Source organism: Williamsia sp. M5A3_1d (assembly GCF_053345315.1).
Window position 1 is genome coordinate 1,029,961 of the sequence record NZ_JBKEZX010000001.1, and the last position, 456,174, is coordinate 1,486,134.

438 protein-coding genes, 2 tRNA genes, 1 pseudogene and 3 riboswitches (2 of these 444 cut by a window edge) are annotated in these 456,174 nt (G+C 69.0%); of the genes and pseudogenes, 257 read left to right on the plus strand and 184 right to left on the minus strand.

The features are described 5' to 3' along the window. Positions 1-1,680 carry the 3' end of an Ig-like domain-containing protein gene (locus ACLBW1_RS04760; protein ID WP_447810384.1) on the plus strand. 1,689 nt of this gene lie to the left of the window's left edge, so the window shows 1,680 of its 3,369 coding nt (coding positions 1,690-3,369); its start codon lies beyond the left edge, outside the window; the stop codon is at positions 1,678-1,680. 80 nt (positions 1,681-1,760) lie between these two features. Here the strand turns inward: ACLBW1_RS04760 and ACLBW1_RS04765 are convergent, their stop codons facing one another. The 3 genes from ACLBW1_RS04765 to ACLBW1_RS04775 are packed head-to-tail and all read right to left on the minus strand — an operon-like array spanning position 1,761 to position 6,635. After that, a complete protein-coding gene (locus ACLBW1_RS04765; protein ID WP_447810385.1) occupies positions 1,761-5,168 on the minus strand; it encodes an ATP-binding protein in 3,408 nt (1,135 codons plus the stop codon). A 19-nt stretch (positions 5,169-5,187) separates the two neighbouring features. Continuing rightward, a complete protein-coding gene (locus tag ACLBW1_RS04770) occupies positions 5,188-5,970 on the minus strand; it encodes a site-2 protease family protein (RefSeq protein WP_447810387.1) in 783 nt (260 codons plus the stop codon). Continuing rightward, complete coding sequence (locus ACLBW1_RS04775) at positions 5,967-6,635, minus strand: hypothetical protein (protein WP_447810389.1); 669 nt, start codon at positions 6,633-6,635, stop codon at positions 5,967-5,969. The genes ACLBW1_RS04770 and ACLBW1_RS04775 overlap by 4 nt, the downstream gene beginning before the upstream one ends. 119 nt (positions 6,636-6,754) lie before the next feature. Between ACLBW1_RS04775 and ACLBW1_RS04780 the strand changes: the two genes are divergently transcribed. The 5 genes from ACLBW1_RS04780 (at position 6,755) to ACLBW1_RS04800 (ending at position 13,062) form a co-directional block, all read left to right on the plus strand. Then, on the plus strand, positions 6,755-8,041 hold the full coding sequence (locus ACLBW1_RS04780; RefSeq protein ID WP_447810391.1) for an adenylosuccinate synthase: 1,287 nt from the start codon (positions 6,755-6,757) through the stop codon (positions 8,039-8,041). Between the two features lie 6 nt (positions 8,042-8,047). Beyond that, positions 8,048-8,701, plus strand: a complete 654-nt coding sequence (locus tag ACLBW1_RS04785; protein ID WP_447810393.1) for a hypothetical protein — start codon at positions 8,048-8,050, stop codon at positions 8,699-8,701. Between the two features lie 374 nt (positions 8,702-9,075). Further along, complete coding sequence (locus tag ACLBW1_RS04790) at positions 9,076-10,599, plus strand: alkaline phosphatase D family protein (RefSeq protein WP_447811143.1); 1,524 nt, start codon at positions 9,076-9,078, stop codon at positions 10,597-10,599. A 72-nt stretch (positions 10,600-10,671) separates the two neighbouring features. After that, on the plus strand, positions 10,672-12,294 hold the full coding sequence (locus ACLBW1_RS04795; protein WP_447810395.1) for an adenylate/guanylate cyclase domain-containing protein: 1,623 nt from the start codon (positions 10,672-10,674) through the stop codon (positions 12,292-12,294). A 60-nt stretch (positions 12,295-12,354) separates the two neighbouring features. Then, positions 12,355-13,062, plus strand: a complete 708-nt coding sequence (locus ACLBW1_RS04800; RefSeq protein ID WP_447810397.1) for a YoaK family protein — start codon at positions 12,355-12,357, stop codon at positions 13,060-13,062. Positions 13,063-13,080: 18 nt separating this feature from the next. Here the strand turns inward: ACLBW1_RS04800 and ACLBW1_RS04805 are convergent, their stop codons facing one another. Further along, positions 13,081-14,682: a Na+/H+ antiporter gene (locus ACLBW1_RS04805; protein ID WP_447810399.1), complete on the minus strand. Its 1,602-nt coding sequence runs from the start codon at positions 14,680-14,682 to the stop codon at positions 13,081-13,083. Positions 14,683-14,803: 121 nt separating this feature from the next. On the opposite strand from ACLBW1_RS04805, the gene ACLBW1_RS04810 reads away from it, so the two are divergent. The 3 genes from ACLBW1_RS04810 to ACLBW1_RS04820 are packed head-to-tail and all read left to right on the plus strand — an operon-like array spanning position 14,804 to position 17,360. After that, positions 14,804-15,142 carry a UBP-type zinc finger domain-containing protein gene (locus ACLBW1_RS04810; protein ID WP_447811144.1) on the plus strand — a complete coding sequence of 113 codons (339 nt, stop codon included), beginning with the start codon at positions 14,804-14,806 and terminating at the stop codon, positions 15,140-15,142. 25 nt (positions 15,143-15,167) lie between these two features. Continuing rightward, positions 15,168-16,880 (plus strand): formate-dependent phosphoribosylglycinamide formyltransferase, encoded by a 1,713-nt coding sequence (purT, locus tag ACLBW1_RS04815; RefSeq protein WP_447810401.1) that lies wholly within the window; start codon positions 15,168-15,170, stop codon positions 16,878-16,880. Further along, positions 16,881-17,360, plus strand: a complete 480-nt coding sequence (locus ACLBW1_RS04820; RefSeq protein WP_447810403.1) for a DUF456 domain-containing protein — start codon at positions 16,881-16,883, stop codon at positions 17,358-17,360. It begins immediately after the preceding gene. Positions 17,361-17,626: 266 nt separating this feature from the next. Here the strand turns inward: ACLBW1_RS04820 and ACLBW1_RS04825 are convergent, their stop codons facing one another. Genes ACLBW1_RS04825 through ACLBW1_RS04835 form a run of 3 tightly spaced genes read right to left on the minus strand, consistent with a single transcriptional unit; the run spans position 17,627 to position 20,573 of the window. Beyond that, entirely contained in the window at positions 17,627-18,457 is an 831-nt protein-coding gene (locus ACLBW1_RS04825) for an ABC transporter ATP-binding protein (protein ID WP_447810405.1), read from the minus strand. After that, a complete protein-coding gene (locus ACLBW1_RS04830; protein ID WP_447810407.1) occupies positions 18,454-19,560 on the minus strand; it encodes a FecCD family ABC transporter permease in 1,107 nt (368 codons plus the stop codon). Before ACLBW1_RS04830 ends, ACLBW1_RS04825 begins: the two co-directional genes overlap by 4 nt. Continuing rightward, positions 19,557-20,573, minus strand: coding sequence for a FecCD family ABC transporter permease (locus tag ACLBW1_RS04835; RefSeq protein ID WP_447810408.1), 1,017 nt, complete (start codon positions 20,571-20,573; stop codon positions 19,557-19,559). Before ACLBW1_RS04835 ends, ACLBW1_RS04830 begins: the two co-directional genes overlap by 4 nt. Before the next feature lie 251 nt (positions 20,574-20,824). Between ACLBW1_RS04835 and ACLBW1_RS04840 the strand changes: the two genes are divergently transcribed. Beyond that, entirely contained in the window at positions 20,825-21,217 is a 393-nt protein-coding gene (locus ACLBW1_RS04840) for a hypothetical protein (protein ID WP_447810409.1), read from the plus strand. A 121-nt stretch (positions 21,218-21,338) separates the two neighbouring features. On the opposite strand, the gene ACLBW1_RS04845 is transcribed toward ACLBW1_RS04840, so the two are convergent. The 3 genes from ACLBW1_RS04845 to ACLBW1_RS04855 all read right to left on the minus strand — a co-directional run bounded on the left by ACLBW1_RS04845 (position 21,339) and on the right by ACLBW1_RS04855 (position 24,393). Continuing rightward, complete coding sequence (locus ACLBW1_RS04845; RefSeq protein ID WP_447810410.1) at positions 21,339-21,677, minus strand: glutamyl-tRNA amidotransferase; 339 nt, start codon at positions 21,675-21,677, stop codon at positions 21,339-21,341. 194 nt (positions 21,678-21,871) lie between these two features. Further along, on the minus strand, positions 21,872-23,251 hold the full coding sequence (locus tag ACLBW1_RS04850) for an FAD-dependent oxidoreductase (protein ID WP_447810412.1): 1,380 nt from the start codon (positions 23,249-23,251) through the stop codon (positions 21,872-21,874). A 128-nt stretch (positions 23,252-23,379) separates the two neighbouring features. Then, entirely contained in the window at positions 23,380-24,393 is a 1,014-nt protein-coding gene (locus ACLBW1_RS04855) for an ABC transporter substrate-binding protein (RefSeq protein ID WP_447810413.1), read from the minus strand. A gap of 93 nt (positions 24,394-24,486) precedes the next feature. On the opposite strand from ACLBW1_RS04855, the gene ACLBW1_RS04860 reads away from it, so the two are divergent. From ACLBW1_RS04860 to ACLBW1_RS04875, 4 genes are all read left to right on the plus strand, one after another. After that, entirely contained in the window at positions 24,487-24,981 is a 495-nt protein-coding gene (locus ACLBW1_RS04860; protein WP_447810414.1) for an Rv0361 family membrane protein, read from the plus strand. 67 nt (positions 24,982-25,048) lie between these two features. Beyond that, positions 25,049-25,462: a rhodanese-like domain-containing protein gene (locus ACLBW1_RS04865; protein ID WP_447810415.1), complete on the plus strand. Its 414-nt coding sequence runs from the start codon at positions 25,049-25,051 to the stop codon at positions 25,460-25,462. 28 nt (positions 25,463-25,490) lie between these two features. Then, complete coding sequence (locus ACLBW1_RS04870; RefSeq protein ID WP_447810416.1) at positions 25,491-26,696, plus strand: O-succinylhomoserine sulfhydrylase; 1,206 nt, start codon at positions 25,491-25,493, stop codon at positions 26,694-26,696. Between the two features lie 18 nt (positions 26,697-26,714). Continuing rightward, the gene (locus ACLBW1_RS04875) at positions 26,715-27,350 is read left to right on the plus strand and encodes a DedA family protein (RefSeq protein ID WP_447810417.1); all 636 of its coding nucleotides are present in this window, start codon (positions 26,715-26,717) and stop codon (positions 27,348-27,350) included. Positions 27,351-27,545: 195 nt separating this feature from the next. On the opposite strand, the gene ACLBW1_RS04880 is transcribed toward ACLBW1_RS04875, so the two are convergent. Beyond that, on the minus strand, positions 27,546-28,664 hold the full coding sequence (locus tag ACLBW1_RS04880) for an isochorismate synthase (RefSeq protein ID WP_447810418.1): 1,119 nt from the start codon (positions 28,662-28,664) through the stop codon (positions 27,546-27,548). 96 nt (positions 28,665-28,760) lie between these two features. Next, positions 28,761-28,877: riboswitch (SAM riboswitch) on the plus strand. Positions 28,878-28,909: 32 nt separating this feature from the next. On the opposite strand from ACLBW1_RS04880, the gene ACLBW1_RS04885 reads away from it, so the two are divergent. Next, on the plus strand, positions 28,910-30,193 hold the full coding sequence (locus tag ACLBW1_RS04885; RefSeq protein WP_447810420.1) for an aminotransferase class V-fold PLP-dependent enzyme: 1,284 nt from the start codon (positions 28,910-28,912) through the stop codon (positions 30,191-30,193). 45 nt (positions 30,194-30,238) lie between these two features. Here the strand turns inward: ACLBW1_RS04885 and alc are convergent, their stop codons facing one another. Beyond that, complete coding sequence (gene alc / locus ACLBW1_RS04890; protein WP_447811146.1) at positions 30,239-31,225, minus strand: allantoicase; 987 nt, start codon at positions 31,223-31,225, stop codon at positions 30,239-30,241. A gap of 179 nt (positions 31,226-31,404) precedes the next feature. On the opposite strand from alc, the gene ACLBW1_RS04895 reads away from it, so the two are divergent. Beyond that, positions 31,405-31,980 carry a MarR family winged helix-turn-helix transcriptional regulator gene (locus ACLBW1_RS04895; RefSeq protein WP_447810421.1) on the plus strand — a complete coding sequence of 192 codons (576 nt, stop codon included), beginning with the start codon at positions 31,405-31,407 and terminating at the stop codon, positions 31,978-31,980. Continuing rightward, positions 31,977-33,872 (plus strand): MDR family MFS transporter, encoded by a 1,896-nt coding sequence (locus tag ACLBW1_RS04900; RefSeq protein ID WP_447810422.1) that lies wholly within the window; start codon positions 31,977-31,979, stop codon positions 33,870-33,872. The genes ACLBW1_RS04895 and ACLBW1_RS04900 overlap by 4 nt, the downstream gene beginning before the upstream one ends. A gap of 73 nt (positions 33,873-33,945) precedes the next feature. Here ACLBW1_RS04900 and ACLBW1_RS04905 read toward each other — a convergent pair whose 3' ends face one another. Then, the gene (locus ACLBW1_RS04905; RefSeq protein WP_447810423.1) at positions 33,946-34,458 is read right to left on the minus strand and encodes an inorganic diphosphatase; all 513 of its coding nucleotides are present in this window, start codon (positions 34,456-34,458) and stop codon (positions 33,946-33,948) included. A gap of 202 nt (positions 34,459-34,660) precedes the next feature. Between ACLBW1_RS04905 and dacB the strand changes: the two genes are divergently transcribed. From dacB to tilS, 3 genes are read left to right on the plus strand one after another with little or no spacing between them, the layout of a single operon-like run. Further along, positions 34,661-36,037, plus strand: a complete 1,377-nt coding sequence (dacB, locus tag ACLBW1_RS04910; RefSeq protein WP_447810424.1) for a D-alanyl-D-alanine carboxypeptidase/D-alanyl-D-alanine endopeptidase — start codon at positions 34,661-34,663, stop codon at positions 36,035-36,037. Next, positions 36,034-37,095 carry a zinc-dependent metalloprotease gene (locus ACLBW1_RS04915; RefSeq protein ID WP_447810425.1) on the plus strand — a complete coding sequence of 354 codons (1,062 nt, stop codon included), beginning with the start codon at positions 36,034-36,036 and terminating at the stop codon, positions 37,093-37,095. Before dacB ends, ACLBW1_RS04915 begins: the two co-directional genes overlap by 4 nt. After that, entirely contained in the window at positions 37,074-38,042 is a 969-nt protein-coding gene (tilS, locus tag ACLBW1_RS04920) for a tRNA lysidine(34) synthetase TilS (RefSeq protein WP_447810426.1), read from the plus strand. The genes ACLBW1_RS04915 and tilS overlap by 22 nt, the downstream gene beginning before the upstream one ends. 42 nt (positions 38,043-38,084) lie before the next feature. On the opposite strand, the gene ACLBW1_RS04925 is transcribed toward tilS, so the two are convergent. Beyond that, positions 38,085-38,774, minus strand: coding sequence for a hypothetical protein (locus ACLBW1_RS04925; protein WP_447810428.1), 690 nt, complete (start codon positions 38,772-38,774; stop codon positions 38,085-38,087). A gap of 308 nt (positions 38,775-39,082) precedes the next feature. Between ACLBW1_RS04925 and hpt the strand changes: the two genes are divergently transcribed. Genes hpt through bluB form a run of 3 tightly spaced genes read left to right on the plus strand, consistent with a single transcriptional unit; the run spans position 39,083 to position 41,717 of the window. Next, positions 39,083-39,664 (plus strand): hypoxanthine phosphoribosyltransferase, encoded by a 582-nt coding sequence (hpt, locus tag ACLBW1_RS04930; protein ID WP_447810429.1) that lies wholly within the window; start codon positions 39,083-39,085, stop codon positions 39,662-39,664. A gap of 11 nt (positions 39,665-39,675) precedes the next feature. Then, a complete protein-coding gene (locus tag ACLBW1_RS04935; protein WP_447810430.1) occupies positions 39,676-41,049 on the plus strand; it encodes an amidase in 1,374 nt (457 codons plus the stop codon). After that, positions 41,046-41,717 (plus strand): 5,6-dimethylbenzimidazole synthase, encoded by a 672-nt coding sequence (bluB, locus tag ACLBW1_RS04940; protein ID WP_447810431.1) that lies wholly within the window; start codon positions 41,046-41,048, stop codon positions 41,715-41,717. Before ACLBW1_RS04935 ends, bluB begins: the two co-directional genes overlap by 4 nt. 243 nt (positions 41,718-41,960) lie before the next feature. On the opposite strand, the gene ACLBW1_RS04945 is transcribed toward bluB, so the two are convergent. After that, on the minus strand, positions 41,961-42,446 hold the full coding sequence (locus ACLBW1_RS04945) for a PPOX class F420-dependent oxidoreductase (protein WP_447810432.1): 486 nt from the start codon (positions 42,444-42,446) through the stop codon (positions 41,961-41,963). Positions 42,447-42,467: 21 nt separating this feature from the next. Then, complete coding sequence (locus tag ACLBW1_RS04950; protein ID WP_447810434.1) at positions 42,468-43,550, minus strand: isocitrate/isopropylmalate dehydrogenase family protein; 1,083 nt, start codon at positions 43,548-43,550, stop codon at positions 42,468-42,470. Between the two features lie 192 nt (positions 43,551-43,742). On the opposite strand from ACLBW1_RS04950, the gene ftsH reads away from it, so the two are divergent. The 14 genes from ftsH (at position 43,743) to ACLBW1_RS05020 (ending at position 56,290) form a co-directional block, all read left to right on the plus strand. Continuing rightward, the gene (ftsH, locus tag ACLBW1_RS04955) at positions 43,743-46,142 is read left to right on the plus strand and encodes an ATP-dependent zinc metalloprotease FtsH (protein ID WP_447810435.1); all 2,400 of its coding nucleotides are present in this window, start codon (positions 43,743-43,745) and stop codon (positions 46,140-46,142) included. Positions 46,143-46,239: 97 nt separating this feature from the next. Further along, positions 46,240-46,854 (plus strand): GTP cyclohydrolase I FolE, encoded by a 615-nt coding sequence (folE, locus tag ACLBW1_RS04960; protein ID WP_447810436.1) that lies wholly within the window; start codon positions 46,240-46,242, stop codon positions 46,852-46,854. 51 nt (positions 46,855-46,905) lie between these two features. Next, the gene (gene folP / locus ACLBW1_RS04965) at positions 46,906-47,808 is read left to right on the plus strand and encodes a dihydropteroate synthase (protein ID WP_447810437.1); all 903 of its coding nucleotides are present in this window, start codon (positions 46,906-46,908) and stop codon (positions 47,806-47,808) included. Next, on the plus strand, positions 47,801-48,178 hold the full coding sequence (folB, locus tag ACLBW1_RS04970; RefSeq protein WP_447810438.1) for a dihydroneopterin aldolase: 378 nt from the start codon (positions 47,801-47,803) through the stop codon (positions 48,176-48,178). The genes folP and folB overlap by 8 nt, the downstream gene beginning before the upstream one ends. Next, positions 48,175-48,711 carry a 2-amino-4-hydroxy-6-hydroxymethyldihydropteridine diphosphokinase gene (gene folK, locus ACLBW1_RS04975; protein ID WP_447810440.1) on the plus strand — a complete coding sequence of 179 codons (537 nt, stop codon included), beginning with the start codon at positions 48,175-48,177 and terminating at the stop codon, positions 48,709-48,711. The genes folB and folK overlap by 4 nt, the downstream gene beginning before the upstream one ends. Then, entirely contained in the window at positions 48,708-49,247 is a 540-nt protein-coding gene (locus ACLBW1_RS04980) for a DUF3180 domain-containing protein (protein WP_045824514.1), read from the plus strand. Before folK ends, ACLBW1_RS04980 begins: the two co-directional genes overlap by 4 nt. A 94-nt stretch (positions 49,248-49,341) precedes the next feature. After that, complete coding sequence (locus tag ACLBW1_RS04985) at positions 49,342-50,433, plus strand: DUF6779 domain-containing protein (protein ID WP_447810441.1); 1,092 nt, start codon at positions 49,342-49,344, stop codon at positions 50,431-50,433. A gap of 136 nt (positions 50,434-50,569) precedes the next feature. After that, positions 50,570-51,520 carry a Rossmann-like and DUF2520 domain-containing protein gene (locus ACLBW1_RS04990; protein ID WP_447810442.1) on the plus strand — a complete coding sequence of 317 codons (951 nt, stop codon included), beginning with the start codon at positions 50,570-50,572 and terminating at the stop codon, positions 51,518-51,520. Beyond that, a complete protein-coding gene (gene panC, locus ACLBW1_RS04995; protein WP_447810443.1) occupies positions 51,517-52,458 on the plus strand; it encodes a pantoate--beta-alanine ligase in 942 nt (313 codons plus the stop codon). The genes ACLBW1_RS04990 and panC overlap by 4 nt, the downstream gene beginning before the upstream one ends. A gap of 6 nt (positions 52,459-52,464) precedes the next feature. After that, the gene (gene panD, locus ACLBW1_RS05000; RefSeq protein ID WP_447810444.1) at positions 52,465-52,881 is read left to right on the plus strand and encodes an aspartate 1-decarboxylase; all 417 of its coding nucleotides are present in this window, start codon (positions 52,465-52,467) and stop codon (positions 52,879-52,881) included. Between the two features lie 5 nt (positions 52,882-52,886). Then, complete coding sequence (locus ACLBW1_RS05005) at positions 52,887-53,720, plus strand: type III pantothenate kinase (RefSeq protein ID WP_447810445.1); 834 nt, start codon at positions 52,887-52,889, stop codon at positions 53,718-53,720. A gap of 83 nt (positions 53,721-53,803) precedes the next feature. Then, positions 53,804-54,244 (plus strand): rhodanese-like domain-containing protein, encoded by a 441-nt coding sequence (locus tag ACLBW1_RS05010; protein WP_447810446.1) that lies wholly within the window; start codon positions 53,804-53,806, stop codon positions 54,242-54,244. A 24-nt stretch (positions 54,245-54,268) separates the two neighbouring features. After that, the gene (gene lysS, locus ACLBW1_RS05015; RefSeq protein WP_447810447.1) at positions 54,269-55,798 is read left to right on the plus strand and encodes a lysine--tRNA ligase; all 1,530 of its coding nucleotides are present in this window, start codon (positions 54,269-54,271) and stop codon (positions 55,796-55,798) included. 159 nt (positions 55,799-55,957) lie between these two features. Continuing rightward, positions 55,958-56,290, plus strand: coding sequence for a histone-like nucleoid-structuring protein Lsr2 (locus ACLBW1_RS05020; RefSeq protein ID WP_447810448.1), 333 nt, complete (start codon positions 55,958-55,960; stop codon positions 56,288-56,290). Positions 56,291-56,308: 18 nt separating this feature from the next. Here ACLBW1_RS05020 and ACLBW1_RS05025 read toward each other — a convergent pair whose 3' ends face one another. Beyond that, a complete protein-coding gene (locus ACLBW1_RS05025) occupies positions 56,309-57,889 on the minus strand; it encodes a FadD3 family acyl-CoA ligase (protein WP_447810450.1) in 1,581 nt (526 codons plus the stop codon). A 66-nt stretch (positions 57,890-57,955) separates the two neighbouring features. Between ACLBW1_RS05025 and ACLBW1_RS05030 the strand changes: the two genes are divergently transcribed. The 3 genes from ACLBW1_RS05030 to ACLBW1_RS05040 are packed head-to-tail and all read left to right on the plus strand — an operon-like array spanning position 57,956 to position 61,187. Beyond that, positions 57,956-59,209: an acyl-CoA dehydrogenase family protein gene (locus tag ACLBW1_RS05030; protein WP_447810452.1), complete on the plus strand. Its 1,254-nt coding sequence runs from the start codon at positions 57,956-57,958 to the stop codon at positions 59,207-59,209. Next, positions 59,206-60,015 carry an SDR family oxidoreductase gene (locus ACLBW1_RS05035; RefSeq protein WP_447810454.1) on the plus strand — a complete coding sequence of 270 codons (810 nt, stop codon included), beginning with the start codon at positions 59,206-59,208 and terminating at the stop codon, positions 60,013-60,015. Before ACLBW1_RS05030 ends, ACLBW1_RS05035 begins: the two co-directional genes overlap by 4 nt. A gap of 17 nt (positions 60,016-60,032) precedes the next feature. Then, positions 60,033-61,187 carry an acetyl-CoA C-acetyltransferase gene (locus tag ACLBW1_RS05040; protein WP_447810456.1) on the plus strand — a complete coding sequence of 385 codons (1,155 nt, stop codon included), beginning with the start codon at positions 60,033-60,035 and terminating at the stop codon, positions 61,185-61,187. Positions 61,188-61,294: 107 nt separating this feature from the next. Here ACLBW1_RS05040 and ACLBW1_RS05045 read toward each other — a convergent pair whose 3' ends face one another. The 3 genes from ACLBW1_RS05045 to ACLBW1_RS05055 form a co-directional block, all read right to left on the minus strand. Further along, complete coding sequence (locus ACLBW1_RS05045) at positions 61,295-61,888, minus strand: class I SAM-dependent methyltransferase (RefSeq protein ID WP_447810457.1); 594 nt, start codon at positions 61,886-61,888, stop codon at positions 61,295-61,297. A gap of 5 nt (positions 61,889-61,893) precedes the next feature. Further along, entirely contained in the window at positions 61,894-63,411 is a 1,518-nt protein-coding gene (locus tag ACLBW1_RS05050; RefSeq protein ID WP_447810458.1) for a DUF222 domain-containing protein, read from the minus strand. Between the two features lie 274 nt (positions 63,412-63,685). Continuing rightward, positions 63,686-64,072, minus strand: coding sequence for a hypothetical protein (locus ACLBW1_RS05055; protein WP_447810460.1), 387 nt, complete (start codon positions 64,070-64,072; stop codon positions 63,686-63,688). Positions 64,073-64,190: 118 nt separating this feature from the next. On the opposite strand from ACLBW1_RS05055, the gene ACLBW1_RS05060 reads away from it, so the two are divergent. Beyond that, complete coding sequence (locus tag ACLBW1_RS05060; RefSeq protein ID WP_447810461.1) at positions 64,191-65,693, plus strand: aldehyde dehydrogenase family protein; 1,503 nt, start codon at positions 64,191-64,193, stop codon at positions 65,691-65,693. 48 nt (positions 65,694-65,741) lie between these two features. Beyond that, positions 65,742-66,350 carry a TetR/AcrR family transcriptional regulator gene (locus ACLBW1_RS05065; protein ID WP_447811147.1) on the plus strand — a complete coding sequence of 203 codons (609 nt, stop codon included), beginning with the start codon at positions 65,742-65,744 and terminating at the stop codon, positions 66,348-66,350. 29 nt (positions 66,351-66,379) lie between these two features. Here ACLBW1_RS05065 and ACLBW1_RS05070 read toward each other — a convergent pair whose 3' ends face one another. Further along, complete coding sequence (locus ACLBW1_RS05070; protein WP_447810462.1) at positions 66,380-66,667, minus strand: putative quinol monooxygenase; 288 nt, start codon at positions 66,665-66,667, stop codon at positions 66,380-66,382. 94 nt (positions 66,668-66,761) lie between these two features. Further along, entirely contained in the window at positions 66,762-67,379 is a 618-nt protein-coding gene (locus tag ACLBW1_RS05075; protein WP_447810464.1) for a TetR/AcrR family transcriptional regulator, read from the minus strand. 164 nt (positions 67,380-67,543) lie between these two features. Here ACLBW1_RS05075 and ACLBW1_RS05080 point away from each other — a divergent pair, with 164 nt between their 5' ends. From ACLBW1_RS05080 to ACLBW1_RS05105, 6 genes are all read left to right on the plus strand, one after another. Continuing rightward, positions 67,544-69,130 carry an amino acid permease gene (locus ACLBW1_RS05080; RefSeq protein WP_447810466.1) on the plus strand — a complete coding sequence of 529 codons (1,587 nt, stop codon included), beginning with the start codon at positions 67,544-67,546 and terminating at the stop codon, positions 69,128-69,130. Then, on the plus strand, positions 69,127-69,966 hold the full coding sequence (locus ACLBW1_RS05085) for an urea amidolyase associated protein UAAP1 (protein ID WP_447810467.1): 840 nt from the start codon (positions 69,127-69,129) through the stop codon (positions 69,964-69,966). The genes ACLBW1_RS05080 and ACLBW1_RS05085 overlap by 4 nt, the downstream gene beginning before the upstream one ends. A gap of 28 nt (positions 69,967-69,994) precedes the next feature. Then, positions 69,995-70,687, plus strand: a complete 693-nt coding sequence (locus ACLBW1_RS05090; protein WP_447810468.1) for an urea amidolyase associated protein UAAP2 — start codon at positions 69,995-69,997, stop codon at positions 70,685-70,687. Further along, positions 70,687-72,687 carry a 5-oxoprolinase/urea amidolyase family protein gene (locus ACLBW1_RS05095; protein WP_447810469.1) on the plus strand — a complete coding sequence of 667 codons (2,001 nt, stop codon included), beginning with the start codon at positions 70,687-70,689 and terminating at the stop codon, positions 72,685-72,687. Before ACLBW1_RS05090 ends, ACLBW1_RS05095 begins: the two co-directional genes overlap by 1 nt. Beyond that, a complete protein-coding gene (gene atzF, locus ACLBW1_RS05100) occupies positions 72,684-74,342 on the plus strand; it encodes an allophanate hydrolase (protein WP_447810471.1) in 1,659 nt (552 codons plus the stop codon). The genes ACLBW1_RS05095 and atzF overlap by 4 nt, the downstream gene beginning before the upstream one ends. A gap of 33 nt (positions 74,343-74,375) precedes the next feature. Beyond that, a riboswitch (guanidine-III (ykkC-III) riboswitch) is annotated at positions 74,376-74,438 on the plus strand. A 10-nt stretch (positions 74,439-74,448) separates the two neighbouring features. After that, positions 74,449-74,763 carry a DMT family transporter gene (locus ACLBW1_RS05105; RefSeq protein WP_447810472.1) on the plus strand — a complete coding sequence of 105 codons (315 nt, stop codon included), beginning with the start codon at positions 74,449-74,451 and terminating at the stop codon, positions 74,761-74,763. Between the two features lie 7 nt (positions 74,764-74,770). Here ACLBW1_RS05105 and ACLBW1_RS05110 read toward each other — a convergent pair whose 3' ends face one another. Further along, a complete protein-coding gene (locus tag ACLBW1_RS05110; protein ID WP_447810474.1) occupies positions 74,771-75,238 on the minus strand; it encodes a DUF3237 domain-containing protein in 468 nt (155 codons plus the stop codon). Continuing rightward, positions 75,235-75,762: a phenolic acid decarboxylase gene (locus ACLBW1_RS05115; protein WP_447810476.1), complete on the minus strand. Its 528-nt coding sequence runs from the start codon at positions 75,760-75,762 to the stop codon at positions 75,235-75,237. The genes ACLBW1_RS05110 and ACLBW1_RS05115 overlap by 4 nt, the downstream gene beginning before the upstream one ends. 101 nt (positions 75,763-75,863) lie before the next feature. On the opposite strand from ACLBW1_RS05115, the gene ACLBW1_RS05120 reads away from it, so the two are divergent. Continuing rightward, positions 75,864-76,346 carry a MarR family winged helix-turn-helix transcriptional regulator gene (locus ACLBW1_RS05120; protein ID WP_447810478.1) on the plus strand — a complete coding sequence of 161 codons (483 nt, stop codon included), beginning with the start codon at positions 75,864-75,866 and terminating at the stop codon, positions 76,344-76,346. 1 nt (position 76,347) lies between these two features. On the opposite strand, the gene ACLBW1_RS05125 is transcribed toward ACLBW1_RS05120, so the two are convergent. From ACLBW1_RS05125 to echA20, 5 genes are read right to left on the minus strand one after another with little or no spacing between them, the layout of a single operon-like run. Then, the gene (locus ACLBW1_RS05125; protein ID WP_447810480.1) at positions 76,348-77,829 is read right to left on the minus strand and encodes a class I SAM-dependent methyltransferase; all 1,482 of its coding nucleotides are present in this window, start codon (positions 77,827-77,829) and stop codon (positions 76,348-76,350) included. A gap of 44 nt (positions 77,830-77,873) precedes the next feature. After that, positions 77,874-78,953 (minus strand): NAD(P)H-dependent flavin oxidoreductase, encoded by a 1,080-nt coding sequence (locus ACLBW1_RS05130; protein ID WP_447810482.1) that lies wholly within the window; start codon positions 78,951-78,953, stop codon positions 77,874-77,876. Continuing rightward, positions 78,950-79,714: a CoA-transferase subunit beta gene (locus ACLBW1_RS05135; protein WP_447810483.1), complete on the minus strand. Its 765-nt coding sequence runs from the start codon at positions 79,712-79,714 to the stop codon at positions 78,950-78,952. The genes ACLBW1_RS05130 and ACLBW1_RS05135 overlap by 4 nt, the downstream gene beginning before the upstream one ends. Next, the gene (locus ACLBW1_RS05140) at positions 79,711-80,619 is read right to left on the minus strand and encodes a CoA transferase subunit A (RefSeq protein WP_447810485.1); all 909 of its coding nucleotides are present in this window, start codon (positions 80,617-80,619) and stop codon (positions 79,711-79,713) included. Before ACLBW1_RS05140 ends, ACLBW1_RS05135 begins: the two co-directional genes overlap by 4 nt. Then, positions 80,616-81,371, minus strand: coding sequence for a (7aS)-7a-methyl-1,5-dioxo-2,3,5,6,7,7a-hexahydro-1H-indene-carboxyl-CoA hydrolase (echA20, locus tag ACLBW1_RS05145; RefSeq protein WP_447810486.1), 756 nt, complete (start codon positions 81,369-81,371; stop codon positions 80,616-80,618). Before echA20 ends, ACLBW1_RS05140 begins: the two co-directional genes overlap by 4 nt. A 101-nt stretch (positions 81,372-81,472) precedes the next feature. Here echA20 and ACLBW1_RS05150 point away from each other — a divergent pair, with 101 nt between their 5' ends. The 4 genes from ACLBW1_RS05150 to katG all read left to right on the plus strand — a co-directional run bounded on the left by ACLBW1_RS05150 (position 81,473) and on the right by katG (position 85,919). Further along, complete coding sequence (locus ACLBW1_RS05150; RefSeq protein ID WP_447810488.1) at positions 81,473-82,258, plus strand: SDR family oxidoreductase; 786 nt, start codon at positions 81,473-81,475, stop codon at positions 82,256-82,258. Further along, on the plus strand, positions 82,255-83,175 hold the full coding sequence (locus ACLBW1_RS05155; RefSeq protein ID WP_447810490.1) for an SDR family oxidoreductase: 921 nt from the start codon (positions 82,255-82,257) through the stop codon (positions 83,173-83,175). Before ACLBW1_RS05150 ends, ACLBW1_RS05155 begins: the two co-directional genes overlap by 4 nt. Further along, complete coding sequence (locus tag ACLBW1_RS05160) at positions 83,172-83,531, plus strand: hypothetical protein (protein WP_447810492.1); 360 nt, start codon at positions 83,172-83,174, stop codon at positions 83,529-83,531. The genes ACLBW1_RS05155 and ACLBW1_RS05160 overlap by 4 nt, the downstream gene beginning before the upstream one ends. 114 nt (positions 83,532-83,645) lie before the next feature. Continuing rightward, positions 83,646-85,919 carry a catalase/peroxidase HPI gene (gene katG, locus ACLBW1_RS05165; RefSeq protein ID WP_447810493.1) on the plus strand — a complete coding sequence of 758 codons (2,274 nt, stop codon included), beginning with the start codon at positions 83,646-83,648 and terminating at the stop codon, positions 85,917-85,919. Between the two features lie 7 nt (positions 85,920-85,926). Here the strand turns inward: katG and ACLBW1_RS05170 are convergent, their stop codons facing one another. The 5 genes from ACLBW1_RS05170 to ACLBW1_RS05190 all read right to left on the minus strand — a co-directional run bounded on the left by ACLBW1_RS05170 (position 85,927) and on the right by ACLBW1_RS05190 (position 90,170). Next, positions 85,927-86,295, minus strand: a complete 369-nt coding sequence (locus ACLBW1_RS05170; protein WP_447810494.1) for a DUF1304 domain-containing protein — start codon at positions 86,293-86,295, stop codon at positions 85,927-85,929. 1 nt (position 86,296) lies between these two features. Continuing rightward, positions 86,297-86,959, minus strand: a complete 663-nt coding sequence (locus ACLBW1_RS05175; RefSeq protein WP_447810496.1) for a GNAT family N-acetyltransferase — start codon at positions 86,957-86,959, stop codon at positions 86,297-86,299. 44 nt (positions 86,960-87,003) lie between these two features. Further along, the gene (locus ACLBW1_RS05180) at positions 87,004-88,389 is read right to left on the minus strand and encodes a WS/DGAT/MGAT family O-acyltransferase (RefSeq protein WP_447810497.1); all 1,386 of its coding nucleotides are present in this window, start codon (positions 88,387-88,389) and stop codon (positions 87,004-87,006) included. Between the two features lie 101 nt (positions 88,390-88,490). Then, positions 88,491-88,991 carry a nitroreductase family deazaflavin-dependent oxidoreductase gene (locus tag ACLBW1_RS05185; protein ID WP_447810498.1) on the minus strand — a complete coding sequence of 167 codons (501 nt, stop codon included), beginning with the start codon at positions 88,989-88,991 and terminating at the stop codon, positions 88,491-88,493. Between the two features lie 12 nt (positions 88,992-89,003). Then, positions 89,004-90,170, minus strand: coding sequence for a steroid 3-ketoacyl-CoA thiolase (locus ACLBW1_RS05190; protein ID WP_447810500.1), 1,167 nt, complete (start codon positions 90,168-90,170; stop codon positions 89,004-89,006). A gap of 164 nt (positions 90,171-90,334) precedes the next feature. On the opposite strand from ACLBW1_RS05190, the gene ACLBW1_RS05195 reads away from it, so the two are divergent. Continuing rightward, the gene (locus tag ACLBW1_RS05195) at positions 90,335-91,582 is read left to right on the plus strand and encodes a cytochrome P450 (RefSeq protein ID WP_447810501.1); all 1,248 of its coding nucleotides are present in this window, start codon (positions 90,335-90,337) and stop codon (positions 91,580-91,582) included. A 47-nt stretch (positions 91,583-91,629) separates the two neighbouring features. Beyond that, positions 91,630-92,526, plus strand: coding sequence for a class A beta-lactamase (gene bla, locus ACLBW1_RS05200; protein ID WP_447810503.1), 897 nt, complete (start codon positions 91,630-91,632; stop codon positions 92,524-92,526). A 4-nt stretch (positions 92,527-92,530) separates the two neighbouring features. On the opposite strand, the gene ACLBW1_RS05205 is transcribed toward bla, so the two are convergent. From ACLBW1_RS05205 to ACLBW1_RS05220, 4 genes are read right to left on the minus strand one after another with little or no spacing between them, the layout of a single operon-like run. After that, positions 92,531-92,965 (minus strand): nuclear transport factor 2 family protein, encoded by a 435-nt coding sequence (locus ACLBW1_RS05205; RefSeq protein WP_447810504.1) that lies wholly within the window; start codon positions 92,963-92,965, stop codon positions 92,531-92,533. Beyond that, positions 92,962-94,131, minus strand: coding sequence for a thiolase domain-containing protein (locus ACLBW1_RS05210; RefSeq protein WP_447810505.1), 1,170 nt, complete (start codon positions 94,129-94,131; stop codon positions 92,962-92,964). Before ACLBW1_RS05210 ends, ACLBW1_RS05205 begins: the two co-directional genes overlap by 4 nt. Next, positions 94,131-95,177, minus strand: coding sequence for a thiolase domain-containing protein (locus tag ACLBW1_RS05215; protein WP_447811148.1), 1,047 nt, complete (start codon positions 95,175-95,177; stop codon positions 94,131-94,133). The genes ACLBW1_RS05210 and ACLBW1_RS05215 overlap by 1 nt, the downstream gene beginning before the upstream one ends. A gap of 11 nt (positions 95,178-95,188) precedes the next feature. Next, positions 95,189-96,184, minus strand: coding sequence for a Zn-ribbon domain-containing OB-fold protein (locus ACLBW1_RS05220; RefSeq protein ID WP_447811150.1), 996 nt, complete (start codon positions 96,182-96,184; stop codon positions 95,189-95,191). A gap of 89 nt (positions 96,185-96,273) precedes the next feature. Here ACLBW1_RS05220 and ACLBW1_RS05225 point away from each other — a divergent pair, with 89 nt between their 5' ends. From ACLBW1_RS05225 to ACLBW1_RS05245, 5 genes are all read left to right on the plus strand, one after another. Then, complete coding sequence (locus tag ACLBW1_RS05225) at positions 96,274-97,329, plus strand: LLM class F420-dependent oxidoreductase (RefSeq protein ID WP_447810506.1); 1,056 nt, start codon at positions 96,274-96,276, stop codon at positions 97,327-97,329. Between the two features lie 27 nt (positions 97,330-97,356). Further along, positions 97,357-98,919 (plus strand): acyl-CoA synthetase, encoded by a 1,563-nt coding sequence (locus ACLBW1_RS05230; RefSeq protein ID WP_447810508.1) that lies wholly within the window; start codon positions 97,357-97,359, stop codon positions 98,917-98,919. A 145-nt stretch (positions 98,920-99,064) separates the two neighbouring features. After that, a complete protein-coding gene (locus ACLBW1_RS05235) occupies positions 99,065-99,469 on the plus strand; it encodes a hypothetical protein (RefSeq protein ID WP_447810509.1) in 405 nt (134 codons plus the stop codon). Positions 99,470-99,495: 26 nt separating this feature from the next. Continuing rightward, positions 99,496-100,281 carry a hypothetical protein gene (locus tag ACLBW1_RS05240; protein ID WP_447810510.1) on the plus strand — a complete coding sequence of 262 codons (786 nt, stop codon included), beginning with the start codon at positions 99,496-99,498 and terminating at the stop codon, positions 100,279-100,281. Positions 100,282-100,356: 75 nt separating this feature from the next. Continuing rightward, on the plus strand, positions 100,357-101,682 hold the full coding sequence (locus tag ACLBW1_RS05245) for a DUF222 domain-containing protein (protein ID WP_447810511.1): 1,326 nt from the start codon (positions 100,357-100,359) through the stop codon (positions 101,680-101,682). On the opposite strand, the gene ACLBW1_RS05250 is transcribed toward ACLBW1_RS05245, so the two are convergent. Then, complete coding sequence (locus ACLBW1_RS05250; RefSeq protein WP_447811151.1) at positions 101,679-103,112, minus strand: cytochrome P450; 1,434 nt, start codon at positions 103,110-103,112, stop codon at positions 101,679-101,681. The two genes, ACLBW1_RS05245 and ACLBW1_RS05250, sit on opposite strands and share 4 nt — an antisense overlap. A 55-nt stretch (positions 103,113-103,167) precedes the next feature. Here ACLBW1_RS05250 and ACLBW1_RS05255 point away from each other — a divergent pair, with 55 nt between their 5' ends. After that, a complete protein-coding gene (locus tag ACLBW1_RS05255; RefSeq protein WP_447810513.1) occupies positions 103,168-103,803 on the plus strand; it encodes a TetR/AcrR family transcriptional regulator in 636 nt (211 codons plus the stop codon). Here ACLBW1_RS05255 and ACLBW1_RS05260 read toward each other — a convergent pair. Then, positions 103,790-104,608 (minus strand): crotonase/enoyl-CoA hydratase family protein, encoded by an 819-nt coding sequence (locus ACLBW1_RS05260; protein WP_447810514.1) that lies wholly within the window; start codon positions 104,606-104,608, stop codon positions 103,790-103,792. The genes ACLBW1_RS05255 and ACLBW1_RS05260 overlap by 14 nt on opposite strands. Before the next feature lie 75 nt (positions 104,609-104,683). On the opposite strand from ACLBW1_RS05260, the gene ACLBW1_RS05265 reads away from it, so the two are divergent. Next, the gene (locus ACLBW1_RS05265; RefSeq protein WP_447810516.1) at positions 104,684-106,318 is read left to right on the plus strand and encodes an acyl-CoA synthetase; all 1,635 of its coding nucleotides are present in this window, start codon (positions 104,684-104,686) and stop codon (positions 106,316-106,318) included. 27 nt (positions 106,319-106,345) lie between these two features. Then, positions 106,346-107,491 carry an NAD(P)H-dependent flavin oxidoreductase gene (locus tag ACLBW1_RS05270; protein WP_447810518.1) on the plus strand — a complete coding sequence of 382 codons (1,146 nt, stop codon included), beginning with the start codon at positions 106,346-106,348 and terminating at the stop codon, positions 107,489-107,491. On the opposite strand, the gene ACLBW1_RS05275 is transcribed toward ACLBW1_RS05270, so the two are convergent. The 3 genes from ACLBW1_RS05275 to ACLBW1_RS05285 are packed head-to-tail and all read right to left on the minus strand — an operon-like array spanning position 107,480 to position 111,315. Then, positions 107,480-109,015: an AMP-binding protein gene (locus ACLBW1_RS05275; protein ID WP_447811152.1), complete on the minus strand. Its 1,536-nt coding sequence runs from the start codon at positions 109,013-109,015 to the stop codon at positions 107,480-107,482. The two genes, ACLBW1_RS05270 and ACLBW1_RS05275, sit on opposite strands and share 12 nt — an antisense overlap. Beyond that, positions 109,012-110,118 (minus strand): acyl-CoA dehydrogenase family protein, encoded by a 1,107-nt coding sequence (locus ACLBW1_RS05280; protein ID WP_447810519.1) that lies wholly within the window; start codon positions 110,116-110,118, stop codon positions 109,012-109,014. The genes ACLBW1_RS05275 and ACLBW1_RS05280 overlap by 4 nt, the downstream gene beginning before the upstream one ends. A gap of 9 nt (positions 110,119-110,127) precedes the next feature. Next, a complete protein-coding gene (locus ACLBW1_RS05285) occupies positions 110,128-111,315 on the minus strand; it encodes an acyl-CoA dehydrogenase family protein (RefSeq protein ID WP_447810520.1) in 1,188 nt (395 codons plus the stop codon). Between the two features lie 138 nt (positions 111,316-111,453). On the opposite strand from ACLBW1_RS05285, the gene ACLBW1_RS05290 reads away from it, so the two are divergent. From ACLBW1_RS05290 to ACLBW1_RS05345, 12 genes are all read left to right on the plus strand, one after another. Then, entirely contained in the window at positions 111,454-111,642 is a 189-nt protein-coding gene (locus tag ACLBW1_RS05290) for a ferredoxin (RefSeq protein WP_045821857.1), read from the plus strand. Positions 111,643-111,721: 79 nt separating this feature from the next. After that, entirely contained in the window at positions 111,722-112,612 is an 891-nt protein-coding gene (locus ACLBW1_RS05295; RefSeq protein WP_447810521.1) for a 3-oxoacyl-ACP reductase, read from the plus strand. Positions 112,613-112,834: 222 nt separating this feature from the next. Continuing rightward, the gene (locus ACLBW1_RS05300) at positions 112,835-113,596 is read left to right on the plus strand and encodes an MlaE family ABC transporter permease (RefSeq protein ID WP_045821859.1); all 762 of its coding nucleotides are present in this window, start codon (positions 112,835-112,837) and stop codon (positions 113,594-113,596) included. Positions 113,597-113,600: 4 nt separating this feature from the next. Then, positions 113,601-114,449: an MlaE family ABC transporter permease gene (locus ACLBW1_RS05305; protein WP_447810522.1), complete on the plus strand. Its 849-nt coding sequence runs from the start codon at positions 113,601-113,603 to the stop codon at positions 114,447-114,449. A gap of 48 nt (positions 114,450-114,497) precedes the next feature. Next, positions 114,498-115,670: an MCE family protein gene (locus ACLBW1_RS05310; RefSeq protein WP_447810524.1), complete on the plus strand. Its 1,173-nt coding sequence runs from the start codon at positions 114,498-114,500 to the stop codon at positions 115,668-115,670. Beyond that, positions 115,663-116,736 (plus strand): MCE family protein, encoded by a 1,074-nt coding sequence (locus tag ACLBW1_RS05315; protein ID WP_447810525.1) that lies wholly within the window; start codon positions 115,663-115,665, stop codon positions 116,734-116,736. The genes ACLBW1_RS05310 and ACLBW1_RS05315 overlap by 8 nt, the downstream gene beginning before the upstream one ends. Beyond that, complete coding sequence (locus tag ACLBW1_RS05320) at positions 116,733-117,878, plus strand: MCE family protein (RefSeq protein ID WP_447810526.1); 1,146 nt, start codon at positions 116,733-116,735, stop codon at positions 117,876-117,878. Before ACLBW1_RS05315 ends, ACLBW1_RS05320 begins: the two co-directional genes overlap by 4 nt. Further along, positions 117,875-119,146, plus strand: a complete 1,272-nt coding sequence (locus ACLBW1_RS05325; protein ID WP_447810527.1) for an MCE family protein — start codon at positions 117,875-117,877, stop codon at positions 119,144-119,146. The genes ACLBW1_RS05320 and ACLBW1_RS05325 overlap by 4 nt, the downstream gene beginning before the upstream one ends. After that, the gene (locus ACLBW1_RS05330; protein ID WP_447810529.1) at positions 119,143-120,387 is read left to right on the plus strand and encodes an MCE family protein; all 1,245 of its coding nucleotides are present in this window, start codon (positions 119,143-119,145) and stop codon (positions 120,385-120,387) included. Before ACLBW1_RS05325 ends, ACLBW1_RS05330 begins: the two co-directional genes overlap by 4 nt. Beyond that, on the plus strand, positions 120,384-121,817 hold the full coding sequence (locus tag ACLBW1_RS05335; protein WP_447810530.1) for an MCE family protein: 1,434 nt from the start codon (positions 120,384-120,386) through the stop codon (positions 121,815-121,817). The genes ACLBW1_RS05330 and ACLBW1_RS05335 overlap by 4 nt, the downstream gene beginning before the upstream one ends. Continuing rightward, entirely contained in the window at positions 121,814-122,626 is an 813-nt protein-coding gene (locus ACLBW1_RS05340) for a hypothetical protein (RefSeq protein WP_447810531.1), read from the plus strand. Before ACLBW1_RS05335 ends, ACLBW1_RS05340 begins: the two co-directional genes overlap by 4 nt. Beyond that, on the plus strand, positions 122,626-123,234 hold the full coding sequence (locus ACLBW1_RS05345) for a hypothetical protein (RefSeq protein WP_447810532.1): 609 nt from the start codon (positions 122,626-122,628) through the stop codon (positions 123,232-123,234). The genes ACLBW1_RS05340 and ACLBW1_RS05345 overlap by 1 nt, the downstream gene beginning before the upstream one ends. 19 nt (positions 123,235-123,253) lie before the next feature. Here ACLBW1_RS05345 and ACLBW1_RS05350 read toward each other — a convergent pair whose 3' ends face one another. The 5 genes from ACLBW1_RS05350 to mhuD all read right to left on the minus strand — a co-directional run bounded on the left by ACLBW1_RS05350 (position 123,254) and on the right by mhuD (position 127,035). Continuing rightward, positions 123,254-123,802, minus strand: a complete 549-nt coding sequence (locus tag ACLBW1_RS05350) for an FKBP-type peptidyl-prolyl cis-trans isomerase (protein WP_447810534.1) — start codon at positions 123,800-123,802, stop codon at positions 123,254-123,256. 113 nt (positions 123,803-123,915) lie between these two features. Continuing rightward, positions 123,916-125,418 (minus strand): aldehyde dehydrogenase, encoded by a 1,503-nt coding sequence (locus ACLBW1_RS05355; RefSeq protein WP_447810535.1) that lies wholly within the window; start codon positions 125,416-125,418, stop codon positions 123,916-123,918. 94 nt (positions 125,419-125,512) lie between these two features. Next, the gene (locus ACLBW1_RS05360; RefSeq protein WP_447810537.1) at positions 125,513-126,157 is read right to left on the minus strand and encodes an LON peptidase substrate-binding domain-containing protein; all 645 of its coding nucleotides are present in this window, start codon (positions 126,155-126,157) and stop codon (positions 125,513-125,515) included. A 75-nt stretch (positions 126,158-126,232) separates the two neighbouring features. Then, complete coding sequence (locus ACLBW1_RS05365; protein WP_447810538.1) at positions 126,233-126,661, minus strand: N-acetyltransferase family protein; 429 nt, start codon at positions 126,659-126,661, stop codon at positions 126,233-126,235. A gap of 68 nt (positions 126,662-126,729) precedes the next feature. Continuing rightward, on the minus strand, positions 126,730-127,035 hold the full coding sequence (gene mhuD / locus ACLBW1_RS05370; RefSeq protein WP_055793265.1) for a mycobilin-forming heme oxygenase MhuD: 306 nt from the start codon (positions 127,033-127,035) through the stop codon (positions 126,730-126,732). Between mhuD and ACLBW1_RS05375 the strand changes: the two genes are divergently transcribed. Continuing rightward, on the plus strand, positions 127,034-127,858 hold the full coding sequence (locus ACLBW1_RS05375) for an alpha/beta fold hydrolase (RefSeq protein WP_447810539.1): 825 nt from the start codon (positions 127,034-127,036) through the stop codon (positions 127,856-127,858). The genes mhuD and ACLBW1_RS05375 overlap by 2 nt on opposite strands. Positions 127,859-127,882: 24 nt before the next feature. Here ACLBW1_RS05375 and ACLBW1_RS05380 read toward each other — a convergent pair whose 3' ends face one another. After that, positions 127,883-128,770 (minus strand): A/G-specific adenine glycosylase, encoded by an 888-nt coding sequence (locus ACLBW1_RS05380; protein WP_447810541.1) that lies wholly within the window; start codon positions 128,768-128,770, stop codon positions 127,883-127,885. Between ACLBW1_RS05380 and ACLBW1_RS05385 the strand changes: the two genes are divergently transcribed. Further along, positions 128,769-129,419 (plus strand): carbonic anhydrase, encoded by a 651-nt coding sequence (locus ACLBW1_RS05385; RefSeq protein ID WP_447810542.1) that lies wholly within the window; start codon positions 128,769-128,771, stop codon positions 129,417-129,419. The genes ACLBW1_RS05380 and ACLBW1_RS05385 overlap by 2 nt on opposite strands. A 71-nt stretch (positions 129,420-129,490) precedes the next feature. Further along, positions 129,491-130,261, plus strand: a complete 771-nt coding sequence (locus ACLBW1_RS05390) for a hypothetical protein (RefSeq protein ID WP_447810543.1) — start codon at positions 129,491-129,493, stop codon at positions 130,259-130,261. 26 nt (positions 130,262-130,287) lie between these two features. Here the strand turns inward: ACLBW1_RS05390 and disA are convergent, their stop codons facing one another. Further along, complete coding sequence (disA, locus tag ACLBW1_RS05395; protein WP_447810544.1) at positions 130,288-131,370, minus strand: DNA integrity scanning diadenylate cyclase DisA; 1,083 nt, start codon at positions 131,368-131,370, stop codon at positions 130,288-130,290. A gap of 50 nt (positions 131,371-131,420) precedes the next feature. Between disA and ACLBW1_RS05400 the strand changes: the two genes are divergently transcribed. Next, on the plus strand, positions 131,421-131,954 hold the full coding sequence (locus ACLBW1_RS05400) for a PaaI family thioesterase (RefSeq protein WP_447810545.1): 534 nt from the start codon (positions 131,421-131,423) through the stop codon (positions 131,952-131,954). On the opposite strand, the gene radA is transcribed toward ACLBW1_RS05400, so the two are convergent. Further along, entirely contained in the window at positions 131,951-133,327 is a 1,377-nt protein-coding gene (gene radA, locus ACLBW1_RS05405) for a DNA repair protein RadA (protein WP_447810546.1), read from the minus strand. The genes ACLBW1_RS05400 and radA overlap by 4 nt on opposite strands. Before the next feature lie 57 nt (positions 133,328-133,384). Then, positions 133,385-134,074, minus strand: a complete 690-nt coding sequence (locus ACLBW1_RS05410) for a hypothetical protein (RefSeq protein ID WP_447810547.1) — start codon at positions 134,072-134,074, stop codon at positions 133,385-133,387. Positions 134,075-134,318: 244 nt separating this feature from the next. Here ACLBW1_RS05410 and ACLBW1_RS05415 point away from each other — a divergent pair, with 244 nt between their 5' ends. The 6 genes from ACLBW1_RS05415 to ACLBW1_RS05440 all read left to right on the plus strand — a co-directional run bounded on the left by ACLBW1_RS05415 (position 134,319) and on the right by ACLBW1_RS05440 (position 138,858). Further along, on the plus strand, positions 134,319-134,807 hold the full coding sequence (locus ACLBW1_RS05415; RefSeq protein WP_434214624.1) for a CarD family transcriptional regulator: 489 nt from the start codon (positions 134,319-134,321) through the stop codon (positions 134,805-134,807). Positions 134,808-134,825: 18 nt separating this feature from the next. Beyond that, complete coding sequence (gene ispD / locus ACLBW1_RS05420; protein ID WP_447810548.1) at positions 134,826-135,503, plus strand: 2-C-methyl-D-erythritol 4-phosphate cytidylyltransferase; 678 nt, start codon at positions 134,826-134,828, stop codon at positions 135,501-135,503. 4 nt (positions 135,504-135,507) lie between these two features. Next, entirely contained in the window at positions 135,508-135,975 is a 468-nt protein-coding gene (gene ispF / locus ACLBW1_RS05425; RefSeq protein ID WP_447810549.1) for a 2-C-methyl-D-erythritol 2,4-cyclodiphosphate synthase, read from the plus strand. 15 nt (positions 135,976-135,990) lie between these two features. Further along, positions 135,991-137,382, plus strand: a complete 1,392-nt coding sequence (cysS, locus tag ACLBW1_RS05430) for a cysteine--tRNA ligase (RefSeq protein WP_447810550.1) — start codon at positions 135,991-135,993, stop codon at positions 137,380-137,382. Continuing rightward, on the plus strand, positions 137,382-138,353 hold the full coding sequence (gene rlmB, locus ACLBW1_RS05435) for a 23S rRNA (guanosine(2251)-2'-O)-methyltransferase RlmB (protein WP_447810551.1): 972 nt from the start codon (positions 137,382-137,384) through the stop codon (positions 138,351-138,353). The genes cysS and rlmB overlap by 1 nt, the downstream gene beginning before the upstream one ends. 109 nt (positions 138,354-138,462) lie before the next feature. Beyond that, positions 138,463-138,858, plus strand: a complete 396-nt coding sequence (locus ACLBW1_RS05440) for a hypothetical protein (RefSeq protein ID WP_447810552.1) — start codon at positions 138,463-138,465, stop codon at positions 138,856-138,858. Positions 138,859-138,872: 14 nt separating this feature from the next. Here the strand turns inward: ACLBW1_RS05440 and ACLBW1_RS05445 are convergent, their stop codons facing one another. The 4 genes from ACLBW1_RS05445 to ACLBW1_RS05460 form a co-directional block, all read right to left on the minus strand. Further along, positions 138,873-140,195: a DUF222 domain-containing protein gene (locus tag ACLBW1_RS05445; protein WP_447810553.1), complete on the minus strand. Its 1,323-nt coding sequence runs from the start codon at positions 140,193-140,195 to the stop codon at positions 138,873-138,875. A 94-nt stretch (positions 140,196-140,289) separates the two neighbouring features. Then, positions 140,290-141,012: a class I SAM-dependent DNA methyltransferase gene (locus ACLBW1_RS05450; protein ID WP_447810555.1), complete on the minus strand. Its 723-nt coding sequence runs from the start codon at positions 141,010-141,012 to the stop codon at positions 140,290-140,292. Positions 141,013-141,018: 6 nt separating this feature from the next. Continuing rightward, positions 141,019-142,575: an AMP-binding protein gene (locus tag ACLBW1_RS05455; protein WP_447810556.1), complete on the minus strand. Its 1,557-nt coding sequence runs from the start codon at positions 142,573-142,575 to the stop codon at positions 141,019-141,021. After that, positions 142,575-143,345 carry a LamB/YcsF family protein gene (locus ACLBW1_RS05460; protein WP_447810557.1) on the minus strand — a complete coding sequence of 257 codons (771 nt, stop codon included), beginning with the start codon at positions 143,343-143,345 and terminating at the stop codon, positions 142,575-142,577. The genes ACLBW1_RS05455 and ACLBW1_RS05460 overlap by 1 nt, the downstream gene beginning before the upstream one ends. Positions 143,346-143,375: 30 nt before the next feature. On the opposite strand from ACLBW1_RS05460, the gene ACLBW1_RS05465 reads away from it, so the two are divergent. Then, a complete protein-coding gene (locus tag ACLBW1_RS05465) occupies positions 143,376-144,911 on the plus strand; it encodes a carboxylesterase/lipase family protein (protein ID WP_447810558.1) in 1,536 nt (511 codons plus the stop codon). Here ACLBW1_RS05465 and ACLBW1_RS05470 read toward each other — a convergent pair. Then, entirely contained in the window at positions 144,870-145,697 is an 828-nt protein-coding gene (locus tag ACLBW1_RS05470; RefSeq protein WP_447810560.1) for an alpha/beta fold hydrolase, read from the minus strand. The genes ACLBW1_RS05465 and ACLBW1_RS05470 overlap by 42 nt on opposite strands. A gap of 53 nt (positions 145,698-145,750) precedes the next feature. On the opposite strand from ACLBW1_RS05470, the gene ACLBW1_RS05475 reads away from it, so the two are divergent. From ACLBW1_RS05475 to ACLBW1_RS05485, 3 genes are read left to right on the plus strand one after another with little or no spacing between them, the layout of a single operon-like run. Then, positions 145,751-146,215 (plus strand): DUF2599 domain-containing protein, encoded by a 465-nt coding sequence (locus tag ACLBW1_RS05475; protein ID WP_447810561.1) that lies wholly within the window; start codon positions 145,751-145,753, stop codon positions 146,213-146,215. 16 nt (positions 146,216-146,231) lie between these two features. Then, complete coding sequence (locus ACLBW1_RS05480; protein ID WP_447810562.1) at positions 146,232-146,636, plus strand: ArsR/SmtB family transcription factor; 405 nt, start codon at positions 146,232-146,234, stop codon at positions 146,634-146,636. Further along, positions 146,633-147,703, plus strand: a complete 1,071-nt coding sequence (locus ACLBW1_RS05485) for a cation diffusion facilitator family transporter (RefSeq protein WP_447810564.1) — start codon at positions 146,633-146,635, stop codon at positions 147,701-147,703. Before ACLBW1_RS05480 ends, ACLBW1_RS05485 begins: the two co-directional genes overlap by 4 nt. On the opposite strand, the gene ACLBW1_RS05490 is transcribed toward ACLBW1_RS05485, so the two are convergent. The 4 genes from ACLBW1_RS05490 to ACLBW1_RS05505 all read right to left on the minus strand — a co-directional run bounded on the left by ACLBW1_RS05490 (position 147,625) and on the right by ACLBW1_RS05505 (position 151,486). Next, on the minus strand, positions 147,625-148,503 hold the full coding sequence (locus ACLBW1_RS05490) for a metal ABC transporter permease (protein WP_447810566.1): 879 nt from the start codon (positions 148,501-148,503) through the stop codon (positions 147,625-147,627). The genes ACLBW1_RS05485 and ACLBW1_RS05490 overlap by 79 nt on opposite strands. Continuing rightward, complete coding sequence (locus ACLBW1_RS05495) at positions 148,500-149,288, minus strand: metal ABC transporter ATP-binding protein (protein ID WP_447810567.1); 789 nt, start codon at positions 149,286-149,288, stop codon at positions 148,500-148,502. The genes ACLBW1_RS05490 and ACLBW1_RS05495 overlap by 4 nt, the downstream gene beginning before the upstream one ends. A gap of 53 nt (positions 149,289-149,341) precedes the next feature. After that, positions 149,342-150,280, minus strand: a complete 939-nt coding sequence (locus ACLBW1_RS05500) for a metal ABC transporter solute-binding protein, Zn/Mn family (RefSeq protein WP_447810569.1) — start codon at positions 150,278-150,280, stop codon at positions 149,342-149,344. Between the two features lie 240 nt (positions 150,281-150,520). After that, positions 150,521-151,486, minus strand: a complete 966-nt coding sequence (locus ACLBW1_RS05505; RefSeq protein ID WP_447811153.1) for a pirin family protein — start codon at positions 151,484-151,486, stop codon at positions 150,521-150,523. An 80-nt stretch (positions 151,487-151,566) separates the two neighbouring features. On the opposite strand from ACLBW1_RS05505, the gene ACLBW1_RS05510 reads away from it, so the two are divergent. The 4 genes from ACLBW1_RS05510 (at position 151,567) to ACLBW1_RS05525 (ending at position 156,197) form a co-directional block, all read left to right on the plus strand. Beyond that, positions 151,567-152,529 carry an alpha/beta fold hydrolase gene (locus ACLBW1_RS05510; RefSeq protein WP_447810571.1) on the plus strand — a complete coding sequence of 321 codons (963 nt, stop codon included), beginning with the start codon at positions 151,567-151,569 and terminating at the stop codon, positions 152,527-152,529. After that, entirely contained in the window at positions 152,526-153,866 is a 1,341-nt protein-coding gene (mshA, locus tag ACLBW1_RS05515) for a D-inositol-3-phosphate glycosyltransferase (protein WP_447810572.1), read from the plus strand. Before ACLBW1_RS05510 ends, mshA begins: the two co-directional genes overlap by 4 nt. Next, a complete protein-coding gene (locus ACLBW1_RS05520) occupies positions 153,863-154,474 on the plus strand; it encodes a YbjN domain-containing protein (protein WP_447810573.1) in 612 nt (203 codons plus the stop codon). The genes mshA and ACLBW1_RS05520 overlap by 4 nt, the downstream gene beginning before the upstream one ends. 106 nt (positions 154,475-154,580) lie before the next feature. Further along, positions 154,581-156,197: a 4-coumarate--CoA ligase family protein gene (locus ACLBW1_RS05525; protein ID WP_447810575.1), complete on the plus strand. Its 1,617-nt coding sequence runs from the start codon at positions 154,581-154,583 to the stop codon at positions 156,195-156,197. On the opposite strand, the gene ACLBW1_RS05530 is transcribed toward ACLBW1_RS05525, so the two are convergent. Together ACLBW1_RS05530 and ACLBW1_RS05535 are read right to left on the minus strand one after the other, a co-directional pair. Next, positions 156,130-157,584, minus strand: coding sequence for an MFS transporter (locus ACLBW1_RS05530; RefSeq protein WP_447810576.1), 1,455 nt, complete (start codon positions 157,582-157,584; stop codon positions 156,130-156,132). The two genes, ACLBW1_RS05525 and ACLBW1_RS05530, sit on opposite strands and share 68 nt — an antisense overlap. Before the next feature lie 58 nt (positions 157,585-157,642). Next, the gene (locus ACLBW1_RS05535; RefSeq protein ID WP_447810578.1) at positions 157,643-159,199 is read right to left on the minus strand and encodes an MFS transporter; all 1,557 of its coding nucleotides are present in this window, start codon (positions 159,197-159,199) and stop codon (positions 157,643-157,645) included. 162 nt (positions 159,200-159,361) lie between these two features. Here ACLBW1_RS05535 and ACLBW1_RS05540 point away from each other — a divergent pair, with 162 nt between their 5' ends. The 4 genes from ACLBW1_RS05540 to ACLBW1_RS05555 all read left to right on the plus strand — a co-directional run bounded on the left by ACLBW1_RS05540 (position 159,362) and on the right by ACLBW1_RS05555 (position 162,730). After that, a complete protein-coding gene (locus ACLBW1_RS05540; RefSeq protein WP_447810579.1) occupies positions 159,362-160,108 on the plus strand; it encodes a phosphoglyceromutase in 747 nt (248 codons plus the stop codon). A 33-nt stretch (positions 160,109-160,141) separates the two neighbouring features. Beyond that, positions 160,142-160,483, plus strand: coding sequence for a GNAT family N-acetyltransferase (locus tag ACLBW1_RS05545; protein WP_447810581.1), 342 nt, complete (start codon positions 160,142-160,144; stop codon positions 160,481-160,483). Positions 160,484-160,646: 163 nt separating this feature from the next. After that, a complete protein-coding gene (locus ACLBW1_RS05550) occupies positions 160,647-162,044 on the plus strand; it encodes a sensor histidine kinase (RefSeq protein ID WP_447810583.1) in 1,398 nt (465 codons plus the stop codon). Then, entirely contained in the window at positions 162,041-162,730 is a 690-nt protein-coding gene (locus ACLBW1_RS05555; RefSeq protein WP_447810585.1) for a winged helix-turn-helix domain-containing protein, read from the plus strand. The genes ACLBW1_RS05550 and ACLBW1_RS05555 overlap by 4 nt, the downstream gene beginning before the upstream one ends. Before the next feature lie 55 nt (positions 162,731-162,785). On the opposite strand, the gene ACLBW1_RS05560 is transcribed toward ACLBW1_RS05555, so the two are convergent. Together ACLBW1_RS05560 and ACLBW1_RS05565 are read right to left on the minus strand one after the other, a co-directional pair. Then, complete coding sequence (locus ACLBW1_RS05560) at positions 162,786-163,613, minus strand: hypothetical protein (protein ID WP_447810586.1); 828 nt, start codon at positions 163,611-163,613, stop codon at positions 162,786-162,788. Positions 163,614-163,739: 126 nt separating this feature from the next. Then, complete coding sequence (locus ACLBW1_RS05565; RefSeq protein ID WP_447811154.1) at positions 163,740-164,570, minus strand: hypothetical protein; 831 nt, start codon at positions 164,568-164,570, stop codon at positions 163,740-163,742. 55 nt (positions 164,571-164,625) lie between these two features. Here ACLBW1_RS05565 and ACLBW1_RS05570 point away from each other — a divergent pair, with 55 nt between their 5' ends. From ACLBW1_RS05570 to ACLBW1_RS05610, 9 genes are all read left to right on the plus strand, one after another. Then, positions 164,626-165,603 carry a Ppx/GppA phosphatase family protein gene (locus ACLBW1_RS05570; RefSeq protein ID WP_447810587.1) on the plus strand — a complete coding sequence of 326 codons (978 nt, stop codon included), beginning with the start codon at positions 164,626-164,628 and terminating at the stop codon, positions 165,601-165,603. 36 nt (positions 165,604-165,639) lie between these two features. Further along, positions 165,640-167,106, plus strand: a complete 1,467-nt coding sequence (locus ACLBW1_RS05575; RefSeq protein ID WP_447810588.1) for a hypothetical protein — start codon at positions 165,640-165,642, stop codon at positions 167,104-167,106. Beyond that, positions 167,106-167,969 carry a sugar phosphate isomerase/epimerase family protein gene (locus ACLBW1_RS05580; protein WP_447810589.1) on the plus strand — a complete coding sequence of 288 codons (864 nt, stop codon included), beginning with the start codon at positions 167,106-167,108 and terminating at the stop codon, positions 167,967-167,969. Before ACLBW1_RS05575 ends, ACLBW1_RS05580 begins: the two co-directional genes overlap by 1 nt. 27 nt (positions 167,970-167,996) lie before the next feature. Next, the gene (locus tag ACLBW1_RS05585; protein WP_447810590.1) at positions 167,997-168,842 is read left to right on the plus strand and encodes a thioesterase family protein; all 846 of its coding nucleotides are present in this window, start codon (positions 167,997-167,999) and stop codon (positions 168,840-168,842) included. 37 nt (positions 168,843-168,879) lie between these two features. Then, positions 168,880-169,752, plus strand: coding sequence for a pyrroline-5-carboxylate reductase (gene proC / locus ACLBW1_RS05590; protein ID WP_447811156.1), 873 nt, complete (start codon positions 168,880-168,882; stop codon positions 169,750-169,752). Between the two features lie 215 nt (positions 169,753-169,967). Continuing rightward, positions 169,968-170,285 carry a helix-turn-helix domain-containing protein gene (locus tag ACLBW1_RS05595; RefSeq protein WP_447810592.1) on the plus strand — a complete coding sequence of 106 codons (318 nt, stop codon included), beginning with the start codon at positions 169,968-169,970 and terminating at the stop codon, positions 170,283-170,285. 220 nt (positions 170,286-170,505) lie between these two features. Next, the gene (locus tag ACLBW1_RS05600) at positions 170,506-170,607 is read left to right on the plus strand and encodes a 30S ribosomal protein bS22 (protein ID WP_003402602.1); all 102 of its coding nucleotides are present in this window, start codon (positions 170,506-170,508) and stop codon (positions 170,605-170,607) included. 89 nt (positions 170,608-170,696) lie between these two features. Continuing rightward, positions 170,697-171,755: an NAD-dependent epimerase/dehydratase family protein gene (locus ACLBW1_RS05605; protein WP_447810596.1), complete on the plus strand. Its 1,059-nt coding sequence runs from the start codon at positions 170,697-170,699 to the stop codon at positions 171,753-171,755. 112 nt (positions 171,756-171,867) lie between these two features. Then, positions 171,868-173,007 (plus strand): lysophospholipid acyltransferase family protein, encoded by a 1,140-nt coding sequence (locus ACLBW1_RS05610; protein ID WP_447810597.1) that lies wholly within the window; start codon positions 171,868-171,870, stop codon positions 173,005-173,007. 66 nt (positions 173,008-173,073) lie between these two features. On the opposite strand, the gene ACLBW1_RS05615 is transcribed toward ACLBW1_RS05610, so the two are convergent. Together ACLBW1_RS05615 and ACLBW1_RS05620 are read right to left on the minus strand one after the other, a co-directional pair. Beyond that, entirely contained in the window at positions 173,074-173,841 is a 768-nt protein-coding gene (locus ACLBW1_RS05615; RefSeq protein ID WP_447810598.1) for a DUF559 domain-containing protein, read from the minus strand. 186 nt (positions 173,842-174,027) lie between these two features. After that, complete coding sequence (locus tag ACLBW1_RS05620; RefSeq protein ID WP_447810599.1) at positions 174,028-175,170, minus strand: HAD family hydrolase; 1,143 nt, start codon at positions 175,168-175,170, stop codon at positions 174,028-174,030. 96 nt (positions 175,171-175,266) lie between these two features. Between ACLBW1_RS05620 and ACLBW1_RS05625 the strand changes: the two genes are divergently transcribed. The 10 genes from ACLBW1_RS05625 (at position 175,267) to ACLBW1_RS05670 (ending at position 183,563) form a co-directional block, all read left to right on the plus strand. Then, positions 175,267-175,518 carry a glutaredoxin family protein gene (locus ACLBW1_RS05625; RefSeq protein WP_447810600.1) on the plus strand — a complete coding sequence of 84 codons (252 nt, stop codon included), beginning with the start codon at positions 175,267-175,269 and terminating at the stop codon, positions 175,516-175,518. Between the two features lie 49 nt (positions 175,519-175,567). After that, positions 175,568-176,284 carry a redox-sensing transcriptional repressor Rex gene (locus ACLBW1_RS05630; protein ID WP_447810601.1) on the plus strand — a complete coding sequence of 239 codons (717 nt, stop codon included), beginning with the start codon at positions 175,568-175,570 and terminating at the stop codon, positions 176,282-176,284. Beyond that, positions 176,281-177,633 (plus strand): glutamyl-tRNA reductase, encoded by a 1,353-nt coding sequence (locus ACLBW1_RS05635; protein WP_447810602.1) that lies wholly within the window; start codon positions 176,281-176,283, stop codon positions 177,631-177,633. Before ACLBW1_RS05630 ends, ACLBW1_RS05635 begins: the two co-directional genes overlap by 4 nt. Next, positions 177,630-178,556, plus strand: a complete 927-nt coding sequence (gene hemC / locus ACLBW1_RS05640; RefSeq protein ID WP_447810603.1) for a hydroxymethylbilane synthase — start codon at positions 177,630-177,632, stop codon at positions 178,554-178,556. Before ACLBW1_RS05635 ends, hemC begins: the two co-directional genes overlap by 4 nt. Positions 178,557-178,624: 68 nt before the next feature. Next, a complete protein-coding gene (locus ACLBW1_RS05645; protein WP_447810604.1) occupies positions 178,625-180,280 on the plus strand; it encodes a uroporphyrinogen-III synthase in 1,656 nt (551 codons plus the stop codon). Between the two features lie 15 nt (positions 180,281-180,295). After that, positions 180,296-181,279, plus strand: coding sequence for a porphobilinogen synthase (gene hemB, locus ACLBW1_RS05650; protein WP_447810606.1), 984 nt, complete (start codon positions 180,296-180,298; stop codon positions 181,277-181,279). A 65-nt stretch (positions 181,280-181,344) separates the two neighbouring features. Then, complete coding sequence (locus ACLBW1_RS05655) at positions 181,345-182,316, plus strand: hypothetical protein (protein WP_447810607.1); 972 nt, start codon at positions 181,345-181,347, stop codon at positions 182,314-182,316. After that, complete coding sequence (locus ACLBW1_RS05660) at positions 182,313-182,705, plus strand: hypothetical protein (protein ID WP_447810608.1); 393 nt, start codon at positions 182,313-182,315, stop codon at positions 182,703-182,705. The genes ACLBW1_RS05655 and ACLBW1_RS05660 overlap by 4 nt, the downstream gene beginning before the upstream one ends. After that, a complete protein-coding gene (locus tag ACLBW1_RS05665; RefSeq protein ID WP_447810609.1) occupies positions 182,698-183,273 on the plus strand; it encodes a DUF3093 domain-containing protein in 576 nt (191 codons plus the stop codon). The genes ACLBW1_RS05660 and ACLBW1_RS05665 overlap by 8 nt, the downstream gene beginning before the upstream one ends. Beyond that, complete coding sequence (locus ACLBW1_RS05670; RefSeq protein WP_447810610.1) at positions 183,270-183,563, plus strand: hypothetical protein; 294 nt, start codon at positions 183,270-183,272, stop codon at positions 183,561-183,563. Before ACLBW1_RS05665 ends, ACLBW1_RS05670 begins: the two co-directional genes overlap by 4 nt. 6 nt (positions 183,564-183,569) lie before the next feature. Here the strand turns inward: ACLBW1_RS05670 and ACLBW1_RS05675 are convergent, their stop codons facing one another. After that, the gene (locus ACLBW1_RS05675) at positions 183,570-185,582 is read right to left on the minus strand and encodes an acyl-CoA dehydrogenase family protein (protein WP_447810611.1); all 2,013 of its coding nucleotides are present in this window, start codon (positions 185,580-185,582) and stop codon (positions 183,570-183,572) included. Positions 185,583-185,865: 283 nt separating this feature from the next. On the opposite strand from ACLBW1_RS05675, the gene ACLBW1_RS05680 reads away from it, so the two are divergent. Next, entirely contained in the window at positions 185,866-186,312 is a 447-nt protein-coding gene (locus tag ACLBW1_RS05680) for an Hsp20/alpha crystallin family protein (RefSeq protein ID WP_447810612.1), read from the plus strand. Positions 186,313-186,382: 70 nt separating this feature from the next. On the opposite strand, the gene ACLBW1_RS05685 is transcribed toward ACLBW1_RS05680, so the two are convergent. Both ACLBW1_RS05685 and ACLBW1_RS05690 read right to left on the minus strand, forming a co-directional pair. Continuing rightward, positions 186,383-187,390, minus strand: coding sequence for an agmatine deiminase family protein (locus ACLBW1_RS05685; RefSeq protein WP_447810613.1), 1,008 nt, complete (start codon positions 187,388-187,390; stop codon positions 186,383-186,385). Positions 187,391-187,413: 23 nt separating this feature from the next. Beyond that, positions 187,414-188,364 carry a nitrilase-related carbon-nitrogen hydrolase gene (locus ACLBW1_RS05690; RefSeq protein WP_447810614.1) on the minus strand — a complete coding sequence of 317 codons (951 nt, stop codon included), beginning with the start codon at positions 188,362-188,364 and terminating at the stop codon, positions 187,414-187,416. A 178-nt stretch (positions 188,365-188,542) separates the two neighbouring features. On the opposite strand from ACLBW1_RS05690, the gene ACLBW1_RS05695 reads away from it, so the two are divergent. The 7 genes from ACLBW1_RS05695 (at position 188,543) to ACLBW1_RS05725 (ending at position 196,561) form a co-directional block, all read left to right on the plus strand. Beyond that, positions 188,543-189,517, plus strand: a complete 975-nt coding sequence (locus ACLBW1_RS05695) for an ABC transporter permease (RefSeq protein ID WP_447810615.1) — start codon at positions 188,543-188,545, stop codon at positions 189,515-189,517. A 99-nt stretch (positions 189,518-189,616) separates the two neighbouring features. Then, positions 189,617-190,525 carry an ABC transporter permease gene (locus tag ACLBW1_RS05700; protein WP_447811158.1) on the plus strand — a complete coding sequence of 303 codons (909 nt, stop codon included), beginning with the start codon at positions 189,617-189,619 and terminating at the stop codon, positions 190,523-190,525. After that, entirely contained in the window at positions 190,518-192,425 is a 1,908-nt protein-coding gene (locus ACLBW1_RS05705; protein WP_447810617.1) for an ABC transporter ATP-binding protein, read from the plus strand. Before ACLBW1_RS05700 ends, ACLBW1_RS05705 begins: the two co-directional genes overlap by 8 nt. Positions 192,426-192,463: 38 nt before the next feature. Continuing rightward, positions 192,464-194,122, plus strand: a complete 1,659-nt coding sequence (locus ACLBW1_RS05710) for an ABC transporter family substrate-binding protein (RefSeq protein ID WP_447810618.1) — start codon at positions 192,464-192,466, stop codon at positions 194,120-194,122. Between the two features lie 38 nt (positions 194,123-194,160). Then, positions 194,161-194,772 (plus strand): hypothetical protein, encoded by a 612-nt coding sequence (locus ACLBW1_RS05715; RefSeq protein WP_447810619.1) that lies wholly within the window; start codon positions 194,161-194,163, stop codon positions 194,770-194,772. A gap of 97 nt (positions 194,773-194,869) precedes the next feature. Beyond that, positions 194,870-195,904 carry a zinc-dependent alcohol dehydrogenase family protein gene (locus ACLBW1_RS05720; RefSeq protein ID WP_447810620.1) on the plus strand — a complete coding sequence of 345 codons (1,035 nt, stop codon included), beginning with the start codon at positions 194,870-194,872 and terminating at the stop codon, positions 195,902-195,904. 48 nt (positions 195,905-195,952) lie between these two features. Then, entirely contained in the window at positions 195,953-196,561 is a 609-nt protein-coding gene (locus tag ACLBW1_RS05725; RefSeq protein WP_447810621.1) for a TetR/AcrR family transcriptional regulator C-terminal domain-containing protein, read from the plus strand. Between the two features lie 19 nt (positions 196,562-196,580). On the opposite strand, the gene ACLBW1_RS05730 is transcribed toward ACLBW1_RS05725, so the two are convergent. Together ACLBW1_RS05730 and ACLBW1_RS05735 are read right to left on the minus strand one after the other, a co-directional pair. Beyond that, complete coding sequence (locus ACLBW1_RS05730) at positions 196,581-198,512, minus strand: primary-amine oxidase (RefSeq protein WP_447810623.1); 1,932 nt, start codon at positions 198,510-198,512, stop codon at positions 196,581-196,583. Positions 198,513-198,592: 80 nt separating this feature from the next. After that, positions 198,593-199,996, minus strand: a complete 1,404-nt coding sequence (locus ACLBW1_RS05735) for an aminobutyraldehyde dehydrogenase (RefSeq protein ID WP_447810624.1) — start codon at positions 199,994-199,996, stop codon at positions 198,593-198,595. Between the two features lie 160 nt (positions 199,997-200,156). On the opposite strand from ACLBW1_RS05735, the gene ACLBW1_RS05740 reads away from it, so the two are divergent. From ACLBW1_RS05740 to ACLBW1_RS05750, 3 genes are all read left to right on the plus strand, one after another. After that, positions 200,157-201,686: a PucR family transcriptional regulator gene (locus tag ACLBW1_RS05740; protein ID WP_447810626.1), complete on the plus strand. Its 1,530-nt coding sequence runs from the start codon at positions 200,157-200,159 to the stop codon at positions 201,684-201,686. A 190-nt stretch (positions 201,687-201,876) separates the two neighbouring features. Continuing rightward, positions 201,877-203,157 carry a DUF222 domain-containing protein gene (locus tag ACLBW1_RS05745; protein WP_447810627.1) on the plus strand — a complete coding sequence of 427 codons (1,281 nt, stop codon included), beginning with the start codon at positions 201,877-201,879 and terminating at the stop codon, positions 203,155-203,157. A gap of 69 nt (positions 203,158-203,226) precedes the next feature. Next, entirely contained in the window at positions 203,227-204,024 is a 798-nt protein-coding gene (locus ACLBW1_RS05750) for an SDR family NAD(P)-dependent oxidoreductase (protein ID WP_447810628.1), read from the plus strand. On the opposite strand, the gene ACLBW1_RS05755 is transcribed toward ACLBW1_RS05750, so the two are convergent. Continuing rightward, the gene (locus ACLBW1_RS05755) at positions 204,018-205,298 is read right to left on the minus strand and encodes an EAL domain-containing protein (protein ID WP_447810630.1); all 1,281 of its coding nucleotides are present in this window, start codon (positions 205,296-205,298) and stop codon (positions 204,018-204,020) included. The two genes, ACLBW1_RS05750 and ACLBW1_RS05755, sit on opposite strands and share 7 nt — an antisense overlap. Positions 205,299-205,492: 194 nt before the next feature. Here ACLBW1_RS05755 and hemL point away from each other — a divergent pair, with 194 nt between their 5' ends. Genes hemL through ccsB form a run of 6 tightly spaced genes read left to right on the plus strand, consistent with a single transcriptional unit; the run spans position 205,493 to position 211,646 of the window. After that, positions 205,493-206,875, plus strand: coding sequence for a glutamate-1-semialdehyde 2,1-aminomutase (gene hemL, locus ACLBW1_RS05760; RefSeq protein ID WP_447810631.1), 1,383 nt, complete (start codon positions 205,493-205,495; stop codon positions 206,873-206,875). Beyond that, positions 206,875-207,504 (plus strand): histidine phosphatase family protein, encoded by a 630-nt coding sequence (locus ACLBW1_RS05765; RefSeq protein WP_447810632.1) that lies wholly within the window; start codon positions 206,875-206,877, stop codon positions 207,502-207,504. The genes hemL and ACLBW1_RS05765 overlap by 1 nt, the downstream gene beginning before the upstream one ends. Continuing rightward, positions 207,501-208,154 carry a TlpA family protein disulfide reductase gene (locus ACLBW1_RS05770; RefSeq protein ID WP_447810633.1) on the plus strand — a complete coding sequence of 218 codons (654 nt, stop codon included), beginning with the start codon at positions 207,501-207,503 and terminating at the stop codon, positions 208,152-208,154. Before ACLBW1_RS05765 ends, ACLBW1_RS05770 begins: the two co-directional genes overlap by 4 nt. After that, positions 208,151-208,957: a cytochrome c biogenesis CcdA family protein gene (locus ACLBW1_RS05775; RefSeq protein WP_447810634.1), complete on the plus strand. Its 807-nt coding sequence runs from the start codon at positions 208,151-208,153 to the stop codon at positions 208,955-208,957. Before ACLBW1_RS05770 ends, ACLBW1_RS05775 begins: the two co-directional genes overlap by 4 nt. After that, positions 208,954-210,642 carry a cytochrome c biogenesis protein ResB gene (resB, locus tag ACLBW1_RS05780; protein WP_447810635.1) on the plus strand — a complete coding sequence of 563 codons (1,689 nt, stop codon included), beginning with the start codon at positions 208,954-208,956 and terminating at the stop codon, positions 210,640-210,642. The genes ACLBW1_RS05775 and resB overlap by 4 nt, the downstream gene beginning before the upstream one ends. Positions 210,643-210,647: 5 nt before the next feature. Continuing rightward, a complete protein-coding gene (ccsB, locus tag ACLBW1_RS05785; RefSeq protein WP_447810636.1) occupies positions 210,648-211,646 on the plus strand; it encodes a c-type cytochrome biogenesis protein CcsB in 999 nt (332 codons plus the stop codon). 131 nt (positions 211,647-211,777) lie between these two features. Here the strand turns inward: ccsB and ACLBW1_RS05790 are convergent, their stop codons facing one another. The 3 genes from ACLBW1_RS05790 to ACLBW1_RS05800 all read right to left on the minus strand — a co-directional run bounded on the left by ACLBW1_RS05790 (position 211,778) and on the right by ACLBW1_RS05800 (position 213,056). Next, positions 211,778-212,209: a helix-turn-helix domain-containing protein gene (locus ACLBW1_RS05790; protein WP_447810637.1), complete on the minus strand. Its 432-nt coding sequence runs from the start codon at positions 212,207-212,209 to the stop codon at positions 211,778-211,780. A 156-nt stretch (positions 212,210-212,365) separates the two neighbouring features. Beyond that, positions 212,366-212,644, minus strand: a complete 279-nt coding sequence (locus ACLBW1_RS05795; RefSeq protein WP_447810638.1) for a hypothetical protein — start codon at positions 212,642-212,644, stop codon at positions 212,366-212,368. 169 nt (positions 212,645-212,813) lie between these two features. Beyond that, a complete protein-coding gene (locus tag ACLBW1_RS05800; RefSeq protein WP_447810639.1) occupies positions 212,814-213,056 on the minus strand; it encodes a BldC family transcriptional regulator in 243 nt (80 codons plus the stop codon). 212 nt (positions 213,057-213,268) lie between these two features. On the opposite strand from ACLBW1_RS05800, the gene ACLBW1_RS05805 reads away from it, so the two are divergent. From ACLBW1_RS05805 to ACLBW1_RS05830, 6 genes are all read left to right on the plus strand, one after another. Beyond that, positions 213,269-213,649, plus strand: coding sequence for a DUF4229 domain-containing protein (locus ACLBW1_RS05805; protein WP_447810640.1), 381 nt, complete (start codon positions 213,269-213,271; stop codon positions 213,647-213,649). 5 nt (positions 213,650-213,654) lie between these two features. Beyond that, positions 213,655-214,773 (plus strand): PLP-dependent cysteine synthase family protein, encoded by a 1,119-nt coding sequence (locus ACLBW1_RS05810; RefSeq protein WP_447810641.1) that lies wholly within the window; start codon positions 213,655-213,657, stop codon positions 214,771-214,773. Then, on the plus strand, positions 214,770-215,471 hold the full coding sequence (locus ACLBW1_RS05815; RefSeq protein ID WP_447810642.1) for an ABC transporter ATP-binding protein: 702 nt from the start codon (positions 214,770-214,772) through the stop codon (positions 215,469-215,471). The genes ACLBW1_RS05810 and ACLBW1_RS05815 overlap by 4 nt, the downstream gene beginning before the upstream one ends. After that, on the plus strand, positions 215,472-218,042 hold the full coding sequence (locus ACLBW1_RS05820) for an FtsX-like permease family protein (RefSeq protein WP_447810643.1): 2,571 nt from the start codon (positions 215,472-215,474) through the stop codon (positions 218,040-218,042). Positions 218,043-218,113: 71 nt separating this feature from the next. Then, positions 218,114-218,353, plus strand: a complete 240-nt coding sequence (locus ACLBW1_RS05825; protein ID WP_045823907.1) for a hypothetical protein — start codon at positions 218,114-218,116, stop codon at positions 218,351-218,353. 34 nt (positions 218,354-218,387) lie between these two features. Beyond that, on the plus strand, positions 218,388-219,215 hold the full coding sequence (locus ACLBW1_RS05830) for a Clp protease N-terminal domain-containing protein (RefSeq protein ID WP_447810644.1): 828 nt from the start codon (positions 218,388-218,390) through the stop codon (positions 219,213-219,215). Positions 219,216-219,283: 68 nt separating this feature from the next. On the opposite strand, the gene ACLBW1_RS05835 is transcribed toward ACLBW1_RS05830, so the two are convergent. From ACLBW1_RS05835 to ACLBW1_RS05845, 3 genes are read right to left on the minus strand one after another with little or no spacing between them, the layout of a single operon-like run. Continuing rightward, positions 219,284-220,153, minus strand: a complete 870-nt coding sequence (locus ACLBW1_RS05835; protein ID WP_447810645.1) for a 1,4-dihydroxy-2-naphthoate polyprenyltransferase — start codon at positions 220,151-220,153, stop codon at positions 219,284-219,286. Positions 220,154-220,198: 45 nt separating this feature from the next. After that, positions 220,199-221,110 carry a peptidoglycan DD-metalloendopeptidase family protein gene (locus ACLBW1_RS05840; RefSeq protein WP_447810646.1) on the minus strand — a complete coding sequence of 304 codons (912 nt, stop codon included), beginning with the start codon at positions 221,108-221,110 and terminating at the stop codon, positions 220,199-220,201. Next, positions 221,110-221,349, minus strand: a complete 240-nt coding sequence (locus ACLBW1_RS05845; protein WP_447810647.1) for a hypothetical protein — start codon at positions 221,347-221,349, stop codon at positions 221,110-221,112. The genes ACLBW1_RS05840 and ACLBW1_RS05845 overlap by 1 nt, the downstream gene beginning before the upstream one ends. Positions 221,350-221,595: 246 nt before the next feature. Here ACLBW1_RS05845 and ACLBW1_RS05850 point away from each other — a divergent pair, with 246 nt between their 5' ends. Continuing rightward, on the plus strand, positions 221,596-224,877 hold the full coding sequence (locus tag ACLBW1_RS05850; RefSeq protein ID WP_447810648.1) for a BTAD domain-containing putative transcriptional regulator: 3,282 nt from the start codon (positions 221,596-221,598) through the stop codon (positions 224,875-224,877). On the opposite strand, the gene ACLBW1_RS05855 is transcribed toward ACLBW1_RS05850, so the two are convergent. The 4 genes from ACLBW1_RS05855 to ACLBW1_RS05870 form a co-directional block, all read right to left on the minus strand. Next, a complete protein-coding gene (locus ACLBW1_RS05855; RefSeq protein WP_447810650.1) occupies positions 224,874-225,698 on the minus strand; it encodes an ABC transporter permease in 825 nt (274 codons plus the stop codon). The two genes, ACLBW1_RS05850 and ACLBW1_RS05855, sit on opposite strands and share 4 nt — an antisense overlap. Then, positions 225,695-226,699 (minus strand): ATP-binding cassette domain-containing protein, encoded by a 1,005-nt coding sequence (locus ACLBW1_RS05860; RefSeq protein ID WP_447810651.1) that lies wholly within the window; start codon positions 226,697-226,699, stop codon positions 225,695-225,697. The genes ACLBW1_RS05855 and ACLBW1_RS05860 overlap by 4 nt, the downstream gene beginning before the upstream one ends. Positions 226,700-226,836: 137 nt before the next feature. Continuing rightward, positions 226,837-228,111 (minus strand): DUF222 domain-containing protein, encoded by a 1,275-nt coding sequence (locus tag ACLBW1_RS05865; RefSeq protein ID WP_447810653.1) that lies wholly within the window; start codon positions 228,109-228,111, stop codon positions 226,837-226,839. Positions 228,112-228,339: 228 nt separating this feature from the next. Further along, positions 228,340-229,704, minus strand: coding sequence for a glycosyltransferase 87 family protein (locus ACLBW1_RS05870; protein WP_447810654.1), 1,365 nt, complete (start codon positions 229,702-229,704; stop codon positions 228,340-228,342). A gap of 83 nt (positions 229,705-229,787) precedes the next feature. On the opposite strand from ACLBW1_RS05870, the gene ACLBW1_RS05875 reads away from it, so the two are divergent. Further along, positions 229,788-230,807 carry a patatin-like phospholipase family protein gene (locus tag ACLBW1_RS05875; RefSeq protein ID WP_447810655.1) on the plus strand — a complete coding sequence of 340 codons (1,020 nt, stop codon included), beginning with the start codon at positions 229,788-229,790 and terminating at the stop codon, positions 230,805-230,807. Continuing rightward, on the plus strand, positions 230,804-231,439 hold the full coding sequence (locus tag ACLBW1_RS05880; protein WP_447810656.1) for a GNAT family N-acetyltransferase: 636 nt from the start codon (positions 230,804-230,806) through the stop codon (positions 231,437-231,439). Before ACLBW1_RS05875 ends, ACLBW1_RS05880 begins: the two co-directional genes overlap by 4 nt. On the opposite strand, the gene ACLBW1_RS05885 is transcribed toward ACLBW1_RS05880, so the two are convergent. The 3 genes from ACLBW1_RS05885 to ACLBW1_RS05895 are packed head-to-tail and all read right to left on the minus strand — an operon-like array spanning position 231,384 to position 233,835. Then, positions 231,384-232,109, minus strand: a complete 726-nt coding sequence (locus ACLBW1_RS05885) for an amino acid ABC transporter ATP-binding protein (protein ID WP_447810657.1) — start codon at positions 232,107-232,109, stop codon at positions 231,384-231,386. The two genes, ACLBW1_RS05880 and ACLBW1_RS05885, sit on opposite strands and share 56 nt — an antisense overlap. After that, positions 232,109-232,954 (minus strand): amino acid ABC transporter permease, encoded by an 846-nt coding sequence (locus tag ACLBW1_RS05890; RefSeq protein ID WP_447810659.1) that lies wholly within the window; start codon positions 232,952-232,954, stop codon positions 232,109-232,111. Before ACLBW1_RS05890 ends, ACLBW1_RS05885 begins: the two co-directional genes overlap by 1 nt. After that, positions 232,951-233,835 (minus strand): ABC transporter substrate-binding protein, encoded by an 885-nt coding sequence (locus ACLBW1_RS05895; protein WP_447810661.1) that lies wholly within the window; start codon positions 233,833-233,835, stop codon positions 232,951-232,953. Before ACLBW1_RS05895 ends, ACLBW1_RS05890 begins: the two co-directional genes overlap by 4 nt. Before the next feature lie 102 nt (positions 233,836-233,937). Between ACLBW1_RS05895 and ACLBW1_RS05900 the strand changes: the two genes are divergently transcribed. From ACLBW1_RS05900 to ACLBW1_RS05945, 10 genes are all read left to right on the plus strand, one after another. After that, positions 233,938-235,149: an MFS transporter gene (locus ACLBW1_RS05900; protein ID WP_447810662.1), complete on the plus strand. Its 1,212-nt coding sequence runs from the start codon at positions 233,938-233,940 to the stop codon at positions 235,147-235,149. 20 nt (positions 235,150-235,169) lie between these two features. Next, positions 235,170-236,390 carry an arginine deiminase gene (gene arcA, locus ACLBW1_RS05905; protein ID WP_447810663.1) on the plus strand — a complete coding sequence of 407 codons (1,221 nt, stop codon included), beginning with the start codon at positions 235,170-235,172 and terminating at the stop codon, positions 236,388-236,390. Positions 236,391-236,409: 19 nt separating this feature from the next. Beyond that, positions 236,410-236,769, plus strand: coding sequence for a GntR family transcriptional regulator (locus tag ACLBW1_RS05910; RefSeq protein WP_447810665.1), 360 nt, complete (start codon positions 236,410-236,412; stop codon positions 236,767-236,769). A 112-nt stretch (positions 236,770-236,881) separates the two neighbouring features. After that, positions 236,882-238,618: a BCCT family transporter gene (locus ACLBW1_RS05915; RefSeq protein WP_447810666.1), complete on the plus strand. Its 1,737-nt coding sequence runs from the start codon at positions 236,882-236,884 to the stop codon at positions 238,616-238,618. Between the two features lie 63 nt (positions 238,619-238,681). Beyond that, complete coding sequence (locus tag ACLBW1_RS05920) at positions 238,682-239,779, plus strand: ATP-binding cassette domain-containing protein (protein WP_447810667.1); 1,098 nt, start codon at positions 238,682-238,684, stop codon at positions 239,777-239,779. 5 nt (positions 239,780-239,784) lie between these two features. Further along, positions 239,785-240,432 carry an ABC transporter permease gene (locus tag ACLBW1_RS05925; protein ID WP_447811159.1) on the plus strand — a complete coding sequence of 216 codons (648 nt, stop codon included), beginning with the start codon at positions 239,785-239,787 and terminating at the stop codon, positions 240,430-240,432. Between the two features lie 2 nt (positions 240,433-240,434). Next, on the plus strand, positions 240,435-241,163 hold the full coding sequence (locus tag ACLBW1_RS05930; protein WP_447811161.1) for an ABC transporter permease: 729 nt from the start codon (positions 240,435-240,437) through the stop codon (positions 241,161-241,163). A gap of 66 nt (positions 241,164-241,229) precedes the next feature. Further along, a complete protein-coding gene (locus ACLBW1_RS05935; protein ID WP_447810668.1) occupies positions 241,230-242,138 on the plus strand; it encodes an ABC transporter substrate-binding protein in 909 nt (302 codons plus the stop codon). An 87-nt stretch (positions 242,139-242,225) separates the two neighbouring features. Continuing rightward, positions 242,226-242,816, plus strand: coding sequence for a hypothetical protein (locus ACLBW1_RS05940; RefSeq protein WP_447810669.1), 591 nt, complete (start codon positions 242,226-242,228; stop codon positions 242,814-242,816). 101 nt (positions 242,817-242,917) lie between these two features. Continuing rightward, positions 242,918-243,517: a hypothetical protein gene (locus ACLBW1_RS05945; RefSeq protein ID WP_447810670.1), complete on the plus strand. Its 600-nt coding sequence runs from the start codon at positions 242,918-242,920 to the stop codon at positions 243,515-243,517. Positions 243,518-243,557: 40 nt separating this feature from the next. Here ACLBW1_RS05945 and ACLBW1_RS05950 read toward each other — a convergent pair whose 3' ends face one another. Beyond that, positions 243,558-245,156, minus strand: coding sequence for a dolichyl-phosphate-mannose--protein mannosyltransferase (locus ACLBW1_RS05950; protein ID WP_447810671.1), 1,599 nt, complete (start codon positions 245,154-245,156; stop codon positions 243,558-243,560). A gap of 25 nt (positions 245,157-245,181) precedes the next feature. On the opposite strand from ACLBW1_RS05950, the gene rsmI reads away from it, so the two are divergent. Then, positions 245,182-246,069 carry a 16S rRNA (cytidine(1402)-2'-O)-methyltransferase gene (rsmI, locus tag ACLBW1_RS05955; RefSeq protein ID WP_447810672.1) on the plus strand — a complete coding sequence of 296 codons (888 nt, stop codon included), beginning with the start codon at positions 245,182-245,184 and terminating at the stop codon, positions 246,067-246,069. A 9-nt stretch (positions 246,070-246,078) separates the two neighbouring features. Here rsmI and ACLBW1_RS05960 read toward each other — a convergent pair whose 3' ends face one another. The 6 genes from ACLBW1_RS05960 to ACLBW1_RS05985 form a co-directional block, all read right to left on the minus strand. After that, positions 246,079-247,278: an aminodeoxychorismate synthase component I gene (locus tag ACLBW1_RS05960; RefSeq protein ID WP_447810673.1), complete on the minus strand. Its 1,200-nt coding sequence runs from the start codon at positions 247,276-247,278 to the stop codon at positions 246,079-246,081. Between the two features lies 1 nt (position 247,279). Beyond that, on the minus strand, positions 247,280-248,830 hold the full coding sequence (gene metG, locus ACLBW1_RS05965; RefSeq protein ID WP_447810675.1) for a methionine--tRNA ligase: 1,551 nt from the start codon (positions 248,828-248,830) through the stop codon (positions 247,280-247,282). A gap of 34 nt (positions 248,831-248,864) precedes the next feature. Continuing rightward, the gene (locus tag ACLBW1_RS05970) at positions 248,865-249,776 is read right to left on the minus strand and encodes an alpha/beta fold hydrolase (RefSeq protein WP_447810676.1); all 912 of its coding nucleotides are present in this window, start codon (positions 249,774-249,776) and stop codon (positions 248,865-248,867) included. An 18-nt stretch (positions 249,777-249,794) separates the two neighbouring features. After that, on the minus strand, positions 249,795-250,880 hold the full coding sequence (locus ACLBW1_RS05975; RefSeq protein ID WP_447810677.1) for a glycerophosphodiester phosphodiesterase family protein: 1,086 nt from the start codon (positions 250,878-250,880) through the stop codon (positions 249,795-249,797). A 72-nt stretch (positions 250,881-250,952) separates the two neighbouring features. Continuing rightward, positions 250,953-251,435 (minus strand): GNAT family N-acetyltransferase, encoded by a 483-nt coding sequence (locus ACLBW1_RS05980; protein WP_447810679.1) that lies wholly within the window; start codon positions 251,433-251,435, stop codon positions 250,953-250,955. A 44-nt stretch (positions 251,436-251,479) separates the two neighbouring features. Then, the gene (locus tag ACLBW1_RS05985; RefSeq protein WP_447810681.1) at positions 251,480-252,067 is read right to left on the minus strand and encodes an LGFP repeat-containing protein; all 588 of its coding nucleotides are present in this window, start codon (positions 252,065-252,067) and stop codon (positions 251,480-251,482) included. A gap of 185 nt (positions 252,068-252,252) precedes the next feature. Here ACLBW1_RS05985 and ACLBW1_RS05990 point away from each other — a divergent pair, with 185 nt between their 5' ends. From ACLBW1_RS05990 to ACLBW1_RS06020, 7 genes are all read left to right on the plus strand, one after another. Next, positions 252,253-253,092: a PhzF family phenazine biosynthesis protein gene (locus ACLBW1_RS05990; RefSeq protein WP_447810682.1), complete on the plus strand. Its 840-nt coding sequence runs from the start codon at positions 252,253-252,255 to the stop codon at positions 253,090-253,092. Then, positions 253,089-253,937, plus strand: coding sequence for a TatD family hydrolase (locus ACLBW1_RS05995; RefSeq protein ID WP_447810683.1), 849 nt, complete (start codon positions 253,089-253,091; stop codon positions 253,935-253,937). The genes ACLBW1_RS05990 and ACLBW1_RS05995 overlap by 4 nt, the downstream gene beginning before the upstream one ends. Before the next feature lie 71 nt (positions 253,938-254,008). Further along, entirely contained in the window at positions 254,009-255,130 is a 1,122-nt protein-coding gene (locus ACLBW1_RS06000; RefSeq protein WP_447810685.1) for a transglycosylase family protein, read from the plus strand. After that, positions 255,094-256,044: a 16S rRNA (adenine(1518)-N(6)/adenine(1519)-N(6))-dimethyltransferase RsmA gene (rsmA, locus tag ACLBW1_RS06005; protein ID WP_447811162.1), complete on the plus strand. Its 951-nt coding sequence runs from the start codon at positions 255,094-255,096 to the stop codon at positions 256,042-256,044. The genes ACLBW1_RS06000 and rsmA overlap by 37 nt, the downstream gene beginning before the upstream one ends. An 11-nt stretch (positions 256,045-256,055) precedes the next feature. Then, positions 256,056-257,000: a 4-(cytidine 5'-diphospho)-2-C-methyl-D-erythritol kinase gene (locus tag ACLBW1_RS06010; RefSeq protein ID WP_447810686.1), complete on the plus strand. Its 945-nt coding sequence runs from the start codon at positions 256,056-256,058 to the stop codon at positions 256,998-257,000. Next, positions 256,997-258,805: an ABC-F family ATP-binding cassette domain-containing protein gene (locus ACLBW1_RS06015; protein WP_447810687.1), complete on the plus strand. Its 1,809-nt coding sequence runs from the start codon at positions 256,997-256,999 to the stop codon at positions 258,803-258,805. Before ACLBW1_RS06010 ends, ACLBW1_RS06015 begins: the two co-directional genes overlap by 4 nt. A gap of 12 nt (positions 258,806-258,817) precedes the next feature. After that, the gene (locus ACLBW1_RS06020; RefSeq protein WP_447810688.1) at positions 258,818-259,828 is read left to right on the plus strand and encodes an enoyl-CoA hydratase/isomerase family protein; all 1,011 of its coding nucleotides are present in this window, start codon (positions 258,818-258,820) and stop codon (positions 259,826-259,828) included. 9 nt (positions 259,829-259,837) lie between these two features. Here ACLBW1_RS06020 and ACLBW1_RS06025 read toward each other — a convergent pair whose 3' ends face one another. After that, complete coding sequence (locus ACLBW1_RS06025; protein WP_447810690.1) at positions 259,838-260,584, minus strand: hypothetical protein; 747 nt, start codon at positions 260,582-260,584, stop codon at positions 259,838-259,840. A gap of 16 nt (positions 260,585-260,600) precedes the next feature. Then, on the minus strand, positions 260,601-262,220 hold the full coding sequence (locus ACLBW1_RS06030; RefSeq protein WP_447810691.1) for a peptide chain release factor 3: 1,620 nt from the start codon (positions 262,218-262,220) through the stop codon (positions 260,601-260,603). Between the two features lie 133 nt (positions 262,221-262,353). On the opposite strand from ACLBW1_RS06030, the gene ACLBW1_RS06035 reads away from it, so the two are divergent. Further along, the gene (locus ACLBW1_RS06035; protein ID WP_447810692.1) at positions 262,354-262,689 is read left to right on the plus strand and encodes a type IV toxin-antitoxin system AbiEi family antitoxin domain-containing protein; all 336 of its coding nucleotides are present in this window, start codon (positions 262,354-262,356) and stop codon (positions 262,687-262,689) included. Beyond that, positions 262,584-263,243, plus strand: coding sequence for an endonuclease domain-containing protein (locus tag ACLBW1_RS06040; RefSeq protein WP_447810693.1), 660 nt, complete (start codon positions 262,584-262,586; stop codon positions 263,241-263,243). The genes ACLBW1_RS06035 and ACLBW1_RS06040 overlap by 106 nt, the downstream gene beginning before the upstream one ends. Before the next feature lie 25 nt (positions 263,244-263,268). Here the strand turns inward: ACLBW1_RS06040 and ACLBW1_RS06045 are convergent, their stop codons facing one another. From ACLBW1_RS06045 to ACLBW1_RS06055, 3 genes are all read right to left on the minus strand, one after another. Next, positions 263,269-264,285, minus strand: coding sequence for a beta-ketoacyl-ACP synthase III (locus tag ACLBW1_RS06045; RefSeq protein ID WP_447811163.1), 1,017 nt, complete (start codon positions 264,283-264,285; stop codon positions 263,269-263,271). 78 nt (positions 264,286-264,363) lie between these two features. Continuing rightward, positions 264,364-264,930: an aminoacyl-tRNA hydrolase gene (gene pth, locus ACLBW1_RS06050; RefSeq protein ID WP_447810694.1), complete on the minus strand. Its 567-nt coding sequence runs from the start codon at positions 264,928-264,930 to the stop codon at positions 264,364-264,366. Continuing rightward, a complete protein-coding gene (locus ACLBW1_RS06055; protein ID WP_447810696.1) occupies positions 264,931-265,626 on the minus strand; it encodes a 50S ribosomal protein L25/general stress protein Ctc in 696 nt (231 codons plus the stop codon). A 332-nt stretch (positions 265,627-265,958) separates the two neighbouring features. On the opposite strand from ACLBW1_RS06055, the gene ACLBW1_RS06060 reads away from it, so the two are divergent. Next, entirely contained in the window at positions 265,959-266,438 is a 480-nt protein-coding gene (locus tag ACLBW1_RS06060; RefSeq protein ID WP_447810697.1) for a limonene-1,2-epoxide hydrolase family protein, read from the plus strand. A 33-nt stretch (positions 266,439-266,471) separates the two neighbouring features. Here ACLBW1_RS06060 and arsC read toward each other — a convergent pair whose 3' ends face one another. From arsC to glmU, 3 genes are read right to left on the minus strand one after another with little or no spacing between them, the layout of a single operon-like run. Further along, positions 266,472-266,834, minus strand: a complete 363-nt coding sequence (arsC, locus tag ACLBW1_RS06065) for an arsenate reductase (glutaredoxin) (RefSeq protein WP_447810698.1) — start codon at positions 266,832-266,834, stop codon at positions 266,472-266,474. Positions 266,835-266,842: 8 nt separating this feature from the next. Further along, positions 266,843-267,820, minus strand: coding sequence for a ribose-phosphate diphosphokinase (locus tag ACLBW1_RS06070; protein WP_045821982.1), 978 nt, complete (start codon positions 267,818-267,820; stop codon positions 266,843-266,845). Beyond that, entirely contained in the window at positions 267,817-269,346 is a 1,530-nt protein-coding gene (glmU, locus tag ACLBW1_RS06075; protein ID WP_447810699.1) for a bifunctional UDP-N-acetylglucosamine diphosphorylase/glucosamine-1-phosphate N-acetyltransferase GlmU, read from the minus strand. The genes ACLBW1_RS06070 and glmU overlap by 4 nt, the downstream gene beginning before the upstream one ends. Before the next feature lie 146 nt (positions 269,347-269,492). Here glmU and ACLBW1_RS06080 point away from each other — a divergent pair, with 146 nt between their 5' ends. After that, positions 269,493-270,248 carry an SDR family oxidoreductase gene (locus tag ACLBW1_RS06080; RefSeq protein ID WP_447810700.1) on the plus strand — a complete coding sequence of 252 codons (756 nt, stop codon included), beginning with the start codon at positions 269,493-269,495 and terminating at the stop codon, positions 270,246-270,248. Between the two features lie 36 nt (positions 270,249-270,284). Then, positions 270,285-270,359: transfer RNA gene (locus ACLBW1_RS06085), tRNA-Gln, on the plus strand. A 32-nt stretch (positions 270,360-270,391) separates the two neighbouring features. Here ACLBW1_RS06085 and ACLBW1_RS06090 read toward each other — a convergent pair. Continuing rightward, positions 270,392-270,814 (minus strand): nuclear transport factor 2 family protein, encoded by a 423-nt coding sequence (locus tag ACLBW1_RS06090; RefSeq protein WP_447810701.1) that lies wholly within the window; start codon positions 270,812-270,814, stop codon positions 270,392-270,394. A gap of 111 nt (positions 270,815-270,925) precedes the next feature. On the opposite strand from ACLBW1_RS06090, the gene ACLBW1_RS06095 reads away from it, so the two are divergent. Beyond that, positions 270,926-271,645 carry a TetR/AcrR family transcriptional regulator gene (locus ACLBW1_RS06095; protein ID WP_447810702.1) on the plus strand — a complete coding sequence of 240 codons (720 nt, stop codon included), beginning with the start codon at positions 270,926-270,928 and terminating at the stop codon, positions 271,643-271,645. Here the strand turns inward: ACLBW1_RS06095 and ACLBW1_RS06100 are convergent, their stop codons facing one another. The 4 genes from ACLBW1_RS06100 to ACLBW1_RS06115 are packed head-to-tail and all read right to left on the minus strand — an operon-like array spanning position 271,646 to position 274,516. Further along, positions 271,646-272,437: a dioxygenase family protein gene (locus ACLBW1_RS06100; protein WP_447810703.1), complete on the minus strand. Its 792-nt coding sequence runs from the start codon at positions 272,435-272,437 to the stop codon at positions 271,646-271,648. It lies immediately after the preceding gene. After that, entirely contained in the window at positions 272,434-272,985 is a 552-nt protein-coding gene (locus tag ACLBW1_RS06105) for an N-acetyltransferase family protein (protein ID WP_447810705.1), read from the minus strand. The genes ACLBW1_RS06100 and ACLBW1_RS06105 overlap by 4 nt, the downstream gene beginning before the upstream one ends. Further along, positions 272,982-273,854 carry an SDR family NAD(P)-dependent oxidoreductase gene (locus tag ACLBW1_RS06110; protein WP_447810706.1) on the minus strand — a complete coding sequence of 291 codons (873 nt, stop codon included), beginning with the start codon at positions 273,852-273,854 and terminating at the stop codon, positions 272,982-272,984. Before ACLBW1_RS06110 ends, ACLBW1_RS06105 begins: the two co-directional genes overlap by 4 nt. 59 nt (positions 273,855-273,913) lie before the next feature. After that, on the minus strand, positions 273,914-274,516 hold the full coding sequence (locus ACLBW1_RS06115; protein WP_447810708.1) for a pyridoxamine 5'-phosphate oxidase family protein: 603 nt from the start codon (positions 274,514-274,516) through the stop codon (positions 273,914-273,916). Between the two features lie 172 nt (positions 274,517-274,688). Between ACLBW1_RS06115 and mfd the strand changes: the two genes are divergently transcribed. Together mfd and ACLBW1_RS06125 are read left to right on the plus strand one after the other, a co-directional pair. Further along, a complete protein-coding gene (mfd, locus tag ACLBW1_RS06120; RefSeq protein ID WP_447811165.1) occupies positions 274,689-278,360 on the plus strand; it encodes a transcription-repair coupling factor in 3,672 nt (1,223 codons plus the stop codon). After that, positions 278,357-279,043, plus strand: coding sequence for a MazG family protein (locus ACLBW1_RS06125; protein ID WP_447810709.1), 687 nt, complete (start codon positions 278,357-278,359; stop codon positions 279,041-279,043). Before mfd ends, ACLBW1_RS06125 begins: the two co-directional genes overlap by 4 nt. A 14-nt stretch (positions 279,044-279,057) precedes the next feature. On the opposite strand, the gene ACLBW1_RS06130 is transcribed toward ACLBW1_RS06125, so the two are convergent. The 4 genes from ACLBW1_RS06130 to efeU all read right to left on the minus strand — a co-directional run bounded on the left by ACLBW1_RS06130 (position 279,058) and on the right by efeU (position 282,998). Next, the gene (locus ACLBW1_RS06130) at positions 279,058-279,480 is read right to left on the minus strand and encodes a hypothetical protein (RefSeq protein WP_447810711.1); all 423 of its coding nucleotides are present in this window, start codon (positions 279,478-279,480) and stop codon (positions 279,058-279,060) included. A 100-nt stretch (positions 279,481-279,580) separates the two neighbouring features. Beyond that, complete coding sequence (efeB, locus tag ACLBW1_RS06135) at positions 279,581-280,888, minus strand: iron uptake transporter deferrochelatase/peroxidase subunit (protein ID WP_447810712.1); 1,308 nt, start codon at positions 280,886-280,888, stop codon at positions 279,581-279,583. Continuing rightward, a complete protein-coding gene (efeO, locus tag ACLBW1_RS06140) occupies positions 280,885-282,096 on the minus strand; it encodes an iron uptake system protein EfeO (RefSeq protein ID WP_447810713.1) in 1,212 nt (403 codons plus the stop codon). Before efeO ends, efeB begins: the two co-directional genes overlap by 4 nt. A 23-nt stretch (positions 282,097-282,119) precedes the next feature. Then, positions 282,120-282,998: an iron uptake transporter permease EfeU gene (gene efeU / locus ACLBW1_RS06145; protein ID WP_447810715.1), complete on the minus strand. Its 879-nt coding sequence runs from the start codon at positions 282,996-282,998 to the stop codon at positions 282,120-282,122. Positions 282,999-283,135: 137 nt separating this feature from the next. Between efeU and ACLBW1_RS06150 the strand changes: the two genes are divergently transcribed. The 5 genes from ACLBW1_RS06150 to ACLBW1_RS06170 all read left to right on the plus strand — a co-directional run bounded on the left by ACLBW1_RS06150 (position 283,136) and on the right by ACLBW1_RS06170 (position 287,528). Next, positions 283,136-283,900: a lytic transglycosylase domain-containing protein gene (locus tag ACLBW1_RS06150; RefSeq protein ID WP_447810717.1), complete on the plus strand. Its 765-nt coding sequence runs from the start codon at positions 283,136-283,138 to the stop codon at positions 283,898-283,900. 159 nt (positions 283,901-284,059) lie between these two features. Continuing rightward, a complete protein-coding gene (gene eno, locus ACLBW1_RS06155; RefSeq protein WP_447810719.1) occupies positions 284,060-285,346 on the plus strand; it encodes a phosphopyruvate hydratase in 1,287 nt (428 codons plus the stop codon). A 34-nt stretch (positions 285,347-285,380) separates the two neighbouring features. Beyond that, on the plus strand, positions 285,381-286,007 hold the full coding sequence (locus ACLBW1_RS06160; protein ID WP_447810721.1) for an FtsB family cell division protein: 627 nt from the start codon (positions 285,381-285,383) through the stop codon (positions 286,005-286,007). A gap of 13 nt (positions 286,008-286,020) precedes the next feature. Then, positions 286,021-286,572 (plus strand): DUF501 domain-containing protein, encoded by a 552-nt coding sequence (locus ACLBW1_RS06165; protein ID WP_447810722.1) that lies wholly within the window; start codon positions 286,021-286,023, stop codon positions 286,570-286,572. Continuing rightward, positions 286,569-287,528 carry a Ppx/GppA phosphatase family protein gene (locus ACLBW1_RS06170; protein WP_447810724.1) on the plus strand — a complete coding sequence of 320 codons (960 nt, stop codon included), beginning with the start codon at positions 286,569-286,571 and terminating at the stop codon, positions 287,526-287,528. The genes ACLBW1_RS06165 and ACLBW1_RS06170 overlap by 4 nt, the downstream gene beginning before the upstream one ends. 17 nt (positions 287,529-287,545) lie before the next feature. Here ACLBW1_RS06170 and ACLBW1_RS06175 read toward each other — a convergent pair whose 3' ends face one another. From ACLBW1_RS06175 to ACLBW1_RS06195, 5 genes are all read right to left on the minus strand, one after another. Further along, positions 287,546-288,061 carry a DUF4395 domain-containing protein gene (locus ACLBW1_RS06175; protein ID WP_447810726.1) on the minus strand — a complete coding sequence of 172 codons (516 nt, stop codon included), beginning with the start codon at positions 288,059-288,061 and terminating at the stop codon, positions 287,546-287,548. A gap of 90 nt (positions 288,062-288,151) precedes the next feature. Continuing rightward, positions 288,152-289,591, minus strand: a complete 1,440-nt coding sequence (locus ACLBW1_RS06180) for a DHA2 family efflux MFS transporter permease subunit (protein ID WP_447810727.1) — start codon at positions 289,589-289,591, stop codon at positions 288,152-288,154. A gap of 66 nt (positions 289,592-289,657) precedes the next feature. Further along, the gene (locus tag ACLBW1_RS06185; protein ID WP_447810728.1) at positions 289,658-289,927 is read right to left on the minus strand and encodes a hypothetical protein; all 270 of its coding nucleotides are present in this window, start codon (positions 289,925-289,927) and stop codon (positions 289,658-289,660) included. A 38-nt stretch (positions 289,928-289,965) separates the two neighbouring features. After that, a complete protein-coding gene (locus tag ACLBW1_RS06190) occupies positions 289,966-291,144 on the minus strand; it encodes a fatty acid desaturase family protein (RefSeq protein WP_447810730.1) in 1,179 nt (392 codons plus the stop codon). A 15-nt stretch (positions 291,145-291,159) separates the two neighbouring features. Next, entirely contained in the window at positions 291,160-292,257 is a 1,098-nt protein-coding gene (locus ACLBW1_RS06195) for a ferredoxin reductase (protein ID WP_447810732.1), read from the minus strand. 160 nt (positions 292,258-292,417) lie between these two features. On the opposite strand from ACLBW1_RS06195, the gene ACLBW1_RS06200 reads away from it, so the two are divergent. Next, complete coding sequence (locus ACLBW1_RS06200; protein WP_447810734.1) at positions 292,418-293,161, plus strand: TetR family transcriptional regulator; 744 nt, start codon at positions 292,418-292,420, stop codon at positions 293,159-293,161. A 42-nt stretch (positions 293,162-293,203) separates the two neighbouring features. Beyond that, the gene (locus ACLBW1_RS06205) at positions 293,204-293,779 is read left to right on the plus strand and encodes a hypothetical protein (RefSeq protein ID WP_447810735.1); all 576 of its coding nucleotides are present in this window, start codon (positions 293,204-293,206) and stop codon (positions 293,777-293,779) included. Positions 293,780-293,926: 147 nt separating this feature from the next. Here the strand turns inward: ACLBW1_RS06205 and ACLBW1_RS06210 are convergent, their stop codons facing one another. After that, positions 293,927-294,664 (minus strand): trypsin-like serine peptidase, encoded by a 738-nt coding sequence (locus ACLBW1_RS06210; RefSeq protein WP_447810737.1) that lies wholly within the window; start codon positions 294,662-294,664, stop codon positions 293,927-293,929. Positions 294,665-294,796: 132 nt separating this feature from the next. Here ACLBW1_RS06210 and ACLBW1_RS06215 point away from each other — a divergent pair, with 132 nt between their 5' ends. Next, positions 294,797-295,642, plus strand: coding sequence for a hypothetical protein (locus ACLBW1_RS06215; protein WP_447810738.1), 846 nt, complete (start codon positions 294,797-294,799; stop codon positions 295,640-295,642). 27 nt (positions 295,643-295,669) lie between these two features. Here ACLBW1_RS06215 and ACLBW1_RS06220 read toward each other — a convergent pair whose 3' ends face one another. Further along, positions 295,670-296,413 carry an SIMPL domain-containing protein gene (locus tag ACLBW1_RS06220; RefSeq protein WP_447810740.1) on the minus strand — a complete coding sequence of 248 codons (744 nt, stop codon included), beginning with the start codon at positions 296,411-296,413 and terminating at the stop codon, positions 295,670-295,672. Between the two features lie 111 nt (positions 296,414-296,524). Between ACLBW1_RS06220 and ACLBW1_RS06225 the strand changes: the two genes are divergently transcribed. Further along, on the plus strand, positions 296,525-297,100 hold the full coding sequence (locus ACLBW1_RS06225) for a TetR/AcrR family transcriptional regulator (protein WP_447810741.1): 576 nt from the start codon (positions 296,525-296,527) through the stop codon (positions 297,098-297,100). 7 nt (positions 297,101-297,107) lie between these two features. After that, positions 297,108-297,653: a hypothetical protein gene (locus tag ACLBW1_RS06230; protein ID WP_447810742.1), complete on the plus strand. Its 546-nt coding sequence runs from the start codon at positions 297,108-297,110 to the stop codon at positions 297,651-297,653. Positions 297,654-297,668: 15 nt separating this feature from the next. On the opposite strand, the gene galK is transcribed toward ACLBW1_RS06230, so the two are convergent. The 3 genes from galK to ACLBW1_RS06245 are packed head-to-tail and all read right to left on the minus strand — an operon-like array spanning position 297,669 to position 300,675. Further along, on the minus strand, positions 297,669-298,763 hold the full coding sequence (gene galK / locus ACLBW1_RS06235) for a galactokinase (protein WP_447810743.1): 1,095 nt from the start codon (positions 298,761-298,763) through the stop codon (positions 297,669-297,671). Further along, positions 298,760-299,887 (minus strand): galactose-1-phosphate uridylyltransferase, encoded by a 1,128-nt coding sequence (galT, locus tag ACLBW1_RS06240; protein WP_447810744.1) that lies wholly within the window; start codon positions 299,885-299,887, stop codon positions 298,760-298,762. The genes galK and galT overlap by 4 nt, the downstream gene beginning before the upstream one ends. Beyond that, positions 299,884-300,675 carry a DeoR/GlpR family DNA-binding transcription regulator gene (locus tag ACLBW1_RS06245; RefSeq protein WP_447810746.1) on the minus strand — a complete coding sequence of 264 codons (792 nt, stop codon included), beginning with the start codon at positions 300,673-300,675 and terminating at the stop codon, positions 299,884-299,886. The genes galT and ACLBW1_RS06245 overlap by 4 nt, the downstream gene beginning before the upstream one ends. Positions 300,676-300,815: 140 nt before the next feature. Here ACLBW1_RS06245 and ACLBW1_RS06250 point away from each other — a divergent pair, with 140 nt between their 5' ends. Both ACLBW1_RS06250 and ACLBW1_RS06255 read left to right on the plus strand, forming a co-directional pair. Then, positions 300,816-302,519: a sodium:solute symporter family protein gene (locus tag ACLBW1_RS06250; protein WP_447810747.1), complete on the plus strand. Its 1,704-nt coding sequence runs from the start codon at positions 300,816-300,818 to the stop codon at positions 302,517-302,519. A gap of 38 nt (positions 302,520-302,557) precedes the next feature. Continuing rightward, entirely contained in the window at positions 302,558-302,902 is a 345-nt protein-coding gene (locus ACLBW1_RS06255) for a hypothetical protein (protein ID WP_447810749.1), read from the plus strand. On the opposite strand, the gene ACLBW1_RS06260 is transcribed toward ACLBW1_RS06255, so the two are convergent. Beyond that, entirely contained in the window at positions 302,887-303,885 is a 999-nt protein-coding gene (locus ACLBW1_RS06260; protein ID WP_447810750.1) for a hypothetical protein, read from the minus strand. The genes ACLBW1_RS06255 and ACLBW1_RS06260 overlap by 16 nt on opposite strands. A gap of 120 nt (positions 303,886-304,005) precedes the next feature. Between ACLBW1_RS06260 and ACLBW1_RS06265 the strand changes: the two genes are divergently transcribed. Further along, on the plus strand, positions 304,006-304,860 hold the full coding sequence (locus ACLBW1_RS06265; protein ID WP_447810751.1) for an NAD(P)-dependent oxidoreductase: 855 nt from the start codon (positions 304,006-304,008) through the stop codon (positions 304,858-304,860). Positions 304,861-304,985: 125 nt separating this feature from the next. Further along, positions 304,986-305,333 carry a hypothetical protein gene (locus tag ACLBW1_RS06270; RefSeq protein WP_447810752.1) on the plus strand — a complete coding sequence of 116 codons (348 nt, stop codon included), beginning with the start codon at positions 304,986-304,988 and terminating at the stop codon, positions 305,331-305,333. 25 nt (positions 305,334-305,358) lie between these two features. Here the strand turns inward: ACLBW1_RS06270 and ACLBW1_RS06275 are convergent, their stop codons facing one another. The 6 genes from ACLBW1_RS06275 to ACLBW1_RS06300 all read right to left on the minus strand — a co-directional run bounded on the left by ACLBW1_RS06275 (position 305,359) and on the right by ACLBW1_RS06300 (position 315,464). Further along, positions 305,359-307,113 (minus strand): nitroreductase/quinone reductase family protein, encoded by a 1,755-nt coding sequence (locus ACLBW1_RS06275; protein ID WP_447810753.1) that lies wholly within the window; start codon positions 307,111-307,113, stop codon positions 305,359-305,361. Between the two features lie 54 nt (positions 307,114-307,167). Continuing rightward, positions 307,168-307,563, minus strand: a complete 396-nt coding sequence (locus tag ACLBW1_RS06280; RefSeq protein ID WP_447810754.1) for a VOC family protein — start codon at positions 307,561-307,563, stop codon at positions 307,168-307,170. A gap of 21 nt (positions 307,564-307,584) precedes the next feature. Further along, positions 307,585-308,427 (minus strand): sulfotransferase family protein, encoded by an 843-nt coding sequence (locus tag ACLBW1_RS06285; protein WP_447810755.1) that lies wholly within the window; start codon positions 308,425-308,427, stop codon positions 307,585-307,587. After that, positions 308,424-312,377 carry a hypothetical protein gene (locus tag ACLBW1_RS06290; protein ID WP_447810756.1) on the minus strand — a complete coding sequence of 1,318 codons (3,954 nt, stop codon included), beginning with the start codon at positions 312,375-312,377 and terminating at the stop codon, positions 308,424-308,426. The genes ACLBW1_RS06285 and ACLBW1_RS06290 overlap by 4 nt, the downstream gene beginning before the upstream one ends. Before the next feature lie 280 nt (positions 312,378-312,657). After that, positions 312,658-315,261 (minus strand): LuxR C-terminal-related transcriptional regulator, encoded by a 2,604-nt coding sequence (locus ACLBW1_RS06295; RefSeq protein WP_447810757.1) that lies wholly within the window; start codon positions 315,259-315,261, stop codon positions 312,658-312,660. A 129-nt stretch (positions 315,262-315,390) separates the two neighbouring features. Beyond that, positions 315,391-315,464 (minus strand) — tRNA-Leu (locus ACLBW1_RS06300). A 260-nt stretch (positions 315,465-315,724) separates the two neighbouring features. On the opposite strand from ACLBW1_RS06300, the gene ACLBW1_RS06305 reads away from it, so the two are divergent. The 3 genes from ACLBW1_RS06305 to ACLBW1_RS06315 all read left to right on the plus strand — a co-directional run bounded on the left by ACLBW1_RS06305 (position 315,725) and on the right by ACLBW1_RS06315 (position 320,342). After that, positions 315,725-316,870 (plus strand): DUF5995 family protein, encoded by a 1,146-nt coding sequence (locus tag ACLBW1_RS06305; RefSeq protein WP_447810759.1) that lies wholly within the window; start codon positions 315,725-315,727, stop codon positions 316,868-316,870. An 87-nt stretch (positions 316,871-316,957) separates the two neighbouring features. Next, on the plus strand, positions 316,958-319,369 hold the full coding sequence (locus tag ACLBW1_RS06310; protein WP_447810761.1) for an MMPL family transporter: 2,412 nt from the start codon (positions 316,958-316,960) through the stop codon (positions 319,367-319,369). Between the two features lie 103 nt (positions 319,370-319,472). Next, complete coding sequence (locus tag ACLBW1_RS06315) at positions 319,473-320,342, plus strand: Bax inhibitor-1/YccA family protein (protein WP_447810763.1); 870 nt, start codon at positions 319,473-319,475, stop codon at positions 320,340-320,342. 69 nt (positions 320,343-320,411) lie between these two features. Here ACLBW1_RS06315 and ACLBW1_RS06320 read toward each other — a convergent pair whose 3' ends face one another. Next, the gene (locus ACLBW1_RS06320; protein ID WP_447810765.1) at positions 320,412-321,635 is read right to left on the minus strand and encodes an acetyl-CoA C-acetyltransferase; all 1,224 of its coding nucleotides are present in this window, start codon (positions 321,633-321,635) and stop codon (positions 320,412-320,414) included. Between the two features lie 73 nt (positions 321,636-321,708). Continuing rightward, positions 321,709-322,653 carry an SGNH/GDSL hydrolase family protein gene (locus ACLBW1_RS06325; RefSeq protein WP_447811167.1) on the minus strand — a complete coding sequence of 315 codons (945 nt, stop codon included), beginning with the start codon at positions 322,651-322,653 and terminating at the stop codon, positions 321,709-321,711. Between the two features lie 131 nt (positions 322,654-322,784). Here ACLBW1_RS06325 and ACLBW1_RS06330 point away from each other — a divergent pair, with 131 nt between their 5' ends. Genes ACLBW1_RS06330 through ACLBW1_RS06340 form a run of 3 tightly spaced genes read left to right on the plus strand, consistent with a single transcriptional unit; the run spans position 322,785 to position 328,494 of the window. Further along, positions 322,785-324,191: a cystathionine beta-synthase gene (locus ACLBW1_RS06330; RefSeq protein WP_447810766.1), complete on the plus strand. Its 1,407-nt coding sequence runs from the start codon at positions 322,785-322,787 to the stop codon at positions 324,189-324,191. After that, positions 324,188-325,360, plus strand: a complete 1,173-nt coding sequence (locus tag ACLBW1_RS06335) for a cystathionine gamma-synthase (protein ID WP_447810768.1) — start codon at positions 324,188-324,190, stop codon at positions 325,358-325,360. The genes ACLBW1_RS06330 and ACLBW1_RS06335 overlap by 4 nt, the downstream gene beginning before the upstream one ends. A 44-nt stretch (positions 325,361-325,404) precedes the next feature. Further along, a complete protein-coding gene (locus ACLBW1_RS06340; RefSeq protein ID WP_447810770.1) occupies positions 325,405-328,494 on the plus strand; it encodes a BTAD domain-containing putative transcriptional regulator in 3,090 nt (1,029 codons plus the stop codon). Here ACLBW1_RS06340 and ACLBW1_RS06345 read toward each other — a convergent pair. Further along, entirely contained in the window at positions 328,484-329,200 is a 717-nt protein-coding gene (locus ACLBW1_RS06345) for an LpqN/LpqT family lipoprotein (RefSeq protein ID WP_447810772.1), read from the minus strand. The genes ACLBW1_RS06340 and ACLBW1_RS06345 overlap by 11 nt on opposite strands. A 96-nt stretch (positions 329,201-329,296) precedes the next feature. Here ACLBW1_RS06345 and ACLBW1_RS06350 point away from each other — a divergent pair, with 96 nt between their 5' ends. Together ACLBW1_RS06350 and ilvA are read left to right on the plus strand one after the other, a co-directional pair. After that, complete coding sequence (locus ACLBW1_RS06350) at positions 329,297-330,667, plus strand: neutral zinc metallopeptidase (RefSeq protein WP_447810774.1); 1,371 nt, start codon at positions 329,297-329,299, stop codon at positions 330,665-330,667. A 61-nt stretch (positions 330,668-330,728) separates the two neighbouring features. Continuing rightward, positions 330,729-331,928, plus strand: coding sequence for a threonine ammonia-lyase (ilvA, locus tag ACLBW1_RS06355; protein ID WP_447810775.1), 1,200 nt, complete (start codon positions 330,729-330,731; stop codon positions 331,926-331,928). A 13-nt stretch (positions 331,929-331,941) separates the two neighbouring features. Here the strand turns inward: ilvA and ACLBW1_RS06360 are convergent, their stop codons facing one another. The 9 genes from ACLBW1_RS06360 to ACLBW1_RS06400 form a co-directional block, all read right to left on the minus strand. Continuing rightward, the gene (locus tag ACLBW1_RS06360; protein WP_447810776.1) at positions 331,942-332,247 is read right to left on the minus strand and encodes a hypothetical protein; all 306 of its coding nucleotides are present in this window, start codon (positions 332,245-332,247) and stop codon (positions 331,942-331,944) included. A gap of 69 nt (positions 332,248-332,316) precedes the next feature. After that, entirely contained in the window at positions 332,317-332,664 is a 348-nt protein-coding gene (locus tag ACLBW1_RS06365; protein WP_447810777.1) for a hypothetical protein, read from the minus strand. A 174-nt stretch (positions 332,665-332,838) separates the two neighbouring features. Next, the gene (gene greA / locus ACLBW1_RS06370; RefSeq protein WP_447810778.1) at positions 332,839-333,333 is read right to left on the minus strand and encodes a transcription elongation factor GreA; all 495 of its coding nucleotides are present in this window, start codon (positions 333,331-333,333) and stop codon (positions 332,839-332,841) included. Positions 333,334-333,495: 162 nt separating this feature from the next. Then, entirely contained in the window at positions 333,496-334,284 is a 789-nt protein-coding gene (locus tag ACLBW1_RS06375) for a queuosine precursor transporter (protein ID WP_447810780.1), read from the minus strand. Between the two features lie 26 nt (positions 334,285-334,310). Next, positions 334,311-334,631 (minus strand): LppP/LprE family lipoprotein, encoded by a 321-nt coding sequence (locus ACLBW1_RS06380; RefSeq protein ID WP_447810781.1) that lies wholly within the window; start codon positions 334,629-334,631, stop codon positions 334,311-334,313. Positions 334,632-334,982: 351 nt separating this feature from the next. Further along, complete coding sequence (locus tag ACLBW1_RS06385; protein ID WP_447810782.1) at positions 334,983-335,522, minus strand: LppP/LprE family lipoprotein; 540 nt, start codon at positions 335,520-335,522, stop codon at positions 334,983-334,985. A gap of 182 nt (positions 335,523-335,704) precedes the next feature. Further along, the gene (locus ACLBW1_RS06390) at positions 335,705-336,436 is read right to left on the minus strand and encodes an LppP/LprE family lipoprotein (RefSeq protein ID WP_447810783.1); all 732 of its coding nucleotides are present in this window, start codon (positions 336,434-336,436) and stop codon (positions 335,705-335,707) included. A 1-nt stretch (position 336,437) separates the two neighbouring features. Next, positions 336,438-337,136 (minus strand): LppP/LprE family lipoprotein, encoded by a 699-nt coding sequence (locus tag ACLBW1_RS06395; protein ID WP_447810784.1) that lies wholly within the window; start codon positions 337,134-337,136, stop codon positions 336,438-336,440. A 128-nt stretch (positions 337,137-337,264) separates the two neighbouring features. Next, positions 337,265-337,699: a DUF4307 domain-containing protein gene (locus ACLBW1_RS06400; RefSeq protein WP_447810786.1), complete on the minus strand. Its 435-nt coding sequence runs from the start codon at positions 337,697-337,699 to the stop codon at positions 337,265-337,267. A 201-nt stretch (positions 337,700-337,900) separates the two neighbouring features. On the opposite strand from ACLBW1_RS06400, the gene mca reads away from it, so the two are divergent. Together mca and ACLBW1_RS06410 are read left to right on the plus strand one after the other, a co-directional pair. Next, positions 337,901-338,764 carry a mycothiol conjugate amidase Mca gene (mca, locus tag ACLBW1_RS06405; RefSeq protein WP_447810787.1) on the plus strand — a complete coding sequence of 288 codons (864 nt, stop codon included), beginning with the start codon at positions 337,901-337,903 and terminating at the stop codon, positions 338,762-338,764. Beyond that, the gene (locus ACLBW1_RS06410) at positions 338,761-339,042 is read left to right on the plus strand and encodes a hypothetical protein (RefSeq protein ID WP_447810788.1); all 282 of its coding nucleotides are present in this window, start codon (positions 338,761-338,763) and stop codon (positions 339,040-339,042) included. The genes mca and ACLBW1_RS06410 overlap by 4 nt, the downstream gene beginning before the upstream one ends. Positions 339,043-339,083: 41 nt before the next feature. Here the strand turns inward: ACLBW1_RS06410 and praA are convergent, their stop codons facing one another. Then, a complete protein-coding gene (gene praA, locus ACLBW1_RS06415) occupies positions 339,084-339,593 on the minus strand; it encodes an alkane oxidation protein activator PraA (protein WP_447810789.1) in 510 nt (169 codons plus the stop codon). 372 nt (positions 339,594-339,965) lie between these two features. Between praA and ACLBW1_RS06420 the strand changes: the two genes are divergently transcribed. Continuing rightward, complete coding sequence (locus tag ACLBW1_RS06420; protein WP_447810790.1) at positions 339,966-341,072, plus strand: 3-deoxy-7-phosphoheptulonate synthase; 1,107 nt, start codon at positions 339,966-339,968, stop codon at positions 341,070-341,072. On the opposite strand, the gene pdxR is transcribed toward ACLBW1_RS06420, so the two are convergent. Then, the gene (gene pdxR, locus ACLBW1_RS06425; RefSeq protein ID WP_447810791.1) at positions 340,958-342,433 is read right to left on the minus strand and encodes a MocR-like pyridoxine biosynthesis transcription factor PdxR; all 1,476 of its coding nucleotides are present in this window, start codon (positions 342,431-342,433) and stop codon (positions 340,958-340,960) included. The genes ACLBW1_RS06420 and pdxR overlap by 115 nt on opposite strands. Positions 342,434-342,479: 46 nt before the next feature. Between pdxR and ACLBW1_RS06430 the strand changes: the two genes are divergently transcribed. Next, positions 342,480-342,959 (plus strand): carboxymuconolactone decarboxylase family protein, encoded by a 480-nt coding sequence (locus tag ACLBW1_RS06430; protein WP_447810792.1) that lies wholly within the window; start codon positions 342,480-342,482, stop codon positions 342,957-342,959. Between the two features lie 135 nt (positions 342,960-343,094). Here ACLBW1_RS06430 and trhA read toward each other — a convergent pair whose 3' ends face one another. Beyond that, complete coding sequence (trhA, locus tag ACLBW1_RS06435; RefSeq protein ID WP_447811168.1) at positions 343,095-343,727, minus strand: PAQR family membrane homeostasis protein TrhA; 633 nt, start codon at positions 343,725-343,727, stop codon at positions 343,095-343,097. 276 nt (positions 343,728-344,003) lie between these two features. Here trhA and ACLBW1_RS06440 point away from each other — a divergent pair, with 276 nt between their 5' ends. Further along, positions 344,004-344,786 (plus strand): isoprenyl transferase, encoded by a 783-nt coding sequence (locus tag ACLBW1_RS06440; protein WP_447810793.1) that lies wholly within the window; start codon positions 344,004-344,006, stop codon positions 344,784-344,786. 48 nt (positions 344,787-344,834) lie between these two features. Here ACLBW1_RS06440 and coaA read toward each other — a convergent pair whose 3' ends face one another. Then, a complete protein-coding gene (gene coaA / locus ACLBW1_RS06445; protein ID WP_447810794.1) occupies positions 344,835-345,767 on the minus strand; it encodes a type I pantothenate kinase in 933 nt (310 codons plus the stop codon). A gap of 172 nt (positions 345,768-345,939) precedes the next feature. Between coaA and ACLBW1_RS06450 the strand changes: the two genes are divergently transcribed. The 3 genes from ACLBW1_RS06450 to ACLBW1_RS06460 are packed head-to-tail and all read left to right on the plus strand — an operon-like array spanning position 345,940 to position 349,415. After that, positions 345,940-347,181, plus strand: coding sequence for a DUF885 domain-containing protein (locus ACLBW1_RS06450; RefSeq protein WP_447810795.1), 1,242 nt, complete (start codon positions 345,940-345,942; stop codon positions 347,179-347,181). Positions 347,182-347,190: 9 nt separating this feature from the next. Further along, entirely contained in the window at positions 347,191-348,501 is a 1,311-nt protein-coding gene (gene glyA, locus ACLBW1_RS06455) for a serine hydroxymethyltransferase (RefSeq protein ID WP_447810796.1), read from the plus strand. 50 nt (positions 348,502-348,551) lie between these two features. Next, the gene (locus tag ACLBW1_RS06460) at positions 348,552-349,415 is read left to right on the plus strand and encodes an acyl-ACP desaturase (protein ID WP_447810797.1); all 864 of its coding nucleotides are present in this window, start codon (positions 348,552-348,554) and stop codon (positions 349,413-349,415) included. 19 nt (positions 349,416-349,434) lie between these two features. Here the strand turns inward: ACLBW1_RS06460 and ACLBW1_RS06465 are convergent, their stop codons facing one another. Then, on the minus strand, positions 349,435-351,075 hold the full coding sequence (locus ACLBW1_RS06465; protein WP_447810798.1) for an alkaline phosphatase D family protein: 1,641 nt from the start codon (positions 351,073-351,075) through the stop codon (positions 349,435-349,437). Between the two features lie 346 nt (positions 351,076-351,421). Between ACLBW1_RS06465 and ACLBW1_RS06470 the strand changes: the two genes are divergently transcribed. From ACLBW1_RS06470 to ACLBW1_RS06480, 3 genes are all read left to right on the plus strand, one after another. Then, the gene (locus ACLBW1_RS06470) at positions 351,422-352,720 is read left to right on the plus strand and encodes a PhoH family protein (protein WP_447810800.1); all 1,299 of its coding nucleotides are present in this window, start codon (positions 351,422-351,424) and stop codon (positions 352,718-352,720) included. Between the two features lie 218 nt (positions 352,721-352,938). Next, the gene (locus tag ACLBW1_RS06475; RefSeq protein WP_447810801.1) at positions 352,939-353,619 is read left to right on the plus strand and encodes a L,D-transpeptidase family protein; all 681 of its coding nucleotides are present in this window, start codon (positions 352,939-352,941) and stop codon (positions 353,617-353,619) included. A 76-nt stretch (positions 353,620-353,695) separates the two neighbouring features. After that, positions 353,696-354,736 carry a hypothetical protein gene (locus tag ACLBW1_RS06480; RefSeq protein WP_447810802.1) on the plus strand — a complete coding sequence of 347 codons (1,041 nt, stop codon included), beginning with the start codon at positions 353,696-353,698 and terminating at the stop codon, positions 354,734-354,736. Between the two features lie 78 nt (positions 354,737-354,814). On the opposite strand, the gene ACLBW1_RS06485 is transcribed toward ACLBW1_RS06480, so the two are convergent. Then, positions 354,815-356,221: a class II fumarate hydratase gene (locus ACLBW1_RS06485; RefSeq protein WP_447810804.1), complete on the minus strand. Its 1,407-nt coding sequence runs from the start codon at positions 356,219-356,221 to the stop codon at positions 354,815-354,817. A 63-nt stretch (positions 356,222-356,284) separates the two neighbouring features. Next, positions 356,285-357,298, minus strand: a complete 1,014-nt coding sequence (gene glpX / locus ACLBW1_RS06490; protein WP_447810806.1) for a class II fructose-bisphosphatase — start codon at positions 357,296-357,298, stop codon at positions 356,285-356,287. Between the two features lie 67 nt (positions 357,299-357,365). Between glpX and ACLBW1_RS06495 the strand changes: the two genes are divergently transcribed. Then, on the plus strand, positions 357,366-357,950 hold the full coding sequence (locus ACLBW1_RS06495; protein WP_447810807.1) for a DUF4245 domain-containing protein: 585 nt from the start codon (positions 357,366-357,368) through the stop codon (positions 357,948-357,950). A 20-nt stretch (positions 357,951-357,970) separates the two neighbouring features. Here the strand turns inward: ACLBW1_RS06495 and ACLBW1_RS06500 are convergent, their stop codons facing one another. From ACLBW1_RS06500 to ACLBW1_RS06510, 3 genes are read right to left on the minus strand one after another with little or no spacing between them, the layout of a single operon-like run. After that, positions 357,971-358,261: an exodeoxyribonuclease VII small subunit gene (locus ACLBW1_RS06500; protein WP_447810808.1), complete on the minus strand. Its 291-nt coding sequence runs from the start codon at positions 358,259-358,261 to the stop codon at positions 357,971-357,973. A 2-nt stretch (positions 358,262-358,263) separates the two neighbouring features. Continuing rightward, on the minus strand, positions 358,264-359,526 hold the full coding sequence (gene xseA / locus ACLBW1_RS06505; RefSeq protein ID WP_447810809.1) for an exodeoxyribonuclease VII large subunit: 1,263 nt from the start codon (positions 359,524-359,526) through the stop codon (positions 358,264-358,266). Between the two features lie 49 nt (positions 359,527-359,575). Beyond that, positions 359,576-360,487, minus strand: a complete 912-nt coding sequence (locus ACLBW1_RS06510; RefSeq protein ID WP_447810810.1) for a lipid droplet-associated protein — start codon at positions 360,485-360,487, stop codon at positions 359,576-359,578. 114 nt (positions 360,488-360,601) lie between these two features. Here ACLBW1_RS06510 and ACLBW1_RS06515 point away from each other — a divergent pair, with 114 nt between their 5' ends. The 8 genes from ACLBW1_RS06515 to ACLBW1_RS06550 all read left to right on the plus strand — a co-directional run bounded on the left by ACLBW1_RS06515 (position 360,602) and on the right by ACLBW1_RS06550 (position 368,167). After that, positions 360,602-361,567: a 4-hydroxy-3-methylbut-2-enyl diphosphate reductase gene (locus ACLBW1_RS06515; RefSeq protein WP_447810811.1), complete on the plus strand. Its 966-nt coding sequence runs from the start codon at positions 360,602-360,604 to the stop codon at positions 361,565-361,567. Between the two features lie 8 nt (positions 361,568-361,575). Continuing rightward, the gene (locus tag ACLBW1_RS06520) at positions 361,576-362,880 is read left to right on the plus strand and encodes a type VII secretion-associated protein (protein ID WP_447810812.1); all 1,305 of its coding nucleotides are present in this window, start codon (positions 361,576-361,578) and stop codon (positions 362,878-362,880) included. 189 nt (positions 362,881-363,069) lie between these two features. Next, positions 363,070-363,513 (plus strand): 50S ribosomal protein L13, encoded by a 444-nt coding sequence (gene rplM, locus ACLBW1_RS06525; RefSeq protein ID WP_447810813.1) that lies wholly within the window; start codon positions 363,070-363,072, stop codon positions 363,511-363,513. Between the two features lie 26 nt (positions 363,514-363,539). Beyond that, the gene (gene rpsI, locus ACLBW1_RS06530) at positions 363,540-364,064 is read left to right on the plus strand and encodes a 30S ribosomal protein S9 (RefSeq protein WP_447811170.1); all 525 of its coding nucleotides are present in this window, start codon (positions 363,540-363,542) and stop codon (positions 364,062-364,064) included. Positions 364,065-364,179: 115 nt separating this feature from the next. Next, entirely contained in the window at positions 364,180-365,532 is a 1,353-nt protein-coding gene (glmM, locus tag ACLBW1_RS06535) for a phosphoglucosamine mutase (protein WP_447810814.1), read from the plus strand. 42 nt (positions 365,533-365,574) lie between these two features. Continuing rightward, positions 365,575-366,267, plus strand: coding sequence for an HAD family hydrolase (locus ACLBW1_RS06540; protein WP_447810815.1), 693 nt, complete (start codon positions 365,575-365,577; stop codon positions 366,265-366,267). A 113-nt stretch (positions 366,268-366,380) separates the two neighbouring features. Then, positions 366,381-366,692 carry a type VII secretion target gene (locus ACLBW1_RS06545; protein ID WP_447810816.1) on the plus strand — a complete coding sequence of 104 codons (312 nt, stop codon included), beginning with the start codon at positions 366,381-366,383 and terminating at the stop codon, positions 366,690-366,692. Continuing rightward, positions 366,689-368,167 (plus strand): hypothetical protein, encoded by a 1,479-nt coding sequence (locus ACLBW1_RS06550; RefSeq protein WP_447810817.1) that lies wholly within the window; start codon positions 366,689-366,691, stop codon positions 368,165-368,167. The genes ACLBW1_RS06545 and ACLBW1_RS06550 overlap by 4 nt, the downstream gene beginning before the upstream one ends. A gap of 297 nt (positions 368,168-368,464) precedes the next feature. Here ACLBW1_RS06550 and ACLBW1_RS06555 read toward each other — a convergent pair whose 3' ends face one another. After that, the gene (locus ACLBW1_RS06555) at positions 368,465-369,340 is read right to left on the minus strand and encodes a dienelactone hydrolase family protein (RefSeq protein ID WP_447810818.1); all 876 of its coding nucleotides are present in this window, start codon (positions 369,338-369,340) and stop codon (positions 368,465-368,467) included. Between the two features lie 63 nt (positions 369,341-369,403). On the opposite strand from ACLBW1_RS06555, the gene glmS reads away from it, so the two are divergent. The 8 genes from glmS to tsaD are packed head-to-tail and all read left to right on the plus strand — an operon-like array spanning position 369,404 to position 377,660. Continuing rightward, positions 369,404-371,266, plus strand: a complete 1,863-nt coding sequence (gene glmS / locus ACLBW1_RS06560; protein ID WP_447810820.1) for a glutamine--fructose-6-phosphate transaminase (isomerizing) — start codon at positions 369,404-369,406, stop codon at positions 371,264-371,266. Positions 371,267-371,271: 5 nt separating this feature from the next. Beyond that, on the plus strand, positions 371,272-372,756 hold the full coding sequence (locus ACLBW1_RS06565; RefSeq protein ID WP_447810821.1) for an NAD(P)H-hydrate dehydratase: 1,485 nt from the start codon (positions 371,272-371,274) through the stop codon (positions 372,754-372,756). Continuing rightward, complete coding sequence (gene alr / locus ACLBW1_RS06570; RefSeq protein ID WP_447810823.1) at positions 372,753-373,913, plus strand: alanine racemase; 1,161 nt, start codon at positions 372,753-372,755, stop codon at positions 373,911-373,913. Before ACLBW1_RS06565 ends, alr begins: the two co-directional genes overlap by 4 nt. Positions 373,914-373,941: 28 nt before the next feature. After that, entirely contained in the window at positions 373,942-374,997 is a 1,056-nt protein-coding gene (locus ACLBW1_RS06575) for an alpha/beta fold hydrolase (protein ID WP_447810824.1), read from the plus strand. Continuing rightward, positions 374,994-375,464: a tRNA (adenosine(37)-N6)-threonylcarbamoyltransferase complex ATPase subunit type 1 TsaE gene (tsaE, locus tag ACLBW1_RS06580; RefSeq protein ID WP_447810826.1), complete on the plus strand. Its 471-nt coding sequence runs from the start codon at positions 374,994-374,996 to the stop codon at positions 375,462-375,464. Before ACLBW1_RS06575 ends, tsaE begins: the two co-directional genes overlap by 4 nt. 11 nt (positions 375,465-375,475) lie before the next feature. Continuing rightward, positions 375,476-376,138, plus strand: coding sequence for a tRNA (adenosine(37)-N6)-threonylcarbamoyltransferase complex dimerization subunit type 1 TsaB (gene tsaB, locus ACLBW1_RS06585; protein ID WP_447810828.1), 663 nt, complete (start codon positions 375,476-375,478; stop codon positions 376,136-376,138). Continuing rightward, on the plus strand, positions 376,135-376,632 hold the full coding sequence (gene rimI, locus ACLBW1_RS06590; RefSeq protein WP_447810829.1) for a ribosomal protein S18-alanine N-acetyltransferase: 498 nt from the start codon (positions 376,135-376,137) through the stop codon (positions 376,630-376,632). The genes tsaB and rimI overlap by 4 nt, the downstream gene beginning before the upstream one ends. Beyond that, entirely contained in the window at positions 376,629-377,660 is a 1,032-nt protein-coding gene (gene tsaD / locus ACLBW1_RS06595; RefSeq protein WP_447810831.1) for a tRNA (adenosine(37)-N6)-threonylcarbamoyltransferase complex transferase subunit TsaD, read from the plus strand. Before rimI ends, tsaD begins: the two co-directional genes overlap by 4 nt. Here tsaD and ACLBW1_RS06600 read toward each other — a convergent pair. Beyond that, positions 377,647-378,141 (minus strand): MarR family winged helix-turn-helix transcriptional regulator, encoded by a 495-nt coding sequence (locus tag ACLBW1_RS06600; protein ID WP_447810832.1) that lies wholly within the window; start codon positions 378,139-378,141, stop codon positions 377,647-377,649. The two genes, tsaD and ACLBW1_RS06600, sit on opposite strands and share 14 nt — an antisense overlap. A gap of 61 nt (positions 378,142-378,202) precedes the next feature. On the opposite strand from ACLBW1_RS06600, the gene ACLBW1_RS06605 reads away from it, so the two are divergent. The 3 genes from ACLBW1_RS06605 (at position 378,203) to groL (ending at position 382,030) form a co-directional block, all read left to right on the plus strand. Then, positions 378,203-379,771 (plus strand): MFS transporter, encoded by a 1,569-nt coding sequence (locus tag ACLBW1_RS06605; RefSeq protein ID WP_447810834.1) that lies wholly within the window; start codon positions 378,203-378,205, stop codon positions 379,769-379,771. Between the two features lie 159 nt (positions 379,772-379,930). Beyond that, entirely contained in the window at positions 379,931-380,230 is a 300-nt protein-coding gene (groES, locus tag ACLBW1_RS06610) for a co-chaperone GroES (RefSeq protein WP_045822080.1), read from the plus strand. Between the two features lie 180 nt (positions 380,231-380,410). Further along, a complete protein-coding gene (groL, locus tag ACLBW1_RS06615; protein ID WP_447810836.1) occupies positions 380,411-382,030 on the plus strand; it encodes a chaperonin GroEL in 1,620 nt (539 codons plus the stop codon). 93 nt (positions 382,031-382,123) lie between these two features. On the opposite strand, the gene ACLBW1_RS06620 is transcribed toward groL, so the two are convergent. Further along, positions 382,124-382,420: a WhiB family transcriptional regulator gene (locus ACLBW1_RS06620; protein WP_434215840.1), complete on the minus strand. Its 297-nt coding sequence runs from the start codon at positions 382,418-382,420 to the stop codon at positions 382,124-382,126. Positions 382,421-382,878: 458 nt separating this feature from the next. On the opposite strand from ACLBW1_RS06620, the gene ACLBW1_RS06625 reads away from it, so the two are divergent. The 3 genes from ACLBW1_RS06625 to ACLBW1_RS06635 all read left to right on the plus strand — a co-directional run bounded on the left by ACLBW1_RS06625 (position 382,879) and on the right by ACLBW1_RS06635 (position 385,467). Then, a complete protein-coding gene (locus ACLBW1_RS06625) occupies positions 382,879-383,760 on the plus strand; it encodes a hypothetical protein (RefSeq protein ID WP_447810838.1) in 882 nt (293 codons plus the stop codon). A gap of 187 nt (positions 383,761-383,947) precedes the next feature. After that, positions 383,948-384,523 carry a sigma-70 family RNA polymerase sigma factor gene (locus ACLBW1_RS06630; RefSeq protein ID WP_045822082.1) on the plus strand — a complete coding sequence of 192 codons (576 nt, stop codon included), beginning with the start codon at positions 383,948-383,950 and terminating at the stop codon, positions 384,521-384,523. A gap of 71 nt (positions 384,524-384,594) precedes the next feature. Next, positions 384,595-385,467 carry an anti-sigma-D factor RsdA gene (locus ACLBW1_RS06635; RefSeq protein ID WP_447810839.1) on the plus strand — a complete coding sequence of 291 codons (873 nt, stop codon included), beginning with the start codon at positions 384,595-384,597 and terminating at the stop codon, positions 385,465-385,467. Positions 385,468-385,503: 36 nt separating this feature from the next. On the opposite strand, the gene ACLBW1_RS06640 is transcribed toward ACLBW1_RS06635, so the two are convergent. Next, the gene (locus ACLBW1_RS06640; protein ID WP_447810840.1) at positions 385,504-385,890 is read right to left on the minus strand and encodes a DUF5319 domain-containing protein; all 387 of its coding nucleotides are present in this window, start codon (positions 385,888-385,890) and stop codon (positions 385,504-385,506) included. Positions 385,891-386,156: 266 nt separating this feature from the next. On the opposite strand from ACLBW1_RS06640, the gene guaB reads away from it, so the two are divergent. From guaB to guaA, 4 genes are all read left to right on the plus strand, one after another. Next, the gene (gene guaB / locus ACLBW1_RS06645) at positions 386,157-387,716 is read left to right on the plus strand and encodes an IMP dehydrogenase (RefSeq protein WP_447810841.1); all 1,560 of its coding nucleotides are present in this window, start codon (positions 386,157-386,159) and stop codon (positions 387,714-387,716) included. A 75-nt stretch (positions 387,717-387,791) separates the two neighbouring features. Further along, a complete protein-coding gene (locus ACLBW1_RS06650; protein ID WP_447810843.1) occupies positions 387,792-388,934 on the plus strand; it encodes a GuaB3 family IMP dehydrogenase-related protein in 1,143 nt (380 codons plus the stop codon). A 125-nt stretch (positions 388,935-389,059) separates the two neighbouring features. Beyond that, a complete protein-coding gene (locus tag ACLBW1_RS06655) occupies positions 389,060-390,868 on the plus strand; it encodes a GMC family oxidoreductase N-terminal domain-containing protein (RefSeq protein WP_447810845.1) in 1,809 nt (602 codons plus the stop codon). A 10-nt stretch (positions 390,869-390,878) separates the two neighbouring features. Then, a complete protein-coding gene (gene guaA / locus ACLBW1_RS06660) occupies positions 390,879-392,486 on the plus strand; it encodes a glutamine-hydrolyzing GMP synthase (protein WP_447810846.1) in 1,608 nt (535 codons plus the stop codon). A 78-nt stretch (positions 392,487-392,564) separates the two neighbouring features. Here the strand turns inward: guaA and ACLBW1_RS06665 are convergent, their stop codons facing one another. Both ACLBW1_RS06665 and ACLBW1_RS06670 read right to left on the minus strand, forming a co-directional pair. Then, positions 392,565-392,759, minus strand: coding sequence for a hypothetical protein (locus tag ACLBW1_RS06665; RefSeq protein WP_447810848.1), 195 nt, complete (start codon positions 392,757-392,759; stop codon positions 392,565-392,567). Further along, positions 392,752-394,134, minus strand: coding sequence for a PspC domain-containing protein (locus tag ACLBW1_RS06670; RefSeq protein WP_447810849.1), 1,383 nt, complete (start codon positions 394,132-394,134; stop codon positions 392,752-392,754). Before ACLBW1_RS06670 ends, ACLBW1_RS06665 begins: the two co-directional genes overlap by 8 nt. A 166-nt stretch (positions 394,135-394,300) precedes the next feature. Between ACLBW1_RS06670 and ACLBW1_RS06675 the strand changes: the two genes are divergently transcribed. The 3 genes and pseudogenes from ACLBW1_RS06675 to ACLBW1_RS06685 all read left to right on the plus strand — a co-directional run. Further along, positions 394,301-395,554, plus strand: coding sequence for a sensor histidine kinase (locus ACLBW1_RS06675; RefSeq protein WP_447811171.1), 1,254 nt, complete (start codon positions 394,301-394,303; stop codon positions 395,552-395,554). Next, entirely contained in the window at positions 395,551-396,222 is a 672-nt protein-coding gene (locus tag ACLBW1_RS06680; RefSeq protein ID WP_447810850.1) for a response regulator, read from the plus strand. Before ACLBW1_RS06675 ends, ACLBW1_RS06680 begins: the two co-directional genes overlap by 4 nt. A gap of 347 nt (positions 396,223-396,569) precedes the next feature. Beyond that, a pseudogene (locus tag ACLBW1_RS06685) lies at positions 396,570-398,060 on the plus strand (ABC transporter ATP-binding protein); the annotation flags it as partial. Positions 398,061-398,224: 164 nt separating this feature from the next. Here ACLBW1_RS06685 and ACLBW1_RS06690 read toward each other — a convergent pair. From ACLBW1_RS06690 to ACLBW1_RS06710, 5 genes are all read right to left on the minus strand, one after another. Beyond that, complete coding sequence (locus ACLBW1_RS06690) at positions 398,225-399,502, minus strand: serine/threonine-protein kinase (protein ID WP_447810851.1); 1,278 nt, start codon at positions 399,500-399,502, stop codon at positions 398,225-398,227. 71 nt (positions 399,503-399,573) lie between these two features. Beyond that, positions 399,574-400,467, minus strand: coding sequence for an RNA polymerase sigma-70 factor (locus ACLBW1_RS06695; RefSeq protein WP_447810852.1), 894 nt, complete (start codon positions 400,465-400,467; stop codon positions 399,574-399,576). Continuing rightward, positions 400,464-401,600: an NAD(P)/FAD-dependent oxidoreductase gene (locus tag ACLBW1_RS06700; RefSeq protein WP_447810853.1), complete on the minus strand. Its 1,137-nt coding sequence runs from the start codon at positions 401,598-401,600 to the stop codon at positions 400,464-400,466. The genes ACLBW1_RS06695 and ACLBW1_RS06700 overlap by 4 nt, the downstream gene beginning before the upstream one ends. An 89-nt stretch (positions 401,601-401,689) precedes the next feature. Next, a complete protein-coding gene (locus ACLBW1_RS06705) occupies positions 401,690-402,388 on the minus strand; it encodes a GTP pyrophosphokinase (RefSeq protein ID WP_447811172.1) in 699 nt (232 codons plus the stop codon). A 129-nt stretch (positions 402,389-402,517) separates the two neighbouring features. After that, entirely contained in the window at positions 402,518-403,102 is a 585-nt protein-coding gene (locus ACLBW1_RS06710) for a helix-turn-helix domain-containing protein (RefSeq protein WP_447810854.1), read from the minus strand. Positions 403,103-403,195: 93 nt separating this feature from the next. Here ACLBW1_RS06710 and ACLBW1_RS06715 point away from each other — a divergent pair, with 93 nt between their 5' ends. From ACLBW1_RS06715 to ACLBW1_RS06725, 3 genes are all read left to right on the plus strand, one after another. After that, positions 403,196-404,164, plus strand: a complete 969-nt coding sequence (locus ACLBW1_RS06715; protein ID WP_447810855.1) for an NAD(P)/FAD-dependent oxidoreductase — start codon at positions 403,196-403,198, stop codon at positions 404,162-404,164. Between the two features lie 168 nt (positions 404,165-404,332). After that, positions 404,333-405,148 carry a hypothetical protein gene (locus ACLBW1_RS06720; RefSeq protein WP_447810856.1) on the plus strand — a complete coding sequence of 272 codons (816 nt, stop codon included), beginning with the start codon at positions 404,333-404,335 and terminating at the stop codon, positions 405,146-405,148. Further along, complete coding sequence (locus ACLBW1_RS06725; protein ID WP_447810858.1) at positions 405,148-406,743, plus strand: DNA polymerase Y family protein; 1,596 nt, start codon at positions 405,148-405,150, stop codon at positions 406,741-406,743. The genes ACLBW1_RS06720 and ACLBW1_RS06725 overlap by 1 nt, the downstream gene beginning before the upstream one ends. Positions 406,744-406,758: 15 nt before the next feature. Here ACLBW1_RS06725 and ACLBW1_RS06730 read toward each other — a convergent pair whose 3' ends face one another. Further along, the gene (locus tag ACLBW1_RS06730; RefSeq protein ID WP_447810859.1) at positions 406,759-407,928 is read right to left on the minus strand and encodes a serpin family protein; all 1,170 of its coding nucleotides are present in this window, start codon (positions 407,926-407,928) and stop codon (positions 406,759-406,761) included. A 122-nt stretch (positions 407,929-408,050) separates the two neighbouring features. Further along, positions 408,051-409,127, minus strand: a complete 1,077-nt coding sequence (locus ACLBW1_RS06735) for an alanine racemase (RefSeq protein WP_447810860.1) — start codon at positions 409,125-409,127, stop codon at positions 408,051-408,053. Between the two features lie 168 nt (positions 409,128-409,295). Between ACLBW1_RS06735 and ACLBW1_RS06740 the strand changes: the two genes are divergently transcribed. The 4 genes from ACLBW1_RS06740 to ACLBW1_RS06755 all read left to right on the plus strand — a co-directional run bounded on the left by ACLBW1_RS06740 (position 409,296) and on the right by ACLBW1_RS06755 (position 414,582). Continuing rightward, positions 409,296-409,841, plus strand: a complete 546-nt coding sequence (locus tag ACLBW1_RS06740) for a hypothetical protein (RefSeq protein WP_447810861.1) — start codon at positions 409,296-409,298, stop codon at positions 409,839-409,841. A gap of 48 nt (positions 409,842-409,889) precedes the next feature. After that, positions 409,890-410,594, plus strand: coding sequence for a cutinase family protein (locus tag ACLBW1_RS06745; protein WP_447810862.1), 705 nt, complete (start codon positions 409,890-409,892; stop codon positions 410,592-410,594). Positions 410,595-410,634: 40 nt separating this feature from the next. Further along, complete coding sequence (locus ACLBW1_RS06750; RefSeq protein WP_447811174.1) at positions 410,635-411,105, plus strand: N-acetyltransferase family protein; 471 nt, start codon at positions 410,635-410,637, stop codon at positions 411,103-411,105. A gap of 162 nt (positions 411,106-411,267) precedes the next feature. Next, entirely contained in the window at positions 411,268-414,582 is a 3,315-nt protein-coding gene (locus tag ACLBW1_RS06755) for an error-prone DNA polymerase (RefSeq protein WP_447810863.1), read from the plus strand. 15 nt (positions 414,583-414,597) lie between these two features. Here ACLBW1_RS06755 and ACLBW1_RS06760 read toward each other — a convergent pair whose 3' ends face one another. Further along, complete coding sequence (locus ACLBW1_RS06760) at positions 414,598-415,062, minus strand: tRNA (cytidine(34)-2'-O)-methyltransferase (protein ID WP_447810864.1); 465 nt, start codon at positions 415,060-415,062, stop codon at positions 414,598-414,600. Positions 415,063-415,162: 100 nt separating this feature from the next. Here ACLBW1_RS06760 and ACLBW1_RS06765 point away from each other — a divergent pair, with 100 nt between their 5' ends. The 4 genes from ACLBW1_RS06765 (at position 415,163) to ACLBW1_RS06780 (ending at position 418,911) form a co-directional block, all read left to right on the plus strand. Further along, a complete protein-coding gene (locus ACLBW1_RS06765) occupies positions 415,163-416,011 on the plus strand; it encodes a rhomboid family intramembrane serine protease (RefSeq protein WP_447810866.1) in 849 nt (282 codons plus the stop codon). A 115-nt stretch (positions 416,012-416,126) separates the two neighbouring features. Beyond that, positions 416,127-416,990: a bifunctional methylenetetrahydrofolate dehydrogenase/methenyltetrahydrofolate cyclohydrolase gene (locus ACLBW1_RS06770; RefSeq protein ID WP_447810867.1), complete on the plus strand. Its 864-nt coding sequence runs from the start codon at positions 416,127-416,129 to the stop codon at positions 416,988-416,990. Positions 416,991-417,003: 13 nt separating this feature from the next. After that, positions 417,004-417,339, plus strand: a complete 336-nt coding sequence (locus ACLBW1_RS06775; protein WP_447810868.1) for a DUF3017 domain-containing protein — start codon at positions 417,004-417,006, stop codon at positions 417,337-417,339. Positions 417,340-417,381: 42 nt separating this feature from the next. Then, positions 417,382-418,911, plus strand: a complete 1,530-nt coding sequence (locus ACLBW1_RS06780; RefSeq protein WP_447810869.1) for a hypothetical protein — start codon at positions 417,382-417,384, stop codon at positions 418,909-418,911. 30 nt (positions 418,912-418,941) lie between these two features. On the opposite strand, the gene metX is transcribed toward ACLBW1_RS06780, so the two are convergent. Continuing rightward, entirely contained in the window at positions 418,942-420,099 is a 1,158-nt protein-coding gene (gene metX, locus ACLBW1_RS06785) for a homoserine O-acetyltransferase MetX (protein WP_447810870.1), read from the minus strand. A 2-nt stretch (positions 420,100-420,101) separates the two neighbouring features. After that, the gene (locus ACLBW1_RS06790; protein WP_447810871.1) at positions 420,102-421,439 is read right to left on the minus strand and encodes a bifunctional o-acetylhomoserine/o-acetylserine sulfhydrylase; all 1,338 of its coding nucleotides are present in this window, start codon (positions 421,437-421,439) and stop codon (positions 420,102-420,104) included. 57 nt (positions 421,440-421,496) lie between these two features. Then, a riboswitch (SAM riboswitch) is annotated at positions 421,497-421,624 on the minus strand. Between the two features lie 202 nt (positions 421,625-421,826). On the opposite strand from ACLBW1_RS06790, the gene ACLBW1_RS06795 reads away from it, so the two are divergent. Genes ACLBW1_RS06795 through yhjD form a run of 4 tightly spaced genes read left to right on the plus strand, consistent with a single transcriptional unit; the run spans position 421,827 to position 426,058 of the window. Then, positions 421,827-423,086, plus strand: a complete 1,260-nt coding sequence (locus ACLBW1_RS06795; protein ID WP_447810872.1) for an MFS transporter — start codon at positions 421,827-421,829, stop codon at positions 423,084-423,086. Between the two features lie 28 nt (positions 423,087-423,114). Then, the gene (locus ACLBW1_RS06800) at positions 423,115-423,942 is read left to right on the plus strand and encodes an exodeoxyribonuclease III (RefSeq protein WP_447810873.1); all 828 of its coding nucleotides are present in this window, start codon (positions 423,115-423,117) and stop codon (positions 423,940-423,942) included. 23 nt (positions 423,943-423,965) lie between these two features. Continuing rightward, positions 423,966-424,973, plus strand: coding sequence for a tryptophan--tRNA ligase (trpS, locus tag ACLBW1_RS06805; RefSeq protein ID WP_447810874.1), 1,008 nt, complete (start codon positions 423,966-423,968; stop codon positions 424,971-424,973). A 35-nt stretch (positions 424,974-425,008) separates the two neighbouring features. Beyond that, complete coding sequence (gene yhjD / locus ACLBW1_RS06810; protein ID WP_447810875.1) at positions 425,009-426,058, plus strand: inner membrane protein YhjD; 1,050 nt, start codon at positions 425,009-425,011, stop codon at positions 426,056-426,058. Between the two features lie 4 nt (positions 426,059-426,062). On the opposite strand, the gene ACLBW1_RS06815 is transcribed toward yhjD, so the two are convergent. The 4 genes from ACLBW1_RS06815 to ACLBW1_RS06830 form a co-directional block, all read right to left on the minus strand. Continuing rightward, positions 426,063-427,382: a serine hydrolase gene (locus ACLBW1_RS06815; RefSeq protein ID WP_447810877.1), complete on the minus strand. Its 1,320-nt coding sequence runs from the start codon at positions 427,380-427,382 to the stop codon at positions 426,063-426,065. A 26-nt stretch (positions 427,383-427,408) separates the two neighbouring features. Further along, a complete protein-coding gene (locus ACLBW1_RS06820) occupies positions 427,409-428,206 on the minus strand; it encodes an alpha/beta fold hydrolase (protein WP_447810879.1) in 798 nt (265 codons plus the stop codon). Between the two features lie 262 nt (positions 428,207-428,468). Next, entirely contained in the window at positions 428,469-429,866 is a 1,398-nt protein-coding gene (locus tag ACLBW1_RS06825) for an aspartate aminotransferase family protein (protein ID WP_447810881.1), read from the minus strand. Continuing rightward, on the minus strand, positions 429,863-430,315 hold the full coding sequence (locus ACLBW1_RS06830) for an Lrp/AsnC family transcriptional regulator (protein ID WP_447810882.1): 453 nt from the start codon (positions 430,313-430,315) through the stop codon (positions 429,863-429,865). Before ACLBW1_RS06830 ends, ACLBW1_RS06825 begins: the two co-directional genes overlap by 4 nt. Positions 430,316-430,425: 110 nt before the next feature. On the opposite strand from ACLBW1_RS06830, the gene ACLBW1_RS06835 reads away from it, so the two are divergent. The 3 genes from ACLBW1_RS06835 to ACLBW1_RS06845 all read left to right on the plus strand — a co-directional run bounded on the left by ACLBW1_RS06835 (position 430,426) and on the right by ACLBW1_RS06845 (position 433,901). Next, positions 430,426-431,916: a gamma-aminobutyraldehyde dehydrogenase gene (locus ACLBW1_RS06835; RefSeq protein ID WP_447810883.1), complete on the plus strand. Its 1,491-nt coding sequence runs from the start codon at positions 430,426-430,428 to the stop codon at positions 431,914-431,916. Positions 431,917-431,960: 44 nt separating this feature from the next. After that, a complete protein-coding gene (locus ACLBW1_RS06840; protein WP_447811176.1) occupies positions 431,961-433,337 on the plus strand; it encodes an NAD(P)/FAD-dependent oxidoreductase in 1,377 nt (458 codons plus the stop codon). A gap of 99 nt (positions 433,338-433,436) precedes the next feature. Beyond that, entirely contained in the window at positions 433,437-433,901 is a 465-nt protein-coding gene (locus ACLBW1_RS06845; RefSeq protein ID WP_447810885.1) for an SRPBCC family protein, read from the plus strand. A 25-nt stretch (positions 433,902-433,926) separates the two neighbouring features. On the opposite strand, the gene ACLBW1_RS06850 is transcribed toward ACLBW1_RS06845, so the two are convergent. Further along, on the minus strand, positions 433,927-434,835 hold the full coding sequence (locus tag ACLBW1_RS06850) for a universal stress protein (protein ID WP_447810887.1): 909 nt from the start codon (positions 434,833-434,835) through the stop codon (positions 433,927-433,929). Beyond that, complete coding sequence (locus tag ACLBW1_RS06855) at positions 434,825-436,339, minus strand: APC family permease (protein ID WP_447810889.1); 1,515 nt, start codon at positions 436,337-436,339, stop codon at positions 434,825-434,827. Before ACLBW1_RS06855 ends, ACLBW1_RS06850 begins: the two co-directional genes overlap by 11 nt. Positions 436,340-436,485: 146 nt before the next feature. Here ACLBW1_RS06855 and ACLBW1_RS06860 point away from each other — a divergent pair, with 146 nt between their 5' ends. Then, complete coding sequence (locus tag ACLBW1_RS06860; RefSeq protein WP_447810890.1) at positions 436,486-437,145, plus strand: DedA family protein; 660 nt, start codon at positions 436,486-436,488, stop codon at positions 437,143-437,145. On the opposite strand, the gene ACLBW1_RS06865 is transcribed toward ACLBW1_RS06860, so the two are convergent. Both ACLBW1_RS06865 and ACLBW1_RS06870 read right to left on the minus strand, forming a co-directional pair. Further along, complete coding sequence (locus tag ACLBW1_RS06865) at positions 437,124-438,239, minus strand: alcohol dehydrogenase catalytic domain-containing protein (protein WP_447810891.1); 1,116 nt, start codon at positions 438,237-438,239, stop codon at positions 437,124-437,126. The two genes, ACLBW1_RS06860 and ACLBW1_RS06865, sit on opposite strands and share 22 nt — an antisense overlap. Beyond that, entirely contained in the window at positions 438,236-438,688 is a 453-nt protein-coding gene (locus ACLBW1_RS06870; RefSeq protein ID WP_447811178.1) for an acyl-CoA thioesterase, read from the minus strand. The genes ACLBW1_RS06865 and ACLBW1_RS06870 overlap by 4 nt, the downstream gene beginning before the upstream one ends. A gap of 146 nt (positions 438,689-438,834) precedes the next feature. Here ACLBW1_RS06870 and ACLBW1_RS06875 point away from each other — a divergent pair, with 146 nt between their 5' ends. Then, positions 438,835-439,761 (plus strand): HpcH/HpaI aldolase/citrate lyase family protein, encoded by a 927-nt coding sequence (locus ACLBW1_RS06875; RefSeq protein WP_447810892.1) that lies wholly within the window; start codon positions 438,835-438,837, stop codon positions 439,759-439,761. A gap of 30 nt (positions 439,762-439,791) precedes the next feature. Here the strand turns inward: ACLBW1_RS06875 and ACLBW1_RS06880 are convergent, their stop codons facing one another. Next, a complete protein-coding gene (locus tag ACLBW1_RS06880) occupies positions 439,792-441,054 on the minus strand; it encodes a glycoside hydrolase family 27 protein (protein ID WP_447810893.1) in 1,263 nt (420 codons plus the stop codon). Between the two features lie 111 nt (positions 441,055-441,165). On the opposite strand from ACLBW1_RS06880, the gene ACLBW1_RS06885 reads away from it, so the two are divergent. Beyond that, positions 441,166-442,152: a YihY/virulence factor BrkB family protein gene (locus ACLBW1_RS06885; RefSeq protein ID WP_447810894.1), complete on the plus strand. Its 987-nt coding sequence runs from the start codon at positions 441,166-441,168 to the stop codon at positions 442,150-442,152. 93 nt (positions 442,153-442,245) lie between these two features. Here the strand turns inward: ACLBW1_RS06885 and ACLBW1_RS06890 are convergent, their stop codons facing one another. Genes ACLBW1_RS06890 through sdhC form a run of 4 tightly spaced genes read right to left on the minus strand, consistent with a single transcriptional unit; the run spans position 442,246 to position 445,730 of the window. Then, a complete protein-coding gene (locus ACLBW1_RS06890) occupies positions 442,246-443,055 on the minus strand; it encodes a succinate dehydrogenase iron-sulfur subunit (protein ID WP_447810895.1) in 810 nt (269 codons plus the stop codon). After that, positions 443,055-444,809: a succinate dehydrogenase flavoprotein subunit gene (gene sdhA / locus ACLBW1_RS06895; RefSeq protein ID WP_447810896.1), complete on the minus strand. Its 1,755-nt coding sequence runs from the start codon at positions 444,807-444,809 to the stop codon at positions 443,055-443,057. Before sdhA ends, ACLBW1_RS06890 begins: the two co-directional genes overlap by 1 nt. Before the next feature lie 48 nt (positions 444,810-444,857). Then, positions 444,858-445,310, minus strand: coding sequence for a succinate dehydrogenase hydrophobic membrane anchor subunit (locus ACLBW1_RS06900; protein ID WP_434215780.1), 453 nt, complete (start codon positions 445,308-445,310; stop codon positions 444,858-444,860). Positions 445,311-445,325: 15 nt separating this feature from the next. Next, entirely contained in the window at positions 445,326-445,730 is a 405-nt protein-coding gene (gene sdhC, locus ACLBW1_RS06905) for a succinate dehydrogenase, cytochrome b556 subunit (RefSeq protein ID WP_447810897.1), read from the minus strand. A gap of 221 nt (positions 445,731-445,951) precedes the next feature. Between sdhC and ACLBW1_RS06910 the strand changes: the two genes are divergently transcribed. From ACLBW1_RS06910 to ACLBW1_RS06920, 3 genes are read left to right on the plus strand one after another with little or no spacing between them, the layout of a single operon-like run. Beyond that, on the plus strand, positions 445,952-446,377 hold the full coding sequence (locus tag ACLBW1_RS06910; RefSeq protein WP_447810898.1) for a cytidine deaminase: 426 nt from the start codon (positions 445,952-445,954) through the stop codon (positions 446,375-446,377). Continuing rightward, positions 446,374-447,702, plus strand: coding sequence for a thymidine phosphorylase (locus tag ACLBW1_RS06915; protein ID WP_447810899.1), 1,329 nt, complete (start codon positions 446,374-446,376; stop codon positions 447,700-447,702). Before ACLBW1_RS06910 ends, ACLBW1_RS06915 begins: the two co-directional genes overlap by 4 nt. Then, on the plus strand, positions 447,699-448,844 hold the full coding sequence (locus tag ACLBW1_RS06920) for an adenosine deaminase (protein WP_447810900.1): 1,146 nt from the start codon (positions 447,699-447,701) through the stop codon (positions 448,842-448,844). Before ACLBW1_RS06915 ends, ACLBW1_RS06920 begins: the two co-directional genes overlap by 4 nt. 22 nt (positions 448,845-448,866) lie before the next feature. Here ACLBW1_RS06920 and ACLBW1_RS06925 read toward each other — a convergent pair whose 3' ends face one another. The 3 genes from ACLBW1_RS06925 to ACLBW1_RS06935 all read right to left on the minus strand — a co-directional run bounded on the left by ACLBW1_RS06925 (position 448,867) and on the right by ACLBW1_RS06935 (position 451,626). Continuing rightward, entirely contained in the window at positions 448,867-450,153 is a 1,287-nt protein-coding gene (locus tag ACLBW1_RS06925; RefSeq protein ID WP_447810901.1) for a primosomal protein, read from the minus strand. Between the two features lie 88 nt (positions 450,154-450,241). Beyond that, a complete protein-coding gene (locus ACLBW1_RS06930) occupies positions 450,242-451,324 on the minus strand; it encodes a C40 family peptidase (RefSeq protein ID WP_447810902.1) in 1,083 nt (360 codons plus the stop codon). Then, a complete protein-coding gene (locus ACLBW1_RS06935; RefSeq protein WP_447810903.1) occupies positions 451,321-451,626 on the minus strand; it encodes a type VII secretion target in 306 nt (101 codons plus the stop codon). Before ACLBW1_RS06935 ends, ACLBW1_RS06930 begins: the two co-directional genes overlap by 4 nt. Before the next feature lie 104 nt (positions 451,627-451,730). Between ACLBW1_RS06935 and upp the strand changes: the two genes are divergently transcribed. Then, positions 451,731-452,354, plus strand: coding sequence for a uracil phosphoribosyltransferase (gene upp / locus ACLBW1_RS06940; protein ID WP_447810904.1), 624 nt, complete (start codon positions 451,731-451,733; stop codon positions 452,352-452,354). On the opposite strand, the gene ACLBW1_RS06945 is transcribed toward upp, so the two are convergent. From ACLBW1_RS06945 to ACLBW1_RS06955, 3 genes are read right to left on the minus strand one after another with little or no spacing between them, the layout of a single operon-like run. Then, complete coding sequence (locus ACLBW1_RS06945) at positions 452,336-453,136, minus strand: ABC transporter ATP-binding protein (RefSeq protein WP_447810905.1); 801 nt, start codon at positions 453,134-453,136, stop codon at positions 452,336-452,338. The two genes, upp and ACLBW1_RS06945, sit on opposite strands and share 19 nt — an antisense overlap. Then, positions 453,133-454,779, minus strand: a complete 1,647-nt coding sequence (locus ACLBW1_RS06950; RefSeq protein WP_447810907.1) for a phospho-sugar mutase — start codon at positions 454,777-454,779, stop codon at positions 453,133-453,135. Before ACLBW1_RS06950 ends, ACLBW1_RS06945 begins: the two co-directional genes overlap by 4 nt. Before the next feature lie 20 nt (positions 454,780-454,799). Beyond that, positions 454,800-455,642, minus strand: coding sequence for a purine-nucleoside phosphorylase (locus ACLBW1_RS06955; protein ID WP_447810908.1), 843 nt, complete (start codon positions 455,640-455,642; stop codon positions 454,800-454,802). 55 nt (positions 455,643-455,697) lie between these two features. Between ACLBW1_RS06955 and ACLBW1_RS06960 the strand changes: the two genes are divergently transcribed. Next, positions 455,698-456,174: the 5' portion of an enoyl-CoA hydratase/isomerase family protein gene (locus tag ACLBW1_RS06960; RefSeq protein ID WP_447810909.1), read on the plus strand. The gene runs 207 nt beyond the window's last position; the window shows 477 of its 684 coding nt (coding positions 1-477); its start codon is at positions 455,698-455,700; its stop codon lies off the right edge, out of view.

The following is a 456,174-nucleotide window of genomic DNA, read 5'->3' on the forward strand; positions in this document are numbered from 1 at the left end:
GGGACCGTCACCGTCACGAGCTCCGGAGAATTCCGGTACACCCCGAGCCCGGCGGCACAGCATGACGCGGCGTCGTACAAGGCTGGTCTGAACGACACGTTCACGATCACGGCCTCCGACGGTCGCGGCGGGTCCACATCGATCACCGTCACGGTGCCGATCGCCCCGGTGAACACCGCTCCGGCAGCGGGGACGCCGACAGCGACGGTGGTGTCGTCGGAGACCGGACAGGTCACGGGATCGATCAACGCCGTCGACGCCGACGGCGACCGCCTCACCTACTCCACATCGCGCAACAGCACGACCTCGGCGGGCGGATCGATCACGGTCCTCTCCGACGGGACGTATTCCTACATCCCGACCGCTGCCTCGCGACATGCCGCGGCCGCGCCCGGCGGCGTGAGCCTCGACTCGTTCACCGTCACCGTGACCGACGGCCACCGCGGGAGTTCAGATGTGACCTTCTCGCTCCCGATCTACTCGGCGAATCAAGCGCCGACCGGCGGCGCCGTCACCGTCGACCCGGTGGGCATCAACGGAGTCGTGACCGGCCGCGTGACGTTCACCGACCCCGACGGTGACGGACTCACCTACACCGCCCTGCAGACCTCGCGCGGCGGGACGGTGGTGATCGCGTCCGACGGCTCCTTCACCTACACACCGACCAGTGCCGCCGCGCACGCCGCGGCCGCAGGCGGCCCGAACGTCGACGGATTCGGTGTCAGCGCGAACGACGGACACGGCGGCACAACCGCTCCCGTCACGGTGGTCGTGCCGATCACAACGCAGAACAACAAGCCGGCGGTGCCGACGGGCCAGAGCGGCGCGCTCATCACGAACATCGATCAGACCACCAGCGTCGCCACCGGGCGCATCAACGCCACCGACGCCGACGGCGACACGCTCACCTATACCGCCGCCACACCGGGCAAGGGCACGGTGATCGTCAACCCCGACGGCACGTTCACCTATACCCCCAGTGCGGCGGCACGCCATGCCGTCGGCGCGCAGGGTGCTCCGGCCGGCGCCAACGAGGACAGCTTCATCGTCACCGTCACCGACGGACACGGTGGCGAACTGCCGATCACCGTCACGGTGCCCGCCATCTTCCCGGCCAACAACCCGCCGGTCCCCGGGACCCCGGTGGTCGGGACGGCTGATCCGACAACCGGTGTCATCACCGGCAGGGTCACCGCGACCGACGCCGACAACGATGTCCTCGCCTACTACCCGGGATCTGCCCCCGTGTCCGGGGTCGTCGTCGTCAATTCTGACGGGACCTTCACCTACACGCCGAACACCCCGCCGTCATCGACGAGCCCCACGAGCGACTCGTTCTCGGTCTACGTGGTGGACGGTCATGGAGCACCGGTGACGGTCACCGTGCCGATCACACTGCCGCGCACGGGTGGGACCACGTCGTCGAGCAACCCCACGTCGGCGGCGTTCACTGGAACCAACCCCGGCACAGGGCAATTCGGTTTCGTACCGCCGCCCTCGGCGCCGGTGATCGTGCCGAACGGCCCCGGGTCCATGTACACCCCGCCACCGCCGCTCAACCTCCCGCCGTCGTCGTCGGGCGGCTCTTCGCAGACATCGTCGGGTGGCTCCACACCACCCGGCAAGCAGGTGTTCTGCGGTAACACCCCCACCGGCGGGATCGACTGCGAGGTGCGCTGACCGCAACCCGCTCCGAGCTGACGAACCCGCCTCGTGCATGAGGCGGGTTCGTCGGTCGGTGGCGGGATCGGGTGTTCAGCTCAGGCGAGAGCGTCGATCCGCCGCCGTACCGCGGTGGCACCGACCTCGTCGGCGGCACGACGGGCGCGGGCGAGTGCCCCGTCGGTCACGCGGCCGTCGCGACGCAGCTCGAGGAGTGCCACGAGATAGAGCGTCTCGGCGTACCAGCCGTCGAAACCCCGCTCGCGGTGCGCGACACGCGCGTCGTCGAGATGGTCTGCGGCGGCGTCGAAGTCGCCGAGAGCGATCGACAACTCGCCGAGATGGTGGTGGACGGTGCCGTACACCGACGCCCACGAGATGGTGTTCTCGTCGGGGAAGGCGGACAGGATCTCGTGGGCGACACCGCAGATCTCGGTGTTGCCGACCTGGGCGGCCACCCGCCCGATGGTGGTGATGGTGGCCAGCCAGATGTTGTCGACCGGGATCTTCTCGATGCGCTGACGGTCCCACCACGCGACGAGTTCGCCCGCCCCCTCGATGTCGCCGACATCGGCCAGAGCCGTTGCGAGAGAGGCGCGATAGGTGTCGACGATGTCGAAGCGCTCGGTGAGTGCGTCCCGGGCGGCGACGACCTCGGACATGTCACCGCGCAGCGTCCGCAGCGCCATCACCGGGCCGAGGAGGCGCCCGAACGAATAGCTCTCCGTCGGCGGGGACGGGATGTCGAGCATGGCGTCGAGACGGTCTTCGCAGCGCTCCAGATGGCCGGCGGCGAGGTCGAGGGCGAACTCGATGTAGCGCGACAACCAGGCCAGTTCGGGATCACGCGACACCTGGGCGTCGGTGAGCATCGCCGCGGTCTGTCGCGCCGCCCGCAACTCGCCGTACTCGATCTGCTGTCGGGCGATCCACACCGCGACCAGAGGGTCGATACGGCGGTCGGTGGATGTGGCGAGCAGTTCCATCAACTCGTCGTACGACTGCCGTCGGAACGCGGCGCACTGCGGCGACCGCAACGCCACCACGACCGCAGACAGGGCCGTCACCAGCGCGCCGCGGTCACCGGCGCCGCGTGCGGTGTCGATGGCGCGGACCAGCAACGCCTGGCGGGTGCTGTACCCGGACACCCAGATCAGCTCGATGGCCAACTGCGACAACAGCCGTGACGCGGCGGTTGACGTGCCGCGCCCGGTTGCCTCCAACGCCTCGAGGGCGTCGTACAGGTCGGCGATGCGTTCGCTGTCGGAATGGAAGTGGACGTAGAGGATTCCCTGCAGATCGTTGGCGAGCGTCGCCGTGACCTGGAGGTCGACATCGCGCAGGCGTCGCGCCATGTCGGCCGCGCCGAGGAGGGTGGGGCGGAAACCGGGGTCGCGGGCCTTGCGTTGGGCACGCCCCAGATCGACCCAGAGGCGGCATCGGTCGGCGGTGTCGCCGCGGGGGATGAGTCGCCGATCGGCGCTGCGGTAGAACGCGACCGCATCCTCGTACGCGCCGAGCGACATGGCCGAGGTGCCCGCACGCCACCAGTACGAGACCGCCCGCGCCCGGTCGATGTCGCGACCGCGGCTGAGGTGGTAGGCCTGCCGGGCGTACTCCTCGGGGATGCCGACCTCGCCGAGATCGGTGAGGGCCTGCGCCACCCTGGAATGCAGATCCGACCGCACGGCTCCGGGGATCTTCGCGTACACCGCCTCCTGCACCAGCGGATGTCGCATCTCCACATCGGTGCCCGACGTCGAGTCGATGACCAGCCGCTGACGGACCAGTTCGTCGAGGGCCTCGGCGAACGAGACGTCGGTCAGATCGGATGTGACGGTGCGCAACACGATGCGTGCTGACACCACGCCGACCACTGAGCAGAGTTGCAACAGACCTCGGGCGTGGGGGGTCAGCAGGCGTTCGCGCTGGTCGACCGATTCGGCGATCGAGGCCGGCAGGGCGTCGTCGGATTCCGAGAGATGCGATGCGATCAGCGATTCCACGAACAGGGGTAGCCCCCGGGTCCGCTCGAACAGGGTGATCGGGTCGAGGTCGGTGCCTGATGCCTCGATGATCTCGCCGACCTCGGCGACGCTGAGGCCGGCGAGCCGGATCCGCCGCAAACCCGTGGAACGCTCGGCGGCGGCAAGGGTCGAGCGGATCTCCTCGGCGTCGGCGTATTCCTCACGCACGGTGACGATCACACACAGACGGCTGCGTCGCGACGCGTGCACGAGATAGCGGATCATCCCGAGCGTGGCGGGCGTCGCCCAGTGCACGTCCTCGACGACGAGAACGGTCGGGCCGCGTCGGGTCGAGGTGGTGAGCCACTCGAGCACCGCGGTCATGATGGTGGCCCGGTCATCGGATCGCGGCGGATCAGGGGTGATGTCGGCGTATTGGCGCGCGGCCTTCGGGATGAGGTGGAAGATGCCGGCACCGGTCTCGCGGAGTCGCGCCCGCACCACCGTGGTCTCCGACGCCTCGATGTCGTCGCCGATCGCCTCGACGAACGGTTCGAACGCGACGACCGCCTCCTCCGAGCACCGCCCCACCAGCACGTCGGCGCCGACGGTGCGGGCGCGATCGGTCGCGGCGTGCGCGACCGTGCTCTTGCCCGACCCGGCTTCACCGGAGACGACCACCACCTGACCGTCGCCGCGCGACGCGCGGTCGATGGCGTCGGCGATCGATGCGAGTTCCGTCGCCCGACCGATCAACCCGGCCGATCTCGGCGGATCGGCCGGAGGGTCGCCGCGCAGGACCGAGAGAAAGAGGTCCTCGGTCGCCGCCGAGGGTGCCACGCCCAGTTCGTGGGCCAGCACCTGCCGGCAGTCGGCGGCTGTCTGCAGGGCCCGTCCGCGTTCACCGAGAGCCATGTGTGCGCGGATCGCCGTCCGATAGGCGCTCTCCCGGACGGGGTCGATCGCGACGAGGCGCTCCGCGGAGGAGACCGCCGCCGCGTACTCGCCCAGGCGGAACGACACCTCGGCGTTCACCTCGTGCGCGCGGATGCGGAGCGCTTCGGCCTCGTCGCGCAGCTCGTCGACCCATCGTCCTTCGACGTCGCGCAGAACGGGGCCGTCGAGGAGCCGCAACGCGGTGCGCGCGTTCGCGACGTTCGTCTCGTCGTCGAGCACCTGCTCACAGCACAGGCGGGAGTACTCGAGGTCGGTGACCGAACCCGCAGGCAGGGTCAGTCGGACGTTGCCACCGCGCGACCGGACGGTGTCGGCGGGCATGCCTGCCATCTCGAAGGTGTCGCGGACGCGGGACAGGACGCCACGCACGGCGGAGTTCCACGACTGCGGCCGCAGAGCCGGCCACAGGACGTCGGCGAGTTCCTCGAGGGTGACATCGCGGTGTCGGTTGACGGCGAGATGGGTGAGCACGATGTCGCAGCGCCGACCGCCGACCACCCGGGGATGCACCACGTGGTCGCCGTGGAGTACGGCGACCTCACCCACGAGTCGGACGGCGAGCTCCACGCCATCCGTAGTCATCACTTCACGATAGTGCAGCTCACCGCCAGAACACGACCAGGTCGTATCCGATGGACGCCAGTGCCGAACTGACGCCAGACAATTCGAACAGCCAGTAGATGACGTCGAAGAAGGCTCGGTTGACCGGCGGCAGCAACAAAATGACAAACACGATGAGGAAGCCGTACTGGCCGATGGGTGCGATCGACCGTCGGGTCTGCATCGACAGGTACGGCTCGATCGCGCCGTAGCCGTCGAGCCCCGGGATCGGGATCAGGTTCAGCACCGCCGCGGTGATCTGCAGGAACGCGAGCATCCCGAGCGCCGAATAGAAATTGATCGTCGACGCATCGATGGTCGCCACCTGCGACCGCAGGTAGGCGAGGAGACCGATCGCCACCACGATGTTGGCGAAGGGGCCGGCCAACGACACGATCGTCCGCTGGGCGCGGGTGAAACCGGCCTGGTTCACGTACACCGCACCACCGGGGAAGCCGATGCCTCCCAGCAGGATCAGCACCAACGGCAGCGTGATCGACAGCCCGGGGTGGGCGTACTTCATGGGGTTCAACGTCAGGTAGCCACGGTTCTCGGCGCCGGAGTCGCCGAACGCGAAGGCGGTCACGGCGTGTCCGAACTCGTGCAGGCACAGGGAGATGACCCACCCGCCGACCACGAGCAGCAGCGCCCCGATGATCGACGTCGCGTTGCGGCCGGGTTGCGACTGCGCGAGGATCACGCCGCCGAGAACGGTCGCGGCGCCGACTCCGAGGAACACCGGGCCCGGCCGGACGGCCCGCGCGATCTGGGTTGTCGTGCTCACGGGGTCACCAGCTTCCAGTCGTCGTGGTGGCGATAGATCGTCGAACGCTTCACCAGTCGGTCGGCGCGGACCCCGTCGCGTTCCACCACGATGTCGATGCCACCGGTCTGCACCGCGCGCCCGGCGACCCACTTCTGCCGGAACCGTTTCCGCAGCGCCCCCTCCACACCGGGCTCGGTGCGGGTGGGCCGGATCTCGACGCATGTCGCGGTGCCCAGGAACAGTCGTTCGCTGTCGACGATCGATTCGCCGGTGAACGGCTGTCCGTTCTCGCCGAGGTGTCGTGCTCCGCCGATGATGACGACCGCGGCGTCGTCGCGGACGAGGGGGACGGCGACGGCGGTGCCGGACAGCGCGAGATCGACGGCGGCCGTGCCGTGGGGGAGGCCCCATGCCGCGGTGCCCGGGGTCGCGGAGGGTGCGACGTAGGCGACCTCCACGTCGAGTCGTTCGGCGATCATCAGGCGCGACACCACGCCGCCGCAGAACGCGTCGGGGTGATCGGCGCCGCCGACCACGATCACGCGGTCGACGTCGAGTGGGGCCATGGCCTTGGCGACGCCGGCCCGGAGGGAGTCGCGGTCGAGGCCTGCCCGTGTCACGGTGAGATCGGCGAATGCCGGGGGCAGGTCGGCGTCGTTCGCGCACATCACGCTGATCGTCATGGGGTGTCGACCGCCCTCTCGTCGGCGCCCGCGCGGTGAAGGAAGCGGTGTCTGCCGTACAAAGCCAGTAGGGTTACCCCACGGTTCGGGTGTGCCCGCGCCGGAAGGAGCACGTGGAGATGCCTGCGATCGTACTGATCGGTGCACAGTGGGGCGACGAGGGTAAGGGCAAGGCCACCGACCTGCTCGGCGAGAAGCTGCAGTGGGTGGTCCGTTACCAGGGCGGCAACAACGCCGGCCACACCGTCGTCCTCCCCAACGGCGACAAGTTCGCCCTTCACCTCATCCCGTCGGGCATCTTGACGCCCGGCGTGAAGAACGTGATCGGCAACGGCGTCGTGGTCGATCCCGGCGTGCTGCTCACCGAACTCGGCGGCCTCGAGGATCGTGACGTCGACACCACGGGCCTCATCCTCTCCGCCGACGCGCATCTGCTGATGCCGTATCACGTCGCCATCGACAAGGTCACCGAGCGTTTCCTCGGCAACAACAAGATCGGCACCACCGGACGCGGCATCGGTCCCTGCTACCAGGACAAGATCGCCCGCGTGGGGGTCCGCGTCGCCGACGTTCTCGACGAGAAGATCCTCACCCAGAAGGTCGAGGCGGCTCTGGAGATCAAGAACCAGATCCTCACCAAGATCTACAACCGCCGCGCGCTCGATCCGCAGCAGGTGGTCGAGGAGGTGCTCGGCCAGGCCGAGGGCTTCACACACCGCATCGCCGACGCGCGGCTGCTGTTGAACCAGGCGCTCGAGCGCGGCGAGACCGTGCTGCTCGAGGGGTCGCAGGGCACCCTGCTCGACGTCGACCACGGCACCTATCCCTATGTCACGTCGTCGAACCCGACGTCGGGTGGCGCGTCGGTCGGTTCGGGGATCGGGCCCACGCGCATCACCACGGTGCTCGGAATCCTCAAGGCCTACACCACCCGTGTCGGGTCGGGGCCCTTCCCGACCGAGCTGTTCGACCAGTGGGGCGAGTACCTGGCGAAGACCGGTGGCGAGGTGGGTGTCACCACCGGCCGCGCGCGGCGTTGTGGCTGGTTCGACGCCGTGATCGCCCGCTACGCAACGCGTGTCAACGGCATCACCGACTACTTCCTCACCAAACTCGACGTGCTGTCGAGTCTCGACACCATCCCGATCTGTGTCGCCTACGACGTCGACGGTGAGCGTGTCGACGACATGCCCATGACGCAGACCGGTTTCCACCATGCGAAGCCGATCTACGAGGAGATGCCCGGTTGGTGGGAGGACATCTCCGGCTGCCGCACGTTCTCCGATCTCCCCCAGACCGCACAGGACTACGTGCTCCGCCTCGAAGAGCTTGCCGGCGCACATATCTCGTGCATCGGGGTGGGTCCGGGTCGCGATCAGACCATCGTGCGTCGCGAGATCCTGTAGCGCCGGGTGACCAGTCGGGGCCCCGACGACCAGCGTGATCACGGGCGCGACGTCGAACCGATCGAGGGACGCCCGTGGATCTCGCGGGTGTCGACGCCGTCGAGTGGGGTGCGACGGCTGATCGCCGTGATCGGCGCGCTGGCGATCATCGGGATCGCCGTGCCGCTGTTCCTCTCGCTGTTCACCGGCGGGGACGCGCCGGACGAGAAGGCGGCACCCTCGTCGTCGGCGCCGGTGAGCACGGTCGCGCGGTCGGCCGAGCCGATGTATTCGAGTCCGGGGGAGTGCATCTCGCTGTCGCAGACACCGGCGGGCATCGTCCCGGCGAAAGTCGACTGCGGTGCACAGCAGTTCACCTTCATCGTCGCGACGGCGCTGCAGTCGGCCGACGGGAGCTGCGGCGAGGGCCAGTACTCGCAGCTCACCCAGCCCGGCTTCGGCAAGCTCTGCATCCTGCCGAACTTCACCGCGGGTCAGTGCTATTCTATCCCCGGCCCCACGGGCACACTCGCCGAGTTCCGTCGAACCTCCTGCGCCGCGCCCGGGAGCATCCGCGTGGCCGGTAGAGCTGCAGCCGCGACCATCACCTGCGAGGGCGGACAGGTCATCTCGTTCCAGCGCCCAACACCACTGAGCTACTGCCTGACCCGCGCGGGCTGACTGTGCGGAAACGTTCGCCGAGTGTGCGTGCGCCGACCGTGCCACAAAGTGTTGTCGAGCGTGCCACTCCGAACGCACACCTGGCCTCCGTACGGAGCACGCTCGATGTCACTTTGTGGCACGGTCGGCGGAAAGTCGACGTCACCTGGCCTGACTTCGAGCTGTATCCCGCTGCTTGATGGGTGGTCGCGTTCTACCGCCGCTGAGTGTGCGGAAAGCCGTCGTCGAATGTGCGTTGTTCGCGTCTCGGCTCACGACGCGCTGTGAGCACATTCGACTCGGCTTTCCACACACTCAGCCGTACGTCTGGCTGTAACCCTGCGTTCGTCTGTCGGGGGAAGGATTCGAGGGTGTCAGTCTCACGTCGTTCGTTCCTGCGTTCCTCCGCCGCTGCGGGCCTGGTGATCCCCGCCGCCGGTCTCCTCGCTCCTCGGGCCGGCGCCGCTCCGGCACTGATCCGCGCGCGGCCGACGCTCACCCACGGCATCGCCTCGGGCGACCCCCGGCCCGACGGCGCGCTGATCTGGGCGCGGTCGGACACCCCCGCGCGGATGATCGTCGAGACGTCGCTGTTCGAGAACTTCGCCTTCGCGCGCCGCTTCGTGGGCCCGATGGTCACGCCCGCCACCGACGGCACCGGTCGCGTCCGCGTCACCGGGCACCCCGCCGGGGCGACGATCCACTACCGCGTCACCCTCGAATCCGACCGCGGCACCAGATCGCAGCCACTCACCGGCACCTTCCGCACGGCGCCGGTGCTGCCCGGGGCGATCACGATCAACTGGTCCGGCGACGTCGTCGGGCAGGGCTGGGGCATCAACGAGGCCATCGGCGGTCTCCACGGGTTCTCGACGCTGGCCGACCGCCACGCCGACCTCTTCATCCATTCCGGCGACACCGTCTACGCCGACGGCCCGCTGAAGGAGACCGTCACCCTCGACGACGGCCGCGTGTGGCGCAACGTGGTCACCGACGCCAAATCCGATGTGGCGCAGACCCTGGATCAGTTCCGCGGCAACCACAGCTACAACATGTCCGACACCAACTACCGCCGATTCGCCGCCTCGACCACCCAGCTGGTGCAGTGGGATGACCACGAGACGTTCAACAACTGGTTCCCCGGCGAGATCGTCGCCAACCCGGCGTACACGCAGGAGAAGCGCGCCGACGTCCTCTCGCGTCGCGCACTGCAGGCGTTCCACGAATGGCAGCCCGTCACCCCGGTGGACGCCGTCGACGGCCGCGTCTACCGCAAGGTGTCCTACGGCCCGCTGCTCGACATCTTCATCCTCGACATGCGTAGCTACAAGGACTCGAACTCGAACGCCCGCAACACCTCCGGACACATCCTCGGGGCGCGGCAGGCGAAGTGGCTCACCGACGGACTGAACTCGTCACGCGCGGTGTGGAAGATCGTCGCCAACGACCTGCCGCTCGGCATCGTCGTCCCCGACACCACCTACGGCGACAAGAACGGCATCGAGGCCGTCGCCCAGGGCGACAACGGCAGACCACTCGGACGCGAAACCGAACTGGCGCAGATCCTCTCGCGGACGAAGAAGGTGCGCAACGTGGTGTGGCTGACCGCCGACGTGCACTACACCGCCGCCAACCGTTACGACCCTGCGCGCGCGGCCTACCCCGACTTCCACCCGTTCTGGGAGTTCGTCTCCGGTCCGCTGCACGCCGGTGCGTTCCCGGCGGGCAAGCTCGACGCCACCTTCGGCGTCGACCAGGTGTTCGTGCATGCGCCGACGACCGCGAACGTCTCACCGATCACCACGGAGTTCCAGCATTTCGGCGAGGTGCGTATCGACGGTGTCGGCGCCACCATGACCGTCGACCTCTGCGACACCAGCGGCCGGGTGCTGCACCGCACCGATATCCGCCGGGAGTAGCGCGGAGCCGGGGTAGATTGCTTCGAAAGCCACCGCGGCGGATGCCTGCGGCGGATACCGAAGCAGGGAGCCATGGGACGCAACCGGCGCAACGCCGATTTCGGGTCGAGAATCCTGGGCTCGGTGAACGACAGCCCGCGTACACAGCGCATCCGGATCCAGATCCTGCTCACCGGATCCATCGTCGTCTCCAACACGATCGGCGCGATCATGGCCGCGGTGCTGGCCAGTGTCGGCATCCCCGAGCCGTCGGTGTTCGAGGCGAAGTTCTGGTGGGTCAACTTCATCGCCCTGCCGATCTACGTCCTCGCCGCACTGTTCTTCGGCGTCGTCATCGGCACCACGCTCATCGTGCGGCAGCTGCGGTGGGCGATCAAAGACCGTGAGCCCACCCGTAAAGAGGCCCGCCGGGCGCGTCGCACCCCGTGGAAGCTGACCGCTCTGCAGGCGTCGTTCTGGATCGGCGCGATCATCATGTTCACGATCTGTTATGGCGTGCTCGACCCGGCCCTGATCCCGAAGATCTTCTTCGTCGTCGGACTGTCCGGCACGGTGGTGTGCGCCATCTCGTACCTGCTCAGCGAGTTCTCGTTGCGGCCCATCGCCGCGCAGGTCATCAACGCCGACGTGAAGCTGCGCCGCAAGCGCAGTGCCCTGCGTACCCGCGCGTTGATCTCGTGGTCGGTCGGCTCGGGTATCCCCATCGTCGGGATCTTCCTCGTCACCGGGTTCTCGCTGTTCCGACCCGAGACCGACAAGGTCGACATCTTCACCGGCGTCACCGTGCTCGTCGCGACCGCACTGTTCACCGGGTTGCTGCTCACCGTCCTCAACACCTCGCACGTCGTCGCCCCGATCCGCAGTGTGCGCGCGGGCATGAAGAAGGTCAGCGACGGCAAGACCGACGTGGAGGTCGTCATCTTCGACGGCACCGAGCTCGGTGAGCTGCAGGCGGGTTTCAACTCGATGGTCACCGGGCTGCGGGAACGCGAGCGCCTGCAGGACCTGTTCGGCCGCCACGTCGGACGCGACGTCGCCGAGGCGGCACTCACCAGCGACCCCGAACTCGGCGGCACCGAGCGCACCGTGGCGGTCGTCTTCGTCGACGTCATCGGCTCCACCACGTTGGCGTCGGAGCGGTCGCCGTCGGAGGTCGTCTCGATCCTCAACCGGTTCTTCGCGGTGATCGTGCAGGAGGTCGAGGAACGCAGCGGGCTGGTGAACAAATTCGAGGGCGACGCCGTCCTCGCCGTGTTCGGCGCGCCCATCGACCTCGACGACTGCGCCGGTGCGGCCCTGGCGGCGAGCCGCGCGATCTCGCAGCGCCTGGCGCAGGAGGTGCCCGAACTGAGCGCAGGCATCGGCGTCAGCTACGGCCCGGTGGTGGCCGGGAACGTCGGCGCCATCCAGCGTTTCGAGTACACCGTCATCGGTGACGCCGTGAACGAGTCGGCCCGACTGAGTGAACTCGCCAAGCGCGACCCGACCCGACCACTGGCGTCCGAGCGCGCGGTGCGGGCGGCCGACGCCGAGTCGGGGCACTGGGACGCGCAGGAGTCGGTGAGCCTGCGCGGCCGCACCGAGGAGACACTCGTCTACGTTGCGACACCGCCGGCCACGCCGGACAACGGTACGACGTCCGACACGGGCAAGAAGGACGACGACATCGACTCCGACACAACGGCATCAGTCTGAATTTGTGATGCTCTCCGGTCACCACGCCGGGGGGTCGGTGGTGGCCTAGATTCGAGATCGATGATCACCAGAGAAGATGCGTTGGGCGCCGACGCGCGGTTGTCGTGGGTACTCGCAGCCGTTGCCGGGATGATCGGGGCGGCAGCGTTTCTCGATTCCGACGGTTACTTCGTCACGTTCATGACGGGTAACACCGAGCGTGCCGCGCTGCAGGGGTTCGAGACGACCCGCGAGCGGGGTGTGATCGGGCCCACGGCTCTCAATGCGGGGTTCATCATCATCGCGTTCGTGGCGGGGGTCTTCGTCGCGATGTACTGCCGGCGCCGGTTCTGGAACAACCACCCGCACGGCACCACGGTGCTCACCACGATCGGACTGTTCGTCGCGGGTATGACCGACCTCGTGCTCAGTGGGTTCAAGGAGAACAACGTCACCTACTGGCCGATCATCATCGTGGCGTTCTCCGTGGGAGCGCTCAACGCCGCGTTCGTGAAGAACGGCGAGGTCTCCATCCCGCTCAGCTACGTGACCGGAACCCTCGTGAAACTCGGTCAGGGGATGGAGCGTCACTTCCGCGGCGGCGGCACCGTGTACGACTGGCTCGGCTACGCCCTTCTCTACGCCGGGTTCATCGTGGGCGCGGTGTTCGGCGGCATCGTCGGGACCATCATCGACAGCGGCTACCTGCTGTTCGGGGCGGCTGCCCTGTGTGGCGCCGCGACCCTGGTGACCTTCTTCCACACCGATCGCAAGACACTTCTCGGCTGAGACGTCCGACGCGCCGGATCATTCGCGCTTGGACGCCCGATCCGACAGGCCCTCGGCCAGGTCGAGCTGGTGCAGGACGCGGCGCAGCACCTCGTCGTCGATACGTCCGGCGTCGCGTTCGGAGATGAACACCTCCCGCTGGATTTGGAGCAGTTCGGTGCGGATGCGGTTGAACATCACCGTCGGGCTCTCGCCGAGCTCCTCCTCGCCCCGGCCGAGTTCCTCCCACGCGAGGTTCTTCCGCGACCGGATCCACCGCCGCAGGATCTCGACCTGCTCACCCATGGCGTCGTTCTCGGGCATCTCGGCGGCGAGTTCGTCCAGACGAGCGCCGGCCGCTCGTCCGGCCCGATCCTGTGCCGCGGCCAGCGACAACAGATCGGTGCGCCGCTCGTCGCTGCTGACACCGAGCACTCGGATCAACAACGGCAGGGTGGTGCCCTGCAGCAGCAGCGTGCCGACCACCACCACGAAGGTGAGGAAGATGATCTCGTCGCGGGCGGGGAACGCGGCGCCGCTGTCGGTGGTCAGCGGGATCGCGAACGCCGCGGCCAGGCTCACCACCCCGCGCATGCCCGACCACGCGATGACGAACACCGAACCCGGTGACGGCGCGGGTTCTCGTTCGCGGATACGCCGTGAGAACAGCCGCGGCAGATACGTCGCCGGGAACATCCACACGATGCGCACCACGATCACCGTCGCCAGCACGGCCACCGACGTCCAGATGATCACCCCGACCGATCGGCCACGGAGGCCGTCGAGCACCTCGGGGAGCTGCAATCCGATCAGCAGGAACACGAACGACTCGAGCATCACGTCGATCGAGCGCCACACCGCAGCGTCCTGCAGCCTCGTCGCGTAGCCCTCGCGGGCCGACCGCTGAGCGAGGTACAGACCCACCACGACCACGGCGATGACGCCCGAGGCGTGCACCTCCTCGGCCACGAAATAGGTGGCGAACGGGATCACGATGCCGAGCGCGGTCTCCATCGGCGGGTCGGTGAGCCACAGGCGGATCTTCGACACCACCACACCGAGCAGCAGCCCCACCACCACGCCGCCGATCGCGGCCTCGGCGAACAGCAGGATCCCGCCCCAGGCGCTGGTGGTGGCGCCGACCGCGGCCCCCAGGGCCAGTCGGTACGCGGTGAGTGCGGTGGCGTCGTTGAGGAGGCTCTCGCCACCGAGCAGGGTGGTCATGCGGCGGGGGAGACCGAGGCGACGACCGATCGCCGTCGCCGACACCGCGTCGGGCGGGGCGACCACCGCACCGAGCACGAGCGCGGCGGCCAGGGGGAGCTGCGGCAGCGACCAGTACGCGACGAAACCCACCACCACGGCACTGACCAGCGGCAGCGCGACCGCGAGCAGTCCCACCGCGCGCACGTTGCGGCGCAGCGCGACATACGAACTGTCCTGGGCCGCCGAATACAGCAGCGGCGGAAGGATGATGAACAGCACCACGTCGGGATCGAGTTCGACGGTCGGGAGGCCCGGGATCCAGCTGATCCCGAGACCGACGAGGACCAGCACGAGCGGCGAGGCGAGGCGGTAGCGGCGGGCCAGGGCCGCGACCGCCAGCGCCGCCACCACGACGACGAGGATCGAGGCATCCATGAGGGCTGACAGTATCGGTTCGCCGGGATCTTCTCGCCCTGACCTCGGTTCGGTGACCAGGTGGCCGAATGGTCGCCGGATACGGGACACTGTGCAGGTGCGATCCATACGACGATCGGTGATGCACCGACTGATCGGCCCGTCCGACGTGGCCGCTCGTGACCAGAAGCCGGACGTTCCCGAGCCGGGGGCGTGCGCTGATCTCCTGGCGACATCGCCCGATCCCACCGACGACCCCGTGCGTGGCCGCGCCGACCAATGCGAGGGGTGCGAGGCCGAGGGTGTCGAACACTGGGCCCATCTGCGTCGCTGCCTGACCTGCGGATACATCGGGTGTTGCGACTCCAGCCCCCGCAAACACGCGACCGCACACCACAAGAGCTCGCAGCATCCCGTGATGCGCTCGGCCGAGCCCGGTGAGACGTGGCGCTGGTGCTACGTGCACGCCGAGCTCGGCTAGAGCCGGCCCGAGAAACGAGAAACCCATGACCTCCCCCGGCCCGCGACCCACCCCGCGCCCAGTTCCGCCGCCGCGCCCACCGGTGTCGCGGCCCCCGGCCGGCGTGCCGCCCACCGGTCGCGGCCCTGTGCCGCCCCGTCCCGGTCCGGGTGTCCCGCCGTCGACGATCGGACCCGTGCCCGCCGGTTCGCCGCGGATCGGTACGCCGCTGTCGCCCTCGGCGACACGGGTGATGCTGCTCGGCGCGGGTGAGCTCGGCAAAGAGGTCGTGATCGCGTTCCAACGACTCGGTGTCGAGGTGATCGCCGTCGACCGCTATCACAACGCGCCCGGTCACCAGGTCGCCCATCACGGCTTCGTGATGGACATGACCGACCACGACGCGCTGCTCGGCCTCATCATCGACCAGCGCCCCGACTACGTGGTGCCCGAGATCGAGGCCATCGCGACCAGCGCTCTCGAGGAGGCCGAACGTCGGGGGATCACCGAGGTGATCCCGACCGCCCGTGCGACCTCGCTGACCATGAACCGCGAGGGCATCCGGCGTCTGGCCGACTCCGAGCTGGGCCTGCCGACGTCGGCGTATGCCTTCGCCGACTCGCTCGAGCAGCTGACCGTCGCCGCCGACCGTGTCGGGTACCCGTGTCTGGTGAAGCCGACGATGTCGTCGTCGGGCAAGGGCCAGTCGATGCTGCGCGGGCCCGAGGATCTCGCCTCGGCGTGGGAGACGGCGGCGTCGGGTGCGCGCGTGGCCGGTGGCCGCGTGATCGTGGAGGGTTTCGTCGATTTCGACTACGAGATCACACTGCTCACCGTCCGCGCGGTCGACCCGGCGACCGGCACCCTCACCACCCACTTCTGCGCCCCCATCGGGCACCGTCAGGAACGTGGCGACTACGTGGAGAGCTGGCAGCCGCAACCGATGAGCCCGGTGGCACACGGTGCCGCGATGTCGATCGCGGCGCGCATCGTGACGGCCCTGGGCGACGGAAAGCTCGGCGGCCGAGGCATCTTCGGCGTCGAGATGTTCGTCAAGGGCGACGACGTCTACTTCTCCGAGGTGAGCCCTCGCCCGCACGACACCGGTCTGGTGACATTGGCGACGCAGCGTCTGTCGGAGTTCGAGATGCACGCTCGCGCCATCCTCGGTCTGCCCGTCGACGTCACCCTCGCCAGCCCGGGTGCATCGGCCGTGATCTACGGCGGCCGCGACGAGGCGGCGATCGGATTCGAGAACGTCGCTGCGGCACTGACGATCCCCGAGACCGACATCCGCCTGTTCGGCAAGCCCGAGAGCTACGTGCGGCGGCGGATGGGTGTGGTGGTGGCCACGGCCGACGACGTCGCCGGCGCCCGGCGTCGTGCGAAAGACGCTGCGGCACTGGTGCGCCCGGTCAGCACCCTGCCCGCCCGCCCATCGATCCCCGATGCCCCGGCGACCACCGCCCTGCCCGTGCGGGCGACGCCGCAGCCACCCGTCCCCACCGGTCCACCCACCGATCGTCTGCCCGCACCGCCCACGCCGGACGTCCCCGGGGTGGCGTCGGTCGGTCGCGACGCCCTGGCACCGGGCGCGGACGCAGCCCGGTCCGGGGTCGACGTACCCACCGAGCGCAGCCCGCTCGCGCGACCCGACGACGAGTTCGACACGTCCACGGGGGAGACGCCGGGGGAGCGGTCGGCGACCACCCAACTGTTCGACACCGCGGCCGAGGCCCGCGAACCGGCGGAGAAGTAGATGCCCGTCGCCGGTGAGGTGATCGTCGCGCTGGTGATCGCCGTCGGCCTCGTCGGCACGGTGATCCCGATGCTGCCCGGGCCGTCGCTCGTCGGTCTGGCGATCGTGGTGTGGGCGGCGTTCGAGGGTGGATGGGCCTGGGCCGTCGCCGGTGTCGCGGTGGCGCTGATCGTGGCCGCCGCGATCGTGAAGTACCTCGTCGCGGGATCGTCGATGAAGAAGTCGGGGATCTCCAACCGCACCATCATGATCGGCGGTCTCGTCGGCATCGTCGGGTTCTTCGTCATCCCGGTGATCGGGCTACCCATCGGTTTCCTCGCCGGCGCGTTCGCCGCCGAATGGGCTCCGGCCCGCAGCGTCACCGCCGGGCGTCGTGGCGCGATCGCCGCGGCGCGCGCCGCGCTGGTCGCCATCGGGATCGAGCTCACCGCATCGCTGTTCGCCGCCGGTGGCTGGCTCGCCGGCGCGATCGCGCTCTGACCCGCCAGTTGGGCCGTCGTTTCCCTCAGTTGGGCCCTCGTCTCCCGCAGTTGAGCCCTTGTCTCCCGCAGTTGGGCCCTTGTTTGCGCGAGTTGGGCCGTTGTACGTGCCGGTTGGCTGCGGACGGCACCACGATGCGGACCGTCCCGTGTCAGCTGCCGGTGTCGGCCCACCCGACGGCAACGAAGGCCCAACTGGCAGCAACGTCGGCCCAGCTGGCCGGAACGACGGCCCAACTGGCGGGAACGTCGGCCCAACTGGCGATGTCAGTCGGCGTGCGGACGCCCCAGGGGAACGATGAGTGGGCCGCCCGACACCGGGTCGGTGAGGACCATCGAACGCAGCCCGAACGCGGCCTCGAGCAGGTCGGGCGTCACGACGTCGGTGGGCGCCCCCTCGGTGAGGACGGCCCCGTCGCACATCACGATCAGCCGATCGCTGTAGCGGGCGGCGAGATTGAGATCGTGCAGCACCATCACGATGGTCTTCCCGTGCTCGGCGCAGAGCGCGTGCACGAGGTCGAGCACGTCGACGGCGTGCGCGAGGTCGAGAAACGTCGTCGGCTCGTCGAGCAGCAGCAGATCGGTCTCCTGTGCGAGGGTGAGGGCGATCCACACCCGCTGTCGCTGCCCACCCGACAGCGCCGAGACGGGGCGGTCGGCGAGGGTGTCGGTGCCGGTCATCGCCATCGCCGTCGCGACGGCCTTCTCGTCGTCGGCCGACCACTGTCGGTACCAGCTCTGATGCGGATGTCGTCCGCGCGCAACGAGATCGACCACCGTGAGGCCCTCGGGGGCGATGGGGTTCTGCGGCAGCAGGCCGAGCGTGCGGGCGACGTCGCGCGGCTTCTGACCGGCGATGTCGGTGCCGTCGAGCAGCACGGTCCCCGACTGTGGACGCAGCAGACGGGCCAGCGATCGCAGCAGCGTCGATTTGCCGCAGCCGTTCGGACCGACGACCGTGGTGACCTTGCCGTCGGGGATGGCGACGTCGAGATCGGCGATGACGGGCTCGGCGTCGTATCCGACGGTGAGGCCGTCAGCGGACAGCCGCGTGGAGGTGGGCGGCGAGTCGGGGGTCAGGGCATCGGTCGTCATGCGGACGCCTTTCGCGAGACGGCGATCATCAGGTAGATCAGGAACGGGCCGCCGATGCCCGCGGTCACGACACCCACCGACAGACCGGCGGGTAACAGGCTGCGGCACAACAGGTCCGAGCCGACGACGAGGACACCGCCGACGATGCCGGAGATGATCGGCGGGGGCGCCGGCGCGGCGCAGAGCCGCAGCGCGATCTGCGGTGCGAGCAACGCGACGAACGCGATGGGGCCGGCGGCGGACACCGTGATGGCGGCGACGCCGACGGCCACCACGAGCGCGACGGCGGTGACGCCGGAGGTGCGCACCCCCAGACCTCGAGCGAGGTCCTCGCCGAGCCCGAGTACGCCACTCCCGCGTCGGACGGCGGTGACCGCGACCAGCGCGGCGACGAGCGTGACGGTCAGCGTGGTGACCGAGGCCCAGGTGGCATCGGAGACCGACCCGATGAGCCATCGTTGGGCGCGGCCGACATCGTTGATGCGCGCGCGGGTGAGGCCGAAGGCGACGAGCGCCTGAAAGACCCACGTGAGTGCGACACCGACGAGGACGAGCCGGAACGCGTCGATGCCGCCGCGCCATGCGAGCAGGTACATCAGCAGCGCGCCGACACCGGCGCCGATGAGCGCGGAGATCGGGGTCCCGACGTCGGCGAACCATGATCCCCAGCCCGATCCGAACGCGATGCCGAACACCGCGGCGGCGCTGGCGCCGGCGGTGATGCCCAGGACGTCGGGGGTGGCCAGCGGGTTGCGGGCGATGGTCTGGGTGAGCGCCCCCGACAACCCCAGCCCGACACCGACGAGCAACGCCACCAGCGCGCGGGGCAGACCGACGTCGAAGACGATGACGTTCTCGACGCGGGTGCCGCCGCCGAGCAGGATGCGCCCGACATCGATCGCCGACAACGGGTAGTCGCCCACACCGATGCCCGCGGCGAACAGCAGCAGCGCCAGCGCGGTCGTCACGACACCGACGATCACCAGGCGTGGGGCCACGAGGAACGACAGCGAGCCGATGCGCACCACACCGCGTCGGCGGATGGTCACCGGTGCGGATGTGGGTGCCGAGGTCGATGCGGGTTGGCTGCGGGTCTCGGTCATACGGCCACCAGACGTCGCGAACGGACCAGTTTGATGAGCATCGGCGCGCCCACCACCGCGAGCACGATGCCGACCTGGATCTCGGCCGGGCGCGCGATGACCCGCCCGATCACATCGGAGGAGACGAGCAGGATCGCGCCCAGCACAGCCGAATACGGCACTATCCACCGATAGTCGGGCCCCACCACGGCGCGAGCGAGATGCGGCACCACGAGGCCGAGGAAGACGATCGGGCCGCACGCGGCGGTGGCGGCACCGGCGAGGAGGGTGATCGCTGCGATGCCGATGATGCGCACGGTCACGATGCGCGAACCCAGCGACCTCGACATGTCGTCACCGAGGCTCAGCACATTCAGGAAGAACCCACTGCCGATCGCGAGCACCAGGCCGACGGCGATGAACGGTGTGGCCGCGGCGATGACGTCGCTGCCACGACCCACCACCGATCCCACGTTCCAGAAACGCCAGGCCTCGAGCGACGCGGTGTCGGTGAGGACGATCGCGGAGGTGATGGCCAGCAACATCGCCGACAGTCCGGTGCCCGCGAGCACCAGGGTCAACGGCGAGGCACCCCGTGTGAGCGCCGAGGTCCCGAACACGAGACCGGAGGCGATCATCGCCCCGAGGAGTCCGAAGCCCATGTACTCGATGGGTGCGGTGATCCCCAGGAGATAGACGCCGGCGACGACGGCGCAGGCGGCGCCCGCATTCACGCCGAGAAGACCGGGGTCGGCGAGCGGGTTGCGGGTGTGCGCCTGGGCCAGCGCGCCGGCCGCGCCGATCGCGAGTCCCACCACGATCCCCAGGACGGTGCGCGGGATGCGGAGGTCACGCACGATGCCGACGACGTCGGCGGGGGCCGATGTCGGTGAGAACAGGGCGTCGAAGACGGTGACCGGGGACAGGGCGCGGGAACCGATCGCGATCGAGGCGATCGACAGCACGGCGAGCAGTCCCACGAAGGCCAACAGCACGGTCAGGTCGCGACCGCGCTTCGCGCGTGGGGACACCACGACCGCCGGACCCCCTCGACCACATCGATTGTCAGTATGGCAAGGATAGCCTAAGTCGACCCGGCCTCTTCGCGGTCCCCGCGGAAGAGGGTTCGATAACCAAAGCGCAACATTTGGTAACCGAATGCGGCGATGTGGCGATGAACACAGCAGCCTGGCAGTGAACTGTCAGCAGCGACCGGTCGAGGAGACCAGCCGGTCGTTCACACACCGCCTGCCTCGACGAGCGGGCCACGCCGAAAGTGGGAACGATGAAGAACACACGAAAGAACGCACAGCGCGCAGCGGCCACGGTCCTGGCGGCCGCCGCCATCGGCACCGCGGGCATCGTCGCGGCCGCTCCCGCAGGCGCGGTCGCACCGCCGGAGCTGCGCATCACCGGCGCCGTCTACTGCGACCGCACCGAGTTCGTCCCGACGCTGGTCCGCACCATGACCGCCCGCAACGTCGGCGGCGTCACCATGCGCAACACCACGCTGCAGGAGATCAACGGTCAGCGTCGCTTCTCCCCGGCCCTCAAGCCCGGCGAGACCCTCAACATCACCACCAAGCAGCGCGGGTGCTTCCCGTCGTCGATCGCCGGCTACACGATCTCCGACATCCGCGAGAACGTGTTCGACAACTTCGGCTACTGGACGAACTGAGTCTCGGCACACGCGTTCGCACCACGACACGCACGACGGCGGTGATCCCCTCGGGGGTCACCGCCGTTCTCGTACCCCAGTTGGGTACGTGACCACCGCAGTTGGGCAGCTGGTGTGCGTGTCAGGTGAGGTATCGCGCGACGACGGCGGCGCGTGCCCGCATCGCCGCGGCGTCGTCGGGACGGTCGAGTGCATCGAACTGGGCTGCCGCCGAGAGGCTCTCGTCCAACTCCGCTCGCAGCACCGACCGCAGCTCGTCCTCGTCGAGGTCGAGACGGTCTATCTCGGTCGACCCCACACCCACGCCGCCCGTGGGCGCAGGGAGCGATGCGGAGCCGTCGTCGAGCGTCGGCGCCTGCGCGTTGTCGATGGCTGCGATGGCCGAACGCAAGGCGGCGACGGCTGTGCGGTCTCCGGCCGCGAGCGCGGAACGCAGGTCGTGTCGAAGTGCGGATCGCATGACCGGTGACGCTAGCGGTCCGATGAGGCCCCGCGACAGCGATTTTCGGCGACTCCGGCACAGGCAGATGCCCAACTGCGGTCGTTACGTGCCCACTGGTGGAAACGTCGGCCCAACCGGTGGAAACGACGGCCCAACCGGTGGAAACGACGGCCCAACTGGTGGAAACGTCGGCCCAACTGGCGGTGTGGGGGCTAGACCTTGTCGGGTTCGGCGGCGGCGAGCATGTCCTCGCGCTCGACGACCTTGATGCGTTCGCGGCCTTCGGCTTCGCCGAGTTTGCGCTCGTGCTCGTCGAGGCGGTACCAGCCGTCCCAGGTGGTGAACGGCACGTTGCGCGACTCCAACAGCTCCACGACCGATGCCTCGGTGGGGCTCGTCGGGCTGTTGAGGGCACCGGCCTTCATGTCGTCGAGGATGCACTCCACGGTCTCGTTCGCATCACCCTTGGTGTGCCCGATCAGGCCGATCGGTCCGCGCTTGACCCAGCCGGTCGTGTACAGCCCGGTGAGGTGTTCGCCCTCGTCGAAGATGCGCCCCGACTCGTTCGGGATGACGCCGGCCTGGTCGTCGAACGGGATGGCGGGCAGGTTGTCCGACAGGTAACCGACCGCGCGGTAGACCGCCCCGATCTCCCAGTCGGTGTACTTCCCGGTGGGCTTGACGTTGCCGGTGCCGTCGAGTTCGGTGCGCTCGGTCCGCAGTCCGACGACCTTGCCGTCGGCGCCGAGGATCTCCACCGGCGATTCGAAGAAGTGCAGGAACAGCTTGTGCGGGCGGTCGCCGGGCTCGCGGATCGCGTAGTTCTCGATGATCGTGGCGACCTGATCGGTGATCTTCGAGCCGCGGCGGGCGACGGCGGAACCCTCGTCGTAGTCGATGTCCTCGGGGTCGACGATGACCTCGATGTTCGGCGAATGATCGAGCTCCTTGAGCTCGAGTGGGGTGAACTTCGCCTGTGCCGGGCCGCGACGCCCGAACACGTGGACCTCGACCGCCTTGTTGGCCTTGAGGCCGGAGTAGACGTTCGGCGGGATCTCGGTCGGCAGCAGCTCGTCACCGGTCTTGGCCAGCACGCGCGCGACGTCGAGGGCGACGTTGCCGACGCCGATCACGGCGACCTTCTCGGCGTCGAGCGGCCAGGTGCGGGAGAAGTCGGGGTGGCCGTCGTACCAGGCGACGAACTGCGCGGCGCCGTAGGAGCCGTCGAGGTCGATGCCGGGGATGCCCATCGCGCGGTCGTCGGTGGCGCCGGTGGAGAAGATCACCGCGTCGTAGAAGCTGCGCAGGTCGTCGAGGGTGATGTCGGTGCCGTAGTCGACGTTGCCCAGCAGCCGGACCTGCGGCTTGTCGAGCACCTTGTGCAGGGCGGTGATGATGCCCTTGATCCGGGGATGATCGGGCGCGACGCCGTAGCGGATCAACCCGAAGGGCGCCGGCATCCGCTCGAAGAGGTCGATCGACACGCCACGTTCACCGGCGGTGTCGGATTTCATCAGCGCGTCGGCCGCGTAGATCCCGGCGGGTCCGGCGCCGACGATGGCGACTCGCAACGGACGTGTGTCTGCGCTCATGATTCGGGCTTACCTTCTGTTCGGTCTTCGACGGCGATGTTCGACGCGAGAATCTCCCACCACGGTAGGCGTCGGCCCGCGTCCGGCGCTAATCACTCCAGGTGCCGGTCACCCGGGTGGTCGGTGGGTCAGCTCGCGAGCTGCGGAACCAGCTTCTGCAGCACCCACGGGATGGTGAGGACCGTCGGCACCGACATCGCGCTGCCGGTCACCTGGTCGAGGAACACCACGTCGCCGCGCTTCACCACGTCGAGGTTCATGAACGCCGGGTTGGCGCGCAGGGCGTCGCTGGCGCCCTGCCAGTCGACGACCACGAGCTTGTCGAGCCCGCCGAGCAGCCCGAGGTTCTCGTCGGAGATCGATCCGTAGAAGCCGTTGGTGATGCTGGGCTCCAGCGAGGCGGGGAAGGTCAGTCCGAGGTTGGTGAGCATCTGGCCGCGGCCGTCGCCGGGGCTGTAGATGCTCAGGCCCCCGCCGGCCGACCCGATGACCACGGCTCCGGTGCGTCCGGCGAGTTGCGGGTTCGCAGCCTTGGCGTCGGCGAAGCGCTTCTGGGTGTCAGCGATGAGCTTCGCGGTCTCGGCGGGCTTGCCCACGGCCCTGCCGATCTCGGTGGTCGACGCCGTCCACGGCACCGTCCAGTCCTGGTACTGCTCGGGCCGCACCACGGTCGGTGCGACCTTCGCGAGGTTGTCGTACTGCGCCCGCGTGACGGAGTTGTTCACCGCGAGGATGAGGTCGGGGTCGGTGGCCAGCGCCTTCGGGATGGACGAGGAGAGGTCCTGCGAGCCCTGCCCGAGGACGACCGGCTCCTTGCCCTCCAGCATCTTCTCGTTCCACGGCGCGATCACGGTCTTCTCGGTGGGGTCGGAGAACGGCACCATCGTGGTCGGGGTGATCCCCAGCGCCAGCAGGGTGTCGCCGTCACCGGGGCCCAGCGTCGCGATGCGGGCGGCGGTGGCGTCGATGGTGGTGTCGCCGTAGCGGTGGTCGATCGTCACCGGCAGCGCATTGGGCTCGGCGGCGACCGAGCTGCTCGAGGCGGCCGAGTCGTCCGGCGCCGAGCAGGCACCGAGCCCGACGGCCAGGCCGATGGCGGTGACCGTGGCGACGATCGGGGTGAGCACGCGGCGATGCGACATCGATTCTCCTAAGGATAGCCTCACCTCCACAGTGGCAGGCGCGCCCGTTCCGGGCAAATCCGCCCCTCGCGCGGCGTCGATAGGATCGCTGCCATGGCCTCGACCGACACCCCCTCGCCGTCCCTCGATCCCGGCGCGTCCGACGACCCCGGGTGGAAGGCGGCGTGGCCGTTCCTCGTGGCCGTCGTGATCGTTGTCCTCGCGGTGGGGACCATCGCGCTGTTCCACGTGATCAAGCCCGGTTCCGAGCGCCTCACCGAGAGCGCCAAGGTGACCAGGGCGATCAACGACTACTACACGGCGAAGAACGCGGTGAACTACGACCAGTTCCGCAACCTCAGCTGCCCCGCCGACCTGCTGCAACCCTCGTTCCCGACCGCCGAGGCCTTCGAGAAGGCCGGCCAGGCGTCGCGCAGCGAGCACGGGAACATCACCATCACCGACATCACCGACACCGCGGTCACGGGCTCCTCGGCGACGGCCAACATGAAGTGGCGCTACACGAAGAACCCGAAGGATGCAGTGCTGCCGATCACGCTGGTGAAGGCGAGTGAGGACTGGAAGGTCTGCGGCACGAAGGGACCGTGACCCGACCGTCCGGTCCGAGGTCGGTGCCCGGATGCGCCGGGGGTGCGGCGTGTGCAACGCTTCTCCGGTGAGCTATGCAGGAGATCTGACCCCCCAGCAGGCCTGGGACATCCTCCGTTCCGACGCCGACGCGGTGCTCGTCGACGTCCGGACCCGCGCCGAGTGGTCCTACGTGGGCATCCCCGAGCTGTCCGAGATCGGCAAGCAGGTCGTGCTGATCGAGTGGGTCGGCTTCCCCGACGGACAGCGCAACCCGCACTTCGTCGAGCAGTTGCGTGATGCCGGCGTGACCGACGACCAGCAGGTGCTGTTCCTGTGCCGGTCGGGTCAGCGCTCGGTCGGCGCCGCCGAGGCCGCGACCGCCGACGGGATCGCGCAGGCCTACAACATCTCCGAGGGCTTCGAGGGCGGTCTGGGTCCCGACGGGCAGCGTGGCGTCGTGGGCTGGAAGGCGCAGGGTCTGCCGTGGCGCCAGTCGTGAACCCACGAGTCGTGACAGGCGCGCGACGGTGATCGGCGGGGGTTCGCCGCTGCCCGAGGGGGTCTCGCCCGAGACCATCGGCGTGCGCGGCGGGTTGATGCGGTCGCAGTTCGAGGAGACCTCGGAGGCGATGTTCCTCAACTCCGGCTACGTGTACTCCTCGGCCGCCGCCGCCGAACGTGCCTTCACCGGTGAAGACGAACGCTTCGTCTACTCCCGATACGGCAATCCGACGGTCGCCATGTTCCAGGAACGGCTGCGCCTGCTCGAGGGCTCGGAGGCGTGCTTCGCCACCGCCAGTGGCATGGCCGCGGTGTTCGTCGCCCTGGGCGCGCTGCTCAAAACCGGCGACCGGCTCGTCGCCGGGCGCAGCCTGTTCGGCTCGTGCTTCGTGGTGTGCAACGAGATCCTGCCCCGCTGGGGTGTCGAGACCGTCTTCGTCGACGGCGAGGATCTCGACCAGTGGGAGCAGGCGCTGTCGGTGCCGACCACGGCGGTGTTCTTCGAGACGCCGTCGAACCCGATGCAGTCGCTCGTCGATGTCGCGAAGGTGTCGGAGATGGCGCACGCCGCGGGCGCACAGGTGGTGTTGGACAACGTGTTCGCCACGCCGCTGCTGCAGCGTGGTCACGATCTCGGCGCCGATGTCATCGTGTACTCCGGCACCAAACACATCGACGGTCAGGGCCGGGTGATGGGTGGTGCGGTGCTCGGCACGAAGGAGTACATCGACGGACCCGTGCAGACGCTGATGCGGCACACCGGACCGGCGATGAGCCCGTTCAACGCCTGGACGCTGCTCAAGGGCATGGAGACGCTACGACTGCGCGTCGACGCCGCGGTCGCCTCGGCGTCGCGCATCGCGCAGTTCCTCGAGGACGATCCCCGCGTCAAGTGGGTCAAATACCCGTTCCTGCAGTCGCATCCGCAGTACGAGCTCGCTCGATCGCAGATGACCGGCGGCGGCACCGTCGTCACCTTCGAACTCAGTGACCCGTCCGGGATCGGCGGCAAGGCACGCGCGTTCGAGGTCCTCGACGGTCTGCAGATCATCGACATCTCGAACAATCTGGGTGACGCGAAGTCGCTGATCACCCACCCGGCGACCACCACCCACCGGGCGATGGGACCCGAGGGCAGGGCCGCGATCGGCCTGTCCGACGGTGTCGTACGCCTGTCGGTGGGCCTCGAGGGTGTCGAGGATCTGCTCGCCGACCTCGACCGCGCGCTGTAAGAGGAAGCGGGACCCGCGATGCAATCGGTGGTCGACTGGGTCATCGGCGTCATCGAGACCACCCCGCCGTGGGTGGTGTACCTGCTGGTGTGGGCGTTGGTCTACACCGAGACCGCGGCACTGCTCGGGCTGATCCTGCCCGGCGAGACCGCGCTGCTCGCAGGGGGTGTCGCGGCCGCGGTGGGGGAGACCAACATCGCCTGGCTCATCGCAGGGGCGTGTGTCGCGGCGATCTGCGGTGACGCAACGGGTTTCACGCTCGGTCGCCACTTCGGTCCCCGGATGCGGGTGTCGCGGTTGGGCCGACGGATCGGCCCCGGACGCTGGGATCGTGTCGCGCAGGCCGTGCAGCGACGCGGCATCCCGACGGTGATCGGCGCCCGCTGGATCGGATACGTCCGCACGCTCACCCCGTTCGTCGCCGGCATGTCACGGATGCCGGTCAAGCTCTATCTGATGGCCAACATCATCGGCGGGCTCATCTGGGTGATCTCGGTCGGCGTCATCGGCTACCTCGTCGGCGCGACGGTCGGCGCACGACTGCTCCTCTACGGCGCGCTCGTCGTGGGTGTCGCCGCGCTGGTGTTCATCGGCATCAGCTGGTTGCGCAACCGCCGCCACGCCCGTCGCCTCGCCGAGGCCACACCCCGCTGACCCCGAGCGTGCCGAAACCTTCCGCCGAGCGTGCCGAAACGACCCGCCGAGTGTGCCGAAACCTTCCGCCGAGCGTGCCTAAATGATCCGCCGAGTGTGCCGAAGTGGGTGGTCCAGCGCACGAGTGAGTCGACCCGAGCGCATCATTGGCACGGTCGGCGTCCAGTTTCGGCACGCTCGACGGGGTGGCGGGGGTCAGGCCAGCAGGTCGGGACAGCCCAGGGCGCGCAGGATGGTGCCGAACTTGGCCGTGGTCTCGGCGAGCTCATCGTCGGGATCTGACTCGGCCACGATGCCGCCGCCGGACCACGCGCGCAGGGAGCGTCGGTCGGCGGTCAGTTCGGCACAGCGGATGCTGACCATCCATTCGCCGTCGCCGGTCTCGTCGCACCAGCCGACCGCACCCGCGTAGAAGTCGCGGGGCTCCTCGGTGTCGAGGATCACTCGCCGCGCGACGTCGGTGGGGGTGCCGCAGATCGCCGGGGTGGGGTGCAGGTGACGCGCCAGGTCGAGCGAGGTCATCGTCGAGTCGCGCAGGGTCGCGGTGATCGGGGTGGCCAGGTGCCACATCTCGCCGGTGCTCAGCAGGACGGGGTCGGCGGGGAAGTCGACGGCCTCGGCGAAGGGCTCGAGCGCGTTCACGAGGTGCTCCACCACGAGTCGGTGCTCGTGATGGTCCTTGGTCGATGCGGCGAGCATGCGGCCGCGTTCGGCATCGACGACGGGATCGGACGATCGTGCCGCCGACCCCGCATACGGATGGCAGGTCACGGTCCGACCGACCCTGCGCACCAACGACTCCGGACTCGCCCCTACGAGGACGTGCCCTTCGAACTTCGGCCCGGCCGCCGACAGATCCACGGCGAAGGCGTTGTGCTCGGGGTTGCCCGCCGCCAGCGCGGTCAGGAGGTCCTCGACGTCGAGTTCGGTGTCGGCGGTCATCTCGATCGCGCGCGCGAGCACCACCTTCTGTGCAGCTCCCTTCTGTGCAGCTCCACAGCCGATCTCGCCGATCACCCGTGCGACCCGGGCGCGGTGGACGCTCGGCGCGGGGATCGATGCGTGCAGTGTGATCCCGAACCGTGTGGCCGCGGACACACTGTGCGACAACGGTTCCGAGTCGTCGAGATGGTCGACCGAGTACAACGCGTCCGGGGCGCCGGGATCGAACGCCAGAGCGCCGACCACCGCGATGGGGGCGCCGCTCGACCGGGCGGTCGCGATCGCGGCGACGGCATCTTCGGCCGACGAGAACTGCCGCGTCGCCGACCGGGCCCGGACCGTTCCGTGAGGGCGCGACAGTGTGAACAGCACCCCGCCGAGATTACCCGCGCCGATTTTCGATCACGCTGACGCCAACTCTGCGGCTGCGTTGACATCGCGATGCCGGCTCGGCCATCCTCGACGCCAGGTCATGAGTGTCAGCGCACAGCCCCGGCTTGCTGACCGGCAACCCTCCAACCGCGGTGGGGTGCTCCGGGTGACGACCAGGCGCACGTCCGAGGTGGACGTGCGCAAGCGCGGACTCCCTCGAGGAGTCCTCTGACGAGAGGACCACCATGTCTGTCACCGACATCACCCCTGCCGCCGCCCTGCTCGCGCCGGTGTACCCGATCGCCGACGTCGTCGGCGCCGACGAGACCGTCGACTGTGCGGCCGGTCGTGTGCGCTACGTCAACGGCGACTACGCGGCGAGCGCGCCGGCGCTCACCGCGGTCGCCGCCGAGATCGCCGAGGCGTTGCCGCAGTACGCCAGTGTGCACCGCGGTGCCGGACATCTCTCACAGCTCACCACGGCCCGCTACGAGAACGCCCGGGCGGTGGTGGCCGGTTTCGTGCGCGCCCGCGCCGACGATCAGGTGATCTTCACCCGCAACACCACCGACGGCATCAACCTGCTGGCCCGCGCCGTCCCCGGCGACACCGTGGTCCTCGACATCGAGCACCACGCGAACCTGTTGCCGTGGCAGCGTTCCGGGGCGGACGCGAAGGCGAAGCCGCAGCTGGACCGACGGTGCCGCGTGGTGACCTGCCGCCCCACGATCGCCGAGACGCTCACGGCCCTGGCCGAGGAACTCCGCCGCGCGCCGGCGGCGCTGCTGGCCGTCACCGGCGCGTCGAATGTGACCGGTGAGGTGCTGCCCCTGGCGAAGCTGACCCACATCGCCCACGACGCCGGCGCCCGCATCCTCGTCGACGCCGCCCAACTCGCCCCGCACCGCGCGATCACCGTCGCCGGCCACGGCATCGACTACCTCGTGTTCTCGGGGCACAAGCTGTACGCGCCCTTCGGGTGCGGCGTGCTCGTCGGTCGCGGTGACTGGCTCGACGCCGCCGAGCCCTACCTCGCCGGCGGTGGCGCGACGGCCGACGTGCCCCCGACCGAGGATGTACTCGAGGTGGTCTGGCGCAGCGGGCCCGCACGACACGAGGCCGGGACCCCGAACGTGCTGGGCGCCATCGCGATCGCGGCGGCGTGCACCGCCATCGACGAACTCGGTTTCGAGCGCATCGGCCTGCACGAGCACCTCCTGCGCACCCGCCTCGAGGACGCGCTCGACGCCATCGACGGCGTCGAACGGCTCTCCATCTGGTCCGACGGCCGTGACCGCGTCGGCATCGTCGCGTTCACCGTCGCCGGGCACTCACCGCGCGCGGTGGCCGAACACCTCAACGACGCCCACGGCATCGGGGTTCGCGACGGCCGCTTCTGCGCACATCCGCTGCTGCACCACCTGGGCCATCCCGAGGGTGCGGTGCGCGCCAGCTTCGGTGTCGGGACCGGCTCCGACGACGTCGATCGTCTCGCCGCGGCGCTGATCGACCTCACCTCGCGCACGTGACCTGACCCTTCGCGCGGAGGGCTGCCATGCGAGCAGCCGCCGATGTCAGTTGTCGCCGTGATCCCAGCGTCGCTGCAGATCGGCGCGTCCGGCGTCGGTGAGGGAGCCGGACAGGCGCAGGCGGGCCATGCCCCCGTCGGGGTGGATGTCCATGCGCGCCCGGGTCATCGGGCGATCGACATCGACCACGAAGCGGTGCCGGGTGTCGGGCTGCAGGGGGGTGCGGGGCAGGATCTCGAACCACTCGCCGTCGGCGCCGTCGCGTCCGTGGACACTTGCCTCGCCGGGGGCGTTGCCGAGGAACCAGCTGGTGTCGAGTTCGACGAGCGAGACCACACCCTGTGCGGCGAGGTCGATCTCGACCCAGTCGTTGCCGTCGTCGCGACGCCGCGAGGTCTCCCATCCCTCACCCATCGAGCGGGCCGGACCGGGCATCAGCAGGTTGTTCGGTGATCCGTAGAACATGTTCGAACACGCGCTGATCCGTGCGCCGTTCTCGAGCGCGGCGAGATCGAACTGCGGCCCGAGGAACTGCGGATCGGGGACGGCGCGTCCGTGCACGCGCAGTCGGGCGACACCGCCGTCGGGATAGATCGACAGGCGCACATGGGTGAACCGGTCGCGGGAGGTGACCTCGATGGGGTTGGCCGAGTCGCCGGCGACCGGCTGCCGCTCGACGATGGTCTCCCACTGCGCCTCGACGACCTCGTGTGCGGGCGGGAAGCCGGTGACGACGGCGGCCTCCACCGACACCGTCGGCGGGTAGTTGCCCACGAACCACGACGTGTCGACCACGACGCCGTGGATCACACCGGGCACGCCGAGGCGCACGATCGCCCGGTCGACACCGTCGCCGGGGACGGGGCGACGTCGGCGTGTCTCCCAGCCGTCGTAGATCTGCCCCTTGTGCCCGAACGTCGCCGGACGGTATTCCGACGCCGCGGGGGTGATCAGGTTCTCCGCCTCGGCGAACAGGGCATCGGTGCTGGTGACGACGGCGCCGCCGAGGCTGCGCAGGGCGAGATCGGGCATCTCGGTGAACGGGACGCGTGCAGCGGGGTTCGGGGACGGGGCGGGGGAGTCGGTCACGAGCGACAAGGTTACTGATCGCCCCGTCGCCCTCGGTCGGGGAGTTTGCGCAGTCCGTCGAGCGTAGGCATACTTGCAACGTTCAAGTAGTTGCGGCATGAAACTCTTTCGAGGTGAGAAGTATGTCCCGTCCGGAGAACGTGGACGAGCTCATCGCGGTGCTGGGCCGGTGGGCCCGCATCCGCGAGCGTCTCGTCGTCACCAAGCTCAGGACACCCGACGGCACGGTGGAGACAGCGGCCTTCCAGTGCCTGTTCGAACTCGCTGTCGGCCCGCTGCGCTCCGGTGAACTGGCCGAGCGTCTCTTCGCCGACCCTTCCACGGTCAGCAGGCACATCGCGTCGCTGGTCGGACTCGGGTACGTCCGTCGTGAGGCCGACTCCCGCGACGGCCGCGCCACGATCCTCGTTCTGACCGACTCCGGGCGGCGACAGGTCGAGGCGGTCCGTTCGCACCGGATGCACGGGATGGACTCCATGCTCGGCGACTTCTCCGACGCCGACATCGGGAATCTCGCGACCCTCATGACGCGTTTCGTCGATGCGGCCGAACAGTATGCAGGCCGGGTCGATGATGAATACATCATCACGGTGGGCACCCACGCCGACGGGCCGACCCCCACCAGCACCGATCCCGACAATCACGACACGACAGACGATCTCGCTGCACGGTCACGACACGAAAAGGCATCACGATGAGTCACGACGCAGCCATCTCCGGCGCGACGCGGAAGGCGGGCGCGGCCGACGCCACCGAACCAGGTGGCCTGAGCCATCGTCAGATCCTCACCATCATGGGTGGACTGATGATCGGCATGTTCCTCGCCGCACTCGACCAGACGATCGTCTCCACCGCGATCCGCACGATCGCCGACGACCTCCAGGGGTATTCACTGCAGGCGTGGGTCACCACCGCCTACCTGATCACCTCGACGATCGTCACCCCGCTCTACGGCAAGCTCTCCGACATGTACGGCCGCAAGCCGTTCTTCATGACCGCGATCACGCTGTTCATCATCGGATCGCTGCTGTGTTCCACGGCGACCTCGATGTACGAGCTCGCGGGCTACCGCGCCCTGCAGGGTCTCGGCGCCGGTGGTCTGTTCTCGTTGGCGCTGACCATCATCGGCGACATCGTGCCGCCGCGTGAACGCGCCAAGTACCAGGGCTACTTCCTCGCCGTCTTCGGTACCTCGAGCGTGCTCGGCCCGGTGCTCGGTGGCCTGTTCGCCGGGCAGGACAGCATCCTGTTCATCACCGGCTGGCGTTGGGTGTTCCTCGTCAACGTGCCAATCGGTCTCATCGCGCTCGTCGTGGTGTTCAAGGTGCTCGACTACAACCAGATCAAGGGTGAGCGTCGCCGCCTGGACTGGTGGGGCGCACTGGCTCTCGCCATCGGCGTGGTGCCGCTGCTGATCGCCGCCGAGCAGGGCCGCGTCTGGGGCTGGGGCGACTACAAGACCGTCGTCTGCTACATCATCGGCGTGGTCGGCGTCGCCGCGTTCATCTCGGTCGAGAAGGCCATGGGCGAGGCCGCGATCATCCCGCTACGGGTGTTCAAGAACCGGGTGTTCAGCCAGGGCATCGTCATCTCGGTCGTCATCGGTGCCGTCATGTTCGGCGCCATCTCGATTCTCCCGCAGTACTTCCAGGTGATCCGCGGGTCGAGCCCCACGATCGCCGGTCTCCAACTGCTGCCGATGGTGGTCGGCCTGATGAGCGCCTCCATCATCTCCGGCCAGACGATCTCGCGGACCGGTCGCTACAAGATCTTCCCGATGATCGGCGTCGTGTTGATCACGGTGGTCACGTTCCTGATGCACTACGTCAGCGTCGCGACGCCGCTCTGGCTGGTGATGGTGATGGCGTTCTTCCTCGGCTTCGGCCTCGGCAACCTGATGCAGCCGCTGACCCTGGCGATGCAGAACGTGTTGCCCGCCAAGGACATGGGCATCTCGACATCGTCGGCGACGTTCTTCCGCCAGATCGGCGGCACGCTCGGTGTGGCCGTGTTCTTCTCGGTGCTGTTCTCGGCCATGGGTCCGAACATCAAGGACCAGATCGAGAAGGCGGCGCCGACAAGCGAATTCCGTCAGGGCATCGCCCAGGCGGCCGCCAGCTCCGATCCGTCGGTCGCGCAGTTCGGTCAGGGTCTGGCGTCGGGTAACGCCGGCGCCGCCGGTGGTGTCCTCGACGACACCTCGATCATCGCGAGGCTGCCCGGCGCGATCGCCGCGCCCATCAAGAACGGCTTCGCCGATTCGATGGACCTGGTGTTCCTGTCGGTGTCGCTGATGTCGATCATCGCGCTAATCGCCGTGTTCACGTGGAAAGAGGTGCCGCTGCGCTCGGGCTCCGGATCGCAGGCCGCGGCACAGGATCTCGCCGACGCGAAGGCGCTCGACGAGAACGCCGCCCCGGTCGAGGTCTCCCCGGCCGAGTCGGTGGCCGCCGCGGCACCGGCCGCCGATCACGGTCGCCACGAGGCGGACGCGCAGGGACCCGGCCGTCACGAGGTGGGACGGGCGCCCGGCGCCGACAACGTGCCGCCCCTGGGTGGGACCGACCACTCCGGCCGACACGAGGCCTGAGCGCTCCGTACCGCAGAGACGACTCGACCCCGACGCTCCAGGCGTCGGGGTCGAGTCGTGGCTGGGGCCGGTGTCAGCCGCGCGAGGGGTCGTTCGCGTGCTCCGGCTGCTCGGCCAGGCGCGCGATGGCCTCCTCGGCGACCTTCTCGGCGTCGGCCTTGCCGGTCCAGCCGCCGGGGGTGACCTCCTTGCCGGGCTCGAGGTCCTTGTAGTGCTCGAAGAAGTGGGAGATCGCGTTCAGCTCGTACTCCGAGACGTCGCCGATGTCCTGGATGTGATCCCAGCGGACATCCTTGGCGGGCACGGCGAGCAGCTTGTCGTCGCCACCGGCCTCGTCGGTCATGCGGTACATGCCGACGATGCGCGCACGGACCACGACGCCGGGGTAGACCGACTCGGGCAACAGCACCAGCGCATCGAGCGGGTCGCCGTCCTCGCCGAGGGTGTTGTCGATGTAGCCGTAATCCGCGGGGTAGCCGAACGCGGTGTAGAGGTAGCGATCGAGATAGACCTTGCCGGTCTCGTGATCGACCTCGTACTTGTTGCGTGCGCCCTTGGGGATCTCGATGGTGACGTCGAATTCCACGACTGGTGTCCTCTCCGGTGGGGATCGCCGGTCGGTTCCGGCGGGATTACGCTGCGCGCGGACGCCGGGCCCCACTGGCTCTCGATGAACCGTCGGACCGGCGTCTGCAAACGTCGACAACGATACTGTTGGTCGCAGGTGTGGCGAGGGCGGGATCGGCCGCGGGGAGCGGTGTCGCCCGCGAGACGCGATGAGGAGTTGTGTGAACGCACGAGCGGACAGGCGCGGAAACATCTGGTGGACGGTGATCCCGCTGCTGGCCGTGGTGGTCGTCGCAGCGGTGGTCGTCGTGGTCGCGCTGTCGGTCGACTCCGGCGACGACACGCCCTCGGCCGACGTCCCCACCCGCCCCGCGCTGGTCACGGCCTCACCCGTGGTGCAGCCGGTCGCGGCGAACGCACCCGAACCGACCGGCGCCGGCATCACCGCCCAGATCGCGTCGGCGGCGGCCGACCCGGCGCTCGGCGACCTCGGCGGCCAGATCTCCGACGCGCTCACCGGCCAGGTCCTCTGGTCGGCATCGCCGCAGAGGTCGTTCATCCCGGCCTCCACCACGAAGGTCCTCACCGCGGCGGCGGCACTGCTCACCCTGCCGCTCGACAAGCAGATCACCACATCGGTCGTGGTCGGGTCAGGCGGTCAGGTCGTGCTCGTCGGCGGTGGCGATCCCACGCTGTCGGTGCAGCCCGACGGCACCCCGAGCTTCTTCACCGACGCCGCCCGCATCTCCGATCTCGCCGCGCAGGTCAAGCGCTCCGGCGTTCAGGTCACCTCGGTCGCCGTCGACACCGGCCTCTACACCGGGACGTCGTTCGCGCCGTCGTGGGAGACCGCCGACATCGCCGGCGGCAGCATCGCGCCGATCCAGTCGGTGATGGCCGATTCGGGGCGCATCGACCCGACCGAGCTGTACTCGCCACGCAGCGCGACCCCGGCCGTCGCCGCCGGTAGGGCGCTGGCCGCCGATCTCGGTGTGCCGAGCAGCGCGGTCACCGAGGCGACCGCACCGGCCGGTGCCCGCCAGATCGCCTCGGTGCGCTCGGCGCCGCTCGAGACCCGTCTGCGCGACATGCTCGTCGACTCCGACGACGTCCTCGCCGAGACCATCGCCATCGAGGTCGCCCAGGCCACCGGTGGTGCGTCGAGCCTCGACGGCGGTGTCGCGGCCGTGCAGTCGACACTGGCCTCGGCCGGACTCGACACCGCCGGGGTCTCGCTGAGCGACACCAACGGACTGTCGGTCCGCGACCGCCTCTCGGCCGCGGTGCTCGACGGCATCCTGCGCGCCGCCGCCGGCACCGGCAACGCGAAACTGCGACCGCTGGTCGAGATGCTGCCCATCTCCGGCGCCACCGGCACCCTCGCCGACCGTTTCGGCAACGGTGCGCAGTCGGGCGCCGGATGGATCAAGGCCAAGACCGGCAGCCTCACCGACGTGAACACCCTCGCCGGCATCGTCCAGACCCGGGAGAACCGCGTGCTCACCTTCGCCCTGCTGTCCAACGGGACCGACGCGAACCGGGCCCGCCCGGCCCTCGACGCCGTCGTGACCCGCCTGCGTGACTGCGGGTGCCGATGACCACCCCCGAGTCGTCGGGCGAATCGTCGCCCGGTGCACAGATCGACTGGGGCGTGGCCGCGGGGATCGGTCGCCGCATCGCCCGCCCCGGTCCGTTGACGACGCGCTACACCCTCGAGGCCGCGCGGACGGAACTCGCGGCGGCCGCCGTCGCCGCCGAGAGTCCGGTCCGCGAGGTGACCGGTCTCGCCGACGGCCTGCCCGTCCCGACCGCGTCGGTGCTCGACCGCGGACAGTGGATCGACGCCGCCGCCCGGTCGATGTCGTCGATGCTCGGCGGCGGGCAGCCCGGATCACCCGGTGGTCTGAACATCGCGGGCCGTCTCGGCGGCGTGCAGGCCGGAGGGTTGCTGGCGCTGCTGTCGGGGGCGATCCTCGGCCAGTACGACCCGTTCTCGCCGGACCCGCACACCGGTGACGACGGTGTCCTGATGTTGGTGACGCCCAACATCATCGCCGTCGAACGGTCGCTCAAGGTGGTGCCGTCGGACTTCCGGCTGTGGGTGTGCCTGCACGAGGTCACCCATCGGGTCCAGTTCTCGGCCAACCCGTGGCTGCGGGGCTACATGCTCGACAACATCGCGCTCATCAGCGCCGACAACGGCGAGTCGGGCGGCGAGATGGTCGCACGGATCTCGGCGGCGTTGAAGGCCGACAAGCCCCGCGAGAAGGGGGTTCTCGGCGCGATGCAGCTCCTGCAGACGCCGGAGCAGTACGACGCCTTCACGCGGTTGATGATGCTGGGGACGCTTCTCGAGGGGCATGCCGATCACGTGATGGATGCCGTGGGGCCGGGTCACGTGCCCACCGTGGAACGCATCCGAGCGGCGTTCGATCAGCGGCGCAAGCGCCCGCAGAACCCGCTGCAGAAACTGTTGCGGTCGCTGATCGGCATGGATGCCAAACTTGCGCAGTACATTCGGGGCAAGGCGTTCACCGACGAGGTCGTCGCGACGGTCGGGATGGAACGCTTCAACGCGATCTGGACCGGGCCGGACACCATGCCGCTCCCCGAGGAGATCGACGAGCCGAGACGATGGATCGACCGGGTGCTGTGAGCCCGGTCCGCGAGATCGTCGGTGCCGTCGTCGATCTCACGGACAGTCACCCGATCGGCGACGAGGTCAGCGTCGGGCTCTCCGGAGGTGCCGACTCGCTGGCGCTGACCGCAGGCGCGATCCGGGCCGGTCTGACAGTCACCGCACTCGTCATCGACCATGGGCTGCAGCAGGATTCGCGCGCCGTCGCCGATCGGGCCGCCGAGATGGCGCGTGCGCTGGGCGCGCAGGCGGAGGTGATCGGGGTGTCGGTGCCCGCCACCGGCGGCCCCGAGGGGGCGGCGCGCCGAGCGCGGTACGACGCCCTCGACGCTGCGCGCGACGGCAGGCCGGTCCTGCTGGCGCACACCCTCGACGATCAGGCCGAGACGGTGCTGCTCGGTCTCGGCCGCGGCTCGGGACCCCGCTCGATCGCCGGGATGGTCGCCTGGGCGTCGCCGTGGGGACGACCGCTTCTCGGCGTCCGTCGAGCCACCACGCTCGCCGCCTGCGCCGAACTCGGTCTCGAGCCGTGGCACGACCCGCACAACACCGACCCGCGCTTCGCCCGTGCACGCCTACGCGCCGAGGTGCTGCCGGTTCTCGAGGACATCCTCGGCGGCGGTGTCGCGCCCGCGCTGGCGCGTACTGCGCGCCGACTCCGAGAGGACGGGAAGGTGCTCGACGCACTCGCCGCCGACGTCGACGCAGGTGGCAGCAGCGGCGACGGCAGTCTCGACCGCACCGTGCTGGCGGCGTTGCCCGCGGCGATCCGACGTCGGGTGGTGCGTCGATGGATGCTCGCGGTCGGCGCCACCGAGCCGACCGAGCGACTCATCCTGGCCGTCGACGACCTCGTCTTCGATCCGCGCCCGCGCATCTCGGTCGCCATCGGCGGCGACAGCCGGCATCGACTCAGCGTCGTCGCCGAGGGTGTCGACCTGACCGTGACGAGAACACCCCGCTGACCTGGGCAGGTCGGCGGGGTGTTGTCGTGCTGACGGAGTACTTCAGCGCAGCGGGCGGGGCACCACGGGCGGCGGCACCGGGTTCGGCCGTCCCGGGGCGGGTGTCGCGGGCGGCGGGGTGAACGGCGACCGGATGGTCTTGACGTACTCGTTGATGTTGCCGATCAGGACCGGCCCGCCGGTCACGATCGAGCCGATGGTGCCGCCGACACCGGCGCCGGTGGCGCATCCGGTGAGGATCGGGATGGGGGGCAGTCCGGCGAGAAGGATGCATCCGAGTCCGCCGCCGATGATCGATCCGACGAGAGCACCGACACCGGTTGCCACACCGAGGTTGTCGGCGAGGGTCGCCAGCGCCTGGTCGTCGCGCTGCTTGCGGGTGCGCGGCGGATCACTGAAGTAGGTGTTCGCGTTGAAGCGGCCGGGTATCTGCGGCGTCAAGGTCGCGGTCCGGCCGGCCGTGGTCGCCTTGATGGGCACCGACACCGCACCGAGGTGGGCCGTCAGCGGCAGCGAGGTGACGAGCTTGCCCGAGGCGTCGAGAACCTGCAGCGCACCGTTCTTGGTACGCAGCGAACCGGCGGTCGTGGTGAACAGGACCGACGAGTCCTTCACCGTGGTCGAGTACTTGATCTGCTGCGCGGGGGCGGCCGACGCCTGCGTGCCGGTGGCGAGGCCGGCCACCGTGGTGACGGCCACCGCGGCGGAGACGAGTGCGGTTCTGAGCTTCATGGACGTGCATCCGTTCACTTGTCGAGCGTTCGTTCGACACCTGCTCGGTGTCGATCTCGCGTTCTCTCCGTGGGGGTTTCTCGCGAAAGCAGCATTCTCGTGCGTTCGTCCGGGTGTCGGAGAAATTCGATATTAGCTGCAGTAAATCCGCGCTGTTGTGCCAACCCGGATTTTGCTCGTGATCTTCTCGTGATCGGCAGCCTATCCACTATCCGGCCTCGTCTGCAGCCCACATGGCGCGACGTGACAAGCTGTCTGTCGAACGCGCGGAGGGCGAGAGGCGTGTCGACGGCGAGAGGGCTGATGCGGTGACCGAGAATCGTGACCGTTACGGGAGCGACCCCTACGGCGACGACATCGAGGCGGTGGTGATCAGCGAGGCGCAGATCGCCGAGCGCACCCACGAGCTGGCGCAGGCCATCGCGGCCCGTTACCCCGACATCGACGACGACCTGGTCCTCATCGGCGTCCTCAAGGGCGCCATCATGTTCATGACCGACTTCGCGCGGGCCCTGCCGATCCCGTCGCAGATGGAGTTCATGGCCGTCAGCTCCTACGGCTCGGCGACGTCGTCGTCGGGTGTGGTGCGCATCCTCAAGGACCTCGACCGCGACATCGCCGGCCGCGACGTGCTCATCGTCGAGGACATCATCGACTCCGGGCTCACCCTGTCGTGGCTGCTGAAGAACCTCAGTGCACGGCAACCGAAGTCGATCGCCGTGTGCACTCTGCTGCGGAAACCCGACGCCGCCCGCCGCGACGTCGACATCGCCGAGGTCGGCTTCGACATCCCCAACGAGTTCGTCGTCGGCTACGGGCTCGACTACGCCGAGCGCTACCGCGACCTGCCCTACATCGGCCGGTTGAACCCGCACGTCTACCAGGGCTGAGGTCGCAGGCCATGACCACCGCGATCGACCTCGCCGCCGACGTCGCCGCCGGGCGGGTCAGCCCGGAGCAGTCCGTCGACGATGCGCTGGCACGGATATCGGCCCGCGATTCCGACGTCGGCGCCTTCGTTCGTGTCCGTGCCGACGCCGCCCGCGCCGAGGCCACCGCACTGTCTCGTCGCACCGACCTCGGGTCGCTGCCGTTGGCCGGTGTGCCGATCGCGATCAAGGACAACGTCGCCGTCGCCGGTGAGCCGATGACCATCGGATCGCGTGCCACCGTGCACGATCCGCAGCCGGCCGACCACACGATCGTGTCGCGGCTGACCGCCGCCGGCGCCGTGGTCGTCGGGATCACCGCCGTGCCCGAGCTGTGTCTCTTCGGCGCGACCGACAGCCCCGATCGCATCACCCGCAACCCGTGGAACCGGAACCTCACGGCGGGTGGGTCGTCGGGTGGCTCGGCGGCCGCGGTCGCCAGCGGGCAGGTGCCGGTGGCGCACGGCAACGACGGCCTCGGGTCCATCCGTATCCCCGCCGCCGACTGCGGGTTGTTCGGCATCAAGCCGGGTGCCGGCGTCGTCCCGCCGCAGGTCGGCGGCAACGGCTGGTACGGGATGGCCGAGAACGGCCCGCTCGCCACCACCGTCGCCGACGCCGGTCTCGTACTCGCGGTGATGGCCGACGACATGTCGCTGGCCACCGCGGCGACCGGCACGGACGCCGCCGCGCTGCACATCGTGGTGGCCGAGAACTTCCCGCTCGCCATCGGTGCCACCGATCCGCACTGGGCGGCCACGCTGACCGCGGCGTCGCGGGTCGCCGCCGAGATCGGCCACCGCGTCAGCACCGCCGACATGCCGTATCCGACGAACCCCGCGCCGCTCATGCTGCGGTGGGTGGGGGGAGCGGCCGCCGACGCCGACGACATCGCCGGTCAGGGTGGCGATCTGCGGCAGCTGCAGAAGCGCAGCCGCCGACACACCGCGCTGGGTCGCATCGTGAACCGTCGCGGCCTGGTCACCGAGGAGCAGAAGACCGCGACCGTGGCCCGCGTCGAGCGCTACCTCGACGAGACCGGAGCCGACGTCGCGATGACCCCGATGCTCGCCCGGCCCCCGATCGACGCCGCGCGGTGGAGTGGGCGCGGTTGGCTCGCGAACATGTACGCCAACATCGGTTACGCGCCGTTCGCCGGGCTGATCAACCTGCTGGGGTGGCCGGCGATGTCGGTCCCCTTCGGGATCCACCCGGCGTCGAAGACGCCGATGGCCGTGCAGGTCTTCGGCCGTCCGGGCAGCGAGGCCACCCTGCTGGGGCTCGCCGCGCAGATCGAACAGGCCCACCCGTGGCCACGCATCGCCCCCGGCTTCGACGGGCTGTGACCGCTCCCGGACCGTGCGACCCGTTCGCGCCCGCCGACCGTGACGCGGTCTACCGGGTGATCGAGAAGCGCCGCGACATACGCCATTTCGCCGGTGGCTCGTTACCCGACGACGTCTTGACGCGTCTGCTGGAGGCCGCCCACCACGCGCCCAGCGTCGGGTTGATGCAGCCGTGGCGGTTCGTGCGCATCACCGACCGGCAGGTCCGCGCGTCGATCCGAGACCTGGTGGAGGACGAGCGGATCCGGACCGCCGACGCGCTGGGGGAGCGGTCCGACGACTTCATGGCGCTCAAGGTGGAGGGCATCTCCGCCGCGGCCGAGGTACTCGTCGTCGCACTCGGCGACCACCGCGAACGACACGTCTTCGGTCGCCGCACGATGCCGCAGATGGACCTGGCGTCGGTGTCGTGCGCGATCCAGAACCTGTGGCTCGCCGCGCGCGCCGAGGGTTACGGGATGGGCTGGGTGTCGCTGTTCGACCCGGCCGCGCTGGGCGAGCTGCTCGGATTCCCCAGCGGCGCCGAGCCGGTCGCGGTCCTGTGCCTGGGGCCGGTCGAGGAGTTCTACGAGCGCCCGATGCTCGTCGAGACCGGATGGGCCACCGAACGTCCATTGGCCGACCTCGTCTTCACCGACCGCTGGCCCACCCCGCCGACCGGGCAGTAAACCGCGTCGACCGTGCACTCACAGCGATCGATCGGGCACTCAACCTCGCCGACCGTGCACTTTCAGCGATCGATCGGGCACTCAACCTCGCCGACCGTGCACTTACAACGATCGATCGGGCACTTGCCGTCTCCGCACGCCCCGGGCCGAACCGTTTCCGCCCGGTCGACGCACGTAACTGCCCGATCGACGGAGACAACTGCTCGATCGACGCACGTAACTGCCCGATCGGCGGGGTGAGGGTCAGGAGTCCTGGGCGTCGAGCTTGTCGGCGACGTCCTGCGGGAAGCCACCGGTCGCGATGGGTCCCCAGCGGGTCGGGGTGACGCGGATGAGCGACTTGTTCTGTGTCGCCATCGCCGCGCGGTACTCGTCCCAGTCGGGATGCTCACCCGAGATCGACCGGAAGTACTCCACGAGTCCCTCGAGCGACTCGGGCTGGTGCAGCACCTCGGCGGTCCCGTCGACCTGCACCCAGGCGTCGTTGAACTCGGACGACAGGACCAGCACCGACACCTCGGGGTGCTTCTCGGCGTTGCGGGTCTTCGCCCGGCCCGGATAGGTCGAGATGACGATGCGTCCCTCGCCGTCGACACCGCCGGTCACCGGCGACATCTGCGGGGTGCCGTCCGAACGGGTCGTGGAGAGGATCAGGTTGTGTCGGGTGCGGACGAAGTCGAGGAGTTCGTCGAGCTCGACGCGGTCGTTGGTCGCTATGTTTCTGGCCACCCGATCCACGGTAGCCAACGGCTACGAGTCCGGGGTCTCGAGGCGGCGGACGATCTCCGCGACCGCGGCAGAGGTGCCGCCCTCCGGGCATCCGTCGGGGCCGATCCGCAGCGTCGCCGCACCGAGCGCGTCGACGACCGCGTCCCGGATCAGGTCTGCGGCGTCACCGACGCCCGCGTGATCGAACAACATCGCGGCGCTCAGGATCTGCGACAGCGGGTTGGCGCGGTCGGTGCCGGCGATGTCGGGTGCGCTGCCGTGGATCGGCTCGAAATAGGCCGCGGCGTCGCCGATGTTGCCCGACGCGCACATCCCCAACCCGCCGACCGTCCCCGCGCCGAGATCGCTGAGGATGTCGCCGAGGAAGTTCTCCATCACGAGCACGTCGAACCGCCCGGGCCGCACCACGAGGTCGTGGGCGGCGGCATCGGCGTAGAGGTGTTCGGCGTCGATGTCGGGGTATCCGGCGGCGACGTCGTCGAACACCGACCGGAACAGGGCGTAGCTGCGCAGCACGTTGCTCTTGTCGACACACGTCACCCGGCGGACGCCGTCGAGCGGCGCACCGGACCGACCGCGGGCCAGCTCGAACGCGTGGCGCGCGACGCGTTCCACGCCGACCCGGGTCACCATCAACTGGTCGACGGCCGCCTCGGCGGTGGCGACACCGTTGCCGCGGGACAGATAGAGGCCCTCGGTGTTCTCGCGCACGATGACGTAATCGATCTCACCCGGTGCGTGCCGGGTCGCGCCGGTGATCCCCGGCAGCAGCCGCATGGGCCGCACGTTGGCGTAGGTGTCGAGTCCGGTGCGCAGGATGCCGCCCAGCACCCCGGCCTCGGTGCCGTCGGGATGGCGCACCCCGGGCAGGCCGACGGGTCCCTTCAGAACCCCGTCCGCGACACGTAGACGGTCGAGGCGATCGGAGGGAAACGCTGATCCGGTGGCCCGGAAAACCTCTGCACCTGCGGCGATGGTCTCGATGTCGAGCTCGACGCCGACGCGCCTGGCCGCCGAGCGCATCACCGCGACGGCCCCGGCCACCAGATCGGGTCCGATGCCGTCGCCGGGGATCGTCACCACGTCGATGCGGCGTGCGGTCATGTGGACGGGCCTCCTCGATCGGCCTGCTGCGGCCGTTCCGATGTCCCGGGCGACCGCTGACCTGCGAGTCCGCTTCGCCGGAAGGTCGTACCGCCGTCCGGGAACGCTGCGTCGTGCCGCGACGTTGACAGGTAGCCTGACAGTTCAGGTGTACCTACATCGAAGGGACGCGCCGGCGCCGGCTGGGACGTGATGAACCGTAAGACTGTATTCCGCAATTTGGCCATCGTTGCCGTCATCGTGCTCGCGATCTGGGGGTGGACCTTCCTGCGCGACGGTGATCGCGAATACAAGAGCGTGGACACGTCCGTCGCCCTCACCCAGCTGAACACGAAAAACGTGTCGAACGTCGAGATCGACGACCGCGAGCAACAGATCCGTCTCGAACTCCGCGACTCCGTCGACGGCGCCACCAAGATCAGCGCGAAGTACCCGGCCCGGGGCAGCGAGTTCGTCTTCGACTCCGTGCGCGAATCCGGCGCGAAGTACCAGACCAACGTCACGCAGGAATCGGCCCTCTGGCAGATCCTGATCTTCATCCTCCCGATGCTGATCCTGTTCGGCCTCTTCTTCTTCGTGATGAGTCGTATGCAGGGCGGCGGCAAGGGTGGGGTGATGGGCTTCGGCAAGTCCAAGGCCAAGCAGCTGTCGAAGGATCACCCCAAGACCACGTTCGCCGACGTCGCCGGTTCCGACGAGGCGGTCGAGGAGCTCTACGAGATCAAGGACTTCCTGCAGAACCCGGCGCGCTACCAGGCGCTCGGCGCCAAGATCCCGCGCGGCGTCCTGCTGTACGGCCCTCCCGGCACCGGCAAGACGCTGCTCGCGCGCGCCGTCGCGGGCGAGGCCGGCGTCCCGTTCTTCACCATCTCCGGTTCGGACTTCGTCGAGATGTTCGTGGGTGTCGGCGCCTCGCGTGTCCGTGACCTGTTCGAGCAGGCGAAGAACAACAGTCCCTGCATCATCTTCGTCGACGAGATCGACGCCGTCGGACGCCAGCGCGGCGCCGGCCTGGGCGGCGGACACGACGAGCGCGAGCAGACGCTCAATCAGCTCCTCGTCGAGATGGACGGTTTCGGCGAGCGCTCGGGTGTCATCCTGATCGCGGCGACCAACCGCCCCGACATCCTCGACCCCGCGCTGCTGCGTCCCGGCCGCTTCGATCGGCAGATCCCGGTCGGCAACCCCGACATCGCCGGTCGCAAGGCGATCCTCAAGGTGCACGCCGCGGGCAAGCCGATCGACCCCGACGCCGACCTCGACGGTCTCGCCAAGCGCACCCCCGGTATGTCCGGTGCCGACCTGGCCAACGTCATCAACGAGTCGGCCCTGCTCGCCGCGCGCGAGAACCGCACCACGATCACCGCCGAACTGCTCGAGGAGTCGGTCGACCGCGTCGTGGGTGGACCGCGCCGCAAGAGCCGCATCATCAGCGAGCAGGAGAAGAAGATCGTGGCCTACCACGAGGGTGGGCACACCCTCGCCGCGTGGGCGATGCCCGATCTCGACCCGATCTACAAGGTCACCATCCTCGCCCGCGGGCGCACCGGCGGTCACGCGCTGGCCGTGCCGGAGCAGGACAAGGACCTGATGACGCGCTCGGAGATGATCGCTCGTCTCGTCATGGCGATGGGTGGCCGCGCCGCCGAGGAGCTCGTGTTCCACGAGCCGACCACCGGCGCGTCGTCCGACATCGACCAGGCGACGAAGATCGCCCGCGCGATGGTCACCGAATACGGCATGAGCGCCAAGCTCGGTGCCGTCCGGTACGGCCAGGAGCAGGGCGACCCGTTCCTCGGCCGCTCGATGGGCAACCAGAGCGACTACTCCTCGGAGGTCGCCGCCGAGATCGACGACGAGGTCCGTCGTCTCATCGAGGCCGCGCACACCGAGGCGTGGGCCATCCTCTCGGAGTACCGCGACACCCTCGACGACCTCGCGACCCAGCTGCTCGAACGAGAGACGCTGACCCGCAAGGACCTCGAGGTCATCTTCTCCAACGTGGAGAAGCGCCCGCGCATCACCACGTTCGACGAGTTCGGCGACCGCACCCCCAGCGACAAGCCGCCGGTGAAGACGCCGGGCGAACTCGCGATCGAACGCGGTGAGCCGTGGCCCCCCGAACCCGCACCCGATCTCCGCAAGGAGCCGGTCGGTGCAGGCGGCTACGCACCCAACGGCTACAACGGCAACGGCCACAACGGGAACGGTCACGGCGGTAACGGCTACGCCCCCAACGGGTACGGGCAGAACGCCCCGAACGGCTACGGACCCAACGGATACGGTCAACCCCAGCCCAACGGTCAGCCCCAGCCCGGTGGCCAGGGCCAGGCCTACCCCGGCTACCCGCAGGGATACCCCGCCCCCGGCTACCAGGGGCCCGGATACGGCAACCCCGGCCACCAGCCCGAGCCGCAACCCGTTCCGCGCCAGCAGAACCCGGGCTACCCGGCGCCGGACAACGCCCCGAACGGCGGGACTCGTCCCGACTACCCCAACGGCGGGACGCGTCCCGACTACGGCGCCCCGGACGGCTGGTCGGCTCCCGGCTGGCCCCCGCGCGACGGCAACGGATCCCAGCCGCCGCGATGATCGTCCCGCGTCGCCGGCCCACCGTGGCCGGCGACGCATTGCACACCCAACCCACCCACAGCGCGACCGCGGGCACTCACAGAAGAGCGAGCTCCTGATGACCAGAACCGAAGAGAACCGTGCCGCCGTCGCACCTTTCGACCAGCCCCGCGCAGAGGCGGCGGTGCGTGAGCTGCTCGTCGCGATCGGTGAAGATCCCGACCGCGACGGTCTGAAGGAGACACCGGCGCGGGTGGCGCGGGCGTATCAGGAGATGTTCGGCGGACTCCACGTCGAACCCGACGACGTCCTCGCGACCACCTTCGACGTCGGTCACGACGAACTGGTCCTGGTCAAGGACATCCCGATGTACTCGACCTGCGAACACCACCTGGTCTCGTTCCACGGCGTCGCCCACGTCGGGTACATCCCCGGCAAGGACGGACAGGTCACCGGCCTGTCGAAGCTGGCGCGCGTGGTCGACCTCTACGCCAAGCGCCCACAGGTGCAGGAACGTCTCACCACCCAGATCGCCGACGCCCTCGTCCGCAAACTCGACCCGCGCGGCGTGATCGTCGTGATCGAGGCCGAGCACCTGTGCATGGCGATGCGCGGTATCCGCAAGCCCGGTGCCTCGACGACCACATCGGCGGTGCGCGGGGTGTTCAAGACCAGCGCGGTGAGCCGCGGTGAGGCACTCGACCTGATCTCACGCCGCTCCGCGGTGCGCTAGCTCCCGGTCCCACCGAGCCCCACCACGGTGTCCCTCGCCTACGCTGACCGGGTGTCATCGGAGCCCGCACGTCGTGCGTCCATCGCCACCACCGGCGGTGCGACCAGGGTCATCGGTGTCCTGAACGTCACCGCCGATTCCTTCTCCGACGGCGGCCGATACCTCGACACCGACGCCGCCGTCGCCCACGGCCGCCGCCTCACCGACGAGGGGGCCGACCTCGTCGACGTCGGAGGTGAGTCGACCCGCCCCGGCGCCGTGCGGATCGATCCCGCGACCGAGATCGCCCGCGTCGTGCCGGTGATACGCGCGCTGTCGGACGACGGCATCGTGGTCTCCGTCGACACCATGCACGCCCCGGTCGCCGAGGCCGCTGTCGCCGCCGGTGCGCAGGTCGTCAACGACGTGTCCGGCGGACGTGCCGATCCCGACATGGCTCGGGTCGTCGCCGACGCGGGTGTGCCCTGGATCCTCATGCACTGGCGGCCCGCGCTCGACCGCACCGGCGAACAACGCTTCGCCCACCGGGTCGACGACGTCGGTGGCTACCGCGACGTGGTCGCCGAGGTCAGCGGCGAACTGCTCTCCCAGGTCGACGCCGCGGTGTCGGCGGGCGTCGACCCCGGGGCGGTGATCCTCGACCCCGGGCTCGGCTTCGCCAAGGCCACCGAACACAACTGGGCCCTGCTCCACGCCCTGCCCACCCTGGTGGGGTTGGGGTTCCCGGTGCTCGTCGGGGCATCGCGCAAGCGGTTCCTCGGTGCGCTGCTCGGCGGCGACGCCGATCCCCGCCCACCGGCCGGACGCGAGGTCGCCACCGCGGCGATCAGCGCTCTGGCCGCGATGAACGGGGCGTGGGGTGTGCGGGTGCACGATGTGGTCTCGAGTCGCGACGCCATCGCGGTCGCGACGGCGTGGAACGACGGTGGACGGCGAGGACGGGTGGATGGCTGACCGGATCGAGTTGCGCGGGTTGACCGTTCGCGGTCACCACGGTGTGTTCGACCACGAGCGCCGCGACGGACAGGATTTCGTCGTCGACCTCGTGCTGTGGCTCGACCTGCGCCCGGCCGCGGCGAGCGACGACCTCGCCGACACCGTCGACTACGGCGGTCTCGCGCAGCGGGCCCACGACATCGTCGCCGGCGAACCGCGAGACCTCATCGAGACGGTGAGCGCCGAGATCGCCGAGGACATCATGCGCGACGAACGGGTGGCGGCCTGCGAGGTCACGCTGCACAAGCCGTCGGCGCCGATCCCGCTGACGTTTGCCGACGTCGCCGTCATCGCGCGGCGTTCGCGCTCGCCGCGAGGGGACCGATGAGTCGAGCGGTCCTGTCGATCGGGTCGAACATGGGCGACCGTCTCGAACTGCTCGCCTCGGTGCGCGATCGCGTCGCCGAGCACCTCGTGGCGGTGTCGGCGGTGTTCTCGACCCCGCCGTGGGGTCCGGTGGCCCAGGACGACTTCGACAACGCCGTCCTCGTGGTCGACGACCCGGACCGGTCACCCGCCGACTGGCTCGAGACCGGCTTCACGCTCGAACGCGCCGCCCAGCGCACCCGCGAGACCCGCTGGGGTCCGCGCACACTCGACGTCGACGTCATCACCGCGAGCATCGACGGGCAGGTCGTCGTCAGCGACGACCCCGTGTTGACCCTCCCGCATCCGCGCGCACACCTTCGGGCGTTCGTGCTGATCCCGTGGCTCGACGCCGACCCGGGCGCCGCCCTGTGGACCCCGGCGGGTGACCGCGCGGTGGCCGACCTCGTCGACGCCCTCGACCCGGCCGAGCGCGACGGTGTCCGCCGCCGCGACGTCGCCGGGTGGTCGACCTCGACACGGGGTGTGTCGTGACGACGCGTGGACCAGGGCCGCGCGGCAATCGTCGCGGCGACGACCCCGACGAACCGGGCCTGAAGCCCACCCGCGTCCGCGACCTGCTCGGTGTGGCCGCGGTCGTCGCGGTCGTCGTGTGGCTGCTCGTGCGCGTCAGCTACGGCGAGCTGCCGCCGCTGCCCCTGCTCGCCGGTCTCATCCTCTACGTCCTCGCCGCGCTGGAGGTGGTGATCGCGTTCGTCGTGCGATCCCGCGTGGCGCGGGCGCAGGTCGGCTCGAGCCGCGAACAACTGCACCCGATCACCGCGGCCCGCGTGCTCGCGCTCGCCAAATCGTCGGCCCTGCTGGCCGCACTCGCACTGGGGGTGTGGGTCGGGTTGCTGGCATATCTGCTGGCGCAGAACGATTCATCGGCCGCCGACCACGACACCCCGTCTGCCGTGGTCGGGTTGATCGGTGCGGTGGCGCTCGGCGCGGCGGCCCTCTGGCTCGAATACTGCTGCCGGACACCCGACGATCCCACCGACGCCGGCGTCTCGGGCCCCGCGGTCTGATGTCGCCTGCTGAGCGCCTCGGTGGGAACTCTCGTCGGGGAACCACCGATCGGCCTCGCACAACCGTCACGAGAACGCAGGTATGTTGACGCCCATGACGACCTCCGGTGGCCGCAAGGCCGACGCACGCCGTCAGCGCCGTGGCCCGGCCCAGTACCTGCTGGGGTTGCTGCTCGCCCTCGCGATCGGTGCGAGCGTCGCGATGATCTTCAGCCCGACCCGCAGCATCGTCGCCAGCCTCGCCGTCATCGCGGCGCTGTGGGCGGCGGTGATCGGCGCGATCCTGGTCACCAAGTTCCGCCGTCTCGCCGATTCGGCCGAGGCGAAGACCCGCGACCTGCGACTCGTCTACGAGCTGCAGCTCGAACGCGAGATCACCGCGCGTCGACAGTACGAACTCGGCGTGGAGGCCCAGATCCGTAAGGAGGTGCGCGCCGAGACCAACGAGGAACTCCACGAGCTGAAGGCCCAGGTCGCGGCTCTGCGTTCCAGCCTGGAACTGCTGGTCGGCGAACTCCCCGAACAGCGCGTCGCGCTGTCGACGGAGCGCTACCCCGAACTCGAGCGCACCCGCGGACCTCAGCCGCCGACCGCGACCCTCGACGACACCGTCGTGGCCGAACGTGACTTCGCGGGCACCGCTCCGGCGCAGGACCCGGTGCCCCCGATCCCCGCGGTCCCGATCTCCACGTCACCGGTCACCGAGCCGGGCCCGGTGGCCCCCGAGACCCCGATGTTCACCGACGAGACGCCGACCGACGAATGGGCGACCTCCGCCCCGCCCGCGACCGCGACACCCGAGCCGCCTGCACCGCCGGTCACGACCCCGCGCCGTCCCGAGGCCCCCGCCGCGGGCAGTGGTCGGCACGGTCGATCGGCGGCAGCATCAGCGACTGCGCCCGACGCGGAGCCGGAGCCCGAGGCGCGGCCCGAGGCGCGGCCCGCCGCGACGCGCGAACCGGTGGCCGAGCCCGAACCGGTGGCCGAGCCCGAAGCAGCCGCCGAACCCGAGGCCGTCGCCGACACCACCGCCGCCTGGGACACCTCCGCCTCCACGCGTGGCCGTGACCGGCACCGCGCCCCGGAGACCGAGCCGGGTGCACACGCCAACGGTCGGTCAGTGTCAGAACTCATCGAACAGTTCCGCGCGCCCACCCCCGGCGGCCGCCGCCGTCGGCGCGACTGAGCCCCGGCCACCGGCGTCCGACGAGCCGGTGACCCCGATCACACGCATTGGCCGCTGAGGTGACCGGCGACCTATCCTCGCCGGAGAACGTCCGGTACCCGATCGCTGGGACCGGAACGACCAACGGAGGACATCGGTGACCTCACCGGGTATCGCCAACTGGCCCGCGCCGGCCCGACTCACCGTCGGGATCGTGTCGGCCGGTCGGGTGGGCACCGCACTCGGTGCCGCCCTCGAACGCGCCGACCACGTGGTGGGCGCAGTGGTCGCCCGGTCGCCCCGATCGCGCCTCCGAGCCGCACGCCGACTACCCGAATCGCAGATTCTCGATCTCACCGCCGTCGCCGCCCGTAGCGAACTCCTCATCGTCAGCGTCCCCGACGCCGCGCTGTCGACCGTCATCGGCGACCTCGCGGCATCGGGCGCCGTCCGCCCCGGCACGATCGTCGCCCACACCGCCGGCGCGCACGGCGTCGCGATCCTCGAACCCCTCACCGCGCTGGGGGCCACGCCGTTGGCCCTGCACCCGGCGATGACCTTCGTCGACAGCGACGACGACATCACCCGCCTGCGATCGGCCTGCTTCGGCGTGACCGCCGCCGACGAGATCGGCCACGCCGTCGGCACCTCCCTGGTGCTGGAGATGGGTGGCGAACCCGTCGCCGTCGCCGAGAAGGCCCGCCCGCTCTACCACGCCGCACTGGCCCACGGTGCGAATCATGTTGTCGCCCTCGTGTCCGACGCCGTGGCGGCGTTGCGCATCGCCCTCGAGCAGTCGGCCGGCGAGGGCTTCTCCGCCGCCGACCCCGATCCGCTCGCCGCAGGTTTGCCCGAGCGGATCCTCGGACCGCTCGTGTCGGCGGCACTGGCGAACGTGCTCGAACTCGGTCCCGCCGCGCTCACCGGGCCGGTGGCACGGGGCGACGCGGCCGCCGTCGCCGCGCACCTCGCCGCCCTGGGCTCGGCCGATCCCGATCTCGCCGAGACCTACCGCGCCATGTCGCTGCGCGCCGCCGCCCGCACCGACGCCCCGGCGGCGCTGATCGACGTCCTGACCGGCTCGACCCACCGCAGAGGTGACCGATGACCACCGCACCACAACGCCCCTACGTCGCGGGATCGCTCACGGTGCACCGTGATCCGGCGACGCTCACCCAGATCAGCCGGGCGCTGCGATCGACCGGCAAACGCGTGGTCCTCGTCCCCACAATGGGCGCACTGCACGCCGGTCACCGCGAGCTCATCCGGGCCGCGAAGGCACAGGGGCCGACCGTGGTGATCGTCTCGATCTTCGTCAACCCCCTGCAGTTCGGGGTCGGAGAAGACCTCGACGCCTACCCGCGCACCTTCGACGCCGACCGCGCGATCTGCGAGGAGATGGGGGTGGAGCTGCTGTTCGCCCCCACCGTGGCCGACATGTACCCCAACGGTCCCCGCACCACCGTGCACCCCGGACCCGCGGGTGCCGAACTCGAGGCCGCCTCCCGGCCCACACATTTCGCGGGCATGCTCACCGTCGTCGCGAAGCTGCTCGCCATCGCCGCACCGCACGCCGCCTATTTCGGCGAGAAGGACTACCAGCAGCTCGTCCTGGTTCGGCAGATGGTCACCGACCTCAACCTCGACATCGCGATCGTCGGGGTGCCCACGGTCCGCGAACCCGACGGCCTGGCGATGTCGAGCCGCAACCGCTATCTCACACCTGCGCAACGGGAGTCGGCGACAGCACTGTCGGCGGCGCTGGTCGCCGGGGCCTACGCCGCGGCCGGCGGGGTCGAGGCCATCCTCTCCACCGCCCGCGGTGTCCTCGCGCAGCGTCCCGACATCGACGTCGACTACCTCGAGGTACGCGGCGTCGACCTCGGGCCGGCGCCCGACCACGGTGACGGCCGACTCCTCGTGGCCGCCCGGGTCGGCACCACCCGACTCCTCGACAACGTCGGTGTCGCGGTCGGCACCGGCTTCCTCAACCGCGGCAACGGCGACTCGGAGAACCCATCGGACGATCTCCCGGAAGGGCACTGACAGAACATGTTCCGCACCATGATGACCTCGAAGATCCACCGCGCGCGGGTCACCCAGGCCGATCTGCACTACGTCGGCTCGGTGACCATCGACGCCGACCTGCTCACCGCGGCCGACATCCTCGAGGGCGAGCAGGTCACCATCGTCGACATCGACAACGGCAACCGTCTCGAGACCTACGCCATCGCCGGCCCTCGCGGCAGCGGTGTGATCGGGATCAACGGGGCCGCAGCCCATCTCGTCCACCCCGGGGATCTCGTCATCATCATCGCCTACGGGGTGTTGAGCCCGGAGGAACTCACCACCTACCGTCCGCACGTCGTGTTCGTCGACGACGACAACCGCATCGTCGAGTCCGGCACCGACCCGGCCCACGCGCCCGTCGGGTCGGGCCTGCTCGATCCCCGCGAACTCGTCGGATAGCGGCGATGCTCCTCGCCCTCGACGTCGGCAACACCAACATCCACCTCGGCGTGTTCGCCGGCCGAGGCGACCACGCGCACCTCGTGCGCGACTGGCGGATCCGCACCGAGCCGCGGATGACCGCCGACGAGCTGGCGCTGACCCTGAGGGGCCTGCTCGGCGACGACGTCGAGCGCGTCGTGTCGGTGGTCGGTCTCTCCACGGTCCCGTCACTGCTGCGCGAGATGCGCGTCGTGGTGGGCCGATACTTCGGGTCGGGTCCGCACGTCCTGCTCGAACCCGGTCTGCGCACCGGCGTCGCCCTGCTCGTCGACAATCCGAAGGAGGTGGGCACCGACCGCGTCGCCAACGCGTTGGCCGCCCAAGCCACCTACGGAACGGCGTGCATCGTGGTCGATTTCGGTACCACCACCCTCGTCGACGTGGTGTCGGCGAAGGGGGAGTTCCTCGGCGGGGCCATCGCCCCCGGCATCGACCTCGCCGTCGACGCGCTGGCCGCCCGCACCGTCACACTGCGCACGGTCGAACTGCTGCCGCCGCGCAGCGTGGTGGGCAAGAACACCGTCGAGGCGTTGCAGTCGGGCATCCTCTACGGCTTCGCCGGGCAGGTCGACGGGCTGGTGACCCGGGTGCGTCGCGAGATCCCCGGCTTCGCCGACACCGACGACGTGACCGTGGTCGCGACCGGCTACCTCGCACCGCTCGTCTTCGACGAGTGCCGCACCCTCGACGTCCACCACGACCACCTGACCCTGGAGGGTCTGCGTCTGGTGTTCGAGCGGCAGAACGACTCCGCGCGTGCGCGCAAGCGTGGACCTGTGGCAGACTCTGCCCCGTGATGACGTGTCGTGGCGCGGAGTGTTGTCGGGGCTGACAGCCCCCACCCTTCCTGCTGCCCGCACATCTCACCTCGAGGTCTCCCATGCCTGTCCTGGCACCCGTCTCGCGCATCTCCCACCCCGTCACCAGCGCTCGCATCGGCGTGCTGTCGCTGCGTGTCGATGAGTTCTCCCCGGCCGTCGCCGCAGGTCACCGCGTCGTCGACATCCGCGGCCAGCGCGAGCGCGACACGCACGGCGTGATCGCCGGCGCCCTGGCGATCGACTCCGCGATCGTCGTCGACCGCCTCGTCCCCGACACCGTCGAGTCGTTGCGCGGTGTCACCACCGACACCCGCTGGCTGCTGGTCGGCACCGATGGACACGACGCCGAGTGGCTCACCTGGCACCTGCACGCCCGCGGGGTCCACGGTGCGCGGTTCCTGCTCGGTGGCCACCGTGCGCTTCGCGCCACCCGTGACGTCGGTTCTCGCCCGCTGAGCGCATCGCAGCGTCGCGATCTCGCGGTGATCTCGGCCCACTGAGCCGGGGCCGATAGGGTCGTGCGGGTGACCGACACCTCCCCCGGCCCAGGCCCCGACGCCACCGACACCGCCGACCACCTGCCCGAGCAGCTGCGCATCCGACGCGAGAAGCGCGCCCGGATCCTCGCCGACGGCGGACAGGCCTACCCCGTGTCGATCCCGCGCACCCATTCGCTGGCGCAGGTCCGCGCCGAGCACCCCGACCTGCCCGTCGACCACGCGACCGGCACACAGGTCGGCGTCGTCGGACGAGTGATGTTCGTGCGCAACAAGGGAAAGCTGTGTTTCGGCACCCTGCAGGAGGGCGACGGGACCCAGCTGCAGGTGATGATCAGCTTCAACGGTGTCGGTGAGGAGGCGCTGGCGGCGTGGAAGTCCGACGTCGATCTCGGCGACTTCGTCTACGTCCACGGCGAGGTGATCAGTTCGCGCACCGGTGAGCTCAGTGTGATGGCCGACGCCTGGCAGATCGCCTCGAAGGCGTTGCGGCCGTTGCCCGTCGCGCACAAGGAGCTCAGCGAGGAGGCGCGTGTCCGACAGCGCTACATCGACCTCATCGTGCGTCCCGCCGCCCGCGACACCGCGCGTACCCGCGTCGCGGTGATCCGTGAGCTCCGTGCGGCGCTGGAGGAGCGCGCCTTCATCGAGGTGGAGACACCGATGCTGCAGGCCCAGCACGGCGGCGCAGCGGCCCGGCCGTTCGTCACCCACTCCAACGCCCTCGACATCGACATGTACCTGCGGATCGCGCCGGAGCTGTTCCTCAAACGCTGTGTGGTCGGCGGCCTCGAGCGCGTCTTCGAGATCAACCGCAACTTCCGCAACGAGGGTGTCGACTCCACCCACTCGCCCGAGTTCGCGATGCTCGAGACCTATCAGGCCTACGGCACCTACGACGACTCTGCGGTGATGACCCGCGAGCTGGTGCAGGACGTCGCACAGCGCGCGCTGGGCACCCTGACCCCCACGCTCGCCGACGGCACGGTCTACGACCTGTCCGGTGAATGGCTGACGATCTCGATGTACCCGTCGCTGTCGGAGGCGCTCGACACCGAGATCACCCCGGAGACCACGGTGGCGACCCTGATGGCCCTCGCCGAGAAGGTCGGTCTCGCCGTCCCGCGTGACAAGGGATACGGCCACGGCAAGCTCGTCGAGGAACTGTGGGAGCACCAGGTCGGCACGCACATCGACCGACCGTTCTTCGTCCGCGATTTCCCGGTCGAGACCTCGCCGCTGACCCGCGACCACCGGTCGATCCCCGGCGTGGTCGAGAAGTGGGACCTCTATGTCCGCGGTTTCGAACTGGCCACCGGCTACTCGGAGTTGATCGATCCGGTGATCCAGCGGGAGCGGTTCGTCGACCAGGCGCGACTCGCGTCGGCCGGGGACGACGAGGCGATGGTCCTCGACGAGGAATTCCTCACCGCGATGGAACACGGGATGCCTCCGACCACCGGTACCGGAATGGGTATCGACCGACTTCTCATGGCACTGACGGGATTGGGAATCCGGGAGACAATCCTGTTTCCCTTCGTGAAGCCGAACGAATGAATTGATGGGGTCTTTCCCCACCGACAATTGTCGTGTCCTCGATATGTGGTTACAGTGGGACTCGGCCGGGGGGTTGTATCCGGGGCACTGACCAGTGTTCTCGCCGCCCACCCGCGACAATTCGTACGAGTCGAGACATTTCATGGTGGGGGCAGCAATATGGCGAAAAAGGTGACGGTCACCCTGGTGGATGACGTCGACGACACCGCATCGGCCGATGAGACCGTGGAATTCGGGATCGACGGCATCAGCTACGAGATCGATCTCTCCGCCGAGAACGCGGCACGCCTGCGTGCCGAGATCGACGCATGGGTCGAGCACGCTCGCCGGGTCGGCGGCAAGCGTCGTGGCCGGTCGTCCGCCACATCCACCGGTGTCGACGCAGGCCAGAGCGCCGCGATCCGCGAGTGGGCGCGCCGCAACGGGCACGGCGTGTCGGCGCGGGGTCGGGTCTCGAGCGACATCGTCGAGCTCTACAACGCGGCGCACTGACCGCACTTCTGTGCTGAACTATTTCGTTCCCGAATTCGCAGTCCGGTCCAGAAGTTCGCGTTTGAGAATCTTTCCGGCTGCGTTCCGCGGGAATTCGTCGATCACGATCACGCTGCGTGGGATCTTGAAATTCGCCAGGGTGGAACGGCAGTGTTCGATCACGTAGTCGACATCGATCGTCACGCCTGAGCGCACCGTGAGAAATGCGCGACCGACTTCTCCGAGTCGTTCGTCGGGTACACCGATCACCGCGGCTTCGGTCACGTCGGCGATACGCGTCAGGGTCTGTTCGACCTCGGCGGGGTAGACGTTGAATCCGCCGCAGATGTACATGTCCTTGAGTCGGTCGGTGATGGACAGATTGCCCCGATCGTCGATGGTGCCGATGTCCCCGGTGTGCAGCCATCCGTCACCGTCGATCGTCTCGGCCGTCGCGACGGGGTCGTCGAGGTAGCCGCGCATCACCATCGCGCCGCGCGTGAGGACCTCCCCGGCATCCGACAGCGCGATCTCCATGCCCTCGAACGCCCGACCGCACGTCGTCGCGACGGTCAGATCGTCGTCGTCGGGGGTGCACGTCGACACGAACCCGCTTGCCTCGCTGAGCCCGTAGGCGGTGATGACGGTGTCGACGCCGAGGTCGCGCTGGATGCGCTCGATGAGCACCACCGGCACGATCGCCGCGCCGGTGACCACCAGGCGCAGCGACGACAGGTCCGCCGTAGCCCGTGCGGGGTCGTCGAGGATGGTCTGGAAGATGGTCGGTGCACCCGGGAACACCGATGCCCGGTGTCGTTCCACGGCGGTCATCGCCGACTGTGCGCTGTAGACCGCCAGCGGCACCATCGTGGTCGCGAAGAGCGTGCACGCGAGGATGCCCGCCTTGTAGCCGAAGGTGTGGAAGTAGGGATTGACCATCAGGTAGCGGTCGTCGGGGGACAGGCGTCCGTTGGCGCCCCACGCGTACGCGCCGGCCATCGACTGTCGGTGCTCGGCCAACACACCCTTGCTGCGTCCGGTGGTGCCCGAAGTGAACAGGATGTCGGACAGGTCATCGGGCGCGACCGCGTCGGCGCGGATGTCGGCCTGCGCCCGCGCACCCTCGGTCGCGCTGGAGAGGAAGTCGTTCCAGTCGATGCCGGGGCCGCGGGCGTCGTCGGGGTCGAGACGGATCCGGACCGCGACCCGTACGTCGGTGTCGGTCGCGAGATCGACCCGTTCGGTCAGGTCGGCGAGTCGGTCGGTTCCGAGGAACGCCCCGGCCACCACCACCGCGCGTGCCCGGGTGCGCACCAGGACGTCGATCACCTCGGCGGCGGTGTAGCGGGTGTTGAGCGGGACCAGCGTCGCGCCCGCGTAGTGCGCGCCGAGTGCCGCGATGGGCCAGTGCAGGCTGTTCGGCGACCAGATCGCGACGCGGTCGCCCGCGGCGATGTCGTGTTCGACGAGCGCGGCCGCGAAGGTGCGGACCGCGGCCAGCAGCTCCGACCAGGTGAGCGTGACGTCCTCGCCCCACTGGTCGTCGATGATCGCGACACCGTCGGGGTGTTCGGCAGCGACCGCGCGCACTGCGGCGACGCTGGTCTGCGGGTTCGTCACGCGGCTCTCCTTCGGGTCACGAGGCAGCAAAAACAAGCAAGTGCTTGGTAGGTTACGCTAGGGCCCATGACTGCGACCAATCTTGCCGACCGAGGTGTCGACCTGGGTCGACATCCGGGATCGGTGGACGATTTCGCGTCGTCGGTCGGCACCTGGCTGCGCGAGAACCTGACGGGGCAGTTCGCGCCCTTGGTGGGTCGCGGCGGCCCCGGAAGTGAACACGAGTTCTTCGCCGGCCGCCTCGAATGGGACCGGCACCTGGCCCGCTCGGGCTGGACATGCCTGGGCTGGCCGATCGAACACGGCGGTCGCAACGCGACTCTCGCCCAACGCATAGCGTTCCACACCGAATACGCCCGCGCCGATGCGCCCGCGCGCGTCAACCATCTCGGCGAGGAACTGCTCGGCCCCACGCTCATCGCCTTCGGTACCGACGCCCAGCGGGAGCGGTTCCTGCCGCCGATCGCCGACGTCTCCGAGCTGTGGGCGCAGGGCTACTCCGAACCCGGCGCCGGATCCGACCTCGCGGGGGTCGCGACCACCGCGCGACTCGAGGACGGGCGCTGGGTCATCAACGGTCAGAAGATCTGGACGTCACTGGCCCACGTCGCGCAGTGGGTGTTCGTGCTGTGCCGCGTGGAGCGCGGCTCGACGCGACACCACGGCCTCGGATTCCTGCTGGTCCCGCTCGACCAACCCGGCATCACCGTGCGACCCATCCAACAGCTCACCGGCACATCGGAATTCAACGAAGTGTTCTTCGACGACGCCGTCACCGACGCCGATCTCATCGTCGGCGCCCCCGGCGACGGGTGGAAGGTCGCGATGGGGCTCCTCGAGTTCGAACGCGGCGTCTCGACCCTCGGCCAGCAGGTCGGCTTCGCCCGGGAACTCGACAGATTGATCGACCTGGCGAAGACGACCGGCGCCACCACCGACCCCGATATCCGCGGGCGACTGGTGACCGCGCACGTGGGTCTGCAGGTGATGCGCGCCCACGCCCTGCGCACCCTCGCCACGGTCGACACCGGCGGTGCCGGTGGTCAGGCGTCGGTGTCGAAGTTGTTGTGGGCCAACTGGCATCGCGATCTCGGTGAGCTGGCGATGGCGATCGAGGGAGCGCGAGGACTGATCGCCCCCGACCACACCAGCGAGGGCGTCGCCAACGACATCGGCGCGCCCGAACGCGTCGAGCTCGGCCCCTGGCAGCGGTTGTTCCTCTTCAGCCGCGCCGACACCATCTACGGTGGCTCGAACGAGATCCAGCGCACCATCATCGCCGAACGGGTGCTCGGCCTGCCGCGAGAGGCGCGACCATGAGCGACACGTCCCCCGCCGACCTGTCGGTGCCGCCCGAGGAGATCGGCGGCCACGGACTGCTCGCGGGCCGCAAGGTGGTGGTGACCGCCGCGGCGGGCACCGGCATCGGGTTTGCCACCGCACGCCGTGCGCTGCTCGAGGGCGCCGACGTCCTCGTCAGCGACTTCCACGAGCGACGTCTCGGCGAGACCGTCGAGAAACTCGTCGGTGAGTTCCCGGATCAGACGGTGGCACAGGCGGTCTGCGATGTGTCACAGACCAGTCAGGTCGACGAGCTCATCGACATCGCGGCACGCGAGCTCGGTCGGATCGACGTGCTCGTCAACAACGCCGGACTCGGCGGCGAGACCCCGATCATCGAGATGACCGACGATCAGTGGGACCGCGTCCTCGACATCACGTTGAACAGCACCTTCCGGGCCACCCGCGCGGCGCTGCGGTACTTCGCCGCCGCCCCGCACGGCGGCGTCATCGTCAACAACGCCTCCGTGCTGGGATGGCGGGCGCAGAGCGGTCAATCCCATTACGCCGCCGCCAAAGCCGGTGTCATGGCACTCACGCGGTGCTCGGCGATCGAGGCCGCCGAACACGGGGTGCGCATCAACGCCGTCGCGCCGTCGATCGCCAGGCACCCGTTCCTCGCCAAGGTGACCAGCGACGAGCTGCTCGACGAACTGGCCTCCCGCGAGGCCTACGGCCGGGCCGCGGAGGTGTGGGAGATCGCCGCCACCATCGCGATGCTCGCCAGCGACTACACCACCTACCTCACCGGTGAGATCGTCTCGATCTCCAGCCAACGCGCCTGAACGAGAGGGAACTCCCGATGTCACAACCGCAGGCCTACATCGTCGACGCCGTCCGGACACCGGTCGGCAAACGCAACGGCTCACTCGCCAAGGCGCATCCGGCCGACATGGGTGCCCACGTCATCAACGCCGTCCTCGAGCGCTCCGGGATCGACCCGAACATCGTCGACGACGTGATCTTCGGTTGCGTCGACACCATCGGACCGCAGGCGGGCAACATCGCCCGCTCGGCCTGGCTCGCCGCCGGGCAGCCGCTCGGCGTGCCCGGGACCACCATCGACCGTCAATGCGGATCGTCGCAGCAAGCAATCCATTTCGCCGCGCAGGCGGTGATGAGCGGAACGCAGGACGTGGTGCTCGCCGGCGGCGTGCAGAACATGAGTGCCATCCCGATCTCGGCGGCGATGCTGGCCGGCCGGGAGTACGGTTTCGACACCCCGTTCACCGGATCCACCGGCTGGGAGAGGCGTTTCGGTGACGCCGACATCTCCCAGTTCACCGGCGCCGACATGATGGCCAAGCGGTGGGAGATCAGCCGCGAGGACATGGAGTCCTGGGCGCTGCAGTCCCATCAGCGGGCGCTCGCGGCCATCGCCGACGGTCGTTTCGCCAACGAGACTGTTGCGCTGGGTGATTGCACGGTCGACGAATGTCCCCGCGAGACATCGCTTTCGACGATGGCCGGGCTCAAGGTCCTCGCCGAGGGATCATCGCTGACCGCCGCCGTCGCATCGCAGATCTGCGACGGCGCCGCGGCCACCCTCGTGGTGTCGGAGGCGGCTCTCGCGCAGTACGGCCTCACCCCCCGGGCGCGGATCCACCATCTCTCGGTGCGCGGTGACGACCCGGTGATGATGCTCTCGGCGCCCATCCCGGCCACCAGATGGGCCCTGGCGAAGACCGGGCTGTCGATCGACGACATCGACGTCGTCGAGATCAACGAGGCCTTCGCGCCCGTCGTGCTGGCCTGGCTGAAGGAGACCGGCGCCGACCCCGCCCGGGTCAACCCGAACGGCGGCGGTATCGCCCTCGGTCACCCGCTCGGCGCCACCGGCGCGAAACTTTTCGCGACCCTGCTGAACGAACTCGAACGCACCGGTGGCCGCTACGGCCTGCAGACGATGTGCGAGGGCGGCGGCACCGCGAACGTCACCATCATCGAACGCCTCTAGCCCCAGTTGGGCCGTCGTTCTCGCCAGTTGGGCCGTTGTTCTCGCCAGTTGGGCACATAACGACCGCAGTTGGGCAGGTGAACGCCGCGGTTGGGCATCAACGTTGTTCAGCGTGGGGGTTTTCGCCACACGATGAGGTAGCGCCACATCGGGAGCAACCGAAACGTGGCGCCAGGCATGGTCCGTCGTGCCGCGGCCTCAATCTCGGTGTAGGTGTGTGGAGGCGGCCACACGATCGGTGCGGTGTGTTCCCAGAGCCCTCGTCGACGCGACAGGTACTGGTGCTGCACGAGTCCAGCGAGGTGTAGCGCCATCTCGCGCGGCCGCGACGTCCGACCGAGCCCGACGATCGCGACCACCCCGCCGGGTGCCGTCAGTTCGGCGCACCGTGCGAGCGCGGCATCGACATCGGGAATGTGGTGGAGTGTCGCTATCGAGGCCACCAGGTCGAACGATTCGGGCTCGAACGGGTGCGTCATCACGTCACCTGACACCCACGTGACTGCGTTGGATTCCCTGCGCGCCGACGCCAGCACCGGCTCGTCGAGATCGATCCCGGTCACCGACGGCACGCGACCAGCGAGTTCGGCTGCCAGCAGCCCGTTTCCGGTACCGATATCGAGTGCGGTCTGCGCACCGGCCGGGACTGCGTCGAGTATCAGCCGGTGGTAGTGGATGTTGTGATTCCAGCGTGGGCGCATAGCCGCTAGGCGGCGGGGTACAGCGGAGCATCCCGCCAGGTGATGTCGATGCGTGGGGCACGCGGGGGCCGCTCGGCCGCGAGGCGGGCGAGCTGGTGTTCCACGTCGGACACCGGCGGTGGCGGTTGGTCCGTGGTTCGCGTCGAGTCCCGTTGCAGGACTTCGTCGATGCGGTGTAGTCGGTTGGCGCGGAGCTGATCGGGTGTGTCGGTGTTGCGTCGCCAGCCGTAGCGGCCTTTGTCGGGGCCGTCGGTAATCTTTTCCGTCGACCACTGGTGCGGTTCGGAACCGACGGCTCGATTGTGGGGTCCGCAGGCGGGGGCCAGGTGGGTGGAGTCGGTGAGCCCACCGTCAGCCCAACCCTGTTCGGCGTGATGCATTTCGGTGTGCGCGAACGGGACACCGCAGTCGTCTTTGCTGCAACCGCGGTACTGCGCGAACGCCATCAGCCGTTGTGCCTGTGATGCCAACCGACGTGAGCGGCCGAAGAACAGAGGTTCGTTGGTGATGTCGCTGAACACCGCGAGGTGGGGCTGCGCGTCGGCGGCCAGCTTCACGACGTCACCGATCGGTAGATCGCTACCGGCCGCGGTGCGTGCGACGCCGGCGTGTTCACGGAGTTGGGCGTCGGTGATGGAGACAATGATCTGTGGCGGTAACCCTCGGTGAGATCCGCCGAGCAGGCCACCGTTGACGGCTGCATCGAGAATGGCTTTGAGCGCGTCGTGGTTGCGTTGGGACTGCGACCGGCAATCTCGATCCGCGGCTTCCCGGAGGAGTTCGGGGTCGGCGTCGGTGTGATCGCCTTTCGGGGACTGGTCATCGTCGGGATTGTTCATCCCCGGCGCGGCCCACTTCGCAAGGACGACGTCGAACAGTGCGCGCGTGGTCGGGTCCAGGGTGGCGGTGAGCTTCGACATCAACTGGCTGTCCTGGCAGTCGAGGTTCAGTTTGCGATTTCGTGCGCGGTCGCGGTCGTCGGTGAGTTGTCCGTCGGGGTCGAGGTGGGCGAGTATCCGGACGCCGGCGGCGCCGATCTCTTTCGGCGTCAACGTGGTCGCGAAGTCGGCCAGGACTTCCTCGGCTCGCGCCCGCTGTTCCTCATCGACCGCCGACGGGATCTTGTTCATCACGTCGAGGACCGCGTGGACGTGGTCGGGGCCGATCGCGCCAGTGGCCAATTCGCGTGCCGTGTTCGGGCACACCGGCGGCAGCTTCTCTCCGGTCATGGCGTGCATCGGTTCGAGCGCCTGCACTTCTTTCAGGCGCTTCTTCGGTTGCGTCACGCGCAGTGTCGTCCTCAGGAACTCGGCCAGGTTCACGCAACCGACGGCGCGGTGGGCGTCGCGGTCGGACACCTCGAGGATCCGGCGATTGCCGGCGGCTTCCAGCTGGCGGGTGATGCGCTCGTTGCGGATGGCGAGATCCGCGACCTCCTCGTCGGTGCACGAGGTGGAGTCCGCGGAAAGGATTCGGTCCACAATCTGTTCCAGGGCAGCGTAATCCGATTGAATGCTGTTCATCGGCCTGTCCCCTCCCCAGGTGGATCTGTACATCTATCCTAGCACGGATGTTCGAGGGGTGGGCGATTGAATGTGGTGAATAGTGTTGAACGCTGGTGCATTTCGCTCGTCTGGTTGCGTTCTACTATCGCTGACGGTGCGGAAGCCGGTCGCCGAGTGTGCGTTGTCTCGATGTCGGCTCACGTCGTGCGGCGAGCACACTCGACGGCCGTTTCCACACAGTCAGCACAACCGGCCGTTTCCGCACAGTCAGCACCACCGGCCGTCTCCGCTGTCAGTAGGCGATGGTCTGTGCGACGGCGACGGCGACGAGGCCCGCCGACAGCGACACGAACGACAACCCCGACACGGCGCGGTAGGCGAGCGTCTCCTGGATCTTCTCCTCGAAGGCCAGCGGCACGAACAGCAGCGGGTTGACGATCGCGCCGATGGTGACGAGCACCAGCACCCAGGCGGGTGTGTCGGTCGCGACGAGTCCGACAGCGATCAGCAGCAGCCCCATCAGGATCCAGTCGAGGTGCGTCTGGAACACGCGGCGGTGATGTTTGATGCCGACCCTGTGCAGGTACTGCGGTTTGTCGACGACGAGCACCATCGCGAAGCCCGACAGGGCGCCGACCGCGAGCGACCACAGTCCGATCACCGGGAGCAGGTCTCTCATGAGGCCGAACTCTACGGTCCGACCGCACCCGGTGGCGCAGGTGGTGTGATGTGGCGCATACTGCAAAGCAACACATCGATGAGTTTGTGTCATTGACGATCGAAGGAGATCGACCCGCATGAGCACACCCAGCACGCAGAAGGCCCCGGCCGCGCACTTCCGGTCGGCCGACGAGCGGTCGCTCGATCAACTCCTGGAACTGCAGCGCGCGGCCTTCCTGCGCGACGGCATCCCCGACGCCGCCACCCGCATCGATCGGATCAACCGACTGTCGGCCCTGCTCCTCGACAACGCCGAGGAGATCGCCGAGGCGCTCGACGCCGACTTCGGCACCCGACCGCGCGACCTGTCGATCGCCACCGACGTCGCCGGCTGCATGATCGACCTGGCCCACCAGCGCAAACACGTCGCGCAGTGGATGAAGACCGAGAAGGTCGCGAAGGCGATGGGCGCGGCCGGGTTCTCCCAGCGCATCCGGCACGATCCGCTCGGCGTCGTCGGCATCATGGGTCCCTGGAACTTCCCGTTGCAGCTGACCGTGGTACCGGCCGGCTCGGCGTTCGCGGCCGGCAACCGGGTGATGATGCGCCCGTCGTCGGTGACCGCCCGCACCACCGCGGTGCTCGCGAAGCACGCGCCCGACTACTTCTCGCTCGAGGAGTTCGCGGTCCTCACCGGCGCCCACGGGTCGGGATCGGACTTCGCGAAGCTCAAGGTCGACCACATGTTCTTCACCGGGTCGCCCGGGGTGGGCGCCTCGGTCGCCACCGAGGCGGGCCGCAACCTGGTGCCGGTCACCCTCGAGCTCGGCGGCAAGAACCCGGTCGTGATCGACGTCGACGCCGACATCGAGGACGCGGCCAAGCGTCTCGCCGACGCCCGGATGGTCAACAGCGGTCAGGTCTGCCTGTGCCCCGACTACGCCTTCGTGCCCGAGGCCCACCTGCAGCGTTTCACCGACCTCATCGTCGCGCGGTGGCGCGAGAACTACCCGTCGATCCTGCACAACGATCAGTTCACCTCGACGGTGAACGAGAAGAACTACACCCGCATCGTCGATCTGATCGACGACGCCGTGAGCCTCGGCGCGCAGAAGCGGCAGGTGGTCCCGCCGGGCGAGAAGCTGCCCGACGCCGCCGCCCGCAAGATCCCGCCGACCGTGCTGACCGGTGTCCAGGCAGGCATGAAGATCGAGGAGGACGAGGTCTTCGGGCCCGTGCTGACCCTCTATCCCTACCGCGACCTGTCCGAGGCCGTCAGCCACATCAACGGCCACGGGCATCCGTTGACCATCTACTGGTTCGGCCCCGACAACGAGCGCTACGAGACGTTGCAGCGATCGACGCGTTCGGGATCGGTGAACGGCAACGACTTCGCGCTCAACCTGCTCAGCGCCGAACTCCCGTTCGGCGGTGTCGGTGGCAGCGGGATGGGCAGTTACCACGGCAAATTCGGCTTCGCGACGTTCTCGCACGCCCGCGCGGTCACCCACTCGCGGATGCCCATCAGCTTCGGGCAGCTGATGTCGGCTCCGTTCACCAAGAGCGACACCCGATCGACGAACCTGCAGCTGTCGATGTGGAAGTGGATCACGCGGCGGGCGACGCGCAAGAACCGCTGACCGGCGACGGGCAGGTCGGGCGACCGAGCGCTTGCTAGGGTCGATGCGATCGACCCTCGATCGGGAAGGTGGCCGCCCGTGGCCTCGTCACGACGCGACGAGTTGCTCGCCCTCGCCGGACGTATGTTCGCCGAGCAGGGCCTGCGCACCACCACCGTTCGCGACATCGCCGATGCGGCAGGCATCCTGTCGGGCAGTCTCTATCACCACTTCGACTCCAAGGAGTCGATGGTCGACGAGATCCTGCGGCAGTTCCTCGACGACCTGTTCGCCCGCTATCACGAGATCGTCGACGCCGATCCGCCCGCCGACGAGGCGTTGAAGCAGTTGGTGGTCGCGTCGTTCGAATCGATCGACCGTGACCATCACGCGGTGGCCATCTACCAGGACGAGGCCAAGCGCCTGTCGTCGCTGGAGCGGTTCGGCTACATCGCCGAGCGCAACCGCGAGTTCCGCGGGTTGTGGGAGACGGTTCTCGCCAAAGGTGTTCGGGACGGCACCTTTCGGGCCGACATCGACGTGGAACTGGTCTACCGATTCCTCCGCGACACCGTGTGGGTGGCCGTGCGGTGGTATCGACCGGGCGGGACGATGCCCGCACAGACGGTCGCCGATCAGTACCTCGGGGTCGTCCTGCACGGGCTCGTCCCCCGCTGACCGACCGGTCGATCAGCGGGAGCTCGGCACTACTTCGCGGTGAGCGGGTGGATCTTGAGCGCCCCGAGATGCTCGCCGACCTTGCCCATGGCCGCGGTCAGGTGCGGCGAGGCCATGTGGGCGTCGAGATCGGACTGCGCCTTCCACAGCTCGATGGTGACGAAAGTGCCCGGCTCGGCCTGTGATTCGTACAGGTCGTAGGAGATGCAGCCGGGCTCGTCGCGGGTGGCGGCCGCGAGCTCGGCGAGCGCGTCTCCGACCTCCTTCTCGAATCCGGGCTTGGCCGGGATGGTCGCCACCACATGCAGATCGCTCATCGACAACGCTCCTTTGCGCTCGAGGTCCCGGCGGACGCCGACACCTTCGTCTCGAACGTACCGGTCGCGTGGTCGGCGTCGGGCGTGAGTGGGCTCAGCGCAGGATGCGCATCACCGCGTCGACGACGAGATCGGTGACGGCGTCGGGCCCGCCCCGTTCGTCCGCACCCAGCTCACCGTCCGAGCGGAGCGCGATCACCGACTCGACGAGGCGGAAGGGGACCGCGACCCGGGGGTCGTCGTGGCCGACGATCTCGCCGGCGATCGCCGCGTAGACGTCACGCAGGGCCAGGCGCGCCGACCGGAAGCCCTCGAACCGGTCGCCGCGCACGTCGGGCAGCAGATACAGGGCACCCAGATTCCATCGCGAGGTGGCGAGCTGATCGACGTCGAAGCGGACCAGGTCGGTCATGCGATCGCGGGCGTCGCTGTCGGGATCGAGCGCGAGCGCGAATTCCATGGTGGGGGAGACGGTCTCCTGCAGCAGCGCGGCGAGGATGTCCTCCTTCGTCCCGAAGTGGTGGTAGAGCGACGCCTGGCGTAACCCCACCGCCTCGGCGATCGCCCGGGTCGAGGTACCGGCGAAACCCTGTGTGGTGAACAGTTCTCCGGCTGCGTCGAGGATCTCCTCGCGTGGACTGCCGCCGACGCGACGTTGCGCCACGAGGCGCGGTCGACCGGGGCCGGTGGCGGCGGGTGGACGGATGCTCACGGGCCCGACGTTACTGCGGACTCGGCGTCCGTCGCCGGTGAGCACTCGTTGACACGCTGTTCACAGAGGCGAAACCACCGGAAACCCGGAGCTGGCTACATTTCGATCATCCGATAGAAAACCGCTCCGGTGATGCAGCGGGCCCGACACACAGGAGTGCTGCCATGACCGCTCTCGACCCCCCGACCGCTCTCGACCGAAAGTCCGCCGCGACACGATCCGGTGGCTCCGCGCATTCCTCGGCCGCCGACGCCGAGGCGCTGTCGCAACTCGGTTACACCCAGGAACTCCACCGCGGTATCGGTGGATACGCCGCCTTCGCGTCCGGGTTCTCCTTCGTGTCCATCCTCACCACCGTGTTCGCCCTGTTCGCACTGGGATTCGGACTGGGCGGACCGAGCTTCTTCTTCACCTGGCCGATCGTGTTCGTGTGCCAGTTCTGCGTGTGCCTGGTGTTCGCCGAACTGTCGGGCAAGTTCCCGGTCGCCGGTGCCATCTACCAGTGGTCGCGACGCCTCGCCGGAAACGGGGTGGGCTGGTTTGCCGGCTGGTTCATGCTGATCGGTTACATCGTCAGCGTCGCCGCCCTCGCCATCGCGATGCAGAGCGTGCTCCCGTCGATCTGGTCGGGGTTCCAACTCGTGGGCACCGACACCGCTCTCGCCTCGGTCTCGGGTGCCACGAACGCGATCATCCTGGGCAGCATCACGATTGCGCTCTGCACCGTCATCAGCGCCGTGGGGGTGTCGTTCATGGGGAAGATCACGATCATCGGCGTCACCATCGAGATCATCGGTGTCGTCCTCCTGGTCGTGCTCATGTTCGTCCACTCCGAGCGCACGCCCGCTCAGGCCGTCCTCGACACCGGTGGACACGGGACCGGCCTCGGCTACCTCCCCGGGTTCCTCGCCTCGATGCTGATGGCCGCATACGTCATGTACGGATTCGACTCTGCCGCTGAGCTGTCCGAGGAGACCCGCGACCCGCGCCGCACCGCGCCGAAGGCCATCGTCAACGCATTGCTCGTCTCCTTCATCGGCGGTGGCCTCATGATTCTCGGCGCCCTGATGGCCGCACCGTCGCTCGGAGCTCCCGAACTCTCCGCCGACGGCATCGCCTGGGTGATCACCAGCCAGCTCGATACCTGGATGGGGACAACGCTGTTGACGATCGTCGCGATCGCCATCTTCTCGGCCACCCTCGCCATCCAGGCCTCGGCGTCTCGCGTCATGTTCTCCATGGCCCGTGACAACCGACTCCCGTTCGGATCGTTCCTCGCGAAGGTCAACCCGCGCACCGGGACCCCGGTCAACACCGGCATCGTGGTGAGCGCGCTGGCGATCGCGGTCCTGCTGGTCAACCTCGGCCAGGCCGGGGTGTTCGCCGCCATCACCAGCGTCTCGGTGGTGATCGTCTACATCGCCTACCTCATGGTGACGATCCCCGCGCTGATCCACCGGGTGCGCGGTACCAGCCTCAGCTTCGGACGTCCCGTCTTCGATCTGGGTCGCTGGGGGATCCTCGTCAACGTCATCGCGGTGGTGATGGGCACCCTGCTCATGATCAACATCGCCTGGCCGCGCGCTGAGGTGTACGACCCCGACGGCACGTCGTGGTTCCTGCACTACTTCGCGATCATCTTCGTCGCGCTCACCCTCGTCGTCGGTGCAGCGGCCTACCTGCGGGTACGCAACCTGCCGGGCGCACCGGCCCCGACCGATGCCCTCGTCGGCGCGAAGCGGTCGCGATGAGCGCCCCCACCGCCTCCACCGCCGGGGCCAAAGCCCATGCACGTGCGCAGGAGGGCGCGATCACCGACTCGATGCCGGTGGTGCCGCCCTCACGGTGGCCACGCCTGCCCGGCGGTGTCGCAGCCGACGACATGACCTGGGCCGAGACCGTCCCCGGCGGTCGGTACACCTCCAAGGTCCTCGCCCGCGGCACGCGCGTGCGTCTGCGTGACGTGACCGGCAGCGCGTGCGCGAACCTGTTGCTGTGGCGCGCCGACGCGCCGTGGGAACGACTCAACGTCGCCGACACCGTCAAGGTGCCGTGGCAGGCCTACCTGGGCGAAGGTCACCCGTTGCTCAGTGACCAGGGCCGGGTGCTCGCGACCGTGGTCGCCGACGACTCCGGCCACCACGACGCCCTCTGCGGCACCACGACACTCACGCAGAACCGGACCAAGTACGGCTCGGGGCAGCTGCACTCGCAGAGTCCGGCCGGGCGGGAACTGTTCACCGTCGCTGCCGCGAAACACGGACTCACCCCCGCCGACGTGGCACCGTCGGTGTCGTTCTTCCACGGCGTCGTCGTCGAATCCGACGGGAAGATCACCTCGAAGGGGTCCGCCGGGCTCGACAAGCACGTCGATCTCGTCCTGCACCTGCCGTGCATCGTCGCGATCGCCAACACCGCGCACCCCGTCGACCCGGCGCCCACCTTCGACACCGGCCCGCTCGAGGTGCTCGCCTGGCGTGCCGAGGCCGATCTCGCCGATCTGATCGCCCGCGCCGGTGACACCGACCCCGAATATCGCCGCGCCGTCGCCAATTCCGAGGACACGGCACTCGCCGCGTCGCTCTGACCCCGCATCCCGAACCGAGGAGTTCCCCATGTCCGCCCCCGCTGCCGAGGCTCCCGCTCACGACACCACCGCCGACCAGGCGATGGTCCCCGGCGCCGTCATCACCGATTCCGAGGTCGACCCCCGTGGCCCCTGGTCGCAGGCCGTCGCGGCCGGTGACGTCCTCACCATCGTCGACCTGTACGGCAATCAGGCCGTCGACACCCTGTTCTACGGGATGAAGCCCGATGGCACAGTCGATCCCGCGGCCCGGTACTCGGCGCAGGCGACGATCACCGCGCAGGGCAACGTGTTCCTGACGACCGGCTCGGTGATCCGTGATCAGGAATCGAACCCGCTGATGACCATCGTCGCCGACGAGGTCGGTAACCACGACACCCTCGGCGGTGCCTGCTCGCAGGAGTCGAACACGTTGCGCTACGGCCACCACACGAAGCATCAGCACGCGTGTGTCGAGAACTTCCTCGCCGAAGGGGCCCGGCACGGACTGGGCAAACGCGACATGGTCGGCAACGTGAACTTCTTCATGAACGTCCCGGTCGATCCCGACGGCGCACTGGGCATCGTCGACGGCCTCTCCGCGCCCGGCAAACGCCTCGCGCTGCGCGCCGAGGTCGACACCCTCGTCCTGATCTCGAACTGCCCGCAGATCAACAACCCCTGCAACGGTTTCGATCCCACCGCCGTGCGTGTGATTGTCACCCGACCCGAGGTCGGCTGATGTCGGCCATCATTATCGAGCGCGCGGGTCCGATGACCACCGTGCAGGACTGGCCGGGTCGGATCGGGTACTGGAACGTCGGGGTGCCGCCGTCGGGACCGATGGACGACCTGTCGTTCCGGCTCGCCAACATCGCCGTCGGCAACGCCGAGGGCACACCGGCGTTGGAGGCCACGATGATCGGCCCGACCCTGCGGTTCACCGCTGACGCGACCGTCGCCGTGACCGGGGCCCCGGCGCCGGTCACCCTCGATGGCGAGCCGGTCGCGCAGTGCGCCCCGATCGCCGTCACGGCGGGATCGGTGCTGGCGGTCGGCGCGGTCACCCTCGGCATGCGGGCGTACATCGCCGTCGCCGGAGGGTTCGCCGCACAGGAGTTCCTCGGCAGCGCAGCGACGTTCACCCTCGGCCGCTTCGGCGGCAAGGACGGACGTTCTCTGCGCGACGGCGATCAGCTCACCGTCGCCGATCACGCCCCCGCGGGTGCCGCGCGGCGCATCCAGTACGAGGAGGAACCCGCCATCGGGTCGCGCTGGGAGCTCGCGGTCACCGTCGGTCCGCACAGTGCACCGGAGTTCTTCACCGACGACGACATCGCGACCCTCTACGCGACCGACTACGAGGCGCATTTCAACTCCGACCGCACCGGTATCCGTCTCGTCGGCCCGAAGCCACGATGGGCCCGCGACGACGGGGGAGAGGCGGGCCTGCACCCGTCGAACATCCACGACACCGCCTACTCGGTGGGTGCGCTGGACTTCACCGGCGACACCCCGATCCTGCTGGGTCCCGACGGCCCGAGCCTCGGCGGCTTCGTGTGTCCGGTGACCGTCACCACCGCAGACCGGTGGAAACTGGGGCAGATCGCGCCCGGCAACCGCGTACGGTTCGTCCCGGTCCGGGCCGCCGAGGCCGCCGACCCTCGGGCGATCGGCGAATCCCGGCGCTCGCAGTACATCCCGGTGGTGTCGACCGGGGGCGACGACGACCACGGTGTGCTCACCACCGCCGACACCGTCGACGGCCGATCCACCGTCACCTATCGGCGCAGTGGCGACGACAACGTGCTCGTGGAATACGGCGACATGGCCCTCGATCTCGCGTCGCGTGCGCGGGTACACGCCCTGGCCGAACGCATCGAGCTCGACCGCCCGGCCGGGCTGATCGACCTGACGCCCGGGATCCGTTCGCTGCAGGTCAAATTCGACCCGTCGCGGATCGCACAGCCGACGGTGGTGGACTGGTTGCGCGAGTGCGAGGCCGACCTCCCATCGGTGACCGACCTCGTCGTCCCGAGCCGCACCGTGCACCTGCCGCTGTCGTGGGACGACCCGTCCACACGCGAGGCCACCGAACGCTACATGCACGGCGTGCGGGCCGATGCGCCGTGGTGTCCGTGGAACATCGAGTTCATCCGACGCATGAACGGACTGCCGTCGGTCGACGACGTGCACCGCGTGGTGTTCGACGCCGAGTATCTCGTCCTCGGGCTGGGCGACGTGTATCTCGGTGCGCCGGTCGCGGTCCCGACCGACCCCCGCCACCGCCTGGTAACCACCAAGTACAACCCCGCCCGCACGTGGACCCCGGAGAACGCCGTCGGGATCGGTGGTGCCTACCTGTGCGTCTACGGCATGGAGGGCCCCGGCGGATATCAGTTCGTGGGTCGTACCACCCAGGTGTGGAATCACCGGCATCCGCAGGCGACCGTGGGCTTCGACCCCGAGAACCCCTGGCTGTTGCGGTTCTTCGACCGCATCCGCTGGTGCCCGGTGTCCGCCGACGAACTCCTCGACCTGCGCGCCGACACCGCGGCCGGTCGCGGTCACATACGGATCGACGACGGACGCTTCTCCATCGCCGAACACCAGGCGTTCCTCGACGCGAACGCCGACGACATCGCGGCGTCACGAGGCGCGATGGAGGCGGCGCGTGCGCTCGAGCGCCGCCGGTGGTCCGATGGCGGCGAGGTCTCCGTCGCGCGGGAGCGTGTCGCATGACCGCGGTCGCCGCGCCCGGCCGTATCGCCGGTATCCACGCTGAGATCGAGCGCACCGGCCGCCACGGGGTGTTCATCCACCTCCGACCGGAGCGCGATGTCGAGGCGGAGCTCGCCGCCTCGGTGGCCGCAGGCGGGCCGCTCGCCGGTGTGGTGTTGGCGGTGAAAGACAACGTCGACGTCGCCGGTCTGCCGACCACCGCCGGGTGCCCGTCGTTCGCGAGCATCGCCGAGACGGACGCACCGGCGGTGGCCGCCCTACGGGCCGCGGGTGCGGTCGTGATCGGCAAGACCAACCTCGACCAGTTCGCCACCGGACTCGTCGGGACCCGGAGCCCCTATGGTGCGGTGCGGGATTCGCGCCGTCCCGACCACATCTCCGGCGGGTCCAGTTCGGGGTCGGCCGTCGCGGTGGCACTGGGGTTCGCCGACATCGCGATCGGGACCGACACCGCGGGTTCGGGGCGCGTGCCCGCAGGACTGCAGGGCATCGTCGGTGTGAAGCCGACCCTCGGGGTGGTCTCGACCGAGGGTGTCGTGCCGGCCTGCGCGAGCTACGACTGCGTCACGATCTTCGCGGCCGACCTCGCCACCGCGGACCGCGCGATGGGCGCGATGGCGACAGCCGCCGGACCGCGACCGTTCCCCGCCGACACCACGCTCGCCGCGACCGCAGACCCGGTGATCGCCGTGCCTGCCGATCTGTCTCCCCTCGCCGAGGACTGGCGGGTGGCGTTCGAGCGTTCCGTCGAGAACGTTCGTGCCGCAGGATGTTCGATCCGCGAAATGGACATGACCGACTTCCTGGCCGCGGCCGCGCTTCTCTACGACGGTGCCCTGGTCGCCGAACGCCACGACGCCGTCGGCGCCTTCGTGGACACGGGTGCGCCGGATCTCGATCCCACGGTGGCGGGGATCATCGCTGCGGCGTCACGGTTCTCGGCGACCGATCTGCTCCGTGATCGACGTCGTGTGGCCGAGCTCCGGGACTCGGCGCTGGCGCTTCTCGACGGGGTCGATGCGCTGATGGTCCCCACTGCTCCGGAACACCCGTCGCTCGACGACGTCGCCGCCGATCCGGTCGGGGTCAACTCCCGCATGGGCACCTACACCAACTTCTGCAACCTCTTCGACATGTGCGCCCTGGCCGTCCCCGCCGGCACGGCCGGGTCCGCGCAGTTCGGTGTCACGCTGCTGTCAACGGCCCACCGCGACGCGGTCCTGATCGATCTCGCCCGACGTGTCGCCGGCGCCGACCCCGGTCCGAGCTGGGTCGAGAACGTCGCCGACACCGTCGAACTCGCGGTGTTCGGTGCGCACCTGCGGGGTCAGCCACTCGATCACCAGCTCGTCGGCCGCGGTGCCCGGTGGGCCGGCGACATCACCACAGCACCCGCTTACCGGCTCGTCGCCCTCGACACCACACCACCCAAACCCGGGCTGGTGCGTGACGACGTCGCCGGTCGGGCGATCCGCGGCGAGAAGTGGGTGGTGTCGTCGGCCGCGTTGGGCGTCTTCCTCGCCGAACTGCCGGCGCCGATGCTGCTCGGGTCGATCGAGCTCGCGGACGGGACCGCGATGGTCGGGTTCGGCGCCCAGGCGCAGGCGCTCGCCGAGGGGACCGACCTGACCGTCGACCACTGGCTCGATCGCTGAGACCGGTACCCGCGGTCGACTTTGCTAGCGTGGAAGTCGGTCACCATGACCCTCGGACGAGCGCGCCGTACCCGACCAGCGACAAGACGGTGCTCAGGAGTCCGTCATGGCGTGGTTGGTTCTCATCATCTCCGGTGTCTTCGAGGCGGTCTGGGCGACGGCGCTCGGCAAGTCCGAGGGGTTCAGCCGTCTGACACCGTCGGTGGTCTTCGCGATCGGGCTCGTCGCGAGCATGGCCGGTCTCGCGTTCGCGATGCGCAGCCTCCCCATCGGAACGGCGTACGCGGTGTGGGTGGGTATCGGTGCGGTGCTCACGGTCACCTACGCCATGCTGGCCGGTGACGAGTCGGCGTCGTGGGCGAAGATCGCCTTGCTCACCGTCATCGTGGGAGGTGTTGTCGGACTCAAGGTCCTGCACTGATCTGCCGTCAGCCGACCGCGAACACGTCCAGTTCGACCGTGGTCGGGGTTCGTTCCCCGGTGGCGACGAACAGCGTCTCGGCGAGCCAGGCGTGGGCCGGATGGGCGCTCGACAGGGTCGGCCGGGTGCGGAAGTAGATGCGGTGTGGATCGACCGGCTCGTCGCGCAGCAGAGCGGCGACGTCGGCGGCGCTGCCCACCCGCAGACCGACGTTGTGCACCGAGATGCGTGCACCGTCCTCGGTCTCGAGGACGTACCGCGCGTCGAGTTCGGTCACCCGCTCGGAGCGCAAGTGCTGATGATCGGCGCCTACGGGGAGGACCCGTCCGCGCAACCGCGGCCCGAAGACGGTGCCACCCAGGATCGGCACCACTCGTCGGTGGCCGTGGGGGAGGTCGCCGAGGTCGATCGGCGACCCGACGTCGATCGAGAGGTGCGCGACGAACTCCAGGGCCGGCGCGGACGGCGGTGTCACAGGTCGGTGCGGTCGGCGAATCCCTCGGGCAGTTCCGACGGTCCGACCGAGATCACCGATTCGTCGTCGGCGCCGACGTGCTCGAACAACGTGATGTACGCGAACTCGGGCACCACGTAGATCGGGTAGGTGGGCCCGGCGTCGCGGAACGCCCGCATCTCGTCGAGGTGGTCGTTCTGGAACACCACGGTCTTCGAGCCGGCGTCCTCCACCCACTTCGGGAAGAAGATCGTGCCGTGCAGACGACGTTTCCCCGGCAACACGTTCACCACGACCGAGGTGCCGGTCGGCTCGTTCCAGGAGATCTTGAAGACGTCGTCGTCGAGAGCGACGAGGTCGACCGCCTGGTCTTTCACCCAGCGGCCACCCACCATGCCGGTGTGGATGCGGTAGTCGATGGTGGTGGCGTTCTTCACGTACATCTCGTACTGCCACGAGTTCGCGTAGGTGTAGATGAACCGGTGGCCGACGATGCCGGACAGGTCCTGCATGGGGATGGGGTTCTGGACGGATGTGGTGGTCATGGTGGTAATTTTGTCACAAAATCATTACCTGTGGCAATAGCTCGGCCCGGTGGCTACTGTCTCCTCACCAGGGGAGGTCTGAGTTGCTTAGCAGGGGAGCAGTGACGAACGGCGACGCATCGGCACCCTCGACCGCGCAGATCGCGACCGAACTCGGTCGGGTCATCGGTCCGCTGCGCCGCGCGATCCTGCGGTCCGCCCGATCGGCGGAAGGCCTGCCCGACCTGCCCGACGCCCACATCCAGGTGCTGCGCGCCCTGTCCGAACGGTCACCGCAGACCTCCGGCGAACTCGCCGCGGGCCTCAACCTCGCTCGCCCGACCATCAGCAACGTGCTCCGGGGGATGACGGCCGCCCATCTGGTGACACGACTTCCCGGCGCCGACGACATGCGCCAGGCGTGGATCGCGCCCACCGACCACGCCCGTGATCTGCTGGCGCGCTACGACAGTGCGAGTTCGGTGCTCATCGATGCGGTGTTGTCGGGACTGACCACCGCGCAACTCGCCGCGGTGGCGCAGGCCCTGCCGGTGCTCCACGAGATCGCCATCGGCCTCGCGCACGGCACCGACGACGCGGACTGAATCAGCGGCGTCGCGCGATCATGGCGCGGGGAGTGCCGGAGACGGTGATCTCGCTCGCGCCCACGGCGTCGGACAACTGTTGTCGGAGATCGGTTCTCGTGTCCTCGTCGAGGACGAGCAAGCGCGAGTAGGTGAACACCGAGTCGAGCCATTCCTCCGTCGGCACCGTCTGCGTCATCGGGAACTCCTCGGTGCGGACCTCGAAACCGGCCGAGGTGAACCGGGCCACCACCTCGTCGGTCGCGCGGCGCGCGGCGGTGTCCCCGAGGGGCACCACCCGTTCGATCACCGCGCGGATCCGGGGATCGTCGAACGTTCGCCAACTCGCCTCGTGTGCCAGCAGGGCGACGTGCCCACCGGCGGGCACCATCGCAGCGAGCCGAGGCAGGGCCACCTCGGGGTCGACCCAGTGCCACGATCGTGCGAACACCACGAGGTCGAACTGACGTCCCGCGGGATCCCACTGCTCGAACGTGCCGTCCTCGACCGCAACACCTTTCGCACGGGCGATCGCGGCCATCGCAGCGTCGGGTTCGACGCCGACCACTTCGCATCCCCGCGCGGTGAGCGCGGCGGCGGCCTTGCCGGTGCCGGTCCCGACATCGAGCACCCGCGAACCCAGTTCGGCGACTGCGTCCATCATCGCGGCCGGGAAATCCGGCCGGTGCCGCTCGTAGTTGTCGGCCTCGGCGCCGAAGCTCAGTGCCAGCGCGCGATCGGTGTGCACCGGGCGGGTCGGTCGGGTGGCGGTCGCGACGTAGGCGACACCGGCAACGGTCACCCCGTCGGATCCCACCAGGGCGGCGAGATCATCACGCAGCGAGGCCTTGTCGGAGTCGGACAGCACGATCTGTGCTGAGAACGTGAACACCATGTCGAGCCAGGCGTCGGTGGTGTACTCCGCGCGCACCGGGTAGGTCGTCTCGGTCACGGTGAAACCGCCCGCGGTCAGCGCATCCGACAGCGAGACATCGTCGCTCGAACCGCGCGGTGGCGCGGTGGGGGTGTACCGCTGGTAGACGGCGTCGAACGCCTCGGCCGATGGTGACTCGGGATTCGTCATGTGCCACAGCAGTACGAGGCGTCCACCCGGGTTCAGCAGCGACATCGCCTTGGGCACAGCGACGGTCGAGTCGACCCAGTGCCACGATTGTGCGAACAGGATCAGATCGAACGTCCGACCCGCGGCGTCCCACTGCTCGAACGTGCCCCGCTCGACGCCGATCCCCTTCGCCGCGGCCACCTCTGCCATCGCCGCGTCCGGTTCGAGGGCGAGTACCTCGAGTCCGCGATCGGCGAGCTGCGCCGAGGCGATACCGGTCCCCGCCCCGACATCGAGCACACGCCCACCACCGGCCGCGGCCACGATGTCGTCGATCACCTCATCGGGGTACCGGGGTCGGTGTGCGTCGTAGGCGCGCGCCACGGCACCGAACGAATCGGCGCGATCACGTTGTGCGTACAGGGGATCGGTGTCGGCCACGACGCCCAGCGTAGCCAGCGCGGCGGTGGGGGAGCCGGCCTCGATCAGTCGATTCGGGCGAGTGCGGCGATCCGGTCACGGGCGTCGCCGACGATCGACTGGATCAGTGCCTCGCAGCTCGGGAGGTCGTCGATCATGCCGACCACCTGTCCCGAGGCGAGGACACCCGCGTCGGTGCTGCCGTCGACGAGACCCGCCTTGAGGAGCATCGGGGTGTTGCCGGCCATGATGATCTGCTGCCAGCTGCGCTCGCCGGATCTCCGCATGCTGCGGCCGTCGGTGAGCATCGTGGTCCACTTCATGCCGGTCATCTGCTTGAACTCGTTGGCGTTGCGCGCCGCCGCGACGAGCGCGCTCACGGGGTTGCCGCCTTCGAGTTTCTCCACCAGCGAGGTACGCAGCACGCGGTGCGGCATGCCGTCGACCTTCGTGGACACGACGGTGTCGTTCAGCGTGCGCCCCAAGTACTCCTGTTTCACCGAATCCGGCACGGTGCTGTCGGAGGTGAGCAGGAAGCGGGTGCCCATCGCGACACCGGCCGCGCCGTAGGAGAGTGCGGCGGCAAGGCCACGGCCGTCGAAGAACCCGCCCGCAGCGACGACCGGTATCCCGTCAGAACCCAGGGCGTCGAGCACCGACGGCAACAGCAGCGTCGTCGCGACCGGACCGGTGTGGCCACCGCCCTCGCCGCCCTGCACGATGACGGCGTCGGCACCCCAGGAGGCGACCTTCACCGCGTGCTTCGCCGCGCCGATCGACGGGATCACCACGATGCCGTGGTCCTTCAGCTTGGCGATGAGGTCTTTCTTCGGCGCCAACGCGAACGACGCGACGCGCACCTCCTCGCGGATCAGCAGGTCGATCCGCTCGCCCGCGTCGGTGGCGTCGGCGCGGATGTTCACCCCGAACGGTTTGTCGGTCGACGCCTTCGTCTTCTTCACGGCCATCTCGAGCTCGTCGAAGGTCATGGTCGCCGAGGCGAGGATCCCCAGCCCGCCGGCATTCGACGTCGCCGAGGTCAGCGCGGCCCCCGACACCCAGCCCATGCCGGTCTGCACGATCGGGTAGTCGACCCCCACCAGCTCGGTGAAGGCGGTCCGCATCGGTGCCGCGCGGCCGGTCATCGGCTCGCCTCCACCGGCTTGACCTCACGCTCGCGCAGGCCCTTCGGGTCGATCACCGTACGGATCAGGTCGAGTTCGTGTGCATCGGGTTCGCGGGTGACGCCCGCCGCATCGAGGTCGGCGACGTCGAAACCGGTGTTCTCGGCGACCTCGTCGGCGCTGACACCCGGATGCAGCGACAGCGCCCGCATCGTGTGGTCGGGGCCGCCGAAATCGAAGACGCCGAGGTTGGTGACCACGCGGTGGATGTGGAGGAATCGATAGGCCGGGTTGTTCGGGTCGACCTGGCTGTACCCCACCCCCGACACCACGTCGACCTCGCCACCGAACACCCGGGACGAGTGTTTGGCGACCCAGTAGCTCGTGGGGTGGTTCAGGGTGTTGCCGGGAGCCCCACGCACGCCGAACATCTGGCGGGTCGGGTGCTGCAGGGGGCCGAACGCCGACAGGTTCTGGTTGCCGTGGCGGTCGATCTGGTTGGCGCCCATCACCACATGGCGGCGACCCGACGCGACGACGTCGAACACCTTGCGGAACGGCATCCACCCCTCGATGGGGGCCGACCGTCCGACGGCCGGGGTGTCGGCGAAGATCAACGCCTCACCGTCGGTGATCACCAGGTCAGGCTCGGTGGTCAGACGCGCCAGGCGCGCACCGATGAGTGGTGTCGTCGCCATCGGCGAGGCCATGATCTCGCCTGCACCGCTGAAGATCTCGGCACACGCGATCACGCAGATCTCCGCGCGGGTCACCTCGGTCATGCCGTGCCCTCCTGCTCGCTCGCCCAGTCGCGGACACGTGCCTGATAGGTCTCCTCGTCGACGGCGAGGAACCGCTCCGAGAACGCCCGCCATGCGTCCGGGTCACCCGCCGAGGCGGCGTAGAACCGTTGGAAGGCCTCGTCACGGCCGTAGTCGCCGGCGAACGTGAAGTGCGCGCCACCCGGCGCGTGGATGACCCGGTCGACGTTCATCCGGTTGAGCAGCATGCGTTGCAGGGGAACCTCATCGACGAGTTCGGCGGTCTCTACCACCCGATCGACCTCGAGGAGGCGTCGGCGCGCGGCACCACAGAACAGGTCGTCGAAATAGGGGTCGACACCCGTGTAGGCGGCATTGCCGTGCACGTCGCCGATGTCGAGATGTACCAGCGCGACATCGAGTTCGAGGGCGGGCATCGCGATCAACGTCTGGACGCGTCCGTCGGCGTCGGGATACGGCGAGGTGACGGTGCGCAGTTCGTCACCCCAGAAGTCGAGCACCGACGACCCGAGGCCGGCGCGGATCGGCAGGAACGGCAGCCGCGATGCGGCCGCCTCGAGCCCGCACTTCACCATGCCCTCGTCCATCTCGCGGACCTCGATGGCGCCGGTGGTGCGCGCGTGCGCGAACCACGGATCGTAGAACGGCGGTGAGTCCAACGACACGAACCCGTAGTACGCCTTGCTGACCTTGCCTGCCGCGCAGAGCAATCCGAGATCGGGGCCGCCGTAGGTCACCACGGTGAGGTCGGTGGCCTCCGACCGGGCCAGCGCCCGCACCAGGGCCATCGGCTTGCGCCGCGACCCCCATCCGCCGATCCCGATGGTCATGCCGCTGGAGATCTCGGCGACGGCCTCGTCGAGCGAGCAGCTCTTGTCGGTCTGGGTGCGCACCGCCGCGGTCATCCGCGGGCCTTCCCGGTGGTGACGAACGCGTCGCGGTGTTCGTCCGCGACACCGGCGAGGTTGAGTTCGAAGGTGTAGCCCTGCTCGAGGCGGTAACTGGTCTTCACGTCGACGGGATCGATGCCGTTGATGGCCTCCTTCGCGGCACGGATCACCCGCGTGTCCTTCGCGGCGATGAGTCGTGCGACCTCGAGGGCGGCGTCGAGCAGATCGGCTCGCGGCACCACCCGATAGACCGACCCGAAGTGCAGGAGTTGTTGTGCGGTCACGTTCTGCGCGGTGAAGTACAGCGTGCGCATCAGATGCTGGGGGACCAGGCGCGCGAGATGTGTTGCCGCGCCCAGTGCCCCGCGGTCGACCTCAGGGAGCCCGAACACCGCATCGTCGGAGGCGACGATCACATCGGCGTTGCCGACCAGACCGACACCGCCGCCCACACAGAATCCGTTGACCGCCACGATCACCGGTACCGCGCAGTCGTACACCGCACCGAAGGCGTGTGCACAGCCGCGGTTGGCGCCGATGAGGGCGTCGAATCCTTCGGTGGCCTGCATCTCCTTGATGTCCACGCCCGCGTTGAAGCCGCGCCCCTCGGCCCGCAGGATCACCACGTGCGTCGTCGGGTCGGCGCCCGCGGCGAGGATCGCGTCGCCGAGGGCGAACCACGCGGCGCTGGGCAGGGCGTTGACCGGCGGGAAGTCGACCGTGACGGCCACGACGCCCGGCTCGATCGTCGATGTCGTGATCGGCATGTGCGCTCCCACGTCCTCTCTCGCATGCTCGGACTCGGCCGGTGGTTACCAACCAAACACTTGCTTGGTAGCGTAGCAGGCGGTGAGAGCGACGATCGGAGATGAGCGTGGACATCGGACTGGCCGGCAAGGTGGTCGTCGTGACCGGTGGCGTCCGGGGTGTGGGCGCCGGCATCTGCGAGGTGCTCGCGTCGCTGGGGGCCGTCCCGATCGCCTGCGCACGACGCCCGGCCGACGATGCGGGCAGCTCGGTCGAATTCGTCTCGTGCGACGTGCGCGACCCTGACGCCGTCGACGCGATGATGGACCGCATCACCGAACGGCACGGCCGACTCGACGGTGTCGTGAACAACGCGGGAGGTTCACCCTTCGCCCCCGCCGCCGACGCCTCCCCGAATTTCCACCGCAAGATCGTCGAGCTGAACATGTTGGCGCCGTTGGTCGTCGCGCAGGCCGCCTACAGCGTGATGCGCTATCAGGATTCCGGCGGGTCGATCGTCAACGTGTCGAGCATCAGCGGGCATCGCCCGTCACCCGGCACCGCCGGATACGGCGCGGCCAAGGCCGGACTCGACAGCCTCACCGGATCCCTCGCCGTGGAGTGGGCGCCGCGGGTGCGGATCAACTCGGTGATCGCCGGTCCCGTCCACACCGAACTGTCCGCGCTGCACTACGGCGACGACGCGGGCATCGCTGCGGTCGGTGCCACCATCCCCATGGGGCGCATGGCCACCGGCGCCGACGTCGGTCGCGCCGTGGCGTTCCTGCTCTCACCGATGGCCGACTACATCACCGGATCGACCCTCACCGTGCACGGCGGAGGAGAACGCCCCGCGTTCCTCGACGCCGCCACCACCGACAACCGATGGGAACAGACCACACCATGAGCACCATCAACGCCGGCCGCGTGGCCATCGTCACCGGCGCCGGCCGCGGGATCGGCCGCGAACACGCCCTGGCCTTCGCCGCCAGTGGCGCGAAGGTGGTCGTCAACGACATCGGCGCCGGCCTCGATGGCGCCGCCACGGGGGAGTCACCCGCTGAGCAGGTGGTCGCCGAGATCGTCGCCGGCGGTGGTGAGGCCGTGGTGAACGGCGACGACGTCGCCAGTTGGGACGGCGCCGCCCACCTGGTGGCGCAGGCGGTCTCCGAGTTCGGCGCGCTCGACATCCTGGTCAACAACGCCGGCTTCCTGCGCGACAAGATGCTCGTGTCGATGAGCGAGAACGACTTCGACGACGTCATCCGGGTGCATCTCAAAGGGCACTTCGCGATGTTGCGACATGCCGCGGCTTATTGGCGCGAGCAGTCGAAGGCCGGCGCGCAGCGCGAGGCGCGCATCGTCAACACCTCGTCGGGGGCCGGACTCTACGGCTCGGTGGGACAGGGGAACTACGCCGCGGCCAAGGCCGCGATCGCACAGATGACCATCCAGGCCGCCGCCGAACTCGGCGGCTACGGGATCACGGTGAACGCGATCGCGCCGTCGGCACGCACCCGCATGACGACCAGCGCCGGGGAGGCGATGGCCGCCCAGATGGCGCCGCCCGCCGACGGCTCGTTCGACACCATGGACCCGGCCAACGTCTCGCCGCTGGTGGTGTGGCTCGGGTCGCCGGAGTCGCGGGACGTCACCGGTCGCGTGTTCGAGGTGGAGGGCGGAAAGGTGTCGGTCACCGACGGCTGGCAGCGCAGTGCCCTGCGCGACAAGGGTTCGCGGTGGAATCCCGCCGAACTCGGTCCCGTGGTCGCCGAGATCCTCGCCGAGGCGCCGACCCCGTTCCCGGTGTATGGGGCCCGGTGACCCCGCCCTCGGCCACACCGCCTGTGGAGGCGGCCCGCGCCTACATCGAGGCACTCGCGACCCACGATGTCTCGGCGGTGCGTCTCGCCGACGGGTGCCGACGGGTCGAGAACGGCATCCCCACCGGATCGAGCGGGCCCGCGATCATCCGCGACCTCGATCGGGGACGGAAGTACCGGGTGATCCGTCGGGTCGAGATCATCGGCATCGACGAGGTCGAGGGCGGGTCGGTGCAGGCCGAGTTCGTCGTCCACGTCGCCTTCGGCCTCCGCGCCCGCATCCGCGAGCGGTTCGACATCGACCCCGACGGCGACATCGAACGCATCACCGCACGTATCGGGTTCCCTCGCCGGTGATCGTGTCCTGATCGATACCTGGGGCACAGGGTCGCAACTTCGGTCACCTCGCGGGGCCGGCATGCGTATAGATGGAGGGAGACCCAGCCCGGTCGTCGACGAGAGGTGCCCGCCATGACCACATATTCCGAGTACTCCGAGGTCCTCGAAGGGAAATGTCCCTTCGGTGGCAACACGATCGCCGGAGCGGAGACCTCGAAGCCGACGCTGTCCGACTGGTACCCCGACCGCCTGCGCGTGGAGCAGCTCCACACCGACGGCCCGGCCGCGAACCCGTTGCGCGACTTCGACTACGAGGCCGCGTTCTCCGCCATCGACCTCGACGCGCTGAAGTCGGAGATCAAGGCGTTCCTCACCACCTCGGTGTCGTGGTGGCCGTCGGACTACGGCAACTACGGCCCGCAGATGATCCGCATGGCGTGGCACTCGGCCGGCACCTACCGCATCGCCGACGGTCGCGGCGGCGCCGGGCAGGCGCTGCAACGCTTCGCGCCGGTGAGCAGCTGGTGGGACAACGGCAACACCGACAAGTCGCGCCGCCTGCTGTGGCCGATCAAGAAGAAGTACGGCAACGCGCTCTCGTGGGCCGACCTCATGATCCTCGCCGGCAATTGCTCGCTGGAGATCATGGGCTTCCCGACCTACGGGTTCGGCGGCGGTCGCCGCGACGCGTGGGAGGCCGACGACGCCACCTACTGGGGCGCGGAGTGGATCGACAACACGAACCCCTCGTCGTACGACGCGATGGTGCAGCGCGACAGCACGCGCTGGGTCGGTGAGCCCGGCGACGCCGACTACGAACTGAAGAACCCGCTCGCGGCGTCGCACCAGTCGCTGATCTACGTCAACCCCGAGGGCCCGAACCAGGAGGGTGATCCCGCGCTGTCGGCCGTGGACATCCGGATCACGTTCGGCCGCATGGCGATGAACGACGAGGAGACCGTCGCGCTCATCGCCGGTGGCCACGCGTTCGGCAAGAGCCATGGAAAGGTGCCGTCGGAGGAGATCGGCGCACCGCCCGAGATCGCGCCGATGGAGGCGATGGGTCTCGGCTGGCACAACCCGCGCGGTGACGGCAACGCCGAGCACACGATGACCAACGGCATCGAGGGCTCGTGGACGCAGAACCCCACCGCCTGGGACAACTCGTACCTCGAGAACCTCTTCGGATTCGAGTGGGAGAAGACCCAGAGCCCCGCCGGCGCACTGCAGTGGACGCCGGTCGACGCCAATGCCCCGCAGACCCCCGACGCCCACATCGAGGGGAGGACCGAGCCGCTGATGATGATGACGAGCGACATCGCCCTCAAGGTCGACCCGGTGTATCGCGAGATCTGCCAACGGTTCCTGTCCGATTTCGACTACTTCACCGAGCAGTTCTCCAAGGCGTGGTTCAAGCTGACCCACCGCGACATGGGACCGAAGTCGCGCTACCTCGGTCCCGAGGTCCCCGCCGAGGACTTCTCGTGGCAGGACCCGCTGCCCTCCGCCGACGGGCCCGCCCTCGGCGACGCCGACATCGCCACGCTGAAGCAGGCGATCACCGACGCGGGGATCTCCGTCTCCGATCTCACCTACACGGCGTTCTCGTCGGCGGTCACGTTCCGCGTCTCCGACAAGCGCGGCGGCGCGAACGGCGCCCGCCTTGCCCTGGCGCCGCAGAAGGACTGGGCGGTCAACGCCCGCACCGTCGACGTGGTCGCGAAGCTGCGGGACATCAAGGAGTCGAGCGGCACCTCGGTCAGCCTCGCCGACGTCATCGTCCTCGGCGGCGTCGTCGCGGTCGAGAAGGCCGCTGCCGCAGCGGGTGTGACCGTCAGCGTGCCGTTCACCCCGGGACGCGTCGACGCATCCCAGGACCAGACCGATCCCGAGCAGTTCGCCTGGCTCGCACCGGTCGTCGACGGGTTCCGCAACTATGTGCTGCCCGAGTACCACTCGGTGTCGTCGGTGGCACCCGAGCGGATGTTCCTCGATCGTGCGGCCCTGCTTGGCCTGTCGGCGCCGCAGTGGGTGGCGCTGACCGGTGGCCTCCGGGTGCTGGGATGCAACCACGACGGTTCCGCGACCGGCGTGTTCACCGATCGTGTCGGCACGTTGTCCACCGACTTCTTCGATGCGGTGACCAGCATGGACTACGTGTGGACCCCGGCCGACGGGTCCGAGGGCGCCTCTGGGCCGACGGCGTTCACCGTCGACGACCGCGACACCGGTGAGACGCGGTTCCACGCGTCGCGCAACGACCTGCTCTTCGGGTCGAACTCACAGTTGCGTGCGGTGGCCGAGGTCTATGCGGGCAGTGACGGTCTCGAGCGGTTCGTGCACGACTTCGTCGAGGTGTGGGACCTGGTCATGATGTCCGACCGCTACGACGTGGTGAAGGGCTGAGAAGGGTCTAGAGCACGGCGAACAGCACCAGCGCGATCACCGCGAACAGTGCCTGCGTCGTCGCCGCCCGCAGATAGGACAGTCCTGTGGTGAGCAGGACCGAGGCCGCGGCGACGATGCAGGCACAGCAGAACACGACGAGTGCGGTGCCGACGCTGCCGCCGACCGCGATGCCGACGACGATGCCGACAGCCAGGAAGAGGTTGTAGAAGCCCTGGTTGTAGGCCATCGACCGCGTGGCGGCGGCCTCGTCGGCCGAGGCGAGGCCGAATCGCCGGTAGACCGCCGGCCGCGTCCACAACACCGATTCCATCACGAAGACCGCGACGTGCAGGGCGGCGGCGAGGCCTGCGAAGACCGCGGCGGCGACGGGCACGTCAGGCCTGGACGCCGGGTGCCCGCACCACCATGGGGACGCCGGGGAAGTGCGAGGCCATCTCCGACCGCGAGGCGCGCAGAGCGGCTGTGCCGTAACCCTTCTTGCGATGCTCGGGGCGGATCCAGATCCGGACGTTGACCTCGCCGTCGACGAGTTCGCCGAACACGAGACCGATCTTCTCCGACCCCTCGTGGGCCACGAACCACGCGGCCTCCTCGGCGAACATGCGGTCCGACGCCGAGGCGATCTCGTCGTCGAGGACGCCGGCGGGTTTGCCGGAGCCGTCGCCGGCCGCACCGATCTCGGCGGTGCGGGTGGAGAACAGATCCGCGTCGGCCGAGGCATCGAACGGGCGCAGCGTCACCGAGTCGCCGCTCGCCGCGGGACGCTCGGCGAGGGTGAAGGTGAGCTGGCTGTCGAGGTCGTCGAGCTCGGCCTGGTTGGCCCGGCGGGCCTCGACGGTCAACTGCTCGAACGACATTCCCATCACGGCCTCGGCGCCGAGAGGCGACACCGACAGGAGGTCGGCGATGGCGGTCACCGACGCGGCGCGGTCGGGGGCGTCGACGATCGCGTCGAGCACCTCGTGACGACGTTCGAAGGCGGACGACAGGGCGGTGGTGATCTCGCGACGGGTCGCGGCACGGTCATGATCGGTCATGGCGACATCGTAGATCAGCCCCCCGGCCGCCGAGGGGTGTCCTGTCAGGCGGAGACGGCCTTCTCCAGTTCGCTCAGCGAGTCCTCGAGGTGGTGGATCAGCCGCTGCAGGCTCGGCACCGTCTGACGGCATCCGATGATGCCGAAGTCGAGTTGGTCGTCGTTGCTCGTCAACGTGATGTTGAGGGCCTGACCGTCGAGCACGATCGACGCCGGGTAGACGCCGTCGAGGCGAGAACCGTTCCAGTACATACGCTTCTGCGGACCGGGCACGTTGGAGATGATGACGTTGAACGGCGGCCTGGTGAGGCTCACGAACCCCGGCACGGGCGATAGTGCCAGTGCGGACATGTTCACCGCGCTCAGCAGCAGGATCTGCGTCGGGCTCAGTTCCTTCATGAGGCGCTTGGAGGCCTGCACCGACTCGCGGATCGCCATCAGACGATCGATGGGGTCGTCGACATCGGTTGCCAGGGAGGCGATCACCGCGCCGACCGCGTTGCCGCCGCCGTCCCCGGAGTCGCCGGGGCGCAACGACACCGGCACCATCGAGGTCAGTGACTTCTCCGGCAGCTCACCGAGTTCGGTCAGATACCGGCGCAGCGCGCCACTGCACATGGCGAGCACCACGTCGTTGAGGGTGGCGCCGACGGCGTCGCCGACGGCCTTGACCCGCTCGATCTCCCACGATTGCGCGACAAATCGCCGGGCTCCACCGATGGGTGCGTTGAGGATCGTGCGCGGGGCCTCGAACGGAGTGGTGAAGTGGTGGTCGCCGACGGCCTGACGCAACACCTTGAGACCGGCAGGCACCAGGCCCGCCGCGGTGGTCCCCAGCGACACCGCGTCGCCCACGGCCGACACCGCATCGCCGACGAGCGACAACGGGTTGCGTGAACCGCCCCCGGAGGGTTTGGGGCGACGCGCCTTCGGCGTCCACGGCACGCGCAGCTCGGTGTCGTTCGGATCCTCGGTCAGGGTGTTCTGCAGGTTGCGCAGAGCCGAGACGCCGTCGAACAGCGAGTGGTGCACCTTGGTGTAGACCGCGAAGCGTCCGTCCTCGATGCCCTCGACGACGTGCATCTCCCACATGGGGCGGTGGCGGTCGAGCAGTGTCCCGTGCCAGCGCGAGGTCAGCTGGAACAGCTCGCGGATGCGGCCCGGGCGGGGGACCGCGGAGTGACGGATGTGGTAGTCGAAATCGATGGGCTGGTTCTGTGCCCACCACAGGTTGCCGACCGAGCTGACGGGGTCGGCGGGGCGCATCGCGAAGCGTCCGGACACCTCGGTCTGGGCGCGGATGGCGGAGAGCATGTTCATCACGTAGTCGGGCCCGGCGTCGTCGGGCGGGGTGAACAGTTGCAGTCCACCGACGTGCATCGGGTGCTCGCGGGATTCGGCCAGCAAGAACATGGCGTCTGTCGGGGGCATGTAGTTCACCCGTGCCATTGTGGCCGCTCCCCAACGTCGCCGACGTCGTTTCCAGAACGTGTGATCGCAAAACCCGGATGCGGTCGTGTGTATGTCTGTTTTCAGCCCACCGGTTCGCAGATCACCAGTGGGATCGTGCGGTCGGCCCACTCCTGATACTGGTCGACGTCGGCGTAGATCTCGGCGTACCGCGGCCACAGTCGCTCGCGTTCGCCCGCGTCGGCGGTACGCGCGACGTATCGCTTCGTGTCGTTGCGGATCTGGATGGTCACGGCCGGGTCGGCGACGAGATTGAGGTACCACAGCGGGTGGTTCTTCCGGCCGCCCTGCGAGGCGATCAACACCACGGCGTCGCCGTCGCGCAGACACAGCAGCGGCACGGTGCGCTTCTCGCCGGTCTTGCGACCGGTCGTCGTCAGCAGACACACCGGTACCGGTTTGCGGAAGCCGCCGCCGATGCGCCACTTCGCGCCGAGTCGACCGCCGGTCGCCTTGTAGAGGCCGGTGTTCGCCTTCGATCCCCACTTGAGGATCGCCCCCACCGCCGCGGAGTCGAGGGCACCCGGTTTGTCGCGTGAGGTCTTCGGTTCGTCCGACATCATTGGAACATCTTCTCAGATTCGTTCCAGGATGGTTCCCGTGGACAGGGCGCCGCCGGCACACATGGTGATGAGCGCTGTCGCCGAATCGCTGCGCTCGAGTTCGTGCAGCGCGGTGGTGAGCAGGCGTGATCCGGTGCTGCCGACCGGGTGGCCGAGTGCGATGGCCCCACCGTTGACGTTGACGCGGTCCATGTCGGGCTGGTGCACCGACGCCCAACTGAGCAGCACCGAGGCGAACGCCTCGTTCACCTCGAACCGGTCGATGTCGGAAATCGACATCCCCGCCTTCGCGAGGACCTTCTCGGTCGCCTGCACCGGGCCGTCGAGGTGGTAGTACGGCTCGGCGCCGACGAGGACCTGTGCCCGCAGACGGGCGCGCGGGGTGAGACCCAGTGCGCGCGCCTTGCTCTCGTCCATCAGCAGCACCGCGGCGGCGCCGTCGGACACCTGCGACGATGTGCCTGCGGTGTGGATCCCACCGTCGATGACGGGCTTGAGGTTCGCGAGTGATTCCAGGGTGGTGTCGCGCAGACCCTGATCGCGCGTCACGTCCAGCATCTCGCCGGTGAGCTCGCCCGACTTCGCGCGTTCGGGCGCCTTCATCGCGATGACCTCGCGATCGAATCGCCCCTCGTCCCAGGCCTGTCTGGCGAGTCGTTGACTGCGCTCGCCGAGGGCGTCGGTGTCGGCGCGGGTGATGCCGCGGCGGGTCGCGATCCGCTCGGCGGCGGTGAACTGATCGGGCATGTCGATGTCCCACGAGGCGGGGCGGCGTTCACCGGCCCCCTCGAGCATCACGTTGGCGCCCAACGGCACCTGTGACATCGCCTCGATACCGCAGGCGATGCCGACGTCGATGGTGTCGGTGGCGATGAGTCCGGCCACGAGGTGGTTGGCCTGCTGGGCCGATCCGCACTGGCAGTCGACGGTGGTGGCCCCGGTCTGCCACGGCAGTCCGGCGTGCAGCCAGGCGGTGCGGGTGATGTTGTTGCCCTGCGCGCCGACCTGCATCACGCAACCGCCGATGACCTGCTCGACGAGAGCCGGATCGATCTCGGCGCGTTCGATGACACCCCGCTGCGCCGCCCCCAGGATCTCGGCGGCGTGCAGCCCCGACAGCCATCCGGCCCGCTTGCCGATCGGGGTCCGTACTGCCTCGACGATCACCGGCACGCCCATCGCGATCCCTCTTCTCGATTGTCTCGGTCTCAGTTACCTGGAAAAACTAGAACAAGTTTCCATTCCAGTCCATCTCGGTGCCGCGAACCCATGGTCAAGCTGGGCAAACAGTGTTTCAATCACAACTGAAACACGTTCACCCAGCCCTCGAAGAGGTGGTCGCAGTGACCAGCACACAGAATTCCTGTCCGGTGTTCGGCGACGGGTTCGACTTCACCGATCCCGACCTGCTGCAGGGGGGTATCCCGGCCGAGCTGTTCGCGCAGCTGCGCGCCACCGCGCCGGTCTGGTGGAACGCCCAGGCCGACGGCAAGGGCGGCGGGTTCCGCGACGGCGGCTACTGGGTGGTCACCAAGCACGAACACATCCGCGCGATCTCGAAGAACAACGAGCTGTGGTCGGCGAACGACAACGGCGTGATCATCCGCTACGACGACGACATGGATCCCGAACAGCTCGAGATCACCAAGGCGCTGGTCATCAACCACGACCCGCCGGAGCACACGCGTCTGCGCAAGTTGGTGTCGAAGACGTTCACCCCGAAGGCGGTGCACGCGCTGGAGGAGGGACTCGCCGACCGGGCCCGTCAGATCGTCACCGAGGCCGCGGCGAAGGGTGGCGTCGGCGACTTCGTCCACGATGTCGCGGTCGAGTTGCCGCTACAGGCGATCGCCGATCTGCTGGGTGTGCCGCAGGAGGATCGGCAGAAGCTGTTCTCGTGGTCGAACGCGATGATGAACTACGACGACCCCGAGTTCGCCGACGACGGGCAGATCGCGGCCGCGGAGATCCTCGGCTACGCCTACCAGATGGCCGAGGCGCGCAAGGCCTGCCCGATGCACGACATCGTCACCGAACTCGTGCACGCCGACATGGACGGCCTCGCGCTCGACGAGATCGAGTTCGGCTACTTCTTCATCATGTTGACCGTCGCAGGCAACGAGACCACCCGCAACGCCATCTCGCGTGGCATGGACGCGTTTCTCGACCACCCCGACCAGTGGGAGTTGTTCAAACGGGAGCGGCCCACCACGACCGCCGACGAGATCGTCCGCTGGGCCACCCCGGTGAACTGCTTCCAGCGCACCGCACGCCGCGACCTCGAGCTCGGGGGTGTGGCGATCCGCAAGGGCGAGCGTGTCGGGATGTTCTACGGTTCGGCCAACTACGACGAGTCGGTGTTCACCGACCCGTTCAGCTTCGACATCACCCGAGATCCCAACCCGCACGTCGGGTTCGGCGGTCACGGCGCGCACTACTGCGTGGGCGCGAACCTCGCCCGTATGGAGATCAACCTCATCTTCAACGCCATCGCGGACCACATGCCCGACATCACCAAGGTCGCCGATCCGCGTTTCCTGCGCCACGGATGGATCAACGGCATCAAGGAGATGCAGGTCCGCTACGCCTGACCGAACGGTTCCGCGCGACTCGTGCAGAGCCGTGCATACTGTTCGCCATGCGTACCATCAGGTCCCTCGTGAGCGTCCTGCTGGCCATCGTCGGCGTCGCATCCGCGCTGGTCGCCGGTTCGGCGCAGGCCGCCCCGCCGATTTCCACCCAGTCCATCAGCGCGCAGATCCGCGCGGATGCGGCACGTTCCGGGGTGTCGATCGGGGTGTGGGCCCGTGATCTGCGTACCGGACGCGTCATCGCCTCGGTCGACGCCGATCGTCGGTTCCCGGTGCTGTCGATGTCGAAGGTGTACCTCGCCGCCGCCGTCCTCGATGCCGCCCGGCACCGGCGTCTGTCGCTGACCGCGCCGGTGCCCGTGCGTGCGAGCGACATCGTCGCCAACTCGCCGGAGACCGGAAAGCATGTCGGCGGAACCATGACCTATCCCGAGATCGCCGTCGCAGCACTGCAACTGAGCGACAACACCGCGGCCAATCTCATGTTCGCCGCGATCGGCGGGCCGCGTGGGGTGACCGCGTTCGCCCGCAGCGCCGGCGACCCGGCCACGCTGATGGTGCGCACCGAGACCTCGCTCAACACGGCGTTCCCCGGCGACATCCGCGACACCACCGTCCCGCAGGCCTGGGCAACCGGACTGCGGGCGGTGATGGTGGGTGATCGACTCGACCCGCGTGATCGCGCAACGCTGGTGGGATGGATGCGCGGCACCCGCACGTCGGACAGACGATTCCGTGCCGACCTGCCCGTGGGGTGGACGACAGCGGACAAGACCGGGACCGGTGACTACGGCAGCGCGAACGACGCGGGGATCCTCATCGGTCCGGGCGGGCAACGCATCCTGCTCGTCGTGCAGACGCGCAGCGCGCGAGACATCCCCGACGCCACGGCCGCCGACGCGGTGATCGCCCGAGTCGCCGCCCGCGTGGCCCGCGCCGGCTGAGGCGCTACTCGGGCCGCAGCGACTCCATCGTCTTTTGGACCTCCCAGAAGGCGCGCAGGGCAACGAGTTTGCCGGCGGTGTCGGCGCGATAGGTGAACACGCCGCGCGAGGTGGTGACGTGGCCGCCGATGTGGCTCACGATCCGCCCGATGTAGGCGACCTCGTTGCCGCAGATGATCTCCTCGTCGAACTCGAAATCAAGCCTCTCGGTGGTCGCGATCGTCATGTCCCAGAACGCCGAGATGGCGTCGCGGCCGCGGTGACCGGCGCCGTGTTCGTCGAACATCGACGGGCCCACCGGGTCCTCCACCACGGCGTTCTCGGCGAAGTTGTCGAGCCACCCCTGCTTGTCCCGCGCCGCCACCATCTCCCGAGAGATCCGGCCGGCCACCACGGCCGGGTTGTTCTCCCGGTCGATGTCGAGATACGCCGGATTCATGGCTTCTCCGCACCCACCAGCCACATGGAGAAGTACTGCGACCCACCGCCGTAGGCGTGGCCGAAGGCCTTCCGGACGTCGGGGACCTGGTGGTCGCCCGCCTTGCCCTGCACCTGGATCGCGGCCTCGGCGACGCGGATCATGCCCGACGCGCCGATGGGGTTCGACGACAGCACGCCGCCCGAGGTGTTCACCGGCATCCGCCCGCCGAAGTCGGTCTCACCCTTCTCGGTGAGCTTCCATCCCTCGTTCTGCGCGGCGAAGCCGAGGTTCTCCAACCACATCGGCTCGAACCACGAGAAGGGGACGTAGATCTCGGCGGTGTCGACCTCCTCGAGCGGGTCGGTGATCCCCGCGGCCTTCCACAGTGCGGCCGAGGCGTCGCGCCCGGCCTGCGGGCTCACCTGGTTGCGGTGGGCGTAGGAGAGCGGTTCGGTGCGCATCGCCGTGGCGTGGATCCACGCGACCGGCGTGCCTGCCGCGACGGCGTCGTCGGCAGCTTGTTCGTCGCCGATGATCACCGCGCAGGCGCCGTCGGACGAGGGACAGGTCTCGTCGTAGCGGATGGGATCCCACAGCATCTGCGAGGCCATCACCGACTCCATCGTGATGTCGGGCTGATGCAGATGCGCGAGGGGGTTCTTGGCCCCGTTGCGACGATCCTTCGCGGCCACCATCGCCCCGATGTGCTCGGGCGCTCCGGACTGCCGGATGTACGAGCGCACATGCGGTGCGAAGAACCCGCCGGCGCCGGCACCGACGGGCATCGTGAACGGGACCGGGATCGACAACGCCCACATGGCGTTCGATTCCGACTGCTTCTCCCATGCCACGGCCAGCACCCGCCGGTGCACGCCGCTGCTGATCAACGACGATGCGACGACCGCGGTCGAGGCACCCACCGAGCCCGCGGTGTGCACGCGGATGAGTCGCTTGCCGACGGCGCCGAGGTGCTCGGCCATCGCGAGCTCGGGCATCATCGCGCCCTCGAAGAGGTCGGGCGCCTTGCCGACCACGACGGCGTCGATGTCGTCCATCGTGTAACCCGAGTCGGCGAGCGCGGCATCGATGGCCTCGCGGCACATGCCCGCCATGGTGACGTCGTGGCGCTTGGCCACGTAGTTGGTCTGGCCGGTCCCGATGACCGCCGCGCGATTACGCCCCATCAGTTCTCATCTCCGGCGGCAGCGTCGCTGGAGAGCGCGACCACCATGTTCTGTTGCAGCAGTGGACCGCTGGTCGCGTGGGCCAGAGCGGTGTTCGCCTCCCCGGCGAGGATGGCCGAGGCCGCGAAGCCGACACGTTCGAGGCCCGCGGCGAACATCGGGTTCGCGGCCAATGCACCGCCGGAGGGATTGATCCGCACCGAGTCGGGCAGCTTCATGGCACGACGCAAGATGATCTCGGAGTGGGTGAACGGCGCGTAGATCTCGGCGACGTCGACCGCGCGGTGATCGCCCAGTGCGGCATCGGCGGCCAGACGGGTCGACGGGGAATCGGTGAGATCGCGCGCCCCGAAGTTGGGGGAGTCGATCCGATGGTCCCACCCGGTGACCCAGGCCGGGTTCGCGACGAGTTCGCGCGCACGGTCCTCCGACGCCAGGATCACCGCGGCCGCGCCGTCGGTGTATCGCGAGAGATCATGGGCACGAAGCGGATCGGCGACGAGCGGTGCGGCCAGCAGGTCATCGACCGAGGTGCCGGTGGTGCGGGCGGCGACCGCGGCCATGTCGGCCTCGGTCCATGCCCCCGACTCCAGTCCGGCGCGGGCCTGCAGTGCCGCCAACGACCGCGCGTCGGGCCACAGCGGCGCGACGGTGTACGGGTCGGTCTGCAGGGCCAGGGTGAGATCCATGGTGCCGGCGGAGGTCTTGCCGAATCCGTACGCCAGCGCGAGGTCGACCTCACCGGTGGCGATCTTCACCCACGCCTCGTACGCGGCCCACGCGGCGTCCATCTCCACATGCGACTCGTTGATCGGCGGCACCGCGCCGATGGAGTCGATGGCGGAGATGAACGAGAACGCCCGCCCCGCCAGGTAATCCGATGATCCACTGCACCAGAAGTCGATGTCGGTGCGGGAGATGCCGAGTTCGGCGTAGAGCTTGGCGAAACACGGCATCAACATCTCGACACCGTTGGTGGTGCCGAACGTCTGTTCGGTGTGCGGGCTGTGCGCGAAACCGATGATCGCGATCCGGGGCATGTTCACTGGCTCATCTCTCACAGATGGTTCTTGTAGGAGTCGTAGTCCGCGTCGGGTTCCCCGGTCGGACGGAAATGACTGATGTTTCGTAGCGTGTGGTCCCACTCGGATTCGTCGCGCCACACGGCCTGCACCCGCATTCCCATCCGCACCTCATTGGCCTCCACCTCGAGGATGAGATGCAGGAAGCCGATGTCGGCGCCGTCGAGCACCACGTACGCCGCGACGTAGGGCGGCTTGATCTGCTGACCGAGGAAGGGCACGTTCACGATGCAGAAAGTGGTGATGATGCCGGTGTCGGGCAGTTCCACGCGCTCGCCGGCGGCTTCACCGGTTGCCGGGCTCGCCTGTCGCGGAGGGAAGTACACGCCGTCGGCGGCCCGGTTGCCGTAGAGCTTGCCGTTCTTGAGACCTTCGAGGTACCAGCTCTCCTCGACGGTCGCGGTGTGGTCGATCTCGAGGCCGACCGGGGTGATGATCATCCCCGGTGTGGCCGGCCCCTCGCCGGCGTTCGCGGGGGCGTCGGTCGCGGTGTCGCCGAGGACGAACCACGAGATGTCGTCGATGCGTCCGGTGCGCTGATCCGACCACACCGGCACCACCCGCGCGCCGGAGGTGATCTCGTCGGGGGACGACACCCGCACCGCGTGCAGGACGTCGGTGTCGGCGCCGTCGAGGCGGATCAACGCCCACGCGAACGGCTCGGAGAGCGGTTGCCCGGGAAGCGGCTCCGGCTGCCACGACCACGTCGTGATCACCCCGGCCGGGCCCACGGTGACGAACTCGGTCGTCGGTGCGCCACTCGCCGGATCGAACTCGCTCGGCGGGACGATCACGCGACCGTCCGCGGATCTCCCTCCGACGATCTCGCCGGCGAGGAGTCCCTCGGCGAATCTCGTCAACACGGGGCCGAGCGAGCGGGTGTAGTCGAAGCTGTTCTTCAACGGGGCCGAGAGCACCGGTGTCGCCGGTTCGGGCACCTCTGCTCTCGCCGCGGTGACGTAGCCGGGCATGGACTCACTGATGGTCACCAGTGGAGTAGAACAGGTTCTAGAATTGGGCGCAAGGAAGCGCCCTCGCCTCGACAGGAAGACGGTCGCTCATGAAGCTCGGACTGCAACTCGGCTACTGGGGCGCGGGCCCGATCGACAACGCGCCGGAGCTCATCGCCGCGGCCGAGGAATCAGGATTCGACGCGGTGTTCACCGCCGAGTCGTGGGGGTCGGACGCGTTCACCCCGCTCGCATGGTGGGGGAGCGCCACGTCGCGGGTGCGGCTCGGCACCGCCGTCGCGCAGATCGCCGCCCGGCCGCCCACGTCGGTGGCGATGCACGCACTCACCGTCGACCACCTCAGCGGAGGTCGCCACATCCTCGGGCTCGGTGTGTCCGGTCCACAGGTGGTGGAGGGGTGGTACGGCCAGCCGTTCGCGAAACCGCTGGCCCGGACGCGCGAATACGTGCAGGTCATCCGCGATGTCCTGGCGCGCGAGGGCAAGGTCACCAGCGACGGGCCGCACTACCGACTGCCCTACCCCGCCGATGCGCCCGGCTCGACGGGACTCGGCAAACCGCTGAAGCCGATCACGCACCCCCTGCGCAGCGACATCCCCATCTGGCTGGGGGCCGAGGGGCCGAAGAACATCGCGCTGACCGGCGAGATCGCCGACGGATGGCTGGCTATCTACTACACCCCGCGGCTCGCCGACCACTACGAGGAATGCCTCGCCGAGGGTATGGCGCGGCCGGGTGCGCGCCGCACCCGCGACGAGTTCGAGGTCGCGGCAACGGTGCAGGTGGAGATCACCGACGACGTGCCCGCCGCGATCGCCCGCTACAAGCCCAGCACCGCGCTCTACGTCGGCGGGATGGGCGCCGAGGAGCTCAATTTCCACGCCGAGGTCTATCGCCGCATGGGCTACGGCGACGCCGTCGACGAGATCGGCGCGCATTTCCGGGCCGGCCGTAAGGAGGCCGCCGTCGCGGCGGTCCCCGACGAGATGGTGCGCGAGACCATGATCGTCGGCACCGCCGACGAGGTCCGCGCGGAGATCGGTCGGTGGGAATCGGCGGGGGTCTCGATGCTCATGGTGACCGCCCGCTCGGTCGACCTTGTTCGCGAGTTGGGGGCTCTGGTCTACTCTGACCCCGACAGGTAGAACACGTTCTCATTTTGGAGGTCGCAGATGGCGGACAACGAAGCTCCGATCGGTCTGTGGAACATCGCTCGCGCGACGCCCGACGCGGTCGCGCTCATCGACCCCTCGGGCGCCCAGGTCTCCTACGGTGAGCTCGTCTCGCGGGCCAACCGCCTCGCCAACGGGATGCGCGCACACGGTCTGGCGACCGGCGACACCCTCGTGATAGCGATGCCCAACAGCATCGAGACGGTGTGCCTGCAGTTCGCGGCCCTGCAGATCGGGCTCTACCTCGCCCCCGTGAACTGGCACCTCACCGGACCCGAGATCGCGTACATCCTCGGCGACAGCGAGGCCAAGATCTTCATCGCCGACGAGCGCTTCGCCGAGTCCGCGGGCATCGCGGCCCGTGAGGCCGGCATGGCTGCCACCGACCTCTTCTCCCGTGGAGCCATCGACGGTTTCCGTGACCTCGAAGAGCTGGTCGCCGACGTCGACGACTCCGAACCGTCCGACCGGACCACGGGCGCCCCGATGCTCTACACCTCGGGCACCACCGGCAAGCCGAAGGGCGTCCGGCGACCGCTGCCCGGTGTCGCGCCCGAGCAGGCCGCGTTGGGCGGCATCGGTTTCTTCGGTGTGATGGGGCTCGTGCCGCACGACGATCACGTGCACATCTGTGGTTCACCGCTCTACCACACAGCGGTCGTCAACTTCGTGATGATCTCGATCCAGTTGGGCCACACCGTGGTTCTCATGGACAAGTGGGATCCCGAGGAGATGCTGCGACTGATCGACGCCCACCGCGTGACCCACAGCCACATGGTGCCGACCCAGTTCCGTCGCCTGCTCGCACTCCCCGAGGAGGTGCGCGCGAAATACGATGTGTCGTCGCTGCGCAACATGATCCACGGCGCCGCGCCCTGCCCGCGCGAGGTGAAACAGCAGATGCTCGAGTGGTGGGGGCCGGTGGTCACCGAGTACTACGCGGCCACCGAGGGTGGCGGTACGACGATCTTCGGCGACGAGTGGCTCACCCACCCGGGTTCGGTGGGCAAGGCGTGGTCGTACTCCGTCGTGAAGGTCCTCGACGACGACGGCAACGAGGTCCCGCGCGGTGAGAGCGGCCAGGTCTACATGGAGATGAAGGGGTCGACCTTCGAGTATTACAAGGACAAGGAGAAGACCCAGAAGGCCCGTGTGGGCAACATGTTCACCACCGGCGACATCGGATACATGGACGACGAGGGCTTCCTCTACCTCCTCGATCGCAAGAACGACATGATCATCTCCGGTGGGGTCAACATCTACCCGGCCGAGATCGAGGGCGAGCTCGTGGTGCACCCCAAGGTCGCCGACGTGGCGGTCTTCGGTGTGCCGCACAGTGACTGGGGCGAGGAGATCAAAGCTGTCGTGCTGCCGGCCGATGGCGTCGTCGGAGATGATGCGTTGACCGAGGAACTGATGGAGTACGCCCGCGCCCGCCTGGCGAAGTTCAAACTCCCGCGCTCCATCGACTACGTCGACGAGATGCCCCGCGACGACAACGGCAAGCTGTACAAGCGCAAGCTGCGCGATCCCTACTGGGAGAAGGCGGAGCGCGCCATCTGAGGTACGGACGGACGGCGCCCGCAGGAAGCGGCGCAGGCTGGTTCTAGTGAGACCACTCGAAACCACCGCCACCCCGCCGTGTCAGGAAATGCTTGACACGGGCTTCGGGTCCCTGTCAGGATCTCCCTGACGGAAGGGGGGTGTGGTGTCCTACATCGACACGGCCTGTGAGGCCGACATCAGTGATCACGTCCGGACGGTGACCTCGGCGGCTGCCGTGGAGGCCGGCCGCTGTTCCGACGAGGTAATCGGTACCGGACCACTCCCGGGCACCCCGGAGTGGGAGGCCGAACAGTCCACCGCGACACCGGCGGAACGGTCGATCGCCTGGCACCTTCTGAGCCTGCGCATCCAGGTCGCCACCGGACTCGACGGCATCGAGACGGTCGTGGTGCTCCGGATGCAGGGCGCGCCGTGGGCGGCGATAGGCCGCGCGACCGGGATGAGTCGCCAGTCGGCACACGAGCGGTGGGGGACACGCGCCCGCGCGATCCTCGACCCGGTCGGATCGGGCCTCCCCACCATCGTCGCGGACGACGATCCACGATGACAGGTCGTCGTGTCGTAGGTCGAATGATGGGTTCGTGGGCCCTCGCCGTCGTCGCGCTGCTGCTCACGATCGCTTTCGTCGTGGCCCCGTTCTGGCTGACCGGCCGCGGGATACTCGGCGAGGCGGCGTTGTCCCGCAGGGCCGCCGATGATTTCGTCGCGTACTGGCGCGCCGGTGACCCCACTCGCGTCGCAGGGATGCGCGACCTGGTCGACTACTGGATGCGCTTCCACATCGTGAAAGCCGTCGCTGCGGGACTCCTGGTCGCGGTGTCGGCGGTACTGGCGACCCGGATGTGGAGGTCGTTCGTCGACAGCACGGTGGCCGGCGGGCGGCGGCGGCTCGCCGGTGTGGCGGGAACGGCGGTGGCCGCCGGCGGTCTCGGCGCTGCGCTGTTGCTGATGGCCAACGTGCAGGGTGCGATCGCTCCGCTGTCGTCGGCGCTCTCCCTGGTGCCCTCATCGGGCGGTGATCCAGCCCTCCAGCAGGTTCGGGGTCAGGTGGCGCAGCAGCTGCAGGTCGGGGACATCTCGAGCCCCGCGCTGGCCCGTATGGTCAGCGACTTCGGCACCTATCACACCGTCCTGGCGGTGTGCGCCGTCGTGTTGGCTTGTGCTGCTCTGATTCTCGCCGTGACCCTCGCGCGGTCGGCCGTTCGTACCGCACGCTTCGATCGATCAGCGCGTCGCAAGAAGGGTGTCACCAGTGCGGTGTTCGGTGTCGTCGGGATCTGCGTGGTCATCCTGGCGGCAGCCAACATCGGCAACGCGGTAGACCCAGCCCACGCGTTGCTGTTGTTCTACGCCGGGTAGCCGTGATCGCGGTGTTGTGCACAGGCGCATACTGTTTCGTGGCGATTGTCGGTGGGCGCAGGTATGCTCGAACACATGAGCGACGGCGTGCAGGACGCGACAATGGTTGCGCTGCAGTCGTTCCTGTCCTCCCTCGGTGATCTCCCACTCGCTGGGACAGAGGCTTCGGCCGTCGACCAGATCAGTGTTCTCGAAGCCCTGAAGTCGGCGTGCGCTGCGGCGCAGGCGAAGCAGACGATGCGGCTCGAGGAGCTGCGTGTCGAGGCCGAGACCGCCGCGGATGTACCGAAGAATCGACAGGGCCGTGGGTTGGCTTCCGAGGTCGCGTTGGCTCGGAAAGCGTCCGGGTCGTCGGGTGGTCGGTATCTCGGGTTCGCGCGGGCGTTGATGCGCGAGATGCCTTACACCCGCGCCGCTCTGGCGGCTGGCGTGTTGACGGAGTGGCGGGCGACGATCCTGGTGCGCGAGACCGCACACCTCACCCCACGTGACCGTGGTGAGATCGACCGCCGTATCTGCGCTGATCTTTCTGCACTCGACGGTGTGGGTGATCGCGCGTTGGATGCCGAGGTGAAGCGTCTGGCCTACGAACTCGACCCGCAGGCTGTCGTCGACCGCCACGCCCTGGCGAAGTCCGACCGCCGGGTCAGCACTCGTCCCGCACCCGATGGGATGGTGCGACTGTCGGCGTTGCTGCCGCTGACGTCGGGGATCTCGGTGTACGCGACCTTGAAGAAGCACGCCGATGCCACCGTCGGCTGCGATGACCGCACCCATGCCCAGGTCATGGCCGACACCCTGGTCGAGCGGGTCACCGGCACAGCGACCGCGGACGCACTACCCGTCGCGGTGAACCTCGTCCTCTCCGACGAAGTGCTACTCGGGGACAGCACCGCCGCCGCGCACGTCACCGGCTACGGCCCGATCCCTTCCGACGCCGCCCGCGCGATGGTGAACACCGCTCTGGATGCCGAGAGCCGTTCCACGCTGCGAAAGGTCTACGCCGCCCCCACCTCGGGCGCGTTGGTGGCGATGGAGTCCACGGCACGCCTGTTCCCGACCGGATTGAAGACGTTCTTCGACCTGCGCGACCAGACGTGCTGGATCCCGTACTGCGACGCCCCGATCGCCGAATACGACCACGCAGAACCACACGCAAACGGCGGCTCCACCTCAGCAGCCAACGGCGGCGGCATGTGCCTGGCCCACAACCGAGCCAAACAGAACCCCGGCTGGCGGGTCATCAACCGCAACGGCACCGACATCGCCCGCCACACCGCAACAGTCACCACACCCACCGGGCACAGCCATGCCTCCAGAGCACCAGCGCCGCCAGGCCACCACGATCAACCGGTGAGCGCCGTAGAACGACAGCTCCGGGTACTGCTCGACGCCGCTTAGAGAGCGTCGGCGTCGGCCATCTGAGGCGATCGGGCCTGCAGGCTGAGTTCGAATCCGCGGGGCAGCATGGTGAGTCGCTCGTCGACCTCGAGTTCGTAGCCGGGATCGCCGGCGATGTCGAAGCGGTGCAGCAGTGACGCCAGGACCAACACCGACTCGTGGATCGCGAACTGGCGACCGATGCAGGCGCGGGCGCCGGCACCGAAGGGCTTGTAGCTGTGCGCCGGTCGCTTCTTCACGTTGGCGGCGAGGAACCGGTCGGGATCGAACACGTCCGGGTTCTCCCACACCGCGGGGTCCTTGTGGACGAGACCCAGCGACACGACCGCGTAATCCTGCGGCCGCATGCGGTACTTCCCGGCGAGCATGGTGGTCTCGCGTGGGCTGCGGGCGAAGCCCGGAACCGTGGGCCAGATCCGCAGCGATTCGTCGAGTACGCGACGGATGTATCGGAACTTCCCCACCTGTTCGAAGGTGGGCATCGCCTCGGGATCGGACCCGAGGAGTTCATCGGCCTCCGCGCGAGCCCTCGCCAGGCAGTCGGGATTGCGGGCCAGATAGTAGAGCGCGAACGACAGTGCGCCCGAGGTGGTCTCGTGACCGGCGACCAGGAACGTGAGGATCTGGTGCCGGATGTTGACCGGGGACAGCTTCTCACCGGTCTCGGGGTGTGCGACGTTGAGCATGATGCCCAACAGGTCGTGCTGGTCGGTCGACCCGGTGCGGGCGGCGATCAGCTCGTCGAGCATCGAGTCGTTGTAGGCCTGATGGTGGGCGTACCGGCGATCGGCGAGGCGCGCGAGGACCTCGCCACCCGGCACGGCCCGGAACCCACCCTTGCGGCGCCCGTTCTCCAAAGCCTCCACCATCGACCGCACGAAGGGGTGGGTCTCGGCGGAACTGAACGAGCCGAAGTCGTGGCTGAACGCACTGCGGCTCAGCGTCTCCATCGTCAACTTCGTCATGTCCCGCGAGATGTCGACCGGCCCGTCGCCGATCCGTGGCCGCCAGTACTCGAACAGCTCACGCGCGGTCTCGAGCATGATCGGGTGATACGACTGCATGGCCGACTTGGTGAACGCCGGCACCAACAACTCATGGGCCAGTTGCCAATTGGGTTCGTCGCTGTGGGCGGTGAACAAACCGTCACCCGCGTAGTCGCGCAACGCCTCCACCGCGGGCGGCAACGCCTTGCCGAAGCGGGTCTCGTCGCACAGCTCGGCGGCGAGTTCGACGTTGCCCACGAAGACGATCTTCTGCCGGAAGATCTGCAGCTCGAAGATCGGCCCGAGGCCGGCAGAGTTCTCCACCATGCTCTGAATCGGTCTACTCGGCCGAAAGCTCAGCAGATCGCCGACGAAGGGGAGTCGCAGTCCCGCGTGCGGGAACTTCTGGCCGGACCAGTTGTTGCGAATTCTCGAAGCCACGATCCGAGAATGCTCCGCTACTGAATCGGTGTCAAGTAAGGACCACTAGGATGTCCCCATGGCGACCCGCACCCGCATGACCCCCGAGCAGCGACGGTCGCAGCTCCTCGACCTCGGGGCCGAGCTGTTCGCGTCGCATCCCTACGACGAGGTCCACATCGAGCGTGTCGCCGAACTGGCCGGTGTGTCGCGCGGATTGCTCTACCACTACTTCCCCAGCAAGCGTGACTTCTTCGTCGCGCTCCTGGCGCGTGAGAACGCCGCGCTGATGAACGAGACGGCCCCCGATGCGAACCTGTCGCCGGCCGAGCAGCTGCGGCGCGGGGTGGAGGCGTTCCTCGAGCACTGCATCGGCCACGAGTTCGGCGTACGCGCGGTGTTCCGCGGAGCGGTCAGCTCCGATCCCGACATCGTCGCGCTCATCGCCGACTCGATCGATCGTCAGGTCGAGCGCATCCTCATCGCGACCGACGCGCCGCAGACGCCGGGCCCGATGCTCGTGCTGGCGTTGCGGAGCTGGATCTACCTGGTGCGCGCCGCGAGCTACGAGATGCTGTCGGACAAGCGTGCATCCCCCGACGACGTGACGCGAATGCTCATGTCGGCGTTCGTCGGCACCATCTCCGGGCTACCGCCGTCGGTGGTGCCGCCGGCGATGGACGCCGTGTTGGGGACGCTCGTCACTCCCCGGTGAACTCGGGGGTGCGCTTCTCGGCGAACGCCTTCGGGCCGATCTTCGCGTCTTTGCTCATGAACACCTGTTTGCCGAGTTCGGCGTCGACGCGGAACGCATCCTCCTCGTGCATGCCCTCGGTGTCGCGGATGGTCTTGAGGATCGCCTGCACGGCGAGCGGACCGTTGGCGGCGATGAGATCGGCGATGGCGAGAGCCTTGTCGAGGGCGGTGCCGTCGGGGACCACGTAGCCGATGAGCCCGTAGTCGAGCGCTTCGGCCGCGGTGATGTGGCGACCGGTGAGCAGGATGTCGGCGGCGATCGTGTACGGGATCTGGCGGACTAGCCGCACGGCGCTGCCGCCGAGTGGGAACAGGCCCCACTTGGCCTCGGAGACACCGAACTTCGCACTCTCCGCGGCGACGCGGATGTCGGTGCCCTGCAGGATCTCGGTACCGCCGGCGATGGCCGGCCCCTCGACCGCGGCGATGAGCGGCTTGGTGAGGCGGCGCCCCTTCAGCAGCGCGGGCATCTTCGTGAGATCCCAGCCGCCGGAGGCGAAACCGTCGCCGGGCGCGCGCTTGTTCATCGCCTTCAGATCGGCGCCGGCGCAGAAGTAGCCTCCGGCGCCGGTGAGGATCGCGGTCCGGATGCTGGGATCGGCATCGACCCGGTCCCAGGCGTCGGCCATGATCTCCATCATCTCGCCCGAGAGCGCGTTGCGGGCCTCGGGGCGGTTCATGGTCACGATGAGGGTGTGACCGCGCTGCTCCACGAGGCAGTGCGCCTGGGCGGTGGTGGGGGTCTCGGGTGTCGACACGGACATTCTCACTTCTTCCCGCAGGCAACATGGGTGATCGGACGCTTGCCCAAAACGGTAACACGTTCTAGTTTTGTGGTCATGGCCTACAACATCGCCGACTTCATCGAGCACGCGGTCGACCTGATGCCCGAACGCACGGCGCTCGAGACCGACGGCGACGCGCGGACCTACGCCCAGCTCGAGGCCGACGCCAACGCCCTCGCGCACCAGCTGCGCGCCCTGGGGATCGCCCCCGGCGACACCGTCGGCGTCTACAGCCGCAACACCCTCGAATGCGTCGAGGCGATGGTCGCGATCTTCAAGGCCCGCGCGGTGATGGTGAACGTCAACTTCCGCTACGTGGAGAGCGAACTGCAGCACATCTTCACCGACTCGTCGATGTCGGTGCTGTTCGTCGAACGGCAGTACCTGCCACGGGTGCGCGCAGTCGCCCCTCACGCGCCTGCCCTGCGACACGTCATCGTCATCGAGGACGGATCCGATGTGCCGCTCGAGGACGGCGACATCGCCTTCGTCGACGCCATCGCGAACAACTCCTCGGATCGCGATTTCGAGGAACGATCGAACGACGACCTCTACATGCTCTACACCGGCGGCACCACCGGCGCGCCCAAGGGCGTTGTGTGGCGCCAGGAGGACGTCTACCGGGTGCTCGGTGGCGGAACCGACTGGTTCTCGGGCCAGACCATCGACGACGAGTGGAAGTTCGCCAACGACGGTGCTGCGGGTGGGCAGCTCGTGCGCTTCCCGATCCCGCCGTTCATCCACGGCGGGTCGCAATGGGCGGTGTTCCAGGCGCTCTACGGCGGCGGCAAGGCCATCATCTACCCCGAGTTCGGCCCGCACCAGACGTGGCAGATCATCGAACGCCACAAGGTCAACGTCGTGTTCATCACCGGAGATGCCATGGGACGCCCCATGATCGACGCGCTCATCGAGACCGATTACGACACCAGCTCGGTCTTCTCGGTCGCGTCGTCGGCCGCATTGTTCTCGCAGAGCGTGAAAGACCAGTTCATCGACAAGTTGCCCAACGCCGTCATCATCGACGCGATCGGTTCCAGCGAGACCGGTTTCGGCGGTCTGGCCCAGGTGACCAAGGGCATGGACCATGCGGGCGGTCCGCGGGTGAAGGCCGACCCGAACACCGTGCTGCTGAGGGAGGCCGACGGTTCGGTGATCCCGGTCGGTGCCGACGAGGTGGGTCTGCTCGCCCGTACCGGCAACATCCCGCTGCGCTACTTCAACGACCCGGTGAAGTCCGACAAGACGTTCAAGGTCTTCGACGGTGTCCGCTACTCGATTCCCGGCGACTACGCGCGCTACGAGTCCGACGGTGCCATCACCATGCTGGGTCGCGGTTCGGTCTCCATCAACTCCGGTGGCGAGAAGATCTTCCCCGAAGAGGTCGAGCAGGCCCTCAAGGCGCACCCCGAGGTGTTCGACACCGTGGTGGTGGGGGTGCCCGATGAGCGTTACGGACAACGTGTCTCGGCTGTCGTCGCGACCCGTGACGGCAGCCGGCCCTCACTGTCGGAACTCAACGAGATCGCGCGGCAGCAGATCGCCGGCTACAAGTGCCCCCGCAGCGTGTGGTTCGTCGACGCCATCAAGCGGTCGCCCGCCGGCAAGCCCGACTACCGCTGGGGCACCGAGATCACCGAATCCCGTTCCGCCGACGAGACGCTCACCGTCGCCTCGGCCCGCTCCTGACCACCCGCCCAGAGAAGAAGGCACACCATGCGCACCGAACTGACCGAACAATTCGGCATCGAGTACCCGATCTTCGGGTTCACCCCGTCCGAGCACGTCGCCGCGGCCATCAGTCGTGCCGGCGGCATGGGCGTGCTCGGCTGCGTGCGGTTCAACGAGGCCGACGAACTGAACCGCGTGCTCGAGTGGATGCACGAGAACACCGACGGCAAGCCGTTCGGGGTCGACATCGTGATGCCCGCGAAGATCCCCACCGAGGGAACGCAGATCGATCTCGATTCGATGATCCCCGACGAACACAGGGCCTTCGTCGAGCGCACCCTCGACGATCTGAAGGTGCCGCGGCTGCCCGGCGAGGAACGCGTCAACGCAGGCGTTCTCGGGTGGTTGCACTCGGTGGCGCGATCACACGTCGACATCGCCATGGAGCACGCCGACCGGTACGGCCAGATCAAACTCATCGCCAACGCACTCGGCTCGCCGCCCAAGGACGTCATCGACAAGTCCCACCAGCACGGGGTGTCGGTGGCCGCGCTGGCGGGCGCGAGAGCCCATGCGCTCCATCACGTCGACGCCGGCGTCGACATCGTGATCGCCCAGGGATACGAGGCCGGCGGACACACCGGCGAGATCACCTCGATCGTGCTGTGGCCCGAGGTCGTCGACGCGGTCGAAGGCCACGCGTCGGTGCTCGCCGCCGGTGGTGTCGGCAGCGGACGGCAGATGGCCGCCGCGCTCGCCTCGGGCGCCCAGGGCGTGTGGATGGGTTCGTACTGGCTGACCGCGGCCGAGTACCGCCTCGGTGCCCACGGCGACGGCCCCACGGTCATCCAGGAGGCGCTGCTCGCGGCGACCTCGCACGACACGGTGCGTCGTCGCATCTACTCGGGCAAGCCCGCACGCCTGCTCAAGACGAAGTGGACCGACGCCTGGGACGCCGCCGATGCGCCCGAGCCGCTGCCGATGCCGCTGCAGAACATCCTCGTCAGCGAGGCCCACGCGCGGATCTCGGCCGCCGACGACGCGAGCGTCGTGGCGATGCCGGCAGGTCAGATCGTGGGGCGGATGAACGCCATCACCCCGGTCGCCGAGCTCATCGACGGGCTCGTGAGCGAGTACGAGGAGACGGTGACGCGCCTGTCGACCACCGTCGCCGAACGCTCACCCGCCTGACGGGCGGTAGCGGCGAGAGCCGCGGTCGAGGGTCCATGTGAACTCGATCGCGGCACCGGCGAGTGCGCGTGTGAGGACCTTGAACGTCGCGGTGCGCGGCAACTCGTCGACGACGCAGACGTGGTGCGGCCACTGCTTGGGTCCGAGATCGGTCTGCGCGGCGAGGAAGTCGGTGAGGTCGTCGGGGTCGAGTGCGTCGCCGACCAGTGACGCCACGATCTCGTCGCCCACCTCGGCGCCGACCCCGTGGACCGCCGCGAGACGGATCCGGGCATATCGCAGCAGGATTCGCTCGATCGGACCGGTAGCGAGGTTCTCACCGTCGACACGCACCCAGTCGCCGAGACGGCCGGCGAAGTGGACGTACCCCGCGGCGTCGACCCAGCCGAGGTCACCCGTGTGGTAGACGCCGCCACGCATCCGCTCGCCCTCGGCGACGGGATTCCCGTAGTAGCCGGTGAACAGTCCGGGGCCTGCGGAGTTGACGATCTCGCCGATCTCACCGATGGCACAGGGACTTCCGGTGTCCGGGTCGACGACGCCGACGGGCGCCACCAGGGGGCCGAGCGCCTCGGGTGGCGTGTCCGGGGTGCGCGCGATCGCGACACCGCCCTCGGTCGACCCGAAACCGTCGACCACCCTCGCCCCGAAACGGCGCTCGAACTCGGTGATGTCGCGCGGCGAGGCCTCGTTGCCATAGACGATGCGCAGCGGGTTGTCGGCGTCGTCGGCCCGCTCGGGGGTGGCGAGGATGAAGTTCAGCGGCCTGCCCACGTAGTTGGCATAGGTGACGCCGTAGCGACGGATGTCGTCGAGGAAGTTGCTCGCCGAGAAGCGGCGTCGCAGCGCGACCGATGCACCCGCGGCCACGGCGACGCTCCAGCCGGCGATGATCCCGTTCGAGTGGAACATCGGCATCGACAGGTACACGACGTCGTCGTGACCCAGCCCGAACCGGTTCGCCAGCATCACACCCGCGCCGGCGAACTTGTGGTGGTCGCAGCGCACCGCCTTCGGTTCGCCGCTGGTCCCCGAGGTGAAGATCAGCATCATGAGGTCCGTGGGCGCGGGCACTCCACAGGGGTGGGTGCCCGGCGTCGGCGTGGCCCGGCGGAGCCGATGTGCCCATGCGGCCGATGCGATGTCGATGACCGGCACCGATGGCCCGAGATCGATGCCGCTCAGCAGGTGAGCGGTGTCGGGGGAGACCATGACGAGTCCGCAGTCCGCGGTGACGATGTCGCGGTGCAAAGCCTCCCCGCGCCGCGTGGTGTTCAGTCCGACGAGGACGAGCCCGTCGATCGCCGCCGCGCAGAGCAGCAGGGAGAACTCGGGCACGTTGTCGAGCAACACCGCCACATGCGGCGGTCGCCCCGGATCGAGACGCGACCGCACTGCGCGCGACCACACTCGTGCCGCAGCGAGATGGGCACGCCACGAGGTGAACTCGCCGTCGAACCAGACGCCTGAGGTCTCCGCATCGGCCAGCGGCTCGAGGAGTTCGGCGATGGTGGACGTGGTCAGGCCGGCTCCGCCGCCAGTACGCGACCGATGCGCCGGAGCGCCGCGGTCGCCGAGCCCAGTGCGAACTCGTTTTGCTTGGCCCGCAGGAAGTAGCGATGCAGCGGGTGGCTGGTGTCGATGCCTACCCCGCCGTGGACGTGGACCGCGGTGTGCGCCACCCGGTGCCCGGCGTCGGCGGCCCAGAATTTCGCGGTGGCGAGCTCGGTCTCGGCGGGGAGTCCCTCGCCGACGAGGTAGGCGGCCTGCACGACCGTCAGTTTCGCCGCGCGCACGTCGATGTAGGCATCGGCGAGCCGCTGCGCGACCGCCTGGAACGATCCGATGGGTCGACCGAACTGGGTTCGCTCCCGGCCGTAGGCGGCGGTCAGATCCAGTGCGCCGGCGACGACGCCGGCCTGTTCGGCGCACTGCGCCAACGTCATCCGGTCGACCAGCGCCACCCCGACATCGCGACGACCGAGGAACGCGTCGTCACCGAGAGCGACGTCGGCGAACTCGACGATCGCCGTCGGTCCGAGACCGGTGCTGCGAGCCGCGCTGATCGTCACACCGCGTGCGTCGGTCGGCACGATCACCGCCACCAGGCCGTCGTCGGTCGATGCGGTCACGATGACCGCCGCCGCGGTCTCGGCGAACGGCACCGACACCTTGCAGCCGTCGAGCACCCACCGGTCGCCGTCGCGGCGGGCCGTGGTCGTCGGGGCCAGGGGATCGTCGGCGAGTTCGTCGTCGATCGCGACGGTCACCACCGTCGTCCCGTCGAGCATGCCGGGCAGCCAGTGACCGGCGATGTTCCCGCCGGCCGCCGCGACCACGGGCAGCGCCGCGATCGCGTGCGGACCGAACGGGACCACGGCGAGGTGTCGACCGAGTTCCTCGGCGACCGCCACGTTCTCGGCCGCTCCGAGCCCGGCGCCGCCGGAGTCCTCGGCCACCTCCAACGCGAGGAGGCCGGCGTCGGCCAGAGCACGCCACAGCTGATCGTCGATCGCGGCGCCGGAGGTCTCGAGGTCGGCGATCCGCTCCGGTGTGGAGATCTTCGCGGCGATGTCGCGCGCGAGTCCGGTGAGGTCGGTGGTGGCCTCGGTGGGTCGGAAATCCATGACGACGCCCTATCGCTTCTGGGGAGGTTGGCCGAGGGCGAGCATCGCGATGATGTCGCGCTGGATCTCGTTGGTGCCGCCGCCGAAGGTGAGGATGAGCGAGGAGCGGTGGTATCGCTCGATCCGTCCCATCAGCGCCGCGCCCGGTGAGCCGCGACGGAGGGTCGCGGCAGGACCGAGGACCTCCATCAGCAGCCGGTAGGCCTCGGTGGCGAACTCGGTGCCGAACACCTTGGTGGCCGAGGCGTCGGCCGGCGAGGGCGAACCCCCCTGCGTCGCTTCCGAGGCGATGTTCCAGTTGATGAGTTTGAGGAACTCCACCTTGGCGTGGACCCGTGCGAGGTTGAGCTGCACCCACTCGGCGTCGATGACCCGCTGACCGTCGGCCCGCTTGGTCTCCTGCGCCCAGCGCCGGGTCTCGAGCAGCGCCTGCTGGATGGGCGCCGCCGAGCACAACGCCACGCGCTCGTGGTTGAGCTGGTTGGTCACCAGCGGCCAGCCGCCCCCCAGCTCGCCGACGAGCGCCGACTTCGGAACGCGCACATCGGAGTAGTAGGTGGCGCTGGTGTCGACCCCGGCCATCGTGTGCACCGGCGTGTAGCCGAAGCCCTCGGCGTCGGTGGGCACGATCAGCATCGAGATGCCCTTGTGCTTGGAGGCCTCGGGGTCGGTGCGACAGGCCAGCCAGATGTAGTCGGCGTACTGGATGAGGCTCGTCCACATCTTCTGGCCGTTGATCACGAACTCGTCGCCGTCGGCGACGGCGGTGGTGCGCAGCGACGCGAGGTCGGTACCGGCTCCGGGCTCGGAGTACCCGATCGAGAAGTGCAGCTCGCCTGCGGCGATGCGGGGGAGGAAGTACGACTTCTGTTCGTCGGTGCCGAAGTTCATGATGGTCGGCGCCACGGAGTTGATGGTCAGGAACGGCACCGGGACACCGGCGATGGCGGCCTCGTCGGTGAAGATGAGCTGGTCCATCATCGGCCGGTTCTGCCCGCCGTACTCGGTGGGCCAGCCCAGCGCGAGCCACCCGTCGGCACCCATCTGGGCCACCACCTCGCGGTAGACATCGCCCTCGCCGACCTCTCCGGAGTCCGAGGCGAGCGCAGCGCGCCGGGCAGGTGTCATCAGTTCGGCGAAGTAGGTCCGCAGTTCACGACGGAGCTCTTCCTGTGCCTCGGTATAGGCGATGCGCATCGGTGCTCCATGAGACGATTGGACTCGGACGTTCCACTGCACCCACCAGCCCTGAGTGTGCGCAGTTCTGTAACACGTTCTAGCGTTTGTCAGCGTAGCGCGTCAACACCGCGCCGTGATCCGAGGAGTCTGAACCATATGCGTATCAAGGCCGATTTCGACCTCTGTGAGTCCAATGCCGTGTGTGTGGGGATGGCACCCGATGTGTTCGACCTCGACGACAACGACTACCTGGTGATTCTTCAGGAAGAGGTTCCCGAGGACCGTCTCGACGAGATGCGCCAGGTGGTCGCCAACTGCCCGAAGGCGGCCCTGTCGATCGAGTGACGTCCCCGCGGCGTCCGCGACCGGCCGACCCGACCGGAGACGCTTGACAATCGGCCGGAATTAGAACAGGTTCTAGCCCGTGGGTGCACTCGAGGGACGCGTAGCTGTTGTCACCGGCGCTGCCGCCGGCCTGGGACGTGCGGAGGCGATCGGCCTCGGCGCGCTCGGCGCCACGGTGATCGTCAACGACCTCGCCGGGGCACTCGACGCCAGCGACGTCGTCGACGAGATCGCGGCGCACGGCAGCAAGGCCGTCGTCGTGGCGGGCGACATCTCCGACTCGACGACCGCGACGGAGATCATGCGTGTCGCCGTCGAGGACAACGGCGCACTCGACATCGTGATGAACAACGCCGGCGTGGTGCGCGATCGGATGCTGTTCAACATGTCCGACGACGACTGGGACCTCGTGATCGCGGTCCACCTCCGCGGACATTTCCTGCTCACCCGCAACGCCGCCGCGCACTGGCGCTCGGCGTCGAAGGCCGCAGGCGCCCCGGTCTTCGGGCGCATCATCAACACCTCGTCGGAGGCCGGGCTGCTCGGCCCCGAGGGACAGGCCAACTACGGCGCGGCCAAGGCGGGGATCACCGCCCTGACGCTGTCGGCGTCGCGTGTGCTCGCGAAGTACGGGCCCACCGCCAACGCCATCTGCCCGCGCGCCCGCACCGCGATGACGGCCGCCGTGTTCGGGGAGGCGCCGGCGGGTGAGATCGACCCGTTGTCGACCGACCACGTGGTCTCCCTCGTCGGCTTCCTGGCGGGCCCCGAGTCGGCGTCGGTGTCGGGTCAGGTGTTCGTCGTCTACGGCCCGAAGGTCACCCTGATGGCCGCGCCGACGGTCGCCGAGACGTTCACCGCGTCGGGTGCGGCGTGGGATCCGGCCGATCTCGCGACCGCAGTCGGACGGTACTTCGACGGCCGCGACCCCGGCGTCACCTTCTCCGCTTCCCAGGCTCTTGCGCAGTGAGCCGGTGAACCGCCCGGGTACCAATTGGACGCATGCTAAGTTCAGCTCGTCGGAGATCGTCGATGGTGATGATGCGGCGATCACTGCAGCTCAGGCCGTTGTCGGCGGCAATCGGAAAACGGTCATGAACGTAACTAGAACACGTTATAGTTGCCGGACCTCAGGCGGAGCGGGGCCGATCCGGGGTACGTCCCGCGGTACACCGTTGTGTGAGGAGAGTCGGTGAACGCACGCCTGGCGGCTCCCTTCGTCGGAGTCGGCGATTTCGTCGCCCTCGCGGTGGCGACCGCCCGCGAGCTGCCGCGGCGACCGTTCCAGACCCGCGAGACGATCGAGCAGTCGTGGGCCATCGCCCGGGTCTCGATGGTGCCGACCGTCCTCGTCGCGATCCCGTTCACCGTCCTCGTCAGCTTCACCCTCAACATCCTGCTGCGCGAGATCGGCGCGCAGGATCTCTCCGGCGCGGGCGCGGCGCTGGGCACCATCACCCAGATCGGCCCCATCGTCACCGTGCTCATCGTGGCCGGCGCGGGTGCGACCGCCATCTGCGCCGACCTCGGTGCCCGCACCATCCGTGAGGAGATCGACGCGCTCAAGGTGCTCGGCATCGACCCGATCCACCGTCTGGTGGTGCCGCGGGTGATCGCCTCCACCGGCGTCGCGGTACTGCTCAACAGCCTGGTCTGCACCATCGGCCTCGGCGGTGGTTTCGTGTTCTCGGTGTACCTGCAGGACGTGAACCCGGGTGCCTTCATCGCCAACCTCACGCTGCTCACCGGGTTCGGCGAACTCGTCATCTCGATGGTGAAGGCCGCCCTGTTCGGACTGTTCGCCGGTCTCGTCGGCTGCTACCGGGGACTGAACGTCAAGGGCGGCGCCAAGGGCGTGGGCGATGCGGTCAACGAGACCGTCGTCTACTCGTTCATGGCGCTGTTCGTGGTCAACGTCGTGGTCACCGCCGTCGGACTGAAGGCGACGGGGTAGCGGCATGGTCCTGGGACACAGCATCTTCGTACGCGCCTCGCGTTCGAGCGCGCGCGCGACCGGCGAGTGGGACCGCATCGGCGACCAGGCGATGTTCTACTTCGACAGCATCGCCGCGATCCCGCGTGCGGTGCGGTTGTACAAGAAGGAGACCCTGCGGCTCATCGCCGAGATCTCCATGGGGACAGGCGCGCTGGCGATGATCGGCGGCACGGTCGTCGTCGTCGGCTTCCTCACGCTGTTCACCGGCGGCACCATCGCGGTGCAGGGCTACAGCTCGCTGTCGAACATCGGTGTCGAGGTGCTCACCGGCTTCTTCTCGGCGTTCATCAACGTGCGCATCGCCGTCCCGGTGATCTCCGGTATCGCGCTCGCCGCCACGATCGGGGCCGGTGCCACCGCACAACTCGGCGCCATGCGTGTCAGCGAGGAGATCGACGCCCTCGAGTCGATGGCGATCTCCTCGATCCCGTACCTGGTGAGCACACGCATCGTCGCGGGCCTGATCGCGATCATCCCGCTGTACGCGCTCGCCTCGGTCGCGTCGTTCCTCGCCAGCCGGTTCGCCACGGTGTTCATCTACGGACAGTCATCGGGGGTCTACGACCACTACTTCTCGACGTTCCTCATACCCTCGGACATCCTGTGGTCGTTCGTGCAGGCGATATGTATGGCTGTGGCGGTCATGATGATCCACACCTACTACGGCTACAACGCCTCCGGCGGCCCGGTCGGCGTCGGGATCGCGGTCGGCAACGCCGTGCGCGCCTCGCTCGTGGTCGTCGTCGTCATCACCCTGCTCCTCTCGCTCGCCATCTACGGCGCCGACGGGAAGTTCAACCTCTCGGGGTAGGCAGATGATGACGACCACACACACCACCCCGGCATCGGGACCCCGCGCATGAGGACCGAACACTCGACGCTGCAGCGCCGCATCGGCGCGCTGGTCCTCGTCACCGCCATCGTCGCGGCGTTCGCGCTCGCGGTCCTGCAGTTCAACAACACCTTCCGGTCGACGTCGGCGGTCACGCTCACCGCCGACCGCGCCGGTCTGGTGATGAACCCCGACGCGAAGGTGCGGCTGCGCGGGGTCACCATCGGACGCGTCACCCGGATCAGCCCGCAGGGCGATCGCGTGCAGCTCGCCCTCGACATCGACACCGACCAGTTGAACAAGGTGCCCGCCAACGTCGAGGCCCAGATCCGTTCCAACACCGTCTTCGGCGCCAAGTCGGTCGATCTCGCCCTGCCGAGCGACCCGTCGCCGGCGCGCCTGCGGGCCGGGTCGACCATCGCCGCCGACCGGGTGCAGGTGGAACTCAACACCGTGTTCGCACGGCTCGTCGACGTGCTGGCGAAGGTGCAGCCGGAGAAACTCAACGCCACCCTCGGTGCCATCGACACGGCACTGTCGGGCAAGGGCGACCAGATCGGGCAGGGACTCGACGACCTGTCGAAGCTCCTGGAACGCACCAACCCGACACTGCCGGAACTGAACCGGACGTTCCGCGCCACCGGCATCGTCACCGACACCTACGCCGACGCGTTCCCCGATCTGTCCCGCCTCATCGACAACCTGACCCGCACCGGCAACACGCTGGCCGACCGGTCGACGAATCTCGATGCGCTGCTGGTGAACACGACCGGTCTCGCCGACACCGTCAACGGCATCGTGGCGCCGAAGAAGGCGACGATCATGACGGCGCTGAGCAACCTCGACCCGGTGTCGCAGCTCCTGGGCTACTACTCGCCGGGACTCGCCTGCTTCCTGCGGGCCACCGACGGTGCCGGCCGCAAGGCGCTGCCCATCTTCGGCGAGACCACCGGCTACCTCTCTCTCAACGCCGGCGTCCTGCCCGGCAAGGAGCCCTACCGCTACCCCGAGGACCTGCCGAAGGTCGGCGTGCAGGGGCCGCCGACCTGTGCGCTGGGGTTGTCCGACATCAACGCCACCGCCCACGCCCCGTTCTACGTCGGCGACACCGCACCCCAGCCGTACCAGCCCCGCACCACACCGAAGGCCGACCCGCGCAAGCTGTTCGAGATCATGTTCGGACCGGTGCCCCGTGGCTGAGTACCGCACCCGCCGCGACCGGATCTTCCGCGCGACCACCATCAAGCTCGGTGTGTTCGCCGTGGTGATGCTGCTCATCTTCGTCGGCCTGGTGGTGGTCTTCAGTCAATACCGCTCGGGGTCGACCAACGGGTACAGCGCCACCTTCTCCAGTGCGTCCCAGATCAAGCCGGGCAGCAAGGTGCGGATCGCGGGTGTCGAGGTGGGCTCGGTCAATGATGTGTCCCTCACCCGCGACAACGCCGCCGAGGTCGACTTCTCGGTCGACCGCCAGTACCGCCTCCCGACGTCGGTGCAGGCGATGATCCGCTACGAGAACCTCACCGGCGACCGATATCTCGAGCTGGGCGAGGGCACCGGCAACCCCACGCAGCTGCTGCCCGACGGCGGCCACATCCCCGAATCGCAGACCGAGCCCGCACTCGATCTCGACAAGCTGCTCGGCGGCTTCAAGCCGCTGTTCAAGACCCTCAAGCCCGCCGAGGTCAACGACCTGTCGGGATCGCTCATCGCGGTGTTCCAGGGGCAGGGGCCCGCGCTGAACCAGCTCCTCGCCAGCACCGCGTCGTTCACCAACACCCTCGCCGACCGTGACCAGTTGATCGGCGAGGTCGTCGACAACCTCAACGCGACGCTCGGCACCATCGACGACGACAAGTCCGGTCTCGACACCTCGCTGGATCGTCTGCAGCAGTTGATCTCCGGGCTGTCGTCGCAACGCGACACCGTCGGCAAGGCGATTACCGACACCTCCCAGCTCACCAACGACCTCGCCGGTCTGCTCGACACGAACCGCCCGAACCTGAAGCGCGTGGTGTCCGAGACCGGTCGGGTGTCCGATCAGGTGCTCTCCGACGAACCGTTCGTCCGGGGGCTGCTGCAACGCTTCCCGGGCGACTTCAAGGCGCTGAGCAATCTGGGTAGTTACGGTGCGTGGCTGCAGATCTGGTTGTGCCGCGTCGACATCTTCTTCACCGGCCCCGACCACAAGGAGATCGTGTACCGGTCGCTCGACAACACCGGTGGCAACGTGAACCCGAGCGGGAGGTGTGCGACCCCACGATGACCACCGTCAGCAAGTTCGACACCCCGCGTTCGCGCGCCCGCATCGGCATCATCGGTGTGGTCGTCACCGCCCTGGTGGTGATCGTCGCCCTCCAGGTCGACAAGCTGCCCTACCTGTCGACGGGCAGCGTCTACACCACCTACTTCGACGACGCCGGCGGCCTGAAGACCGGTGACGTGGTGGTGGTCTCGGGTGTCGACGTGGGCACCGTCTCGGGTATCGGTCTCGCCCCCACCCGCGACGGCACCAAGGCGAAGGTCAGCTTCAGCATGAGCGACACCGTCGCGGTCGGACTCGACAGCCAGGCCTCGATCAAGACCGAGACCGTGCTGGGACGCCGCAATCTCACCATCACCCCGCGCGGGTCGGGCCGCCTCGAGCCCGGTGGCGAGATCCCCAACCGCAACACCGTGGCGCCGTACTCGCTCACCGACGCCCTCGACGACACCACCACCACTCTGGAGCAGACCGATCCCGGACAGCTCAACGACGCGTTGAACACCCTGTCGGCGACGTTCGCCGACACCCCCGGAGAGGTGCGCGGCGCGGTCGACGGCGTCGCGCGGCTGTCGAAGTCCATCAACGACCGCGACGACGCGCTGCGCCAACTGCTCTCGCGCGCAGACAGTGTGACCGGTGTCGTGGCCAAGCGCAGCGGTCAGATCAACGAACTGCTCGTCGACGCGAACGCGTTGCTCGGGGAGCTGCAGACCCGGCGGTTCGCGATCGGCCAACTGCTGCAGGGCATCAAGGACGTCACCGCGGAGGTGAGCGGCTTCATCGCCGACAACAACGCGCAGTTGACGCCCGTGCTCACCAAGCTCGACGGCGTGACGAAGATCCTCACCGACAACCGCGACAACCTCAGCCAGACCCTCGACCGGCTGGGTCCCTACGCCAACGTCCTCGGCGAGGCCGTCTCCAGCGGCCCGTACTTCTCGTCGCTCGTCGGCGTGCCCAGCTTCGGCGACTACACCTCGCTGTTCCTGAACCTGTTGCAGCAGAAGTACCCCGAGGCCGCCAAGGCGCTGGGCTACACAGGACTGTTCCCGCCGAAGCTGTTCCTGCGGCCCGATCAGGAGAGCGATCCCGACCGGTCGGTCCCCGAGGTCGGCTCGCCCCGCGACGGAGGTCCGTCATGACCAGGTTCCTCCCCGGTCGCCGACTCTGGCAGATCGCCATCGCGCTGCTGCTCATCGTCGTCCTCGGCCTCGCCGGGTACATCGGCTACCAGAAGGCGTTCTACAAGAGCTACACCGCGTACTTCACCGAGGTGAACAACCTCTACCCCGGCGATCCCATCAAGGTGCTCGGGGTCGACGTCGGCACCGTCAGCTCCGTGACCCCGCGGTCGGGAGATGTGAAGGTGCGCTTCGACGTCGACCGCGACGTCGACGTCCCGCGCACCGCCTCGGCGGTCATCGTGGCGCAGAGCCTGGTGTCGGGCCGGTTCATCCAGCTCTCGCCGGTCTACGCGGGCGGCCCGCAACTCGCCTCGGGTTCCGACATCCCGATGAACCGGACCGCCGTGCCCATCGAGTGGGACGACATCAAACGTGAACTCACCCAGCTCACCACCGCCGTCGGCCCCAAGGGCGCCGACGAGGGTTCGGTGGCGCGGCTGGTGAACACCGCCGACGCCAACCTCGAGGGCAACGGCACCGCCATCCGGGGATCGGTGGCCCAGCTGTCCGATCTCGCCTCGACGCTGGCGAACAGCCGCGGAGACCTCTTCGCCAGCATCCGCAACCTGCAGACCCTCACCGACGCGCTGTCGAAGAGCCACGAGGACCTGGTGCAGTTCAACGGCCGGATCGCCTCGGTGAGTCAGGTTCTCGCCGACAACACCGCCAACCTCGACGGCGCACTCACCAATCTCGGGTCCGCACTGACCGACCTCAAATCCTTCATCGACACCAACGGGCAGAAACTGAGCGAGTCGGTGGGTCGGCTGTCGGACGCCACATCGGTCCTCGCGAAGAAGGACGAACAGATCCGAGGGCTGCTGCACTCGGCTCCCACGCAGCTGTCGAACTTCTACAACATCTACAACCCGCTCACCGGTTCGCTGTCCGGCGTCTTCGGTCTCGGTCAGTTCGGCAACCTCGTCGACCTGCTGTGCGGCACGTTGGCCGGTAACGACCGCCCCGGCACCTCGCAGGCCGACGTGGCGAAATGTGTCGACGTGCTCGGGCCGATCCTGTCGTCGATCTCCATCAACTATCCTCCCGCGCTGATCAATCCGGTCAGCGGGATCAACGCCCGCCCGAACCAGATCCAGTACCAGAATCAGAGCGTGAAGGCCCGTGCACAGCAGGGCATCGTCGCGCAGGACGCCGCCACGCGTCGTTCCTATGGCGGCAACGTGGGGTTGGCGAACCTGCTGGTCCCGTTCGGGGGCCAGGGATGATGCGGCGCGCGTCGGTGGTGCGGCGTGGTGCGGTGGCGGTGTCGTGTGCCGCCGTTCTCGCGACGTCGGCATGCTCGTTCCAGGGGTTGAACTCGTTGCCGGTCCCGGGGGCCCAGGGCACCGGCGACGGATCGTTCCGCGTGACCGCGTTGATACCCAACGCCGCCAACCTCGTCCAGAACGCGCCCGTGCTGATGAACGACGCCACCGTGGGCAGCGTCGGCACCATCAAGGTCCGCGACTGGAAGGCGCTGGTGACCCTGCGGCTGAACAAGGGCACACGGATCCCGGTCGGGTCACACGTCATGGTCGGGATCACCAGCGTCCTCGGCTCACTGAATCTGCAGGTGGTGCAGCCGGATTCGCCGACCCAGGGATTCATGCGCGACGGCCAGGAGATCCCCACCTCGCAGTGCCCGACCCAGGACAACATCGCCGCACCGACCACTGCGAAGCCGGTCGCCGACATCACCTCGGCGCAGCAGGTCGCGCAGTGCACCTATCCGACGGTCGAGCAGGTGCTCAGCTCGCTGTCGGTGGTGCTCAACGGGGGCGGGCTCTCCCAGATCGGCGACGTGATCCACGAACTCAACGCGACGCTCGCCGGCCGTCAGGACACCATCCGCGAACTCATCCCGCGGTTGACCACCCTGGTGACCGACCTCGATCGCCAGCGCGGCAACATCATCCGCGCGGTGGAGGGACTCGATCGACTCAGCAGTAACTTCAACGCCCAGAGCGACACCATCGACCGGGCTCTGGCCGACGGTCCACGGATCCTCAAGGTGCTCGTCGACCAGCGGGTCCACCTGACCGACACCCTGGCCTCGGTCGGGCGTCTGAGCCGCAACACCGACGACATCCTCAAGGCCAACGGTGACGACCTGACCACGATCGTGAAGAACCTCGTACCGGTGCTCGATCAACTCCAGGCCAGCGGGAAATCCTTGACGCAGTCGTTGAACATCCTCGTCACCTTCCCGTTCGCCGAGTCGGTGATCCCCAAGATCGTCAAGGGCGACTACGTCAACGCGGTCATCAACCTCGACCTCACCAACGGTCGTCTCTCACGCGGCGCGTTCGCGAGCATCGGGGCGGCGGCACCGTCGGCGGTCTACGGACCCGAGGCGGTGCTCGGTACGCCCGCCGGCGCGGCCAAGCGCGGCGCCGACCCTTTCACCGCACCGCTGCGCCCCGATGCGCCTGAGGTCACCGCGGCCCCGGAGGTGAAGGGCCGATGACGATCTCACGGTTCGTCCGCGCACAGCTGATCATCTTCTCGATCATCACGGTGATCTCGCTCGTCGTCGTCGGGTTCTTCTACATCCAGGTACCTGCCATGTTCGGGGTGGGCCGTTACGCGGTCGCCGTCGAACTCCCGAGCACCGGCGGGATCTACCCCAACGCCAACGTCACCTATCGCGGCGTCACCGTCGGCAAGGTGTCGTCGGTGACGCTGACCTCCACCGGGGTGCGCGCCGATCTGTCGATCGACAGCGACCGCAAGATCCCCGCGTCGTCGACCGCCTCGGTGCAGAGCGTGTCGGCGGTCGGTGAGCAGTTCGTGCAGTTCATGCCGAACGGTGATGCGGCGTCCGGGGATTCGCGCAACCTCGTCGATGGGTCGGTGGTCCGCGACGGCCAGGTGCCGACCGAGGTGTCGACGCTGCTCGATCGTTCGAACGCGTTGCTGGCCAAGGTGCAGAGCACCAAGCTGCGACGGGTGCTCGACGAGTCGTTCGACGCCTTCAACGGTTCCGGCGAGGACCTGCAGCGTCTGCTCGACTCGCTGTCGCTGTTCGCCGACGAGGCCAACAAGAACTCCGAGCAGACCGCGAAACTCGTCGAACAGGCCGCGCCGCTGTTGGAGACGCAGACGGCCACCGTCGGTGCGATCCGTCAGTGGACGTCGAACGTCGCCGCGTTCACCGATCAGTTGCGGGCGAACGACCCGCAACTGCGCGACATCCTCGCGAAGGGCCCCGGCGTCACCGATCAGGCACAGCAGCTTTTCGCCTCGATGGACCAGAGCCTGCCGCTGCTGTTCGACAACCTGGCGACCGCTGGCCGCACGCTCGCGGTGTACCTGCCGAACCTGCAGCAGGTGCTCGTGCTCTACCCGCGGTTGATCCAGGCGCTGATCACCGCGATCAACACCGAGGACTCCCGTAAGGGGGCGAACGTCGATTTCGCGCTGGGCTTCCAGGACCCCGGCGTGTGCACGGTCGGCTTCCTGCCCGCCGAGGATCGTCGCCCGGCGTCGACGATGACCTCGCGCGATCTGCCGCCCGGCCTGCTGTGTCGGGTGCCGCAGGACTCGAACCTCGCGGTGCGTGGCAGTCGCAACTTCCCGTGCGTGGAGTTCCCCGGGCGCCGGGCGTCGACCCCGGAGGAGTGCCGGGAGGGCTACAAGCCGCTCGCAGAGAACGTCCCGTTCCCCAAGGGCATCCCCGGCGTCACCGGGCTGCCGAACGGGCAGCTCACGCCGGCGACGCCGTCGTCGTTCGACGGCGCTCCCGCGGTCTACGGCGCGGCGTACGATCCGGGGTCGGGTTCCGCGATCGGTCCCGACGGGAAGACCTACACCGTCGGTGGACTCGGCGCGGGGACATCGTCGCAGGGAGGAAGCGCCACATTGCAGAGCCTCATCACCGGGACCGTGCAGCGATGAGTCACGACGCAGAGCATCCCCGAACCCGACGGCGCGTGCGTAGGCCCGCGGGTCCACCCGTCGGCGGTGCGCCCGGATCGACGATCACCGCTCCGGCGGCGCGTACGACGTCGGCGACCGCGCCGCGTAAGAGCTCGCCCGTCGGCAATCTGCGCAAGTCGTCGCCGGCCGCCCCGGCTGTGGCATCGGGCTCGGCATCGGGAGGGTCGCCGGATCGGTCGGGCGCCGCGCTCGGTTATCGGCAGCGTCGGTCGGCGGTGGCGACGACCCGCAGCAGGATCGACCGGTCTCGACTCGGACTGCTCCTCGCGGGTGGCGTCGGCGCGATCGTCCTCATCGCGTTGGTCGTCGCCTCGACGCTGTTCGCGGTGAACACCTCGTCCATCGACGACGCGTCGGCGCAGCGGGCGCAGTATTCGGCGTTCGCGCGGCAGATGATCGTCAACCTGACCTCGTTGAGCCCCTCCACGATCGACACCGCCACCGACACGTTTGAGAACGACACCAGTGGCAAGGCGCTCCAGCAGCTGCAGGACACCATGCAACAGACGACCGACCTCATCAAGACCCAGGGCGTGAGCACGAAGGGCACGATCCTCTCCGACGCGGTGGTCGACAGTGACGCCGACTCGGCGACCGTGCTGATCGTCTCGGGCTGGACCATGAAGAACCCGCCCCCGGCCCAGGGGTCCGCGGCGGTACCGCCGGTCACCGGCGACGACACGGTGGTGCAGACGTTCCGCTGGAAGGTGGTCGTCACCAAGATCAACGGCGCGATGAAGCTGACCGACATCGAATGGGTGACGTGATGGCGCCTGCAGTGCTGCGGTCGACGCGGGCGAAGATCGTGACCGGGATGATGGTGGTGGCGATCATCGCCGCTGCAGCCGCCACGACGGTGCTGGGTCTTCGGTGGTCGTCGGCCGTCGACGACCGGGATGCCCGCACCTCGGCGCTCGATGCCGGGAAGCGTTACGCGACGGTCATGTTCGGGTTCACGCCGGCTGATGTGGACGCCAATGTCGCGGCCGCGAAGAGCGCTCTGGTCGGCAACGCGCGCACCACCTACGACCAGATCATGGCCGGCAGCGATCTCTCCGCGCAGGTGAAGAAGCAGAAGGTGAACTCGACGGTCTCGATCCAGCAGGCCGGGGTGGTGTCCGCGGACGCCGACCGCGCCGTGGTGCTGATCTTCATGAACCAGTCGGTGGTGCGCGGCGACACTCAGCTCGTGCGAGTCGAGCCCAGCCGGGTGCAGTACTCGATGCGCAAGTCCGGGGAGCGCTGGTTGATCGACGACATCGCCGTCATCACCGATGACTCGCTGCGCGACAAGTTGCACCTCGGCCCGCCGCCGGCCTCGTCGACGACACCGAGCCCGGCGCCCGGGAGCAGCGCTCCCGCACCTGCTCCCTAGGGCGCGGTGACTGCGCCGGTCAGCTGATGCCGACCAGGTCGACCACGAACACCAGCGTCGAGCCGCCGGGGATGGGGCCGGAGTCCGAGGCGCCGTAGCCCAGCGCGGGCGGGATCACGATCTCGCGGCGGCCGCCGATCTTCATGCCCTCGATGCCCTGGGCGAAGCCGGGGACCACACCGCTCAGCGGGAACTCGACGGGTGCGTCGCCGCTCTTCCACGAGGCGTCGAACACCTCGCCGTTCGAGTAGAGGGCGCCGGTGTAGCGCACGTTGACGGTGTCGCCGGAGGCCGCCACCCGGCCGTTGCCGGGCACGAGGTCGGCGATCAGCAGATCAGCCGAGGGGGTCCCGGTACCTGCCGCGATCTTAGCCTCCTTCGAGGTGTCGGTCGCGTTCTCGGTGATGGCCGGGATACCCGCCGACCCGGGGGTGCCGCCGCGGGGTGCCGCGGCCGGGGTCGTCGCCTGGGCGCCGCCGTCGGCGGCCTCGGTGGTGGAGGTGGCCGCGCTGGTCGATGCCGACGCCGGATCCGAGGAGTCGTCGCCACACCCGGCGAGGACGCCCATCGCCACACACGCTGCGAGAACCGAACTCGAGATCGTCACACTTCGCCGCACAGGTATTTCCGTTTCGTCGCCGGATCTAAAGGTCGCCTGCGACGGTAGCGCAGCGAAGCGGTTCAGCTCTCCGGGGTGTAGCCCATCGGCAGGATGATCGACTTGTGCTCGAGGTACGACTCGAGTCCCTCCCGGCCGTTCTCCCGGCCGATGCCGGAGTTCTTGTAGCCACCGAACGGCGACGCCGGATCGATCGCGTACCAGTTGATGCCGAGGGTGCCCGTGCGGATGCGGCCGGCGAGTTCGATGCCGCGTTCCACGTCGGCGGTCCAGATCGCTCCCGCGAGGCCGTATTCGGAGTCGTTGGCGATGTCGACGGCCTCGTCGACGGTGTCGTAGTCGATGATCGACAGCACCGGGCCGAAGATCTCCTCGCGCGCGATGGTCATGTCGTTGGTGACGTCGGTGAACACCGTGGGTGCGAGGAAGTAGCCCGATTCGAGCCCGGCGGGTCGGCCGCCGTCGAGGGCGAGGGTGGCGCCCTGCTCGGTGCCGCTCCGGATGTAGCCCTCGATCTTGTCGCGCTGCTTGGAGGTGATGATCGGGCCCAGCCGCGCCTCGGGGTCGCCCGGCTTGCCCGGGGTCATCGCGGCGGCCGCGGCGACGATGGCGTCGACGATCTCGTCGTGTCGTGAGCGCGGCACCAGGATGCGCGTCTGGGCGACGCATGCCTGTCCGGTGTTGAACAGTCCGTAGAAGGCGAGCATCGGAGCGATCTCGTCGACCTTCACGTCGTCGAGCACGATGGCGGCGGACTTGCCGCCGAGCTCGAGTTGGCAGCGCTTGAGCAGTGCGCCGCACCGCGACCCGATCACGCGGCCGGCCGCGGTGGATCCGGTGAAGGTGATCTTGTCGACCCCCGCGTGCTCGACGAGTGCCTTGCCGGTCTCGACGCCGCCGGTGACCACCGAGAGCACGCCCTCGGGTACGCCGGCCTCGGCGAAGATCTCGATGAGGTAGAGAGCCGAGATCGGTGTCTCGGGTGCGGGTTTGAGGACCACCGAGCAGCCCGCGGCGAGTGCGGGTCCGAGCTTGTTGCACATCAGGAACAGCGGCACGTTCCACGCGGTGATCGCGCCGACGACACCGACGCCCTCGCGTTCGATACGTGTGGTCCCGAACAGGCCGGTGCGGTGCTCCACCCACGGGTATTCGCGGGCGGCCGCGGCGTAGGCGCGCAGCACGCCGGTGCCTGGGAGCTGCTGCAGCATGCCGACGTCGGACGGCATCGCACCCATCTCAGCGGAGACGAGTGCCTGGATCTCCTCGCCACGTTCGTCGATGAGGTCCGCGACGCGGTCGAGCACGTCGGCGCGCTCGGCGGGCGAACGGCGACTCCACACGCCCGAGGAGAAGGCGCGTCGGGCCGCGGTGACCGCGGCGTCGATGTCGACGGCGTCGCCGTCGGGGGCACGACCCACCCTCTCGCCGGTCGCGGGGGAGTACACGTCGAGCGTCGCCGTCGAGTGCGGCGCGGTCCAGGTGCCCCCGATGTAGAGGGTGTCGTGGTCATGCGCGGTGCGGGCGAGGGAATCAGACGGGGCGGTCGCGACGGTGTCGGTCATTGCGGGATGCTCCAGTGCGGTCGAGGGTGGTCCTGCTCACACCGATACTAGAACACGTTCCAGTTTTACGGACCCGCTCAGTCCATCGAATGGCTCAGTCCATCAACTGGAACTGGATGGCGGCGGTCACCGACTCGACCGCCTCGCCGAGCACCGCGATCCGCTCGAGCGGCGAGGGCGCGGCGAGGATCGCGTACCGATCGGCCTGTCCGAGGGGGAGTTGGCCCGCCCATCCGAACGACCGGTCGACATCGCCGTAGACGGTGTCGTCGAACGTGGCATCGGAGCGGCCCGCCGTGCGGACCAGTTCGAACAACGCCCGGATGTTCGCCGCGACCTCGGTGTACTGCGCCTCCAGGCTGGCCGAGTCGCCGACGGTCGTGATCGGCTCGTCGGGGAAGTCCTCGACGATCGCCCTCGGGTACGGATCGTCGGGGAGCCATTCGCGGACGCGGATGCGGTCGGTGCCCACGCAGCGGAGCAGGGCGCGGCCGTCGTCCTTGATGTGGTGTTCGACGATGTTCGCGTCGGTCGCCACCAGGTGGCGTTCGTCGCCGCCGCCGAGTTCGCGACCGCGTTCGATCAGCACCACCCCGAACGAGGGGTCGTCGGCGCGAAGGCACTCGGCGAGCATCTCGCGGTATCGCGGTTCGAAGATCTGCAACGGCAGGATCTCACCAGGCAGCAGCGCCATGCCGAGGGGGAACATCGGCGTCGGCGAACCGGGTGACACTGCCATGCCTCAACGGTAGACCCGTGTGGCGGGGGTCGGCCATGGTCGTCGCGGGCCGGTTGTCGTCCGGAGACGCTCGACTCAGCGGATCATGCGGATCTCGGCGGCGTTCCACCGTTCGAAGATCCCGGTCGTCCCGTCCTCGGTGAAACCGTTCTTGCGGTAGAACGCGATGGCACGCGCGTTGGCGGTGAGGACCCACAGCTGTGCCGGTCGGTCGCCGAGGGCTGCGGCGAGCAGAGTCCTCGCGAGGCCGGTCCCGTGCGTCCTCGCCAGCGTGTAGAAGCCGCGGACCTCGATGTCGCGTACGCGTTCGGCGCGCGGGGGGCCGGTGGTGGCGAATCCGACGATCTCGCCGTCGATCTCGGCGACCTGTGTGGTCACACCGGGGGTGGGGGCGGTGTCGAGAGCCTGCGTCCACAACGCTTCGCGTTCGGCCACATCGAAGGTCGCGACGGTGTCTGCGGCGACGAGGCCCGTGTACGTCTCACGCCACGTGGTGACATGCATCTCGGCCAGTGCAGCGGCATCGGTCGGCGTCGCCGGACGAATGCGGGCCGGCCGCCGATCGTGACGGGTCAGCTCGGCTTGGCGTCGAGCACGACCTCGAATTCGAGCAGGTCGGCGCCACTCGACACCGGGTTCGCGCGCTCGCCGGCGTGGGCCGCGCGGGCGGGTCCACCCGACCACGCCTCGAACGCCTCGTCGGACTCCCACTGGGTCACCACGAAGTAGCGGTCCTCGCCCTTCACCGGGCGCAGCAGCTGGAAACCGAGGAAGCCCGGCGTCCCGTCGACGGTGTGCGCGCGGTTCGCGAACCGCTTCTCGAGCTCGGGTCCGGCACCCTCGGGCACCGATATCGCATTGATCTTCACCACGGCCATGCTCGCTATCGTATCGGGCGTGACAGCCGACGAGCGGTGGGCGGAGACGGGCCTGCGAGATCACGGCTCCGAACTCGGGGCGGATGCCCCCACGATCCTTCTCCTGCACGGACTGATGGGGCGCGGCCGCACCTGGCGACGCCAGATCCCGTGGTTACGTCGGCACGGCCGCGTGTTCACCGTCGACGCGGCGTTCCACACAGGTGCCGACGCCGGGTTCGACATCGACGCCGTGGCCGGCGACGAGATCGCCACTGAGCGGTTCGTCGCCGACGTCGCCGAGACGCTCGTCTGGATCGACCGCGGTCCGGCGGTGCTGATCGGCCACTCGATGGGCGGCCTGCACGCGTGGTGCACCGCCGCGGAGTACCCCGAACTCGTGTCGGCGCTCGTGATCGAGGACATGGCACCGGATTTCCGTGGCCGGACGACCGCGGACTGGACGCCGTGGTTCGCGTCGTGGCCGCAGCGGTTCGCCTCGCAGGCGGCGGCCGACGAGATGTTCGGCCCGGTCGCCGGTCGGTACTTCTACGAGGCCTTCGACGACGGCCGGCTGCACGGCGACATCGAGATCTTCGCCGCCGTCGCGCAGGAGTGGGGCGGTCGTGAGTTCTGGTCGCAGTGGCGAGGAGTCGATGCGCCGGCGCTGCTGATCGAGGCCGAACATGGTGTCACCCCACCGGGCCAGATGGCGGCCATGGCCGAGATCAACCCGCGCGCACAGCATCTGCTCATCCCGAGCGCCGGGCACCTCGCCCACGACGACCGGCCGGGGATGTACCGCGGCGCGGTCGAGGCGTTTCTCTCGGCGATGTTCGACTGAGCAACCCGATCCGGTGGGGTGGCGTCAGTCGGCTTCGCCTGCGAGGCAGAAGCGGCCGTCGGAGGTGGTCTCCATCAGGCCGTCGGCGAGCAGCGAGTCCAGCGCTCGTTCGCGCTGCCCGATGTCGCTGAGCCACACCGCGTCGATGCGGTCGCGCCCGACCGGGCCGTCGGCGGCGCGGAGCTGGTCGAGGATGAGGCCGCGGACCTGACGGTCGGTGCCGGCGAACTTCTGGACCTTGCGCGGGGTGTCGAGCGCGGGTCGCCCGAGTTCCACCCAGAGGCAGTGTGGCAGCGGGCAACTCCCGCATTTCGGGTTGCGGGCGGTGCACACGAGTGCGCCGAGCTCCATCAGCGCCGCCGAGAAGCGCGGCGCCAGCGTGGGATCGCGGGGGAGCAGGGCGGCCGCATCGTTCATGTCCGACCGGGTCGGGTTGCCGGCGTCGCGGCCGTGCAGGGCGCGGGCGATGACACGACGGACGTTGATGTCGACCACCGGTACCGACTGGCCGAACGCGAAACATGCGATCGCGCGCGCGGTGTAGTCGCCGATACCCGGCAGGGTGAGCAGCGTCGTCACGTCGGAGGGGACCACGTCGCCGTGACGCTCGGCGAGCACCGTCGCACAGGCGTGCAGGCGCATCGCCCGCCGCGGGTAGCCGAGTTTGCCCCAGGCGCGCACCACCTCGCCGACACCGGAGGCGGCCATCGCCGACGGCACCGGCCACCGCGCGACCCACTCGAGCCAGATCGGTGTGACGCGCGCGACGGGTGTCTGCTGCAGCATGATCTCGCTCATCAGGATCTGCCAGGGAGTGACTCCCTCTGCGCGCCAGGGCAAATCGCGCTCGTGGTCGTCGAACCACGACAGCAGGCGGCGCGTCACGTCCGAATTCGGCACAATGTCAGGCATGACAACCATGACTCCTGCACAGGCGTGGCGCGAGATGCGCGAAGGCAATGACCGATTTGTCGGTGGTGAACCCAAACATCCCAGTCAGGGTATCGATGACCGGACCCGACTCACCGGCGGGCAGACGCCGAAGGCCGTGTTGTTCGGTTGTTCGGACTCCCGCGTCGCCGCCGAGATCGTGTTCGATCAGGGTCTCGGCGATCTCTTCGTCGTCCGTACCGCCGGACAGGCCATCGATTCCGCCGTCCTCGGGTCGATCGAGTTCGCCGTCGCGGTGCTCAAGGTGTCGCTGATCGCCGTGCTCGGCCACGACAGCTGCGGCGCGGTCGGTGCCACCATCAAGGCCGTCGACGAGGCGCAGATCCCCGGCGGGTACATCCGCGACGTCGTCGAGAAGGTCACGCCCAGCATCCTGGCCGGCCGCAGTGAGGGCCTCACGCGTGTCGACGAGTTCGAGGCGCGTCACGTGCAGGAGACGACCAAGCTCCTCACCGAGCGCAGCCAGATCATCGCCGACGCCGTCGAGGCCGGTGACCTCGCGATCGTCGGCCTCACCTACAGCCTCGCCGAGGGCAAGGCCCATCTGCGCGAATCGGTGGGCGAGATCGACGACCAGCCCGACAGCGATCACGCCCTGGCCAAGGTGTGACGCGACCCGGAGTGACCGACACGCCGCAGCGGGTCGGTCACTCCGGCGCCGCCGCCCGTTAGCGTTGGAGTGTGTTGGAACCGCAGGGCCCGCTGCCACCCGAGATCTACTGGCGTCGGCGCGCGCTCGCGGTCGGTGTGGTGGTCCTCGCGCTGATCGTCGTGATCGGCCTGATCATCTGGGCCTCCGGCGGTTCCGACGAATCCCCCACGAACACCAGCGCGAGCGTGTCGTCCAGCCCGTCGCTGACCTCGGCGCCCTCGAGCGCCGACGCCTCGGAGAGCATCGCCGGCGGGTCGGGCGGCTCCGGTGGTTCCGGATCGGGCGGCAACGGTGTCCCCGGACAGACCCAGGCGTCGGGTTCGGTCGCCTCTGGTGCGGTGCCCGGCACGGCGTCCTCGTCATCGGCTGCACCGACGGCGGTTCCCGCGAGCGGCCTGTGCCCCGACCAGAACATCTCCGCGGTCCTCTACACCGACAAGCCGACCTACACCGTCGGCGACAAGCCGGTCTTCACGATCGTCATCACCAACGCCGGGCTCGCCGAGTGCACCCGTGACGTGGGCAAGGACATGCAGAACGTGACCGTCCGCAGTCTCGACGGCACCCGCTACATCTGGTCGGCGACCGACTGCTCGCCCATCAACACGATCAACAACCAGTTGCTCAAGCCCGCACAGCAGTTCAAGGACACCATCGTGTGGTCGGGCACCACCAGCACCCCGGGCTGCAAGACCCCGCGTCGGGTGGCCGTGGCCGGGCCGTACCAGGCGATCGGGTCGCTGGGGGAGAAGCAGAGCGCCCCCATCACGTTCAACTTCACCGACCCGCCCCGCCAGTAGCGCCTCGGGATCGTGCGGACCGGGTTCTAGTCGAACCGCTCGATGGTGGTCTCGGCGAGGCGCGAAAGCCCCTCTCGGATGTGTCGGGCCCAGATCTCGCCGATGCCGTCGATGGCCTGCAGATCCGACGCGCTCGTCGCGAGCAACGACTGCAGCGTCCCGTAGCTGCGCACAAGGCGGTCGAGGTGGGCGAACTGCAGCCCCGAGATGCGTGCCAGCAGCCGATAGCCGCGTGGACTCATCGTGGTGTCCTGCGCGTCGAGGGTGGTCGGGTAGCCGAAGGCGCCGGCGAGCAACGTGGAGTCCAGCAGATCGGTGTCGTCGAGGGCCTCGATCGCCTCGAGCGCCTGACGCACCTCCTCGATGGTCGCGGGCTCGGGGCTCGAATAGTAGTCGCGCACCACGAGTTCGCGCATCGAGTCGTTGTCGCCGACGAGCTCTTCGAGCTGCAGCGACAACTGGCGACCGTTGGCGCCGAGTTCGAGCACGTACTGCTCGATCTCCACCGAGACCCGACGCACCATCTCCATACGCTGTACGGCGGTCATCGCCTCACGCAGCGACACATAGTCCTCGATCTCGGCGCGCGACAACGCCGCCGACACCTCGTCGAGTCGGGTCTTGTAGCGCTGCAACGTCGCCACCGCGAGGTTGGCGCGCGACAGGATCGGGTCGGAACCCTCCACCACGTGTCGGATGCCGCCCACGTAGGCGCTCACGATCGACATCGACGCGCTCACCGAGATCACCGGGTGACCGGTCTGGATCGCGGTGCGTTCGGCGGCGCGATGCCGGGTGCCCGACTCCTCGGTGGGGATCGACGGATCGGGCACCAATTGCACGTTGGCGCGCAGGATCCGGGTGCCGTCGGTCGAGAGCACCACCGCCCCATCCATTTTCGACAGTTCGCGCAACCGGGTGGGGGCGAACTCGACGTCGAGGGCGAAACCGCCGTCGCAGATGCGTTCGACGAGTTCGTCGTACCCCAGCACGATCAGCGCGCCGGTGCGTCCGCGCAGGATGCGTTCGAGCCCGTCGCGCAGACCGGTCCCGGGTGCCACCCGGCCGATCGTGGCGCGCAGGAGATCGCCGTGCGCCGTGTCCGCCATCGCGACAGCCTTTCGTTTCCGGTGTGTGCCGTGCACTAGATTAACTGCGAGTGAGAACAACCTTCGTCGTGCCCGACGATCTGGACGAGGCCCTCCGCGGCGACGGCGTCGTCGCCCCCGGCGACACCATCCCCCCGCACAATCCGATGTGCCACGGCTGCGGACCGCGCTCGCCGCACGGCCTGCACGTGTCGATGACCGCAGGCGAGGGGGTCACCGCCAGCGGCGAGGTGCTGGTGGAACCTCGGTTCGAGGGTGGTCCCGGCGTGATCCACGGCGGCATCCTGGCCACCGTGTTCGACGAGGCGATGGGCCTGTGTCTCATGCTCATGGGCCTCACCGCGGTGACCGTGGTCCTCGATGTCGACTACGCGCGCCCCATCCCCATCGGTACCCGACTGCGCGTCGACGCCCGCGTACTCGGCACCCGACGACGCCAGGTCTACGCCGAGGCGACCGCGACGGTGCTCGACGCCGACGGACCCACCGGGGAACCCGTCGCCGGTGCGCACGGGTTGTTCGTGATCGTCGACCCGCAGGCCCACTTCGGTCCGACGAGGGACCTGGGTCAGAAGGAGGGCTAGAAGGTGTAGCTGTCGACGCTGGTCACGAGCGCCGCGCGCACGGCCTCGTGGAGGTCGGCGACCTCGGTGATCTTGATGCCCTTGGGCAGGTCGGGTGATCCCGCGGGGACGATCGCGTGTCGGAAACCCAGCCGTTTGGCCTCGGCCACCCGCCGTCCCACGCCGGCGACGCGTCGGACCTCGCCGGCGAGACCGACCTCGCCGATCGCGACCGTCGACCGGGGTAGGGCCTTCTTCCGGACGATGGACCCGACGGCGAGCGCCACCGCGAGATCGGCCGCGGGTTCGGTCAACTTCATGCCGCCGACCGTCGCGACGTAGACCTCCACGTCGGACACCTTCACCGCGATCCGTCCCTCGAGGACTGCGAGGATCATCGCGACGCGCTGCGAGTCGAGGCCGCTCACGGCACGCCGTGGTGACCCGTTCTGTGTCGGCGCGACCAACGCCTGCACCTCGCCGACCATGGGCCGCTTGCCGTCCATGGCCACGGTGATCGCGGTGCCCGGCACGTCGGAGTCGCGGTGGTGCAGGAACAGTCCGGACGGGTCCGGCACCTCGTGGATGCCGTCGCCGCGCTGCTCGAAACACCCCACCTCGTCGGATGCGCCGAACCGGTTCTTGATGCCACGCACCATGCGCAGCGACGAGTGTTTGTCGCCCTCGAAGGCGAGCACCACGTCGACGAGGTGCTCCAGCGATCGCGGGCCGGCGACCGCGCCGTCCTTGGTGACGTGACCGACGAGCACGATCGCGATGCCGGTGTTCTTGGCCAGGGACGTGAGTGCCGTGGTGACCGAACGGATCTGCGTGACACCGCCGTTCACGCCGTCGGAACCCGAGGCGACCATCGTCTGCACCGAGTCGACGATCATCAGGGTGGGGGAGACCTGTTCGGCGTGGCCGAGCACGGTGTCGAGGTCGGACTCGGCGGCGAGGAACACCTCGGGATGGACGGCGCCGGTGCGTTCGGCGCGCAGCCGCACCTGCGCGGCGGACTCCTCGCCGGTCACGTAGAGCGATCGCTTGCCCTGCTCGGCCCAGCGCTTCACGGCCTCGAGCAGCAGCGTCGACTTCCCGACGCCGGGTTCGCCTGCGAGCAACACCACCGATCCCGGCACGACACCGGCGCCGAGGACACGGTCGAGTTCACCGATGCCGGTGGGGAAGGCCGCGGCCGCGGTCGGGTCGATCTCGGTGATCCGGCGCGCCGGTGACGACGGGGCGACGGCGGTGGACCCGCGCGCCGAACTCGAGGCGGTCGCGACCTCGTCGATCGACCCCCACTCACCGCAGTCGGGACACCGCCCGACCCATTTCGCGGACTGGTGGCCGCACGACCGGCAGCGGTAGGACGTACGAGGTTTGGCCACCCGGGGAACCCTAGTGGCGGGGTGCGACAGGAGCGGTGGGGACGAATCCTGAGCGGATCAGCCCTCGCCGCCCTCGGCACCCTCGGCGGGCTCGGGGTTGAGCAACTGGTCGGCGCGACGCTGCAGCTCGGAGCCCGCGTCGATCGGCACGCGGACCGTGGTCTTGCCGGCCTGGGCGAAGGTGAACTCCATCGGCACGGTGAGGCCGGGGGAGATCTGCTTGCCGTAGCCGCTCACGGTGACGGTGATGCGGGTCTCGCTGGGATCGGCCGCGTTGGCATCGGGTGCCGACGGGCTGGTCGGTGAGGCCGAGGTGACCGACGACTCGGCGGCCACGAGCAGCTGCGACGGCTGGCCCGCGCGCAGCGACTTCGTGGCCGGGATGTCGGTGGCGCCGGAGAACGAGACGCTCCCGCCGCCGGGCAGCGTGATCGACTCCAGCTTGTCGTCTTTGTACGGGCTGTTGTTCGAGATGAGGAACGCGACCTCGAGCGGGGTGCCGTTGGCGAAGGCCTGCACGCCCTGGTCGGGGAACACGATGTGCACGTCGCGCAGGGCGATGTCACCGAGGGTGGCCGCCGAACCGTTGACCGCGGCCTGCTGGTTGTTGGTCTGCGCGATCTGGCCGGCGCCGCACGCCGAGACACCGAGGGCGAGTGCACCGCCCAGCGCTGCGATCGCCACGGCGCGCGCCGCACGGCGACCGGGGGTGCGAGCGGGGACCTTCGCGGGAGTGAGCACAGACACCGGGTTTCCTCTTCAGCCTGGGACCCTGGCGGGTCGCGCCGATCTTGCACTACGGAGCGTAGTGGCCGCGACCGCTTCGGGCGCGTTCGGGTCGACAAATGATGTCGCCTCGGATGGGGGCGCCGGTGGCCGATGACGGACACTTCGCGGGCGATCATCGCTGGTAGGTCGCTGACCTGCACTGTTGTGTGATGTGCGGAACAGCCCCGTGTTAGACTGGGCAGATCGAAAGGGGCTTGAGACATTGAATTTCAAAGTCGGTGACACCGTTGTATACCCCCATCACGGTGCCGCGAAGGTCGAAGACATCGTCGTCCGCACCATTAAGGGCGAGCAGGTCGAGTACGTCGTCCTGAAGATCGCCGATGGTGACATGACCGTCCAGATCCCGTCCACGAAGCTCGAGTACGTCGGTGTTCGCGACGTCGTCGGGTCGGAGGGTCTGCACAAGGTGTTCGACGTGTTGCGTGCCCCGCACACCGAGGAGCCCACCAACTGGGCCCGCCGGTTCAAGGCGAACCAGGAGAAGCTCATCTCCGGTGACATCATCAAGGTCTCGGAGATCGTGCGTGACCTGTGGCGTCGTGAGCAGGACCGCGGGCTGTCCGCGGGCGAGAAGCGCATGCTGACCCGTGCGCGCCGTGTCCTCGTCGACGAGCTGTCGCTCGCGCAGGGCACCGATCACGCCAAGGCCGATCTCCTGCTCGACGAGGTCTTCGCAGCCGCCTCCTAGGCCGCGGATCCCCCACCCGTGACGACCGTCGCGCTGATCCCGGCTGCGGGATCCGGTACCCGGCTGGGTGCGGGGATGCCCAAGGCCTTCGTCGACCTCGGTGGTCGCACCATCCTCGAACGTTCGGTGGACGGTGTGTTCGCCGCCGGCGTCGACGAGGTCGTGGTGGCCGTCCCGGCCCATCTTCTCGACTCCACCCGCTCGATGCTGCCGCGTGTCCACGTGGTCGTCGGCGGGTCGGTGCGCAGCGACTCGGTGCGTGCCTGCCTCGCCGAGGTCGCTCCGACCGCGTCGGATGTCGTCTTGATCCACGACGCCGCCCGCGCGCTCACCCCGCCCGAGGTGTTCACCCGGGTGATCGACGCGGTGGCCGCGGGTTCGGATGTCGTGGTGCCGGCCGTGCCGGTCACCGACACCCTCAAGCGCGTCGACCCGCAACTGTCCGGTTCCGCCGAGACCGTCGTCGCCACCGTCGACCGCACGCCGCTGCGTGCGGTGCAGACCCCGCAGGGCTTTCGTCCCGAGGCACTGCGCCGCGCCCATGCCGCGGCGGGCGACGCCACCGACGACGCCGGCCTGGCCGAGGCCGCCGGATACACCGTGCACGTGGTGCCCGGTGACCTGATGGCCTTCAAGATCACCACCGCCTGGGATCTGCGGATCGCCCGCATGCTGCTCGAGTCGACAGGAGTCTGAGTAGATGCGTGTGGGGATCGGCACCGACGTCCACCCGATCCAGCCGGGCAAGCCGTGCTGGATGGTGGGCCTGCACTTCCCTGACGACGACGGGTGCGAGGGCCACTCCGACGGCGACGTCGGGGTGCACGCCCTGTGCGACGCCCTGCTCTCCGCGGCGGGGCTCGGTGACCTCGGTGCGGTCTTCGGCACCGGTCGCCCCGAGTGGGACGGCGTCGACGGCTCCACCATGCTCACCCATGTGCGGGGGCTCGTGTCCGACGCGGGGTTCACCGTCGGCAACGCCGCGGTGCAGGTGATCGGCAACCGCCCCAAGATCGGTCCGCGCCGCGAGGCCGCGCAACGGCTGCTGTCGGATCTGGCCGGGGGACCGGTGTCGGTGTCGGCGACCACCACCGACGGACTGGGCCTGACCGGACGCGGCGAAGGTGTCGCCGCGGTCGCCACCGCACTACTGCTCGTCGCCGACTGAGTAGGATCGCACGTCGTGACCCTTCGCCTGTACGACACCGCCGCGCGTGACGTGCGTGAATTCGCGCCGCTGCACGCCGGACAGGCATCGGTGTACCTCTGTGGCGCCACCGTGCAGGGCGTCCCCCACATCGGCCACGTGCGCAGCGGCATCGCGTTCGACATTCTGCGGCGTTGGTTGCTGCACTCCGGCCTCGACGTGCGCTTCGTCCGCAACGTCACCGACATCGACGACAAGATCCTGACCAAGGCCGCCGACGCCGACCGCCCGTGGTGGGAGTGGGCGGCGACCCATGAGCGCGCGTTCTCCTCGGCGTACGACGCGCTCGGTGTGTTGCCGCCGTCGGCCGAACCGCGCGCCACCGGCTTCATCACCCAGATGGTGGAGTACATGGAGCGCCTCATCGCGCGCGGTCATGCCTACGCCTCCGACGGCAACGTGTACTTCGACGTCCGCAGCCTTCCCGAGTACGGCGCGTTGTCGGGTCATCGTCTCGACGACGTCCACCAGGGCGAGAGTGCGGGCACCGGTAAGCGCGACGACCGCGACTTCACCCTGTGGAAGGCCGCGAAGCCCGGCGAGCCGTCGTGGCCCACGCCGTGGGGTCCGGGACGCCCCGGGTGGCATCTCGAGTGTTCGGCGATGGCGACGTCGCTGCTCGGCGGCGAGTTCGACATCCACTGCGGCGGGATGGATCTCATCTTCCCGCACCATGAGAACGAGATCGCCCAGAGTCACGGTGCCGGTGACGGTTTCGCGCGGTACTGGCTGCACAACGGCTGGGTCACCATGGGTGGCGAGAAGATGAGCAAGTCGCTGGGCAACGTGGTCGCCATCCCGGCGATGCTGCAGCGGGTACGACCGGTGGAGCTGCGCTACTACCTCGGCAGTGCGCACTACCGGTCGATGCTGGAGTACTCCGAGGGCGCGTTGAACGAGGCGGCGGCCGGGTACCGTCGTGTCGAATCGTTTGTGCAGCGGGTGGATTCGCGGTTCGGCCCGGTGGTGGTCGGTGAGGTGGGTGCCGAGTTCGCCGCCGCCCTCGACGACGATCTCGGGGTCCCCGCGGCGCTGGCCGTGGTGCACACGACCGTGCGTGCCGGCAACACCGCGCTCGAGGCCGGTGACGCCGACGCCGCGCGGGCGGCCGCGTCGTCGGTGCGCGCGATGATGGGCATCCTCGGGGTCGACCCGCTCGACGAGCGGTGGCACACCGCCGACGACGACTCGCAGGCCATCTCGGCCCTCGACGTGTTGATCCGCGCGGAGCTCGATCGGCGGGCGACGGCGCGCGCGAGCAAGGACTACGCCACCGCGGACGCGGTGCGCGACCGACTCGCGCAGGCCGGGGTCGATGTCACCGACACCCCCGACGGCGCGCAATGGAACCTGAAGGGGCGCAACTGATGGCCGGGAACTCCAAGCGCAAGGGCGCTGTTCGCAAGGACGGTACGAAGAAGGGTCAGGTCGCCGGTTCCGGCGGCAACCGACGGCGCGGCCTGGAGGGTCGTGGCGCGACCCCGAAGGCGGTGGATCGGCCGTATCACGCCGCGCACAAGCGGGCGAAGGCCGCGAGCGCGTCGGCGACGGGTGCCGGTCGTGGGCGGTCGACGGCGGCGAAGCGGCGTGACGAGGAGGGCCCCGAGTACGTGTTGGGCCGCAACCCCGTCGTGGAGTGTCTGCGTGCCGGTGTCCCCGCGACCGCGCTGTACGTGATGATCGGTGGAACGCCCGACGAGCGGGTGTCGGAAGCCGTGAAGATGGCCGGCGACAAGGGGATCGCGATCCTCGAGGCGCAGCGCTCCGAGCTCGACCGCATGAGCACCAACGGGCTCCATCAGGGCATCGCGCTGCAGGTGCCGCCGTATCGCTACACCCACCCGTCCGACCTCATGCAACTCGCGGTCGACAGCGGCACACCGCCGCTGCTGGTGGCGCTGGACAACATCACCGACCCTCGCAACCTCGGTGCGGTGATCCGCTCGGTGGCCGCGTTCGGCGGGCACGGAGTGGTCATCCCGCAGCGCCGCAGCGCGAGCGTGACCGCGGTGGCGTGGCGGACCAGTGCCGGTGCAGCGGCGCGTCTCCCCGTCGCACAGGCCGCGAATCTCACCCGCACGCTGAAGGACTGGGCTGCCGACGGCGCGCAGCTCGTGGGTCTCGACGCCGACGGCGACACCGAACTCGACTCCTACGACGGCACCGGCCCCACGGTCATCGTCGTCGGTTCGGAGGGCAAGGGACTCTCACGCCTCGTCCGTGAGTCGTGTGACTCGATTCTGTCGATCCCGATGGCCGGCCCGGTCGAGAGCCTCAACGCCTCGGTCGCCGCGGGCGTCGTCCTCGCCGAATTCGCCCGTCAGCGTCGCGCCGTCTAGCGCACCGCCGCCCCTCGGCCGCCACGGAACGGTTGTCTTGTTTGTTCGCATGCGTAACACTTCTCGCTAGCGGTACAGGCCCGTACCGCTGGACGCGGAGGTGTATGAGATGCGAACGATCAACAGAGTCGGGTTGGCCGTGGTGACCGCGGCGGTGCTGGGGACCATGGTCGCGTCACCGGCCGTGGCGGCGCCCGGTGACACCGGCTCGTCGTCGGGTGTCACTGCGGACCTGGTGGGAACGAATGGCAGCGAGCCGTTCAGCTGCGTTCTCGCGGTCACCAACCGCGGCCCCGCGATCGCTCGGAACGTCTACGTGCTGACATCGCCGGGTGTCTTCGGACCCGGACCGGTGTCTCTCGGCGACATCGCGCCGGGGCAGACGGCGAAGAAGCTACAGGTCGATTGCGGGATCTTCGGACGGCAGCTCTTCCAGTACGCCGTCTCGTCGACGCTCGACCCGAACCCGGGCAACAACGGCGCGGTCGTCTTCACCCCGAGGTGACGGCAGCTGCCGAATCAGGCGGCGTCCAGCAACGTTCGGAGCTGAAGTTCGATGCGGCTCACGGGTTGATCGTGGTGGCCTGGTGGTGCGGGTGCTCTGGAGGCATGGCTGTGCCCGGTGGGTGAGGTGATGGTGGCGGTGTGTCTGGCGATGTCGGTGCCGTCGTGGGTGATGACCTGCCATCCGGGGTTCTGTTTGGCCCGGTTGTGGGCCAGACACATCCCGCCGCCATTGCCTGCTGAGGTGGCGCCACCGTTGGCGTGGGGGTCGGCGTGGTCGTATTCGGCAATCGGCGCATCGCAGTACGGGATCCGGCATGACTGGTCGCGGAGGTCGAAGAACGTCTTCAATCCGGTCGGGAACAGGCGTGCTGTGGACTCCATCGCCACCAGTGCGCCACTCGATGGCGCGGCGTAGATCTTTCGCAGCGTCGACCGCGTCTCGGCGTCGAGCGCGGTGTTCACCATCGCTCGCGCGGCGTCGGCGGGGATCGGGCCGTACCCGGTGACGTGCGCGGCGGCCGTGCTGCCTCCGAGGAGTACCTCGTCGGAGAGGACGAGGTTCACCGCCACCGGTAGTGCGTCCACGGTCGCGGCGCCGGTGACCCGCTCGACGAGAGCATCCGCCATCACCTGGGCATGCGTGCGGTCATCGCCACCGACGGTCGCATCAGCATGTTTCTTCAACGAGGCGTACACCGAGATCCCCGACGTGAGGGGCAGCAACGCCGACAGCCGCACCATCCCATCCGGTGCGGGCCGGGTGCTGACCCGGCGGTCGGACTTCGCGAGAGTGTGGCGGTCGACGACAGCCTGCGGGTCGAGTTCATAGGCGAGACGCTTCACCTCGGCATCCAACGCGCGATCACCCACACCCTCCAAGGACGAGGTGTCGGCGCAGATCCGTCGGTCGATCTCACCGCGGTCGCGTGGGGTGAGGTGCGCGGTCTCGCGCACCAGGATCGTCGCCCGCCACTCCGTCAGTGCCCCTGATGCCAACGCGGCGCGGGTGTGCGGCATCTCGCGCATCAACGCCCGCGCGAACCCGAGATACCGACCACCCGACGACCCGGACGCCTTCCTGGCGAGCGCGACCTCGGAGGCCAACCCGCGGCCCTGTCGACTCTTCGGCACACCCGCGGCGGTCTCGGCCTCGACACGGAGCTCCTCGAGCCGCATCGTCTCGACCGCCTGCGCCGCAGCACATCCCGCCTTGATCGCCTCGAGAAGAGCAATCCGATCAACGGCCGCGGATTCAGTGATCGCGGCGTCGAGATCGCCGAGGGAGGTCAGGAACGACTGCAGCGCAACCATTGTCGCGTCCTGCGCGGTATCCATGATCCCCCCGAATCGTCTCTCGAACTCATATTCGACTGTACATGCGCGCGCCGACAATCGCCACCTCGGGCAGAGTCACTTCTGTGGAAAGGTGTTACTGCGCAGACGAAGTGACCGGGATATGGCGTGCGATGGTGATGATCTCGGGGCTGGTCGGTGTGATCGGACCCCGATGCCAGTCGCCGAACTGCTGGTCCACGGCGAGCCCTGCACCGGACAGGTGGGAGCCCAATTCCTCTGGCGTCAGGAATCGCAACGTCGAATGCACGGTCTCCTGGCGCGTCCATCGCGACGAGGTGTACGTCTCGTCGAACGTGACGACGCCCGCCTCGACTGTCTTCACCTCGCGCACGACGGTGAGCTCATCGCCAACGCTGTCGGTCACCGTGACTTCGCCATCCCAGTGCTGCCACGGTTCCACGGCGGGATTGCGGGTCTCGAACGCGAAGCGACCATCAGCGCCGAGAGCGGTATGGATGGCGCGCAGCGAGGTGGTCAGGTCGTCGTCCCCCACGAGGGTCTGGAATGCGTGACCGGTCATGGTGATGAGGTCGGCATCGAGGTGAGGGAGATCCTTCGCGGCGCTCTGCCGCCACTCGATGTCGTTGCGGCGCCGTGCGACGGCGAGCATGCCTGGATCAGGATCGATACCGGTGAGATACCCGCGGTGGCCGCGCTCCCGCGCGCGGTGCAGCAGTGCGCCCGTGCCGCAACCGACGTCGACGACACGTTCCGCGCGCATGACGAGGTCGAGGTAGAAGTCGTCGCAGGTGTCCCAGGGGTTGAGCAGGTCGTACCACTGGGCAACCGTCGTCATCCCAGCTCAGCCCTTCGAGCGCTCCGCGTCGCGGAGCTCGTTCTTGCGGACCTTGCCGGTGGAGGTCCGGGGGATGGCGTCGGTGAACTCGATGTCGCGGGGTGCCTTGAACGAGGCGATCAATGACTTGACGTGCGCGGTCAGCTCGGTGGCCTCCACCGAGACCCCCTCGGCGAGAACGACGAACGCCTTCGGGCGCTCACCCCACTTGTCGTCGGCGACTCCGATCACGACGACGTCGGCGACGGCGGGATGACTGGCGAGGGCCTGCTCGACCTCGATGGTGGAGATGTTCTCGCCGCCGGAGATGACGACATCCTTCGCCCGGTCGAGGAGCTGGACATACCCGTCGGCGTGCATCACGCCGAGATCCCCGGAATGGAACCAGCCACCGGCGAACGCCTCGGCGGTCGAGTCGTCGTCGGCGAAATAGCCCTTCATGACACAGTTCCCGCGCATCACGATCTCGCCCATCTCGACACCGTCGGGCTCGACATCGACGAGCGATCCGTCGTCGGCGGCATCGGGGCGCACCACGCGCAGTCGGTCGGCGGTCACCATCCCCACGCCCTGCCGGCTCATCACGACGTTGAGTTCGTCGGAGTCGAGGCCGGCCCATGAATCCTGGGGCTCGCAGATCGAGTAGGGGCCGTAGGTTTCGGTGAGGCCGTAGACGTGCACGAGAGTGGCTCCGAGCGAACGGATCTGGCCGACGACCGTCGGGCTGGGCGGCGCTCCGGCCGTGACGACGGTCAACGGTCCGCCGAGCTGATGGGCCTCGGGTGCGGTCGCCAGGGTCGACAGCACGGTGGGCGCGCCACAGAGGTGGTCGACGCCCTCGGAGTCGATGAGCCGCCAGATGTCGTCGCCCCGCACCGCACGCAGGCAGATGTGTCGACCGGCGACCGCGGTCACCGCCCACGTGGTGCACCAGCCGTTGCAGTGGAACATCGGCAGTGTCCACAGGTAGCGGCTGTCGTGGGCGAACCCCTGGTGCACCACCTCGGCGAGCGCGTTGAGGTAGGCGCCGCGGTGGGTGTACATCACGCCCTTCGGACGTCCAGTGGTGCCCGAGGTGTAGTTGATGGTGATGGTGGCGGTCTCGTCGGCGACCTCCCACGGCAAATGCGGCGCATCGGTACCGCGGGCGAGGAACTCCTCGTATCCGGAATCCAGATCGACGACCTCGTCGACGGCCAGGTCGGCCAGTGGCGCGAGCAGGTCGGATTCGCCGACGAGGATCTTCGCGCCCGAGTGCTCGCAGATGTAGGCGACCTCGTCGGGCGACAGGCGGGTGTTCACCGCGACCAGCACCGCGCCGGCCAACGGGACACCGAAGTGCGCGATCAACAACTCGGCGCGGTTGGTGGCGAGGAACGCCACGCGATCGCCGCGCGCCACGCCCGATGCGAGGATCGCGGCCGCGAGTGACTGTGCAGCGTGGGCGAATTCGGCGTTGGTGAACCGTCGGTCACCGTCGACGATGCCGATCGCCTCGGGGTGTACCTCGGCGGCGCGCTCGAGGAAGCGGAGCGGGGTCAGGGGTGTGTCGAGACCGGCCATCACGTCACTCTAGCGACGGCGACGCCCTCGGCACGCAGGGTTGCCGCGACCGCCCGCGCATGATCGACCGCGCCGGGCGTGTCGCCGTGCAGGCACAGTGTCGCCGCGTCGATCGCGACCACCGTGCCGTCATCGGCGACGACCTCGTGATCGACGACCATCCGCACCGCTCGCGCGCAGATCGCATCGGTGTCGGTGATGACCGATCCCGCCTCCGACCGTGGGACCAACGACCCGTCAGCGCGGTAGGCGCGGTCGGCGAACGCCTCGCCGATCACGTCGACACCCGCTCGCCCCGCGATCGACAGCGAGACCGACCCGGGTAGCCCGAACAGCGGCAGATCACGGTCGAGGGTGACGATCGCATCGACCACCGCCTGTGCCTGCGCCTCGTGCGAGACGATGCTGTTGTACAGCGCACCATGGGGTTTGACGTAGGAGACGACTCCACCGACTGAACGTGCGATGCCGTCGAGGGCCCCGATCTGGTAGATCACGTCGGCGGTGAGATCGGCGGGGGAGATGTCGAGGAAGCGACGCCCGAACCCGACGCGGTCGGGATAGGACACCTGCGCGCCGATCGCGACCCCCGCCGACACCGCTGCCGCGCAGGTCTCGCGCAGCGACGAGGGATCCCCGGCGTGGAAACCGCAGGCGATGTTGGCGCTCGTGACCACCTCGAGCATCGCGCTGTCGTCCCCGAGGCGCCACACCCCGTACCCCTCGCCGAGATCGGCGTTGAGATCGATACGTGTCTGTGTCGATGCCATCGCGCAAGGGTAGCGATTAGTGTCGGGGACATGTCCCACTCCGATACACGCGTGACCACCACCGACGGCGTCGTCGAGGGTGTCGATCACAACGGTCTGCACAGCTGGCGCGGCATCCCCTACGCCGCGCCCCCGATGGGCGATCGGCGCTTCCGGGCACCCGAGCCCGCCACCCCGTGGGAGGGCGTCCGGCTCGCGCACAGCTTCCGCAACGCCGCCCCGCAGGCCCGTCGATACACGACGATCGGGATCAACAAGCACCAGCCGGTCAGCGAGGACTGCCTCACCCTCAACGTGCTGGCCCCGGCCAAGCGATCGGGTCCGCTGCCGGTGATGGTGTTCATCCACGGCGGCGCCTACATCCTCGGCTCGTCGCTGACCTACCGCGGCGACTCGTTGGTCCGCGCGGGTGGCGTGGTCTACGTGTCGATCAACTACCGACTGGGGACCCTCGGCTACCTCGACCTCAGTCAGTTCTCCTCGGACACCCGCACTTTCGACAGCAACCTGGGCCTGCGGGATCAACTCGCCGCACTGCAGTGGGTGCAGCGCAACATCGCCGGTTTCGGCGGTGATCCCGACAACGTCACGATCTTCGGCGAGAGCGCCGGCGGCAACGCGGTCACCACCCTGCTCGCCGTGCCCTCGGCGGCCGGGCTGTTCCACAAGGCGATCGCCGAGAGTTCTGCGCCGGCACTGACGTTGAAGACCGAGTGGGCGACGCAGTTCGCCGCCACGTTCGTCGACATCCTCGCCGAGACCCATGACTACCCGGTTGCTGCGCTGCACACCGCGACCCCCGCCGAGCTGGGCCGCGCAGGTGATCAGCTCTCGCGTCGTGTCTCGAAGATGATCCCCGGCGCCATGCCTTTCGGCCCGACCGTCGACGGCGACCTGCTGCCGATCGACCCGCTCGAGGCGGCCGACCGCGGCGAGACACACGCGGTGCCACTGTTGCTGGGCAGCAACCTCGTGGAGGCGAACCTCTTCGCCAAGGTGTTCCCGGTGCTGCCCACCTCACCCGCGGCGCTCGACAAGGTGCTCGCCGGTGCCGACCCGGACGCACGTGCCGCGATCCTCGACACCTATCCCGACTATCCGGACCCCGCGGCGTGCCGACAGATCATGGCGGACATGATCTTCTGGGCGCCGTCGGTCGCGATCGCCGACGGGCACAGTGCCCATTCGCCGACGTACATGTACCGGTTCGACTACTCCACGCGGATCCTCGACATCGCCGGGTTCGGTGCCACCCACGGCATCGAACTGTTCGGGGTGTTCGGGTTGTTCACCTCACGCATCGGTGGTCTGCTGACCGTGGCCGGCGACCGGCGCTCGGCGCGGCGGGTCACCGCCGAGATGCAGTCGGACTGGGCGTCGTTCGCGGCGACCGGGGCACCCCGATCCGGATGGCGTCGCTACGACACCACCACCCGCGCGGTGAAGGTCATCGACGACCCGAGTCGCATCGAACTCGATCCGCACGCGCAGCGGCGTGAGGCGTGGAGCCGCTACCGCGCGTTCTCAGAGGTCCCACTGGGCGGGGGGGTCCCCAGCCAGGAATGAGAGCATCAGCGGGTTGAACACGTCGGGCGATTCCAGCGGCAGCAGATGTGTGCCGGGCAGGACCGCCAGGCGTGCCGCGGGGAGAGCGGCCGCGACGGCGGCGCTGTGAGCGACGGTGACCTCGTCGCGGTCGCCCTGGGCCACGAGGGTGGGCGTGGTGACCGACGCGAGTGTCGCGAGGTCGATCTCGGGCTCGGCGGCGATCATGTCGATGGTCTTGCGGTAGACGGTCTCGAAATGCTCCGGGCCGTCCGGGGACACCGAATCGTATTCGGCGCGTAGGAAGTTCATTGCGGAGCTGTCGGCGAGCAGTCCGTCGGTGATGCCGTCGGCGACACGACCCGAGCTGTTGTAGTACTGCCCGACGAGGACCATGCGATCGACGAGATCGGGTCTGCGCTGCGCGACCAACAGCGCCACCACCGCGCCGTCGCTCCATCCCACCAGGTGTGCCTTCCGGCCGATCGCGGCCTCGAGGTAGGCGATCGTCTCCTCGGCCATGGCCGAGTAGGTGAAGGCGGCGTCGGTGTCGGGGGAGTGGGCGTGCCCGCATCGCTCGGGTGCATAGACCTTCCATCCCGCCCGGAGGATCTCGGGGATCTGCGCGCCGAACGACGACGCGCCGGCGAACGCGCCGTGCAGCAGCACCACGGGGGTGCCGTCGCCGTCGACGAAGTGCCACACGGGATGACCGGCGACGTCGACGTATTCGCCCCCATCGACCTTTCTGACACCGTCGACCGGTAGGAGGGTGTGCGTATCGTCGGCACCGGACAGGCTGGACATGCGCCCCATGCTCGCAGAGGCGATGCCGCGATCACCGAAACGAGGCTCAATCGATGTCAACTCGACGCCGCCACGCGGCCTGCGTCCTCGTGCTCGGTATCGCGATGGTGGCCGCGGCATGCGCGACCGACAGTGACACCGATGTCGCCGCTCCGGTGTCGTCCTCGAGCGCTGTGCCCGAGGTGATCACCGCCGCACAGCCGCCGCCGGCGCCGCCGTTCATCGATCGGGTGCAGGTGGTGCAACTGCCCTCGGGTACGAGCGTGCAGGTCTACCCGACCGCGTCGGGCCGGGCCGCGCAGGGTGTCGGCGACAACGCGGTGGCCTGGGCCGAGGTGCTCGCCGACGACCCCGGGGCCGACACCCCCGGCATGCGTGCGCAGTTCGACTGTCACTGGACGTTCGCGCGGATCGTCGCGCCCGACAAGCCCAGCTGGAATCTCGAGCCGTGGCGTCCGGTGGTCAGTGCCCGACAGATGATCGACGATCGATGCAACCCTGGTGGCGCCGAGGAGTGAACGCTACTATCTGCGTATGAATGCAGATAAGGGGGTTTGTCGTCGGACACTCGCCGACGACCAGGTCGCCCTGGTGGTCGAGGTGTTCCGGATGCTGTCCGACGCCACGCGCGTGCAGATGCTGTGGGCCCTGGTCGACCGGGAGTGTTCGGTGAACGAACTGTCGGAGAAGGTCGGCAAGCCGGCCCCCTCGGTGAGCCAGCACCTCGCGAAACTGCGCATGGCGCGCCTGGTGCGCACACGCAAGGAGGGCACCTCGGTGTTCTACCGCCTGGAGAACGATCACGTGCGGCAGATGGTGGTCGACGCGGTCTTCAACGCCGAACACGCCGGGCCGGGTACCCCGGGCCACCACCGCCCCGACGCCCACGTCGATGCCCCGATCGCCATAGTCGCATCCGAGAAGACCGGCGGCGCATGAGCGGCGACCGCGTCCACTCCCACCATCAGCATCACGATCACGAACACCACCATGACCATGCCGGTCGGTGGCACTGGCTGACCCACGCGTTCACCCCGCACAGCCACGATTCCGCCGACAAGGTCGACAGCGTCATGGAGTCCAGCGCGCAGGGGATCCGTGCGGTGAAGATCAGCATGGTGGTGCTGCTGGCGACGGCGGTCGCACAGCTCGCCGTGGTCGCGGTGTCGGGATCGGTGGCGCTGCTCGCCGACACCATCCACAACTTCTCCGACGCGCTCACCTCGGTACCCCTGTGGATCGCGTTCGTCCTCGGGCGGCGCGCACCGACCCGGCGCTACACCTACGGCTTCGGCCGCGCAGAGGATCTCGCCGGGTTGTTCGTGGTGCTGATGATCCTCGCGTCGGCCGTGGTCGCCGGGGTCGAGGCGGTGCGGCGGCTCATCGATCCCGCGCCCCTGTCGCATCTGCCGTGGGTTGCCGCGGCCGGCGCCGTCGGGTTCGTCGGCAACGAGATCGTCGCGCGGTATCGCATTACGGTCGGCCGCCGGATCGGGTCGGTCGCCCTGATCGCGGACGGCAAGCATGCGCGCACAGACGGGTTCACGTCGCTGGCCGTTCTCGTCGGCGCCGCCGGTGCGGCCGCCGGCTTCCCGATCGCCGACCCGATCGTGGGGTTGGTGATCACCGCGGCCATCCTCATGGTGCTCGTCGGAGCCGCGCGAGATGTGTTCCGGCGCCTCATGGACGGCGTCGACCCGCACATCGTCGGCTCGGCCGAGGAGGTGTTGGCCTCGGTCCCCGGTGTCGACAGCGTGGCCGGGCTACGGATGCGGTGGGTGGGTCACACCCTGCACGCCGAGGCCGATCTCGATGTCGCACCCGACACCGCGCTCCGTGACGCCCACGCGCTCGCCCACCGCGCCGAACACGCTCTGATCGAGGGCGTTCCGCGCCTGACCACCGCGCAGGTGCACGCGTACCCGGGTCACGACGCCGCCGACGGCACCCTCACGCGCCCAGCGGAGCGGAGCCTGCGGCCACCGAAGAGGCGACAGACGACGTAGATCGCGAACGAGATGGTGGTGACCATCACCGACACAGGCAGATTCGGGGCGAGCGACAGGATCAGTCCACCGACCGCAGCGGTCATGGCGAACAGGGTCGACAGCAGCACCACCGTGGTCGGGGTGGAGGTGACGCGGGTGGCCGCGGCGGCCGGGGTGATGAACAGCGACATCACCAGCAATGCGCCGATGATCTGCACGCCCTGGGCGACACTGGCGCCGAGCAGCACCGCGAACACCAGCGACAGTGAGCGCGTGGGCACCCCCAGCGCCTCGGCGACCGCCGGATCGGTGCTCGCGAACTGCAGCGGCCGGTAGATGACCGCGAGGACGGCGACGACGATGACGGTGGTGACCGCGACCGCGGTCAGTCCGTCGGCGCCGACGCTGACCACCTGTCCGGTCAACAGGGCGAAGCCGGTGCCGGTGCGGCCGTAGGTGGCGATGAACAGCACGCCGAGACCGAGCCCGAACGCCATCACCACGCCGATCACCGAATCGCGTTCGCGCACACGGCTGCCGAGCAGTCCGAAGATCAGCGCGGCGACGATGGAACCCACCACGCCGCCGATGTTGACGCTGACCCCGAGCAGCAGGGCCAGCGCGGCACCGGTGAACGACAATTCCGCGGTGCCGTGGACGGCGAACGACATCTGGCGCGCGACCACCGTCGGTCCGATGAGGCCACCGAGAAGGGCCAGGAGTGCCAACGCCAGCAGCGACTGTTGCACGAAGGGGCGGGCCAAGAGGTCCCCGGCGAGCCCGACGTCGAAGAAGCTGCCCCAGTCGACGGTGCTCACAGCGCCTCGACGCCGTGGCAGGCGGCCTCGTCGGCGCCCACGACGACCAGACGGTCCCGCACCCGCAGCACGTCGACCTTGGTGCGGTACAGCTCGCTGAGCACGGCCGAGTTCATCACCTCGTCGGTGGTGCCGATCCGGAACCGGCCGTCGACGAGGTAGACGACGCGATCGACGTAGGGCAGAACGGGATTGATCTCGTGGGTGACGAACACGACCGCGGTCGCCGCCGCGCGACGTCGCCGATCGATCAACTGCGCGACCCGCGCCTGATTGGCCGGGTCGAGACTGAGCAACGGCTCGTCGCACAGCAGCACGACGGGGTCGCTCGCCAACGCCTGGGCCACCCGCAGTCGTTGCTGCTCACCACCGGAGAGCAGTCCGAGCGGGGCGTCGACGAAGGCGCGGGCATCCACCTGGTCGATCGCGAGATCGACCGCGGCCCTGCGTGTCCGGCGGTTGCGCCACCCGACACCCCACGATCGGCCGTCGACCCCCAGACCCACGAGGTCGCGTCCGCGCAGCGGCACACCTTCGTCGTGCGGGCGCTGCTGGGGCACGTAGCCGATCTTGGACCGGTCGGTCCCGTTACGACCGTCGATGGAGATGCTGCCCGCGTCCAGCCGGTACTGACCCAACAGCGTCCGCAGGAGCGAGGTCTTGCCCGACCCGTTGGGCCCCAGCACCGCGACGAACTCGCCGGGGGCGACGGTGAGGTCGAGATCCGACCACAGCACGCGGTCGCCGAAGCGCAGTCGCGCACCACGGATGTCGATGGCAGGCACGCTGGCGGTGATGGCGATGCTCCGGTGGCGAGAAGGGGTGAGGCAGGGGTGGATCAGCGCGACAGGGCGGCCGCGATCGAATCCACCGTAGCCCTCTGCCAGGCCACGTAGTCGGTGACTCCGGACGGCAACGTCTCGGTCAGCTTCACCACCGGGAGCCCGTCGGAATCGGCGGCCGACAGCAGACGCTTGGTCGTGTCGTCGACAGCCTGGGTGTTGTAGAGCAGCGCCGACACGGACTTGTTGCGCACCAGGTCCTCGGTGGTCGCGACCGCGGCGGCGGGCGGGTCGTTACCCGCCTCGACGGCGTCGGTGAACGACGACGGCGTCGCGTCGACGAGGCCGGCCTCGGCGAGCAGGTACGCCGCGAGCGGTTCGGTCTGGGCGACCTTCGCTCCGGCGTGGGCGGCCTTGATCGAGGCCAACGTGGTCTGCAGGTCGGTGACGTCGTCCTCGAACTTCTTCGCGTTGGAGGCGAAGGCGTCCTTGTCGGCCGGGAACTTCTCGGCCAACGAGTCGGCGATGCTCGAGGCGACGGCCTTCACGACGTCGAAGTCGTAGAAGAAGTGCTCGTTGACCTCGCCGGCGCCGGTGGGCGCGTTCGGGTTCAGCTTCTTGTACGCGTCGTAGGCGCTGATGACCGTGGCGTCGGGGTTCTTCGGCGCCTTCTCCATGTAGGCGTCGTAATCGGCGCCGTTGAGCACCACGACGTCGGCGTCGAACACCTTCGCGGTGTCGCGGGCGGTGGCCTCGAACTCGTGCGGGTCACCGTCGGGGGAGGTGTAGAGCGAGGTGACGCCGGCGTTCTTGCCCGCCACGGCGGAGGCGACCGCGCCCCACACATCGGTGGAGGCGACGACCACCGGTGCCCCGGGGGCGCCCGCCGCCTCGGTGGTGTCGGCCGAACACCCGGCGACCACCGTTGCGGCGATCACCGCCGTTGCCAGCGCCGTGACCCGGGCCGGCACACCACGAAGGGCTCTCGAATTCATCGCACACTCCACTCCTCGACGACTGCGACGCAAATGGTAACCGTTTTCGAAAAGGGGGCCAACTCGCCCATTTGCGGCGAAGGTACCGACGGATTGTTAAAGAGAGCTTGAATAGCTGCCCGGGCGATCGACGGGCGCCGAAGTCTGGCGCCCGGCGCAAACGACGACGCCCGGTGTCGTGAGATGTCACAGCGCGAACGCTGTGGTCTTCGACACCGGGCGTCACCGAGTCCGGTCAGATCACGTGTGCGGCATCAGCGCATCGGGCGGGATGACGCCGAACTTGCCCGCGTTGAAGTCCTCGATCGCGGCGATGACCTCGGACTTGGTGTTCATCACGAACGGGCCGTAGGCGAAGACCGGCTCGCGGATCGGGCGACCGCCGAGCAGCAGCACCTCCATCGCGGGGCGGTTCGAGTCCTGCGTGCCGTCGGCGCTCACGCTGATCCGGTCGCCGGGGCCGAGTACCGCGAGCTGACCGCCCGAGATCGGGTTGCGGAGCGGTCCCACCGTCCCGTCGCCGCTGAGCACGTACACGAGCGCGTTGTAGTCGCGGTTCCAGGGGAGGTTGAGCTGCGCGCCCGGCTCCACCGTGGCGTGCGCCAGGGTGATCGGTGTGCGCGTCGATCCCGGGCCGTGGTGCCCACCGATGTCGCCGGCGATGATCCGCACCAGTGCGCCACCGTCGGACGACGACACGAGCTTCGCCTGCGTGCCCTCGATCGACTGGTAGGCCGGGGTCGTGAACTTGTCGGACCTCGGCAGGTTCACCCACAGCTGGATGCCGTGGAACACGCCGCCGCTGGCCACGAGCTCGGCCGGGGGTGTCTCGATGTGGAGGATGCCCGAGCCCGCGGTCATCCACTGGGTGGCGCCGTCCTCGATCAGTCCGCCACCGCCGTGACTGTCCTGGTGCTCGAACCGACCGTCGATCATGTAGGTGACGGTCTCGAACCCGCGGTGCGGGTGCCAGCTGGTGCCGCGCGGCTCGCCCGGCTCGTAATCGACTTCGCCCATCTGATCCATGTGGATGAACGGGTCGAGATCGGCCTTGCTGACGCCGGCGAAGGCGCGGACGACCGGGAAGCCCTCACCCTCGTAGCCACGGGGGCCGGTGGTCACCGCGCGCACGGGGCGCTCGGTGTCGGACGGCGTGGCCTGCGCCAGGCGGTCCAGGGTCAAAGTGTCTGCGGTGATCGCGGGCATCGTGTCCTCCTCGTCCATGTCGATCCTATGCCCGTGTAACCGGACCGTGGTCCGATTTGTTCCGGCGATACGCTGGGGACATGACGCACTTCCGCACGCGCTCGGCCACCGGCCCCGGTGGCGTCGAGATCGTCTACCGGGTCAGCGCGCCGCCCGCGGAATCGTCCGCCGCCCCCTCGGATCGGGCCATCCCCGCACTGCTCCTCATCCACGGCTGGGCGCAGTCGGCCGCGGCCTGGGGAACAGGCCTTCTTGCCCGTCTCGCCGAGACCCATCGCGTGATCGCCGTCGACCTGCGTGGCCACGGCGCCTCGGAGGTACCCGCGGTCCACGGCGGCGACGCGGTCGGTGCCTCCTATTCTGCCGCCGATTTCGCCGGCGACATCGAGGCCGTGCTGGCGGCCGAGTCGACCACGACGACCGCGGCATTCGACGCGCCGGCCGTCGCCGACGCCGGTGTCGTGCTCGCGGGCTGGTCCTACGGCGGCCTGGTGTCGTGCGACCTCCTCGCCGACCGACTGACGCGCACCGGAGGCGTCGGCGACGTCGTGGGCCTCGTGCTCGTCGGGGCGATCACCTCGATCGGTCGCGGCGCGGCCGGCGGCCGGGTGGGTCCGGCCATGCGGGCGGCCCTGCCCGACGCGTGTTCGGCCGACCCACGGACCGCGATCCGGGCGCTCGGGTCGTTCGGCACCGCGCTCGTCCCGGCCCACCGCCCCGACCTCGGCGCGGTGAGCCAGCACCTGTTCGGCGCCTCCCTCGCCACCGCCCCGAGCGCGCGCGCCGGGCTGTTCGCCCGCACCGCCGACAACGACCCGACGCTGCGCGCGCTGACGATCCCGGTCCTGATCGTCCACGGCACGGCCGACGCCGTCGTGGACGTCTCGGCGGCCCGCCACGCCGCCGACCTCGTCGACGGTGCCCGAGTCGATCTCTGGGACGACGCGGGCCACGCCCCGTTCGTCGAGGACCCCGACCGCTTCGCCGAGTCCGTCCTCTCCTTCACCGGAGCGATCGGCTCCGATGTGGGGGCCACCGCATGAGGCGACCGGAACTGCGTCGTATCGCACTGATCTCGGTGCACACCTCGCCCCTGGCGCAACCCGGCACCGGCGACGCCGGCGGGATGAACGTGTACGTGTGGCAGACCGCGCGCACGCTCGCCCAGCGCGGGATCGACGTCGAGATCTTCACCCGTGCCACGTCGTCGACCGACGCACCGGCGGTGCGCGCGGCCGACGGCGTGCTGGTGCGCAACGTGGTCGCCGGACCGTTCGAGGGACTCGACAAACGCGATCTGCCCACGCAGCTCTGCGCTTTCGCCGCCGGGGTGCTGCGCGCCGAGGCGATGCACCCGCCCGGCCACTACGACCTCGTGCACTCCCACTACTGGTTGTCCGGACAGGTCGGGTGGCTCGCCCGTGACCGCTGGCGCGTGCCGCTGGTGCACACCGCCCACACCCTCGCCGCGGTGAAGAACCTCGCGCTCGCCGCGGGCGACGAACCCGAGCCGATGCTGCGGCAGGTCGGTGAACAGCAGGTCGTGGTCGAGGCCGACCGTCTGGTCGCGAACACCGATGCCGAAGCGCAACAACTGATCTCGATCCACCACGCCGATCCCGACCGGGTCGACGTCGCGACACCCGGCGTCGATCTCACCACCTACCGACCCGGACCGCGTGACGCCGCGCGCGCCGAACTCGGGCTCGACCCGAACGAGGTCATCGTGACGTTCGTCGGTCGGATCCAGCCACTCAAGGCTCCCGACGTGCTCATCCGTGCAGCGGCGCCGATCATCGACCGTGCGCGGGTGTCGGGACGCCGGGTGCGTGTCCTCGTGGTCGGCGGACCGTCGGGCTCGGGGCTCGCCCGGCCCACGGCCCTGATCGATCTCGTCGCCGAGCTGGGTATCGCCGACGCGGTCACGTTCCTCCCGCCGCAACGACCCGAGATGCTCGCGACGGTGTATCGCGCGTCGGATCTCGTTGCCGTGCCCAGCTATTCGGAGAGCTTCGGTCTCGTCGCGATCGAGGCGCAGGCGAGCGGTGTCCCCGTCGTCGCGGCCGACGTGGGTGGACTCGGCGTCGCCGTCGACGACGGCGTCACCGGTCTGCTCGTCGGAGGACACCGCATCGACGACTGGACCGCGGCGATCGACGGCCTGCTCGCCCAGCCGCGTCGCCTGGCCGAGATGGGCGCGGCCGCGGTGGCCCACGCGCAGTGCTTCTCGTGGGACCACACCGCCGACCAGTTGCTCTCCAGCTACCACCGCGCGGTGGCCACCTACGACGGTTCCGTCCCGCGCCCCGAACAGATCCCCACCCCGTCCACCCGTGGAACCAGGCGATGGACACGTCGCCGGTCAGGAGTACGAGCATGAGCCAGCAGTTACGCCCACCGGGCATCGTCGAGCAGTCGGACTCGTTGCAGAAGGCGCTGCGCGAACGCGGGATCACGTTCGCGCTCAAGAACTCCGGCGGCGCCGACACCGAACACCTCCTCATCGAGCTGCCCGGTGAGCGCAAACTCAAGACCAACGTCCTGCTCACCGTGGGCAAGCCCGGTGTGCGGGTGGAGGCGTTCGTGTGTCGTCGACCCGACGAGAACCACGAGGGCGTCTACAAGTTCATGCTCAAGCGCAACCGGCGGATGTACGGCGTGGCCTACACGATCGACAACATCGGCGACATCTACCTCGTCGGGCGGTTCTCGGCCGAGTCGGTGACCTCCGACGAACTCGACCGCGTGTTGGGGCAGGTCCTCGAGGCGGCCGACGGCGACTTCAACACGCTCCTCGAACTCGGCTTCTACACCTCCATCCGGCGCGAATGGGCGTGGCGGGTGTCGCGCGGGGAGTCGTTGAAGAACCTGCTGGCGTTCGAGCACCTCATCGACGAGGAATCGCTGCCGTACATCGCGCCCGAGAAAACCGTCGAACCCGCCGTGGAACGCGCGCAGGCCGCAGAGGGAACCGGTCGCGGCATCTGAGTGAACCCCGCCTCCGTGGGCTGTGGCCGTTGCTAGTCTGGGCGGCAGCTAGCTGTGACGACCGGTGTCACCTACGTCTCCGGTCGTGCCGATCAACGGAGGTTCCATGAGTTTCGCGAGTCCGTTCCCCGCGGTCACCGTCCCCGAGACGACCGTCTACGACTACCTTTTCGGAGGTATCGAGGACTCCGACCTCGACCGTCCCGCACTCATCGACGCCAAGGCCGACTTCACCACCACCTACCGTGAACTCGTCGGCCGTATCGACGCGTTCGCCGGCGCCCTGGCCGCGCGCGGCATCGGTGTCGGCGACGTCGTCGGTCTGCTCTCGCCGAACTCCTCGGCCTTCGCGATCGCCTTCCACGGCATCCTGCGTGCCGGCGCGACCGCCACCACCATCAACGCGCTGTTCACCCCCAACGACATCGCCAAGCAGCTCACCGACGCCAATGCGACCATGCTGGTGACGGTGAGCGTGCTGGCTCCCGGCGCCAAGGAGGCGGCCGAGAAGCTCGGCATCGCCGACGACCATCTGATCGTGCTCGACGGTGAGGGCATCGAGGCGAGCGGCCACCCGAATGCGGCAGATCTGGTGGGGGAGAACAATTCCGCGCCGGAGGTGAGCTTCGACCCGGCCACCCACCTCGCGGTGCTGCCGTACAGCTCGGGGACCACGGCCAACCCCAAAGGCGTGATGCTCACCCATCGCAACCTGGTGTCCAACGTGTGCCAGATCCGTCCGCTGCAGGGCATGACCGCCGACGACGCGATCCTCGCGGTGCTGCCGTTCTTCCACATCTACGGCATGACGGTGCTGCTCAACGCCGCGCTGCACGCCCGCGCGAGCCTCGTCATCATGCCGCGCTTCGATCTCACCGAGTTCCTCGAGAACATCCAGGATCGCAAGTGCACCATGGGCTACATCGCGCCGCCGATCGCCGTCGCGCTGGCCAAGCACCCACTGGTCGACAACTACGATCTGTCGTCGATGCACACCATCATGTCGGGTGCGGCCCCGCTCGACGCCGAGCTCGGACACGCCGTGGAGAAGCGGATCGGTTGCCGCATGGTGCAGGGCTACGGCATGAGCGAGCTCAGCCCGGTCAGCCACGTCATCCCGTTCGACGGCGGACAGTCGTTGCTCGATGGTGAGGACGCGAAGCTCAGCTCCTCGGGCTGGACGGTGCCCAATGCCGAGAGCAAGCTCGTCGATCCCGTCTCCGGCGACGAGATCCCCCTGCCGAGTGAGGGTCTCAGCGACACCGGTGAACTGTGGTTCCGTGGCCCCAACGTGATGGCCGGCTACCTCAACAACGACTCCGCCACCGCGGAGACCATCGACTCCGACGGCTTCCTGCACACCGGCGACCTCGCGCAGGTCGATCCGACGGGCTGCGTGTTCATCGTCGACCGGCTCAAGGAGCTCATCAAGTACAAGGGCTACCAGGTGCCGCCGGCCGAGCTCGAGGCCCTGCTCCTGAGCCACCCCGAGATCGCCGACGCGGCCGTCGTGGGTGTCGTGGACGCGGAGTCGGGGGAGGAGATCCCCAAGGCGTTCGTGGTGCGCCAGAGCGGAACCGAGGTCAGCGCCGAGGCCGTGATGGAGTTCGTCGCAGACAAGGTGGCGCCATACAAGAAGGTGCGTCAGGTCGAGTTCATCGACGAGATCCCGAAGTCGGTGTCGGGCAAGATTCTTCGGAAGGATCTGCGCGCGAAGAGCTGACCCGGGGGATCGCGGTGATCAACGCGACCCCGATGACGGCGGCGATCGCACCGATGACGTAGACCAGCTCGAACGCGGAGCGGCTCGGAACGGTGCGCATCCCGCCGTCGGTGGTGATGGTGACCGTCGACGCGGCCAGCACCGCGATGATCACCGCCGACGCCGTCGAGGTGCCGATCGACCGCATCAGTGAGTTGAGCCCGTTGGCGGCCGCGGTCTCCCCGAGGGGGACCGACGCCATGATGAGTCCGACCATCGCGGCGTACGCGACACCGAGGCCGGCGAAGGTGATGGTCACCCCGATCATCACCTGCCACGGGTGTTGCATCCACACGATGACGAACAGATAGCCCAGTCCCATGACGGTGGTGCCGGCCAGCAGCGTCGCGCGCGCACCGAACGCGACGACCAGTCGCGCCGAGACCGGTGACATCACCAGCATCGCGAAACCGGCCGGCGCGATCCACAATCCGCTCGCCAGCACGGTCTGATCCATCTCGACCTGCATCAGCCACGGCGAAACCAGCAGCATCCCGAGCAGGGTGAACCCGATCAGCACCGACACCAGGTTGGTCACCAGCACCGTCGGGCGGGCGGCGAGGCGCAGGTTGACCAGCGGTGACGGGTGGCGCAACTCGTAAGCGGCCCAGGCGATCAGCGCCACGGCACCGACGACGCCGGTCACCACCGTCTCGGGGTCCGCCCAGCCCCACACGCGTCCCTTGCTGATCACCAGCAGTAGGCACACGAGGCCGACGCCCAGTCCGACGATGCCGACGGAATCGACCCTGCCGGGTGATCGCCGCGGCGACTCGGGGATCTGTGTGAACACCAGCAGCAGTGCGACGGCGGCGAGGGCCGACGACACCCAGAACAGCATGTGCCAGTCGAACTGCTGCGGGATCCACGCCGCAGGCGGCAGCCCGACGGCGCCGCCGAGCCCCAGCGCCGCACCCATTGTCGCGATGGCGCCCGGAACGCGTTCGGCGGGAAGCAGATCACGCAGCAGGCTCACCCCGACGGGTATGACCACGAGGGTCACCCCCTGCAGCGCGCGCCCGACCACGAGCGGCGCCAGGCTGTTCGACAGTGCCGCGATGACCGACCCGACGACCAGTGAGACGAGCGCGACCAGGATCACCCGCCGCTTGCCGAAGAGGTCGGCCAGCCGTCCTCCGGTCGGCAGCGCGACGGCGGCGACGAGCAACGTGGCGGTGATGACCCAGGAGGCGTTGTCGGCACTGGTGTCGAGGTACTCGTCGAGACGACCGACGATCGGCAGCAGGATCACGCTCTGCGAGTACGAGGACACCGCACCGGCGAAGCACAACACCGCGATCATCAGACCCGGACGCGTCCGGCGTTCCACTTCGGCTGCAACTGTCACGCGCACAGCCTGACCGATCGATTGCTCGGTGGCAATCGGGAGGGGTCGATGCAGACGGTCAGCGAGCGGCGGGAGCGGCGTGGCGGCCGTATTCGGCGGTGCCGTCGACCGGCAGCTCGCCGTGGAGGATCTCCTCGGCGATCGACTCGTCGGCTCGGTCCTTGTGTTCGGGCAGGTCGACCGGCGCTGAGCCGGGCAACGCGCTCTTCTTGTCGCCGGGGATCAGCAGGATCAGCGCGGCGGCCACCAGCGACGCGACGGCGCCGATGATGAACACCATCTGGAAGGCCGAGCGATCGGGCACGCTCGTGGGACCGATGTCCACCGTCGAGCTGGCCAGGATCGTGGCGAGCAGCGCGGAGGCGATGGCGGTACCGATCGAGCGCATCAACGAGTTCAGCCCGTTCGCCGACGCGGTCTCGCTGAGCGGGACCGCCGACATGATGAGCGAGGGCATGGCCGAGTACGCGATACCCACACCCGAGCTGGTGACCATCACCGCCAGCGCGACCTGCCACGGCGCGGCGGCGGCCACGATGGCGAGGCCGTACCCGAGGGCGATCACGACGGTGCCGATCATGAGGGTGAACTTCGGACCGATGGTGACGTTGAGGCGCGCGGAGACCGGCGACAGGAACATCATCATCAGGCCGCCGGGGGCCATCCACAGGCCGGCCTCGATGATGCTGCGGCCCATGCCGTAGTCGAGGACGCCGGGGATGTGGGGGAGCTGCAGGAGCTGCGGCGACGCGAGGCTGATGCCCATCAGCGCGAACCCGATGACCACCGAGACGATGTTGGTCAGGGCGACCCGAGGGGTCACCGACACCCGGATGTTGACCATCGGCGAGCTGGTGCGCAGTTCGTAGACGACCCACGCGGCGAACACGATGAGGCCGGCGGCCACGAGTCCGAGGGTGAGGTCGCTGGTCCATCCCCACGACCGGCCCTTGCTGAGCGCGAGCAGCAGACAGACCAGTGCGATGGTGAGACCGACGGCGCCGACGCTGTCGAAGGTGCCGCCCGATCGGGCCGGCGACTCCTGCACGAGAGTGATGACCAGTGCGAACGCGACGGTGCCCAGGGCGGCCGAGGTCCAGAACAGCACGTGCCAGCTGTAGTTCTGCGAGATCCACGCCGCGACCGGCAGGCCGATGGCGCCACCGACGCCGAGCGTGGCGCTCATCGTCGCGATCGCTCCGGCGATCCGGTTGGGGGGCAGCTCGTCGCGCAGGAGGCTGATGCCGACGGGGATGACGCCCATCGCCATGCCCTGCAGGCCACGGCCGATGATGACGGGGATCAGGGAGTCGAACACCGCGCTGATGACCGAACCGATCACCATCAGCGCGATGCTGGCGAGGATCACCGAGCGCTTGCCGAACATGTCGGCCACCCGACCGGCGATCGGCATGACGACCGCGGCGGCGAGCAGGGTCGCGGTGATGACCCACGACGCGTTGTCGGCGGAGGTGTGCAGGTACGTCGGCAACAGGCCGACGATGGGGACCACGAGGGTCTGCATGTAGGAGGCCAGCAGGCCGCCGAAGCACAGCACCGCGATCAGCATCGTCGGGGAGGGCTTACGTGTGGGCTCCAGGCGTGAAGTACTCATTACTTGCATCATGCACGTAGTGGTAGAGCGCAATCAATCCGAAATCGTGTGACGACATCTACATACGGATAAAGCGGACACGCGGGAATATTCGGACGTCGTCGGCATCGGCGCCCTCGCGGTCCGCGGAGGTGTCCGCCCGCGTGTGGGAAACTGCTCGGCATGGCTACCGGAACCCTGATCCTGATGCGGCACGGCGAGAGCGTGTGGAACGAGTCGAACCAGTTCACCGGTTGGGTGGACGTGGCGCTGACCGACAAGGGTCGTGCCGAGGCGAAACGGGCCGGGGAACTGCTCGTCGAGCACGACCTGCTGCCCGACGTCCTCTACACCTCACTGCTGCGGCGCGCGATCGCCACCGCGCAGATCGCGCTCGACGCCGCCGACCGGCACTGGATCCCCGTCGTGCGCGACTGGCGCCTCAACGAACGGCACTACGGCGCGCTGCAGGGTCTCGACAAGGCCGCGACGAAGGATAAGCACGGCGACGAGCAGTTCATGCTGTGGCGTCGCAGCTACGACGTACCGCCGCCGGCGATCGACAAAGACGCCGAGTACAGCCAGAGCGACGATCCGCGTTACGCCGATCTCGACGCGGTGCCGCTGACCGAGTGCCTGAAAGACGTCGTCGAGCGGATGATCCCGTACTTCACCGAGGTCATCGCCGAGGATCTCCGCGCCGGGAAGACCGTGTTGATCGCCGCCCACGGCAACTCGCTGCGCGCGCTGGTCAAGCATCTCGAACAGATCTCCGACGCCGACATCGCCGGGCTCAACATCCCCACCGGGAACCCGCGCCGCTACGACCTCGGCGACGACCTGATGCCGATCGCCGAGGGTGCCTACCTCGATCCCGAGGCCGCCGAGGCCGGGGCTGCCGCGGTCGCCGCCCAGGGGGAGAAGAAGTAGCCACGATCCGTGCATTCGGCGGTATCGTGGGCTATGGCCCACATCACAACCACGTCGTCCGGTGCTGGTGACACGCCACAGGTCCGGTTCGCCCACTCGCCCGCCCAGGAACGCTACGAGGCGTTCGTCCACGATGCCCACGGCAACGACGAACTCGTCGGCTACCTCGACTACCTGAACGAGGTCGACCAGGTGGTCATCACCCACACCGTGATCTTCGACCGCTACACCCACCACGGTTTCGGGGCCGCGCTGGTCCGCCATGTGCTCGACGACCTCGCCCGCACCGGACGCCCGGTGGTGCCGGTGTGTTCGTTCGTCCGCGGTTTCGTGCACGACAACCCCGCGTATGCACCGATGATGGCCTCGGCCTGACGGCGCTTCCCGCCGGAAAGCGAGGGCGGGAGGGCGAAATCACGGTGAACACCGTCCCAACAAGGCCCACCTGGCTTGTTACCTACGGGCGCAGCACGCATTCTTGCGGGGTGTCGCGTTCAGCCAGGAGTGAGCTCGCCGCCCGGCGGGCACGGTGGGTGACATGACCGTTCTCGTGATCGCGATCGCCGTGGTGGCGGTGTGCGTGGCCGCAGGTGTGGGCTGGCGGATCGGCCGGGGCTCGGCGCGGACCGCCGACGCCGTGCGCACCCTGCGCAGCGCGACGAGCAGCGAACCCGAGGCCCTCGTACCCGGCGAGAACGCCGACCTGCGTAACCAGGTCACCGGGCCGGCGGAGCTGCTGGAGCCGGGCACCGAGACCGTCGACGGGCGCATGTCGAAGGCGGCGCTGTTGGCGCTGATCGTGCAGTCCACCGAGACCGGGATCGCGGTCGTCGACGAACACCGCGACGTGGTGCTGTTCAACAAACGCGCCGACGCGCTCGGGCTCGTGCACGACCACCTCCTCGACGACCACGTGTGGCAGGCCGCGCGCACGGTCCTCGAGACCGGCGCCGACTGCGACATCGAGCTGGTCCCCGATCACCCCATCAACGGGTTCGTCTCCACCGGCCGCGCGATCAACCCGCCGGTGGCGGTGCGCTGTGTGATCCGGCTGGTCACCGACGGCAACGAGCGCTACGCCGTGGTCTACGGCGACGACGACTCCGACAACGTGCGCCTCGAGGCGACCCGCCGCGACTTCGTCGCCAATGTGTCGCACGAGCTGAAGACCCCCGTCGGCGCGATCGGCCTGCTGACCGAGGCGCTGCTGGAGTCGCAGGACGACCCCGAGGCCGTGCGCCACTTCGGCGAGCGCGTGATGACCGAGTCGATCCGCATGGGCAACATGGTCAACGAGCTCATCGCCCTGTCGCGGCTGCAGGGTGCCGAGAAGCTGCCCGACGCCGACGATGTCGACGTCGACGACCTCGTCGACGAGGCGATCCACCGCGCACAGGTCGGCGCCGAGGCCGCGAGCATCACGCTCACCACCGACCCGCCGAGCGGTCTCGTGGTCCGCGGCGATCGCACCCTGCTGCTCACCGCGCTCAACAACCTCATCGCCAACGCCATCGCGTACTCGCCGGCCAACTCGCCGGTGTCGGTGAGCCGCCGCGTGGTCCCCGGGGGCCACGACATGGTGGCCATCGCGGTCACCGACCGCGGCATCGGCATCGCGCCGCGCGACCAGGAGCGGGTGTTCGAACGGTTCTTCCGTGTCGACAAGGCCCGGTCGCGCGCCACCGGCGGCACCGGACTCGGACTCGCGATCGTCAAACACGTCGCGGCCAACCACGACGGCACCATCACGCTGTGGAGCAAACCCGGCACCGGCTCGACCTTCACCCTCGCCGTGCCCATGGCCCGCGCCCCGCGTCGGACCGAGCCCCGCACCGACACCACCTCGCACGGCCCCGCCGCCCGCGCACGCAGCGCCCTCAGCCACACCCCGAACCCGTCCACGCGGGTTCTCGAGACAAAGGAATCCCACCGGTGACGCATGTCCTGATTGTCGAAGACGAGGAGTCTTTGGCCGATCCGCTCGCCTTTCTCCTGCGCAAGGAGGGCTTCGAGACCACCGTCGTGAACGACGGCACCCGGGCCATCGGCGAGTTCGAACGCGTGTCGCCCGACATCGTGCTGCTCGACCTCATGCTCCCCGGTGTGTCCGGGACCGAGGTCTGCAAGGCGTTGCGGCAGAGGTCGAGTGTGCCGGTCATCATGGTGACCGCCCGCGACAGCGAGATCGACAAGGTCGTGGGGCTCGAACTCGGCGCCGACGACTACGTCACCAAGCCGTACTCGGCCCGCGAACTCATCGCCCGCATCCGCGCGGTGCTCCGACGCGGTGTCGACACCGGTGACGACCTCGGCATCGACGGCGGCCTGCTCGAGGCCGGCCCGGTGACCATGGACGTCGACCGCCACATCGTGCAGGTCGGTGGGTCGCCGGTCACGTTGCCGCTCAAGGAGTTCGACCTCCTCGAATACCTGCTGCGCAACGCCGGCCGGGTGCTCACCCGCGGTCAGTTGATCGACCGGGTGTGGGGTGCGGACTACGTCGGCGACACCAAGACCCTCGACGTCCACGTCAAGCGCCTGCGCTCGAAGATCGAATCCGATCCGGGCAACCCCGAACACCTCGTCACCGTCCGCGGCCTGGGGTACAAGCTCGAGCCGTAGGACTTGCTGCTGAGATCGTCCCCCTGAGCTGTCGCCGAGGGCATATCGCCGTCGATCACGCCTCACGGGGACGATGTCGGCCGCGCACGCGGTGCCTGTCTGCCCGGGTGATGGCGCGGATGTCGGCGAACACCTCATCCCAGCCGAACATCACGTCCTCATAGGTCAGTCGCAGCTTGAGCCACCGGCCGACGAGTGCCTTGCGGTCACGTCGGCGATCGTTGCGGTACTCGGCCGCCCCGGTGTGGTGGGCGACCGAATCGCATTCGATGAGCAGTCGGCCCACGCGGAGGTCGACCTTCCCGACCCCGCGGATACGCGGCTGGACCCGCACGTCGTAGCCGACGGCCCGTAGCCGCAGACGGACGAGGGTCTCGGTTCCCGACTGCGAGCGAGGGTCGCATCGCGCGAGCAGATCGTTGATCCGAACCGTCGCCTTCGGCAGCAGCGCCCGCAGCTCGTCGGGTGTCGCCGAGCCCGAGTTCAGCGCGGAGTCGCAGACCACCACCCAGTGGTCGTCGGGCAGACAGTCGACCGCACAGTGCAGGGCAACCGGCACGGAGTCGACGGCGTCGGCGAGAGGGAGCGGTCGCCCGGCGCCCTGGCACGAGCCCGCCCGGAGTCCCTTCCCGTATTTGCTGGTCCGCACGTGGAGACCGTCGTGTCCGGGCGGGATCCAGAGTCCATGGAACCGCAGCGCTGACACACATCCGAGCACGCCGCCGGCACGCACCGCGGCGACGACATCGGGATCGGCGACCGTGGTCGCGCACCAGCCGGGCCGCAGCCAAATCAGATCACCGGCCCGGACGGCTCGTCGGATGTCGGCATCGGTGTGGCCCTGTGCGTGAAGCCGGATTCGGGAGTGGACGCCACCGTTCATGCTCGCTTCGACGTCGACGCGGCCGCGACGGTTCCGGCCGACGTGTTGCCGAGATCGTCCCCCTCAGCGGGATCCGGCGGCGATGTGCCCTCGGCGACCGGTCACGGGGACGATCTCGACCACGAACTACTCGGCGTCGAGCTCGACGTACTTGATGTCGGTGTCGCGGCGGGTGGTGGCCGCGGCGGTGGCGGGGTGGATGGCGATGAGGCCGAGGCCGTTGCGACGACGACAGGCCGCGGCGAGTTCGTCGTAGGCGGCCCGGCCGAGCAGCTCGATGAGCTCCGGGGCGTACGACTGCCACACCTGCGTCGCGCCGACGTGGGCGTCGGGTGATCCCGAGCAGTACCACTCCAGGTCTTCGCCGCCCGAACCCCAACCGCGACGGTCGAACTCGGTGATCGTGGTCTTGAGGACCTGGGAGCCGTCGGGGCGGTCGACCCAGGTCTGCTCGCGGCGCACCGGCAGCTGCCAGCACACGTCGGGTTTCACGGTCAACGGTTCGAGTCCCTTACGCAGCGCCATAGCGTGCAGTGCACATCCCGCGCCGCCGGCGAAACCGGGCCGGTTCAGGAAGATGCACGCGCCCTTGTGTTTCCGTGTCTTGATGGCCGGCTCGTCGTCGAGGGTGTCCTCCTCGAGATACCCACGCTTGCCCAGCGGATCCTTGCCGGAACCCTTGCCGTGGAACTGCCAGTCGGCCGGCGTCAGCAGCGACATCCCGTGTTCGAGCCGCTTGCGGTCGTCGTCGTCGGAGAGATACGCCCCGTGGCTGCAACACCCGTCGTTCTCGCGCCCTTCGATGATCCCCTGACACGCGGGCGTCCCGAACACGCACGTCCAGTGCGACAGCAACCAGGTGAGGTCGGCGCTGATGAGATGTTCGGGGTCGGCGGGGTCGTAGAAATCGAACCATTCCCGGGGGAAGTCGAGTTCGACCTCCGGAGCGGGTGTCATCTTGTCGGTGGCTGCCTGCACAACAGTCAACGGTAGACGCACTAGGTTGTACTGCGTGCGCCTAGGAGTTCTCGACGTGGGAAGCAACACCGTCCACCTGTTGGTGGTCGATGCCCATCGCGGTGGGCACCCCACCCCGATGAGTTCCACGAAGTCGACGCTGCGCCTCGCCGAGCAGATCGACGGCTCGGGCCGACTGTCCGACAGCGGTGCTCGCGCGCTGGTCGAGGCGGTCGACGAGTTCACCACCATCGCCCGCACATCGGGATGTGAGCAGGTGATGGCGTTCGCGACGTCGGCGGTACGCGACGCCACCAACTGCGACCGCGTGCTGGCCGAGGTCGCCGCCGCGACCGGTGTCGAAGTGGAGGTCCTCACCGGCGAGGACGAGGCCCGACTGACGTCGCTCGCGGTGCGCCGCTGGTACGGCTGGAGCGCCGGCCGGATCCTGGCCCTCGACATCGGCGGCGGGTCGCTGGAGTTGTCGAACGGAGTCGACGAGGAACCCGACGTCGCGTTGTCGTTGCCGCTGGGCGCCGGCCGCCTCACCCGCGAGTGGCTGACCGAGGACCCGCCCGGAAAACGACGCGTCGCGGTGCTGCGTGATTGGCTCGACGCCGAACTCGCCGGCCCGGCCAAGGCACTCGCCGACGCCGGCGCCCCCGACCTCGCGGTCGGGACCTCGAAGACGTTCCGTTCGTTGGCGCGACTCACCGGGGCGGCGCCGTCGAGCGCGGGGCCGCGCGTCACACGGACCCTCACCAGCAACGGTCTGCGCCAGCTCATCGCCTTCATCTCGAGGATGTCGGTGGGTGACCGCGCCGAACTCGAGGGTGTGAGCGCCGATCGCGCTGGCCAACTCGTCGCGGGTGCGCTGGTGGCCGAGGCGTCGATGCGGGCGTTGTCGGTCGATACCCTCGAGATCTGTCCATGGGCGCTGCGCGAGGGAGTGATCCTGCGCAGGCTCGACGGGGAGCCGATGGCGCCTCTCACCGATCCGCGGGCGCCGGTCTCCCGCGTCGGCACCCGATGACGCCGACACCCCACTCGTGAGAAAGGGCAGTATCTGATGGCAAGAGAACCCGATCCGGATTCGCGCCCGATCTCGGTCGCGGAGATCCTCGCCCGGCGGGCCGAGGCGGATGCCGCCGACACCGCGAGCGGTGGCGACTCCGGCGGTGGCGACTCGGGCGGCGGGCGTCGACGTCGTGGTGGCGCCGGCTCGTTCTCGGTGTCGGAACTGACCGGCGAGCAACCCCGTATCGGCGGCGGTTCAGCGCATTCCGGCAGCTTCGCCGCGATCGACCGCGCGACCGCGTTCGGCGACGTGACCGGCGGCGACGCCGTGCCCGACGACGCCACCCTCGCCCAGGAGTCGTCGTTCGTCCCGTCCCCCGACGACGCCCACATCTCTCCGCCGACGACGCCCCGATACGAACCGCGGTCGAAGCGGTTCCCCCGATCGGAGGCACCGCGCCCGGCCGCCGATCCCGACGCGTTCCCGCGTTCCGAGCCCCCGGTGGGTCGTCCGCCGGTCGCCGACACCGGCCGCTGGGCCGCTCCCGAGTCGTCCCGCCCGACATCGGACCGTCCCGTGCACCCGCCGACCCGCGACCTCAGCGCCGGCGCGGTCCGCGATCGACTCGCCGCGGACGGCGCCACCGCCGAGGAGGCGACCGGGATCATCCCGCGCTACACCGACGCCCCGCTGGTCGCCTGGCCGACGCTGCCCGCCGACTCCGATCTCGACGACCTGTCGCCCGAGGAGCGCGAGCGAGAGTTCGAGCGCTACCGCAACTTCGAGGACGTCCCCGCCGAGGAGCCCGAGCCGCCGGCGAAGACCGGTGGGCTGCGCGGTGCGCTACGTCGCCTGACCGATGCCCGCGCGTCCGCCGACCCCACGCCGAAGGCCGAGCCCGCGGCGGATCCGGTCGCCGAGGCTCCCCGCGATCACCCGTACCGCCACGCGCCCGAACCCGAGCGCGACGACGTCGATCTCGACGAACTCCCGCCCGCGGACCTGCCCTATGACCACATCGAGCCCCGTGCCCTCGTCGAGAACCAGGCGCACGACGACCCCGACACCGAGGTCGTCGATCTCGACCGGGCTCAGCTCGGTGGATACGACACCCCCGCCCCGAGGTCGAACCCGGGCACCTCGGCGTTCGGCCTCAGCGACCGGGTCCGTGAGGAGAAGGCCGACGACTCGACGTCGACGACCTCGACACAGTCGGACCCGTCGGATCAGTCAGATCAGCCGACCGACGGCTCCTCGCCGATGCGGCAGTGGATGATCCTGGGTCTGCAGGTGCTCGCCGGCCTGGTGATCGGGGTCGGGTTGTTCCTGGGCTTCACCGAACTGTGGCGTTGGAACGTCTACTTCGCGTTGGTGCTCAGCGTCGTCGTCATCTTCGGGCTGGTCACGTTCGTGCACGTGGTGCGCCGCAGCCAGGATCTGATCAGCACCCTGCTCGCGCTCGCCGTCGGTCTCGTCGTCACCATCGGACCCCTCGCCCTGCTCGCCTCGGGCAACTGATGGCCGATCGGGGGCCGGTGAAGGTCGACATCCCCATCGGTCTGTCGACCGCGTCGGTCTATCCGCAGAACACCGAGGCCGCGTTCCAGTACGCGAGCGAGCTGGGTTTCGACGGCGTCGAGTTGATGGTGTGGGGCGAACAGGTCAGCCAGGACATCGACCACGTCCACTATCTGTCCGACCGCTACGCCATGCCGGTGCTGTCGGTGCATGCGCCGTGCCTGCTCATCTCGCAGCGGGTGTGGGGTCGCGACCCCATCGCCAAACTCGCACGGTCGGTGACCGCCGCGCAGGACCTCGGCGCCTCGACGGTCGTGGTGCACCCGCCGTTCCGGTGGCAGCGCCGCTACGTGAAGCAGTTCTCGGCGCTGGTCGCCGAGCTCGAGGCCGACAGCGGTGTCGCGGTCGCGGTGGAGAACATGTTCCCCATGCGCGCCGATCGCGTCTTCGGGAAGTACGAGGAGGCGGCGCAGCGGATGCAGCGGCGCGGTGGCCCCGGCGTCAACGTCTCGGCCTTCGGCACCTCGATCGACCCCACCGACGACGGGTTCGCGCACTACACACTGGATCTCTCGCACACCGCGACCGCCGGTGTCGACGCCCTCGCCCTCTTCGAACGCATGGGCTCGAACCTCAACCACCTGCACCTCACCGACGGTGTCGGGGCCGCGGTCGACGAGCACCTCGTGCCCGGCGACGGCAACCAACCCTGCGTCGAGGTGTGCCGTCGGCTCGCCGAGAGCGATTTCGCCGGGGGAGTGGTGCTCGAGGTCACGACGGGCTCGGCGCGCACCAAACCCGAACGCAGTGAGATCCTCGCCCGGTCGCTCGCGTTCGCCCGCGAGCACCTCGCGCGCACCTGATCCCGTACCCGACGAAGGAGACCGCCGGTGAAACGGCTCGCCGACCTACGCCCCAGCGACACCGCGGAGGCATCCGCCGACCGCCGCACCTACCTCATCACCATCGATCCGGTGTTCACCATCGGTAGCAAGGTGCACGGCGGTGCGCTGCAGGCGATCTCGTCGTACGCCGCGCTGCGCGCCTTCGCCGACACCGCGCCGGAGGGAACGGATGTCCCCGCCGACCTGGCCCCGATCGCAGTGGCGAGTGACTTTCTCGGTGCCCCCGACCCGGCCGAGGTGGAGGTCGTGGTGTGGGTGCGCAAACGGGGTCGTCGGATCTCGCTCGTCGAGGTCGAGATCGTGCAGGGTGGCCGCACCCGGGTGTCGTCGTCGATCACCCTCGGCCGGCCCGACACCGCCGACCCGCACTACGTCTCACCGCAGGCGATGACCGAGATGCCCGTCGAACCGCCCGCCGACGTCGTGTGGACGAAGGACTCGGTGATGGCCGACATCGTGCACCTCACCGGTGCCATCGACATGGCCTACGACCCCGCGACCACGCCGATGATCCGCGGTGAGACCGGCGCCCCGATCATGCGTATCTGGGCCCGCCCCACCGGCTCGGATCCCGACGGCCCGTTCGCCGTGCTGTGCGGTGACCTCTCGGCCCCCGTGGTGATGAACCTCGGCCTCCTCGGCTGGGCCCCGACCCTGCAGCTCACCGCGTATCTGCGCCGCGCACCCGCACCGGGTTGGCTGCGGATCGAGTCGTCCACCAGCGAGGTCGGCGCAGGCTGGTTCGAAGAGGACCATCGGGTCATCGACTCCACCGGCGCGCTCATCGTGCAGTCGCGGCAACTCGCGTTGATCCCGGAGGGCGCGCCGTGATCAGCTGGTGTCGGAATCCGTGGGAAGAGGGATGCGAGTGACTCAGCGTGTGGCGATCATCGGCGGCGGCAAGATCGGGGAGGCGCTGCTCGCCGGACTGATCCGATCGGGCCGACCGACCCGCGACCTGGTGGTCGCGGAGAAATCGGACGAACGCAGGGCCGAACTGGTCGAGGAGTACGGCGTGCGGGTGACCGACGTCGCCGACGCCGTCGAGGGTGCCGCGATCGTGGTGCTCGCGATCAAACCCGCCGATGTCGACGCCGTCGTCGCGAAGGTGGCCGCGGTGGAGGACGACGCCGAGGTGGAACGACTCACCGTGACCCTCGTGGCGGGGCTGCCGACGCGACGCTACGAGGACACCTTGCCCGCCGGCGCGCCGGTGGTGCGGGTGATGCCCAACACCCCGATGCTCGTGAACGAGGCGATGTCGGCGGTCGCGCCCGGTCGCTACGCCACCGACGACCACGTCGCGACGGTGGTGGGGTTGCTCGAGTCGGTCGGGCGGGTCGTCGTGGTGGCCGAGAAACAGATGGACGCGGTCACCGCGCTGTCGGGGTCGGGACCGGCGTACGCGTTCCTCATGGCCGAGGCGATGATCGACGCCGGCGTCGGGCTGGGGCTGACCCGTGCCGTCGCCACCGAGCTCGCCGGGCAGACCATCCGCGGCGCCGGGGTGCTGCTCACCGATTCGAAGGTGTCGCCGGTCGACCTGCGCGCGGCGGTCACCTCACCGGCCGGGACCACCGCCGAGGCGATCCGTCAGCTCGAGGCCAACGGCTTCCGGCACGCGTTCTACGAGGCCATGCGGGCCAACGTCGCGGCGAGTGCGTCGATGGCCGCGGCCGACGCGAGGCCCGTCTCGGGTGGTTCCGGATCGGCGACATCGGACATCTCGGACCGCAACTGACCCGGTGGACGCGTTTTTTCGCACGCGCCACGCCGCCGTTTGACCGCGACACGCCGTATATCGGTTCGACAACCGGTCAATCTCAGAATGGTTACCCACTCACGTCGCATCTTTCCCACGCGCCACGCTAAGCTCCCTGGAGCACGTGCGTGTCTGGTGTCCGCGGGAGGGGAAGCCCGCGGCCGCGACGCGTGCACCGGAGGTATGAGAATTTCATGGCGCCTGCAAGTAATGCCGGCGACCGGAACGGCCCCAGTGGGTCACCGGTCACCCCGGCCTCGAGCGGCTCGAGCACTCCCGCCTCTGGCGGCCAACTCAATCCCGCCGGAGGCGGACAGTTGAATGCTGTCGGTTCGGGAACGCAGTTCCTGACCGTCGCCGAGGTGGCCGCGCTGATGCGTGTCTCCAAGATGACCGTGTACCGGCTCGTCCACAGCGGCGAGCTGCCCGCGGTACGTGTCGGGCGCTCGTTCCGGGTGCATGCCAAAGCGGTCCACGACTACCTCGAGACGTCGTACTTCGACGTCGGCTGACGCCACGTTGCACGGGGTCGCCGACCACGAGGCCGGCGCCCCTTCGTCCACGTGGCCCGCATCCGCGCGCGAGGATTTCATCTCTCGCGCCGCGAACGGTAACGTGGACCCTTGTTGTGCTCGACGGCCTCCGAGGCCCCGCGTCTGCGCGGTTCGGGCGCAGGCCCGAACATCCGCAGATAACCGACCGCACTTTCGGTCAGATCGTGAGGTACCCGAGATGGGTTCAGTCATCAAGAAGCGCCGCAAGCGCATGTCGAAGAAGAAGCACCGCAAGCTTCTGCGTCGCACGCGAGTGCAGCGCAGGAAACTCGGTAAGTGATCGACCGAGTTCTCCGATGAGAAACCCGCCGCACGACGGCGGGTTTTCTCATCTCTGCGCCCGTCGCCGGTGATGGCTAGGGTGACCCCATGAGCGACGCCAACGCACGGTCAGATGCACCGAAGGTGGTGTTGGTGACCGGTGCGTCGACCTTCCTCGGCGGCTACCTCACCACCCGCCTCGCCCAGAACCCGTCGATCGAACGGATCCTGGCCGTCGATGCGCGTGTCCCCAGCAAAGACCTGATCCGCCGTATGGGTCGCGCCGAATTCGTGCGTGCCGACATCCGGCGCCCCACCATCGCGAAGGTCATCGAGAACGCGCGCGTCGACACCGTCGTGCACGCGGCGACGTCGGTGATGGACACCGTGGCGCATTCGCCCGCGATCAAGGAACTCAACGTCATCGGTGCGATGCAGGTGTGCGCGGCGTGCCAGCGGGCGCCGTCGGTGCGGCGCCTGGTGCTGCGGTCGACCGGCATGGTCTACGGCTCCAGCGCCGCCGACCCCGCGCATTTCGCCGAGGACAACCGCGCGCGCGTCGAACCGACGACCGGGTACGGCCGCGACCTGCTCGACGTCGAGTCCTACGCCCGCGGCCTGGCCCGCCGGCGGACCGACATCGACGTCACCATCCTGCGTCCGACGGCCATGCTCGGTCCCAAGATCTCGACGCGCATGTCCATCTACTTCTCCTCGCCCATCATCCCGGTCGTCATCGGCTACCAGCCGCGACTGCAGTTCCTGCACGAGGAGGACGCGCTGGCGGCCCTCGAGCACGCCACCCTCCTCGGTCGGCCCGGCACGTTCAACCTCGCCGCCGACGGTGTCGTGACACTGACCCAGGCGATCCGTCGTGCCGGTCGTGTCGAGCTGCCGGTGCCGGCCAACCTGTTGGGGTCGGTGGCGGGGGTGTTCCGCGGGATGCGGGTGGCGACGATGCACGGCGACCAGGCGTCGTATCTCACCTACGGACGCGTCCTCGACACCGCCCGCATGCGCGCGGAGTTGGGGTTCGCGCCGAAGTACTCGAGCCTCGAGACGCTTGACGACTTCATCGCCCGACGCCCGTTGGAACCGGTGGTGTCGGCGGGTGCGTGGCATCGACTCGAGCAGAGGATCGCCGAGACCGCGCGCTCGTTGGTCTGAGGCAGCGTCGATCTGTCGCACCTTCTACACTGGGCGGACGAGGGCACGTGGCGGGGCTGATACGCGTTGTCGGGGGGCAGCGGCGAGAGATTTGCGGAAGGGTGTCGGCACAGTGGTCAAAGGCAACGGCGCATCCGACGCACGGACTGCCAAGGTGATCCAGCTGTACGCGACCCCACCCGATGCGCCCAGTCGTGAACAGGTCCGTCGCCGACACCCCTCGCAGCAGAAGCCCACGGCCCCAACGTCTTCCGAGACGACACCGTCCGACATCATCGCCCCGGTCGAGACCGACGCGACGACCGCCGAGATCACCCCGATCAACGCCGACGTCGTCGCACGCCTCGACGCCTCGGGCCTGCCCGTCGGTCGCACCACCAGCCCACTGTTCAGCCTCACCGGACTGCGGTCCGCGGTCGCCGATTCGGTGATCTCCGGCGCGGGTTACCTGCGCGAGCGACTGACCGGTGACTACGAGGTCGACGACTTCGGCTTCGATCGCCACTTCACCGAAGGTGTGTTCCTGCCCGCGATGCGGGTGCTGTTCGACAAGTGGTTCCGCGTCGAGGTCACCGGCATCGAGAACATCCCCGACGAGGGCGGCGCGCTGCTCGTCGCGAACCACGCGGGCACCATCCCGATCGACGCCCTGATGACATCGGTCGCCGTCCACGATCACCATCCGCGTGCCCGGTTCCTGCGGATGCTGGCCGCCGACCTCGCCTTCGAGTCGCCGTTCGTCGGCCAGCTCGCCCGCCGCACCGGCTCGACCCTGGCGTGCACCGCCGACGCCGAACGCCTCCTGCGCGGCGGTGAGCTGACCGCCGTGTGGCCCGAGGGGTTCAAGGGTGTCGGCAAGCTCTACAAGGACCGGTACAAACTGCAGCGGTTCGGTCGCGGCGGGTTCGTCACCACCGCCCTGCGTGCGGCCGTGCCGATCATCCCGGTGTCGATCGTGGGGTCGGAGGAGATCTACCCGATGCTCAGCGACCTGAAGCCGCTCGCCCGGGTCCTGGGGTTGCCCTACATCCCGGTCACCCCGACGTTCCCGCTGCTCGGCCCGCTCGGCCTGGTGCCGCTGCCCTCGAAGTGGCACATCCACTTCGGCAAGCCCATCGAGACCAGCCACTACGACGAGCAGGCCGCGGAGGACCCCATGGTCGTCTTCGACCTGACCGACCACGTCCGCGAAGAGATCCAGCAGACCCTCTTCCGCATGCTCTCCCGTCGCGGCTCGGTCTACTTCGGCTGACCTGTCCACAACTCGCACCGATGCGCATCGGCGTGTGGATGATCCACGTGCCGCATCCCATCGGTGCTATCTGTGGCGCGGCCACTGATGCCGTCGCGTTGCAACGAGATCCTCGACCGATCTCTTCGTGATCTCCCAGCTGTCCACGACGTCGCTGTAGGTGAAGCGCAGCGGGAGGTACCCCTGACGTATGGCCTCGCGATCCCGGCGGCGGTCCTCGGTGAACTTCTCGATCCCTGAGTGATAGCGCTCTCCGTCGGTCTCGATGATCAAACGATCACCGACGACCAGATCGACCCGCCCCACCCTCGTGATGTGGACCTGTGTCCGCACCCGGATGTTCCGCGACCGCAGCCGGAGTCGCACCATCGTCTCGGTTCCCGACTCGGCGTGCGGATCGCATTTCTCGAGCAGTGCGATCGTACGAGCGGGCGCTCCCTGGAGCACCGCTTCCAGATCCTCGGGTCGTAGCTGTCCCGACGCCAGGATCGAATCGCAGACGACGATGAACCCCTCGTCGTCGAGGCATCGCGCGGCATGGCGCAGGGCGATCGGGATGTCGTCGACCGCGCCGTGTTCGGCCACCGGCCGGCCGTGCTGGGAGCAGTGCCGGCCGAGGCGGTCGCGTCCGGTGTTCGCCCGGGTATGGGTACCTCGGGGCTGCTCGGGCACCCACACCCCGTGCCAGCGAAGCGCCGACACACAGCTCAGAACCCCGCCGCCGGCAACGGCCTCGACCACCCGCGCGTCGGCCGTCGACGCGGCGTACCAGCCACGTCGTAGTCGAATCAGGTCACCGGTTCGCAGGGCGCGACGCACGTCGGCCTGTGTCATCCCCGACCGCTCGAGCTGTTGCCATGTGTACACCCCCGGGTCCCGCATCTCGGGCAGTTTTCCGGACACCGGAGGTGGCGGCCGCGGACCGCAATACCTTGTCCACAGCGTTCACCGTTCAGCACCGAGCTGTGGATAGTCCACGCTCTTCGTTCTATTCGTGCACGTTGTGGACGGCGTGGTCGATCAGTCGCGGAAACGACGGGCCGCGGCGACGGCTCCGCCGCCGGCGGCACCGAGCAGCACCGCGGTGGGCAGGCCGATCTTGGCGGCCTTGCGGGCGGTGCGGTAGTCGCGGATCTCCCAGCCGCGGACGCGGGCGACATCGCGGAGGTCGGCGTCGGGGTTGATCGCGACGGCGGTCCCGCACAGCGACAGCATCGGGACGTCGTTGTGGGAGTCGGAGTACGCCGTGCAGCGCTTGAGGTTGAGACCCTCACGCACCGCGAGTTGACGTACGGCGTGGGCCTTGCCGAGACCGTGCAGGATGTCGCCGACGAGTCGTCCGGTGAACTTCCCGTCGACGCTCTCGGCGACGGTGCCGAGCGCGCCGGTGAGGCCGAGGCGGTCGGCGATGGTCTGGGCGAGTTCGAGCGGGGTGGCCGTCACCAGCCAGACCTGTTGCCCGGCGTCGAGGTGCATCTGCGCCAGCGTGCGGGTGCCCGGCCAGATCTTGTCGGCGATCGTCTCGTCGAAGATCTCCTCGCCGAGTCTGCGCAGTTCCTCCGTCGACCGGCCGGCGATGAAGGCCAGGGCCTTCTCACGACCCGACGCGACGTCGTCGGCGTTCTCGCGGCCGCTGATCCGGAACTTGGCCTGCGCCCAGGCGAATTCGGCCATGTCGCGGTAGGAGAAGTAGTCGCGGGCGGCGAGACCGCGGGCGAAGTGGACGATCGACGCGCCCTGCACGAGGGTGTTGTCGACGTCGAAGAAGGCCGCGGCGGTGAGATCGGGCGGGACGTCGGTGGGGGCACCGGGCTCGTCGTCGTCGTGGACAGGTCCGGCGAGGCGGCCGCGACGTTCGAGGGTGGCGTAGGCGGCCTGCGCGCTGGCCTCTCCGGCGAGGGAGTGCCGGAGTTCGGCGGCGGACTGGCGGAAGCGACCGACCCGACCCGACTGGGTCGAGCGGTTGGCCCGCGAGGAGATCCAGTTGCTGACGGTGCCACCGGGCTCGCGGTCGTCGCCGCCGACCGGATCCGTGGTGGTCACAGGGTCGACGGACTGCTCGGCGGGCACCGGGGGGATCACGTCGGGTTCGTGCTCACCGTCGCCGGTGGGGCCGGTGTGCATCGACCTCTCGGGGTCGGTGTCGCCGGGCGTATCGGTCACCAGATCGCCTCCTGCTCCTCGGCCTCCAAGCCTAGCCTCACCCGCCCACGACACCCCGCTCACCGCACCCCGCGGCCCGGTGCACAATCGGACCCCATGGTGATCACCCTGCTGACCCGCGCGGGTTGCCCGGCCTGTGCCCGTGCGCTCGAGGAGCTGGAGCCGGTGTCGGTGGAGTACGACACGACGCTCGAGATCGTCGACGTCGACACCGCGGCCGCGCACGATCCGGGGTTGCGTGCCGAGTTCGGCGACCGGCTGCCCGTGGTGCTGCTCGACGAGCGTGAACACAGTTACGGCGAGGTGGACATGCCCCGACTACGGGCCGACCTCGACGCCGCGAGGTGAACCAACCCTTCTTTGTGAATGCGTTCACAAGCGGTATACCCTCGCCCCTGTGTCCCATGCCGACGACGACGTGACATCGTCGATCCCCGCTGCCTCCGTGGCGCGGTTGGCTGCCTATCTGCACGTGCTGCGGTCGTTCAGTGAGCACGGTGTCATGGTGGCCTCGAGCGGACAGCTGGCCACCGCCGCAGGTGTGAACCCGGCGATCCTGCGCAAGGACCTCTCCCATGTCGGCGCGAACGGCGTGCGCGGCGTCGGCTACGACGTCGGTCGCCTCACCGCCCGCATCGCTCTGGCGCTGCGCACGTCCGACACCCACAACGTCGCGCTGGCCGGCGCCGGTCACCTCGGACGGGCCCTGCTCGCCCACACCGGACTCGGCCGCGGGTTCCGCGTGGTTGCGATGTTCGACACTGACCCCGACCTCGTGGGCACCACATTCGGTGCCGGGGGCGTTGAGATGATCGTGGCACCGATGACCGAACTGTCCGCCGAATGCGCGGCGAAGAACGTCGACATCGCCGTGGTGGCGACGTCGGAGAAGATCGCGCAGCAGACCTGCGACACCTTCGTGCTGGCCGGCGTTCGACAGATCCTCAACTTCACGACCGTGGCGCTGCACACGCCGCCGTCGGTGCACGTCCGACCCGTCGACCTGGCCCTCGAGCTCCAGGTCCTCGCGTTCAACGCCTCGCGGCGTGATCCGGGGGGCGCAGCCACCCAGAACGCCGTGAGCGGAGCGACCCAGAAAGCAGTGTCAGTGTGAGCATCTTCTTGTTCGGAGTGTCCCACCGCAGCGCGCCGGTCTCGGTGCTCGAACGCCTCGCGGTGTCCGACGGAGATCGGCCCAAGCTGGTCGACCAACTCCTCGACACCCCGCAGATCTCCGAGGTCATGATGGTCTCGACCTGCAACCGGGTGGAGATATACGCCGTCGTCGACGCCTTCCACCCCGCGCTGGAGGCGGTGGGTGCGGTCATCGGCGAGCACTCGGGCATGACCGTGAACGAGATGACGCAGCACGCCTACGTCCGTTACTCCGAGGCCGCCGTCGAGCACCTGTTCACCGTGGCCGCCGGTCTGGATTCCATGGTGGTCGGCGAGCAGCAGATCCTCGGCCAGATCCGCTCGGCCTACGCCAGTGCCGATGAGCATTCCTCGGCCGGCCGCGTCCTGCACGAACTCGCGCAGCAGGCGCTACGCGTCGGCAAGCGGGTGCACACCGAGACCGGCATCGACCGCGCCGGTGCGTCGGTGGTGTCGGTCGCCCTCGACCGCGCCCGTGCGCTGCTCGGCACCCGCGAGACCCCGGGGACCATCGGGTCGGCGGTCGTTCTCGGTGCGGGCGCCATGGGTGCGCTGGCCGCGGCCCACCTCGCCCGCGACGGCGTGCTCGATCTGGCGATCGTCAACCGCACCGCCGAGAAGGCCGATCACCTCGCCGCGAACGTGGCGAAGAACCACGGCGTGCGGGCGACGTCGGTGGCGATGTCCGAGCTGGCCACCGCGGTCGCCGAGGCCGATGTGCTCGTGAGCTGTACCGGCACGGTCGGCTCGCTGGTCAGCGTCGGTGAGGTGCACTCGGCCCTGGCGCGGCGCACACGCACCACCCCGCTCGTGATCTGCGATCTCGGTCTGCCGCGCAACGTCGATCCCGCTGCGGCGAAGCTGCCGCATGTCCACATCGTCGACATCGAGGGGCTCCGCGCCGACGGGGCGACCCAGGCCGCGGCCGCCGACGCCAGCGCCGCCCGTGCGATCGTCGCCGGCGAGCTCGCCGAATACCTCACCCTGCAGCGTCAGGCCGAGGTGACCCCGACCGTCACCGCCCTGCGCCAACGCGCCGCCGAGATGGTGGAGGCCGAGATCATGCGCCTCGAGACCCGGCTGCCCGGGCTCGACGACCCGCAGCGCGACGAGGTCGCCAAGGCCGTGCGACGCGTGGTCGACAAGCTGCTCCACGCACCGACGGTGCGTGTGAAGCAGCTCGCGTCGACCCCCAACGGCGACCACTACGCCGAGGCGCTGCGCGAGCTGTTCGAACTGACTCCCGGTGCAGCAGAATCCGTGTCGGCTCCCGAGACCGGTCTGCCGGTCACGGGGAGTGACCGTTGACCATCAGAATCGGGACGCGTGGATCGCTGTTGGCGACCACGCAGTCGGGGGTCATCCGTGACCAGTTGATCGCGGCGGGCCACGACGCGGAGCTGGTCGTCATCACCACGGCGGGGGACCTGTCGGCCGAGCCGGTGGAGAAGATCGGCGTGGGGGTGTTCACCACCGCCATCCGCAACGCGCTGCACGCGCGCGACATCGACGTCGCCGTGCACTCCTACAAGGACCTGCCCACCGCGGTCGACCCGGTGCTCACCATCGCCGCCGTCCCGCCGCGCGAGGACTCGCGAGATGCGCTGGTCGCATCGGGTGGCCGGGTGCTGGGGGAACTGCCGCCGGGATCGACCGTCGGGACCTCGGCCCCGCGGAGGATCGCGCAGCTTAACGCACTGGGTCTGGGTTTGGAAATCCGCCCCCTACGAGGCAACCTTGACTCTCGGTTGGGCAAAGTCGCCAGCGGCGAACTCGACGCAGTGGTGGTGGCCCGTGCCGGGCTGGTTCGTATCGGTCGTGCCGATGAGGTCACCGAGGCGTTCGACCCGGTCGTGTTGCTTCCGGCACCTGCACAAGGTGCCCTCGCTGTGGAGTGCCGCTCCGACGATGCCGAACTGGTGAGCATTCTCGCCGAGTTGGACGACGCCCCCACACGGGCGGCGGTCGATGCCGAGCGAGCCGTGTTGGCAGCCCTGGAGGCAGGTTGCACGGCCCCGGTCGGAGCGATCGCCGAGGTGGTGGAGTCGCTCGACGACGACGGGCGCATCTTCACCGAGCTGTCGCTGCGCGCGGCGGTCGCTGCGGAGGACGGATCCGATGTGATCCGGTCGTCGCTGGTGGGACCGGTCGAACGCGCTGCCGATCTCGGGCGGGAACTCGCCGTAGAACTGCTGGATCGTGGGGCCGCGGAGGTCATGCGGTCCCAGTAGCCGCCGAACGCAGTTCGCTGTAGTCAACGAACGCAACGGACCCCCGCACGGGTCAGGAGAGCGCACGAATGAGCCGTACGAAGAAGGCCAGTCCGGGTCGGATCCTGTTTGTCGGATCGGGCCCCGGAGATCCGGCACTGCTGACGCTTCGCGCCCGAGACGCCATCGCGTCGGCGAGCACCGTGTTCGTCGATGCCGATGTCCCCGCGGGTGTCACCGCACTCATCGGTGCCGACATCCCGGTGGAGGAATCCCCGGTCGGACACGTCGAGCCCGCACCGGCCGATGCCGCCGCCGACGGTGACGACGCCCCCACCGACACCCCGCCCGCCGTGGATGAGCACGACTCCTCGGTCGCGCGCATCCGACCGGCCCTGGGCGATCCGGGTGAGGTCGCCAAGACCCTGCTCGCCGCCGCGAAGGCCGGCGACGACGTGGTCCGCCTCGTCTCCGGCGACCCGCTGACCACGGATTCTGTGCTGGCCGAGGTCACCGCCGTCGCACGCACATCGGTGGGCTTCGAGATCATCCCCGGCCTCCCGGCCGCCGCCGCGGTGCCGAGCTACGCGGGTATGCCGTTGGGCTCGAGCCACACCGAGGCCGATGTCCGGGGCGAGGTCGACTGGGCCGCGCTCGCGGCCGCACCCGGTCCGCTGGTGCTCCACGCCACCGCAGGTCACCTGGCCGAGACGGCCAGCGCGCTCACCGAGCACGGTGTCGCCGCGCAGACCCCGGTCGCGGTCACCGTCAACGGCACCACCTGCCAGCAGCGCACCATCGAGGCGACACTGGCGACCCTCAACGACAAGGGCGCGGGCCTGCAGGGACCGCTCATCGTCACCGTCGGCAAGGTCGTCGCCCAGCGCGGCAAGCTCAGCTGGTGGGAGTCGCGCGCGCTGTACGGCTGGACCGTGTTGGTGCCGCGCACCAAGGATCAGGCCGGCGACATGAGCGACCGGCTCGTGGTGCACGGCGCGATCCCGATGGAGGTGCCGACCATCGCCGTCGAGCCGCCCCGCAGTCCCGCGCAGATGGAACGCGCGGTCAAGGGTCTCGTCGACGGCCGCTACCAGTGGGTGGTGTTCACCTCCACCAACGCGGTGCGCGCGGTGTGGGAGAAGTTTGCCGAGTTCGGTTTGGACGCACGCGCTTTCAGCGGCGTGAAGATCGCCTGTGTCGGCGAGGCCACCGCGGAGAAGGTGCGCACCTTCGGCATCAACCCCGAACTCATCCCGAGCGGCGAGCAGTCGTCGCTGGGTCTGCTCGACGACTTCCCGCCGTACGACGACGTGTTCGATCCGGTGAACCGGATCCTGTTGCCCCGCGCGGACATCGCGACCGAGACGCTGTCGGAGGGTCTGCGGGATCGCGGCTGGGAGATCGACGATGTCACCGCCTACCGCACCGTGCGGGCGGCACCGCCGCCGGCGACGACCCGCGAGATGATCAAGACCGGCGGGTTCGACGCGGTCTGCTTCACCTCGAGCTCCACCGTCCGCAACCTCGTGGGCATCGCGGGCAAGCCGCACGCGCGCACCATCGTGGCGTGTATCGGGCCCAAGACCGCCGAGACGGCAACGGAATTCGGGCTTCGGGTCGATGTCCAGCCCGAGTCGGCGTCGGTGCCCGACCTCGTCGACGCACTGGCCGAGCACGCCTCGCGTCTGCGCGCCGAGGGTGCCCTACCCCCGCCGCGCAAGAAGGCCCGTCGCTCGCGTTCCTGAACGTAGGGTGAGTCCATGAGCGTTCACCCCTACATCCGGCCCCGTCGGTTGCGCACCGATCCGGCGATGCGTCGGCTCGTGGCCCAGACGTCGTTGGAGCCACGGCATCTCGTGCTGCCGATGTTCGTGGCCGATGGCCTCGGCGAACCGAACCCGATCTCGTCGATGCCCGGCGTGGTGCAGCACACGCTCGACTCGCTGCGCACGGCGGCAGCCGAGGCGATCGCGGCCGGTGTCGGCGGATTGATGCTGTTCGGTGTGCCGCGCAACGAGGACAAGGACGCGATCGGCTCGGGTGCCGACGACCCTGACGGCATCCTCAACCGCGGATTACGCGCACTGCGAGACGAATTCGGTGACGCAACGGTGCTGATGGCCGACACCTGTCTCGACGAGTTCACCGACCACGGCCACTGCGGCGTGCTCGACGATCTCGGCCGCGTCGACAACGACGCCTCCCTCGACCGGTACGTGTCGATGGCGCTCGCCCAGGCGGAGGCGGGTGCGCATCTGCTCGGTCCGAGCGGGATGATGGACGGCCAGGTCGGCGCCATCCGCGACGCGCTCGATGCCGCCGGGCACACCGACACCGGCATTCTCGCCTACACCGCCAAGTACGCGTCGGCGTTCTACGGTCCGTTCCGCGAGGCGGTCGGCTCGACGCTGCAGGGGGACAGGCGGACCTACCAGCAGGATCCGGCGAACCGCGACGAGGCGCTGCGCGAACTCGAACTCGACCTCGCCGAGGGCGCCGACATCGTGATGGTGAAGCCGGCGATGAGCTACCTCGACATCGTGCGCGACGTGGCCAACGCGACCGACGCCCCGGTCGCCGCCTACCAGATCTCGGGCGAGTACTCGATGATCACCGCCGCCGCCGAACGCGGCTGGATCGACCGCGACGCCGCCATCATGGAGTCGCTGACCTCGATCCGTCGGGCCGGCGCCTCGATCGTCCTCACCTACTGGGCCACCGAGGTCGCCCGTCGCCTGGGCTGACCGGTTTCGGCGCCCTGAACTGGGCAGACGTCGCCGCATCTTGGCGGGGCACTACTCTATGTGCCATGTCGTACCCGTCGAATCCGCGGCCGCCGCAGCAGGGGCCGCCGAACCAGGGCACCCATCCGGATCCCGGTCCGGGCAACCCCAAGCCGACGCTGGCCGCGCCGATGGCGATCGGGACCGAGTTGTGGCTGGTGGTGATCGCGGGGCAGGCCATCGCCTACGGCGGTCAGTACTCGGCCGCATCCGACTCGGTGCGGCGCGCGGTGCGCGAGGCGTCGACCGACCAGCCCGATCTCGTCGCGTCGACCGGCCTCATCGTCGGAGCGTTCGTCGGTGTCGGCGTGGTGGTGACGGCGGTGTCGTTGCTGCTGGTGTGGTTGGCGCGGTCGGGGCACAACTGGGCGCGTCTGGTGCTGTCGTTCCTCAGCGGCTTCCTCGTGGTGCAGGCGGTGTTCGCGCTCTTCGGTGACGCGGGTCCCGCCTGGACGACCATCCCTGCGGTGATCAGCGGCGTGGCCGCGCTGGGTGCGGGATACCTGCTGCTGCAGAAGGATTCCGAGAAGTTCTGCCGCGACATGGCGGTCTATCGACGCGGCGGCGCGACCCCCACGCCGTTCCCGCCCGGCTCGTACCCACCGGCCCCGTATCCGCCGACTCAGTACCCGCCCAACCCCTACGCGCCGAATGTGTACCCGCCCGCGCAGGGCCCGTCGAACCAGTACCCGTCGCCACAGGTCCCGTCGCCCCAGTACGACCCGAATCGGTATCAGCCGCCCACGCAGCAGGACCAGGGGTACCAGCCGCCGAGCCCGTACTACGACCCGCACGCCTACGACCCCCGTACCTTCGAGCCCCAGGCCTATCAGCAGGCCCACGACTCGACACCGTCGACACCACCGTCCGATGACCGGTCGTCGGCGCGGCCGGCGACGGGCGAGAACGTGCGGGAGCGTGACCTGTCCGCTCCTGACGAGCGGTCCGGCGGGGCCTCACCCGATGGGGCCTCCCCCGACGGGGAGTCGCGCCGATGAGCGCAGGCGGCGGCGTCGTCCCGCCGATGGCGGTGTGGGCCGCGCGGTTGTGGCTGGCCTCGGCGGTGTTGTTCGGGGCCTCGGCGGTGTGGTTCCTCCTGATCGGCATCGGCAGCGGCAGCGCGTTCGGCATCGGACTCGGCGTCATCAGCATCGCCATCGCCGCGGCGGTCTTCGTCCTGGGGCGCCGGGCCGCGACCCCCGATGCGAGGTGGCGGTCGACGGTGTCGGTGCTGACGCTCGTGGTCACCATGGCCGGGATGCTCGTCGCGGTGCTGTTCTTCGACCCGTTCCTGCTGGTCAGCGGGCTGGTGGGTCTCGTCGGATCGATGATGGCGTATCGCCCCGCGGCGGAGAAGTGGTTCACCGGGGGACCGATCGGTGGCTGACCGGCCCGACCCGCACGACCACACCGCCGACGACCCCGGCGCGGTGCTGTTCCGGGAGAACGGCGGCAGCTGGTGGGTGGTGTCGATCGGGCCGCTGCTCATCGCGGCGGTCGTCGCGGTCGAGGCGACCGGTCCCGGTCAGATCCACTGGCCCGTGCTGTCCATCTTCTTCGTGGTGCTCACCGGCTTCGCGCTCATCCAGGTCTACGCCGCGCGTCAGCACGTCAGCGTGTGTCTCACCGAGACCACCCTGCGCCAGGGCGTGAAGACCATCCCGCTCACCGACATCGAGAAGATCCACCCCGAGAACAACGCCCCCGACCCGAAGGACTGGGAGAGCGCCTCGGCGCTCGGCGAACTGTCGGGCGTGCCGCGCCGGCGTACCGGCATCGGCCTCACCCTCACCTCGGGGAAGCTGACCCAGGCCTGGGCGCGGGATCACCGACGCCTCCGTCAAGAACTGACCGAGGCGCTCCTCGCGGTCCAGATGGGGCTGGGCCCCCGCGGGTCGGCTCAGCCCGACCTCACCAAACGCCGCGACGCCGACGAGCAGGACGAGGACTCATGACCGGGCGCGACCGCCTGGTGGCGGGCATCGCGGTGATCGTGGCACTGATCTTCGTGGCCCTCGCGGTGTGGCTGGCGTTCACCTCGGTCACCTCCAGCGACTACCCGCCGCTCACCGTCGACGACCGCACCGTGGGCGGCCCGTATTCACTGACGACCTACAGCGGCAACCGGATCGGCGGCGCGACAGCGTGCGTACTCGCCGCCGTGATCGCCACCTACGTCGCGGTCACGCGGGCACTGCAGCGTCGGCGCCGCCAGGGCGACGCCGACGCGGTGGCACCTGTCTGAGAGCGGTCAGCCCTTCATCGCCACGGTGAGCAGTGCCTCGGGAACACCGAAGGCGTCGACCAGGGTCTGCGCGTGCGGGCGCAGCTCCTTGCACAGCTCGTTGACTCCACGACGAATCGCCTTGGCGCGCTCCACCGAGACGTGCCGGTGCATGAGGAACCAGTCGAGATCGTCCTCGAGCGCGGAGTAGACGAACAGGTCGCAGACGGTGCCGAGCAGGTCGGCCGCGGCCTTGCTGTCGCAGTTCTCGATGCCCTCGATGAACGCCTCGAGCACCACGCGCTCCATGTGGGCGTGGCCCACCTTCAGCAGGTGGTCCTGGGCGTTGTTGAACACCTCGAACGCGTCGGCGTCTTCGGCCGTTGCCCGACGCAGGCGATTGGCGCAGGTGCGCAACAGGTGATCCTCGCGGTTGCGGAACAGCCGGATCTGCGTGGCGCGGTTGGAGAGCTCGGATTCCTCGGGGTCCTCGCCGGAGGAGTCGAGCAGGGTCTGCACAACCTGACGCGCCGCGGACTTCTCCAGGATGACGTCACGGGCCATGTCGGCGATGAACCGCGCCCAGCCGACGGTGTTGAGTCCGCGGACGTCCTCGGCGTAGGCCGAGAGCAGCTCCTTCGCGACCAGCTGGGTGAGCACGGTGTTGTCGCCCTCGAACGTGGTGAACACGTCGATGTCGCCGCGCATGATCGAGATCTGGTTCTCGTCGAGGTAGCCGTTGCCGCCACAGGCCTCGCGACACACGTTGATCGCGTGCGAGGCATGCCATGTCGTCATCGCCTTCAGTCCGGCGGCCGCGCTCTCCAGCTCGCGCTGGCGGCCGGCCATCGAGTCGTCGCCCTCGGTGTCCTCGGGATTGGCCGTCTGGACCTCGTGCAGTTCCTCCACGACCTCGTTCTGTGCGAACGCCAGCGCGTACGACTTGGCGATGAGCGGCAACAACTTCCGCTGGTGCGCGAGGTAATCCATGATCACGATCTCGCTGTCGGAGTCGGGCGCCTCGAACTGGCGTCGCTCGAGCCCGTAGCGGGTGGCGATGGCCAGTGCCTTGCGACCGGCCGCACCGGCGGTCGCCGCCACCGACACGCGACCACGGATCAACGTGCCCAGCATCGTGAAGAACCGACGGTTCGGGTTGTCGATGGGTGAGTGGTACGTGCCGTCGTCGTCGACGTCGGCGTACTTGTTCAGCAGGTTCTCGCGCGGGATGCGGACGTGGTCGAAGCTGAGTCGACCGTTGTCGACGCCCGCGAGACCACCCTTCGGCCCGTCGTCTTCGATGGTGACGCCCGCCATCGGCTTGTGGTCGGCGTCGCGGATGGGCACCACGAAGCAGTGCACACCGTGGTCCTCGGGCTCCTGGCCCGGACCCGCGGTCACCAACTGCGCGAACACCGTTGCGAGGGTGGCGTGCTGGGCCGCACCGCCGATGTAGTCCTTGGTCGCCGAGGGCGTGGTGGAGTGCACCACGAACTCGTCGGTCTCGCGGTCGTACGTCGCGACGGTCTCCAACGCCTGGACGTTGGAGCCGTGGCCCTTCTCGGTCATGGCGAAGCAGCCGAGGAGGTCGAGGTCGATGAGCGGCTTCACGTACTTGTTGTGATGGCGCTGCGTGCCGAGGTTCTCGATCGCTCCGCCGAACAGCCCCCACTGCACGCCGGCCTTCACCATCAGTGAGAGGTCGGCGTACCCGAGCATCTCGATCGCGGTGATCGACGCACCGACGTCGCCGGTACCGCCGTGCTCGGTCCGGAAACCGGCGGCGGCGAAGTCGAGCTTGCCCAGTTCGCGGATGTGCTCGAACGTCCGGTCGCGCGACTCCTGCATCGTCAGGGTCGGGTCGGGGAGGAGATCGGTGCGATCCATGTTGCGCCGTGCGTACTGACGCGTCTCGCGCCAGCGGCCGTCGAGGGTGTAGCGCAGGTTCTCGACCAGCAGTTCACGATCGGCGTCATCGGCGCCGACCACACTGAGGTTCGGGGTGACTTCTTCGGGTACTGCCGCATCGGTGACTGACATATACCCACGTTACGCAGAGCCGGACCCGCCTTGACGGAAATGATGATCACAGTTGACTGCCGGAATACGACAGCTGTCGGCGTGTCCGATAACAGATGAGTAACGGCGGGTCCGAGGCGGAGGACTCGTTTCCGTCGAACCCGCTGTGCGGGTGCGTGACTGGGCAGAAAAATCTTCGAAGAAGTTCTGGCACTCGATGCGATCGAGTGCTAAATTCGGAGCTGCACAGTGATGGAGGGCTCGTCACCGGGGCGGGCCACGGCGACACAGGAGGTGGGTTGCTGTGCTTCGTTTTGATCCTTTCACCGAGATGGACGCACTCGCCCGCGGTCTGCTCAGCGGTCAGCCGACGGGATCGACGCGGACCCCGAGATTCATGCCGATGGATCTCTGCAAGGTCGATGACCACTTTCTGTTGACTGCCGATCTCCCGGGTGTCGACCCGGGATCGGTCGAGGTCAGCGTCGACAACGGGACACTCACCCTCGCCGCCCAGCGCACCGCGCGCTCCGACGATTCGGTGCAGTGGTTGGCCAATGAGCGATTCTCCGGCACCTACCGACGCCAGCTCAGTCTGGGTGACAACATCGACGCCGCCGGCATCGAGGCCACGTACGAGAACGGGGTCCTCAGCGTCACGATCCCGGTCGCCGAACGCGCCAAGCCGCGCACCATCGAAGTGCGCCAGAAGGATTCGCAGCGCACCATCGAGGCCGAGAAGGTCTCGTAACTGCAGGTCATCTCCGCAGCCGACACCCGTGGACCCGAGGGGTTCACGGGTGTCGCCGTGCGTGGAGCGTTCAGGCGGAGGGTTGCTGGCAGGTGATGCAGTGGATCCCGCCGCCGCGGTCGAACAGCGGTCGTGCGTCGACGGTCACCACCTCGCGGCCCGGATAGACGTCGGCGAGGATTGCTGCCGCCTGCTCATCGTTGGTGTCGCCGAATGCGCAGGCGATCACGCCGCCGTTGACGACGAGATGGTTGATGTAGCTGTGGTCGACGAAACCGCCTGCATCGGTGAGGGTCTGCGGAGCCGGCACCCGCACGATGTCGAGGCGAGAACCCGCGTCGTCGGTCGCGTTCGAGAGGAGTTCGATGATGTCGGCGCTCACGGCGTGATCGGGATGGCCGGGGTCGGTCTGGTCGTGGACCAGAACCGTGCCCGGTGTCGGGAAGGCCGCGACGATGTCGACATGTCCTCGGGTGCCGAAGGTGTCGTTGTCGCGGGTGAGCCCGCGCGGCAACCAGATCGCGGTCGTGGTCCCGATGGTGCGGGTCAGCTCGGCTTCCACCTGCTCGCGTGACCAGCTGGGGTTGCGGCCCTCGCCGCGTTGCACGGTCTCGGTGAGGAGCACCGTCCCGGCGCCGTCGACCTGAATGCCGCCGCCCTCGTTGACCATCGGTGAATCGATGCGCTCTGCGCCGGAGAGTTGCGCGATCAAGGTCGCGATGTGCTGGTCGTTGCCCCACGTCGCCCACTCCGCCGCACCCCACCCGTTGAACACCCAGTCGACGGCACCCAGGCGCCCGTTCTCGTCGAGTACGAAGGTGGGTCCGATGTCGCGGGCCCAGGCGTCGTCGAGTGGGGCCTCGACGAGGGTGATCGCACTCGACAGGTGGCGGCGGGCATGGCCGATCTCGGCGGGGTCGACGATCACCGTCACCGGTTCGAAGTCTGCGACCGCGTGCGCGACCGCCGCCCACGTCGCCCGCGCCTGTTCGCGCTCGGCCTCTGTGTCGCCCAGGGAGTAGCCCTCCACCGGGTACGCCATCCAGACCCGCTCCTGCGCAACGCCTTCAGCAGGCATCCGCCACTTTCTGTCAGCGGCGATCACGGCGTCACCGGCGCCGTCAGCGATGCGTAGGTGTCGGGCCGACGGGTGGCGAGGAACGGGAACAGCGCGAGCCAGTCGCGCCGCTGGTCGAGTTCCAGGTCGGCGACCAGGGTCACCGATTCGTCGCGCGATGCCTGGACCAGGATGCGCCCGAACGGATCACAGATGAACGAGGACCCGTAGAACGTGATCTCACCCTCGTTCCCGTGTCGATTGGGCACCACCATGAACGTCGCGTTGGCGATGGCATTGCCCACGATCACCTGCTGCCACAGCGGGCGGGTGTCGAAATCGGGGAAGTCGGGCTCGGATCCGATCGCCGTCGGGTACACCAGGATCTCCGCGCCCGCCAGCGAATAGCTGCGCGTCACCTCGGCGAACCATTCGTCCCAACAGGTCGGTAATCCGATCGCCGCGTCGAGTCCCGCGGGGCGGTGCACCGGGTAGGGGTCAGCAGCCGGGCCGCCGCGGAAGTAGGTGTCCTCGTAATAGCCCGGGCTGATCGGGATGTGGAGTTTGTGGGTGTGAGCGACGACCTCGCCCTGCGGCGACACCAGGATCGCGGTGTTGAGGCCGAGGCCGTCCGGCTGTGATCCGTCGGCGGGAGCCTGCTGATACAGCGATGCGTGGACGAAGATGTCGTGCTCGCGGGCCATCTCGGCCGCGAAGGCGGCGGTGGGCCCGGTGTGCAGATCCTCCGCTTCGGCTCCCGGGTTGTCGCCGGCGCGTTCGAACGCGGGATAGCGCCGCAGGGTCAGTTCGGGCAGGAACACCGCGCGGGCGCCGGCACGTGCGGCGCCGGCGATCCCGTCGGCGAGCTCGGTCCGCAATTCCTCGGGGTCGGCGTGCCACTGGTGTTGCACCAGCGCAACACGCAACGGATCGCGCGTCGGGGCCTCGTACCGACACGGCGGCGCGAGCACCTCAGGGGCGACGATCGTGCGCATCGTGGTCTCCTCGGGTTTAACGAATGGTGTTCGTTAAACGATAGCCGCAGCTCGCGGGTTCGGCAACAGATGTTCGATCTCCGACTTTGCACCTTTCGGAGCGAAACGAAACGAATGTGAAACACAGCGTGTGCACAATGACGCAAGTTGTTCACAGGGTTCTCGAAGGGTGGGGTGCGTGGCGGGGTACTTGGTTCGGAGGCTGCTGAACTACATCGTCCTGCTGTTCGTGGCGACCTTCCTGACGTACCTGTTGGCGTCGTTGACGTTCGATCCGCTGGCCAACCTCCTCGGACGCAATCCGCCGCCATCGGCCGGGGTGCTCGCTGCCAAACGCGAGGCACTGCACCTCGACGACAATCCGGTGCTGCGCTACTTCCAATGGCTGCGTGACGTCCTCACCGGTGACTTCGGGCAGACCATCGCGGCCGGATCGGTCAACGACGAGCTGTGGCGCCGCATCCTCGTGTCGCTGCGCCTGGTGGTGCTGGGCACCGTGCTCGGCGCGGTCATCGGCACCCTGGTCGGGGCCTACGGTGCGGTTCGGCAGTACAAGATCTTCGATCACATCGCCACCGTCGTGACGTTCGTGCTGTTGAGCATCCCGGTCTTGGTGCTGGCCCCTGTTCTCAAGTACGTGGCGGTCAAGGTGAACCAGTCCACCGGCTCGACCTTCTTCGAGTACACCGGCGAGACGTCGACGACGCTGTCGCCGGGGCTGTGGAACGAGATCATCGACCGCGCACAGCATCTGGTGCTCCCCACCCTTGTCCTGCTGTTGTTCACCTTGGGCAGCTACAGCCGCTACATGCGCAGCTCGATGCTCGACGAACTCAACTCCGACTACATCCGCACCGCGCGTGGCAAGGGGCTGACCCGCGGTCGGGCGATCTTCAAGCACGGTTTCCGTACGGCGTTGATCCCGATGGCGACACTGTTCGCGTTCGGGATGGGTGCGGTCATCACCGGTGCGACGTTCACCGAACGCGTCTTCGGCTGGTACGGCATGGGGGACTGGCTGATCTACGGCATCACCAGTCAGGACGTGAACATCACCATGGCGGTGTCGCTGTTCACGGCGTTGTCGGTGCTGATCTCGGGCATGTTGACCGACATCCTCACCGCGGCACTCGATCCGCGGATCCGCGTCTGATGAACGGCAGTCCGATGATCACGAGTTCGATGCCACCAGTCGAGAGAGGAGCCGGCGATGTCGGTACCCATTCGCCCCGCTGACGGGTCTGTCGGGCCGGTGGGCGACGAAGCGCTCGACACCGTCGACGCCGTCGTTCTCGCTCCGCCGATCAGCCAACGTCGCCTGATCCTGCGTCGCTTTCTCCGTAATCGACTGGCCCTGTTCGGGATCGTGGTGCTCGTCGCAATGTTCCTCGCGGCGTTCCTGCTCCCGTACGTGATCCCGTACGGGTACGAGGAACTCGACGCGTTCGCGCTGAACTCACCACCCACGACAGCGCATTGGTTCGGGACCAATCAGATCGGCCAGGATGTCCTCGCGCAGACGCTGCGTGGTCTGCAGAAGTCGCTCATCATCGGCATCCTGGTGGCCCTCATCTCGACCGTCGTCGCCGGAATCGTCGGGGCGGTCGCCGGCTACTTCGGTGGGTGGCCCGATCGCGGGCTGATGTGGATCGCCGACGTGATGCTGGTGGTGCCGAGCTTCCTCATCATCGCCATCTCGAGCCCCTACTTCCGGGGCAAGAGCTTCATGATCCTCGTCGTGCTGCTGGCTGCCTTCTCGTGGATGATCACCTCCCGCATCGTGCGCGCCCTCACGCGCTCGTTGCGCGAGCGTGAGTTCATCCGGGCGGCGAAGTACATGGGGGCCACCCCGGGCACGATCATCGGCAAGCACATCCTGCCGTCGATGGCGTCGATCCTCATCGTCGACGTCACCCTCAATGTGGGCATCGCGATCATCGGCGAGGCGAGCCTGAGCTACTTCGGGTTCGGGGTGCAGCGACCCGACGTGTCCTTGGGGACGCTCATCGCCGACGGGACCTCGTCCGCGTTGACCTACCCGTGGCTGTTCGGGTTCTGCTGTGGCGCATTGGTCCTGATCGTGCTCGCAGCCAACTTCGTGGGCGACGGTCTCCGCGACGCGTTCGACCCCACCTCGACGAGAGGGCAAGCCCGTGGCTGAGAACACGACGGTCCTCGAGGTCGCCGATCTCGAGGTGACCTTCCCGAGCGAAGAAGGAACGGTGACCGCGGTCCGCGGCCTCGACTACTCGGTGACCCGGGGTGAGGTGCTCGCCATCGTCGGAGAATCCGGATCGGGCAAGTCGGTGTCGTCGCTGGCGGTGATGGGTCTGTTGCCGCCGTCGGCGCGGGTGTCGGGATCGATCGAACTGAACGGACGACAGCTGCTGGGTCTGTCCGACCGTGAGATGTCCACCGAGCGCGGACGCTCGGTCGCCATGATCTCCCAGGATCCGTTGACGGCGCTGACACCGATCTTCCGCGTGGGTGATCAGATCGCCGAGGCCGTCAGAATCCACAACCCGTCGATGTCGCGGTCGGCGGCGCACACCCGTGCCGTCGAACTGCTCGACCTGGTGGGTATCCCCGAGCCGGGAACCCGCGCGCGGTCGTATCCACACGAGTTCTCCGGGGGTATGCGCCAGCGAGTGGTCATCGCGATGGCGATCGCCAACGACCCCGATCTCATCATCGCCGACGAGCCGACGACCGCGCTGGACGTCACCATCCAAGCCCAGATCCTCGAACTGCTGCGCACCGCTCGCGACGTGACCGGTGCCGGCGTCGTGTTCATCACCCACGACCTCGGAGTCGTTGCAGGCGTGGCCGATCGCGTGATGGTGATGTATGCCGGTCGTGCCGTGGAGACTGCGCCGGTCGACGATCTCTATGATCGGCCTTCGATGCCGTACACGATCGGTCTCCTGGGTTCGATACCCCGGCCCGACCGTCCGGCACAGCAACGTCTCGTCCCCATCGAGGGCAATCCGCCCGCGCTGGTCGACCTGCCGGTCGGGTGCCCCTTCGCCCCGCGGTGCCCCGTGCACATCGACGCCTGTGACACCGCCGAGCCGCCGCTGATCAAGGTGGCGGCCGGTCACCGTGCGGCGTGCATCAACGTCGAGGCCGCCACCGCGGGAAGTGCCGCCCAGGTCTTCGGAGTCGAGGTCGACACGCCGCCGGCCGCCGATGGCCAAGCCGCCGAGAATGCGCCCACCTCGGACGTCGTGCTCTCGGTGACCGAGCTGCGCAAGAGTTACCCACTCTTCAAGGGATCGGTGATCCGGCGCCGCACAGGCTCGTTCGAGGCCGTCGGGGGGATCAGCTTCGACCTCCGCGCCGGGCACACCCTCGCGATCGTCGGCGAGTCGGGGTGCGGCAAGTCGACCACGCTGATGCAGATCATGGACTTCACCCGACCGGAGTCCGGATCGATCGCGGTGCGCGGGCAGCACCCCTACGACCTGAGCCGGGCCGCGCAACGCGAACTGCGCGCGCACATCCAGATGGTTTTCCAGGACCCCATGGGTTCGCTCGACCCGCGGATGCCGGTCGGCGAGATCATCGCCGAACCGCTGAAGATCACCGGTGTGCCCGCGGCCGAACGTGCCACGCGCGTGCGGGAGCTCATGGACACCGTGGGTATGCGACCGGCCTTCGCCGACCGCTACCCGACCCAGTTCTCCGGCGGCCAACGCCAACGCATCGGTATCGCACGCGCGCTCGCACTGCGCCCGTCGATCCTCGTGCTCGACGAACCGGTGTCGGCGCTCGACGTCTCGATCCAGGCCGGTGTGCTGAACCTGCTGCAGGACCTGCAGGCCGAACTGGGGCTGGCCTATCTGTTCGTCTCGCACGACCTGTCGGTCGTGCGACACCTCGCCGACGACGTCGCCGTCATGCGCAACGGGGTGTTCGTCGAGAAGGGCCCCACCGAGCAGGTGTTCACCGATCCGCGCGACCCCTACACGCGAGCTCTGCTCGCGGCCATCCCCGTCCCCGATCCCGCCCGACAGCGAGAACGCGTCACCACCGCGGCCGAACTGGCCGAGAAGATATGAGAGGCAACATGATGAGACGTAGGACAATCCGCGCGATCGTGCCCCTGGCTGCCGTGATCGCCACGGCCGGTCTGCTCGCGGGCTGCTCGTCGGGCAACAACGGTGGCGCCACCGGACCCGATTCGTTCAGCGCCGGCGCCCAGATCAACCCACACCCGATCACCGACCTCAAGCAGGGCGGGAACATGAACTACCGGATCGAAGGTGTGATCCCCAACTACAACTATCTCCAGATCGACGGCACCCTAGGCGATCTCAACCGTGTTTACCTGGCCACCATGCCCACGCCCTTCACCGCCGCGGCGGATGCGAGCCTCTCGGTGAACAAGGACTACTTCACCGACATAGTCGAGAGCGAGGTCAACGGCAAGCAGACCATCACCTATGACATCAATCCGAAGGCGAAGTGGAGCACTGGTCGTCCGTTCGATTACCGCGACCTGGTGGCCAATTGGGCCGCACAGAACGGAAAAGACACAACGTACGAGGCATCGTCCACCGCGGGTTACGACCGGATCGAGTCGGTGGTGCGAGGTAGTAGCGATCAGCAGGCGATCGTCACCTTCTCGAAAAAGTTCGGTGACTGGCGGGGTGACTTCTCGCCGTTGCTCCCGCGCGAGAGTGTCGAGAACCCGGATGCGTTCAACAAGGGGGCAGTGACCTCGTTCCCGGCCACGGCGGGACCGTTCCGCATCAAGACCATAGCCCCGGGCGGTAAGCGCATCGTCGTCGAACGCAATCCCGACTGGTGGGGTGAGAACAAGTCCGTGCTCGACACCATCACGTACATCCCACTCGACCAGACCGCTGCCATCGGCGCCCTGCAGAGCGGCGAGATCGATCAGATGGAACTCGGTAGCGACGCCGACTCGTTCAAGACCGCACGGGGGCTCCCCAACGTCCAACTCCGTCAGAGTCTCGGGTATCAGTACCGACACTTCGATTTCAACGGCGCGGCCGGTCGCATCACATCGGACAAGGCTGTGCGGTTGGCGCTGATGAAAGCCATCAACCGCACCTATCTCGCGCAGGCGCAGCTCGGGCAGATCACCTCGAAGCCCGCGGTGCTCGACAACCATGTGTTCGTGAATGGTCAGAAGGGGTATCAGGCCAACAACGGTGACATCACCTTCAACCCGGATGAGGCGAAGAAGGAACTCGACGCGGCCGGCTGGACAATGTCGGGTCAGTTCCGCAAGAAGGATGGCAAGCAACTCGACCTGCGCGACGTCATCCCATCGGGCGCCCCGAACGCCTCACAGGAGGCGCAGATCATGCAGCAGAACCTCAAGGATGTGGGCGTCAACCTGACCATCGACACGGTTCCGTCCGATGACTTCTTCAACAAGTACATCCTGGTCGGCGATTTCGATGTCACCCATTTCACCTGGGAGGGGACTCCTTTCACGTCCAGCTCCGACGGCATCTACCGTCTGACCCCCGGCATCACCCTGCAGAACTACGGGCAGGTCGGTTCGCCGGAGATCAACAACCTGGCCGACACGGCGCTCACCGAGACCGATGACACGAAGCGTCTGGCCGACTACAACGCGCTCGACAAGGCCGTCTGGGCCGAGGGTCACAGCCTCACGTTGTTCCAACGGCCTTCCACCTACGCGGTCACCAAGACCCTGGCCAACTTCGGGGCGCCGGCGTTCGGTGATCAGGACATGTCCAAGGTCGGGTTCCTGAAATAGCGGGACTGCGCTATCCGCTCGGTGTCGCGGCGGCCTGCATGGCCGTCGCGGCATCGACCGTCCCGGTCCTCGGGGCGGTGTCGATCCTGGTTCTCCTGATCGTGCTCGTGGTCACCGCCTTTCGGCTCGGCATCGCGGCCGCGTGCGCGCGGCGGCTCGCACGCGGCGGCGGTGCTCGGGTGACGGTGAAGCGGCTTCGCGTGCAGCACCGCATGCGATCGAGAGGATTGCTCGAGGTGCACGCCGGCGGAACGACCACCCATGTTCCGGTCTACTTCCACACGGGCCTGCTGGCGATCGTGCCGGGAGATGACGCGCGGATCGTTCGCCTGGGTCGCTGGGCGGCATGCGAGATCGGAGACGGCATGGTCGCGCTCCCTGCCGGACGCGAACGCACCAAACGTCCACAGGGAACCGTGCTCGACGCCCCGCGCCTCAACCCTGTCGACCTGCGTGCCCGCAGTGAGCGCTTCGGCTCGATCCGGCGTCGGCTGCTGCTCGATGCCCCTGCCGCGGTCGGAGCCCCGGTGATCGGGCTCCTGTGGGTTCTGGTCGCCGGTGTCGGGGTGATCGGCTTTGTCGCGGTGACGCTTCTCGCGGCGGCAGCGGCCATCTGGGTGTCCGCCATCGGTGGCAGCGATCCGAGCTGAGCCTGATCCGTAGGCTGATTCATGCGGCCATCGGCATACGAGATGTCGGAGCCCCCACCTGCGCCGCGCGCGGCTCACCTGCTTATGGAGGATTCCCATGAAGGCAACACTCATCTACGGCAAAGGCGACATCCGGATCGAGAACGTCCCCGATCCGGAGATCAAGGACCCGACCGACGCGGTGGTGCGAGTCGTACGCTCGTGCATCTGCGGCAGCGATCTGTGGCCCTACGGCTCGAAGAAGCCGTCCGACAAGGGAGCCCGCATCGGACACGAGTTCCTCGGCATCATCGAGGACATCGGTTCCGAGGTGAGTGGACTGGCGAAGGGCGACCTCGTCGTCGCGCCGTTCGTGTGGGCCGACAACACCTGCGACTTCTGCGCCGAGGGGCTGCAGACCTCGTGTCGCCACGGCGGCGGCTGGGGCATGAACGGCGTCGACGGCGGGCAGGGCGAGGCGGTGCGCGTACCGCAGGCGCAGGGCACGCTGGTGAAGCTGCCCGTCGCCGAGGATTCCGCGCTGCTCCCGTCTCTCCTGACACTGTCCGACGTGTTCTCCACCGGCCATCACTGCGCGGTCACCGCGGGCGTCACCGAGGGGAGTGCGGTCACCGTGATCGGCGACGGCGCAGTGGGTCTGTCGGCCGTCCTGGCCGCCAAGCGACTCGGTGCCGAGCAGATCATCCTGATGGGACGGCACACCTCACGCACCGACCTCGGGCGGGAATTCGGGGCCACCGATGTGGTCGCCGAGCGCGGCGACGAGGGCGTCGAAAAGGTCCGCGAACTGACCGACGGCGACGGAACCCGGTACGTGCTCGAGTGTGTCGGCCACGAGTCGGCGATGGACATGGCACTGGGCGCGGTCCGCTCCGGCGGCACGGTCAGCCGCGTCGGCGTCCCGCAGTACGACAAGGTGACCGCGGGCAGCTCGTTCTTCATGAACAACATCACGCTCACCGGCGGAGTCGCGCCCGCTCGCGCCTACATCGAGGAACTGATGCCCGACGTGCTCGACGGAAAGGTCGAGCCCGGGAAGGTCTTCGACGTCAGCATGGGCCTCGACGACGTCCCGACCGGCTACCAGCAGATGGCCGACCGCGAGGCGCTGAAGGTCATCGTCACCCCCTGAGTGTCGGGTGTCCGGGACACGGTTCGGCCGCGGCATAGGCTGACTGCCATGCCGCGCCCGAGCCGACCCCTGCTGTCGGTCGATCTCATCGTCGACGCCGCGCTGCGTGCTGTCGACACCGCGGGTGATTTCACGATGCCGGGCGTCGCCGGGGCCTTGAACGTGCGGCCGTCCTCGCTGTACAACCACGTCGGCGGGCGCGGTGAGATCGTGGAACTCCTACGCGAACGGGCGATGTCGGCCGTGACGGTCGATGCGCCGTCAGAGCTCGAGTGGACCGCCGCGATCACCGTCATCGCGCGGTCGTACCGCGACGCCTACGCGGCACACCCGCGGTTGATCCCGCTGCTGACCGCGCACACCGTCCGATCCCACGCCGCGCTGGCCATGTACGAGTCGTTGGCGCGGACGTTCCGCCGCGGCGGCATGTCGGCGCCACAGACCCTCGACGCGATCACCACCCTCGACGCCTTCGTACTGGGCTCGGCATTGGATCTCGCTGCGCCCGTCGAGGTCTGGTCGGTCGAGGGGACCAGCGCCCCCGATCTCGCCGAGGTCCTCGCGCACGCGAACACGCCCGACCGGGCCGACCGGGCGTTCGAGGCCGGCCTCGCGGCGCTCATCGCGGGATGGTCGGAGCTCGTCGCGCGTCGCTGAGGAGCCCGAGGGTGCGACCTCAGCTGTGGCAGTGACCACCGGGTGACGGGGCGACGTCGAGCGAGGGATTGCGGTCGAAGAACCCGAATGGCTTGAGCCAGAACGAGACGGTGTCGGCGGGCATCACCGGCCAGTCCTCGGGCCGGGTGATGTGGTGGACGCCGAACACGTACCAGAGCACGACATCGGTGTTCTCGATCGGGCGATCGGCCTTCGTCCACGCGCCGAGTCCGGTGTCGCCGGCCGACTGGTTCACGAACTCGCCTGCAGGCCAACGTTCGTCGGCGCTGTTCGGGGTCACCCACAGCGTGTGGCCGATGACCTCGGCGCGCGCGAAGATCGGCGACGCGGGGTCGAACATCGACGGGATGGCGTCGCCGGGGATCAGCTTATAGGCCGGATGCGTGCCCAGGCCGTTGGTGGTGTTGGGGTTGACCACCTTCCACGCCCGCTGGCTCGCCCAGTTCATGTCCTGCTTGCCCTCGGACTCCGTCCGCAGCGGTGTGTTGCGCTGCACCAACGACAGTCCGTACGGGTTGTCGGGGCCCATCGGCTCGGCCTCGGTCTCGCTCATCACCACGGTGTTGTCGGTCCCGTCGACGTCGAGATCGAGTCGCGCGACCAGGAAGTGTTGGTGGAACGGCGCATACGTGCGTTCGTCGACGAGTGTGCCGTGCGGGTGGTCGGCGCCGGGCGCGATCGGGGTGGTCACCATGATCCCGGTGGCGCGCACCTCGCACTGGATGTTGCCGTCCTGGTGGAAACGCCAGTACACGAGGTACTCGTAGTTGGCGACGGTCACGTGGAAGCTGACCGTGAGCCGTCGCACGCGACGCACCTCGGCGCCGGCGTCGTGGTCGACGTGCTTCCACAGGACGGCGTCGTCCTCCTCGTGGATGCAGATGGCGTTGGTGATGGTGTACGGCTCGCCGGCGCTGTCGTGCAGCGTCGCATCGAGGTACCGGATCTCGCCGAGGCAGTCGCACCCCAGTTCCAGCGACGTCGTCATGAACCCCAGGCCCCACTCGCCGATGTCGAAGGCGGTGCGTCGGTAGTGGTCCTCGCAGTGGTCGCGGTAGGGAACCATCATCTCCGCGAACGACATCCGGTGCGCGACCGACCTCTCGCGGTCGCCGTCGCGGTAGCTGACCGTGTGCAGCGTCATGCCCTCGCGGTGGTTGAACCCCACCCGCAGCGACCAGTTCTGCCACTGCAACAGATTGCCGTCGAGGGTGAACGACGGACCGTCGGGCTGCGTGATCTCCAACGGCTTCAGGGGTTCTCGCCGCGATTGCGCCCGGATGCGTTCGGGTATCAGCGACGGGACGTACTCACCCATCACCTCCGGTGGATCGATCGCGCCGCCCGCGCCGTCGAACGAGTCCTCGATACGGAGCAGCTCCATCGTGTTCACGTCGATCACGCAGTGCAGCCCCGACACCGGGTGCGCGTAGGGGTTGGCGCCGGGCTCCGAACGCAGCCATGTGTCCGACCAGCCGAGCCGTCGATCGGCCCACTCCGGCGGCATCACCGCGGCGCCGTAGGTCCAGGTGTCCATGAACACCAGGTCGATGTCGGTGATGCCGCGTCGGGCGAGGGCGGCGATCACATCGGGGTGCGCGCGCAGCACGCGGTCGCACTCCTCGAACTCGTCGACGGTGAAATTGGCCTGCACACCGGGGATGTGTTCGAACGACTCGACTGCGCTGTCGGTGAGCGACACCACCGCCTTGTGGGTCTCGTTGCGGGCGCTGTGGAGCAGGGTGACCAGCGCGCGTCGGGTCGGCACCGTGCCGTCGGCCTCGAACGCGGCGAGTTCGGCTTTCCCCGGCTCGGCCATCTCGATCGAGCAGTACCGCCACCCCGGACCCACACCGTGCGCCTGCGCAAGAATGGCGGTCACCGAACGGAACTCGTCGGTGTCGAGGGGGTCGAGGGGATGACTGATCACGTGGGGTGACTCCTGGAGTGGGAGGGAAAACACGCCTGCGCGGCCGGGTTACGACCGCGCAGGCGGGGATCATGGCGGTCCTAGTCGACCGAGCTCATCACATGTTTGATGCGCGTGTAGTCCTCCACGCCATAGCCGGAGAGGTCTTTGCCGTAGCCGGAGTTCTTGAATCCGCCGTGGGGCATCTCGGCGACCAGCGGGATGTGGCAGTTGATCCAGACGCAACCGAAATCGAGGGCGGCCGACATCCGGTTGGCGGTGGCGTGGTCGGTGGTCCACACGCTCGACGCGAGACCGTAGTCGACGCCGTTGGCGAGGGCGATCGCCTCGGCCTCGTCGGTGAACGACTGCACCGTGACGACCGGGCCGAACGTCTCCGCCTGCACCAGCTTGTCGTCCTGATGCACCCCGGTGATCACCGTCGGTTCGACGAAGAACCCCTTCTCGCCCTTGCGCTTGCCGCCGATGGCGACCGTCGCGTGGGGCGGGACGGAGTCGAGGATGGCGGTGACCTTGCCGAAGTGGTCAAGGTTGTTCAACGGGGGCACCGTGACGTCGGCGGTGTAGGCGACGAGCTTGTCGACGAAGGCGTCGTGGATCGAGGAGTGCACGAGGATGCGCGTGACGGCGGTGCAGTCCTGACCGGCGTTGAAGAAGGCCGCGTCGGCGATGGGGGCGACGGACTTCTCGAGGTCGGCGTCGGCGAACACGACCGCCGGTGCCTTGCCGCCGAGTTCGAGGTGCGCCCGCTTGAGGTTCTTCGCCGCCGCGACCGCGACGGCGATACCGGCCCGCACCGAACCGGTGATCGCGACCAGTCCGGGCGTCGGGTGGCTGACGACGGCCGCTCCGGTCTCACCGTTGCCGAGCACGATGTTGAGCACGCCGTCGGGGAGGATGCTCTTGCTGATCTCGGCGAGGACGAGCGTGCTCTCCGGGGTGGTGTCGCTGGGTTTGAGGACGATGGTGTTGCCCGCGGCCAGCGCGGGACCGATCTTCCACAGCGCCATCATCAGCGGGTAGTTCCACGGGGTGACCTGACCGACCACCCCGATCGGCTCGCGCCGGACGTAGGAGGTGAAGCCCTCCATGTACTCGCCGGCGGCCTTTCCCTCGAGCATGCGGGCAGCGCCGGCGAAGAAGCGGATCTGATCGGCGCCGACGGTGACCTCCTCGTCGGCGATCTGCTGATCGGGCTGGCCCGTGTTGCGTGCCTGCGCGGCGACGATCCGATCGGAGTTGGCCTCGATCGCGTCGGCGAGACGCAGCAGTGCCTTCTGGCGGGTCGAGGGTGTGGTGGTGCCCCACGACGCGAAGGCCGCCTTCGCCGCCGCCATGGCCGCATCCACGTCGGCGGCGCTGGAGATGGGGGAGCGGGCCACGACCGTCTCGTCGATCGGGTTGACCACATCGATGACCTCGGTGCCCGTCGCATCGACGAACTCGCCGTTGATCCAGTTTCGCAGCACGGTCGGTGTGGTCATACGGGTGGTTGCCTCCTCAGGCGACGATGGGTGGCTTGTCGATCAGTGTTTCCCGTGTGAGTGGAGGGGTGCCCCTGACAATCTGTCCATCCGATGCCCTTGCACGTGGACGAAACGGAGTAGCGTCGCGGTATCCGCGCAGTTGAAAGGGGTGATCGGAGTGGCGACGACGGTCGGATGGCTCCTCGATCAACGCGCCCTCGACCTGCGGTCGTGCACCGGGCGCCTCGGGCTCGACCGGCCGATCGACTGCGCGCTCACCTCCGAGCTCGTCGACGCCGCCGACTGGCTGTCGGGCGGAGAGCTGCTGCTGACCACGGGGATGCGGTTACCCGACGATCGTGAGGGTCGCCGGCGCTATCTCGCCAGCCTCGCCGACGCCGGTGTCGCGGCAGTCGGCTTCGGGACCGGGCTGGGCTACGACACCGTGCCCGACGACCTCGTCGACATCGGCACCGATCTCGGACTCCCGGTGCTCGAGGTCCCGCTGCCCATCCCGTTCTCCGCGATCGCGCGCACCCTGCTCGACCGCGTCGCCGACGATCGCTACGCGCAGTTCACCCGAGCCGCCCGCAGCCAGCCGGCGATGACCCGGGCCGTCATCGCCGGTGGTGTCCCGGCGCTCGCCGGCGAGCTCGCGGCGGCGCTCGACCACACCGTGGTGGTGATCGACCGTGACGGCCGTGTGGTGTGCAGTCGTCCAGGTGCGGCCGACCCGGCCGCGATGACGCACGTGCGCCGCGCGATCGGTCCCGATCACTGGCGCTCGGGTGGCGCGGCGTCGGCCGCGGGGGTCACGATCACCGCCGACCACACGATCACCGTGCAGCGCATCAGTTCCGGCGGTGCGGTGGTGGGTCACCTCGCGGTGATCGGCGACCGACCGCTGGGTGATCTGCAGCGCGTCTTGGTGGGGCACGCATCGTCGTTGATCACGTTGCAACACAACGGTGCCGGCGACGTCGCCGCCGAACGGGCGCAGCTGCACTCGGACGTGTTGGGGTTCGCGGTGCGCGGCGACCGGTTGCCGGCCACCGCGGAGACGATGCTGCTCCGGGCCGCCGACGGCGACGGTCACGTGCGGGTGGTCGTCTACGAGTTCCGTTCGGCCGCAGTGGCCGTCGACGCCGTAGGTCGATTGTCCTCGGCGCTCGAGCAGAGGTGGCGCCCGGTCTTCTGCACGAGGGACGGCCGGGAGGTGGTGGTGCTGCTCCGCGGGGACGACGACGCCACGACCGCCGAGCTGTTGGCTGCAGGACTCCGGATGCGCGCCGGCCTCGGCGACCCGGTTCCGTTGTGCGACATCGCCGTGTCGACCGGACAGGCCCGCCAGGCCGCTCGGGCCGCCGTCGACGGGGAGGTGGTCGATCTGGTGGCGACGCGATCGGTGTTGGCGATCGACGAGGTCCAGGATGGCCTGCGCGGACTACACGACATACGGCTGCGCCCACTGCTGGATGTACATGCCGCCGGCGGCGCCGACCTCGTGACCACGCTGCGCCGCTTCCTCGAGGCCAACGGACACTGGGAATCCGCGGCCGCAGCGATCGGCGTGCACCGGCACACGTTGCGACAGAGGGTGTTCCGGATCGAAGGCCTCCTCGGCGTCGACCTCGCCGACGCCCGCACCCGCGCCGAACTCCTGCTCATCCTCCTCAGTGGCGACCGCCCGCTCGGGAAACGTCGCTGATCTTTGTGCGCGGCCGATTTCTCTTCGAGATCGGCTTGTGGATGGATGCGTCGCTGCCGCCCAGTTCTGTCGTACCCGCGCGGTAGTGTGGTGATCGGGGCCGTCGCCCATGCGTTATTCGCCCAGCTGTCAACAGGATTCGGTGGATTTGACCCTTGCGCGGTTCTCCGAACGTCCGTACGATTGAGGTATGACCGGGGGATCAATTCTTGCATTGGCCGACTCACTCATCGACGACCACCGCACACGAGACACCGTCGTCGCCGATGATGACGCCTCGATTATCGCTGCCATTCGCGGCGTCGTGGCCTTGCGGGCGGTGGCCGACGACCTGCTCGCACGATTGACCGCCCAGGCCGACCGTGTCGGCGTCGCCCGACGGTCGGGGATGTCGCTGCGGGAAGTGTTGTGTGCCAATGGAGTCGCACCTGCGGTGGCGTCACGCTTGATCCGCCTCGGGCGTGCCCGCGATGTTTTGCCGGGGGTGGCGCGTCATTCCCGCGATGGTTCGGTGTCGGCTGAACACCTCGACGCCGTCGCGCGCGGTATCGACCACGTCGCGCGCCGCACCGGGGAACCACTCGACTCCGATGTCGTGTCGAGTCTCGAGCGGCGGCTGATCGGGTACGCGATCGCCGGGAAGACACCCGCGGAGGTCGTCGCCGATGCCCGCGCTGCTGCGATCGCCCACACCCCCGCCGAAACGCCGAACGTGCCTGTGGCCGAGGACGCCGCATTGAATGAACTGGCGTGGAAACAATCCGACGACGGCCGGTTGCGGGGTGAATTCGACCTCGACGTCGCCACCGGTGAACGACTCGTCACCGCGTTGGATACTGCGTCGCGGCCGCGCCCTGAACCTGACGGCACCCCCGACCCACGGACCGCCGCTCGCCGGCGGGCCGATGCCTTCGCCCAGATGTTGGAGGCCGCGAGCCGCGGACTGTCGCCCGACGCACTGTCCGGGCCACCGTCCACCGAGATCGTCGTGACTGTTCCACTGGAGAGCGTCGAGTCCCGCGCCCCGGAGCCGGCTCGGTTGACCTGGCTCGGACCGATCTCCGACCTGACGACAAAACTTCTGGCTTGCGACGCGAAGGTTCTCGGGATCGGTGTCGACCTCAACGGAGCACCCATCTCCGTCGCCGCCCAGAAACGGTTGTTCACCGGCAACGCACGCAAAGTCGTCCTCACCCGCGACCAGAGCTGCATCAAATGCGGCGCCCCGGCGTCGTGGTGCGACGTCCACCACATCATCCACTTCGCCGACGGCGGACCGACCACCGTCGACAACGGCTGCCTCCTCTGCCGGTCGTGTCACGTCACGGTCCACACCGCCGGCTGGGACATCGTCATGGGCCACGACCGACACCCCTGGCTCATCCCACCCGCAACCATCGACCCACGCCGCGTACCTCTACCGGCCTACAACAGAAGAACTTTGACGACCGCGGAACCGATCGCCGCATAGCGCCGTCATAGAACCAACGCCCCGCATCGGGACGTTCGAGAACCTTGACAACTCCATAGTGTGAGACCCATGGACCTACAGCTGAGCGGGAAGCGCGCCATCGTCACCGGTGGGAGCAGCGGCATCGGAAAGGCCATCGCGAGGGGATTGGCAGCCGAGGGGGCCGATGTCGTGGTGGCGGCGCGTGAGCCGCAACGGCTGGAGGCGACTGCCGCCGAGTTGACGACCGCGGACGGCGGCCGGGTGTTCGCGATCGTCGTCGACACCGCCGATCAGGGGTCGGTCGATCACCTCGTCGAGCAGGCCGTCGCCGAGCTGGGTGGCGTCGACATCCTCGTGAACAGCGCCGCCACACCGTGGAGCGCAGGCAAGCCGACCGAGTTCGACGCCATCACCGATGACGTGGTGCGCGCCGAGATCGAGATCAAGGTGCTGGGTTACCTACGGACCGCGCGGGCGGTGACACCGCACATGGTGGCGCAGGGGTGGGGTCGCATCATCAACATCAGTGGCCTGGGTGCACGCCAGGCGACGTCGATCGCGCACACCGTCCGCAACGTCAGCGTGTCGGCCCTCACGAAGAACCTCGCCGACGAACTCGGACCGAAGGGGATCAACGTCACCGTGGTCCACCCGGGGCTCACCCGCACCGAGCGACTCATTGAACGCCTCACCGAACGTGCTGCACGCGAACAGGTCTCGATGGCGAGTCTGGAGCAGGAGCTCGCGACCAACTCGATCCGGCGGGTCGTCGACGCACCCGAGGTCGCCGACGTCGTGGCGTTCCTCGCATCGCCACGCAGCATCGCCATCACCGGCGACGCGATCGCGGTCGGTGGGGGTGTCCCCGGGCCCGTCTACTACTGAACTCGCTGCTCCGGGCGGGTCGGGGCAGCGCCGGAGGGGGAGGCGCGGGGGGCCAGGCGGGACACGATGCAGCGCGCCACGTCACGTACGGCCGACCGGTCGTGGGTGTAGTACCAGGCATATCGACGATCGGTGAGGGGCCCGCTGTCGCCGAGGTCGCGGGCGACGATGGTGGCGGCGTAGTTCTGGGTCAGGATCGCGAACGCGAACTGGCCCGGGAAACCGGCGTTCGGGCCGTTCGGCCCGCGGACCCCGGGCACGTCGAAGTCGCCGGCCCCGACGACGCCGACGAGGGTGTGCTTGCGGGCGAACTCGGCGTACTGGTGCCCGAACCGGGTCTGGAACGACTCGGCGTTCTGCACCGCGACGACCATGCATCCGGGGGTGATGAGTTCGTCGCCGAGCGAGGTGACCGTGTCGAAGACCCGCATGATGGTCGCGTAGTCGATGATCTGCGGCGGCAGCCGGTCGAGGACGTCGGCCGGGGTCTGCAGGGGCGGTGGGCCCGCCGGGAAGGGTCGGATCATGCGGCCCAGATCGGCGACGGGTCTGCCCGCCGGGGGCTCGCCTGGCCTCCCCAACAGGAACCCCTGCCCGAGCGTCGCCCCGACCGCCCTGGCCGCGGCCATGTCGCTCTCGTCCTCGATGCCCTCGGAGAGGATGTGGGCGCCGGTCGCGGCGGCGTAGTCGATGACGAAGGAAACCGTGTCGGCCGAACCCGGTGCCGTCGGATCGGTGATGATCCGACGGTCGAGCTTCACCACGTCGGGGAGTATCAGCGGGAGAAGTGCCAACGATTCCGGGTTGGGTCCCACGTCGTCGAGGGCGATACCGCAGTCACGTTCGCGCGCCCAGTCGATGGTCGCCAGCACCGCGGCCGGGTTCGCGAGCACGTCACGCTCGGTCAACTCGATGATGATCTGCAGATCGTTGCTGGTGATCTCGCGGAAGCGATCCCCGGGAAAATGCCAGGTCGGAGACGTCCCGAGTGCGGTGGGCTCGACGTTGATGAACACGCTCATCGGCCGGACCAGCTGCTCCCGCAACGACGCGACGACCGCGGCGCGCCGACAGGCCCAGTCGAGTTCGGCGAGGCGCCCCGATCGGCGTGCGAGGTCGAAGAGCTCGAGCGGGGTGACGTCGGGTTCGGCGGGCCAGCGCGACAGGGCCTCGTATCCGACGACCGAACCCGTGGGGAGGTCGACGATGGGCTGGAAAACCGGCTCGACCGGAGACGCGAGGGCGCGCTCGGCGCGCCTGTGGTCGTAGGTCATAGCAGGTCACGCCTGTCTCTAGACGGTCTCCCGAACCCTGTCGATCATCGTTGGCGGAGACCGGTCGCGCAAGAACGTCGACCCCGGAGCGTGTCGGAATCGAGCGATTCACCGACGACCCCCTTCGGCTTCCCCGGCGGGGACGGAGACCGGCCTCACCACGGCGGGTCGGAAAAGTTTGGAACACTGGAGAGGTGACCCCGACCCCTCCCTCGTCCCCCTCCTCGTTCTCGGCACCCACCACCGCTGACTCGACGGCATCGACCGCCCGATCGGCGGAGTTGTTCGCGCGGGCCAGTGGTGTGATCCCGGGTGGCGTGAACTCGCCGGTGCGGGCCTTCTCGTCGGTCGGCGGCACACCGCGGTTCATCACCTCGGCGCAGGGCTGCCGCATGACCGACGCCGACGGCACCACCTACATCGACCTCATCAGCTCGTGGGGCCCGATGATCCTGGGTCACGCCCACCCGACCGTGGTCGAGGCCGTGCAACGTGCCGCGACGACCGGCCTGTCGTTCGGCGCGCCGACCGAAGCCGAGATCGAACTCGCCGAGGAGATCATCGGGCGCGTCGCCCCGGTCGAACGGGTACGACTGGTCAACTCGGGTACCGAGGCGACGATGTCGGCGGTCCGCCTGGCCCGTGGATTCACCGGGCGCACCAAGATCATCAAGTTCGCGGGCTGCTACCACGGCCATGTCGACGCGCTGCTGGCCGACGCGGGCTCGGGCGTCGCGACGCTGGGTCTGCCCACCTCGCCCGGCGTCACCGGCGCCCAGGCCGCCGACACCATCGTCGTGCCCTACAACGACCTCACCGCGGTCGAGGCGGCGTTCGCCGAGAACCCCGACGCCGTCGCCTGTGTGATCACCGAGGCCGCCGCGGGAAACATGGGTGCCATCGCGCCGGCGCCCGGGTTCAACGCCGGACTGAAGGAGCTGACCGCCCGCAACGGAGCGCTGCTGATCGTCGACGAGGTGATGACCGGCTTCCGGGTCAGCCCGTCGGGTTGGTTCGGCATCGACGGCGTCGCCGGCGACCTCTACACCTTCGGCAAGGTCATGAGCGGCGGTCTGCCCGCCGCCGCGTTCGGCGGGCGGGCCGACATCATGGACCACCTGGCGCCGGCCGGGCCGGTCTACCAGGCGGGCACGCTGTCGGGGAACCCCGTCGCCGTCGCCGCCGGACTGGCCACACTGCGCACCGCCGACGCCGCGGTCTACGCCGCGCTCGACGCCAACTCCCACCGGCTCGGCGACCTCATCACCGACGCTCTCACCGCCGCCGGGGTCGGCCACCGCGTGCAATACGCGGCGAACATGGTCAGTGTGTTCTTCACCTCCACCCCCGAGGTGGCGATCACGAACTATGCCGCGGTGCGCAACAGCGAGACCTGGCGGTTTGCGCCGTTCTTCCATGCGCTGCTGGCACGGGGTGTGTACCCGCCGCCGAGCGCGTTCGAGGCGTGGTTTGTGTCCGCAGCGCTCGACGAGGATGCTTTCGGTGTCCTGGCCGACGCGATGCCTGCGGCGGCCGCCGCGGCTGCCGCGGCCACGTCCGGCGAGGAGCTCCACTGATGCAGCGCACCATCGTGCACATGATGCGACACGGCGAGGTGCACAACCCCGACGGCATCCTCTACGGCCGTCTGCCGCATTTCGGGTTGTCGACCACCGGCACCCGACAGGCCGGCCGCGTCGCCGACGAGCTCGCCGACCACGACATCACCGCCGTCTTCGCCTCCCCGCTGCAGCGCGCCCAGGAGACCGCCACCCCCATCGCCGAGCGCCACGGGCTGTCGATCATCACCGACGAGGGCCTCATCGAGGCCGAGAACGTCTTCGAGGGACTGAAGGTGTCGATCGGCGACGGTGCCCTGCGCCGCCCGCGGCACTGGCCGAAGATGCGCGACCCGTTCACGCCGTCGTGGGGTGAGCCCTACATCCAACTCGCCCACCGCATGCTGGCCGTCGCCACCAAGGCCCGCGACGCCGCCCGCGGTCACGAGGCCGTCTGCGTCAGCCACCAGCTGCCCGTCTACACGCTGCGTCGCTTCCTCGAGGGCCAGCGTCTGTGGCACGACCCGCGCCGCCGGCAGTGTTCGCTGGCCTCGCTCACCAGCCTCCTCTACGACGGCGACGCCCTCGTCGACATCGTGTACTCCGAGCCGGCCGGCGCGTCCGACCCACTCGCCACGGGGGCGTGACCCCAGCTGTGAGGACAGGCGCGGTGCTCGCGGCCATCGTGGCGCTGGTGGTGGTCCTCGCCGGCTGCGGTACCGGCGACGACGCCGTCGCCCAGGGCGACACCTTCGAGTTCGTGTCACCGAACGGTCAGACCTCGATCACCTACGACCCGCCGGCGTCACGCAAACGTGTCCAGGAGCTCCGCGGCGAGAACGTCGTCGACAACAGCCCGCTCGCGCTGTCGGACTTCACCGGCGACGTCGTCGTGGTGAACGTCTGGGGCCAGTGGTGCGCGCCGTGTCGTGCCGAGGTCGGCGACCTCGAGCAGACCTTCGAACGGACCCGCAGCCTCGGCGTCGCGTTCCTCGGCATCAACTTCCGCGACAACCAGACCGACGCGCAGGACTACATCGCCAACAACAAGCTCGCCTACCCGTCGATCTTCGACTACCCCGGCCGCACCCTGGTCCGCCTCACCACGCCGACCTCGGTGGTGCCGACGACCGTCGTCCTCGACCGCTATCACCGTGCGGCGGCGGTGTTCCTGCGGACGATCTCCGCCGAGGAACTCGAACCGCTCGTCCGGCGCCTCGCCGCCGAACCCTACGACGGACCGTCGGCGACGCCCTCGGCCTCGACCACCCCGTCGCCCGCCCGGGTGCCGTCGTGAGCACCGTGACGCTGGCCTCGGGTATCGGCGAGACCTTCGCCTCCACCGTCAGCACCGGACCGATCCTCCTCGCGCTCGGCGCCTGCGCGATCGCCGGACTGGTGTCGTTCGCCTCGCCGTGTGTGGTGCCACTGGTGCCGGGCTACCTGTCGTATCTCGCCGGTCTCGTCGGCGCCGAGGCGCCACCGGTGCGCCCGGGCGAACCGAAGTCGACCGGCCGTGCCCGGGTGGCCGGTGCCGCACTGCTGTTCGTGCTCGGGTTCACCGTCGTGTTCGTGCTCGCCACCGCCACGGTCTTCGGCATCACGTCGGCATTCGTGCTCAATCGTGATGTGCTGCAACGCATCGGCGGTGTCGTGACCATCGCGATGGGCCTGGTGTTCATCGGCTTGGTCCCGATGTTGCAGCGCGACGCGCGATTCCATCCCCGGCTGGTGTCGAACCTCGTCGGCGCACCGCTGCTCGGCGCGGTGTTCGCGCTCGGCTGGACGCCGTGCCTGGGGCCCACGCTGGCCGCGGTCATCGCGACCGCCAGCGGCACCGAGGGTTCCACCGCGGTGCGCGGGGTCACCCTGATCATCGCCTACTGCCTCGGGCTGGGCCTGCCCTTCGTGATCCTCGCGTTCGGTTCGGCGAGCGCCCTGCGCGCGGTCGGCTTCATGCGTCGCCACGCCCGCACGATTCAGGTCGTCGGCGGCGTGCTGCTCATCGCGGTCGGCATCGCGCTCGTCACCGGGATGTGGGACTCGTTCGTCACCTGGGTGCGCGACGCGTTCGTCACCAACACGGAGTTGCCGATATGACCGACACCATCGTCCGCGACGCCGGTCCCGCCGCGTCGCCACCGCCACCGGTGTGGAAACGGCGACTCGTGTGGCCCGCCCGCAACCTGTGGCGGTCACTGACGTCGATGCGCACGGCGCTCGCGCTGCTGTTCCTGCTGGCGCTGGCCGCCGTACCCGGTGCGCTGCTGCCGCAGCGTGAACTGAACTCGCAGAAGACCCAGGCCTACATCGACGACCACGGCCTCCCGGCCCGGATCCTCGACCGGCTGCAGTTCTTCGAGGTGTTCTCCAGCGTCTGGTTCACCGCGATCTACGTGCTGCTGTTCATCTCGCTGGTCGGCTGCCTCACGCCGCGCCTCATCGAACACGGCAAGGCCCTGCGCGCGACACCGGTCGCCGCACCCCGCAACTTCACCCGCCTGCCCCGCCACGACCGCCACGAGGTCGACGGCGACGCAGGCGAGATCGCCGACCGCGTGATGGGCAACCTTCGCGGATGGCGACGCACGAAGACCACCCGCACCGTCACCGGCCCCGACGGCGAACAGACCGAGATCATCGAGATCTCCGCCGAGAAGGGCTACCTGCGCGAGTTCGGCAACCTCGTGTTCCACTTCGCGCTGCTCGCGCTGCTGGTGTCGATCGCGGCCGGGAAGATGTGGGGCTACGAGGGCACCCGCATCCTCGTCGCCGACGGCCAGCAGGGCCTGTGCAACACCTCGACCGCGGTGTACGACTCGTTCCGCGGCGGCAACCTCGTCGACGGCACCGACCTCGCGCCGTTCTGCGTGCAGGTCGACGACTTCACCGCCAAGTACCTGCCCAGCGGCCAGGCCGACATGTACTCCGCCCGCGTCGACTACCAGGCCGGTTCCGATCTCGAGAACGACCGCACGAAGTCGGCCACCCTGAAGGTCAACGACCCGCTGCGCGTCGCCGGCGACCGCGTGTACCTCCTCGGTCACGGCTACGCCCCGACGTTCACAGTCACCTTCCCGGGCGGGGAGAAGCGCACCCAGACCGTGCCGTTCACCCCGAACGAGGCCGTCACGCTGCTGTCCTCGGGCGCCGCCCGATTCGACACCCCCGCCGGGCTGTACCCCGACTCCGACGTGCGTCGCAAGAACCAGATCGCCGTCGAGGGCCTGTTCGCCCCGACCGCCCTGTTGACCGGTGCGACCGGCTCGCTGCTGTCGTCGTCGTTCCCCGAGGCGCGCGACCCACAGGTCGCGATCCGCATCTACAAGGGCGACACCGGTCTCGACACCGGGCGCCCGCAGAACGTCTACTCGCTCGACCAGAACCTCATCAACCAGGGACGTCTGCTGCAGAAAGCGCAGGTCAACCTCGCGGTCGGGCAGTCGAGCACCATCGACGACGGCACCACCGTCCGCTTCGACGGGTACCAGCAGTGGGTGTCGCTGCAGGTGAGTCACGACCCCGCGCAGCAGTACGTGCTGATCTCGGCGATCGCGATGCTCGTCGGGCTGCTGGTGTCGCTGCTGATCAAACGACGTCGGGTGTGGGCGCGGATCACACCTGACGGTTCCGCCGCCGCTGACAAACGACATACAGTAGTAGAGATGGCGGGTCTCGCCCGGACCGATCAGGCCGGGTGGGGCGAGGGTTTCGGTGACCTCGTCCGCAGACTCCTCGAGATCGACCCACCCGGCGCACGCACCGCGCGCACCGGCGAAAGGTGACACCTGTGAACATCGACGAGAACCTGTCCCGGTACTCCGATCTGCTCTTCGGCACCACGCTCACGCTGTACGTGCTGGCGATGATCATGTTCCTGGCCGCCCTCGCGTCGTCGCGCACCACGACCGCGGTGCCGGCCGCGGCCGAGGCGAACGTGCTGGTGAAGGCGGGCGGCGGCAACGACGTCCGCATCCCGGCCCAGGCGACCGACATCCGGGTGCCCGGCAAGATCGGTCCGCAGACGCGCACACCGTTCGGTGAGCGCATCGCGAAGATGGCGTTCCCGGTGGTGATCGTCGGCGCGCTGGCCCACGTCGGGTCGATCGTGATCCGCGGCCTGGCGACCGACCGTATGCCCTGGGGCAACATGTACGAGTTCATCAGCCTGTCGTGCGCGGCGGGTGTCGTCGCCGGCATCGTGGTCCTGCGTCGCCCGGAGAACCGACCGCTGCTGTCGTTCGTGCTCGTCCCGGTCGCCCTGCTGATGTTCATCGCGGGCCGCTGGCTCTACACCCAGGCCGCGCCTGTCGTCCCCGCCCTGAAGTCCTACTGGCTCGCCATCCACGTCTCCATCGTGTCGGTGGGCTCGGGGGTGTTCCTGGTCTCCGGTGTCGCCAGCGCGCTGTATCTGATCAAGCTGCGCTACCCCGAGGCCGGGAACGGCATCGGTGGACGCATCCTCGACCGCCTGCCGAGTGCACAGGCACTCGACCGGCTGGCCTACAAGACCGTCGTGTTCGCGTTCCCGCTGTTCGGCCTCGGCGTGATCTGCGGCGCCATCTGGGCCGAGGCGGCCTGGGGACGCTTCTGGGGTTGGGACCCCAAGGAGACGGTCTCGTTCATCGCCTGGATCATCTACGCGGCCTATTTGCACGCCCGCGCGACCGCGGGGTGGCGCAACACCTCGGCGGCATGGATCAACATCGCCGGATTCGTGGCGATGCTGTTCAACCTGTTCATCATCAATCTGGTGGTGTCCGGGCTGCATTCCTACGCCGGCCTGTAGGAGTTCCGCCGCAGCGTCGTGACGGTACGCAGTGCTACCGATAAACAGCGACGCCGGCGACAAACAATGCCAACGAACAATGGTGAGTCGCGGGAATGATCCCGCGACTCACCCTTGTGTTGTGAGAAGACTCAGATGCCGTCGCGCAGGTTCTGCTGGCGCACGACCTTCAGCAATTCGATGATGGTGTCGATGGTCGACACCGACAGCTCACCGTGCCGGAACGCGGCGAGATGGGCACCGGTCTCGGCGGCCATCGCGACGTATTCGCGCTGCTGCTCGACCCGCTTGAGGTCCTCGTCCGGATCGGACAGGAAGTAGGTCACGCTGATCTCGAACGCGCGCGAAATCGCCTCCACCGTACGGAAAGACGGTGTCTTTGCCTTGCCGGTGCGCAGCTGGGAGATGTAGGCGTCGCTCAGCGTGTAACCGAGTCGATTCGCCTTCAGGGCGATCTTCTTCCCGGTGTAGGGAATTCCGTTCTCATCGCGAACGGTGTCGAACAGTTCATTGAGACTCTCGGCAAAAGACCGGGCTGTGTGAACGTCGCTCGTCGTGGTCATTCGTGCTCCCCGATCTAGAGAAGATGACCGACCAGATCACCTTCGCAGCAGATTGAACTCAACTGTGCGGACAAGAACATGTCCGCCTTGCGTCTATTTCTGCTGTGAACTCTACCTTTAGTGGTCGTTCATCAGGTACTACGAGCGCAACACCGCTCAGGAACCCGTCCCGGGGCGCGGATCGTCGGCGTCGGGCGTCGGGGGAGTGGCCGTGTCGTCGCCGGTCGGATCGGTGCCGTTCGGGTCGCGCCGGGGGCTGCGCGGGGCGCGGCGATCGTGGCCGAGATCGAGCAGGAAGTCCGGATCGTCGTCGGGGCCGATGGGGCCGCGTCGAGACGACGTCGGTGCGCTGCGCGTCGTCGTGTCCGGCCCGAACGCCCTCCACACGAGATAGGCGACACCTATCGCGACGACCAGGGCAACGACGACGACCACGAGAAACCTCCACGAACTCTTTGGTGATTCCACGTTACGGGAGTCCGACGAATCGGGCTGTCGGTGCTGGTCGCAGGGCGACGACCGTCGGGCGTGACGACGACCGCGGGCCGACACCCGGGGTGATACCGGGTGCCGGCCCGCGGGCTCGACGAGAGGTGCGGCGAGGTCAGTCGGTCTTGCGGTTGAGCAGGGCCACGACGTCGGCCTCACGGAACCGACGGTGACCGCCAGGGGTGCGGATGGCACCGAGCAGGCCGGAGCTGGCCCAGCGGGCCACGGTCTTGGGGTTGACGTTGAACATCGCCGCGACCTGTCCGGGCGTCAGGGTGTGCTGGCTGGCCACCCGCGGCGTGATCGGCATCGACGACGAGAGGGTGCCCCCGGGCATGGCGTTGAATGCTGCAGACATGTGTCGTTCTCCTCGTACTGGGCCTGTGACCGTCGACCGAGGCCGGCGGTGGTGGGCATCTGATCTGGCTGTGATCGATGAAACGGGTGTTTCGCTGCCCGACAACATGATTACACCGAGAATCAAAGGTGTTCGAACCGTCAGCTGTTGGTAAATCAATGGTAAAAATCGGGCATCGCGGGCGTGGGGCCCTCTCGACGTAGGCTGGCGGGGTGAACGAACGCGATACATCCGCCAGTCAGCCCGGTCCCGCAGGTGCCCCCACGGGCCCGAACCAGCCCGGTGCCGGACGCGGCCTGGCGACGGCTCTGATCCTGTACACCGTTGCGCGCCTTGGGCTTGTCATCGTGTTGGCCGCGCTCATCTACGGCATCGGACACCTCGCCGGGGTCGACGTGCCGATCCTCGTCGCGGCGATCTTCGCGGTCGTGACCGCGCTGCCGCTGGGCATGCTGTTGTTCAAGCGGCTGCGCACCGACGTCAATTCCGCCATCGCCGCGGTCGACGCCGACCGCCGCGCCAAGCGCGACGCGCTGCAGGCACGGTTGCAGGGATCGCAGCGTCCCGACGGTTCCGGCGACCCCCAATCGTGACGCCGGTGGGCCCGCTGGTCGACCACCGGGCGTCACGCGACTGGGTCGATACCGCGATCCGGCTCATCGAGGCCGACGCCACCCGTAGCGCCGACACCCACCTGGTGCGGTTCCCGCTCCCGGAGTGGTCGCGGTTCGTCGGCGCCGACGGTGAACCCACCGCCATCGATCTGTATCTGAAGGACGAGAGCACCCACATCACGGGTTCGCTCAAGCACCGCCTGGCGCGGTCGCTGTTCCTCTACGCGCTGTGCAACGGCTGGATCACCGAGACGACACCGGTCATCGAGGCGTCGTCGGGGTCGACCGCGGTCTCCGAGGCGTACTTCGCGGCCCTGATCGGGGTGCCGTTCGTGGCGGTGATGCCGCGCAGCACCTCCACCGCGAAGGTCGCCCTCATCGAGCGCCAGGGCGGTCGGTGCCACTTCGTCGATTCGCCGTCGGAGGTCTACACCGCCGCTGCCGCCCTCGCCGACGAGCTCGGTGGGCACTTCATCGACCAGTTCACGATGGCCGAGCGGGCCACCGACTGGCGCGGCAACAACAACATCGCCGAGTCGATCTACCAGCAGCTGACCCTCGAGCGACACCCCATCCCGACATGGGTCGTCGTTGGCGCGGGCACCGGCGGCACCTCGGCCACCATCGGCCGCTACATCCGCTACCGGCGCCACCCCACGTGGCTCTGCGTGGTCGATCCGGAGAACTCGGTGTTCCATCCCGCCTACGCCTCCGGCGACGGGTCGGTGACATCAGCGGTCGGGTCGAAGATCGAGGGCATCGGGCGACCGCGCGTGGAGCCGTCGTTCGTGTCGCAGGTGATCGACGCGATGCTGCGGGTCCCCGACGCCGCGTCGGTGGCCACCGCGCGTCTCGTCTCCGAGAACCTCGGCCGCCGCGTCGGCGGGTCGACCGGCACCAACGTGTGGGGCGCCTTCGCCGTCATCGCCGACATGCTCGCCGCGGGTACCGGCGGCAGCGTGGTGACGCTGCTCTGCGACGGCGGCGACCGCTACGGCGACACCTACTTCGACGACGACTGGGTCGCCGGGTGCGGCTGGTCGCTCGACGAACCGCGCGCCGTGCTCGACGAGTTCTGGACCGACGGCCGGTGGACCGCATGAGTGCCGCGCCCGACGCCGTGCACGCTCCGGCGATCGAGGCCACCGACCTCGTGCGCGAGTACCGCATGGGCGAGGAGACCGTCCGCGCCCTCGACGGCCTCACCCTGCGCCTCGACGGCGGCCAGTTCGTGTCAGTGGTGGGTCCCTCGGGTGCGGGCAAGTCGACCCTGCTGCACGTGATCGGGGCCCTCGACGCACCCGACTCCGGGCGCATCGTGGTCTCGGGTTCTGACATCGGGTCGCTCAACGACGACGAGCAGTCCGAGTTCCGCAGGCGCACCATCGGGTTCATCTTCCAGTTCTTCAACCTGGTCCCGACGATGTCGGCGTGGGAGAACGTCGCGCTGCCACGGTTGCTCGACGGGACGTCGCTGCGGAAGTCGAAGGCCGACGCGGTGGCGCTGCTCGACCGCGTGGGGCTCGGCAACCGCGCCGGTCACCGGCCGTCTGAGCTGTCGGGCGGTCAGATGCAGCGCGTCGCGATCGCGCGGTCGCTGATCATGGATCCGCGGATCGTGCTCGCCGACGAGCCGACCGGCAACCTCGACTCGCACACCGGCGCCTCGATCCTCGGGCTGCTGGCCGAACTGGCGCACGACGACTCGGGCCGACTGGTGCTGATGGTCACCCACGACACGAAGGCCGCCGAGTTCGCCGACACCACCGTCACCGTCCGCGACGGGCGGATCGAAGCGTAGATGTCGGGGGACAGGGGGACGCGCTTCCGGTTCGATCCGGTCGCGACGTGGACACGGGTGCGGGTGCTCAACCTGCGCGAGCTGCGCAGCCACCGGCTGCGGGTGATCACCTCGCTGATGGTGATCACGGTGTCGTCGACGCTGCTCGTCGCGGTGCTCGGTACCTACGGGTCGATCACCGCCTCGGTGCGCGAGCTGTCGGCGACGGTGGCCGGGACCGCCGACCTCGACGTCACCTCCGTCGGCGACAGCGGTCTCGACGCATCGCTGGTCTCCGAGATCCGCTCGCAGGTGCCGCAGGCCTCGACCGTCGCGCCGCTGATCCAGGACACCGTCTACCTCGACGCGAAACCGGTCACCGTGCTCGGTGCCGACGTGTCGATCCTCGGTCTCGGCGGCGCGCTGCGCGAGGTGCTCGCCGGTGGCGGATCGGGTGCGGCGCAGGCGCTGTCACCGACCGGCCCCGACGCCTCGACGTCGATCGCCGTCGGGCCCGGACTCGGTCTCACCGCGGGGCAGAAGGTGACGGTCGGCGGCATCGAGGTCACGGTGGCCGGCGTCGTCGACAGCCCGGCGGCCAAGCCGATCAACGGGGGTCGGTTCATCGCGGCGTATCTGCCGCTGGCGCAACGACTCACCGACAAGCAGGGGCGCCTCGACTCGATCCTCATCGGCGCCGCCCCCGGCGTCGACAAGGCCGCGCTGCGCACCTCGATCGACCGTGTGGTCGCCGGACGCGCCGCGGTCAACCGGCCCGACTACCGCGCGGGTCAGGTCGAGACGGCCAGCTCCGTGACCCGTGACTCGACGCTGCTCGTCGCGCTGATCTCGCTGGTGATCGCGGCGTTCCTGGTGTTCAACACGATGAACATGGCCGTCGCGTCGCGGCGACAGATGCTGGCCATGGTCCGCGCGATCGGTGGGCGCCGTGGGCAACTCGTGCGCGACCTCATCGGCGAGGCCGCCCTGTTCGGGTTGGTCGGAGGCCTGATCGGGATCCCGGTCGGGGTGCTCGCCGGCCGGTGGATCATCGGCAGGCTCCCCGAGGTGTCGTCCGACGCCGTCGGCGCGACGGTCGGCTATCACCTGCCCTGGTATGTCGGCCCGATCGCGGTGGTCGCGTGCATCGCGTCGTGCGTGGCGGCGAGTGTGCTCGCCGCGCGGTCGGTGTTCGCGCTGTCGCCGATCGAGGCGATGGTGCCCGGCGAGGTGCTCGCCCGCGACCGCGGCCCGGGGCTGGTGGTGTGGCTCGCCGGCATCGGCGGACTGGGCCTCGTCGGGGCGGGATGGCTGATCGCGCACACCGTGCAGGGTCGGCTCGTGTTCGGTGGCGCCGTGCTCACCAGCATCGGGACCCTGCTCTTCTTCTTCGCGATCACCGGCCCGCTGATCCGTGCGGTGACGGCGTTGGCCGCGCGACTCGGCGGTCCGGGGACGCTCGCCGCGGTCAACACCGAACGCTCCCCGCGCCGCGCCTGGGCGACGCTGATGACGGTCACTGTCGCGGTGTCGGTCGGCGTCGGGACGTCGGGTGCGATGAACGATCTCGTGGGGTCGGTGTCGGGGGCGCTCGACGGTCTCGCCGATCCCGATCTCTACGTCTCGTCGCAGCCGGTGGAGAACATCCCGAGCGGGCCGGTCCTCGACTCGGGTGTCGCCGGCCGCGTCGCCGCGGTGCCCGGTGTCGCCGCGGTCGTCGGCGGGCAGTGGGCGACGGTGAACGTGGGCGAGGCGCGGATCCTCGTCCAGGGTCTCGCGCCGGGCATCCAGGCCCCGTACGTGAAGAAGACGTCGCCGAAGGTGTTGCGTCGGGTGCTCGCCGGCGAGGGTGTCGTGGTGTCGAAGGTGCTCGCGCGGACGCTCAAACTCGGTGTGGGCGACGGGTTCCGGCTCGCGACGCCCACCGGGTTCCACGAGCTGCCGATCCTGCAGACCGTCGACTACGTGACCCTCGACTCCGGTACCGCGGCGATCTCCGATCAGCTTCTCTCGCAATGGTTCCAGCGCCCTGGCAACACGTTCCTGCAGGTGCGGTACGCGCCGGGGGTCGACGGCGCGCAGGTGCGACGCGCGGTGGACGCCGCCGCGCAGACCGACGCCGACCCGTCGCGCCCGGTGTTCGTCTACAGCGGCGCCGAGACGCTCGACGCGACCCGCGCCTCGGTGAAGCAGTCGGGCGCGTTCACCATCGCCATCCAGTGGATCGTTGCGCTGGTCGCGGCGGTCGCCCTGCTCAACACGTTGCTGCTGTCGGTGATCGAGCGGCGCCGCGAACTCGGGGTGCTGCGTGCGATGGGTGCGTCGCGCCGCTTCGTGTCACGGATGGTGCTCGCCGAGGCGGCGTCGATCGCCGCGGTCGGGGCGGTGCTGGGTGTCGCGAGCGGCGAGTTGCTGCACATCGTGAGCGACCGGGTGCTGGGCACCACCACCTCGGTCGACATCGGCTACCACCCGCAGGCCTCCACGATCCTCTACGTCGTCGTCGCGTTCGTGCTCTGCACCGCCGGCGCGTTCCTGCCGGCCGCGCGCGCCGCGCGGATGAACATCAGCGAAGCCGTTCTCGACGAGTAGCGCGAGACCCCCGGAATATCCGTCGTCAATAAATGTTGACAACTCCGTGAGCGTCAACTTAACCTGACACCATGCAGAGCGACGACGTGGACACCGAACAGAACGACACCATCACCACGGCCGCGGCGAGCACAGATCCCGCCCAGGGACTGGCCGCGGTGCGCGCCCTGCGAACCCTGGCCGACCGCCTCGAAGAGGTGCAGGTGGCCAGTGCCCGCGAGCAGGGATGGAGCTGGCAGGCGATCGCGGAAGTACTGCAGATCAGCCGCCAGGCCGTGCATCAGAAGCACTCGGCTCGCGAGAGGGATTGATCCCACCCACACCACACGACTGAAGAGAGACACCATGATGTTCGACCATTTCACCCGCGAGAACAGGCACATCCTGTCCTTCGCCATGGAGGAGGCCGCCGACCTCGGGCACACCCAACTCGGCAACGATCACCTGATCCTCGGGATGCTGTGCAACGCACGCGCCCCGATCTTCACCCGGCTGGCCGCCGAGGGCTTCACGCTCGACGCGGCCCGCGACACCGTCCGCGAGGTGCGCGGCGACGCCGACGACTCCGATGACGCCGACGCGTCACAGGTCGCCGAGGACCGCGAGGCACTCAAGTCCGTCGGCATCGACCTCGACAAGGTCGCCACCGCGATCAAGAACGCCTTCGGCACCGACATCACCGACGGCTGGTCGCAGCGCAGCTCCGACCGCCGCGGACACCGCGGCCGCGGCGGACCGCGCCGCGGCGAGGACTCCGGTCCCCGTGGCCACCGCGGTCACCGACACGGCCACGGCCGTGGCCACGAAGGCCATCCGCACGAATCGTTCGGCCGGCCCGACTTCGGCGGCTTCCCCGGGGGCGAGTTCCCCGGTCGCGGTGTCGGGGGCCCGATGGGCGAGTCCGAGACCGGTGACGGACCGTGGGAGCGCGGCCGCGGACGGCGTGGTCCCCGAGGACGCGGCGGGCCGTTCGGTCGGCCGCGATTCTCGGTCGACGCGAAGGCGGCCATCGCCAACGCCGTCCAGATCGCCCGCGAGACCGGTAGCGACCGGCTCACCGCCGAGCACGTGCTGCTCGGCATCCTGAAGACCGACGACGCACGCTCGCGTGCGCTGATCGACTCGGTCACGACCCCGGAGAAGCTGCGCGACGCCATCAGCGCCGCCGCCTGATCCGTTCGCGATCGACGCTGCGCCCGTGGGTGTTCACCCGCGGGCGCAGTTCGCGTCCGAGAAACCGTTCAGGCGAGGAACAGGGCGATCGCGGTGGCAAGCGCCCACGCCACCATCGCCATCCCGGCCTGCGCGATCGCCGGGATGAGGGCCGGGCCGAGTGCCCCGCCACGGACCGGTGCGTTGGCCCGCCAGGCCAGCGGTGCGGCGATCAACCCGAGCAGCGCCCACGGCGTCGCGATCACGAGCACCAGGGTGAGCACCGACGGCAGTGACACCAACGCCAGGTGTGTTGTGCGGGTGCGGGTGTCGCCGAGGCGCACCGCGAGGGTGTTCTTGCCCGACTCGGTGTCCGACGGGATGTCGCGCAGGTTGTTCGCGACGAGCACCGCGCTCGAGTACGCACCGACGGCGACCGCACAGATCACGCCGACCCAGTCGATCCGCTCGGCCTGCACGAACTGGGTGCCCAGTACCGCGACGAGCCCGAAGAACACGAACACCGCGACCTCGCCGAGGCCGGCGTAGCCGTACGGGTTCTTGCCGCCGGTGTAGAACCACGCGCCGGCGATGCAGACCGCGCCCACCACGATCAGCCACCACGCGCTGGTCAGCGCCAGCACCAGACCGCTCACGCCGGCCACCGCGAACGCTGCGAAGGCGGCGTTGCGCACCGCGACCGCGGGGGCGGCCTTCGACCCGACGAGTCGCATCGGGCCCACCCGGTCGTCGTCGGTGCCGCGGATACCGTCGGAGAAGTCGTTGGCGTAGTTGACCCCGATGATCAGCGACAGCGACACCGCCAGGGCGAGCAGCGCCTTCCACCACACGGCGTCGCCGAGCCAGCCCGCCGCGCCGGTGCCCGCGACCACCGGGGCGATCGCATTCGGGAACGTGCGCGGTCGGGCGCCTTCGAACCACTGCTTCGGCGTTGCCATGTCGGCAATCTTTCCATGACGCGACGCGCCGTCGAGTCGAGACCTCTACACGTGGGTGACGTCGGAGAACTGTCGCGTCGACACGATGCGTCCGCGCCCGAATCGTCCCCCGACATCGGTGAAACGGATGCGCAGCGGCTGCCCGTCGCGCTCGGCGTGGATGTGCAGATGCGGTTCACTGGAGTTGCCCGAGTTGCCGACCTCGCCGAGCCGATCACCGGCGCGCACCTCGTCTCCGGTCGACACCGCCACCGTCCCCGACCGCAGATGTGCGAGCAGGATGTGCTCGTGACCGTTGTCGATGATGACGTTGTTGCCCGCGGGACGTGACGGGTCGAGTACGCCGTCGGGCAGCCCGTCGAACGTGCGGATCACCGTGCCGGCACACGGTGCGACCACGACGGTGCCGAACGCGTGGAAGTCCTCGTTCTCGCCGCCGACAACCCCGTGTCGGGAGCGCCCCGACCATGCGATGCGCACCAGGTCGAGTGCTTCGCGCTGTCGCACCGCCGGCCAGTGGTGGTTGAGGATGCGGCCCTGCCCCTCCACCACACGCCAGCGTCCGTCGCGTAGCGGGAAGATCATGTCGCCGGTCATCGGGGTGGCGACGCCGGTGAACGGCGCGGCCACGGCGGCGGTGACCGCCACGATCGCGAGGACGAGACCACCCCACGCCCGTGGGTCGGTGAACGCGTCGATCAGCGACCCGTCGATCCAGATGCCCCGCACCGCGACCGCGACGGTCCCGAGCGCGGTGATGCCCGCGGCCGGCGACGGTGCCACCGACAGCGACGGGACGAAGAACCGCCACGACGACACCGTGAAGAACACCAGTGTGAGAAGGACTCCCGCCCACACACCCGGCTTCGTCGCGGTCACGCCGACCAGGATGTCGGCGGCCACGATCACGAACCAGATCACGGGCCACACGCGGTCCACCCGACGCGCGAATGCCATCAGACTCCCACCCGTTCGCGTGGCGCCCCGGCGGGCGCGTCCGTCGCCGAAGCGGAAGCGGTTGCGACGGCCTTGCGGTCCGTCGAGGCCCCGAACCGGTTCCGCGCCGCCCGGGTGCCGCGTCGCAGACGGTCGACCAGGGTCTGATAGTCCCTGTCGGTCAACAGCATCGAGTCCGCGCCGATCATGATGAGGCCGAACGCAGCGAGTCCCATGAACACGATGATGCCAAGGTGCATCCCCTCGAGCGAACGGTGACCAGTGTGCGCAGTGCGGCGCGTTTGCTCCAGATGACGAACGGGACGGCGATTTCGCCGACGATGGTGTCGCGACTGTGCCGCACGGTGTCGTCGTCGCCGATGACCCGCGCGGTCTGGGACCGCTACCTCGAGGGGGTCACGTTCGTCGCACCGTGCTGACGCGCCCGTGATGGCCCCCGCGTGCGGGCCACTAGGCTTGACCCCGCCACAGGTCAGGAGGTGTCGATGTCGGTGGACAGCACGGCGCCGGTGACCATCGGGCTCCTCGGGCCGGTCGCGGTCGACAGCGGACACGGCATGGTCGAGATCTCCGGCACCCGCGCGCGGCGACTCCTCGCCGCTCTCGCGTTGGCCCCCGGCAGCGTGCGGTCGACGTCGGTGCTCATCGACCTCGTGTGGGGCGACGACCGCCCCAAGTCGCCGCAGGCCGCGTTGCACACCCAGGTCTCGCGGCTGCGCGGAGCGCTGCCGCCGAGGATGATCGCCGCGGTCTCCGCGGGGTACCGACTCGATCTCGGTGACCACGCCCTCGACCTCGACGAGGCCCGCAGGTTGGTCGCGCTCGCGACGCCGGAATCCCTCGACGCCGCAGCCGATCTCTGGCGCGGGGCACCCGGCGACGACCTGGGCAGCGGGGCCGGTGACGAGCTGGCGGGTCGCCTGCGAACGATCGGCGACGACCTGCGGCGACGACTCGACGAGGCGCGTGCCGGAGCCGCTCTCGCGTCGGGGGACCCCGAGACGGCGCGGCGTATCGCCGCCGCTCTGTGCGACCACGACCCGCTCGACGAACCCGCACACCTGCTGTTGATGCGCGCCCTCGACGCCGCCGGACGCACCGCCGACGCGCTCGCGGTGCACGCCCGAATCCGCCGCGCCCTGTCCGCCGAACTCGGTGTCGATCCCGGCGCCGAGATCGAGGCACTGCATCGCCAGTTGCTCACCCCGGCAGCGGTACCGGTCCCGATGTCGGTGCCGGCGGTCATGGTCCCGCGGCCGTCCGTCTCCCCGCGTGCCGTCGGGTTGCGCTCGGAACCGAATGAACTGCTCGGGCGCGCAGACGACATCGACGCGGTGCTCGCCGCGGTCGATCGGCACCGGGTGGTCACCATCGCCGGTCCCGGCGGCGCAGGCAAGACGCGCATGGTGCACGCCGTCGGCCGACGGATCGCCGAGTCGGGCCGCACGATCTACCTCGTCGAGCTGGCGTCGGTGCGCAACGACGACGACGTCGTCGCGGCCATCGCCGCGTCCCTCGGTGTCGGCGAGTCCGACCTCACCCCGTCGGGTGCACCGCGCATCCCGGTCGGCGACCTGGCCGATCGACTCGCCGACACCCTCGCCGGGCGCAACGCCGTTCTCGCACTGGACAACTGCGAGCAGATCATCGACGGCAGCGCGCAGGTGGTGACCGACCTCATCGGGGCCGTCGCCGACCTCACCGTCCTCACCACCTCGCGAGCGCCGCTGATGGTGCCGGGCGAGGTCATCCACCGGTTGGCGCCGCTGTCGAGCGATGTCGTCGACTCGCCCGCGGTCGAACTGTTCATCGCGCGAGCGCGTGCCGTGCGGTCCGACGTGGCCATCGACCTCGACGTGGTCGCCGAACTGTGCCGTGATCTCGACGGCCTGCCGTTGGCCATCGAACTCGCCGCCGCACGGGTGCGCACCCTCAGCGTGTCCGAGATCGCCCGACTGCTATCGCAGCGCCTCGCCCGTGGTCGACTCAGCCTGTTGCGCACCGCCGATCGCACCGCACCCCGGCGTCACCGGACGCTGCACGCCGTCATCGAGTGGAGTTGGGACCTTCTCGACGACCAGGCGCGTTCAGCGCTGCGGCGTCTGTGTCGCTTCCCGGCCGGGTTCACCGTCGCCGCCGCCGATGTCGTCGTGGCCGGCGGCGCGGGGCTCACCCTCGTCGACGACGTCCTCGAGCAGCTGGTCAACCAGTCCCTGCTGACGGTGACCGAGGTCGACGGTCACATCCGCTACCGCATGCTCGAGATGGTGCGCGAGTTCGGTGAGGAACAACTCGTCGCGTCGGGTGAAGCGGATGAGGTCGATGCGGCGATGATCCGCTGGGCCGTCAGGTGGGCGGAGGACACCCGCGCTCTCTACGACGGGGGTGAGCAGGCGGCGGCGATGGCGACGGTGGTCGCCGACAACGACAACATCGTGTGGATCCTCCGGCGCTGCACCGAGATCGACGTCGCCCAGCGGCCCGCCGACGCGGTGTCGGCCGTGGTCGCGGTGTTCCCGGTGATGTCCTCGGGGTGGGTGGCGCGCGGGCTGCACGTCGAGATCCGCAACTGGGCGCCCCGCATCGTGGGGCTGCTCGGTCATCCGCCGCGCGACCTTCCCGACGACCGACGCGAGCTGTGGCAGGTCGCCCTCCTGATGGTCGCCGGCCACCTCATCATGATCCAGCCCGATCTGCGATTGCTGGCCCGGGCGCGGATCGCGCTGCGTGCCGTCTTCCACCCCGACGAGGTGATGACACTGCCCGCGGATTTCGTGAGCGCGATCCTGTTGTCGCGGAACAAGTACAGCGGGTTGCGCATCCTGATGCGCGGGGCGCGGTCACCGATTCCGCTGGTACGGGCGATCGCGCTGTCGGTCCGGTCGAATGCCCGCGAGAACGTGGGTGACCTCTCCGGTGCGCTGCGCGATTCGCAGGACGCGCAGGCGCTGGCCGTCTACCGGGGTGACCTGTGGATCACCGCGACCGGCGCGATGGAGATCGGCAACATCCACGGGCAGAGCGCGCGCTACGCCGAGGCGGTCGAGAGCTACACCCGCGCGGTGCAACTCCTCACCGAGCTCGGGGCGGTCGACGAGGTCGTCCAGGTCCGGACCTACCTGGCGTGCAGCCTGGTCGGCATCGGGGAGATCGAACGGGGGCGTGCGATCGTCGCCGATCTGTCCGGTGGATGGACGGCCGATCAGCCGCTGCCGGTGGGCAGTGTCGAGGCGGTCGGGACGTTGATGATGGCCACTGCCGAGGTCACCCGCGCGTCCGGTGATGCGGCGACCGCCGGGACGATCGCGGTGCGCGTTCTCGATGAGGTGCTCGACAGCCTGGCGGGGGCGACCGCGGATCCGACGATGCTGCTCGTCCTCAGTTCCGCGGTGACGACGGCGGCGTTGACGGGCAACACCGCCGCAGCGCACGAGCGGCTCCCGATGCTCGGCGACTTCGTGGCCTCACAGTTCGAACCGACCGGTTACCAAGACATCCCGCAGATCGGCGCCTGTGCGGTCGCCTTCGCGACCGCGCTGGTGTGTCACGATGCGCAGCCGGTGACCGCGGCGAGGTTGTATGCGCTCGGTGTCCGTTCGCGCGCCCGGCTCGACTTCCCGATCCTCGACCACGCCGTCACGACGGCCCGGTCCCGCTGCGCGGTCTCGACCGAGGTGTGGGACGAGATCGACACCGAGGTCGGCAGGATGTCCCGACGGAGTGCCGCCGAGACCATCCTGCAGACCATGCGTGCAGCTCTCGCCTAGGCGTTACGCATGTACGCCCGGACGGTGAGCGGCGCGAAGACGGCGACCAGGACAGCCGCGCCGAGGAGCGACCACAGCACGTGGATGCCGATGTGACCGTTGTTGGTCAGTTCCCGTACCGACGTCACCAGATTCGACACCGGGTTGACTTTCACGAACGCCTGTAGCCATCCCGGCATCGTCTCGGGCTGCACGAACGCGTTCGAGACGAAGGTGAGCGGGAACAGGATCATCAGCGAGAAGCCCTGCACCGCAGACGCCTTCTTCACCAGCATGCCCATCAGGGCCCAGATCCAGGACACCGCGAAGCTGCAGACGATGACCAGGACGGTGGCGCCGATGAGTCCCAGCGGGTCGGGACGCCAACCCATCGCGATGCCGACCACGAACGTGATGACCGTGGCGATCAGGTACCGCACGACGTCGGCGAGAAGCGCGCCGGCCAGGGGTGCGGTGCGCGCTATCGGTAGCGACTTGAAGCGGTCGAACACGCCCTTGTTCATGTCCTCGCGTAGTTGGGTCCCGGTGACCACCGACGTGGTGATGACCGACTGGACGAGGATGCCCGGGATGATGATCGGAAGGTATTGCGACACACTGCCGGCGAGTGCTCCGCCGAAGATGTAGGTGAACATCAAGGTGAAGACGATCGGTTGGAACACCACGTCGAACAGTTGCTCGGGGTTGTGGCGGATCTTGAGCATTCCGCGGTACCCCATCGTGAGGGACTGCGCGACGGTGTCGAGGAAGCCGACCGAGTGCGGCACCGATCGGGTGTCGCGGGGATGGACGGCGGGACGGTTAAGGGTCTGGGTGGTCATGCTGCGTCCTCCTCGGACTCGGTGGCGGAACCGGATTCGGCACCGTCGGCGGGCTTGCCGGTGATGGTCATGAAGACCTCGTCGAGGCTGGGTTTGGCGACGGACAGCTCCCGGATGGCGATGTCCGCCGCGACCAGGGCGGTCATCACCTCCGACACCGCATCCGGTCGGGCCAGCGGAACCGTGACGCGCCCCGCCTCGGGACTCAAGGTCCCCTTCTCGCCGGTGACCTGTTCGACGATCTCAAGGGCCGCAGCACAATCGGACGGGGAGATGGGTCGGACCTGCAGGGTGTTGACGCCCACCGAGTCCTTCAACTCGTCGGCGGTGCCGTCGGCGATCACGACCCCGCGGTCGATCACGGCAATCCGATCGGCGAGCTGATCGGCCTCGTCGAGATACTGGGTCGTCAGCAGCACGGTCGATCCCTCGGACACCAGGCGTCGGATCGTCTCCCACATCTGCGCACGTGTCCGCGGGTCGAGGCCGGTGGTCGGCTCGTCGAGGAACAGCAGTGGGGGAGAGGAGATGAGGCTGGCCGCCAGGTCGAGCCGACGCCGCATGCCGCCGGAGAACTCGTTGAGCGGTCGGTTGGCGGCCTCCCCGAGCCCGAACTCCTCGAGAAGATCGCTCGCGATGGTCCGCGTCTGGGCTCGGGACTTACCGAGGAGCCGCGCGAAGATGATGAGGTTCTCGCGCGCGGACAGGTCCTCGTCGACCGAGGCGTACTGCCCGGTGACGCCCACCAGCGACCGGACCGCCACAGGTTCGGCGACCACATCGTGGCCGAAGACGTGCGCCGATCCTGCATCCGGCCTCAGGAGCGTCGCGAGCATTCGGACGGTGGTGGTCTTGCCTGCGCCATTGGGGCCCAGCACGCCGTACACCGATCCGGTGGGTACGACCAGGTCGACACCGTCGACCGCACGTGTGTTGCCGAAGTGCTTCACCAACCCGCGGGCCTCGATGGCCGGCGCGTCGGAACTGTGAGGTGATGTCATGCCCACGACTGTCCACGACAGCTCTGTCGTGACGCTGTCGCGGACTGTCGTGGCCCTCGCGCGCCCGCTGTTCACACTGTGTAGTTGTCAATGTGCGTGCCGCGCCCGATATCGGGGGCGTTGGTTCTATGACGGTGTCATGCGGCGATCGGTTCCACGGTCGTCAATGTTCTTCTGTTGTAGGCGGGTTGTGGTGTGCGGCGTGGGTCGATGGTTGCGGGTGGGATGAGCCAGGGGTGTCGGTCGTGGCCCATGACGATGTCCCAGCCGGTGGTGTGGACCGCGGTATGGCAGGAGCGGCAGAGGAGGCATCCGTTGTCGACGGTGGTGGGTCCGCCGTCGGCGAAGTGGATGATGTGGTGGACGTCGCACCACGATGCCGGGGCACCGCATTTGATGCAGCCCTGGTCGCGGGTGAGGACAACCTTGCGTGCGCTGCCGGTGAACAGTCTCTTTTGTGCGGCGACGGAGACGGGTGCTCCGTTGAGGTCGACACCGATCCCGAGGACTTTCGCGTCGCAGGCCAGGAGCTTGGTGGTGAGGTCGGAGATCGGTCCGAGCCAGGTCAACCGCGCTGGTTCTGCGTAATCGCCACCGTCCAGGGGGATCGTCACGATGAGTTCGGTGGATGGTGGCCCGGACAGTGCGTCGGGCGACAGTCCGCGGCTCGCGGCCTCCAACATCTGGGCGAAGGCATCGGCTCGCCGGCGGTTCGCTGGTCTCGGGTCGGGGGTGCCGTCAGGTTCAGGGCGCGGTCGGGACGCAGTATCCAACGCGGTGATGAGTCGTTCGCCGGTGGCGACGTCGAGGTCGAACTCGCCCCGTAACCGACCGTCAGCGGACTGATTCCACGCCACCTCGTTCAAAGCGGCGTCCTCGGCGACGGGCACGTCCGGCGTTTCGGCGTGGGTGTGGGCGATGGCGACAGCACGTGCGTTGTCGACGATCTCCGCCGGAGTCTTCCCGGCGATCGCGTACCCGATCAACCGCCGCTCCAGGCTCGACACCAGCTCCGAGTCGAGGGGTTCCCCGGTACGGCGCGCGACGTGGTCGATACCACGGGCCACGGCGTCGAGGTGTTCAGCCGACACCGACCCGTCACGGGAATGACGCGCCACCCCCGGCAAAACTTCGCAGGCGCGCCCGAGGCGGATCAATCGTGACGCCACCGCAGGCGCGACTCCATTGGCACACAACAGTTCTCGCAGCGACATCCCCGAACGCCGGGCGACGCCGACACGGTCGGCCTGGGCGGTCAATCGTGCGAGCAGGTCGTCGGCCACCGCCCGCAAGGCCACGACGCCGCGGACGGCGGCCACGATCGCAGCGTCATCGTCGGCGACCACAGTCTGAAGTGTGCCGTAGTCGTCGATCAGTGAGTCGGCCAATGCAGTGAATGATCCCCCGGTCATGACTTAATCGTACATACGTTCGGAGATCGACGCAAGATCAAATTCGCCGAATCCTGTTGCCAGATAGTCGAATAGCGCACGGGCGACGTCCCTGATCACCACGCTACCGCGCGGGTGCGACAGGATCCGGCACCGTGGACACCGTCATCCACAGGCACGACCGCGGGACCTGCCCACTCGATACAGATGAGTGCCCGATCGACGCAGGTAACTGCCCGATCGACGCGATCAACTGCCCGATCGACGCGGAGTGGTGCCCAGTCGGCGGAGGTGCGCGACGGTGGTCGCGACGAGGGTGAGCACGGCCATGGCCATCACGCCGGCGTAGATCTGCAGTGACATGTCGCCCTGGCCCGAGGTGTAACCGTCACCGCCGCTGCGGGATCCGCCCATCCCGCCGCCACCGGGCGGGCGACCCGCGCCCATCTCCGCGCCGGGCCGTGGGCCGCCACCCGGACGCCCACCGCCGCCGCCGCCGGCCTGATCGCCGGTGAGCGAGTCGTAATAGCCGCCGAACGAGGCGATCTGGACGAGTGCCGGGATGATCCAGTACCGCATCGGCAGGTAGAACGCGACGATGACGGTGAGCACCTCGGCCAGGTAGAAGTACCTCTCGTGCATGGCGGGCAGGAGGAACGGGACCACCACCGCAGTCGTCGTGACCGCCAGGAGGATCGCGGTGTCGTCGAGGGTCGGCTTACGCCGCAGCGCGAAGACCATCGCGGCCGCGGTGAGGAGACAGACCACGCCGATACCCGCGTAGGCCACCCAGGTGACGTTGCCGCCCAACGTGATCCACTGATACAGGTTCGGCGCACCCAGTGTCAGCTGCTTGTACGAACCGGTCTGATGGACGTACACGCCCAGCACGTCGCCGATGGGCGCACCGACCAGCAGGGGAGGGATGTCGAACGCCAGCATCACCGCGGGTATCGCGACCAGCGACCTCCACGGGATGAACCGCCGCACCACGAGGAACGCGACCACCGGGAGGAGGAAGACGGCCTGCAACTTGAACGCCAGTGCGAGGCCGATGAACACACAGGCCCACCACGCTCGTCGTCGGAGCAGGAAGTAGACGCCACCGACGGCGAAGGCCGAGTAGATGCTGTCGGCCTGTCCCCAGTACGAGCTGTTCGCGACGACGGTCGGCAGGAACAACACAAGACCGAACACCAGGGCCCGCGGCCAGAACGACGCATATCGCAACCCGACGATGCGGTACGCGAAGAACGCGAGCAGCACGTCGAACGCGATCGAGATCCCCTTGATACCGACCAGCGCCGGGATGTGCAGGTAGGTGAGGATCGCGATCAGATACAGGTAGGGGTAGTTGTAGTCGGCGAACGACTCGGAGAACGCCGCGAACCCGCCGTTGTCGGCGATGTGGGTGTACCAGCGGTCGAGGAACGCGGTGAAGTCCAGACTTCGGTGATCGAGGAACACCAGTCGCAGGCCCACCGCCGCGGCCGCGATGACCACGATCACGCCCGCTCGGACGAGCCGGGAACCGCGATGTCGGGGCACGGCCTCCGTCGTCGGCGCGACGTCGGTGAGGGGCGGCGCGGTCGGTGTGGCGGCACGGCTGGTCATGACGTCCACCGTCACCGACGAGTCTGGGAGCGCGGTGTGGTGTGCCCGGCAGTTCCCTGACCGCGGGCGACTCGTAGTCTGACGTGGTGAGCAAGACAACCGTCGCTGTTGCATTGGGAAGTGGCGGTGCCAGGGGGTACGCCCACATCGGGGTGCTGCAGGTCCTCGCCGAACACGATTACGAGGTCATCGCGATCGCCGGGTCGTCCATGGGTGCGTTGATCGCCGGGCTGCACGCCGCCGATCGACTCGACCAGTACACGTCGTGGGTGCGGGGCCTCAACCAGCTCGACGTCGTGCGGCTGATGGATGTGTCGCTGTCGGCGCCCGGTGTCATCCACGCCGCAAAGATCCTCGACAAGGTGCGCGAGATCCTCGGCGAGGTGCAGATCGAGGACCTCCCGATCCCGTTCACCGCCGTCGCCACCGACCTCACGTCGGGACGACCGAAGTGGTTCCAGAAGGGCCCGGTCGACACCGCGATCCGCGCCTCGATCGCCATCCCCGGTGTCATCACGCCGTACGTCCACAACGGTCGGGTGCTCGTCGACGGCGGCATCCTCGACCCGGTGCCGATCGCACCGCTCGCCGCGGCCGGCGCCGACCTCATCATCGGCGTCGATCTCGGAGCCGACACCGGAGGCATCGACGCCGAGGTCGGCGAGACCCCTGCGCAGGTGTTCCCGGGTGCGATCGATGCGATCCGGCAGGCCGCATCGCCCATCCTCGACCGCGACTTCGTGCGGTCCATCGTCGACCGGTTCGCCGGTGACCCCGGAGCCAACGACGCCGACACCGTCGAGCCGGAGGCCGACTCGTCGGCGCGGCGGCACCCCGAGACCGAGTCGCGCGTCATCACCAGCCCTGCCGACGACGCAGCCGTCCGCAAACTCGGCCGGTTCACGGTGATGGACCGATCGCTCGACATCATGCAGGAGGCGTTGGCGCGCTATCAGCTCGCGGCGTTCCCACCCGATCTGTTGATCGAGGTGCCCCGCACCGCCATCCGCAGCCTCGACTTCCACCGCGCGGGCGAGATGATCGACCTCGGTCGCACCCTGACCGAGCGCGCTCTCGACGATCTGCAGACCCGCCGCTGGTGACCTCGCCGGGGGTCTCGTCGCAGTCGTCGTTCACCTTCCGCCCGGTCACCCGGGCGGACTTCCCGCTCCTCGGTCGATGGCTCGCCACACCCGACGTCGCGCGGTGGTGGAACCAGGAACACGACCCCACGTCGCTCGAAGCGCAGTTCGGGCCCGTCATCGACGGCAGGACGCCCGCCGAGGATCTCGTCGTCCTGGCCGACGACGAACCCGTAGGACTCCTCCAGCGCTGCCGGCTCGCGGACTTCGCCGACTACGTCGCCGAACTCGAATCGGTCATCGGAGTGGTGCCCTCCACGGCGTACTCCATCGACTATCTGCTCGGCGCGACCACACTTCTCGGTCGGGGCATCGGCCCGGCGGTCATCACCGCGGCGTGCACCGACACCTTCGTGCGCTTCCCCGATGCCGATCGCATCGTGGTCCCGGTGGTGGCCGCGAACCGACGTTCGTGGCGGGCACTCGAGAAGGCCGGGTTCCGCATCATCGCGAGCGGGGAGATGACCCCGGACAACCCGATCGACGATGCGGCACATCACATCCTGCAGCTCGATCGACCGACTCAGACGGTTCCCTTCACGCGAGGTGGCGTGCCAGGAACTCCGCCGTCCGAGGACTGCTCGGTGCGGTGAAGATCTGCTCGGGCGGCCCGGATTCCTCGATCGTGCCGTCGGCGAGGAACACGATCCGGTCGGACACCTCACGGGCGAACGTCATCTCGTGGGTGGCCATCACGATCGTCATCCCGTCGGACCGTAGGCCTCGGATCACGTCGAGCACCTCGCCGACGAGCATCGGGTCGAGCGCGGACGTGATCTCGTCGAGCAGCAGCACCCGCGGGTGCATCGCGATGGCGCGGGCGAGCGCAACCCGCTGCTGCTGCCCACCCGACAGTGCGTCCGGGTACGCGTCGGCCTTCTCCGCGAGCCCGACGCGCCGCAGCAGGGCGAGCGCCTCGGCTCGTGCCTCCGCGCGCGACACCCCGAGCGCCCGAACCGGACCGAGGGTGATGTTGGCCAGCACCGACAGGTGCGGGAAGAGGTTGTAGGCCTGGAAGACGATGCCGATCGACCGCCGCACCTCGTCGGCGTCGAAGCGCGGATCGGTGATCTCGCGGTCGTCGAGGAAGATGTCGCCGTCGTCGACCTGTTCGAGCAGGTTCAGGCACCGCAGCAGTGTCGATTTGCCCGACCCCGACGCGCCGATCAGGCACACGACCTCACCCTCGGCGACGTCGAGATCGATGCCGCGGAGCACCTCGTGTCCGCCGAACGACTTGCGGACCGCGTCCGCGCGCAACATCAGATGCCGTTCTCGCGGCGCAGCGACCGCACCGTCAGGTAATCGGTGAGCCGGGCCAGCGGGATGGTCGCGACGATGAAGAAACACGCCGCGACCACATACGGGGTGAACACGAAGTCGCGGCCCGAGATCACCTGCGCCGCACGCAGCGACTCCACGAGTCCGATCGTCGACAGCAGTGCGGTGTCCTTCTGCAGCGACACGAAGTCGTTGAGCAGCGGTGGTGCCACCCGCCGCAACGCCTGCGGCAACACCACGTGCCGCAGTGTCTTCGCGTACGACAGGCCGATCGCGCGACCGCTGGCCCACTGCGACGGATGGACGGACAGGATCCCCGCGCGGATCACCTCGGCGACATAGGCGCCGTAGCTGAGCGTCAGGGCGATCACGCCGAGCCAGAACAGGCTCGTCGGCAGACCGGTCAGTTCCAGTGCCGGCACCCCGAACCCGACGAGCAGCACGATGAGAAGGGTGGGCGTCCCGCGGAAGACGTCGGTGTAGACGACCGCGATCACCTTCACCGGGGCGAGCGCGGGCGCCGGGATCACCCGGATCACCGCGATCAGCAGACCGAGGACGAGCACCGCGACCTCGACGGTGAGGAACAGGCGGATGTTCAGCACGAACGCCGACGCGACGTCGCCGAGGGATCCGACGGCGTCGTCGTAGTCGAAGAACGTCGCGCGCACGCGGTCCCAGCCCGGCGAGGCCAGCACGATCCCGACCAGGGCGCCGAGGACGACGATCGTCGACACCGCGGCGATGCTCGCACGGATCCGGGTGCGGCGCCGTCGGTATCGCTCGCGTTCGAGCTGTCTCGCGCTGCGGGGCGGCGCCTCGGTCACCGGAGTTCGGGAACGCTGGTCGCCTGGGTGAGCCAGCGTTCCTGCAATCGGGTCAACGTGCCGTCCGAGCTCAGGGCGTCGACCGCGGCCGAGACACACGGTGTGAGCGCGCTGCCCTTCGACAGCAGCAACCCGAAGCGTTCCTGTTCACCCTTCGTCGGCTGGAACTCCCCGACGATCTTCGCCCCGGTGAGCTCGGCGGAGGTCAGGTAGTAGGCGGTGGGGAGATCGGCGACGATGGCGTCGACCTGCCGGTTCTGCAGCGCCTGACCGGCCTTCGACGTGTCGTCGTAGACCAGCGGCGCGGTGGTGGGGGCGATCTGGTCGATCGCGGTGAGCGAGGTGGTCGCGATCTGCGCACCGAGCTTCGCGCCCTTGAGGTCCGCGAGCGACGTCGCGCCCGCATACTTCGAACCCGCCAACGTGATGATCGCCTGCGAGGCCGAGTAGTACGGACTCGAGAAGTCGACGGCCTTGGCGCGCTGGTCGGAGATGGAGAACTGGTTGATGTCGAAGTCGAAGTTCTTCTTGCCGGGCTGGATGACCTGGTTGAACCCGGCCTTGACCCAGGTCACCTGGTTCTTCGCGAAGCCGAGCTTGTCGGCGACGGCGTAGGCGACGGCCGACTCGAAGCCCTCACCGTTCGTCGGGGTGTTGTCGACGAACCACGGCGAGTAGGCCGGGTCGTCGGTCGCGACGGTCAGGACGCCGGACTTCGTCAACGCCAGCGAGCCCGGACGGCAGTCGGCCAACGACGTCGACGACGAGGGTGCCGCGGCATCGGAGGAATCCGAGGCGGGGGCGCATGCGGCGGCGGTGACGGCGAGCGCGAGAACGGCGGCCGCGCCCAGCAGGCGGGAGGTGGTGTTCGGGATACGCATCTGATGGATCGTAGAGATGTCCGGCGATTTTGGTGCAACGGCTCTCATCGTCGACGATCGGGGTATGGCTGCACATCCGAGTCCCCACCGACGAGCGACGCGGTGAAGCAGATCCCGCGCGGCATCTGGGTCCTGCTCGCGGCCAACGTGGTCATCGCGCTGGGCTACGGGCTCATCGCGCCCGCCCTGCCCACCTTCGCGCGCAGCTTCGACGTCTCGGTGGCCGCGGCGACGGTGATCGTCTCGGCGTTCGCCATGATGCGGCTCCTGTTCGCCCCGGCCAGCGGCAAGCTGGTGTCGTGGCTGGGGGAGCGCCGCATCTATCTCACCGGCCTGCTCATCGTCGCGGCATCGACCCTCGCCTGCGCCTTCGCCCAGACCTACTGGCAGCTGCTGGTGTTCCGCGGTCTCGGCGGCATCGGGTCGACGATGTTCAGCGTCTCGGCGCTCGCCCTGCTGATCCGTCTCTCACCACCCGACATCCGCGGCCGCGTCTCGGGCTTCTTCAGCGGCGGCTTCCTGCTCGGCAACATCACCGGACCGCTCATCGGCGCCGGGCTCGTGAGCTACGGGTTGCGGCTGCCGTTCGTGGTGTACGCGATCGCGTTGCTGATCGCGTCGGCGGTGGTGGCAACCGCCCTGCGTGACGTGGGCGGTCGACCGGTCGCAGGCGCCGGCCCCGTCGTCGATCCGATGAGTCTGCGGGAGGCCCTGCGCGACAGGACCTATCGGGCCATCCTCGCCTCGAGCTTCACCCAGGGATTCGCGAGCCAGGGCGTACGGGTCGCGCTGGTGCCGCTCTACATCGTCTACGGGCTCGACGAGTCGAGCGCATGGTCGGGTGTGGTGCTCGCCATCTACGCCGCGGGCAACGTCGCGTCGATCCTGCTCGCCGGTCGGCTCTCCGACCGCTACGGCCGCAAACCGATCATGCTGCCGGGCCTGGCGCTGATGTCGGGCGCGACGCTCGTCCTCGGATACAGCGGATCACTGTGGGTCGCCGGCGTGCTGAGCTTCGTGGCGGGCACCGGTTCGGGTCTGTTCGCCCCGACCCACCAGGCCGCGCTGGCCGATCTGCTCGCCGCGCGGGGGCAGGGCGGCACCGCGCTCGCGGCCTTCCAGATGATCTCCGATGTCGGCGCCGTGAGCGGCCCCATCCTCGCCGGGCTGATGGTCGACCACGCCGGCGGCTACGGTCCGGCGTTCGCACTCACCGGTGCGGTCCCGTTGGTGGCGCTGGCGCTGTGGGCACTGGCACGCGAGACCGCGCCCGTCCGCGTGGGTGTCACCGCGTCGGGAGCGCACGCGCCCTGAACGAGCACTACCGTGATCGCATGGAGAACGTGCTGGGGTCCGATTCGGAGGTGGGCAGGCTCCGGACGGTGATGCTGCATCGCCCCGGGGACGAACTGCGTCGCCTCACCCCGCGCAACAGCGACCAGCTGTTGTTCGACGGGCTGCCGTGGGTCGACCGGGCCCAGGAGGAACACGACGGGTTCGCCGAGGTGCTGCGCGAACGCGGGGTCGAGGTGCTGCTGCTCGGCGACCTGCTGGTCGAGACGATCGAGCGCAGCGGAGCCGCCCGGATGCAGGGCATCGCCGCCGCGGTCAGTGCCCGCAGGCTCGGACACCATCTGGCCGAGGAACTCACCGGACACCTACGGACGCTCGCCCCGCACGAACTGGCGTCGGTGCTGACCGCGGGGATGACCTTCGACGAACTCCCGGAGAGTCCGGCCGCGGCGCGCTCGTCGCTCGTCCGCCGCATGCACCACGGGGTCGAGTTCGCCATCGACCCGCTGCCCAATCTCCTGTTCACCCGCGACAGCTCGTTCTGGATCGGTGCGCGGTTCGCCATCACGAGTCTGGCTCTGCCCGCCCGCAGCCGTGAGACCTCGCTGACCGATCTCATCTACGCCCACCACCCCCGCTTCCGCGGGGCCCGGCGAGCCTACGAATCGCACAGCGCGCCGGTCGAGGGCGGCGACGTGCTGCTGCTCGCGCCCGGTGTGGTGGCCGTCGGGGTGGGGGAGCGCACCACCCCGGCCGGCGCGGAGGCCCTGGCGCGCAGCCTCTTCGACGACGGACTGGCGCACACCGTGCTCGCGGTGCCGATCGAACAGCGTCGTGCGTCGATGCACCTCGACACCGTGTGCACCATGGTCGACGTCGACGCGGTGGTGATGTACCCGGCCATCCAGGACACGTTGTCGGCGTTCACCATCCGGCGCACCGGCGGGCGCGGCGAGCACCCGAGCATCACAGGGCCCGCGCCCTTCGTCAGCGCTGCGGCCGACGCCATGGGCATCGAGAAGCTGCGTGTGATCGACACCGGACTCGATGCGGTGACCGCCGAACGCGAGCAGTGGGACGACGGCAACAACACCCTCGCGATCTCGCCGGGGGTCGTGGTGGCCTACGACCGCAACGTCGAGACCAACCGGCGCCTGCGCGATTCCGGTATCGAGGTGCTCACCATCAGTGGCAGCGAACTCGGGTCGGGGCGTGGCGGTCCGCGCTGCATGTCGTGTCCGGTCGCGCGGGATCCGTTGTGACCGTCGAGGAATCGAGCCGATGAAGATCACCATCGACCCCCACTCGGCGGTCCCGCCGTTCGAACAGGTGCGGATGCGGATCATCGAGCTGGTCGGTTCCGGCGATCTGCTGGTGGGCACCCGACTGCCCACGGTGCGCGCGATGGCCGATCAACTGTCGATCGCACCGAACACCGTCGCGCGGGCGTACCGCGAGCTCGAGACGGCCGGCGTCATCGAGACACGCGGTCGCAACGGATCCTTCATCCGCGCGCGCTCGGACTCCGCGACGCAACGTGCCCAACGTCTCACCGTCGCCCATGTCGCGGCCCTGCGTGAACTCGGCATCGACGACACCGCGATCGCATCGATGCTGCGCACAGCGCTGAACACGACCTGAGCAGGCCGGTTGCGCACACCCGGCCGGGGGCGTTCGGCCCCCGGTGTTACGGGTCTGTGTCCATTTCTACGGTTCGTTTGTCTGAACACCCGTTCTGCTGCGACAGTGGGATATGGCTGTTTCGACCGGTATGCACTCTCCCGACGCCCATGGCGACGTCTCGCCGACGGCGACCCACCCCGACTCGACGACCGATCCGCACGGCCGCGACGGTGGCGGGATGCGGGTGGACTTCGTGGTCTTCGGGGTCACCGCGGCGCTGGTCGTGGCGTTCCTCGTGTGGGGCATCGTCGACAAGACGAGCCTGAAGGACGTCACGCGCACGATCCTCGACTGGATCACCGACAACCTCGGCTGGATGTTCATCCTCTCGGCCACCGGGTTCGTGTTGTTCGCGATCTTCCTGGCGGTCAGCAAGTACGGCAAGATCCCGCTCGGCCGCGACGGCGAGAAGCCCGAGTTCCGCACCGTCAGTTGGATCGCGATGATGTTCAGCGCCGGCATGGGCATCGGCCTGATGTTCTACGGCGCCTACGAGCCGCTCACCCACTTCACCACCGCCCCTCCCGGGACCGAGGGCCAGAACGTCGGTGTCGCCATGGCCACCACGATGTTCCACTGGGGCTTCCACCCGTGGGCGATGTACGCCGTCGTCGGACTCGCGATCGCCTACAGCACCTATCGATGCGGTCGCGGTCAGCTGATGAGCGCGGTGTTCGCACCGTTGCTCGGGCACCGCGCGAACGGGTGGGGCGGCAAGGTCATCGACATCCTCGCGATCTTCGCGACCCTGTTCGGCACCGTCGCGTCGCTGGGACTGGGTGCCGCGCAGATCGGTTCGGGTTTCGAGGAGCTCAACTGGGTGGGCGAGAGCGGAAAACTGTTGCTGGTCGGCATCATCGCGGTGTTGACCGCGGCGTTCGTCGCCTCCGCGGTCTCCGGTGTCGCCAAGGGGATCCAGTGGCTGTCGAACATCAACATGGTGCTCGCGATCGTGTTGGCGCTCTTCATCTTCGTCGTCGGCCCCACCGTGTTCATCCTCAACGTCGTCCCGACCTCGCTGGGTAGCTACGCCCGTGAGATCACCGCCGACGCCGCGCGTACCAGCGCCAACACCGACGCCACCGGACAGCAATGGCTGTCGGACTGGACGATCTTCTACTGGGCCTGGTGGGTCTCCTGGACGCCGTTCGTCGGCATGTTCCTCGCGAAGATCAGTCGCGGCCGCACGATCCGTCAGTTCGTGGTGGGCGTGATGGTGGTGCCGTCGACGGTGTCGCTGGTGTGGTTCGCCATCTTCGGCGGTACCGCCATCAGTCAGCAGATGAACGGAAAGGGTCTGGCGGACAGTCCCAACGAGGAGTCTCAGCTGTTCGACATGCTGGGCAACCTGCCGTGGGCGGGTATCGCCTCGGTTCTCGTCATGGTCCTCGTCGCGATCTTCTTCGTCTCCGGCGCCGACTCGGCATCGCTGGTGATGGCGACGCTGTCCGAACGCGGCCGACCCGAACCGTCGAAGGGGACCACCATCTTCTGGGGCGTGCTCACCGGCGCCGTTGCGGCCCTGCTGCTCTGGGTGAGCGGTGACGACGCGCTGCAGGGCATCAAGACGATGGCCATCATCGCCGCGCTGCCGTTCGTGATCGTCATGATCGTGATGTGTGTGTCGCTCTACAAGGACCTACGCCGCGATCCGCTGATCCTCGCCGAGAAGCACCGCAGCGACGGACTCGACGACAAGCTGCGCGTCCACGCCAACACGATCGCCGCGACCGACGACACCAACGACGTGTTGCCGTCCGACGATCTGCCCGTCGACACCTCGCTCGTGCGCGAGGAGAAGGTCTGACGTTATACGGTCGTCTGAGCTGCATCGGCGTTGCGCCGGGCACCGACAGCACGAAGGACGACCATGATCGAGTTCGAGCGGGTCTCGAAGACGTATCCCGACGGGACGGTCGCGGTCGACGGTCTCGATCTGACGGCCCCGAACGGTGAGATCACCGTTCTCGTGGGGCCGTCGGGATGCGGCAAGACCACGACGATGCGGATGGTCAACCGGCTGATCGACCCGACGGAGGGCCGCATCACCCTCGACGGCACCGACACCGCGTCGATCGACGCCGTCACGCTGCGTCGCCGGATCGGGTACGTCATCCAGAACGCCGGGTTGTTCCCGCACCGCACCGTGGTCGACAACGTCGCCGCCCTGCCCCGACTCCTCGGCGGCGGCAAGAAGGCGACCCGCGCCGCGGCGATGGACCTGCTCGAACGCGTCGGCCTCGACGCGACGTTCGCCAAGCGGTACCCGTGGCAGCTCTCCGGTGGTCAACAACAGCGCGTCGGGGTCGCCCGCGCCCTGGCCACCGACCCGCCGTTCCTGCTGATGGACGAGCCGTTCAGCGCCGTCGACCCCATCGTGCGTGCACAACTGCAGGACGAGTTCCTCCGGCTGCAGGCCGACATCTCCAAGACGATCATCCTCGTCACCCACGACATCGACGAGGCGCTGAAGCTCGGTGACCGCGTCGCGGTGCTGCGGCAGGGTGGGCGGCTGGCGCAGGTTGCCACACCCGCCGAACTGCTCGAGGCCCCGGCCGACGAGTTCGTCGCCGACTTCGTCGGCAGCACACGGGGATATCGCTCGCTGGGTTTCCGGTACGGCGACGACGAGCTCGTCCCGCAACCCGAGGCGACAGTGACCGTCGGCGACCCCGTCGGTCAGATCGAGGGCCGCTGGGTGCTGGCGGTCGGCACCGATGACCGACCGATCGGGTGGGTCGACGCCGCGGCGGTCGGGACCCGTGCGGTCGGGTCGCACGACATCAACCTCGCCGGCACGGTGGCGCGCGCCGACAGCCCGCTGCGCGAACTGCTCAACTCGGCGCTGTCCTCCCCGGCAGGCCGCTGCGTGATCGTCGACGCCGACGGCGTCCTGGTCGGTTCGGTGACCGACACCGACGTGCTGGCCGCGATCCGGCGGGCCCGCGCGAGTGAGGGCGCGGCGTGAACGAGATCGTCGACTGGGTCGGCGACAACTACGGACTGGTGTGGTCGCTGACGGTCAGCCACATCTGGTTGACGCTGATCCCCACCGTGATCGGTCTGTTCGTCGCGCTGCCGTTGGGCTGGTGGGCGTATCGCTCACGCCGCAGCTACACCCCGATCGTCGGTGTCGCGGGCCTGTTCTACACCGTCCCGTCGCTGGCGCTGTTCATCTTCCTGCCGCCGATCATCGGCACGAAGATCCTCGATCCCCTCAACGTCGTCATCGCGCTCACGGTCTACACCGTGGCCCTGCTGGTACGCGTCGTCGCCGACGGACTCGCCTCGGTGCCCGTGGAGACCGTCCTCGCCGCACGCGCCATGGGCTACCGGACATGGCAGATCCTCTTCCTGGTGGAGCTGCCGGTGGCGGTGCCGGTGATCAGTGCCGGTCTGCGGGTCGCCGTCGTGTCGAACGTGTCGATCGTGACGCTGGCCGCCCTGCTCGGCATCTCCCAGCTCGGGTCGCTGTTCACCCAGGGACTCCAACTGCAGCTGTACGGCCCGCTGGTGTCGGGCGTGGTGATGTGTGTGGTGCTCGCGGTCATCTTCGACGTCGCGATCCAGGTCGCGAACCGTCTGGCGACCCCGTGGCGTGAACGGGTCGTGACCTCGTGAACGTGCCTGGCTGGTTCGCCGACAGCGCGAACTGGACCGGACCCGACGGCGTGCCGGCGCAGATCGGACACCACCTCGTCTACACCCTGCTCGCACTGGGCATCTCGCTCGTGATCGCCGTGCCGCTGGGGATGTTCGTCGGGTACACCGGGCGCGGTGGGGGATTCGTGGTGGGCTCGGCCAACGCCCTGCGCGCACTGCCGACCCTCGGCGCACTGGTGTTGTTGTTCCTGCTGATCTCCTCGAGTGTCAGCGGTCAGGCGGTGTATCTGATCCCGACGACCGCGGTGCTCGTGGTGCTCGGTGTGCCGCCGATCCTCGCCGGGACCTACGCCGGTATCCAGAACGCAGACCCGGGGGCGGTGGGAGCCGCCCGGGCCATGGGGTACACCCGCGCCCAGATCCTGGTGCGTGTGCAGCTGCCGTGCGCGTTGCCGCTGATGCTGTCCGGGATCCGCAGCGCGACACTCCAGATCGTCTCGACGGCCACCGTCGCGGCCTACGTCGGGTTGCAGGGGCTCGGTCGGTTCATCCTCGACGGTCGCGCCGAGGCCGACTTCACGAAGATGACCGCAGGTGCCCTTCTCGTCGCGGTTCTCGCGATAGCGTTCGAGGTGTTGTTCGCGCTCGTCGGTCGATTCACGATCTCGCCCGGCCTGCGACGTTCCGAGGCCTCGGCAACTCGCGCACGCCCTTCACCGGCGATCCCGGTGCCGGCACCGGGCACCTGAACTCCGCTGCCGCGCACCCGCCCCCGCTCGCATCATCGACGCACCACCACCTCGAGGAGAACCACGATGAAGAAGACCACCCTGATCGCGGCGGCCGTCGCCGCCGCGAGCGTCCTGACCATCTCGGCGTGCGGAGGCGACCCGCTGAACAGCAGCACCGACCAGTCGGGCTCGTCGGGTTCGCAGATCATCATCGGCTCCGCGGATTTCACCGAGAGTCAGCTCGTCGGCGAGATCTACGCGCAGGCCCTGCAGTCGAAGGGTGTCGCGGTGAAGACCCAGTTCAACATCGGTAGCCGCGAGGTCTACTTCACGGCGCTCAAGGACTCGTCGATCGACCTGGTCCCCGAGTACACCGGCGCCCTCCTGAAGTACCTCGACGAGAAGTCGACGGCATCGACCCCGCAGGCGGTCGACGCCGAGCTCACCCAGAAGCTGCCCGAGGGCATCGTCGGTCTCACACCCTCTCCCGCCGAGGACAAGGACGCGATCTGTGTCACGCAGGACACCGCGTCGAAGTACAAGCTGTCCACGGTGTCCGATCTCGCGCCGGTCGCAGGGGAACTCGCGCTTGGTGCCGCACCGGAGTTCCGGACCCGCGTGCAGGGTGTGGTCGGATTGAAGGACACCTATGGCGTCACCTTCAAGAGCTTCGTACCGCTCGACGCGGGCGGCACGCTGACGATGAACGCGCTCACCAGCGGTCAGGTCCAGGCGGCCAACCTCTTCACCACCGACCCGGGTATCGCCAAGAACAAGCTGGTGGCCCTCACCGACGACAAGTCGCTGTTCTCGGCCCAGAACGTGCTGCCCGTCATCAAGAAGTCGAAGCAGACCGACACCGTGACCACCACGCTGAACGCGGTGTCGGCGAAGCTGACCACCGCTGACCTGATCACCCTCAACGGTCAGGCGGCCGACGGCACCAAGCCTGCCGACATCGCCAAGCAGTGGTTGGCGGCCCACCCCGTCTGATCTCCGACGACCACTGGGTCTTTCTGTGCGCGAACGAAACGTGGTACTTTTCGGTACCGGACATTCGCGACAGAAGGAGACCCCGTGATGCCACGCATCAGTCGTACCGCCCAGATCGGCCGCCGCGGTCTGACCGCAGCGATCGCGACCCTCGCCGCCACGGCGGGGGTCGCGATCGGCGTCGCACCCGCAGGTGCCGCACCCGGCACCGGGTCGGCGGCCCTGCTGCCCCCGAACACCGTGGTGTCGCCGCCATCGCTGCTGAACGCGCCGTACGTCGACATCCTCGCCGCGTCGGTCGACTACCGACCGGCCCTCGGGCGCATCGCGGCGACGGTGTACCTGCGCGGCGCCCCGGCCCCGGCCGCACTCGGCGGTCCCGCCTACAGCCTCACCCTCACCGGGAACGACGCCTTCCGCGGACCGTCTGTCGGCGCGAGCGCGGTCGGGGTACCGCCGCGCGGTTCGCTCGGCGTGGACCGCACCGGGCCCGGGCAGCGGATCTCGGTGCCCGTCCGTGTCTCCTACAACGGCGCCTCGGTCATCGTCACCGCCACCGACGACCGCCTCGCGAACCTCCCGCTCACCGCGTTCGAGATCACCGCGACCAGCGCGGGGAACGGGACGGTCACCAGCCCGCTCGGCGTCGACAGGGTCTCGGGCCGGCTCGGCGGCTGACCGGGCGCCGACCGTGTCCGCGTGATGTCGTTCGACGCGGGCGTGCGAACTGCAATACTCCTTCCAGACACGTCCGTCCGGAACTGCCACAGGGGTCTGAAATGCATCGCACTGCTCGTCGTTCCGCCGCACGCCTGTCCGCGCTCGCCCTCGCCGGGCTGGCCGCGGCGACCGGGGCGCTGACCGCCGCCGGCCCCGCCTCGGCGGCGTCGGTCACGGTGCGGTCCCCGATCGAGGCCGTCGTCGGCAGCGTCGACGTCACCTCGGCGACCGTCGACTACGACCGCGCGACGGGCCGTCTCGACATGACGATCGTGGTGCGCACGAAGGCCGGCGTGGGTCGGGGATACGGCCCGAACTACTCGGTGCTGCTCTACGGCCCGCGCAACGTGCGCGGCGGCACGGGCCAGGCCGTGGCGGCGATCTCGGCCATCGGGCGCCCGCTGCTCAAGGGCTTCCCCGTCCGTCCGGGCACCCCTGTGCCGGTCCCGCTGATCGTGAACCCGGTCGGCACCGATCAGGACCAGATCGTCCAGGTGCCGACTCGCATCGTCGGCAACCGCGTCGAGTTCCGCGTCACCGACAACCGGTTGAAGAACCTTCCGCTGCGCTACTTCGACATCCAGACCAGCCTCGACCGCAACTTCGTCGGCGGCGACTTCGCGACCACCGACACCGTCCGCGGACGCCTGCCGAACTGATCCGGGGTCACCGACCCCGACACCGCTGCACCGTCGGCGGTCAGCGCCAGCTGGGCAACCACATCTGCATGTTCCACATGTGCAGTGAGAGTGGCTGACCGGTGAGGATCGGCCACATCCACACGAAGTTCATGATCACCAGGCCGATGTAGATCGATGCGACGATCGCGCCGAGCATGCGGCGTTCCCGTCCGAACGTCGACCATCTCCCGTCGGCTCCGAGCAGGTCGCCGACACACAGCGCGAGGCCCATGATGAGGAACGGCGCCATCGCGGTCGCGTAGAAGAAGTACATCTGGCGGTCGAGGTTGGCGAACCAGGGGAGCCACGCCGCGCCGTACCCCATGATGACCACCGCGTAGCGCCAGTCGCGGCGCAGGATCCACCGCCACAGACCCCACAGCAGCATCGGGAACGCCAGCCACCACATGGCCGGGGTGCCGATCAGCATCTGCACGCGGATGCACTCGCCGCCGCCGCATCGGTCGGGTCCGTTCTGGACGGCGTAGAGCATGGGGCGCAGGCTCATCGGCCAGGTCCACGGCTTGGATTCCCACGGGTGGTGGTTGCCCGCGGAGTTGGTGAGGCCCTCGTGGAACTTCAGGATCCCGGCCTCGTAGTACCAGAGTGATCGGAAGGCGCCGGGCACCCACGCGAAGGGGCCGTCGTAGCCGATGGAGTTGCCGACCTCGTAGCGGTAGACCGACGTCTCGCCGGCGAACCACGGCGCGAAGCTGCCCAGATAGACCATGATCGGCACCGCGCCGAGGCTGAACCCGGCCGGGATCACGTCGCGGCGCAGCGTGCCGATCCAGGGGCGCTGCACGTGGTATGCCCTGCGGTTCGCGACATCGAATCCGACCGAGAGCAGCAGGAAGAACAACACGAAGTAGATGCCCGACCACTTGGTGGCGCATCCGAGACCGAGCAGCACCGCCGCCGCGAACCGCCACCACCGGAAGCCCAGGCGGGGCCCGAACGGCGAGTCGGCCATGCGGCCCTCGATCGACACGCGATGCAGTCGTGCGCGCATCTGATCGCGGTCGGCGACCAGCGCCGCCATCGCGCCGAGCACGAAGAAGATCTGGAAGATGTCGAGCATCCCGACGCGCGACGACACGAACGTCACGCCGTCGACGATCATGAAGACCCCCGCGATCGCGCCGATCAGCGTGGAGCGGGTCACCCGTCGGGTGAGTCGGTAGACGATGAGGACCATGACGATCCCCACCACCGCCGACATGAACCGCCAGCCCAGCGGGGTGTAGCCGAAGAGGCCCTCACCGGCGGCGATCAACCACTTGCCGACCGGCGGGTGCACCACGAGGCCGTAGGCGGGGTTGTCCTCGATCCAGTTGCCGCCGGTGAGCACCTGCCACGCCTGCGGCACGTAGTGCTTCTCGTCGAACACCGGTGTGCCGTTGTCGGTGGGGCTGGTGAGCCCCCAGAACCGGGTGATGGCGGCGATCCCGGTGAGCACCGCGGCGACGATCCACCCGCGCCTGCGGTCGTCGGCGCCGAACACCGGGGCGGGGATCGACGGCCCGGGACGGCGACCGAGATCTTCCGCCGCGCCGCCGTCGTCGGGCGAGCCGTCGTAGCGGTCGACCGCGTCGGTGATCGGAGGCGCGAGGGTCACGTTCTCGATCGTAGGCTGTGCGGTGATGACGACGACGGATGACGCAGCGCACGACGAGTCCGATACCGGACAGACGTCTCGAAACGGGCGCGGTGTGTTGATCCTGGCGGCGACCCCGATGGGCCGGGCGGGTGACGCCTCGCAGCGGTTGCGCGACGCGCTGCACAGCGCCGACGTCGTCGCCGCCGAGGACACCCGCCGGACGCGATCGCTGGCCGCCGCGCTGGGGGTCGAGATCACCGGACGCATCGTCAGCTACTACGACCAGGTGGAGGCGGCGCGTACCCCGGGACTGATCGCCGACATCGACGCCGGACGCACCGTGCTGTTGGTGACCGACGCGGGTATGCCGTCGGTGAGCGATCCGGGGTACCGCCTGGTGCTGGCGTGCGCTCAGGCCGACCTGCCCATCACCTGCCTGCCGGGTCCGTCGGCGGTGACCACGGCGCTGGCGCTCTCGGCGCTGCCGGTGGAACGGTTCTGCTTCGACGGTTTCGCGCCGCGCAAGTCCGGTGCGCGTCGGTCGTGGCTGGCCGAACTCCTCGACCAGCCGCGCACGGTCGTGTTCTTCGAGTCCCCGCACCGTCTCGCCGACTGTCTCGACGACGCCGTCGAGGTGTTGGGTCCCACCCGCCGCGCCGCGGTGTGTCGCGAGTTGACCAAGACCTACGAGGAGGTCCGGCGCGGTCCGCTGGGCGAACTCGCCGAGTGGGCGCGTGCCGGTGTGCGGGGAGAGATCACCGTCGTGATCGAGGGCGCGACACCCGTGGTGGCCGACCTCGAGACCCTCGTCGACGCGGTCGAGGCGCTCGTCGCCGACGGCGCGCGGCTCAAGGACGCCTGCGCCGAGGTCGCCGCACGCGGCGGCGCCGGCAAACGCGAGCTGTACCAGGCGGCGCTGGCCCGTCGCTGATCCGCTCGGTCAGCCCTGTCGGTGTCGCAGGCCGACGATGCTCGCGGCCTTGTCGAGGCATTCCTGCCATTCCCGATCGGGGTCGGAGTCGATGGTGATGCCGCCCCCGACGCCGAGCTGCATCGTGTCGTCCGGGGCGATCTCGAGGGTGCGGATCGCCACGTTGAGGTCGAGATCGCCGTCCGGTGCGACCACACCGATCGCGCCGCAGTAGACGCCGCGGGCGTCGGTCTCCCACCGCCGCAACAGATCCCGCGCGCGGCGCTTGGGTGCCCCGGTGACCGACCCCGGGGGGAACGTCGCGTCGAGCAGATCGCCGGCGCCCACCTCACCGGGCACGCGGGCGGCGACCGTCGAGACGAGATGCCACACCCCGGGCGCGGGGCGGGTCACCAGCAGTTCCGGCACCGTCACCGAGCCGGCGACCGCCACGCGACCCAGGTCGTTGCGGACGAGATCGACGATCATGATGTTCTCGGCGACGTCTTTGACCGAGGTGAGCAGCAGGGCCGGGTCGGACGAGGCTGGGACGGTGCCCTTGATGGGGCTCGAGAGCACCTCCTCGCCGGTGCGCCGCAGGAACGTCTCCGGCGAGAACGACACCACCGAACCCCATGTGCCGGAGAGGAACGCCGCCTTGCGCGGGGCCAGTGCCGCGATACCCGAGCGCGCGACATCGACGGCCGCACCGGTCAGCACGCCGCGGTAGCGGGTGCAGATGCAGGCCTGGTAGATCTCGCCGGCGGTGATCGCGGCCAGGCACGCCCGGACGGCCTCCCGGTGCGGTGCGCGTGCGGGAGCGGTCCACGTGGTCGACCACGGTCGCGGCGGCTCGGCGACCGGCGTGGACTCGAGACATGCGCGAACCCAGTCCGGGCACGACGTCCCGGTGACCGACCGATACGACCAACGGTCGCGGTCGTGGACGAGCACCCCGTCGGCGACACCTCCGACCGTCGCGGGCAGGACCGCCTCGTCTACGCGGTCGGGGAACGACACGTGCCCGAACCACCAGCCGCGCGGCCGATCCGGGGGCGCGACACCCGCGTCGAGGCGGATCGACGGGGCGATCATCGCGGTGTGGCCCAGCCAGTCGCCGATCATCGCGGCGGGTCCGGGCCGACCCGCGCGTCGGGTGGCGGCGTCGAGTCGGCCGAGCACGTCGACCGGATCGGGACCGGGACCGAGGTCCTCGGCCTCGTGGGTCACGTCAGCTCTTGGTGTCGTACCGCGGGAACACCGGTGACGGCGCGGGCAGCGTGACGCCCGCGGCGAGCCGGTCGGTGATGGAGGCGAAGGTGCGTGACCCCGGGTCGACGGCGAGGAGATCGAGGATCTTCCCCGTCGCATCGGGCATGACCGGTTGGGCGAGCAACGCGACGATGCGCACCACCTCGGCACACACCCACAGCACGGTGCCCGCGCGTTCGAGGTCGACCTTGACCAGCTTCCACGGCTCCTGGGCGGAGATGTAGCGATTGGTCTCGGCCAGCACCTCCCACATCGCCTCGAGCGCGAGATGCAGTGCCTGGGCGTCGAACTCGGCCCGCACCCGATCGAGGAGACCGTCGGCGCGCGCGAGCAGGGCCGAATCGTCGTCGGTGAGGGCGCCGGGCGTCGGCACGGTGTGGTCGTAGTTCTTGCCGATCATCGACAGCGACCGCTGCGCCAGGTTGCCGAGTTCGTTGGACAGGTCGGCGTTGATGCGCGCGACGATCGCGTCGTGGCTGTAGGACCCGTCCTGGCCGTAGGAGACCTCGCGCAGCAGGAAGAACCGCAGCGGGTCGAGACCGTACTGCTCGACGAGGGTGTACGGATCGACGACGTTGCCGACCGACTTGGACATCTTCTCGCCCTTGTTGAACAGGAAACCGTGCGCGAAGACCCTTTTCGGCAGTTCGATACCCGCGCTCATCAGGAACGCGGGCCAGTAGACGCAGTGGAACCGCACGATGTCCTTGCCGATGATGTGCAGATCGGCCGGCCAGTACCGCGCGAAGGAGTCGCCGTCGGTGTCCGGGAAGCCCACGCCGGTCAGGTAATTGGTGAGGGCGTCGACCCAGACGTACATGACGTGGTCGGGATCGCCCGGCACCGGTACACCCCAGTCGAACGTGGTGCGCGAGATCGACAGGTCACGCAGGCCGCCGCGCACGAAGCTCGCGACCTCGTTGCGGCGCGTCGCCGGCCCGATGAACTCCGGGTGCGACTCGTAGAGCTCGAGCAGCTTGTCGCCGTAGGCCGACAGGCGGAAGAAGTAACTCGACTCCTCGGTCCACTCCACCGGCGTACCGGTCGCCGTCGCCGTGCGGGTGCCGTCGGGTGCCACGGTCAGTTCGTCGTCGGCGTAGAACGCCTCGTCGCGCACGGAGTACCAGCCGCTGAAGGTGTCGAGGTAGATGTCGCCGTTGTCGGCCATCCGCTGCCAGATGGCCTGCGAGGCGAGGGTGTGATCGTCGTCGGTGGTGCGGATGAACCGGTCGAAGCTGCTCCCGAGCGCGCGCTGCAGGTCACGGAAGGCGCCGGCGTTGCGATCGGCGAGGGCTCGGGTCTCGATGCCCTCGGCCGCCGCGGTCTGCTGCATCTTCTGCCCGTGCTCGTCGGTGCCGGTGAGGAAGAAGACGTCGAACCCGTCGAGCCGCTTGAACCGGGCGATCGCGTCGGCCGAGATGTACTCGTAGGCGTGCCCGATGTGCGGAACGCCGTTCGGGTAGGCGATCGCGGTGGTGATGTAGAACGGTGTCTTCGCTGCCGGTGCCATGGTGTGCCGAGCTTATCGGTCCGTCCGTGGGACCTCAGGCGCGGCGGAAGTTCGCGAACAGCTCGGCGGTGATCTGCGGCCACAGCGGCTCGGGCAGATCGTGTCCCATCCCGTCGATGAGCACCAGCTTCGAGCCCTTCACCGCGTGCGCGATGGCCTTGCCGCCCGCCGGACGCATCAGGCCGTCGGCCCTGCCATGGATGACGACGGTCGGCGCGGTGACCTTGCGGGCGTACCGGCGCAGACTGCCGCTGCCCATCACCGCGGTCATCTGCCGCATCACCCCGGCCGGATAGTGTGACCGGTCGTGATACTCCGTCGCCCTCGCCAGGGCCTCGGCGTCGCTCAGCGGGTAGGCGGGACTGCCGATGGTCTGCATCGCCTTCGCCGACCCGGCGATGTACTGCTCGCGGGTGGCGCCCTTGCCCGGACCGGAGATCAGCGCGAGCAGCTTGCGCGGATCGGGCGGGGGGAGCAGGGCCTGCAGGGTGCTGGAGAACAGGATGGCCAGCGACAGGACCCGCTCGGGGTACTTCCCCCCGACGACCTGCGCGATCATCCCGCCCATCGACGCCCCGACGACGTGGGCGCGTTCGATGCCGAGGTGGTCGAGGACGCCGATGGCGTCGGCGGCCATGTCGGGGACGGTGTAGGGCACCGAGCTGCCGATGCCCAGCTCGGTCTTCACCATCCGCGTGATCATCGACCCGCCGACGCGGACGCCGTCGAGATGGGTCGACAGCCCGATGTCGCGGTTGTCGAAACGGATGACACGGAACCCCTCGGCGGCGAACAGGTCGCAGAATCCCGTCGGCCACATGGTGAGCTGGGCCGACAGGCCCATGATCATGAGCACCGGCGGTGCATCGAGGGGGCCGGTGTCCTCGTAGTAGATGTCGAGGTCGCCGACGCGTGCGGTTCCGGTGCGGGTGTCGTTCCGACTCATCGGAGGAACGCTAGCGGCTCACCGGACCGGTCGCGGGAGCGGCAACCCCTTCGACGCCAGCACCGCGCGCAGGCGGTCGGGGTGATCGGTGATCATGCCGTCGACGCCGAGGTCGATGAAGTGGGCCATCGTGGCCGGGTCGTCGACCGTCCAGGGGATGACCTCGAGGCCGGCGCGGTGGGCGTCGGCGACCATCCGCGCGTCGGGGTAGGGCACGAAGCCGGCGTCGCCGATGGCGCCGTCCTGTGGTGTGCCCTGCACCGGCGAGATGGCGGTGACGCCGGGGATGGCGCGGGCGGTGCGCACGAGGTTGCCGCCGAAGTCGTCGACGTCGAGCCCGCCGAGCCACGGCGAACGCCCGGGTTGTCCGACCTGCAGGAAGTCCCGGTTGGTCAGGGCGATCAGGGGCAGGCGGGGGTCGAGGCGGTTCATGACCCGCAGTGCGCCCCAGTCGAAGCTCTCGATGCTGATCTGGCGGGCGAGACCCGAGCGGGCGATCTCGGTGAAGACCCGTCCCACGAACAGCTCGCGCGGCTGCGTCTGCTCGGGTGACCCGGCCTCGACCTTGGTCTCGATGTTCATCCGCACACCGAACGCCCGGCGCTCGCGGATCAGGTCGAACAACTGGTGCAGTTCGAGGAGTTTTGCGCCGGGGACACGGCGCTGGTTCGGGAACTGCGGCAGCTGCCGATATCCGCAGTCGAGCGTGCGGATCTGCGCGAGGGTGAGGTCGCGGATGTAGGAGCCGACGTACGGGAACTGACGGTCACCGGGTGTGGCGGGCGCGGTGTCGCGACACTTGTCGCCCGAGATCTGGCGATCGTGGGAGATCACCACCCGCAGATCGCGGGTCACCTGGGTGTCGAGTTCGAGGGTCGTGACGCCGAGTCGGAGCGCGGTGTCGAACGCCTCGAGTGTCGATTCGGTCGTCAGCCCGATGCCGCCGCGATGGGCCTGCAGGTCGAAGGTGCGCCCCGGTGTCGGTCGGTCACCGGGACGGGCGTCGGCGGGGCCGGTCGCCGATGTCGCCATGGCGACCGCGACGAGCAGCATCGCGATCGCCGTCGCGCGGTGTCGTCGATGCGAACCGGGGAACCTGGACATGTGCGCCGACGCTAACCGCCTCCGACCAACCCGACGCGAACCGCCGGTGACGATCAGTCAAACGCCGCGGCGTCAGTCGAGGGACTTGCCGTAACAGCGACTCAGCGGACTGCTCGCGTACTCGCCGAAAGCGTCGATCGGGGTGTAGCCGACGGCGATGTACAGCGCGATGGCCTCGGGCTGTCGGATGCCGGTCTCGAGCACGACGGTCGTCATACCGCGGTCGGCGGCGCGTTCCTCCAGGGCGGTGACCAGCCGTGCGGCGATCCCCCGGCGGCGGCCCTCGACCGCGACGAACATCCGCTTGATCTCGCCGCGACCGTCACCGATGTCGCGCAGACCGACGCAACCGACGCCTCGGCCGTCGAGTCGGGCGACGAAGTACTCGGCGCCGGCGACGACCGGGTCGGGGGAGTAGTCGGGATACCGCTCGTTGAGGTCGGCGACGCACGCGGTCAGCAGAGCGACGAGGTCGGTGTCGGTCGGATCGACGAGTCGATCGATCGTCACCGACCCCGTCGTGGCATCAGCGTCATGGACGTCACCAGAGGTCATCGTGAGCCGACGGTACGCGCGCGACTCAGGTCAGCCGCACGTGGTCAGGGGAAGTAGATGACGCCGCCCACGAATCGTTGCAGGAAGGTGTTGTTGCCCAGGCGGATCTCGTCGCTGACCGGGAGACCGACGGCCGAGGTGACACCGCCCTGCGCGCGCCATTTCGAGAGGATGCCGCCCCAGATCTGGTGTGCCCCGGTGTTCGGCGACCAGTAGATGGTGCCGCCCTGGAAGATGTTGACCCGCGCGGGTCCCTGTGCGAACTCGTTGGTGACCGGGTAGCCCAGCGCGCCGTTCTCCCACCTCAGCGACGCCCACTTGCCGCGGATCGCGCCGCTGATCTGATGGGCGCGCCCGTAGTCGACGCCCGCGTTCCAGTAGAACGCGGTGTCCTTCGCGAACACCTGGAAGCGCCCGTTGTTGCGTGCCCGCAGTTCCTCGCTGCGCGGCCCGCCCCACTTCTCGAGTCCGCCGCTCTCGAAATACGCCTGCTCGATCCGGCCGCCCACGTTGACGCCGTCGAGGATCGTGTCGGCCGATGCCGCACCGGCTCCCTGTCCGATGGCCGTCATACCTGCGATCCCCGCGGCGGTCAGGACTGCCGCCACACGCTGCTTCGTCGTCGTTCTCATCGTGAACTCCTCTGTCCTCGCCCTCGGTCGGGATCGGCCGACCACCGCGGCGCGCGAGGGGGGTACTGATGAGTACCATCGCGTGCTTGCTCTCACTATCGGACTGTGTCGGGATGCGTTACAGGCGTCGCGCGCGGCCGATGCCGAGGCCGGACCGCTAGGGGGTGGAACGTAGGCTCGCAGCCATGGTGACCTCCCGATCCTTCGCTCAGGTCGATGTCTTCTCGTCGGGGCCGATCTCCGGGAACCCCGTCGCCGTGGTGCTCGACGCCCGTGGCCTCGACGACGATCAGATGGCCGCGTTCGCGCGATGGACCAACCTCTCGGAGACGACCTTCGTGCTCCCGCCGACCGATGCGGCCGCGGACTATCGGCTGCGGATCTTCACCCCCGGCGGCGAACTCCCGTTCGCCGGCCACCCGACGCTCGGATCGGCGCACGCCTGGCTCGAATCGGGCGGTCGTCCCCGCGAGGACGTGATCGTCCAGGAGTGCGCCGCCGGACTCATCACGATCCGGCGCGACGGCGAGCGGCTCGCGTTCGCCGCGCCACCGCTGCGACGGTCGGGTCCGGTGGATGCCGATGTCCTGGCCGAAATCCGCGCCGCGCTGGGACTCTCGCCCTCCGATGTGGTGGCGTCGAACTGGGTCGAAAACGGTCCCGGATGGATCGGCCTGATGCTCACCTCGGGCGAACGTGTCCTCGAGGTGCAGCCCGACCACGTCGCCCTCGGCGATCACGCGGTCGGGCTCATCGGGGCCCACCGCGGCGCGGGGCACGACGCCGACTACGAGGTGCGCGCCTTCGCTCCGGGCGACGGTGTCACCGAGGACCCCGTGACCGGCAGCCTCAACGCCGGCTTCGCGACCTGGTTGCGTGCCACCGAGGAGATCCCGGCCCATTACGTCGCGGCGCAGGGCACCGCGATGGGTCGCGCCGGGCGGGTCTTCGTCGACGACGACGGCACCGACATTTGGGTCGGTGGGGCCACTGTGTCCACCATCACCGGGACGGTGAAACTGTGAGCCGGTCGAAGCGTCGGGAGGCGCCGCCGGATCCCGAGCCGTTGGGCCCGTTGATCGACGCCCACACCCATCTCGCCGCCTGCGGAGGTCGCGACGCCGAGTCGGTCGCGGGGATCCTCGACCGCGCCGAGGCCGTCGGGGTACGTGGTGTCGTGACGGTGGCCGACGACATGGTCGACGCCCGGTGGGCCGTCGCCGCCGCGGAATGGGACCGCCGTGCCTGGGCCGCGACCGCGCTGCACCCGACCCACGCGGGCGACCTGGACGACGAGACGGCCGCGGAGCTGCGCGCGATGGCCGCACATCCGCGGGTCGTCGCGGTGGGGGAGACGGGTCTCGACTACCACTGGCTCGACAGGTCGGACGACTGTGCGCCGAAATCCGTTCAGCACGAGTCGTTCCGGTGGCACATCGATCTCGCCAAGGAGGTCGGCAAGCCACTGATGATCCACAACCGCGAGGCCGACCGGGATCTGCTCGACGTGCTGGCCGCCGAGGGTGCTCCGGAGACGGTGATCATGCACTGCTTCTCCGGAGACGAGGCGATCGCGCGCGAATGCGTCGAACGCGGGTACGTGCTGAGCTTCTCCGGCACCGTCAGCTTCGCCAACGCGGCGTCGTTGCAGGCCGCCGCACGGGTGGTCCCCGACGAACAACTGTTGGTCGAGACCGACGCGCCGTTCCTCACCCCGCATCCGTTCCGCGGCGCCCCCAACCAGTCCTACGTCCTGCCCTACACCGTGCGCGCGCTCGCCGAGGTCCGCGGCACCGACGCGACCGCACTCGCGGAGCAGCTGACCGCCAACAGCTGCCGGGTGTACGGCCTGGCTTTGCCAACACTCTGACCCGCCGTTATCCTTCTGTGATCCTGCCGAGTCTCGCCGGATACCCGACGTCCCCGACAAGAAACTGACGTGTGTCTTTTTTAGCCAAGATCAACGATTCGAACTCCACCAAGGTCCGCGTCGCCGTTGCCGCCCTGCTCCTCACCCTTCTCGCGGGTGGCGTGATGGGTGTGGTCATGCACAAGACCGTGAAGATCGACGTCGACGGCAAGATCGTCACCGTCGCCACCATGCGTTCGTCGGTCGAGGACGTCCTCGCCGATCAGGGGTACGAACCCACCAGCGGTGACCTCGTCAGCCCGAAGCCCTCGGCCGGTGTCGCCGATGGTCAGACCATCACCTTCCACCGCCTCAAGACCCTCGTGATCGACGTCGACGGCACCAAGCGCGAGGTGAAGACGAACGCGGTCACCGTCGAGCAGGCGCTCGCGCAGCAAAACCTGGCGTCGCCCACCATCGACGTCGAGGCCCCCCGCACCGAGACCCTTCCCGTCGACGGCGCCGCCGTGTCGGTGACGCTGCCCAAGAAGGTCACGCTCGTCGACGCGACGAAGAAGTCGACCCCCGAGGTCGCAGCGAAGACCGTCGGCGAGCTGCTCGCCGACATGGGTGCGCCGCTCGCCGGCGACGACACCGTCGTCCCCGCGGCCGACACCCCGGTCACCGCGAACATGAACATCGCCGTCACCCGGATCCGCACCGAGGACGTGGAGGCCACCGAGCCGCTGACCGCGCCCGACAAGGAGACGCCCGACCCCGAACTGGTCAAGGACAAGCGCGAGGTGAAGGTGCCCGGCAAGCCCGGCACCCAGAAGGTCACCTACTCGGTCACCACGGTCAACGGCAAGGAGACCAAGCGCGTCAAGCTCGGCTCGCAGGAGCTCGAGCAACCGGTCGCCGCGCAGGTCAACGTCGGCACCAAGCCCGGCGCACCGTTCGTCCCGAACGGTTCGGTGTGGGATCAGCTGGTGCAGTGCGAGTCGACCGGCAACTGGGCCATCAACACCGGCAACGGCTTCTACGGTGGCGTGCAGTTCGACCAGAACACCTGGGACCGCTGGGGCGGTCAGGAGTACGCACCGCGCGCCGACCTCGCCACCCGCGAGGAGCAGATCGCCATCGCCGAGAAGACCCTCGCCGCCCAGGGCTGGGGTGCCTGGCCGTCGTGCTCGGCCAAGTTGGGCCTGCGCTGAGCGACACCCCGAACGTCCCCCGGCTGCTCGGACCGGTCCAGATCCGCGCGCTCGCCGCAGAATTCGGGATCCGGCCCACCAAGACGCTCGGCCAGAACTTCGTCCACGACGCCAACACGGTGCGTCGCATCGTGGCCGGCGCCGATGTGGGACCCGATGACGAGGTCCTCGAGGTCGGTCCCGGACTGGGCTCGCTGACGCTGGCATTGCTGGCCGTCGCGGGGGGTGTGACCGCCGTCGAGATCGATCCGGTGCTCGCCGGCGCCCTGCCTCGCACGATCGCCGACCACGCACCCGCGCAGGCCGACCGACTGACCGTTGTCGGTGCCGATGCCCTGACGGTGTCGGCCGCCGATCTCCCGGTGCCGCCGACCGCACTCGTCGCGAACCTGCCCTACAACGTGGCGGTCCCCGTCCTCCTGCACCTGCTGGCCGAACTCCCGCAGATCCGTACCGCGCTGGTGATGGTGCAGCTCGAGGTCGCCGAACGCCTGGCCGCCACCCCCGGGGGCCGCATCTACGGCGTCCCCAGCGTGAAGGCTCGATTCTTCGGCGACGTCCGCCGCGCCGGCACCGTCGGCGCGGGTGTGTTCTGGCCCGAGCCGAAGGTCGAGTCGGGACTCGTCCGCGTCGATCGGCGCGAGATGCCGTGGCCCACCGACTCCGTCACCCGCCGGCGGGTGTTCGCCGTCATCGACGCCGCCTTCGCCCAGCGACGCAAGACCCTGCGTGCCGCGCTGGCCGGCTGGGCCGGGTCGCCCACGGAGGCCGAGCGGCGGTTGCGTGCCGCCGATATCGATCCGACGCTGCGTGGCGAGCGGCTCGACGTCGCCGACTTCGTGCGCCTGGCTGCGGTGTCGGGAAATGCGGTGTCGGGAAATGCCGTGGCGGGCGACCCGCCGGCGGACGACTAGACTGACCAGTCGTGCTGTCTGTCGTCCCCAGGCCCGTGCGCGTACGCGTGCCCGCCAAAATCAACCTCCACCTCGGTGTCGGTGATCTCCGCGACGACGGCTACCACCAACTCGAGACCGTCTTCCAGGCCGTGTCGCTCAGCGACGAGATCACCGTCGCCTCCGCCGACCACCGATCCATCACGGTGATCGGCGACAACGCCCATGCCGTCCCCACCGATCACACGAACCTCGCCTGGACCGCGATCGACGCACTGGCCGCCGCGACCGGCCACACTGGCGAGGTCGCCGTCGAGATCACCAAGGGCATTCCCGTCGCCGGCGGCATGGCCGGCGGCAGCGCCGACGCCGCCGCCGTGCTCGTGGGACTCACCCGGCTGTGGCGCAGCGACATCGACCGCGACGACCTGTCGTCGGTGGCCGCCGGTATCGGCAGCGACGTCCCCTTCGCGCTGCGCGGGGGCACCGCGCTCGGGACCGGCCGTGGCGAACAACTCGTCGACGTGCTCTCGCGCGGCGCGTTCCACTGGGTCATCGCCGTCGCCGGTGGGGGACTGTCGACACCGCAGGTGTACCGCGAACTCGACCACCTCCGCGCCGGTTCGGCGACCGGGGAGCACCGCGCCGGGCCGCCCGACGAGCTCCTGGCCGCGCTGGCCGCCGGGGACCCGCGCCGACTCGCACCGACCCTGTGCAACAACCTGCAACCGGCGGCCCTGTCGCTGATGCCCACACTGCGTCGCACCCTGCGGGCGGGCACCGAGGCCGGGGCGCTCGCCGGCATCGTGTCCGGCTCGGGGCCCACGTGTGCCTTCCTGTGCGACGACGCCGACCACGCTGTCGACGTCGCCGCCGAACTGTCCGGTGCCGGCGTCTGCCGCTCGGTCCGGATCGCGAGCGGTCCGGTCCCGGGGGCGCGAGTGGTACCCGAGGAAACGATCGGAGACGACCGGTGAGCAACCTGGTCAACGCGGAGAAGATCAGCAAGAGTTTCGGGATCACCCCGCTGCTCGATTCGGTGAGTCTCGGTGTGCAGGAGGGCCAACGGATCGGTGTCGTCGGCCTCAACGGCGGCGGCAAGACGACGATGCTCGAGATCCTCGCCGGCATCACCGAACCCGACTCGGGTCGGGTGTCGATCGCCGGCGGTGTTCGCATGGCGACGGTCACCCAGCGCGGCGTGCTGCCACCCGGCTCCACCGTCGGCGACGTGGTCCTCGGGCCGCTCGACGTCGCCGAACACGAGTGGGCCTCCGACGCGCGGGTCCGCGCCGTGCTCGCAGGTATCGGCATCGACCGCCTCGACGGAGGACTCGAACGCAGCGTCGAGGAACTGTCCGGCGGGCAGCGGCGACGGGTCGCGCTGGCCGCGGCGCTCGTGCAGGACCTCGATCTGCTCATCCTCGACGAGCCCACCAACCACCTCGACGTCGAGGGCGTGCAGTGGCTCGCCGACCACGTCGTCAACCGTCGCAGCGCACTCGTGGTGGTCACCCACGACCGCTGGTTCCTGGACACCGTCGCCACCCGCACCTGGGAGGTCGCGCACGGCTCGGTGACGGAATACGAAGGCGGATACAACGACTGGATCTATGCGCGCGCCGAGCGAGGACGCCTCGCCGACGCCGCCGAGGAGCGACGCCGCAACCTCGCCCGCAAGGAACTGGCGTGGCTGCGCCGCGGCCCGCCGGCACGGACCTCGAAGCCCAAGTACCGCATCGAGGCCGCCGAGAAGCTGATCGCCGACGTCCCGCCCGTGCGCGACAGCGTCGCGTTGTCGACGTTCGCCAAGCGCCGCCTCGGACGCGTCGTCATCGAACTCGAGGACGCCACGCTGCGCACCCCGGACGACCGCGTGCTGGTCGAGGACCTCACGTGGCGACTGCAACCCGGCGAGCGCATCGGTCTGGTCGGCATCAACGGTTCCGGCAAGACCACACTGCTGCGAGCGTTGGCCGGTGAGGTGCCGGTCGATCCCGGTCGCCGCAAGGAGGGCACCACGGTGTCCATCGGTTGGCTGCGACAGGAACTCGACGATCTCCCCACCGACATGCGCGTCCTCGAGGCGGTCGAGGACGTCGCCGGACGTATCACGATCGGCGCGGGCACCAAGCAGGAGAAGGAGATCTCGGCGGGTCAGCTCGCCGAACGTCTCGGCTTCTCTCCGGCGCGGCAGCGGACCCCGGTCGGGGATCTCTCCGGTGGCGAGCGTCGTCGGCTGCAGCTCACCCGGGTGCTGATGGCGCAGCCCAACGTCCTGCTGCTCGACGAGCCCACCAACGACCTCGACATCGACACCCTGCAGCAGCTCGAGGACATCCTCGACGGCTGGGCCGGGACGATGGTGGTCATCAGCCACGACCGGTATCTCATCGAGCGGATCTGCGACAGCACCTGGGCGCTCTTCGGCGACGGCGGGTTGACCAATCTGCCCGGCGGCATCGAGTCGTACCTGCAGCGCCGTGCGCGCCAGGGTGACAACGCCACCCCGGTCTCGTCGGTCGCCGGGCGGTCGGATTCGCCTGCTGCGGCACCGATTCGGGACGCCGGCGCCGAGCGCGACGCGCAGAAGACGATGAAGCGACTGGAACGTCAGATCGCGAAATTCGATGCCCGCGAGACCGAGCTGCACGGGCTGCTCGCGGCCGCGGCGACCGACGCCGTCCGACTGCGTGAACTCGACTCCGAACTGACCTCGGTGGTCGCGGAGAAGGAGGCCGCCGAAACCGAGTGGATGGAACTCGCCGAACAGTGGGGCTAGTACGGTACGTGCATGTCCTACATTCGTAGCTCGGTCGCCAACGGTGTCGGCGAGATCGTGCTGGACCGGACCAAGGCCCTGAATGCACTCGATCAGACCATGATCGACGACATGACCGACGTCCTGCGTCGGTGGGCCGACGACGACACCGTCGAGACCGTCCTCGTCACCTCCGGCAGCGAACGGGCCTTCTGCGCCGGTGGAGACATCCGCGCCATCCGCGACAACGCGCTGTCGGGTGACGCGGCCGCGATCACGAAGTACTTCGGGTCGGAATACGAACTCGATCAGCTCATCGCCGAATACCCCAAGCCCTACATCACCCTCATCGACGGGGCCGCGATGGGCGGCGGCCTCGGGATCAGCGTGCACGGCGAGATCCGCGTCGTCACCGAGAAGGCCCTGATGGCCATGCCGGAGACCGCGATCGGCTTCTTCCCCGACATCGGCGCGACCTACTTCCTCCCCCGACTGCCCGCCGGTGTCGGGATGTGGCTCGGCCTCACCGGTGCCCGTGTCACCGGCTCCGACGCCGTGACCCTCGGCCTGGCAACGCATCACGTCCCCCGCGCCCGCCTCGGTGCGGTCGCAGATTCCATCCGGTCGGGTGCCCCCCTGGTCGAAGCACTCGGACTCGGCGTCGATGTCGACGCCGCCCACGACACCGATCTGCCGCTGACCAAGATCGCCGAATACTTCGGCGACAGCTCGGTACCCGGCATCCTCGGCGGTCTCCGAGGAGCGGTGGGCGACGACTGGGCTGCGGAGATGGTGACCCTGATGTCGTCGGCGTCGCCGACCAGTCTCCTGGTGACCGCGCGGCTGATCGAACTCGGCGCGTCGTCGCTTCTCGACGAGTGTTTCGAGCGGGAGCTGCGCGCGGCCGAGAAGATCTGCGCCACCCCCGATTTCGCCGAGGGTGTGCGGGCGGTGCTGGTCGACAAGGACCGCGATCCCCATTTCCGGCCCGCCGAGGTCGACTCCGTCGACACCGGTGAGGTCGCGCGCATCGTCGGCGACTGACCGCTCGGACTACCGGTCGAGCACGAACCAGCCCGACAACGCCGCGGCCGGTGGCGCGACCGTGGTCGTCGGTGGGCCGGTCGGTGGTGCGCCGGCCGGTGGTGACGCCGCAGTCGGTCCCGGGGTGACCGGGGTCGACGATTCGGGCAGACGATCCGCGGAGTCGATGGCGTCGTCCGGTGCGAAGGGATTGGTCTGCACCGACGCTGCCGACGGGCATCGGAAACGTCCCGCCGTGCGTGCCTCGTTCACGCTCGTCATCTGCACCGGGCAGGTCGTCGAGGTGAACGCCGCGCCGTCGGCGACCACCGTGACCTGACCGGTCATGTCGGTGCGCGAGACGAGGTCGGCGAGGGACACCTCGACGATCACGCCGTCGGCGCTGCTGTCGGCGAACACGAACAGCGCACTGTCGAGAGGTGCCACGACGTCGCGATTCCCCCAGCGCGGGAACGTGAAACAGCCATCCGCACTGCTCACGTCGTCGGGGGCGGGTTCGCCGGGCCGCCGTTCCGGCGCGATCGGTGCGGCGATGCGTTGCACGCGGGCGCGCACCTCGCCACGCGAGAACACCAGGCCACCCGGTGCTCGGGTCACCGCGCCGGCGGGCGGTGCTGCGTCACACTCGGCGTCGTCGACACGCGCGTCGACCCGCGCCGCCGAGGAGGTCGACGACCCTGGTCGGTCGCCTGCCGTGATGCCCGAGGTCTGCGCGCCGCAGGCGGTGATCGCGGTCGAGATCCCGACCGCCGTCACCAGCGTGAGCAGCCGCTCAATCCGCCGTGGCGACAAGGGGTTCCAACGTGAGTGTCGGATGCTCTTTCTCGATGTACTGCAGGCGCCATTTGTCGCTGACGAGTGCGAGCATCACGCCGTCGCTGCGTGTGAACACCTCGACACCGCGTTGACGTCCGAGGTCGGCGGCGCTCTCGGCGTCGGTACGGCGCGCCAAGGTGTAGGGAAGATTCTGGATCGAGGTCTCGACGCCGAATTCGCTCTTCATGCGCGCGGTCACGACCTCGAACTGCATCGGTCCGACCGCGGCGAGCACAGGGGAGGCGTCGCCACGGATCTCGTTGCGCAGGACCTGCACCACGCCTTCGGAATCGAGCTGGTCCATCGCCTTGCGGAACTGCTTGTACTTGCCCGCGCTCTCCGCGCGCAACACCGCGAAGTGCTCGGGCGCGAACGACGGGATGGGCGGGAACTCGACCGCCTCGTCGGTGTAGAGGGTGTCACCGGGCGCGAGCGCCATCGCGTTCACCAAGCCGACGACGTCGCCCGGGTAGGCGGTGTCGACCGTGGACCGGTCACGTCCGAAGACGGCCTGTGCGTACTTCGTGGCGAACGGTTTTCCGGTCTGGGCGTGGGTGACCACCATGCCGCGCTCGAACTCGCCGGACACGATCCGCATGTAGGCCAGGCGATCTCGGTGTGACGAGTCCATCCCGGCCTGCACCTTGAACACCACCGCGCTGAACGGATCGGTGACCTCGCGGTCGTGGTGGTCGATGCCCTCGCGGCCCGCGGGCGGAGGGGCGAGTTCGACGAGTGCCTCGAGCAGCTGGCGGACACCGAAATTCAGTGCGGCGGAGGCGAAGATCATGGGCGAGGTCTCGCCGGCGAGGAACAGCTCCTCGTCGTGATCCTGGCCCATCTCCGACAGAAGGTCGCTCTCCTCGACCGCTGCGGTCCACTCATCACCCTCGCGGACGGCCGCGGCCTCGGCGCTGAGCAGTTCCTCGGGGGCGATGGTGGCACCACCGGCGGTGCGGGTGAAGCGGATGTACTCACCGGTGCGTCGGTCGAGGACGCCGCGGAAGTCGCCGGCGATGCCGACCGGGAAGTACAGCGGGGTGGGGGTGAGGCCGATGCGTTCGCTGATCTCGTCGATGAGTTCGAGCGGCGTGCGACCGGGCCGGTCCCATTTGTTGACGACGGTGATGACGGGCACCCCGCGGTGGCGGCAGACCTGGAACAGCTTGAGTGTCTGCGGTTCCAGGCCTTTCGCCGCGTCGATGAGCATGACCGCGGCGTCGACCGCGGTGAGCACCCGATAGGTGTCCTCGGAGAAGTCGGCGTGGCCGGGGGTGTCGACGAGGTTGATCACCGCGACCTCGGTGTCGCCGGTGTCGGGGTCGGAGATGGTGTAGTTGAACTGCAGCGCAGTGGAACTGACCGAGATACCGCGCGCCTTCTCCATCTCCATCCAGTCCGAGACCGTCGACTTGCGGCCGGCCTTGCCGTGGATGGCACCGGCCTCACTGATCATCCGGGCGTGCAGCGCGAGCGCCTCGGTCATCGTGGATTTACCCGCGTCGGGGTGGGAGATGATGGCGAAGGTACGCCGCCGCGCGACCTCTCGGGCAACGGTGTCGGGGCTGGCACTCACCGCCGCAAGGTTACGCGACACCGCTGGTCAGACGAAAATTGCTCATCCGTAGCAGTGTTTCCCGCTGAGCGGGAAACACTGCTACCGATCCGATGAGGGGAACCCGCCGTCGCGGGTACGCGTCGGAAGTGATGTGCAACCCGCGATCCGTCGAATCCTCGCCCATCAGGATGGTGTCATCACCCGTCGAGCCGCCCTCGAAGCAGGCTTGAGCAGTTCGGCGATCGGGCGGTTGATCGACTCCGACACCTGGTCGCGTGCGGGAAACGGGGTCTACGTCGCGACCGACCGGCCGTTCGGCGACCGTGCGCGCGCGTGCGTGTGGCATGTGCCCGCGTCGGCGCCGACGCGGTGCTCGCCGGGATGGCCGCGGCGTGGTGGCACGGTGTGGGTGAGCGCGCGCCCGGCACGGTTGCGGTCATCGCGCCGCGAGGTCGCAACGGCCGCCGGCTCTCGGGCGTCCTCGTGACCCACCGAGACCTCGACGAACGCGACATCGTCGTCCGCTCCGAGCTGGCGGTGGCGGCCCTGCCGTTGGCCGTTCTGGAGGCGGCGTCGAACGAGGGCGCCCTGGCGGTCCTGGACCAGGCGTTGCTGCGGGGTCGCGTGTCGATGAAACAGTTGCACGATGCGCACGCCCGCTACCCCGGCAGGCGCGGAGCCGCATCGACGCGGCGCATCCTCGCAGCCGCAGCATCGGGGGCACGGTCAGAGGCAGAACGGATCCTGGTCGCGTTGTTGCGCCGATCCGATATCCGCGGGTGGCGTGCGAACCGCGAGAGGGGCGGCCATCTCGTCGATCTCGTCTTCGACGCTGCCCGCGTTGTCGTCGAGGTCGACGGCATGGCCTTTCACACCGACGCCGAGACTTTTCAACGCGACCGACGGCGTCAAAACGAGCTCATCAACGCTGGATGGGCAGTCTTGCGGTTCACGTGGACCGACGTGACGACACGCCCCGGCTATGTGGTGGCGACCATCCGCCGGGCCCTTGAACGCGGACGTAGCGATGTTTCCCGTTGAGCGGGAAACATCGCTACCGATGCCGTCAGAGGCTGGTGATCTTCGGGGCCGGGGGAAGGGTGACGACCTGGCCGGCGTAGGTGAGACCTGAACCGAAGCCGAGGAGCAGCGCGGTCTGGCCGCCCTTGGCCTTGCCGGTCGCGAGCATCTCCTCCATCGCGAGGGGGATCGAGGCGGCCGAGGTGTTGCCGGTGTTCTCGATGTCGTTGGCCATCGCGACGTGGTCGCCGAACCCGAGGTTTTTCTTCATCAACTCGTTGATGCGGGCGTTGGCCTGGTGGGGCACGAACACCTCGATGTCATCGACCGAGACACCGGCGTCGGTGAGCGTCGACGACAACGCCTTGGGGAGGGTGATCGCGGCCCAGCGGAACACCTTCGACCCCTGCATCGTCACCACCATCCGGTTGACCGGATCGGTCTCGGGATCGAGCGCCTGGTGCTCCTCGGCGCGGTCCATGTACTCGATGATGTCGTAGCTCTGCCCGATGGCCTCGGCGTTCTCACCGTCGCTGCCCCACACCGTCGGGGAGATGCCGTTCTCCTCGCTGGGGCCGACGACGACCGCGCCGGCACCGTCACCGAAGATGAAGGCGGTATTGCGATCGGTGGGGTCGAGGACGATCGACAGGGTCTCGACGCAGATCAGCAGGACGTACTCGCTCGAGCCGGCGCGCACCATGTCGGCCGCCATGCCCAGTCCGTAGCCGAATCCGCTACAGCCCGAGGCAAGATCGACCGCCGCGACACCGTTGATACCGAGGTCGTAGGCGATCTGCGGCGCACCGTGCGGGATCTTGGTCTTCCAGCTCAGCGTCGCCAGGAGCACCGCTCCGATCTTCTCCTTCGGGATACCGGAGTTGGCGATCGCGCGTTCACCGGCGGCCACGGCCATCGACCGGGCCGTCTCGTCGCCGCTGATGTAGCGACGGTTGCGGATGCCGCTGCGCCCGAAGATCCACTCGTCGGAGGAGTCGAGGGTCTCGCAGACCTCGTCGTTGCTCACCAGTCGGGTCGGGCGGTAGGCGCCGATGCCCAGCATGGCGACGTTCTCGCGGCCTTTGTTGGCCTTGATGGCGGTCACGGTGATCTCCTCATGAGGTAGATGGCGCGGGGCGGTTCACCACGCGTGGACGGTGTTCTGGGCGTCGTCGAGCGTCGAGGTGATCAGCAGTTCGATCGCGTCGACACCGTTGCCGATCATCAGGTCGACCTCGGTGCGCTGCGCGCTCGCGAAGGGCTTGAGTACGAAATCGGCCGGGTCCTGGCGCCCGGGGGGACGCCCGATCCCCAGACGCACCCGCAGGTAGTCACGGGTTCCCAGCGCCGAGGAGATGGACCGGAGTCCGTTGTGGCCACCCTCGCCGCCGCCACGTTTGAGGCGCACCAGACCGAAGTCGATGTCGAGTTCGTCGTGGGCGACGATGACGTCGGTCGGGTCGATCGAGAAGAAGGACGCGAGCGGACCGACCTGGCGTCCGGTCTCGTTCATGAACACCCGAGGGCGTGCGATGAGGACAGACGATCCGGCCACCGACACCGTGGCGACGTCGGCGCCGGATCGTTTGTGGAGCTTGAAACGTTCGCCGGCCCCGGCGACCATCGCGTCGACGACCATCGCACCGATGTTGTGGCGCGTGGCTGCGTAGCGAGGTCCCGGGTTGCCGGGGCCGACGACGAGTCGCACTCAGTCGTCGGAGGAGTCGCCCTCGGACGCGGACTCGTCGCCCTCGCCCTCGGCGGATTCCTCGACGCCCTCGGATTCCTCGTCGCCCTCGGCGTCGGGCAGCAGATCCTGGTCGAGCTCGGCCTCGAGGTCCTCCTCGGTCGGCGCCTCGTTGACGGCCACGATGAGGATCTCGGGATCGGTGATGAGGGTGACGCCGTCGGGCAGCTCGAGGTCGGCGGCGGTGACGGTGAGTCCGATCGCGGCCTCCTCCACCGAGACGACGATCTGCTCGGGGATGGCCATGACGTCGGCCTCGATCTCGACGGTGTTGAGGTCCTGGATGACCAGGGTGCCCGGCTGGGGATCACCCTCGACGACCACGGTGACCTCGACGGTGACCTTCTCGCCACGCTTGATCACTAGGAGGTCGGCGTGCTCGATGTAGTTGCGCACGGGGTGCACGTCGACCTGCTTGGTCAGTGCGAGCTGCTTGGTGCCCTCGATGTCGAGCTCGATGACGGCGTTGGTGCCGTTGTTACGCAGGATGGCCGCGAACTCCAGCGAGGGGAGCGCGAGGTGCTGCGGGTCGGTGCCACGGCCGTAGAGCACGGCGGGGACGTTGCCGGCACGACGCGCACGACGGGCCGCGCCCTTGCCGCGCTCGGTGCGGGTGGTGACGGTCAACGGGTTCGCCTGGTTGGCCTGTGTAGCCATGAGATCTCCTGAAATGGTGGGGCTTCGGGTCGGTCGCGGCACTCGGCGGCGGGCATCGACCTCCACATCAGGTGCGGCAGGCGTTGGTCCTCGCCGATAACGGTGGGCGCTTGCGCACCCACCCTCGCCGGACAACGTCGGCAACGATAGCCCAGCGCGCAGCGCCGTGTCACATCTGTGAGCTGGGGAACGACGGCATTCTCACGGGTTCGTCTCAGGCATTGTTCGCCGTCCCGTCACGTCGAGTTGGCGTCGGTGTCGTGCGTCACGCGGAGTATGGGTTCTCCGTACCGAACCCGACGTTCAACCGACCGCACCGAGGAGGCCGCATCGTGAGTGTCTCCGCGCACCACTGCCTCCTGTGGTCGGCCGAGGACGTCGCCGTGCGCTTCCTCGAGTCGCTGGCGGTCGGTGACGCCGAGATCGCCGAGCATCTCCTCGCACCCGACGTCGACTACCGCTGCGGCTTCCTGTGGTCGCGTCAGGGTCGGTCCGATGTCACACGAATGCTCAACCGGATGGTCGGGGCGTCACGCGGCTTCGACGTCGCCATCGCCTCGATCGACCTCGAACCCGGCGGGGACGAGACGACGGGGGACCGGATCGACGTCGTGCGGACGGTACGTACCGACCACGTGGTCTACGGCCGGGTGCGCGTGCAGCTGTCCGTGCGCGGGCGGGCCGAGATCCGCGCAGGGAAGATCGTGGCCTGGCACGACGACGTCGACAGGTGGCATCTCGCGACGGCGATGCTCCGCGGCCTGTGTGGGGCGGTGGTCCCGTCGATGCGTCCCCACCTTCCGCCGCACTGAGATCGGGGACTTCGCCGAGCGGGCCCCGGTGGTTCAGACGATCTCGTCGAGCCGATCGAGTGGCCGGGCGAGCCGGGTGCCGCGGGCGGTCACCACGAAGGGCCGTTCGATGAGACGCGGGTGGGCGGCCATCGCGTCGAGGAGCTCGTCATCGGACGCCTCGGCGAGACCGAGTTCGGCGAACAGCGGTTCCCGGCGACGAACCGCGGCAGCCACCTCGATGCCTGCGTCGGCGATGAGTGTGGCCAGCTCGGCGCGGGTCGGCGGGGTGTCGAGGTAGCGCACGATCGTCGGCTCCACACCCGCCTCGCGCAGCCGGTCGAGGGCCTTGCGCGAGGTCGAGCACTTCGGGTTGTGGAAGATCGTGGCGTCTGTGTTCGAGGAGTCGGAGCCCATCGTGGCGATCAGGCGTGACCGTCGAACAGGCTTGTCACCGAACCGTTCTCGAACACCTGCTGGATGGTCTGGGCCAGCAGCGGGGCGATCGAGAGCACGGTGAGGGTCTCGAACTGCTTGTCCGGGGTGATCGGCAGGGTGTCGGTGGCGATGACCTCGCGTGCGCCGCACGAGGCGAGTCGCTCGGCCGCCGGATGCGAGAACACGCCGTGCGTGGTGGCGATGATGACGTCACCGGCGCCGGCGTCCTTGAGGACCCGGACCGCGCCGGCGATGGTGCCACCGGTGTCGATCATGTCGTCGATGAGCACGCACAGGCGGCCCTCCACGTCACCGACCACGCGGTTGGACTTGACCTGGTTGGGCACCAACGGATCTCGCGTCTTGTGGATGAACGCGAGCGGCGCGCCGTTGAACGAGTCGGCCCACTTCTCGGCGACGCGCACACGACCGGAGTCGGGCGACACCACCGTCACGTTGTCGGTGCCGTACTTGGTACGCACGTACTCGGCCAGCTGGCCCTGCGCGTGCATGTGATCGACGGGGCCGTCGAAGAAGCCCTGGATCTGATCGGTGTGCAGGTCGACGGTGATGATGCGGTCGGCGCCCGCGGTCTTGAGCAGGTCGGCGACGAGGCGGGCCGAGATGGGCTCGCGTCCGCGGTGCTTCTTGTCCTGGCGGGCGTACGGGTAGAACGGCAGGATCGCGGTGATGCGCTTGGCCGATCCGCGCTTGAGGGCGTCGATCATGATCAGCTGTTCCATCAGCCAGGTGTTCAGCGGAGCGGGGTGGCTCTGCAACACGAAGGCGTCGGAGCCGCGGACCGAGTCCTCGAACCGGACGAAGATCTCGCCGTTGGCGAAGTCGCGCGCGGTCTGCGGGGTGACCTCGACGCCGAGTTCCTTCGCGACGGCCTCCGCGAGCTCCGGGTGGGCGCGACCGGAGAAGAGCATGAGGTTCTTCTGATTGTCCGTGGTCCAGTTCACTTCTCGTCCATCTCTGTCGATTTCGCCGGATCGGCGGGGTCGCCGGTGACACCGACGGCCTCCGTCGCACGGCGGGCTGCCTGCGCGGACGGGGTGTCGGGACGCTTGTCGGCGACCCACCCCTCGATGTTGCGTTGACGCCCACCCGAGACCGCCAGTGCACCCGGGGGGACATCTTGCCTGAGCACGGTACCGGCACCGGTGTACGCGCCGTCACCCACGGTCACCGGTGCCACGAACATGTTGTCCGAGCCGGTGCGGCAGTACGAACCGACGGTGGTCCTGCTCTTGGAGACGCCGTCGTAGTTCACGAACACGCTCGACGCGCCGATGTTGCTGTGCTCACCGATGGTCGCGTCGCCGACGTAGGTCAGGTGCGGCACCTTCGAGCCCTCGCCGATCGTGGCGTTCTTCGTCTCGACGAAGGTCCCGATCTTGCCGTCGGCGCCCAGATGCGTCCCGGGTCGCAGGTACGCGAACGGGCCCACCTGGGCGCCGGCACCGATCACCGACTCGCTGGCGTGGGTCCGGATGACCGCGGCACCGTCGCCGATCTCGACGTCGGTGAGGGTGGTGTCGGGTCCGACCACGGCGTGTTCGCCGACCACGGTGCGACCGTGAAGCTGGGTGCCGGGCAGCAGGGCGGCGTCTGCCTCCACGCGGACGTCGATGTCGACCCACGTGGTGGAGGGGTCGACCACGGTCACGCCGCCGAGCATGAGATCGACGAGGATCCGTCGGTTGAGCTCGGCGCCCAGCACGCTGAGCTGCAGCCGGTCGTTGCAGCCGGCGACGAGGGCGGCATCGTCGATGTGGTTGGCGTGCACCGTCTTCCCCATGCTCCGGGCGACGGCGACGACATCGGTCAGGTACACCTCGTTCTGCGCGTTCTGCGTTCCCAGCCGACCGAGCGCTGCGCGCAGGGTCGCCGAGTCGAAGGCGTAGACACCGGAGTTCACCTCGGTGATCAGCTTCTGCTGCGGAGTCGCGTCGGCCTGCTCGACGATCTCGGTGACCTCACCGTCCTGTGTGCGCAACACCCGGCCGTAGCCCGTCGGATCGGGGGCGGTCGAGGTCATCAACGTCACGTGCGAGCCGGTCGCGACATGGTGGTCGCGCAGCTCACGCAGCGCGGCGCCGGTGAGCAGTGGGACGTCGGCGGCGGTGACGACGACGATGCCCTCGAAGTCGTCGGGCAGTCCGGTCAGGCCCGCCCGCACCGCGCCACCGGTGCCGTCCTGGGTCTCCTGCACCGCGGTCGAGATCGGCCGACCGATCGTGTCGGAGACCTCCGCACACGCCGCGGTGACCCGTTCACGCTCGTGGCCGACCACGACGACGAGGTGATCCGGGTCGAGACCCGCGGCGGCGTGGATCGAGTGGGCGAGCAGGGTGCGTCCGCAGATGCGGTGCAACACCTTCGGCACCGACGATTTCATACGGGTGCCCGCGCCCGCGGCGAGGATGAGGACGGCGGTCGGAACCGTCTGATCCGCGGGTCCGAGGTCGGTGTTCAGGGCGGTCATGGAACTCCTGTTGTCACTGCCTCGGGATATGGAACGGGTGCGATCCTACGCACTGGTAGAACTTACGAAGGCCACAGGAGTCCGTGACCGTCGGAGAACCGGACGGCGTCGACTCCGCGTCGGGGCGACCCGGGGAAGAGGTAACGGTGAGCGATCGTCGGACAGCAATAGTCACAGGTGCAGGACGCGGGATCGGAGCCGCGATCGCCACGCGGCTCGCCCAGGACGGCCTGGCCGTCGCGGTGCTCGACCTCACCGAGGAATCGTGCGCAGGCACCGTCTCGGCGATCACCGAGGCCGGCGGATCGGCCATCGCGGTCGGTGCCGATGTCTCCGACGAGGCCTCGGTCGCCGCGGCCGTCGACAAGGTCGCCGCCGAACTCGGCGCGCCGACCGTGCTGGTCAACAACGCCGGCATCCTGCGCGACAACCTGCTGTTCAAGATGTCGGTCGACGACTGGGACGCCGTGCTCGGCGTGCATCTGCGCGGTGCCTTCCTCATGACCCGCGCGGTCCAGAAGCACATGGTCGACGCCGGATGGGGTCGCGTGGTCAACCTCTCGAGCACCTCGGCACTCGGCAACCGCGGCCAGGCGAACTACTCGGCGGCCAAGGCGGGGATGCAGGGCTTCACCAAGACCCTCGCCATCGAGCTCGGCAAGTTCGGCGTCACCGCCAACGCGATCGCCCCCGGGTTCATCCAGACCGACATGACGAAGGCCACCGCCGAGCGCGTCGGGATGGAGTGGGAGGACTTCGTCAAGGCCAACGCCGAGTCCATCCCGGTCAAGCGCGGCGGCGTGCCCGAGGACATCGCCCACACCGCCTCGTTCTTCGCCAGCGAGGGTGCCGGGTTCGTCTCCGGCCAGGTCATCTACGTCGCGGGCGGCCCGCGCGACTGACATGCAACAATCGTCGCGGCACGTCTGACGTGCCGGTCCCCCATGGTGTAATCGGCAACACTTCTGATTTTGGTTCAGGCATTCCAGGTTCGAGTCCTGGTGGGGGAGCCACCACATGTCACAGTGGGGGAGCCTTTGTCTTCTCACACCGCGTGCATGAAACTCTTCTGCTCGCGGCGGCCGGTGAAGCGCCACGCGTCGTCGATGCGGGCGAAGGTGTCGTGGTACCAGACCCCGACGAGCAGCATCTGCTGCTTCTCGCCGCCCGCGAGGACCATCGGGTTGAAGCACATGGTGGTCGCCGAGGCGGTGTCGCCCGACAGCGCGATCGAGTGGTTGCCGTTGAGGTGCTGGTAGTCGGAGAACAGGGCCAGGTTCTCGCGGAGCCACGGCACCACCTGCGCCGCGGTTCCCACCGCACCGCCGACCGCGGAGTAGTCGATCACCGCGTCGGGCGTGAACAACTCGCGCAGACGGTCGAAGTCGCGGGTGTCGACGGCTGTCGCATAGTCGGTGATGAGCGCGGTGATCTCCATGCGGTCGGAGATCTCGGAGAGGTCCATCATGGCTCGAAAATAGTGCGATCGACCCTGCCGCGGACCGGAGATGGGAAGATCGTGGGCAAGCGATCGACGCGGATCCCCACGATCGGCGCGCGCACGGGTGGGGGTGAAGACATGGCAGTCGACAGACCGGCCGATGCCGAGAAGGAGGTCCGCGCGGCGCCGCGCACCCGCATGACCGGCCCGCAGCGACGTCTTCAACTCATCGAGGTCGCGCGCGGACTGTTCGCCGAACGGGGCTTCGAGGGCACCTCGGTGGAGGAGATCGCCCAGCGTGCCGCGGTGTCGAAACCCGTTGTCTACGAACACTTCGGCGGCAAGGAAGGTCTCTACGCCGTCATCGTGGACCGTGAGATGGAGACGCTGCTGGAGATGGTGACGCTCTCGCTCACCACCAATCGGTCGCGACAACGGGTGGAGAGCGTTGCGCTGGCGCTGCTGACCTACATGGAGGACCGTACCGACGGCTTCCGGATCCTGGTGCACGGCAGCCACGGTGGTGGCGCCGACGCCAAGTACTCGAGCCTGCTCAACGACGCCATCAGCCAGGTCGAGCACCTTCTCGCCGGCGACTTCGAGCGCCGCGGGTTCGACGCGGGGCTCGCGCCGCTCTACGCTCAGGCCCTGGTCGGCATGGTCTCGGTGACCGCCCAGTGGTGGCTCGACGTCCGCGAACCCGCGAAGGAGGTCGTCGCGGCGCATCTGGTGAACCTCTGCTGGAACGGGTTGACCAACCTCGAGATCTCGCCGGAACTCGCCGATTCAGCGCATGCCTCGACCGCGTCGGACGACGCCGCTCCCGAGAAGTCGGGACCCGACGCCGTCGAGAACTGATCAGTCCAGCGACACACTGCGTTTGGATAGACCCATCCAGAAGCCTTCGATCACCTGATCGGGGATCTGGCCGGGGTCGTCGCTCGCGCCGAGCGTGACGAACAGCGGTGCGAAGTGCTCGATGGTGGGGTGCGCGTAGGGCATCCCGGGTGCGCGGTTGCGGAAGTCGACGAGCCCGTCGACATCGCCGGTGGCGAACCGCTCCGCGGTCCACGCGTCGAACTCCTGCGACCAGCCCGGGGCGACCGCGTCGGGCCGCGGGTCGGTGAGGAACGGCAGGCCGTGGGTGGTGAATCCGGACCCGAGGATGAGGACGCCCTCGTCGCGCAGTTCGCGCAGGCGGCGGCCGAGTCCGATGAGCGCCGTCGGGTCGAGGGTGGGCAGGGAGATCTGGACGACGGGGATGTCGGCGTCGGGGTACATCACGGTCAGCGGGATGAACGCGCCGTGGTCGAGGCGGCGTTGGGCGTCGTGATGGATGGCCATCGGGTCGGGCATCATCGCCGCCACGCGGTCGGCGAGTTCGGTCGCGCCGGGCGGGGCGTAGGTGATGTCGTAGAACCGCTGCTCGAAACCCCAGAAGTCGTAGGTGAGGGGTGTGCGGGGATCGGTGGAGCCGATGGTGAGCGGCGCCGATTCCCAGTGCGCGGACACCACCAGGATGGCGGTCGGCCGAGGCAGATCGCCGGCGAGCGCCCGCAGTTCCCCGACCCAGCGGTCGTCGTCGAGTAGCGGGGGCGCACCGTGGCTGATGAACAGTGACGGGGTGCGGACGGGGCTCACGATCGTCATGAGAGTGAAAACGGACCGGAGTCCGATTCTGTTCCCGGGACGGTGTACTGCAACACCGCGCAGTCGATCCATCGGCCGTGTTTGTGTCCGATGCTCTGCAGGACACCGGTCTGCACGAATCCGAACCGTTGGTGCAATCGGATCGAGACGTCGGACGAGATGATCGAGATCACCGCCACCACCCGCCGCACCGACGACGGGTCGAGGTCGGAGAGCAACGCCTCGAGCAACGTCGAACCCAAGCGGCGACCTGTCGCATCGGGACGCAGATAGATCGAGTCCTCGGCGGTCCAGTCGAACGCGCGCTTGGTGCGGAAATCGCCGAGATAGGCATACCCCAGCACCACCTCGCCACCGGAGTCGTCGGGCGCGACGGCGACGATGAACGGCCGCCCTCTCGCGGTGATCGCGGCGACGCGTCCCTCCCAGTCGGCGGTGGTGGGGGATTCGTAGTCGAAGGTGATGACCGAGTTCTCGACGTAGTGCTGATAGATCGCGGCGATCTGGGGGCAGTCGGCCGCCGTCGCGGTGCGGACGGTGACGCTCATGCCGACAGGTCCGATCCGGTCAGCGCGACCGCGGTCTCCCAGAAACGCTCGGCCAGAACGGGATCGGCGGCCTGTGTCGACCGTCCGACGAGCGTGGGCGCCCCGCGCATCCCGAGGAGTCCGTCGGGGCCGACGAAGCTGCCCGACGGGATGGGCATGGCCGCGGCGTACAGGCTGCACGCAGCACCGGCCACCGCGGTGTTCGCGATCGTGTTGCCGAGCCACGTCACCAGCGCATCGAGGGCGGCGACACGGGTCACCCCGGTCATCTCGGTGGCCGCCCAGCCCGGATGGGCCATCGCGGTCGTCACCTCCGATCGCGCTGCCCGCAGTCGGCGGTCGAGGGCCAGCATCCACAGCGCCTGGGCCAGTTTTGACTGCGCGTAGGCATGGGCCCCGGAGAACGCGCGACGCTCGAAGTGCAGATCGGCGAAGTCGACCCGACCGGCCTTGTGCACGGTGGAGTTGATGGCCACGATCCGTCCGCGGATGCGGTCGGCGAGGAGGTTGGTGAGGACGAACGGTCCGAGGGCGTTCGTCGCGAGCGCCGCCTCGAAACCCTCTGCGGTCGTGACCCGGGACGTGGGCAACACGCCAGCATTGTGGACGAGGATGTCGATCTCGCCGACCGCATCGGCGAACCGTTCCATCGAATCCCGGTCGGTCAGGTCGAGGGTGGCCGCAGTACTCGGGCCGCCCAGCGACCGGGCGACCGCATCGGCGGCGTCGTGATCGCGCCCGGCGACGATCACCGTCGCCCCGGCGGCAGCCGCCCCCCGGGCGGTTGCGACACCGAGCCCACGGGTCGCCCCGGTGACGACCATGGTGACGCCGTCGAGACGGGGGAGTCGCGCTGCGGTCCAGGTCATGGCGTCACGATACGACGCCCGGTGTCGCGCGGCCGCACACGCCGTCGCCACGCAGCGCGTCAGTAGAGCATGCGCCGGTAGTTCTCCTCGGCGTAGTGCTGCTCGAGTTCGGCGAGTCCCGGGCTCGCCATCACCGCATGGCTGATCTCGGCGACACTCGGCAGGTCGTCGGGGTGCCAGGTGTCGGTGTCCCACAGGTGCGACCGCATGAACGCCTTCGCGCAGTGGAAGAACGTCTCGTCGACGCTGATCTCCAACGCCAGGATCGGACGGTGTCCGGAGACGACCATGTCGTCGAAATAGTCGGCGTCGGAGACGATGCGGGCGGTGCCGTTGATGCGCAGGGTGTCCCCGCGACCGGGTACCACGAACAGGGTCCCGACGTGCGGATCGGTCAGCACGTTGAGATAGCCGTCGACCCGCTTGTTGCCGGGCCGTTCGGGGATCGCGATCGTGGTGTCGTCGAGGACACGGACGAATCCGGGTGGGTCGCCCTTCGGGGACACATCGACGGAGCCGCCGGCACCGGTCGTCGACACCACGACGAACGGCGACTGCGCGATCCACTCGCGGTGGGTGTCGGTGAGTCGGTCGCGCACCTTGGTGGCGACACGGTCGTTCGGATGCCCCACGATGGACCGCAGCTGTTCGACGGTCGTCACGGTGTGGACGTTCGCTGTGTGATCGTTCGCCGTCGGATCGTTCTGAGGGGGATGCACGTCACCATCCTCACCCGCCGAGGACCGCCTGCGGAACCCCGACGAATACCATCGTGGAGTGGCATCTCCTCCCTCGTCTGTCGATGCGCGCCCCGCCGATCTGCCCCCTGCCGGTGTGAGCGTCGACCCGCTCGCCGGACTCGCCGCCGTCGCATGTGGCGATTCGGCGATCGCCGGCATCCGCGCGCTGCGCGGCCGTCGAACACTCGACATCACCGGCCCCGACGCGGCCCGACCCTTCGTGCTCGCCGCGGCGGCGCAGGCGGGAGACGACCCGGCCGTGCCGACGGGCCCGCTGCTGGTGGTGTCGGCCAACGGTCGCGAGGCCGACGATCTCACCACCGAGCTCCGGCAGATGATCGGTGACTCGGTCGCGCAGTTCCCGTCGTGGGAGACACTGCCCCACGAACGGCTCTCGCCCAGCGCCGACACCGTCGGTGCCCGGCTCCAGGTCCTGCACCGCCTCGCCCATCCCACCGACGCCGCCTATGGGCCACCGCTCACGGTGGTGGTGACCACCGTGCGCTCGCTGGTGCAACCCATGGCGCCCGGCGTGGGCGACACCGACCCCATCACCCTGCGCGAGGGCGCGGAGTTCGACTTCGACGCACTGCTCGCGCGCCTGGTGGAACTGGCCTACGAACGGGTCGACATGGTCGGCAAGCGCGGCGAGTTCGCGGTGCGCGGCGGCATCCTCGACGTGTTCCCCACGACCTCGGATCTCCCGGTGCGCGTGGAGTTCTGGGGCGACGAGATCACCGAACAGCGAGCGTTCTCGGTGGCCGATCAGCGCAGCCAACCGGAGATCGACGCCTCGGTGGTGCACGTGCACCCGTGTCGTGAACTGATCCTCACCGACGCCGTGCGGGCACGCGCCGCGGAACTGATCGACACCGAGGGCACCGACCGTTCACTCACCGAGATGTTGACGAAGCTCTCGGAGGGCATGCCGGCCGAGGGGATGGAGGCGCTCATCCCGGTCCTCGTGGGTGGGCAGATGCAGCTGCTCACCGAGGTGATGCCCGAGGGCACCCATGTGCTGGTCCTCGACCCGGAGAAGGTGCGCACCCGCGCCGCCGATCTCGCGAAGACCGGCGCGGAGTTCCTCGAGGCGTCGTGGACGGCGGCGTCGATGGGTGGCGACGCGCCGCTCGACTCCAGCGCGGGCGACGGCAACGGTCTGGGCGGAATCGACCTGCAGGCCAGCAGCTATCGGCCCCTGTCCGAAGTCGAGGAGACCACCGTCGCCGCGGGTCGACCGTGGTGGACGATGAGTCCGCTGGAGACCTCACCAGATGCCGACGACGAGACGACCGTCCGCCTGGACCTCGCGGCCGGCCCCGCCCCCCGAGGATCGGAGAACGAGCTCGCGACGACCTTCGCGTCGTTGCGGGCGCACGTGACCACCGGTGGACGGGCGACGATCGTCGTCGCCGGACGGGGGACCGCTCAGCGCTACCTGGAACGTCTCGGCGAGGCCGAGGTCCCCGCGGCGCTCGGCGAGCCCGGGTCGACACCGGAACCCGGTGTCGTGTCCATCCTCTGCGGCACGCTGCGGCACGGGTTGGTCTGTCCCGACGCCGGACTGGTCATCGTCTCCGAGGCCGATCTCACCGGTTCGCGCGTCGCCGGGGCCCGGGAGGGCAAACGACTCCCGGCCAAGCGCCGCAACCAGGTCGACCCACTGGCGCTGACCGCAGGCGACATGGTCGTCCACGACCAGCACGGCATCGGCAAGTTCGTCGAGATGATCGAGCGCACCGTCGCCGGCGCCCGCCGCGAGTACCTGGTGATCGAATACGCGCCCAGCAAGCGTGGCCACCCCGGCGACCGTCTGTTCGTGCCGATGGACTCCCTCGATCAGCTCTCCCGCTACGTCGGTGGCGAGCAACCGTCGCTGTCGAAGCTCGGTGGGTCGGACTGGCAGAACACCAAACGCAAGGCACGCAAGGCCGTTCGCGAGATCGCCGGCGAGCTCGTCGCGCTGTACGCCGCACGTCACGCCGCGCCGGGCCACGCGTTCGCCCCTGACACCCCGTGGCAGACCGAGATGGAGGACGCCTTCGGGTTCACCGAGACCGTCGACCAGATGACGGTGATCGGAGAGGTCAAGTCCGACATGGAGAAGGCGGTCCCGATGGACCGCGTCATCGTCGGCGACGTCGGCTACGGCAAGACCGAGATCGCGGTCCGGGCGGCGTTCAAGGCGGTCCAGGACGGCAAGCAGGTCGCCGTGCTGGTCCCGACGACCATTCTGGCGCAACAACATCTGCAGACCTTCACCGAACGGATGGCGGGGTTCCCGGTGACCATCCGCGGCCTGTCGCGGTTCACCGACGCCAAGGAGTCGCGCGAGATCATCGACTCGATGGCCGAGGGTGGCGTCGACATCGTCGTCGGCACACATCGTCTGCTGCAGACCGCGGTCCGCTGGAAGGACCTCGGACTCGTGATCGTCGACGAGGAACAGCGATTCGGTGTCGAACACAAGGAACACATCAAGGCGCTACGGACCCACGTCGACGTGCTGACCATGTCGGCGACACCGATCCCGCGCACCCTGGAGATGTCGATGGCGGGCATCCGCGAGATGTCGACCATCCTCACCCCGCCCGAGGAACGCCACCCGGTGCTCACCTACGTCGGCGCCTATCAGCCCAAGCAGGTCGCCGCGGCGATCAGGCGGGAACTGCTGCGCGACGGCCAGGTGTTCTTCGTGCACAACCGCGTGAGCTCGATCGACAAAGCCGCCAAGAACATCTCCGACATGATTCCCGAGGCCAGGGTCGTGGTCGCGCACGGACAGATGGGCGAGGAACAGCTCGAGCGCACCGTCGCCGGGTTTTGGAACCGCGAGTTCGACGTGCTGGTCTGCACCACGATCATCGAGACCGGTCTCGACATCTCCAACGCCAACACCCTGATCGTCGACCGCGCCGAGGCGCTCGGTCTCTCGCAGCTCCACCAGCTGCGCGGCCGCGTGGGCCGTAGCCGTGAACGTGGGTACGCCTACCTGCTCTACAGCCCGGAGAAGCCCCTCACCGAGACCGCCTACGACCGGCTCGCCACCATCGCGCAGAACAACGAACTCGGCGCCGGTATGGCGGTCGCGCTCAAGGACCTCGAACTGCGTGGAGCGGGAAACGTGTTGGGAGCCGAACAGTCCGGACACGTCGCCGGCGTCGGGTTCGACCTCTACGTGCGGCTCGTCGGCGAGGCCGTGGAGGCGTATCGGGCCGCCGCCGACGGCAAGCCGATCGTGTCGGAGGAGAACCGCGAGGTCCGCATCGATCTGCCCGTCGACGCCCACATCCCGGCCGACTACGTCGACTCCGATCGCCTTCGACTGGAGGCCTATCGCAAACTCGCCGCGGCACTCGACGAATCGGACATCACCTCGATCGTGGACGAACTCCTCGACCGTTACGGTCCGCTGCCCGCCGAGGTGTCGAGACTGGTGTCGGTGGCGAAATTGCGGCTGCTGGCGCGGGAACTCGGCGTCACCGAGATCGGGATGGCCGGCACGCAGGTCAAGATCGCGCCGGTGGCGCTGCTCGACAGCCAACAGATCCGGATCAAGCGCATCTACCCGGGATCGTCGTACCGGGCCACCACTTCTGTTCTCACCCTGCCGGTTCCGCGTACCGCGGGGGTCGGCAGTGCCCGTGTGCGCGACGTCGAACTGATCCAGGTCGTCGCCGACGTGCTGCTGGTGGTCCACGGATCCGACCCGGGCTCGCGGGACATGCGCGGTCCCACGATCACCGACGACCACGCGGTGTCGTGACCGACCCCGCACCCCGCAGCGGTGAGGCGTTGCTCGATGCCGTCGAGCTGATGGATCGCCTGCGCCGCACCGGTCCGTGGGAGGCGGCGCAGACCCACGACTCGCTGCGCCGTTACCTGCTCGAGGAGACCTACGAGCTGCTCGACGCCATCTCCGGGGGCAGTCGCGCCGACCTGCTCGAAGAACTCGCCGACATCCTGCTGCAGGTGCTGTTCCACGCGCGGATCGCCGCCGACGATCCCGCGGAACCGTTCGACATCGACGACGTCGCCCGTGCCTTCACCTCGAAGATCTCCTCGCGCACAGCGGGGGTGCTGGCGGGGGAGACCGACCTCGAGACGCAGTTGCGTCAGTGGGAGGAGAGCAAGGCCGCCGAGAAGGCCCGCGACTCCGTGCTCGACGGGGTGGCGACGTCGCAGCCCGCTCTGGCGTTGACCCAGAAGGTGATCGAGCGCCTCGACGCGACCGGTTTCCCGCGTGACCTGATCCCCGAGTCGCTGTTGACCATCCACTTCGCGACCCACCTCGCGGGCGATCCCGAGGCGAGTCTCGAGGACCGCCAACGCAGCCGGGTCGTGGAGTTCATGGAGCGGGTTCGTGTGGTCGAGACGGCGTTACGGTCGGGCGGGATAACCGCACCCGAACCCGACGACTGGCGTCGCGAGTTCGTGACGGGCGACTGAGAACTGTTCGCAGGTCACTCGTCGGTCGTCGGGGGATCCAGCAGGAGGATGTCGTCGGCGGGCAGGCGCAGGGGGACCTCGGTGAACCGCTCGGCGTGATGCGGGTAGGCGGCTCGGATCCACACCGCGTTGTCGTCGAGCTGGGTCATCGCTACCCGCCGCCACCGCCAATCCGATTGCGGCCGAGTGAAATCGGTGTCCCGGGTGATCGGGATCGGCGCACGTGCCCAACACGGGGCGGTCAGCGACGCGAGCCCTCGCGCAGCCAGCACCTCGGCGGCGTCGGCGATGTCGATGCCGGCGGCGACCACCTGGCCGACCGGGTTGACCGCATCGACGACGTCGTCGTCGGGATGGTTCGAGATGGTCCAGCCGATGATCTCGCCGTCGGACGATCGACGGACCGGAAGTCGGCTCCGCCAGCGGTCGATGTCCACGACTCCCACGGTACCGATCTCCTGGGCTCGAGAAGACACCGTGGAGGCTAGCTCGCATCCGTAGCAGACAGTGTCGCTGAGCGATACGAACTGCTACCGATCAGGTGAAGAGGTGCTGTCCCCACCACTCGCCGGGCTTGAGTCCGGGCGGGCAGGCGAAGAGCGCGCTGCCGTTGTGTGTCAGGTACTCCATCATCGCGTCCTTGGAGGCGAGCTGGCGCTGCATGGGGACGAACTGGGCGCCGGGATCGCGACAGTAGGCGATGAAGAACAGCCCGGCGTCGAGGTGACCGAAGCCGTCGGATCCGTCGGTGAAGTTGTAACCGCGCCGCAGGATCTGGATGCCGTTCAGATTGTCCGGATGGGCCAGTCGCACATGGGCGTTGCGGGCGATGGTCGGTCCGTCGGAGGTGGCGACCGCGAAGTTCGGGGCGTCGTTCTCGTGGGTCATGCCCAGTGGGGCGCCGACGCCCTTGGTGCGTCCCACGATGGCCTCCTGCTCGAACAGGTTCGCCCGGTCCCAGGGCTCGATGTCCATGCGGATTCGGCGCGCGACGAGGTAGCTGCCGCCGGTCATCCACTGTGCGGGTGCCGGGTTGTCGGCGGGATCGACCCACAACCAGCGGTCGAGGACATCGGTCTGTTCCGCGCGGATGTTCGCGGTGCCGTCCTTGAACCCGAACATGTTCCGCGGGGTCTGCTGGTTCGCGGTGGTCGTGGAGGTGCGACCGAAACCGAGCTGCGACCACCGGACACTCACCACACCGAAACCGAGACGTGCGAGGTTGCGGATGGCGTGCACGGCGACCTGCGGGTCGTTGGCACATGCCTGCACGCAGATGTCGCCGTGGCTGCGTGACGGTTCGATCGCGTCCTTGGCGAAACCCGGGAGATCCTTCAGTGCAGCGGGTTTGCGGTCGCCGATGCCGAAGCGATCGCCGCGGGTGGGATCCGATGCGCTGGGGCCGAACAGCCCCGGGCCGAAACCGATGGTCAACGTCAGCGACGACGCCTCGAGTCCCAGCGCCTCGCCGGTGTCGGCGGGCGGGTTGTACTCGCCGTGGTCGACGGCACCGCCGTCGACGGTCTCCTGGCCCTTGGTCATCCGCTCGGCCGCGGCGGTCCACCGCTTGAGCATGTCGATCAGCTCGTCGCGGGAATCGGTGATCACGTCGAACGAGGCGAAGTGGAGTCGGTCCTGCGCCTCGGTGATGATGCCGGCCTGCCGGGTACCGCGGAACGCCACCACATCCGATGACGACGAGTCGCTCTCGGCGAGACGGGCGCCGGTCACGCCTGCGGCCGCCGCGACCACCACGCCCGCACCCGTCGCCCCGAACAGCGTGCGTCGGGAGAACCGCCGAGACGACGTCGGTGGCTGGGGGGCGGGGGAGGCGGGTTCGGTCACTGACCCAGCACCAACCCCGGGACCTGGCTCAGCGACTGCGACAGTGCATCGATCTGGTCCGACAACGACTTCCGCTTCTCGGCGGGGACGGTGTCGTAGGAGACGTACCCGTCGCCGGAGCGGAACGAGTTGATGTCGTTGCGGATCGTCTGGAACTGGGCGGTGATCTTGTCCATCAACGCCGGGTTCTTCGCCGAGATGACGGGCTGCAGATCGGCGATGAGCGTCTCCGAGCCGTCGATGTTCGCGGCGAAATCGAAGAGGTCGGTGTGGGAGTAGCGATCTTCCTCGCCGCCGACCTTGGTGGCCGCGATCTCGTCGACGAGCGCCTGCGGTCCCTTCACGAACGACTGTGTCTCGAAGGTGAAGTCGGGCTTGGCGACCTCGGTCACCAGACGTCCCACATCGGTGTTCAGCTGCGCGGCGACCTTGTCGATCTCGGGCTTGGTGTCGGTCTTCTGTGCGTTCGCGAGATCCGCGGCGGCGACGTCGCTGCCCTGCTCGCCGACATCGGACTGCTTCGGCGGCCAGAGGAAACGCTCGAGACGATGGAAACCGGTGAACGGCTCGCTGCCGTCGGCGGTGTCGTCCCAGCGCATGTCGATCGCGGGGTCGAGGTCGGGGAACGACTCGGCGACGGGCTCGATGCGCTCGTAGAAGGTGCGGGTGAGTCCGAACTGGGCGCGGGCGGCGTCGAGGTCGCCGGCGATGATCGCGTCGGTGAACGACTTCGTCTGCGCCTGCAGACCGCTGAGTTGGCCCCGCACGTAGGTGAGATAGGTCTGCTTCGCGGACTCGACGCTGGCCGGTGCCTGCGAGCGTTCCTTCTTCTCACCGGAGACGGTGAGGTCCTTGCGGATGCCGTCGCCGACCATGCCCGGCTTGCACGCGACCTGGTAGGTGGCGGGGTCGACGATCTCGACGGTGAGTCGGCCGGTGAGGCCGGGGCCGATGTTCTCGACCTCGCCGAGCACGCGGTTGTTGTTGCCGTAGACGTAGAACTCGGTGACCTTGTCGCCGTTGTTGTTCACGGTGAAGTCGACGTTGCCGGTCTGCGCGTCCGACGTCGACAGGTCGCACGAGGTGTCGGTGGAGGTGACGGCGATCGTCTTCTCCGACGACGTCGCCTTCTCGGTGCAGGCGACGAGGAGCAGTGGTGTCGCCAACACCGCGCATGCGGCGGTGGTCTTCTTGAGCCTGGATGTCACCGGGTTCCCTTTCAGCATCCGGCTCACGCCGGGGTCTCGATACGTGCGGTGGGTGCGGCGGCCGTGGTCTGGCCGGTGCTGCGACGCGGGCGGAAGAACAGGGTCATCACGACGGCGAGGTAGACGACCCACGCGACGACCTGGAGCACCGAGGGCTCCGGGGTGAAGTTGAAGATGCCTCCGAGAAGCGTTCCGTACCAGGACGACTGGTCGTACACCGAGGAGATGTCGAATGCGCGGTCGTTCAGTCCGGGCAGCCAGCCGACGGTCTGTACGGCATGGATCCCGTAGGCCAGGATCCCGGCCGCGACCACGATGAGGAATGCGCCGGTGTAGGTGAAGAACTTCTGCAGGTTGATCTTCACGGTGCCGAAATAGAGGCCGATGGTGATGCCGACCGCGATGAGCACGCCGATGAGCAGCCCCACCAGCGGCCAACTGCTGCCGGAGGTGTTCTCGGCGTAGCCGACCATCAGCAGTGCGGTCTCGATGCCCTCGCGGCCGACGGCGAGGAACGCCAACGCCAGCACGGCGGGCGCGCCGAGTTCGAGGGCGCGGCCCATCCCGGCTTTGAGATCACCCGAGATGTGCGCGGCGGCACCGCGCATCCACAGCACCATGAGGGTGACGATCACGACCGCGACGAGTGAGGCGACCCCGGCCACCGCCTCGGCGGCGAGTCCGGAGATGGTGGACGTGCCGTAGTGGATGCCCGCGAAGACCGCGAACACCATCGCCACGGCGGCCGCGACGCCGATCCACACCCACCGCAGCGCATCGCGCCGGTCGGATTTGACAAGGAACGCGACCAGGATCATCACGACGATGCCGGTCTCGAGCCCCTCGCGCACGCCGATCAGTCCACTACCGAACAACTGGGTCACCACGGAGGGGGAATTCATTCGGCGCGATCCTTCGGGGCTGGGTGACCGCAACGGCGAGCTTAGGCTTCGCAACGTTCGGTAAGGCTAACTTGTGGAGAGTACCCCGCCCGGCGTGGGAACGATAAATGATCCCGGGCAGTTGAGATCCTGAACCGATGAACGGAAAGGGGATCGACGTGCGCACGTCTCGACGGCGCGGTGTGGCCGCGGCCGTGCTGGCGACCGCGGTGGCACTCACCGCGACGGCCTGCATCGATCTCCCGGGACGCACATCGGCGCCGATCCCCGAGGGTGTCCCACCCGGCCCGGGTGCGGCCGTGCCCTATCTCGACATCAACGCCCCCGGGCGTACGGCCGATCGTCTCGAGGCCTGGGCGCGACCCATCGCCTCCTCGACCGGCATCCCGCTGACCTCGATGGAGGCCTACGGCAACGCTGCGGAGATCCAACGGCAGCAGCACCCCGAATGTGGTCTGGCCTGGACGACTCTGGCGGGGGTGGCCGGGGTGGAGAGCAAGCACGGCACCTATCGCGGATCCCGGGTGGCGGCCAATGGCGACGTCCGTCCGCCGATCCGTGGGGTGCTGCTCGACGGGACCGCGGGCAACGCGAAGATCGCCGACACCGACGGCGGCACGCTGGACGGCGACAGCACCCTCGACCGGGCGATGGGGCCGTTCCAGTTCATCCCCGAGACGTGGAAGCGCTACGGCGTCGATGCGAACGGCGACGGTGTGGCCAGCCCGGACAACATCGACGACGCCGCATTGTCGGCGGCGCGGTACCTGTGCGTCTCCGGCGGAGACCTGACCACTCCGCAGGGCTGGGAGAAGGCGGTCATGGTCTACAACAACTCGATGAAGTACGTGCTCGACGTCCGCGATCACGCCAATGCCTACTCGGTGGACGTCGCCTTCTAGCCACCCGTGCGGACGTCGGTTGCAGGGTCGGTCGCCGGTGCGGGCGAGTCAGACGCCGGTCGACGGGGTCGTTGGCATTAGTCTTTGAGCCGAACATGGCGTTCGGCGACCGGCACCCGGTCTCGCCGACGCCGTCGAGCGACGACGAAGGGGCGCCACGTGGCCACGATCGATCAGGTGGGAGCGCGAGAGATCCTCGACTCCCGGGGGAATCCGACCGTCGAGGTCGAGGTGGTCCTCGACGACGGGACCTTCACCCGCGCCGCGGTGCCCTCGGGCGCCTCCACCGGTGAGCACGAGGCCGTCGAACTCCGCGACGGCGGCGATCGCTACGGCGGCAAGGGTGTCACCAAGGCCGTCGAGTCCGTCCTGGGCGAGATCGCCCCCGCCGTCATCGGTATCGAGGCCGACGATCAGCGCGTCGTCGATCAGGCCCTGCTCGATCTCGACGGCACGGCCGACAAGTCGCGCCTCGGCGCCAACGCCCTGCTCGGTGTGTCGCTCGCGGTCGCCAAGGGTGCCGCCGAATCGGCCGGCCTCCCGCTGTTCCGCTACGTCGGTGGCCCGAACGCCCACATCCTCCCGGTGCCGATGATGAACATCATCAACGGAGGCGCGCACGCCGACAGCGGTGTCGACGTGCAGGAGTTCATGATCGCCCCCGTCGGCGCGCCGACGTTCAAGGAGGCGCTCCGCTGGGGCGCCGAGGTCTACCACGCGCTGAAGTCGGTGCTGAAGGACAAGGGCCTGTCGACCGGTCTGGGTGACGAGGGCGGCTTCGCCCCCGACCTCGCCGGCACCAAGGCCGCGCTCGACCTCATCGTCGAGGCCATCGGCAAGACCGGTTTGACCCCCGGCCGCGACATCGCGCTCGCGCTCGATGTCGCCGCGACCGAGTTCTACACCGCGGGAACCGGTTACGCCTTCGAGAAGGAGACCAAGTCGGCCGCCGAGATGTCGGCCTTCTACGCCGAGCTCGTCGCGTCGTACCCGCTCGTCTCCATCGAGGACCCGCTCGACGAGAACGACTGGGACGGATGGGTGTCGCTGACGGAGTCCATCGGCGACAAGGTGCAGCTGGTCGGCGACGACCTGTTCGTGACCAATCCCGAACGCCTCGAGGACGGCATCAACAAGGGTGCCGCGAACGCGTTGCTGGTGAAGGTGAACCAGATCGGCACGCTCACCGAGACCCTCGATGCCGTCGCGCTCGCCCACAACAACGGCTACAAGACGATGATGAGCCACCGGTCGGGCGAGACCGAGGACACCACCATCGCCGACCTCGCCGTGGCGTGCAGCTGCGGCCAGATCAAGACCGGTGCACCGGCGCGCAGCGAGCGCGTTGCGAAGTACAACCAGCTTCTCCGCATCGAGGAGGGCCTGGGCGACGCCGCCCGCTACGCAGGCGATCTGGCGTTCCCGCGCTTCTCGTTCGAGGGCTGAGCAGGAGGACCCGGACCGTGACGGCGTACGACCGATGACAGGGCGCAACGATCGACGGGGGCGGGGGCGCGGTTCTGCGCGCCCCACCCCGACACGTCGTGCCGACGGTCGTCGCGCCGGCGGCTCGCGCTCGGATCGGGCGCGCGTCGAGTCGCGTCGCGCCGAGATCTCGGATCCCCTCGACACCGCGGCGTCGATCGACGACGACATCGACGAGGCGACCGCCACCCCTGTGGGTCGCGACGTCGGTTCCACGGTCGCCGCCGATCGCCCACGTCGACGTCTCGTGCGCGGCATGAGTCCAAAACGTGCCGTGATCCTCGCGATGGTGGTCAGCGTGGTCGCGTTGACACTCGCGGTGCCGCTGCGGACCTATTTCTCGCAGCAGTCGGAAGCCGACCAGCTCGCCGGCGCCAACTCCTCGCTGCGGACCGAGGTCTCCGAACTGCAGTCGAAGGTCGACGAGCAGAGCGATCCCGCATACATCCAGGCCCAGGCCCGCGATCGGCTGCAGTTCGTGATGCCCGGTGACAAAGCCGTCGTGATGCAGTTCCCGATACCGCCCGCGAAATCCGACGAGGAGAAGCGGGCCGAGCGCTTGGCCGGAAACGCCTGGTACACCAATCTCCTGGATTCGGTGTCCACGCCGGCGCAACGGTGAGGACAGCCCGGGAGTGACCGACCAGGCCCACCATCAGCCTTCGCCGGAGGATCTGGCCGCGGTCGCCGAGCAGCTCGGTCGCGAGCCGCGCGGCGTGCTCGAGATCAGCTACCGCACCCCCGACGGTGCGCCGGCGGTGGTCAAGACCGCGCCACGGCTCCCCGACGGCACGCCGTTCCCCACGTTGTTCTATCTGACCGATCCGCGGCTGACCGCCGAGGCGAGTCGACTGGAATCGGCCGGGGTGATGCGGTCGATGTCGCAGCGGCTGCTCACCGACGCCGCGCTCGCGGCCCGGTATCGCGAGGCTCACCTCGCGTACCTCGCCGAACGCGACGAGATCGAGTCGCTGGGAACCGATTTCACCGGTGGCGGTATGCCCGACCGTGTGAAATGCCTGCACGTGCTCATCGCGCACTCGCTGGCCAAGGGGCCGGGGGCGAACCCGCTCGGTGACGAGGCGGTGGCGCTCGCAGCCGAATCATCGCTGCGCGGAACGGCGTTGCCTGCCGACTGGCCCCGGGCCGCAGATTTCCCCGACCTGGATGTGGAGGGTTTGTCATGAGCACCGTCGCCGCCGTCGACTGCGGGACCAACTCGATCCGACTGTTGATCGCCACCGACGGCGACGACACAGCAGGCGCTGGGGGACTGGTCGATGTCCACCGCGAGATGCGGGTGGTGCGGCTCGGCGAGGGTGTCGATGCCACGGGCGAGTTCACGACCGGAGCCCTCGCACGTACCCGGGCGGCGTTGGCCGACTACGTGGCGGTGATGGAGGCGTACGACGTCACGGCGGTGCGGATGGTCGCCACCTCGGCGACCCGCGACGCAGGCAACCGGGACGAGTTCTTCGCCATGACCCGCGATCTTCTCGGCCGGGTGTCCGACGGTGCGGTGGCCGAGGTCATCACCGGCGACGAGGAGGCGCGGCTGTCGTTCGCCGGCGCAGTCGGCGAGTTCGACCCGGCGCAGGGCCCGTTCGTGGTGACCGATCTCGGCGGTGGCTCGACCGAGGTGGTTTTGGGTGAGGCCGGTACCGGGGTGTCGGGGGCGTTTTCGACGAACATCGGGTGCGTGCGGCTCACCGAACGGGTGCTGCACTCCGATCCGCCGACCGCCGACGAGATCACGCGAGCCCGCGATGTCGCGGCCACGGAACTCGCGCGCGCCTTCGCCGTGGTGCCGGTGGAACAGGCGCGCACCTGGGTGGGGGTGGCAGGCACGATGACGACACTTGCGGCGCTCGCGCTCGGACTACAGACCTACGACGCCGAGCGGATCCACCGGTCACGGATTCCGCTCACCGATCTGGTGGGTGTGTGCGAGCGACTGGTCTCGATGACCCGCGCCGACCGCGCCGCGCTGGGGCCGATGCACCCGGGCCGTGTCGACGTGATCGGCGGGGGCTCGCTGGTGACGCTGGAACTCGCGCGGGTGCTCGCCGATCGTGCGGGTGTCACCGAACTCGTGGTGAGTGAGCACGACATCCTCGACGGGATCGCGCTCTCGATCTCCTGACGACCGCGGAGTGGGTGTCAGGCGGGCGAGCGCAGCGAGATGTTGTTGCAGGCCTCGCACACGCTCTCGGGGATGACGCCGCGGCGCTGCAGGAAGCCGAAGATGATGCATCCCAGGCAGATCCCGGCCGCCGACTCGAGTAGTGCGGCGATCACGACGAGTCCGACCGTGATCTGGGCGGCCAGGCCGAATCCGAGCAGACTCAGGACGAGGGCGACGCCGGTGATGGTGAGTCCGATCGCCTGGGCGAAGCGCTTGGGCGGGCCGGGGACCATCTTGGTGAGGCCGAGTCGGGGCACGATCACGCGGACCGAGAGCTGTCCGAACGGGGACAGGGTGGGACCGGAGATCACACGGAGCAGGAATCCGGCCGCGAGCACGGCGTAGAGCACCGGGTGGTCGACCGCGATCGTCACGATGGCCAGCACCACCACCAGCGCCGCCGTGGATCGCGCGGCGTACTCGTTGACCGGGTTCGGGAACGTCAACGCGGCGGGACGCCGGCGCGCGGTGGGGACAGTCTGGTTCGACACGACGCCGACAGTAATGCGACTGCCCACGCCGGGCAATCGTTGGCGCCACGCTGAGCCGATGTCCGGCGGTGGGAATGAATGCGGGCAGTGTCAGACGGTCGCCGGTTCGGCGTCCTCGCTCTCGATTGCCGCCAGGTGTTCCTTCACCACGTCGAGACGGGGGAGCAGCGCCGCTGATGCCGCGGCCAGAGCGTAGCCGATGATCGGGACGAACGCGGCGAGACTCAGGGCGTGCAGCAGCTCGGGCTGGCTGTAGCGGCCCGCGGCATCGAAGAAGATGACGCCGGTGACCGCGACGCCGAGTGCGCCACCCACCTGCTGGAACGTGCCGAGGACACCGGAGGCCGCGCCGGAGTCACGGGTGTCGACCGTGGCCAGGGCGATGTCGAGCAGGGGCACCAGCATCACGGTGAGCCCGATCCCGGCGATCGCCATCGGGATCACCGAGTCCCACGCCGAGTACGAGGTGCCCTCGCTGCGCAACACCTGGATGGTCCAGGCGGTGCCGATCGTGATGAGCACCCCGCCGACCGCGGGGAGGATCCGGCCGAGCCTGGAGACGAGCGCGGCCGCGACACCGGCGGCGAGCATCGCCCCGAGACTGAACGGCAGGGTGAGTGCACCGGATGCGATGGCGGAGAACCCGAGACCGGTCTGGACGTAGAGGGCGAGGATGAGGAAGAACGAGGTGATCGAACCCTGGAACAGGAACTGGATCGCGATGCCACCGGTGAACCCGCGGTCGGTGAACAGTCGCAGCGGCATCATGGCGCCGTCGGCGTCGTGACGGCGTTCGTTGAGGACGAAGAGCAACAGCGCGACCGGTGACAGCGCCATCAGTACGAACGACCACGCGGGCCACCCGAGCTGACGACCCTCGACCAACGGGTAGACGAGCAGCAGGATGCCTCCGACGGCGAGGAGCACGCCCAGCGGATCGAGCGGGGATGGACGCTCCGACTTGGTGTTCGGGACGAAGGCGATCGCGGCGACGGCGATGATGACGCCGACGGGGACGTTGATGAAGAAGATGGCCCGCCACCCGCCGCCGAACGGGTTGCTGGTGACCAACCACCCGCCGAGCACGGGGCCGATCACCGCGGCCAGTGCGGTGATGACGCCGATGATCGCGAAGATGGGCGCCCGCTCGCGCGGCTTGTACAACGCCTGGACGCTGGCGAGCACCTGCGGGACCATCAGCCCCGCGAACAGACCCTGCCCGACCCGGGAGCCGACGAGGGTCTCGCCGTTCTGGGCGAGCGAGGCGGTGAGGGACGCGAGGGTGAAGCCCGCGATGCCGAGCAGGAAGATCCGTTGACGGCCGTATCGGTCGCCGAGTCGGCCGGCGGTGATGAGCACGCCGGCGAACGCCAAGACGTAGCCACCGATGAGCCACTCGAGTTGCGACGGAGATGCATCGAGGTCGTCGCGGATGGCGGGCAGGGCGACGTTCACGATGGTGACGTCCATCAGATCCATGAACATCGCGAAGGTGAGGACCGCGATGGCCAGTCCGCGCAACCGGGTCATCGCCCGGGTCCGATCAGGTCTGTGTTCACCCGCAGAGGGTACCGAGCAGGTCGGACAATTGCCCGGTCAGTTCTTCTCGCGCTTGGCCCAGAACTCGCGACCGGGATGGTCCTCGGGGTCGATGGGCGAGTCGATCTCGGGCAGGTCGCCCTCGTCGATCTCGGCCTTCTTGGCCGACTCGCGCATCTCGACACCGTCGGCGACGAGATCCCCGATCTCCCGGGTGATCTCGACGACGGCGCCGGTGATGATGGTGGCTATACGGCCGACGTGGGTGGCGGTGGATTCGACGGCGGTCTGCAGCAGGTCCTTGTTGCGTTCGAACCGTCCGACCATGTCACCGCCTCCTCACGTCGTCCCTCTGACGTGCGCCCTCAGGCCACGTCCTTCTTCTCGCGGTCGACCTTAACACTGAACTCGACGTCGTCGGAGACCATCGAATTGGGCAGCGACAGCTTCGCGATCTTCTTCCAGGTCGACCCGATCTGGTGGCTGAAAGATCCTGTGTTGTAGGGCAATCCGTACTTCTCGCAGATCGCCTGCACCTCGGGTGCCATCTCGGGGTAGCGGTTGGCCGGGATGTCGGGGAACAGGTGGTGCTCGATCTGGTGCGAGAGGTTCCCGCTCATGATGTGGAAGAGCGGGCTACCGGTGATGTTGGCCGAGCCGAGCATCTGCCGCAGGTACCACTGCCCCTTGGTCTCGTTCTCGCATTCCTCGGGGGTGAACGTCTGCACCCCCGACGGGAAGTGCCCGCAGAAGATGATGGAGAACGTCCACAGGTTGCGGATCAGGTTGGCGCTCACGTTGCCGGCGAGCGTCAGCGGGAACAGCGGACCGGTCAGTGCCGGGTAGACAACGTAGTCCTTGACGACCTGCTTGCCCGCCTTGCGCCACATGCCCTTGACCAGACCCTTGATGTCGGTCCACTTGCGCTTGCCGGCCACGATGTTCTCGACCTCGAGATCGTGGAGCATGACGCCCCACTCGAAGCCGACCATGAGTGCGGTCGCGTAGGCGAGGTTGCCGAGGTAGTAGGGGTTCCACTTCTGGTCACGGTCCATGCGGAGGATGCCGTAGCCGATGTCGCGGTCCTCACCGAGGATGTTGGTGAAGGTGTGGTGCATGTAGTTGTGGCTGTGCCGCCACTGGTCCGACGGGCACACCGTGTCCCACTCGAACTCGCGCGAGTTCAGCGACGGCTCACGCATCCAGTCGTACTGGCCGTGCATGACGTTGTGGCCGATCTCCATGTTGTCGAGGATCTTCGACACGCTCAGCGCGGCGACGCCGGCGATCCAGGCCGGGGGGAACCAGCCGAGGTAGGCCAGGCCGCGACCGGCGACCTCGAATCCACGCTGCGCCTTGATGATCTTGTAGATGTACTCGCGGTCGCGCTCGCCGAGGTCGGCGACGATCCGCGCGCGCAGCTCGTCGAGGTCGCGTCCGAGTTCCTCGACCTGCTCGTAGCTCAGCACCAACTGGTTCGGGTCGTTGACCTCGGTGTCCGAGGTGTCGTTCTCGATGTGTGTGGGCAGTTGCATGATCGTCATTGCTGTCGTCCTCTCTCAGATGTCGATCTCGACGTCGCCGACCGGCGCGGAGATACAGAGTTGGATGTGCTTGTCGGATTCGGTGTCTGTCTCGCCGGTGAGCACGTTGCGCGTGCATCCCGACTTCTTCGGTGCGGTGCAGGAGAAGCAGATCCCCATGCGGCAACCGAACTCCGGGGTGAGCCCCGCGGCCTCGGCCTGTTCGAGAATGGTGCGGCCGTCGTTGTCGGCCTCGGTCTTCGACGACGCGAAGCGCAGCGTGCCGCTCACCGGCTCGTCGGGATCGGGGGCGAACGATGCCGGCGCGGTGAACGCCTCGCTGTGTACCCGATCCCCCTGGCCGCGTGCGTCGAAGAACTCGCGCACCGCGTCCATCAGTCCCGCGGGCCCGCAAACGAACACCTCGGCGTCGTCGAGGTCGGGCACCAGGTCGGTCAGGTGCTCGTCGGCGAAATGACCGCTGTGCCGCGCACCGTCCACCGACTCGCGGGTGTGGATGGTGTGCACCGCGACCGTGTCGTGGAGGCGGTCGAGGTCGATGAGCTCGTCGCCGTAGGCGACGTCATCGTGCGTGGCGGCGTAGTGGATGAACGTCACCCGGCCGGTGTGTCGCTCGGCGACGAGCGTGCGCAGCATCGAGAGAACAGGTGTGATCCCACTTCCGCCGCTGATGAACACCGCGTTGCGCGGACGCTGCTCGGGGAGCACGAAGTCACCGGTGGCGGGGGTGAGACCGACCACGTCGCCGATCTTCGCGTGATCCCGGAGATGCTTGGAGACGAAGCCGTCGTCGTGGGCGGTGATGGTGAGCTCCACCCGACCCTCACGACCACTCTCGGCGTTGGCCGGTGAGAAGCACCGGGTGTGCCGTACGCCGTTGATGACGGTGCTCAGCTGGATGTACTGACCTGCGCGGAAGCCGGTCCACTGCCGCGTGGGAGCCAGCACGAGGGTGACGGCCCGCGGGGTGGGACGGCGAACCTCCACGACCTTCGCGCGCAGATCGCTCCACGTGATCATCGGGTCGACGAGTTCGAGATACCGGTCGACGGGGTGGGGCGCGAGGGCGGCTTCGACTACGGAGCCGATCAACGCGGGGAAGCGTTCGAACATCGATGCCTCCAGGTGGTGTGGAATGGTGGCTGGGAACGGCCCGCCGAAAAGTTTCGGTGAACACTTGTGCACTGACAGTGTGCCACTCCGCGGTACCCACCGGTCAAGGGCGCGCCTCTGTAACGGCCATCACAAACGGGCTTCTGCCTACACTCGACGGGTGTCGCGGCCCAGAGATCACTCTTCGTCGCGGGCGTCCGCCACATCTCGGACGTCCGCCGGAGCGCGCTCGGCTGGCACCCGCTCGAGCGGTCGTGCCGCCGCGGTCGACGCCTCCGAGAGCCGCTCGGCGCGTAAGGGACGTACGCGGTCGGCCCTGCTGGACGAGACGCTGGCCCTCGTCGCCGATCGCAGTTTCGCGAGCCTGAGCCTCCGTGAGGTGGCCAAGGCGGCCGGGATCGTGCCCACCGCCTTCTATCGCCACTTCGCCTCGATGGAAGACCTCGGGGTGACGCTCGTCGAGGACTCGATGCGCGTGCTGCGGACCATGTTGCGCGAGGGGCGACGCGATCTCGCCGCCCGCGACGCGGTCCCGACCGCGCAGAGTTCGCTGGCCATCCTGGTGCAGCAGGTACGCGACAACGAGGCCCAGTTCCGCTTCCTGGTCCGCGAACAACACGGCGGGGTGGCCGAGATCCGGCGTGCCATCGACACCGAGCTCCGGTTGTTCGTGAAGGAACTCGCGATCGATCTGTCCCGTGTTCCCGAGATGGCCCGATGGGGCGCCGAGGATCTCGAACTCGCCGCCGATCTCATCGTGAACGTGATGCTGCACGCCGTCGCCGAGCTGCTCGAGACCGATCGCCGCGACCCGATAGCCGACCGCGAACTGTTCGAGCGCACGCAGCGCAAGCTGATCATGGTCATCCTCGGCATGCGTTCCTGGCGCACCGACGGGAACTGAGAGACGGCAGTTCGCGGGCTGATCACCTTAGGATCAGCAATCATGACCAGCGACGTGCCCGAGCCGCCCCGGCGTCCCGACCCGTCGCGCGGAGCGCTGATCGCGGTCGCGATCCTCGCCGTCGCCTTCGTGATCGCTCTCGCGGCGGTCATCGGTTACGTGGTGCTGGGACGGTCGAGCACCGCCGGGACCTTTCCCACAGGCGCACCCGCCACCTCGGTCACCACCACCACAACGGCGTCGGACGGTTCATCGCAGGCCGCGTCATCGGCGCCGTCGTCCACTGGGTCCTCCTCGTCGCGGCCATCGAGGTCGGCGCCCTCCCGCTCGCCGGACACCACGGTGGCAGGGGCGCCCGGGGCATCCACGCCCTGTCCGGTCCGCTACGCGCGCACCGGCCTGTATCGGGCGTCGTCGGTGGGGAGCTCGGCGACGAGCTGTGGTTTCGCCGAGGAGGTACGGATCGCCTACGCCCGCAGCGGTCGGCCCGGGCAGCTGCCCCGACCCGTGTCCGCGACGAGTCCCGAGACCGGCGAGACCATTCGGATGATGTGCGCGGCAGAGGGCCCGACGGTCACCTGCACCGGCGGCGACGACGCGGTCGTCTACCTCTACTGAGTGTCGGCACGTTCGGCGGGGACTTTCGGCACGTTCGGCGGGGACTTTCGGCACGTTCGGCGGGGACTTTCGGCACGTTCGGCGGGTGGTGCCGATGACCCGCCGAGCGTGCCGAAAAGTCGCGTCGACTGTGCCGTGCCGGTCACGTCAGCAATCGTTCGGGACCGTCGACGGCGGGGTGTCACCCGGCCCTCTGCGTTCCGCTCGGGCGATGAGCGCGGGTAGGCCGTCAGAGAGTATCGGCGAGTGCGAGATGAAGCTGACGCATCCGCCCTGGTGGAAGCCGCCGACGATCCCGATGACCGACCTCTTCACCAGCCACGGCGAGCCGCTGGTGCCGTCGACGAGTCCGCGGCACGTGATGGTCGGCGCCCCGCGGACCACCCGCGTCGACCCGCGGCATCCGACCGGCGAGTCCCCGCTGCCGGCGCCGTACCCGATCACCCGGACCCCGACCCCGTCACGGAACGGCGCGAGGCCGTACCCGCGACCCGTGGTGGCCTCGAGTGAGCGTCGATGCTTGCCGGGCGGTGGTTCGACGCGCAGTACCGCGAAGTCGTGGTTGTCGTCCTGGCCCGAGATCCATGCCGGGTCGAGGTAGATCGCCGTGACCGTCCACATCCCGAAGGGTTCTCGGCCCGCGGCGTATCCGGGTGCCACGTGCAGTGGTGCGGTGATCGCCGAGACGCAGTGCGCGGCGGTCAGCATCAGGTCGCCGGTGGTGGAGTGGATCGACTCGGCGGTGCAGGTGTGCCGGTCGGTGTCGCCCACGAACACCGCGGCGATGCGTCGATTGGGGGCGAGGTCGGTCGAGGTCGATGTGACCGAACCACCCACGAGGAGCGCGACGGCGATGATCGCCACGGCGATCACGATGCGTCGCATGCCGCCATGCTAGAGACTCCGCCGCGTCCACCGCGGTGGTGCGCGAACGGTGACCGAGAAGTCTGAATTCGGTGAACGGCGAGCGTCGGGACGAGACCTGACTGTTCATGAGCGCGGCTTATGTTCTCGGCCATGATCAGTCACCGTCTGCGCGCCCTGCTCATCTCCGCGTCACTGGCCACCTCGCTCGCGACTGCCACCGCAACCGCTCACGCCGACGCGAACGCCGTTCCCGACTACGAGGTCAAGCTCGACTTCCTCGCCTCGGCGATCGACGGTTCGGGTGTGCCGACGTCGGCGGTCCGGTCGGCGTTCGGACTGTCGTCGACCGCATCGACGCGCTCGTATGAGTACTTCGACACCGGGTCGCGCGCACTGAAGGGCCAGGGATGGAGCGTGCGGCTGCGCCACAAGAGCGGCAAAGACCTCGAACTGAACTACAAGAAGCGCTTCGACGTGACGAACGGCGACGTGAACGCCGCACTCACCACAGCGAATTCGGCCGGATTCGATTCCTCCGACACGAACTACGACGCGCAGGTCGACTGGGGCTACTCCCAGGAGGAGCTCAGTTTCAGCAACGACAAGTCGTCGAGCGCCTCGAAGTACTCCGGGACCACACTGCCCGCCGAGTCGACCGCGAGATCGCTGCTGGTGTCGAACATCCCGGGCAAGCTCGACGACACCACGGCGAAGAACTGGGGGACCGACCGGCTCTTGGAGTCCTCGGCCCACGGACCGGTGACCACGAAGGTCTACAGCGGGTCGTGGCAGGGCATCCAACCCGGCATCGAAGTGCTGACGGTTCCTGCGGCGTCGGGATCGGGATCGCAGACGGTGATCGAGTTCTCGTTCACCGTCTCCACCGAGTCGCAGGCGTCGAGCCTACGGTCGCAGGCGATCTCCATCGCCGACGGCCACGGGTGGCTTTACCACGGCGACATCCTCAAGACCGACCTCATCCTCGACCGGCTCTGACGGCCCCGACCGGGGTGCGCCCGACGATCAGTCCAGCGCCCACTTCACGTTCACCGAGACACTCACCGTCTGCTGACCGGGTTCGATGGGCACCGCGAGGCTCTGTGCGCTGCGGGCGGAGTCGGCGGTCGGCGACTGCTCCTGCCCACTGACGTTCTCGCTGATGGACAGCACCTTGCCGAGGTCGCTGCCGGAGAGCTTCGCGTACTCCTGGGCGCGGGTCTTCGCGTCGGCGAACGCGCGGGACCTGGCGTCGGACAGCAGCTTCGAGTTGTCGTCGACCCGGAACGACACCCCGGACAGACGGGCCGCGTTGCCGCCCGCGGCGACGGCGTCGCCGAGAACGGTGGAGGCCTTCGCCAGGTCGCGGACCGTGACGCGCAGGGTGTTCGTCGCCTGGTAGCCGGAGATGGCGTTGGTCCCACCGGGCAGGGCGCCGGCGTACTGCGGGGTGATCGACACCTGCTGGGTCTGCACGTCGGCCCGGGCGACACCCGCCGACACCACGGCGTTCGTGACGGTGGTGATCGCTGCGTTGGAGGCCTCGATCGCGGCGGTCACGTCGCCGGCCTGGGTCTCGACGCCGATCTGCGCGGTCAGCGTGTCGGGTGCACCCTCGACCTCCCCGACACCGCTCACGGTGACCGCGGGCGGACCGTCGGTCGAGGAGGTGGATGCGGGCGAGTCGCTGCCGCATGCGGCGGTCAGACCGATGGCGAGCACGGCGGCGGCACCGGCGACGACCCGACGACGCGATCCATGTGTATGCACCCGCTCAGTGTCCCCGATGTCGTGAACGCCGACCCTCGAACTCGACGATCTGTCCGTTGCGCCGACGACCGATCTCTTTACGGGACTGGCGGTACCGTATATCTTCAGTGGATGACTCGAACTCGTGGCCGTCCACGTTCTGCGGCCGTTGATTCCGCCGTCGGCGATGCGGTGGCGTCGGCGCTGGCCGATCGTGGATACGGGGCCATGACGGTCGACGTCGTCGCTCGGAGCGCGGGCGTGGCGAAGTCGGCGATCTATCGACGGTGGCCGTCGAAAGCCGAGATGGTGTTCGCGCTGGTCATCCACGGGCCCGGAATCAGCGCACCCGCCGACCAGGGAAATCTCCGCGACGACGTCGTCGCTCTGGTCGAGCGGATCGCCGACGTTCTCGGCGCGCCGGCGGTCCGGGGGGCTCTGCCGGAGTTGCTGGCCGATCTACGGTCTGATCCTGCTGCGGCTGAGCGCTTTCGCGTCTCGATGATCGAACCCGAGCGCGCGCTGGTCGCCGCGGTGATCGATCGTGCGCGCGACCGAGGCGAACTGAGGGACGGTATCGATCCGCTCGATGTCCACGCCCTCGTACTCGGAATGTTGTTCGCGTGGATCTACCTCATCGACGATCGGTCGATGAGTGAACTGACCGTCCGGACCGTCCGGTCGCTCACTGCATATCTGGAGAAGTGAACGCACGATGACAACCGCACTGCAACAGCTCATCCCCGTCTATCACTTCCGAGAGACACACCGCCGACATGTGTCAGCGCCGCCGCACGAGGTCTGGTCTGCTCTCACCGGACTGACCTCAGATCAGCTACGGACGACCGCCGCGCTCATGGCACTCCGCCACCCCGGCGCCACCGCCGTGCGCGGACGGAACCTCTTCACGAACGGTCCCGTCCGGATGCTCGCGGTCGATGAGCCACGGAGCGCGACAGGCGCGGCGATCATGAAGCCCTGGCAGCCCCGACCGCCACGACACGACGTCGAGTCGCTCGAGGAGTTCACGGCTTTCGACGAGCCCGGCTGGACCAAAGTGCTCACCGACTTCCGCCTCGTGGAGAACAACGGCACGACAACGCTGTTCACCGAAACTCGGGGGTACTCCACCGACCCGGTGTCGACACGGCTATTCGCGGTCTACTGGACGCTGATCCGGTGGGCCAGTGGATTGGTTCGACGCGACATGCTGGCCGCCGTCGCGCGCGCGGCCGAACGGTCGGCGCGTGAGAGGAGCTGATCGCGGCCGCGGCGATCAGCGCAGCTGGTCGACCGAGGCCCCGCGACCGGCGCGCGCGGTGAACGCGGTCGGCACAGGTCCGCCCGCGTTCTGCACGGCAGCCATCACCGACGCGATCAGGGTGTCAACGCGCGCGGTCTCGACGAGGGCGATCACGCACCCGCCGAAACCGCCGCCGGTCATCCGGGCGCCGAGCGCACCGACCGATCGGGCGGTCGACGCGATCAGATCGATTCCGGGAGTGGTGATCTCGAAGTCGTCGCGCATGGAGGCGTGCGAAGCATCCATCAACTCACCGAACGCGGCGAGGTCGCCGTCACGCAGGTGGGCGCAGGCGAGCAGGACGCGGGCGTTCTCGGTCAGCACGTGGCGTGCTCGTCGGCGGTCGACATCGTCGCGCACCGCGGACAGCACGTCGTCGGGATCTCCCGGGGCCACCGCGCGCAGATTCGGCAGTCCGAGATCGGCGGCGGCCCGCTCACACGACTCCCGACGAGCGGCGTATTCGCCACCGGCGTGTCCGTGGGTGATGTGCGAATCGATGACGACGAGGGTCACGCCCGCGGTCGTCGGATCGAACGGGACCGGATCCACCGTCAGCGAATCGAAATCGATCAGCAGTGCCCGGTCGGCCTCGCCGTGCAGCGAGGCCAACTGATCGAGCAGTCCGGTCGGGGCACCCACGAAATCGTTCTCCGCGCGCTGGGCGATGCGAGCCCAGGTGAGTCGATCCGGCACCCCGGTGTCCGCGGTGAAGGCGCCGATGAGCGAACACTGCAGCGCAGCCGACGAACTGAGTCCTGCCCCCACGGGCACGTCGCTGACGATGCGCAGGCGTCCGCCCGTCACCGGCCGACCCTCGACGCCCAACGACCACGCCACGCCGGCGACGTAGGCGGCCCACCCGTCGACCTCGCCGGGCGCCACCCCGACCGGGATCGTCAGGTGTCCGTGACCGTCGGCGTCGACCACCAGTCGGCCGGAGGTGTTGGGGGAGTAGTGGATCCCGGTGCGCGCGGTGAGGGCGATGGGGAGCGCGAAACCCTGGTTGTAGTCGGTGTGTTCACCGAGCAGGTTCACCCGTCCGGGCGCCGACGCGATCACGGTCATGCGCCGGCCTCGGCGATCACGTCACGAAGGCGCTGCGCCACCGACTCGGGGGTCACGTCGGTGATGAAGGCGTCCATCGCCGACTCCGACCCGGCGAGGAACTTCAGTTTGGTCGCCGAACGCCGCACCGACATCAACTCGATGTGCAGGTACCCCTCGGCCTGCGCCGGATCCGACGAGTACTGGTGCACCGCAGCGATGTACGGCAGCGGTGTCGGGTACAGGCTGTCGAAGGTGCGCAGGATCTGCAGGTAGGTGTCGGTGAGGGCGTCGAGTTCGGCGTCGTCGAGTTCGGTGAGGTCGCGGACGCGACGGTGCGGGTAGATGTGCACCTCCACCGGCCAGCGTGCGGCGAACGGCACGAACGCGGTCATGTGCTCCGAACGGGAGACGATGCGGGTCCCGTCGGAGATCTCGGAGGTGAGGATGTCGTCGAACAGGTTGCGGTCGTGCGCGGTTCGATGGCGTACGGCCTGGTCGAGCATCGACCGGGTTCGCGGCGTGAGGTAGGGGTAGGCGTAGATCTGGCCGTGCGGGTGGGTCAGCGTGACGCCGATGTCCTCACCGCGGTTCTCGAAACAGAACACCTCGGCGACCCCGGGTGACGCCGAGAGCGCGGCGGTCCGACTCCGCCAGGCGTCGACCACCAGCCGCGCGTGCGCGTGGTCGAGCGATGCGAACGAGGCCTGGTGATCGCTCGAGAAGCAGATCACCTCGCATCGGCCGTGTCCCACTGCGGCCACGGGGTTCTCGGTCGTCTCGGCGGGTAGTGCGAAGGTCGAATCGGGTACTGCCCCGGAGAGACTGGGGAACCGGTTCTCGAACACGGCGACGTCGTAGTCGTGGGCTGGCACCTCGCTGTCGGTCCCGGTCGGCGAGGGGCACAACGGACACTGGTCGGCCGGTGGCTTGTAGGTGCGGTCCTGGCGCAGGGCGGCGATCGCCACCCAGTGACCGGTGGCCCGGTCGTAGCGGATCTCCGACTCGAGGCCGTCGCGTGCGGGGAGCGGTCGTAGATCGGCGACGGGACGCGGGTCGCGCCCGGGGAGGCTGAAGAACAGCAGATCACGGCCGTCGGCGAGGTGGGTGACGGCATCGGCGGAGCGGATCGCGACGTCGCTCATGAGGCGTCACGTGTGTCGGCAACGCGGACGTCGTCGATGACGTCGGCGAGATCGTCGCGTGCAGCCGCGGGCAGCCCGTCGTCGACGACGAGGGTGTCGATGCGGTCGAGTGTGGCGATCACGTGCGCACCCACCTCCTGGTACTTGGTGTGGTCGGCGACCACCACGAGGCGGTGGCCGATGTCGATGAGTCGCCGGTTGGTCTGCGCCTCGGCCATGTTCGGGGTGGTGAGCCCGGCGTCGCGATCGAGACCGTGGACGCCGAGGATGCTGAGATCCACCCGGAACGCCGCCAGCGCCGCCTCGGCGATCGGGCCGACCAGGGCGTTCGACGGGGTGCGCGAGCCGCCGGTGAGGTAGACCTCCGGGCCGCGTCCGGGACGGTTGTGTGGATCGGTCAGTTCCTGGAACACCGAGATCGAGTTGGTGACCACGGTGATCGACGATCGCTCGTGCAGTCGGCGGGCCACCTCGAGCGTCGTCGTACCCGCACTGATCGCGAGCGTCATCCCGTCGTCGATCACGTCCATCGTCGCCACCGCGATCGACTGCTTCTCGCTGCGCTGTTGTGCTGCTTTGGTTTCCGACCACGGCTCCTCGCCGCGATTGGTGCGGGCGACCGCGCCACCGTGCACCTTGTGCAGTGCCGCGCCGCTGGCCAGGGCGTCGAGATCGCGTCGCACGGTCATCTCCGACACACCGAGCTCGTCGGCGAGCGCACTCACCCGCACGGTGCCCTCGCGTTCGAGCACGTCGAGGATCCGTCGACGTCGCTGCGCTGCGAGCATCCGGTCTCCCTCGGTCGGCGAACAGACCCGAACAGTATCAAACATGGCGATTGTTGCTATTTGTTTGGAAATGTGTGAGGTTGTTGGACGAAGTGACCTGGCTCACGCAGCCGGTGTTCGTGCATCGAAGGAGCTGTCGAATGAACGTCGCCTCGGACTCCGTGCTCCGGCTCAACGCCGGCGCAGTGGATTACGTGCTGATCGCGCTGTATTTCGTGTTCGTCCTCGGGATCGGCTACATGGCGCGCAGCCAGATCTCCTCGAGTCTGGACTTCTTCCTCTCCGGTCGACGGCTCCCGGCGTGGGTCACCGGAATCGCCTTCGTCTCGGCCAATCTCGGCGCGGTCGAGATCATGGGCATGTCGGCCAACGGCGCCCAGATCGGACTGGCGACCATGCACTACTACTGGATCGGCGCCATCCCGGCGATGCTGTTCCTCGGCGTCGTGATGATGCCCTTCTACTACGGCTCGAAGGTGCGCAGCGTCCCCGAGTTCATGCGACGGCGCTTCGGCACCGGTGCCCACCTCGTGAACGCGATCAGCTTCGCCGTCGCCCAGGTCCTCATCGCCGGCGTCAACCTGTATCTACTGGCCACCATCGTCAACGTCATCCTCGGGTGGAGCCAGTGGGTGTCGCTGATCGTCGCGGCCGCGATCGTGTTGACGTACACCGCACTCGGCGGACTCTCGGCGGCAATCTACAACGAGGTGCTGCAGTTCTTCGTCATCCTCGCCGCGCTGGTGCCGCTCACCGTGTTCGGGCTCATCAAGGTGGGCGGGTGGAACGGTCTGAAGGAAAAGATCGTCGACACCACCACCGACGGCAAGGTCACCGCGAGCATCGGCGAGCAGATGTCTTCGTGGCCCGGTAATGCGTTGAGCGGCTTCGACAGCCCCGTGTGGTCGGTCATCGGCATCGTGTTCGGACTCGGGTTCGTGTTGTCGTTCGGGTACTGGACCACCAACTTCGTCGAGGTGCAGCGCGCGATGGCGTCGAACTCGATGTCGGCGTCACGGCGCGCACCCATCATCGGCGCCATCCCCAAGATGTTCATCCCGTTCGTGGTGGTGATCCCCGGCATGATCTGTGCTGCGGTGATCGGCGACATGATCTCGCTCAAGAGCGGACCCAATGCCGCTGACGTGACCTACAACGACGCGATGCTGCTGATGATCCGCGACATCCTGCCCAACGGTCTGTTGGGCGTGGCCGTGGCCGGCCTCCTCGCCTCGTTCATGGCCGGTATGGCGGCGAACATCTCGGCGTTCAACACCGTCTTCAGCTACGACATCTGGCAGCAGTACATCGTGAAGAACAAGCCCGACGGCTACTACATCACCGTGGGTCGTCTTGCGACCGTCGGTGCAACGGTGCTCGCCATCTTCACCGCGCTCATCGCGTCGGGCTACTCCAACCTGATGGACTACCTGCAGACCCTGTTCGGGTTCTTCAACGCCCCGCTCTTCGCGACCTTCCTGCTCGGCATGTTCTGGAAACGGATGACGCCCACCGCGGGATGGATGGGGTTGGTGGCCGGAACGCTCTCGGCGGTGTTCGTCTTCGTGCTGTCGGAGACCGGCGTCATCGACCTGCCCGGCCAGGGCATGCCGTTCGTGGCCGCATCGGCGGCCTTCGTCGTCGACATCGTGGTCAGCGTCGTGGTGAGTTCCATGACCGCGGCGAAGCCGGTGAAGGAACTCGTCGGGTTGGTGTACTCGGAGACCCCGGCGTCGCACTTCACCGACCCGGCCGACGCCGGCGACCCGTGGTTCCGGCGACCGGTCCCGCTCGCGGGCGTCGCACTGGTGATGGTGATCGCCCTCAACATCGCCTTCCACTGACCTCGACCGGCGTCTCGACACTCCTGGAGGAGCACACCATGATCACCACGCAACCCCATCCGAGCACCAGCCGGAAGATGCGAATCCTCGCCCGGCTCTTCGACATACGCATGATCATCGCGTTGCTGATCGGCATCTACGGCATCGTGCTGGTCGTCGCCGGCATCATCCCCGGCGCTCTCGGTGTGAGTTCGCACCAACCCGGCGACGCCAACACCGTCGACCTCGAGGCCGGCACCCGGGCCAACCTGTGGGTCGGTCTCATCATGGTCGCCGTCGCCGCGATCTTCGCCGTGTGGGCGGTGGCGCGGCCGCTGCCGGTGGACGACAAGCCCGCCGACGTCGCCACCGACAGCTCGGCGTCGGATCACACCGAGAGCTGAACCCCCGCCGGAGCCGCCGCCATCCGACTGCGGCACACCGCGAGGATCGCCACTGCGGCGAGGGCGTACACGGTGTAACTCACCAGATACAGCATCAGATCGGCTGTGGTGGAACCGTACCCGGCGGTGAACGCCCGCCAGGAGTACGTCAGCAGCATTCCCGCCGCGGCGGCGAACACGTGCGTCGTATCCCATCCCGGGCGGCGCGACCACGTGGCGATCGCGACGAGCAGCGTGGCGATCGCGCCGGCCATGACGAGGCGTGCCGCAGTGGTCGGCGCATGCATGGCGAGATGAAACGCGCCCGCGCACACCATCGTCACGGCGAACACGACACCCGCCCGGGGTGCCCGGTTGGTCGACGACCCACCGCGGGCCGGTGTTGCGTGCGGCCGTAGCGCGACGACGACGAGGACCGCGGCGATGGCGACGCAGACGATCAGCTGCGGCGCCGAGGCGAGGAAATGTCCATAGGCCGGATAGTTGGTGCCGAACACGACGGCCGCGCCCACCCCGGTGATCGCGACGACGGCACGCAGCGCGCGCCCGCTCAGCCACGGTTCGGTGCGGCGCCCCGGCAGCGCGGTCTCCATGAGTGCGATCGGTGTGGCGACACTCCAGCCCACGTGGAGCGCGAGAACGAAGATCGTCCACGGCACCCCGATCCCGAGAGCGGCGACATGACCCCGATCGAGGAGCCGCTGATCGGCGTAGTCCGGGTTGAAGAGCGACATCGTGAGCAGCCCCTCCTCGACGATCGCGAACGCCAGACCCAGCAGGAGGATGGACCTCCAGCCGAGTCCGCGGCGGCGGACGACCTCGCGGATCAGCAGAACGCCTCCGCCGTACCAGAGGCTCAACGGGATCAGCAGTGGGAGCATGACGATGGGGAAGTCGCCGAGGAAGAACTCGGCGACCAACGGTGCCAGGAGATACAGACCCACGGCGGGGCTGTGGAGCGGCGAGCGGAGGAAGTTTCTCATGCTCACCACCGTTGCCTCTGCAGTAGTGACCGACCAGTGACAGCTGTCATGGATGGACACGGGCAGATGTCACCACGCGATCGGCTCGCCGACGACACGACAGACGACGAAGGGACGCGCATGACCACGGTTGCATTGCTCGGCACAGGCTTGATGGGGGCGGGGATGGCCCGCAGCATGTTGCGGCACGGACTCGACGTCGTCGTGTGGAACCGCAGCGCAGACAAGGCGGCGCCGCTCGCCGAGGTCGGCGCGGTGGTGGCCGATGACCCCGAATCGGCCGTACGTGATGCTGACATCGTGGTGACGATGCTCTTCGACGCCGATTCGGTCGCCGAGATCGCCGAGCGGGTGCTCCCGTCCTTCGGCGACGACGTCCCGTGGGTGCAGACCTCCACCGTGGGGCTCGACGGTGTCCGCCGCCTCGCCGCGCTGGCCGAGGAGTACGAGGTGCCCTTCGTCGACGCCCCGGTGCTGGGCACCCGGAAGCCCGCCGAGAACGGCTCGCTGACCGTGCTCGCAGGCGGGCCCGAGGACATCCGCGACACGGTGAAACCGGTGTTCGACGCGATCGGCGCCAAGACCGTGTGGGTCGGCACCGAGGCCGGTGACGGCCACCGGCTGAAACTGGTCGCGAACTCGTGGGTGCTGTCGGTGACCACGGCGACCGCTCAGGCCGTCGGCCTCGCCCAGCACCTCGGGCTCGATCCCCGTCAGTTCCTCGGATCCATCAAGGGCGGCCCCCTCGACTGTGGTTACGCACAACTCAAAGGTGAGGCGATGATCACGGGCGAGCTCGAGGCCTCGTTCGGCCTCGACGGCGCGCACAAGGACGCCGGGCTGATCGCCGACGCGATGGACGGAAGCGACATGAACTCGCAGGTCATGCGGGCAATCGGGGAACGCTTCGAGGCCGCCTCCGACGCCGGCCACGGTGGCGACGACATGGCCGCGGTGATCCACGGATTCGGTTGAGCGGTGCCGTCGAGACGTGACCGACCCACGGAATAGGGGGCTCGGGGGAGAAGTTGGACGCTATGTTCAGTACCGGCGGATCCTTCGATCCGTCGGTCACACACTTCGACACCCGAGGAGGAACCATGGCGCCCCGAGCAACGAGGACCACCGGTTCTGGAACCGACGACGACGTCCGCGAACGCCGGGCCCGACTGACCAAGGCGTCACGGTGGGGCGGGGTGCTCTGGGTCGCCTTCATGCTGGGGTCGGCAGCCCTCGCGCTGGGGATCGCGGGTATCGCGACCAAGCATGACGTGCTCGCGCCGATCGCGCTGGCGGCATGGGTGATCCTCTACGGCGTGGCGATCTACGCGCTGCGAGCGGGCGCTCGGGCCCGCGGCGACCGCACCCTGCAGGAGCACATCGCCCGCGTGCGCCGCACCAAGTACCTGCGCGAGTACCCGCATTCGGAGCCGTCGCAGGATCGGTGAACGATCCCGCTGATCCCTCCGCTCGTCAGTCGGTGAAGGTGATGCGGACCGAGATCGGATCGCTCTGCAGTGCGCGGAACCCGGCGGCATTGAGCGACGCCAGGATCGGGTTGGGCGAGAACGTCCGGATGCGGGCCGAGACATCGTCGTCACGTCGGAAGTGCGCCTCACCGCTCCTCCAGGTCGACCCCTGCATGATCCGCACCCTCGGATCCGATGCGATGTTGCGCCCCCAGCCCGAACGCTCTCCGTGCTGACTGATGACCCACGCGCCGGTGGCGTCGAACGACGCGGCGACGGGAACCCGCCTGCGCAGACCCGTCGTACGGCCGGTGGTCTCCAGTTCAGTGGCCAGGTCTGTCCGGACCCCGAGTTTCCGCAACGCCAGGACGGCGGGGTTCGCGACGTACCGGCCGATCAGACGCTCACGTCGGAACTTGCGCAGTGCCGCACTGCGATCGGCCTTCGTGTGATCAGCGGTGGCGGGATCAGCCTTCGTGGGATCAGCCGCTGCCGACACCGCCCGCTTGCTCCGAAACGCGTCGACGCCGTTGCGTTTGATCGTGGTGACCGCCGTCTTGCGTAGCGGCCGTTGCGGATCCGGGTCGCGATCGGCACCCATGGCGTGCAGCTGATCGGTGTGCCACTGCAGATCGAGAGCACCCTCGATCGACTTCACGCTCGGCGATGTGCGCAGTCGTGCCGGCAGACGGAGCGACAGGTCGGCGGAATCGAGCACCGGTGTGCGCCCCGAGATGACGTCGTCGGCGGCGTCGGGGACCACCGCGGTCGGTCGCCCGAGGCCGACGACATCGCAGTCGTTCGAGGCGATGGCCTCCGACATCGCTGTCTCGCTGCGGAATCCGCCGGTGACGGCGATCGGTGTCGACGGCGCGGCCGCGCGCACGGTGGCCGCGTACTCCAGGAAGTACGCCTCGCGCGCACGGGTGCTCGCCGACGCGGTGGTGGGTTTGCCCATCATCGCCGGCGATTCGTAACTGCCGCCGCTGATCTCGATGAGATCGATCGATTCACGCGAGAGCATCTCGACGACGGCGCGCGACTCGTCCTCGGTGAAACCGCCGCGCTGGAAGTCTGCGGAATTCAGTTTCACGCCGACCGCGAAACCCGGCGCGACGGCCGCTCTCACCGCGCGGACCACCTCGATGAGGAAGCGGGCGCGATCGTCGATGTCGCCGCCCCAGACGTCGGTGCGCAGGTTCGACAGCGGGGAGAGGAACTGGGAGACGAGGTATCCGTGCGCGGCGTGGATCTGCACCCCGTCGAAACCGGAGGCCTCGGCGACCGTGGCCGCCGTGGCGAATCGCGCCACGATGTCGCGGATCTCGGCGTCGGTGAGTTCCCGCGGTGCGGGGATCCCGGGGATCGTGACCCCGACCGCCGACGGCGCGACAGTACGGCCGTCGGTGGTGATCGGATTGCCCTGCCGTCCCGGGTGATTGAGCTGCATCCAGATCGGTGAGCCGCCGTCCTTGGCGGTCTTCGCCCAGCGGGTCAGTGCGTCGGCGTCGCGGTCGTCTTCGATCACGACGTTGCCGGGCTCACCGAGGAAGCGGCGATCGACCATCACGTTGCCGGTCACGAGGAGTCCGTAGCCGCCGGCGCCCCAGCGTGCGTAGAGCCGTTCGAGCCGCACGTCGGGGGAGTGGTCGTCGGTGCCGAGGCCCTCGCTGAGCGCCGATTTCATGATCCGGTTCGGCAACACCTGCCCGCAGGGCAGGGTCAATGGGCTCGAGAGCGACACGGTGCTGGATGTCATGGCGACGACGGTAGTACACCGATCGGTATATAGCAATGACGGTTGTCGAACCCGTCAGTAGGCGTCACCGGTGCGCCAGGCCATCTCCTGCAGGGTGAGCGAGTTGCCGTCGGGGTCGGCGAAGCCCGCGTAGCGCACGCCGCCGCCCACGTCGACGATCTCGCCGATGTCGACGCCGCGACCGGCGAGTTCGTTACGCGCAGCCTCGATGTCGTTAACCACCAGGTGTAGTGCTTTGACCGTTCCGGGCGCCATCTCGTCGTAGGCCGGGATTCCCTCACCCATCCCGATCGAGCACGCCGAGCCCGGGGGAGTCACCTGCACCACGCGGACGCCGGGTGCCGGCGACACGTCGACGTCGGGGTTGCACCCGAGGGTCTCGACGTAGAAGGTCTTCGCCCGGTCCACGTCGGACACCGGGACGACCACGAGTTCGAGCTTCATCTGCATCGCGTGATCATCGCAGGTGCATCAGACGATGCGCAGGCCCTCGGGTAGTCGTTCCTCGTCGCGCCAGAACGCGTCGTCGGCGAAGCGCGCGAACAGATCCGGCGGCAGCAGGGTCTCGCGGGTGGACGGCCGCACGGTCCGGCCGACCGTGTGCAGTCCGGGAGTGCCGGCACGACGGTCGAACTCGGTGACGTCGTAGTCGATGCCGTCGAAGTGGTGCTCGAACGGCTCCTCGTCGATGAAGTCGTAGATCGCCCGCAGGGTCGCTGCGGGATTGGTGGTCAGCGATTCATAGCGGACGAGTATCAGACGGTCGCGCTGTGCGCCGAAACATGCCTGCTTCAAGGCGTCGAACGGACCGCCGACCATGCCGTCCTGTGCAGCCACGGCGTTGGCGCGGGTGTAGACCGTCCCGCCTGCGCTGTAGTCGAAGATCGACGACGGGCTGAACACGTTGCGTTGCACCAGCCTTTCGATGCTGTCGATCACCCAAGGGAGGTCGCGGACGCAGGCGATGACCTTCGCGTCGGGGAACAGGTGCGCGATCGCAGGCATCGACGCGCACCAGGCCCGGTTGGTGTCGAACACGACCTCGGCGTCGGTGTCGGCGTAGAAGCTGTCGAACAGGCCACGCAGCACCCGTTCGCGCCGCGCGTCGTCGATGAACACCGAGTACTCGTTGCGGGCGCTCATCTGACCGAGCAGCGCACCGAACAGACCCGCCAGGGGACCGGACATACCGGCCTCGAACCGGGGGTTCTGACGCAGCAACGCCGACAGCAGGGTGGAGCCGGACCGCGGCAGGCCGGAGATGAAGTGCGTGGCCTGCCGCGTCGAGGTCGACCTGGGGAGGTCGGCGGTCACCTCCGGGAGAACCCGACGGCACCGTTGGCGCCGTCGGGTCCCGGCGGTGTCCCCCCGCCACCCGAGCCGCCGAACCCGAGCTCACCGGTCTCGCCGACCGAGCCCTTCACCCCGGCGGGCCCGTCCTTGGCGCGATCGGGATCGAGCGCGAAGACGTGGCCGTGTCCGCCGAGGCCTGCTGCGCCGCCGTTGCCACTGCTCGACCCGTTGCCGCCCTTGCCGCCGGCTCCGCCCGGGCCGAACTCGGAGGCCCCGCCGACCCCGCCGAATCCACCCTGCCCACCGGCCCCGCCGGTTCCGCCGTCACCACCCTCACCGCCGGTGCCCGACGACGTGCCGAAGGCACCGCCATACCCGCCGGTTCCGCCGTTGCCACCGTTGCCCGCGGCGCCGCCGAAGTTGCCGTTGCCACCGGCGCCGCCCGCACCCGCGGGGCCGACGACCGCGGAACCGCCGGTGCCACCCGTGCCGCCCTGACCGCCTGCGCCACCGACGCCACCGTCGCCGCCCTGGCCGGTCCCGAAACCCGCCGAACTGTAGTGCGGTGCGCCGTTACCCGCGTTGCCGCCGCGTCCGCCGGTACCGGCCAATCCGCCGATCCCGCCCGCACCGCCGAAGCCGGTACCGAGAGCTGCGCCGCCGGTGCCGCCGGCGCCACCCTTCGATCCCGCGCCACCCGCGCCGCCGTCGGCACCTGACCCTGAGAACTCGCTGCTGCGTCCCCCGGTCTCGCCGGCGCCACCGACGCCGCCTGAGGCACCGGACCCGCCGGCGCCTCCCGCTCCGCCGGTCCCGGCGCCCATGGTCATGCCACCGGCACCGCCTTGTCCGGCCGATCCGCCTGCGCCACCGGCGCCGCCCTTGCCGCCGTAACCGCCGTTGGTGTCGTAGACCCCGAAGTCGGCGCCGCCGACCCCTCCGATGCCACCGGCCGCACCCGCACCGGCTGCGCCGCCGAGGCCGCCGGCTCCGCCTTCGCCCGAACCGAGTGCCGCTCCGCCGACACCGCCGGTTCCCCCGGAACCTCCGCGCCCGCCGGCGCCACCGACGCCGGCGTTTCCTGCCTTGGGATTGGAGCCGATCGGGTTGCCTTCGGGCAGCGGCTGCGAGCCGTTCTGTCCGCCTGCGCCGCCGTTGCCGCCGAGTCCGCCGGCGCCGCCTGCCCCGGCGTTGCCGCCCTGGCCGCCGTCGCCCGATCCCTGGGCCGCGCCGCCGGCGCCGCCTGCGCCACCCGCTCCGCCCTGCGTGCCGGTTGCGGCTGCACCGCCCTGCTGGCCGCTCTGGAAAGGGCCTCCCGACTTGCCGTTGCCGCCCCAACCGCCGTTGCCGCCCGCCGCGCCGATGCCCCCGGCGCCGCCGGCCCCGCCGTTGCCGGAGATCGACCCGCCGAGACCACCCGCGCCGCCGGCCCCGCCGTTGCCGCCGACGGCACCGGTCGTCCCGTTCCCGCCCGTGCCACTCGCCGCGCTCTGGCCGTTGGCGCCGATCCGGCCGTTGCCACCGTTTCCGCCGGCGCCACCGTTGCCGACCGCGCCGCCGTTGCCACCCTGACCGCCGTCGAAACCGTCCCTGCCGACGGCGCCGTTGGTCCCGTTGGCCCCGCCGAGCAGAGCGGTGCCACCGTTGCCGCCGCGACCGCCGTTGCCGCCGCTCGTCACCGCCGCACCGGTGCTCCCGGTCGCGCCGGTCGAACCACCGGCGATGCCGCCGGCCGCGCCGCCGACGCCGCCGACTCCCGCAGTGCCGGGGTTGCCACCGTTGCCGCCGTTTCCGGCGGCGTGATCGAAGAAGTAGCTCGCACCGTCGCCGCCGTCGCCCGGTGTGCCGGCGTCGCCGCCGGATCCACCCGCGCCGCCGTTGCCGTCGGTGCCCGCGGAACCCGTTCCGCCGGTGGCGACACCGCCTGCGGCTCCACCTGCGCCACCCGCGCCGCCGGCACCACCGTTGCCACCGTTCTGGCCGGTGCCGCCGTTCCCGGACACGATCGCCCCGTCCAGCCCGGTCGCTCCCGCGCCTCCGTTGCCGCCCCGTCCGCCGACACCGCCGCGACCACCGTCGCCGCCGTCACCCGAGATCGACCCGCCGAGCCCACCGGCCCCGCCCGCGCCGCCCGCGACACCCGCGGTGCCGTTGCCCGCGAGGCGGACCAGGAGCTGACCGGCCGTGCCGTCGGTTCCCGCGGTGCCGCCGCCACCGTTGCCGCCCGCACCGCCGTTGCCCCGGTTGCCACCGTTGCCGCCGCGTCCACCGTTGCCGGGTGTCGCACCCGGCGCGAGCGGGGAGAAGCCGTCGCCGCCGGTGCCGCCGTTGCCGCCGCCGGTGACGGGCGTTCCTGCCACACCGTCGGTTCCCGCCATCGTGGCCGCGTGACGTCCGCCCCCGGCGCCGCCACGGGCAGCGGCTCCGGCCGTACCGGTGTTCCCACCGTTGCCACCCGATCCGCCGTTCGGTGTCGTGCTGTTGCCCACCGCGCCGTTTCCACCCGAACCGGCGGACCCCGCGTCGCCACCGGTTCCGGCGTTGCCGCCGCGGCCATCTGCACCGGCGACCCCGAGGATCGAGCCGCCGCCCGCGCCGCCGACGCCACCTGCGCCGGCCGCGCCGCCGTCACCACCGTTGCCGCCGTCCTGGCCGTTCCCACCCGCTGTCGTCGCAAACGCGCCGTCGACACCGTTGCCCCCGCGCCCGCCGTCGGCACCGGCACCGCCCGCGCCACCGGCGCCGCCGCCACCGAACAGGAGTCCGCCGTTGCCGCCGGCACCACCTGCCCCGCCTGCGCCGCCCGCGGTGCCGCTGGTGCCCGAGGTACCGGTGGCGGAACCGTTGGTGCCGCTCGATCCTCGCGTTCCGGCCGCACCCGCGCCGCCGATACCACCGGTTCCGAGCAGCAATCCGGCGTTGCCGCCCCTGCCACCGGCACCGCTGTTGATGCCGGCCTCACCGGCGCCACCGGCGCCGCCGTTGCCGATGAACCCGACGCCTCCGCCGTTCCCGCCGCGGAATCCGTTGCCGCCGATACCGAACAGCAGTCCACCGTTTCCGCCGGTGCACGAGGTGCTGGCGGTGCACGTGGCGTCGGTGAAGCTGTACCCGGTGCCGATCAGAAGGCCGGCGTTCGGACGAGCGGCCGTCCCGTTGCTGATGAACAGCGAGACGATGTATCCGACGAGTGCGCCCGGATCGCCTGGTGCCATAGCTGTTTCGGGTTCAGCGAGTGCGGGCGCGACGAGTGCGGGACCGATGCCATAGGTGTAGATCGACCGTGACAGGCCGGGTCCCGCGGGCGCCGAGAACGCCACCGACGGCTGGCTGGCTGACAGCAACGCCGCCGGTGCCCTGGTCGCGCTCGCGGGAGGTGCGGTCGACGTCGCCGGTGTGACCGGGCGCGTCGTGCTCGGCGGGGTCGGTTCGGCGACCACCGGCGGGGCGGGGGTCGCTCCCGCGCCGGGCACGGTCCCGGTCAGCGGCGTGGAGGCATGTGTGCCGGCCTCGCCGTCACCACCGCCGGTGGAGGGCGTCGATGCGCCCGAGTCCACGGGGACGGTGGGAGTGATGGCCGGCGTCGACGGCGTGGCCGACTGTCCGGTCGGCGGCGGGGTGGTCGAATCCGACGGGGACCCCTGCGTCGGCGACATCGGCCCGGGGGTCTCGGCGGTGGTGGTCGAGGTGCCGCTGTTCGAGGTGTCGGTGTTCGAGGTGTTGGGGGTCGCGGTGCCGGTGGACGGCGCCACCTTCTCCGACGCCGCGCCACCGGTCGACGGCGACGTGGTCGCCCCGCCGTCTGCGGGTGCGGTCTCGGCCGCAGCGATACCGGCGCCCACCATGAGAGCGGCACCCAGCCCGACGGTGACGGCTCCGGCGCTCACCCAACTCGCCGCCGGGATCACCCGGTGATCCGCGCGGGTGCGCAACTGCGTGTTCTGACGATTCTTGCGGTGCTTGCCGGCCACGGGACTCCCTGGAGAATGCACGCTCACCCGGCGGGACGAGCTGCACCGCAGGTCCGAGTCGCGCGTAACTGCGTGAACGTAACCGACCCTCTGCGGCACACCGGTCGATCTCCGATGGCATGGGGATATTGCAGTAGTCAGGGCCGTCGAATGCAGTAGTGGACACGTGTCGTGCCGTATTCGACGTCCTGGCACATCCGGTGCGGCGGTGTCCTCACCCAGGCGAAAGAGTTGCTGGCACCATGCATTCCGGCCGTGTGCGACACGGCCGATCGGGGGCCTATTCGCTCTCGACCAGAGCGCGTAACCCTGCGCGGCCGGTGACCCCGGCCTTCCGTGCCGCGCGGTAGATGTGGCTTTCCACGGTGCGGATGGACAGAGACATCGACTCTGCGATCTGCCGATTCGACATGTCGCGCGCGACGAGTCCGACGATCTGTCGTTCGGTGCGGCTCAGTGGGGGTCTGGCGCCTGTGGCGATGGTCGACAGGGCCGGACTGATCGCGCCGCCGCATTCGACGGCGAGTCGTCGCGCTCGCGCCGACGCGCTGTCGCCGTCGGCGTCTCGCCCCCGGCGTCGATGCGAGGCCGACGCGTGCGCCGCGGCGTCGGCGGCGGCCAGTCGGTCGCCCATCGTCTCGAGGTCGTCGGATGCCGCGAGCAGACCGGTGGCGTCGTCGTCGGCGAGCGCGCCGGCGTAACGGGCGGCCGCGAGGGCACGCGGCGTGCCGATGCTGGTGGCGAGCTCGTCGAGGCGTTCGACGACCGTCACGTCGTCGAACTGGACAGAGATCTGCAGGCAACAGATCTCGCGGACCGGTTGGTTCAGGGCGCGTGCGGTGGCAGCCGCCTCCGCCGCCGCGGCGCGGGCATCGTCGAGGCGGAGGGTCACCGCGGCGATCCAGGCCTCCGCCATCAACTCCGACGAGTCGTAGTACTGATACGCGGGATGCCGCAGTTCACGCGCGGTGTCGAGGGCGCGCGCAGCGCCCTCGACGTCTCCGGTCCGCGCGAGCGCCTGAGCCCGCAGCAGGTGGAATCGAGCGAAGCTGTGGACGGTGAGAAAACCGCGTTCGGCCCAGTCGGTGGCAACGAACCGGGCCGGGAGATGTCGGAGCGCTGCGGTCAGATCACCCGCGGCGTAGTGGGCCATCCCGAGGATCTGTTCGGCGACAGGGCGCATCGCCGCCGCGCGGCTGTACCGGCTGCGGTGGAACCGGGTGGCCACCTCGACGGCATCGAGTACCCGGCCCGACATCGCGAGTCCGGAGGCGTAGATCTCGGTGACCGGACCCCGCAGGTGTGCGCCCTGCTCCGATGCCGCGATGGCGTGTGACGCGCGTGCCGCCGCCGAGACGACGCGGTCGGTCTGTCCGAACTCGCTGTGCGCCATGCACTCGGTCAGGCCCACCATCGCGCCGCCGAACGAATCGAGTGCACCGGTGTCGACGTCGGTGAGGATGTCGAGCGCGGCGTCGGCGCGCCCGGCCAGTGCGTACTGGACAGCCCGGAACACCAGCAGCTGTTGGCGCCGTTCGCCGGTCTCGACGCGCAGGGCGTCGTCGACGATCCGCGTGGCCTCCTGCGGTGCCCGCAGGGTCCACAGTGAATTGGAGGCGCGCATCACCACGTCGTTGATGAAGCCCGACCCGACGTCGCCCACCGCGGGGGCGTGCGCGAGGACGGCGTCGGCGGATTCGCCCTCGCTCATCATGAACAGCGACAACGCCCGTGAGACGTAGGCCCCGTCGCCGCTGCCCGCCTCGGCGGCCGCGGCGAACAGTCGGTCGGCGATGTCGAAGTCCAGCATCGAGTTCGCCGCGGTGGCGGCCGCGAGCAGGAGTTCTCGGTCCGGGGCGAGGTCGGAGTCGATCCACAACAGTCCACGCTTCACCAGCGTTGCGGCACTGCGGCTCTCACCCATCGAGGTGGCGACCTGGCCTCGAAGTCGTCGCAGCTTCGCCGATCCGCACCGTTCGCGGCGGATCTCGGCGAGCAGCGGGTGTCCCACGAACACGAGGCCGTCGGCCATCCGGATCAGCCCGCGTTGCTCGGCCTCTTCGAGCGCCGACTGTTCGGTGAGTGCTGTGACGCAGCGTGATTCGACGGGCTCGGAGACGGCCACGAGATCGACGATGTCGCGAACCGTCTCGTCCAGGGCCCCGATGTGGGTGTCGACGAGCTCTGCCAACGACCCGCGCACCTCGATGCGACCCTCCCAACGGAGCATGCCGTCGGCGACACGGAGGTTCCCGGCATCGGCCTCCTGGTCGGCGAGCTGCCGCACGTAGAGCATGTTGCCCTGCGCCAGCTCGGCGAACCGTTGCCCGCAGTGCCGGTCCGGTGGCGCGCCGAAGGCGGACTCCAGCGCTGCGTCGACGGCCTCCGACGACAGGACGTCCACCTCGCGCCGAACCACCCGCCGTTCCTTCCAGAGCGCGGTGATCGCCGCCGGAGCACGTTCGCCGGAGCGCACCGTCACCAACACGGTGACCCCACAGTTGACGAGGTGCTCCACCACCAGTGCCGACAGATCGTCGAGCAGGTGTGCGTCATCGACGACGAGCAGGAGCCGGTGGGCTGCGACGGTGGCGATCACGGCTTCAGCGACCCGCCGCACAAGCGCCGCGGGGGTGGTCGCGCGGTCGTCGGTCCATCGCGCGAACGCACCCAGTGGCACGCCGTGACTCGTGCTGGTCGCCGAGACGGTGCGTACGCTCCATCCGTCGGTGCCGGCGCGTCGGGCGACCTCCCGGGCGAGGCAGGATTTCCCGACCCCGGCAGCGCCGAACAACACGATCCCTCGGACGTCTACCCGCTCGAGTACCTCACGGACCGCGGAGATCTCGCTCTCGCGTCCGACCACGGCCCAGTCTTGTGCCATGACCCCTCGTCGACTGTCGCCGTCGCCGATCGGCGACGGCTTCGTTTCCTCGACAGTAGATGAGCTGTCGTTGATCCCGCGGCGCACGTGGCAAATGCACCAGGCGTTGGGGGAGATGTGGCGATGTTGTGCCCCCAGTCGGACTCGAACCGACACTGGGCGGATTTTAAGTCCGCTGCCTCTGCCAATTGGGCTATAGGGGCCGTTGCTGTGGGTAACCACCTGTTTTCTGACACACAGCATCTCATCGACGCGCAGCGGGAATCGCGACAGGTCGGACAGTTGCTTGTGAACTACACCGAACGCCCCGAAACGGTCGACGGCCCGGGGGCTGCTGTGTCAGGGTTGGGTCGTTCGTGAGCGGTCGGCCGCGGGGTTCCGACACATCTTGACTTCGATCGTCGAGAGCGACACCATTCACCCCACCACTCGTACATACGAACAGTTGGAACGCTGACATCTGATGACGCGCATCGACATGGCCACCGACCTCGACTGCTCCGCCGAGCAGGCGTGGAAGCTGCTGACCGATCCGAACCAGAAGAACACGTGGTCGCCGGTGCTGACCACCGTGGAGGACCCCGGCGGCGACGATCGGATGGACCGGCCCGGTGCGATGCGCGAGGTCAATCTCGGCACCCCGGTGTGGAACACGGTGCACGAGGTCGTCACCGTGGCCGACGAGCCGCATCGCTTCGACTACGTCGTCTACAAGAGCCCCGCCCTGCTGCGTAATTACCACTGCCGCATCGACATCGACCCCACGGACGACGGGTGCGCCGTCCGCTACACCGTCGACGTCGACTTCGTCTCGAAGTTCGGGGCCCTCGTGGAACCGGGCGTCCGACGCGGACTCGAACGATCCCTCGCCGGCCTGTCGGCCCAGTCGAAGTTGCTTCCGGCGACATCCGATCGAGGCCGCCCCTCCTCGCGACGACGCCCGCGCCGCTCGACGGCGATGCTGCTGCGCCCCGAGGCCGGGCGGCAACTCGAGCATCAGCGACACCTCGCGGGCGAACTCGCCGCCGAGGGCGATCCCAAGTACTGGTTCGCCCGGATGGTCGAGCTGACCACCGAGGAGTTCCTGCGGCTCATCGACACCGATGCGTTCGCCGAACCGGAGTGGGCGCTGCGCCTGCTGGCGGCGATCCACCGTCGGCATGTGTCGGTGCTGCACAGCTATCGCACCAACGGTCCGGTGCCGCCGCGGTGGCGCGAGGCGTGGGGTGCGTGCGACGAGATCGGGGACGGGCGCAGGTTCCGACACATGGCGGCCGGGGTGGTCTCTGCCGCCCAGGCCCACATGCACGAGGACATGCACCGCGCGTTGGCCGAGGTGTACGACGCCCACTACCGGGATACCCGTCACTACAAGGAGTTCCGGCCCGATTACCTGCGGATGGCGCCGATGTACGGCGCTGCGCTCGACCGTCTCGTCGCCGACGTCCCCGCCCCGTTGATGCCGCGACTGTTCCGACTGACCCGCACGGTGGCGCCGGAACTGCGCGACGCCCTGCTTCGGCGGTTCTACTACGACATCGAGCGCGACCGGATGCTGGCCTTCGAACGGGGCTACCACCTCACGCGCGACGGCGTCGCCCGCCGCTGACTCGCGCCCGGCGGCGCTCTCAGCCTCGGCTGCTACGTTGACGAATCCGCACCACGGACCCACATCTCTTCGCCGGAGGCCATCAGCGTGCTCGCCCGTTCGACCCGTCGGGTGACGGCCGCACCCCGTGTCGTGCTCGCGATAGCGGTCGTCTTCGTCGCCATCTGCGGCGTGCTGGGTGTCGGCGTCGCATCGCACCTGTCGGCGGGCGGGTACAGCGATCCGGCCTCGGAGTCGGCCCGTGCAGATCAGATTCTGGAACAGGCGTTCGGTCGCGGCGGACTCCAGGTGATCATCGCCCTGCGGATGCCCGCCGACGGCGACATCGGCTCGGACGCCACGGCCACCAACCTCGCCGGTGACATCACGAAATCCCTCTCCGCCGATTCCTTTGTGCAGCAACCGATCGTGTCGCTGTGGCAGAACCCGGACTTCGGTGCCTCGTTGCGCAGTACCGACGGCCGCACCGGACTGATCGTCTTCTCGGTGCTGGGCGGCGAACGCGACGGTGCGCGCCACGCCCAGGAGATCGCCGACCGTTTCCGCGACACCTCCGGCATCACCGTCACCGTGGGCGGTGAGGCGCTGGCCTACCGGCAGGTCAACGACCAGACCTCCCGCGACCTCGCCATCGCCGAGGCGATCGCCATCCCCATCAGCTTCGCGCTGCTGGTTCTCGTGTTCGGCGGGCTGGTCGCGGCGGCCATCCCCATCGCGATCGGCATCGTGTCGATCATCGGGACGGCCGCCATCCTGCGGGTGCTGACGTCGTTCACCGACGTGTCGGTGTTCGCGCTCAACATGGCCACGGCTCTGGGTCTCGCGCTCGCGATCGACTACACGCTGCTGATCATCACCCGCTACCGCGAGGAGATCGGCAACGGGTTCGACCGCCCGCAAGCCCTGCTGCGCACCATGATGACCGCCGGTCGCACGGTGATCTTCTCCGCGATCACCGTGGCGCTGGCGCTGTCGGCCATGGCGATCTTCCCCATGTACTTCCTGCGCTCGTTCGCCTACGCCGGTCTCGGGGTGATCCCGCTCGCCGCGATCGCCGCCCTCGTCCTCACCCCGGCCATCCTCACGATGCTCGGCGACCGTGTCGACGCCGGCGACGTCCGCCGCCCCTTGAGACGGTTGCTCCGGCGGCCCCCGCCGACACCGGGTACCCCCGAGACGTCGATCTTCTACCGCACCACGCACTTCGTGTTCGGTCGCGCGGTCGCGACCGGACTGATCATCACCGCGCTCCTGCTGCTCCTCGGCGCGCCGTTCCTCGGCATCAAGCTCGGCTTCCCCGACGAACGCGTGCTGCCGTCGTCGGCATCGACCTATCAGGTGGGCCAACAGCTGCGCACGGCGTTCCAGACCAACGCCTCGTCCACGGTCACCGCCGTGCTGCCGCGGGTGGGAACCGATGCCGCGGCGAACGCGTCGATCGAGACCTACGCGGCGCGACTGTCACAGGTCGCCGACGTCGAGTCGGTGACCACCGCGGCCGCGACCTATGTCGACAACCGCAAGGACGGTTCCGGCGACCCGGGGGCGAGCGGATCGGCCGGCCAGTTCCTCACCGTCTCCACCGCGCTCGACCCGTTCTCCTCGGCGGGCACCCGACAACTCGATGCGTTGCGCGCGGTGCCGCGACCCGCCGACACCCCCGTGCTGTTCACCGGTCTCGCGCAGCAGAACGTCGACAACGTCGCCGCGATCGTCGATCGACTGCCGCTGGTGCTGGGTGTCATCGCGATCACGACGGTGCTGCTGCTGTTCATGCTCACCGGCTCGATCCTGCTGCCGCTGAAGGCCCTGGTGCTCAACGTGCTCTCGCTGAGCGCGACCTTCGGTGCGATGGTGTGGATCTTCCAGGACGGCCACCTCGGCGGCCTCGGGACGACGGTCACCGGAACCCTCGCGGCGACGATGCCGGTGGTGATGTTCTGCATCGCCTTCGGGCTGTCGATGGACTACGAGGTGTTCCTGCTGTCGCGGATCAGGGAGGAGTGGTTGCGCACCGGCCGCGCCACCCGGGCCGACAGTGAGACCGCCGTCGCATACGGGCTCGCTCGCACCGGCCGGGTCGTCACGGCCGCCGCGGTGCTGATGGCGATCGTGTTCGCGGGCATCGTGGCCTCGCAGGTGTCGTTCATGCGCATGTTCGGCCTCGGACTGATGATCGCCGTCCTCGTCGACGCGACTCTGGTCCGCATGCTGCTGCTGCCGGCGATCATGAAGCTCGCCGGTCGGGCCAACTGGTGGGCACCGGCACCGCTACGTCGCCTGCACGACCGGTTCGGTCTCGCCGAACCCGGGCTCCCCGCGCCGCCGCGTCCGACGGGGGACCCCGGGGAAGCGACATCCCGTCGCGGCGGCGTCACCCGGTCCGCGGCCCGCCCGCCCGCCGCCCGGGGCGCGCGGACCCCGACGTCCACATCTCGGATCCGCGCGGCACGGCCCACGGCGTCCCGGGTTTCTGCGACAAAGGTCAAGAGGAAGTAAAGTCGATCCGGAACTCACCGACGACCTCGGTCGTTGAACGGGTGAGTCGCTCGACCAGACGGTCACAGGCGACGGACGACAGACGAATCGAAGGGACCAGACGGTGCGAGAAAGTAGCAATCCGGTGATGCGGGGTGTCCTCCGCGACAACCAGAAGGCGGGTGGCTATGCCGGGTTCGGGACCGGGATGGCCGGTGCCGGCCAGGGAGCCATGTTCGGCCAGCCCGGCCAGCCCCAGCAGGTCGACCCCTACGCCCGCCCCGGGCAGCCGGTCGGTGCCCGCTCACTGACCATCGACGACGTCGTCACCAAGACCGCCAGCACCCTCGGTGTGCTGATCGTGTCGGCGATCATCTCCTACTTCCTCGTGCACCAGAACGAGGGCCTGGCGATGCCGCTGCTGCTGATCGGCGCGCTCGGTGGCCTCGCGCTCGTCCTGGTCGCGACCTTCGGTCGCAAGCAGGACAACCCCGCGATCGTGCTGTCCTACGCGGTCCTCGAGGGTCTGTTCGTCGGTGCGATCTCGTTCGTGTTCGCCAACTACGCGGTCAGCGGCATCTCCGCGGGCGTGCTCATCGGTCAGGCCGTCCTCGGCACGTTCGGCGTCTTCGCGGGCATGCTCGTCGTCTACAAGACGGGCGCCATCCGCGTCACCCCGCGCTTCACCCGCATGCTGTTCGCCGCGATGATGGGCGTCATCGTCCTCATCCTCGGCAACCTGGTCGTCGGGTTCTTCAACGGCGGATCGGGCCTGGGTCTCTACGACGGTGGCCCGTTGGCCATCATCTTCTCGCTGGTCTGCATCGGCCTGGCGGCGTTCAGCTTCCTCGTCGACTTCGACTCGGCCGACCGCCTCATCCGCGCGGGCGCACCGGAGAAGGCGGCCTGGGGCATCGCCCTCGGACTCACCGTCACCCTGGTGTGGCTGTACGTCGAGATCCTGCGACTGCTTAGCTACTTCAACTCCGACTAGTCACCGGCTGACGAAGAACCCCGCACCTCCTCGAGAGGGGGTGCGGGGTTCTTTGCGTCGGAGGAGCGTTCAGCTCAGGCGCTCGAGCACCATCGCCATGCCCTGACCGCCACCGACACACATCGACTCGATACCGAAGGTCTTGTCGTGCGTGCGCAGGTTGTTGATCAGCGTGGTGGTGATGCGGGCACCGGTCATGCCGAACGGGTGGCCCAGGGCGATGGCCCCACCGGAGACGTTGAGCTTGTCGTGGTCGATGCCGAGTTCGGCGGCCGAGCCCAGCACCTGGATCGCGAAGGCCTCGTTGATCTCCACGAGGTCGATGTCGGAGATCGACTTCCCGGCGATCTTCAGCACCTTGCGGATCGCCTCGATGGGGCCGAGACCCATGATCTCCGGCGACAGACCGGTGGCCGCGGTGGCGACGATGCGCGCGAGGGGCGTGAGGCCCAACTCCTTGGCCTTGGTGTCACTCATGATGACCAGCGCCGCGGCGCCGTCGTTGAGCGGACACGCGTTGCCGGCGGTGATGGTGCCGTCGGGACGGAAGACGGGCTTGAGCTGCGACACCTTCTCGTAGCTGGTGCCCGCGCGCGGGCCGTCGTCGGTGGAGACGACGGTGCCGTCGGGCAGGGTGATCGGGTCGATCTCACGCTCGAAGAAGCCCGCGTTGATCGCGGCCTCGGCGCGGTTCTGACTCTGGACGCCCCAGCGGTCCTGGTCCTCACGCGAGATGCCGGTCAGCGTCGCCACGTTCTCGGCGGTCTGGCCCATCGGGATGTAGACGTCGGGGATCAGGCCGGATGCACGCGGGTCGGTCCACGCGGGGCCGCCGCCCTGTGCGGCCGTGGCGGTGCGGGCCTGGGCCTCTTCGTAGATCGGGTTCTTGCTGTTCGGCCACCCGTCGGAGTTGCCGAGGGTTCCGTAGCTCGAGACGCTCTCCACACCGGCGGAGATGAACACATCACCCTCGCCGGCCTTGATGGCGTGCAACGCCATCCGGGTGGTCTGCAGCGACGACGAGCAGTAGCGGTTGACCGTCACACCGGGCACGGAGTCGAGGCCGAGCTGTACGGCGACGACACGGGCGATGTTGAAACCGCCGGCACCGCCGGGCTGACCGATCCCGAGATGGATGTCCTCGACGTCGGCGCGGTCGAGCTCGGGCACCTTGCCCAGGGCGACCTCGATCATCTGTGCCGCCATGTCGTCGGGACGCAGGTCCTTGAGCGATCCCTTGACCGCCCGTCCGATGGGCGAGCGCGCGGTGGAGACGATGACGGCTTCGGGCATGACGAGGCTCCTCGGGAGTTCGTGGGTGGTGCGTGGGCGGATCGGACGTTACGCCATCGAGAGGGGCACCGAGCTAACGCTCGGCCAACGCCACCTCGGCCCGCCTGCGACGCAGCCGGACCGGCCATCCCAGCCGTCGGCGCAACCGCACGACGAGGCGGTTGTTCTCCGCGAACTCCGAGACCTCGGGCGGGTCGGGCAGTGGCCCCGCGCCCCATTCGCCGATCGCCGCGAGCACCTCGGGAAGCATCGTCTGTGCCGCGAGGAGGTACCCGGCCGCCGACGGGTGGTAATTGTCGGCGGAGAACATCCGCTCCGGGGCGGCGAGGAACTCCTTGGCCAGCAGGTCGGCGAGGGGGACCGGGCGGCCTCCGGCGGCGCGCACCTCGTGCTCCTGCGCGGCCGCGAGTCGGAAACCCCACTGCCGCAGCACCGATCGCAGCGGCTGCGGGATCGCCGTGACGGCACCGAGATCGGGGCAGGTGCCCACGATGACGTGCGCGTCGACCTCGCGTAGCCGCCGCACCGCCGAGCCGAGTCGTCGCGCGGCGGGGCCGGGTCGGTTGCGGGCGGTGATGTCATTGGCGCCGACGAGGATCACCGCGACGTCGGGTGGCGCGCCGGCGATCAACATGGCGTCGACCTGTCCCGACAGCCCGCGCGAGGTGGCACCGACGATCGCCTTCGTGCTCAACCGCACGCGCAGACCGCTCTCGCGACACAGCATCCGCGTGAGGACCACCCCGGGTGTCTCGTCGGCGACGTCGGCGCCGAGTCCGGCGGCGGTCGAGTCGCCGAACACCATCAGGTGCAGGTCGAACTCGCTGCGCGGTGTGATGCGTTGCGGACCGGATCCGTCGGGGAGATAGAGGCCGTCGCCGTTGGGCGCGTTGTCGGTGCGATGGGGGATCACCGACCGCGCCGTACGGGCCTGACCGGTGAGAAACGAGTACACCGCCCACCCGGCGCCGGCGGTGCCCGCCGTCGCGGCCACCGTCGCGGTGACATCGCGGACCATTCGCCGCCGGGTTGCAGGCACACGGCCAGCGTATCGGTCGGCGACGAACGAACCGGGGTGCAGGGCGGGGGCTCGCCGGATGGAGGGCATCGCCTGCGACACCTCGCGCGCGGGTCTGGAACGATGGAGTCATGCGCATCGCCAATCACGTCGTCGACCTGGTCGGCGGCACCCCGCTGGTCAAGGTGAACTCGGTCGTCAGCCCCGGATCGGGGCTTGTCGCGGCCAAGGTCGAATACCTCAACCCCGGTGGGTCGTCCAAGGACCGCATCGCGGTCAAGATGGTCGACGCGGCCGAGGCCTCCGGTGAGCTCAAGCCCGGCGGCACGATCGTCGAGCCCACCTCGGGCAACACCGGCGTCGGCCTCGCGCTCGTCGCCCAGCAGCGCGGATACCACTGCGTCTTCGTGTGCCCCGACAAGGTCGGTGAGGACAAGCGCAACGTGCTCAAGGCCTACGGCGCCGAGGTCGTCGTGTGCCCGACCGCGGTCGCCCCCGACAACCCCGACAGCTACTACAGCGTCTCCGACCGCCTCGTGCGCGAGATCGACGGCGCGTGGAAGCCCAACCAGTACTCCAACCCCGCCGGCCCGCAGAGCCACTACGAGACCACCGGACCGGAGATCTGGGCCGACACCGACGGGAAGATCACCCACTTCGTCGCCGGCGTCGGCACCGGCGGCACCATCACCGGCACCGGTCGCTACCTCAAGGAGATGTCCGATGGTCGCGTGAAGATCATCGGCGCCGACCCCGAGGGTTCGGTCTACTCCGGCGGCACCGGACGCCCGTATCTCGTCGAGGGTGTCGGCGAGGACTTCTGGCCCAGCGCCTACGACCCCTCGATCCCCGACGAGATCATCGCCGTCTCCGACGCCGACTCGTTCGACATGACGCGCCGCCTCGCCCGCGAGGAGGGTCTGCTCGTCGGCGGATCCTGCGGCATGGCGATGGTCGCGGCGCTGAAGGTGGCCGAGCGCGAGGGCCCCGACGCGGTCGTCGTGGTGCTGCTGCCCGACGGCGGTCGCGGCTACATGGCCAAGATCTTCAACGACAGGTGGATGAGCAGCTACGGATTCCTGCGCACCTCGCTCGACGGCAAGGACAAGGGGGACCCGTCGGTCGGCGACGTGTTGCGCGGCAAGTCCGGTGCCCTGCCCGACTTCGTCCACACCCACCCGGCCGAGACCCTGCGCGACGCGATCGAGATCCTGCGCGAGTTCGAGGTGTCGCAGATGCCGGTCGTCGGGGCCGAGCCGCCGATCATGGCCGGCGAGGTCGCTGGTGCGGTCACCGAACGCGAGCTGCTGAGCGCGGTGTTCGAGGGGCGCGCGAGCCTGGCCGACCCGGTGTCGTCGTTCATGGGTGAACCGTTCCCACTGATCGGCGCGGGCGAACCGGTGTCGGCGGCGACCAAGGCGCTCGGTGAGTCCGACGCGCTGATGGTCGTCGAGGACGGCAAGCCGATCGGCGTCATCACCCGACACGACCTGCTGGCCTTCGTCAGCTCCTCACCCCGGATCGGAACATCGTCATGAGTGAACAACGCAGCCGTGTCGACGCGAGTCGGTGGCAGGGATTCGGCACCAAGGCGATCCACGCCGGCTACGAACCGGACCCGCTGACCGGGGCGGTCAACCCCCCGATCTACGCCAGCTCCACCTTCGCCCAGGACGGCGTCGGCGGGATGCGCGGCGGATTCGAGTACGCGCGCACCGGCAACCCCACGCGGCAGGCACTCGAGGGCAACCTCGCGGCGATCGAGAGCGGTTCGTACGGAAGGGGTTTCGCCTCCGGCATGGCGGCCACCGACGCCCTGTTGCGCGCGACGCTGCGTCCCGGTGACCACCTGGTGATCCCGAACGACGCCTACGGCGGGACGTTTCGTCTGATCGACAAGGTGTTCACCCAGTGGGGCATCAACTATTCGGTGGCACCGGTCTCCGACATCGATGCGGTGCGCGCGGCCATCACCCCCGCGACCAAGCTGGTGTGGGTCGAGACGCCCACCAACCCGTTGCTCAACATCGGTGACATCGAGGCGATCGCAGGTGTCGCACACGAGGCCGGCGCGAAACTCGTCGTCGACAACACCTTCGCCTCGCCGTACCTGCAGCAGCCGCTCACGCTCGGCGCCGACGTGGTGCTGCACTCGACCACCAAGTATCTCGGCGGGCACTCCGACGTCGTCGGCGGTGCGCTGGTCACCGACGACGAGCAGCTCGACACCGATCTGGCGTTCCTGCAGAACGGTGCCGGTGCGGTCCCCGGGCCGTTCGACGCCTACCTGACCCTGCGCGGCATCAAGACCCTCGCGGTGCGGATGGACCGCCACAGCGACAACGCCGAGAAGATCGTCGAGTACCTGCAGTCGCACCCGAAGATCGAGAAGGTGCTCTACCCGGGCCTCGAGTCGCACCCGAACCACGCTGTCGCGGCAAGGCAGATGAAGCGCTTCGGCGGCATGATCTCGGTGCTGGTCGCCGGGGGAGCCCCGGCGGCACAGGACTTCTGCGCCCGCACCGAGGTGTTCACCCTCGCCGAGTCGCTGGGCGGGATCGAGTCCCTCATCGAGCACCCCGCGGCCATGACGCACGCGTCCACGGAGGGCTCGCTGCTGGAGGTCCCGGCGAATCTGGTCCGCCTGTCGGTCGGTATCGAGGACATCGCCGACCTCCTCGGTGACGTGGAGAACGCGTTGAGCTGAGCGCAAACGCCCCTGGAACCTGAGAAAATGCTTAACATCGGCAGGTGGAATACCGGCTTCTCGGGCATATGGACGTGCGTGCGGGTGCGCGCGACGTAGTCCTGGGCGGGCGCAAACAGCGGGCTGTCCTGGCGGTGTTGTTGCTCAACGCCGGCTCCACGGTCGACATCGACCGACTCGTGGATGCGATCTGGGACGACGACCCGCCCGCGAAACCGGTGACGTCGGTGCGCGCCTACGTCGCCAACCTCCGTCGTGCCATGGACACCGCCGTCGAACACTCCTCGGCCGCGATCATCACCGACGCCGCCGGTTATCGCGTGGAGATCGCGCCCGGCGAACTCGATGTCGTCACCTTCGACGACCTCACCGCCCGGGGGCGCCACGCGCTCACCGTCGGCGACGCCGGTCTCGCCGAACAGATCCTCGCCTCGGCGCTCGCCCTGTGGCGCGGACCGCCCCTGCTCGACTTCGCCGGCCGGTCGTTCGCCGATGCCGCTGTGCACCGGCTCACCGCGCTGCGGACGACGGCGGCAGAGGGACTGTTCGAAGCCGGCCTGGCCCTCGGCCGCGACGCCGAGCTCATCCCGGGACTCCAGGACCAGGTGCGGATCGACCCGCTGCACGAGCGGCTCTGGGGGCAGCTCATGGTCGCGCTCTACCGCTCCGGTCGCCGTGCGGAGGCGTTGGCGACCTACGCGAGGGCCCGCGACGTCCTCCACACCGATCTCGGTGTAGCGCCGGGCGCGGCCCTCGAACAGCTGCGTCGTGAGATCGCCCGCGAATCCGGCGATCTCGACCATCACCCCCGGCGTCTGGACGTCGGGACCGTGGAGATCGACACCGCCGCCCACCACCGCCTGGTCGCATGTGACCGCGAGATCGAACTCCTCGGTGACGCGGTCACGACCACGGCGCGGGGTCGCGGGACGATCGCGGTGATCCGCGGTGATTCGGGCACCGGGAAGTCGTCGCTGGCCGCGGTCGTCGTCGACGACGCCGCCGAACGCGGGTTCGGCTTCGCGTGGGCCGGGCACACCGGTGCGCTCCGCGAGCCGCCGATGTGGACCTGGGTGCACGTCATCCGACGACTGGCCGAGACCGCCTCGGCGACGATGGCCGACCGGGCGCGAGCACTCGCACCGGAGGTCTTCGCCACCGCCGCGGTGCGTCGATCCCCGGCCGGGACGGCCGTCGCCCCCGATTCCCGATTCGAGGACGCCGGTCAACTCGTCGAGGTCATCGCGCTGCTCGTCTCCGATCGACCGACCCTGGTGGTCCTCGACGATTTCCATCACGCCGAGAAGGCGACCCGCGAGGTGCTCGAACTACTCGCGCCGCGCCTCCGGGAGATACCGCTGCTGGTGGTGGTCACGTGGCAGGACGCGGGGGCCGATCGACCATTGCGTCCCAAAGCGTTTCACCGCCTGCTCAGCCGCTCGGACACCCTCACGATCGGCCTCGGTCCGCTCGACGTCGACGGTGTGCGCGAACTCGTCACCGCCGAGACCCGTGTGCGCGCGCACCCCGATCTCATCGACGCGATCCACGCCCGGACCGCCGGGAACCCGTTCCACGTGCGCGAACTCGCCCGATTGCTCCACGCCGGCGGCCATCTCGACGCCGACACCCGCGAGATCCCCGATTCCGCACCGCCCGACGCGGTTGCCGGGGTGGTCCGACGTCGTCTCGCGGCACTCCCGCGACGCACCCGCCACGCGATCGGTGTCGGTGGGCTCATCGGTGCATCCTTCGAGGCGGCGGTGCTCGCGGAGGTGCTCGAGACCGATGACACCGACCTGCGTGCACGTCTCGCACCCGCATGCCGGGCCGGGGTCCTCGTCGCCGGCGACGAAGCGCCGTACCGATACTGGTTCGCCCACAACGTGATCCAGCTCGTCGCCGCGGACGGGTTGTCGTTCGGCGAGCGGGATCGAGCCCACGCACGCATCGCGGGGTCGTACGCCACGCGGGCGCAGGTCGGCGGATACGAGCAGGCGATGGCCGCCGCCGACCACGCCTGGCGCGCGGGCGCCCACCTCGAACCCGCTGTCGCCGGGGCGCTGATCGAGGGCGCGTTGCGCGGTGCGGTGTCGCGGGCGGAGTACCTCGACATCGCCGAGCTCACCGAACGGGCGGTGACGATGCTCGAGCGCCTGCCCGACGACGACACCCGCCACGAGCGTGCGGCGCGGTTCTGGATGCAACGCGCGTCGGTCCTCGCGGTGTTGACCGGACACAACGCCCTCGAGACCGAGGAGGCGTTGGCCAGGGTGTTCCGCGCCGGTGCCGCGATGACCTCCGCTGCCGAGTTCACCTCGGCGGTGGCGCTGCGGTGCGCGATGTTGGTGGGGACCGCCGGATACCGAGAGGCCGCGGTGCTGGGCGAGAAGCTGATCGACAGGTTCACCGCCGACGGGGAACCGGCGGCCGGTGCGGCGGGCTACTACGTGCGGGCCGTCGCGGCCTTGATGAGCGGTGACCCCGACGGTGCCATCGTCGCGGTGGAGACGCTGCAGGCCGCGGTCCCACCGATCGCCCCCGCCGACAACCTCCTGCTGCTCGACATCCGTGCTCTCGGTGTCGCCGCGCTGGCGCACGCCGTTCGCGGCGACCACGGGATGGGTCGGGCCGTGGCGCGCACCGGGATGGAATTCGCCCGATCCCGGTCCAACGGTTTCGCCGAGGCGATCCTGTCGGTCAACCGGCTGCAGGTCAGCGCCTACTGCGGCGTGGTCACGGGGACGGCGGAGGAGTCCGCGGCACTGGTCGACACGCTGACCGCGGTCGGCGCGGTTGACCTGCTGGGGTCGGCGCGGCTGATCGGCGCGTGGGCCCGCGGTCTCGAACGCGACGGCCCCGACACCACCGGGGAGGCGCGGGATGCGTTGGCGCTGCACACCTCCGGCGGCATGGTCGTCTTCCTGCCGCTGTACCTGCAGCTGCTGTCGGAGATCGAGCAGGCGCACGGACATCTCGACGACGCCCTCGCCAGCGCGCACCGCGCCGCGATGACGGCGCGCGCACACGGCGAGAGGGCCTGGGAGACGAGGCCGGCCGTGCGCAGGATGCTGCACACGGCCGACGCCCGCCTCATCGGTGACACCGGGTCGAGCGCCGGGCTCACTGGCTGATGGTCGCCCCGTCGATCGCCTTGGCCGCGGCACCGAGGATCTCGGCCTGCGCCTGATCGCTCGTACCGTTGAGCTGCAGGATGTACGTCGCACCGGCACCGGGGATGATCACGGTCTTCTGGGCGCTGAGTGCCTCGGTGCCCTCCAGGTCGTAGGTGGCGGCGATCTCGTACGCGGGGTACCCCGACAGTGTCGTGGTGCGTTCGTCGAACACGGAGGCGCCCTTGAGGTTCTTGATCTCGCCGGGCGCGGCCTCGATCAACGCCTGCGCGTCGACATCGCCCTCGAGCTTCGACAGCAACGCGATGAAGTTCGGCTGGTACGACGCCTGCGAGGCGTCGGGGCCGGTGTATTCGATGGCGGCGTAGGCATAGTCGGGGGTCTTGTCACCCGCTGTCGCCCACCCCTCCGGCATCGGCAGGTCGATGGTGGGTGCGCCCTCGGCTCCCGGCTTGAGCGGTGTCTCCACGATGTTGTTCTGCTTGATGTAGTCGGCGATGGTGAAGTTCGTTCCGCTGGCGTCGATGTCGCGGGGTACCAGCGCGCCGGTGGACGGACTCGACGACGCCGTGGAGGCGGCCGACGACGTCGCCGACGAGGTGGAAGGGGAGCTGCTGTCGGAGGAGTCGCTGCTGCATCCGGCCAGCGCGAGAGCCGCGGTGGCGCAGGTGGTGACGGCGAGGAGGCGAACGGTGCTGTGATTCATGGCGGCACCGTAGCGACGCCCGATTGGAGATCGATTGGATCGCGTGCAGTTCGACATCCATCCTTTCCCCAACGTCGCCGGGGTTGGGTCGCCGCCATGACGTCCATGCGCCGCCGCTCACGTGTCCCCGTCTCGGTGCTCGCGGTCCTGACGACCGCGACCATGATCTGCGCGGTGGGGTGTTCCTCGGGCGAAGCCCCTCCCCGCGGCGCAGGGTCGTCGAGTGCGGCGGCACCATCGGTGCCCATCGAGGGTGACGCCTCCGATCCGGTCAACGGCCAGGTCGCCACCGCGATCTCGCGGGTGCAGCGGTACTGGGGAACCGAGTTCCCGGCGCTCTACGACCGCCCGTACACGCCGGTGTCGGGTGGCTTCTACGGCGTCGACCCGGACACCGGACCGCTGCCGCCCTGCGCCGAGAGTGCATCCGACATCGCAGGCAACGCGTTCTACTGCGCCACCGAGGACGTGGTGGCCTGGGATGCGACCGGCCTGCTCCGGCGACTGCGGGAGACCTACGGAGACTTCGTCATCCCGATCGTGATCGCCCACGAGTGGGGGCACGCGGTGCAGGCCCGTGCCGGGTTCGAGGGCGCAACGATCACCCGCGAGATCCAGGCGGACTGTTTCGCCGGTGCCTGGAGTCGTCACGCCATCGACAGCCGCGAGTACCCGATCAGTGCCGCCGACCTCGATCGGGCGCTCGCGGGATTCCTCGAACTGCGCGACGAGCCCGGTACGGCGGCGACCGACTCCTCCGCCCACGGCAGTGGTTTCGACCGCGTGAACGCCTTCCAGAACGGCTACGAGAAAGGCCTCGCCACGTGCGCGGCGTACCGCGACGGATCACCCGCCGTGATCGAGTTGCCGTTCCGCAGCGAGGCGGACGCGGCCGGGGGCGGCGACGCCCCCTACGCCGACATCATCGCCGGCGTGCCCGTCGATCTGGAGGACTACTGGTCGAAGCTGTATCCCGAACTGGCGGATGCCCCGTGGGTCCCGGTGCGGCGCGTGGTCCCCTTCGCCCCGGGTTCGGCACCCACATGCGGGAACAGCCCGACCGAGGGGTTCCTGCTGTTCTACTGTGTGCCCGACGATTACGTCGCCTTCGACAGCACCGACGCGATGCCCACCTTCTACCGAGAGGGCGGCGATTTCGCGGTCGCGGTCCTGTTGGCCACCCAGTGGGGTATCGCCGCGCTGTCGAGGCTCGGCGACGACTCCGACGAGAAGACGAGTTCGCAGCGGGCCGATTGCCTCGCCGGCGCCTGGACGGCCAGCGTGTTGCTGGGCAACCGGCCGTCGTCGAGTGCGTACTCGCTGTCCCCGGGCGACCTCGACGAGGCCATCGCGGCGCTGTTGCTGTTCCGCGGAGACGGTGACGCCGACCGCCAGGGCACCGGGTTCGTGCGTGTCGAGGCCTATCGCAGCGGTGTCATCGACGGCGCGCGGGCCTGTCTGCCCTGAGTCGCCGGACCGCGGCGTCGGCGCGCGGCGCGGAGGCGGTGCGGGGGCTACCGTCGGGTCCATGGTGATCAGCTCTGCGCAGATCGACGAGGCGGTGGCGATGCTGGCGCCGGTCATGCGGCGCACCCCGATGGTGGCGTCGCGCGCCCTGTCGGACATGTGCGGGGCCGACGTCTGGCTCAAGTGCGAGAACCTGCAACGCACAGGGTCGTTCAAGCCGCGCGGTGCCTACCGGCGGATCGCCGGTCTCACCGACGCCGAACGTGCGCGGGGTGTGGTCGCGGCGAGCGCGGGCAATCATGCGCAGGGGGTGGCGTGGTCGGCGACGACGCTGGGCATCGCCTCCCGGGTGTACATGCCGACGGGCGCGTCGTTGCCGAAGGTGACCGCGACCCGCGCCTACGGGGCCGAGGTGGTGCTCGAGGGCGAGATCATCGACGAGAGTCTGGTTGCGGCGCAGGCGTTCTCCGACGAGACCGGCGCGGTCCTGATCCATCCGTTCGACCACGCCGACATCGTCGCCGGCCAGGCCACGGTCGGGGTGGAGATCATGGAGCAGATGCCCGACGTGGGCACCGTGGTGGTGCCGCTGGGTGGCGGGGGGCTCCTCGCCGGGGTGGCGGCGGCGATCAAGGCCGTGCGGCCGCAGATCCGTGTCGTCGGGGTACAGGCGGCGGCCGCCGCGGCGTGGCCGGGGTCGATCGCGGCGGGCACACCCACACGCGTGGCGGAGATGAACACCATGGCCGACGGCATCGCGGTCGCGATGCCCGGCTCGGTCACCTTCGCCCACGTCGAGTCGCTCGTGGACGAGATCGTCACCGTGGGAGAGGATCTCATCAGCCGTGCGGTCCTGCTGATGCTCGAACGCGCGAAGTTGTTGGTCGAGCCCGGCGGCGCGGTGGCGGTCGCGGCACTGATGGAACCGGGTGCGCTGAGGCTGCCCGGTCCGGTGTGCGCGGTGCTCTCCGGAGGCAACGTCGACCCGTTGCTGCTGTCGCATCTCACGACGCACGGTCTGCAGGCGGCAGGCCGCTATCTCACGGTCGCGGTCACCGTGCCCGATCGGCCGGGCGGCCTCGCGATGCTGCTGGAGACCCTTCGTGATTCCGGGGCCAGCGTCGTCGACGTCATACACTCCCGCGTCGCGGGCGAACTACGCCTCGGCGAGGTGCAGGTGACGGTCAGTCTCGAGACCCGCGGACCGGACCACCAGACCGCGGTGCGTGCGGCGTTGCGCGCGGCGGGATTCTTCGACTGATCGAACAGGGCCGTCACGCCGCGAGGGCGAGGGTGTGTGCGTCGGTGTCGTGCGTCGGGTCGATGACGAGATCGATGGAGCCGAAGCACGCTCGCGCCGTGGCGAGGAGGGCGTTGCGGGCGGTGGGGTCGCGGTGGTCTCCGACGATGGCGGCGGCGCGCGCGGACCCGTATCCGCGGACGGCCTCGAGCAGCATCGCGACGTCGGTACCGATCACCACCACGCGACATCCTCGGCGGAGCATCAGTTGCGCGAGGTCGACCGCGAGGTGGTCAGGTGTGGCGTCGGTGGGGACGAGGAGGAGCACTGTGGTGGTCATGTCTCCAGCACACCCGGCGAGTGTGAGGAAACTCTGTCGCCGCGATGAGGAGTCGGCCTCGATGTGGTCTCACGCGGCCTCGGCCGACCCGGCGGAGGTCACCATCACGTCGTCGGTGCGCCACGGGCCGACCGTGATCACACGGCCCGGGTCGGCGACGAGTGTCACCGGGCCGAGGCGACGCTCGACGCGGCGGAACATGTCTCCGAGCATCGTGGGGTCGTCGAGGTCGACGACCATCGCCGGCGACGGGGTGCCGGCGACCAGACCGACGAGTTGGGTGATCCGCGGGCCGGCGACCGCGACGTGATGGCCGGCGCCGATCAGGTCGCGCGCGAGATCTGCGCCGGTGCGGTCGGCCACGGCGACGACGATGACGTCGAGCGGGCCGGGGAGTGAGGTTCGTGCGGACGCCATGGGTGCGTTCCTCTCGTGGGGGTCGTGTGCCTCCCACGACACGGCACGAGCCTGTGCCGAACCTGGCCGCGCACTGTCAACCGGGCGGGAGTCCGCGACCGGGCAGCGCCCGACGACCGCGCCGACGACGACAGCCCGCGTCCGGGGGGACGCGGGCTGTCGGGTCGATCGGGATCAGGAGTGGTACGGCTCCGCGCTGACGAGCGTCACCTTCACCACGGCGCCACTGGGCACCGAGTACTCGCGGGTCTCGCCGACCTCGGCGTCGATGAGCGCGCCGCCGAGCGGCGACACCGGGGAGTACACCTCGAGCGACGAGTCGCCGGCGCCCTCCTCGCGGGTGGCGATGAGGAACGTCTCGGTGTCGTTCTCGTCGCCGTCGTAGTAGACCTTCACGACCGAACCCGGCAGCGCGACGCCCGACTTGGTGGGTGTCTCGCCGACCTTCGCGTTGTTCAGCAGCTCCTGGAGCTGGCGGATGCGGGCCTCCTGCTGACCCTGCTCCTCGCGCGCGGCGTGGTAGCCGCCGTTCTCCTTGAGATCGCCCTCTTCGCGACGCTCGTTGATCTCCGCGGCGATGACGGGGCGATTGGCGATCAGGCCGTCGAGTTCGTTCTTGAGCCGATCATGGGACTCCTGCGTCAGCCAGGTCACCTGTGTGTCGGTCATGGAAGTCACTCCTGTCGAATCTTCTCCGCCCGCGATTCGGGCCGCGCGGTGTGCCCGAACTCCTGCAGGCACCTGCAAATGCAGCAACACGGCCCCTCGTTGGGACCGTGCGTCGTTCGATCTTACCAGGTCTGCCCCGGTGAGAGCCCACACCGACGCTGCTCAGCCTGCTGCGTCGATCCGCGTGAGCGCCTCCTGGTAGCTGGGCTCGGCCTTCTTCAGTCGGCCCACGACGGCGTAGGTGATCGGCATGACGACGATCTCGACGAGGGTCTTCCACACGAAGCCGATGACGGTGTAGTTGACGAAGTCCTGCCAGGTGGAGATGCCCAGCGCCGATGCCGCGATGGAGCAGAAGACGAGGGTGTCGAAGAACTCGCCGACGATGGTGGAGCTGATGAGTCGCGCCCACAGACGGCGTTCGCCGCTGCGCTCCTTCATCTTCACCATCACGTACGAGTTGAGGAACTCGCCGACGAGATAGCCCGACAGTCCGGCGAGCAGGAATTGGGGCACCACTCCGGCCACGGTCTCGAAGGCCTGCTGGCCGTCGTAGAAATCGGCGGCGGGTAGATGGATGGTCAGCCAGAAACAGCCCGAGGCGAGCAGGAGCACACCGAACCCGCTGTAGATGACCCTGCGCATGGCGCGGAAGCCGTAGACCTCGCTGATGACGTCGCCGAGGACGTACGCGAGAGGGAAGAGGTAGAACGCGCCGTCGGTGACGAGTCCGTCGACCTTCAGTGGGCCGAGGTCGAAACTCAGCGACGGGAAGAGCAGTACGCCCTTCGTGCCGGTGATGTTGCTGATGATCATGACGCCGACGAACAGGGCGACGAGGATCGGGAAGTAGGGACTGGTGAGCGAGGCGAAGGCCGGTGTCGCCGGGCGTGAGGCCCGCTGATCGGGATCAGTGTGCGAAACCGGCCGCCCAGACTTGGCGGTGGTCATGGTGGCCAAGTATGCCGCCCGTCTGATCAGTCGGGCGCCTCGCACTGGTCGAGGAACTCCTGCGGAAGCGTCCCCTCGAGCACCACCCGCGAGCCGTCCCACCGGAACGTCACCTCGGTCCCCCCGCCGGGGTCGGCGGTCGAGGGGTGCGGCCCGTGGAAGTAGCCGTAGTGGACATCGACGTGGTCGCGCCCGGACCCCCGCACCCACGCGAGGCTCGCGTTGCAGCGGATACCGGTGCCCAGCCACCGACCGTCGGGTCCGAACAGGAGGAGTTGGTCGGCCGAGGAGGCTGTGCCGTGCTCGGTGGTCAGTTCCGCCCACGACAGCGAGTTGCACGACGACATACTCCTGATTGTCTGGCCGCCCACTTCCAGTCGAACTTCGTCGACGGCGGCGCGATCCGGGAACTGGCGGCCGAGATCTTCGCCGCGGCATCGGGATACGGGCCGCATGGGGTCTCGGCGGCAGTGGTGACAGGGGCCGCGTCCGGTGTCTCGGGCTGGGGTGGTGCCGTCACCTCGGTGGCGGTATCGGTGTCTGCCCCGGCGACCGGTGTTGATGGGGCCGCGGTGACCGTGCGGGTGACGGTGGGGGCGGTCGGTGTCGCTCGCGGTGTCTCCGACGAGCATCCGGCGGCGGCGAGCGTGGTCAGGCAGGCGCTGACCGCAACGGTGATGCGGAGAGGCGTGCGCATGTCAGCACTCCCCGCGGGTGACCTCGTAGGGGAGTGTCCCTTCCATGACCACGCGCGACCCGTTCCAGCGGAAGGTCGCGTACGCGCGGCCCGATGCACCGGCGTTCGACTCGTTCTCGTTGCGGAGGTATCGGTAGGTGACGTTGACGAAGTCGGGCCCCGATCCGGTCACCTCCTGGAAGGCGACGTTGCACTTGATGCCTGTGCCGACGAAGCGGCCCGCGGGACCGAAGAGCAGCAGTTGGTCCGGCGACGAACCCGTTCCGCGGTCGGTGTCGAGGACCACGTACGACAGGGAGTTGCAGGAGTTGAAGTTCGCGCGGGTCGGTACCCACGAGACACCCGGCAGGGGTGGGGCGATCTTCGCGATCGCCGCGTCGATCTGCTGAGAGTTGCCGCCGACGGGCCCGCAGGAGCGGGTGAGGGGCGCGGTCGCGGCGCCGGCATCGGAATCCCCGCCTGATCCCGCCCCTGGTGCCGGGTCCTGAGCGGTGTCGTCCACCTCGGTCGCGGGTGCGTCCACCGAGGTGGTCGTGCTCACCGATGGAGCGGTGACGGTCACCGTCGACGGCGACGAGGTGGTCGCGTCGTCGGAACCACAGGCGGCGAGCGAGGTAACTGCGCAGAGTCCTAAAACGGTTGTCGCGGTGCGTGTCACGATTCTCATGGTCAACATTCCTGTCGGGTGGGTTCGGGTTCTCCGGTCGGCGTGCATCGCACGCGTCAGCATTTCCCCTGGGTGAACTCGGACGGCAGTGTCCCCTCCATGACGATGCGAGATCCGTTCCAGCGGAAATCCACGTTCGCGACTCCGACGGGGTTCTGAGTCGTGGACTGGAGCGGGTCCGAGGGATCGGGGTAGCGGTAGGTCACATGGATGGCGTCGTTCGCGGGGAGCGACACGTACTCCTGATAGCGCGTCTGGCAACGGATTCCGGTACCGAGGAACCGTCCGTCGTGGTAGATCAGCAGCTGCCGGGGTGCTGCGACCGGGGCCGCGGAGGCGAGTACCTCGACCCAGCTCAGTCCGGCGCACGGGTTGCCTCCGACCTGGCTCACCCGCCACGTCGGAGACGTACTCGGCGGTGCGATCGCGCGCATGTCCGCCGACACGGTCGACGGCACACCGGAGGCGGGGTCGCAGGTCGATGCGGTCTGCGCGCCGTCGGCGGGGCCCGCGCCATCCGCATTCGAGCCGTTCGCATTCGAGCCGACCGGGTTCGAACCGCCGGAATCGGCAGTCCCACCGGTGGTGTCGACACCGGATCCACCTGCCTTCGCCTGCGGCGTGGGGGATGAGGTCGTGGTCGCGGTGACCGTCACGGTCGAGGTCGAGGTGCCGGGCGAGTCGCCACAGGCGGCGAGCAGCGTGCCTGCCGCCACGGCGACGGCGACGCCACAGGTGAGTCGCCGTGCGCGAGACATCGTCTGATCACGGAGTCGAGGTGCGGTCATGTCAGCACTTCCCCTCGGTGAAGGCGTACGGCAGCGTGCCGTCCATCACGATGCGAGAACCGTTCCAGCGGAACGTGACATCGGCCTTGCCCACACCGCCCTGCGAGCGCTGCTGCTCAGGGTTGCTCTCGTCGATGTAGGTGTACTGGACGGTGATGGCGTCCGGTGACGTCGCGAGAACGTATTGCCCACGCGGTGCTTCGCATCTGATCCCGGTGCCCTGGAAGTGGCCGTTGTGAAAGATCAGCAACTGGTGCTCGCGAACCGGTGCGAGTGCGCCGGCCCGATCGAGTTCGATCCAGCTCAGTCCGCGGCACCATGCGCCGCCGGCGTTGTAGGCGTGCCAGGAACCGTTGTGGTCGGGCTGCGGGATGCGCGCGCTGTCGCGTGCGGCCGCCGCGGCGGTCCCGATGTTCGGCGCGCAGTCCGTGCTGTCGTCGGAGCCCGTGGCACCCGACCCGCCGGCACTGTCGCCACCGCCGGCCGCGGGGACGACCGCGGTCACCGTGGTGGTCGAGGGGAGTGGGGTGGTGACCGGCGCGACGTCGGAGGAGTCGGCGGCGACCGTCGCCGTCGCGGTGCGGTCGCGCGTGGGGAACGACACATCGTCTGTGCCGCAGCCGGCGAGGACGCCGACCGCGCACGCGCTGAGGCTCAGAAGGACGACGGAACGGGGAAACGAGGGGAGGGCGATTCTCATGGCGGGGTCTCTGCTCTCTGCCGGGACGTGTTGCCCGGTATCTCGCAGTACCATCGCACTTCGTTAGCGCAGAGAACCGACTGATATCAACTCGTTACCTACACCGCGCCCGACCGGTGTCGGGGGAGTCAGTCGGTGGGTGGGCGCAGATACGCAGGAACCGTCTGTGAGCAGCCGAAGACCTCGCCGATGGCCGGTGGCGCCGATGTCCGGACCCGTGACACGACGCCGGACTGCTGCGCGTCGCCCGGGGCGACGAGGACCTCGCGTCGCCCGACCTCGGATCCGTCTCGCGCGCGTGCGCGGACCACGCAGGCGACCGGCTCACGCGGGTTGCTGCGGGTGACGGTGAACTGGACGTCGATGGTGGTGGCGTCGACGATGTCGTAACCGGTCGCCTCGCCCGACACCGGCGGATCGGCGAACTTCTTGTAGCCGACGTAGGCGACGGTGAGACCTGCTGCCACCACCACGATCGACAGGATGATCAGCCAGCGGCGTCGGGCGCTCACCGGACGCTCGGTGGGATACCGGCCGGGGGGCGGTGTCAGGCCGGTGGTCATGGTCCATACCTACCACGAGTGCGACGATGCCCCGGATCGACATCGGTGGGGTGATCAGGGGCGCGCGGGCCGTCGAGTCCTCCCGGTGGGAGAATCGGTGCAGCGAGCGGCGACGGGCCCGAGGTCGGGCCGATCAGCGGCGAGCGATGACGAGCGGTGTCGAAAGAAGTGAGGACGAGTGCAGTGAGTGGCCTTCGGTTGATGGCGGTGCACGCGCACCCCGACGACGAGTCGAGCAAGGGTGCGGCGACCATGGCCAAGTACGCCTCGGAGGGCCACGACGTACTGGTGGTGACCCTGACCGGCGGTGAACGTGGCGACATCCTGAACCCGGCGATGGATCTGCCGGGCATCAAGGAGCGCATGCCCGAGGTCCGCAAGGAGGAGATGGCCAAGGCCGCCGCGGCGCTGGGTGTCGACCAGACGTGGCTGGGTTACGTCGATTCCGGTCTGCCCGAAGGTGATCCGCTGCCGCCGCTCCCGGAGGGATGTTTCGCGCTCGTCCCCCTCGAGGAGTCGACCGAGGCCCTGGTGCGCGTGGTCCGTGACTTCCGTCCGCACGTGATGATCACCTACGACGAGCGCGGTGGATACCCGCACCCCGATCACATCCGATGCCACGAGGTCTCGATGGCCGCGTACGAGGCGGCGGGCGATCCCGAGCGCTTCCCCGACGCGGGTGATCCCTGGACGGTGTCGAAGATCTACTACACGCACGGTTTCATCCGCGATCGGATGATCCGGTTCTCCGATGAGTTCGACAAGAACGGCCAGGACAACCCCTACAAGGAGTGGCTCGCGAACTGGGATCCCAGTCGTGGCGACCTCATGGGTCGGGTCACGACACAGATCACCTGTGGCGACTTCTTCACCGCGCGCGACGAGGCCTTGCGTGCCCACGCGACCCAGATCGACCCGAACGGGGTGTTCTTCGCCGTGCCGATGGAGTGGCAACAGCGGCTGTGGCCCACCGAGGAGTTCGAACTCGCGAAGACGCGGGTGACGACGGCCATCCCCGAGACCGACCTGTTCGCCGGCCTCGACGCGGTTGCGGACCAGTCGTGAACAGCGCCCTCGTCCTCGCGGGCGCGCACGTGACCACCGTGTTGGCGCGCGACGCCGACGGACCCGAGTTCGGCAAGGCGTCGCCGTTGGGTCTGTTGCTCGTGCTCCTGCTGCTGGTGGGCACGGTGTTCCTGATCCGCTCCATGAACAAGCGGCTGCGCAAGCTGCCGACCAGCTTCTCCCGAGACCAGCCCGAACCCGATCAGGCCGCGGACGACGGAACCGATCCCGGCAGCGTGGGCAACGACACCGGCCCCGCGCGGGGCCGCGACGAGTAGTCGCGACGACGCACGAGGCCGGGTGGGTCGGACCCGATCGATCAGGACAGCGTGAAGGCCGGGTTCGGCTTCACGGTGAGGTTGTTGATCGTGCAGTTCCCGGACAGCGACTGATTGGTCGAGGTCAGGGTGTTGGTGAGGTTGTCGAACGAGCCCGCGAGGGTGGCCGGGCCGCAGTTGCTGCTCAGCACCGAGAACGCGACACCGGAGACCTGACCGGTGGTCGCGCTGGTGGGTGTCAGGGTCCACGGGAGGCCCTTGATCACGGGAACACCGCACAGGAAGTTGCTGCCGCTGACCTTGGCGCCGGTGATCGAGGCGGCGCTGCCGTCGGCGTTCACCGTTCCGGTCAGGGTGATGTTGCAGTTGACGGGCACGCCGAACGACGCGTCCGAGGTGACCGAGATCGTGCCCGGGGCGGTGAAGGCGGTGTTCGCGGGGGAGATCGTCGCGGCACCGGCCACTCCGGCTCCCAAGGTCACGCCGACGACGGCGACTGCGGCGGCGACGGTGGCGAGGGAGCGCGAGCGGACGGTGGTGGTGAACCTCATGGGGGTGTCCTTCGGGTGAGGGTGGGGTCGAGCGGGCGATCGTGACGTCGATCACTCGAAATGGGACGTTAGGCTCACGAACTTCTTGATTCGCATCCTTCCGAACAGGTCTGTGAGAAACCACAACCTGCCCGATTTGTCGTGGTGATGTCGGGCTCGTGTACCTTCGGTGGCGTGATCACCACCGGCTGCGCCTATCGCTGGCGTTTTATCGAGGCTCCGGGTGGAGCCGTCGATGGAGCGCGTCGCGTGACGTAACCGTCGAACCCCTACCCCGGAGCCCCGAGCAGTGACCGACACGGTCGCTGCTTTTTTGTTTGTCGGCGCCGGAGCGGGATCGCAACGTGTGCCGTTGTAGAAGAGAGGCACGCCATGACCACCGAACTCACCGAGATGCCCGCCGAGTCGACATCGGACCGACGGATCCGTGCCTTCCGGCCGATCCCGTCGCCACACTCCCTGCTGACCGAACTCCCCCTCACCGATCGCCGCGCGCGGCAGGTCGCCGCCGACCGGGCCGAGATCGCCGACATCCTCGCCGGCACCGACGACCGCCTGCTGGTGGTGGTCGGACCGTGTTCGGTCCACGACCCGGTGGCCGCGCTGGACTACGCCCGGCGACTCGCCGCAGTGGCCGACGCCCACGCCTCGCGACTGAAGATCGTGATGCGTGTGTACTTCGAGAAACCGCGCACCACGGTCGGGTGGAAGGGACTCATCAACGACCCCGCCATGGACGGCAGCTTCGACATCGAGCGCGGGCTCCGCACCGCGCGCGCCCTGCTGCTCGACGTGATCGACCTCGGTCTGCCGGTGGGATGTGAGTTCCTCGAACCCACCAGCCCCCAGTACATCGCCGACACCGTGTCATGGGGTGCCATCGGGGCCCGCACCACCGAGTCGCAGGTGCACCGACAACTCGCGTCGGGCCTGTCGATGCCGATCGGGTTCAAGAACGGCACCGACGGAGACGTACAGGCGGCGGTCGACGGTGTGAACGCCGCTGCGGCGCAGCACGTCTTCTTCGGCGTCGACGATCAGGGCCAGGCGGCGGTCGTGGAGACCGCGGGCAACACCGACTGCCACGTCATTCTCCGCGGCGGTCGATCGGGGACCAACCACGACATCGACTCGGTGCGGGCCGCGGCGGCGGTCCTGTCGGCGGCCGGCAACCCGCCGCGTCTGATGATCGACTGCTCGCACGCCAACTCCGGAAAGGACCACCGCCGTCAGGCCGAGGTGGGCACCGAGGTCGCGGCGATGATCGCGCATGGCGCACACGAGGTCTCGGGGATCATGCTGGAGAGCTTCCTCGTCGCCGGTGCGCAATCGCTCGACCACCGGACACCGGGCGAGCCCCTCGTCTACGGGCAGTCGGTGACCGACAAGTGCATGGACTTCGCCACCACCGTCGACGTGATCGAGTCACTCGCCGCGGCGGTCGCGACCAGATCGGCGAGCGCGGCGATGTCGGCCTGAAACCTGTGCTCCGGGGGCGTGGCGAAGCCGACGACAATGCCCCCGGACGGCAGTGGACCCGCGTCGGGATGACGGAAACCGTCGAGTCCGGCGACGGAGAACCCCCGCTCGGTGGCCAGCCGGAGGACCCGCCGCTCGGTGGACGGTGACACCGACAGCACGGCGTGCAACCCGGCCGACACCCCTGACACCTCGATCCCGCGGGCCCGCATGGCGGCGGTGAGGGCGTCACGTCGCGCTCGGTAGTGCGACCGGCTACGCCGCACGTGTCGGTCGTAGGCGCCCGACTCGATCATGTCGCCGAACACCATCTGATCGACGATGCTGGCCGTTGCCTCACGAGGCCCTTTCGCCCGCACGACCTCGGCGAGTAGCCGGTCGGGCACCACGATCCACCCGATGCGGACCGCCGGCGACAGCGACTTGCCGGCCGAGCCGAGGTAGATCACCTCGTCGGGTGCGAGACCCTGCATCGCGCCGACCGGCTCGCGGTCGTAACGCAGTTCGCCGTCGTAGTCGTCCTCGACGACGACTCCGCCGTGCTCGCGCGCCCAGTCGACGAGCTGAGCCCGGCGAACCGGATCGAGTGCGTGACCGGTCGGGTACTGGTGGCTCGGGGTCACGACGACGTCGGTAGCCGCCGAGCCCGCGAGCTCGGTGACGTCGAGACCACCGGAGTCGATGGTGATCGGCGTGACACGGGTGCCGCCACGTTCGATCATCTCGCGGTGAAACGGTAGGCCGTGGCTCTCCACGCCGACGGTGTCGCCGAACACGCTGCGTGAGAGCAGTTCCAGGGATTGTGAGACCGACGTCGTGAGCACGATGTGGTGCTCGTCGGTGCGGAGGCCCCGCACGCGGCCGAGATACCCCGCCAGCGCGCGTCGTGTTGGGAGGTGTCCCCGTGGGTCGCCGATGCCGAACGCGGAGTGCGGTGCGGTGTCGAGCGCGCGACGGGTGCTGCGGATCCAGTCCGCGCGCGGGAACAACGCCGGCTGGGGTTGGCCCAGGCGGAAATCGTGTGCGGGAACCGGCGTCTCGTCGGGACGCGCGCGTGGTGGGGACGCGACATGGGACAGATCGGCCACGCGGGTGGCCGACCCGACCCGCGCCACCAGCCACCCCTCGGCGATCAGCTCCTGATAGACACCGGCGACGGTCCCGCGCGCCATGTGCAGATCGGCGGCGAGCGAGCGATACGGCGGGAGCGTGCTGCCCGGGAGTAGGCGGCCGTCGGTGATCGCGGACCGGAGAGCTGTCGCCAGAGCCCTACGTCGCCCGCGTGAACCCGGAACGGACTCGACGTGCAGCAGCAGGTCGGCGCCCAGCCGTCCCGCCAGATCGGCCCACGAGTTCGTCATCGAATTGCACTCTATCGGGCGTCAATCGGGCTCTAGCGTTGTTCGCATGACCACCGACACCCTCTCCACGCCCGCCCAGCGACTGACCGTCCCATCGACCAATCCGAGGGTCCACAAGGCGCTCGTCGCTCTGCAGATGGCGGCGGCGGCCGACGTCGACGCCCCGCTCGCCGAGCTGATCAAGATCCGGGCCTCACAGATCAACGGCTGCGCCTACTGCCTCCACATGCACTTCTCCGACGCGACGGCGATGGGCATGTCCGACTCGAAGCTGCACATGGTCGCGGTGTGGCGAGAGGCGCCGAACTTCTTCACGGCGGCGGAGAAGGCCGTGCTCGAGTTCACCGAGGCCGTCACACGACTCGGCGAACACGGCGTTCCCGACGACGTCTTCACCCGCCTCGCCGAGCACTTCGACGACTATCGCATCGGCCAGCTGCTCGCCACGGTCATCATGATCAACGCGTGGAACCGGATCGCCGTGACCAGTCGCTACCCCGCGGGCGCCGACGAACGCACAGCCTGAGAACTCGCCCTCAGCCGACGGTGACATGAGCGGCGTCAGCCGACGGTGACATGCGCGGCCTCAGCCGACGGTGACATGGGCGGCCTCAGCCGACGGTGACATGGGCGGCCTCAGCCGACGGTGACATGAGCGGCCTCAGCCGACGGTGAACACCACGAGCCACACCGCGATGTAGTGCACGGTCGCCGCGATGACGGTGGCCGCATGGAAGAACTCGTGATGGCCGAAGGTCGACGGCCAGGGGTCGGGCCACTGGATCGCATAGAGAACCGCGCCCACGCTGTAGAACACGCCGCCGACGGCCAGGAGGACGACCACCGCGACCCCGGTGCGGTCGAGCAGCTGGGGGAGTACCGCGACGATGGTCCACCCCAGCAGCAGATAGAGCGGCACCCCGACCCAACGAGGCGCGCGCGGCCACAGCATCTTCAGCGTCACCCCGGCCGCGGCCCCCGACCAGACCACCGCCAGCACGATCCACTTCGTCGGCGACGGCAGGCCGAGCACGCAGAACGGCGTATAGCTGCCGGCGATGAAGATGAAGATCATCGAGTGATCGGCGCGCTTCATCCAGATGCGGGCGCGGGCGGTCGACCAGTTCACGCGGTGGTAGGTGGCGCTGACCCCGAAGACGCCGCACACGGTGAGTGCATAGAGCCCGCACGCCGCGGCGGCGACCGGACCCACCAACGCCCATGACACCGAGACGAGGGTCGCGCCGGTGACGATCGCGACGAAACCGGAGTAGAGGTGGATCCACCCCCGCATCCGAGGCCGCAGGTCGGCGAGCACCGACAACTCGGCGACGTCGTGGGCGCGGACACTCGTCGGGTCATGCCCGGGAAAGAGTCCTGCCGGAGGTCGATCCGTCGAGAAGTGCTCGGTCACCGTGCTGCCGCCTTCCGTCGGGGTGATCGTACGGCGTGAAACCTACGGTAACGTAGGTTGCCCGCTTCGTGCCTCGGGTGACACCCAGAAAGGGCGAGTAGTCTTCCGTTCCGTGAAGGCGACCCGTGTTGACCCCGACGTCATGGGTCCGCTGTCGTGAGATTGATCCCGACCGGCGTCCGCGGACCGATGTACCGGATCTACGAGAGCCGGCTCGTCCAGCTGATGGACACCGAGCGGCTCCCGCGGCACATCGCGATCATCTGCGACGGCAACCGGCGGTGGGCTCGTGAGGCAGGCTTCGAGGACGTCAGCCACGGTCACCGGGTGGGTGCGCAGAAGATCGCCGAGATGCTGCGCTGGTGTTCGGAACTGTCCATCGAGACCGTCACCATCTACCTTCTCTCCACCGAGAACCTCCAGCGAGCCTCCGACGAACTCGAGGCCCTGATGGAGATCGTGCCCGACATCGTCGAGGAGATCGCGACGCCCGACGAGCAGTGGCGCGTCCGGATCGTGGGTACGCTCGACCAACTGCCCGAGCCGGTGGCCCGCCGGTTGAAGACCGCTCAGGAGCGCACCACCGACCGCACCGGCATGCACGTCAACGTCGCCGTCGGCTACGGCGGTCGCCAAGAGATCGTCGACGCGGTCCGGTCGCTGCTGCACGATCGCGTGGACGAGGGTGCCGGCGTCGACGACCTGCTCGACGCGGTGACCGTCGAGGCGATCGACGCACACCTCTACACCAAGGGACAGCCCGACCCCGACCTCGTGATCCGCACGTCCGGGGAGCAGCGTCTCTCGGGATTCCTGCTGTGGCAGAGCGCGTACTCCGAGATCTGGTTCACCGACGCCTACTGGCCCGAATTCCGGCGGGTGGATTTCCTTCGCGCACTGCGCGATTACGCCGCCCGCAGTCGTCGCTTCGGACGCTGACCCACCGATGGCGGCCGAGCGGTCGAGATCTGAGGATCCGTGGGCGGATCAGATCTTGCGCAGCCGAACCCGATTGATCGAGTGGTCGGCGTCCTTGCGGAGCACGAGAGTCGCACGCGGTCGGCTCGGCAGGATGTTCTGCACCAGGTTCGGCAGATTGATGCCATGCCAGATGTCGCGGGCCGCCTGCGTCGCGGCGGCGTCGGTCAGCGACGAGTACGCGTGAAAGTGTGAGTTCGGGTCGGCGAACGCGGTCGATCGCATCGCGAGGAAGCGGTGCACGTACCAGTCCTCGATGTCCTCGATGCGGGCGTCGACGTAGACCGAGAAGTCGAACAGATCCGACACCATGAGCCGCTGCCCGGTCTGCAGGACGTTGAGCCCCTCGAGGATGAGGATGTCGGGTTGGCGCACATGGTGCTTGGCGTTCTTGACGATGTCGTAGGTGAGGTGGGAGTACACCGGCGCACCCACGTCGGCGGCCCCCGACTTCACCTCGGTCACGAAGCGCAGCAACGCACGTCGGTCGTAGGACTCGGGAAACCCCTTGCGGTGCATGATCCCGCGGCGTTCGAGCTCGTGGGTGGGGTAGAGGAACCCGTCGGTGGTGACCAGATCGACCCGCGGGTGGGCATCCCACCGCGACAGCAGCGCCTGCAGGACGCGGGCGGTGGTCGACTTGCCCACGGCCACACTGCCCGCCACGCCGATCACGAACGGCACCTGTCGCTCGGGCTGGCTCTCCCCGAGGAAGGTCGACGTCGCCGCGAACAGGCGTTGCCGCGCCGCCACCTGCAGGTGGATCAGTCGCGAGAGGGGCAGGTAGACATCGGCGACCTCGGAGAGATCGATCTGCTCGCCGAGACCGCGGTGGCTGCGGAGCTCCTCCTCGTTCATCGCGAGCGGCACCGACTGACGCAGCTGCCGCCACTGGGCGCGGTCCAGCTCGATGTACGGGCTGGGTTCGGTCACGCGAGACACGCCACCCCTGACCGTCGCAGGCACATCCGGGATCGCGCGGTGGCCGGCGATGTCGCCTCACGAGGAGGCCTGCAGAGGAGTCGCTCGATCCCGAGTACGCGCGGCATGGGGTCAAGTGTCGCGAACGTGACGACGAACCGACACCCCGGGGTGGCCCGGTAGCGTTGACCGCATGGATGACGCAGGCGATTCCGAGTCTCTGATCACCGACTACCTGCGCGTGGGCCTGGCCTTCGACCGCCTCGAGGAGGGCTTCGTCGACGCCTACACCGGCGACCCCCGGCTGCGGGCGGAGTCGCTGCGCGACGCCGCCCCCGACCCCGCGACACTCGCGCGTCGGGTCCGGGACCTGCGCGCCGACGCGGAGGCCTCCGACCTGCCCCCCGCCCGGCGCGACTTCGTCGTCTCGCACCTGCGGGCGATGGAGTGCTCGGCGCGACGATTCGCCGGTGAGGAGATCGGGTTCGTCGAGGAGGTGTCGCACTACTTCGACGTCGACATCGACATGGGTGACCCGGACACCTATCGGGCGGCCCACGCGGCGCTCAACGAGGTGCTGGCCGGACGCGGCGACCTCGCCGACCGCTACGCCGCGCACCGCTCCACCGATGAGATCCCCGCCGACCGACTCGACGACTGCGTCTCGGCCTTCAGTTCAGCTCTGCGGGAACGGGTTCGGGTCGATCATCCGCTGCCCGACTCTGAGGTGGTCGAGTTCGAGGTGGTGGGCGACAAGCCGTGGTCGGGCTTCAACTACTACCTCGGCGACTACCGCTCGAAGGTCGCGATCAACTCCGACCTCACCCAGCACATGGCGTCCCTGCCGCACCTCATCGCCCACGAGGCCTATCCGGGACACCACACCGAACACTGCCGGAAGGAACAGCTCCTCGTCGGGTCGGGACAACGTGAACAGACCATCTTCCTGGTCAACACCCCGCAGTGCCTGATGGCCGAGGGCCTCGCCGACCACGCGCTCACCGCGACCATCGGCCCCGACTGGGGCCTGTGGGCGCAGGAGATCTACGCCGATCTCGGTCTGCGGTTCAACGGTGAGCGGGCGCAGCGCATCGCGACCGCGACCGGTGGTCTGCTCGGTGTCCGACAGGATGCCGCGCTGCTGCTGCACGACCGTGGTCGTGACAGCGACACCGTCGCGCAGTACCTGCAGACCTGGCTGCTCGCGTCGCCCGCCCGGGCGCGTCAGATGCTGCGTTTCCTCTCGTCGCCGCTGTGGCGGGCCTACATCAGCACCTACGTCGAGGGCTACCGACTGCTCGCGCGGTGGCTCGAGCACGGATCGGCCGTGAGATCGGGAGAGCGGACGTCGGTGGTCGAGCGCTCGGCCCGGTTCGGTCGTCTGCTCGACGAGCCGCTGACCCCGGCGGCCCTGCGGACCGAATTGGCGCAATAGACTGGGCTCATGACCGTCCACGATGTGACCACCGCGTCCCTGGCCGAACTCGACCCCGACGTCGCCGCGGCGATGAACGGTGAGCTCAGTCGTCAACGCGACACCCTCGAGATGATCGCATCGGAGAACTTCGTGCCGCGCGCGGTGCTGCAGGCCCAGGGCAGCGTGCTGACCAACAAGTACGCCGAGGGATATCCCGGGCGTCGCTACTACGGCGGCTGCGAGTACGTCGACGTGGTGGAGGACATCGCCCGCGACCGCGCGAAGTCGCTGTTCGGCGCCGAGTTCGCGAATGTGCAGCCGCACTCGGGCGCCTCGGCCAACGCCGCGGTCCTGATGGCCCTGATGGAGCCCGGCGAGAAGCTCCTCGGCCTCGACCTCGCCCACGGTGGCCACCTCACCCACGGGATGCGCCTGAACTTCTCAGGCAAGCTCTACGACATCTCGACCTACGGCGTGGACGAGAAGACCTTCCGCATCGACATGGACGAGGTCCGGTCGATCGCGCTCGCGAACAAGCCCAAGGTCATCGTCGCCGGGTGGTCGGCCTACCCGCGGACGCTCGACTTCGCGGCGTTCCGCTCCATCGCCGACGAGGTCGGTGCGCTGCTCTGGGTCGACATGGCCCACTTCGCCGGACTCGTCGCCGCCGGTGTCCATCCGTCGCCGGTGCCCTACGCCGACGTGGTGTCGACCACCGTCCACAAGACCCTCGGCGGACCGCGGTCGGGTCTCATCCTCGCCAAGAAGGAGTGGGCCAAGAAGCTCAACTCCGCGGTGTTCCCCGGCCAGCAGGGCGGACCGCTGATGCATGCGGTCGCCGCGAAGGCCGTCACCTTCAAGATCGCCGCCACCGAGGAGTTCGCCGAGCGGCAGCGTCGCACCCTCGACGGCGCGCGCATCCTCGCCGACCGACTCACCGGCGCCGACGTCTCCGGTGCGGGGGTGTCGGTGTTGACCGGCGGCACCGATGTCCACCTCGTGCTCGCCGACCTCCGCAACAGCGAACTCGACGGCCAGCAGGCCGAGGATCTGCTGCACCAGGTCGGGATCACCGTCAACCGCAACGCCGTCCCGTTCGACCCCCGGCCGCCGATGGTGACGTCGGGACTGCGCATCGGAACACCTGCGCTCGCCACCCGCGGCTTCGGTACCGAGCAGTTCACCGAGGTCGCCGACATCATCGGCACCGCGCTCGCCGCGGGCACCGACGCCGACGTCACGGCGCTGCGCAGCCGGGTGTCGCAGCTGGCGCTGGATTTCCCGCTCTACGACGGGCTGGAGGAGTGGGGGATGCTCAGCACCCCCGCGCGCGTCTAGAAGACGGGGTTCGTTTCCTTCTCGCACGAGCAGTCACTATCCTGACCAGCGTGACTTCAATCGCCGACGACGAACTGATCATGGTCCTGGAGAAGGCGCTGCCTGAGATCGCCGAGGACCACGAACGCAATTCGATCACGTGGAACCCGCACGACCTCGTGCCGTGGGACGAGGGCCGCAACTTCTCGTTCCTCGGCGGCGACGACTGGGAGCCCGGCGAGTCGACGATGTCCGACGAGGTCCGTGCGGCGGTCCTCGCGCTGCTCATGACCAAGGAGAACCTGCCGTCGTTCCACCGGGTGCTGGGTATCCACTTCCCGCCGTTCTCGGAGTGGCGTGCGTTGGTCGGTCGGTGGACCGCGGAGGACAACCGGCACTCCATCGCGCTGCGTGACCACCTGGTGGTGACCCGCCAGATCGATCCCGAGCGTGCCGAGGCGCTGCGCCTGTCGCACGTCACGCAGGGCTACCAGCAGAACCCCGAGTCGCGCGCGATGTCGCCGGCCTACGTCCTCGCCACGATGGCCGTGCACGAGAACCAGAGCGTCGCGTTCGCCACCCGCCTGGCCGAGAAGGTCGAGAGCGAGAGCCTCGCCGGGATCCTGCGCAACGTCGCCAAGGACGACGAGGTGCAGGCATCGACCTTCGCCGCGTTCCTCAACGCGACGCTCAACGCCCAGCCCGACGCCACCGTCACCGCGGTTGCCGCCGCGCTCGACAACGCCGTGCCGATCGGCGCCGACATCGCCGGCTTCGAGGCCGAGCAGGCGCTCATCGCGGACTACGGCGACGAGTCGGTTCTGGTCGGTGTCGCGAAGACCCTCGTCGAGCAGCTCGGCCTGCGTTCGCTCGACGGGTTGTCCGAAGAGGCCGAGGCCGCCCGTCAGAAGCTCCTCACCCGCGCCGACAGCTGAGCTCGTCGGTCGGCCGCGGTCAGGCCGACACCTCGGCGCGTGCCTGTCCGGCCGGGATCGTGACCGTGGCGCGGCGGTGCAGTGTGGTGTTCGGGTCGGCGATCGAGTCGGCGACCCGGAACTCGGCCTCCCACGTCGTCCGCGTGACGCGGTTCAGCACGTAGCCTCGCTGGGCGTTGCCGAACCTCACATGCGGTGATGCCGCCTTGAGCGACTTGTCGGAGGCGTCACTGTCGGCGCCGTCCTTGCCCGACGCGATCGAGGTCCCCGCGAGTTCGATTCCCACCGTGATGGATTCGCGGGTGTACGTTGAACGCAGGTCGGAGACCACGTTGCGGTGGATGTCACCGACGATCGACACGAGGTTGCCGACGCCCCGCTGCCGCGCCCCGTCGAGGATCCGGGCCCGCGAAGCCTCGTACCCGCTCCAACCGTCCATGCTCACCACCCGCCGCCCGTCGACCTGCCGCGCGAGGTCGGCGATGGTCGTCTGGTGGGCGAGCACGTTCCATCGGCGTCCGCTGTTCCCGAGGCCGTCGAGGATCCACTTCTCCTGCCGCGCACCGGTGATGGTGCGACGCGGGTCGGCGGTCTGCGAGTCCTGCGGGGAATCGTTGTCGCCGTTGACCTGATCGCTGCGGTACTGGCGGGTGTCGAGGACGTTGAACCGTGCGAGATCGCCGAAATCGAAACGGCGGTAGGCCTGTACGTCGGCACCCCGGGGTCGCTGGGCCGCACGTACCGGGGTGTTCTCCCACCACGCCTTCATGGCGCCCGCGCGGCGGAGGAGGAACTGGGGGATCGGTGCGTTGTCCTCCGAGATCGGGCCCGCCCAGTTGTTCTCCACCTCGTGATCGTCGAACACGGTGATGAAGGGACTGGCCCGATGTGCCTGCTGCAGTTGGGGATCGAGCTTGTACAACGCGTAACGGTCGCGGTAGTCGTCGAGGGACATCATCTCGCGGGCGCACGATTCGGGCAGTGCCACCGAGGTGCGGCGACCGCTGCCGACGATGCCCTTCTCGTAGACATAGTCACCCAGGTGGAACACGACGTCGGGTGCCGCCGCGGCCATGTCGGCGAAGGCGTTGAAGTAGCCGTCGCCCCACGACTGGCACGAGGCCCACGCGAACGTCAGTGCTGCGAGCGGGGATCCGGCTGCCGGTGCGGTTCGGGTGCGACCGACGTCGGAGACGTGTCCGTCGGCACGGAATCGGTAGAAGTAGTCGCGTGCGGGCGCCAGTCCGCGGACGTCGATGTGCACGCTGTGTCCGTCGGCCGCGGTCGCCAGGGCCACGCCACGGCGCAGCACCGAACGCATCGCCTCGTCGCCGGCCAGCTCCCACTCGACGAGCACCGGACGCTGTCCCATCCCGCCGCCACGGGCCAGGGGATCGGCGGCCAGTCGTGTCCACAGCACCACGCCGTCGGGCAGCGGGTCGCCCGATGCCACACCCAGGGTGAAGAGGTGGTCGCCGCGCGAGGGGGACAGGCCGATCGGCGCGGCGTCGGCGACGAGGCCGGGGGTGAAGGCCAGCGCGCCGGCGACACCGGTCCAGGTGAGGAACCGGCGCCGGGAGACGCCGGCGTGCAGGGTCTTGTCGGGGCCGACGGCGATGTTCGTGGCGTCGCGTGCAGACGGGGACAGACGGTTGCTCATGCGTACAAGCCGACCAGGTTGCCCTGGACCGTTCGCGTCCTGCGTCCGACGCGTCGGTGACCGGCACGTGAAGTTCGACCGCACCCCTCCGGGGGGCGTGAACGGCGGCCGAACAGCGCCCCACGGCGCGTTACGCGTTGTTCACGAACACGCGGTCGGTGCGCCGCGAAACTCGGCTGCGTCGGGCGTACGTTCAGCAGTGACGGATCGCGGGGAAGCGGTTCGTCCGGGAGGTTCTATTCGTGGTTTTCCTCACACACCGCGAGGGGACCGGCCCCGGTCTCTGTACCGGCCCGGTCCTGTCGAAACTGCTTGCGCGGGAGCCGCGTCGGCCGAGGAGCCCAACGTGTCCACACGCACCTATGTCCTTGACACCTCCGTGCTGCTGTCCGACCCGTGGGCGGTGACGCGATTCGCCGAGCATCGCGTCGTCCTTCCCCTGGTGGTGATCAGCGAGCTGGAGGGCAAACGGCATCACCACGAGCTGGGATGGTTTGCGCGCGAGGCGTTGCGGATGCTCGACGATCTCAGGCTCGAGCACGGCCGCCTCGATCTGCCGGTGCCCATCGGTGACGAGGACGGCACCGTGCAGGTGGAGCTCAACCACACCGACCCGGCCGTGCTGCCCGCAGGGTTCCGCACCGACACCAACGATTCCCGAATCCTCGCCTGTGCGTTGAACCTGCGCGCCGAGGGCAAGGATGTCGTGCTGGTCTCCAAGGACACCCCGCTGCGGGTCAAGGCCGGCGCCGTCGGTCTCGCCGCCGACGAGTACCACGCACAGGACGTCGTGGTCTCGGGATGGTCGGGGATGGCCGAGGTGGAGGTCGACTCCGGCGACATCGACAGGCTCTTCGCCGAGGGTGTCACCGACATCGACGCCGCGCGGGAGATGCCGTGCCACACCGGGGTTCGACTCCTCGGCGGCTCCTCGAGCGCGCTGGGTCGGGTCAACGCCGACAAACAGGTACAGCTCGTACGCGGCGAACGCGAGGCGTTCGGACTGCGTGGACGTTCGGCCGAACAGCGTGTCGCGCTCGACCTGTTGCTCGACGAGAGCGTGGGGATCGTGTCGCTCGGCGGCAAGGCGGGTACCGGCAAGTCGGCGCTCGCCCTGTGCGCGGGACTCGAGGCGGTGCTCGAACGACGCACCCATCGCAAGGTGGTCGTGTTCCGTCCGCTGTATGCCGTCGGTGGACAGCAGCTGGGGTACCTGCCCGGCAGCGAGGCCGACAAGATGGGTCCCTGGGCGCAGGCGGTGTTCGACACCCTCGAGGGGTTGGCCTCGACCGAGGTGATCGAGGAGGTGCTCAGCCGCGGCATGCTCGAGGTGCTGCCACTGACCCACATCCGCGGCCGGTCGCTGCACGACTCGTTCGTGATCGTCGACGAGGCGCAGTCGCTGGAACGTAACGTCCTGCTGACGGTGTTGTCGCGCTTGGGATCCGGCTCTCGGGTGGTGTTGACCCACGACGTCGCCCAGCGCGACAATCTCCGGGTCGGCCGTCACGACGGTGTCGCGGCGGTGATCGAGAAGCTCAAGGGGCATCCGCTCTTCGCGCACATCACCCTCACCCGCTCGGAGCGATCGCCCATCGCGGCGCTCGTCACCGAGATGCTGGAGGAGTTCGCGCCGGGAGCCTGAGCGCCGGAAGCGGAGCGAGCGGGCTCGCGGCAATCAGCGAGCGGGCGAAGGTGTGACAGTCGCGCCGGGAGCCTGAGCGCGGGAAGCGTGTAAGCCAACTCACACGCCGGTCGGTGACCGTATATCTGCTGTGTTGTGACCGTGCGGATATCGAATACCGGCCGGCGTGCTCGCATACTTCTCTGGTGTCTGAGTTACGTATGTGGTCAATGTTGCGCATGAGGTCCGTCCTCACCGCGCTGTCCCTGTCGGTTCTCCTGGTCGCCGGTGGCGCCCTGGGAGCCGCGTCCGCCTCTGCCGACCCCGTGGTCGCCGGTCCGGTCGACTTCCCGTCGACCACGCAGATGATCACCGTCACGGTGGCCAAGCGATCGGACACCACCGGGACCTTGACCGCCTACGACAAGGTCGACGGCGTGTGGCGTCCGATCATCGGTCCGGTGAAGGCCTTCGTCGGCTCCATGGGCATCGGTGTCCCCAAGGACGACGTGCCGCGTACCCCCGAGGGCACCTTCGCCTTCGACCAGGCCTTCGGGCGCCAGGCGAACCCGGGTACGAAGATGCCGTACTTCCAGGCCGACACCCAGGACTGGTGGGACGAGTTCCCCTCGTCGCCGACCTACAACACCCACGTCCGACAGGTCGCCAGCCCCGGCGGCGACAGCGAGAACCTCTACACCAGCGGCCCGGTGTACGACTACGCGGTGAACATCGCGCACAACCCGCAGCGTCGTCCCGGCTATGCGTCGGGGATCTTCCTGCACGTCACCGACGGCAGTCCCACGCAGGGTTGTGTCGCGATCGACCGGGCGTCCATGGTCTCGGTCCTCAAGTGGCTCGACCCCGCCCGCGACCCGGTGATCGACATCGGCGTCGTCGGCGCAGCGCAGACGACATAGAGGACATAGCCGGTCATGCGGTCGAACGACTGTTCTCGATGCGCGGAATGTGCACAACCGATGCAAGAATGACCGCATGCAACGGTCTTCTTTGCGGGTCTTCATCGTCGGTGTGGTCTCCGCAATCGCTCTCGCGCTCTTCTCGGTGCCCTCGGCCTCGGCCGCTCCGCTGGTCCCCGCGGCCGGTTACGGCTTCACCGAGGGCGCGCTGATCACCACGTTGTCCCAGCAGGACATCGATCGTGAGCTGAACACCGTCGCGCAGACCAACGCGAGTTGGTTCCGGGTGCTGATCGACCGCAGCACCATCGAGAAGAGTCCCGGAGTCTACGACTGGTCGGGCACCGACCGTGTCGTGAACGCGGCTCGCTCGCGTGGACTGCGGGTCATCGGCCTGATCGCCTTCACCCCCTTCTTCCAGGGCGGCGGGATCCTGCGTACCGCGCCGCCGGCGCGCGCCTCCGACTTCTCCGACTTCGTCGGCAAGGCCGTGCAGCGCTACCGCGGGAGTTCGAACACGTGGGAGATCTGGAACGAGCCGAACCTGCCCGCGTTCTTCGGTCTCGTGGCGAACAAGCCGCAGCGGTACACCGAACTCCTGCGCGCGAGCTACCCGGTGATCAAGCGGATCCAGCCGCAGTCCACCGTGATCGCCGCGGGCCTGAGCCGCATCTCCGGCACCGACTCGCCGCCGCAGTTCATCGCCGACATGTACAAGGCCGGCGCGCGTCCGTTCTTCGACGCCGCCGCGCTGCACCCGTATGTGTTCCCCAACGGGATCGCGAACGCCCCCGACAACGCCATCTCCGACGTGGCCCGGGTGCGCGCCCTCATGGTCGCCAACGGTGATGCCAACAAGAAGATCTGGTTCACCGAGATCGGCGCCCCCAGCAACGGACCGGGTAGGGGTGGCAACACCCCCGAGCAGCAGCGCGACCAGATTCGCGACCTGTTGGCCTTCATCGCACGTCTGCCCTATGCGGGACCGGCGATCATCTACAGCATCCGTGACTTCTCCAGCGACCCGCGCACACTCGGCGATCGGGAGACCCGCTTCGGGGCGTTGCTGACCCAGGACTACAAGCTCAAGCCGACGTACTTCCTGCTCAAGAAGTAGTCACCCGCGACCGAAACAGCCTCCCGCGACCATCTCGATGGTCGCGGGAGGCTGTGTCATTCGCGGGAGTGGAGCGGTCTACCGCTCGTGGTCGAGGTTGGCCATCTTGAGCACGTCGAGGCGGGCGTCGAGTTCGGCCTCGGAGAGCTTGTCGCCGATGAGACCGCGGTCGATCACGGTCTCGCGGATGGTCTTGCCCTCCTTGAGGGCCTGCTTCGCGACGGCGGCCGCCTCCTCGTAACCGATGGCCGAGTTGAGCGGCGTCACGATCGACGGCGAGCTCTCGGCGAGGGTCTTGAGGCGGTCGGTGTTGGCCTCGAGGCCGCTGATGCAGCGATCGGCGAACAGGCGGGACACGTTGGCCAGCAGCTTGAGTGACTCCAGCACGTTGCGCGCCATCATCGGGATGTAGACGTTGAGCTCGAAGGCGCCGTTGCCGCCACCCCAGGTGACGGCGGCGTCGTTGCCGATGACCTGCGCGGCGACCTGCGTGACCGCCTCGGGCAGAACGGGATTGACCTTGCCGGGCATGATCGAACTGCCGGGCTGCAGATCGGGCAGGCGGATCTCACCGAGACCGGTCAGCGGGCCCGAACCCATCCAGCGCACATCGTTGGCGATCTTCGTCAGCGACACCGCGATGGTCTTCAGCACACCGGACAGCTCGACGAGTCCGTCGCGCGCGGCCTGCGCCTCGAAGTTGTCCTTGGCCAGGCTCAGCTGCTCGACGCCGGTGCGCGACACCAGGTCTGCGACGACCTTCGTGCCGAAACCAGCCGGCGCGTTGAGGCCGGTGCCGACGGCGGTGCCACCGATGGGCAGTTCGCCGACACGCACCAGCGACGCCTCGACACGCTCGATGCCCGCCTCGATCTGACGGGCGTAGCCACCGAACTCCTGGCCGAGCGTCACCGGGACGGCGTCCATCAGGTGGGTGCGGCCGGACTTGACGACCTCACGCCACTCCGACGCCTTGCCGGAAAGTGACTCGTGCAGGTGCTTCAGCGCCGGGATCAGATCCGTCGCAGCGGCTTCCGTGGCGGCGACATGCGTCGCGGTGGGGAAGGTGTCGTTCGACGACTGCGACATGTTGACGTGGTCGTTGGGGTGCACCTCGACCCCGTTGCTCTTGGCGATCGAGGCGATGACCTCGTTGGCGTTCATGTTCGAGCTGGTGCCCGAACCGGTCTGGAACACGTCGATGGGGAACTGGTCGTCGTGGGCGCCCTCGGCGATCTCGGTGGCCGCGGCGATGATCGCGTCGGCCTTCTGCGCGTCGAGCAGATCGAGGTCCTTGTTCACCTGCGCGCACGCGGCCTTGAGCAGTCCCATCGCGCGGATCTGGGTGCGCTCGAGCGGGCGGTGCGAGATCGGGAAGTTCTCGACCGCGCGCTGGGTCTGGGCCCGCCACAGGGCGGCCGCGGGAACGCGTACCTCGCCCATCGTGTCGTGTTCGATGCGGTATTCGGTGGCGTCGTTGCTCATATCGGAAACCCTAACGGGCCGCCGCCGCCCGCGCCGCGACAGCCCTGGCCACGGCGGCAGCGGTCAGTCGCCGGGGCCGAGGTCGACCGAGGCGAACTCGCGCAGCTTCGCCAACTGGTGCACGCCCTCGATGTGGCGGATGGTGCCCGACTTCGACCGCATGACCAACGACCGGGTGGTGGCGCCGTTGCGGCGGTAAGTGACACCGCGAAGCATGTCGCCGTTGGTGACGCCGGTGGCACAGAAGAACATGTTCTCGCCGCTCACGAGGTCGTCGGTCTTGAGCACGCGACCGAGATCGTGTCCGGCGTCGATGGCCTTCTGCTTCTCCTCGTCGTCGCGCGGCCACAGGCGGGCCTGGATCTCGCCGCCCATGCACTTCATCGACACCGCGGTGATGATGCCCTCCGGCGTTCCACCGATGCCCATCAGCATGTCGACCGAGCTGTACTCGCCGGCCGCGGCGATGGCACCGGCCACGTCGCCGTCGGAGATGAGTCGCACCTTGGCGCCGGCCGCGCGGATCTCACCGATCAGGTCCGCGTGGCGGGGACGGTCGAGCACGACGACGGTCACGTCACCGACCTCGATGCCCTTCGCGTCGGCGACGGCGCGCACGTTCCACTCGACGGGCTTGGTGATGTCGATCGACCCGGCGGCCTCGGGACCGACGGCGATCTTCTCCATGTAGAACACCGCCGACGGGTCGAACATGGTGCCGCGCTCGGAGACCGCGATGACGGCGATCGAGTTGGGACGGCCCTCGGCCATCAGGGTGGTGCCGTCGATCGGGTCGACGGCGACGTCGACCTCGGGGCCCGCGCCGTTGCCGACCTCCTCGCCGTTGTAGAGCATGGGCGCCTCGTCCTTCTCGCCCTCGCCGATGACCACGACGCCACGCATCGACACCGTCGACAGCAGTTCGCGCATCGCGTCGACCGCGGCCTTGTCGCCACCGTTCTTGTCGCCGCGACCCACCCACCGGCCTGCGGCCAGCGCCGCGGCCTCGGTCACACGCACCAGTTCCATGGCCAGGTTGCGGTCCGGGGCCTGCGGGGTACGGGTGGGGGTGGACATCTACGGCCTCCTGCGGTCGTCTGGTGTGGTGGGCTAATCCTGTCACGAGGGGGTGGATACTGGTCTCGTGGCTGCCAAACCCCGGATCCTCACCGATCACAAGGACATGATCTGGTCGCTGATACCGCTCATAGCGATCTGCGCGATCATCGCGGTCGTCTCCGGCAACTGCTCGGTGGGTCTCACCGGCGGTGCGAGCGACGACAAGACGCCCGCCTACGACGTGCGCGCCGGCCTCACCGCGAACGCCGCGTCGCTGCCGTTCCCGGTGCGTCTGCCCGATACGCCGCAGGGGTGGAAGCCGAACACCGGCAGCACCGCAGGCATCGACTCCACCTCGGTGAGCAACACCGGATACATCACCACCGACGGTGCGTACATGCAGCTCAGCCAGACCAACGCCCCCGAGGACTCGCTGGTGGGCTACCTGTCACCCGGCCAGGCCCTGGGTCGCGGCACCATCGTGGTCGGTGAGAAGCAGTGGGTGCAGTACCGCACCGACAACGACCGATCGATCTGGGTCGCGAACCTCGGCGACGTCCGGATCGGGCTCTACAGCAAGGGCGGCGACGGGGACTTCACGACGATGGCCATGGCCGTGCTGTCCGCACCCGTCGTCCCGCGCACCGCGCTGCCCGTACCGACGGGCTGAACCACCTCGGCGGGCGACACTCAGTCGTCGAGGTCGTCGTCGTCCTCGAGATCACCGTCGGCGGTGTCGGCGTCCACATCGCCCAGGGCGGTCTCTATCCGTTCACGCGCACCTTCGAGATGTTCCTCACACCGACGCGCCAACGCCTCGCCGCGCTCCCACAACGTCAGGGACGCATCGAGATCGAGGCCACCCTGCTCGAGGGTGCGCACCACACCGATCAACTCGTCGCGCGCCTGCTCGTAGCCCAGCGACTCGATCGCCCCCTCCGCGTCGTCATCGGTCGCGGTGTCGGGCTTTCCGGTGGCCATGGTCAGCGGTCCTCACGTCGGGTGATGGGTTTGTCTGCGGCCTGCATGACCGCGGCGCGCATGGCGCCGTCGGCCACGCGGACCCGGATCTGCGACCCGATGGGCATGTCGTCGACCGAGCCGACCACGTGCGGGGGTTCGTCGCCGGAGATGCGTTGCACCACCGCATAACCGCGGGCGAGTGTCTGTGCAGGTCCCAGCGTGGCCACCCGTGACGACAGGTTCTCGATCCGCTGTTCCTCATAACCCACGAAGCGCGCGACCTCGCGACGCAGTTCCCCACGGGCGCGCTCGATGCCGGCCTCGCGCTCGTCGATCATGCGCAGAGGATCGGCGAGTACCGGTCGTGCGCGCAGGCCGGCCAGACCGTGTTGTTCCCGCGACACCCAGTTCCGAAGGGCTCCGGCACATCTCGTGCGCAGTTCAGCCAACAGGGCCAGCTCCGCGGCGACGTCGGGGACCACGCGTTTGGCCGCGTCGGTCGGGGTGGCGGCGCGCAGATCGGCCACCAGATCGAGCAGCGGGTGGTCGGGTTCGTGGCCGATCGCGGAGACGATCGGCGTGCGGGCCTGCGACACCGCGCGGCACAGGGCCTCGTCGGAGAACGGCAACAGATCCTCCACCGAGCCGCCACCGCGGGCGATGACGATGACCGACACCGACGGATCGGCGTCGAGGTCGGCGAGTGCCCTCAGGATCGCCGGGACGGCCGTCGGTCCCTGAACCGGCGTGTTGCGCACCATCATCCGCACCGACGGCCAACGCCCCTGGGCCACGCTCACCACGTCGCGCTCGGCCGCACTCGCCCGACCGGTGATCACACCCACGCCGTGCGGGAGGAAGGGGAGCGGTCGCTTGAGTCGTTGTTCGAACAGTCCCTCGGCGGCCAGCAGGCGTCGCAGACGCTCGATACGTGCGAGGAGTTCCCCGATGCCGACGGGACGGATCTCGGTGACCCGCAACGAGATCGTCGCCCGGCCGGCGTAGAAGCTGGGCCGTCCGGCCATGATGACGCGGGCACCCTCGGTCAGCGGCACCTCGCAGCGGTCGATCACCGTCGGCGAGCACGTGATGGTCAGCGAGATGTCGGCCGACGGGTCGCGCAGTTGCAGGAACGCCGTCTTCGTCCCCGGCCGCAGGCTGATCTGGGTGATCTGACCTTCCACCCACACCTGCCCGAGACGGTGGATCCAGTCGCCGATCTTGGCGTTGAGGGTCCGTACCGGCCACGGCGCCTCCGGTGTGGACTTGCCCGGCGCGGTCACCGTGTGCAGGAGCAGGTTCGAGGAACGGCGAGGGTGGCGTCCACGCGGATCACTTCGCCGATGCGGCGGTGATCCGGTTGTCGAGCATCGTCTGGAACGGGGCACGCCCACGGTGGCCGCGCTCGTAGTCGGCGAGCGCCTTCAGATCGTCGAGGTCGACCGAACGGATCTTCGCGCGCAGCTGGGCCAGGGTGAGGGTGTCGTAGTCGAGGAACTCGACGATCTCGGGGGCATCGGCCGCCGGGGCGGCGGGCGAGGACTCGACATCGGACTGCAGCACGGTCTCCGGGGCCGAGCTGTACAGCGCGAACCGTCCCTTGCCGGTGGTGCCCGCGTCGTCGTCGGATGCGGCCGGGGCCTTCGGGGCGGCCTTCTTCGCGGGCGCTTTCTTGGCCGGTGCCTTCTTCGCCGGGGCCTTGGCCGCCGCCTTCTTCGCCGGGGCCTTCTTCGCCGGGGCCTTCTTCACCGGCGGGGTGGGCTCTACCGTCTCGGCCTGGTGCTCGGGCATGTCGGCCGGGGTGACCGTCGCGGCACCCGGCGCCGCCGAGATGGGGGTCACGGTCGCGCGACCGTCCTTCTCGTCCCCGTCCTTCTCGGGTTCCGACGAGGAGTCGGCGTCCCGGGAGGCACCCGCACTTCGATCGTCGCCCTGATCATCGCCGTCATCGGCGGCGGGGGAGCGGTCGACGCGCGTCGGACGCGGGTCCACGAACGCGTCGTCGTCGTCGAAGGTCGCCCACTCGGGCTTCTCCTCGGCGCGATGGAAGAGGGTGTCGAACACCTCGTCGCCCTTGATGGCGAGCTCGGCGATGTTCTGCTGCATCCGCATGGCGGCCTGCACCGTGGAACTAACGGCGGTCATGGGCAGCGTGACCGCGGTGGTGGGAAGCTTTTTCGTCTCCTCGATCGCGGTCACTATCAGACCGGTGACCACTCGAGCCGCAAACGGTGGGCGAAACATGGCTCAACTCTGCCTCATCACCGCGGCCGTGACCACTGACGGGGTGGTCGAGGTGCGGTGCGCATCGGCTCCGCCGGAGCCCCGGCGCCCGGGAGGGGCCGTAGGCTGGCGGGTATGACGACCACTGCCGAGCCCACCAAGAGAGTGCTGCTGGCCGAGCCGCGCGGTTACTGCGCCGGCGTGGACCGCGCCATCGAGACCGTCGAGCGGGCACTCGAGAAGCACGGGGCGCCCGTGTACGTCCGCAAGGAGATCGTCCACAACCGCCACGTGGTCGAGACCCTGACCGAGAAGGGCGTCGTGTTCGTGGAGGAGACCGACGAGGTGCCCGAGGGTGCGCTCGTGGTGTTCTCGGCCCACGGTGTGTCCCCGGCGGTCCACGCCTCGGCCGCGGAACGCAACCTGCGGACCATCGATGCCGCGTGCCCGCTGGTCACCAAGGTCCACCAGGAGGCCAAGCGGTTCGCCCGCGACGACTTCGACATCCTGCTCATCGGCCACGAAGGTCACGAGGAGGTCGAGGGCACCGCGGGCGAGGCCCCCGAGCACATCCAGCTCGTCGACGGTCCCGAGAGCGTCGAGGGCGTCACCGTGCGCGACGAGTCGAAGGTGATCTGGCTGTCGCAGACCACGCTGTCGGTCGACGAGACCATGGAGACGGTGCACAAACTGCGCGAGCGTTTCCCGCAGCTGCAGGATCCGCCCAGCGACGACATCTGCTACGCCACCCAGAACCGTCAGGTGGCGGTCAAGGCGATGGCGCCGCAGTGCGATCTGGTGATCGTCGTGGGGTCGACCAACTCCTCGAACTCGGTCCGGCTGGTCGAGGTGGCGCTGCAGGCGGGCGCCACCGCCTCCCACCTCGTCGACTACGCCCGTGACGTCGACCTCGCGTGGCTCGAGGGAGTGCAGACCGTCGGCGTGACGTCGGGCGCCTCGGTCCCCGAGGTGCTGGTCCGCGGAGTCCTCGACCTGCTCGCCGAGCACGGGTACGCCGACATCGAGACGGTCACCACCGCCAACGAGACGCTCACCTTCGCACTGCCGCGCGAACTGCGACCGGCCCGCAGCGCGGGCTGAGGGCAGCGGTGTCGGGGGACGCCCACGAACGAACCCGGGACCGGGATGACCGCCACACGACGACGGTCGAGCGGTCGACCGTCGTCGATGTCGCCTACGCGCGCCTCGAGGTGGGTGGCCGCCCCGGGATGCGGGTCGGCACGCTCATCGAGTCGATCGACAGCGATCACGTCCTGCTCCACGGCGCACGGCGACGGATCGGGGACGCCTGGGCACAGGCGATCGGTGATGTCCTCGGGCCGCATCTGCCGGAGTCGCTGACGATCGCCCACCCGACCACGTGGGGGAGTCGCCGCGTCGGGATCGTGATCGACGCGGCGCGCACCGTCGTCGAGCGCGCCGGAACCTCGACCCGCGTGCACGCCACGCCACGTGCCGTCCTCGTGGCGGCGACCCACCTCGAGCCATCGGCGCGGGTCTGCGTGGTCGCCGAGAGTCATGACGGCCGCCTCGATGTCCACCGCGTCGGTCGCGACGACGACGGATGGCGGGTGACGCGGACCGACGTCCTCGACCATCCCGGCGACCCCGCGGTCGTCGGCGACCTGGTCGACGACACCGTCGAGGCGATCCTCGTCGACGGGGACCACCGCGACCGCCTCGCCGCGGCGATCCACCTGTTCGAGGACGCGACCCCGACCGGCCGTGTCGCCGCGGTGGAACGCGCGCTGGTCCATCGGTTCGGTGGGGAGGTGCTCCCGTCGAGCCCGCCGCCGCGACCACCCGACACCGCCGGCGTCCACCGGCCGAGGCGTCGCACCCTCGTGGCCGGTGCGGTCGCCGTGGTGGCGGCGGTCGCCGCGATCGTCGCGGGAACGGTGGCCTTCGGTGGATCCGACGACGACTCGACCTCGGCGACCGCGGAGCCGGCGACGTCGGTCCGCGCCGACGTGGGGCGGGTGTCGATGGTGGTGCCCGTCGACTGGCGCCGCTCGAGCGACGCCGTCGACGACACCGGTGCCATCCCTTTCACCACGTTTGCCGCGCGCACCGACGACCGGCGGATCATCGTCGTGCAGAACGCGGTGCGGATCGACTCGACCCCGACCACGGTCGCGACCAGCCTCCGCAACCGATTGCGGCAGAGCGGCGGCGACACGGTGTCGGAGTTCTCGCCGGTCACCCGTTACGCCGACCGCGACGTGATCAGCTACCGGGAGACTCCCGGGTCGGGCGCCGCGATCCGGTGGTACGTGATGGTCTCGTCGGCGCTGCAGGTCAGCGTCGGATGCCAGCCCGGCACCCGAGGCGAGTCGATCGACGACGCCTGTGCCGCCGCGGTCGGCTCGGTCACCATCGCGCCGCTGCGCTGAGGCGGCATCGGTCCAGGTGAGGCGCCCATCGAGGCGTTTTGACCGGCCCGGGGCGACCCCGTACTCTGAACCGCTGGTGCGCGGCACCCCGCAACGCGGGGCGAACCGGGTCCCCGGGTCCCCACTGGTCGCCGGGAATCACCCCGCCGTCGCATCCGACCAGCTCCACACCAACGGAATGGAACACCTGTGTCCACCTACACCCCGAAGGCCGGTGACATCACGCACGCGTGGCACGTCATCGACGCCACCGACGTGGTGCTCGGCCGGCTCGCCGTGCAGACCGCACATCTGCTGCGCGGCAAGCACAAGCCGACCTACGCCCCGCACATGGACGGCGGCGACTTCGTCGTCATCATCAACGCCGAGAAGATCGTGCTGACCAGCAACAAGGCCGATCGCAAGCTCAACTACCGGCACTCGGGCTTCCCCGGTGGCCTCACCTCGCGCACCACCACACAGCTGCTCGAGACCCATCCCGAGCGCGTGATCGAGAAGGCCGTCAACGGGATGCTCCCCAAGACCAAGCTGGGCCGGGCGATGTTCGGCAAGCTCAAGGTCTACGCCGGCCCCGACCACCCCCACGCGGCACAGCGTCCCGCTCCCTTCGAGATCAAGCAGGTGTCCCAGTGACCGAGCCCCAAGCCACCGAGAACACCATCGGCGATGCCGTCGCCGGTGAGTACACCCCGGTCGACGTGGCCGCGGCCGAGGTCGCGACCGACGACTACGTGGTCGACGAGGCCACCGGCACCGAGGCCCTCGACGACAGCCCGGCACCGGCGCCCATCCACCTCGACCGTCCGATCCAGACCGTCGGTCGCCGCAAGGAGGCCGTCGTCCGTGTGCGGATGGCCCCCGGCTCCGGCCAGTTCACGCTGAACGGCCGCACCCTGGAGGCGTACTTCCCCAACAAGGTGCACCAGCAGCTGATCAAGGCCCCGCTGGTCATCGTCGAGCGCACCGAGTCCTTCGACGTCCACGCCAAGCTCGTCGGCGGCGGACCGTCCGGACAGGCCGGCGCGCTGCGTCTGGCGATCGCCCGCGCCCTCATCGAGGTCGCCCCCGACGATCGTCCCGCGCTCAAGAAGGCCGGGTTCCTCACCCGTGACCCCCGCGCGGTGGAGCGCAAGAAGTACGGCCTCAAGAAGGCCCGCAAGGCATCGCAGTACTCCAAGCGTTGATCTCGGCGCCTGTGCGCTGATCACCGCCTGCACCGAGCAGGTGTTCAGGATCCTCTGGACACCTGCTCGAGTGCTTTCTGCGACACCTCTTCTCCCGATCGAACAGGGGCACCCCATGGGACGACTCTTCGGCACCGACGGCGTACGCGGCCTCGCCAACGCCGATCTCACACCCGAACTCGCCGTGAGCGTGGCCCGTGCGGCCGCGAGCGTGCTGGCCGCACCGGCCGACGAGCCCGCCGACCGTCCCCTCGCGGTCGTCGGACGTGATCCGCGCGCCTCCGGTGAGATGCTCGAGGCCGCCGTGTGCGCCGGGCTCGCCGCCGCAGGGGTCGATGCGCTCCGCATCGGTGTGCTGCCCACACCCGCAGTCGCGTTCCTCACCGACCATCACCGCGCCGCGTTCGGCGTGATGATCTCGGCATCGCACAATCCCATGCCCGACAACGGCATCAAGCTCTTCGCCGCCGGCGGCCACAAGCTCGCCGACGACCTCGAGGAACGCATCGAGGCGGTGATCGCCGAACCGGCGGACGCAGTGACACGACCGGTGGGCGCGAACATCGGTCGAATCCTCGACGCCCGCGACGCCGCACGCCCCTACCTCGACCACCTGGCGAAGGCGGTGCCGTCGGCGCTCGACGGCATCACCGTCGTGGTCGACTGTGCCCACGGCGCAGCGAGTCTCACTGCCCCGGCCGCCTACCGCGCGGCCGGTGCCACGGTCATCGCCCTCAACGCCGAGCCCGACGGCCTCAACATCAACGACGGCTGCGGGTCGACCCACCTCGACGTGATCCGCAAGGCCGTCATCGAGCACGGTGCCGACATCGGTCTCGCCCACGACGGCGACGCCGATCGCTGTCTCGCCGTCGACGCGACCGGCGACGTGGTCGACGGCGACGCCATCCTCGCGGTGCTCGCGGTGGCGATGAAAGAGGCGAACACGTTGGCGCACAACACCCTTGTCGCCACCGTGATGAGCAACCTGGGGTTGCACATCGCGATGCGGTCGGCCGACATCGATCTGCGCACCACCGCTGTCGGCGACCGCTACGTGCTGGAGGAACTCCGCTCGGGTTCGTTCGCCCTGGGCGGTGAGCAGTCCGGGCACGTGGTGCTCCCGTCGTTCGCGACCACGGGCGACGGCATCCTCACCGGACTGATGGTGATGGCGCGGATGGCCGAGACCGGTCGTGATCTGGCCGACCTGGCGTCGGTGATCACCACGTTGCCGCAGATCCTCATCAACGTCCCCGTCGCCGACAAGGACGCCGTCGCCGGTGCGGCATCGGTGCGCGAGGCGGTGCGCACCGCCGGCGACGAACTCGGCGATTCCGGGCGGGTGCTGCTGCGTCCGTCGGGAACCGAGCAACTCGTCCGCGTGATGGTCGAGGCCGGCACCGCACACGAGGCCGACAGCATCGCCCGGCGGATCGCCGACGTCGTCGGGTCGGTCGGTCGATGACAGAACCGACGGTCGGTCGATGACCGGGATGATGGTCGGTCGGTGACCGGGCAGCCCGCGGCGGTGCTCTTCGATTTCTCGGGCACCCTGTTCCGCTTCACCGAGCGGGCGGAGTGGTTCGCCGAGCTGCACGACGAGGACGGCGCGCCGATCGACGGGCACCTGCAGGCCGAACTGATCCGTCGCATGACCGCCCCCACCGGCGTCCCCGCCGAACTCGACGACGAGATGCGCGCGGCCTGGCTGCGTCGCGATCTCGATCCGGCTCTGCACCGGGCGGCCTACCTCGCGGTGCTGCGCGCATCGGGGCTCGCTGTGCCCGGTCACGCCGAATCCCTGTACGAGCGGGTCCTCGCACCGGAGTCGTGGGATCCCTACCCCGACACGGTGTCGGCGCTGACGCTCCTGGCCGACCGCGACATCGCCGTCGGGATCGTCAGCAACATCGCGTTCGACCTGCGCGCGGTGTTCGCGCTCCACGGCGTCGACCACCTCATCGACGTGTGGGCGTTGTCGCACGAGGTCGGGATCACCAAGCCCGACGTGGGCATCTTCCGGTTCGCGACCGATCGCCTCGACGTCGACCCCGCGCAGACACTGATGATCGGCGACAGCGAGGAGGCCGACGGCGGTGCGCGCGGTGTCGGGTGCTCGTTCGCCCTGGTCGAGCCGCTACCGGTGGACGACCGTCCGCATGCGCTTCTCGACGCACTCGAGGCGTCGCACATCGTCTGACGCGCTCGTCCGACCGATCTCGTCCGTTCAGGGGAACCCATCGGGCCCGTTCGGCGTCCTATCATCGTCGAACGAACAAGCGGCGGCAGAGCAGGCACTGGGGGACGGCGGACATGGACGAGTCATTGCGGATCGACGTCGGCGGAGTCGTGGAGCTGGCCGACGAGATGCACCGGGTCACCGGGTCGCTCACCGCCGCCGCCCGGGTCGTCGACGCGCCCGCGTTCGGCGCCCGATCGGTCGGGGCCGCCTACGCCGACCACGCCGAGGCCTACGTGGTGGGCATGGCCGCGCTGCACGGCGAGATTGTGGCGATGCGCGCGTCGACCGAACGCCTCGCCCACGGATCACGCACGGCGGCTTCCGTTCTCACCGACGTCGACACCGGCGCGGGCCGCCGGATCGGTACGGCCGGACCGCCATGACCACCGCCCGGTTCATGGACAGTCGCGTCGACACGCTGCGTCCCGCCGCGACCGCCGGGCTGCACTGGTTCGCCGCCGTCCGCCCCATCGCCCTCGCCGTGGGAATCCCGGTCCCGTCCGACGCCGACCTCGCCGCCCGGTTCGGTGTGACCGAGGGCATCGACGTGTCGGCGCTCGTGCGGGACGCGTCGAGCCTGCGGTCGGCCGTCGCGGTCGCGGATGAGGCCACCCGGACCGTCGACGCCGTCGGCGACCGGTTGCCATCGGTGTGGACCGGCGTGGCGTCCGACGCCGCGGGCCGCGCACTCGACCAACATGTCGCGCGGGCCGACGACGCGATCGAACAGATGCGTGACATCGCCACCACCGTCGACGCCACGGCCGCAGCGCTGTCGAAGGTGCTCGTGGCCAAGTACCTCTCCATCGCCGCCATCGCGACCGATCTCGTCGCGGGTCGTCCGATGACCGGGATCACCCTCGCCGATGCCGAGGAGAATCGCGATGCGATCGCATCCGACATCGCCGCGAAGACAGCGCTCTTCCGCGCCGCGGTCGACGTGGCCGACACCGCGGTCGGCGAGATCCTGACCGTGCTCGCCGCGTCGTTCGAGGGGCTGCGGGCCCGGCCGCCGTACCCGGACGGTCTCACGGTGACGGCAGGTCGACCCCGTTCCCACCGCGACGACACCCGTGCCCGACCGCCGCGCACCGAGCCACAGCGCACCGACATGGCGGTCGCGCCGCCCGCCGGCGGGTCCGTGTCGCGATCAGCACCGCGGACCGCCGACCACGCCGGCGGGGGTCAGACGGCTCGGGTCGCCGAGCCCGCCCTCTCGTCGGCCGGGACGGCCCGCGCGGCACCGATGGGCGGTGTCGACCCGGTACCGCTGGTGTCGGCGCTGGCCCAGGCCGCGGTGGCGTCGGCATCAGCGGTGGGGATGGCCGCCGTCGGCGGTGTCGGCGCCGTCCTGAACCTCGCCGTCGAGGCGCTCGGCGGTCCGCAGGATCACGGTCACGGGGGACTCGTGCCCGACGCCTCCACGCAATCGGGACCGACGCTGTCGTTGAACCTCGACCTCGATCTCGATCACGAGCGGGACCGCGATCCCGGTGAACCGGATCGTCCGCGCGACGTCGTGCCCGACGACGTGCGGCCGAGGACCGCAGAACCGACCGGCGCGGACGACCGCACTCCGCCGGATACGGCGACACCCGCGCCGACGCCTGCCCCGACATCACCTGTGCCGGCACCGCCTCCGGTGGCGCCGAATGCCGGTGTCGACGACAACGCCGATGTCGCACCGCGTCCCGAGGCCCCGGCGCAGACCGATCCGGTCGTCGCGCCCGGCCCCGGGAGCGGATCGGGAGACCGACCGGACCGCGTCGACGAGCCGGCCGCCGACACGAACCGTTCGCCGCAGGCGAGTCCCGACCCCGGAGACGACGGTGGCCTGGCACTGGCCGGTGACCGGTGAGGCCCGCCGATCAGATCGAGGAGATCCTGCGGTCGGCGACCGCGACACTGGAACGCGAACGAACCCGGCACGATCGCGCGTCGCTCACGGCCGCGCAGGCGTGGCGCGAACCGCCGCCTCCCGACGCCGGTGCCGCGGATGACGATCCCGCCGACGACCGGACCGACCGCGATCGGGACGGTCGTGACCGTGACACGAATGATCGGGGCGGGAACAGCGCGGACGTACGCCGTCGACGGCCGATCCTGGGCTCCGGAGGGCGGTGACGGAGGCCCGGGTGTCCCCGGGTCCGGGCGGTCAGCTGCGCAGCAGCCGCGTGATCGGGTCGGTGGTGTCGATCTCGACGTCGGCGGGATCGACCGTCTGGAGCTTGCCGATCTCGACGGAGGGATCGGCGAAATCGGAGTAGGTGGAATCGCCGATCGCGGTCTTGCCGCGAGCCGCGGTGCCACCGAGATGCGCGAGCAGGAACCCGGTGAGCATCGCCCGGGTCGCCTTCTGGGTCTTCGCGTGGTCCGAGCCGTCACCCAGGCGTTTGCGAACGCTGAACCCCTCGGCGAGACCACGGTTGCTCGATTTCGGGACCGTGCGCAGTGCGACCTGGTCGCCCTGGAGTGCGTTACGCAGTGCGAGCGCGTTGGACGTCATGCCGTCGAGGTCCTTCGGCGCCGCGAGGATCAGCGCCGGTACCCGGGCGCGGTGTGCGGCGGGCAACACCGCCGGCCCGGTCGGCGCGGGGAACAGAGCGGCCAACGCCCGCGCCCGCTGCGAGTCGCCGGCGGCGAGGACGGCGGCCGACGCGCCGAGACCGTGTCCGGCCAGTGCGAGCCGCTCGGGGTGCACGGTGATCGCGCCGGAGCCCAGACGGACGCTGGAGATGATCTGCAGCGTGGTCTCGAGGTCGACGGCGAGCGCCCGGTCCGAGGCCAGGGGACCGCGCTCGGTGTCGGGAACGGCCACCACGATGCCCCACGAGGCGAGGTGCTCGAGGGTGTCGCGGTACTGCCTGCTGTGGGTGAGCCACCCGTGACCGAACGCCACGCCGGGGAGATCGTTGCCCGATTCGGGTGTGTAGACGAGGCCCGGGAGGCCGACGATGGCCATGTCGCCCCGCAGCACACGGTGCGGTCCGCGTCGGGACAGCTGCGCAAACAACTTCTTCACCGAGGTCACGGCTCGACCCTATGACACCCGGGGTGCCGGGTGTGCCGCCCGACCCCCGGTAACCTGTGTCGAATGTGCGGAATCGTCGGATACGTGGGTCACCGGGACGCCCTGGAGATCGTCGTGGAGGCCCTGCGCCGGATGGAGTACCGCGGATACGACTCCGCGGGCGTCGCGATTCTCGACGGAGCCGGTCACACCGCGGTCGAGAAGAAGGCCGGTCGGCTCGAGAACCTCGACAAGCAGCTCGCGACCGTGGGACGCGAGGCGTTCGCGGGCACCAGCGGGATGGGTCACACGCGGTGGGCGACCCACGGGCGGCCCACCGACCGCAACGCCCACCCACATGTGAGCCGCGACGGGCGGTTCGCGGTGGTCCACAACGGGATCATCGAGAACTACGCCGCGCTACGCGCCGAGGTGGAGTCGGCCGGCATCGAGTTCAGCTCCGACACCGACACCGAGACCGCGGTCCACATGCTTGACCTCGAGTACGCCGACGGCCCGAACGCGGGTGACTTCGTCGCCTCGGCCTACGCCGTCCTCGGTCGCCTCGAAGGCGCGTTCACCCTGGTCTTCACCCATTCCGATCACCCGGGCATTATCGTCGCCGCTCGTCGGTCGACCCCGCTGGTGGTCGGTGTCGGGGTGAACGAGATGTTCGTCGGGTCCGATGTCGCGGCCTTCATCGAGCACACCCGCGACGCCGTCGAACTCGGACACGATCAGGTGGTCGTCATCACCGCCGACAGCTACACCATCACCGACTTCGCGGGCGTCGAGCAGCAGGGCACCCCGTTCCACATCGACTGGGATCTCGCCGCCGCCGAGAAGGGCGGCCACGACTTCTTCATGCTCAAGGAGATCGCCGAGCAGCCGCAGGCGCTCGCCGACACCCTCGTCGGCCACTTCGAGAACGGCCGCATCGTTCTCGACGAGCAGCGCATCACCGACCAGGATCTGCGCGACATCGACAAGATCTTCGTCGTCGCGTGCGGCACCGCGTATCACGCGGGCATGTTGGCCAAGTACGCCATCGAGCACTGGACCCGCCTGCCCGTGGAGGTCGAACTGGCCAGCGAGTTCCGCTACCGCGACCCGGTGCTCGACCGCTCCACGTTGGTGGTCGCCATCTCGCAGTCGGGGGAGACCGCGGACACCCTCGAGGCGGTCCGGCACGCCAAGGAGCAGAAGGCGCGGGTGTTGGCCATCTGCAACACCAACGGTGCGCAGATCCCGCGGGAGTCCGACGCCGTGCTCTACACCCACGCCGGACCGGAGATCGGTGTCGCGTCGACGAAGTGCTTTCTCGCCCAGATCGCCGCGGCGTACCTCGTCGGACTGGCGCTCGCCCAGGCGCGGGGCACCAAGTACCCCGACGAGGTCGCACGCGAGTTCCGTGAGCTCGAGCAGATGCCGCTCGCCGTGGAGAGGGTGCTCGAGACCGTCGAACCCGTTCGCGCGCTGGCCCGTTCGCTCGTCGACGCGCGCACCGTGCTGTTCCTCGGCCGTCACGTCGGCTACCCGGTGGCGCTCGAGGGAGCACTCAAACTCAAGGAACTGGCGTACATGCACGCCGAGGGCTTCGCCGCCGGCGAACTCAAGCACGGCCCCATCGCGCTCATCGAGGACGGGCTGCCGGTCATCATCGTGATGCCGTCGCCCAGTGGCCGCCCGCTGCTGCACTCGAAGATGGTCAGCAACATCCGCGAGATCCAGGCGCGCGGTGCCCGCACCATCGTCATCGCCGAGGAGGGGGATGTCGCCGTGTCCGGGTTCGCCGATCACCTCATCGAGATCCCGGTGACCTCGACCCTTCTGCAGCCGCTCGTCTCCACCGTGCCGCTGCAGGTGTTCGCGGCCGCGGTCGCGCAGGCGCGCGGGTATGACGTCGACAAGCCGAGGAACCTCGCCAAATCGGTCACGGTGGAGTAGCTGGTGTGATCGGCTTTCACACCGCCGACGAGATCCGGGCGGCCGAGCAGGCGACCGGCGACCTGTTGGCCTCGGGTGTGCTGATGCGCCGCGCCGCAACCGGACTCGCGCGCGTGGTCCTCGCCGAACTCCGCCGCCGACGGGGCGCGGTGTACGGGGCGCGGGTGGCACTGATCGTCGGGGCCGGCGACAACGGGGGCGACGCGCTGTACGCGGGTGCGCTGGTGCGTGCCCGGGGTGTGGCCGTCGACGCCGTGCTCATCGTTCCCGACCGCGCGCATCCCGGCGGCCTGGCCGCGCTGCGTCGAGCGGGGGGTCGTGTCGTGTCGACGGCATCGGGGGACCACGACCTCGTCGTCGACGGTGTCGTCGGAATCGGGGGATCGGGTCCGCTGCGCCCGGCCGCCGCCGCGGCGTTCGAGCACGTCACCGCACCGATCATCGCCGTCGACATCCCGTCGGGTGTCGACGCCGACACCGGCGAGGTTCACGACCCGTCGGTCCGCGCCGAGGTGACCGTCACCTTCGGTACCCGTCGCCGAGCCCACGCGCTGGCGGCCCACCGGTGTGGTCGCATCGAGTGCATCGACATCGGCATCGAGCTCCCCGCAGCGCATCTCGTCGCCCTCGACGACGCCGAGATCGGTGGGGGGTTGCCGGTTCCCGGCCCCGCCGACGACAAGTACACCCAAGGCGTGACCGGGGTCGTCGCCGGATCCGATCGTTTCCCCGGTGCCGCCGTCCTGTGCACGGGTGCCGCGGTCGCCGCCACGTCGGGAATGGTCCGCTACGCCGGATCCGCTGCCTCCCAGGTGGTGTCACGACACCCCGAGATCGTCGCGTCCATGGTGCGTGAGGCCGACGATCTCGGTGATGTCGGACGTGTGCAGGCCTGGGTCATCGGCCCCGGCGCCGGGACCGACGCGCGCGCCGCCGATCTCGTGCACGCCGTGCTCGACACCGACCTTCCCGTCCTCCTCGACGCCGACGCCATCACGGTGGTCTCCGAACACCGGTCATGGGTCACCGACCGCACCGCGCCGACCCTGGTGACGCCGCACGCGGGGGAGTTCGCCCGGCTCGCCGAACATCCGGTGGGTGCTGATCGCGTGGATGCGGTCACCGGACTCGCGGCCGACCTCGGCGCAACGGTGCTGCTCAAGGGCCGCGCGACCCTCGTCGCCGATGCCGTGGGCCCGACACTGGTCAACGACGCGGGATCGTCGTGGGCGGCGACCGCCGGTGCCGGAGACGTGTTGTCGGGCATCGCCGGTGCGCTGTTGGCGGCCGGGCTCACCCCGCGGCTGGCCGCCGCGTCGGCGGCCCGCGTCCACGCCCGGGCGGCCGAGCTGGCTGCGCTGGGCGACGCCGACCACGATGAGGGCACACGCGAAGGCAGGCGGGGGGCACCGATCGGCGCATCGGATCTGCTGGCCGCGGTGCGGCCTGCGATCCGCGCTCTTCGCGGCGCCGGGGCCGGGCACCGATGACCGAGGTCACCGCGATACCCACGCCGGCGCTCGAGGCCGTGATCGATCTCGACGCGATCGCCCACAACGTGAGCGTGTTGCGGGAGCGCGCGGGTAGCGACGTGATGGCGGTCGTCAAGGCCGACGGATACGGGCACGGTGCGGTGGAGGTCGGGCGCGCCGCGGTGGCCGCGGGCGCCCGCGCACTCGGTGTCGCGACGGTGGGGGAGGCGCTCGCCCTGCGCGCCGGCGGTGTCACCGCACCGATCCTGGCGTGGCTGCACTCCTCGGCGACCGATTTCGCGGCTGCCGTCGCCGCCGACCTCGACATCGCCGTCTCCTCGACCGCGCAGCTCGATGCCGTGGTGGCCGCGGCACGTTCGCTCGGCGACACCGCGACGGTGTCGATCAAGATCGACACCGGTCTCGCCCGCAACGGTGTCGGCCCGGCCGGGTGGCCCGACCTGCGCGACGCCGTCGCGACGGCCGTCGCCGAGGAATCGATCGTGCTCAGCGGCATGATGTGTCACCTCGCGCACGGCGACACCCCCGGCCACCCGCTCAACGACTCCCAGGCCGAGCGACTCGACGCCTGTGTCGCCGAGATGCGCCGCAGCGGGGTGACACCGCGGACGGTGCACATCTCCAACTCCGCTGCGGCACTGACACGCCCGGATCTCTCCCGCGACATGGTCCGACCGGGGATCGCGGTGTACGGGCTCTCCCCGCTTCCCCACGAGTTCGACGATCTGCCGCTGATCCCGGCGATGACGCTGACGGCCGAGGTGGTGATGGTGAAGGCCGTCGCGGCGGGACAGGGCGTGTCGTACGCCCACACCTGGACCGCTCCGCGCGACACCACGCTGGGCCTGCTCCCCGCCGGATATGCCGACGGTGTGCCACGCCTGCTGTCGAATCGACTGCGGGTGCGCATCGGCGACCGGACCTACCCGGGAGTCGGACGGGTGTGCATGGACCAGATGGTGGTCGACCTCGGTGCCGACACCCCTGTGCGCGAGGGAGATCGGGCCGAGCTGTTCGGCACCGGGGCACGAGGAGGACCGACCGCCACCGAATGGGCCGACACCATCGGCACCATCGACTACGAGATCGTGAGCGGCATACGGGGGCGGACGGTGCGACGGCATCGTGGCGGACCCCGCGACAATCGGGTGTGAGACCGATCGGACAGAGGAGGAGTCGGACATGAGTGGAGATCAACGCCCCCAGCGTCTCGGGATCCTCGCCGGTGCCGCCGGCGTCGCGGCGCTCGGTGTGGTCACCGTCGGCGGGGTGGTCCGCAACCTGACGGGCCGGCCGTCCCGCCGCGCCGACCCGCATGCCGAGGAGGACTTCCGCAGCATCTACTCCGACCACGCGAGCTTCGTGACCGCCGACGACGGGGTCCCGCTCGCCGTTCGCGAGGTGGGCCCGGCCGACGCGCCCGTGACCGTCGTCTTCTCCCATGGCTTCACGATGCGACTGACCAGCTGGCACTTCCAGCGGCGACGTCTCGAGGCGGTGTGGGGCGACCGTGTGCGCCTGGTGTTCTTCGACCACCGGGGGCACGGGAAGTCGGGCGCGGCACCCGCCCACACCGCGACCATCACCCAGCTCGGCGCCGACATCGCCGCGGTGATCCGCGCCGTGGTCCCCGACGGACCGGTCGTCCTCGTCGGGCACTCGATGGGCGCGATGGCCATCATGGGACTCGCCACCCGGCGCCCGGAGCTGTTCTCCGACAGGATCATCGGTGTCGGTCTCATCGCCACCGCCGCGAAGGGCATCACCGAGGCCGGCCTCGGGCAGGGTCTGCAGAACCCCCTGGTCGACGCGTTCCGCTACTCGGTACGGACCGCGCCGCGCGCGGTGCAGGCCGGGCGCGGGGTGACCCGCGTGATCATGTCGCCCATGTTCACCGCGGCGGCGTTCGGGTCGACGTTCCACTCGCCGGCGACGAGCGCATTCGTCTCGTCGATGATCCAGAGCACCCCGATCGACACCGTCGTCAACTTCCTCCGCTCGCTCGAGAGCCACGACGAGACCGACGCGCTCCCGGTCCTGGGTCGTGTGCCCACGATGGTCGCCTGCGGATACGAGGACAAGCTCACCCCGCTGCCGAACTCGGTGGACCTGCACGCCTCGCTGCCCGGCAGCGAACTCGTCGGCGTCCCCGACTGCGGACACCTCGTGCTGCTCGAACAGCCCGACGTCATCACCGACGCGATCGAGCGACTCGTCCAACGCAGCGTGGCGCGATGACCATCGACGAGACCCGGACCGCGGCGACGGTGCTCGACACCGAGCGCCTCGGGGCCGAGTTGGCCGGCGGGTTGGCCGCCGGTGACCTGGTGATCCTCGACGGGCCGTTGGGCGCCGGCAAGACCGCGCTGACCCGGGGCATCGGTGCCGGGCTCGGCGTGCAGGGCCGCATCACCTCCCCGACGTTCGTGATCGCCCGTGTGCACCCGCCCGGGACACCCGACGGCGTCGGGCTCGTGCACGTCGACGCCTACCGGCTGGGCACCACCGGTTCCGACGTCCGCGCCGATCTCGACGCCCTCGACCTCGACACCGAACTCGACACGGCCGTGGTCGTCGTCGAGTGGGGCGCCGGTGTGGCCGAACGACTCACCGATCGTCATCTGCTCGTGCGCCTGCACCGGGCGCCGGAGTCCGATGAGCGTTCGATCACCTGGGGTTGGCGCGCGTCGACCGACCTCGCCTAGGCTCGACGATCGTGCTGGTCCTGGCCATCGACACCTCGACACCCACGGTGACCACCGGGGTCGCCGAGGTGACGACGCGGCAGGGCGTGGAGGTGCGCGCCGAGCGGACCCTGTCCACACCGCGTGGCCACGCCGAGGTCCTCACCACGCTGATCCTCGAATGCCTCGCCGAGGCCGGGGCGGCACGGTCGGATCTCGATGCGGTGGTCGTCGGATGCGGGCCGGGACCGTTCACCGGCCTGCGCGTGGGGATGGCGACAGCAGCCGCCTTCGCCGACGCGCTCGCCATCCCGCTGCACGGGGTGTGCTCGCTGGACGCGATCGCATCCGACGCCCGCACGGGACGGGTGCTCGTCGTGACCGACGCACGGCGCCGGGAGGTCTACTGGGCGCTCTACGGCGACCGGCGCCGCATCGCGGGCCCGGCCGTCGACACCCCGACCGGCCTCATCGACCGACTGCGTGGCGAGGAGGGGGTGGACGTCATCGTCGGATCCCCGGAGCACACCCGAATGTTCGGTGAGCAGGTCGACGATGCGATCACCTCACCGACCACCGCGGGCCTCGCGAGCGTGGCCCGCCCTGCGATGGAGTCCGGTGCCGACCCCGAACCCGTCGTCCCGCTGTACCTGCGGCGCCCCGATGCCGTCGCCACCGCGGATCGCGGCCGATGATCGGGCCGCTGGCACCCGCCGACGCCGCACGCTGCGCCGAGTTGGAGCGGGCGATCTTCCCCGACGAGTCACCGTGGCCGGTCGAAGCGTTCACCGCCGAGATCGCCTCACCGCACAACCGCTACTTCGCCGCTCGCGACATAGACGGGGAGACGCTCATCGGATACGCGGGGATCTCGCTGCTGGGGAGGGTCGGGACGTTCGAGTGTGAGATCCACACCATCGCCGTCGACCCTGCCCACCGCGGAGCCGGCCACGGGCGCGCGTTGATGGCGGTCATGCTCGAGGTCGCGGACTCGCATGCGGCGCAGGTGTTCCTGGAGGTCCGCACCGACAACGACGTCGCCATCGACATGTATCGGCGCCACGGTTTCGAACGGATGGGCCTGCGCAAGCGCTACTACCAACCCAGTGGCGCCGACGCGTACACGATGCGGCGGCCCGCGGTCACCCGCGCCGACACCGGGTCCCGACAGGAGGGCGGCGACCGGTGATCGTCATGGGCATCGAGAGTTCGTGCGACGAGACCGGTGTCGGCATCGTGCGATGGAACGACGACGCAACGACGACACTGCTCGCCGACGAGGTGGCCTCCAGCGTCGACGAACACGCGCGCTTCGGCGGTGTGGTCCCCGAGATCGCCTCGCGCGCCCACCTCGAGGCGATCGTCCCGACCATGACCCGTGCCCGTGAGGCCGCCGGTGTCGACCGCCCGGACGCGATCGCGGTGACGATCGGTCCGGGTCTGGCGGGCGCACTCCTGGTCGGTGTCGCCGCGGCGAAAGCCTATGCCGCGGCGTGGGACATCCCGCTCTACGCGGTGAACCACCTCGGCGGGCACGTGGCCGTCGACACCCTCGAACACGGTCCGATGCCGCAGTGTGTGGCGCTGTTGGTGTCGGGTGGACACACCCACCTGTTGAGGGTCGACGATCTCGGTGCGCCGATCGTCGAGTTGGGCACCACCGTCGACGACGCGGCGGGTGAGGCCTTCGACAAGGTGGCCCGCCTGCTCGGTCTCGGGTATCCCGGCGGTCCCGCGCTCGATGCCGCAGCGGCACAGGGGGATCCGACCGCGATCCGGTTCCCGCGCGGTATGACCGGTCCGCGCGACGCCCGGTACGACTTCTCGTTCAGCGGGGTCAAGACCGCGGTCGCCCGCTTCGTGGAGAAGTGCGAACGTGCCGGAGACCCGGTGCCGCTGGCCGATGTCGCCGCGTCGTTCCAGGAGTCGGTGGCCGATGTGCTCAGCCTCAAGGCCATGCGTGCGTGTGAGGACGCGGGTGTCGACACACTCGTCCTCGGCGGCGGGGCCACCGCGAACTCTCGCATCCGGTCGTTGACCGCGCAGCGATGCGCGGACGCGGGTGTGACACTGCGGATCCCGCGGCCGCGACTGTGCACCGACAACGGGGTGATGATCGCGACATTGGGTGCGCACGTGATCGCCGGTGGCGCGCCGGCCTCGCCGTTGACGGTGGCCACCGACCCGGGGATGTCGGTTCAGATCAGCGCGTACTGACCTGCGCGCCGGCGTCGACCGGTGCGGCGGCGGCCGCGAAATCGTTAACGCCGCACAATGATTCGGTGTCGGCGTCGACGGTGGCGGCACGCAGGATCGCGCGTTGCACGGGTCGCGCCCGCTCGTAGAGATCTCGTCCGGCCGCGGTCAGCGCGGTGAACACCGAACGACGGTCGTTCTCACACATGGTCCGCTGCGCGAGGCCGTTCTTCTCCAGCCCCGCGACCAGGCGTGACAACGCGCTCTGGCTGAGGTGTACCTGACCGGCGAGCTCGCTCATCCGCAGTGAACAGTCCGGTTGTGCGGCAAGCAGTTCGAGCACCTCGAACTCACTGCCGCTGATCTGGTGACTCGCCTCGAGGGTGCGGTCGATCTCGCAGTGCAGACGGTGATAGCGGACGGTCAGCCGATGCCACGCCGCGGCGAGGGCGTCCTCGTCACACGAGGCGCCCGCGGAGGGTGTGTGCACGTCGTCGGACATGGCGTGATGCTACCAGATGTCGTCGCATTATTTGCAGTCAGATTATTTGTAGACACATTCAATGCAATTGCATATGGTTCTCCGCATGACACGTCACTCATCGGTCACAGCCACCGACGACCCGGCCGACGTCGGGTCACGAGCAGAGGGGAGAGCGCAGGCAGGAGAGGTGCACCAGGAGAGCGGTGCGCACGCGGAGGTGACATCGGCGCGGGGGTGGGCGACGGCGACGTGGGTTCTGCTCGTCGTCCTCGCCGGCGCACTGTTCCTCGACGGTCTCGACATCTCCATGGTGGGCGTGGCGCTGCCGTCCATGGGTGCCGACCTCGGCATGGACCAGTCGCACCTGCAGTGGATCGTCAGCGGATACGTGCTGGGCTACGGTGGATTCCTGCTGCTGGGAGGACGGGCGAGCGACCTCTTCGGTCGCCGCCGGGTCTTCCTGGCCGCCTTGGCGGTGTTCGGGGTCGCGTCGATCGTGAGCGCAGTGGTGCAGATCGACGCAGCGATCATCGCGCTGCGTTTCGTGAAGGGTGTGGCCGCGGCGTTCACCGTCCCGGCGGGGCTGTCGATCATCACGACGACGTTCGCCGAGGGCCCGGCCCGCAACCGGGCGCTGAGCATCTACACCGTGTGTGGTGCCAGCGGCTTCTCGTTGGGACTCGTGTTCGGCGGATTGCTCACCGAGGTGTCGTGGCAGGCGACCCTGCTGTTCCCCGGGCCTGTCGCCGCACTGCTGTTCCTCGCCGGCGTGAAGGTGATCCCCCGTACCGCACGCCCGGCGATCACCTGGTCACACCTCGACGTCGGTGGGGCCCTCACGAGCACCGGCGCTCTGCTCGTGCTCGTCTACGCCGTGGTCGCCGCACCCGAGGCGGGGTGGACCGCGCCCTCGACGATCGGCCTCTTCGTCGCCGCGGCGGCGTTCGGCGTCGCGTTCGTGCTGATCGAGGCGCGCCACCGCAACCCGCTCCTGAGGCTGGGCATCCTGCGTTCGCTGACCCTGGTGCACGCCAACGTGTCGGCGGCGGTGATGTTCGGCAGTTACGTGGCCTTCCAGTTCCTCGTCACCCTCTACCTCCAGGACACGTTGGGGTGGTCGCCGATCGCGATGGCGCTCGGATTCCTGCCCGCCGGTCTGCTGGTGGTGGCCAGCGCGCTGCGGATGGACCGCGTGCTCGACCGGGTCGGCACGCCGATCCTCATCGCGGTCGGGCTCACCGCGTTCGTCGGCGGTTACCTGCTGTTCCTGCGCGCGGAGCCGGGGATGGGATACCTCGACTTCCTGCTGCCCACCATCGTCCTGCTGGGCATCGGGTTCGCGCTGTGCTTCCCCTCGGTCAACGCCCAGGCGACCACCGGGGTGTCCGACGACGAGCAGGGTCTGGCGTCGGGACTGGTGAACACCAGCATCCAGGTCGGCGGTGCGGTGATGCTCGCGGTCGTCACGGCCATCGTGACCAGCGCCCAGGCCGGTGGCGCGACGGGCTCCGGGCTCCCCGCGGGGATGTCGTCGGCGATCATCCTGATCTCGGTGTTGTCGGTGCTCGGTGTCGTCGGGAGCCTCGTCGTGATCGCTCTGCGGCGACGCCGGGCGCCGACCGGGCCGCTGGCACTCCCGGGTACTTGAGTGCTGGCACTCGCATGTATAGAGTGCCAGGTGGCACCGAGTGAGGTCCCGGCTCCCGCGACGACGGAACCGAGCAAGGCGCCGTAATCATCTGACATCAGCAATCGGGTACGGACCTCCGAGTCCGGCCCAGTACCCCGAAAGTGGAGGGCTCACATCGTGGCGAGCGTGAACATCAAGCCCCTCGAGGACAAGATCCTCGTCCAGGCCAACGAGGCCGAGACGACGACCGCCTCCGGTCTGGTCATCCCCGACACGGCCAAGGAGAAGCCCCAGGAGGGCACCGTCATCGCCGTGGGCGAGGGACGCGTGACCGAGCAGGGCAACCGGGTGCCGGTCGACGTCAAAGAGGGCGACACCGTCATCTACAGCAAGTACGGCGGCACCGAGATCAAGTACTCCGGCGAGGAGTACCTGATCCTCTCGGCACGCGACGTGCTGGCGGTCATCTCCAAGTAGTCGTCACCCAACCGGCCCCGCCGCCGTCATACGGCAGCGGTCCGGTGACGTCCCCGCCCCGGGCGCTCCCTCACGGGGGCGACCGGGGCGGGCTCGTCTGTTCGTCGTCCCCCGAACTCCTCAACTCCGGGTGACCCCGGCACCCTCACCACCCACCACCTCTCAGGAGTGCAGCCACACATGGCAAAAGACATCGAATTCAGCGACGCGGCGCGTCGTTCCCTCGAACGCGGCGTCGACAAGCTCGCCGACACGGTCAAGGTGACGTTGGGGCCCCGCGGTCGCCACGTCGTGCTCGCCAAGGCCTTCGGCGGACCCACCGTCACCAACGACGGTGTGACCATCGCCCGCGAGATCGACCTCTCCGATCCGTTCGAGGACCTCGGCGCGCAGCTGGTGAAGTCGGTCGCGACGAAGACCAACGACGTCGCCGGTGACGGCACCACCACGGCCACCGTGCTCGCCCAGGCCATCATCAAGTCCGGTCTGCGCAACGTGGCCGCGGGCGCCAACCCCATCGCGCTCGGCTCGGGCATCTCGAAGGCCGCCGACGCGATCTCCGAGGCGCTGCTCGCCGCGGCCACCCCGGTCGAGGGTGCCGGCGCGATCGCGCAGGTCGCGACGGTCTCCTCGCGTGACCCCGAGATCGGCGAGATGGTCGGCAAGGCCATGACCGAGGTCGGCGTCGACGGCGTCGTCACCGTCGAGGAGAGCTCGGGTCTGAACACCGACCTCGAGGTGACCGAGGGCGTGCAGTTCGACAAGGGCTACCTCTCGCCCTATTTCGTCACCGACGTCGACAGCCAGGAGGCCGTCCTCGAGGATGCCCGCGTGCTGCTGTACCGCGACAAGATCACCTCGCTCCCCGAGTTCCTCCCGCTGCTGGAGAAGGTCGCCGAGGCCGGCAAGCCGCTGCTGATCATTGCCGAGGACATCGAGGGCGAACCGCTCTCGACGCTCGTCGTGAACTCGATCCGCAAGACCATCCATGCCGTCGCGGTGAAGGCGCCGTTCTTCGGTGACCGGCGCAAGGCGTTCCTCGAGGACCTCGCGATCGTCACCGACGGCACCGTGATCAGCTCCGACATCGGGCTGTCGCTCGCCGAAGCCGGTCTGGATCTGCTCGGCACGGTGCGCCGCGTGGTGGTCACCAAGGACTCGACCACCATCGTCGACGGAGCCGGTACCGCCGAGGCCATCACCAACCGGTCCGAGCAGCTGCGCCGCGAGATCGAGGCCAGTGACTCCGACTGGGACCGTGAGAAGCTCGCCGAGCGCCTGGCCAAGCTCTCCGGTGGTGTCGCGGTGATCCGTGTCGGCGCGGCCACCGAGACCGCGCTCAAGGAGCGCAAGCACCGCGTGGAGGACGCGGTCGCCGCGGCGAAGGCCGCGGTCGAGGAGGGCATCATCCCCGGCGGTGGCTCGGCCATCGTCCAGGCCTCGGCGGCCCTCGACGACCTCGAGGCCACCCTGTCGGGTGACGAGGCGCTCGGTGTCGCCGTGGTCCGTACGGCCGTGCGTGCGCCGCTGCACTGGATCGCCACCAACGCCGGTGTCGACGGCTCGGTGGTCACCGCCACCGTCGCGGCCGCGGAGAAGGGACACGGCTTCAACGCCGCGACCCTCACCTACGGCGACCTGCTGGCCGAGGGCATCGTCGACCCGGTCAAGGTGACCCGGTCGGCCATCGTCAACGCCGCATCGGTGGCGCGCATGGTGCTCACCACCGAGAGCGCGATCATCGAGAAGCAGGCCGGTGCCGATGAGCACGCCGGCCACGGTCACGGACACAGCCACTGACCCGGCGGACGTGATCGACCGGTAGACGGTACGACGAAGGGCACCCGGGAGAACCCGGGTGCCCTTCGTCGTGTGTGTCGTGGGTGGGGACGATCAGCCCGCCATGCGACGACCCACGCCGCGCTTCATGAGGATGCCGCGCTCGCTCTCCGACAGACCGCCCCAGATCCCGTAGGGCTCGGCGACGGCGAGTGCGTGCTCACGGCACTGCGCGATGACCGGGCACTGGTGGCACAGTTCCTTCGCCCGACGTTCGCGGTGTGCCCGTGCCCGGCCGCGCTCACCGTCGGGATGGAAGAACATCGACGAGTCGACTCCGCGGCACAGGCCTTTCATCTGCCAGTCCCAGATGTCTGCGTTCGGTCCGGGAAGGTGGTTTGGCTGAGGCAATGTGGAGCTCCTTGTACGTGCCGATTTCGGCGTGAACTGGTTGGGTGAAGCAGTTCTCCGGAGTCGAGTACGACGTTGTCCCCGCCCGACTCGCTCAACGTAGGCGACGGTCGGAAAACCAGTCAACAAGCCTGCACGGCTGAGCAAAACCCTGGTGGGACACCGGATGTTAAGGAGATGTTGCGGCGCTGCCCGGTCTGATTCGAGGCCACATCGGGCGTCGCGACGAGCCTGGAACAGGTGTGAACGGCCACGCCACAGGGCACTTCGAGCCGCGCCGGTCGACGGTGTCGGCGGGTGCCGGGATGTCCGAGGGTGCCCGATCGGGTCCGGGTGGTTAACGTCGTCGACATCCACGAGTGACCTCGGGGTGACACCCGGGCCCGAATCGCTCGGTCACGGCCAGGTTAACTTTTCGCTAAATCGGGGTTCGGATGCCCGGGAGGGGGCTCGCAGCTGTGATCGAGATCGCTTTCGGAGCCCGTCTCGACGTCGACATCGACGCCGCACTCGGAGCCGACGCCGTCGTGACCGGCCACGACAGATGGCTCAGGGCGGTCGCGCTGGGCGCGTGCGGTCACTACGCACGCGCCCTAACAGAACTGCAGCGGTTGCGCGCAGCGACGCCGCCGGGGCCGCACTTGTCGGCGCTGCTCTCGTTGGGCGCCTCGACGCAGGCGTCGCATCTGCGCCAGTGTGGCCGCCACGCGGACGCTCGTCGCCTCGACGGTGACGCCGTGGCGCTCGCCCTCGCGGCGCCACCGGGACCCGTGGCGACCTCGGCGACCGTCGACGCCCTCGTGGGGTTGGCCGCCGATCATCTCGGGCTCGCCGCCTTCGACGTCGCGGAGCGACTCCTCGATCGCGCGGCGGAGCGACTCCTCGATCGTGGCGAGCAGCGACTCCCGGGAGACGCGGGGGAGGGCGCGCGACTGTGGGGGTGGGTGCACGGAGACCGGCTCGGGCTGCGCGCCGCGTGGGTGCGGACCGAGTTGTGTCTGTATCGCGGTGATCCGGAGGGTGCCCGGCGAGCCGCCGACACCGCGCTCGCCGCGGCGCGGGGGTGCCCCTCGGAGCGGCACGTGGTGAAGACCGACGTCATCGAGGCGGCGACGCGCGCGATGTGCTCCGACATCGACGGGGCGGTGGCGCTGGCCACCGCCTGCGTGGAGCGCGCCGAGCGTCTGGGGCTCGATCCGCTGCGCTGGGCGTCGGCGGCGCTGCTGGTGGGCCTGTCGCCGCACCTGGACCAGCGCACTTCGCGCTGGGCGGAGGATCAGGAGGACAGCGCCCGTCGGGTGGTGAACGCGCGCGGCGGGCAGCTGGGGTCGACCCGATAGGTGCGGATGTGTCCGGTGGGATGACAGGACACCGGTGGTGACGGGAAACTGCTCGCTAAGCTGACTACCGATCTGGTGCTCGATGCGTCAGCTCTTCTCGGCGTCCGCCCGGTCTGCCCGATCTTCCCGCCCGACTTTTCCGCCCACCCGAACTCCGACGCATGTAACGCAGGGACCTCACTCGACGATGATTCTCACAGGTGATGAGTTGGATCGAGCTGTTGCCGCCGCAGGGCGGGGCAGTCGGTCTGCTCTCTCCGATGTTCTCGAGAGTGTTCGACCCCTCGTCGTGCGGTATTGCCGGGCGAGGGTGGGGGCAGGCGAACGGCACACGCTGTCCGCCGACGATGTGGCGCAGGAGGTCTGTATGGCCGTGATGACCGCGCTGCCCAGGTATACCGACCAGGGGCGGCCGTTCATGGCCTTCGTGTACGGCATCGCCGCACACAAGGTGGCCGACGCGCATCGTGGTGCCGCGCGGATCAAGTCCGATCCGTTCGAGACCATCCCCGAGACGATGGATGTCGACGACGGGCCCGAACAGGCGGCTCTGAACGCCGATGCGAGCAGGCGGATGGATCGCCTGTTGAGCCGGTTGCCGGAGAAGCAGCGCGAGATCCTCGTGTTGCGCCTGGTGGTGGGACTGTCGGCCGAGGAGACCGCGGATGCGGTCGGGAGTACGCCCGGTGCGGTGCGTGTTGCACAGCATCGAGCCCTGAACAAGTTGAAGAACGAGATGACGAGAGCAGGTGAGGGACGATGAACGACGACGATCGCACGTCGCCCTTCGGTCACGGTTCGTCCCGCCGTGACGGCTCTGGTCGGTGGGAAACCGTGAACACGAATGGCAGGAACGCACAGGACGGCGGCGACGGGGTGACGGTCGACATGGAGGCCGTCCGCGCCGACGATCGACTACTCGACGCGCTGGCTCGCGATCAGATGCCGGGCGACTTCGGCGCCGACGCGGCCGATCAGCAGCTCGCCTCGCTGCTGTCGGGCTGGCGGCACGAGATCGATGCCGCACCCATGCCCTCGCGACCGTCGGTCGACGAGATCGAGGCGGAGATCGCCCGTGGTGCCCGGATGGACTCGCGGAAGACGGCCATGCGCCGCATGCGTGTCGTCGCCGGCGCGGCCTCGGTCGCACTGGTGGCGTTCGGCGCGGTCACCGTCCTGGCCCAGAACTCCAACCCGGGCGATCCGCTCTGGGGTGTGAAGCAGGCGATGTTCGGCTCCGAGGCGAGTGCGACCGTGGCCTCGGCCGATGCACAGTCGAACCTCGAGCAGGCCGAGCAGGCGCTGTCGTCCGGCGACAAGCGTCGTGCCGCGGAGCTGCTGGTGGAGGCGCAGAAGAAGGTCGGCGACATGTCCGGCGACGACTCGCGGCAGCGGATGCAGGACTGGACCCAGCGCCTGGCCGAGCAGGTCGGCCCGATCCCCGACAACCCCTTGACGTCGATCACGAACCTGCCGTCGGTCTCGGGGATCCCGCCGATCCAGTTGCCGACCGACATCCTCTCGTCTATCCCGACGTTGCCGACGTCGATCCCCGATCCGCGGACGCTGCTGCGTCTGCCGATGCCCCCGACCACGACGCCGCAGACCCCGCCGAGCACCACGCAGGCGCCGGTCACGACGACGACGGTCCCGGCACTGCCGAAGACACCGGCGTCGAGCGCGACGAATGGTTCGACCGGGAACTGAGTCCCGCGACCGTTCTCGGTCACGCCCGAAGGCGGGTCAGTCGTCGTCGGTGTGCATGACCGCGTCGGCGTATCCGCGGCAGTAGTCCCACGTCACGTACGCCTCGGGCGACGGATCGACGGCGGGTTCGTGCGGGCGGACGGTGCCCTCCACGAGGAGCTGCAGCAGGTTCGCGCGCAGCATGTCCCAGTCGTGGTAGTGGTCGAGCTGACAGTCGTCGCAGACGACGACGAGACCTCGGACGCCGCGGCGGGCCAGCAGGGCCTCGTACACGGCGAGATCGGCGAGATCTTCCTCGACCGCGAGGCGTTCCTCGGGGTCGAGCGGTTGCGCCGGTTCCACCGAATCCAGGGCGGCGCAGGGGTCGCTCGGATCGTCGGCGAAGGGATCCGGGGGCAGGCCCGGCGGGAGGTGGTCGCGCACACGGCCACCGTAGTCAGCGACACGTGTCGGGCGCCACCTCAGTACTCTCCGAGATCGCAATTGTCGCCACGGTCCGCATGTGCCGCCGAGCCGATCCTGGTCACGGGGGCCGGCCCGAGGCTTATACGATGGGGTGACACGTCGGCACCCCACGGCAGCGTCGTCCCACGGAGCGGACGTCGTGCGAGCGCCATCCGCGCGCGGCGAGAGTTCGGCGCGGACGGGCGAGCCGGAATCCGACGAACCATCGAGAGGTTGATCTGACGATGACCCCACCCACCGACCACCAGGCCTCCCTCGACACCACGCCCAGCACCCCCGCCGTGCGTACCGGCGGCGACGACCCCGGCAAGGTCGCGATGATGGGCCTCACCTTCGACGACGTGCTGCTGTTGCCGGCCGCGTCCGACGTGATCCCCAGCGAGGTCGACACGTCCTCGCAGGTGACCCGCGAGATCCGACTGAAGGTGCCGCTCGTCAGCTCGGCGATGGACACCGTCACGGAGTCACGCATGGCCATCGCCATGGCGCGGGCCGGCGGCATGGGCGTGCTGCACCGCAACCTGTCCATCGACGACCAGGCGGGTCAGGTCGAGACGGTGAAGCGGTCCGAGGCCGGGATGGTCACCGACCCGGTCACCTGCAGCCCGACGAACACCCTCGCCGAGGTCGACGCGATGTGTGCGCGGTTCCGGATCTCCGGGTTGCCGGTCACCGACGACGACGACAACCTGCTGGGCATCATCACCAACCGCGACATGCGGTTCGAGGTCGACCAGAGTCGGCCGGTCTCGGAGGTGATGACGAAGGCTCCGCTGATCACCGCCCAGGAGGGCGTGTCGGCCGAGGCCGCGTTGGGTCTGCTGCGACGCAACAAGCTCGAGAAGCTGCCCATCGTGGACGGCAACGGCAAGCTCACCGGTCTCATCACGGTGAAGGATTTCGTGAAGACCGAGCAGCACCCCGACGCCACGAAGGACTCCGACGGACGCCTGCTCGTCGGCGCCGCCATCGGTACCGGCGATCAGCAGTGGGCCCGCGCCATGGCGCTCACCGACGCCGGGGCCGACGTGATCATCGTCGACACCGCGCACGCCCACAATCGACTCGTCCTCGACATGGTGGCCAAGCTCAAGGCCGAGGTCGGCAACCGCGTGCAGATCGTCGGCGGCAACGTCGCGACCCGCGAGGCCGCCCAGGCGCTCGTCGACGCGGGCGCCGACGCGGTCAAGGTCGGCGTGGGGCCCGGCTCCATCTGCACCACCCGCGTCGTCGCCGGTGTGGGTGCGCCGCAGATCACCGCGGTGATGGAGGCGGTGGCGGTGTGCAAGCGCGCCGGTGTCCCGGTGATCGCCGACGGTGGCCTGCAGTTCTCCGGCGACATCGCCAAGGCGCTGGCCGCCGGGGCGTCGACGGTCATGCTCGGCTCGCTGCTGGCGGGCACCGCCGAGGCGCCCGGCGAACTGATCCTGGTCAACGGCAAGCAGTTCAAGAGCTACCGCGGCATGGGTTCGCTCGGGGCGATGCAGGGCCGAGGTGAGAAGAAGTCGTTCTCCAAGGACCGCTACTTCCAGGACGACGTGCTGGCCGAGGAGAAGCTGGTGCCCGAGGGCATCGAGGGTCGGGTGCCGTTCCGCGGTCCGCTCACCCAGGTCATCCACCAGCTGCGCGGCGGGCTGCGCGCGGCGATGGGCTACACCGGCTCGGCGACCATCGAGCATCTGCAGGAGGCCCGCTTCGTGCAGATCACCGCGGCCGGGCTCAAAGAGAGCCACCCGCACGACATCACCATGACGGTCGAGGCACCGAACTACTATTCGCGCTGATCGCCTCGATGACGGGGTGTCGCCGGTACTCGGCGACACCGGTGTGGGCGCGGCTTACAACGGAAAGGTGCACCGGTGCGTGACCTGGTGGACATCGGCATGGGCAGAACGGCCCGGCAGACCTTCGAACTCGACGACATCAACATCGTCCCGTCGCGGCGGACGCGCTCGTCGAGCGAGGTGTCGACGGCGTGGCAGCTCGACGCCTACCGTTTCGACACCCCGATCCTGACCCATCCGACCGATGCGCTGGTGTCGCCGGAGTCGGCGATCGAACTCGGTCGACTCGGGGCGCTCGGCGTCCTCAACGGTGAGGGTCTGTGGGCCCGCCACCGCGACGTGGAGGCGAAGATCGCCGAGGTGATCGCCATCGCGGCTGACGAGGTCGATCCGTCGGCCGCCATCCGTCGCCTGCAGGAACTGCACGCCGCCCCGCTCGACACCGGGTTGCTGGGGGAGAACGTCGCCCGTGTGCGCGAGGCCGGTGTCACCACCGCGGTGCGCGTCAGTCCGCAGCGCGCGCAGGAGATCACGCCGACGCTCGTCGCGGCAGGGGTCGACCTGCTGGTCATCCACGGCACGATCATCTCCGCCGAGCACGTGTCGCACGACGGTCGCGAACCGCTCAACCTGAAGACGTTCATCAGTGAACTCGACATCCCCGTGGTCGCCGGTGGCGTCCACGACCACCGTACCGCGCTGCACCTGATGCGGACGGGCGCGGCCGGCGTGATCGTCGGATACGGCTCGGCCGAGGGTTCGACCACCACCGGTGAGGTGTTGGGTATCGGCGTGCCGATGGCCACGGCGATCGCCGATGCCGCCGCCGCACGTCGCGAGTACCTCGACGAGACCGGTGGTCGCTATGTCCATGTGATCGCCGACGGTGACATCCACACCTCGGGGCATCTCGCCAAGGCGATCGCGTGCGGCGCCGACGCCGCCATGCTGGGCACCCCGCTCGCCGCCGCCGCGGAGGCACCCGGTCAGGGCTGGTTCTGGACCGCGGCGGCCGCGCACCCGTCGCTCCCGCGCGGCGCCCTGCTGCAGGTGGCCCTCGGCGACGAGCGTCCCGGCCTCGACGAGGTGCTGCACGGTCCGTCGTCGGAGCCGTTCGGCCAGCTCAACGTCGTCGGTGGTCTGCGCCGGTCGATGGCCAAGGCGGGCTACTCCGATCTCAAGGAGTTCCAGAAGGTCGGTCTCACCGCGCATTCGTGACGCGGGTGCGGGCGGATCGAACCAACCGCAGTATCTGACAACGAGTGTTGTACGATAGGACGTGCGTCACAGCGGCCAGTCCGTTTCCGGTGACGCGTCAACACGACCTGTCGCGAGGTGACGCAATGCCCACACCCGGTTCGCACGACTACGACGTCCTGATCATCGGATCGGGGTTCGGCGGCAGTGTGAGCGCGTTGCGCCTCGTCGAGAAGGGGTATCGCGTCGGCGTGGTCGAGGCCGGGCGTCGATTCGAGGACACCGACCACGCCAAGACCAGTTGGCGCCTCAACAAGTTCGTGTGGGCGCCCAAGCTCGGTCTCTTCGGCATCCAGCGCATCCACTTGCTGCGTGACGTGATGGTGCTCGCCGGCGCCGGTGTCGGCGGCGGGTCGCTGAACTACGCCAACACCCTCTACAAGCCGCCGACGCCGTTCTTCACCGATCCGCAGTGGGGCCACATCACCGACTGGGACGACGAACTCGGGTCCCACTACGACCAGGCCCGTCGCATGCTCGGCGTGGTCACCAACCCCACGTTCACCAACTCCGACCGGGTCATGAAGGACCTGGCCGAGGAGATGGGTGTGAGCGAGACCTTCGGTCCCACCCCCGTCGGAGTGTTCTTCGGCGAGAAGACCGGCGGCGCAGGCACACCCGGCGAGACCGTCCCCGACCCCTACTTCGGTGGCGCCGGCCCGGCCCGTACCGCCTGCACCGAGTGCGGGTCGTGCATGACCGGGTGCCGCGTCGGCGCGAAGAACACCCTGCTGAAGAACTACCTAGGCCTGGCCGAGCGCAACGGCGCCGAGATCCTCGACCGCACCACCGTCACCGGGCTGCACCCGCACGCCGACGGCTCGTGGTCGGTCGACACCGAGCGCACCGGCACCTGGACCCGCCTCGGTGCACATCGGCGCACCCTGACCGCCGGTCAGGTGATCGTGGCCGCCGGCACCTACAACACCCAGAAGCTGCTGCACCTGGCCAAGGACGACGGCTCGCTGCCGCAGCTGTCCGACGCGCTGGGCGACCTCACCCGCACCAACTCCGAATCGATCCTCGGTGCCATGCGCAGCAAGGTCGATCCGAGCGACGACTTCTCCGAGGGTGTCGCGATCACCTCGTCGATCCACCCGGCGTCCGACACCCACATCGAGCCGTGTCGGTACGGCAAGGGATCGAACGCGATGGGGCTGTTGCAGACGATGCTCACCGACGGTGAGCCCGGCCGGAACCGTTTCCTCAAGTTCCTCGACGAGGTACGCAAGAACCCGTTCGCGCTGCTGCAGCTGATCAACGTCCGGAACTGGTCGCAGCGCACCGTCATCCTGCTGGTGATGCAGAACAAGAACAACTCGCTGACGACGTTCGTCCAGCGGTTCGGGCCGTTCCGCTTCGTCAACAGTCGCCAGGGCCACGGCGAGCCCAACCCGACGTGGATCCCCAAGGGCAACGAGGCGGCGCAGCGCGTCGCGGCGAAACTCGGGGGACTGGCCGGGGGTACCTGGGGTGACGTGTTCAACATGCCGATGACCGCGCATTACCTCGGCGGATGCGTGATCTCGGATTCGCCGTCGACCGGTGTCATCGACCCCTACCACCGCGTGTGGAACTACCCGACGCTGCACATCACCGACGGTGCGTCGATCAGCGCCAATCTGGGCGTGAACCCGTCGCTGTCGATCACCGCGCAGGCCGAACGCGCGATGTCGTTCTGGCCCAACAAGAACGAGGCCGACACCCGTCCGTCGCAGGCGCAGCCCTACCGCCGTCTCGAGGCCGTCGCCCCGCAGGCGCCGGTGGTGCCCGCCAGTGCCCCGGGCGCGCTGCGGCTGCCCATCGTGGCCATCACCTCCGGCGGCGCGACACCGCGATCCGACGAGGCGTTGCTGCCCACCGCGCAGGTCAGCCGCGACGGGGTCAGCGCCTAGACTGAGCGGCGTGACCGCACCCGAACACTCGAGCCCGGCCGCTTCGTCGCCCGTCGAATCGGCCGCCCCCCGCCCCGTTCTCGTAGTCGACTTCGGCGCGCAGTACGCGCAGCTCATCGCACGACGGGTCCGCGAGGCGCGTGTCTACTCCGAGGTGATCGCGCACTCGGCGTCGATCGAGGAGATCAAGGCCAAAAACCCGGTGGCGCTGGTCCTCTCGGGCGGCCCCGCCTCGGTGTACGCCGACGACGCGCCCGGTCTCGACCCCGCGGTCCTCGACCTCGACATCCCCGTGTTCGGGATCTGCTACGGCTATCAGGCCATGGCCAACGAACTCGGCGGCGTGGTGGCCAACACCGGCGGCCGTGAGTTCGGCCGCACCACCCTGTCGCTGTCGGGTGAGTCGGTGTTGCACGCCGGGTTGCCCGAGACCCAGCCGGTGTGGATGAGCCACAACGACGCGGTGCAGGAGCCCCCGGCCGGCTTCACCGTCACCGCCTCGACGCCCGGTGCGCCGGTCGCGGCGTTCGAGAACCTCGAACGACGGATGGCCGGTGTGCAGTACCACCCCGAGGTCATGCACACCCCGCACGGCCAGCAGGTGCTCACCCGCTTCCTCTACGAGGTCGCCGGTCTCGAGCCCAGCTGGACCGCGGCCAACATCGCCGACGCCCTCGTCGAGCAGGTGCGTAGCCAGGTCGGCGAGACCGGTCTCGCGCTGTGCGGCCTGTCCGGCGGTGTCGACTCCGCGGTGGCCGCGGCGCTGGTGCAGAAGGCCATCGGGGATCGGCTCACGTGCGTGTTCGTCGACCACGGACTGCTGCGCGCCGGCGAACGCGAACAGGTGCAGAAGGACTTCGTCGCCGCGACCGGTGCCCGCCTCGTCACCGTCGACGCCGAAGAGACGTTCCTGCGCGAACTCGCCGGCCAGAGCGATCCCGAGACCAAGCGCAAGATCATCGGTCGCCAGTTCATCCGGTCGTTCGAGGGTGCCGTGGCCGAAGTCGTGGGCGACGCCGAGGGAACCGTGGACTTCCTGGTGCAGGGGACGCTGTATCCCGACGTCGTCGAGTCCGGTGGCGGCAGCGGTACCGCGAACATCAAGAGCCACCACAACGTCGGCGGACTGCCCGAGGACCTCGAGTTCTCTCTGGTCGAACCGCTGCGTCTGCTGTTCAAGGACGAGGTGCGCGCGGTCGGCCGTGAACTGGGCCTGCCCGAGGAGATCGTTGCGCGCCAACCGTTCCCGGGTCCCGGGCTGGCGATCCGGATCGTCGGTGAGGTCACCGCCGAACGCCTCGACATCCTGCGTGCCGCCGATCTCATCGCGCGCGAGGAGCTCACCGCGGCCGGGCTCGACGACACCATCTGGCAATGCCCCGTGGTGCTGCTCGCCGACGTCCGCAGCGTCGGTGTGCAGGGCGACGGACGTACCTACGGACACCCGATCGTGCTGCGTCCGGTGTCGAGTGAGGACGCCATGACCGCCGACTGGACCCGTGTGCCCTACGAGACCCTCGAACTCATCTCCACCCGCATCACCAACGAGGTCGCCGAGGTCAACCGCGTCGTCCTCGACGTCACCAGCAAGCCCCCGGGCACCATCGAGTGGGAGTAGCGCCCCGCTCGGGTACGTGACCAGCGCAGGTGGGCATGTGTTCACCGCAGGTGGGCACGTGCCGATCGTGTGGCCGCGTCAGTGCTTCCGTCCGTTGACCCCGCCGACGATGATCAGCACCGCCCCGAGGACCACGGCCACCCCGACCCCGGCCCATCCGAGCACGGCGATGTCGGTGAACTCGGGCGATCCGACGAGTCCCCAGACGGCGATCGCGAGACCGACGACCCCGACGAGCGCCTGAGCGGGCCGCAGGCTCCGGTCGTCATCCACGATCCACCGTGACCTGTCCGAGGACGTTCGAGACGTCCAGTCGCAGAATCGGACCCGAGGTGCCGTCGTCACCGCCGTCGATGCCGGTCGGGCACTTCGCCTCACCCACGATCACGCGACACCGCGTATCGAGGTTCATGCCCTTCGGGGCGATGATCCGGGTCTCGCCGACGCCGCCGCGGACCCGCACCGACCGATCGGCGGTGAGCGTCACCGACCGGAGGTCGAGCGTTGCCTGACCGACCGAGTGGTCGTACTGCGCAGCGATGTCGCTCTCGGCCAACGGTCTCCACTCACGCTGTCCCACTCCACCTCCCGGCAGGAGATCGCCGCTCGACAGCAGCGAACCGCCGACCACGCCGACCGCGAGGATCACCGCGACCCCGACGAGGCCCGAGCCGCGTCGCGACACCACCCCGGCGAGCAGGCCGGCACACACCACGGCGAGCGCCAGGGCCATGATCCGCACCGGGGTGAGGGCGGAGACGCCGGCGAACGCCGCGGTCGTCGCTGCCGCAGCGATCAGCAGGGCGACACCCAGCGTGATCGGGGTGAGAGCCGAGCGGGGCCGACGTGGTGCGGGCGGATGGATCGGGGCGGGATCGGAGGGTTCGGGCAGATCCCACGCGAAAGGTGCGGCCCCCAGGGGATCCCAGGCGGGCGGGGTCCGCCGCATCTCTGCCGTCGGATCGGCCTCGGAACCAGCGTCCGCGGGTGCCGACCCACCCTTCGTGAGGTCGACGGGGCCGGCGGCCGCGGAATCGGCGGCCGCGGAATCGGTCCAGGCGCGCGGCGTCCAGCGGGTGAAGGTCTCGGTCGCCGCCAGTGTCGTGGCGCCGACGGTGTCGGCCGAGGTGCCGGGCAGGGGATCGGGGTGTCGCTGATGGAGCAGCCACCACGCGATGAGCATCAGCACGGCACCGAGCAGGCCGCCCGATCCCCAGGCCACGTTGGGGCCGAACGAGGTGGCGGCGACGACCACGATCGCGAGCACCACGACCGGCGGTGACAGGTGCGGTCCGCGCCCGTCGTGGCCGTGGCGCAGGTGCCCGCGGCGACCACGTGCGGCGCGGTACCGATCGCGGTGTTCGCGTCGCGACCGCCCGTCGGTGACACCGTCGGACGGGAAGGTGACCCACGCGGCGATGTAGAGGAAGACCCCGCTGCCGCCGAACAGGGTGGCGACGACGAAGGCGACCTTCACCAGCGTCGGATCGACGCGGTAGCGCCGCGCGACACCGCCGCACACGCCGGCGACGGTGCGATCGCCGCCGGTGCGGACGGGCCGTGTGTCCCACATCCGGCGCAGCGTCGCGGAACTGATCGCACTCGGATCGAGGGTGCCCGTGTTCCGGTTCGGATTCTCCGTGTTCATGTCGACCATCCTGGTTCGCCATACCGGTCACACACCATCGGTGTTCACCCTGAATCGGCCCCCGATTCGTCGCCACCGCTCAGGGTCGTCCCTGATGTGGCATGCGTGCCGGACGTGTCACCATGTAGGCGTGGACGGGCAGCCAGGGCAGCGCGCGCACGACACCGTGCAGCCGGCGGGTGCGCCCGGCCGTGTGCTGCGTCGTGGCGGGGGCCGGATCATCGGCGGTGTCGCCGGCGGTGTCGCCGACCACCTCGGTGTCGACGTGGTGGTCGTGCGGATCGTGTTCGTCGTGCTCAGCGCCCTGGCAGGGGCCGGGGTGTGCGCCTACGGACTGCTGTGGTTCTTCTGCCCACCGGGCACCGACACGCGGCCACCCTCGCGCGGTGAACGGGCTCAGGGATACGGCCTCGCGCTCGTCGGTCTGGCCGCCCTGGTGGTCGTGGGGTTCGCGGCCTCGGGGACGCCCGCGGAGTACCTGGTGCCGCTGGTGGTGGTCGCGGTCGGCGCGAGCCTGGTGTGGCGCGAATTCGACACCGGCCACGGCGGTACGCGCAACCGGGTGATGACGTGGACCCGCGTCGCCGGCGGCGGCGTGCTGGTGATCGGTGGACTCGCGGTCGCGGTGCTCGCCACCAACCGGTCGTTCGGCGGATTGGGCACCACCCTGTTGGCCGTGGGCGCGACCCTGCTCGGTGTGGTGTTGCTGACCGTGCCGCTGTGGGTGCGGTTGCTGCGGACCGTCGATGCCGAACGCGCCGCCCGGATCCGCGCCGCCGAACGCGACGAGATCGCCACGCACCTCCACGATTCGGTGCTGCAGACCCTCGCGTTGATCCAGAAACAGGCCGATCGACCCGAGGAGGTCGCGCGACTCGCGCGCGGGCAGGAGCGCGAACTGCGGCGGTGGCTGTTCGGCGAGACCGAACGCGCCGGCACCTCGTTGGCCGCCGCGGTGAAGCTGATGGCCGGCGACGTCGAGGACGCCTACGGCATCGAGGTCGACGTGGTGACCGTCGGCGACCTCACCTGGACGCACGGATCGCCCCGAGCCGACGGCGGCGACATCAAGCGGTGGGCGGCGCTCGTGGCGGCGACCCGGGAGGCGTTGATCAACGCGGCCAAGCACTCCGGCGAGCACAAGGTGGACGTGTTCGCCGAGGTCTCCGCCGACGCGGTCGAGGCCTTTGTACGCGACCGCGGGCGCGGCTTCGATCCCGACGAGGTCCCCGCCGACCGCCAGGGACTGACGAAGTCGATCCGCGGACGCATCGAGCGCCACGGTGGCACGGTGGTCATCAAGTCCGCGGTCGGTAGGGGAACCGAAGTCGTGATGTCGATGCCGCGCGATCACGACGCATCCGAGGCGGCGACCGACGGCGTGCACACCGTGTCCGCCGAGAGCGGGGAGAACCGATGACCGATGCCACGACGACGTGCCGGGTGTTCCTGGTCGACGACCACGCCGTGTTCCGATCCGGTGTGCGTGCCGAACTCGCGTCGGCGAGTGGTATCAGCATCGTGGGGGAGGCGGGGACGGTGGCCGACGCCGTGGCCGGGATCGTCGAGGCCACACCGGATGTCGTGCTGCTCGACGTCCACATGCCCGACGGCGGAGGGGTGGCCGTCGTCCGCGGCGTCGCCGATTCGCGAATCGCACAACCGCCGGTGTTCCTGGCGCTCAGCGTGTCCGACGCCGCCGAGGACGTCATCGCCACCATCCGCGCCGGCGCACGCGGTTACGTCACCAAGACCATCGCCGGCACCGAGCTCGCCGACGCCGTGCGCCGTGTCGCCGATGGTGACGCGGTGTTCAGCCCCCGCCTGGCGGGGTTCGTGCTCGATTCCTTCACCGGCCGTTCGCCCATGCCCGAACCACACCTCGATCCCGAGTTGGACTCCCTCACCCCGCGGGAACTCGAGGTGCTGCGCCTGCTCGCCCGCGGATACACCTATCGCGAGATCGCCGATGACCTGTTCATCTCGGTCAAGACGGTGGAGACCCATGCCTCGAATGTATTGCGCAAGACCCAACAGTCGAATCGCAACGCGCTGACCCGATGGGCGGCGAACCGCCACATCCGTTGACACGGAAGCGACTCGGTGTGACCGCGGGCACGTAGCGACCCCACAGCAATCGCGGCGGTGACCGCACAGATCGGGCTCCTACCTTCACTGGTGTCGGCAAGAGATGCCGACACGAGACAAGGAGTCAGACATGGCATTCGCACAGCAGAACCCCACCGCCAACCGCACCACCCCGAAGCGTCGTCAGCGCACGTGGGATCCGCGTAACCGTCGGTGGATCTGGATCTGGCGCTGAGGTACCCCCGGCAGATCACACCACGACACCTTCTGGGGCCCGCGACCACCGCGGGCCCCAGAGATGTGTCGTGCCCCGAATTCACCCCGCCTCGACGACAACGGGAGACCCCATGACCTTCACCGCCGCACTGCGCCGATTCGGGCCCCTGTTGCGTCCCGACCGCGCCGCGATCGGACTGGCCGCGCTCTTCCTGTCGGTGGCTGCCGCGTGCGAGATCGCCGCAGTGTTCTTCCTCTCCGACCTGATCGACTCCGCCCTGAGTGCGGATTCCACCGCCGACTTCGTCGAGTCGGCCGTCATCTGGCTGATCGTCACCGTCGCCGCCGCCGTGGCCGGCTACCTCGGTCTGCTCACCGCGGTCAGCACCTCCGAACGCTTCGTGCTGGTACTGCGCACGAAGCTCTACGCGCACGTGCAGCGACTGAGCCCACGTACGCACCGGCGCATCGGGATCGGCGATCTCGTCGCCCGCCACACCGGCGACATCGAGGCCGTCGAGCACATGACCGCGTCAGGATTGCTGCAACTCGCGATCGGGCTCGCCCATGTCGTGGGCCTGCTGGGGGTCGCGTTCGTCATGAGCTGGCAGGTGTCGACCGTCGCCCTCGTGGCCATCCCTGTCCTCGCGGCGGCGGCGTCGATCTTCGGTCGCTCGCAGACCACGGCCACACGCGCCGAACGGGTGGCCACCGCCGACATCGGTGTCGCGGTCCACGAGAGCCTCGCCGGCGTCGAGACGACGGTCGCCTACAACCAGCAGGACCGCGAGCAGCGCGTGCTGGCCGGTCACGGGCGTTCGTGGCTGCGGGCCCGCATGTCCCAGACCCGCGTGGAGGCGGGTTTCGGCGCTGTCATGAGCGTCGGCCAGGTGCTCACGATGCTCGGCATCACCGTCGTCGGTGCGTGGCAGGTCCGGACCGGCGACCTGAGTGTCGGCGGTCTCGTCGCTCTCACCGGCTACCTCGGGTACCTCTATCCGAAGGTCCAGGAGATCGCCGAGATCCGACTCGCGATCGCCTCGTCGGTGGTCAGTGCCGAGCGTGTCGCCGAGATCCTCGACACACCGCCCTCGACCGTCGATGCCTGCGACGCCGCCGCGCTGCCCGCTGTACGTCCCTGCCTCGAGTTGTCGCACGTCGCCTTCGGTTTCGACCGGCCGCTGCTCACCGATGCGACCCTGTCCGTGCGGCCGGGAGCGATCGTCGCGCTCGTCGGGGCCAGCGGATCCGGGAAATCGACACTGGCGGGACTGATCACGCGCCTCGAACGCCCCGACCGCGGAACGATCAGGATCGACGGACACGACATCGACGGCGCCACGGCGCGGTCGATCCGCGAGCGGGTCACCCTGTTGCCCCAGCAGGTGGTGATACGCACCGGCACCATCGCCGACAACATCGCATTCGGCCGGCCGGACGCGACCCCGGAACAGATCGCCGACGCCGCCCGCGCGGCCGACGCCCACGGGTTCATCACGATGATGCCGAACGGCTATCAGACGGTGGTGACCGACGGTGGTCTCCAACTCTCTGGCGGTCAACGTCAGCGGATCGCCATGGCACGCGCGCTGATCCGCGACACTCCGGTACTCGTCCTCGACGAACCGACGACCGGTCTCGACGCCGAGTCGGTTCGCCGGGTCATCGCACCGATCCGTCGATGCGCGACGGGACGGGCCACCCTGATCATCACCCACGACCGTCGCCTCGCGGCCCTGGCCGACGAGGTGATCGAACTGCGTGACGGGGTCACGCGACGTGTCGATCAGAGGGCGACGATGACGATGGCGAGCACCGCCATGAGCAGCACCACCACGGCGACGCCTATCAGAGCCGGTGAGATGGGGACGACCGGATCGGACGTCGGTGTAGTGGGCGCGTCCGCCGGGGGCGGTCCGGGCGGAGTGGTTCCCGGAGCTGTTGCGGAAGAAAGTATCTCGCCGGTGCGCTCACTTCGGGGCCGGATCGTCTCGCCCGTGGGCTGACCCGCCGGACGCGCGGTGGCGGGCGGCGACGGTGCGTGCGAGGTCGTCGTGCGCACGCGGGCCGCTGGCAGTCCGGTCTCGGTGCGGGGCGCGCTGCGCGAACTGCGTGTCGTCGACCGTCCGCCGAGTCCCCAGATGGGTATCGCGCTGTCGCTGCGGGGCAGCGGCGAGGCGAGCACCGCCGACGGGTTGCCGCCGGGGCCGGCGGCCACGGCGGCGAGCAGATCGCGAGCGCGGGCCATCGTCGGTCGGTTGCCCGGGCTCGGTTCGAGCATGGCCAGCAGTGCCGGCGTCAGATCGCCCGCGCGCACAGGCGGGTTGATCTCGCCGCGAGCGACGCGGTGCAGGAGTTTCAACGAGTCCTCGTCGACACCGAACGGCGGCTCGCCCTCCACCATGGTGAACACGGTCGCGCCCAGCGAATAGACGTCGGAGGCCTCGGTGGGCTCCGCCCCACGGGCCACCTCGGGTGCGAAATAGGCAGGGGTACCGGTGATCACGCCGGTGTCGGGCCCGGCCGCCTCGTCCTTCGCGCGGGAGATGCCGAAGTCGGAGATCTTCACCGTCCCGGCGTCGCGGCCGGTGTTGGCGATCAGGATGTTGCCGGGCTTGATGTCGCGGTGGACGATGCCGTCGCGGTGTGCGGTCGCCATCGCCGAGGCGACCTGCGCCCCGATCTGCGCCGCGTGGAGTGTCGACAAGGTGCCGGTGGTGTGCAGGATCTGCGCGACACTGCGTGAGGGGAGGTACTCCATCACCAGCCACGGCTCACCGCCGTCGACGGCGATGTCGTGCATGGCGATCGCGTTGCGGTGGGCCAGACGTGCGGCCATCCGACCCTCACGCAGTGCGCGGGTGCGCACGTCGTCGGCGGACTCCTCGGTGAGGCCCTCGGTCGAGACCACCTGTTTGACGGCGACCTCACGGTCGAGCAGCTGATCGCGCGCCAACCACACCGCACCCATGCCGCCGCCACCCAGCTTCGACCGCAGCCGATACCGGCCGGCGACGAGCGAGCCGGGGCCCCGGATCTCCCGGGGTGTACGTGGAGCGGTCACGAGAATTGAGGTTAGTGGACGAACTGTGTGCCCGTGCGGATGTACACCCTGACCGGCACCGGCGTCGTTCCTCAGCGGGCGATCACATGCGAGGCCGTGACCGCGGTGAGCTTGTCGGGGTTGCGGACGACATATACGCCGGTGATGGTCGCGCCGCGCGTCTCGAGCACGAACACCGAGTCGACATCGCCGGCGGAGGTGATGATCACCGCCGGCGACCCGTTGTAGCGGGCCGGCTCGAACGCGGGTTCGTCGATGCCGCGCCGGGCGATGCCGACGAGGAAGCGGCTGACGGCGTCGGCGCCGCGGATCGGTCGACGGGCCGCGAGAACCTTGCCGCCACCATCGGAGATCAGCACCGCGTCGGGGGCCAGCATGTCCATCAGGCCCTGCACGTCGCCGGTGACGGCGGCGGTGAGGAACGCCGTGGTCACCTCCTCCAGCGCACCGCCGTCGGCGTCGAACCGCCGCCGACGTGACTGCACGTGTGACCGCGCCCGGTGCGACATCTGACGCACCGCGTCGACCGAACGTCCCACGGCGGCGGCGATCTCGGCGTGGGAGAACCCGAACACCTCCCGCAGCACGAACACGGCCCGTTCGTCGGGACCGAGGGTCTCGAGGACGACCATCATCGCCATCGACACCGACTCGCTCAGCACCACATCGGCTTCGGGGTCGGTGTCGGTGCACCGCAGCGGCTCGGGCAACCACGGACCGACGTAGTCCTCGCGTCGCCGCGACGCCGAACGCAGCGCGTTCAACGACTGGCGCGTGACGATCGCCGCGAGGTAGGACCGGTCGGTGGCGACCGTGTCGAGATCGACCTCGGCCCAGCGCAGGTAGCTCTCCTGCAGGACGTCGTCGGCGTCGGTGGTCGAGCCGGTGATCTCGTAGGCGATGGTGAACAGCAGCGGTCGCAGCGCGGTGAAGACCTCCGCGTGATCCCGCCCCGCACCCGTCACCGTCGGGGTCCCCGTGGCCAGGAGTACGAACCGCCCTTGCGTCCCTCGGTGGAGATCCATCGCACCGTCATCCGGCACACCTGCTCTTTCACGATCCCTCCGGCGCGTCCACCGACGTGAACGGGTCGCGGTCGGTCCGAACGGTCGGTGAGCACGACGGTGCCGGCGTCACGACCGAGGCCGATGCACTGTGCGGCGAAACCCTGGTCGACGCGCCGCGTTGGTGTGTCGGCGAGCAGCGCGGTCACCGTGTCGGCGGCCTGTGCCCCCAGCGGAAGGGCGGCCTGGCAGCTCATCCGCAGGTTCACACCGTCGACGACCACGGCGTCCCCGGCCCCGACGATCCGCGGGTCGGACACGCTCCGCAGGCGGTCATCGACACGCAGTCGCCCGGAGTCGTCGGTGGCCAGTCCGCAGTCGCGCGCGAGTGCGGGAACGCCGAATCCCGTTGTCCAGATGGTGATGTCGGCGGTGAGCGTGCGTCCGTCGGCGAGGGTGACCTTGCTCTCGGCGACCTCGCTCACCGTGACGCCGTCGACGATCTCGACCCCGAGACGTCGCAGGCGCCGCGCCACCGAGCGTGCCCCGGTCGTACCGGCCGTGGGGACCAGACCGCCGCCGGCGACCACCGCGACCGAACCGCGCGGTCGCGTCTGACCCATCTCGGCGGCCACCTCGACACCGGTCAGGCCGCCGCCGACCACCACGATTGTCGCGTCGTCGGGTGAACCGGCCAGGCGGGTGGCGAGCCGCCGGGCCTGATCGACGTCGCCCACCCGGTGGGCGAACTCCTCGACACCCGGCACCGACGACTTGCCCGCCCCGCTGCCGACGGCGTAGATCAACGCGTCGTAGTGCAGTGACCGCTCGTCGTCGAGGAGAACGCCGCGGCCCCGCGGGTCGATTCGTGTGACGGCGGCTTGGGTGCGTGCGATCTCCGGATGCAGCAGGGTCGCGAAATCGAGTGTGGCGGAGCCGGTGCCCGCGGCGAGCTGGTGGAGTCGGATGCGTTCGACGAAGTGCGGGTGCGGGTCGATCAGGGTGACCTGCGCGGCGCCGGTCGCCTGCAGTCGGTTGGCGGCCATGCATCCTGCATAGCCGGCCCCGATGACGATCACGTGATGGGCGGTCATGGTCTTTCCTCCGACGGTCGATGGCGACAGTGTGTCCTGCCGTCACCTCTCATGACACCGACCGGGCAGAGAACGTGACACCGGATCGTCTACAGGGTGTTGTCGAACCGGGTGCGCGCGGCCACCCATCGATGCAGCACGTCGTCGGACGGCACCACCTCGTCGTCGCGCGCACGGGTGTCGGCGCCACGGATCTCCTCGTGCAGGTGTTCCATGGTGGCGTCGAGGCGGTGTGCGGTCTCGGCCGCCTCGGCGAGTTCGTCGAGCAGACCGGTGGGCACCACCGTGTCGTATTTGTAGTAGATCTTGTGCTCCAGGCTGGCCCAGAAATCCATCGCGATGGTGCGGATCTGGAGCTCCACGGTGACGGTGACCACCCGGTCGCTCATGTTGACCGGTATCGCCAGCAGTGCGTGCAGGCTGCGGTAGCCGTTGGGTTTGGGGTGGGCGATGTAGTCGCGGATCTCGATCACCGTCACGTCGTCCTGGCGGGTCAGCATGTCGAGTACGCGATAGACGTCGGACAGGAACGAGGTGGTGACCCGGACCCCGGCGATGTCGGTGATGGCCGCGCGGATGCCGTCGAAGGTGGGCGGGCACTTCTTGCGCCCGATCTTGTCGAGGATGCTGTCCGGGGATTTCAGTCGCGACGACAGGTTCTCGATCGGGTTGTAGTCGTGCAGGTGGGTGAGTTCGTCGCGCAGGATGGCGATCTTCGTGTGCACGGTATCGATGCCGAACTTGTACTCCATCATGAAGCGCGCGAAGTCATCTCGCAGCTGCCGCATGTCCGCGTGCCCCACCCCGTCGGGAAGCAGCTCGGTGGGCAGCAGGTCGGGCAGCCGTGGGTTGACTGCGGTGATGTCCGATTCGGTCACGCCACGACTGTACGTTTCACGCCGCGGTCGTCGGTCGCCTCAGTCCTCGGTGCGCACATGCGCTCGCTCGCCCTGCCTGCCGAACAGCATCAGCACCTCGGCCGGCCCGCGGTCGGTGGTGCCGATCCAGTGCGGCGTGTGGGTGTCGAACTCGGCTGCTTCGCCGGGTGCGAGTTCGAGGTCGCGGTCGCCGAGGACGAGGCGTACGTGTCCGTCGAGCACGTAGAGCCATTCGTATCCCTCGTGCGATCCGGTGGTCACGCGGTCACCGGCGCGCGCGGTCGGGATCACCACCTTGTAGGCCTGCAACCCACCGGCGCGGCGGGTCAGGGGTAGGTAGGTGCGGCCGTGTCGGTCGATGGGCCGCAGCGTGATCCGCGGATCACCGGTCTCGGGTGCACCCACGAGATCGTCGAGGGCGACGCGGTACTCACGGGCGAGGGGGAGCAGTTGCTCGAGCGTCGGCCTGCGCTGACCGGACTCCAGTCGCGAGAGCGTGCTGACCGAGATGCCCGTGGAGTCGGAGACCTCCGTCAGGGTGGCCTCGCGCCGGGTGCGCAGCGCGCGCAGCCGCGGTCCGACGGCGGCGAGCACGGAGTCGGTGTCGGTGATCGGATCGGCCATGCCCTCAGTTTGCCAGATCGGCAAGAATGTTTGCCACATTCGTGACGGCGGTTGCACTGTGGTCTCCACAACCGACGACCGGAGGAGAACGTGATGGACGAGATGGTGGATGTGGCCGTGATCGGCGGGGGGCCGGCAGGTCTGGCGGCGGGGGTGACCGCGAGCCGGTCACGGCGATCGGTGGTGGTGATCGATGCCGGGTCGCCGCGCAACGCCACCGCCGCCGGCGCGCACAACGTCCTGACCCGGGAAGGGATCTCACCCGTCGAGTTGGGGGCGCTGGGACGTGCCGAGGTGGAGCACTACGGCGGTGTGGTGCTCGGCGGGACCGTGGTGCGCGTCGACGGCGACGTCGGGGACTTCACGGTGGTCCTCGACGACGGACGGGTGGTGCGGGCGCGGCGGATCGTGGTCGCCGCGGGCGTGACCGACGATCTGCCCGACATCCCGGGCCTGCGCGACCGCTGGGGGCGTGATGTCCTGCACTGCCCGTTCTGTCATGGGTGGGAGGTGCGTGATCAGTCGATCGTCGTCATCGCGACCGGTGCGACGTCGGCGCACCAGGCACACATGTTCCGGCAGTTGAGCGACCGCGTGACCATCGCACGCAACACCGCACCCGAGTTCGACGCCGAGACCCTCGAGCAGCTCGCGGCCCGCGACATCGACATCGTCGACGGGGCGGTCGCGGGGATGGTGGTGGCCGACGACCGGCTGGTCGGGGTGCGGCTGGTGTCGGGTGAGGTGATCGACTGCGACGCGGCCGTCGTCGCGACCACGGGGCGCGTGTCCGGTGCGGTGGTGGAGTCGCTCGGCCTGGTGGTGTCGGAGGTCCGCTTCGGTGACCACCTGATGGCCACGGCCGTCGACACCGACCCGATGGGCGCCACCTCGGTCCCCGGCGTCTTCGCCGCGGGCAACGTGGCCGACGCCCGCGCGACGGTGATCGCCTCGGCCGCGGCGGGGGTGAACGTCGCGATGGGCGTGCACGCGAGCCTCATGGCCGACGACATCGCCGCCGCGCTCGCGGCGCATCGAGAACGGTCCGGCGCGGCGGTCTGAGACATCCGGCCCGGTCGGCGGACGACCGATTGACGGTTGTCGGTGGCCACACCTACGATCAGAATCGAAAACCTGTTCGAACGGTCGTGAGTGTTCGCACCTTCCCTGCGCACACCTTCCCCGCGACTCCCATGAGGTGTTGAGGCTCGAGGTGTTGAGGATGGTGCGATGACGTCTGTAGACGTGAGGGAAGCCGACAAGCGGGTCGCGGACACGCTGGCGGAATTGCGCAAGAAGCTCGCCACGGTCTCGTCGACCAAGGCGAAACCCGTTGTCCCGCAGAACCAGAGAACGGTCACGGTCGCCGCCTCGGAGCAGGTCGACAAGGAGTTGCTGCCGATCCCGGCCCCGCTGGCGCAGATCATGCCCGGTGGGGGTCTCGCGCGGGGATCGGTGGTCGCGGTCGACGGCGCGCGGTCGGTGTTGGTCGCGATCATCGCCGAGATCACCGCCTCGGGCGGATACGTGGCGGTGATCGGCCTGCCCCACCTGAGCCTGCACGCGGTGCAGGAGATGGGTGGCGACCTGTCGCATGTCGCGGTGGTGGCCGGGCAGGACAATCCGGTGTTCGATCCCGTGGAGGTGGCCGCGGTGCTGCTCGACGGACTCGACCTGGTGGTGGTCGGCCTCGGTGGGGTGTCGGTGCCGCCGTCACGTGCGCGGGCGGTGATGGCCCGGGCGCGGGCGAAGGGGTCGACGCTGATGGTGACCGACGGGCGGTGGTCGGGTGTGCAGGCGACGCTCACCGCCCAGGTCGCCGATTACCGACATCTGCCGTTCCGGGCGTCCGGGCACGGTCGGATCTCGGGGTTGTCGTTGTCGGTGCAGGCGCGTGGTCGCGGGACGCGGGTGACCGAGACCCGGATCGATGTGGTGCACGCCGACGACAGGGTCCGGCTGGTCGCCGCACGACCGGTCGGTGCGGTCGCCGACACCGCGCCGGTCACCGCCACCGCTGGGCTCACGATCGCCGTGGCGAACTGATGTCGGGCGAACCCATGGGAAGGCCCCGACGCACCCTGGCGCTGTGGTGTCCGGACTGGCCCGCGGTGGCCGCCGCGGCCGACGCCGACATCTCGCCGGACGAACCGGTCGCGGTGATCTCGGCCAACCGTGTGGTCACCTGTTCGGCGACCGCGCGGGCGGCCGGGGTGCGCCGCGGGATGCGCAAACGGGAGTCGCAGGCGCGCTGTCCGGCCCTGCACGTGGTGACCGCCGACCCCGGTCGTGACGGGCGGCTCTTCGAACCGCTGGTGGCTGCGGTGGCCGAGGTGATCCCCGTCGTGGAGGTGTTGCGACCGGGTCTCATGCTGCTGCCCGCCGCCGGCGCGGCCCGCTACTTCGGGGGTGAGGAGGTGGCGGCGGAGAAACTGATCGACGTCGTCTCGGCCTGCGGGGCGGAGTCGTTCACCGGCATCGCCGACGAATTGTTCACCGCCGTGGTGGCCGCGCGGCACGGGCAGATCGTGCCCACCGGTGGCGACGTCGACTTCCTCTCCCCGCTGTCGATCGCCGAACTCGGTGCCGAGCCCAGCCTGTGCGGCGACGACCGGGAACACCTGATCGATCTGCTGTGGCGGTTGGGTGTGCGCACGATGGGCGCGTTCGCGGCGTTGTCGGTGACCGACGTCGCGACACGTTTCGGCGCCGACGCCGTCGTCGCCCACCGGGCCACCCGCGCCGAGGCCGGCCGGTCGGCGTCGGGCCGGCTGCCGGGCACCGACGTCGTCATCGACCACGAATGCGATCCGCCCATCGACCGGGTCGACGCGGCGGCGTTCGTCGGTCGCAGACTGGCCGACGAACTGCACCGGGCGTTGATGGCGGCGTCGGTGGCCTGCACCCGGCTCACCGTCCACGCCTCCACCACCGGTGGACAGCATTCGTCACGCACCTGGCGGTGTGCCGAGCCGTTGACCCCGGAGGCCACCGCCGACCGCATCCGTTGGCAGCTCGACGGATGGCTCAGCGGCAAGGACTCGGGCAACCGCCCGGACTCACCGATCTCCCGTCTGCGACTGGAGCCGGTGGAACTCGTCGACTCCGGCGCCCTGCAGTTCGGTTTCCGTGGGGCGGGGATCCCCGGCGGCGACGGCGAGGTGGCCGACCGGGCCCGGCGGGCACTGGTGCGTGTGCAGGGTCTCCTCGGCGGTGAGGCCGTCCGTGTACCGGTGCGCAGCGGCGGACGTGGTGTGGCCGAACGGATCACGCTCATCCCGCTGGGGGACGAGCTCACCCCGGCGTCTGATCCCGACGCCCCCTGGCCGGGCCGGATCCCCGAACCGGCGCCGTCGGTGGTGCTCAGCGCCCCGGTGACGGTGCGCGACTGCAACGACGACCCCGTACAGGTCACCTGTCGCGGGATGTTCAGCGCCGAACCGACCACGGTCACCTGGGGATCGCGGAGCTGGGACCTGCTCTGGTGGGCCGGTCCGTGGCCTGCCGACGAACGCTGGTGGGCCGCCCCCGGCGAACGGGTCGGCACCCATGCGAGAGCGCAGGTGCTGCTGAACGATTCGCGTGCCCTGCTGCTGCGTTACCAGCAGCAGGGGTGGACGGTCGAGGGTGTCTACGAGTGACCCGCGGTGCGCGCCCTACGAGGCGGTCGGGTCGTTCATGGTGCCCAGGAACACCGGCAGACCCGTTGCGGTGTCGACGATCTGGTAGACGAACGCGCGGTCGGCGGTGAACGTCGCCGCCGGCGGCTGTGGCATGCCGGTGACCATCGTCATCCCCGTGGCCGCTGCGGCGATCGTGCCCCGCTCGCCCACGGTGATCACCCCGGTCTGCGCCGCATTGCTCACCGTGGCCCCCGGTGCGATGCCGTCGAGGTCGCCCGGGCTGAACATCTGCCTGACCCCCAGTCCACGGAGCACCGGCGCCAGGTCGACCGTTGCCCCGGTCTTCCACCGCGGCAACGTCACCTCGACAGTCGGTGTCGGGGTCGCCGCGCGCAACGCCTTCGACACCGAGGCCAGCACGTCGTCGGTCAGCAACGCCTTCGACGTGGAGCCCGACGCCGGCAGGATGACCTGCATCGCCAGACCTGCTCCGGCGTAGGGGAGTTCGGCCGCGGTCCAACCGGGTCCGCTCGCCAGACGGGTCGGGAGGATCCCGCCCATCAGCGGCGCCGACACCACACGACCCGACGCCGTGGTGAACGGCTCGTCGCTCGTGGCGTCGGGGGTGAACGGCGATGCCCACGCGGCCGCCAGATACACCGTGGTCACCACGGCCAGGTCGGTGGTGGGATCTGCGGGTGCGGGTGCGCGGGTGATCTGCCCGCCGGTGTTCACCGTCACCCACTCGTTCATCGCCTCCCGCGCCTCGGCGGTACCGAAATCGAGTGGGTAGACGCCCGCGTCGAAGTAGCGGGCCAGTCGATCGAGATAGGCGGCACGCGGAGGTCGCGACCGGGGCACGAACACCCCGGCCGCCTGGCGGTACACCGGCGGCGACGGTGGGTTGTTCACATCGACTGTGCCCGGATCGCCGCCGATCGCGCCGAGTTGGCCGAGCAGCGCGGCGATCGCCTGCGGCCGGTCGGTGCCGAGGAGTCGGTCCAGCTCGTCGGCCGTGGCCCCGGTGGCGCCCGCCCGGACCATCCCGATCGCGGTCGCGGCGCTCCACGGCGAGACGACGGTGTTCGGTGATCCGCTCGTAGGGCGCGCCGACGCCATGGCGACGCCCAGGCGTCGAACCCCGTCCACCAACGACTCGGTGGCGGCTCGCTCGGTGTCGATGCCGATCTGTGCGAATGTCACGCTCGGTGCCCTACTCAGTTGTGCCGTGTCGGGTGGCGCCGCCTCGGTGGCACACCCGCTGAACACCAGGACCGTAGCCACGACCACCGACACCACCGCACGCCGTCGACGGCCGACGGACTTCACGAGTTCGCACCCCTGGCGAGCAGCGGCCACCGCCCGACCTCGACCCCGTCGGTCTCCACGACGAGATCGTCGACGAGGTTGACGGTGATGCACACGTGGTTCGGGACAACCCGCACGACCGACCCGGCGTCGGGGAGCGGCCCCTCGCCGACCACGGTCGCGTGGTGCTCCGACAGAGCGATGACGCGCGCGCCCGGGAGGTCGGGGAGCAGCCCGAAACCCGATACCCAGTCTGGCTTCTCGGTGCCGAGGATCTTGCTCCCGCAGTCGAGAACGGCACGCCCCGGCTCGCGGCGGACGACTGTTGCGGCCACCGACAACGACACGTCGTCGACGCCCGCACGACCCAGGGCCACCTGTTGGGCGTCGTTGAACGGGTAGACCCCCGGACGGACCTCGGTCAGCACATCCGGGTGCGCGAACTCGACCGTCGGTGTCGAACCGCCGCTGCGGACCGTCGGGTCGACCCCCATCGCCGCGAGCGCGTCGGCGGCGTCGGTGATCGCGCGGGCTTCCTGATGCGCTGCGCCCTCCCGGCCGGTGGGGGAGTAACCGTGGCCCGGGAACGTGAACACGCCCACCACCCGCAGTCCGTGCGCAACGGCGTGGGCGGCAACGGTTCCGGCGTCCCGCGGGAATGCGCCGGTGCGGTGCTGACCGCTGTCGACCTCGACGAGCACCTCGACCGACTCGCGGGCATCTCCGAGCGCCTGTGCCATCGCGACCGCGCCGGCGACCGAGTCGACCGCCACCCGCACCGAGGCGTCGCGCGCCACCGACTGCAACCGCGCGGCCTTCGATGCGGTCAGCCACAGCGGGTAGGCGATGAACAGGTCGGTGAAGCCGGCCGCGGCGAACGCCTGCGCCTCACCGATCGTCGCCACCGTCAGTCCGGTTGCACCCGAGGCAATTTGTCGGCGCGCGATGTCGGCGCTCTTGTGCGTCTTGGCGTGCGGGCGGAGCGCGATTCCCTGCGATGCGACCCGTCGCGCCATGACCGAGATGTTCGCGTCGAGGATGTCGGTGTCGACGCGGACGTATGGGGTGTCGGCGGTCGGGGGTCGGGTCAGCATCACCGTGGACTCTACGACCAGCCTGCGCCGACGCCACGACACCTCAGCTGGTTGTTTCTGATCGGTGACGATCGTCCCGACGTTGTTCCCTTCGCCCGGTACTTACGCGTACCGTGACCTTCACGCGATCGGACATCCGGACGTGACCGGCCACGGAAGGTGAACAGCATGCGCATACCCCGCGTTCTCGGGACGACGTTCGCCGCGATGCTGCTCGCGGCGGCGAGCACGGTGGGGGCCGTCGGTGTCGCCCACGCCGATCCGATCGAGCCCGTGTCCCGACTGATCAGTGCCGGTGTCCCCGCCGACGTCGCGGTTCTCGCGCCCTTCGCGACACCCGTCGCCGCCGGCGACACCGTCCGGCTCAGCTCCGGTGGATTCCCGGGGATCGGTGTCGACGCGGTCATCGACCACCAGCGCAAGACCATCACCGTCATCCAGCGCTGGCTGGACTACCAGCCGTCGCGACTGTCGGTGGGGTGGGTGAACCTCGCCAACGGCCGGTCGGGTCTGTCGAAGTTCACCCGCACGCTTCCCGGGAAAGTGCCCGGGACGTCGTACCCGTCACTCGACCGCGCCGCGCTGTTGCCCACCGGAGGGGGGCCGGTGGCGATCGTGGTGTTCGGGGAGGTCCCCGGGACCGTCGCCCTGATCGGACTGTCGTCGGAGGCCTACGGGTACCTCACACCCCTCGTTCGGCTGCTGCAGGTCTAGATCACCGCAGCGGCGCGCGGCGGGTGTGGCGCCGGTTACTCTGACGTCATGTTCAAACGATCCTTGATGGCCATCCTGTGCGGCGTGATCGCCGCGGTCGGCCTGTCGGCGACCACCACGTTCACCGCTGCCTCGGCCGCGCCCTGTGCCAACGTCGAGGTGCTCTTCGCCCGCGGCACCGCCGAGCCCGCGCCCCCCGTCGGACTCACCGGTCTGTCGTTCGGTCAGGCGCTGCGTGGCGCGTTGCCCGGCAAGTCGGTCGTGGTCCGCGGGGTCGACTACCCGGCGAGCGCCAACTTCCGCGACCGGATCGGTCTCGCGCAGACGGTGATCAACGGCGTGAAGGCCACCCAGAACCGCATCACCTTCCTCGCCCGCACCTGCCCGCAGACCCGCATCGTCCTCGGTGGGTACTCCCAGGGTGCCGTCGTGGCGGGCTACGCGGTCGCCCCTCGGGTCACGCTTCCCGCGCAGTACCGCGGCTCCGCGCCCGCGCCGCTGCCGGCGTCGGTGGCCCGCAACGTCGCCGCCGTCGTGCTGTTCGCGCCGCCGAGCGCCCGGTTCCTTCGCGACGCCCAGGCGCCCGCGATCGAGGTGGGTCCGCTGTACCGGGGCAAGACGCTCCGTTACTGCATCGCCGGTGACACCATCTGCAACGGCGCACCGCTGGGGCAGCCCAACGGCCTGCACGTGCTGTACGCGGTGAACGGCGACACGGTGAACGCTGCCGGTCGCGTCGCCGCCCGTATCTGACACGCACTCTGTGCAGTCACGGTTCCTCGCAGACGGCGCGGTGATCCGGTCGGCGCAACCCGGTGACGAGGCGGGGTTGCTGGCTGCGATCAGGGCGCTCGCGGAGTACGAACGCGAGCCCGACGCGGTCGACAACACCACCGACGCGCTCACCGTGACACTTTTCGGCGACGCCCCGAAGGTGTTTGCGCACATCGCCGAACGCGAGGGTCGCGTCGTCGGTGTCGCGATCTGGTTTGTCACCTACTCGACGTGGACCGGCCACCACGGCATCTGGCTCGAGGACCTGTTCGTGTACGAGTCCGAGCGCGGACGCGGGTACGGGATCGCGCTGCTCGTGTCACTCGCCGCGGTGTGTGTCGACCGTGGGTACACGCGACTGGAGTGGACCGTCCTCGACTGGAACGAGCCCAGCATCGCCTTCTATCGATCGCTGGGCGCGCGCCCCATGGACGAATGGACCACGCAGCGTCTGGTCGGCGACGACCTCGCCTCCCTCGCAGCGCACTGATATTGGTCGACGGGTCTCCGCCGCGCCGGACTGGGTCGATCGCACTCACGCTCCACCTTCTGAACGACGCTCCGCTTGCAAGCGGAGCGTGGCTCGGGAAGTGGAGCGTGAAGGCAGACCGGACCCGCTCGAAAATGTGTTCGATTCTCGGTACAGTCGGGTGTGGGCTGGAACGAGGGCCCGCCCACGTGGGCGGAGATGGAGCGGGTGCTGTCCGGGCGCCCGAACCAGGGTGGTCGACCGGGTGACACCTTCCCCGGGGACGGCAGCGACAGTCCCGCGTGGTCGCGCAAACGCGAACCGTTCCGAGCCGACGACATCGAGCGCGGGCGGACATCCACCCCGTACGCCGAACTGCACGCACACACCTCGTACAGCTTCCTCGACGGCGCGAGTTCCCCCGAGGAGATGGTCACCGAGGCCCACCGTCTCGGACTCTCGGCGCTCGCGGTCACCGATCACGACGGGTTCTACGGAGTCGTCCGGTTCGCCGAGGCCGCCCGCGAATGGCGCATGCCGACGGTCTTCGGGGCCGAGTTGTCGCTGCAGCACGACGCCGCACGCACCGGTGTCGCCGACCCCGGCGGAACGCACCTGTTGGTGCTGGCCCGCGGGCAGGACGGGTACCGCCGGTTGTCGCGACAGATGGCGGCCGCGCACATGGCCGCGGGCGAGAAGGGTTTGCTGCGTCACGACATCGACACCCTCGCCGCCGCGGCCGACGATTCCTGGCTGATCCTCACCGGGTGCCGTAAAGGTGCCGTGCGGCAGGCGTTGTCGGCACACGGTCCCGACGCCGCCGCAACCGAGCTGCGAGCGCTCGTCGACCGGTTCGGCCGCGACAACGTCGTCGTCGAACTGTCCACCGGCGCGCTGCCCACCGACGACGAACGCAACGCGGCACTCGCGACGCTCGCCGCCTCCCACGGGCTGCACACGGTGGCGACCACCGGAGCCCACTTCGCCGCGCCGAACCGGCGACGTCTGGCCATGGCCCTCGCCGCGGTGCGCGCCAGGTCGAGTCTCGACGAGATCGCCGGCTGGCTCGGCCCCCTCGGGGGAGCGCACCTGCGAAGCGGTGACGAGATGGCCACCCTGCTCGCCGCACACCCCGAGGCCATCGACAACTCTGCACAGTTCGGCATCGACTGCGCCTTCGAACTGCGTCTGATCGCGCCGGAACTGCCGCCGTTCGACGTACCCGACGGGTACACCGAGAAGACGTGGTTACGCGAGCTGACGATGCGCGGTGCCGCCGACCGCTACGGCCCGCCCGCGTCGCACCCGAAGGCCTACCGGCAGATCGAACACGAACTCGCGGTGATCGATTCGCTGAACTTCCCGGGGTACTTCCTGGTGGTCCACGACATCGTCGACTTCTGCAAACGCTCCGACATCCTGTGTCAGGGGCGGGGCAGCGCCGCCAACTCCGCGGTGTGTTTCGCACTCGGTGTCACCAACGTCGACCCGGTGCGCAACAGTCTGCTGTTCGAACGCTTCCTGTCGCCCGAACGCGACGGCCCGCCCGACATCGACGTCGACATCGAATCCGACCGGCGCGAGGAGGCCATCCAGCACGTCTACACCAAGTACGGACGCGAATACAGCGCTCAGGTCGCGAACGTGATCACCTACCGCGGCCGGTCGTCGGTGCGGGACATGGCTCGCGCACTGGGGTATTCGATCGGACAGCAGGACGCGTGGAGCAAACAGGTGAGCCGGTGGGGGCGCACCGTGGACGAGGACGAGAACCCCCCAGATGAGAAGTCACCGGCCGACATCCCCGACGATGTCCTCGATCTGGCCGGGCAGGTGTCGGGCATGCCGCGTCATCTCGGGATCCACTCCGGCGGCATGGTGATCTGCGACCGACCCATCGCCGATGTGTGCCCCACCGAATGGGCGCGGATGCCCGGCCGCAGTGTGCTGCAGTGGGACAAGGACGACTGTGCAGCCATCGGTCTGGTCAAGTTCGACCTCCTCGGGCTGGGCATGCTCTCCGCGCTGCACTACGCGATCGATCTCGTCGCCGAACACAAGGGAATCCACGTCGATCTCGCGCGCATCGACCTGGGGGAGAAGGCCGTCTACGACATGCTCTGTGCCGCAGACTCGGTCGGGGTGTTCCAGGTGGAGTCGCGTGCACAGATGGCCACGCTGCCCCGGTTGAAGCCCCGCGAGTTCTACGACCTCGTGGTCGAGGTGGCGCTCATCCGCCCCGGCCCGATCCAGGGTGGATCGGTGCACCCCTACATCCGGCGGCGCAACGGACTCGAGGTGACCGGGTACGAACACCCGTCCATGCGTGCGGCGCTCGAACGCACCCTCGGGGTGCCGCTGTTCCAGGAGCAGTTGATGCAACTCGCCGTCGACGTCGCCGGCTTCGACGCCGCCGAGGCCGACCAGCTGCGGCGCGCGATGGGATCGAAGCGGTCGCCGGAGAAGATGCAGAAGTTGAAGGAACGCTTCTACTCCGGCATGGAGGAGACCCACGGGATCACCGGCGAGATCGCCGACCGAGTGTTCGAGAAGATGGCCGCGTTCGCCAACTTCGGCTTCCCCGAGAGTCATTCGCAGAGTTTCGCGGCGCTGGTCTTCTACTCGTCGTGGTTCAAGTACCACCACCCCGCGGCGTTCTGCGCCGCCCTGCTGCGCGCGCAGCCGATGGGTTTCTACTCGCCGCAGTCACTGGTCGCCGACGCGCGCAGGCATGGTGTCGCCGTCCACGGCCCCGACATCAACATCTCGCTGGCCCACGCGAATCTCGAGAACAGCGGTCTCGACGTACGGATGGGGCTGGGGTCGGTACGGCACATCGGCGACGAGGTGGCGCAGGTCATCGTCGACCGACGCCGTGCCGACGGCGCCTACCGCAACCCGGCCGACCTGGCCCGGCGCGCCGAACTCGGTGAGAGGCAACTCGAGGCGCTGGCGACCGCGGGTGCGTTCGACTGTTTCGGCGGCAGCCGACGCCAGGCGTTGTGGGACGCCGGCGCGGCCGCGTTCGAACGGGCTGACCAACTCGCGCTCGAGGCGTCGCTGACCGCGCCGACACTGCCCGGTCTCACCGATGTGGAGACCGCCGCCGCCGACGCCTGGGCCACCGGGGTGACCCCGAACGTCTATCCCACCCAGTTCCTGCGGCCCCGGCTGACCGCGATGGGTGTCGTCGCGGCCGACGGCCTGCTCGCCGTGCCCGACGGGTCCCGGGTCGTCGTCGCCGGGGCCGTCACCCATCGGCAACGTCCGGCCACCGCGTCGGGCGTCACCTTCATCAACCTCGAGGACGAGACCGGCATGGTGAACGTGGTCTGTTCGGTGGGGCTGTGGAAGCGCTACCGTCGCCTCGCCCAGAACGCCACGGCACTGGTCATCCGCGGCACGGTCCAGAACGCTGAGGGCGCGGTCACCGTGGTCGCCGAACACCTGGAGAAGATGGACCTCAAGGTCGGCACCCGATCCCGCGACTGGCGGTAGGGCGTGCGAGCGCCGCTACACGGCGCCGTCGAAGCCGTTCTGACGCCAGGCCTCGTACATCACGATGCTCGCGGCGTTGGCGAGGTTGAGCGATCGACGACCGGCCAGCATCGGGATCCGCAGGCGTTCGGTGACGTGTGGGTCGGCGAGCACCTCATCGGAGAGGCCGGTCGGCTCGGGGCCGAACAGCAGGACGTCGCCGGGCCGGTAGTCGACCGCGGTGTGGAACTTCTCGGCGTGCGCGGTGAACGCGTAGACGCGTTCGGGCGCGAGGGCCGCCCAGGCGGCGGCGAGATCACGGTGCACCGTCACCGACGCCATCTCGTGGTAATCGAGGCCCGCCCGCTTCACCTTCGCCGCATCGAGCTCGAAGCCGAGTGGTTCCACGAGATGCAGTTCGCACCCGGTGTTGGCCGCCAGCCGGATGGCGTTGCCGGTATTGGGGGGTATGCGAGGTTCATGGAACAAAATGCGGAACACAAGCGTCTACTGTGCCTGAGCACCTGTCGAGCACGACGGGGCAGGGCAGACCCGCACGGCGATGGTCACGAGACGAACTGGGTGGGACATGCGGGACACGGTGCGCACCACATCCGGGATCGTGTGGCGCTACATACGGTCGGCACCGGGCACCTACCTCTGGTTGGCCGTCCTGTTCGTCACCACCGTGATCGCCCACCGCGTGGCCCCCGACCAGCTCACCCACATCCTCCAGAACCGCTCCACCAACCTCCGACACCTGCTCCACAATCCGCTGCCGAGCCTGTTCCGCAGCGCCTTCTGGATCGACGGAAACGGCTGGTTCCTCTACGCGATCGTGTTCTCCGCCATCCACGCACCGGTCGAACGCTGGCTCGGGACGGCGCGATGGGTGGCGATCGTCGTCATCGCCCACGTCACCGCGACCTACGTCAGCCAGGGGATCCTGCTGTGGGCCATCGACAGCGGTCGCGCACCGCAGAGCGATCTCGCCGTCATCGACATCGGGGTCAGCTACGGACTCGCCGGGGTGGCCGGGATCCTCGTCTATCGGATCGCTCGCCGTTGGCGCTGGGTCTACGGCGGTGCCCTCGCCGTCGTCTGCCTCACCCCGATCGTGTGGCCGCTGGTGCACGGCACCCACTTCACGTTCACCGACATCGGTCACCTGTGTGCCGCGATCGTCGGACTGGCCTGCTACCCGATCACCCGGATCGGACGGCGGCGCACGCCACTCGTCGGCGATCTCCCACCGGTGTCGCCGCATCTCGTCGAGCACATGACGACCGAGCCCGCCCTGCCGCCGGTGTCGCCCCACCTGCTCGAACGCATGCCGGCACCCGCGGTCACGCCTCCGGCCAGGCGGCGGATCACCTCGGCGATGCAGGAGAGGCTTCGTCGACCACTTCTTCGACGAGGTGGATCCGTCGAGCCGGAGGCGGTCGGGTGAGAGTTCGATGACGACACCGACGGCGACCACGGCCACGCCGTAGAGCACCGGCAACGCGACGGTCTGCGGGCAGCCTGAACGCAGCTGCATCCCGCCGATCGGGGACACTGGTGGCGTGACGGCGACAGCACTCGACGGCAAGGCCACCCGCGACGAGATCTTCGTCGATCTCGCGGCGCGTGTGACGAAGCTCCGCGAGGCCGGGATCACCCCGGGCCTCGGCACGGTCCTCGTGGGCGACGACCCCGGATCGCAGGCCTACGTCCGCGGCAAACACTCCGACTGCGCGAAGGTCGGCATCGCGTCCCTGCGCCGGGATCTGCCCGCCGACACCACCACCGAACAGCTCAACGCCGTCATCGACGAACTCAACGCCGATCCGGCCTGCACGGGCTACATCGTCCAGTTGCCGTTGCCACCGCAGCTCGACGACAACGCCGCCCTCGAACGCATCGATCCCGGCAAGGACGCCGACGGCCTGCACCCGATCAACCTCGGACGCCTCGTGTTGGGCACCGACGCCGCACTGCCCTGCACCCCTCGGGGCGTGGTGCACCTGCTGCGTCGCTACGACATCCCGATCGCCGGCGCGCGCGTCGTGGTGGTCGGGCGCGGGGTCACGATCGGTCGCCCCATCGGGCTGCTCCTCACCCGTCGCAGCGAGAACGCCACGGTCACGCTGTGCCACACCGGGACCACCGACCTCGCCGCCGAGGTCTCACGCGCCGACATCGTGGTCGCCGCGGCCGGTGTGCCGCATCTGATCACCGCCGACATGGTGAAACCCGGTGCGGCGGTGCTCGATGTCGGGGTGAGTCGCACCGACGCCGGTCTCGTCGGCGACGTCGCGCCCGACGTCTGGGAGGTGGCCGGTCACATCTCTCCCAACCCCGGCGGTGTCGGACCGCTGACCCGCGCTTTTCTGCTGGTCAACGTGGTCGAGCGCGCCGAGGCCCTGCTGCGGCAACGCTCGTCGTGACCGGTCGCCGACGATGAGCATCCACGGGACCGGTCGGTCGGTCGACGACGTCCGTCGCGCGCGCCGTCGGCGGTCGATCCTGGTGCAGATCCCGTTCGCGATCGTGCTGGCGTTCGTGGCGGTGGCCCTGATCTTCCTCATCCTCGACCGGTGGCGACGTGGGGCTTTCGTCTTCGGGGGCGGGGCACTGGTGGCGGCCCTCCTGCGAGCCCTGCTGCCGACCTCCCGTGTGGGATTACTGCAGGTGAGAGGTCGTTTCGTCGACGTGGTGGCGATGGCGATCGCCGGTGGCGCGATCATCTGGTTGGCCGCCTCGATCGACGCCCTGGGGACCGGTATCGATCAATAGTCGGTCGCTTTCGGGCGGGTCCATTGACTATTCTCGTGGGCGATGACGGCCACCTCTGCGACCGATCCGCGGCCGCCGATCACCACTCTGGGAGTGTCGGCGGGCGGGGGCATGACCCATTGCGCCCTGGTGACGGTCGACGATCATGAGCGGCTCGTGGTCGATTCGCGGGTCATCGAGGTCGACCACACCGACCGACTCGACCGCGCCGGCCGGGTGAATGCCGGTATCGATCTGATGCTGGGCAGCGCGGCGTCGGCCGGTCTGTCGGTCGCCTCCATCGGCGTCGCGTCGCGTGACTCCGGGCGTCGTGGGGGACTGGCCTCGCGTGGTTCGGGTCCGCGGCGACAGATCCACCTGCTCGGCGACGCCGAATCAGTCGCCCATGCCCTTGTCGAATCGGGTGAGATCGCCGCCCATGACGAGATCGTCCTGCTCGACTGTGGTGACACGGGTGTGACGATCTCGCGGCTCGACCCGTCGACAGGGCGGCTGACCGGCACCGTGCGGTCGACGGTGATGTCGGGCCACGCGATCGATTCCGCCCTCGCCGATCTCGTCGGTGACGAACTGTCCTTGACCACGCGCACGTCACGCCGGGTCCTCGTCGGCGCCTGCCGAACGGCGAAGGAGGAACTCGCCGAACAGGATTCGACAACGATCGTCGTGCGTGGCCGACCGCTCGCGGTGACCGCGGACATGGTGTCCGAGGTGACCGAACCGCTGGCCGAGCTGCTCGCTGACGTGCTCGTCGACTACGTTCGTGCGCAGTCGATCCCGGTGACCACGCCGGTGGTGCTGGTCGGCGGGGTCGCGAACATCGCCGTGGTGCGTTCTGTTCTCGAACGTTCCACATCGGCCCCGGTCGTCGTCGCACCGACACCGGATCTCCTGGGCGCCATCGGGGCCGCGCTGCTCGCACGCCCCAACCGTTCGTCGGCGCTGCGACTGGCCTTCATCGGCGGTCGCGGTCACCGCGACTGGTGGTCGGCGGTACCGCTGGCGATCGTGGGCTGCTTCATCGCGGTCGCGATGCTCGCGGTCTATGCCTTCACGGCCGCCCTCGACGGATCGTCCGCGCCGGTGCGCGACGTGGAGGTCACCGCCTCGACGGCGGCACGTGCCGACGTGCCCACGGCGGGTCGTCCCGACACCGCGACCCCGGTCGTCGTGACGACCTCGCCCGCGCGTGGGACAGCTGAGGAACAGGCGTCCACCCGTGAGACCGTCGCACCGCCGACCGTGACGGCCGACCTGCCCACGACGACGACATCGCCCACACTGGGGTATCCGAACGGCGGGGTGGAACGACGCCAGGAGCGCCCCTGGGCGACCACCGAGTTGCCGACACCGGAGGACACCTCGGGCCCGACATCGACCATCAGTGCCACCAGTCCGCCGCTGACCCCGGATGTGCCCTCGGGTTCGGTTCCGCTGACCTCGCCGCCGCTGTTGTCGCCGGTGCCGCTTGATCCCGGGTCGCTCACGCCGTACCCGTTCATCCCGATCCCGGCACCGCGCGCCACCCCGGCGCCCGGGTCGGTCACACCGACGGTGACGCCCGCACCCTGACGCGGCCGCACGCGGGGTTGCCGGTGGCGTTCAGCCGCGGGCGAGTTCCATCGTCCGCTTGAGCAGGTCGGCGATCGCGTCGAACTCGGTGAGGAAGCCGTCGTGTCCGCTGTCGGACTGGATGACGTGCAGTCCGCCGACGCAACCGGGCATCAGGTCGGCGATCTCGGCCTGGGTTCGCAAGGGGTACAGCCGGTCCGACGAGATCCCGCCGACGATCACCGGCACGTCGCAACTGCGCAACGCGGCCTCGGTGCCCCCGCGGTTGCGTCCAACGTCGTGGTGGTTGAGCACCTCGCTGAGCACCACGTAGCTGCCGGGGTCGAACCGGGCGGCGAGCTTGTCGGCCTGGTGTTCGAGGTAGCTCTGCACGGCATAGCGGCCACCTTCGAGCGGGATCTCTTCTCCCTGTGCATCATTGGTGAAACGCTGATCGAGTTCGATCTCCGACCGGTAGGTCATGTGGGCGATTCGACGGGCGATGCCGAGTCCGGCGACGGGGCGCGTCCCGGTGCCGTGGTAGTCGCCGCCCTGCCAGTTCGGGTCGGAGGTGACGGCCGCGATCTGGGTGGTCTGGGTGCCGATCTGATCGGCTGTGGCCCGCGGACCGACGGCCAACACGAGTCCGCTGCGGACCCGATCGGGATAGCCGATCAGCCACTCGAGCGATCGCGCACCACCCATCGAACCACCGAGAACCGCCGCCACGGAACGAATGTCGAGCGCATCCATCAGGGCGACCTCGGCGCGCACCTGGTCGAGCACGGTGATGTGGGGGAAGCGCGAACCCCAGGGCGCACCGTCGGGACCCGGCGACGACGGGCCGGTCGACCCGCCGCAACCGCCCAAAACATTGGCCGAGATCACGCACCACTCGTCGGTGTCGACCGCGCAGCCGGGGCCGATGAGGCCGTCCCACCAACCGGGCAACGGGTGGCCGGGACCGGGGGCGCCGACCACGTGGGAGTCGCCGGTGAGCGCATGCAGCGTCAACACGACGTTGTCGCGGGTCGGCGACAACGTGCCCCAGCGTTGGAACGCCAGGGTCACGTCGTCGATCCGGCCACCGTTGTCGAGCTCCACCGAACCCACGGACGCGTGGATCAACGCCCCGTCGCCGACGGTCTCCCAATCGGGCGGTGCGGAGACCTCACCTGCGGCAGTGGGCGTCCGGGATTCGGTGGTCACGATCAGTTCGCCGCCCGGAATCCTGTCTCGAGGTCGGCGATGATGTCGTCGATCCCCTCGATACCGACCGCCAGACGCACCAGTCCCGGGGCCACACCGGCTGCGAGCTGCTCCTCGGGAGTCAGCTGCGAGTGCGTGGTCGACGCCGGGTGGATGACCAGCGAGCGGACGTCGCCGATGTTGGCGACATGGCTGTGCAGCGTCAACGCGTCGACGAAGCGCTTGCCCGCGTCCACGCCACCGGTGATCTCGAACGCCACGATGGCGCCCTGACCCTTGGGGGCGAGCTGCTGGCCGCGCTCGTACCACCGCGATGACTGCAGGCCGGCGTAGGCCACCGACTCGACCTGGCTGTGACCCTCGAGGAACTGCGCGACCTTCTGTGCGTTCTCGACATGCCGCTCGATGCGCAGGCTCAGGGTCTCGATGCCCTGCGAGATGAGGAACGCATTGAACGGCGAGATGGCCGCGCCGGTGTCACGCAACCACTGCACGCGGGCCTTGAGCGCGAAGGCCGGGGCGCCGAGGTCGGCGAAGACCGCACCGTGGTAGCTCGCGTCGGGTGTGGTGAACCCGGGGAACAGGTCGACGCCGTCGCGCTGACCCCGCCAGTCGAACGTCCCGCCGTCGACGATGACGCCGCCGACCGCGGTGCCGTGACCACCGAGGTACTTGGTCGCGGAGTGCACGACTATGTCGGCGCCGTGCTGGAGCGGCTGGATCAGGTAGGGGGTGGCGACGGTGTTGTCGACGATGAGCGGGATCCCGTTCTCGTGAGCGACGCCGGAGATGCCGGGGAGGTCGAGGATCTCGTTGTTGGGGTTCGAGATCGTCTCGCCGTAGAACGCCCGGGTGTTGGGCTTGACCGCGGCCCGCCACGAGTCGAGGTCCTCCGGATCGTCCACGAAGGTGACCTCGATACCGAACTTCGGCAGCGTGTAGTGGAAGAGGTTGTAGGTGCCGCCGTAGAGCCGCGGGCTGGAGACGACATGTCCGCCGGTCTCGACGATGTTCAAGATCGCGTACGTCTCCGCGGCCTGCCCCGAGGCGACCAGCAGCGCCGCGACGCCGCCCTCCAGTGCCGCGATGCGCTGCTCGACGGCATCCTGCGTCGGATTCATGATGCGGGTGTAGATGTTGCCCGGCTCCGCGAGTCCGAAGAGGTCGGCGGCGTGCTGGGTGTCACGGAAGGTGTACGACGTGGTCTGGTAGATCGGCAGCGCGCGTGCCGATGTGGCCGCATCTGCGGTCTGGCCGGCGTGGATCTGCTTGGTCTCGAAGGTCCAGTTGAGGGTGGGGTCCTCGGACTCGAGGGTGCCGTCGTAGGGGAGGTCAGACATGGGGTACAGCTCTCTTTCGGTCGGCGGGCGGCAGTGCCCTGTGGGGTCCGACCATCGGACCCGCGCTTGCTGCGGAGCGTCGCCGTCGGCGAACACCCACAACCTGGTCTTTCACCCGGAGCACCCCACCGCGGTTGGAGGGTTGCCGATCAGCGAGCCGGGGCTTGGCGCTGATACTCATGACCTGGCGTCAAGGATATAACATCGCCGATTTCGTCCCGAAAGGATCCCGCGCACGCAGATTCGAAAGAATCGCCCTCGCGTGTGGTGGGTCTGGAATCTTTTCCCGACCTCATGACGTTGAGATGCCCTGTGTGCGGCGAGCGATCGTCGCCGTCGGCGCCCACCGGTGTGCGCCTCCCGAGTCCTGTTGCGAGAGGTTGCCTCATGTCCGTGTCCACCACCGCCCGCCGCAACGCGATCCTCGCGCTCGCACTGGGCGGCTTCGGTATCGGCACGACCGAGTTCGTGTCGATGGGTCTGCTGCCCAGCATCGCCGACTCGCTGCAGATCTCCGAGCCGACCGCGGGCCACGTCATCTCCGCGTACGCACTCGGCGTCGTCGTCGGCGCACCCCTGATCGCGGCGGCCACCGCGCGGATGTCGCGGCGTGCCCTGCTGATCACGCTGATGCTGGCGTTCACGGTCGGCAACGCCGCGACCGTGATCGCACCGACCTACGGCACCCTGATGGCCGCCCGCTTCGTCGCAGGCCTCCCGCACGGCGCCTACTTCGGCGTCGCCGCGCTCGTCGCCGCACACCTCGCGGGGCCGGGCAGCCGGGCCAAGGCGGTCGGTCAGGTGATGCTGGGACTCAGCGTCGCCAACGTCGTCGGTGTCCCCGCCGCCACCTGGCTCGGTGAGGCGTTCGGATGGCGCACCGCCTTCGGTGTGGTCGTCGTCATCGGGCTCGCCACCATCGCGTCGCTGGTGCGGTACCTCCCGACGCTGACCGGTATGACCGCGAGCAACCCGGTCACCGAGCTCGGCGCCCTGGCCCGTCCACAGGTGTGGTTCACCCTGCTCATCGGCGTCGTCGGTTTCGGCGGCATGTTCGCGTTCTACACCTACATCCACACCACCCTCACCGATGTCTCCGGTCTGCCCGGCGGTCTCGTCCCGTTCGCGCTGATGCTGTTCGGCATCGGCATGGTGGTCGGCAACATCGTCGGCGGCGCACTCGCCGATCGGTCGGTGATCGGCACGATGTTCGCAGGACTCGTGGCCATCCTGGCCAGCCTCGTGGTGTTCGCCGTGGTGGCCGGGACCGTGTGGGCCGCGCTGCCGCTGGTGTTCGCGGTCGGCGTGACGGGTTCGGCGCTCGTCCCCGCGCTGCAGACGCGTCTGATGGACGTCGCCGACGACGCGCAGACCCTCGCCGCCGCGTTGAACCACTCGGCGCTCAACATCGCCAACGCCGGCGGTGCGTGGCTCGGCGGACTGGTGATCAGCGCCGGGTACGGCTACCGGGCCCCGTCGCTGCTCGGTGCGGCCCTCGCCGCGGCCGGTCTCGTGGTGCTCGGTGTGACGCTGGTGGCGCAGCGCCGCTCCGACCGTGTGGTGTCCCATGACACCCACGTCGATCGCGGCGACGACCACGCCGACACGAAGCCGGTTGCGGCGCAGGAGATCACCGCCGTCCATTGATGTCGGGACCCCTCGTTACACTCGCCGCGTGTCCCTCACCATCACCTCGGTCAACGTCAACGGCATCCGTGCCGCGGTCAAGGAGCGCAACCCCGACAACCCGGGGATCCTGCCCTGGTTGGGTGCGCCCACGGGGCGGCGGTTCGTCCTCCTGCAGGAGATCCGCGCGAGCCGCGAGCAGGCCGAGGCGGCGTTGGCGCCGGCGCTCGCGGACGGATGGTCGCTGTCGATGACGGAGTCGTCGGTGAAGGGCCACGCGGGTGTCGGGGTCCTCGGTACCGTCGCCCCCGACGCCGTCCGCGTGGGCTTCGGCAGCGAGGAGTTCGACGCCACGGGTCGCTATCTCGAGGTCGACGTTAACGCCGACGCCGACTTCCCGGCCCTGACCCTGGGATCGCTGTATCTGCCCAAGGGGGCCTCGGACGGACCGAAGCGGGATGAGAAGTTCCGCTTCCTCGACGAGTTCGGTGCCCACCTCGACACGCTGGCCCGGCGCCGTCGCGGCGTGGTCGTCGGCGGTGACTGGAACATCGCGCACACCGAGCGCGACTTGAAGGCCTGGAAGACCAATCAGCGCAGTCCCGGGTTCCTGCCCGAGGAGCGCGCGTGGGTCGGCGGACTGCTCGACCGATCGTGGGTCGACGTGACGCGCGAGCTCGTCGGCGACGAGCCCGGCCCGTATTCGTGGTGGTCGTGGCGGGGCAAGGCGTTCGACAACGACTCGGGCTGGCGGATCGACTACCACCTCGCCAACCCGGTGCTGGCGCGCCGGGCGGTCGACACCCGTGTCGAGCGTGCCGACGCCTACGACCGACGCTGGTCCGACCACGCACCGGTCACCGTCGAATTCGGTTGAGGCCGGATGAAACAATGCCCCTCATGAGCAGCACCGCACGCGTCCTCTCCGGTATCCAGCCGACCAGCGACTCCTTCCACCTCGGCAACTACCTGGGTGCGGTGCGGCAGTGGGTGGCGTTGCAGGATGAGTTCGAGGCGTTCTACTTCATCCCGGACATGCACGCGATCACCGCTCCGCACGACCCGGCGGCCCTGCGGGAGCGCACGCTGCTCAGCGTCGCGCAGATGCTCGCCGTCGGTGTCGATCCGGAACGGTCCACCGTCTACGTCCAGTCCCATGTGCCCGAGATCGCCCAGCTCACGTGGATCCTGTCGTGCATCACCGGCTTCGGTGAGGCCAACCGCATGACGCAGTTCAAGGACAAGTCGGCCAAGCAGGGCACCGACAGTGCCGGTGTGGGCCTGTTCACCTACCCGATCCTGATGGCGGCCGACATCCTCGCCTTCCAGGTCGACCGGGTGCCCGTCGGTGAGGACCAGCGCCAGCACCTCGAACTCACCCGAAACCTGGCGCAGCGCTTCAACTCCCGCTTCGGTGAGACGTTCACGGTGCCCGAGGCGCACATCGTCGCCGAGACCGCGAAGATCTACGACCTGCAGAATCCGACGGCGAAGATGAGCAAATCCGCCGACTCCGACGCCGGGCTCATCAACCTGCTCGACGACCCCAAGCGTTCGGCGAAGAAGGTGCGGTCGGCGGTCACCGACAACGAGCGCGAGATCCGCCTCGACTGGGAGGACAAACCCGGCGTCAGCAACCTGTTGAGCATCCAGTCGGCACTGACCGGCACCCCGATCGACGACCTGGTGTCGGGATACGTGGGCAAGGGGTACGGCGACCTCAAGGTCGACACCGCCACCGTGTTGGCCGACTTCGTGTCACCGCTGCGTGGACGCGTCGACGAACTGATGTCCGACCGCGCCGAACTCGACGCGATCCTCGCCCGCGGCGCCGACCGTGCGCGTGAGGTCGCCGCGCAGACGCTGGCGAGTGCCTATGACAAGGTGGGGTTCCTGCCGCGAAGATGATGCGTGCACGACCGTAGTCGACGAGCGGAGTGACCATGGCCGACACCGACGAGACACCGACCGAGAAGGGACCGTCGCGCCTCGAACAGTTGCGGGCGCGGTACCCCTGGCTCAACCATCTGGTGCGGGCGGGTGGTCGCTACCAGGACTCCAAGGGCGACTTCTTCGCCGCCGGCGCGACCTACTTCAGCATCCTGGCGCTGTTCCCGCTCCTCATGATCGGTTTCGCCGCAGCGGGATTCGTCTTCGCCGCCAGTCCCGGGCTCCTCGACGACGCGAAGACCAAGATCGCCGACTCGGTGCAGGGCGACATGGGCAACCAGCTGCAGGACCTCATGGATCAGGCGATCAGCTCCCGGGCGTCGATCGGCGTCATCGGGCTCGTGCTCGCGCTGTACTCGGGTCTGGGGTGGATGGCCAACCTGCGCAACGCGCTGACCATGCAGTGGGGAGCCGAGCCACCCGCGTCGACCTTCGTCAAGACCAAGATCGGCGACCTCGGTGCGCTGCTGGGACTGTTCGTCGCACTGGTGGTGTCGTTCGGACTGTCGGCGATCGCGGGCAGCGGACTGACGACGACGATCCTCGAGTTCGTCGGGCTCGATCACGTGCCCGGTGTGTTCCTCGTCGTGCGTGCGCTGTCGATCGTGGTGTCGTTGCTCGCCTCGACCCTGCTGTTCACCTGGGTCATCGCCCGGCTGCCGAGGATCGCACTTCCGTACCGCAACGCCGTGAAGGCCGGACTGCTCACCGCGGTGATCTTCGAGATCTTCAAGTTCATCGCGACCTTCTACCTGAAGAGCGTCACCAGCGGTCCGGCCGGAGCCACCTTCGGGCCCATCATCGGGATCATGGTGTTCGCGTTCTTCACTACGCGCATCATCCTTTTCGCGACCGCGTGGGCCGCGACCGATCCGGTGAACGCCCAGTACCAGACCGCCGAGGTCCCCGATCCGGTGACGATCGCACCCGTCGTCGCGGTCCGTCCCGAGCCGTCGGTGGTGTCGCTCGCGGCGACGGCGCTCACGGGTGCGGTGGCCGCGGTCGGATACGAGCGACTGCGCGCGCGACGACGCCGTCGATGACGGTTCAGCGTGACCGGCGATTGACCTTCATCGCCGTGTAGACCAGTCCTACGATCACCACGAGCCCGATGCCGCCGAACAGCAGTCGGTCGGTCCACGGCGAGCCGCCCGGGCCGTCATCGGACGAGGGGTAGGCGACGGCGCCGCTGTGGCCGTCTCCCGACGACGACCGGCCCGTCGAGGGGTCCGATGTCGCATCGGAGGTGCTCTCGTCGACGAGCCGTCCGACCGACTGGCCATTCGAAATGCCGAACCCGTGGTCGAGGAGTCCCTTCGCCTGATCCCAGTAGGAGTCATCGACCTCGTTGAGGCCGTACATCTGCACCACGATCAGGGTGCGACCGGACCGCTCGACCGCGCCGACGAAGGTCTTCCGCGCGTCGTCGGTGTAGCCCGTCTTCCCGCCGATGATGCCGGGATAGCCGTCGAGGAGCAGTCGGTTCTGGGTCTGCATCATGTAGCCCGGATGCGGTTTGTCGTTCGGCACGTCGGCGAGTGGCGGGTAACCCGGGAACGGCGCGTTCACATGCGAGATGAGGTCGCGGAACGTCGAGTTCTTCAGCGCCGCCCGGAAGATCAGTGCGAGGTCGTAGGGGGAGGTGCTCATGCCGGGGGCGTCGAGTCCCGAGGGCGACGCCGCGCGGGTGTCCTCGGCTCCGAGCCGGTGCGCCATCTCGTTCATCTTCCCGACCGCGACCTCGTAGCCGCCGAGTTCGCGGGCCAGGGCATTCGCGCAGTCGTTGCCCGAGACCATCAGCAGCCCCTGGAGCAGTTGGCGCACGGTGTAGCGGCCGTCGGGTCCGATGCCGGCCGAATCGCCCTCCATGCTGTAGTCGGCACGGGTGCCGGTCACGGTGGTGTCGAGATCGAGTTCGTCGAGGGCGACCAGCGCCAGCAGAGTCTTGATGGTGCTCGCCGGGCGGTATCGACCGTGCGGGTCCTTCGCGGCGAGTACGGCGCCGTTGCCGGCGTCGGCGACCAGCCAGCCGGCCGAGGTGATCCCGCGGGGTATCGATGCGGCGTCACCCGCGGTGACGACCCCGCATGCGCCGAGCTCCCCGCCGCCGACGGGAGGGTCCGGCACCGGCAGCGCGGCCGGAGGCACCTGGCCCGAGGGCGGTACCTCCGAGGAGTCGACGGCCGCAGCCGGCGACGTGCGGTACGGGCAGTTCTCGGTGTTGGGTGTGCTCGGCGCGCCCGCGGTCGGCGTCGGGACCACGGGGTCGGCCGAGGCCGGGGCGCCGAACGTGCCGCACACGACCACCAGGGCGACGGCCGACACCGACGCGGCGAGGAATCGGGACGATCGTGAGAGGACTGACATCGAGGTCGAAAGTACCCCGACGAGCGTCAGGCCCCGAGGAACTCCGCGGCGCGTGCGCCCCACCGGCGGACGTGGTCGGGTTCGGTGGCGATCTCGAGCGTCGCGTCCGGCAGCAGTTCGGCCAGCCGTTGCGCGGTGCTGACCGGGTGTCCGGCGTCGGTGTCCCAGGGCAGCAGCAGCGTGGGGTGCGTGATGCCCGTGACGCTGTCGACGTCGGGCATATCGGACTGCGCCGCGCCCCGGAGCACCGAGGGGAGGAGTGAGGGGTCGACGGCGGGTGGGCGTGGTTCGGTCGACCATCCACCCGCGGTGATGATCGGTGGCGGCGGCATCGCCGAGACCATCGCGAAGAGGGCGTCGAGGCCCTGTGTCTCGATGAGGGTGGCGGTGTCGAGATAGCCCGTCGAGTGTCCGGCGCGGGTCTCCCAGGCGGTCGGGGTGAGCGACAGTACGAGCCGTCGGAAGCGGTGGGGGGCCCGGAGGACGGCCCAGAGGATGGTCGCCGACCCCATCGAGGCGCCGATCGCGTCGACCGGCTCCTCGGGGGACACCGTGTCGATGACGGCCAGGAGGTCGTCGGCGAGGTTGCTCCAGACGTAGTCGGTCGGGACCGCCCGCCCGGTCGATGCGCCGTGACCGCGGGCGTCGAAACGCACGAGGTTGCGGTCGTCGCCGTCGACGGGTGTCCAGTCAAAGATGCCGCTCTCGTCGTCGAACTGTCGGCTGGAGGACAGGCCGTGGGCGTAGACGGCGATCGGTCGCGTCCCCGTCGGGGTGTCGACGGCGAGATCAGCACCGTCGCGCGGGATTCGGAGGTCGGTCACGGGGCAGACCTTAGGCCTAGACCGAAACTGTACGGATGTCGGGAACCCTTTTCGGGCTCGGGAACAATCTGCGATGGGGATGGCGTTACATCACCCGACGGGCCCGATTCACTGCCCCGGGTACCACCCCATCAGCCGCCACGAGCGGCCTTCTGCCGAGAGGCGCAATGGCGGGTCCGTCCTCCGCGTGGCCGTCCACCCCCGATCGGGGTGGGCGGCCCGCTGTGTGTCGGGGGCCGGTCGGATCTTCCCGGTGAACCGCTCAGATTTTGCTGTAGGCCTCGGTGAGGACGCTGCGCAGGATCGACTCGATCTCGTCGAATTCGCGCTGTCCGCAGATGAGCGGCGGTGCCAACTGCACCACGGGATCGCCGCGGTCGTCGGCGCGGCAGTACAACCCGGCCTCGAACAATGCGTGCGACAGGAATCCGCGCAGCACGCGCTCGGACTCGTCGGCGGTGAACGTCTCTTTCGTCGCCTGGTCCTTCACCAGTTCGATCCCGTAGAAGTACCCCTCACCGCGGACGTCACCGACGATCGGCAGGTCCTTCAACCGCTCGAGGGTCGAGCGGAACGCACCGGCGTTGTTCTTCACGTTGTCGGTGATCCCTTCGCGCTCGAAGATGTCGAGGTTGGCCAGGGCCACTGCCGCCGAGACGGGATGCCCGCCGAAGGTGTAGCCGTGGGCGAAGGAGGTGACGCCGTCGTCGAAGGGCTCGAAGAGGCGGTCGCTGGCGATCATCGCGCCGATGGGCGAGTACCCCGAGGTCATGCCCTTGGCGCACGTGATGATGTCGGGCACGTAGCCGAAGTCGTCGCACGCGAACATCGAGCCGATGCGGCCGAAGGCGCAGATGACCTCGTCGGACACCAGCAACACGTCGTACTCGTCGCAGATCTCCCGTACCCGCTCGAAGTAGCCCGGCGGCGGCGGGAAGCAGCCGCCCGCGTTCTGCACGGGCTCGAGGAATACCGCCGCGACGGTGTCGGGGCCCTCGAACTCGATGGCCTCGGCGATACGGTCGGCGGCCCAGCGCCCGAACGCCTTCGGGTCGTCGGCGTGTTCGGTGGCGCGGTAGAAGTTGGTGTTGGGCACGCGGAACGCGCCGGGGGTCAGCGGCTCGAAGTCCTGCTTCATCGCCGGGATGCCGGTGATGGCCAGGGCTCCCTGCGGGGTGCCGTGGTACGCGACGGCGCGGGAGATCACCTTGTGCTTGTACGGCTTGCCTGTGAGCTTGAAGTACTTCTTCGCCAACTTCCACGCGCTCTCGACCGCCTCGCCGCCGCCGGTGGTGAAGAAGACGCGGTTGAGGTCACCGGGGGCGTGGTGGGCGAGCCGTTCGGCGAGCTCGATCGCCGGCGGCGTCGCGTAGGACCAGAGCGGGAAGAACCCCAGTGTCTGCGCCTGATTCGCGGCGGCTCGCGCGAGCTCCTCGCGTCCGTGGCCCACCTGCACGACGAACAGACCCGACAGGCCGTCGATGTAGCTGCGTCCCCGGTCGTCGAAGATGCGGTGTCCCTCGCCGCGGGTGATCACCGGGGGAGTGATGTGTTCGCCGTGGCGGGCGAAGTGGCCCCAGAGGTGTCGGGCGCTCCGGACGCCGAGGTCGGTTCCGGCCGCATCGGAGTCGGAACCGACGGGAAGTGGTGTCGTTGTCATCGGGTACCCCAGTTGTATTGCTGTTTGACGAGTTTCAGGTAGACGAGCGTCTCGGTCGCGGTCACCCCGGGTTGGGTGCGCACCTTCTGGTTCAGCAGTTCGAGCAGGCCGTCGTCGTCCTCGCAGACCACCTCGATCATGATGTCGAAGCTGCCTGCGGTGAGGACGACGTAGTCGATCTCGGGAATCTCGGCGAGGTTGTTCGCCAGTGCCACCGAGTCACCTGTGCAGCGGATCCCGATCATGGCCTGGCGGGCGAACCCCACCTGCAACGGGTCGGTCACCGCGACGATCTGCAGAACGCCACTGTCGCTGAGCTTCTGGACACGGTTGCGAACCGCTGCCTCCGACAGTCCGATCGACTTGCCCACCGAGGCGTACGAGCGGCGTCCGTCGGTCTGCAACGCTTCGATGATCTGCCTGGAGATGTGATCGAGGTCTTTGGCCACCGCGCCATCGTGACGGATTCCGCAGATTCACGCAACAAAAATCGCTGATCCGGTGGCTCGAGAGTCCGTTTGATGGCGGATTCCGTCGTCAATCGCCTACCATGATGCCCATGCCGTCAACTCTTCCCGCCGGATGGATGTCCGGGCGGGACTTCGTCGCCGCCGGCCCCCTGCACACGATCGTCGACCCGGCGACCGACCTGCCCGTCGCGCAGATGGCGCTGGCGACCGCCGCCGATGTCGACACCGCCGTCGCGGTGGCCCGTGCCGCCCTCCCCGGGTGGTCGGGCGCCACCCCGGCACAACGCAGTGCGGTGCTGCGCGATCTCGCCGACATCCTCGAGCGCGAATCCGATGCCCTGGCGGCACAGGAGGTCGCGCAGACCGGGAAAACGATCCGCCTGGCCGCCGAGTTCGACCTGCCGGGCGCGGTCGACAACACCCATTTCTTCGCCGGTCTCGCCCGCGCGCTCGAGGGAAAGGCGGCCGCGGAGTACTCCGGCGACCACACGTCCTCGATACGTCGCGAGGCCGTCGGCGTCGTCGCGTCCATCACGCCGTGGAACTACCCGCTGGGCATGGCGGTCTGGAAGGTGATGCCTGCGTTGGCCGCCGGATGCACCGTCGTCCTCAAACCGGCCGAACTCACACCGCTCACCACCCTGTCCCTCGCGCGCCTGGCCACCGAGGCCGGCGTGCCCGACGGGGTGTTGAACGTCCTCACCGGGAACGGGGCCGAGGTGGGCGAGGCGCTCGCCGGCCACCGCGGGGTGGACGTGGTCACCTTCACCGGCTCGACCGGTGTCGGACGGCGCGTGATGGCCGCCGCGGCCGCGCGGGGCACGCGTGTGCAGCTCGAGCTCGGCGGTAAGGCGCCGTTCCTCGTGTTCGACGACGCCGACCTCACCGCCGCCGTCCATGGGGCGGTCGCCGGGGCGCTCATCAACTCCGGACAGGACTGCACCGCGGCCACCCGCGCCATCGTCGCCCGGCCCCTGTACGACGACTTCGTGAGCGGCGTCGGTGCGTTGATGTCGCAGGTGCGCATGGGTGACCCCACCGACCCCGCCACCGACATGGGTCCCCTCGTCTCGCGCGCACACCGCGACAAGGTGGCCGGGATGGTCTCGCGCGCAGCATCGTCGGGCATCCGTGTGGTCACCGGAGGAATCCTGCCGTCCGGTCCGGGCGCCTACTACCCGCCGACCCTGCTCGCCGATGTCGGTGAGGACGCCGAGGTGTACCGCGACGAGGTGTTCGGTCCGGTGCTGACCGTCAGTGCCTTCGACGACGACGACGACGGCATCCGACGCGCCAACGACACCGACTACGGCCTCGCGGCCTCGGCCTGGACACGCGACGTCTACCGCGCGCAGCGCGCCGCGCGGGACATCCGCGCGGGATGCGTGTGGATCAACGACCACATCCCCATCGTGAGCGAGATGCCGCACGGCGGTGTCGGCGCATCGGGATTCGGCAAAGACATGTCGGCCTACTCCCTCGATGAGTACCTCTCGATCAAGCACGTGATGAGTGACATCACCGGGGTGGCCCGCAAACCCTGGCACCGGACGATATTCGCGTCGACGGAGGAAGCGTGACCGTACCCGCCTGGGTCGAGGAACCGACCGAGCGCGGCCGTCGGATGATCGCCGACGCCGTACGCCGACCGTTCTGGCTCGACCGTCCCGAACGCCCCGAGGCGCGTCCCGCGCTGCGCGGGGACCGTCGGTGCGACCTGCTCGTCATCGGCGCCGGGTTCACCGGACTGTGGGCCGCGGTACAGGCCATCGAAGCCGACCCCGATCGACAGGTGATCCTCGTCGACCGCGACCGGGTGGCCGAGCAGGCGTCGGGGCGCAACGGCGGGTTCTGTTCGGCCAGCATCACCCACGGGCTGTCCAACGGCATGTCGCGCTTCGCCGAGGAGCTGCCGACGCTGCTGCGCATGGGCGACGAGACACTCGACGAGATCGAGAAGGCGGTGCACCGCCTCGGGATCGAGGCCGACCTCGAACGGACCGGCGAACTCGACATCGCCAACTTCGACTGGCAGGTCGACTCGGTGCGTGCCGGGGTCGACGAGGCCGTCGCGCTGGGACGCGCCACCACCTTCCACGACACCGAGGACGCCCGGGCCAAGGTGCGATCGCCGATGGTGGCCGCCGCTGCTCACGACCCGGCCGTCATCATGCTCGACCCGGCCCGACTCGCGTGGGGGCTCGCCGCCGCCGCGGAACGCCTCGGAGTGGTGATCTGCGAGAACACCGAGATCACCGGTCTGCGTCGGCGTGGTCGAGGCGTCCACGCGGAATCGCCTCGGGGATCGGTGACGGCGAACAAGGTCATCGTGGCCACAGCCGCCGCCCGGCCCCTGCGGCGGTGGGACCGGTGGGAGACGGTCCCGGTGTGGGATTACGTACTGATGACCGCGCCGCTCACCGACGCCCAACTCGCGTCGATCGGGTGGGGCGGGCGAGAGGGATTGGCCGACGGCGGCAACCGCTTCCACTACTTCCGACTCACCACCGACAACCGGATCCTCTTCGGCGGATGGGATGCCGTCTACCGGTACGGATCCGATCGCGACGACCGCCACAGCACCGACGACCACGAATTCGCCATCCTGGCCGAACACCTCGTCCAGATGTTCCCGCACCTCGAGGGGATCGCGATCACCCATGCCTGGGGCGGTGCCATCGACACCAGCTCACGGTTCTGCGCCTACTGGCACACCAGCATCCGCGGACGCGTGGTGTCGGTGCTGGGATTCACCGGATTGGGCGTCGGCGCATCGCATTTCGGTGCGCGCACCGCGCTCGACCTCGTCGACGGGCTCGACACCGAACGCACCCGCCTGACCATGGTGCGCACCCGACCCATCCCGTTCCCGCCCGAGCCGTTGCGCTGGATCGGGATCACGATCACCCGCCGGCAGTTCGCCCGCGCCGATCGCTCGCAGGGCCGCCGCGGGATCTGGCTACGCACTATGGACAGGATCGGACTGGGTTTCGACAGTTGATCGCTCCGCGATCGGTTTCGACAGCTGATCGCCCCGGCGCAGAACACGGCTCGCGTACGTTTGACGGGGTATCTCGTTTCTCGACCGGAGGATCCACTCATGACCGATCAGACCAGTACCACCGTGGAGCGTCTCATCGACGCATCCGCGAAGGACGTCTTCGACATCCTCTCCAACCCCAAGCGCCACGTCGAACTCGACGGCTCGGGTTTCGTTCGCGGCGACGAGAACGGCGAACGGATCAGCGCCGTGGGCGACGTGTTCACCATGAACATGGATGGTCCGCACATGGGTGGCGAATACAAGACCGACAACCATGTCAGCGGCTTCGCCAAGGACAAGCTGATCGCGTGGAAGACCGCGCCCGCCGGCAACGAGCCACCCGGGTGGGAGTGGCTGTGGGAGCTCGAATCCCAGGGCCCCGACTCCACCCTCGTTCGACTCACCTACGACTGGTCGAAGGTGACCGACAAGAAGCTCCTCGAGCAGATCGGCTTCCCCCTCGTCAGCGAGGGTGAGCTCGAGGAGAGCCTCGGCCGCCTGGCCGCCGCGACCACCGGATAGTCGCCGCGGCCCGGGGCGCAGGGAGTCAGTCGGCGGCCTTCGGCACCACGATCATCGGCGCGGTGGTGTCCCGAAGGATCCGCGACGCCGTCGAGCCGAGGAACGCGCGGCTGGGCGGACCCAGCCGTGCCGAGCCGACCGCGACGACATCGCCCTCACCCCAGCGCAATCCGTCGAGGGCGTCGGAGAGGGTGTCGCCGTCGGCGACCACCGACTCCACCGCGAGGGTCGACGGTGCGCGCCGTGTGGCCTCGTCGAGGATGTCGGTGGCTGCCGCGATGTGGCGGGCACGGGTCTCCACCGAGGTCTCGGAGTCCAGATCGCCGGCGTCGTCGAGAGACACCAGCGACACCAGCCGCATCGACAGGCCCGCCTCCTCGGCCAGGGAGAGCGCGAACGGGAGTGGGTTGTCGCTGCGACTCGTCGTCGGTACCGCGACGGTGATGGAGTCGAGGGTGACCTCGTCCCGCTCGGCGTATCCGCGGGGTGCCAGGGCCACCGGCAGTGGAGACCAGTGCACGAGCTCGGTGCTGATGGAGCCGAGGGTGTGCCTGCCCAACAGACCGTCGCGTGTCCCGCCGACCACGATCATCCGCGCGCCGGAGGCGTCCGCGAAGTCGATCAACCCCTCGGTGAACGACTCCGCGACCGGTGTGTGGATCTCCACCTCGACGTCGTCGGGGACGAGTTCGGCCCCCGCCGCCACCCATTCGCGGGCGCGTCGGATCAACATGTCCTGGTAGGCGGCGCGACCCGGTGTGCCGTCGGGCTCCTCCGACCGCACCACGCACACGAGGTCGATCCGGGCGCCGATGGCGCGCGCGAGGGCGACGGCCAGTGCGACACCGTCGTCGCCCGACGCGGTGGCCAGATAGCCGACGGTGATGCATGTCGTCGCCGTGGTGTCGACGGAGTGCGTTGCGTCAGTAGACATCGGGGACCTTCACCTCGGTGCCGGCGTTGAGGGAGCGTCCGCTGAAGAATTCGCGGCCACCCGCGACGCACAGCAACATCAACGGGATACCGAGAACCAGCATCCCGACGCCCAGGATGAACACCCCGCCGATCCCGCCGAACGATGTCGACCCGTAGTCGGGCTTGATCATGTCGATGGAGCTCTGCACGAACGCCCACGTCATGGCGAGTGCGCCGAGCAGCGGGAGGAGCCCCCGCATCAGGAAGTTCCGCAGCGAGGTGAACAGGGTCCGTCGGAAGTACCAGACGCAGGCGTAGGCGGTGATGCCGTAGTAGAAGGCGACCGCCAGCCCCAACGACGACACCGAGTCGCCGAGTGTGTCCTCGCTGGCCAGGGCGAGCACCAGGTAGAAGAACAGGGCGGCGCCACCCATGACCGCGGTGCCAAACGCCGGTGTCATGTACTTCGGGTGGATGCGCGCGAAGCGTCGGGGGAGCGCCTGGTAGACCGCCATCGACAGCGTGCCGCGCGCGGTGGGCAGGATCGTCGACTGTGTCGACGACAACGCCGAGATCGACACCGTCAGGAGCAGCAGTGACGACATGACCACTCCCGCAACGGGATCGCCGAGGATGGTGAGGACGTCGTCGGCGTTGTCGGGATTGTTGAGGCCGATGCCCGTCTCGCCGAAGCCGGCGAACGACTGCACGGCGTAGGCGACCAACACGTAGGTGCACACCAGGATCAACGTCGTCAGGACGGCCGCGCGGCCGGGGGTCTTCGTCGAGTCCTTCGTCTCCTCGCCCACGGCGAGACAGGCGTCCCAGCCCCAGTAGATGAAGATGCACAGGATGATCGCGGCCGCCAGCTGTGAGGAGGTCACCCCGCTCGGCCACAGCCAGTCCCAGCTCGGTGAGATCGCCTGCGGGCCGGCCTTGTCGAAGCCGACCTTGACCAGCGCGATGACGCTGGCCACGATCAGCACGCCGAACTGCACCGCGATCAAGATGTTCTGCATCCGCTCGCTGATGAGGATCCCGCGGATGCTGACCCAGGTCATCGCGATGATGAAGAAGCAGCCGACGCCTACCTTCACGAGAAGGTTGTCGGCCAGCGATTCGAGGCCCAGGAACTTGAAGAGGTAGATCGCGGCGATCTCGGCGACGTTGGCCAACACGATGATCGCCGACACCGCCAGACCCCAGCCACCCATCCACCCGATCCACGGGCCGAAGGCCTTCGTGGCCCAGGTGAAGGTGGTGCCACAGTCGGGTGTGTCCTCGCCGAGTTCCCGGTAGGCGAAGGCGATGAGCAGCATCGGGATGAAGGCGAGCACGAACATGGCCGGAGCCTTCGTGCCGACCTCGGCGACCACGTAGCCCAGGGTCGCGGCGAGGCTGTACGCCGGCGCCACGGCGGACAGTCCGATGACGACATTGCCGACGAGCCCCAGCGAACCGGCGCGCAGGCCCTTGTCGGACGCGGGGGCCGGGAGCATGGGCGACGGCTTCGATACTGCCATGGGGGCACAGTACGGTTTCGGTCGTGATCACGCGCGACAACGACGGAATAGTTTTCTGTGCGGTAACACAACGACTGATTCAGTCGTCTCACGAACGATGAGCAACGATTCCGTCCGGTCGAATCCGGCGCGGCTACTGTCTATGGGTGATCGATGCACTCGTCGAATGGCTGCTCGACCTCCCCCCGTGGGTCGCGTTGGGCATGGCCTTCCTGTTCCCCGCCCTCGAGGCGTCGGTCTTCGTCGGGGTGGTGGTGCCCGGGGAGATCGCGGTCCTCATCGCCGGTGTCATCGCCAACGGTGGCCGGCTCGAGCTCTGGGAAGTCCTCGTCGCCGCCACCGCCGGCGCGATCATCGGTGACTTCATCGGTTTCGAGGTGGGTCGCCGGTGGGGCGCCACCCTGCTCGCAAAGCTGCCCGAACGACTCGTGAAACCCGAGCACGTGGAGCGCGGTCGGGAGGCGTTGCGCAAGCGCGGTGCGATCGCCGTCCTGTTCGGTCGGTGGATCGCGGCACTGCGGGCGCTGATCCCGGGGTTGGCGGGGATGAGTGAGGTCCGGCTGCGGACCTTTGTGATCGCCAACGCCATCGGCGGGACCATCTGGGCCTGCGTGGTCGGCTCGCTCGGGTACATCGCAGGCAAGTCCTACAAGACGGTCGAGAAAGACCTCGGGTACACCTCGTACATCTTCATCGCGCTGTTCGTCGTCGCGGCGGCCGCGCTGTACGTCCGGCATCGGGTGCGGGCTCGCCGCGCCGCGCGGTCGGGTGTGCAGCCGACCGATCAGTCGAAGAGTATGACCTGACGGATCGCGGTCCCGTCGGCGAGCGCATCCATCGCCGAGTTGATGTCGCTCAGGCGGATTCGCGACGAGATCAATTTCTCCACCGGTAGCCGGCCTTCGCGCCACAGTTGCTCGTACACCGGGATGTCACGGGCCGGAACCGCCGAACCGAGGTAGCTGCCGACGATGGTGCGCGCGCCGGCGACGAGTCCGAGGGGCGCGATCGACGACCGCGCGTCGGGCGACGGCAGGCCCACGGTGACGGTGATCCCGCCGGGCGCAGTCGCCGCGACCGCCGTCTCGAACGCCTTCGCGTTGCCCGCCGCCTCGATGACGATCGGCGCGGTGATGCCCCGCTCGGCGACCTCGGCGGGGGAGTAGACCGCGGCCGCACCGGCCTCGGTCGCGGCGGCGAGCTTCTCGGGAAGGGAGTCGACGGCGATCACGTCGCCGGTCTCGAGTGACAGCGCGGTCAACACCGCGGCCATGCCGACGCCGCCGAGTCCGACCACCATCACCGACTGCCCGGGCTCGGGTCTGCCCGCGTTGATCACCGCGCCACCGCCGGTCAACACCGCGCACCCGAGGACCGCCGCGATCTCGGCGGGGACGTCGGCCCCGACGACGACGGCGGATCGACGGTCGACCACTGCGTGCGTGGCGAATCCGGACACACCGAGGTGGTGGTGCACCGTGGCCGCGGGGTCGTCCGGGTCGTGCAGCCGTCGGTCGCCCTCGAGGAGGGTGCCCGCGTTGTTCGCCGCAGAGCCGGGGCCGCACGGCAGTCGACCGTCGGTCGCGCATTCCGCGCATCCGCCGCAGCGTGGCAGGAACGCCATCACCACGCGGTCGCCGATCGCGACGTCGTCGACACCCTCACCGAGCGATTCCACGATGCCCGCCGCCTCGTGGCCCAGCGCCATCGGCAGCGGACGCAGGCGGTTGCCGTCGACGACCGACAGATCCGAGTGGCAGACGCCGGCCGCCTCGATGCGCACACCGATCTCGCCGGGACCGGGCTCGTCGAGATCGAGTTCGCGGACGACCATCGGGGTCGAGTCGGTGTAGGGCCGCGATCGGCCCGACTCCACCAGAACCGCTGCGTCGATCTTCATCGGTCGTCCTCGTCTCGTGCGTCGCTGTCGGGTGCGGTTGTGCGTGCACTGATGTCTGCGGTGGACAGCAGTGCGCGGATGTCGTCGGGGATGGGCACCGGTCGCCGGCTGGTGGTGTCGACGTAGACGTGGACCCAGCGGCCGCGGGCGGCGATCGTCGGCGCGGCACCGTCGGTGTCGGTCGGCCCGGCGAACAGTCCCAGGTCGTAGGTCACGCTCGACGAGCCCAGGCGCGACACCGCGATGGTGACGGTGACCGGTTCCGGGAACGCCACCGACGCGAAATACCGACATCCCGATTCCACGACCACACCCTGGGCGCTCGACGCCGTCGGGTCCACGCCCGTCGACTCGATGATCCAGGCGTTGATCGCGGTGTCGAAGAGTTGGTAGTAGACGGCGTTGTTGAGGTGGCCGTACATGTCGTTGTCGGCCCACCGCGTCGTCATCGGTCGTGCCACCGGGAAGTGCTCGAGTCCGGGTCGGTCGTCGCTCGTCACGTTCGGCGCCTCCTCGCTGTCCGACCGGGTCGGCGACCCCGGGGTGATCGGGGTCGATTTCCACGCCGTCACCGGTGATGGGACCATGTGCGGTGATGAATCCGCCACCGACACCCGCCACCGATCTCGAGCCCGAGGATATCGGTTCCCGGATCGACCCCGTCCTCGCCCGTAGTTGGCTGCTGGTCAACGGCATCGCCGCCGACCGATTCCAGGCCGCGTCGCACTCGCGCGCCGACATCGTCGTGCTCGACATCGAGGACGCCGTCGCCCCGAAGGACAAGGTCGCCGCACGCGACAACGTCGTGGCGTGGCTCGAGGCCGGCAACCGCGACTGGGTGCGGGTCAACGGGTTCGGCACCCAGTGGTGGGAGGCCGATCTCGCGGCGCTGCACGGTGTGGGTGACAACCTCGGCGGGGTGATGCTCGCGATGGTCGAGTCGGTCGACCACGTCACCGAGACCGCCAAGAAGCTGCCGGGCATCCCGATCGTCGCGTTGGTCGAGACGGCCCGCGGTCTCGAACGGATCGGTGAGATCGCCTCGGCGAAGGGCACGTTCCGCCTCGCTTTCGGCATCGGTGATTTTCGCCGCGACACCGGGTTCGGCGAGCAACCGGCGACACTCGCCTACGCGCGTTCGCGTTTCACGATCGCGGCGAAGGCGGCGCACCTGCCGAGCGCCATCGACGGCCCCACCGTTGGATCGTCGGCATTGAAGCTCAGCGAGGCCACCGCCGTCAGCCGCGAGTTCGGGATGACCGGGAAGATCTGTCTGAGCCCCGATCAGTGCGCGTCGGTCAACGAGGGACTGTCGCCGTCGCAGGAGGAGATCGCTTGGGCGCGTGAGTTCTTCAGCGAGTTCGAGCGCGACGGCGGCGAGATCCGCAACGGTTCGGATCTGCCGCGTATCGCCCGTGCGACCAAGATCATCGACCTCGCGCGGTCGTACGGCATCGAGGTGCACGCCGAGTACGACGACCCCGATCACGCTCCCGCGCCCTCGGACACCTACCACTACTGAGACGTCCGCGCGGTAGGCAATCCCGACCGGTCAGCCGATGTCGATCACCGCGGTGTCCCCGGCCGCGACGGTGACGACGATCGGCGCGTTCGCGTCGGCGAGGCGCCGGCCCGTCCACACGTCGGTGGCGGCTCCGTGCGCGTCGAGGCCGGCCCGGTCGATCGTGACGGTGTGCGCGACCGGCGAGGGGTTGGTGACGGAGACGACCACCGAGCCGTCGGCCATCTGTCGTCGTCGCGTCCAGCCGTCGGCCGACACCGCTCGTGCGGGTGCACCGGCGTCCTGATCGATGGCCAGGATCCCCGACGTGGCCAACAGCGCCCGGGTTCGCGTGTCCATCCGGGTCATGTCGTTGCCGGCGATCAAGGGCGACCCCGCCATGGACCACAGGGCGAGATGCGAACGTTGCTGTGCTGCGGTGAGTTCGGTGCCCACACCGATCTCGAGCATGTCGAGGTCGAGCCACCGGCCGGCACGCACATCGGCCGACGCGCTCGCCGACACCCCGGCGATGTCGAGGACCCCCTGATACCCGTTCGGTCCGTTGCCGCTGCGCCACTGCGCGCTGATGTCGTTGGTGAGTCGTGTCATCGTCGCGACACCACCCCAGTCGTGGGCCGCTCCGGGCACCGAGGTCGCGTCGGCGTCGGTGGGCAGCACGATCCCGCTGTTGGGGTTGATGCTGTAGACCATCGGCCGTCCGGTTGCGCGGATCGCGTCGCGCATGGCCACGAAGGCGTCGCGCTGATCGTTCGTATCGGATTCCGGCGAACACCAGTCGTACTTCACGTAGTCGACGCCCCACGACGCGAACGTCGCGGCGTCGGTCGACTCGTGGCCGCGGCTGCCCGTGGCGCCGGGATACGTTCCCGACAACTGCGCGCAGGTGCGATCGGTCGCGCCGGCGTAGATCCCGAACCGGAGTCCGCGCGCGTGCAGATAGGCCCCGAGGGCGGCCATACCCGACGGGAACCGCGCCGACGACGCCGTCAACCGGCCCTGTGCGTCGCGCGTCGGGTTGTACCAGCAGTCGTCGACGACGACGTAGCGGTAGCCCGCGGCGGCGAGTCCTGACGACACCAGAGCATCGGCCTGAGCGCGGATCGTCGCCTCGTCGATGTCACACCCGAAGGTGTTCCAGCTGTTCCAGCCCATCGGAGGTGTGGCCGCGACGCCCGCGATGGCGGGAGCCGTGCCGCCGAGGTCGTGGGGGAGTGCGGCCGCGCACCCGGACAGCAAGGTCGCCGTCACCGCGAACGCCGAGACGGCGCGACGAGTGCGGTGGGTGGTCATCGCCTGCGAGTGTAGGAAGCCGACCTGGCAACCGACTGCGGTGCGACTGTGCGGCCTCTTATAGCGTGATCATGTCCACCGCGGACGGGGCGACGTAGACGAGGGGTGTGCGTGTTCAAACGGCTCGACGCCCTGCAGCGCCGAAACCGCGGTGTGGGTTTCGTCTTCGCGGTCATCTACAAGTTCGTCGACGATCAGGGCGGCTATCTGGCGGCACTGGTCACGTACTACGCCTTTCTGTCGCTGTTCCCGTTGCTGCTGCTCTCGACGACCATCCTCGGTTTCGTCCTCGCGGGGGATCCGGGGCTCCAGGAGCGGCTGCTCAACTCGGCGCTGGGTGAGTTCCCCATCATCGGTGACCAGCTCGGTGAGCCACGCCGTCTCGGCGGCGGTTCGACCGGCGTGATCATCGGTGTGATCGGCGCCCTCTACGGTGCGTCGGGTATCGGGCAGGCCACGCAGAACGCCATGAACACGGTGTGGGCGGTGCCGCGCAACAGTCGCCCCAACCCGTTCCTGGCCCGCGTCCGCAGTGTGCGCCTGCTGCTGGTGTTGGTCGTCGCTCTGGCCGGCACCACGACGTTGTCGTTGCTGGGCAACATCTTCGACTCGCTCGGGTCGGTGTGGACCGCGGTCTCCATGGTCGCGGCCGTGGTCATCAACGCGGTGGTGTTCGCCTACGGGTACCGCATCGGGACCTCGCGCGACCTGACGATGCGGCAGGTGCTCCCGGGTGCGACGGTGATGGCGGTGGTGTGGCAGCTCCTGCAGACGTTCGGCGCCTATTACGTGGAGCGGGTGGTCCGCAACGCCAGCGCCACCAACAGTGTCTTCGCGGTGGTGCTGGGCCTCATGGCCTTTCTCTACCTCACCGCGATCTCGGTGGTGTTCACCGCCGAGATCAACAGCGTGCGCGTCGATCGGCTCTACCCGCGCGCCCTGCTGACCCCGTTCACCGACGACGTCGTGCTCACCCGCGGTGATCGCCGCGCCTACACCAACCAGGCCAAGGCGCAGCGCGCCAAGGGTTTCGAGCAGATCGACGTCACGTTCGACAAGCGGACGAGAACCGAGACCGATGACGGCGATTCGGCGTGACGTCGGGAACGGTCGACGCGTCGAACCGACGCCGGAGACACGAGATCCCGGTCGACCTGATCGGTCGCCGGGATCTCGTGAGCGTCGAGAGGTCTAGCGCGAGAACATCAGCGCGCGCTTGACTTCCTGGATCGCCTGGGTGACCTGGATGCCGCGGGGGCATGCGTCGGTGCAGTTGAAGGTGGTGCGGCAACGCCACACGCCGTCGACGTCGTTGAGGATGTCGAGACGCTCGGCGGCGCCCTCGTCGCGGCTGTCGAAGATGAACCGGTGTGCATTGACGATGGCGGCGGGACCGAAGTAGCTGCCCTCGTTCCAGAACACCGGGCAGCTCGTGGTGCAGCACGCACACAGGATGCACTTGGTGGTGTCGTCGAACCGGGCGCGATCGGTCTGGCTCTGGATCCGTTCACGGGTGGGCTCGTTGCCGCTGGTCATCAGGAACGGCTTCACGGCGCGGTAGGCGTCGAAGAACGGCTCCATGTCGACGATGAGGTCCTTCTCGACCGGCAGGCCACGGATCGGCTCGACGGTGATGGTGACCTCTTTGCCCTCCTTGAAGGCGCCGTCGGAGTCTGTCGGCAGCATGTCCTTCATCAGGAGCTTGCAGGCCAACCGGTTCACGCCGTTGATCCGCATCGCGTCGCTGCCGCAGACACCGTGGGCGCAGCTCCGACGGAACGTCAGCGTCCCGTCGAGGTAGCCCTTCACGTACAGCAGCAGGTTGAGCATGCGGTCGGTCGGCAGTGCCGGCACGCGAAAGCTCTCCCAGCCGTGCGCATCCGGGTTCTCCGGATCGAAGCGGGCGATCTTCAAGGTCACCATCGTCGCCTCGTCGGGGACAGGTGGCAACGGCGGATCGTCGGACGCGGGGGTCTTCGAGACCTCGGGTGCGATGGTCATCAGTACTTGCGCTCCATCGGTTCGTAGCGGGTCTGCACCACGGGCTTCCAGCCCAGCTCGATGTCGGAGAGCAGCTCGGTGCCCTTCTTGTAGGCCATCGTGTGGCGCATGTAGTTGGTGTCGTCGCGATCGGGGTAGTCCTCGCGGGCGTGACCGCCGCGCGACTCCTTGCGGTTGAGCGCACCGACGACGGTGACCTCGGCCATCTCCAGCAGGAAACCGAGCTCGATGGCCTCGAGCAGGTCACTGTTGTAGCGGGTGCCCTTGTCGTGCACCCGGATGTGGTTGTACCGCTCCTTGAGACCGTGGATGTCGGTCATCGCCTGCTTCAGCGTCTCCTCGGTGCGGAACACCGATGCGTTGGCGTCCATCGACGCCTGCAGCTCGGTGCGGATGTCGGCGACACGCTCGTGACCGTGCTCGGACAGCACCAGCTCGAGCCAGTTGTCGACCATCGAGGTGGGGTTCTCCGGCAGCGCGACGAACTCGGCGTTCTCGGCGTACTCCGAGGCGTAGATGCCCGCGCGGCGTCCGAACACGTTGATGTCGAGCAGCGAGTTGGTGCCCAGGCGGTTGGCGCCGTGCACCGACACGCACGCACACTCACCGGCGGCGTAGAGACCCTTCACCACGGTGTCGGGGTCGGAGAGGACCTCGCCGCGGATGTTGGTCGGGATGCCGCCCATCGCGTAGTGACACGTCGGGAACACCGGCACGTATTCGGTGACCGGGTCGACACCGAGGTAGGTACGGGCGAACTCGGTGATGTCGGGGAGCTTCTCCTCGAGCACCTCGGCACCGAGATGGGTCACGTCGATGTAGACGTAGTCCTTGTTCGGTCCGGCACCGCGGCCCTCGAGGACCTCGAGGACCATCGACCGCGCGACGATGTCGCGGGGCGCGAGGTCCTTGATGGTGGGGGCGTAGCGCTCCATGAACCGCTCGCCGTCGGCGTTGCGGAGGATGCCGCCCTCACCGCGGACGGCCTCGGAGATGAGGATGCCCAGACCCGCGAGGCCTGTCGGGTGGAACTGGTGGAACTCCATGTCCTCCAGCGGCAGGCCCTTGCGGAAGACGATGCCCATGCCGTCACCGGTGAGGGTGTGGGCGTTCGACGTCGTCTTGTACATGCGGCCGGAACCGCCGGTGGCGAGGATGACCGACTTCGCGTGGAAGACGTGGATCTCTCCGGTGGCCAGCTCGTAGGCGACGACGCCGGTGGCGACCTGCTCGCCGGCCTCGTTCTCCGACAGGCACAGGTCGAGTGCGTAGAACTCGTTGAAGAACTCGACATCGTTCTTGACGCAGTTCTGGTACAGCGTCTGCAGGATCATGTGGCCGGTGCGGTCGGCGGCGTAGCAGGACCGACGGACCGGGCTCTTGCCGTGGTCACGGGTGTGCCCACCGAAGCGGCGCTGGTCGATCTTGCCCTCGGGGGTGCGGTTGAACGGCAGCCCCATCTTCTCGAGATCGAGGACGGCGTCGATCGCCTCCTTGCACATGATCTCCACCGCGTCCTGGTCGGCGATGTAGTCGCCGCCCTTGACGGTGTCGAACGTGTGCCACTCCCAGTTGTCCTCCTCGACGTTGGCCAGCGCGGCACACATGCCGCCCTGAGCCGCGCCGGTATGGCTACGGGTGGGGTAGAGCTTGGTGAGCACGGCGGTCCGCGCGCGCGGTCCGGCCTCGATGGCTGCGCGCATACCCGCGCCACCTGCGCCGACGATCAGGACGTCGTAGCGATGTTCCTGCATGATGTGTTCCCCTCTGGGACCGATGGCTGGTGGGTGGAGAGCGGGCTGCTAGACCGAGCTCGCGTCGAAGGTCAGGATCGCGTAGGTGCCGAGTCCGACGGTCAGGATCATCGACAGCGCGAGGACCACGTTCAGCCAGAAGCGGGTGGAGTCCTTACGCGAGTAGTCGGCGATCACGGTGCGCACGCCGTTGCCGCCGTGCAGCTGGGCGAGCCACAGCATGCTGAGGTCCCAGATCTGCCAGAACGGCTGGCTCCACCGCTGCGCGACGAACGAGGCGTCGATGCGGTGGACGCCGCTGTCGAGCGTCAACATGATCGTCATGTGACCGAGCGTGAGGAAGATCAGCGCGATACCCGAGAAGCGCATGAACAGCCATGCGTTCTTCTCGAAGTTGCCGCTCTTCGGGCGCCGCGGCGAACGCGGGTTGTCGAGGCTGGCGGGGCGGTCGTGAGCGGTACCGACCGTCTTGGCGAGCTTGGGTGCTTCTGAGGTGGTCATCGGTGTCCTCCCCTCCTATGCGTGATCGATCAGGATCGCGAGCAGCCGGACGGCGGCGGCGGCGAAGACGACGAAGAAGATGCCGAGGATCGTCCAGAGCATCTGACGCTGGTAGCGCGGACCCTTCGACCAGAAGTCGACCAGGATGATCCGCACGCCGTTGAGCGCGTGGTAGAGCACGCAGGCGACGAGCCCGATCTCCATGAGGCCGATGATCGGCGACTTGTAGGTGTCGATGATCTGCGTGTACGTGTCCGGGTTGACCCGGATCATCGCGGTGTCCAGGACATGGACGAAGAGGAAGAAGAAGATCGAGACGCCGGTGATGCGGTGCAGGACCCAGGACCACATGCCAGGATCGCCTCGGTACAGGGAGCGGCGGCGGATCGGGTCCGGCGCTACCTCGGTCTGAGTACTCATTGAACGGCCTCCAACATCGGCGGTGGATGCGATGAACCCGGCGTGCTCCGGCTCGATCGTCGACCTACCTCATCGACTTTAAACCTAAGCTGACGGCGGTAAGAATCGGTATGAGTCCAAGCGCGAACGGCGATGTTCGTGAATAAGGCTTGCCTTACTTGAATTTCGGCGTCGGGAGTCGTCCCGGACGCCGCGCGAAGGCCGGACGGGGAGGGCCCACGGTGACCGCCGAAATCGACTGGAACCTGTTGCGTACGAAGGCGAAAGACGTCATGCACACGGCGTACGCGCCCTATTCGGACTACCCGGTCGGGGCAGCCGCACTCACGTCCGACGGACGTTTCGTCGTCGGATGCAATGTGGAGAATGTCTCATACGGTCTCGGCATCTGCGCGGAGTGTTCCCTGGCCGCGGACCTGCACCGGACCGGTGGCGGTCGTCTGAGAGCCGTCAGCGTGGTCGATCGGCGCGGTCAGATCCTCATGCCCTGCGGTCGCTGCCGGCAGATCCTGCTCGAGCACGGCGGGGGCGATCTCCTCGTCGACCACCGCGCGGGACCTCGTCCGTTGGCCACCTTGCTGCCCGACGCGTTCGGCCCCGACGACCTGTCGGCCGGCCGCGCGACCGACCCGGCGACGGAGTCATGACGGTCCCCGACGCGGTGACTGTGATCGCGGCCAAACGTGACGGGCGCTCCCTGACCGACGAGCAGATCGACTGGGTCGTCGACGCCTTCACGACGGGCGCGGTCGCCGACGAGCAGATGTCGGCGCTCGCGATGGCGATCCTCCTGCGCGGGATGGACCGCCGCGAGGTCGCGCGGTGGACCGCGGCGATGATCGCCTCGGGCGACCGGATGGACTTCTCGGGTCTGAGGCGGGGCGATCGCACCGTGCCGACCGTGGACAAGCATTCGACCGGGGGTGTGGGGGACAAGATCACCCTCCCGCTGGCGCCGTTGGTCGCCTCCTACGGCGTGGCGGTGCCGCAGCTGTCCGGCCGGGGTCTCGGTCACACCGGCGGCACCCTCGACAAGCTCGAGGCGATACCCGGCTGGCGGGCGGACCTCACCACCGAGGAGATGATGACCCAGCTGCGCGACGTCGGCGCCGTCGTCTGCGCGGCGGGTGCGGGTCTCGCGCCGGCCGACAAGAAGCTCTACGCGTTGCGAGACGTCACGGGCACCGTCGAGTCGATCCCTCTGATCGCCTCGTCGATCATGAGCAAGAAGATCGCCGAGGGCACCGGCGCCCTGGTCCTCGACGTGAAGGTCGGCACCGGTGCGTTCATGAAGACCCTCGACGATGCCCGGGAGCTCGCACAGACCATGGTCGCGCTCGGCGCCGACTCGGGTGTTGCGACGGTGGCCCTGCTGACGGCCATGTCGACTCCGCTGGGACGGACCGCAGGGAACGCTCTCGAGGTCGAGGAGTCGCTGGAGGTGCTCGCCGGCGGTGGACCGGCGGATGTCGTCGAGCTGACCGTCACCCTCGCGCGGGAGATGCTCGCGGCGGCCGGAGTCGACGCCGATCCCGCAGAACACCTGGGCAACGGGCGGGCGATGGACAGCTGGCGGTCGATGATCGCGGCGCAGGGCGGCGATCCCGACGCCCCGCTGCCGATCGCTCAGCACACCGAGGACGTGCGCGCCGTCGACGACGGCGTCGTGACACGGCTCGACGCGATGGCCGTCGGGCTGGCCGCCTGGCGCCTCGGGGCCGGTCGCGCACGCCAGGGTGCGCCCGTGCAGGCCGAGGCCGGGGTGCGCTGGCACGTGGTACCCGGTGATCGTGTCCGGCGCGGCCAACCGATCATGACCTTGGCGACGCAGACCCCCGAGCGTCTCGACGCCGCACGCGCCGCCCTCGTCGACGCCGTCGACATCGATCCCGCGGGCACCGACGACAGCGATGCGATGTCGGCCACGATCGGCGGGCCCCTGATCATCGAGCGGGTTACCGTCGGGTCATGACCGCCGCCGCAGACCCGTCGTCCCCGTCCACCCCCGCCGCGTTGGATCTGTCGTCGGTGGCGCTCGCCCCGAAGGTGTTGTTGCACGACCATCTCGACGGCGGTCTGCGCCCGGCCACGGTCCTCGAACTCGCCCACGAGGTCGGCTACACCGAGCTGCCCGCCGACGACGCCGACGGACTCGCCCGTTGGTTCCGTGAGTCCGCCGACAGTGGGTCGCTGGTGCGTTACCTCGAGACCTTCACCCACACGGTCGCGGTGATGCAGACCGCCCCGGCACTGCGGCGCGTGGCTCGCGAGTGCGCGCTCGACCTCGCTGTGGACGGCGTCGTCTACGCCGAGATCCGTTTCGCCCCCGAGCAGCACCTGACCACAGGATTGAGCCTCGACGAGGTGGTCGAGGCCGTCCTCGACGGATTCGCCGAGGGCGCCGCGCAGGCGACCGAGGCCGGTCGCCGCATCGAGGTCCGCTGCCTCGTCACCGCCATGCGTCACGCCGCGCGCTCGCGGGAGATCGCCGAACTGGCCGTGCGGTTCCGCGACCGCGGCGTGGTCGGTTTCGACATCGCCGGCGCCGAGGCCGGCTATCCGCCGAGTCGACACCTCGACGCCTTCGAGTACATGCGCGCCAACAATGCGCCGTTCACGATCCACGCGGGCGAGGCCTTCGGCCTGCCCTCCATCCACGAGGCGATCAGCTTCTGCGGCACGGATCGGCTGGGACACGGCGTGCGGGTGATCGATGACATCACGCTGCCCACCGGTACCGATCTGGCCGCCCACGAGTTCGCCGACGCGGAACTGGGCGTCATCGCGAACTACGTGCGTGACAAGCGCATCCCACTGGAATTGTGCCCGAGCTCGAACGTGCAGACCGGCGCGGTGGCGAGTATCGCCGAGCACCCGTTCAACGTGCTGGCGCGTCTGCGATTCCGCGTGACGGTCAACACCGACAACCGACTGATGAGCGACACGTCGATGAGCAAGGAGTTCATCACGCTGCACAACCAGTTCGGTTACGGCTGGGCCGATTTCGAGCGCTTCACCGTCAACGCGATGAAGTCGGCGTTCGTGCACTTCGACGAGCGTCTCGCGCTCATCGACGATGTGATCAAGCCCGGCTACGCGGTGCTGATCGGCTGACCGACCCCGAGGACGGGACCGGTCACTTCACGGTGAGACGGTCCTCGAGTTCGTGCACCAGTGCGCGCCAGGCCTCGGACTCGTTGTCGAACGGCCCGCTGGGTGCCAGGCGCTTCGGGTCGGGATTGATCGCGTAGCTGACGAACCACCCGAGCGGGGTGGTCGAGCCGAGTGCCTCGGACACCGAGTCGTCGTCGGCGAAGTCGGCTGCGTCGGTGAGCAGTTCGACGGCGAGCTCGAGCTGCTTGCGATCGATCCGGCGTGGTCCGTCGCTGATGTCCTCGGCGAGGCCGGGGAGCACGTAGACGTTCTCGTCGAAGACATCGACCTCGAGTGATCCGTCGGTGGCGGCCACCTGGATCTCCGGATACGTGCTCACCTCCGACAGCTCGTGGTCGTCGTTGTCGGCGAGGTAGCGCACCAGCGCGCGCTCGGACGTGAAGACGTAGATCGATCCGTCCTTGCCCAGGAAGATCGGGTCGTCACCGAGGTAGCAGCGCAGCGTGACGTACTCCGAGGCGTCGGTGACGATGCGGATCGGGTCGATGCCCACCCCGGCCCAGAAGTCGTCCTCGAGATCGTCATCGTCCTCGTCGACCTCTGCGGCAGCGGCGTGGCGGCCGCGCGACGGTGACTCGTCGGAATCCTCACCGGGCGCGACGATCTCGACATCGTCGTCCTCGCCGGGTTCGTCCTCGTCCTCGGCGCTCGCCGCCGCCTCGAGCTCGGCTTCGGCGACCGACACCGCCGACGGGTCGACATCCGGTGTCGAGATCACGTCGTCGATGGCGTCGACGACGTCGTCCCAGTGCTTGTCGATGAGGCCGCCGATGCGCCCCCACAGCTCCTGGCCTTCCTTGCCGATGAAGTTGCGCGTGCCGGTGGTGACCGCACCCAGGATCGGGTTGCCGTTGAAGAACTTCGTGACGGTGGTGAGTTCACAGACCTCACCGATGATGCGCACGATCTCGAGGACGTCCTCGAGTTCGGCGATCACCTCGGGCGAGGGATCCTCGGACGCGAGTTCGGGGACTCCGATCAGGTCGTAGGACTTGTCCTCGGCGGGCACCAGCTCTTCCGCCTGCAGGCCGACCACGGTCTCCCAGGCGGGGTGTTCGACGAGATCGTTGTCGTCGTTGGTGCGGATGAACGCCACGAGGTGGGCGACATCGCCGAATCCGTAGAGGTCCTCGTCGAGCCCGAGGAAGGCCTCCCACTCGTCATCACCCTCACGCCACCGAGGCGCCCACAGGGTGAAGGCGTTCCCGTCGGTCAATCCGAGTTCGATCGGTACGATGTCTCCGGCCATGGGAACGAAGCCTAGCCACCGATTCTGATGAGTGACCACGTGCCCTGGTGAACATCGCGTGTGCGTCGTGTTCGCGCCGGATGCCCGATCACCGCGGGCGGTAGAAGCCCTCGAAGGTCTGATCGAGGTTCGTGGTGCGTATGGGTGACAGCCCGACCGGATCGCCGGCCTCGATCATCTGGCCGTTCCCGACGATCATCGCGACGTGCCCCGACCAGACGGCGAGATCACCCGGTAACAGCTCGGATCGATCCACGCGGAACCCCGCCGTGTCCTGGTCCTGGGCCAGCCGAGGCAGCTCGACCCCGGCCTGGCGGTAGGCGTACTGGGTCAGAGCGCTGCAGTCCAGTCCGCGACCCGGTGTGGTGCCACCCCAGCTGTACGGGACCCCACGCTGACCGAGCGCTGCCCGAACGGCGGTGGCGGCGCGCTGGTTCGGGGCCCACGCCACCGACCCGTCGGGCAGCGTGACGGGCACCGCGCCGGGCGTGGGTGGACGACCGGCGGGAGCGGTCGGATGGATGTCGCCGGCCGATGCCGATCGCGTGGAGGCGCCGGACGCGGCGCCGGGACGGCCGGCCTTTCCCGAGGGTCGCACCGACGGTCGTCCGGGGGAGTTGCCCACCTGTTTCATCAGTGCGGTGAGGTCGGGCGTCGACGCCGGAGCGGGGTGCCGTCCGAGGCGTTGCGCGCGCCGGGCCAGCCCGGCGAGGCGATCGTGGGTGCGCCGCACCACCGCGAGTGCGCGCTGGAGGTGCTGCACGGCGACCGGGATCAGCGCGGCGACACCGTTCGGTGTGTACACCGACGGTCCGAGGGCGTCGGCCGCGCTGACGAAGGAGTCGAGGACGGTCCGTAGCTCCCGGGCGGCCGCGGCGACCTCGGCGCGGCCCTCGTCGATGAGGTCGGCGGCGTCGGCACTGTCGTCGGCGAGTTGCCTGCCGTGGCGCCGGTGCGCCCCGATCGTCTGCTCGGCCGCATCGGCCGCTGGTGACCGCCACTGCGGCAACGCCTTCTGTGTGGCCCCCTCCAGTTCGCGCGACGACCGCTCGAGACGGCAGCAGCAGTCGCGCAGTTCCGTCGCGGGATCGGCGCCGGGGATGTCACCGGTGCCCACCGACGCCAACAGGGTGCGAATCGGTGTGGCCAGGAGATCGATCGGGCTCGTCATGCGAGGGTGCCGCCGATGGATTGTGCCGAATCGGCATCGGTGCTCAGGTAGGTCACCCGCGTCGCCTCGACGGCCGCGGCCATCAGTGCGAGCCGACGGCCGTGATCGGCCACCGATGTCGTGTGCCGGGTGGCCGTGTCGCGAACGGCCTCGAGGAACTCGGCCCCGATGGGGCCGACGGTGACGGCGAGCGGCGCCATCGCGGCGACCGCGGCGTGGGGCGCGACGACCGACGCGGCGAGCGCGCTGACGGTCTGGTGTAACTGCGACAGTGCATCCGGGGTGACCGATAGGGAGTTCATGCCCACTACGACGCGGTGATGGCGCGGGCGGTTCCCGCGGATCTCTGGTCGTCCGGTTCCCGGTGGACCTCGGTTCGTGAGTGCGACGGCTCTAGGATCGCCCCATGGACGTGACGGTCGTCGACCACCCACTGGCCCGAGCTCGACTCACCACCCTGCGTGATCGACGCACCGACAACGCGTCGTTCCGCGGGGCGCTCGCCGACCTCACCCAGATGCTGATCTACGAGGCACTGGCGTCGGCCGAGGTCGCCGACGTGCCGATCACGACGCCGGTCGCCGACACGGTGGGTACTCGGCTGGCCAACCCGCCGCTCCTGGTACCGGTGCTGCGGGCCGGGTTGGGCATGGTGGAGCAGGCCCACGCGATGGTGCCCGAATCGAACGTCGGCTTCGTCGGGATCGCCCGTGACGAGACGACGCATCAGCCGGTCCCGTACCTGGAGTCACTACCCGCGGATCTCTCGCAGACCCCGGTGTTCGTCCTCGACCCCATGTTGGCGACCGGCGGCTCGATGCTGCATACGATCGACCTGTTGCGCCAGCGTGGCGCGGTCGACGTGACCGCGGTGTGTGTCGTCGCCGCCCCCGAAGGCGTTGCCACACTGGAGGAGTCGGGGCACCCGATCAGGCTGATCACCGCGGCTGTCGACGACGGCCTCAACTCCGACGCCTACATCGTCCCCGGCCTAGGCGACGCCGGCGACCGTCAGTTCGGTCCGCGCTGACCCGGTGAGGTGGCCGACCATCGTCCGTCGGTGCGGCGCAGCTCGACCGGATGCGCGAAACACTCGGTGATCGTCGCCGAGGTCAGGGAATCCTCGACCGGCCCCTGCACCACGCTTCGGCCGTCGCGCAGCAGCAGCGCATGCGACGTCGACGTCGGGAGGTCCTCGAGGTGGTGGGTGACCAGGATGCTCGCGAGATCGGTGACCTGGGAACGGAGTTGATCGATCCCGGCGAGGAGCTGCTCGCGGGCGGCGAGATCGAGGCCGGTGGCCGGTTCGTCGAGCAGCAGCAGCGACGGTTGCGCCATGAGGGCACGGGCGACGAGGGTGCGTCCCCGCTCGCCCTGACTCATCGTGGTCCAGCGCAGTTCGTGTCGGTCCGCCATGCCCAGGATGGCGAGCAGGTCGTCGGCGCGCTCGTGGTCGGCGGGGGTGTAGGTGCGCCGGTGATCGAGCTCGGGGGTGTTGGTCAGGCCGGTGAGCACCACGTCGTGTACCGGCAGCGGCACGTCGAGACGGTGCCGTGGGTCGACATGGCCGATGTGGGTCCGCAACTCTCGCATGTCGACACGCCCGAGTCGCGCCCCGAGCACGTCCACCGTGCCGCGGGTGGGGTGCCCGAACGCGCCCAGGATGTGCAGCAGCGTCGACTTGCCCGCGCCGTTCGGTCCGAGCAGCGCCCAGTGTTCACCGGCGTGGACCTCGAGCGATATGTCGTGCAACAGGAAACGTCCGCCGCGGACCACGTCGACACCCGACACCGCGACGACCGGACCGCTCACCGGGGATCACCCAGTTCTCGCGCGGCCAGCCGCAGATCGGTGAGCAGGGCGTCGGCGCGACGCTTGTCGTCGCCGAGGCGTGCCGGGCCACCCGCTGCGACGACGACCTCGAGGTAGAACTTGACCTTCGGCTCGGTGCCCGACGGTCGGACGATGACACGGATGTCGTGGTCGTCGGCATGGCCGGTGAGTTCGACGGCATCGGTGCGCAGATGATCGGCGCGCGTGGCGTAGTCGGTCCGGGCGACGGTGACGTCGCACAGCGTCGTCGGGGGGCGCGTGCGCAGCCGGGACATGATGGCCGTGATCTCGTCCGCGCTGTCGGCGCGGATCGAGACCTGGCCGGTGCGATGGACGCCGTGTCGTGTGAACACCTCGTCGAGGGCCGCACCGAAATCCGTTCCGGCGCTGCGTCGCTCGTGTGCGATCACCGCGAGCGCGATCGCTGCGCCGATACCGTCCTTGTCGCGTACGGCGTCGGGATCGACGCAGTGACCGATCGCCTCCTCGTAGGCGTATCGCAGGCCCTCGCCGGCGCGGACCAGCCACTTGAACCCGGTGAGGGTGCGGGTGTGGCGCGCGCCCGCGGCGTCGGCGATCCGGCTGAGCAGGGTGCTCGAGACGATGGTCGTCGCCACCAGAGGTGTGCCGTCCCCGGCGTCGGTCGACGAATGTCGTGACAGTGCCTCGGTCGCGAGCAGGGCGCCCGTCTCGTCGCCGGTCAGCATCCGCCACGCACCGTCGACGACGGCGCCGACAGCACACCGATCCGCGTCGGGATCGAGAGCGATGGCGATGTCGGCGTCGACACGGCGGGCAAGGCCCAGCACCAGGTCGGCCGCACCGGGCTCCTCGGGGTTCGGGAAGGCGACGGTGGGGAAGTCGGGATCGGGGGCGAACTGTTCCTCGACGACCATGACGTCGGTGATGCCCGCGCCGGCCAACGCGCGCAGCGCGAGATCACCTCCGACCCCGTGCATCGGCGTCAACGCCACGCGCAGAGTCGATGTGCGGTAACCGTGTCGGTCATGCAGCCGCGACAGGTAGTCCGCGATCGCGTCGACGGTGCGCGGGTCGTCCACCGACGCCGCGGCGGTGGGCGTCATCAGCGCACCGACGTCGATTCTCGCGATGCGTGCCTCGATCTCGGCGTCGACCGGCGGGATGATCTGCGCACCTGCATCCATCGGTCCGCCGCCGAGATAGACCTTGTACCCGTTGTCGGCGGGCGGGTTGTGCGACGCGGTGATCATCACCCCGGCGACCGCGGCACACCGACGGGTGGTGAACGCTACGACAGGGGTGGGAACCGGTGTCGGAAAGGCGATGACGTCGAAGCCGTGCCGGCGCAGCACGCCCGCGGCGTCGGCGGCGAAGGCATGTGACCCGTGGCGCGCGTCGTGCCCCACCACGACCACACCTCCGGCGTGACCGGCGTCGTTCAGCCATCCCGCGAGGGCGGTGGTGGTCTGGATGACGACGAGTCGGTTCATCCCGTCGGGACCGCCGCGCACCGGTCCGCGCAGTCCGGCGGTCCCGAAATGCAGACGGTCGGCGAAGCGCTGTGACAGCGACGTCGCGTCGAGGGCGGCGAGTTCGGCACGGGTCACCGGGTCGGGATCGGCCGCGATCCACTTCCTCACGTCCGCCGGATGCGTCGAGGTCACAATCGTTCGATGACCTGCGCCAGCAGGACGCCCATCTCGCCGGCCGAGCGACGACCGACGTCGAGGACCTCGGTGTGGTCGAGTGGCTCACCGGTGATACCCGCGGCGAGGTTCGTGACCAATGACATGCCCAGTACCTCCATGCCTGCGGCGCGGGCGGCGATGGTCTCGTGCACGGTCGACATGCCGACGAGGTCGGCGCCCATGGTGCGCAGCATCCGGATCTCGGCGGGGGTCTCGTAGTGCGGGCCGGGCAGCCCCGCGTACACACCGTCGGCGAGGTCGCCGCGCACGCCACGGGCGATCTCGCGCAGCCGAGGCGAGTACGCGTCGACGAGGTCGACGAATTGCGCACCCGCCAGTGGTGATCTCGCGGTCAAGTTCAGGTGATCGCTGATCAGCACCGGTTGCCCGACCGACATGTCGGCGCGCAGCCCGCCCGCGGCGTTGGTGAGCACGACCGTCCCGGCCCCGGTGGCGGCAGCGGTCCGCACCGCGTGCACCACGCGGGCCGGCGGATTGCCCTCGTACGCGTGGGTGCGTCCGAGCAGGACGAGCACCGAACGGGAACCGATCCGCACCGAGTGGACGAGGCCTGAGTGCCCGGCTGCGCTCGGTGTCGTGAAACCCGGCAGGTCGGCCATGGCGAGGGTCGCGACGGGGGAGCCGAGGGCGTCGGCCGCCGGGGCCCATCCCGAACCCAGGACGACCGCCACGTCGTGTGTGGCCGCGCCGGTGTGTTCGCCGATCACCGCGGCTGCCGCGTTCGCTGCGGCCGTGGGGTCCACGGTCGGGTCGTGGTCGCCGACGGGGTCGCCGGACGCGTGTCCGCTGCTCATGGGTCGAGGGTAGATCGGCACCGACCGCGGTGCGGCGGGAGGATATGGTCATGCGATGCCGTATCTGACCCGCACCGATGACATCTGGGAGCTCTACCTGGGTGCCGAGGGATCCGAACTGGATCCGGACAACCCGGAGAACCGGTTCGCCGGCCCGTGGATCGCGCAGATGAACGACCTGCTCGACACCGTCGAGAACGACGGGACCGGGGCGCTGGTGATCACCGCCACCGGGAAGTTCTTCAGCAACGGGCTCGAGATCGCCGAGGTCGCCGATCCGACGAAGCTCGGCGGCTACATCGACAGTGTCCATGGCATCTACGCGCGAGTGCTGACGCTGCCCGTCGCCACCGTGGCCGCGATCAACGGCCACGCGTTCGGTGCCGGCGCGATGCTCGCGGTGTGCGCCGACCACCGCATCATGCGCACCGAGCGCGGGTACTGGTCGCTGCCCGAGGTGGCGCTGGGGATGCCCTTCCCACTCGGGATGGCGTCACTGCTGCACGAACGGTTGCCCGAGTCGGTCCGCACC

Excerpts from the sequence above, each read along its gene's own strand:
- ACLBW1_RS04765 (WP_447810385.1), bottom strand. The coding sequence starts at position 5,168 with ATGACTACGGATGGCGTGGAGCTCGCCGTCCGACTCGTGGGTGAGGTC.
- ACLBW1_RS04775 (WP_447810389.1), bottom strand. The coding sequence starts at position 6,635 with ATGACGATCAGCGTGATGTGCGCGAACGACGCCGACCTGCCCCCGGCA.
- ACLBW1_RS04780 (WP_447810391.1), top strand. The coding sequence starts at position 6,755 with ATGCCTGCGATCGTACTGATCGGTGCACAGTGGGGCGACGAGGGTAAG.
- ACLBW1_RS04795 (WP_447810395.1), top strand. The coding sequence starts at position 10,672 with ATGGGACGCAACCGGCGCAACGCCGATTTCGGGTCGAGAATCCTGGGC.
- ACLBW1_RS04800 (WP_447810397.1), top strand. The coding sequence starts at position 12,355 with ATGATCACCAGAGAAGATGCGTTGGGCGCCGACGCGCGGTTGTCGTGG.
- ACLBW1_RS04805 (WP_447810399.1), bottom strand. The coding sequence starts at position 14,682 with ATGGATGCCTCGATCCTCGTCGTCGTGGTGGCGGCGCTGGCGGTCGCG.
- ACLBW1_RS04810 (WP_447811144.1), top strand. The coding sequence starts at position 14,804 with ATGCACCGACTGATCGGCCCGTCCGACGTGGCCGCTCGTGACCAGAAG.
- purT (WP_447810401.1), top strand. The coding sequence starts at position 15,168 with ATGACCTCCCCCGGCCCGCGACCCACCCCGCGCCCAGTTCCGCCGCCG.
- ACLBW1_RS04820 (WP_447810403.1), top strand. The coding sequence starts at position 16,881 with ATGCCCGTCGCCGGTGAGGTGATCGTCGCGCTGGTGATCGCCGTCGGC.
- ACLBW1_RS04825 (WP_447810405.1), bottom strand. The coding sequence starts at position 18,457 with ATGACGACCGATGCCCTGACCCCCGACTCGCCGCCCACCTCCACGCGG.
- ACLBW1_RS04830 (WP_447810407.1), bottom strand. The coding sequence starts at position 19,560 with ATGACCGAGACCCGCAGCCAACCCGCATCGACCTCGGCACCCACATCC.
- ACLBW1_RS04840 (WP_447810409.1), top strand. The coding sequence starts at position 20,825 with ATGAAGAACACACGAAAGAACGCACAGCGCGCAGCGGCCACGGTCCTG.
- ACLBW1_RS04845 (WP_447810410.1), bottom strand. The coding sequence starts at position 21,677 with ATGCGATCCGCACTTCGACACGACCTGCGTTCCGCGCTCGCGGCCGGA.
- ACLBW1_RS04850 (WP_447810412.1), bottom strand. The coding sequence starts at position 23,251 with ATGAGCGCAGACACACGTCCGTTGCGAGTCGCCATCGTCGGCGCCGGA.
- ACLBW1_RS04855 (WP_447810413.1), bottom strand. The coding sequence starts at position 24,393 with ATGTCGCATCGCCGCGTGCTCACCCCGATCGTCGCCACGGTCACCGCC.
- ACLBW1_RS04860 (WP_447810414.1), top strand. The coding sequence starts at position 24,487 with ATGGCCTCGACCGACACCCCCTCGCCGTCCCTCGATCCCGGCGCGTCC.
- ACLBW1_RS04875 (WP_447810417.1), top strand. The coding sequence starts at position 26,715 with ATGCAATCGGTGGTCGACTGGGTCATCGGCGTCATCGAGACCACCCCG.
- ACLBW1_RS04885 (WP_447810420.1), top strand. The coding sequence starts at position 28,910 with ATGTCTGTCACCGACATCACCCCTGCCGCCGCCCTGCTCGCGCCGGTG.
- alc (WP_447811146.1), bottom strand. The coding sequence starts at position 31,225 with ATGCCCGATCTCGCCCTGCGCAGCCTCGGCGGCGCCGTCGTCACCAGC.
- ACLBW1_RS04895 (WP_447810421.1), top strand. The coding sequence starts at position 31,405 with ATGTCCCGTCCGGAGAACGTGGACGAGCTCATCGCGGTGCTGGGCCGG.
- ACLBW1_RS04900 (WP_447810422.1), top strand. The coding sequence starts at position 31,977 with ATGAGTCACGACGCAGCCATCTCCGGCGCGACGCGGAAGGCGGGCGCG.
- ACLBW1_RS04915 (WP_447810425.1), top strand. The coding sequence starts at position 36,034 with ATGACCACCCCCGAGTCGTCGGGCGAATCGTCGCCCGGTGCACAGATC.
- tilS (WP_447810426.1), top strand. The coding sequence starts at position 37,074 with ATGGATCGACCGGGTGCTGTGAGCCCGGTCCGCGAGATCGTCGGTGCC.
- ACLBW1_RS04925 (WP_447810428.1), bottom strand. The coding sequence starts at position 38,774 with ATGAAGCTCAGAACCGCACTCGTCTCCGCCGCGGTGGCCGTCACCACG.
- ACLBW1_RS04935 (WP_447810430.1), top strand. The coding sequence starts at position 39,676 with ATGACCACCGCGATCGACCTCGCCGCCGACGTCGCCGCCGGGCGGGTC.
- ACLBW1_RS04950 (WP_447810434.1), bottom strand. The coding sequence starts at position 43,550 with ATGACCGCACGCCGCATCGACGTGGTGACGATCCCCGGCGACGGCATC.
- ftsH (WP_447810435.1), top strand. The coding sequence starts at position 43,743 with ATGAACCGTAAGACTGTATTCCGCAATTTGGCCATCGTTGCCGTCATC.
- folE (WP_447810436.1), top strand. The coding sequence starts at position 46,240 with ATGACCAGAACCGAAGAGAACCGTGCCGCCGTCGCACCTTTCGACCAG.
- folB (WP_447810438.1), top strand. The coding sequence starts at position 47,801 with ATGGCTGACCGGATCGAGTTGCGCGGGTTGACCGTTCGCGGTCACCAC.
- folK (WP_447810440.1), top strand. The coding sequence starts at position 48,175 with ATGAGTCGAGCGGTCCTGTCGATCGGGTCGAACATGGGCGACCGTCTC.
- ACLBW1_RS04985 (WP_447810441.1), top strand. The coding sequence starts at position 49,342 with ATGACGACCTCCGGTGGCCGCAAGGCCGACGCACGCCGTCAGCGCCGT.
- panC (WP_447810443.1), top strand. The coding sequence starts at position 51,517 with ATGACCACCGCACCACAACGCCCCTACGTCGCGGGATCGCTCACGGTG.
- panD (WP_447810444.1), top strand. The coding sequence starts at position 52,465 with ATGTTCCGCACCATGATGACCTCGAAGATCCACCGCGCGCGGGTCACC.
- ACLBW1_RS05005 (WP_447810445.1), top strand. The coding sequence starts at position 52,887 with ATGCTCCTCGCCCTCGACGTCGGCAACACCAACATCCACCTCGGCGTG.
- ACLBW1_RS05010 (WP_447810446.1), top strand. The coding sequence starts at position 53,804 with ATGCCTGTCCTGGCACCCGTCTCGCGCATCTCCCACCCCGTCACCAGC.
- ACLBW1_RS05020 (WP_447810448.1), top strand. The coding sequence starts at position 55,958 with ATGGCGAAAAAGGTGACGGTCACCCTGGTGGATGACGTCGACGACACC.
- ACLBW1_RS05030 (WP_447810452.1), top strand. The coding sequence starts at position 57,956 with ATGACTGCGACCAATCTTGCCGACCGAGGTGTCGACCTGGGTCGACAT.
- ACLBW1_RS05035 (WP_447810454.1), top strand. The coding sequence starts at position 59,206 with ATGAGCGACACGTCCCCCGCCGACCTGTCGGTGCCGCCCGAGGAGATC.
- ACLBW1_RS05040 (WP_447810456.1), top strand. The coding sequence starts at position 60,033 with ATGTCACAACCGCAGGCCTACATCGTCGACGCCGTCCGGACACCGGTC.
- ACLBW1_RS05045 (WP_447810457.1), bottom strand. The coding sequence starts at position 61,888 with ATGCGCCCACGCTGGAATCACAACATCCACTACCACCGGCTGATACTC.
- ACLBW1_RS05050 (WP_447810458.1), bottom strand. The coding sequence starts at position 63,411 with ATGAACAGCATTCAATCGGATTACGCTGCCCTGGAACAGATTGTGGAC.
- ACLBW1_RS05055 (WP_447810460.1), bottom strand. The coding sequence starts at position 64,072 with ATGAGAGACCTGCTCCCGGTGATCGGACTGTGGTCGCTCGCGGTCGGC.
- ACLBW1_RS05060 (WP_447810461.1), top strand. The coding sequence starts at position 64,191 with ATGAGCACACCCAGCACGCAGAAGGCCCCGGCCGCGCACTTCCGGTCG.
- ACLBW1_RS05070 (WP_447810462.1), bottom strand. The coding sequence starts at position 66,667 with ATGAGCGATCTGCATGTGGTGGCGACCATCCCGGCCAAGCCCGGATTC.
- ACLBW1_RS05080 (WP_447810466.1), top strand. The coding sequence starts at position 67,544 with ATGACCGCTCTCGACCCCCCGACCGCTCTCGACCGAAAGTCCGCCGCG.
- ACLBW1_RS05085 (WP_447810467.1), top strand. The coding sequence starts at position 69,127 with ATGAGCGCCCCCACCGCCTCCACCGCCGGGGCCAAAGCCCATGCACGT.
- ACLBW1_RS05090 (WP_447810468.1), top strand. The coding sequence starts at position 69,995 with ATGTCCGCCCCCGCTGCCGAGGCTCCCGCTCACGACACCACCGCCGAC.
- ACLBW1_RS05095 (WP_447810469.1), top strand. The coding sequence starts at position 70,687 with ATGTCGGCCATCATTATCGAGCGCGCGGGTCCGATGACCACCGTGCAG.
- atzF (WP_447810471.1), top strand. The coding sequence starts at position 72,684 with ATGACCGCGGTCGCCGCGCCCGGCCGTATCGCCGGTATCCACGCTGAG.
- ACLBW1_RS05105 (WP_447810472.1), top strand. The coding sequence starts at position 74,449 with ATGGCGTGGTTGGTTCTCATCATCTCCGGTGTCTTCGAGGCGGTCTGG.
- ACLBW1_RS05115 (WP_447810476.1), bottom strand. The coding sequence starts at position 75,762 with ATGACCACCACATCCGTCCAGAACCCCATCCCCATGCAGGACCTGTCC.
- ACLBW1_RS05130 (WP_447810482.1), bottom strand. The coding sequence starts at position 78,953 with ATGACCGGCCGCGCGGCACCGATGCGGACCGCCTTCACCGAGCTGGTG.
- ACLBW1_RS05135 (WP_447810483.1), bottom strand. The coding sequence starts at position 79,714 with ATGACCGAGGTGACCCGCGCGGAGATCTGCGTGATCGCGTGTGCCGAG.
- ACLBW1_RS05140 (WP_447810485.1), bottom strand. The coding sequence starts at position 80,619 with ATGACCGCGGCGGTGCGCACCCAGACCGACAAGAGCTGCTCGCTCGAC.
- echA20 (WP_447810486.1), bottom strand. The coding sequence starts at position 81,371 with ATGCCGATCACGACATCGACGATCGAGCCGGGCGTCGTGGCCGTCACG.
- ACLBW1_RS05150 (WP_447810488.1), top strand. The coding sequence starts at position 81,473 with ATGAGCGTGGACATCGGACTGGCCGGCAAGGTGGTCGTCGTGACCGGT.
- ACLBW1_RS05155 (WP_447810490.1), top strand. The coding sequence starts at position 82,255 with ATGAGCACCATCAACGCCGGCCGCGTGGCCATCGTCACCGGCGCCGGC.
- katG (WP_447810493.1), top strand. The coding sequence starts at position 83,646 with ATGACCACATATTCCGAGTACTCCGAGGTCCTCGAAGGGAAATGTCCC.
- ACLBW1_RS05175 (WP_447810496.1), bottom strand. The coding sequence starts at position 86,959 with ATGACCGATCATGACCGTGCCGCGACCCGTCGCGAGATCACCACCGCC.
- ACLBW1_RS05180 (WP_447810497.1), bottom strand. The coding sequence starts at position 88,389 with ATGCCCCCGACAGACGCCATGTTCTTGCTGGCCGAATCCCGCGAGCAC.
- ACLBW1_RS05185 (WP_447810498.1), bottom strand. The coding sequence starts at position 88,991 with ATGATGTCGGACGAACCGAAGACCTCACGCGACAAACCGGGTGCCCTC.
- ACLBW1_RS05190 (WP_447810500.1), bottom strand. The coding sequence starts at position 90,170 with ATGGGCGTGCCGGTGATCGTCGAGGCAGTACGGACCCCGATCGGCAAG.
- bla (WP_447810503.1), top strand. The coding sequence starts at position 91,630 with ATGCGTACCATCAGGTCCCTCGTGAGCGTCCTGCTGGCCATCGTCGGC.
- ACLBW1_RS05205 (WP_447810504.1), bottom strand. The coding sequence starts at position 92,965 with ATGAATCCGGCGTATCTCGACATCGACCGGGAGAACAACCCGGCCGTG.
- ACLBW1_RS05210 (WP_447810505.1), bottom strand. The coding sequence starts at position 94,131 with ATGGGGCGTAATCGCGCGGCGGTCATCGGGACCGGCCAGACCAACTAC.
- ACLBW1_RS05220 (WP_447811150.1), bottom strand. The coding sequence starts at position 96,184 with ATGCCCGGCTACGTCACCGCGGCGAGAGCAGAGGTGCCCGAACCGGCG.
- ACLBW1_RS05225 (WP_447810506.1), top strand. The coding sequence starts at position 96,274 with ATGAAGCTCGGACTGCAACTCGGCTACTGGGGCGCGGGCCCGATCGAC.
- ACLBW1_RS05230 (WP_447810508.1), top strand. The coding sequence starts at position 97,357 with ATGGCGGACAACGAAGCTCCGATCGGTCTGTGGAACATCGCTCGCGCG.
- ACLBW1_RS05240 (WP_447810510.1), top strand. The coding sequence starts at position 99,496 with ATGGGTTCGTGGGCCCTCGCCGTCGTCGCGCTGCTGCTCACGATCGCT.
- ACLBW1_RS05245 (WP_447810511.1), top strand. The coding sequence starts at position 100,357 with ATGAGCGACGGCGTGCAGGACGCGACAATGGTTGCGCTGCAGTCGTTC.
- ACLBW1_RS05255 (WP_447810513.1), top strand. The coding sequence starts at position 103,168 with ATGGCGACCCGCACCCGCATGACCCCCGAGCAGCGACGGTCGCAGCTC.
- ACLBW1_RS05260 (WP_447810514.1), bottom strand. The coding sequence starts at position 104,608 with ATGTCCGTGTCGACACCCGAGACCCCCACCACCGCCCAGGCGCACTGC.
- ACLBW1_RS05265 (WP_447810516.1), top strand. The coding sequence starts at position 104,684 with ATGGCCTACAACATCGCCGACTTCATCGAGCACGCGGTCGACCTGATG.
- ACLBW1_RS05270 (WP_447810518.1), top strand. The coding sequence starts at position 106,346 with ATGCGCACCGAACTGACCGAACAATTCGGCATCGAGTACCCGATCTTC.
- ACLBW1_RS05280 (WP_447810519.1), bottom strand. The coding sequence starts at position 110,118 with ATGGATTTCCGACCCACCGAGGCCACCACCGACCTCACCGGACTCGCG.
- ACLBW1_RS05285 (WP_447810520.1), bottom strand. The coding sequence starts at position 111,315 with ATGCGCATCGCCTATACCGAGGCACAGGAAGAGCTCCGTCGTGAACTG.
- ACLBW1_RS05290 (WP_045821857.1), top strand. The coding sequence starts at position 111,454 with ATGCGTATCAAGGCCGATTTCGACCTCTGTGAGTCCAATGCCGTGTGT.
- ACLBW1_RS05305 (WP_447810522.1), top strand. The coding sequence starts at position 113,601 with ATGGTCCTGGGACACAGCATCTTCGTACGCGCCTCGCGTTCGAGCGCG.
- ACLBW1_RS05310 (WP_447810524.1), top strand. The coding sequence starts at position 114,498 with ATGAGGACCGAACACTCGACGCTGCAGCGCCGCATCGGCGCGCTGGTC.
- ACLBW1_RS05320 (WP_447810526.1), top strand. The coding sequence starts at position 116,733 with ATGACCACCGTCAGCAAGTTCGACACCCCGCGTTCGCGCGCCCGCATC.
- ACLBW1_RS05325 (WP_447810527.1), top strand. The coding sequence starts at position 117,875 with ATGACCAGGTTCCTCCCCGGTCGCCGACTCTGGCAGATCGCCATCGCG.
- ACLBW1_RS05330 (WP_447810529.1), top strand. The coding sequence starts at position 119,143 with ATGATGCGGCGCGCGTCGGTGGTGCGGCGTGGTGCGGTGGCGGTGTCG.
- ACLBW1_RS05335 (WP_447810530.1), top strand. The coding sequence starts at position 120,384 with ATGACGATCTCACGGTTCGTCCGCGCACAGCTGATCATCTTCTCGATC.
- ACLBW1_RS05340 (WP_447810531.1), top strand. The coding sequence starts at position 121,814 with ATGAGTCACGACGCAGAGCATCCCCGAACCCGACGGCGCGTGCGTAGG.
- ACLBW1_RS05345 (WP_447810532.1), top strand. The coding sequence starts at position 122,626 with ATGGCGCCTGCAGTGCTGCGGTCGACGCGGGCGAAGATCGTGACCGGG.
- ACLBW1_RS05350 (WP_447810534.1), bottom strand. The coding sequence starts at position 123,802 with ATGGGCGTCCTCGCCGGGTGTGGCGACGACTCCTCGGATCCGGCGTCG.
- ACLBW1_RS05355 (WP_447810535.1), bottom strand. The coding sequence starts at position 125,418 with ATGACCGACACCGTCGCGACCGCCCCGTCTGATTCCCTCGCCCGCACC.
- ACLBW1_RS05360 (WP_447810537.1), bottom strand. The coding sequence starts at position 126,157 with ATGGCAGTGTCACCCGGTTCGCCGACGCCGATGTTCCCCCTCGGCATG.
- ACLBW1_RS05365 (WP_447810538.1), bottom strand. The coding sequence starts at position 126,661 with ATGCATGTCACCACGTGGCGTGAGACGTACACGGGCCTCGTCGCCGCA.
- ACLBW1_RS05375 (WP_447810539.1), top strand. The coding sequence starts at position 127,034 with ATGCTCGCTATCGTATCGGGCGTGACAGCCGACGAGCGGTGGGCGGAG.
- mhuD (WP_055793265.1), bottom strand. The coding sequence starts at position 127,035 with ATGGCCGTGGTGAAGATCAATGCGATATCGGTGCCCGAGGGTGCCGGA.
- ACLBW1_RS05385 (WP_447810542.1), top strand. The coding sequence starts at position 128,769 with ATGACAACCATGACTCCTGCACAGGCGTGGCGCGAGATGCGCGAAGGC.
- ACLBW1_RS05380 (WP_447810541.1), bottom strand. The coding sequence starts at position 128,770 with ATGCCTGACATTGTGCCGAATTCGGACGTGACGCGCCGCCTGCTGTCG.
- disA (WP_447810544.1), bottom strand. The coding sequence starts at position 131,370 with ATGGCGGACACGGCGCACGGCGATCTCCTGCGCGCCACGATCGGCCGG.
- ispF (WP_447810549.1), top strand. The coding sequence starts at position 135,508 with ATGCGTGTGGGGATCGGCACCGACGTCCACCCGATCCAGCCGGGCAAG.
- rlmB (WP_447810551.1), top strand. The coding sequence starts at position 137,382 with ATGGCCGGGAACTCCAAGCGCAAGGGCGCTGTTCGCAAGGACGGTACG.
- ACLBW1_RS05440 (WP_447810552.1), top strand. The coding sequence starts at position 138,463 with ATGCGAACGATCAACAGAGTCGGGTTGGCCGTGGTGACCGCGGCGGTG.
- ACLBW1_RS05445 (WP_447810553.1), bottom strand. The coding sequence starts at position 140,195 with ATGGATACCGCGCAGGACGCGACAATGGTTGCGCTGCAGTCGTTCCTG.
- ACLBW1_RS05450 (WP_447810555.1), bottom strand. The coding sequence starts at position 141,012 with ATGACGACGGTTGCCCAGTGGTACGACCTGCTCAACCCCTGGGACACC.
- ACLBW1_RS05455 (WP_447810556.1), bottom strand. The coding sequence starts at position 142,575 with ATGGCCGGTCTCGACACACCCCTGACCCCGCTCCGCTTCCTCGAGCGC.
- ACLBW1_RS05460 (WP_447810557.1), bottom strand. The coding sequence starts at position 143,345 with ATGGCATCGACACAGACACGTATCGATCTCAACGCCGATCTCGGCGAG.
- ACLBW1_RS05465 (WP_447810558.1), top strand. The coding sequence starts at position 143,376 with ATGTCCCACTCCGATACACGCGTGACCACCACCGACGGCGTCGTCGAG.
- ACLBW1_RS05470 (WP_447810560.1), bottom strand. The coding sequence starts at position 145,697 with ATGTCCAGCCTGTCCGGTGCCGACGATACGCACACCCTCCTACCGGTC.
- ACLBW1_RS05475 (WP_447810561.1), top strand. The coding sequence starts at position 145,751 with ATGTCAACTCGACGCCGCCACGCGGCCTGCGTCCTCGTGCTCGGTATC.
- ACLBW1_RS05480 (WP_447810562.1), top strand. The coding sequence starts at position 146,232 with ATGAATGCAGATAAGGGGGTTTGTCGTCGGACACTCGCCGACGACCAG.
- ACLBW1_RS05485 (WP_447810564.1), top strand. The coding sequence starts at position 146,633 with ATGAGCGGCGACCGCGTCCACTCCCACCATCAGCATCACGATCACGAA.
- ACLBW1_RS05500 (WP_447810569.1), bottom strand. The coding sequence starts at position 150,280 with ATGAATTCGAGAGCCCTTCGTGGTGTGCCGGCCCGGGTCACGGCGCTG.
- ACLBW1_RS05505 (WP_447811153.1), bottom strand. The coding sequence starts at position 151,486 with ATGCCCGCGATCACCGCAGACACTTTGACCCTGGACCGCCTGGCGCAG.
- ACLBW1_RS05510 (WP_447810571.1), top strand. The coding sequence starts at position 151,567 with ATGACGCACTTCCGCACGCGCTCGGCCACCGGCCCCGGTGGCGTCGAG.
- mshA (WP_447810572.1), top strand. The coding sequence starts at position 152,526 with ATGAGGCGACCGGAACTGCGTCGTATCGCACTGATCTCGGTGCACACC.
- ACLBW1_RS05520 (WP_447810573.1), top strand. The coding sequence starts at position 153,863 with ATGAGCCAGCAGTTACGCCCACCGGGCATCGTCGAGCAGTCGGACTCG.
- ACLBW1_RS05525 (WP_447810575.1), top strand. The coding sequence starts at position 154,581 with ATGAGTTTCGCGAGTCCGTTCCCCGCGGTCACCGTCCCCGAGACGACC.
- ACLBW1_RS05535 (WP_447810578.1), bottom strand. The coding sequence starts at position 159,199 with ATGAGTACTTCACGCCTGGAGCCCACACGTAAGCCCTCCCCGACGATG.
- ACLBW1_RS05540 (WP_447810579.1), top strand. The coding sequence starts at position 159,362 with ATGGCTACCGGAACCCTGATCCTGATGCGGCACGGCGAGAGCGTGTGG.
- ACLBW1_RS05545 (WP_447810581.1), top strand. The coding sequence starts at position 160,142 with ATGGCCCACATCACAACCACGTCGTCCGGTGCTGGTGACACGCCACAG.
- ACLBW1_RS05550 (WP_447810583.1), top strand. The coding sequence starts at position 160,647 with ATGACCGTTCTCGTGATCGCGATCGCCGTGGTGGCGGTGTGCGTGGCC.
- ACLBW1_RS05560 (WP_447810586.1), bottom strand. The coding sequence starts at position 163,613 with ATGAACGGTGGCGTCCACTCCCGAATCCGGCTTCACGCACAGGGCCAC.
- ACLBW1_RS05565 (WP_447811154.1), bottom strand. The coding sequence starts at position 164,570 with ATGACACCCGCTCCGGAGGTCGAACTCGACTTCCCCCGGGAATGGTTC.
- ACLBW1_RS05575 (WP_447810588.1), top strand. The coding sequence starts at position 165,640 with ATGGCAAGAGAACCCGATCCGGATTCGCGCCCGATCTCGGTCGCGGAG.
- ACLBW1_RS05580 (WP_447810589.1), top strand. The coding sequence starts at position 167,106 with ATGGCCGATCGGGGGCCGGTGAAGGTCGACATCCCCATCGGTCTGTCG.
- ACLBW1_RS05595 (WP_447810592.1), top strand. The coding sequence starts at position 169,968 with ATGGCGCCTGCAAGTAATGCCGGCGACCGGAACGGCCCCAGTGGGTCA.
- ACLBW1_RS05600 (WP_003402602.1), top strand. The coding sequence starts at position 170,506 with ATGGGTTCAGTCATCAAGAAGCGCCGCAAGCGCATGTCGAAGAAGAAG.
- ACLBW1_RS05605 (WP_447810596.1), top strand. The coding sequence starts at position 170,697 with ATGAGCGACGCCAACGCACGGTCAGATGCACCGAAGGTGGTGTTGGTG.
- ACLBW1_RS05615 (WP_447810598.1), bottom strand. The coding sequence starts at position 173,841 with ATGACACAGGCCGACGTGCGTCGCGCCCTGCGAACCGGTGACCTGATT.
- ACLBW1_RS05625 (WP_447810600.1), top strand. The coding sequence starts at position 175,267 with ATGGTGATCACCCTGCTGACCCGCGCGGGTTGCCCGGCCTGTGCCCGT.
- ACLBW1_RS05645 (WP_447810604.1), top strand. The coding sequence starts at position 178,625 with ATGAGCCGTACGAAGAAGGCCAGTCCGGGTCGGATCCTGTTTGTCGGA.
- hemB (WP_447810606.1), top strand. The coding sequence starts at position 180,296 with ATGAGCGTTCACCCCTACATCCGGCCCCGTCGGTTGCGCACCGATCCG.
- ACLBW1_RS05655 (WP_447810607.1), top strand. The coding sequence starts at position 181,345 with ATGTCGTACCCGTCGAATCCGCGGCCGCCGCAGCAGGGGCCGCCGAAC.
- ACLBW1_RS05660 (WP_447810608.1), top strand. The coding sequence starts at position 182,313 with ATGAGCGCAGGCGGCGGCGTCGTCCCGCCGATGGCGGTGTGGGCCGCG.
- ACLBW1_RS05670 (WP_447810610.1), top strand. The coding sequence starts at position 183,270 with ATGACCGGGCGCGACCGCCTGGTGGCGGGCATCGCGGTGATCGTGGCA.
- ACLBW1_RS05675 (WP_447810611.1), bottom strand. The coding sequence starts at position 185,582 with ATGTCAGTCACCGATGCGGCAGTACCCGAAGAAGTCACCCCGAACCTC.
- ACLBW1_RS05685 (WP_447810613.1), bottom strand. The coding sequence starts at position 187,390 with ATGCCTGCTGAAGGCGTTGCGCAGGAGCGGGTCTGGATGGCGTACCCG.
- ACLBW1_RS05690 (WP_447810614.1), bottom strand. The coding sequence starts at position 188,364 with ATGCGCACGATCGTCGCCCCTGAGGTGCTCGCGCCGCCGTGTCGGTAC.
- ACLBW1_RS05715 (WP_447810619.1), top strand. The coding sequence starts at position 194,161 with ATGGCCGTCGCGGCATCGACCGTCCCGGTCCTCGGGGCGGTGTCGATC.
- ACLBW1_RS05720 (WP_447810620.1), top strand. The coding sequence starts at position 194,870 with ATGAAGGCAACACTCATCTACGGCAAAGGCGACATCCGGATCGAGAAC.
- ACLBW1_RS05725 (WP_447810621.1), top strand. The coding sequence starts at position 195,953 with ATGCCGCGCCCGAGCCGACCCCTGCTGTCGGTCGATCTCATCGTCGAC.
- ACLBW1_RS05735 (WP_447810624.1), bottom strand. The coding sequence starts at position 199,996 with ATGACCACACCGACCGTGCTGCGAAACTGGATCAACGGCGAGTTCGTC.
- ACLBW1_RS05745 (WP_447810627.1), top strand. The coding sequence starts at position 201,877 with ATGACCGGGGGATCAATTCTTGCATTGGCCGACTCACTCATCGACGAC.
- ACLBW1_RS05750 (WP_447810628.1), top strand. The coding sequence starts at position 203,227 with ATGGACCTACAGCTGAGCGGGAAGCGCGCCATCGTCACCGGTGGGAGC.
- ACLBW1_RS05755 (WP_447810630.1), bottom strand. The coding sequence starts at position 205,298 with ATGACCTACGACCACAGGCGCGCCGAGCGCGCCCTCGCGTCTCCGGTC.
- ACLBW1_RS05765 (WP_447810632.1), top strand. The coding sequence starts at position 206,875 with ATGCAGCGCACCATCGTGCACATGATGCGACACGGCGAGGTGCACAAC.
- resB (WP_447810635.1), top strand. The coding sequence starts at position 208,954 with ATGACCGACACCATCGTCCGCGACGCCGGTCCCGCCGCGTCGCCACCG.
- ACLBW1_RS05790 (WP_447810637.1), bottom strand. The coding sequence starts at position 212,209 with ATGACCACGACGAGCGACGTTCACACAGCCCGGTCTTTTGCCGAGAGT.
- ACLBW1_RS05800 (WP_447810639.1), bottom strand. The coding sequence starts at position 213,056 with ATGTCTGCAGCATTCAACGCCATGCCCGGGGGCACCCTCTCGTCGTCG.
- ACLBW1_RS05815 (WP_447810642.1), top strand. The coding sequence starts at position 214,770 with ATGAGTGCCGCGCCCGACGCCGTGCACGCTCCGGCGATCGAGGCCACC.
- ACLBW1_RS05820 (WP_447810643.1), top strand. The coding sequence starts at position 215,472 with ATGTCGGGGGACAGGGGGACGCGCTTCCGGTTCGATCCGGTCGCGACG.
- ACLBW1_RS05825 (WP_045823907.1), top strand. The coding sequence starts at position 218,114 with ATGCAGAGCGACGACGTGGACACCGAACAGAACGACACCATCACCACG.
- ACLBW1_RS05830 (WP_447810644.1), top strand. The coding sequence starts at position 218,388 with ATGATGTTCGACCATTTCACCCGCGAGAACAGGCACATCCTGTCCTTC.
- ACLBW1_RS05835 (WP_447810645.1), bottom strand. The coding sequence starts at position 220,153 with ATGGCAACGCCGAAGCAGTGGTTCGAAGGCGCCCGACCGCGCACGTTC.
- ACLBW1_RS05840 (WP_447810646.1), bottom strand. The coding sequence starts at position 221,110 with ATGGCATTCGCGCGTCGGGTGGACCGCGTGTGGCCCGTGATCTGGTTC.
- ACLBW1_RS05845 (WP_447810647.1), bottom strand. The coding sequence starts at position 221,349 with ATGCACCTTGGCATCATCGTGTTCATGGGACTCGCTGCGTTCGGCCTC.
- ACLBW1_RS05850 (WP_447810648.1), top strand. The coding sequence starts at position 221,596 with ATGTCGGTGGACAGCACGGCGCCGGTGACCATCGGGCTCCTCGGGCCG.
- ACLBW1_RS05855 (WP_447810650.1), bottom strand. The coding sequence starts at position 225,698 with ATGACCACCCAGACCCTTAACCGTCCCGCCGTCCATCCCCGCGACACC.
- ACLBW1_RS05860 (WP_447810651.1), bottom strand. The coding sequence starts at position 226,699 with ATGACATCACCTCACAGTTCCGACGCGCCGGCCATCGAGGCCCGCGGG.
- ACLBW1_RS05865 (WP_447810653.1), bottom strand. The coding sequence starts at position 228,111 with ATGACCGGGGGATCATTCACTGCATTGGCCGACTCACTGATCGACGAC.
- ACLBW1_RS05870 (WP_447810654.1), bottom strand. The coding sequence starts at position 229,704 with ATGACCAGCCGTGCCGCCACACCGACCGCGCCGCCCCTCACCGACGTC.
- ACLBW1_RS05885 (WP_447810657.1), bottom strand. The coding sequence starts at position 232,109 with ATGTTGCGCGCGGACGCGGTCCGCAAGTCGTTCGGCGGACACGAGGTG.
- ACLBW1_RS05895 (WP_447810661.1), bottom strand. The coding sequence starts at position 233,835 with ATGCGTATCCCGAACACCACCTCCCGCCTGCTGGGCGCGGCCGCCGTT.
- arcA (WP_447810663.1), top strand. The coding sequence starts at position 235,170 with ATGGAGAACGTGCTGGGGTCCGATTCGGAGGTGGGCAGGCTCCGGACG.
- ACLBW1_RS05910 (WP_447810665.1), top strand. The coding sequence starts at position 236,410 with ATGAAGATCACCATCGACCCCCACTCGGCGGTCCCGCCGTTCGAACAG.
- ACLBW1_RS05915 (WP_447810666.1), top strand. The coding sequence starts at position 236,882 with ATGGCTGTTTCGACCGGTATGCACTCTCCCGACGCCCATGGCGACGTC.
- ACLBW1_RS05920 (WP_447810667.1), top strand. The coding sequence starts at position 238,682 with ATGATCGAGTTCGAGCGGGTCTCGAAGACGTATCCCGACGGGACGGTC.
- ACLBW1_RS05935 (WP_447810668.1), top strand. The coding sequence starts at position 241,230 with ATGAAGAAGACCACCCTGATCGCGGCGGCCGTCGCCGCCGCGAGCGTC.
- ACLBW1_RS05940 (WP_447810669.1), top strand. The coding sequence starts at position 242,226 with ATGCCACGCATCAGTCGTACCGCCCAGATCGGCCGCCGCGGTCTGACC.
- ACLBW1_RS05945 (WP_447810670.1), top strand. The coding sequence starts at position 242,918 with ATGCATCGCACTGCTCGTCGTTCCGCCGCACGCCTGTCCGCGCTCGCC.
- rsmI (WP_447810672.1), top strand. The coding sequence starts at position 245,182 with ATGACGACGACGGATGACGCAGCGCACGACGAGTCCGATACCGGACAG.
- metG (WP_447810675.1), bottom strand. The coding sequence starts at position 248,830 with ATGGCACCGGCAGCGAAGACACCGTTCTACATCACCACCGCGATCGCC.
- ACLBW1_RS05970 (WP_447810676.1), bottom strand. The coding sequence starts at position 249,776 with ATGAGTCGGAACGACACCCGCACCGGAACCGCACGCGTCGGCGACCTC.
- ACLBW1_RS05975 (WP_447810677.1), bottom strand. The coding sequence starts at position 250,880 with ATGTCCAGGTTCCCCGGTTCGCATCGACGACACCGCGCGACGGCGATC.
- ACLBW1_RS05980 (WP_447810679.1), bottom strand. The coding sequence starts at position 251,435 with ATGACCTCTGGTGACGTCCATGACGCTGATGCCACGACGGGGTCGGTG.
- ACLBW1_RS05985 (WP_447810681.1), bottom strand. The coding sequence starts at position 252,067 with ATGAGAACGACGACGAAGCAGCGTGTGGCGGCAGTCCTGACCGCCGCG.
- ACLBW1_RS05990 (WP_447810682.1), top strand. The coding sequence starts at position 252,253 with ATGGTGACCTCCCGATCCTTCGCTCAGGTCGATGTCTTCTCGTCGGGG.
- ACLBW1_RS06020 (WP_447810688.1), top strand. The coding sequence starts at position 258,818 with ATGTCCTACATTCGTAGCTCGGTCGCCAACGGTGTCGGCGAGATCGTG.
- ACLBW1_RS06040 (WP_447810693.1), top strand. The coding sequence starts at position 262,584 with ATGGCCGCGGCGTGGTGGCACGGTGTGGGTGAGCGCGCGCCCGGCACG.
- ACLBW1_RS06045 (WP_447811163.1), bottom strand. The coding sequence starts at position 264,285 with ATGCTGGGCATCGGCGCCTACCGCCCGACCCGACTGGTGAGCAACGAC.
- ACLBW1_RS06055 (WP_447810696.1), bottom strand. The coding sequence starts at position 265,626 with ATGGCTACACAGGCCAACCAGGCGAACCCGTTGACCGTCACCACCCGC.
- arsC (WP_447810698.1), bottom strand. The coding sequence starts at position 266,834 with ATGGGCTCCGACTCCTCGAACACAGACGCCACGATCTTCCACAACCCG.
- glmU (WP_447810699.1), bottom strand. The coding sequence starts at position 269,346 with ATGACCGCCCTGAACACCGACCTCGGACCCGCGGATCAGACGGTTCCG.
- ACLBW1_RS06090 (WP_447810701.1), bottom strand. The coding sequence starts at position 270,814 with ATGATGGACCTCTCCGAGATCTCCGACCGCATGGAGATCACCGCGCTC.
- ACLBW1_RS06095 (WP_447810702.1), top strand. The coding sequence starts at position 270,926 with ATGGCAGTCGACAGACCGGCCGATGCCGAGAAGGAGGTCCGCGCGGCG.
- ACLBW1_RS06100 (WP_447810703.1), bottom strand. The coding sequence starts at position 272,437 with ATGACGATCGTGAGCCCCGTCCGCACCCCGTCACTGTTCATCAGCCAC.
- ACLBW1_RS06105 (WP_447810705.1), bottom strand. The coding sequence starts at position 272,985 with ATGAGCGTCACCGTCCGCACCGCGACGGCGGCCGACTGCCCCCAGATC.
- ACLBW1_RS06110 (WP_447810706.1), bottom strand. The coding sequence starts at position 273,854 with ATGACCTGGACCGCAGCGCGACTCCCCCGTCTCGACGGCGTCACCATG.
- efeU (WP_447810715.1), bottom strand. The coding sequence starts at position 282,998 with ATGAATTCCCCCTCCGTGGTGACCCAGTTGTTCGGTAGTGGACTGATC.
- ACLBW1_RS06150 (WP_447810717.1), top strand. The coding sequence starts at position 283,136 with ATGAACGGAAAGGGGATCGACGTGCGCACGTCTCGACGGCGCGGTGTG.
- ACLBW1_RS06160 (WP_447810721.1), top strand. The coding sequence starts at position 285,381 with ATGACAGGGCGCAACGATCGACGGGGGCGGGGGCGCGGTTCTGCGCGC.
- ACLBW1_RS06170 (WP_447810724.1), top strand. The coding sequence starts at position 286,569 with ATGAGCACCGTCGCCGCCGTCGACTGCGGGACCAACTCGATCCGACTG.
- ACLBW1_RS06180 (WP_447810727.1), bottom strand. The coding sequence starts at position 289,591 with ATGACCCGGTTGCGCGGACTGGCCATCGCGGTCCTCACCTTCGCGATG.
- ACLBW1_RS06185 (WP_447810728.1), bottom strand. The coding sequence starts at position 289,927 with ATGGTCGGACGGTTCGAACGCAACAAGGACCTGCTGCAGACCGCCGTC.
- ACLBW1_RS06190 (WP_447810730.1), bottom strand. The coding sequence starts at position 291,144 with ATGACGATCATGCAACTGCCCACACACATCGAGAACGACACCTCGGAC.
- ACLBW1_RS06195 (WP_447810732.1), bottom strand. The coding sequence starts at position 292,257 with ATGTTCGAACGCTTCCCCGCGTTGATCGGCTCCGTAGTCGAAGCCGCC.
- ACLBW1_RS06205 (WP_447810735.1), top strand. The coding sequence starts at position 293,204 with ATGACCAGCGACGTGCCCGAGCCGCCCCGGCGTCCCGACCCGTCGCGC.
- ACLBW1_RS06210 (WP_447810737.1), bottom strand. The coding sequence starts at position 294,664 with ATGCGACGCATCGTGATCGCCGTGGCGATCATCGCCGTCGCGCTCCTC.
- ACLBW1_RS06215 (WP_447810738.1), top strand. The coding sequence starts at position 294,797 with ATGATCAGTCACCGTCTGCGCGCCCTGCTCATCTCCGCGTCACTGGCC.
- ACLBW1_RS06225 (WP_447810741.1), top strand. The coding sequence starts at position 296,525 with ATGACTCGAACTCGTGGCCGTCCACGTTCTGCGGCCGTTGATTCCGCC.
- ACLBW1_RS06230 (WP_447810742.1), top strand. The coding sequence starts at position 297,108 with ATGACAACCGCACTGCAACAGCTCATCCCCGTCTATCACTTCCGAGAG.
- galK (WP_447810743.1), bottom strand. The coding sequence starts at position 298,763 with ATGACCGTGATCGCGTCGGCGCCCGGACGGGTGAACCTGCTCGGTGAA.
- galT (WP_447810744.1), bottom strand. The coding sequence starts at position 299,887 with ATGAGCGACGTCGCGATCCGCTCCGCCGATGCCGTCACCCACCTCGCC.
- ACLBW1_RS06245 (WP_447810746.1), bottom strand. The coding sequence starts at position 300,675 with ATGCTCGCAGCGCAGCGACGTCGACGGATCCTCGACGTGCTCGAACGC.
- ACLBW1_RS06250 (WP_447810747.1), top strand. The coding sequence starts at position 300,816 with ATGAACGTCGCCTCGGACTCCGTGCTCCGGCTCAACGCCGGCGCAGTG.
- ACLBW1_RS06255 (WP_447810749.1), top strand. The coding sequence starts at position 302,558 with ATGATCACCACGCAACCCCATCCGAGCACCAGCCGGAAGATGCGAATC.
- ACLBW1_RS06260 (WP_447810750.1), bottom strand. The coding sequence starts at position 303,885 with ATGAGAAACTTCCTCCGCTCGCCGCTCCACAGCCCCGCCGTGGGTCTG.
- ACLBW1_RS06265 (WP_447810751.1), top strand. The coding sequence starts at position 304,006 with ATGACCACGGTTGCATTGCTCGGCACAGGCTTGATGGGGGCGGGGATG.
- ACLBW1_RS06270 (WP_447810752.1), top strand. The coding sequence starts at position 304,986 with ATGGCGCCCCGAGCAACGAGGACCACCGGTTCTGGAACCGACGACGAC.
- ACLBW1_RS06275 (WP_447810753.1), bottom strand. The coding sequence starts at position 307,113 with ATGACATCCAGCACCGTGTCGCTCTCGAGCCCATTGACCCTGCCCTGC.
- ACLBW1_RS06280 (WP_447810754.1), bottom strand. The coding sequence starts at position 307,563 with ATGCAGATGAAGCTCGAACTCGTGGTCGTCCCGGTGTCCGACGTGGAC.
- ACLBW1_RS06295 (WP_447810757.1), bottom strand. The coding sequence starts at position 315,261 with ATGGCACAAGACTGGGCCGTGGTCGGACGCGAGAGCGAGATCTCCGCG.
- ACLBW1_RS06305 (WP_447810759.1), top strand. The coding sequence starts at position 315,725 with ATGACGCGCATCGACATGGCCACCGACCTCGACTGCTCCGCCGAGCAG.
- ACLBW1_RS06320 (WP_447810765.1), bottom strand. The coding sequence starts at position 321,635 with ATGCCCGAAGCCGTCATCGTCTCCACCGCGCGCTCGCCCATCGGACGG.
- ACLBW1_RS06325 (WP_447811167.1), bottom strand. The coding sequence starts at position 322,653 with ATGGTCCGCGATGTCACCGCGACGGTGGCCGCGACGGCGGGCACCGCC.
- ACLBW1_RS06330 (WP_447810766.1), top strand. The coding sequence starts at position 322,785 with ATGCGCATCGCCAATCACGTCGTCGACCTGGTCGGCGGCACCCCGCTG.
- ACLBW1_RS06335 (WP_447810768.1), top strand. The coding sequence starts at position 324,188 with ATGAGTGAACAACGCAGCCGTGTCGACGCGAGTCGGTGGCAGGGATTC.
- ACLBW1_RS06345 (WP_447810772.1), bottom strand. The coding sequence starts at position 329,200 with ATGAATCACAGCACCGTTCGCCTCCTCGCCGTCACCACCTGCGCCACC.
- ACLBW1_RS06350 (WP_447810774.1), top strand. The coding sequence starts at position 329,297 with ATGACGTCCATGCGCCGCCGCTCACGTGTCCCCGTCTCGGTGCTCGCG.
- ilvA (WP_447810775.1), top strand. The coding sequence starts at position 330,729 with ATGGTGATCAGCTCTGCGCAGATCGACGAGGCGGTGGCGATGCTGGCG.
- ACLBW1_RS06360 (WP_447810776.1), bottom strand. The coding sequence starts at position 332,247 with ATGACCACCACAGTGCTCCTCCTCGTCCCCACCGACGCCACACCTGAC.
- ACLBW1_RS06365 (WP_447810777.1), bottom strand. The coding sequence starts at position 332,664 with ATGGCGTCCGCACGAACCTCACTCCCCGGCCCGCTCGACGTCATCGTC.
- greA (WP_447810778.1), bottom strand. The coding sequence starts at position 333,333 with ATGACCGACACACAGGTGACCTGGCTGACGCAGGAGTCCCATGATCGG.
- ACLBW1_RS06375 (WP_447810780.1), bottom strand. The coding sequence starts at position 334,284 with ATGACCACCGCCAAGTCTGGGCGGCCGGTTTCGCACACTGATCCCGAT.
- ACLBW1_RS06380 (WP_447810781.1), bottom strand. The coding sequence starts at position 334,631 with ATGTCGTCGTGCAACTCGCTGTCGTGGGCGGAACTGACCACCGAGCAC.
- ACLBW1_RS06390 (WP_447810783.1), bottom strand. The coding sequence starts at position 336,436 with ATGACCGCACCTCGACTCCGTGATCAGACGATGTCTCGCGCACGGCGA.
- ACLBW1_RS06395 (WP_447810784.1), bottom strand. The coding sequence starts at position 337,136 with ATGAGAATCGCCCTCCCCTCGTTTCCCCGTTCCGTCGTCCTTCTGAGC.
- ACLBW1_RS06400 (WP_447810786.1), bottom strand. The coding sequence starts at position 337,699 with ATGACCACCGGCCTGACACCGCCCCCCGGCCGGTATCCCACCGAGCGT.
- mca (WP_447810787.1), top strand. The coding sequence starts at position 337,901 with ATGGCGGTGCACGCGCACCCCGACGACGAGTCGAGCAAGGGTGCGGCG.
- praA (WP_447810789.1), bottom strand. The coding sequence starts at position 339,593 with ATGAGGTTCACCACCACCGTCCGCTCGCGCTCCCTCGCCACCGTCGCC.
- ACLBW1_RS06420 (WP_447810790.1), top strand. The coding sequence starts at position 339,966 with ATGACCACCGAACTCACCGAGATGCCCGCCGAGTCGACATCGGACCGA.
- pdxR (WP_447810791.1), bottom strand. The coding sequence starts at position 342,433 with ATGACGAACTCGTGGGCCGATCTGGCGGGACGGCTGGGCGCCGACCTG.
- ACLBW1_RS06430 (WP_447810792.1), top strand. The coding sequence starts at position 342,480 with ATGACCACCGACACCCTCTCCACGCCCGCCCAGCGACTGACCGTCCCA.
- trhA (WP_447811168.1), bottom strand. The coding sequence starts at position 343,727 with ATGCGGGGGTGGATCCACCTCTACTCCGGTTTCGTCGCGATCGTCACC.
- ACLBW1_RS06450 (WP_447810795.1), top strand. The coding sequence starts at position 345,940 with ATGGATGACGCAGGCGATTCCGAGTCTCTGATCACCGACTACCTGCGC.
- glyA (WP_447810796.1), top strand. The coding sequence starts at position 347,191 with ATGACCGTCCACGATGTGACCACCGCGTCCCTGGCCGAACTCGACCCC.
- ACLBW1_RS06465 (WP_447810798.1), bottom strand. The coding sequence starts at position 351,075 with ATGAGCAACCGTCTGTCCCCGTCTGCACGCGACGCCACGAACATCGCC.
- ACLBW1_RS06475 (WP_447810801.1), top strand. The coding sequence starts at position 352,939 with ATGAGGTCCGTCCTCACCGCGCTGTCCCTGTCGGTTCTCCTGGTCGCC.
- ACLBW1_RS06480 (WP_447810802.1), top strand. The coding sequence starts at position 353,696 with ATGCAACGGTCTTCTTTGCGGGTCTTCATCGTCGGTGTGGTCTCCGCA.
- ACLBW1_RS06485 (WP_447810804.1), bottom strand. The coding sequence starts at position 356,221 with ATGAGCAACGACGCCACCGAATACCGCATCGAACACGACACGATGGGC.
- glpX (WP_447810806.1), bottom strand. The coding sequence starts at position 357,298 with ATGTCCACCCCCACCCGTACCCCGCAGGCCCCGGACCGCAACCTGGCC.
- ACLBW1_RS06500 (WP_447810808.1), bottom strand. The coding sequence starts at position 358,261 with ATGGCCACCGGAAAGCCCGACACCGCGACCGATGACGACGCGGAGGGG.
- ACLBW1_RS06510 (WP_447810810.1), bottom strand. The coding sequence starts at position 360,487 with ATGTTTCGCCCACCGTTTGCGGCTCGAGTGGTCACCGGTCTGATAGTG.
- ACLBW1_RS06515 (WP_447810811.1), top strand. The coding sequence starts at position 360,602 with ATGACGACCACTGCCGAGCCCACCAAGAGAGTGCTGCTGGCCGAGCCG.
- glmM (WP_447810814.1), top strand. The coding sequence starts at position 364,180 with ATGGGACGACTCTTCGGCACCGACGGCGTACGCGGCCTCGCCAACGCC.
- ACLBW1_RS06545 (WP_447810816.1), top strand. The coding sequence starts at position 366,381 with ATGGACGAGTCATTGCGGATCGACGTCGGCGGAGTCGTGGAGCTGGCC.
- ACLBW1_RS06550 (WP_447810817.1), top strand. The coding sequence starts at position 366,689 with ATGACCACCGCCCGGTTCATGGACAGTCGCGTCGACACGCTGCGTCCC.
- glmS (WP_447810820.1), top strand. The coding sequence starts at position 369,404 with ATGTGCGGAATCGTCGGATACGTGGGTCACCGGGACGCCCTGGAGATC.
- alr (WP_447810823.1), top strand. The coding sequence starts at position 372,753 with ATGACCGAGGTCACCGCGATACCCACGCCGGCGCTCGAGGCCGTGATC.
- ACLBW1_RS06575 (WP_447810824.1), top strand. The coding sequence starts at position 373,942 with ATGAGTGGAGATCAACGCCCCCAGCGTCTCGGGATCCTCGCCGGTGCC.
- tsaE (WP_447810826.1), top strand. The coding sequence starts at position 374,994 with ATGACCATCGACGAGACCCGGACCGCGGCGACGGTGCTCGACACCGAG.
- rimI (WP_447810829.1), top strand. The coding sequence starts at position 376,135 with ATGATCGGGCCGCTGGCACCCGCCGACGCCGCACGCTGCGCCGAGTTG.
- ACLBW1_RS06600 (WP_447810832.1), bottom strand. The coding sequence starts at position 378,141 with ATGTCCGACGACGTGCACACACCCTCCGCGGGCGCCTCGTGTGACGAG.
- ACLBW1_RS06605 (WP_447810834.1), top strand. The coding sequence starts at position 378,203 with ATGCAATTGCATATGGTTCTCCGCATGACACGTCACTCATCGGTCACA.
- groL (WP_447810836.1), top strand. The coding sequence starts at position 380,411 with ATGGCAAAAGACATCGAATTCAGCGACGCGGCGCGTCGTTCCCTCGAA.
- ACLBW1_RS06630 (WP_045822082.1), top strand. The coding sequence starts at position 383,948 with ATGATTCTCACAGGTGATGAGTTGGATCGAGCTGTTGCCGCCGCAGGG.
- guaB (WP_447810841.1), top strand. The coding sequence starts at position 386,157 with ATGACCCCACCCACCGACCACCAGGCCTCCCTCGACACCACGCCCAGC.
- ACLBW1_RS06655 (WP_447810845.1), top strand. The coding sequence starts at position 389,060 with ATGCCCACACCCGGTTCGCACGACTACGACGTCCTGATCATCGGATCG.
- ACLBW1_RS06670 (WP_447810849.1), bottom strand. The coding sequence starts at position 394,134 with ATGAACACGGAGAATCCGAACCGGAACACGGGCACCCTCGATCCGAGT.
- ACLBW1_RS06680 (WP_447810850.1), top strand. The coding sequence starts at position 395,551 with ATGACCGATGCCACGACGACGTGCCGGGTGTTCCTGGTCGACGACCAC.
- ACLBW1_RS06700 (WP_447810853.1), bottom strand. The coding sequence starts at position 401,600 with ATGACCGCCCATCACGTGATCGTCATCGGGGCCGGCTATGCAGGATGC.
- ACLBW1_RS06705 (WP_447811172.1), bottom strand. The coding sequence starts at position 402,388 with ATGCGGCAGCTGCGAGATGACTTCGCGCGCTTCATGATGGAGTACAAG.
- ACLBW1_RS06710 (WP_447810854.1), bottom strand. The coding sequence starts at position 403,102 with ATGGCCGATCCGATCACCGACACCGACTCCGTGCTCGCCGCCGTCGGA.
- ACLBW1_RS06715 (WP_447810855.1), top strand. The coding sequence starts at position 403,196 with ATGGACGAGATGGTGGATGTGGCCGTGATCGGCGGGGGGCCGGCAGGT.
- ACLBW1_RS06720 (WP_447810856.1), top strand. The coding sequence starts at position 404,333 with ATGACGTCTGTAGACGTGAGGGAAGCCGACAAGCGGGTCGCGGACACG.
- ACLBW1_RS06725 (WP_447810858.1), top strand. The coding sequence starts at position 405,148 with ATGTCGGGCGAACCCATGGGAAGGCCCCGACGCACCCTGGCGCTGTGG.
- ACLBW1_RS06735 (WP_447810860.1), bottom strand. The coding sequence starts at position 409,127 with ATGCTGACCCGACCCCCGACCGCCGACACCCCATACGTCCGCGTCGAC.
- ACLBW1_RS06740 (WP_447810861.1), top strand. The coding sequence starts at position 409,296 with ATGCGCATACCCCGCGTTCTCGGGACGACGTTCGCCGCGATGCTGCTC.
- ACLBW1_RS06745 (WP_447810862.1), top strand. The coding sequence starts at position 409,890 with ATGTTCAAACGATCCTTGATGGCCATCCTGTGCGGCGTGATCGCCGCG.
- ACLBW1_RS06775 (WP_447810868.1), top strand. The coding sequence starts at position 417,004 with ATGAGCATCCACGGGACCGGTCGGTCGGTCGACGACGTCCGTCGCGCG.
- ACLBW1_RS06780 (WP_447810869.1), top strand. The coding sequence starts at position 417,382 with ATGACGGCCACCTCTGCGACCGATCCGCGGCCGCCGATCACCACTCTG.
- ACLBW1_RS06790 (WP_447810871.1), bottom strand. The coding sequence starts at position 421,439 with ATGTCTGACCTCCCCTACGACGGCACCCTCGAGTCCGAGGACCCCACC.
- ACLBW1_RS06795 (WP_447810872.1), top strand. The coding sequence starts at position 421,827 with ATGTCCGTGTCCACCACCGCCCGCCGCAACGCGATCCTCGCGCTCGCA.
- trpS (WP_447810874.1), top strand. The coding sequence starts at position 423,966 with ATGAGCAGCACCGCACGCGTCCTCTCCGGTATCCAGCCGACCAGCGAC.
- yhjD (WP_447810875.1), top strand. The coding sequence starts at position 425,009 with ATGGCCGACACCGACGAGACACCGACCGAGAAGGGACCGTCGCGCCTC.
- ACLBW1_RS06815 (WP_447810877.1), bottom strand. The coding sequence starts at position 427,382 with ATGTCAGTCCTCTCACGATCGTCCCGATTCCTCGCCGCGTCGGTGTCG.
- ACLBW1_RS06825 (WP_447810881.1), bottom strand. The coding sequence starts at position 429,866 with ATGACAACGACACCACTTCCCGTCGGTTCCGACTCCGATGCGGCCGGA.
- ACLBW1_RS06835 (WP_447810883.1), top strand. The coding sequence starts at position 430,426 with ATGCCGTCAACTCTTCCCGCCGGATGGATGTCCGGGCGGGACTTCGTC.
- ACLBW1_RS06840 (WP_447811176.1), top strand. The coding sequence starts at position 431,961 with ATGATCGCCGACGCCGTACGCCGACCGTTCTGGCTCGACCGTCCCGAA.
- ACLBW1_RS06845 (WP_447810885.1), top strand. The coding sequence starts at position 433,437 with ATGACCGATCAGACCAGTACCACCGTGGAGCGTCTCATCGACGCATCC.
- ACLBW1_RS06850 (WP_447810887.1), bottom strand. The coding sequence starts at position 434,835 with ATGTCTACTGACGCAACGCACTCCGTCGACACCACGGCGACGACATGC.
- ACLBW1_RS06855 (WP_447810889.1), bottom strand. The coding sequence starts at position 436,339 with ATGGCAGTATCGAAGCCGTCGCCCATGCTCCCGGCCCCCGCGTCCGAC.
- ACLBW1_RS06865 (WP_447810891.1), bottom strand. The coding sequence starts at position 438,239 with ATGAAGATCGACGCAGCGGTTCTGGTGGAGTCGGGCCGATCGCGGCCC.
- ACLBW1_RS06870 (WP_447811178.1), bottom strand. The coding sequence starts at position 438,688 with ATGACGACGCGGTGGGCCGACAACGACATGTACGGCCACCTCAACAAC.
- ACLBW1_RS06875 (WP_447810892.1), top strand. The coding sequence starts at position 438,835 with ATGAATCCGCCACCGACACCCGCCACCGATCTCGAGCCCGAGGATATC.
- ACLBW1_RS06880 (WP_447810893.1), bottom strand. The coding sequence starts at position 441,054 with ATGACCACCCACCGCACTCGTCGCGCCGTCTCGGCGTTCGCGGTGACG.
- ACLBW1_RS06890 (WP_447810895.1), bottom strand. The coding sequence starts at position 443,055 with ATGACCATCGCACCCGAGGTCTCGAAGACCCCCGCGTCCGACGATCCG.
- sdhA (WP_447810896.1), bottom strand. The coding sequence starts at position 444,809 with ATGCAGGAACATCGCTACGACGTCCTGATCGTCGGCGCAGGTGGCGCG.
- ACLBW1_RS06900 (WP_434215780.1), bottom strand. The coding sequence starts at position 445,310 with ATGACCACCTCAGAAGCACCCAAGCTCGCCAAGACGGTCGGTACCGCT.
- sdhC (WP_447810897.1), bottom strand. The coding sequence starts at position 445,730 with ATGAGTACTCAGACCGAGGTAGCGCCGGACCCGATCCGCCGCCGCTCC.
- ACLBW1_RS06915 (WP_447810899.1), top strand. The coding sequence starts at position 446,374 with ATGACGGTCCCCGACGCGGTGACTGTGATCGCGGCCAAACGTGACGGG.
- ACLBW1_RS06920 (WP_447810900.1), top strand. The coding sequence starts at position 447,699 with ATGACCGCCGCCGCAGACCCGTCGTCCCCGTCCACCCCCGCCGCGTTG.
- ACLBW1_RS06925 (WP_447810901.1), bottom strand. The coding sequence starts at position 450,153 with ATGGCCGGAGACATCGTACCGATCGAACTCGGATTGACCGACGGGAAC.
- ACLBW1_RS06930 (WP_447810902.1), bottom strand. The coding sequence starts at position 451,324 with ATGACGAGCCCGATCGATCTCCTGGCCACACCGATTCGCACCCTGTTG.
- ACLBW1_RS06935 (WP_447810903.1), bottom strand. The coding sequence starts at position 451,626 with ATGAACTCCCTATCGGTCACCCCGGATGCACTGTCGCAGTTACACCAG.
- upp (WP_447810904.1), top strand. The coding sequence starts at position 451,731 with ATGGACGTGACGGTCGTCGACCACCCACTGGCCCGAGCTCGACTCACC.
- ACLBW1_RS06955 (WP_447810908.1), bottom strand. The coding sequence starts at position 455,642 with ATGAGCAGCGGACACGCGTCCGGCGACCCCGTCGGCGACCACGACCCG.